The 461,373-nt window shown below is 71.3% G+C and carries 421 protein-coding genes, 6 tRNA genes, 3 rRNA genes, 1 other RNA gene and 4 pseudogenes (3 of these 435 running past the window's edge); 139 read left to right on the plus strand and 296 right to left on the minus strand.

Annotated elements, in window-relative coordinates; all coding sequences use genetic code 11:
- Positions 1-2 carry a 2-nt sliver of a sensor histidine kinase gene (locus tag DEI97_RS08630; protein WP_111073417.1) on the minus strand. 1,294 nt of this gene lie to the left of the window's left edge, so only 2 of the gene's 1,296 nt are visible here; only part of the start codon is in view: it crosses the left edge, with 2 bases visible at positions 1-2; the stop codon falls past the left edge of the window.
- On the minus strand, positions 1-778 hold the 5' portion of the coding sequence (locus tag DEI97_RS08635; RefSeq protein WP_111073418.1) for a DedA family protein. The gene continues 2 nt to the left of window position 1, outside the view; 778 of the gene's 780 nt are visible here — the first part of the coding sequence; the start codon lies at positions 776-778; the stop codon is cut by the window's left edge — 1 of its three bases falls inside, at position 1. The genes DEI97_RS08630 and DEI97_RS08635 overlap by 4 nt, the downstream gene beginning before the upstream one ends.
- 125 nt (positions 779-903) lie before the next feature.
- Complete coding sequence (locus DEI97_RS08640) at positions 904-1,821, minus strand: glycosyltransferase family 2 protein (protein ID WP_111073419.1); 918 nt, start codon at positions 1,819-1,821, stop codon at positions 904-906.
- Positions 1,818-3,422 (minus strand): D-glycero-beta-D-manno-heptose 1-phosphate adenylyltransferase, encoded by a 1,605-nt coding sequence (gene rfaE2 / locus DEI97_RS08645; RefSeq protein ID WP_111073420.1) that lies wholly within the window; start codon positions 3,420-3,422, stop codon positions 1,818-1,820. The genes DEI97_RS08640 and rfaE2 overlap by 4 nt, the downstream gene beginning before the upstream one ends.
- Positions 3,419-4,927: an aldehyde dehydrogenase family protein gene (locus tag DEI97_RS08650; RefSeq protein ID WP_111073421.1), complete on the minus strand. Its 1,509-nt coding sequence runs from the start codon at positions 4,925-4,927 to the stop codon at positions 3,419-3,421. The genes rfaE2 and DEI97_RS08650 overlap by 4 nt, the downstream gene beginning before the upstream one ends.
- 209 nt (positions 4,928-5,136) lie before the next feature.
- Here DEI97_RS08650 and DEI97_RS08655 point away from each other — a divergent pair, with 209 nt between their 5' ends.
- Positions 5,137-6,237 (plus strand): glycosyltransferase family 9 protein, encoded by a 1,101-nt coding sequence (locus tag DEI97_RS08655; protein WP_111073422.1) that lies wholly within the window; start codon positions 5,137-5,139, stop codon positions 6,235-6,237.
- Positions 6,238-6,462: 225 nt separating this feature from the next.
- Here DEI97_RS08655 and DEI97_RS08660 read toward each other — a convergent pair whose 3' ends face one another.
- From DEI97_RS08660 to DEI97_RS08690, 7 genes are all read right to left on the minus strand, one after another.
- A complete protein-coding gene (locus tag DEI97_RS08660) occupies positions 6,463-7,167 on the minus strand; it encodes an SDR family oxidoreductase (RefSeq protein ID WP_111073423.1) in 705 nt (234 codons plus the stop codon).
- 52 nt (positions 7,168-7,219) lie between these two features.
- Positions 7,220-8,611, minus strand: coding sequence for a PfkB family carbohydrate kinase (locus tag DEI97_RS08665; protein WP_111073424.1), 1,392 nt, complete (start codon positions 8,609-8,611; stop codon positions 7,220-7,222).
- Entirely contained in the window at positions 8,608-9,228 is a 621-nt protein-coding gene (locus DEI97_RS08670) for a D-sedoheptulose-7-phosphate isomerase (protein ID WP_111073425.1), read from the minus strand. Before DEI97_RS08670 ends, DEI97_RS08665 begins: the two co-directional genes overlap by 4 nt.
- On the minus strand, positions 9,225-10,583 hold the full coding sequence (locus tag DEI97_RS08675; protein ID WP_111073426.1) for a glycosyltransferase: 1,359 nt from the start codon (positions 10,581-10,583) through the stop codon (positions 9,225-9,227). Before DEI97_RS08675 ends, DEI97_RS08670 begins: the two co-directional genes overlap by 4 nt.
- Positions 10,583-11,599, minus strand: coding sequence for a glycosyltransferase (locus DEI97_RS08680; protein WP_258376611.1), 1,017 nt, complete (start codon positions 11,597-11,599; stop codon positions 10,583-10,585). The genes DEI97_RS08675 and DEI97_RS08680 overlap by 1 nt, the downstream gene beginning before the upstream one ends.
- Positions 11,600-11,663: 64 nt before the next feature.
- Positions 11,664-12,773 (minus strand): glycosyltransferase family 9 protein, encoded by a 1,110-nt coding sequence (locus tag DEI97_RS08685; RefSeq protein ID WP_111073427.1) that lies wholly within the window; start codon positions 12,771-12,773, stop codon positions 11,664-11,666.
- Positions 12,770-13,318 (minus strand): HAD-IIIA family hydrolase, encoded by a 549-nt coding sequence (locus DEI97_RS08690; protein WP_111073428.1) that lies wholly within the window; start codon positions 13,316-13,318, stop codon positions 12,770-12,772. The genes DEI97_RS08685 and DEI97_RS08690 overlap by 4 nt, the downstream gene beginning before the upstream one ends.
- 120 nt (positions 13,319-13,438) lie before the next feature.
- Here DEI97_RS08690 and DEI97_RS08695 point away from each other — a divergent pair, with 120 nt between their 5' ends.
- The 3 genes from DEI97_RS08695 to DEI97_RS08705 all read left to right on the plus strand — a co-directional run bounded on the left by DEI97_RS08695 (position 13,439) and on the right by DEI97_RS08705 (position 16,037).
- Entirely contained in the window at positions 13,439-14,422 is a 984-nt protein-coding gene (locus tag DEI97_RS08695; RefSeq protein ID WP_111073429.1) for a glycosyltransferase family 9 protein, read from the plus strand.
- A gap of 71 nt (positions 14,423-14,493) precedes the next feature.
- Positions 14,494-14,847, plus strand: coding sequence for a PRC-barrel domain-containing protein (locus tag DEI97_RS08700; RefSeq protein ID WP_111073430.1), 354 nt, complete (start codon positions 14,494-14,496; stop codon positions 14,845-14,847).
- A 161-nt stretch (positions 14,848-15,008) separates the two neighbouring features.
- Complete coding sequence (locus DEI97_RS08705) at positions 15,009-16,037, plus strand: SGNH/GDSL hydrolase family protein (protein WP_111073431.1); 1,029 nt, start codon at positions 15,009-15,011, stop codon at positions 16,035-16,037.
- A 35-nt stretch (positions 16,038-16,072) separates the two neighbouring features.
- Here DEI97_RS08705 and DEI97_RS08710 read toward each other — a convergent pair whose 3' ends face one another.
- Positions 16,073-16,900, minus strand: a complete 828-nt coding sequence (locus DEI97_RS08710; RefSeq protein ID WP_111073432.1) for an alpha/beta hydrolase — start codon at positions 16,898-16,900, stop codon at positions 16,073-16,075.
- 23 nt (positions 16,901-16,923) lie between these two features.
- Here DEI97_RS08710 and DEI97_RS08715 point away from each other — a divergent pair, with 23 nt between their 5' ends.
- Positions 16,924-17,382 carry an NUDIX hydrolase gene (locus tag DEI97_RS08715; RefSeq protein ID WP_111073433.1) on the plus strand — a complete coding sequence of 153 codons (459 nt, stop codon included), beginning with the start codon at positions 16,924-16,926 and terminating at the stop codon, positions 17,380-17,382.
- Between the two features lie 35 nt (positions 17,383-17,417).
- Here the strand turns inward: DEI97_RS08715 and DEI97_RS08720 are convergent, their stop codons facing one another.
- Positions 17,418-18,809 carry an MFS transporter gene (locus tag DEI97_RS08720; RefSeq protein ID WP_111073434.1) on the minus strand — a complete coding sequence of 464 codons (1,392 nt, stop codon included), beginning with the start codon at positions 18,807-18,809 and terminating at the stop codon, positions 17,418-17,420.
- Positions 18,810-19,048: 239 nt separating this feature from the next.
- Entirely contained in the window at positions 19,049-19,687 is a 639-nt protein-coding gene (locus tag DEI97_RS08725; protein ID WP_146248045.1) for a hypothetical protein, read from the minus strand.
- A gap of 552 nt (positions 19,688-20,239) precedes the next feature.
- On the opposite strand from DEI97_RS08725, the gene DEI97_RS08730 reads away from it, so the two are divergent.
- A complete protein-coding gene (locus DEI97_RS08730) occupies positions 20,240-20,509 on the plus strand; it encodes a hypothetical protein (RefSeq protein WP_111073436.1) in 270 nt (89 codons plus the stop codon).
- Positions 20,510-20,552: 43 nt separating this feature from the next.
- Here the strand turns inward: DEI97_RS08730 and yidC are convergent, their stop codons facing one another.
- Together yidC and DEI97_RS08740 are read right to left on the minus strand one after the other, a co-directional pair.
- A complete protein-coding gene (gene yidC / locus DEI97_RS08735) occupies positions 20,553-21,299 on the minus strand; it encodes a membrane protein insertase YidC (RefSeq protein ID WP_111073437.1) in 747 nt (248 codons plus the stop codon).
- A gap of 57 nt (positions 21,300-21,356) precedes the next feature.
- Positions 21,357-21,674, minus strand: a complete 318-nt coding sequence (locus DEI97_RS08740; protein ID WP_111073438.1) for a DUF6412 domain-containing protein — start codon at positions 21,672-21,674, stop codon at positions 21,357-21,359.
- A gap of 67 nt (positions 21,675-21,741) precedes the next feature.
- Here DEI97_RS08740 and ybaK point away from each other — a divergent pair, with 67 nt between their 5' ends.
- From ybaK to DEI97_RS08825, 17 genes are all read left to right on the plus strand, one after another.
- A complete protein-coding gene (gene ybaK, locus DEI97_RS08745; RefSeq protein WP_111073439.1) occupies positions 21,742-22,227 on the plus strand; it encodes a Cys-tRNA(Pro) deacylase in 486 nt (161 codons plus the stop codon).
- Positions 22,228-22,323: 96 nt separating this feature from the next.
- A complete protein-coding gene (locus tag DEI97_RS08750; protein ID WP_111073440.1) occupies positions 22,324-24,912 on the plus strand; it encodes an ATP-dependent Clp protease ATP-binding subunit in 2,589 nt (862 codons plus the stop codon).
- Positions 24,913-25,613: 701 nt separating this feature from the next.
- Complete coding sequence (locus DEI97_RS08755) at positions 25,614-25,859, plus strand: hypothetical protein (RefSeq protein WP_181439113.1); 246 nt, start codon at positions 25,614-25,616, stop codon at positions 25,857-25,859.
- 135 nt (positions 25,860-25,994) lie between these two features.
- Complete coding sequence (locus tag DEI97_RS08760; protein WP_111073442.1) at positions 25,995-26,537, plus strand: adenine phosphoribosyltransferase; 543 nt, start codon at positions 25,995-25,997, stop codon at positions 26,535-26,537.
- Positions 26,538-26,632: 95 nt separating this feature from the next.
- Positions 26,633-28,621: a threonine--tRNA ligase gene (thrS, locus tag DEI97_RS08765; RefSeq protein ID WP_111073692.1), complete on the plus strand. Its 1,989-nt coding sequence runs from the start codon at positions 26,633-26,635 to the stop codon at positions 28,619-28,621.
- Entirely contained in the window at positions 28,621-29,199 is a 579-nt protein-coding gene (locus DEI97_RS08770) for an HIT family protein (RefSeq protein WP_111073443.1), read from the plus strand. The genes thrS and DEI97_RS08770 overlap by 1 nt, the downstream gene beginning before the upstream one ends.
- Before the next feature lie 12 nt (positions 29,200-29,211).
- A complete protein-coding gene (gene pdxS / locus DEI97_RS08775; RefSeq protein ID WP_111073444.1) occupies positions 29,212-30,129 on the plus strand; it encodes a pyridoxal 5'-phosphate synthase lyase subunit PdxS in 918 nt (305 codons plus the stop codon).
- Entirely contained in the window at positions 30,119-30,718 is a 600-nt protein-coding gene (gene pdxT, locus DEI97_RS08780; RefSeq protein WP_111073445.1) for a pyridoxal 5'-phosphate synthase glutaminase subunit PdxT, read from the plus strand. The genes pdxS and pdxT overlap by 11 nt, the downstream gene beginning before the upstream one ends.
- Positions 30,719-30,822: 104 nt before the next feature.
- Complete coding sequence (locus tag DEI97_RS08785; RefSeq protein WP_111073446.1) at positions 30,823-31,587, plus strand: YebC/PmpR family DNA-binding transcriptional regulator; 765 nt, start codon at positions 30,823-30,825, stop codon at positions 31,585-31,587.
- 26 nt (positions 31,588-31,613) lie between these two features.
- Positions 31,614-32,237 carry a crossover junction endodeoxyribonuclease RuvC gene (gene ruvC / locus DEI97_RS08790; RefSeq protein WP_181439114.1) on the plus strand — a complete coding sequence of 208 codons (624 nt, stop codon included), beginning with the start codon at positions 31,614-31,616 and terminating at the stop codon, positions 32,235-32,237.
- Positions 32,234-32,851: a Holliday junction branch migration protein RuvA gene (ruvA, locus tag DEI97_RS08795; protein WP_111073448.1), complete on the plus strand. Its 618-nt coding sequence runs from the start codon at positions 32,234-32,236 to the stop codon at positions 32,849-32,851. Before ruvC ends, ruvA begins: the two co-directional genes overlap by 4 nt.
- Positions 32,848-33,885, plus strand: a complete 1,038-nt coding sequence (gene ruvB / locus DEI97_RS08800; protein WP_111073449.1) for a Holliday junction branch migration DNA helicase RuvB — start codon at positions 32,848-32,850, stop codon at positions 33,883-33,885. Before ruvA ends, ruvB begins: the two co-directional genes overlap by 4 nt.
- Positions 33,886-33,951: 66 nt before the next feature.
- Positions 33,952-34,341 carry a preprotein translocase subunit YajC gene (locus tag DEI97_RS08805; RefSeq protein WP_111073450.1) on the plus strand — a complete coding sequence of 130 codons (390 nt, stop codon included), beginning with the start codon at positions 33,952-33,954 and terminating at the stop codon, positions 34,339-34,341.
- Between the two features lie 91 nt (positions 34,342-34,432).
- A complete protein-coding gene (gene secD, locus DEI97_RS08810; protein ID WP_111073451.1) occupies positions 34,433-36,190 on the plus strand; it encodes a protein translocase subunit SecD in 1,758 nt (585 codons plus the stop codon).
- On the plus strand, positions 36,190-37,188 hold the full coding sequence (secF, locus tag DEI97_RS08815; protein ID WP_111073452.1) for a protein translocase subunit SecF: 999 nt from the start codon (positions 36,190-36,192) through the stop codon (positions 37,186-37,188). Before secD ends, secF begins: the two co-directional genes overlap by 1 nt.
- Positions 37,188-37,547 (plus strand): rhodanese-like domain-containing protein, encoded by a 360-nt coding sequence (locus tag DEI97_RS08820; RefSeq protein WP_111073453.1) that lies wholly within the window; start codon positions 37,188-37,190, stop codon positions 37,545-37,547. The genes secF and DEI97_RS08820 overlap by 1 nt, the downstream gene beginning before the upstream one ends.
- A gap of 45 nt (positions 37,548-37,592) precedes the next feature.
- On the plus strand, positions 37,593-39,965 hold the full coding sequence (locus DEI97_RS08825) for a RelA/SpoT family protein (protein WP_258376612.1): 2,373 nt from the start codon (positions 37,593-37,595) through the stop codon (positions 39,963-39,965).
- Between the two features lie 40 nt (positions 39,966-40,005).
- On the opposite strand, the gene DEI97_RS08830 is transcribed toward DEI97_RS08825, so the two are convergent.
- The 3 genes from DEI97_RS08830 to deoC form a co-directional block, all read right to left on the minus strand.
- Positions 40,006-40,590 carry a type IV toxin-antitoxin system AbiEi family antitoxin gene (locus tag DEI97_RS08830; RefSeq protein ID WP_181439115.1) on the minus strand — a complete coding sequence of 195 codons (585 nt, stop codon included), beginning with the start codon at positions 40,588-40,590 and terminating at the stop codon, positions 40,006-40,008.
- A 91-nt stretch (positions 40,591-40,681) separates the two neighbouring features.
- The gene (locus DEI97_RS08835; protein WP_111073455.1) at positions 40,682-41,635 is read right to left on the minus strand and encodes an ROK family protein; all 954 of its coding nucleotides are present in this window, start codon (positions 41,633-41,635) and stop codon (positions 40,682-40,684) included.
- Positions 41,636-41,751: 116 nt separating this feature from the next.
- Positions 41,752-42,498: a deoxyribose-phosphate aldolase gene (gene deoC, locus DEI97_RS08840; RefSeq protein WP_111073456.1), complete on the minus strand. Its 747-nt coding sequence runs from the start codon at positions 42,496-42,498 to the stop codon at positions 41,752-41,754.
- 42 nt (positions 42,499-42,540) lie between these two features.
- Here deoC and DEI97_RS08845 point away from each other — a divergent pair, with 42 nt between their 5' ends.
- The 4 genes from DEI97_RS08845 (at position 42,541) to DEI97_RS08860 (ending at position 46,743) form a co-directional block, all read left to right on the plus strand.
- Entirely contained in the window at positions 42,541-44,073 is a 1,533-nt protein-coding gene (locus DEI97_RS08845) for an SDR family oxidoreductase (RefSeq protein WP_111073457.1), read from the plus strand.
- A complete protein-coding gene (locus DEI97_RS08850; protein WP_111073458.1) occupies positions 44,070-44,669 on the plus strand; it encodes a GDSL-type esterase/lipase family protein in 600 nt (199 codons plus the stop codon). Before DEI97_RS08845 ends, DEI97_RS08850 begins: the two co-directional genes overlap by 4 nt.
- Positions 44,666-45,121, plus strand: coding sequence for a DUF6804 family protein (locus tag DEI97_RS08855; RefSeq protein WP_181439116.1), 456 nt, complete (start codon positions 44,666-44,668; stop codon positions 45,119-45,121). The genes DEI97_RS08850 and DEI97_RS08855 overlap by 4 nt, the downstream gene beginning before the upstream one ends.
- 68 nt (positions 45,122-45,189) lie before the next feature.
- Positions 45,190-46,743 (plus strand): stealth family protein, encoded by a 1,554-nt coding sequence (locus DEI97_RS08860; RefSeq protein WP_111073695.1) that lies wholly within the window; start codon positions 45,190-45,192, stop codon positions 46,741-46,743.
- 57 nt (positions 46,744-46,800) lie between these two features.
- Here the strand turns inward: DEI97_RS08860 and DEI97_RS08865 are convergent, their stop codons facing one another.
- The 5 genes from DEI97_RS08865 to ctaE all read right to left on the minus strand — a co-directional run bounded on the left by DEI97_RS08865 (position 46,801) and on the right by ctaE (position 52,207).
- Positions 46,801-47,760: a phosphodiesterase gene (locus DEI97_RS08865; protein WP_111073459.1), complete on the minus strand. Its 960-nt coding sequence runs from the start codon at positions 47,758-47,760 to the stop codon at positions 46,801-46,803.
- 186 nt (positions 47,761-47,946) lie between these two features.
- The gene (qcrB, locus tag DEI97_RS08870) at positions 47,947-49,635 is read right to left on the minus strand and encodes a cytochrome bc1 complex cytochrome b subunit (protein WP_111073460.1); all 1,689 of its coding nucleotides are present in this window, start codon (positions 49,633-49,635) and stop codon (positions 47,947-47,949) included.
- Positions 49,632-50,699 carry a cytochrome bc1 complex Rieske iron-sulfur subunit gene (gene qcrA, locus DEI97_RS08875; protein WP_111073461.1) on the minus strand — a complete coding sequence of 356 codons (1,068 nt, stop codon included), beginning with the start codon at positions 50,697-50,699 and terminating at the stop codon, positions 49,632-49,634. The genes qcrB and qcrA overlap by 4 nt, the downstream gene beginning before the upstream one ends.
- A gap of 33 nt (positions 50,700-50,732) precedes the next feature.
- A complete protein-coding gene (qcrC, locus tag DEI97_RS08880; RefSeq protein WP_111073462.1) occupies positions 50,733-51,548 on the minus strand; it encodes a cytochrome bc1 complex diheme cytochrome c subunit in 816 nt (271 codons plus the stop codon).
- 20 nt (positions 51,549-51,568) lie between these two features.
- The gene (gene ctaE / locus DEI97_RS08885; RefSeq protein WP_110902297.1) at positions 51,569-52,207 is read right to left on the minus strand and encodes an aa3-type cytochrome oxidase subunit III; all 639 of its coding nucleotides are present in this window, start codon (positions 52,205-52,207) and stop codon (positions 51,569-51,571) included.
- A gap of 70 nt (positions 52,208-52,277) precedes the next feature.
- Between ctaE and trpD the strand changes: the two genes are divergently transcribed.
- Positions 52,278-53,342, plus strand: a complete 1,065-nt coding sequence (trpD, locus tag DEI97_RS08890; RefSeq protein WP_111073463.1) for an anthranilate phosphoribosyltransferase — start codon at positions 52,278-52,280, stop codon at positions 53,340-53,342.
- A 125-nt stretch (positions 53,343-53,467) separates the two neighbouring features.
- Here the strand turns inward: trpD and glpK are convergent, their stop codons facing one another.
- Together glpK and DEI97_RS08900 are read right to left on the minus strand one after the other, a co-directional pair.
- Positions 53,468-54,979: a glycerol kinase GlpK gene (gene glpK, locus DEI97_RS08895; protein ID WP_111073464.1), complete on the minus strand. Its 1,512-nt coding sequence runs from the start codon at positions 54,977-54,979 to the stop codon at positions 53,468-53,470.
- A 197-nt stretch (positions 54,980-55,176) separates the two neighbouring features.
- Positions 55,177-55,851: an MIP/aquaporin family protein gene (locus DEI97_RS08900; RefSeq protein ID WP_253467887.1), complete on the minus strand. Its 675-nt coding sequence runs from the start codon at positions 55,849-55,851 to the stop codon at positions 55,177-55,179.
- 417 nt (positions 55,852-56,268) lie between these two features.
- Between DEI97_RS08900 and dhaK the strand changes: the two genes are divergently transcribed.
- The 3 genes from dhaK (at position 56,269) to dhaM (ending at position 58,699) form a co-directional block, all read left to right on the plus strand.
- Positions 56,269-57,270 (plus strand): dihydroxyacetone kinase subunit DhaK, encoded by a 1,002-nt coding sequence (gene dhaK, locus DEI97_RS08905; RefSeq protein ID WP_111073466.1) that lies wholly within the window; start codon positions 56,269-56,271, stop codon positions 57,268-57,270.
- 62 nt (positions 57,271-57,332) lie between these two features.
- A complete protein-coding gene (gene dhaL / locus DEI97_RS08910) occupies positions 57,333-57,959 on the plus strand; it encodes a dihydroxyacetone kinase subunit DhaL (RefSeq protein WP_111073467.1) in 627 nt (208 codons plus the stop codon).
- Positions 57,956-58,699 (plus strand): dihydroxyacetone kinase phosphoryl donor subunit DhaM, encoded by a 744-nt coding sequence (dhaM, locus tag DEI97_RS08915; protein ID WP_111073468.1) that lies wholly within the window; start codon positions 57,956-57,958, stop codon positions 58,697-58,699. Before dhaL ends, dhaM begins: the two co-directional genes overlap by 4 nt.
- An 83-nt stretch (positions 58,700-58,782) precedes the next feature.
- Here the strand turns inward: dhaM and DEI97_RS08920 are convergent, their stop codons facing one another.
- Positions 58,783-59,607, minus strand: coding sequence for a helix-turn-helix domain-containing protein (locus DEI97_RS08920; RefSeq protein ID WP_111073469.1), 825 nt, complete (start codon positions 59,605-59,607; stop codon positions 58,783-58,785).
- A 118-nt stretch (positions 59,608-59,725) separates the two neighbouring features.
- Here DEI97_RS08920 and DEI97_RS08925 point away from each other — a divergent pair, with 118 nt between their 5' ends.
- Entirely contained in the window at positions 59,726-60,406 is a 681-nt protein-coding gene (locus tag DEI97_RS08925; RefSeq protein ID WP_111073470.1) for an SDR family NAD(P)-dependent oxidoreductase, read from the plus strand.
- A gap of 110 nt (positions 60,407-60,516) precedes the next feature.
- Here the strand turns inward: DEI97_RS08925 and DEI97_RS08930 are convergent, their stop codons facing one another.
- From DEI97_RS08930 to DEI97_RS08950, 6 genes are all read right to left on the minus strand, one after another.
- Positions 60,517-61,128: a pentapeptide repeat-containing protein gene (locus DEI97_RS08930; protein ID WP_349814956.1), complete on the minus strand. Its 612-nt coding sequence runs from the start codon at positions 61,126-61,128 to the stop codon at positions 60,517-60,519.
- Between the two features lie 27 nt (positions 61,129-61,155).
- The gene (locus DEI97_RS17725) at positions 61,156-61,434 is read right to left on the minus strand and encodes a hypothetical protein (RefSeq protein ID WP_349814957.1); all 279 of its coding nucleotides are present in this window, start codon (positions 61,432-61,434) and stop codon (positions 61,156-61,158) included.
- 33 nt (positions 61,435-61,467) lie between these two features.
- Complete coding sequence (locus DEI97_RS08935; RefSeq protein WP_111073471.1) at positions 61,468-61,884, minus strand: DoxX family protein; 417 nt, start codon at positions 61,882-61,884, stop codon at positions 61,468-61,470.
- A gap of 55 nt (positions 61,885-61,939) precedes the next feature.
- Positions 61,940-62,374 (minus strand): hypothetical protein, encoded by a 435-nt coding sequence (locus tag DEI97_RS08940; RefSeq protein ID WP_146248046.1) that lies wholly within the window; start codon positions 62,372-62,374, stop codon positions 61,940-61,942.
- A gap of 79 nt (positions 62,375-62,453) precedes the next feature.
- Positions 62,454-62,600, minus strand: a complete 147-nt coding sequence (locus DEI97_RS08945) for a hypothetical protein (protein ID WP_181439117.1) — start codon at positions 62,598-62,600, stop codon at positions 62,454-62,456.
- Positions 62,601-62,660: 60 nt separating this feature from the next.
- On the minus strand, positions 62,661-63,413 hold the full coding sequence (locus DEI97_RS08950) for a hypothetical protein (protein ID WP_111073473.1): 753 nt from the start codon (positions 63,411-63,413) through the stop codon (positions 62,661-62,663).
- A gap of 476 nt (positions 63,414-63,889) precedes the next feature.
- Between DEI97_RS08950 and DEI97_RS08955 the strand changes: the two genes are divergently transcribed.
- Positions 63,890-64,309 carry an arsenate reductase ArsC gene (locus DEI97_RS08955; RefSeq protein WP_111073474.1) on the plus strand — a complete coding sequence of 140 codons (420 nt, stop codon included), beginning with the start codon at positions 63,890-63,892 and terminating at the stop codon, positions 64,307-64,309.
- Between the two features lie 36 nt (positions 64,310-64,345).
- On the opposite strand, the gene DEI97_RS08960 is transcribed toward DEI97_RS08955, so the two are convergent.
- The 3 genes from DEI97_RS08960 to DEI97_RS08970 all read right to left on the minus strand — a co-directional run bounded on the left by DEI97_RS08960 (position 64,346) and on the right by DEI97_RS08970 (position 65,841).
- The gene (locus DEI97_RS08960; protein WP_181439118.1) at positions 64,346-64,507 is read right to left on the minus strand and encodes a hypothetical protein; all 162 of its coding nucleotides are present in this window, start codon (positions 64,505-64,507) and stop codon (positions 64,346-64,348) included.
- Positions 64,508-64,621: 114 nt separating this feature from the next.
- The gene (locus DEI97_RS08965; protein WP_111073475.1) at positions 64,622-65,074 is read right to left on the minus strand and encodes an NUDIX hydrolase; all 453 of its coding nucleotides are present in this window, start codon (positions 65,072-65,074) and stop codon (positions 64,622-64,624) included.
- 5 nt (positions 65,075-65,079) lie between these two features.
- On the minus strand, positions 65,080-65,841 hold the full coding sequence (locus DEI97_RS08970) for an SDR family oxidoreductase (protein ID WP_111073476.1): 762 nt from the start codon (positions 65,839-65,841) through the stop codon (positions 65,080-65,082).
- A 195-nt stretch (positions 65,842-66,036) separates the two neighbouring features.
- Here DEI97_RS08970 and DEI97_RS08975 point away from each other — a divergent pair, with 195 nt between their 5' ends.
- Both DEI97_RS08975 and DEI97_RS08980 read left to right on the plus strand, forming a co-directional pair.
- Positions 66,037-66,510: an NfeD family protein gene (locus tag DEI97_RS08975; RefSeq protein ID WP_111073477.1), complete on the plus strand. Its 474-nt coding sequence runs from the start codon at positions 66,037-66,039 to the stop codon at positions 66,508-66,510.
- Positions 66,507-67,670 carry an SPFH domain-containing protein gene (locus DEI97_RS08980; RefSeq protein ID WP_111073478.1) on the plus strand — a complete coding sequence of 388 codons (1,164 nt, stop codon included), beginning with the start codon at positions 66,507-66,509 and terminating at the stop codon, positions 67,668-67,670. The genes DEI97_RS08975 and DEI97_RS08980 overlap by 4 nt, the downstream gene beginning before the upstream one ends.
- Before the next feature lie 70 nt (positions 67,671-67,740).
- On the opposite strand, the gene DEI97_RS08985 is transcribed toward DEI97_RS08980, so the two are convergent.
- From DEI97_RS08985 to DEI97_RS09025, 9 genes are all read right to left on the minus strand, one after another.
- Entirely contained in the window at positions 67,741-68,091 is a 351-nt protein-coding gene (locus tag DEI97_RS08985; RefSeq protein WP_111073696.1) for an RNA polymerase-binding protein RbpA, read from the minus strand.
- A 121-nt stretch (positions 68,092-68,212) separates the two neighbouring features.
- Complete coding sequence (gene lnt, locus DEI97_RS08990) at positions 68,213-69,787, minus strand: apolipoprotein N-acyltransferase (RefSeq protein ID WP_258376614.1); 1,575 nt, start codon at positions 69,785-69,787, stop codon at positions 68,213-68,215.
- A gap of 32 nt (positions 69,788-69,819) precedes the next feature.
- On the minus strand, positions 69,820-72,255 hold the full coding sequence (locus tag DEI97_RS08995) for a DEAD/DEAH box helicase (protein ID WP_111073479.1): 2,436 nt from the start codon (positions 72,253-72,255) through the stop codon (positions 69,820-69,822).
- Entirely contained in the window at positions 72,252-73,004 is a 753-nt protein-coding gene (gene tatC / locus DEI97_RS09000) for a twin-arginine translocase subunit TatC (RefSeq protein WP_111073480.1), read from the minus strand. The genes DEI97_RS08995 and tatC overlap by 4 nt, the downstream gene beginning before the upstream one ends.
- Before the next feature lie 94 nt (positions 73,005-73,098).
- Complete coding sequence (locus DEI97_RS09005; RefSeq protein ID WP_111073481.1) at positions 73,099-74,070, minus strand: helix-turn-helix transcriptional regulator; 972 nt, start codon at positions 74,068-74,070, stop codon at positions 73,099-73,101.
- A complete protein-coding gene (locus DEI97_RS09010) occupies positions 74,063-75,145 on the minus strand; it encodes a helix-turn-helix transcriptional regulator (RefSeq protein ID WP_111073482.1) in 1,083 nt (360 codons plus the stop codon). Before DEI97_RS09010 ends, DEI97_RS09005 begins: the two co-directional genes overlap by 8 nt.
- 30 nt (positions 75,146-75,175) lie before the next feature.
- The gene (locus DEI97_RS09015) at positions 75,176-76,123 is read right to left on the minus strand and encodes an FKBP-type peptidyl-prolyl cis-trans isomerase (RefSeq protein ID WP_111073483.1); all 948 of its coding nucleotides are present in this window, start codon (positions 76,121-76,123) and stop codon (positions 75,176-75,178) included.
- A gap of 42 nt (positions 76,124-76,165) precedes the next feature.
- Positions 76,166-77,338 carry a tRNA (adenine-N1)-methyltransferase gene (locus DEI97_RS09020; RefSeq protein ID WP_258376615.1) on the minus strand — a complete coding sequence of 391 codons (1,173 nt, stop codon included), beginning with the start codon at positions 77,336-77,338 and terminating at the stop codon, positions 76,166-76,168.
- Entirely contained in the window at positions 77,335-78,108 is a 774-nt protein-coding gene (locus DEI97_RS09025) for an HAD family hydrolase (protein ID WP_258376616.1), read from the minus strand. Before DEI97_RS09025 ends, DEI97_RS09020 begins: the two co-directional genes overlap by 4 nt.
- A gap of 414 nt (positions 78,109-78,522) precedes the next feature.
- On the opposite strand from DEI97_RS09025, the gene DEI97_RS09030 reads away from it, so the two are divergent.
- Positions 78,523-79,455 carry a proteasome assembly chaperone family protein gene (locus tag DEI97_RS09030; RefSeq protein ID WP_111073484.1) on the plus strand — a complete coding sequence of 311 codons (933 nt, stop codon included), beginning with the start codon at positions 78,523-78,525 and terminating at the stop codon, positions 79,453-79,455.
- 119 nt (positions 79,456-79,574) lie between these two features.
- On the opposite strand, the gene mshC is transcribed toward DEI97_RS09030, so the two are convergent.
- The 3 genes from mshC to DEI97_RS09045 all read right to left on the minus strand — a co-directional run bounded on the left by mshC (position 79,575) and on the right by DEI97_RS09045 (position 83,000).
- The gene (gene mshC, locus DEI97_RS09035; RefSeq protein ID WP_111073485.1) at positions 79,575-80,813 is read right to left on the minus strand and encodes a cysteine--1-D-myo-inosityl 2-amino-2-deoxy-alpha-D-glucopyranoside ligase; all 1,239 of its coding nucleotides are present in this window, start codon (positions 80,811-80,813) and stop codon (positions 79,575-79,577) included.
- Positions 80,810-81,637, minus strand: coding sequence for an undecaprenyl-diphosphate phosphatase (locus DEI97_RS09040; protein ID WP_111073486.1), 828 nt, complete (start codon positions 81,635-81,637; stop codon positions 80,810-80,812). The genes mshC and DEI97_RS09040 overlap by 4 nt, the downstream gene beginning before the upstream one ends.
- A 64-nt stretch (positions 81,638-81,701) precedes the next feature.
- A complete protein-coding gene (locus DEI97_RS09045) occupies positions 81,702-83,000 on the minus strand; it encodes a M20/M25/M40 family metallo-hydrolase (protein WP_111073487.1) in 1,299 nt (432 codons plus the stop codon).
- A 166-nt stretch (positions 83,001-83,166) separates the two neighbouring features.
- Between DEI97_RS09045 and DEI97_RS09050 the strand changes: the two genes are divergently transcribed.
- A tRNA-Leu gene (locus DEI97_RS09050) sits at positions 83,167-83,252 on the plus strand.
- Positions 83,253-83,578: 326 nt separating this feature from the next.
- On the opposite strand, the gene DEI97_RS09055 is transcribed toward DEI97_RS09050, so the two are convergent.
- The 7 genes from DEI97_RS09055 to DEI97_RS09085 form a co-directional block, all read right to left on the minus strand.
- A complete protein-coding gene (locus DEI97_RS09055; RefSeq protein WP_258376617.1) occupies positions 83,579-84,178 on the minus strand; it encodes a hypothetical protein in 600 nt (199 codons plus the stop codon).
- Entirely contained in the window at positions 84,175-85,314 is a 1,140-nt protein-coding gene (locus tag DEI97_RS09060) for a zinc-dependent alcohol dehydrogenase (protein WP_111073488.1), read from the minus strand. Before DEI97_RS09060 ends, DEI97_RS09055 begins: the two co-directional genes overlap by 4 nt.
- A 183-nt stretch (positions 85,315-85,497) precedes the next feature.
- Complete coding sequence (locus DEI97_RS09065; protein WP_111073489.1) at positions 85,498-86,826, minus strand: NAD(P)/FAD-dependent oxidoreductase; 1,329 nt, start codon at positions 86,824-86,826, stop codon at positions 85,498-85,500.
- A 153-nt stretch (positions 86,827-86,979) separates the two neighbouring features.
- The gene (locus tag DEI97_RS09070) at positions 86,980-87,183 is read right to left on the minus strand and encodes a hypothetical protein (RefSeq protein WP_111073490.1); all 204 of its coding nucleotides are present in this window, start codon (positions 87,181-87,183) and stop codon (positions 86,980-86,982) included.
- A 22-nt stretch (positions 87,184-87,205) separates the two neighbouring features.
- Positions 87,206-88,999, minus strand: a complete 1,794-nt coding sequence (locus tag DEI97_RS09075; protein WP_111073701.1) for a DEAD/DEAH box helicase — start codon at positions 88,997-88,999, stop codon at positions 87,206-87,208.
- A gap of 140 nt (positions 89,000-89,139) precedes the next feature.
- Entirely contained in the window at positions 89,140-90,384 is a 1,245-nt protein-coding gene (dinB, locus tag DEI97_RS09080; protein ID WP_111073702.1) for a DNA polymerase IV, read from the minus strand.
- A 58-nt stretch (positions 90,385-90,442) separates the two neighbouring features.
- A complete protein-coding gene (locus DEI97_RS09085; RefSeq protein WP_111073491.1) occupies positions 90,443-91,609 on the minus strand; it encodes an acyl-CoA dehydrogenase family protein in 1,167 nt (388 codons plus the stop codon).
- A gap of 24 nt (positions 91,610-91,633) precedes the next feature.
- On the opposite strand from DEI97_RS09085, the gene DEI97_RS09090 reads away from it, so the two are divergent.
- Positions 91,634-92,419: an SGNH/GDSL hydrolase family protein gene (locus tag DEI97_RS09090; protein WP_111073492.1), complete on the plus strand. Its 786-nt coding sequence runs from the start codon at positions 91,634-91,636 to the stop codon at positions 92,417-92,419.
- A 16-nt stretch (positions 92,420-92,435) separates the two neighbouring features.
- On the opposite strand, the gene DEI97_RS09095 is transcribed toward DEI97_RS09090, so the two are convergent.
- Complete coding sequence (locus DEI97_RS09095) at positions 92,436-93,692, minus strand: D-alanyl-D-alanine carboxypeptidase family protein (RefSeq protein ID WP_181439119.1); 1,257 nt, start codon at positions 93,690-93,692, stop codon at positions 92,436-92,438.
- Between the two features lie 115 nt (positions 93,693-93,807).
- Positions 93,808-94,362, minus strand: a complete 555-nt coding sequence (locus DEI97_RS09100; RefSeq protein WP_220039164.1) for a phosphoribosyltransferase family protein — start codon at positions 94,360-94,362, stop codon at positions 93,808-93,810.
- A 68-nt stretch (positions 94,363-94,430) separates the two neighbouring features.
- Between DEI97_RS09100 and DEI97_RS09105 the strand changes: the two genes are divergently transcribed.
- A complete protein-coding gene (locus DEI97_RS09105) occupies positions 94,431-94,850 on the plus strand; it encodes a bleomycin resistance protein (protein ID WP_111073494.1) in 420 nt (139 codons plus the stop codon).
- On the opposite strand, the gene DEI97_RS09110 is transcribed toward DEI97_RS09105, so the two are convergent.
- The 4 genes from DEI97_RS09110 to DEI97_RS09125 all read right to left on the minus strand — a co-directional run bounded on the left by DEI97_RS09110 (position 94,811) and on the right by DEI97_RS09125 (position 97,916).
- Positions 94,811-95,392, minus strand: a complete 582-nt coding sequence (locus DEI97_RS09110; RefSeq protein WP_111073495.1) for a GNAT family N-acetyltransferase — start codon at positions 95,390-95,392, stop codon at positions 94,811-94,813. The genes DEI97_RS09105 and DEI97_RS09110 overlap by 40 nt on opposite strands.
- 60 nt (positions 95,393-95,452) lie before the next feature.
- Positions 95,453-95,950, minus strand: coding sequence for a GNAT family N-acetyltransferase (locus DEI97_RS09115; protein WP_111073496.1), 498 nt, complete (start codon positions 95,948-95,950; stop codon positions 95,453-95,455).
- Between the two features lie 70 nt (positions 95,951-96,020).
- Positions 96,021-97,250 carry an MFS transporter gene (locus tag DEI97_RS09120; RefSeq protein WP_220039165.1) on the minus strand — a complete coding sequence of 410 codons (1,230 nt, stop codon included), beginning with the start codon at positions 97,248-97,250 and terminating at the stop codon, positions 96,021-96,023.
- Positions 97,251-97,328: 78 nt separating this feature from the next.
- Positions 97,329-97,916: a DUF1349 domain-containing protein gene (locus DEI97_RS09125; protein WP_111073497.1), complete on the minus strand. Its 588-nt coding sequence runs from the start codon at positions 97,914-97,916 to the stop codon at positions 97,329-97,331.
- A 59-nt stretch (positions 97,917-97,975) separates the two neighbouring features.
- Here DEI97_RS09125 and DEI97_RS09130 point away from each other — a divergent pair, with 59 nt between their 5' ends.
- Positions 97,976-98,476, plus strand: a complete 501-nt coding sequence (locus DEI97_RS09130; RefSeq protein ID WP_258376618.1) for a GNAT family N-acetyltransferase — start codon at positions 97,976-97,978, stop codon at positions 98,474-98,476.
- An 86-nt stretch (positions 98,477-98,562) separates the two neighbouring features.
- Here the strand turns inward: DEI97_RS09130 and DEI97_RS09135 are convergent, their stop codons facing one another.
- The gene (locus tag DEI97_RS09135; RefSeq protein ID WP_111073499.1) at positions 98,563-98,925 is read right to left on the minus strand and encodes a hypothetical protein; all 363 of its coding nucleotides are present in this window, start codon (positions 98,923-98,925) and stop codon (positions 98,563-98,565) included.
- Between the two features lie 40 nt (positions 98,926-98,965).
- Complete coding sequence (locus tag DEI97_RS09140) at positions 98,966-99,781, minus strand: TrmH family RNA methyltransferase (RefSeq protein WP_111073500.1); 816 nt, start codon at positions 99,779-99,781, stop codon at positions 98,966-98,968.
- Between the two features lie 96 nt (positions 99,782-99,877).
- On the opposite strand from DEI97_RS09140, the gene DEI97_RS09145 reads away from it, so the two are divergent.
- Both DEI97_RS09145 and DEI97_RS09150 read left to right on the plus strand, forming a co-directional pair.
- Entirely contained in the window at positions 99,878-100,783 is a 906-nt protein-coding gene (locus tag DEI97_RS09145; protein WP_111073705.1) for an NAD-dependent protein deacetylase, read from the plus strand.
- Positions 100,780-101,418: a histidine phosphatase family protein gene (locus DEI97_RS09150; RefSeq protein WP_111073501.1), complete on the plus strand. Its 639-nt coding sequence runs from the start codon at positions 100,780-100,782 to the stop codon at positions 101,416-101,418. Before DEI97_RS09145 ends, DEI97_RS09150 begins: the two co-directional genes overlap by 4 nt.
- A 6-nt stretch (positions 101,419-101,424) precedes the next feature.
- Here DEI97_RS09150 and DEI97_RS09155 read toward each other — a convergent pair whose 3' ends face one another.
- The gene (locus DEI97_RS09155; RefSeq protein ID WP_111073502.1) at positions 101,425-101,640 is read right to left on the minus strand and encodes a hypothetical protein; all 216 of its coding nucleotides are present in this window, start codon (positions 101,638-101,640) and stop codon (positions 101,425-101,427) included.
- 139 nt (positions 101,641-101,779) lie between these two features.
- On the opposite strand from DEI97_RS09155, the gene DEI97_RS09160 reads away from it, so the two are divergent.
- A complete protein-coding gene (locus DEI97_RS09160) occupies positions 101,780-102,526 on the plus strand; it encodes a hypothetical protein (RefSeq protein WP_146248047.1) in 747 nt (248 codons plus the stop codon).
- Between the two features lie 67 nt (positions 102,527-102,593).
- Here DEI97_RS09160 and DEI97_RS09165 read toward each other — a convergent pair whose 3' ends face one another.
- Positions 102,594-103,682 (minus strand): glycosyltransferase family 4 protein, encoded by a 1,089-nt coding sequence (locus tag DEI97_RS09165; protein ID WP_111073504.1) that lies wholly within the window; start codon positions 103,680-103,682, stop codon positions 102,594-102,596.
- Positions 103,679-104,617 (minus strand): alpha/beta fold hydrolase, encoded by a 939-nt coding sequence (locus tag DEI97_RS09170; RefSeq protein ID WP_111073505.1) that lies wholly within the window; start codon positions 104,615-104,617, stop codon positions 103,679-103,681. Before DEI97_RS09170 ends, DEI97_RS09165 begins: the two co-directional genes overlap by 4 nt.
- Before the next feature lie 119 nt (positions 104,618-104,736).
- On the opposite strand from DEI97_RS09170, the gene treS reads away from it, so the two are divergent.
- The 13 genes from treS to DEI97_RS09235 all read left to right on the plus strand — a co-directional run bounded on the left by treS (position 104,737) and on the right by DEI97_RS09235 (position 118,520).
- Positions 104,737-106,491: a maltose alpha-D-glucosyltransferase gene (gene treS / locus DEI97_RS09175; RefSeq protein ID WP_111073506.1), complete on the plus strand. Its 1,755-nt coding sequence runs from the start codon at positions 104,737-104,739 to the stop codon at positions 106,489-106,491.
- Positions 106,492-106,500: 9 nt separating this feature from the next.
- Positions 106,501-107,259, plus strand: coding sequence for a 3'-5' exonuclease (locus DEI97_RS09180; RefSeq protein WP_111073507.1), 759 nt, complete (start codon positions 106,501-106,503; stop codon positions 107,257-107,259).
- A gap of 95 nt (positions 107,260-107,354) precedes the next feature.
- A complete protein-coding gene (locus tag DEI97_RS09185; protein ID WP_111073508.1) occupies positions 107,355-108,485 on the plus strand; it encodes a DUF475 domain-containing protein in 1,131 nt (376 codons plus the stop codon).
- Between the two features lie 43 nt (positions 108,486-108,528).
- Positions 108,529-109,116, plus strand: coding sequence for a TerD family protein (locus tag DEI97_RS09190; protein ID WP_111073509.1), 588 nt, complete (start codon positions 108,529-108,531; stop codon positions 109,114-109,116).
- 28 nt (positions 109,117-109,144) lie between these two features.
- Positions 109,145-109,726, plus strand: coding sequence for a TerD family protein (locus DEI97_RS09195; protein ID WP_111073510.1), 582 nt, complete (start codon positions 109,145-109,147; stop codon positions 109,724-109,726).
- Positions 109,727-109,805: 79 nt separating this feature from the next.
- Complete coding sequence (locus DEI97_RS09200) at positions 109,806-110,384, plus strand: TerD family protein (RefSeq protein ID WP_111073511.1); 579 nt, start codon at positions 109,806-109,808, stop codon at positions 110,382-110,384.
- Between the two features lie 100 nt (positions 110,385-110,484).
- A complete protein-coding gene (locus tag DEI97_RS09205) occupies positions 110,485-111,705 on the plus strand; it encodes a toxic anion resistance protein (RefSeq protein WP_111073512.1) in 1,221 nt (406 codons plus the stop codon).
- Between the two features lie 18 nt (positions 111,706-111,723).
- Positions 111,724-112,296 carry a hypothetical protein gene (locus DEI97_RS09210; protein WP_111073513.1) on the plus strand — a complete coding sequence of 191 codons (573 nt, stop codon included), beginning with the start codon at positions 111,724-111,726 and terminating at the stop codon, positions 112,294-112,296.
- Positions 112,293-112,853, plus strand: coding sequence for a TerD family protein (locus DEI97_RS09215; RefSeq protein WP_111073514.1), 561 nt, complete (start codon positions 112,293-112,295; stop codon positions 112,851-112,853). The genes DEI97_RS09210 and DEI97_RS09215 overlap by 4 nt, the downstream gene beginning before the upstream one ends.
- The gene (locus tag DEI97_RS09220) at positions 112,850-113,779 is read left to right on the plus strand and encodes a hypothetical protein (protein ID WP_111073515.1); all 930 of its coding nucleotides are present in this window, start codon (positions 112,850-112,852) and stop codon (positions 113,777-113,779) included. The genes DEI97_RS09215 and DEI97_RS09220 overlap by 4 nt, the downstream gene beginning before the upstream one ends.
- Before the next feature lie 3 nt (positions 113,780-113,782).
- Positions 113,783-114,949: an HpcH/HpaI aldolase/citrate lyase family protein gene (locus DEI97_RS09225; RefSeq protein ID WP_111073516.1), complete on the plus strand. Its 1,167-nt coding sequence runs from the start codon at positions 113,783-113,785 to the stop codon at positions 114,947-114,949.
- Positions 114,946-117,702, plus strand: coding sequence for a phosphoribosyltransferase domain-containing protein (locus DEI97_RS09230; protein WP_181439120.1), 2,757 nt, complete (start codon positions 114,946-114,948; stop codon positions 117,700-117,702). Before DEI97_RS09225 ends, DEI97_RS09230 begins: the two co-directional genes overlap by 4 nt.
- The gene (locus DEI97_RS09235) at positions 117,699-118,520 is read left to right on the plus strand and encodes an HAD family hydrolase (RefSeq protein WP_111073518.1); all 822 of its coding nucleotides are present in this window, start codon (positions 117,699-117,701) and stop codon (positions 118,518-118,520) included. The genes DEI97_RS09230 and DEI97_RS09235 overlap by 4 nt, the downstream gene beginning before the upstream one ends.
- A 96-nt stretch (positions 118,521-118,616) precedes the next feature.
- On the opposite strand, the gene DEI97_RS09240 is transcribed toward DEI97_RS09235, so the two are convergent.
- From DEI97_RS09240 to glgA, 3 genes are all read right to left on the minus strand, one after another.
- Positions 118,617-118,865 carry a type B 50S ribosomal protein L31 gene (locus tag DEI97_RS09240; RefSeq protein WP_071275272.1) on the minus strand — a complete coding sequence of 83 codons (249 nt, stop codon included), beginning with the start codon at positions 118,863-118,865 and terminating at the stop codon, positions 118,617-118,619.
- A gap of 118 nt (positions 118,866-118,983) precedes the next feature.
- Positions 118,984-119,766, minus strand: a complete 783-nt coding sequence (locus tag DEI97_RS09245; protein ID WP_111073519.1) for an ABC transporter ATP-binding protein — start codon at positions 119,764-119,766, stop codon at positions 118,984-118,986.
- A gap of 138 nt (positions 119,767-119,904) precedes the next feature.
- Complete coding sequence (gene glgA / locus DEI97_RS09250; protein ID WP_111073520.1) at positions 119,905-121,101, minus strand: glycogen synthase; 1,197 nt, start codon at positions 121,099-121,101, stop codon at positions 119,905-119,907.
- A gap of 47 nt (positions 121,102-121,148) precedes the next feature.
- Here glgA and glgC point away from each other — a divergent pair, with 47 nt between their 5' ends.
- Both glgC and serB read left to right on the plus strand, forming a co-directional pair.
- The gene (gene glgC / locus DEI97_RS09255) at positions 121,149-122,390 is read left to right on the plus strand and encodes a glucose-1-phosphate adenylyltransferase (RefSeq protein WP_111073521.1); all 1,242 of its coding nucleotides are present in this window, start codon (positions 121,149-121,151) and stop codon (positions 122,388-122,390) included.
- 66 nt (positions 122,391-122,456) lie between these two features.
- Positions 122,457-123,095 (plus strand): phosphoserine phosphatase SerB, encoded by a 639-nt coding sequence (serB, locus tag DEI97_RS09260; protein WP_111073522.1) that lies wholly within the window; start codon positions 122,457-122,459, stop codon positions 123,093-123,095.
- Positions 123,096-123,225: 130 nt separating this feature from the next.
- Here serB and fabG read toward each other — a convergent pair whose 3' ends face one another.
- Positions 123,226-123,939, minus strand: a complete 714-nt coding sequence (gene fabG, locus DEI97_RS09265; RefSeq protein WP_111073523.1) for a 3-oxoacyl-ACP reductase FabG — start codon at positions 123,937-123,939, stop codon at positions 123,226-123,228.
- Positions 123,940-124,104: 165 nt separating this feature from the next.
- On the opposite strand from fabG, the gene DEI97_RS09270 reads away from it, so the two are divergent.
- Genes DEI97_RS09270 through DEI97_RS09280 form a run of 3 tightly spaced genes read left to right on the plus strand, consistent with a single transcriptional unit; the run spans position 124,105 to position 125,878 of the window.
- Positions 124,105-124,620, plus strand: coding sequence for a DUF3099 domain-containing protein (locus tag DEI97_RS09270; protein WP_220039166.1), 516 nt, complete (start codon positions 124,105-124,107; stop codon positions 124,618-124,620).
- Complete coding sequence (locus DEI97_RS09275) at positions 124,620-124,895, plus strand: hypothetical protein (RefSeq protein WP_111073524.1); 276 nt, start codon at positions 124,620-124,622, stop codon at positions 124,893-124,895. Before DEI97_RS09270 ends, DEI97_RS09275 begins: the two co-directional genes overlap by 1 nt.
- Positions 124,892-125,878 (plus strand): SURF1 family cytochrome oxidase biogenesis protein, encoded by a 987-nt coding sequence (locus tag DEI97_RS09280; protein WP_111073525.1) that lies wholly within the window; start codon positions 124,892-124,894, stop codon positions 125,876-125,878. The genes DEI97_RS09275 and DEI97_RS09280 overlap by 4 nt, the downstream gene beginning before the upstream one ends.
- An 88-nt stretch (positions 125,879-125,966) precedes the next feature.
- Here the strand turns inward: DEI97_RS09280 and DEI97_RS09285 are convergent, their stop codons facing one another.
- Positions 125,967-127,565 (minus strand): ABC-F family ATP-binding cassette domain-containing protein, encoded by a 1,599-nt coding sequence (locus tag DEI97_RS09285; RefSeq protein ID WP_111073526.1) that lies wholly within the window; start codon positions 127,563-127,565, stop codon positions 125,967-125,969.
- A gap of 116 nt (positions 127,566-127,681) precedes the next feature.
- On the opposite strand from DEI97_RS09285, the gene DEI97_RS09290 reads away from it, so the two are divergent.
- Positions 127,682-128,281 (plus strand): biotin transporter BioY, encoded by a 600-nt coding sequence (locus tag DEI97_RS09290; protein WP_111073527.1) that lies wholly within the window; start codon positions 127,682-127,684, stop codon positions 128,279-128,281.
- A 455-nt stretch (positions 128,282-128,736) separates the two neighbouring features.
- Here DEI97_RS09290 and DEI97_RS09295 read toward each other — a convergent pair whose 3' ends face one another.
- The 5 genes from DEI97_RS09295 to sufB form a co-directional block, all read right to left on the minus strand.
- Positions 128,737-129,066, minus strand: a complete 330-nt coding sequence (locus tag DEI97_RS09295) for a metal-sulfur cluster assembly factor (protein ID WP_111073528.1) — start codon at positions 129,064-129,066, stop codon at positions 128,737-128,739.
- 2 nt (positions 129,067-129,068) lie between these two features.
- Positions 129,069-129,842, minus strand: a complete 774-nt coding sequence (sufC, locus tag DEI97_RS09300; RefSeq protein ID WP_111073529.1) for a Fe-S cluster assembly ATPase SufC — start codon at positions 129,840-129,842, stop codon at positions 129,069-129,071.
- 61 nt (positions 129,843-129,903) lie between these two features.
- Positions 129,904-130,230 carry a non-heme iron oxygenase ferredoxin subunit gene (locus DEI97_RS09305; protein ID WP_374609630.1) on the minus strand — a complete coding sequence of 109 codons (327 nt, stop codon included), beginning with the start codon at positions 130,228-130,230 and terminating at the stop codon, positions 129,904-129,906.
- Positions 130,230-131,528: a Fe-S cluster assembly protein SufD gene (sufD, locus tag DEI97_RS09310; protein WP_111073531.1), complete on the minus strand. Its 1,299-nt coding sequence runs from the start codon at positions 131,526-131,528 to the stop codon at positions 130,230-130,232. Before sufD ends, DEI97_RS09305 begins: the two co-directional genes overlap by 1 nt.
- A complete protein-coding gene (gene sufB / locus DEI97_RS09315) occupies positions 131,529-132,947 on the minus strand; it encodes a Fe-S cluster assembly protein SufB (RefSeq protein ID WP_110902235.1) in 1,419 nt (472 codons plus the stop codon).
- Between the two features lie 250 nt (positions 132,948-133,197).
- Between sufB and DEI97_RS09320 the strand changes: the two genes are divergently transcribed.
- Complete coding sequence (locus DEI97_RS09320; protein ID WP_111073532.1) at positions 133,198-134,163, plus strand: COX15/CtaA family protein; 966 nt, start codon at positions 133,198-133,200, stop codon at positions 134,161-134,163.
- Positions 134,164-134,559: 396 nt separating this feature from the next.
- Here the strand turns inward: DEI97_RS09320 and DEI97_RS09325 are convergent, their stop codons facing one another.
- A complete protein-coding gene (locus tag DEI97_RS09325) occupies positions 134,560-135,489 on the minus strand; it encodes a heme o synthase (protein WP_258376619.1) in 930 nt (309 codons plus the stop codon).
- Between the two features lie 414 nt (positions 135,490-135,903).
- Between DEI97_RS09325 and tkt the strand changes: the two genes are divergently transcribed.
- The 6 genes from tkt (at position 135,904) to pgl (ending at position 144,260) form a co-directional block, all read left to right on the plus strand.
- Positions 135,904-138,003 (plus strand): transketolase, encoded by a 2,100-nt coding sequence (gene tkt, locus DEI97_RS09330; protein WP_111073534.1) that lies wholly within the window; start codon positions 135,904-135,906, stop codon positions 138,001-138,003.
- A 156-nt stretch (positions 138,004-138,159) separates the two neighbouring features.
- Positions 138,160-139,272 (plus strand): transaldolase, encoded by a 1,113-nt coding sequence (tal, locus tag DEI97_RS09335; protein ID WP_111073535.1) that lies wholly within the window; start codon positions 138,160-138,162, stop codon positions 139,270-139,272.
- 2 nt (positions 139,273-139,274) lie between these two features.
- Positions 139,275-140,879 carry a phosphoglucose isomerase-related protein gene (locus tag DEI97_RS09340; RefSeq protein ID WP_111073536.1) on the plus strand — a complete coding sequence of 535 codons (1,605 nt, stop codon included), beginning with the start codon at positions 139,275-139,277 and terminating at the stop codon, positions 140,877-140,879.
- Positions 140,880-140,898: 19 nt separating this feature from the next.
- The gene (gene zwf / locus DEI97_RS09345; RefSeq protein WP_111073537.1) at positions 140,899-142,437 is read left to right on the plus strand and encodes a glucose-6-phosphate dehydrogenase; all 1,539 of its coding nucleotides are present in this window, start codon (positions 140,899-140,901) and stop codon (positions 142,435-142,437) included.
- Positions 142,434-143,378 (plus strand): glucose-6-phosphate dehydrogenase assembly protein OpcA, encoded by a 945-nt coding sequence (locus DEI97_RS09350; RefSeq protein ID WP_111073538.1) that lies wholly within the window; start codon positions 142,434-142,436, stop codon positions 143,376-143,378. Before zwf ends, DEI97_RS09350 begins: the two co-directional genes overlap by 4 nt.
- A 111-nt stretch (positions 143,379-143,489) precedes the next feature.
- The gene (gene pgl, locus DEI97_RS09355) at positions 143,490-144,260 is read left to right on the plus strand and encodes a 6-phosphogluconolactonase (protein ID WP_111073539.1); all 771 of its coding nucleotides are present in this window, start codon (positions 143,490-143,492) and stop codon (positions 144,258-144,260) included.
- Between the two features lie 209 nt (positions 144,261-144,469).
- Here pgl and DEI97_RS09360 read toward each other — a convergent pair whose 3' ends face one another.
- From DEI97_RS09360 to uvrB, 11 genes are all read right to left on the minus strand, one after another.
- On the minus strand, positions 144,470-144,832 hold the full coding sequence (locus tag DEI97_RS09360; RefSeq protein ID WP_111073540.1) for an RNA polymerase-binding protein RbpA: 363 nt from the start codon (positions 144,830-144,832) through the stop codon (positions 144,470-144,472).
- 1 nt (position 144,833) lies between these two features.
- Positions 144,834-145,085 (minus strand): preprotein translocase subunit SecG, encoded by a 252-nt coding sequence (gene secG, locus DEI97_RS09365; protein ID WP_110825023.1) that lies wholly within the window; start codon positions 145,083-145,085, stop codon positions 144,834-144,836.
- Between the two features lie 141 nt (positions 145,086-145,226).
- Positions 145,227-146,006 (minus strand): triose-phosphate isomerase, encoded by a 780-nt coding sequence (tpiA, locus tag DEI97_RS09370; RefSeq protein WP_111073541.1) that lies wholly within the window; start codon positions 146,004-146,006, stop codon positions 145,227-145,229.
- 43 nt (positions 146,007-146,049) lie between these two features.
- Positions 146,050-147,267: a phosphoglycerate kinase gene (locus DEI97_RS09375; protein ID WP_111073542.1), complete on the minus strand. Its 1,218-nt coding sequence runs from the start codon at positions 147,265-147,267 to the stop codon at positions 146,050-146,052.
- A 4-nt stretch (positions 147,268-147,271) separates the two neighbouring features.
- Complete coding sequence (gap, locus tag DEI97_RS09380) at positions 147,272-148,276, minus strand: type I glyceraldehyde-3-phosphate dehydrogenase (protein WP_111073543.1); 1,005 nt, start codon at positions 148,274-148,276, stop codon at positions 147,272-147,274.
- Positions 148,277-148,544: 268 nt separating this feature from the next.
- Positions 148,545-149,525, minus strand: a complete 981-nt coding sequence (gene whiA / locus DEI97_RS09385; protein WP_110902223.1) for a DNA-binding protein WhiA — start codon at positions 149,523-149,525, stop codon at positions 148,545-148,547.
- Between the two features lie 78 nt (positions 149,526-149,603).
- Positions 149,604-150,491 (minus strand): RNase adapter RapZ, encoded by an 888-nt coding sequence (gene rapZ, locus DEI97_RS09390; protein ID WP_111073544.1) that lies wholly within the window; start codon positions 150,489-150,491, stop codon positions 149,604-149,606.
- A gap of 151 nt (positions 150,492-150,642) precedes the next feature.
- Complete coding sequence (uvrC, locus tag DEI97_RS09395) at positions 150,643-152,772, minus strand: excinuclease ABC subunit UvrC (RefSeq protein WP_111073545.1); 2,130 nt, start codon at positions 152,770-152,772, stop codon at positions 150,643-150,645.
- On the minus strand, positions 152,773-155,781 hold the full coding sequence (uvrA, locus tag DEI97_RS09400; RefSeq protein WP_253463200.1) for an excinuclease ABC subunit UvrA: 3,009 nt from the start codon (positions 155,779-155,781) through the stop codon (positions 152,773-152,775).
- A gap of 48 nt (positions 155,782-155,829) precedes the next feature.
- On the minus strand, positions 155,830-156,801 hold the full coding sequence (locus tag DEI97_RS09405) for an SDR family NAD(P)-dependent oxidoreductase (RefSeq protein ID WP_111073546.1): 972 nt from the start codon (positions 156,799-156,801) through the stop codon (positions 155,830-155,832).
- The gene (gene uvrB / locus DEI97_RS09410) at positions 156,791-158,881 is read right to left on the minus strand and encodes an excinuclease ABC subunit UvrB (protein ID WP_111073547.1); all 2,091 of its coding nucleotides are present in this window, start codon (positions 158,879-158,881) and stop codon (positions 156,791-156,793) included. The genes DEI97_RS09405 and uvrB overlap by 11 nt, the downstream gene beginning before the upstream one ends.
- A 143-nt stretch (positions 158,882-159,024) precedes the next feature.
- Here uvrB and DEI97_RS09415 point away from each other — a divergent pair, with 143 nt between their 5' ends.
- Positions 159,025-160,356: an MFS transporter gene (locus DEI97_RS09415; protein WP_111073548.1), complete on the plus strand. Its 1,332-nt coding sequence runs from the start codon at positions 159,025-159,027 to the stop codon at positions 160,354-160,356.
- 84 nt (positions 160,357-160,440) lie between these two features.
- Here DEI97_RS09415 and DEI97_RS09420 read toward each other — a convergent pair whose 3' ends face one another.
- From DEI97_RS09420 to polA, 7 genes are all read right to left on the minus strand, one after another.
- Positions 160,441-161,595 carry an acyltransferase gene (locus DEI97_RS09420; protein ID WP_111073549.1) on the minus strand — a complete coding sequence of 385 codons (1,155 nt, stop codon included), beginning with the start codon at positions 161,593-161,595 and terminating at the stop codon, positions 160,441-160,443.
- Positions 161,592-163,181: a class I adenylate-forming enzyme family protein gene (locus DEI97_RS09425; RefSeq protein WP_111073550.1), complete on the minus strand. Its 1,590-nt coding sequence runs from the start codon at positions 163,179-163,181 to the stop codon at positions 161,592-161,594. The genes DEI97_RS09420 and DEI97_RS09425 overlap by 4 nt, the downstream gene beginning before the upstream one ends.
- A 22-nt stretch (positions 163,182-163,203) precedes the next feature.
- Positions 163,204-164,316, minus strand: a complete 1,113-nt coding sequence (locus DEI97_RS09430; protein ID WP_111073551.1) for a BPSS1187 family protein — start codon at positions 164,314-164,316, stop codon at positions 163,204-163,206.
- Entirely contained in the window at positions 164,313-164,915 is a 603-nt protein-coding gene (coaE, locus tag DEI97_RS09435) for a dephospho-CoA kinase (protein ID WP_111073552.1), read from the minus strand. The genes DEI97_RS09430 and coaE overlap by 4 nt, the downstream gene beginning before the upstream one ends.
- A gap of 184 nt (positions 164,916-165,099) precedes the next feature.
- Positions 165,100-166,551, minus strand: a complete 1,452-nt coding sequence (gene rpsA, locus DEI97_RS09440) for a 30S ribosomal protein S1 (RefSeq protein WP_111073553.1) — start codon at positions 166,549-166,551, stop codon at positions 165,100-165,102.
- A 175-nt stretch (positions 166,552-166,726) separates the two neighbouring features.
- The gene (locus DEI97_RS09445) at positions 166,727-168,406 is read right to left on the minus strand and encodes a DUF885 domain-containing protein (RefSeq protein ID WP_111073554.1); all 1,680 of its coding nucleotides are present in this window, start codon (positions 168,404-168,406) and stop codon (positions 166,727-166,729) included.
- A gap of 113 nt (positions 168,407-168,519) precedes the next feature.
- Entirely contained in the window at positions 168,520-171,192 is a 2,673-nt protein-coding gene (gene polA / locus DEI97_RS09450; protein ID WP_111073555.1) for a DNA polymerase I, read from the minus strand.
- Between the two features lie 159 nt (positions 171,193-171,351).
- Here polA and DEI97_RS09455 point away from each other — a divergent pair, with 159 nt between their 5' ends.
- Positions 171,352-171,720, plus strand: a complete 369-nt coding sequence (locus tag DEI97_RS09455) for a PaaI family thioesterase (RefSeq protein WP_111073708.1) — start codon at positions 171,352-171,354, stop codon at positions 171,718-171,720.
- A gap of 41 nt (positions 171,721-171,761) precedes the next feature.
- Here DEI97_RS09455 and DEI97_RS09460 read toward each other — a convergent pair whose 3' ends face one another.
- From DEI97_RS09460 to DEI97_RS09470, 3 genes are all read right to left on the minus strand, one after another.
- Positions 171,762-172,232: a GNAT family N-acetyltransferase gene (locus DEI97_RS09460; protein WP_111073556.1), complete on the minus strand. Its 471-nt coding sequence runs from the start codon at positions 172,230-172,232 to the stop codon at positions 171,762-171,764.
- 57 nt (positions 172,233-172,289) lie between these two features.
- Positions 172,290-172,895, minus strand: coding sequence for an ANTAR domain-containing response regulator (locus DEI97_RS09465; protein ID WP_110825040.1), 606 nt, complete (start codon positions 172,893-172,895; stop codon positions 172,290-172,292).
- A gap of 75 nt (positions 172,896-172,970) precedes the next feature.
- Positions 172,971-173,050, minus strand: a tRNA-Leu gene (locus tag DEI97_RS09470).
- A gap of 137 nt (positions 173,051-173,187) precedes the next feature.
- Between DEI97_RS09470 and DEI97_RS09475 the strand changes: the two genes are divergently transcribed.
- Positions 173,188-173,727 carry an HdeD family acid-resistance protein gene (locus DEI97_RS09475; RefSeq protein WP_181439121.1) on the plus strand — a complete coding sequence of 180 codons (540 nt, stop codon included), beginning with the start codon at positions 173,188-173,190 and terminating at the stop codon, positions 173,725-173,727.
- Between the two features lie 25 nt (positions 173,728-173,752).
- Here DEI97_RS09475 and DEI97_RS09480 read toward each other — a convergent pair whose 3' ends face one another.
- The 18 genes from DEI97_RS09480 to DEI97_RS09565 form a co-directional block, all read right to left on the minus strand.
- A complete protein-coding gene (locus DEI97_RS09480) occupies positions 173,753-174,889 on the minus strand; it encodes a VIT1/CCC1 transporter family protein (protein WP_111073558.1) in 1,137 nt (378 codons plus the stop codon).
- Between the two features lie 210 nt (positions 174,890-175,099).
- Positions 175,100-176,545 (minus strand): pyruvate kinase, encoded by a 1,446-nt coding sequence (pyk, locus tag DEI97_RS09485; protein ID WP_111073559.1) that lies wholly within the window; start codon positions 176,543-176,545, stop codon positions 175,100-175,102.
- A gap of 97 nt (positions 176,546-176,642) precedes the next feature.
- The gene (locus tag DEI97_RS09490) at positions 176,643-178,100 is read right to left on the minus strand and encodes a glutamate synthase subunit beta (RefSeq protein ID WP_111073560.1); all 1,458 of its coding nucleotides are present in this window, start codon (positions 178,098-178,100) and stop codon (positions 176,643-176,645) included.
- 59 nt (positions 178,101-178,159) lie between these two features.
- A complete protein-coding gene (gltB, locus tag DEI97_RS09495) occupies positions 178,160-182,677 on the minus strand; it encodes a glutamate synthase large subunit (RefSeq protein ID WP_111073709.1) in 4,518 nt (1,505 codons plus the stop codon).
- A 296-nt stretch (positions 182,678-182,973) separates the two neighbouring features.
- Positions 182,974-183,963, minus strand: coding sequence for a prolipoprotein diacylglyceryl transferase (lgt, locus tag DEI97_RS09500; protein ID WP_111073561.1), 990 nt, complete (start codon positions 183,961-183,963; stop codon positions 182,974-182,976).
- A 106-nt stretch (positions 183,964-184,069) separates the two neighbouring features.
- Complete coding sequence (trpA, locus tag DEI97_RS09505; RefSeq protein ID WP_111073562.1) at positions 184,070-184,864, minus strand: tryptophan synthase subunit alpha; 795 nt, start codon at positions 184,862-184,864, stop codon at positions 184,070-184,072.
- A complete protein-coding gene (trpB, locus tag DEI97_RS09510) occupies positions 184,861-186,075 on the minus strand; it encodes a tryptophan synthase subunit beta (RefSeq protein ID WP_111073563.1) in 1,215 nt (404 codons plus the stop codon). The genes trpA and trpB overlap by 4 nt, the downstream gene beginning before the upstream one ends.
- A gap of 40 nt (positions 186,076-186,115) precedes the next feature.
- Positions 186,116-186,889 (minus strand): indole-3-glycerol phosphate synthase TrpC, encoded by a 774-nt coding sequence (trpC, locus tag DEI97_RS09515; RefSeq protein ID WP_111073710.1) that lies wholly within the window; start codon positions 186,887-186,889, stop codon positions 186,116-186,118.
- A gap of 64 nt (positions 186,890-186,953) precedes the next feature.
- Positions 186,954-187,193, minus strand: coding sequence for a DUF6704 family protein (locus DEI97_RS09520; protein ID WP_111073564.1), 240 nt, complete (start codon positions 187,191-187,193; stop codon positions 186,954-186,956).
- Positions 187,180-187,923, minus strand: coding sequence for a Trp biosynthesis-associated membrane protein (locus DEI97_RS09525; protein WP_111073565.1), 744 nt, complete (start codon positions 187,921-187,923; stop codon positions 187,180-187,182). Before DEI97_RS09525 ends, DEI97_RS09520 begins: the two co-directional genes overlap by 14 nt.
- Complete coding sequence (locus tag DEI97_RS09530) at positions 187,920-189,452, minus strand: anthranilate synthase component I (RefSeq protein WP_111073566.1); 1,533 nt, start codon at positions 189,450-189,452, stop codon at positions 187,920-187,922. Before DEI97_RS09530 ends, DEI97_RS09525 begins: the two co-directional genes overlap by 4 nt.
- Entirely contained in the window at positions 189,449-189,871 is a 423-nt protein-coding gene (hisI, locus tag DEI97_RS09535) for a phosphoribosyl-AMP cyclohydrolase (RefSeq protein ID WP_111073567.1), read from the minus strand. Before hisI ends, DEI97_RS09530 begins: the two co-directional genes overlap by 4 nt.
- An 88-nt stretch (positions 189,872-189,959) precedes the next feature.
- A complete protein-coding gene (hisF, locus tag DEI97_RS09540) occupies positions 189,960-190,754 on the minus strand; it encodes an imidazole glycerol phosphate synthase subunit HisF (protein ID WP_258376620.1) in 795 nt (264 codons plus the stop codon).
- On the minus strand, positions 190,751-191,590 hold the full coding sequence (gene hisG / locus DEI97_RS09545; RefSeq protein ID WP_111073568.1) for an ATP phosphoribosyltransferase: 840 nt from the start codon (positions 191,588-191,590) through the stop codon (positions 190,751-190,753). The genes hisF and hisG overlap by 4 nt, the downstream gene beginning before the upstream one ends.
- A 62-nt stretch (positions 191,591-191,652) precedes the next feature.
- Positions 191,653-191,916 (minus strand): phosphoribosyl-ATP diphosphatase, encoded by a 264-nt coding sequence (locus DEI97_RS09550; RefSeq protein WP_111073569.1) that lies wholly within the window; start codon positions 191,914-191,916, stop codon positions 191,653-191,655.
- A 9-nt stretch (positions 191,917-191,925) separates the two neighbouring features.
- Positions 191,926-192,591: a ribulose-phosphate 3-epimerase gene (rpe, locus tag DEI97_RS09555; RefSeq protein WP_111073570.1), complete on the minus strand. Its 666-nt coding sequence runs from the start codon at positions 192,589-192,591 to the stop codon at positions 191,926-191,928.
- Between the two features lie 58 nt (positions 192,592-192,649).
- Positions 192,650-194,302: an RsmB/NOP family class I SAM-dependent RNA methyltransferase gene (locus DEI97_RS09560; protein ID WP_181439122.1), complete on the minus strand. Its 1,653-nt coding sequence runs from the start codon at positions 194,300-194,302 to the stop codon at positions 192,650-192,652.
- Entirely contained in the window at positions 194,299-195,252 is a 954-nt protein-coding gene (locus DEI97_RS09565) for a methionyl-tRNA formyltransferase (RefSeq protein ID WP_111073572.1), read from the minus strand. The genes DEI97_RS09560 and DEI97_RS09565 overlap by 4 nt, the downstream gene beginning before the upstream one ends.
- A gap of 145 nt (positions 195,253-195,397) precedes the next feature.
- Here DEI97_RS09565 and DEI97_RS09570 point away from each other — a divergent pair, with 145 nt between their 5' ends.
- A complete protein-coding gene (locus tag DEI97_RS09570) occupies positions 195,398-195,874 on the plus strand; it encodes a DUF4383 domain-containing protein (RefSeq protein ID WP_181439123.1) in 477 nt (158 codons plus the stop codon).
- A gap of 77 nt (positions 195,875-195,951) precedes the next feature.
- Here the strand turns inward: DEI97_RS09570 and DEI97_RS09575 are convergent, their stop codons facing one another.
- From DEI97_RS09575 to DEI97_RS09680, 22 genes are all read right to left on the minus strand, one after another.
- Positions 195,952-197,994 (minus strand): primosomal protein N' family DNA-binding protein, encoded by a 2,043-nt coding sequence (locus tag DEI97_RS09575; RefSeq protein ID WP_111073573.1) that lies wholly within the window; start codon positions 197,992-197,994, stop codon positions 195,952-195,954.
- Positions 197,995-198,001: 7 nt separating this feature from the next.
- Positions 198,002-199,210, minus strand: coding sequence for a methionine adenosyltransferase (metK, locus tag DEI97_RS09580; protein ID WP_111073574.1), 1,209 nt, complete (start codon positions 199,208-199,210; stop codon positions 198,002-198,004).
- 5 nt (positions 199,211-199,215) lie between these two features.
- Positions 199,216-199,479, minus strand: coding sequence for a DNA-directed RNA polymerase subunit omega (gene rpoZ / locus DEI97_RS09585; protein WP_110902190.1), 264 nt, complete (start codon positions 199,477-199,479; stop codon positions 199,216-199,218).
- Between the two features lie 29 nt (positions 199,480-199,508).
- Positions 199,509-200,417 carry a guanylate kinase gene (gene gmk / locus DEI97_RS09590; protein WP_111073713.1) on the minus strand — a complete coding sequence of 303 codons (909 nt, stop codon included), beginning with the start codon at positions 200,415-200,417 and terminating at the stop codon, positions 199,509-199,511.
- 44 nt (positions 200,418-200,461) lie between these two features.
- Positions 200,462-201,346 (minus strand): orotidine-5'-phosphate decarboxylase, encoded by an 885-nt coding sequence (gene pyrF / locus DEI97_RS09595; RefSeq protein WP_111073575.1) that lies wholly within the window; start codon positions 201,344-201,346, stop codon positions 200,462-200,464.
- Complete coding sequence (gene carB, locus DEI97_RS09600) at positions 201,343-204,621, minus strand: carbamoyl-phosphate synthase large subunit (RefSeq protein ID WP_111073576.1); 3,279 nt, start codon at positions 204,619-204,621, stop codon at positions 201,343-201,345. Before carB ends, pyrF begins: the two co-directional genes overlap by 4 nt.
- Entirely contained in the window at positions 204,621-205,838 is a 1,218-nt protein-coding gene (gene carA / locus DEI97_RS09605) for a glutamine-hydrolyzing carbamoyl-phosphate synthase small subunit (protein ID WP_111073577.1), read from the minus strand. The genes carB and carA overlap by 1 nt, the downstream gene beginning before the upstream one ends.
- Positions 205,835-206,380 (minus strand): PH-like domain-containing protein, encoded by a 546-nt coding sequence (locus DEI97_RS09610; RefSeq protein WP_111073578.1) that lies wholly within the window; start codon positions 206,378-206,380, stop codon positions 205,835-205,837. Before DEI97_RS09610 ends, carA begins: the two co-directional genes overlap by 4 nt.
- Positions 206,377-207,732, minus strand: coding sequence for a dihydroorotase (locus DEI97_RS09615; RefSeq protein WP_111073579.1), 1,356 nt, complete (start codon positions 207,730-207,732; stop codon positions 206,377-206,379). The genes DEI97_RS09610 and DEI97_RS09615 overlap by 4 nt, the downstream gene beginning before the upstream one ends.
- A complete protein-coding gene (locus DEI97_RS09620) occupies positions 207,729-208,688 on the minus strand; it encodes an aspartate carbamoyltransferase catalytic subunit (protein WP_111073580.1) in 960 nt (319 codons plus the stop codon). The genes DEI97_RS09615 and DEI97_RS09620 overlap by 4 nt, the downstream gene beginning before the upstream one ends.
- Positions 208,685-209,269: a bifunctional pyr operon transcriptional regulator/uracil phosphoribosyltransferase PyrR gene (pyrR, locus tag DEI97_RS09625; protein WP_111073581.1), complete on the minus strand. Its 585-nt coding sequence runs from the start codon at positions 209,267-209,269 to the stop codon at positions 208,685-208,687. Before pyrR ends, DEI97_RS09620 begins: the two co-directional genes overlap by 4 nt.
- Before the next feature lie 75 nt (positions 209,270-209,344).
- Positions 209,345-209,797, minus strand: a complete 453-nt coding sequence (nusB, locus tag DEI97_RS09630) for a transcription antitermination factor NusB (protein WP_111073582.1) — start codon at positions 209,795-209,797, stop codon at positions 209,345-209,347.
- A gap of 11 nt (positions 209,798-209,808) precedes the next feature.
- Complete coding sequence (gene efp / locus DEI97_RS09635) at positions 209,809-210,369, minus strand: elongation factor P (RefSeq protein ID WP_111073583.1); 561 nt, start codon at positions 210,367-210,369, stop codon at positions 209,809-209,811.
- A gap of 71 nt (positions 210,370-210,440) precedes the next feature.
- The gene (locus tag DEI97_RS09640; protein WP_111073584.1) at positions 210,441-212,132 is read right to left on the minus strand and encodes an ABC1 kinase family protein; all 1,692 of its coding nucleotides are present in this window, start codon (positions 212,130-212,132) and stop codon (positions 210,441-210,443) included.
- A 74-nt stretch (positions 212,133-212,206) separates the two neighbouring features.
- Positions 212,207-213,304 carry a 3-dehydroquinate synthase gene (gene aroB / locus DEI97_RS09645; protein ID WP_374107145.1) on the minus strand — a complete coding sequence of 366 codons (1,098 nt, stop codon included), beginning with the start codon at positions 213,302-213,304 and terminating at the stop codon, positions 212,207-212,209.
- Positions 213,301-213,945 (minus strand): shikimate kinase, encoded by a 645-nt coding sequence (locus DEI97_RS09650; protein ID WP_111073715.1) that lies wholly within the window; start codon positions 213,943-213,945, stop codon positions 213,301-213,303. The genes aroB and DEI97_RS09650 overlap by 4 nt, the downstream gene beginning before the upstream one ends.
- A gap of 118 nt (positions 213,946-214,063) precedes the next feature.
- Positions 214,064-215,767, minus strand: a complete 1,704-nt coding sequence (mltG, locus tag DEI97_RS09655; protein ID WP_111073585.1) for an endolytic transglycosylase MltG — start codon at positions 215,765-215,767, stop codon at positions 214,064-214,066.
- Between the two features lie 72 nt (positions 215,768-215,839).
- Entirely contained in the window at positions 215,840-216,283 is a 444-nt protein-coding gene (gene ruvX, locus DEI97_RS09660; RefSeq protein ID WP_181439134.1) for a Holliday junction resolvase RuvX, read from the minus strand.
- An 8-nt stretch (positions 216,284-216,291) separates the two neighbouring features.
- Positions 216,292-218,949, minus strand: a complete 2,658-nt coding sequence (alaS, locus tag DEI97_RS09665; RefSeq protein ID WP_111073587.1) for an alanine--tRNA ligase — start codon at positions 218,947-218,949, stop codon at positions 216,292-216,294.
- Positions 218,950-218,996: 47 nt separating this feature from the next.
- On the minus strand, positions 218,997-219,191 hold the full coding sequence (locus tag DEI97_RS09670) for a hypothetical protein (protein WP_111073588.1): 195 nt from the start codon (positions 219,189-219,191) through the stop codon (positions 218,997-218,999).
- A gap of 114 nt (positions 219,192-219,305) precedes the next feature.
- Positions 219,306-219,935: a 30S ribosomal protein S4 gene (rpsD, locus tag DEI97_RS09675; RefSeq protein WP_110902175.1), complete on the minus strand. Its 630-nt coding sequence runs from the start codon at positions 219,933-219,935 to the stop codon at positions 219,306-219,308.
- A 274-nt stretch (positions 219,936-220,209) separates the two neighbouring features.
- On the minus strand, positions 220,210-221,592 hold the full coding sequence (locus DEI97_RS09680) for a replication-associated recombination protein A (protein WP_441005166.1): 1,383 nt from the start codon (positions 221,590-221,592) through the stop codon (positions 220,210-220,212).
- A 117-nt stretch (positions 221,593-221,709) separates the two neighbouring features.
- Here DEI97_RS09680 and DEI97_RS09685 point away from each other — a divergent pair, with 117 nt between their 5' ends.
- Positions 221,710-222,513, plus strand: a complete 804-nt coding sequence (locus tag DEI97_RS09685; protein WP_111073590.1) for a peptidylprolyl isomerase — start codon at positions 221,710-221,712, stop codon at positions 222,511-222,513.
- 113 nt (positions 222,514-222,626) lie between these two features.
- Positions 222,627-223,859 carry a DUF349 domain-containing protein gene (locus tag DEI97_RS09690; RefSeq protein WP_111073591.1) on the plus strand — a complete coding sequence of 411 codons (1,233 nt, stop codon included), beginning with the start codon at positions 222,627-222,629 and terminating at the stop codon, positions 223,857-223,859.
- An 81-nt stretch (positions 223,860-223,940) separates the two neighbouring features.
- On the opposite strand, the gene DEI97_RS09695 is transcribed toward DEI97_RS09690, so the two are convergent.
- The 5 genes from DEI97_RS09695 to DEI97_RS09715 all read right to left on the minus strand — a co-directional run bounded on the left by DEI97_RS09695 (position 223,941) and on the right by DEI97_RS09715 (position 227,301).
- Positions 223,941-224,903 (minus strand): bifunctional riboflavin kinase/FAD synthetase, encoded by a 963-nt coding sequence (locus tag DEI97_RS09695; RefSeq protein ID WP_111073716.1) that lies wholly within the window; start codon positions 224,901-224,903, stop codon positions 223,941-223,943.
- 17 nt (positions 224,904-224,920) lie between these two features.
- Positions 224,921-225,385: a hypothetical protein gene (locus DEI97_RS09700; protein WP_111073592.1), complete on the minus strand. Its 465-nt coding sequence runs from the start codon at positions 225,383-225,385 to the stop codon at positions 224,921-224,923.
- A 127-nt stretch (positions 225,386-225,512) separates the two neighbouring features.
- Positions 225,513-225,878: a hypothetical protein gene (locus DEI97_RS09705; RefSeq protein WP_111073593.1), complete on the minus strand. Its 366-nt coding sequence runs from the start codon at positions 225,876-225,878 to the stop codon at positions 225,513-225,515.
- Entirely contained in the window at positions 225,875-226,816 is a 942-nt protein-coding gene (gene truB, locus DEI97_RS09710) for a tRNA pseudouridine(55) synthase TruB (protein WP_111073594.1), read from the minus strand. Before truB ends, DEI97_RS09705 begins: the two co-directional genes overlap by 4 nt.
- Before the next feature lie 38 nt (positions 226,817-226,854).
- Positions 226,855-227,301 (minus strand): hypothetical protein, encoded by a 447-nt coding sequence (locus DEI97_RS09715; protein ID WP_146248049.1) that lies wholly within the window; start codon positions 227,299-227,301, stop codon positions 226,855-226,857.
- Positions 227,302-227,354: 53 nt separating this feature from the next.
- Between DEI97_RS09715 and DEI97_RS09720 the strand changes: the two genes are divergently transcribed.
- A complete protein-coding gene (locus tag DEI97_RS09720; RefSeq protein WP_284158265.1) occupies positions 227,355-228,254 on the plus strand; it encodes an iron-sulfur binding domain-containing protein in 900 nt (299 codons plus the stop codon).
- Between the two features lie 125 nt (positions 228,255-228,379).
- On the opposite strand, the gene rbfA is transcribed toward DEI97_RS09720, so the two are convergent.
- From rbfA to DEI97_RS09780, 12 genes are all read right to left on the minus strand, one after another.
- Positions 228,380-228,862, minus strand: coding sequence for a 30S ribosome-binding factor RbfA (rbfA, locus tag DEI97_RS09725; protein WP_111073596.1), 483 nt, complete (start codon positions 228,860-228,862; stop codon positions 228,380-228,382).
- A 77-nt stretch (positions 228,863-228,939) separates the two neighbouring features.
- Entirely contained in the window at positions 228,940-231,807 is a 2,868-nt protein-coding gene (infB, locus tag DEI97_RS09730; RefSeq protein ID WP_111073597.1) for a translation initiation factor IF-2, read from the minus strand.
- Positions 231,808-231,881: 74 nt separating this feature from the next.
- On the minus strand, positions 231,882-232,262 hold the full coding sequence (locus tag DEI97_RS09735) for a YlxR family protein (RefSeq protein WP_308202954.1): 381 nt from the start codon (positions 232,260-232,262) through the stop codon (positions 231,882-231,884).
- Between the two features lie 33 nt (positions 232,263-232,295).
- Positions 232,296-233,291: a transcription termination factor NusA gene (gene nusA / locus DEI97_RS09740; protein ID WP_111073599.1), complete on the minus strand. Its 996-nt coding sequence runs from the start codon at positions 233,289-233,291 to the stop codon at positions 232,296-232,298.
- 145 nt (positions 233,292-233,436) lie between these two features.
- Positions 233,437-235,188, minus strand: a complete 1,752-nt coding sequence (locus DEI97_RS09745) for a proline--tRNA ligase (protein WP_111073600.1) — start codon at positions 235,186-235,188, stop codon at positions 233,437-233,439.
- 157 nt (positions 235,189-235,345) lie between these two features.
- Complete coding sequence (gene ispG / locus DEI97_RS09750) at positions 235,346-236,476, minus strand: flavodoxin-dependent (E)-4-hydroxy-3-methylbut-2-enyl-diphosphate synthase (protein ID WP_111073601.1); 1,131 nt, start codon at positions 236,474-236,476, stop codon at positions 235,346-235,348.
- Positions 236,477-236,589: 113 nt separating this feature from the next.
- Entirely contained in the window at positions 236,590-237,201 is a 612-nt protein-coding gene (locus tag DEI97_RS09755; RefSeq protein WP_258376621.1) for a cysteine hydrolase family protein, read from the minus strand.
- A complete protein-coding gene (locus tag DEI97_RS09760; protein ID WP_111073602.1) occupies positions 237,198-238,778 on the minus strand; it encodes a purine-cytosine permease family protein in 1,581 nt (526 codons plus the stop codon). Before DEI97_RS09760 ends, DEI97_RS09755 begins: the two co-directional genes overlap by 4 nt.
- Positions 238,779-238,857: 79 nt before the next feature.
- On the minus strand, positions 238,858-240,186 hold the full coding sequence (locus DEI97_RS09765) for a M50 family metallopeptidase (protein ID WP_181439124.1): 1,329 nt from the start codon (positions 240,184-240,186) through the stop codon (positions 238,858-238,860).
- Positions 240,187-240,316: 130 nt separating this feature from the next.
- Positions 240,317-241,417 carry a 1-deoxy-D-xylulose-5-phosphate reductoisomerase gene (gene dxr, locus DEI97_RS09770; RefSeq protein WP_111073604.1) on the minus strand — a complete coding sequence of 367 codons (1,101 nt, stop codon included), beginning with the start codon at positions 241,415-241,417 and terminating at the stop codon, positions 240,317-240,319.
- Positions 241,418-241,517: 100 nt separating this feature from the next.
- Complete coding sequence (locus DEI97_RS09775) at positions 241,518-242,486, minus strand: FKBP-type peptidyl-prolyl cis-trans isomerase (protein WP_181439125.1); 969 nt, start codon at positions 242,484-242,486, stop codon at positions 241,518-241,520.
- 5 nt (positions 242,487-242,491) lie between these two features.
- Positions 242,492-242,989 (minus strand): OsmC family protein, encoded by a 498-nt coding sequence (locus DEI97_RS09780; RefSeq protein ID WP_111073606.1) that lies wholly within the window; start codon positions 242,987-242,989, stop codon positions 242,492-242,494.
- A gap of 51 nt (positions 242,990-243,040) precedes the next feature.
- Between DEI97_RS09780 and DEI97_RS09785 the strand changes: the two genes are divergently transcribed.
- The gene (locus tag DEI97_RS09785) at positions 243,041-244,027 is read left to right on the plus strand and encodes an asparaginase (protein ID WP_111073607.1); all 987 of its coding nucleotides are present in this window, start codon (positions 243,041-243,043) and stop codon (positions 244,025-244,027) included.
- Positions 244,028-245,090: 1,063 nt separating this feature from the next.
- On the opposite strand, the gene DEI97_RS09790 is transcribed toward DEI97_RS09785, so the two are convergent.
- The 21 genes and pseudogenes from DEI97_RS09790 to DEI97_RS09885 form a co-directional block, all read right to left on the minus strand.
- Entirely contained in the window at positions 245,091-246,812 is a 1,722-nt protein-coding gene (locus DEI97_RS09790) for an FHA domain-containing protein (protein ID WP_220039167.1), read from the minus strand.
- Positions 246,813-246,857: 45 nt separating this feature from the next.
- Positions 246,858-246,926 (minus strand): annotated as a pseudogene (locus DEI97_RS17730) (zinc-ribbon domain-containing protein); the annotation flags it as partial.
- A 129-nt stretch (positions 246,927-247,055) separates the two neighbouring features.
- Positions 247,056-249,428 carry a transglutaminase TgpA family protein gene (locus DEI97_RS09795; protein ID WP_111073609.1) on the minus strand — a complete coding sequence of 791 codons (2,373 nt, stop codon included), beginning with the start codon at positions 249,426-249,428 and terminating at the stop codon, positions 247,056-247,058.
- Entirely contained in the window at positions 249,425-250,765 is a 1,341-nt protein-coding gene (locus DEI97_RS09800) for a DUF58 domain-containing protein (protein WP_258376622.1), read from the minus strand. Before DEI97_RS09800 ends, DEI97_RS09795 begins: the two co-directional genes overlap by 4 nt.
- A 65-nt stretch (positions 250,766-250,830) precedes the next feature.
- A complete protein-coding gene (locus DEI97_RS09805) occupies positions 250,831-251,802 on the minus strand; it encodes an AAA family ATPase (protein WP_111073611.1) in 972 nt (323 codons plus the stop codon).
- 85 nt (positions 251,803-251,887) lie between these two features.
- The gene (locus tag DEI97_RS09810) at positions 251,888-257,773 is read right to left on the minus strand and encodes an Ig-like domain-containing protein (protein ID WP_284158266.1); all 5,886 of its coding nucleotides are present in this window, start codon (positions 257,771-257,773) and stop codon (positions 251,888-251,890) included.
- 44 nt (positions 257,774-257,817) lie between these two features.
- Positions 257,818-259,245, minus strand: coding sequence for a serine/threonine-protein kinase (locus DEI97_RS09815; protein WP_111073613.1), 1,428 nt, complete (start codon positions 259,243-259,245; stop codon positions 257,818-257,820).
- A 97-nt stretch (positions 259,246-259,342) separates the two neighbouring features.
- Positions 259,343-260,170 (minus strand): PP2C family protein-serine/threonine phosphatase, encoded by an 828-nt coding sequence (locus DEI97_RS09820; RefSeq protein WP_253463280.1) that lies wholly within the window; start codon positions 260,168-260,170, stop codon positions 259,343-259,345.
- 773 nt (positions 260,171-260,943) lie between these two features.
- On the minus strand, positions 260,944-261,540 hold the full coding sequence (locus DEI97_RS09825) for a hypothetical protein (RefSeq protein ID WP_146248051.1): 597 nt from the start codon (positions 261,538-261,540) through the stop codon (positions 260,944-260,946).
- A 95-nt stretch (positions 261,541-261,635) separates the two neighbouring features.
- The gene (locus DEI97_RS09830; RefSeq protein WP_349814971.1) at positions 261,636-262,406 is read right to left on the minus strand and encodes a YaaA family protein; all 771 of its coding nucleotides are present in this window, start codon (positions 262,404-262,406) and stop codon (positions 261,636-261,638) included.
- Positions 262,403-262,666, minus strand: a complete 264-nt coding sequence (locus DEI97_RS09835; RefSeq protein WP_110902146.1) for a F0F1 ATP synthase subunit epsilon — start codon at positions 262,664-262,666, stop codon at positions 262,403-262,405. The genes DEI97_RS09830 and DEI97_RS09835 overlap by 4 nt, the downstream gene beginning before the upstream one ends.
- 1 nt (position 262,667) lies before the next feature.
- Positions 262,668-264,122 carry a F0F1 ATP synthase subunit beta gene (atpD, locus tag DEI97_RS09840; protein ID WP_111073617.1) on the minus strand — a complete coding sequence of 485 codons (1,455 nt, stop codon included), beginning with the start codon at positions 264,120-264,122 and terminating at the stop codon, positions 262,668-262,670.
- Between the two features lie 46 nt (positions 264,123-264,168).
- On the minus strand, positions 264,169-265,071 hold the full coding sequence (locus DEI97_RS09845; protein WP_111043790.1) for a F0F1 ATP synthase subunit gamma: 903 nt from the start codon (positions 265,069-265,071) through the stop codon (positions 264,169-264,171).
- Entirely contained in the window at positions 265,072-266,700 is a 1,629-nt protein-coding gene (gene atpA, locus DEI97_RS09850) for a F0F1 ATP synthase subunit alpha (protein ID WP_111073618.1), read from the minus strand.
- 106 nt (positions 266,701-266,806) lie between these two features.
- The gene (locus DEI97_RS09855) at positions 266,807-267,601 is read right to left on the minus strand and encodes a F0F1 ATP synthase subunit delta (protein ID WP_111073619.1); all 795 of its coding nucleotides are present in this window, start codon (positions 267,599-267,601) and stop codon (positions 266,807-266,809) included.
- Between the two features lie 2 nt (positions 267,602-267,603).
- Complete coding sequence (locus DEI97_RS09860) at positions 267,604-268,167, minus strand: F0F1 ATP synthase subunit B (RefSeq protein WP_111043792.1); 564 nt, start codon at positions 268,165-268,167, stop codon at positions 267,604-267,606.
- A gap of 8 nt (positions 268,168-268,175) precedes the next feature.
- A complete protein-coding gene (atpE, locus tag DEI97_RS09865) occupies positions 268,176-268,418 on the minus strand; it encodes an ATP synthase F0 subunit C (protein ID WP_017885749.1) in 243 nt (80 codons plus the stop codon).
- Positions 268,419-268,479: 61 nt separating this feature from the next.
- A complete protein-coding gene (gene atpB, locus DEI97_RS09870; RefSeq protein WP_181439126.1) occupies positions 268,480-269,340 on the minus strand; it encodes a F0F1 ATP synthase subunit A in 861 nt (286 codons plus the stop codon).
- Positions 269,341-269,444: 104 nt separating this feature from the next.
- Entirely contained in the window at positions 269,445-269,924 is a 480-nt protein-coding gene (locus DEI97_RS09875; RefSeq protein ID WP_111073620.1) for a Cg1360 family ATP-synthase-associated protein, read from the minus strand.
- Positions 269,921-271,174 (minus strand): MraY family glycosyltransferase, encoded by a 1,254-nt coding sequence (locus DEI97_RS09880; RefSeq protein WP_111073621.1) that lies wholly within the window; start codon positions 271,172-271,174, stop codon positions 269,921-269,923. The genes DEI97_RS09875 and DEI97_RS09880 overlap by 4 nt, the downstream gene beginning before the upstream one ends.
- Entirely contained in the window at positions 271,171-271,845 is a 675-nt protein-coding gene (locus DEI97_RS09885; RefSeq protein ID WP_111073721.1) for an L-threonylcarbamoyladenylate synthase, read from the minus strand. The genes DEI97_RS09880 and DEI97_RS09885 overlap by 4 nt, the downstream gene beginning before the upstream one ends.
- Positions 271,846-271,871: 26 nt before the next feature.
- On the opposite strand from DEI97_RS09885, the gene DEI97_RS09890 reads away from it, so the two are divergent.
- Positions 271,872-272,540: an HAD family hydrolase gene (locus DEI97_RS09890; RefSeq protein WP_111073622.1), complete on the plus strand. Its 669-nt coding sequence runs from the start codon at positions 271,872-271,874 to the stop codon at positions 272,538-272,540.
- 31 nt (positions 272,541-272,571) lie between these two features.
- Here DEI97_RS09890 and prmC read toward each other — a convergent pair whose 3' ends face one another.
- The 9 genes from prmC to argS form a co-directional block, all read right to left on the minus strand.
- Entirely contained in the window at positions 272,572-273,453 is an 882-nt protein-coding gene (gene prmC / locus DEI97_RS09895) for a peptide chain release factor N(5)-glutamine methyltransferase (protein WP_502866667.1), read from the minus strand.
- A complete protein-coding gene (gene prfA, locus DEI97_RS09900) occupies positions 273,450-274,532 on the minus strand; it encodes a peptide chain release factor 1 (protein ID WP_111073624.1) in 1,083 nt (360 codons plus the stop codon). The genes prmC and prfA overlap by 4 nt, the downstream gene beginning before the upstream one ends.
- A 3-nt stretch (positions 274,533-274,535) precedes the next feature.
- Positions 274,536-276,773 (minus strand): transcription termination factor Rho, encoded by a 2,238-nt coding sequence (gene rho, locus DEI97_RS09905; protein ID WP_111073625.1) that lies wholly within the window; start codon positions 276,771-276,773, stop codon positions 274,536-274,538.
- A 165-nt stretch (positions 276,774-276,938) separates the two neighbouring features.
- Complete coding sequence (thrB, locus tag DEI97_RS09910) at positions 276,939-277,928, minus strand: homoserine kinase (protein WP_111073722.1); 990 nt, start codon at positions 277,926-277,928, stop codon at positions 276,939-276,941.
- A 32-nt stretch (positions 277,929-277,960) separates the two neighbouring features.
- The gene (thrC, locus tag DEI97_RS09915; RefSeq protein ID WP_111073626.1) at positions 277,961-279,040 is read right to left on the minus strand and encodes a threonine synthase; all 1,080 of its coding nucleotides are present in this window, start codon (positions 279,038-279,040) and stop codon (positions 277,961-277,963) included.
- 112 nt (positions 279,041-279,152) lie between these two features.
- Positions 279,153-280,460, minus strand: coding sequence for a homoserine dehydrogenase (locus DEI97_RS09920; protein WP_111073627.1), 1,308 nt, complete (start codon positions 280,458-280,460; stop codon positions 279,153-279,155).
- Positions 280,461-280,488: 28 nt separating this feature from the next.
- Positions 280,489-281,910, minus strand: a complete 1,422-nt coding sequence (gene lysA / locus DEI97_RS09925) for a diaminopimelate decarboxylase (protein WP_111073628.1) — start codon at positions 281,908-281,910, stop codon at positions 280,489-280,491.
- Positions 281,911-281,999: 89 nt separating this feature from the next.
- Positions 282,000-282,770 (minus strand): LmeA family phospholipid-binding protein, encoded by a 771-nt coding sequence (locus DEI97_RS09930; RefSeq protein ID WP_111073629.1) that lies wholly within the window; start codon positions 282,768-282,770, stop codon positions 282,000-282,002.
- Positions 282,771-282,772: 2 nt separating this feature from the next.
- On the minus strand, positions 282,773-284,443 hold the full coding sequence (gene argS / locus DEI97_RS09935; protein WP_111073630.1) for an arginine--tRNA ligase: 1,671 nt from the start codon (positions 284,441-284,443) through the stop codon (positions 282,773-282,775).
- A 73-nt stretch (positions 284,444-284,516) separates the two neighbouring features.
- Here argS and DEI97_RS09940 point away from each other — a divergent pair, with 73 nt between their 5' ends.
- The 4 genes from DEI97_RS09940 to DEI97_RS09955 all read left to right on the plus strand — a co-directional run bounded on the left by DEI97_RS09940 (position 284,517) and on the right by DEI97_RS09955 (position 291,032).
- Complete coding sequence (locus DEI97_RS09940; protein WP_111073631.1) at positions 284,517-285,107, plus strand: hypothetical protein; 591 nt, start codon at positions 284,517-284,519, stop codon at positions 285,105-285,107.
- A gap of 232 nt (positions 285,108-285,339) precedes the next feature.
- Positions 285,340-285,411: transfer RNA gene (locus tag DEI97_RS09945), tRNA-Arg, on the plus strand.
- A 306-nt stretch (positions 285,412-285,717) separates the two neighbouring features.
- Positions 285,718-289,707 (plus strand): Pls/PosA family non-ribosomal peptide synthetase, encoded by a 3,990-nt coding sequence (locus DEI97_RS09950; RefSeq protein ID WP_181439127.1) that lies wholly within the window; start codon positions 285,718-285,720, stop codon positions 289,705-289,707.
- 8 nt (positions 289,708-289,715) lie between these two features.
- Positions 289,716-291,032 (plus strand): M1 family metallopeptidase, encoded by a 1,317-nt coding sequence (locus tag DEI97_RS09955; RefSeq protein WP_181439128.1) that lies wholly within the window; start codon positions 289,716-289,718, stop codon positions 291,030-291,032.
- Here the strand turns inward: DEI97_RS09955 and DEI97_RS09960 are convergent.
- Together DEI97_RS09960 and DEI97_RS09965 are read right to left on the minus strand one after the other, a co-directional pair.
- Complete coding sequence (locus tag DEI97_RS09960) at positions 290,986-291,702, minus strand: 4'-phosphopantetheinyl transferase family protein (RefSeq protein ID WP_111073633.1); 717 nt, start codon at positions 291,700-291,702, stop codon at positions 290,986-290,988. The two genes, DEI97_RS09955 and DEI97_RS09960, sit on opposite strands and share 47 nt — an antisense overlap.
- A gap of 8 nt (positions 291,703-291,710) precedes the next feature.
- Complete coding sequence (locus DEI97_RS09965) at positions 291,711-291,914, minus strand: hypothetical protein (RefSeq protein ID WP_111043803.1); 204 nt, start codon at positions 291,912-291,914, stop codon at positions 291,711-291,713.
- 276 nt (positions 291,915-292,190) lie between these two features.
- On the opposite strand from DEI97_RS09965, the gene DEI97_RS09970 reads away from it, so the two are divergent.
- The 5 genes from DEI97_RS09970 (at position 292,191) to DEI97_RS09990 (ending at position 297,591) form a co-directional block, all read left to right on the plus strand.
- Positions 292,191-294,110: a TPM domain-containing protein gene (locus DEI97_RS09970; protein ID WP_284158267.1), complete on the plus strand. Its 1,920-nt coding sequence runs from the start codon at positions 292,191-292,193 to the stop codon at positions 294,108-294,110.
- Between the two features lie 49 nt (positions 294,111-294,159).
- Positions 294,160-294,882, plus strand: a complete 723-nt coding sequence (locus DEI97_RS09975) for a PspA/IM30 family protein (RefSeq protein ID WP_111073635.1) — start codon at positions 294,160-294,162, stop codon at positions 294,880-294,882.
- Between the two features lie 47 nt (positions 294,883-294,929).
- Positions 294,930-295,751 (plus strand): arginase family protein, encoded by an 822-nt coding sequence (locus tag DEI97_RS09980; protein ID WP_111073636.1) that lies wholly within the window; start codon positions 294,930-294,932, stop codon positions 295,749-295,751.
- A 79-nt stretch (positions 295,752-295,830) separates the two neighbouring features.
- Complete coding sequence (locus DEI97_RS09985; protein WP_111073637.1) at positions 295,831-297,231, plus strand: dihydrolipoyl dehydrogenase family protein; 1,401 nt, start codon at positions 295,831-295,833, stop codon at positions 297,229-297,231.
- A 3-nt stretch (positions 297,232-297,234) separates the two neighbouring features.
- Positions 297,235-297,591: a Fe-S oxidoreductase gene (locus DEI97_RS09990; RefSeq protein WP_111073638.1), complete on the plus strand. Its 357-nt coding sequence runs from the start codon at positions 297,235-297,237 to the stop codon at positions 297,589-297,591.
- Positions 297,592-297,772: 181 nt separating this feature from the next.
- On the opposite strand, the gene DEI97_RS09995 is transcribed toward DEI97_RS09990, so the two are convergent.
- Together DEI97_RS09995 and DEI97_RS10000 are read right to left on the minus strand one after the other, a co-directional pair.
- The gene (locus tag DEI97_RS09995; protein WP_111073639.1) at positions 297,773-298,588 is read right to left on the minus strand and encodes an ABC transporter ATP-binding protein; all 816 of its coding nucleotides are present in this window, start codon (positions 298,586-298,588) and stop codon (positions 297,773-297,775) included.
- Positions 298,585-299,496 (minus strand): siderophore-interacting protein, encoded by a 912-nt coding sequence (locus DEI97_RS10000; protein ID WP_111073640.1) that lies wholly within the window; start codon positions 299,494-299,496, stop codon positions 298,585-298,587. Before DEI97_RS10000 ends, DEI97_RS09995 begins: the two co-directional genes overlap by 4 nt.
- A gap of 63 nt (positions 299,497-299,559) precedes the next feature.
- On the opposite strand from DEI97_RS10000, the gene DEI97_RS10005 reads away from it, so the two are divergent.
- The 6 genes from DEI97_RS10005 (at position 299,560) to DEI97_RS10030 (ending at position 305,635) form a co-directional block, all read left to right on the plus strand.
- Positions 299,560-300,510 (plus strand): alpha/beta fold hydrolase, encoded by a 951-nt coding sequence (locus DEI97_RS10005; RefSeq protein ID WP_111073641.1) that lies wholly within the window; start codon positions 299,560-299,562, stop codon positions 300,508-300,510.
- Positions 300,511-300,642: 132 nt separating this feature from the next.
- Positions 300,643-302,142 carry an ABC transporter substrate-binding protein gene (locus tag DEI97_RS10010; protein WP_111073642.1) on the plus strand — a complete coding sequence of 500 codons (1,500 nt, stop codon included), beginning with the start codon at positions 300,643-300,645 and terminating at the stop codon, positions 302,140-302,142.
- A 10-nt stretch (positions 302,143-302,152) separates the two neighbouring features.
- On the plus strand, positions 302,153-303,106 hold the full coding sequence (locus DEI97_RS10015) for an ABC transporter permease (protein ID WP_111073643.1): 954 nt from the start codon (positions 302,153-302,155) through the stop codon (positions 303,104-303,106).
- Positions 303,103-304,041: an ABC transporter permease gene (locus tag DEI97_RS10020; protein ID WP_111073644.1), complete on the plus strand. Its 939-nt coding sequence runs from the start codon at positions 303,103-303,105 to the stop codon at positions 304,039-304,041. The genes DEI97_RS10015 and DEI97_RS10020 overlap by 4 nt, the downstream gene beginning before the upstream one ends.
- Positions 304,038-304,838, plus strand: a complete 801-nt coding sequence (locus DEI97_RS10025) for an ABC transporter ATP-binding protein (RefSeq protein ID WP_111073645.1) — start codon at positions 304,038-304,040, stop codon at positions 304,836-304,838. The genes DEI97_RS10020 and DEI97_RS10025 overlap by 4 nt, the downstream gene beginning before the upstream one ends.
- Positions 304,835-305,635 carry an ABC transporter ATP-binding protein gene (locus DEI97_RS10030; protein ID WP_258376623.1) on the plus strand — a complete coding sequence of 267 codons (801 nt, stop codon included), beginning with the start codon at positions 304,835-304,837 and terminating at the stop codon, positions 305,633-305,635. Before DEI97_RS10025 ends, DEI97_RS10030 begins: the two co-directional genes overlap by 4 nt.
- Positions 305,636-305,791: 156 nt before the next feature.
- Here the strand turns inward: DEI97_RS10030 and DEI97_RS10035 are convergent, their stop codons facing one another.
- The 3 genes from DEI97_RS10035 to DEI97_RS10045 are packed head-to-tail and all read right to left on the minus strand — an operon-like array spanning position 305,792 to position 308,121.
- Complete coding sequence (locus DEI97_RS10035) at positions 305,792-307,231, minus strand: amidase (protein WP_111073646.1); 1,440 nt, start codon at positions 307,229-307,231, stop codon at positions 305,792-305,794.
- 9 nt (positions 307,232-307,240) lie between these two features.
- Positions 307,241-307,456 carry a helix-turn-helix domain-containing protein gene (locus tag DEI97_RS10040; protein WP_111073647.1) on the minus strand — a complete coding sequence of 72 codons (216 nt, stop codon included), beginning with the start codon at positions 307,454-307,456 and terminating at the stop codon, positions 307,241-307,243.
- A complete protein-coding gene (locus tag DEI97_RS10045) occupies positions 307,456-308,121 on the minus strand; it encodes a hypothetical protein (RefSeq protein WP_111073648.1) in 666 nt (221 codons plus the stop codon). Before DEI97_RS10045 ends, DEI97_RS10040 begins: the two co-directional genes overlap by 1 nt.
- Before the next feature lie 89 nt (positions 308,122-308,210).
- On the opposite strand from DEI97_RS10045, the gene DEI97_RS10050 reads away from it, so the two are divergent.
- A complete protein-coding gene (locus DEI97_RS10050) occupies positions 308,211-308,966 on the plus strand; it encodes a hypothetical protein (RefSeq protein WP_146248052.1) in 756 nt (251 codons plus the stop codon).
- Here the strand turns inward: DEI97_RS10050 and DEI97_RS10055 are convergent.
- On the minus strand, positions 308,963-309,940 hold the full coding sequence (locus DEI97_RS10055) for an NAD-dependent epimerase/dehydratase family protein (RefSeq protein ID WP_111073650.1): 978 nt from the start codon (positions 309,938-309,940) through the stop codon (positions 308,963-308,965). The genes DEI97_RS10050 and DEI97_RS10055 overlap by 4 nt on opposite strands.
- 102 nt (positions 309,941-310,042) lie before the next feature.
- On the opposite strand from DEI97_RS10055, the gene DEI97_RS10060 reads away from it, so the two are divergent.
- Together DEI97_RS10060 and DEI97_RS10065 are read left to right on the plus strand one after the other, a co-directional pair.
- Complete coding sequence (locus DEI97_RS10060) at positions 310,043-311,707, plus strand: ABC-F family ATP-binding cassette domain-containing protein (RefSeq protein ID WP_111073651.1); 1,665 nt, start codon at positions 310,043-310,045, stop codon at positions 311,705-311,707.
- Positions 311,708-311,791: 84 nt separating this feature from the next.
- Complete coding sequence (locus DEI97_RS10065; protein WP_111073652.1) at positions 311,792-312,271, plus strand: tetratricopeptide repeat protein; 480 nt, start codon at positions 311,792-311,794, stop codon at positions 312,269-312,271.
- An 18-nt stretch (positions 312,272-312,289) separates the two neighbouring features.
- Here the strand turns inward: DEI97_RS10065 and DEI97_RS10070 are convergent, their stop codons facing one another.
- Positions 312,290-312,892, minus strand: coding sequence for a TetR/AcrR family transcriptional regulator (locus DEI97_RS10070; RefSeq protein ID WP_111073653.1), 603 nt, complete (start codon positions 312,890-312,892; stop codon positions 312,290-312,292).
- A gap of 105 nt (positions 312,893-312,997) precedes the next feature.
- Here DEI97_RS10070 and DEI97_RS10075 point away from each other — a divergent pair, with 105 nt between their 5' ends.
- The 3 genes from DEI97_RS10075 to DEI97_RS10085 are packed head-to-tail and all read left to right on the plus strand — an operon-like array spanning position 312,998 to position 315,359.
- Entirely contained in the window at positions 312,998-313,948 is a 951-nt protein-coding gene (locus DEI97_RS10075; protein WP_258376624.1) for an alpha/beta hydrolase family protein, read from the plus strand.
- 35 nt (positions 313,949-313,983) lie between these two features.
- Positions 313,984-314,736: a DUF998 domain-containing protein gene (locus tag DEI97_RS10080; protein ID WP_111073655.1), complete on the plus strand. Its 753-nt coding sequence runs from the start codon at positions 313,984-313,986 to the stop codon at positions 314,734-314,736.
- Positions 314,733-315,359: a TetR/AcrR family transcriptional regulator gene (locus DEI97_RS10085; protein WP_111073656.1), complete on the plus strand. Its 627-nt coding sequence runs from the start codon at positions 314,733-314,735 to the stop codon at positions 315,357-315,359. The genes DEI97_RS10080 and DEI97_RS10085 overlap by 4 nt, the downstream gene beginning before the upstream one ends.
- Positions 315,360-315,380: 21 nt before the next feature.
- Here the strand turns inward: DEI97_RS10085 and DEI97_RS10090 are convergent, their stop codons facing one another.
- Positions 315,381-315,917 carry a gluconokinase gene (locus DEI97_RS10090; protein WP_111073657.1) on the minus strand — a complete coding sequence of 179 codons (537 nt, stop codon included), beginning with the start codon at positions 315,915-315,917 and terminating at the stop codon, positions 315,381-315,383.
- On the minus strand, positions 315,914-317,422 hold the full coding sequence (locus tag DEI97_RS10095; RefSeq protein ID WP_111073658.1) for a GntP family permease: 1,509 nt from the start codon (positions 317,420-317,422) through the stop codon (positions 315,914-315,916). Before DEI97_RS10095 ends, DEI97_RS10090 begins: the two co-directional genes overlap by 4 nt.
- A gap of 218 nt (positions 317,423-317,640) precedes the next feature.
- Here DEI97_RS10095 and DEI97_RS10100 point away from each other — a divergent pair, with 218 nt between their 5' ends.
- The gene (locus DEI97_RS10100; protein ID WP_111073659.1) at positions 317,641-318,339 is read left to right on the plus strand and encodes a FadR/GntR family transcriptional regulator; all 699 of its coding nucleotides are present in this window, start codon (positions 317,641-317,643) and stop codon (positions 318,337-318,339) included.
- A 20-nt stretch (positions 318,340-318,359) separates the two neighbouring features.
- Here the strand turns inward: DEI97_RS10100 and DEI97_RS10105 are convergent, their stop codons facing one another.
- From DEI97_RS10105 to DEI97_RS10125, 5 genes are all read right to left on the minus strand, one after another.
- Positions 318,360-318,968 (minus strand): GNAT family N-acetyltransferase, encoded by a 609-nt coding sequence (locus tag DEI97_RS10105; RefSeq protein WP_111073660.1) that lies wholly within the window; start codon positions 318,966-318,968, stop codon positions 318,360-318,362.
- Positions 318,969-318,991: 23 nt separating this feature from the next.
- Positions 318,992-319,678 (minus strand): uracil-DNA glycosylase, encoded by a 687-nt coding sequence (locus tag DEI97_RS10110; RefSeq protein WP_111073661.1) that lies wholly within the window; start codon positions 319,676-319,678, stop codon positions 318,992-318,994.
- Between the two features lie 2 nt (positions 319,679-319,680).
- Entirely contained in the window at positions 319,681-320,400 is a 720-nt protein-coding gene (locus tag DEI97_RS10115; RefSeq protein ID WP_181439130.1) for a Type 1 glutamine amidotransferase-like domain-containing protein, read from the minus strand.
- On the minus strand, positions 320,397-320,927 hold the full coding sequence (locus DEI97_RS10120; protein WP_181432864.1) for a phosphoribosyltransferase: 531 nt from the start codon (positions 320,925-320,927) through the stop codon (positions 320,397-320,399). Before DEI97_RS10120 ends, DEI97_RS10115 begins: the two co-directional genes overlap by 4 nt.
- Positions 320,928-321,040: 113 nt before the next feature.
- Positions 321,041-321,817, minus strand: a complete 777-nt coding sequence (locus DEI97_RS10125) for an SDR family oxidoreductase (protein WP_111073663.1) — start codon at positions 321,815-321,817, stop codon at positions 321,041-321,043.
- 86 nt (positions 321,818-321,903) lie between these two features.
- Here DEI97_RS10125 and DEI97_RS10130 point away from each other — a divergent pair, with 86 nt between their 5' ends.
- Positions 321,904-322,995 (plus strand): acyltransferase family protein, encoded by a 1,092-nt coding sequence (locus DEI97_RS10130; RefSeq protein ID WP_111073664.1) that lies wholly within the window; start codon positions 321,904-321,906, stop codon positions 322,993-322,995.
- Between the two features lie 33 nt (positions 322,996-323,028).
- On the opposite strand, the pseudogene DEI97_RS10135 reads toward DEI97_RS10130, so the two are convergent.
- A pseudogene (locus DEI97_RS10135) lies at positions 323,029-323,170 on the minus strand (DivIVA domain-containing protein); the annotation flags it as partial.
- 63 nt (positions 323,171-323,233) lie between these two features.
- A pseudogene (locus DEI97_RS10140) lies at positions 323,234-323,317 on the minus strand (DivIVA domain-containing protein); the annotation flags it as partial.
- Between the two features lie 207 nt (positions 323,318-323,524).
- Here DEI97_RS10140 and DEI97_RS10145 point away from each other — a divergent pair.
- From DEI97_RS10145 to DEI97_RS10165, 5 genes are all read left to right on the plus strand, one after another.
- Positions 323,525-324,853, plus strand: a complete 1,329-nt coding sequence (locus tag DEI97_RS10145; RefSeq protein WP_111073666.1) for a bifunctional o-acetylhomoserine/o-acetylserine sulfhydrylase — start codon at positions 323,525-323,527, stop codon at positions 324,851-324,853.
- Positions 324,854-325,025: 172 nt separating this feature from the next.
- Positions 325,026-326,225 (plus strand): homoserine O-acetyltransferase MetX, encoded by a 1,200-nt coding sequence (gene metX, locus DEI97_RS10150; protein WP_111073667.1) that lies wholly within the window; start codon positions 325,026-325,028, stop codon positions 326,223-326,225.
- A 182-nt stretch (positions 326,226-326,407) separates the two neighbouring features.
- The gene (locus DEI97_RS10155) at positions 326,408-327,565 is read left to right on the plus strand and encodes an ATP-binding protein (RefSeq protein WP_111073668.1); all 1,158 of its coding nucleotides are present in this window, start codon (positions 326,408-326,410) and stop codon (positions 327,563-327,565) included.
- A complete protein-coding gene (locus DEI97_RS10160; RefSeq protein WP_111073669.1) occupies positions 327,562-328,878 on the plus strand; it encodes a hypothetical protein in 1,317 nt (438 codons plus the stop codon). The genes DEI97_RS10155 and DEI97_RS10160 overlap by 4 nt, the downstream gene beginning before the upstream one ends.
- Before the next feature lie 143 nt (positions 328,879-329,021).
- Positions 329,022-329,693 (plus strand): response regulator transcription factor, encoded by a 672-nt coding sequence (locus DEI97_RS10165; protein ID WP_110902095.1) that lies wholly within the window; start codon positions 329,022-329,024, stop codon positions 329,691-329,693.
- Between the two features lie 218 nt (positions 329,694-329,911).
- On the opposite strand, the gene DEI97_RS10170 is transcribed toward DEI97_RS10165, so the two are convergent.
- Together DEI97_RS10170 and DEI97_RS10175 are read right to left on the minus strand one after the other, a co-directional pair.
- The gene (locus DEI97_RS10170) at positions 329,912-331,180 is read right to left on the minus strand and encodes an MFS transporter (protein WP_111075537.1); all 1,269 of its coding nucleotides are present in this window, start codon (positions 331,178-331,180) and stop codon (positions 329,912-329,914) included.
- Between the two features lie 251 nt (positions 331,181-331,431).
- Complete coding sequence (locus tag DEI97_RS10175) at positions 331,432-331,632, minus strand: hypothetical protein (RefSeq protein ID WP_111075538.1); 201 nt, start codon at positions 331,630-331,632, stop codon at positions 331,432-331,434.
- A 415-nt stretch (positions 331,633-332,047) separates the two neighbouring features.
- Here DEI97_RS10175 and DEI97_RS10180 point away from each other — a divergent pair, with 415 nt between their 5' ends.
- From DEI97_RS10180 to DEI97_RS10190, 3 genes are all read left to right on the plus strand, one after another.
- Entirely contained in the window at positions 332,048-332,362 is a 315-nt protein-coding gene (locus tag DEI97_RS10180; RefSeq protein ID WP_181439306.1) for a hypothetical protein, read from the plus strand.
- 28 nt (positions 332,363-332,390) lie between these two features.
- Positions 332,391-332,897, plus strand: a complete 507-nt coding sequence (locus DEI97_RS10185) for a hypothetical protein (RefSeq protein ID WP_111075540.1) — start codon at positions 332,391-332,393, stop codon at positions 332,895-332,897.
- A 243-nt stretch (positions 332,898-333,140) separates the two neighbouring features.
- On the plus strand, positions 333,141-333,542 hold the full coding sequence (locus DEI97_RS10190; protein WP_111075541.1) for a hypothetical protein: 402 nt from the start codon (positions 333,141-333,143) through the stop codon (positions 333,540-333,542).
- Between the two features lie 9 nt (positions 333,543-333,551).
- On the opposite strand, the gene DEI97_RS10195 is transcribed toward DEI97_RS10190, so the two are convergent.
- The gene (locus DEI97_RS10195) at positions 333,552-333,860 is read right to left on the minus strand and encodes a thiamine-binding protein (protein ID WP_111075542.1); all 309 of its coding nucleotides are present in this window, start codon (positions 333,858-333,860) and stop codon (positions 333,552-333,554) included.
- Between the two features lie 70 nt (positions 333,861-333,930).
- Positions 333,931-335,196 (minus strand): glycosyltransferase family protein, encoded by a 1,266-nt coding sequence (locus DEI97_RS10200; RefSeq protein ID WP_220039230.1) that lies wholly within the window; start codon positions 335,194-335,196, stop codon positions 333,931-333,933.
- Between the two features lie 67 nt (positions 335,197-335,263).
- On the opposite strand from DEI97_RS10200, the gene DEI97_RS10205 reads away from it, so the two are divergent.
- Positions 335,264-336,004, plus strand: coding sequence for a YceI family protein (locus DEI97_RS10205; RefSeq protein ID WP_258376748.1), 741 nt, complete (start codon positions 335,264-335,266; stop codon positions 336,002-336,004).
- Positions 336,005-336,118: 114 nt separating this feature from the next.
- Here the strand turns inward: DEI97_RS10205 and DEI97_RS10210 are convergent, their stop codons facing one another.
- Positions 336,119-336,967 (minus strand): ADP-dependent NAD(P)H-hydrate dehydratase, encoded by an 849-nt coding sequence (locus tag DEI97_RS10210; RefSeq protein WP_111075545.1) that lies wholly within the window; start codon positions 336,965-336,967, stop codon positions 336,119-336,121.
- A gap of 24 nt (positions 336,968-336,991) precedes the next feature.
- On the opposite strand from DEI97_RS10210, the gene DEI97_RS10215 reads away from it, so the two are divergent.
- The 3 genes from DEI97_RS10215 to DEI97_RS10225 all read left to right on the plus strand — a co-directional run bounded on the left by DEI97_RS10215 (position 336,992) and on the right by DEI97_RS10225 (position 340,205).
- Positions 336,992-337,612, plus strand: a complete 621-nt coding sequence (locus DEI97_RS10215) for an HAD family hydrolase (protein WP_111075546.1) — start codon at positions 336,992-336,994, stop codon at positions 337,610-337,612.
- Between the two features lie 191 nt (positions 337,613-337,803).
- Complete coding sequence (locus DEI97_RS10220) at positions 337,804-339,168, plus strand: hemolysin family protein (RefSeq protein ID WP_111075621.1); 1,365 nt, start codon at positions 337,804-337,806, stop codon at positions 339,166-339,168.
- Positions 339,165-340,205 (plus strand): hemolysin family protein, encoded by a 1,041-nt coding sequence (locus DEI97_RS10225; RefSeq protein ID WP_111075547.1) that lies wholly within the window; start codon positions 339,165-339,167, stop codon positions 340,203-340,205. The genes DEI97_RS10220 and DEI97_RS10225 overlap by 4 nt, the downstream gene beginning before the upstream one ends.
- Before the next feature lie 64 nt (positions 340,206-340,269).
- On the opposite strand, the gene guaB1 is transcribed toward DEI97_RS10225, so the two are convergent.
- Positions 340,270-341,709: a GMP reductase gene (gene guaB1 / locus DEI97_RS10230; RefSeq protein ID WP_111075622.1), complete on the minus strand. Its 1,440-nt coding sequence runs from the start codon at positions 341,707-341,709 to the stop codon at positions 340,270-340,272.
- 189 nt (positions 341,710-341,898) lie between these two features.
- On the opposite strand from guaB1, the gene DEI97_RS10235 reads away from it, so the two are divergent.
- Entirely contained in the window at positions 341,899-345,693 is a 3,795-nt protein-coding gene (locus DEI97_RS10235) for a multifunctional oxoglutarate decarboxylase/oxoglutarate dehydrogenase thiamine pyrophosphate-binding subunit/dihydrolipoyllysine-residue succinyltransferase subunit (protein WP_181439308.1), read from the plus strand.
- Positions 345,694-345,806: 113 nt separating this feature from the next.
- On the opposite strand, the gene DEI97_RS10240 is transcribed toward DEI97_RS10235, so the two are convergent.
- The 3 genes from DEI97_RS10240 to DEI97_RS10250 form a co-directional block, all read right to left on the minus strand.
- Positions 345,807-346,244 (minus strand): GNAT family N-acetyltransferase, encoded by a 438-nt coding sequence (locus tag DEI97_RS10240; RefSeq protein ID WP_111075548.1) that lies wholly within the window; start codon positions 346,242-346,244, stop codon positions 345,807-345,809.
- 62 nt (positions 346,245-346,306) lie between these two features.
- Positions 346,307-346,549 carry a zf-HC2 domain-containing protein gene (locus DEI97_RS10245; RefSeq protein ID WP_111075549.1) on the minus strand — a complete coding sequence of 81 codons (243 nt, stop codon included), beginning with the start codon at positions 346,547-346,549 and terminating at the stop codon, positions 346,307-346,309.
- Positions 346,546-347,346 carry a sigma-70 family RNA polymerase sigma factor gene (locus DEI97_RS10250; protein ID WP_111075624.1) on the minus strand — a complete coding sequence of 267 codons (801 nt, stop codon included), beginning with the start codon at positions 347,344-347,346 and terminating at the stop codon, positions 346,546-346,548. The genes DEI97_RS10245 and DEI97_RS10250 overlap by 4 nt, the downstream gene beginning before the upstream one ends.
- Positions 347,347-347,498: 152 nt before the next feature.
- On the opposite strand from DEI97_RS10250, the gene aroA reads away from it, so the two are divergent.
- From aroA to DEI97_RS10270, 4 genes are all read left to right on the plus strand, one after another.
- Positions 347,499-348,869: a 3-phosphoshikimate 1-carboxyvinyltransferase gene (gene aroA, locus DEI97_RS10255; protein WP_111075550.1), complete on the plus strand. Its 1,371-nt coding sequence runs from the start codon at positions 347,499-347,501 to the stop codon at positions 348,867-348,869.
- Positions 348,866-349,918 carry a ribosome small subunit-dependent GTPase A gene (gene rsgA / locus DEI97_RS10260; RefSeq protein WP_111075551.1) on the plus strand — a complete coding sequence of 351 codons (1,053 nt, stop codon included), beginning with the start codon at positions 348,866-348,868 and terminating at the stop codon, positions 349,916-349,918. Before aroA ends, rsgA begins: the two co-directional genes overlap by 4 nt.
- Before the next feature lie 179 nt (positions 349,919-350,097).
- On the plus strand, positions 350,098-351,129 hold the full coding sequence (locus DEI97_RS10265; protein ID WP_284158268.1) for an ABC-2 transporter permease: 1,032 nt from the start codon (positions 350,098-350,100) through the stop codon (positions 351,127-351,129).
- A gap of 62 nt (positions 351,130-351,191) precedes the next feature.
- Entirely contained in the window at positions 351,192-351,977 is a 786-nt protein-coding gene (locus tag DEI97_RS10270; RefSeq protein WP_111075553.1) for an inositol monophosphatase family protein, read from the plus strand.
- A gap of 43 nt (positions 351,978-352,020) precedes the next feature.
- Here the strand turns inward: DEI97_RS10270 and DEI97_RS10275 are convergent, their stop codons facing one another.
- A complete protein-coding gene (locus DEI97_RS10275; RefSeq protein WP_111075554.1) occupies positions 352,021-353,568 on the minus strand; it encodes an MFS transporter in 1,548 nt (515 codons plus the stop codon).
- 490 nt (positions 353,569-354,058) lie between these two features.
- Between DEI97_RS10275 and DEI97_RS10280 the strand changes: the two genes are divergently transcribed.
- Entirely contained in the window at positions 354,059-356,758 is a 2,700-nt protein-coding gene (locus tag DEI97_RS10280) for a helix-turn-helix transcriptional regulator (RefSeq protein WP_111075555.1), read from the plus strand.
- Between the two features lie 80 nt (positions 356,759-356,838).
- Here the strand turns inward: DEI97_RS10280 and DEI97_RS10285 are convergent, their stop codons facing one another.
- Positions 356,839-358,143, minus strand: a complete 1,305-nt coding sequence (locus tag DEI97_RS10285) for a glycosyltransferase family 2 protein (protein WP_111075556.1) — start codon at positions 358,141-358,143, stop codon at positions 356,839-356,841.
- A 385-nt stretch (positions 358,144-358,528) separates the two neighbouring features.
- On the opposite strand from DEI97_RS10285, the gene DEI97_RS10290 reads away from it, so the two are divergent.
- From DEI97_RS10290 to DEI97_RS10325, 8 genes are all read left to right on the plus strand, one after another.
- On the plus strand, positions 358,529-359,941 hold the full coding sequence (locus DEI97_RS10290; protein WP_111075557.1) for a nucleotide sugar dehydrogenase: 1,413 nt from the start codon (positions 358,529-358,531) through the stop codon (positions 359,939-359,941).
- A gap of 11 nt (positions 359,942-359,952) precedes the next feature.
- A complete protein-coding gene (locus DEI97_RS10295) occupies positions 359,953-360,957 on the plus strand; it encodes an NAD-dependent epimerase/dehydratase family protein (protein ID WP_111075558.1) in 1,005 nt (334 codons plus the stop codon).
- 2 nt (positions 360,958-360,959) lie between these two features.
- Positions 360,960-362,789, plus strand: coding sequence for a glutamine--fructose-6-phosphate transaminase (isomerizing) (gene glmS, locus DEI97_RS10300; RefSeq protein WP_111075559.1), 1,830 nt, complete (start codon positions 360,960-360,962; stop codon positions 362,787-362,789).
- Positions 362,786-364,411, plus strand: coding sequence for a polysaccharide deacetylase family protein (locus tag DEI97_RS10305; RefSeq protein ID WP_111075560.1), 1,626 nt, complete (start codon positions 362,786-362,788; stop codon positions 364,409-364,411). The genes glmS and DEI97_RS10305 overlap by 4 nt, the downstream gene beginning before the upstream one ends.
- Before the next feature lies 1 nt (position 364,412).
- Positions 364,413-365,225, plus strand: a complete 813-nt coding sequence (locus DEI97_RS10310) for a hypothetical protein (RefSeq protein WP_258376749.1) — start codon at positions 364,413-364,415, stop codon at positions 365,223-365,225.
- 31 nt (positions 365,226-365,256) lie between these two features.
- Entirely contained in the window at positions 365,257-365,976 is a 720-nt protein-coding gene (locus DEI97_RS10315) for a M50 family metallopeptidase (RefSeq protein WP_111075561.1), read from the plus strand.
- A 130-nt stretch (positions 365,977-366,106) separates the two neighbouring features.
- Positions 366,107-367,531 carry an O-acetylhomoserine aminocarboxypropyltransferase/cysteine synthase family protein gene (locus DEI97_RS10320; protein WP_111075562.1) on the plus strand — a complete coding sequence of 475 codons (1,425 nt, stop codon included), beginning with the start codon at positions 366,107-366,109 and terminating at the stop codon, positions 367,529-367,531.
- Positions 367,528-368,832 carry an LLM class flavin-dependent oxidoreductase gene (locus tag DEI97_RS10325; protein WP_111075563.1) on the plus strand — a complete coding sequence of 435 codons (1,305 nt, stop codon included), beginning with the start codon at positions 367,528-367,530 and terminating at the stop codon, positions 368,830-368,832. Before DEI97_RS10320 ends, DEI97_RS10325 begins: the two co-directional genes overlap by 4 nt.
- Before the next feature lie 79 nt (positions 368,833-368,911).
- Here the strand turns inward: DEI97_RS10325 and DEI97_RS10330 are convergent, their stop codons facing one another.
- From DEI97_RS10330 to DEI97_RS10360, 7 genes are all read right to left on the minus strand, one after another.
- Positions 368,912-369,733 (minus strand): hypothetical protein, encoded by an 822-nt coding sequence (locus DEI97_RS10330; protein ID WP_181439309.1) that lies wholly within the window; start codon positions 369,731-369,733, stop codon positions 368,912-368,914.
- 148 nt (positions 369,734-369,881) lie between these two features.
- Positions 369,882-370,258, minus strand: a transfer-messenger RNA (tmRNA) gene (gene ssrA, locus DEI97_RS10335).
- Positions 370,259-370,384: 126 nt separating this feature from the next.
- Complete coding sequence (smpB, locus tag DEI97_RS10340) at positions 370,385-370,861, minus strand: SsrA-binding protein SmpB (protein ID WP_111075564.1); 477 nt, start codon at positions 370,859-370,861, stop codon at positions 370,385-370,387.
- A gap of 142 nt (positions 370,862-371,003) precedes the next feature.
- Positions 371,004-371,918: a permease-like cell division protein FtsX gene (gene ftsX, locus DEI97_RS10345; RefSeq protein ID WP_111075565.1), complete on the minus strand. Its 915-nt coding sequence runs from the start codon at positions 371,916-371,918 to the stop codon at positions 371,004-371,006.
- Positions 371,915-372,670, minus strand: a complete 756-nt coding sequence (gene ftsE, locus DEI97_RS10350) for a cell division ATP-binding protein FtsE (RefSeq protein WP_111075566.1) — start codon at positions 372,668-372,670, stop codon at positions 371,915-371,917. The genes ftsX and ftsE overlap by 4 nt, the downstream gene beginning before the upstream one ends.
- A 94-nt stretch (positions 372,671-372,764) precedes the next feature.
- On the minus strand, positions 372,765-373,874 hold the full coding sequence (gene prfB / locus DEI97_RS10355) for a peptide chain release factor 2 (protein WP_111075567.1): 1,110 nt from the start codon (positions 373,872-373,874) through the stop codon (positions 372,765-372,767).
- Positions 373,875-373,905: 31 nt separating this feature from the next.
- Positions 373,906-375,069 carry a cysteine desulfurase family protein gene (locus DEI97_RS10360; protein WP_111075568.1) on the minus strand — a complete coding sequence of 388 codons (1,164 nt, stop codon included), beginning with the start codon at positions 375,067-375,069 and terminating at the stop codon, positions 373,906-373,908.
- Positions 375,070-375,127: 58 nt separating this feature from the next.
- Here DEI97_RS10360 and DEI97_RS10365 point away from each other — a divergent pair, with 58 nt between their 5' ends.
- From DEI97_RS10365 to glgB, 3 genes are all read left to right on the plus strand, one after another.
- Positions 375,128-377,152: a glycogen debranching protein gene (locus tag DEI97_RS10365; RefSeq protein WP_111075569.1), complete on the plus strand. Its 2,025-nt coding sequence runs from the start codon at positions 375,128-375,130 to the stop codon at positions 377,150-377,152.
- 105 nt (positions 377,153-377,257) lie between these two features.
- Entirely contained in the window at positions 377,258-379,315 is a 2,058-nt protein-coding gene (locus DEI97_RS10370) for a maltotransferase domain-containing protein (protein WP_111075570.1), read from the plus strand.
- Complete coding sequence (glgB, locus tag DEI97_RS10375) at positions 379,312-381,855, plus strand: 1,4-alpha-glucan branching protein GlgB (protein ID WP_258376750.1); 2,544 nt, start codon at positions 379,312-379,314, stop codon at positions 381,853-381,855. The genes DEI97_RS10370 and glgB overlap by 4 nt, the downstream gene beginning before the upstream one ends.
- Positions 381,856-381,942: 87 nt before the next feature.
- Here the strand turns inward: glgB and DEI97_RS10380 are convergent, their stop codons facing one another.
- Both DEI97_RS10380 and DEI97_RS10385 read right to left on the minus strand, forming a co-directional pair.
- A complete protein-coding gene (locus DEI97_RS10380) occupies positions 381,943-382,965 on the minus strand; it encodes a tetratricopeptide repeat protein (RefSeq protein ID WP_111075571.1) in 1,023 nt (340 codons plus the stop codon).
- Positions 382,962-384,704 (minus strand): DUF8094 domain-containing protein, encoded by a 1,743-nt coding sequence (locus DEI97_RS10385; protein ID WP_111075572.1) that lies wholly within the window; start codon positions 384,702-384,704, stop codon positions 382,962-382,964. The genes DEI97_RS10380 and DEI97_RS10385 overlap by 4 nt, the downstream gene beginning before the upstream one ends.
- Positions 384,705-384,887: 183 nt before the next feature.
- On the opposite strand from DEI97_RS10385, the gene DEI97_RS10390 reads away from it, so the two are divergent.
- Complete coding sequence (locus DEI97_RS10390; protein WP_181439310.1) at positions 384,888-386,729, plus strand: coiled-coil domain-containing protein; 1,842 nt, start codon at positions 384,888-384,890, stop codon at positions 386,727-386,729.
- Positions 386,730-386,791: 62 nt separating this feature from the next.
- Here the strand turns inward: DEI97_RS10390 and DEI97_RS10395 are convergent, their stop codons facing one another.
- The 10 genes from DEI97_RS10395 to DEI97_RS10440 all read right to left on the minus strand — a co-directional run bounded on the left by DEI97_RS10395 (position 386,792) and on the right by DEI97_RS10440 (position 395,592).
- Positions 386,792-387,562, minus strand: coding sequence for an alpha/beta hydrolase (locus DEI97_RS10395; protein WP_111075573.1), 771 nt, complete (start codon positions 387,560-387,562; stop codon positions 386,792-386,794).
- Positions 387,559-387,864, minus strand: a complete 306-nt coding sequence (locus tag DEI97_RS10400) for an Rv1322 family protein (protein WP_374107141.1) — start codon at positions 387,862-387,864, stop codon at positions 387,559-387,561. Before DEI97_RS10400 ends, DEI97_RS10395 begins: the two co-directional genes overlap by 4 nt.
- 12 nt (positions 387,865-387,876) lie before the next feature.
- Entirely contained in the window at positions 387,877-388,722 is an 846-nt protein-coding gene (locus DEI97_RS10405; protein ID WP_258376751.1) for an aggregation-promoting factor C-terminal-like domain-containing protein, read from the minus strand.
- Between the two features lie 233 nt (positions 388,723-388,955).
- Complete coding sequence (locus DEI97_RS10410; protein WP_111075575.1) at positions 388,956-389,504, minus strand: DivIVA domain-containing protein; 549 nt, start codon at positions 389,502-389,504, stop codon at positions 388,956-388,958.
- A gap of 103 nt (positions 389,505-389,607) precedes the next feature.
- Complete coding sequence (locus DEI97_RS10415; RefSeq protein ID WP_111075576.1) at positions 389,608-390,549, minus strand: phosphatidate cytidylyltransferase; 942 nt, start codon at positions 390,547-390,549, stop codon at positions 389,608-389,610.
- Positions 390,550-390,599: 50 nt separating this feature from the next.
- Positions 390,600-391,154 carry a ribosome recycling factor gene (gene frr, locus DEI97_RS10420; RefSeq protein ID WP_111043857.1) on the minus strand — a complete coding sequence of 185 codons (555 nt, stop codon included), beginning with the start codon at positions 391,152-391,154 and terminating at the stop codon, positions 390,600-390,602.
- Positions 391,155-391,208: 54 nt separating this feature from the next.
- A complete protein-coding gene (gene pyrH, locus DEI97_RS10425) occupies positions 391,209-391,928 on the minus strand; it encodes a UMP kinase (protein ID WP_111075577.1) in 720 nt (239 codons plus the stop codon).
- Between the two features lie 105 nt (positions 391,929-392,033).
- On the minus strand, positions 392,034-392,861 hold the full coding sequence (tsf, locus tag DEI97_RS10430) for a translation elongation factor Ts (RefSeq protein ID WP_111075578.1): 828 nt from the start codon (positions 392,859-392,861) through the stop codon (positions 392,034-392,036).
- 90 nt (positions 392,862-392,951) lie between these two features.
- On the minus strand, positions 392,952-393,878 hold the full coding sequence (rpsB, locus tag DEI97_RS10435) for a 30S ribosomal protein S2 (protein WP_111075579.1): 927 nt from the start codon (positions 393,876-393,878) through the stop codon (positions 392,952-392,954).
- Positions 393,879-394,149: 271 nt separating this feature from the next.
- A complete protein-coding gene (locus DEI97_RS10440; RefSeq protein WP_308202956.1) occupies positions 394,150-395,592 on the minus strand; it encodes a sugar porter family MFS transporter in 1,443 nt (480 codons plus the stop codon).
- A gap of 371 nt (positions 395,593-395,963) precedes the next feature.
- Between DEI97_RS10440 and DEI97_RS10445 the strand changes: the two genes are divergently transcribed.
- A complete protein-coding gene (locus tag DEI97_RS10445) occupies positions 395,964-396,599 on the plus strand; it encodes a M23 family metallopeptidase (RefSeq protein WP_258376752.1) in 636 nt (211 codons plus the stop codon).
- Here DEI97_RS10445 and DEI97_RS10450 read toward each other — a convergent pair.
- The 9 genes from DEI97_RS10450 to rplS all read right to left on the minus strand — a co-directional run bounded on the left by DEI97_RS10450 (position 396,584) and on the right by rplS (position 403,857).
- On the minus strand, positions 396,584-397,573 hold the full coding sequence (locus DEI97_RS10450; RefSeq protein WP_111075581.1) for a tyrosine recombinase XerC: 990 nt from the start codon (positions 397,571-397,573) through the stop codon (positions 396,584-396,586). The genes DEI97_RS10445 and DEI97_RS10450 overlap by 16 nt on opposite strands.
- Before the next feature lie 16 nt (positions 397,574-397,589).
- Positions 397,590-398,927, minus strand: coding sequence for a DNA-processing protein DprA (gene dprA, locus DEI97_RS10455; protein ID WP_258376753.1), 1,338 nt, complete (start codon positions 398,925-398,927; stop codon positions 397,590-397,592).
- Positions 398,924-400,447 (minus strand): YifB family Mg chelatase-like AAA ATPase, encoded by a 1,524-nt coding sequence (locus DEI97_RS10460; RefSeq protein ID WP_111075582.1) that lies wholly within the window; start codon positions 400,445-400,447, stop codon positions 398,924-398,926. Before DEI97_RS10460 ends, dprA begins: the two co-directional genes overlap by 4 nt.
- Complete coding sequence (locus DEI97_RS10465; protein ID WP_308202957.1) at positions 400,444-400,977, minus strand: YraN family protein; 534 nt, start codon at positions 400,975-400,977, stop codon at positions 400,444-400,446. The genes DEI97_RS10460 and DEI97_RS10465 overlap by 4 nt, the downstream gene beginning before the upstream one ends.
- 56 nt (positions 400,978-401,033) lie before the next feature.
- Positions 401,034-401,384 (minus strand): histone-like nucleoid-structuring protein Lsr2, encoded by a 351-nt coding sequence (locus tag DEI97_RS10470; RefSeq protein ID WP_110902043.1) that lies wholly within the window; start codon positions 401,382-401,384, stop codon positions 401,034-401,036.
- 78 nt (positions 401,385-401,462) lie between these two features.
- Positions 401,463-401,786 (minus strand): DUF2469 family protein, encoded by a 324-nt coding sequence (locus DEI97_RS10475; RefSeq protein ID WP_110826150.1) that lies wholly within the window; start codon positions 401,784-401,786, stop codon positions 401,463-401,465.
- Between the two features lie 116 nt (positions 401,787-401,902).
- Positions 401,903-402,598 carry a ribonuclease HII gene (gene rnhB, locus DEI97_RS10480; protein ID WP_111075584.1) on the minus strand — a complete coding sequence of 232 codons (696 nt, stop codon included), beginning with the start codon at positions 402,596-402,598 and terminating at the stop codon, positions 401,903-401,905.
- Entirely contained in the window at positions 402,595-403,344 is a 750-nt protein-coding gene (gene lepB / locus DEI97_RS10485) for a signal peptidase I (protein WP_111075585.1), read from the minus strand. The genes rnhB and lepB overlap by 4 nt, the downstream gene beginning before the upstream one ends.
- Positions 403,345-403,503: 159 nt before the next feature.
- Entirely contained in the window at positions 403,504-403,857 is a 354-nt protein-coding gene (rplS, locus tag DEI97_RS10490) for a 50S ribosomal protein L19 (RefSeq protein WP_110826147.1), read from the minus strand.
- Positions 403,858-404,021: 164 nt separating this feature from the next.
- Here rplS and map point away from each other — a divergent pair, with 164 nt between their 5' ends.
- Entirely contained in the window at positions 404,022-404,804 is a 783-nt protein-coding gene (gene map / locus DEI97_RS10495) for a type I methionyl aminopeptidase (protein WP_111075586.1), read from the plus strand.
- A 91-nt stretch (positions 404,805-404,895) separates the two neighbouring features.
- Here map and trmD read toward each other — a convergent pair whose 3' ends face one another.
- The 5 genes from trmD to DEI97_RS10520 all read right to left on the minus strand — a co-directional run bounded on the left by trmD (position 404,896) and on the right by DEI97_RS10520 (position 409,193).
- Positions 404,896-405,582: a tRNA (guanosine(37)-N1)-methyltransferase TrmD gene (gene trmD, locus DEI97_RS10500; RefSeq protein ID WP_111075587.1), complete on the minus strand. Its 687-nt coding sequence runs from the start codon at positions 405,580-405,582 to the stop codon at positions 404,896-404,898.
- Positions 405,583-405,585: 3 nt separating this feature from the next.
- Complete coding sequence (gene rimM / locus DEI97_RS10505) at positions 405,586-406,224, minus strand: ribosome maturation factor RimM (RefSeq protein WP_111075588.1); 639 nt, start codon at positions 406,222-406,224, stop codon at positions 405,586-405,588.
- Positions 406,225-406,243: 19 nt separating this feature from the next.
- Entirely contained in the window at positions 406,244-406,480 is a 237-nt protein-coding gene (locus tag DEI97_RS10510; protein ID WP_111075589.1) for an RNA-binding protein, read from the minus strand.
- A 3-nt stretch (positions 406,481-406,483) separates the two neighbouring features.
- Positions 406,484-406,894, minus strand: a complete 411-nt coding sequence (gene rpsP, locus DEI97_RS10515) for a 30S ribosomal protein S16 (RefSeq protein ID WP_111075590.1) — start codon at positions 406,892-406,894, stop codon at positions 406,484-406,486.
- Positions 406,895-407,078: 184 nt separating this feature from the next.
- Positions 407,079-409,193, minus strand: a complete 2,115-nt coding sequence (locus tag DEI97_RS10520) for an oxidoreductase (protein ID WP_253463426.1) — start codon at positions 409,191-409,193, stop codon at positions 407,079-407,081.
- Positions 409,194-409,287: 94 nt separating this feature from the next.
- On the opposite strand from DEI97_RS10520, the gene DEI97_RS10525 reads away from it, so the two are divergent.
- Entirely contained in the window at positions 409,288-410,418 is a 1,131-nt protein-coding gene (locus DEI97_RS10525; RefSeq protein ID WP_111075592.1) for a glutamate--cysteine ligase, read from the plus strand.
- A 132-nt stretch (positions 410,419-410,550) separates the two neighbouring features.
- Here DEI97_RS10525 and ffh read toward each other — a convergent pair whose 3' ends face one another.
- From ffh to ftsY, 5 genes are all read right to left on the minus strand, one after another.
- A complete protein-coding gene (gene ffh, locus DEI97_RS10530) occupies positions 410,551-412,104 on the minus strand; it encodes a signal recognition particle protein (protein WP_111075593.1) in 1,554 nt (517 codons plus the stop codon).
- 71 nt (positions 412,105-412,175) lie between these two features.
- Positions 412,176-413,138, minus strand: coding sequence for a hypothetical protein (locus DEI97_RS10535; protein ID WP_111075594.1), 963 nt, complete (start codon positions 413,136-413,138; stop codon positions 412,176-412,178).
- Positions 413,135-413,506, minus strand: coding sequence for a PadR family transcriptional regulator (locus DEI97_RS10540; protein ID WP_220039228.1), 372 nt, complete (start codon positions 413,504-413,506; stop codon positions 413,135-413,137). Before DEI97_RS10540 ends, DEI97_RS10535 begins: the two co-directional genes overlap by 4 nt.
- 112 nt (positions 413,507-413,618) lie before the next feature.
- Entirely contained in the window at positions 413,619-413,786 is a 168-nt protein-coding gene (locus DEI97_RS10545) for a hypothetical protein (RefSeq protein WP_181439311.1), read from the minus strand.
- A 59-nt stretch (positions 413,787-413,845) separates the two neighbouring features.
- Positions 413,846-414,715, minus strand: a complete 870-nt coding sequence (gene ftsY / locus DEI97_RS10550; protein WP_111075595.1) for a signal recognition particle-docking protein FtsY — start codon at positions 414,713-414,715, stop codon at positions 413,846-413,848.
- Between the two features lie 275 nt (positions 414,716-414,990).
- Here ftsY and DEI97_RS10555 point away from each other — a divergent pair, with 275 nt between their 5' ends.
- Positions 414,991-416,019 (plus strand): TerC family protein, encoded by a 1,029-nt coding sequence (locus DEI97_RS10555; protein ID WP_111075596.1) that lies wholly within the window; start codon positions 414,991-414,993, stop codon positions 416,017-416,019.
- 93 nt (positions 416,020-416,112) lie between these two features.
- Here the strand turns inward: DEI97_RS10555 and DEI97_RS10560 are convergent, their stop codons facing one another.
- The 7 genes from DEI97_RS10560 to DEI97_RS10590 all read right to left on the minus strand — a co-directional run bounded on the left by DEI97_RS10560 (position 416,113) and on the right by DEI97_RS10590 (position 425,337).
- Positions 416,113-419,850, minus strand: a complete 3,738-nt coding sequence (locus DEI97_RS10560) for a chromosome segregation SMC family protein (protein WP_111075597.1) — start codon at positions 419,848-419,850, stop codon at positions 416,113-416,115.
- Positions 419,851-419,883: 33 nt separating this feature from the next.
- Positions 419,884-420,900 (minus strand): bifunctional DNA-formamidopyrimidine glycosylase/DNA-(apurinic or apyrimidinic site) lyase, encoded by a 1,017-nt coding sequence (gene mutM / locus DEI97_RS10565; RefSeq protein ID WP_111075598.1) that lies wholly within the window; start codon positions 420,898-420,900, stop codon positions 419,884-419,886.
- Positions 420,901-420,904: 4 nt separating this feature from the next.
- Positions 420,905-421,636 (minus strand): ribonuclease III, encoded by a 732-nt coding sequence (gene rnc, locus DEI97_RS10570; RefSeq protein WP_111075599.1) that lies wholly within the window; start codon positions 421,634-421,636, stop codon positions 420,905-420,907.
- A gap of 13 nt (positions 421,637-421,649) precedes the next feature.
- Positions 421,650-421,853: a 50S ribosomal protein L32 gene (gene rpmF / locus DEI97_RS10575; RefSeq protein WP_110902027.1), complete on the minus strand. Its 204-nt coding sequence runs from the start codon at positions 421,851-421,853 to the stop codon at positions 421,650-421,652.
- 47 nt (positions 421,854-421,900) lie between these two features.
- Positions 421,901-422,506, minus strand: a complete 606-nt coding sequence (locus DEI97_RS10580; RefSeq protein ID WP_349814958.1) for a YceD family protein — start codon at positions 422,504-422,506, stop codon at positions 421,901-421,903.
- 68 nt (positions 422,507-422,574) lie between these two features.
- Positions 422,575-423,063 carry a pantetheine-phosphate adenylyltransferase gene (coaD, locus tag DEI97_RS10585; protein ID WP_111075631.1) on the minus strand — a complete coding sequence of 163 codons (489 nt, stop codon included), beginning with the start codon at positions 423,061-423,063 and terminating at the stop codon, positions 422,575-422,577.
- Between the two features lie 72 nt (positions 423,064-423,135).
- Positions 423,136-425,337: an ATP-dependent DNA helicase RecG gene (locus DEI97_RS10590; protein ID WP_111075632.1), complete on the minus strand. Its 2,202-nt coding sequence runs from the start codon at positions 425,335-425,337 to the stop codon at positions 423,136-423,138.
- Positions 425,338-425,514: 177 nt separating this feature from the next.
- Between DEI97_RS10590 and DEI97_RS10595 the strand changes: the two genes are divergently transcribed.
- Positions 425,515-426,081 (plus strand): RsmD family RNA methyltransferase, encoded by a 567-nt coding sequence (locus DEI97_RS10595; RefSeq protein ID WP_111075601.1) that lies wholly within the window; start codon positions 425,515-425,517, stop codon positions 426,079-426,081.
- Between the two features lie 64 nt (positions 426,082-426,145).
- Here the strand turns inward: DEI97_RS10595 and thiL are convergent, their stop codons facing one another.
- A complete protein-coding gene (gene thiL, locus DEI97_RS10600) occupies positions 426,146-427,174 on the minus strand; it encodes a thiamine-phosphate kinase (protein WP_181439312.1) in 1,029 nt (342 codons plus the stop codon).
- 24 nt (positions 427,175-427,198) lie between these two features.
- Here thiL and DEI97_RS10605 point away from each other — a divergent pair, with 24 nt between their 5' ends.
- Positions 427,199-427,723, plus strand: a complete 525-nt coding sequence (locus tag DEI97_RS10605) for a DUF3515 domain-containing protein (protein ID WP_111075602.1) — start codon at positions 427,199-427,201, stop codon at positions 427,721-427,723.
- Between the two features lie 82 nt (positions 427,724-427,805).
- Here DEI97_RS10605 and DEI97_RS10610 read toward each other — a convergent pair whose 3' ends face one another.
- The 6 genes from DEI97_RS10610 to leuC all read right to left on the minus strand — a co-directional run bounded on the left by DEI97_RS10610 (position 427,806) and on the right by leuC (position 434,323).
- Positions 427,806-428,948: a D-alanine--D-alanine ligase family protein gene (locus tag DEI97_RS10610; protein WP_111075603.1), complete on the minus strand. Its 1,143-nt coding sequence runs from the start codon at positions 428,946-428,948 to the stop codon at positions 427,806-427,808.
- Positions 428,949-428,979: 31 nt separating this feature from the next.
- A complete protein-coding gene (locus tag DEI97_RS10615) occupies positions 428,980-429,993 on the minus strand; it encodes an NAD(P)H-dependent glycerol-3-phosphate dehydrogenase (protein ID WP_111075634.1) in 1,014 nt (337 codons plus the stop codon).
- A 106-nt stretch (positions 429,994-430,099) separates the two neighbouring features.
- Positions 430,100-430,912, minus strand: coding sequence for a lysophospholipid acyltransferase family protein (locus DEI97_RS10620; RefSeq protein ID WP_111075604.1), 813 nt, complete (start codon positions 430,910-430,912; stop codon positions 430,100-430,102).
- Positions 430,909-432,276: a UDP-N-acetylglucosamine 1-carboxyvinyltransferase gene (gene murA / locus DEI97_RS10625; RefSeq protein WP_111075605.1), complete on the minus strand. Its 1,368-nt coding sequence runs from the start codon at positions 432,274-432,276 to the stop codon at positions 430,909-430,911. The genes DEI97_RS10620 and murA overlap by 4 nt, the downstream gene beginning before the upstream one ends.
- Positions 432,276-432,872, minus strand: coding sequence for a 3-isopropylmalate dehydratase small subunit (gene leuD / locus DEI97_RS10630; RefSeq protein WP_111075606.1), 597 nt, complete (start codon positions 432,870-432,872; stop codon positions 432,276-432,278). The genes murA and leuD overlap by 1 nt, the downstream gene beginning before the upstream one ends.
- Positions 432,872-434,323 carry a 3-isopropylmalate dehydratase large subunit gene (gene leuC / locus DEI97_RS10635; RefSeq protein ID WP_111075607.1) on the minus strand — a complete coding sequence of 484 codons (1,452 nt, stop codon included), beginning with the start codon at positions 434,321-434,323 and terminating at the stop codon, positions 432,872-432,874. The genes leuD and leuC overlap by 1 nt, the downstream gene beginning before the upstream one ends.
- 147 nt (positions 434,324-434,470) lie before the next feature.
- Between leuC and DEI97_RS10640 the strand changes: the two genes are divergently transcribed.
- Complete coding sequence (locus DEI97_RS10640; RefSeq protein WP_111075608.1) at positions 434,471-435,538, plus strand: FUSC family protein; 1,068 nt, start codon at positions 434,471-434,473, stop codon at positions 435,536-435,538.
- Positions 435,539-435,578: 40 nt separating this feature from the next.
- On the plus strand, positions 435,579-436,001 hold the full coding sequence (locus DEI97_RS10645; RefSeq protein ID WP_111075609.1) for a GNAT family N-acetyltransferase: 423 nt from the start codon (positions 435,579-435,581) through the stop codon (positions 435,999-436,001).
- Between the two features lie 68 nt (positions 436,002-436,069).
- Here DEI97_RS10645 and DEI97_RS10650 read toward each other — a convergent pair whose 3' ends face one another.
- From DEI97_RS10650 to DEI97_RS10785, 29 genes and pseudogenes are all read right to left on the minus strand, one after another.
- Positions 436,070-436,672, minus strand: a complete 603-nt coding sequence (locus tag DEI97_RS10650) for a histidine phosphatase family protein (RefSeq protein ID WP_111075610.1) — start codon at positions 436,670-436,672, stop codon at positions 436,070-436,072.
- Complete coding sequence (gene crcB / locus DEI97_RS10655; RefSeq protein ID WP_111075611.1) at positions 436,669-437,043, minus strand: fluoride efflux transporter CrcB; 375 nt, start codon at positions 437,041-437,043, stop codon at positions 436,669-436,671. Before crcB ends, DEI97_RS10650 begins: the two co-directional genes overlap by 4 nt.
- Complete coding sequence (locus DEI97_RS10660; RefSeq protein ID WP_111075612.1) at positions 437,040-437,483, minus strand: fluoride efflux transporter FluC; 444 nt, start codon at positions 437,481-437,483, stop codon at positions 437,040-437,042. Before DEI97_RS10660 ends, crcB begins: the two co-directional genes overlap by 4 nt.
- Positions 437,484-437,560: 77 nt before the next feature.
- A tRNA-Glu gene (locus DEI97_RS10665) sits at positions 437,561-437,636 on the minus strand.
- Between the two features lie 33 nt (positions 437,637-437,669).
- Positions 437,670-437,745, minus strand: a tRNA-Glu gene (locus DEI97_RS10670).
- A 104-nt stretch (positions 437,746-437,849) separates the two neighbouring features.
- The gene (locus tag DEI97_RS10675) at positions 437,850-438,482 is read right to left on the minus strand and encodes an MBL fold metallo-hydrolase (RefSeq protein ID WP_111075613.1); all 633 of its coding nucleotides are present in this window, start codon (positions 438,480-438,482) and stop codon (positions 437,850-437,852) included.
- Between the two features lie 35 nt (positions 438,483-438,517).
- Positions 438,518-439,423: a LacI family DNA-binding transcriptional regulator gene (locus tag DEI97_RS10680; protein WP_502866668.1), complete on the minus strand. Its 906-nt coding sequence runs from the start codon at positions 439,421-439,423 to the stop codon at positions 438,518-438,520.
- Positions 439,397-439,528, minus strand: a pseudogene (locus DEI97_RS17795) (helix-turn-helix domain-containing protein); the annotation flags it as partial. The gene DEI97_RS10680 and the pseudogene DEI97_RS17795, both read right to left, overlap by 27 nt.
- 18 nt (positions 439,529-439,546) lie before the next feature.
- Positions 439,547-439,810, minus strand: a complete 264-nt coding sequence (locus tag DEI97_RS10685) for a hypothetical protein (RefSeq protein WP_111075615.1) — start codon at positions 439,808-439,810, stop codon at positions 439,547-439,549.
- A gap of 2 nt (positions 439,811-439,812) precedes the next feature.
- Entirely contained in the window at positions 439,813-440,649 is an 837-nt protein-coding gene (locus DEI97_RS10690; RefSeq protein WP_253467925.1) for a carbohydrate ABC transporter permease, read from the minus strand.
- A gap of 62 nt (positions 440,650-440,711) precedes the next feature.
- Positions 440,712-441,686: a carbohydrate ABC transporter permease gene (locus DEI97_RS10695; RefSeq protein WP_111075617.1), complete on the minus strand. Its 975-nt coding sequence runs from the start codon at positions 441,684-441,686 to the stop codon at positions 440,712-440,714.
- 155 nt (positions 441,687-441,841) lie between these two features.
- Positions 441,842-443,128 (minus strand): ABC transporter substrate-binding protein, encoded by a 1,287-nt coding sequence (locus tag DEI97_RS10700; protein WP_111075618.1) that lies wholly within the window; start codon positions 443,126-443,128, stop codon positions 441,842-441,844.
- 196 nt (positions 443,129-443,324) lie between these two features.
- Entirely contained in the window at positions 443,325-443,615 is a 291-nt protein-coding gene (locus DEI97_RS10705) for a zinc ribbon domain-containing protein (RefSeq protein ID WP_111075619.1), read from the minus strand.
- A 167-nt stretch (positions 443,616-443,782) separates the two neighbouring features.
- Positions 443,783-443,854 (minus strand) — tRNA-Gln (locus DEI97_RS10710).
- Between the two features lie 43 nt (positions 443,855-443,897).
- The gene (locus DEI97_RS10715; RefSeq protein ID WP_258376754.1) at positions 443,898-444,821 is read right to left on the minus strand and encodes an NAD(P)/FAD-dependent oxidoreductase; all 924 of its coding nucleotides are present in this window, start codon (positions 444,819-444,821) and stop codon (positions 443,898-443,900) included.
- A gap of 5 nt (positions 444,822-444,826) precedes the next feature.
- Positions 444,827-446,314, minus strand: a complete 1,488-nt coding sequence (gene gltX / locus DEI97_RS10720) for a glutamate--tRNA ligase (RefSeq protein WP_111075620.1) — start codon at positions 446,312-446,314, stop codon at positions 444,827-444,829.
- 174 nt (positions 446,315-446,488) lie between these two features.
- Positions 446,489-446,605: ribosomal RNA gene (rrf, locus tag DEI97_RS10725) — 5S ribosomal RNA — on the minus strand.
- Positions 446,606-446,803: 198 nt separating this feature from the next.
- A 23S ribosomal RNA gene (locus DEI97_RS10730) occupies positions 446,804-449,932 on the minus strand.
- 478 nt (positions 449,933-450,410) lie between these two features.
- Positions 450,411-451,940, minus strand: a 16S ribosomal RNA gene (locus DEI97_RS10735).
- The 16S, 23S and 5S rRNA genes sit together here, the layout of an rRNA operon.
- 545 nt (positions 451,941-452,485) lie before the next feature.
- Positions 452,486-453,256 (minus strand): fumarylacetoacetate hydrolase family protein, encoded by a 771-nt coding sequence (locus DEI97_RS10740; RefSeq protein WP_111076311.1) that lies wholly within the window; start codon positions 453,254-453,256, stop codon positions 452,486-452,488.
- A 9-nt stretch (positions 453,257-453,265) separates the two neighbouring features.
- Positions 453,266-454,402: a branched-chain amino acid aminotransferase gene (locus DEI97_RS10745; protein ID WP_111076312.1), complete on the minus strand. Its 1,137-nt coding sequence runs from the start codon at positions 454,400-454,402 to the stop codon at positions 453,266-453,268.
- Positions 454,403-454,416: 14 nt separating this feature from the next.
- A complete protein-coding gene (locus DEI97_RS10750; RefSeq protein ID WP_111076313.1) occupies positions 454,417-455,487 on the minus strand; it encodes a 3-isopropylmalate dehydrogenase in 1,071 nt (356 codons plus the stop codon).
- 9 nt (positions 455,488-455,496) lie between these two features.
- Positions 455,497-457,086 (minus strand): phosphoglycerate dehydrogenase, encoded by a 1,590-nt coding sequence (gene serA / locus DEI97_RS10755; RefSeq protein ID WP_111076314.1) that lies wholly within the window; start codon positions 457,084-457,086, stop codon positions 455,497-455,499.
- 81 nt (positions 457,087-457,167) lie between these two features.
- Positions 457,168-457,551 (minus strand): hypothetical protein, encoded by a 384-nt coding sequence (locus tag DEI97_RS10760; RefSeq protein WP_111076315.1) that lies wholly within the window; start codon positions 457,549-457,551, stop codon positions 457,168-457,170.
- Positions 457,548-457,970, minus strand: coding sequence for a hypothetical protein (locus DEI97_RS10765; RefSeq protein ID WP_111076316.1), 423 nt, complete (start codon positions 457,968-457,970; stop codon positions 457,548-457,550). Before DEI97_RS10765 ends, DEI97_RS10760 begins: the two co-directional genes overlap by 4 nt.
- A 26-nt stretch (positions 457,971-457,996) precedes the next feature.
- A complete protein-coding gene (locus tag DEI97_RS10770) occupies positions 457,997-459,187 on the minus strand; it encodes a mannitol-1-phosphate 5-dehydrogenase (protein WP_111076317.1) in 1,191 nt (396 codons plus the stop codon).
- A gap of 207 nt (positions 459,188-459,394) precedes the next feature.
- Positions 459,395-460,420, minus strand: a complete 1,026-nt coding sequence (gene ilvC / locus DEI97_RS10775) for a ketol-acid reductoisomerase (protein ID WP_111076318.1) — start codon at positions 460,418-460,420, stop codon at positions 459,395-459,397.
- 45 nt (positions 460,421-460,465) lie between these two features.
- Positions 460,466-460,966, minus strand: coding sequence for an acetolactate synthase small subunit (ilvN, locus tag DEI97_RS10780; protein ID WP_110904691.1), 501 nt, complete (start codon positions 460,964-460,966; stop codon positions 460,466-460,468).
- Positions 460,963-461,373: the 3' end of an acetolactate synthase large subunit gene (locus DEI97_RS10785; RefSeq protein ID WP_111076319.1), read on the minus strand. The gene runs 1,410 nt beyond the window's last position; the window shows 411 of its 1,821 coding nt (coding positions 1,411-1,821); its start codon lies beyond the right edge, outside the window — the gene reads right to left on this strand; its stop codon occupies positions 460,963-460,965. The genes ilvN and DEI97_RS10785 overlap by 4 nt, the downstream gene beginning before the upstream one ends.

The following is a 461,373-nucleotide window of genomic DNA, read 5'->3' on the forward strand; positions in this document are numbered from 1 at the left end:
ACGGTCGGGCGGTCTCTCCGGTGGTGAGGGGGCAGGTGGCGGTGCGCGGGGTCGTCGTGGCCCGAGCGGTGCGGACCGGACGGTCCGTCGCGGGGGTGAGGCGTGCCTCCCGGTCGGTGTCCGTGACGGCGGCCGTGCTCGTGACGGCGCCGGTCACGGCGGCGGCGGCGGCGGCACGTGCGTCCCGTCTGCGCTGGATCCTACCGAGCACCCGGTCCACCACCAGGCCGAGGCCGCCGGCGACGACCATCGAGACCGCGGCCGCGACGAGCGGCTCGTGCAGGAACGACGACGTGGCGAGCGCGATGCCGATGGACGTGGCACTCCAGGCGACGCCCGCGACCGCACTGATGCCGAGGAACCGTCGGTAGGGCAGCCCGGTGGCGCCGGCGGTCATGTTCACGGCGACGCGTCCGACCGGGATGTACCGCCCGATCAGGATGAGGCTGGCGGACCGGCGCTGCATCTGCCGCTCGGCGAACGCGAACGCCGCCGCGATCCGGGGCCGTCGGGCGTTCCGGAGCCGCTTGAGCCCGACGCGTCGGCCGATCGCGTAGGCGATCGAGTCCCCGGCGATCGCACCGAGGGCAGCGGCGCCGAGCACCACGGCCAGGACCGGCTGTCCGGAGGTCGCGGCCACCGCGGCGACGGCGACGAGGGCCGTCTCGCTCGGCACCGGCGGGAAGAACCCGTCGACCAGGCAGAGGACGAACAGGACGAGGTAGACGAGCGGCGATGACGCCAGGTCGACGACGAAGGGGGTGATCTGGTCGAACACGGGTGTCGCTCCTCCCGCCGGCGGACCTCGCCGACGGGTACGACGCTACGGAGCGACGGGCGTCCTGCCATCCCGCTGCGGTCGCGTCCGACCCCCTACCGCGGTATGACCCGGCGCGGTCGGTACTACCGGTGCTCGTGCTCGTGCTGGTGCGCGTCGTGCGTCTCGTGCGCGAAGACGACGTCCGGGGCGTCAACCGAGCGGTCGGTCACGGTCGTCGGAGCCTCGAGATGCACGGCGCCCGACGGGACGATGCCGACGCCGCCGAAGCGCTCCATCACGAGCCACTGCGCGACGACGTCCTCACCCGCGTGGCCGGTCGGCAGCGACTCCCAGAAGCGGAAGCCACCGACGGCTTCGAGTGCGGCGCGGTCGTACATCGCGCAGGCCCCGACCCAGGCGACCCGGTAGGGCAACCAGCCGCCCGGTTCGACGTCGAGTTCGGCGGCGACGTGCACCAGGTTCGCGGCGTTGTGCAGCGACCAGCGGTCGAAGCCCGGCGTGCCCCGACGGACCACCTCGGGGACGACCGGGCCGTCCCAGAGCGTGAACGGCTCGGTCTCGTGCGGGCGGCGGTCCTGCAGGTAGGACAGCCCTTGGACGGCGCTACCGACGAAGCCGGTGTCGAGCGACCGCAGGGCGTCGAGCATCCGCTGCACGGACCCGGGCTCCAGCCACACGTCGTCGTCGAGGAACAGCACGGCGTCGGCGTGGGCGTGGTCGAGCAGGAACTGCCGGTGCTCGGCGAGGCCGCGCCGTTCCGGGTGGGTGAGCAGCGTGACGGGGCGGCCCTGGGCCTCCAGGACGCGGACCATCGCGGCGACCGCCGGACGCTCGGCGACGTCACCGGTCTCGGATTGGTCGCTGAGGACCAGGCGGAAGGGCACCTCGGTCTGGGCGGCGAGCCCGGCGAGGGTCGCGGCGAGCTCGGCGGTCCGACCCACTGTCGGAACGAGGACGTCGACGTCGACGGAGGCGCTCTCGGTCGGTGTCAACTCGGCCGGACGACCCCACTCGCCGGACCACCGCGCGCCCCGTGTCATGCGTCCCCTGGCCCGGCCGGAGCGGGGTCGGCAGCCGGGGCAACCGGAGCGGTCCCGTTGCCGGCCGCCGTCTCGCGGATCCGACGGACCACCGCGCTCGTGGAGTGCTCGGCCACGTAGTCGACCATCACGACCTCGCCGCCGTGCGCGCGGACCACCTCGGTCTCGCTGAGCATCTCGGGGGAGTAGTCCCCGCCCTTGACGTAGACGTCGGGGCGGATGCGCTCGATGAGCGGGATGGGGGTGTCGGTCGCGAACACCGTCACCAGGTCGACGCAGGCCAGGGCGGCGAGCACGCCGGCGCGGTCCTCGGCGGTGTTGATCGGCCGCTCGGGTCCCTTGAGACGGCGGACCGAGTCGTCGTCGTTCAGCGCGACGACGAGCAGGTCGCCGAGCTCGCTGGCCTGCCGCAGGTAGGTCGTGTGTCCGCGGTGGACGACGTCGAAGCAGCCGTTCGTGAAGACGATGCGACGACCGGCACGACGGGCCTCGTCGACCGCGTCGGCGAGCTGGTCGTGGTCGACGACGGTCTCGGCGGGGGCGGACACCGACGCCACGAGGGCGTCGGTGGTGCACACGGAGGTCCCGGCCTCACGCACGACGACGTCGGCGGCGGCCTGCGCGAACGAGACGGCGTCGCGCACCGGGGTCGCCACGGCGAGGGCGACCGAGGCGGCGGCACAGAACGTGTCGCCGGCGCCGGAGGCCTGCTGCTCGGACGCCGGGGTGGCACGGGTGCGGTGCACGTCGGTGGTCGGGACCGCGCCGTCCTCGAGCAGGACGGTGCCGTTCCGGTCGAGCGTGACGACGGCGTTCCGGGCGCCGGTGACCGCGAGGACCTCGTCGCGGGCGGCCACCACGGTGCCGGCACGCTCGGCGCCCTGCCCGAGGTCGCGGCCGAGCAACGCGGCGGCCTCGCCCGCGTTCGGGGTGACGAGGTCGGGGTGCAGGGCGCTCCAGCGGGTGAGGTCGTGCGCATCGACGACGACGGTGGCGGGGCGGTCCTGTTCGAGCACCGGCACGATCGCGGTCGCGTCGACCCCGAGGTCGTAGTCGCAGACCACGACGGCGTCGGCCCGCACGCCCGTCGGGGCCGAGGACCCGGCCGTGCTCGGCGCGTGGCCCTGCGAGGGCGCGTGGCCCTGCACGGCAGCGGCGGTCGCCTCGGCGAGCAGCGCGGTGTCCGCGGCACTCGGCGGGCCGGCCAGGTCGTCGACCCGGACCACCACGCGGTCCCCGCCCACGATCCGGTCCTTGCTCGTCGTCGTCGCTCCCGGCACGGCCACGAGCCAGCGGGTGTCGACCCCGGCGGCCTCCAGGCGGTCGCGGAGCACGCGGCCGGTCTCGTCGTCGCCGATCAGCGCGACCATCCGGACGTGGGCACCCAGGGCCCGGGCGTTCACGGCGGTGTTGGCCGCGCCTCCCGGGACGGCGATCGTCTCGGTGACCCGGACGACGGGCGCGGGGGCTTCACGGGAGACCCGTTCGGCCGCGCCGACCGTCCATCGGTCGAGGATCACGTCGCCGACCACGACGACGACCGGCTCGGCCGCGGCGACGGAATCCACGACCCGGCGGACCATCCGGACGTCGGCGGTCATCGGACGTCCTCGGCGGTCGCGGTGTCGGTGTCGTGGCTGCCGGCGGTGGCCGGGTCGACGGCGCTGCTGCCCGCGGCGGTGGCCGTGGCGCGGCGCGGGGCGGCCTCGAGGTGCACGACGGTGGTCGTCGTCATCTCGTCGAGCAGGTGCGGGCCGTAGCCGAAGCCGGAGCCCGACGCACCGCGCGGCTCCGCGCTGCCGCCGGGCGCGCCACCGAACACGGCGTTGATCTTCACGGTGCCGACCGGCAGCTCGGCGGCGGCCTGCAGTGCGGACGCGGTGTCGCCGGTCAGGACGGTCGCGGCCAGGCCGTACCGGTCCTCCGCGGCGAGACGCAGGCCCTCGGCCATGTCCTCGACGATGCGGATCGGGGCGACCGGACCGAAGGTCTCCTCGGTGAGGACGAGCATGTCGTCGGTGCAGCCGGTGAGGACGGTGGCGGGGTAGAAGGTGCCGGCGCCTGCGGGCACGGCGCCGCCGGTCAGCACCTGGGCGCCCGCGGCGACGGCCTGGTCGACGTGCTGCTGCACCGTGGCACGGAGCCGCTCGTCCACCAGGGGACCGAAGTCGGCCGCGGCAGAGGCCGTCTTGCGCTCGGCGGCCCGCACCAGGGCGGCGGTGAACTCCTCGGCGACGTCGCGGTGCACGTAGACGCGCTCGACGCTCGTGCAGATCTGCCCGGTGTTCGCGAACGCCCCGAGGGCGACCTGGTCGGCGGCCCAGACGGGGTCGACGTCGGCGTCCACGACGGCTGCGTCGTTGCCGCCGTTCTCGCGGATGACGTGGGCGCGGGTGCGGAGTGCTGCCTCGGCGAGACGGTCACCCGTCGCGGTCGAGCCGACGTGCGCGTAGACCGCGATGACGTCCTCGGCCAGGAGCTGTTCGCCCGTCGTGGCGTCGCCGTCGACCCCGACGAGCACGCCCTCGGGCAGTTCGGCGGCGAGCAGGCGGTTCAGCAGGGCGATCGTGCCCGGGCTCCGCTCGCTGCCCTTGTGGACGACGGTGTTGCCGGCCGCGATCGCCGCGCCGAGGATCCCGCACGCCACGGCCACCGGGTCGTTCCACGGGGTCAGCGCGAGGACGACGCCCCGGGGGTGCGGGACCGCGAAGTCGGCGGCGCCGTGGTTGCCGCGCAACGCCTCACCGCGGTGCAGCGGGCCGAGCTCGGCGTACTGGATGAGCGTGTTGATGCCCGCCTCGACCCCGCCGAGGGCGTCGCCCGGCACCTTGCCGGTCTCGCGGGTGTTCATCGCCGCAAGCTCGTCGGCGTGGTCGCGCAATCGCTCGGCCGCGGCGCGGAGGAGCGCCCCACGCTCGCCGGGAGCCGTGCGTGCCCAGCCGGTCGCCGCTGCCCGGGCCCGCGCGACGGCGTCACGCACCTCGTCCGCCGTGCTGCGCCGGGTCTCCGAGGCCACCTCACCGGTCACGGGGTCGAGCACCGTGATCGTGTCCGCGGACGAGTCGTCCGACGACGGAGCGGTGGTGGTGGGGGCATCGAGCGTCATGTGCGTCCTTCTCGTCGTGGTCCGGTCGCGTGCACCGGGGCTCCCCACGCTGCACTGCTGCTGCTGTGCGCGCCCACGGGGTCCGTCGTGGTGTCCACGGGGCGCAGCAGCACCGGCCGATCGGCACCCGCACGGCTGCCCGTCGGTAGGAACGAAGGGACGTGCGACGGACTCCCGGGGCGCGTCGGACACCGAGGAGGACGACAGGCGTGGTGCAGATCGGACGTGGCGGCGAACGGTTCGAGGGGGTCCGTGAGATCGCGGTCCTCCGGGGTGGGGGACTCGGTGACCTGATGTTCGCGATGCCGGCGATCGAGGCCCTGGCGGCCGCGTACCCGGAGGCCCGGATCATCCTGCTCGGGACGCCGACGGCCCGCGTGCTGCTGGCCGGCCGCACCGACGCCGTGCACGCCGTCGAGGAGCTCCCCGTGTCGCCCGGGGTCCGCGACGGTGGCGAGGGCGCCCCCGACCTGGAGGACTTCTTCGCCCGCCTGCGCGGACGGTTCGACCTGGCGGTGCAGCTGCACGGCGGCGGTCGGAACTCGAACCCGTTCCTGCTCCGGCTCGGCGCGGCGCACTCGGTCGGTACCGCCACCGAGGACGCCGTCCCCACCGAGCGCTGGGTCCGCTACGTCTACTACCAGCACGAGGTGCTCCGGGCGCTCGAGGTCGTCGGGCTCGCCGGCGCGGAACCGGTCACGCTCGGCCCCCGCCTCACGGTCACCGACGACGAGCGGGCTGCGGTCCGACAGCGGCTCGGCGTCACCGGGCGTCTCGTCGCGATGCACCCCGGCGCCACCGACCCCCGCCGCCGCTGGAGCCCGGACCGGTTCGCCGCCGTCGCCGTCGCCCGGCTCGAGGCGGGCGACGACGTCGTGTTGGTCGGCGACGACTCGGACCGGCCGGCCGCGACCGCGATCCGGGCGTCCGTCACCGAGGCCGTCGGCCCCGACGCCGCCCGGCGGCTGCACGACCTCACCGGCACCCTGCCGCTGGTGGAGTTGCCCGCCGTGCTCGGTGCCGCCGACGTGATGGTCGGCGACGACTCCGGCCCGCGGCACCTCGCCGTCGCCGTCGGCACCCCCACCGTCGGCGTGTTCTGGTTCGGCAACGTCATCAACGCCGGCCCCCTGGACCGCGGACGGCACCGCGTCCTCATGAGCTTCGTCACGCGCTGCCCGGTGTGCGGGATCGACGTCACCCAGGTGGGCTGGACCGCGGAACGCTGCGAGCACGACCCGTCCTTCGTCGACGAGATCACCCCGGACCGCGTCCTGGCGGACGTCGAGGACCTGCTCGCCACCAACTGACGGCGGTGCGCCGGTCCGTCGGGGCGGGCGCGGGCCTCCCGGGGTCGCGCGACGTGCCGTGCGCGCATCGCCGAGGTCGCTGGAACGGTTGCCGGGCGGCCCGCCGGGCGGCAGTCCGTGCGACCTCGGCGGCGGCCCGGGCCGACCGCTGACGGACGGGAGGCCCGGTACCAGCTGGTACCGGGCCTCCCGTCCGTCAGGTGCGCGCGCCGGGCGCGGGCGCGGTCAGGGCCAGCTGGGCTCCGTCGCCGGCATGATCGACAGCTCGCGGATCTCGCACCCGGCCGGCTGCGAGAGGGCGAAGATGATCGAGTTCGCGACGTACTCCGGCTCGATGAGCTGCGCGTCCGGCCCCGGCTTGTACTGCTCGGTACGGTCGGCGAAGAAGTTCGTCCGCATGCCCGCGGGGATCACGTTGGTGACACCGACACGGCCGGCGGTCTCGGCGGCGAGGGCCTGCGAGAACCCGCGGACGCCGAACTTCGACGCCGAGTAGGCGGTGCCGTGGCCGACGCCGCGCAGGGCGAGCGACGACGAGATCGTGACGACGCGGCCGTGTGTGGCCTCGAGCGCGGGGAGCGCGGCGCGGACGGTCGAGGCGGTGCCGATGAGGTTGACGCCGACGATCTTCTCCCAGTTGCCGGACGAGATGGCGTCGATCGGGGCGGGGGTGTCGATGCCCGCAGCGGTGACGACGGCGTCCAGGCCACCGTGGCGCTCGACCGCTTCGGCGACGGCACGTTCGACGGCGTCGGTGTCCGAGACGTCCACGGCGACGGCGTCGACGCCCTCGGGGACCTGGTCGATGCGCAGGTCGAGGACGATCGGGGTGCCACCGGCCTCGGTGACGGCGGCCACGACGGCTGCGCCGAGTCCGGAGGCGCCGCCGGTGACGAGGACGCGGCCGATGGGGGTGGTGGGGACGGGCATGGATGTCCTTTGCGTTCTGGTGCTGTGGTGAGGAGGGAAGACGGGGTGTGGGTCAGCCGACGCGTTCGATGGCGGCGGCGAGCCGGGTGGTGGAGCGGCCCGGGTGGAACGGCACGGTGACGACCCGGCCGCCCCACTCGGCGAGGGTCACGGACTCGGGCAGCTCGTCGGCGGTGTAGTCGCCGCCCTTCGCCCAGACGTCCGGACGGAAGCGGCGGAGCGCCTCGTCGGGGGTGGACTCGTCGAACACCACCACGGCGTCGACGCAGTCCAGGGCGAGCAGGAGCTCGACGCGGTCGTCCTGGCCCATGATCGGCCGGTCCGGACCCTTCAGCCCGCGGACGGACTCGTCCGAGTTCAGGCAGACGACCAGGCAGTCGCCGAGGGCCCGCGCTGCCGACAGTGTGCGGGCGTGGCCGGCGTGCAGCAGGTCGAAGCAGCCGCCGGTGGCGACGACCACGCCGCCGGCGGCCCGGACCTCGTGCACGACGCGCAGGGCGTCGCGGTCGGCGCCGGGCACGGCGATCGGGGCGGGCGGCGCACCCTCGACGAGTGAGGCGACGCCCCCGACGGCGAGGTACGCGGACGCGGCCTCGACCCCGGCGGTCACAGCGTCGGCGATCTCCGCACCGGATGCCAGCGCGACGGCGACACCCGCGGCGAGCCGGTCGCCGGCGCCGCAGGGGTCACCGGCGGTGACGGACGGGGCCGGGACGAAGCGGGAGTCGGCTCCACGAGGGGTGCGGCTGCCGACCAGGGCGCCGCGATCGCCCATCGTGACGGCGACGGCCTGGACGTCCCAGCGGGCGACGAGGTCCGCGGCGGCGTCGGTGGCGAAGGCGACCCCGCTGCCGGCGATGCCGGTGAAGCGGTGCGCCTCGCTGGCGTTCGGCGTGGCGACGGTGGTGCCGGCGACCGGCGTGGCGCCCTTCGGGTGCGGGTCCCAGACGACCGGGGTGTGCGCGACGACGGCGTGCAGCGCGGCGCGCATCTCGGCGGCCTCGGTGAGCCCGCGGCCGTAGTCGGCGACGATCACCGCGTCGGCACCGTCGAGGGCGTCGCGCATCGCGGACGTCACGGCTGGGACCGGCGGGGTGTCGCAGCCCTCGTCGATCCGGACCAGGGCGTGCTCGCCGACGCGGACCCGGGTCTTCACCGGGGTCGGTGCTCCGGAGTGCCCGTCGACGATCCGGACGCCGGGGAGCAGCGAGCGGAGCTGGTCGGCCGGGCCGTCGTCACCGAGCACGGTGACGAGCGTCACGTCGTGGCCGTCCTTCACCAGCATCGTCGCGACGAGCCCGGCGCCACCGGCACGGCGCTGGTCCGAGCGGACGTCGACGACGGGCACCGGGGCGTCCGGGCTGAGCCGGTCGCTGGTGCCGCTGACGTCGACGTCGAGCAGGGTGTCGCCGACGACGACGATGCGGAGCTGGCGGTCGGTCATCGGGTGCCTCCACGGCGGAGCGCGGGCTCCATGGCCCGGCAGAGGGCGTGCACGAGGACGAGCTGGGCCTCCTGCACGTTGGCGGACGGACCGTCGATGGCGATGACGTCGTCCACGACGCTCGCGAGCGGGTTCGGCAGCGCACCGGTCATCGCGATCGACCGGGCTCCGGCGTCGCGGGCGGCGGCTGCGGCGGCGAGCAGGTTCGCGCTCCTGCCGCTGGTGCTGAGCAGGACGACGACGTCCCCGGCGCGGGCGTGGGCGCGGACCTGGCGGGCGAAGACCTCCTCGAAGCCGTAGTCGTTGCCGATCGCGGTGACGGCGGAGGACTCGGCGTGCAGCGAGATCGCCGAGTACGCCGGCCGGTCCCCGTCGAAGCGGCCGGTCAGCTCCGAGGTCAGGTGCTGCGCCTCGGCCGCGGAACCGCCGTTGCCCGCGGCCAGCAGGCGACGTCCGGCGACCAGGCGCCCCGCGATGTCGTCGGCCCAGGCGGCGATGTGGTCGCCGTGGTCGACGAGGGACGCGATCACCGGCACGGACGCGGCGATGTGGTCGAGCACCGTGCGGGTGCTGGTCGGGGTCTCGGTCGTGCCGATCCCGGTCTGCTCGATGGTCATCGGGCGTTCCTCTCGGTGATGGGGAGCGCGGCGTCGGCCAGCTGCTCCTCGGCGGGGCGGACGGAGTCCGGGATGCGGGTGGTCGTGGGGGCGGCACCGATGCCGCCGACCGGGCGGACGGGACGGACCCGGCCGCCGGCGACCAGCCGCTCGTAGACGCGTTCGGTGTCGGTGGCGACCTTCTGCCACGTGTAGCGGGACTCGGCACGGCGGCGACCGGCGCGAGCGTAGGCGGCACGGCGCTCGGGGTCGTCGAGCAGCCCGCCGAGCGCGGTGGCCAGGCCGTCCTCGTCGCGCGGTTCGACGTGCAGCCCGGTGGCGTCCTCGACGACCGTGTCGATGAGTCCGCCGACGCGGGAGGCGACCAAGGGGACACCGCAGGCCATCGCCTCGAGCGGGACGATGCCGAACGGCTCGTACCAGGGCGCGCACACGACGACGTCCGCGCTCCGGTACACCGCGCCCATGGCCTCCTGGGCGAGCTGCCCGCGGAACGAGACGTGGTCACGGATGCCGAGGTCGCGGGCCAGCGCGTCCAGGCGCTGGTACTCCGGGTCGTCCGGCAGGTCGGCGCCCGCGGTGCCGGCGCCGCCGACGATGACGAGTTCGACGTCGCGACCGGCAGCGACGAGCTGGGCGACGGCGGCGATGGTCGTGCCGACGCCCTTCCGCTGCACCAGGCGCGAGGCGGTGAGCACCCGGAAGGTCCGCCCGCGTTCCTCGACGGGGCCGTCCGGTCGGAACAGCTCGACGTCGACGCCGCAGGGGACGACGGAGATGGAGCGGAGCGGGACGCCGAGGCTCTTCAGCTCGAACGCCTCGTCGGAGCACGTCGCCACGACCTGGTCGGCACTCCGCCCGACGGCGGGCTCCAGCCACTCGCGCTCGGCGGGGCTCGTGTCGGCCGTGCCCTGGTGGCGACGCTTCACGACACCGAGTGCGTGGAAGGTCTGCACGACGGGGATGCGGGTGCCACCGGTGCGGGCCTGCACCTGGTTCACCGCGTCGACGGTCGCGTGGCCGGACATCCAGAAGTGCCCGTGCACGACGTCGGGTCGGTCGACGAACCACTCCGACGCCAGCACCTGCGCGAACGTGCTCATGTAGGGGAGCAGGTCGTCCTTCGGGACGTGCCGCGCGGGACCGGCGTCGACGTGCACGACGTCGACACCCGGCCGGAGCGGCACCCGGACCGGCAGCGAGGCGTCGTCACGACGCGTGTAGACGGTGACGGTGTGGCCGCGGTCGGCCAGGGCGGCGGACAGCGCGGCCACGTGGACGTTCTGACCACCGGCGTCGACGCCGCCGAGGGTCGCGAGCGGGCTCGCGTGTTCCGAGACCATGGCGATCTCCATCAGTTGCTCCTTCCCTGCGGTGCCGCAGCACCCGCACCGGCGGTCGCCGTGCCGGTCCGCGACCGGTGGCGCGACCGCACGTCGTCCAGCAGCTCGTCCCAGTCGGCGAGGAACCGGGGCAGCGCGTGCCGCGCGAGCACGGCCTCCCGGGCGACGAGGCCGCGTCGGCGTGCTTCGTCCGGGTCGTCGAGCAGCGTCCGGGAGGCCCGCACCAGCTCCTCGACGTCGGTCCCGATCGCGCCGGCCTCCGCGGGCACGGTCCGGGCGGCGTCGGTCGTGGTGAGGACGAGCACCGGCATCGCCATGTGCATCGACTCGATGAGCGAGAGTCCGAGGGAGGTCCACCGGTTGGCGTGCACGTAGGCCCGGCGCTGCGCGAGGGCCGCGTGCATCGGGTCCGGCTTGACGTCGCCCATGCCGACCAGCAGGTCGCCGTGGCCGAGCCCGGCGAGCTTCTCGGTGCCCATCCCGAAGACGTCGACCGGGGCGACGGCGCCGAAGCGGGGGAGCAGGTCTGTCCCGACGACGCGGTTCCGTCGGACGGGTTCGTTGATGACGGCGCCGAACCGCTCGAGCTCGCCGGTGTAGAGCGGGCCGGGGTCGACGACACCGTGCTCGACGACGGTCGTCCGGGTGGAGCCGCAGTCCCACATCAGGGCGTTCCAGTGCGTGACGTGCGCGATGGTCACGTCGTCGCGGTCCCGGAAGGGGTGCAGGCTGTCCGGCACGTCGATGCGCGGGGCGTTGTGCTCGACGAAGACGACGGGCACGTCACGACCGCCGAGCAGTTCGCGGGCGACCTCGAGTTCCTCGGGCCGCTGCAGGACGACCAGGTCCACCTCGGCGTCGGCGACGTCCTCGGGTGCGATCTCGACGGCGTTCGTACCCCAGTTCCGGCCACCACGACCGAGGCCCCAGCCGTCACGGGCGGGGGTCGTGGGGATGAGGTACTCGTGCGGGCCGCGGACGAATGCGTCCATCCAGCCGCCGTGCACGTGCCACACGAGGATCCGCATGCACTGCCTTTCGGTCGCTGTCGATCAGGAGGAGGAGAAGGAGAAGGAGAAGCAGTGCCGCACGCTACGCACGGGCTTCTGGCGCTCCTCGCAGGGAGTCGTCGTTCGTCCGCAGAGCGCATCCGACGAGCCGTTCGTGTGCCGCGAGGACCTCGTCGACGCTCACGCCGGACAGGCACGGGTGGCCCGGGACGGGGCACTCGCGGGCGCGGGAGAGACGGCAGGGGGCGTCCTGGTCGCCGAGCAGTTCGACGTGCTCGGCGTACGGCGCCCACTTCACGGCGGGCACCACAGGGGAGAACAGCGAGACGATCCGGGCACCGACGGCCGCGGCCAGGTGGGCGGGACCGGTGTTGCCGACGACGACGACCTCCGCGCCGGCCAGGACCTCCGCCAGCACGGCGGGGCTGGTCCGACCACCCAGGTCGATGCCGGTGGGGCCGGCGACCTCGGCGGTGAGGCCCCGCTCGCCCGGCGACCCGGTGACGACCACGGGGATGCCGACCCGGCCGTACGCGGCCACGAGGGACCGGTGGGCAGCGGGCGGCCAGGAGCGCGCCTCCACGCTGGCGCCGGGGTGCACGACCACGTACCGGTCGAGCGCGGCGACCTCGACGGGGAGCACCGCCGAGTCGTCCGGCCGGACACGGAGCCGCCCGTCGTCACCGTCCGGCAGTGCGAAGCCCGCGGCGGCGGCGATGCGGAGTGCCCGTTCGGGTTCGGGGACGTCTTCGGGCAGGTCCTCGCCGGGCCGCAGTCGCACGTCGAGCAGGGACCCGGGGTGGTCGACCGAGGCGCCGGAGACCCGGGGGACCCCGGCGAGCCGCAGCAGCATCGCGAGCGGCAGTGGCGACTGGTGGAACGACGTCAGCACGACGGCTTCGTCGGGACGCTCCTCGGCGACCAGTGCGCGGAACTCGGCGAGCACGGCGTCGTCGAGCGGGCGGACGGTCTCCGTCACCCAGGGCGCCGCCCAGACGCGGAGCGAGTCGACCCCGGGCAGGAGCGCCCCGGCCGGCGCACCCTGTGGGCCGCAGAGCAGCGTGACGTGGTCGGCGCCGGCGGCCACGGCGCGGACGGCGGGACCGGCGACCAGGACGTCCCCGAACGAGTCGAGTCGGGCGACCAGCACCCGGCGCCCGGCAGGTCCGCCCGCGGCCACCTGGTCGCTCATGCCGACGCCCCGGCAGCGCGGGCGACGACGAGCGCCACGGCTTCCCTGATCGAACCGGCGACGGTGGCGGCGGCCTCGACCTCGGCCGGCATCGTCCGCGCGGTCGGCACGAGGATCCCCTGCGCTCCCGCGGCGACCGCGGCACCGACGTCGGCGCCGATGTCGCCGATGACGACCAGGTCCGCGGCGTCCAGCCCGAGTCGGTCGGCGGCGCGCAGCACCATGCCGGGACGGGGCTTCCGGCAGGCGCAGTCGTCGCCGCGGTCGTGCGGGCAGACCTCCCACACGTCGAACGGGCCGACGAGCCCGTCGACGCGGGCGTTCGTCGCGTCGACCTGGTCGCGGGTCGCCAGGCCCTTGGCGATCGCGGACTGGTTCGTGACGACGCCGACGGCGAGACCCGCCGCGCGGGCCGCGGCGACCGCGTCGGCGGCACCGGGTACCGGCACCACCCGGTCGGGGTCGGCGTTGTAGGGGACGTCGACCACCAGGGTGTCGTCACGGTCGAAGAGGACGCCGCGGAGCGGACGGTCGGAGAGGGCCACACCTCTCTCTACCGGCCGGGCAGCGTCCCCGACCAGTCCGCACCCGCCCCGTGGCGCGCCGTGGACAAGCCGGTGCCGCCCGGCGGACGTCGCGGTGCCGGGCCGGTAGCGTCGGGCCACGTGACCGCCGTACCCACCCTGCCCCCTTCCGACGGCCGACCCGAGCTCGTGGTGCTCCGAGCGATCAAGCTCGGCGACCTGCTCGTCGCCGTCCCCGCGCTGCACGCCCTCCGCCGGGCGTTCCCCGGGCACCGCATCACGCTGGCGACGACCGCCTGGCTCGCCCCGGTCGTCGAGCTCGTCACCGACGTCGACGTGCACCTGGCCCAGCACGGCCTGGACCACCCGATCCAGGTGCCGACCGGCGTCGTCGACGTCGCCGTCAACCTGCACGGCGCCGGCCCCGAGTCGGGCGACCTCATCGACGCGCTGCAGGCCCGCCGGGTGATCGGTCACGGCGCACCCGACGGCCCGGAGTGGCAGCACGACGTGCACGAGCGGGTCCGCTGGGCCGGCCTGATGACCGCGCACGGCATGCCCGCCGATCCGGACGACGTGTCGATCGCGGTCCCCGCCCTGCCCGCCGTCGTCGAGGGCGCGGCGGTCGTGCACGTCGGTGCCTTCCACGGTGCCCGGCACTGGCCGGTCGACCGTTTCGCCGACGTGGTGCGCGGTCTCGTCGCACGCGGTCACCGCGTGGTCCTGACGGGAGGCGCGGACGACGTCGAGCGCGCGCTGGCCGTCGCCGAGCTGGCCGGCCTGGACGACTCGGCGGTCCTCGCCGGACGCCTCGGCCTGCAGCCGTTCGCCGCCGTCGTGGCGGCTGCGAGCCTCCTGGTGACCGTCGACACGGGAGCCGCGCACCTGGCCTCCGCCTACGGCATCCCCTCGGTCGTCCTCTTCGGCCCGGCACCGCCCGAGGCCTGGGGTCCGCCCGCGTCCGGCCCGCACGTGGTGCTGACCGACGCCTCGGTCCGCCGCGGCGACGTGTTCGCCGAGGACCCGGACCCGGCGATCCTCGCGGTGAGCGCCGACGACGTCCTCGCCGCGGTGGACGGACTCGGCGCCACGCCGGCCGTCCCCGCGCACGACGGCGACCGGTAGCGCGGCGCACAGCGCGAGTCGGTAGCGTCGATCCGACGGCACGGACAGTCCGGTCGTCGGAGGGAGTCGCCGTGTTCGAAGCAGCCAACATCCGGGACTGGATCGGCCTGCCGGTCGTCGACGGCAACGAGGACAAGATCGGCAACCTCGAGAGCATCTACTACGACACCGCGACGCAGCAGCCGGCGTTCGGCTCCGTGACCACCGGTGTCGTCGGCAAGAAGCTCGTGTTCGTGCCGCTCGTCGGCGCGACCGTCGCCCCGAAGCACCTGCTCGTGGCGTTCGACAAGAAGACCGTGAAGGACGCGCCGTCCATCGCGACCGACGGCGAGCTCGACGCCGCCACCGAGCCGGAGCTGTTCCAGCACTACGGCCTCGACTACCAGGCCGGTTCGGGCGGCGAGCGCCGTCTCGGTCGTCGCTGACACCTGACGACCACGCCGGCGTCGTCGCAGGACGGGTCGAGCGGGACCGGCTAGCCTGGTCCGCCCGACCCGACCCGAGCCTCCCGGAGCCCACCCTGCGCCGTCCGCCCTCCGCCCGCCAGCGAGCCACCCGCCTGCTGGGCGCGTTCGTCGCGTCCGCCGTGCTCGTCGGCACCGCCCTGGTCGGTGGGCCGTCCGGCGGGCCGCTCGCCCCGCCGTCGGCGGTCGCCGCCCCGCAGTGGCCGGTGCCCCAGCCGTTCCCGGTGACGGACGACCCGCCCGAGACGCTGACGGACCTGCCGCCCGGCAGCGAGTACGTCGCGATGGGCGACTCGTACTCCGCCGGGTACGGCCTGGCGAACCCGACGGGTCTGCCGGTCGCCGCGTGTGCACAGTCGGGGCGGGACTACCCGCACCGGATCGCCGCGCGCTTCGGGTTGGCGCTGACGGACGTCACGTGCGCCGGCGCGACCAGCGAGGACGTCCGCGACCGCACGCAGTGGCGCGGGGCTCCGCCGCAGGTCGAGGCGCTCTCCGAGTCCACCCGGCTCGTCACCCTGACGATCGGGGGCAACGACGCCGACCTGTTCGGCACCGCGGCGTCGTGCATGGCGCTGTCGGCGTCCGGCCCGGTGTTCTCGGGCAAGAACGCGCCGTCGTGCCGGAGCACGCTCGACGTCGACGGGGTCGACACGCTGGGCGCGAAGATCGAGAGCCGCGTCGCCCTGGGCATCGCGGCGACGCTGGCCGACATCCGGCGTGCCGCCCCGAACGCGACCGTGCTGCTGCTCGGCTACCCGGCGATCTTCCCGGACGCGGAGCACACGCCGAAGCGGGGCTGTTTCCGGCCGGCCGTCGACCTCGGCACCCTCGCCGGGCGGTTCCCGACGGACACGTACCCGTTCACCGACACCGACGTCCGGTGGCTGCACGGCATCCAGGAGCAGCTCGACGAGGTCGGGCAGGACGCCGCCCGGGCCGCCGGCGTCCGCTTCGTCGACGTCTTCGCGGCGACGCAGGCGCACTCGGCGTGTGCCCGGTCCGGCGCCTACGTCTCCGGGGTGTCCCTCGACTCGTTCGGCGGGTTCAGCAGCATCGACCTCGAGCCCGGCGCGCTGCACCCGAACCCGGCCGGTGTGCGGTACCTGACGCGGCAGCTCGACGCGGAGCTCCGCGACCTGCTCGGCTGACCGTCCGCGGTCCGGCGGGCCCTCGCGTCGGCGGCTCAGCCGCGCAGGGTCGCGGCCAACCGGTCCATCAGCGACGGCACGGTCGACAGGACCGCGATGTGCCCGTCGTGCGGTCGCTCCTCGTACGTCGCGTGCGGCACCGCCTCGGCCAAGGCCCGACCGTGCGCCACCGGCACGACCCGGTCGCGCGTGCCGTGCACCACGACGGTCGGGACCGTCACGGCTGACAGCGGGAAGCCCCAGTCCGTCACGAACGCCACGTCGTCGTCCGCACCGCCCTGGAGGCCCGACCCACCCGCCGCCGTCGCGTCCCGTCCCAGGGCGGCCCAGTCGCCGTCGAGGGCGGCCCAGTCGGTGTCGACGAACTGGGACGGGTCGAAGTCGGCGGTCGCTGCCCAGGTGAGGCGTGCCTCCCGTCCGGCGATCGCGGCGCGGAGCCCGCCATCGTCGGCCATCCCGTCCCACCAGGCCGGCGTGTCGACGAAGGGGGCGGGGGAGGCGACGGTCGTTACCGCGGCGACCCGGTCGGGCAGCAGCGCCGCGGCGGCGAGGGCGTGCGGGCCGCCGCCGGAGCCGCCGAACACGGCGACGCGGGCGATGCCGAGGGCATCGAGTACCTGGGCGAGGTCCCGTGCACCGTCGGCGACCGAGCGCCCGGGCAGCGGGTCGGCGGCGCCGTAGCCGGGGCGGGTGAATGCGAGCAGGCGCAGGCCGCGGTCGGCGGCCAGACTGCGGAGTGGCTCGAAGAGGACGCCGGTGTGCGGCGACTCGTGGTGCCAGACGAGGGTCGGCCGGTCGGCGTCGGCGGCGGCGGTGTCGTCGACCAGGACGGTGCGGCCGTCACGGAGCTCGATGGTCTGCATGCGCCGGAGGGTAGTCTCCGGCCGTGCCCCCACGCTCCGCCGGACTCCTGCTGCACCGTGGCACCGGACCGTCGCTCGAGGTCTTCATCGCCCACATGGGTGGTCCGTTCTGGCGTCGGCGACCGCGTGCGTGGTCGATCCCGAAGGGCGAGCTCGAGGCGGGCGAGGACACCCTGGCGACGGCGCTCCGCGAGTTCGGCGAGGAGATCGGCACCCCGGCGCCCGCGGGCACGCCCGGACTACTGGGGGACTTCCGGCAGGCGTCCGGCAAGGTCGTGACCGTCTGGACGCTCGCCGCACCGGACTTCACCATCGAGGCCGTGCGGAGCAACACCGTGTCGCTGGAACTCCCGCGTGGATCCGGACGCTTCGTCGACGTGCCCGAGGTGGACGATGCCCGCTGGGTGGGGCTCGTCGAGGCCCGGGAGCTCGTCGTCGCGGGTCAGGTCGCCGCGCTGGACGCGTTGGCGGCCCGGGTCTGAGCGGTTCCGCTGCCCGGAGCTGCCGTCGGCGGCGGCTACCGTTCGCGGACGGTCCGCACGGAGCCCGTCGCGGTCCGGATCGACCCGGTGGCTGCCCGGTGCACCGTGGCGACGGACCCGGTGATGGTCTGGATCGCCCGGCTGACGGTCGGGATCGAGCTCGTGACGACGGCGAGCGAGGAGGTGAACACCTCGATCGACGACGTGCTGAGGTGCGGCTGCGCCGTCGCGTGCACCGGGAACCCACGCTTCGCGAAGGCGACGACGGACAGCCCCGCGACCAGGACCAGTGCGCCGGCGAACGGCAGCGTCTGTAGTCCCGACAGCCCGAGCACCTGGCCGCCGATCGCCGCACCGCCCGCGATGCCGATGTTCGACGCCCCGTTCACCAGGGCGCCCGCGATCTCCGGGCTGACGCCACCGGTGCGGATCGCCGCGGCCATGAACAGCGTGCCGGTCGTGCCGTTCGCCGCCATCCAGATGCCCGCGACGACCATCGTGCCGACGAGGGACCCGTGCGCGAACGGCATCAGGGCGAACGCGACGGCCATGGCGGCGATGGCGGCAAGGAGCGTCTGACCGGGTGCCCGGTCGACGAACATCCCGGCCAGCCAGAGGCCGATCACGCCGGTCCCGCCCAGGACGAGCAGCGCGCCGGACACCATGCCGGCGTCGAGCCCGGCGTCGATGACGTAGGGGCCGATGTACGTGTACACGATGTAGTGCCCGGCGAAGAGCAGCAGGTCGGCGACGACGACCGACAGCAGCCCGGTCCGGGCCCAGGCCTTCGGCGAGCCGATGTGCGGCGAGGCGGCTCCGCGCACGGCGGGCAGGCAGAGCGCGGCAACGACGGCGAGCAGTGCGGCGCAGGCCGCGACGCCGCCGACCGCCGGGCGCCACCCGACGGACTGCCCGACACCGGTGGCGAGGGGGACGCCGATCACGAACCCGAGCGAGCTGCCGGAGTACACGAACGCGATGGCGCGGCCGGCGAGCCGGGGCGGCACGATCCGGGTGGCGTAGGCCGAGGCGACCGAGAAGAACAGGGCGTGCGCGATGCCGCCGACCACCCGACCGGCGCAGACCACCGCGAACGACGGGGCCAGTGCGACGAGTGCGTTCGACACCGTGTAGCCGACGAGGGTGGCGACGAGGACGGTCTTCCGCGGCAGCTTCGCGGTGAGCGAGGTCAGCGGCAGTGCGAGCAGCGCGACGGCGGCGGCGTACACGGTGATGACGATGCCCATGGTCGACTCGGTGACGCCGAGGTCCTGGCTCATCGTGCCGAGCAGGCCGACCGGCATGAGCTCGGTCGTGATGGCGAAGAACGTCGCGAGGCCGAGGACAGCGATCCCGATCACCGACGACGTCGTGACGGTGATCGGCGTCGTGTGCGGGTGGACGGTTCGGTTGCTGGTGGTGGACACGGCGGCTGACCTCCTCGAGGACGTGCGAGGAGCGCGCGGGAACGAGGGACTGTTCGACCGGTCGGAGCGCGCTCGGTGGTGGACTGGGGATGTGGAGATGTGGTTCTGGCCACTCCACGGCGAGTGCGCTCCATCCAGTGTTGCACGGTGCACGGCGATCGCGCGAGGGCTCCCCGCTCGTTCTCAGGAGCGCTCCAACGCACTACCCACCTGGAGCAGCGGGTGCCAGCCGCTCCGGGTCAGTACAGCGGCGGCGGCGAGCTGGTCACGGTGCCCCGGACCGCACCGCCGACGACCCGCACCCAGAGCGTGCCGCTCAGCGAGGTCGCGGACAACGACACGACACCGTGCAGAGCGTCGTCGCGGGGGTAGCAGGCGCTCGTGCCCTGCAGTCGGTCGGCCGTCGCGACCAGGCAGAGTGTCGAACTGTCCCGCCCGACCCCGGCCCAGACGTTCCAGGGCGTCGCGGCGTCGTCGCCCGCCAGGGACCGGTTCGTGAAGACGAGCCGGGTCGTGTCCAGGGACACCGGCGCGTCGATCCCGCCGGGCAGCTGGTCGGCGTAGGTCTGCGGCAGGTCGAGCATCTGTTCGAGGGTCACGGTGCCAGCCGCCGGGGTCGTCACCGCGGACGCAGGCTTGGCCGCGGTCCGGGTCCCGATCGACAGTCCGACGCCGGTGCCGGCGACGAGACCGATCACGACCGCGGCACCGCCGAGCGCCCACAGGACGGTCCGGTCGGTGCGTCGGACCCGGCGCAGCAGCACCCGGGCCCGGTCGAGGACCCGCCGCCCGCCGGCCTGGAGGCCCGCCCCGCGTCCGCCGTCGCCAGGCGCCTCGGGCGTCTGGTCGCCGTCTCCGTGGAAAGCTGCACGGTCCACGTCGTGGTCCGGCACCGGAGCCGGTGCACCGTCACGAGCATCGTCGGCAGCATCGTCGGCAGCATCTGCCGCCGCAGCAGCAGGGAACTCCGCCCTCGGAACGGCGGACACCGAGTCCGGAACGGACGGCGTCACACTCGGAACGGCCGGCGCAGCTGCAGGAACAGCCGACGCAGCGACCGGGACGGACGTCCCAGCCTCCGGAACGGACCGCCCAGCCTCCGGAACGGACCGCCCAGCCTCCGGAACGGACCGCCCAGCCTCCGGCGACCCTGCGCCGGCCCGGCGCCCGCGACGCGACCCCGTGGCGGGGCCGGCGGCCGTGGCGGGGCGCTTGCGGGCCTCCCGGTCGAGGTCTGCCAGCGCGATGCGGGCGCGTGCCGCGTCCGCCGGGGACGACCCGGCGCCCCACGCGATGCGTTCGAGACGCGCTCGTGCTGCCGCGTCGTCGTCGGTCCGGCTCATCCGCGCTCCTCGTCGTCACGCCTATCCTCATGCTGCCACCGCTGCGGCGACGGCGCGCACCCAGACCGGGGGGAGTACGCCCGAGGGATGACCGATGCGCAGAACGACCAGGCCGCCGACCCGAACGACCCCGCCGTCCCCGCGGACGCCACCGGATCGACGCCGCAGGACGTCGACGACGAGACCCTCGAACCGCTCAGCCACGACACCCAGTCCGGCGAGGCCGACTACGTCGCGACCAGCCCGGGCGGCAGCGGCACCGAACGGCACGTCCCGCTCCCGGAAGAGGAGCAGGGCCGCGACACCGAGTACGACCCGGTGGACCAGGGGCCGCAGCAGGAGGGCCAGGGCGGCTAGCCACACCCGCCCGTCATCGGACCGAACCGGACCGGCCCGCCCGTCACCGGAGCACCCGCCGCAGCACCGCCCGTTCCCCGAGGGTCCAGAGCGCACTCGTCACGACGTAGAGCGCTGCCGCCAGGGGCGCGATCGCCGCGAACCCGACCGAGACGAACGGCATCCACCGGGCGATCCCGGTCATCGCCGCCGCGCCGGGAACGGCCGGATCGGACGGCTCCGGGACGGGTAGCGGGTTCCAGTGCAACTGTGCGCGTCGGGTCAGCTCGACGACGACGGCCAGCGTGGCGAGCAGCAGGAGCAGCACCCAGCCGTGCACCCACAGCGGCGACGTGACGACGGCCACCGCGGACTGCGCGAGCGGGATGCCGGCCAGGGTCGCCCGCAGCAGCGTGTTGACCGTCCCGTCGATGCTCGCGTGCGTGAACAGCGTGTACAGCAGCGACACGACCGGTGCCTGCGCGAGCACGGGCAGGCATCCCGCGAGGGGCGAGACCCGCTCGCTCGTGTACAGCTCCTGCAGTGACCGCTGGAACCGTGCGGTGTCCTTCCCGGCCCGGCGGCGGAGTTCGGCGATCCGCGGAGCGAGTCGGCGCCGGTCCCGCTCGGCGCGGACCTGCAGGACGGCGAGCGGGACGAGCACGAGTCGGACCGCCAGGGTCAGCAGGACCACGGCGAGCGCCGCAGCGGCCGTGCCGGCGACGGGTGTGAGCAGGTCGGTGAGGGTGGTGACGAGCGTGGCGCCGGCGTGCAGCAGGGTGCTGAGTCCGGGCAGGGTGGTGATGTCCATGACGGTGGTCCTTCGATCGTGGGGTCGGGAGCGTCTGCGGCCCGACACCGATCGGGGTCAGACCGCCGGGACGGCTCCCGGTGCCCGCGGTCGCGGGTGTCCGTCGGCGTCCGGGTCGCTCCAGGCGATCCGGGTCACGAGGTCCGGTGTCGTCCGGGAGGCCCGTGGTGCGCCCGCCCCGTCGGCCCGGGCCAGCAGGGCGACCAGTCGCACCACGAGCAGTGCGGCGGCCAGGGCGGCCACCGCGGTGACGGTGATGCCGAGCGCGCCGAGCCCGAGGGCGGCGGCGGCGAGGGCCGGGAGCGAGCCGAGCGCGGACGGGTCGAGGCCGTGCAGGGCGGACACCCCGCGGAGCAACACCTCGATGACGGTCATGGTGTGGCTCAGCGTAGCGACCGCGAGCCTCCGAGGCCGTGACGGTCCTCCGGGGCAGGATCAGGGCATGAGCGCAGCTTCCCCGAGCACCCCGGCGACCCTCGCGCTGGAGCGGGCCGGCGTGCCGTTCACCCCGCACGTGTACGAGCACCACGAGAGCGCGACGAACTTCGGCGAAGAGGCGGCGGCGGCGCTCGGGCTCCGCGAGGAGCAGGTGTTCAAGACGCTGGTCGTCTCGGTCGACGGTGACCTGGCGGTGGCGATCGTGCCGGTGGCCGACCGTCTCGACCTCAAGGCGATCGCGGCGGCCGTCGGCGGGAAGAAGGCCTCGTTGGCCGACCCCACCCTGGCAGAGCGGCGGACCGGGTACGTCGTCGGGGGGATCAGTCCTGTCGGGCAGAAGACCCGGATCCGCACGGTGCTCGACGCGTCGGCGTCCGACCACCCGACGATCTTCGTGTCCGGCGGGCGTCGTGGGTTCGACATCGAGCTGTCCCCGGTGGACCTGGCGCGGGTCACCGAGGCCAGTACGGCCCCCATCGCCCGGAGTTGAGTCGAGCCGCCGCAAGTTCTTCCACCGAGCGGGAATGAGCACGGCATCCCTGCGTTGCATTGAGTCGAAGGCACTCAAGTTCCTCAGGAGGTCCCTTTGCCACAGACGTTCGGCCCGACCGGCGGCAACGACTCGTTCGACGAGTTCCTCGCACGACTGCTCGCGGCTTCCCAGAACCCCGGCCAGTCCCAGCGGTCCATGCCGTTCGGGCGACCGGTCGACATCACCCGCCTGCTCAGCCGGCGGACCCACGAGCTGCTCCAGCAGACGGCGGCGTACGCCGTCGAGCAGGGCCAGCACGAGATCGACGCCCTGCACGTCCTGCACGCGCTCGTCGGTACCGAGCCCTTCGCGGCCGTCCTCCGTTCTGCGGGCGCCGACCCGGAGCGCTTCGCCGCCGAGGTCGAGCAGCGCCTGCCGATGCCGTCCGGCGACACCGTCGAGGGTCGTCCGGCGCTGACCCCGTCCGCGCAGCGGATCCTGCTCGAGGCGACCCAGGCCGCCCGCGGGTTCGGCAGCACCTACACCGACCCCGAGCACGTCTTCTTCGCGCTCGTCACGGACCAGGACACGGTCGCGGGCCAACTGCTCGCGAGCGCCGGCGTCACCCCGCAGGTGATGCAGTCCTACGCACAAGAGGCGGCCGAGGCCGCACGAGAGGGGCGTCCCATGCCCGGCACCACCGCCCAGCAGGACCAGCAGTCGGAGACCCCGACGCTGGACCAGTACGGCACCGACCTCACCGCCCGCGCCCGCGAGGGTGGCATCGACCCGGTGATCGGTCGCGCGGACGAGATCGAACAGGCCGTCGAGATCCTGCTCCGTCGCACCAAGAACAACCCCGTCCTCATCGGTGAGCCCGGCGTCGGCAAGACCGCCATCGTCGAGGGACTCGCCCAGCGCATCGTCGACGGCGACGTCCCCGCCCTGCTGCAGGGCAAGCGCGTCGTCGCCCTCGACCTGCCCGGCATGCTCGCGGGCACCCGCTACCGCGGTGACTTCGAGGAGCGCCTGACGAACGCGATGGACGAGATCGCCGCGCACACGGACGAACTCATCGTCTTCGTCGACGAACTCCACACCGCCGTCGGTGCCGGTGGTGGCGGCGAGGGCGGCTCGATGGACGCGGGCAACATCCTCAAGCCGCGCCTGGCCCGGGGTGACCTGCACCTGGTCGGTGCGACGACGCTCACCGAGTACCGCCGCATCGAGAAGGACGCGGCCCTCGAGCGTCGCTTTCAACCCGTCACGGTGGGGGAGCCGAACGTCGAGGACGCGATCGCGATCCTCACCGGCCTCAGCCCCCGCTACGCCGAGCACCACGGGGTGACCTACGCCGACGACGCGATCCGCGCCGCCGTCGAGCTGTCGCACCGCTACGTCACCGACCGGCACCTGCCGGACAAGGCCATCGACCTCATCGACCAGGCCGGCGCCCGTCGTCGTCTCGCCCGCTCGGGTGACGTCGACGTCGAGGCCCTCCGCACGCAGGTGGCGGACCTGACGGCCCGGAAGGACCACGCGGTCGCCGAGGAGCAGTACGAAGAGGCATCGCACCTGCGCGACGAGGTCGCCGGACTGGAGGCGCGGATCACCGCCGCCACCACCGGTGACGTGGAACGCGCCTCCCGTCCGGCGGCCGCTGACGACGTCATCACGGAAGCCGACATCGCCGCCGTGGTGTCGCGCGCGACCGGGATCCCGGTGACCCGCCTCGGGTCCGCCGACAAGACCCGCCTCGCCGCCCTGGAGTCCGAGCTGCACGACCGTGTGGTCGGCCAGGACGACGCCGTGCGGGCGATCGCGAAGGCGGTCCGGCGCAGCCGGACCGGCATGGGCGACCCGCGTCGTCCGGTGGGCAGCTTCCTGTTCCTCGGTCCGACCGGTGTCGGCAAGACCGAACTCGCCAAGGCCCTGGCCGCGTCGCTGTTCGGTGACGAGTCGGCGATGCTGCGCTTCGACATGAGCGAGTTCGGCGAGCGGCACACGGTCTCGCGGCTGGTCGGAGCCCCTCCCGGGTACGTCGGCCACGACGAGGCCGGGCAGCTCACCGAGCGCGTCCGTCGGAACCCGTACTCGGTGATCCTGCTCGACGAGGTCGAGAAGGCGCACCCCGACGTGTTCAACCTGCTGCTGCAGGTGCTCGACGACGGCCGGCTCACCGACGGGCAGGGTCGGACTGTCGACTTCCGGAACACCGTCGTCATCATGACGTCGAACATCGGGTCGGAGTTCCTGGCGTCCCGCTCGGGGGCGCTCGGGTTCTCGGTCGCCGCGGACGGTGGCTACGCGGAGGACGACCTGCGCAACCGGGTGATGGGCAAGCTCCGCGAGTCGATGCGGCCCGAGTTCATCAACCGCATCGACGAGATCGTGCTCTTCCGCAAGCTCGAGCGCGGGCAGCTGCGGTCCATCGTGTCGCTGCTGCTGCAGGACACGGCCTTCCGGCTGGCCGCGCAGGGCATGGTCCTGTCGGTGTCCGAGGCCGCGACGGACTGGCTCGCCGAGCACGGGTACGAGCCGGAGTACGGCGCCCGGCCGCTCCGTCGACTGATCCAGCGCGAGGTCGACGACCGGATCGCGGAGCTCGTGGTCGACGGGTCGGCGCACGAGGGTGACACGGTCCGGATCGACGTCGCCGAGGACGTGCTCGTCGCGGTGGTCGACGCTCCCGTGACGGTCTAGTCAGCTGTTCATCGAGAAGCCCCCGGTACTGCGGTACCGGGGGCTTCTCGGGTGTTCCCGAGTGCAATCTCGGAGAAATGCGAGAAAAGGGTTGCGCGTGCGTTCTCGAGGTGGATAGTGTTCTCTCGACGCGAACGGATCACCGACCCGCCGTCGAGAACCAGCAGACACCGTGCCGAAAGGGGGCCGACAATGATCACCACGCAGACGCCGTTCCGAGCAGTCCGTGGAACCACCGGCTCCTTCGCCTGGTCGTGCTGATGAACACGCCGTCCTGAACCACGGCCAGGGCTGACCTGGGTCGGCCCCTCGCCGGGCACGTCCATCCGCCGGACTCGTCCCGTTGCTGGACTCGTCCAGTCGCCGGTTCCGTGGCCCTTCCGGCCCCGGTCCCTGGCTCGTGTCGTCGCCGGCCGCATGCCGTCCGGCTGCTGGGCTGCGGCTCGTCATCCACGACAGGGCTCGTCCACGACGGCTGCTCGTCCACGCTGACTCGACCGTTCATCACGCGAGTGGACCGCACAGCAGGTCATCGTCGCTGAATGCACACGCATTTCCCCGTGCATTCACGCGAACGCATTTCCTCGGGCGATCCGTCGCGCGTCCGCTCATCGCACCTCGACGTCGACCGAGGTGCGACCCCGGTCGATTCGTCGACCCCGATTCCGCTTTCCTCCGCCATTCTCCGAACAGGGAACACCATGTCATCGAAGACCCTCCTCCGCCCGGTACGACCACCGACCGGACGACCCCACCGGGTGTCGCTGCCGGACCGGATCGCCCTCCGGATCGGACTCGCCCTCATCGTGTGGAGCCGCCGCACCCGGCGTCAGCCGCACGAGATCGACCCCGCCGCCGAACTCCGGCGGCACCGCGAAGAACAGGCCCGCCTCGCTCGTGAAGCCGAGTGGGTGGTCCTCGGCGCCGCCATGCACATGTGGCGGTGACCGACGTGGACGCCCAGCGCGACCAGCGTCGGACGGGAGGCACGGCACCAGCCCGCGCCGCGCCTCCCGTCCGACGCCAGCCGCGTACCCGACCGCGGAACGGCGGGACCCTGCCAGCCCCGTACGGTTGAGGACATGACCGACTCCGCCGCTGCCCTCGTCGAGCGCCTCACCACGATCGTCCCCGACTTCCCGAAGCCGGGCGTGCTCTTCCGCGACGTGACGCCGGTGTTCGCCGACCCGATCGCCTTCGGCCGCGTGTGCGAGGCCCTCGCCGCGCCCTTCGCCGTCGGTGGTGGCTTCGCCGCCGTCGCCGGCATCGAGGCGCGCGGGTTCGCGCTGGCCGGCGGGATCGCCGCGCAGCACCAGGTCGGCGTGCTCACGGTCCGCAAGGCCGGCAAGCTGCCGGGCGAGGTCCTCAGCGAGCAGTACGCGCTCGAGTACGGCGAGGCCGAACTCGAGCTCCGCCCGGGCCAGCTCGAACCGGGCACCCGGGTGCTCGTCGTCGACGACGTCCTGGCCACCGGGGGCACCGCCGCCGCGACCGTGACCCTGCTCGAACGTGCCGGGTACCAGGCGATCGGCTTCGCCGCACTCCTCGAACTCGACGGCCTGTCCGGTCGCGAACGCATCGAGCCGCGCCTGCCCGTCACCACGCTCGGCCGCGTGCCCGCCTGACCCGGCCCGCCACTACCATCGACGTACCACCATACCGAGGGAGCCCCACCATCGTGACCGAGTCAGTCGCCGCACCGTCCGCCGAGCCCGACGCCGTGCCCCAGGCACCCGAGCCCCGCACCGCGACGACCACCACGACGGGCACCGAGCTCTTCGACGGCGTCCGCGGCGTCGTCGCCATCCGGGTCGACCGCGTCCTCAAGGACCTCGCCGCGGACGTGCAGGCGGGCGAGACCGCCGAGCCGGTGACGCTCGACGAGCAGGACGGCCTCGACATCCTCCGGCACAGCGCCGCCCACGTGCTGGCGCAGGCCGTGCAGCAGATCAACCCCGACGCCAAGCTCGGCATCGGGCCGCCCGTCACCGACGGCTTCTACTACGACTTCGACGTCGCCGAGCCCTTCACGCCGGAGGACCTCAAGGCGATCGAGAAGGGCATGGACCGGATCGTCAAGCAGGCCCAGCGCTTCCGCCGCCGGGTCGTCAGCGACGACGAAGCCCGCCAGCTGATGGCGGGGGAGCCCTACAAGCAGGAGCTCATCGGGCTCAAGGGCGCCGCGTCCGAGGGCGACTCGGGCGAGAGCGTCGAGGTCGGTGCCGGCGAACTCACCGTCTACGAGAACGTCGACCCGAAGTCCGGCGACGTCGTCTGGCAGGACCTCTGCCGTGGCCCGCACGTGCCGCACACCCGCTGGATCGGCAACGCCGCGAAGCTCATGCGTGTGGCGGCTGCGTACTGGCGCGGCTCCGAGAAGAACCCGCAGCTGCAGCGCGTCTACGGCACCGCCTGGCCCGACAAGGACCAGCTCAAGGCGTATCTCGTCCGCCTCGAGGAAGCCGCGAAGCGTGACCACCGCAAGCTCGGTGCCGAACTCGACCTGTTCTCGTTCCCGGACGAGATCGGCTCGGGCCTGGCGATCTTCCACCCCAAGGGCGGCATCATCCGCCGTGAGATGGAGGACTACTCGCGTCGTCGGCACGAGCAGGAGGGCTACTCCTTCGTCTACACGCCGCACATCACCAAGGGCGACCTGTTCGAGCAGTCCGGTCACCTGGGTTGGTACAAGGACGGCATGTTCCCGCCCATGCACATGGACGAGGCCCGCGACGAGGACGGCAACGTCACCCGGCAGGGTGCGGACTACTACCTCAAGCCGATGAACTGCCCGATGCACATCCTGGCGTACCGGTCGCAGGCTCGCTCCTACCGCGACCTGCCCCTGCGGATGTTCGAGTTCGGCACGGTCTACCGCAACGAGAAGTCCGGCGTCATCCACGGCCTCACCCGGGTCCGCGGCCTGACCCAGGACGACGCCCACATCTTCACCACGAAGGAGAAGATGAAGGAGGAGCTCACCACGACCCTGCAGTTCGTGCTGTCGCTGCTCCGTGACTACGGCCTCGACGACTTCTACCTCGAGCTCTCCACGAAGGACCCGGAGAAGTACGTCGGCGACGACGACGTCTGGGAAGAGGCCACGAACACCCTGCGCGAGGTCGCCGAGGAGACCGGACTCGAACTCGTGCCGGACCCCGCCGGAGCGGCGTTCTACGGCCCGAAGATCTCGGTGCAGGCCCGTGACGCCATCGGCCGCACCTGGCAGATGTCGACCGTGCAGCTGGACTTCAACCTGCCGGAGCGCTTCGGCATCGAGTACGCCGCAGCCGACGGCACCCGCCAGCGTCCGGTGATGATCCACCGCGCCCTGTTCGGCTCGATCGAGCGGTTCTTCGGCGTCCTCACCGAGCACTACGCCGGTGCGTTCCCCGCGTGGCTGTCGCCGGTGCAGGTCGTCGCCATCCCGGTGGCCGAGGAGTACGGCGACTACCTCGACGAGGTCGTCGCGAAGCTCCGCGCCCAGGGCGTCCGCGCCGAGGTCGACCACTCGGACGACCGCATGCAGAAGAAGATCCGCACGCACACCAAGGCCAAGGTGCCGTTCCAGCTCATCGCGGGCGGGGACGACCGTGACGCCGGAGCCGTGAGCTTCCGCTTCCGCGACGGCCGCCAGGACAACGGTGTGCCCGTGGACGAAGCGGTCGAGCGCATCACGACCGCGATCCGCGACCGCGTGCAGGTCTGATGACCGGCCCGCTCGACGACGAGGGCAACCCGCTGGAGATCCGGGACGCCGCCACCCAGGCGGCGGTCCCGGACTCCTTCCAGCGCCTGTGGAACCCGCACCGGATGGCGTACATCGACGCCGGCCGTGCGGGGGAGGGCCGCGGCCACCGCGACGACTGCCCGTTCTGCGAGGCACCGCGGAAGTCCGACGAGGACGCCCTCATCGTCGCGCGGGGCGAGCACGCCTACGTGCTGCTCAACCTGTACCCCTACAACAACGGCCACCTGCTGGTCTGCCCCTACCGGCACGTCCCGCTCTACGACGAGGCGACGCCCCAGGAGCTGCAGGAGATCGGCGAACTCACCCAGACGGCGATGCGGGTCCTGCGCGAGGTCTCGCACTGCGACGGCTTCAACATCGGCATGAACCAGGGCGAGGTCGCCGGAGCGGGCGTCGCCGCCCACCTGCACCAGCACATCGTGCCGCGGTGGCAGTCGGACGCGAACTTCTTCCCGATCATCGCCCGGACGAAGTCGCTCTCGCAGATGCTCGGCGACACTCGTCGACTCGTCGCCGAGGGGTGGCCGTCGGACTAGACTGAGGGGATCATGAGCGACAGCACCCCCAGCACCGTCAACGCCACTTCGACCACCGGGTCCTCGCGCGTCAAGCGCGGTCTCGCGGAGATGCTCAAGGGCGGCGTCATCATGGACGTGATCGACGCCGACCAGGCACGCATCGCCGAGGAAGCCGGCGCCACCGCCGTCATGGCCCTCGAGCGCGTCCCCGCCGACATCCGCGCCCAGGGTGGTGTCGCCCGCATGTCCGACCCGTCGATGATCGAGGAGATCATCGCCGCCGTGTCGATCCCCGTCATGGCGAAGGCCCGCATCGGCCACTTCGTCGAGGCCCAGGTGCTGCAGGAGCTCGGCGTCGACTACATCGACGAGTCCGAGGTCCTCTCGCCGGCCGACTACGTGAACCACATCGACAAGTGGAAGTTCACGACCCCCTTCGTCTGCGGTGCCACCAACCTCGGCGAAGCGCTCCGTCGCATCACCGAGGGCGCGGCGATGATCCGCTCCAAGGGCGAAGCCGGCACCGGTGACGTGTCCGAGGCCACGCGCCACATCCGCACCATCTCGAAGGAGATCGCTGCGCTGCGGAACCTCAAGGAAGACGAGCTCTACGTCGCCGCCAAGGAACTGCAGGCGCCGTACGACGTGGTGAAGGAAGTCGCCCAGACCGGCAAGCTGCCCGTCGTGCTCTTCACCGCCGGTGGTGTCGCCACCCCGGCCGACGCCGCGATGATGATGCAGCTCGGCGCGGACGGCGTGTTCGTCGGCTCCGGCATCTTCAAGTCGGGCGACCCGGCCAAGCGTGCCGCCGCCATCGTGAAGGCCGTCACCTTCCACGACGACCCGAAGGTCATCGCCGAGGTCTCCCGCGGTCTGGGTGAGGCGATGGTCGGCATCAACGTCGCCGACGTCCCCGCACCGCACCGCCTCGCCGAGCGTGGCTGGTAAGCCGTCGCCCCGGATCGGCGTCCTCGCCCTGCAGGGCGACTTCCGCGAGCACATCGCGTCGCTCACCGAGCTCGGCGCTGACGTCGTGCCGCTCCGCCGTCCGGAGGAGATCGACACCCTCGACGGTGTCGTGATCCCCGGCGGCGAGTCGAGCGTGATGGACAAGCTGTCCCGCGCGTTCGGCGTCGCCGGACCGCTGGGCGACGCCATCCGCGGGGGGCTGCCGACCTACGGCACCTGTGCGGGCATGATCATGCTCAGCTCGCGGATCACCGACGGCATCGCGGGGCAGCACACGCTCGACGTGCTCGACACCACGGTGCGGCGGAACGCGTTCGGCAACCAGAACGACTCGTTCGAGATCGACATCCCGATGCCCGACCTCGGCGAGGCCCCGGTGCACGCGGTGTTCATCCGGGCGCCGGTCGTCGAGCAGCACGGCGCCGGCGTCGACGTCATCGGTGCCCTGCCCGACGGTCAGGTCGTGGCCGTGCAGCAGGGCAACGTGCTCGCGAGTGCGTTCCACCCCGAGGTCGCTGGCGAGGACCGGTTCCACCGCCGCTTCCTCGACATCGTCCGTCGCGCCTGATGCCCACCCGGCCGCCTGGCCAGCCGGGCCTGCGCGGCGGACGCACACCGCGCCTCCCGGGCCGGTAAACTGTCGGAGACTTTCCGCACGACGCAAGGAGAACCGTGTCCGGGCATTCCAAGTGGGCGACGACGAAGCACAAGAAGGCCGTCATCGACGGTCGCCGTGCGAAGTCGTTCGCCAAGCTCATCAAGAACATCGAAGTCGCCGCGAAGATGGGCGGGGCCGACATGTCGGGCAACCCGACCCTCGTCGACGCGGTCCAGAAGGCCAAGAAGACCTCGGTGCCGAACGACAACATCGACCGCGCCATCAAGCGCGGTGCCGGCCTGACCGGCGAGTCGATCGAGTACACGACCATCATGTACGAGGGGTACGGGCCGAACGGCGTCGCGCTCCTGGTCGAGTGCCTCACCGACAACAAGAACCGTGCCGCGGCCGAGGTCCGGACGGCGATGAACCGCAACGGCGGCACCATGGCCGACCCGGGCAGTGTCGCGTACAACTTCAACCGCAAGGGCGTCATCTCGGTCACCAAGACCGACGCCCTGACCGAGGACGACGTCATGACGGCCGTGCTCGACGCGGGTGTCGAGGACGTCATCGACCAGGGCGGTGGCTTCGAGGTCATCACCGAGGCGAGCGACCTGGTCGAGGCCCGCACCGCCCTGCAGGCAGCCGGCATCGACTACGACGCCGCGGACGCCGAGTTCGTGCCGAACCTCAAGGTCGAGGTCGACGCGGACACCGCCCGCAAGGTGTTCAAGCTCATCGACGCGCTCGAGGACAGCGACGACGTGCAGAACGTCTACGCCAACTTCGACGTGCCGGCGGACGTGCAGGCTGAGCTCGACGAAGACGAGGACTGATCACGGCCAGGGCCGGCGCGCTGCGGGTGCTCGGGGTCGACCCCGGGCTCACCCGCTGCGGCGTCGGCGTGGTCGAGGTCACGCCGGACCGCCGCGCCCGCCTGGTGCACGTCACGGTCGTCCGTACCCCGGCGGACATGGCGCTGGAGCTCCGGCTGCTCGCGATCGCCGAGGGCATCGCCGAGCAGATCGACGCGCACCGGCCCGACGCGGTGGCCGTGGAGCGGGTGTTCGCGCAGGCGAACGTCCGGACGGTGATGGGCACGGCGCAGGCGTCCGGCCTCGCCCTGCACGCCGCCGCCGCGCGCGGGCTGCCGGTCGGGCTGCACACCCCGTCCGAGGTCAAGGCCGCGATCACCGGCTACGGCAACGCCGACAAGCGGCAGGTCCAGGCGATGGTCGCCCGGGTCCTCGGCCTCGCCGAGGCACCCAAGCCCGCCGATGCCGCGGACGCGCTCGCCCTGGCGGTCTGTCATGCCTGGAGGCTCGGCTCACCCGACGCCGTCAGCTCCGGACCGGGGACCCTCACCCCCGCACAGCGTGCCTGGCGGGACGCGCAGGCCGGGGCGGCCGGCCGCAGTGCCGCGTCACCCCTCGTGCGGAGCGGCGGCGCGAGGACGTCCCCGGCCCGCCCTAGGCTCGGAGCATGATCGCGAGTCTCCGGGGCACCTGCATCGACGTCGCCGGATCGACCGCCGTGGTGGAGGTCAGCGGAGTCGGGTACGCCGTCACGGTGACGCCCGCGCACGCCCTGACGATGCGCCACGGGGCGGAGGTCTTCGTCCGCACGGCCCTGATCGTCCGGGACGACGCGTTCGAGCTCTTCGGCTTCGAGTCGACCGATGCCCTGCGCGTCTTCGACCTGCTCCGGAGCGTCTCCGGCGTCGGCCCGAAGTCCGCACTCGGCGTCCTCGGACAGATGACCGCGGCCCAGGTCGCGAACGCCGTCGCGCACGACGACGACGGGGCGTTCCGCAAGGTCTCTGGCATCGGACCGAAGACCGCCAAGCTCATCATCGTCGCCCTCTCCGGCAAGCTCGCCGCGTTCGAGGCACCCACGACCACCGGCGCCGCTGCCGCGGTCGCCCACCCCGCGACCGAGGACGTCGTCATCGCCCTGGTCGGCCTCGGCTGGCGCGAGGACGCGGCGCGCAGCGCCGTCGACGACGCCGTCGCGAACGAGCCCGGCGTCGAGCAGATGGGGACGCAGGCACTGCTCCGGGCCGCGCTCGGGACCCTCCGACCCACGGGTGCCGGCCGATGAGCGGCGGGATCACCGCCGCCGACGCGCAGTCACCGGAAGAGCTGGCGTTCGAGGGCGCGCTCCGGCCGAAGTCGCTCGACGAGTTCGTCGGCCAGCGGAAGGTCCGCGGGCAGCTCGACCTGCTGCTCAAGGCCGCCGCCATGCAGGACCGGACGCCGGACCACATCCTGATGGCCGGGCCTCCCGGACTCGGCAAGACCACGCTGGCGATGATCGTCGCGCACGAGTCGTCGCGCCCCCTGCGGATGTCGAGCGGACCGGCGATCCAGCACGCGGGCGACCTCGCCGCGGTGCTGTCGTCGCTGATGCCCGGTGACGTGCTGTTCATCGACGAGATCCACCGCATGGCGCGTTCGGCGGAGGAGATGCTCTACCTGGCGATGGAGGACTTCCGCATCGACGTGATGGTGGGCAAGGGCGCCGGGGCGACGAGCATCCCGCTCGACCTCGCGCCGTTCACCCTCGTCGGCGCGACCACCCGAGCCGGGCTCCTGCCGAACCCGCTCCGCGACCGCTTCGGCTTCACGGCGCACCTCGAGTTCTACGAGCGCGACGAACTCGAACAGGTCCTGATCCGCGCCGCGCACCTGCTCGAACTCGACTTCGACCGGTACGCCCTGCGGGAGATCGCCGGGCGCTCCCGCGGCACCCCGCGCATCGCGAACCGACTGCTCCGACGGGTCCGGGACTTCGCGCTCGTGCACGGCACGAGCGACGGCATGTCCGCGGTCCAGGGCGCGCTCGAGCTGTACGACGTCGACGAGTACGGCCTCGACCGGCTGGACCGTGCCGTGCTCGAGACCATGCTGACCCGCTTCGACGGCGGCCCGGTCGGCCTGAACACCCTCGCGGTGTCCGTCGGTGAAGAGTCCGAGACGATCGAGTCCGTCGTCGAACCGTTCCTCGTGCGGATCGGTCTCGTGACGCGGACGCCCCGCGGGCGGATCGCGACCCCGCAGGCGTGGCGCCACTTCGGTCTGACGCCCGGGCAGGCCGCGGCACAACCCGGACTCTTCGCCGCAGACGATGCGTGAAGTACTGCACATGTGCGTGCTCTAGACTGCTCGCGCCCGAAACCGCTCGACCGACCGAAGGCTCCCATGGACCAGTACTTCCTCATCATCATCGTCGTGGCGTTCGCGGCCTTCATGTTCTACAGCAGCCGCAAGCGCAAGAAGCAGCAGACCGAGACCGCCAGCCAGATGGTCCCGGGCGCGCGCGTCATGCTCTCGTTCGGCCTGTACGGCACGCTCGTGTCGGTCGATGACGAGAAGGTCACCGCGGACGTCGAGATCGCGCCGGGCACCGTCATCACGGTGCACCGCCAGACGCTGTCCCGCGTCGTCCCGGAGGAGACCCCGGAGGCCGTCGACACGACCGTCACGACCGAGACCGAAGCAGACTCGCACGTCACCGAACTCAACGGCGAGCCGATCTACGGCGAGCGTGTCGAGGACGTCGACAGCACGAAGCGCAAGACCGAAGACTGACCTCCGACGCCGCCGGCTGACCGGCGGTGCGACACCATGAGCCCCGTGCGTTGCGACGCGCGGGGCTCACGACAGAAAGACGAGACGACCGGTGGCACGATCGACACCCGTCAAGAAGGCGCTCCGCTCGCTCACCTGGTTGGTGATCCTGATCGCGGTCCTCGCGGGGCTGAACACCGCCGCGTCGGTCCTCGCGGGCAGCACCAAGGACGCCTCCGACAAGTGGTACGCCGGCGCGAGCTGGGTCCCCGAGCTGGCACTCGACCTGCAGGGCGGCACCCAGATCACCCTGGCGGCGCAGAGCACCGAGGGCTCGGCAGTCACCTCGCAGCAGCTGCAGCAGGCGGTGAACATCATCCGCCAGCGCATCGACGCCACCGGTGTCTCGGAGTCCGAGATCAACACCCAGGGCGCGAACAACATCGTCGTGTCGATCCCGGGCAAGCCGGACCAGCAGACGATCCAGCGCATCGAGGCCGCGGCGAAGCTGACCTTCCGTCCGGTGCTCTTCACCGAGGCCGCGTCCGACAGCGCCGTGGGGGACTCCGGCAAGGGCTCCACCGCCTCGCCGACGCCGTACTCGCCGCCCGCCTCACTGCAGGCGACGCCGAGCTCGAAGCCGACGAACGGCAGCGACCTCGCCTGGGTGACGCCGAAGCTGCAGGACCTCTACACGAACTACAAGTGCTCGGCTCCGGACGACGTCACGTCGGCCCCGGACGACGAGCCCCTGGTCACGTGTGACAACGACGGTGCCGCCAAGTACATCCTCGGTCCGGTCGAGGTGTCGGGTGCCGACATCAGCAACGCCACCTCCGGCCTCGCGTCGAACTCGCAGGGCACGACCACCGGCGAGTGGGCGGTCAACCTGTCCTTCAACGGCGCGGGCACGAAGGACTTCGGCTCGGTCACGAACCGCCTGGTCAAGCTGACGCAGCCGCAGAACCAGTTCGCGATCGTCCTCGACGGCACCGTCATCACGGCGCCGACGACGAACTCCGCGATCACCAACGGCAAGGCGCAGATCACCGGCAACTTCACCGCCGACTCGTCGAAGACCCTGGCCGACCAGCTGAAGTACGGCGCCCTGCCGATCAACTTCCAGGTGCAGTCGAACGAGGTCATCTCCTCGACCCTCGGCACCGCGCAGCTCGTCGGCGGTCTCGTCGCCGGTCTGATCGGTCTGATCCTGGTCGTCATCTACTCGGTCATCCAGTACCGGTCCCTGGCGTTCGTCACGGTCCTGTCGCTCGGTGTCGCCGCCGCGCTGACGTACCTGGTGATCGCGATCATGTCCTGGCGCGTCGACTACCGACTCTCGCTCGCGGGGGTCGCGGGTCTGATCGTGGCGATCGGCATCACGGCGGACTCGTTCATCGTGTACTTCGAGCGCATCCGTGACGAACTCCGTGACGGCCGTGCGCTCGAGAGCGCCGTCGAGTCCGGCTGGAAGCGTGCCCTCCGCACGATCCTGGCGTCCGACTCGGTCAACTTCCTCGCCGCCGTGACGCTCTACGTGCTCGCGGTCAGTGACGTGAAGGGCTTCGCGTTCACGCTGCTCCTCACCACCCTGATCGACGTCGTCGTGGTCGCGCTCTTCACCCACCCGATGATGCAGCTCATCGCCCGCACGCGCTTCTTCGGCGAGGGGCACCGCTTCAGCGGCCTCGACCCGGCAGCCCTCGGCGCGGTGTACCGCGGACGTGCCCAGTTCCGGGCGCCGATCGTGGACGGCAAGAGGCAGCGCAGTGCGCGTGAAGCCGCTCGTCGCCAGACCATCGCCGAGCGCAAGGCCGCCGGCTCCGACAACGGCACGGGCAACGGCACCGGCAACGGGAAGGACAGCTGATGGCGAGCTTCAGCCAGTTCGGCAGCGACCTCTACACGGGCAAGCGGTCCTACGACATCGTCGGGCGCCGCAAGACCTGGTACATCATCGCGATCGTGTGCATCGTGCTGTCGCTGGCCATCCCGTGGCTCCGCGGCGGCTACCAGCTCGGCATCGAGTTCACCGGTGGGTCCGAGTTCACGATCTCCGACGCGAAGTCGACCGACCAGGGCATCGCGACCGAGACCGTCGAACGCGTCGTCCCGGACGTCATCCCGCGCGTCTCGCAGCTCGGCCAGCACGGCATCCGCGTGCAGACCGGTCAGCTGACCACGGCCCAGACCGACGAGATCGCGTCCGAGCTCGCGACGGCGTACAAGGTGCCGTCCGAGAAGGTCGCTGCGACCTTCATCGGTGCGACGTGGGGCGCCGACGTCCTGGCGCAGGCGATCCGTGGTCTCGTGATCTTCCTGGCCCTCGCGGCCGTGTTCATGGCGCTGTACTTCCGCACCTGGAAGATGTCGCTCGCGGCCATGGTCGCCCTGATCCACGACCTGCTCATCACGGCGGGTGTCTACGGCATCGTCGGGCTCGAGGTCACTCCGGCCGCCGTCATCGGCTTCCTGACCATCCTCGGCTACTCGCTCTACGACACCGTGGTGGTGTTCGACAAGGTTCGTGAGAACACGAGCATCGAGTCGATCCGCACGTTCAAGCAGTCGGTGAACCTCGCGGTGAACCAGACGCTGGTCCGGTCGATCAACACCTCCATCGTGGCGCTCCTGCCCGTCGCGGCGATCCTCTTCATCGGGTCGTACGTGCTCGGTGCCGGCACGCTCCGTGACATCTCGCTCGCGCTGTTCATCGGCATCATCGTCGGGACGTACTCGACGATCTTCCTGGCGTCGCCGATGTACGCGCACCTCCGCGAGAAGGAGCCGAAGATCGTCGCTGCCGACGCCAAGAAGCAGCAGGCCGCTGCGAAGAAGCGTCCGGTCGAGGCCGGGGCGGACGTCTGATGGCCGCCGCCGAGGTCGACCTCACCGACGCCCTCGCCCGCCTCGACGCGGGTGCCCCGCTGATCGACGTGCGCGAGCAGTCCGAGTGGGACGAGGTGCACGCTCCGCAGGCCACGCTGCTGCCGATGTCCGAGCTGCAGGCCCGCTGGGCCGAGGTGCCGGTCGACGACGAGCACCCCGCGGTGGTCGTGTGCCACAGCGGGTACCGGTCGGCCCAGGTCGTCGCTGCGCTCGAGCGTGCCGGTGTCCCGGCCGTCAGCCTGGCCGGTGGCATGGTCGCCTGGGAGCAGTCCGGCGCCCCCGTCGTCCGCGCCAGCTCGGACGCCGCCGCTGACGGCGAACGTGGTCACGAGCACTGACACGACGCGCGTAGTGTTGTCGGATCGAGTCCCGGGAGGCGCAGCATGACCGACACGCGTGAGTCCTCGCAGCCGGATGCCGGCGCCGCTCCCCAGCCCGGTGGCGCGTCCCGCCCCGGGGACGGAAGCCGTCCCGGCTCGTCGCCCCGGCCCTCCAGTCCGCCGCTGGGCGCGAACACCACCGGCAACCTCGGGTCGCTCCGGTCGCTGCTGCCGCGGCTGTTCTCGCGTGCACAGCCCGCTGGGGCCGTCGACACCCTGATCCGCACGGTGCGGTCGCACCACCCCAAGGCGGACACCACGCTCATCGAGCGGGCGTACTCCGTCGCAGAGCGGGCGCACGACGGGCAGAAGCGGAAGTCGGGGGAGCCGTACATCACGCACCCCGTCGCGGTGGCGCAGATCCTGGCCGACCTGGGCATCGGGACCATCACGATCGCCGCGGCACTGCTGCACGACACGGTGGAGGACACCGACTACCAGCTCGACCAGCTGCGCGAGGACTTCGGCGACGAGATCGCGATGCTCGTCGACGGCGTCACCAAGCTCGACAAGGTCAAGTACGGCGACAGCGCCCAGGCCGAGACCGTCCGCAAGATGGTCATCGCGATGTCGAAGGACATCCGCGTGCTCGTCATCAAGCTCGCCGACCGCCTGCACAACGCCCGGACCTGGGGCTTCGTCGAGTCCGCCTCCGCCTCGCGCAAGGCGAAGGAGACGCTCGAGATCTACGCGCCGCTCGCGCACCGCCTCGGCATCCAGATGATCAAGCTCGAGCTCGAGGACCTGTCCTTCGCGGTGCTCCACCCGAAGCTGTACGTCGAGATCGACAGCCTGGTCAAGGAGCGGCAGCCCAAGCGCGAGCAGTTCGTGCAGAACGTCACCGGGACCCTGAAGAAGGACCTGAAGGCCGCCAAGATCCGCGGCGACGTGATGGGTCGCCCGAAGCAGTACTACTCGATCTACCAGAAGATGATCGTGCGCGGGCGTGAGTTCGACGAGATCTACGACCTGGTCGGCATCCGCGTCCTCGTCCCCACGGTGCGGGACTGCTACGCGATGCTCGGAGCCGTGCACGCCCGGTGGACACCGCTGCCCGGGCGCTTCAAGGACTACATCGCGACGCCGAAGTTCAACCTGTACCAGTCGCTGCACACCTCGGTGCTCGGACCGCAGGGCCGAGCGGTCGAGATCCAGATCCGCACGCACGAGATGCACCAGCGGGCCGAGTTCGGTGTCGCCGCGCACTGGAAGTACAAGCAGCGCATCACCGGTCGCGAAGCCGAGAGCACCACGCAGTCCGACCAGGACATGGCGTGGCTCGCACACATCACCGACTGGCAGGCGGAGACCAGCGACCCGGCCGAGTTCCTCGACTCGCTGCGCTACGAGATCGGCGCGAAGGAGACCTACGTCTTCACGCCGCAGGGCAAGGTCATCGGCCTGCCCGCCGGCGCGACCCCGGTCGACTTCGCGTACGCCGTGCACACCGAGATCGGGCACCGCACGATGGGCGCCAAGGTGAACGGCCGACTGGTGCCCCTCGAGAGCGCCCTGTCGAGCGGTGACGTCGTCGAGATCTTCACGTCGAAGAACCCCGACTCGGGGCCGAGCCAGGACTGGCTGACGTTCGTCCGCAGCCCGCGGGCCCGGAACAAGATCAAGCAGTGGTTCACGAAGGAACGTCGCGAAGAGGCGATCGAGCAGGGCCGTGACGCCATCGCCCGGGCGATGCGCAAGCAGAACCTGCCGCTCCAGCGCATCATGAGCCAGGACACCATCTCCGAGGTGGCGTCGGCGATGCGGTACGACGACGTCGCCGCCCTGTACGCGGCGGTCGGCGAAGGCCACGTGTCCAGCCAGTCCGTCATCGAGAAGGCCCTCGGCAGCATCCAGACGGAGACCGAGACCGACGAGCCCGAGCTGTCGTTCCCGCGCCACGTCACGAGCCGCCAGCTCCGCAACAGCGACAGCGGTGTGCTGGTCCGCGGTGCGCCGGACATCCTCGTCAAGCTCGCGAAGTGCTGCACCCCGGTGCCGGGCGACCAGATCGTGGGCTTCATCACCCGCGGCCAGGGTGTGTCGGTCCACCAGGCGTCGTGCACCAACGTGAAGTCGCTGATGAACGAGCCCGACCGGATGATCGAGGTCGAGTGGGCGCCGTCGTCGAAGTCGGTGTTCCTCGTCCAGATCCAGATCGAGGCCCTCGACCGTTCCGGGCTGCTCAGCGACGTCACGCGGGTCCTCACCGACCACCACGTGAACATCCTGTCCGCCACCGTGTCGACGTCGTCGGACCGACTGGCGCTGTCCCGCTTCGTGTTCGAGATGGGTGACACCACCCACCTCGATCGCGTGCTGAACGCCGTCCGTCGCATCGACGCCGTCTACGACGTGTACCGGGTCAGCGCGGGCTGACCCGACTCGGGCCGGACCGGACCGGACCGGGCCGGACCCGTCAGGCAGATCCAGACCGATCCGGCCGGCCCGACTGATCAGGCCAGACCGCGGCGTCGCGAAACCGTCGCTGCGCCTGCCGGCCCATCGGCGCCCGCTCGTTCTCTGCCAGGCCGCGGGCGAGGGCGGCGGGATCGACCCCGGCGGCCAGGACCAGGCCGCGCAGGGCCTCGGCGTCGCGCGCGCCGAACGGTCGGCGCAACCGCAGCAGGTCGAGGGCGGTCGCCGCGGGCGTCAGGACCCGCACGTCGGCGCAGGTGGTGACGTCGGCGGCCTCCAGGGCGATCTCCCGCACCGCGGTCCACGCTCCCTTCCGCCGGAAGCGTTCGTCCGCGGGGACACAGCCGTCGTGGGGGACCGGTGGTCGTGAGCACGCGCCCCAGATCCATGCTGCGCTGAGGCCGCCCGCGACGACCCGGACGTCGCCGACGCTCCAGGCGAACGAGGCGGCGCGGAGGGCGGCGTCCTGCGGTTCGGCGATCGACGCCCAGCAGGCCCCCACCGCGACGAGGTCACCGGCGAGCACGGCGGCGTGCAGCTCTGCCGCCGGCCAGTCGTCCGTCGTGACGAGGCGGGAGGAGGGCACGAGCACATGATCCCGCACCCGGTGCCTCCGGCGACGCCGCTGTGGAGAAGCCGAGCCGAGCCGTCAGCCCAGCGACATCAGTGCTGCGCCGTCAGCGCAGGACGTCGGCGCGGTGCACGAGCGCGGCCGCCCCGATGAGCGGCCCGTCCTGCGACAGCCCCGTCGGCACGATCCGTACCTTCGTCACGAACGGGAACTCGACCCGCTCCGCGACGGCCTGTCGGGCGTACTCGAACAGGTCGGGGGAGACGTGGGAGAAGCCGCCGCCGATCGCCACGACCTCGAGGTCGACCAGGCTGGTCGCCGCGGCGATGGCCTGCCCGAGCGCCCGCCCGCTCCGCTTGACGGCGGCCACCGCGATGTCGTCACCCGCCGCGTAGGCGGCCGCGAGCTCCTCGCCGGTGCTGCCGGCGAACCCCTGGCGCCGTGCCCAGGCGACGGTCTTCGGCCCGCTGGCCACGGCCTCCAGGCAGCCGGTGCCACCGCAGGCGCACGGGTCGTCGTACCCACCGCACTCGACGTGGCCGATGTGGCCGGCGTTGCCGGTCGGCCCGCTGACGGTCCGGCCGTGCAGGATCAGTCCGCCGCCGACGCCGGTGGAGACGATCATGCCCATCACGTGGTCGGAGCCCTGCGCGGCGCCGACCCAGTGCTCGGCGAGCGTGATCGCCAGGCCGTCCATCCGCAGGGTGACGGGGACGCCGTCGGGAACGTGCGCGGCGACGCGGTCGCGGAGCGGGTAGCCGCGCCAGACCGGCATGTTCAGCGGGGAGACCAGGCCGTGCTCCTCGTCGACGGGGCCGGCCGAGCCGATGCCGACGCCGACCAGGGTCGCGTCGGACGGCAGCGTGGCGAGGGTCGCGACGACGACCTCGTCGACCGCGGCCTGCAGCTCCTCGGACGTGCGTCCGGCACCGGTCGGGCTGCGGTGCCGGGTGGCCGGCAGGACGACGCCCTGGTCGGTGACGAGTGCGGCTTCGACCTTGGTGCCGCCGAGGTCGACGGCGAGGGCGAGGTTCGCGGACGGGGTCGTGGTGCTGGACATGCGCACTCCGGTGTGGCGGTCGGGAGGCCCGGCAGCAGTCCCCGACGTGTGGTCACGTCCGGACGCGGCCGGCCTGGTTCAGGTCGGTCTGGTTCAGATGGGTCTGGGCGAGGGGTTCAGTACGACGAGGTGTCGTCGCCGCGGTCCGAGGACGCGCCGGTCGTGACACGGTGCGCGACCTCGTCGAGGATCCGGGCGGAGGCGCTGGTGCCGATGCGCGTCGCACCGGCCTGCACCATCTCGAGCAGCGTGTCGAGCCCACGGACGCCACCGGAGGCCTTCACGCCCGTGTCCGGGCCGACGGTCTCGCGCATGAGCCGGATGTGCTCGGCGGTCGCGCCACCACCGGCGAACCCGGTCGAGGTCTTCACGAACGCGGCACCCCCGGCGACCGCGGCGCGGCTGGCGGCGACGACCTCGTCGTCGGTCAGGTACGCGGTCTCGAGGATGACCTTGACGATCGTGTCACCGGCGGCGTCGACGACGGCACGGACGTCACGCTCGACGCGCTGCCAGTCGCCGGACTTCGCGGCGCCGATGTCCTGCACCATGTCGAGCTCGAAGGCGCCGTCGGCGAGGGCCTGCAGCGACTCGGCGACCTTGGCCGCGGTGGAGGTGGTGCCGTGCGGGAAGCCGATCACGGTGCCGACGCCGACGCCGGTGCCCTGGAGGCGCTCGACGGCGTGCTGGACGTCGCCCGGTCGGACGCAGACGCTGAACACCCGGTGCGCGGCGGCCTCGTCGAGCTGCGCGTCGACCTGGGTCCGGCTCAGCTCGGGCTTGAGGATCGCGTGGTCGATGAGCCGACGCACCGAGTCGGCATCGAGAGCGGCTGCGGTGACGGGGTTCGATGCGTTGTCCACCCGGCAAGCCTACAAGCAGGCGCGAGGCGTACGGTTCGGAGCATGCGCGTCCTCGTCACCGGGGCCACCGGGTACATCGGTGGTCGACTGGTCCCCAGACTCCTCGATGCCGGGCACGACGTCCGGGTCCTCGTCCGCAACCCGCGCAAGCTGCAGGACGTTCCCTGGAACGACCGTGTCACGGTCGCCGAGGGTGACCTGCAGGACGCTGACGCGGTGTCCGCGGCGGTCGACGGCATCGAGGCGGTCTACTACCTCGCCCACGCCATGGGGGCGGACGGCGACTTCGAGCAGGCCGAACGCGACGCCGCGCAGACCATGGCCCGCGTCGCCCACGACGCCGGCGTTCAGCGCTTCGTCTACCTCGGCGGCCTGCACCCGGACGGCGACCTCAGCAAGCACCTGCGCAGCCGGAGAGAGGTCGGGGAGATCCTCCTCGGCTCCGGCGTGCCGACGATCGCGCTCCAGGCCGGTGTCGTCATCGGGTCGGGCAGCACCTCGTTCGAGATGATCCGCCACCTGACCGACGTGCTGCCCTGGATGCCGGCGCCCCGATGGGTCCGGAACCGCATCCAGCCGATCGCCGTCCGCGACGTCCTGTACTACCTCGTCGAGGCGCTCACGATCCCATCCGACGTCAACCGCACGTTCGACATCGGCGGCCCAGACGTCCTCCGGTACGGGCAGATGCTCAACGGGTACGCGGTCGAGGCGAAGCTGCCCCAGCGACCGATCACGGTCCTCCCGGTCCTGACCCCGCGGCTCGCCGCGCACTGGTTCAACGTCGTGACGCCGATCCCGCGCAAGCTCGCGACGCCGATCATCGAGTCGCTGCAGTTCGAGTGCGTGCAGCGCGAGCACGACATCGACGACGTGATCCCGCAGCCCGAGGGTGGGCTCACCTCCTACCGCCGGGCCGTCCGGCTGGCGCTGGCGAAGATGCGCAGCGGCGAGGTCCTCACCAGCTGGCGCAACGCGACGCTCTCCAGCGGCTCGGCCGACCCGCTGCCGAGCGACCCGGAATGGGCCGGCCACACCGTCTACGTCGACGACCGCAAGCGGCACTCGTCGGCTCCGCCGGAAGCCGTGTGGAGCGTCGTCGAGTCGATCGGTGGCGAGAACGGCTGGTACTCGTTCCCGCTCGCCTGGGTCGCTCGCGGCTGGCTCGACAAGATCGCCGGCGGCGTCGGCCTGAGCCGCGGCCGTCGCGACCCGAAGCGGCTCGAGCAGGGCGACGCACTCGACTGGTGGCGCGTCGAGCGGCTGGTCCGCGGCCGGTACCTGCGCCTGCGCGCCGAGTTCAAGTCGCCCGGTCGTGCCTGGCTCGAGATGACCGTCACCCCCGCCGACGACGGCGGCAGCGACTACCACCAGCGGGCGATCTACTTCCCGCAGGGGCTCGCCGGACGGCTCTACTGGTACGGCATCCTGCCCTTCCACGGGGTGATCTTCCCCGGCATGGTCGAGCGGATCACCGCCCGTGCCGAACGGGAGGCGCACCACACCGACTCGACGCAGCGCAACTCCACGTACCAGAATGACGACGCGCAGCCAGCGCACGAGGAGGCGGCATGAGCGACGACGGCACGACGAGTGGCGGCGGTGTCCTGTTCCTCGGTGACAGCATCACCGCGGGCGGCGACTGGGGCCAGTGGCTCCCCGACGAGCGGACCATCAACCTCGGCGTCGACGGCGACACCACGGACGGTGTCCTCGCGAGGCTCGACGAGGTCGTGCAGGCCGCACCCGAGGTCATCGTGCTGCTGATCGGCACGAACGACTTCGGTCACCACCGGGCCAGCGCGGAGCACGTCGTCCGGAACGTCGAATCGGCTCTGGTACAGCTGCGTCGGGCACTGCCCGGCGTCCGGCTGCTGCTCGTGTCGATCCTGCCGCGGCAGGCCGAGTACGCGCAGAAGACCGAGCAGGCGAACCGGCACCTGCGGCAGTTCGTGGCCACGTGCCACGCGCAGTACCTCGACGTCTGGCCGGCCCTGGCCGACGGCGACCACCTCGACGAGCGCTTCACCGCCGACGGGCTGCACCTCACCGAGGACGGGTACCGCGCGTACGTCGCCGAGCTCGTCCCGGCACTCGAGCGTGTCCGGGAGCTGCCGCCGATGTCCCGCCCGATCTCGCTCGCCGACCTCGGCGACGCACAGGACCGATGACGGCTCGGAAGGGACGGCCCGCGATCGGGTCGTCGCAGCAGGCGTCGCCGTCCTCTTCGACGGCGTCGACGACCCCCGCCGGGTCGGGTCGCGCTCGTGGGGCGGGTGGGGCGGCTCGGGACCGACAGGCGCTCCCGGACTTCACCCGGCCGGCCCTCGCACCGTCGCTGCTGGCGGCCGTGGTGCTCCTGGCCTGCGTGGCGTTCCTCGACTCGTCGGCCTTCGTGTTCGCGCGCTGGGGCGTCACCGTGCTCGCGCTCATCGTGCTGGTCTTCGCCATCCGCGGCCGGGTCTGGTGGGCAGCGGTGCTCACCGCGGCCGTCGCCGTCTGCTGGAACCCGGTCGTGGTCCTCCCGATCCCCGGGCAGCTCTGGGCGGCGCTGCAGCTGGTCGCGGCGGCGCTCTTCATCGTCGTCGGCATCACGGTCAAGGTGCCGCGCGCGGCGGACTGACGCCGCGCCTCCCGGTAAGATCGCACGTGCTGTGCATCGCGCGCGGCGGTGCGACCTGGAAGGCATGGATGAGCAACGAGACCGAGCCGGTGACCGAGAGTCCTCTGCTGACCCCTCGACCGTCCTCCGGCGGTCTCGACCGTCCTGACGTCGTCCTCCGCAAGGGACGGCTCACCCTCATCAACGGGCACCTCACGCCCCAGCAGTCGATGATCGAGGACCTGCTGTTCCTCGACGACGCCCTCACCGCGGCCGACGTCGACCACCTGCTGATCCGCGGCAACGACCAGCGGCCCGTCATCGCCATCGACGAGCGCGACCGTCAGCGTGCCGAGAGCGCCGTGATGGACGCCGCCGCGGGGGAGCCCTTCTACGCGAAGCCGCCGGGCAAGGCCGCCCTGCTCGTCGTGGACGACGGCTTCGGCTCGGCCGACGAGCCCGTGCTCCGCCTGTTCCGTCCCCGGCTCGAGCCGATGGGACGCCTGCGCTACGGCGCCGAGACGAGTGTGCAGCTCGAGTTCTGGCGCGTCACCGAGACCGAGGTCCTGGCTCCCGTCGAGAACGCCCTGATGCGCCGCAGTCTGCCGATCGAGGAGTTCGTCCTCGTCGACATCGAGCGCTACGGCCGCGGCTGGTCCACGGTCGAGCACATGTTCGACGACCACGTGTCCGACATCCGCTTCCCGATCGACATCGTGTTCTCGTGGGTCGACGGCAACGCGATCGAGTACCAGCGCGCCCGTCAGGCCGCGCAGGCGAGCGCCGTGCTGGGGGAGGGCGACGACGCCCCGGCCCGCTTCCGGCAGATCAACGAGCTGAAGTACGCCCTGCGGTCGGTGCACATCTTCGCGCCGTGGATCCGGCGCATCTACATCGCGACGGACTCACCGGCGCCGGAGTGGCTCGCCGACCACCCGAAGGTCCGGATCGTCCGCAGCGAGGAGTTCTTCGCCGACCCGTCCGTCCTGCCGACGCACAACTCGCAGGCCGTCGAGGCGCAGCTGCACCACATCCCGGGGCTGAGCGAGCACTTCATCTACTCGAACGACGACATGTTCTTCGGGCGCCAGGTCGACCCGTCGATGTTCTTCAGCCCGGGCTCGGTGACGAAGTTCATCCTGGCGATCACGCGGATCGGTCTCGGGACGAACAACCCGGCGCGCAGCGGGTTCGAGAACTCGGCGCGGGTGAACCGGAAGCTCCTGCAGCAGCGGTTCGGTGCGGTCACGACCCGGCACCTCGAGCACGCGGCGACGCCGTTGCGGAAGAGCATCATGACCGAGATGGAGCACGAGTTCGCGGCGGAGTTCGCGGCGACCGCCGGCTCCCGGTTCCGCGCGGCCGACAACATCTCCGTGACGAACTCCCTGTACCACTACTACGCGCTGCTGACGGGTCGGGCGATCATCCAGGAGAACGCCACCGTCGGGTACATCGACACGACGATGGAGGCCGGTCTCCGCGAGCTCGACGAGCTGTTGAAGAAGCGGAACGTCGACATGTTCTGCCTGAACGACGGCAGCTTCCCGGAGGTCAGCGACGAAGAGCGCACCGAGCGCGTCACCGACTTCCTCGAGCGTTACTTCCCGTTCCCGGCACCCTGGGAACGCCCCAGCGCCTGAGGCTGCTCCGGCACCTGAGGCTGCTCCGGGAGGGCCGTGGCTGGCCCTCCTGGGCGCTCAGCGGTGGATCGGGGACACCGGCACCGAGTCGAGCGTGAACACCGGCATGGACGCCGTGACGGGCGCTGGCTCGACGGCCGACGGGATCACGACGCCGGCCGCAGCGAGACGGGCTTCGGTCTCGATCGACGAAACGGGTTCCCCGACGGTCGAGTAGGTGCCGATCGGCACGACCGAGTGCACGACCTGGTGGCCGTAGACGTGCATCAGGTTGAACGACTGGGCACCGTCGCGGCCACGGGTGCCGCCCTGGAACTCGTTGAGGTCCTGCGTGTAGCAGGTGGCGCTGGCGACGGAGACGGGGATGCCGGCGAACACGGCACTGGTCGAGTAGTGCAGGTGGCCGGCGATGATGGTGAGGATGTCGCTGCCCTCGACCACCTCGGCGAGGGCGGGCTGGTCGCGCAGTTCGACGAGGACGGTGAGGTCCTGGACGCTGGGCACCGGCGGGTGGTGCATCGCCAGGATGGTGCCGTGCGGAGCCGCTTCGGACAGGACCTCGGCGAGCCAGTCGAGCTGCTCGGGGGAGACCTCGCCGTGGTGGTGCCCGGGGACGCTCGTGTCGAGCGTGATGACGCGGAGACCGTTGACGTCGTAGACGAAGTCCACCGGACGGTCGGTGGGCTGCAGGCCGAAGAGCTCCTGCCGGAAGGCCCCGCGTTCATCGTGGTTGCCCATCGCCCAGATGACCTGCGCGCCGAGGCGTTCGGCGGCGGGTTCGATGATGTCGCGCACCTTGACGTAGGCGCCGGGTTCACCCTTGTCGGCGACGTCGCCGGTGATGACGATCGCTTCCGGGCGGGAGCCGGAGGCCTCGATCTCCGCGATGATCTGGCCGAGTCGTGCGGCGGAGTCGACGGCTCCGTAGAGCGCGCCGTCGCCGGCGATGAGGTGGGTGTCGCTGAGGTGGAGCAGGAAGTGGTTCGGCCTGGGGTGTTCAGCCGTCCGGGCGTCCATCGGTCTCTTCTTCCGTTGGCAGCGGGTGCGTGGTGCAACACAGTGCCACACCGTCCTCGACGATTCCAGCACTGCCGTCTGAACGCCCCGTGAACTGGGGCGGCGTGTCCGGTGTCTTGAGGCAGAACGCAAGCACCCCCCGACCACGAAGTGGACGAGGGGTGCTTGCGTTCTTGCCGAGAAGTGTTATCTACCGGCACCGACCTGCGGGGCCTGGTGGGTCCCTTCGAGGTCCGGACCGTGGTGGGCGGCGTGTGCGGCTTCGAGCTCGTTCTTCGACACCGGCTCGATGCGGTCTTCGAAGAAGAAGCGGGAGGCACGTGCACGGGCCTTCTGCAGCGAGGTGATGCGGCCGCGGGAGTCCGGGCGGATCATCAGCGGCTTGTAGTCGTTGAACTCGAGCAGACGCCAGCGCTCGTACTCGTCGAGCTGCTCGTGGACCTCGATGTACTCACCGTGCGGCAGTCGGACGATACGGCCCGACTCGTACCCGTGGAGGACGATCTCGCGGTCCTTCTTCTGCAGTGCGAGGCAGACACGCTTCGTGATCCAGAAGGCGACGAACGGGCCGAGGACCGTCGTTGCCTGGAGCACGTGGATCACGTGGTTGATCGACACCATGAAGTGGGTCGCGATGAGGTCCGACGACGCCGCGGTGAACAGGGCACCGTAGAGCGTGATGCCGGCGACACCGATCGCGGTGCGGGTCGGGGCGTTGCGCGGGCGGTCGGCGATGTGGTGCTCACGCTTGTCGCCGGTGACCCAGGCCTCGATGAACGGGTACACGAAGATCGTCACGATGAGACCCATGAGGATCGCGATCGGCACGAGGATGTTGAACGAGACCGTGTAGCCGAACCAGTTGACCTCCCAGTGCGGCGGCACCAGACGGAGCGCACCGTCCGCGAAGCCGATGTACCAGTCAGGCTGGGTACCGGCGGACACGGGGGACGGGTCGTACGGGCCGTAGTTCCAGATCGGGTTGATCGTGAAGAACGACGCGATGGCGGCGAGGATGCCCGCGACGATGAAGAAGAAGCCACCGGCCTTCGCGGCGAACGCCGGGAGGATCGGGACGCCCACGACGTTGTCGTTGGTCTTGCCGGGGCCGGCGTACTGGGTGTGCTTGTTGATGACGACGAGCACGAGGTGGACACCGAGCACCGCGACGAGGATCGCCGGCAGCAGCAGGATGTGCAGCGTGTACAGGCGGCCGACGATGTCGGTACCGGGGAACTCGCCACCGAAGAGCAGGTAGGCGATCCAGACACCGATGACCGGGACACCCTCGATCATGCCGACGATGATGCGCAGGCCGTTGCCGGAGAGCAGGTCGTCGGGGAGCGAGTAGCCGGTGAAGCCCTCGGCCATGGCGAGGACCCAGAGCACGAAGCCGAAGACCCAGTTGAGCTCTCGCGGCTTGCGGAACGCACCGGTGAAGAACACGCGGGCCATGTGCAGCATGACCGAGGCCACGAACAGCAGTGCTGCCCAGTGGTGGATCTGCCGGACGAACAGGCCGCCGCGGATCTCGAACGAGATGTTCAGCGTCGACTGCAGCGCCACCGACATGTCCACGCCCTTGAGCGGGACGTAGGTGCCGTTGTAGACGACCTCGGCCATGGACGCCTGGTAGAAGAACGTCAGGAAGGTCCCCGAGAGCAGGACGACGACGAAGCTGTAGAGCGCGACTTCACCGAGCATGAAGCTCCAGTGGTCGGGGAAGATCTTGCGTCCGACCTCCTTCACCAGGCCGGAGATGCTGGTGCGCTCGTCGATGTAGTTCGCGGTGTAGTTGATCAGTCGCGAACCACGGTCAGGAGCCGGCTTGTTCGTCGACTCGGTGGTGGGGGATGTGGTCGTTGTGCTGCTCATGAGCGGGCACGCTCCCAGAAGGACGGGCCGACCGGCTCGTGGAAGTCGCTCTGTGCGACCAGGTAGCCGTCGTCATCGACCGAGATCGGAAGTTGGGGAAGGGGGCGGGCCGCCGGTCCGAAGATGACCTCGCAGTTGTTCGAGACATCGAAGGTGGACTGGTGGCACGGGCACAGCAGGTGGTGCGTCTGCTGCTCGTAGAGCGCGACCGGGCATCCGACGTGGGTGCAGATCTTGGAGTACGCGACGATGCCGTCGTAGCCCCAGTTCTCGTGGCCCTTGGCGGGGTTCAGGTCCTTCGGGTCCAGGCGCATCAAGAGGACGGCGGCCTTCGCCTTCTCCTCGAGCATGTGCTCGGAGTCGAGCATGCCCTCGGGGATGACGTGGAACACCGATCCGATGGTGACGTCGGAGGCCTTGATCGGCAGACCCGTCGGGTCCTTGGTCAGGCGCAGGCCCGACTTCCAGAAGGTGTGACGGAGCAGCTCGTTCGGGTCTTCCTTCGGCGCGAGGTCGCGCACCAGGACGATGCCGGGGAGGGGGAAGGCCACCAGGGCGCCGATGAGGGAGTTGCGGATCAGCTTGCGACGGCTGAACCCGGACTCCTTGTCGGCGAGCTGGAAGGCTTCGACCGCCTTGGCGCGGGTGGCGTCCGTGCCACGCGTAGTGTGGCGCATCTCGGTGATCTCGCGGTCGGAGACGAGCGTCTTCGACCAGTAGACGGCACCGATGCCCAGAGCCAGCAGCGCGAGCGTGATGGAGAGGCCGAGGAAGAGGTTCGCGGTGCGGACCGTGCCGAAGTCGTTCGGGTCGATCGGGAAGGCGATGTACGCGGCGATCGACAGGACGCTGGCGACGATCGACACGTAGAAGAACGTCGCGACCTGGCGCTCGGCCAAGCGCTGCTTCTTCGGGTCGACGTCCGTGCGGCGGGCGCGGTGCGGCGGCTCGCCCGGGTTCTCGAACGGCTCGTGCGGCAGGACAGCGGTCCCGACCGGCTCCGTGGCGCCGTGCTTCTCGACAGCCGAGGACGAGTTCAGTGCCTCGTCGTCGTGCTCTGCCATGGTGTTCCCTTCAGTGTCGTGCGACACGGACGATCAGTTGGTCTTCGCGGTCAGCCAGACGGTCATCGCGACGACCGCTCCGAGACCGAAGATCCAGATGAACAGGCCCTCGGCCACCGGGCCGAGGTCACCCAGACCGAAGCCACCGGGCGACTTGTTGTCCTGCACGTACTTGAGGTACGTGATGACGTCGGCCTTCTGGTCCGGGGTCAGGTTCAGGTCGTTGAAGACCGGCATGTTCTGCGGGCCGGTGAGCATGGCCTCGTAGATGTGCTTGCCGGAGACGTCGCGCAGGTTCGGCGCGTACTTGCCCTCGGTCAGGGCGCCACCGGCACCGGCGACGTTGTGGCACATCGCGCAGTTGATGCGGAAGAGCTCGGCACCTTCGGCGGCATCGCCCTCGGCGCCGTCGGTGAGCTTCGTCGAGGGGATCGACGGGCCGGGGCCGAGGGAGGCGACGTAGGCAGCCATGGCGTCGACCTGCTGGTCCGTGAACTGCTCGGGCTTCTCTTCACCCTGGGGACCCTGGGCGGCGAGCGGCATGCGCCCGGTGCCGACCTGGAAGTCGACCGAGGCGGCGCCGACACCGATGAGGGACGGGCCCTCGCTGGTGCCCTGGGCGGAGAGGCCGTGGCAGGTGGCGCAGTTCGACGCGAAGAGCTTCTGGCCCTCGTTGACCTGCGACTGGCTGGATGCGGCCAGTGTCGTGTTGGTGCTGTCGTCGGCGTTGGCCGACGTGCTGAACAGTGCGTACGCACCACCCGTCGTCATGAGTGCGACGGCGAGGAGGGACACGGTCGCCAGGGGGGAGCGACGACCCTTCTTGTTCTTCTTCGATGTGTTGAACATGCTGTGGGGCTGCCTGATTCTCACTTGAGGAGGTAGATGACGGCGAAGAGACCGATCCACACGACGTCGACGAAGTGCCAGTAGTACGACACGACGATCGCGGTGGTGGCTTCCTTGTGCCCGAAGTTCTTCGCGGCGAACCCACGCCCGAGCGTGAGGAGGAAGGCGATGAGACCGCCGGTCACGTGCAGACCGTGGAAGCCGGTGGTCATGTAGAACGCGGAGCCGTAGGCGCTCGAGGAGAGCGTCATGCCCTCGTGCCAGAGGTTGGCGTACTCGAAGATCTGCCCACAGACGAAGATCGCGCCCATGCAGTAGGTGACGAAGAACCACTCCGTCATGCCCCAGTCCTTGGGGTTCCAGCTGGTGCGGTGCACCTGGAACCGCTCGGCAGCGAAGACCGCGAACTGGCAGGCGAAGCTCGACAGCACCAGGACGATGGTGTTCACCGACGCGAACGGCACCTCGAGCTTGGCGCTCTCGGTTGCCCAGAGCTCGGGGGAGGTGCTTCGCAGCGTGAAGTAGATCGCGAACAGGCCGGCGAAGAACATGACCTCGCTGCCCAGCCACACGATCGTCCCCACGGCAACGGGGTTCGGCCTGTTCAAGACCGGACCGCTGACGGATCTGGAGAGAGGGGTGCTTGTCACGTCTTCCATTATGGCGGAAACCCCCGACAGTGTTTTCGCAGGCAACTGGCGGGTCCTCCAGAATCAGTACGATCGAGCCATGTCTGACGCACTCACCTGGCCGGCCGTGATCAGCGCGCTCATGGCGCGCGAGGACCTCTCGATCAGGCAGTCCACATGGGCCATGGAGCAGATCGTGCAGGGGAAGGCCACGTCCGCACAGATCGCGGCCTTCGCCGTGGCCCTCCGCGCCAAGGGCGAGACCGTCGACGAGGTGGTCGGTTTCCGCGACGCGATCCTCGACGCCGCCGTCCCGCTCGACGTCGACCCGATGGCGCTCGACATCGTCGGGACCGGCGGGGACGTGGTCGGCACGGTCAACGTCTCGACCATGGCCGCGATCGTCATCGCCGCCGCGGGCGTGCCCGTCGTCAAGCACGGCAACCGCGCGAGCTCGTCCAAGTCCGGCTCGAGCGACGTGCTCGCCGCGCTCGGCCTCGACCTCACGATGGACGCCGCGCGTGTCGCCGAGACGTTCCGGCGTGTCGGTCTGACCTTCGCCTTCGCCAGCGCGTTCCACCCCGGATTCGCCCACGCAGCCCCGGTCCGGCGGGAGATCGGGGTCCCGACGGTGTTCAACTTCCTCGGCCCGCTGGTGAACCCGGCGCGGTGCGAGGCGAACGCGGTGGGCGTGGCGCAGCTCGAACTCGTGCCGATCATCACGGGCGTGTTCCAGACCCGGGGAGCGACCGCACTCGTGTTCCGCGGCGACGACGGCCTCGACGAACTCACCACCACCGGCCACAGCCACATCTGGGAGGTGTCCGGTGGCCGCATCACCGAGCACGACCTCGACCCGCGTGACCTCGGCATCCCTCGCGCCCGGACCGAGGACCTGCTCGGCGGCGAGCCGGCGGAGAACGCGGCCATCGTCCGCACGGTGCTCGCGGGGGAGACCGGGCCGGTCCGCGACATCGTCCTGTTGAACGCCGCCGCCGGGCTCGTGTCCTTCCGCCTCGCGCAGGACCCGACCGAGGCGGACCGCCCGATCCTGCAGCGCTTCCGCGAGCAGCTGGTCATCGCGTCGGACTCGATCGATTCCGGCGCCGCCATGCGCAAACTGGACGAGTGGGTGGGTGTGGCGCCGGCCCCGACGTCGGCCTGAGTCGCCGACACCCGACCGGCGGACGCGTCGGGTCGCGCGCACCACGCAACGACGGGAGGCCCGTACCGGTTCTGCGGAACCGGTACGGGCCTCCCGTCGTTGCGTGGTCGGTCAGACGACCGACGTCAGCGGACGTCCTCGTCGACCCAGTCGAAGGTCTTCGTGACGGCCTTCTTCCAGAGTCGCAGCGTGCGCTCGCGCTCCTCGGCGTCCATGGACGGCGTCCACCGCTTGTCCTCCTGCCAGTTGGCACGGAGCTCGTCGAGGTTCGCCCAGAACCCGACGGCCAGACCGGCGGCGTAGGCGGCACCGAGGGCCGTCGTCTCGGCGACCACCGGGCGGACCACGGGGACGTCGAGGATGTCGGCCTGGAACTGCATCAGCGCGTCGTTGGCGGTCATGCCACCGTCGACCTTGAGCTCGGTGAGTTCGACGCCCGAGTCGGCGTTGACGGCGTCCAGGACCTCGCGGGTCTGCAGTGCCGTGGCCTCGAGGGCGGCACGCGCGATGTGGCCCTTGTTGACGTAGCGGGTGAGGCCGACGAGCGCGCCACGGGCGTCCGGACGCCAGTACGGGGCGAAGAGGCCGGAGAAGGCGGGGACGAAGTAGACGCCACCGTTGTCCTCGACCGACTTGGCGAGGGTCTCGACCTCGGGCGCGCTGCCGATGATGCCGAGGTTGTCGCGGAGCCACTGGATGAGCGACCCGGTGACGGCGATCGACCCCTCGAGTGCGTAGTGCGTCTCCTGGTCGCCGAGCTTGTAGCCGACGGTCGTGAGCAGCCCGTTCTCCGAGCGGACGATGTCCGTGCCCGTGTTGAAGATGAGGAAGTTACCGGTGCCGTAGGTGTTCTTCGACTCGCCCTGGTCGAACGCGGCCTGGCCGAAGGTCGCTGCCTGCTGGTCGCCCAGGATGCCGGCGATCGGGACCTCGCGGAGGAGGCTCGAGGACTCGACGTGGCCGTAGACCTCGGAGGAGCTGACGATCTCGGGGAGCATCGACTTCGGCACACCGAAGTCGGCCAGGATGTCGTCGCGCCACTGCAGCGTCTCGAGGTCCATGAACAGGGTGCGCGAGGCGTTGGTGACGTCGGTCTTGTGGACGCCGCCGTCGGTGCCGCCGGTCAGGTTCCAGAGGACCCAGGTGTCGGTGGTGCCGAAGAGCAGGTCGCCGGCCTCCGCCTTCTCACGGGCGCCCTCGACGTTCTCGAGGATCCACATGATCTTGGTACCGGCGAAGTACGTCGCCAGGGGCAGGCCCACGATGGCCTTGTAGCGGTCGGTGTCACCGTCGGCGAGCTTGTCGACGAGCGCCTGGGTGCGGGTGTCCTGCCAGACGATGGCGTTGTAGACGGCCTTGCCGGTGGTGCGGTCCCAGACGACGGCGGTCTCACGCTGGTTGGTGATGCCCACGGCGGCGACGTCGTGGCGGGTGATGTCGGCGCGGGAGAGTGCCTGGCCGATGACCTCGCGGGTGTTGTCCCAGATCTCCGCCGGGTCGTGCTCGACCCAACCGGCGCGCGGGAAGATCTGCTCGTGTTCCTTCTGACCGACGGAGACGATCGACCCGGAGTGGTCGAAGACGATCGCTCGCGTGCTGGTCGTGCCCTGGTCGATGGCGACGATGTAGTCGGCCATTGGTGCTCCTTACGACGGTGTTCGGTGCTGCGGACGGGACGGGTCGACCCGGTCGCTCAGGTGGTGCGGGTTGTGCGGGTGGTGCGGCGCGCCTGGACGCGCTGGGTGGGACGCGGCCGCCACGTCGGAGGTGCAGTGCGGCGGCCGCGCGGGTGGTGCTGGTCGTGCGTCGTGCGTCGTGCTGGTGCGGGGACGAGCTACGCCATCGGGAGCAGCGGTCCGGCGAGCAGCGCGGCGATCGTGCCACCGACGAGCGGGCCGACGACCGGGACCCAGGCGTAGGACCAGTCGCTGGTGCCCTTGCCCTTGATGGGCAGGAAGGCGTGCGCGATGCGCGGGCCGAGGTCACGGGCCGGGTTGATCGCGTAGCCGGTCGGGCCACCGAGCGAGACACCGATCGCGATCACCAGGAAGGCGACCGGGATGGCGCCGAGTTCGGTCGGCGTCTTGCCGTTCGTGAAGGCGAGGACGACGAACACGAGGACGAACGTGCCGATGATCTCGGTCACCAGGTTCCACGCGTAGTTGCGGATCGCGGGGCCGGTCGAGAAGACGCCGAGCTTCGCCGCGGGGTCGGGCTCCTCGTCGAAGTGCTGCTTGTAGGCGAGCCAGACGATGACGGCACCGATGATCGCACCGATGAGCTGTGCGAGCCAGAAGAGGAACATCTCGCCGACGGTGATGTTGCCGATGATGGCCTGCGCGATGGTCACGGCGGGGTTCAGCTGGCCGCCGGACTTGTACGAGACGGTGACGCCGGCGAAGACCGCGAAGCCCCAACCGATCGTGACCATGAGGAAGCCTGCGCCGAAGCCCTTGGACTTCGTGAGGGAGACCGCGGCGACCACGCCGCCACCCAGGATGATGAGCATCGCCGTGCCGACGAGCTCAGACAGGAATTTGACGCCGATGTCGTCCACCGGTACCTCCGATTTGCTGTGGTCGGGGGCCCGGCTGAGCACCGGCACTCCCCGTCGAGTTATTGAGCCCGAGCATAGTGCTGGGGATTTCCGGAGGGTGATGGACACGAACCGCATTCCGGCGAAAGTGAACGGACGTGCACCGGTCGTGGATGCGCGAGGACTCGGGAAGGGGCTCGGGACGAGCGACCGCTGCACGAACGTGCAGCTCGGCGGCACAGGCACCCGGAACGACCGCTGGCGCGGACACGTCCCGGCGGTACAGTGAGCCGACTCCGGACGACGTCGGCGGTGTGCAGACGGTGGACCGGTGCCGGACATCCGTGTCGTACCCGTGTCACACCCTCGTCGCACTCCCGGAGGCGCAGCATGAAGAAGCTCATCAACGACCCGCACGACGTCGTCATCGAGACCGTCCGGGGGTTCGCCCTCGCCCATGCCGAACACGTGGTGCTGGTCGAGGACCCGGTCCACCTGCACCGCCGCGACGCCCCGGTCAGCGGCAAGGTCGGCATCGTCAGCGGCGGCGGCAGCGGCCACGAGCCCCTGCACGCCGGCTTCGTCGGACACGGCATGCTCGACGCCGCCGTGCCGGGCCCGGTGTTCACCAGCCCGACCCCCGACCCGATCGTCGCCGCCACGAAGGCCGTCGACGGGGGAGCGGGCGTGCTCCACATCGTGAAGAACTACACCGGGGACGTCCTGAACTTCGAGACCGCCGCCGAGCTCGCCGCGATGGACGACGTCCGGGTCGAGAGCGTCGTGGTCGACGACGACGTCGCCGTGCAGGACTCGCTCTTCACCGCCGGTCGCCGTGGCGTGGCCGGCACGGTCGTCGTCGAGAAGTGTGCCGGCGCCGCCGCCGAGCGCGGTGACGACCTGGACGCCGTCGCGGCGGTGGCCCGGCACGTCAACGAGGTGACCCGGTCCATGGGGCTCGCGCTGGCCTCCGGCACCGTCCCGCACGCCGGCGAGCCCTCGTTCACGCTGGCCGACGACGAGGTCGAACTCGGCATCGGCATCCACGGCGAGCCCGGTCGCGAGCGCATCCCGATGGCCCCGGCCAACGAACTGGTCGACCGGGTGCTCGAGCCGATCCTGACCGACCTGCAGGCACCCGCCGGCTCGCAGCTGCTCCTGCTCGTCAACGGCATGGGCGGCACGCCGCAGTCGGAGCTCTACATCGCCTACCGACGCGCCGCCGAGGTCCTGTCGGATCGTGGCTACACGGTCGCGCGTAGCCTGGTCGGCAACTACGTCACCTCCCTCGAGATGCAGGGGTTCTCGCTCACCGTCACGGTGCTCGACGAGGACCTCACGGCACTCTGGGACGCGCCGGTGGAGACGCCGTCGCTCCGCTGGGGGCGCTGACACCGCACGACGACTCCGCTCACGACGCCGACCCACGGGCCGGCCGCACGAAGGGACACACCTTGTCGCTCGACACCGCCTGGGCCATCGACTGGTTCCGCCGCACCGCCGCCACGATCGACGAGCACCGGGCAGAGCTGATCACGCTCGACCGCGAGATCGGTGACGGCGACCACGGTGAGAACCTCGACCGCGGGTTCCGGGCGGTGCTCGTCGCGCTCGACGACGCGGACCTCGAGACCCCAGGCGCCGTGTTCAAGCTCGTGGCGACCAAGCTCATCTCCACGGTCGGTGGTGCGGCCGGTCCGCTGTTCGGCACCGCGTACCTCAAGGCGGCACAGGCCGCCGGCGACGCCGCGGAGCTCGACGCCGACACGCTCGTCGCGGTCCTCACCGCGGCGCGTGACGGCGTCGTCTCCCGCGGCAAGGCCGAGGTCGGCGACAAGACGATGATCGACGCGTGGACGCCGGCCGTCGACGCGGCAGCTGCGGCAGCTGCCGCGGGGGAGACCCCGGAGCGCGTGCTCGCCGCGGCCGCCGACGCCGCCGCCACCGGCGCGGAGTCGACCGACGCACTCGTCGCCCGGAAGGGCCGTGCGAGCTACCTCGGCGACCGTGCCGTCGGGCACCGCGACCCGGGCGCCCAGTCGAGCGCCTACGTCCTGCGCGCGGCCGTGGACGCGGCATGAGCGTCGGCATCCTCGTCGTCTCGCACAGCGCCGCCGTCGCTCAGGGCACGGTCGACATCGCCCGGCAGATGGCCGGCGACGTGCAGCTCGTCGCAGCGGGCGGCACCGACGAGGGCGGCATCGGCACCTCGTTCGAGGCGATCACCGCCGGCATCGACCAGCTCGCCGGAGCGGAGGGCATCGTCGTGCTCTGCGACCTCGGATCGGCCTACCTCACGACGGACACCGCGCTCGACTTCCTCGACGACGACCTGCGTGCACGGGTCCACGTCTCGGACGCCCCGATCGTCGAGGGGACCGTCGCCGCGGCGGTCGCCGCCCAGACCGGCGGTGACGTCGACGCGGTCCTGGCGGCTGCTGCCAGCGCTGCCGGTGCCGAGACCGACGCCGGTCCCGACGACGCGGCCACGGGCCTCCCGGGAGGCGCGCCCCACGTGACCGACGCCGGTGCGGCCGACGGGACCCACGCTGCTGCGGCCGACGGGACCCACGCGTCCGCCACCGTGGAGCTGGTCAACGCGTCCGGCCTGCACGCACGTCCCGCCGCGGAGTTCGTGAAGACCGCCGCGAAGCACGACGCGTCCGTCCGGGTGAACGGCGTCGACGCGAAGAGCCTGCTGGCGATCATGGCGCTCGCGCTGCCGAAGGGGGCGGCGGTGACGATCGAGGCCTCCGGCCCCGACGCACGCGCCGCGGTCGACGCCCTGGCCGACCTGGTTCGGTCCGGCTTCGGCGAGTAGTCCTCTCGCAAGACGCAACGTGGGCGGTTCCTCGCAGCGGTACTCCGTTGCGCGGTGCCGCCCACGTTGCGTCCCGCGGAGGGTCAGACGCGCTGGAGGCCCGTGACCCGCAGCAGGTCGAGTCGCGACGCGTCCTCGCTGCCGGGGACCACCGTGTAGACGACGATCCGCAGGTCGCTGCCCGGCACCGAGAGGGTGTCGCAGTCGACCTCGATCGGGCCGACCGGCGTCCGCAGGGTCTTGCGGCTGGTCCGGTGCTCGGCGATCCGGGCCTCACCCCAGCGCCGCTCGAACTCGGGGCTCGTCGCCCGCAGGTCCCGCACGAGCTCAGCGAGGTGGCGGTCGTCCGGGTAGCGACCGAGCGCGGTGCGGAGGTCGGCGGCCAGGTCCGACGCGAAGGCCTCGGCGTGCTCGTCGTCGAAGTCGACCCCGGCGTGGCCGTCGGTGAAGAACTGCCAGACCAGGTTCGCCGAGCGCCCCTGCCACCGGTCGCCGTCGCCCGTCGCCGCGGCCCAGAGCTCGTTGCGGTGCAGCAGGTCGTGGCTGGCGGTGAACACGGCGAGCGGCACGTCCGTCAGCCGGTCAACGATCCGCTGCACGCCGGGCGTGATGTGCCGGGGGACGAGCCCGCGGGACGGGGGAGCGGCGCCGGCGACCCGGAACAGGTGGTCCCGCTCCGGCTCGGTCAGACGGAGCGCGGTGGCCAGGGCGGCGAGCAGCTGCGGTGACGGGTTGGTCGCACGGCCCTGCTCGAGACGCACGACGTAGTCGACGCTGACGCCGGCGAGGGCCGCGAGCTCCTCACGCCGGAGCCCCGCGGTCCGCCGGCCGGCGCCGGCGGGCAGACCGACCTCGGCGGGGCTGACCCGGTCGCGCCAGGACCGCAGGACGTCGGCGAACTCGCTCATGCACCCATCCTCGCGCGGATCGGCAGCGGGACCGTGGTACTCCTAGTCCCAGGGTCCACCGGACAGCACGTCGACCGGGGCCTGGGGGAGTCGGGGCAGAGCGAGCACGATGGTCCCCATGACCACCACACTCATCACCGGGGCGAACCGCAGCCTCGGACTCGAGACCGCCCGCCGACTCCTCGAGGACGGCCACACCGTGTACGCCGGCGTCCGCAACCCGGACGACGCCGTCGAGGTGCGTGCCCTCGGCGCCACCGTCGTCCGACTCGACGTCACCGACCAGTCGAGCATCGACGAGGCCGTCGCGTCGATCCCGGCGCTCGACGTCCTCGTCAACAACGCCGGGGTGCTCGGAACCGCGCACGGGGTCGACGACCTCACCGCCGACGCGATGGCGTCCGTCCTCGACGCCAACGTCACCGGCATCGTCCGGGTCACCCAGGCTGCGCTGCCGCTGCTCCGTGCCTCCGAGAACCCCGTCATCGTGAACGTCGCGTCCGGCGTCGGCTGGCCGCGGTTCCTCAGCACGCCGGGACACGACGAGTTCCCCGTGCCGAGCATCCCGTACGCCGCGTCGAAGGCCGCCGTCATCACCCTCACCGTGCAGTACGCCAAGAACCTGCCGGGCTTCCGCGTCAACGTCAGCGACCCGGGCTACACCGCGACGGACTTCAACGGGCACTCCGGCCACCAGACGGTGACCGAGGGCACGGATGCCACCGTCATGCTCGCGCTCCTCGGGCCGGACGGGCCGACCGGCGAGTTCCACAACCGGCACGGGCGCGTCGACTACTGACGACGAGCGGTCGTGAGCCGACGACGGACGGGAGGCCCGTGGCGGATCCGCCACGGGCCTCCCGTCCGTCGGTCTGGTCGCGGTGCGTCGTCGGTCTGCGGTGGTGCGGGTCAGGTCGCCCAGTGGGACGGTCGCTGGAACCCGTCGTCGAGGCGGGTCCGTGCGTCGCCGCGTGCCGCGTTCACCTGCATCTGGGTCAGGTAGACCGCGCCCCGGAGGTCGGCACCGGACAGGTCCGCGTCGCGGAGGTCCGCGCCGATGCACTCGCACCGGCGGAGGTCGGCACCCGTCAGGTCGGCGCCGATGAGGAGCGCTCCGCGGAGGCTCGCACGCCGAAGGTCCGCCCGCTGCAGGTCGGCGCCGAGCAGGTCCGCGCCCGGGCCGACACGCAGACGGCCGATGCGGCGGTCGTCGCTCGTCGTGGCACGGACGCGGCCGGTGTGCTGGGCACCGGCGTTCCGGGTGTGGGCGTCACGGGTGTGGGCGTCCCGGGCGCGCGCCTCCCGACTCGCATCGAGGAGGAGCGGCCGGGCGGCGTCGTACTCCGCGTCCACGTCCACCGCCAGCAGCGTGTCCGGGTCCGCGTCGCTGAGGGCGCGGACCCGGTCGAACCGGTTCGTCAGCGCCGCCGCTGCCCGGGCGTCGTCGGAGATGGTGATCGCCTCGTCCAGGTACCGGAGCAGCTCGTGCAGCCGCCGGACGACGGGGAAGACCGCGAACATGGCGTCTCGAGTGGCAGTGTCGTTCCGTCAGGACCGCCCGGCGAACGTGTGCCGCGACACCTTCTGCCCGGCACCCGAGCAGTCGAACACCGTGCAGCCCCGGAAGCCCTCGGCCCGCAGGCGCGGGTGGATCGTGCACCCGTCGGTGGGGTCGAGGTTGTCGCAGGGGTCGCCGGCGTCCTTGTCCACCGGGAAGTCCACCGACCGGGTGAAGGCCAACGCGACGCAGCAGAGGCCGAAGCAGTTGGCGCAGTCGGCGCCGAGGTCCTCGCGGCGACCGAGGGTGACCCGGGTGCGTGTCGTCATCGCGGACGAGGCTAGCTCACCGCGAGGGGCGGCTCAGCGGCGCTTGCGGAGCGCGTTCGTGGCCCAGAGTGCGACGGCGATGAGCACCGGCTGGAACAGCAGGCGGACGAAGCGCTTGGTGTCGGTGTCCAGCCCGAAGCCGTCGCGGTGGTGCATCCACTGCGCGATGTTGCCGGGGAAGATCGCCGTGAAGAACACTGCAGCGACCCAGCCGACCGTCGCCTGACGACGGACGAGCAGCATGAGGGCGGCGCCGAGCGAGATCTCGGCGATGCCGGAGGCCAGGACCGTGACGTCGGGGTCGAGCGGCACGAACTTCGGCACCTGGGCGCGGAACTCCTCGCGGGCGACGGTGAGGTGGCTGATGCCGGCCCAGGTCATCGTCGCACCGAGCAGGATGCGGACGACGGTGCGGGGGACGGAGGAGCGGGAGGAACGGCGACGGGACATCGGTTCAGGTGCCTTTCGGTGGTGGGGGAGCGGGACGGGAAGGAGGTGGACCGGGTCAGTGCGCCCGGAGCACGCGGTGGCGGCGGACGAGCTCGAACACGACGACGGTGCCGATCACGGCGAGGAGGCCCGCGCGCGAGCGGCCACGGGTCCCGCGCACGGCGGCGGCGAGCCCGGCGAGGGTCAGGCCGACCGCGGCAGCGGTGCCGGTGGTGACCGTGCCGTCCTCGACGTCCGCTCCGACGCGGACCGCACCGAGAGCGGTGGCAGCCGCGGCTGCAGCGGCGCCGACCACTCCGGTGCGGGGGAGCAGCGTGCCGGAGGCGACCTCGAGCAGCGGGACGAGGACCGCGTGCGGGAGGCCGGGTGCGAAGCCGCGCTCCGCCATCCGGCTGGCGCGCTGACCGAGCGGCTCGGTGACGAGGGCCGCCGTGCCGTGCGCGGTGAGAGCGGCGCCGACTGCGCTGGTGATCCTGCTGCGTGCAATCATGTTGCGCACAACCTAACACGTGGTCCCGTCGAACGGCCGGGAGGCCCGTGACGGAGTTGCCACGGGCCTCCCGGCCGTCTCACTGGTCGCGCTCCTGCGTGACCTCAGGGGAGAGGCCGAGGATCGCGGCGGCCCCGTCGTAGGTCCGGTCCTGCAGGAGGCAGAGCTCGCGGAATTCCCGGTCGGGGGAGTCGAGCGCAGCGATCTCCGCCTGCACCCATCGCAACTGCTGTGCGGCCTCGTCGGTCCCGATGCGGGAGGTGGGAGACGGAGCGCTCTGGCCCGGTCAGCGGGAGATCGACCGAGCAGCGAAGGCGACGAGCGGTTCGAACGGACGGACGACCACGCCCTGCGCGAAGGTCTTCCAGGGCGAGTACGTCGACCCGTTCGTACCGGACTGGCCTGCGTACAGTGGTCGCCGAGGGAAGCTGCTGACATCGACTGCGCCGAGCGTGCGGGCGAGACGGACACGCGCAGCGACCGTGTGCTCGATCTCGATGCGCCGGGCGTAGTCGACGTCGTCCGCGGCGGGGAGCAGGACGGAACGCCACGTTCCGACCGTGCCGCCCACGACGCGCGTGTCCGAGTGGGAGCCGTCGACGCGGGTCCGCAACCGCACCGTGCGTGACGGGAGCACTCCGAAGACCTGCTCCGGATTCGTGACCACCAGACGGCCCGTCACCTTGTACACCGTGTCGTCCTCGCGCAGCCTGAGCTGGTCGAGAGCGTGCCGGATCGCCGACCACTCGATGTAGCCGATACCACGGGCGATCACCTCGGTCGAGGGCGAGTAGTTGACGAATCGCGCGAGCGCACGGTCTGCATCGTCCAACTCGCCGATGAAGGTGGCACGATCAGCGCCGCTGGTCTCGACGACGATGATCTCGGCTCGGAGGGCCTTCGCCGTCTCGACCCACTTCGCCAGGGCAGACCGGTACTGCGAGAGTCGGACCGCGGGGCTCACGACAGCGAGCTTCGTCGTGGTGTTCGGCCGCACCGTTGCGGTGAGGAGGAGGAACTGTCGCGGGCGCTCGGACACGGGATCTCCTGACAGACGTGAGCGGAAAGGCACGGAACAGGATGACAGTAGATATCTAGCATGTCAAATACGCGCACTGATCGAGGGGCGGGGCGCCGGTGTGATCACGGCTCCGCGCAAACTCGGACTGACATAATATGCATTATCGGCGCACAGCTCGGGGCTGCCGGACCCCGCCCAGCACGGCCTGACGCTCCGGCGCGGCGGTTCACGACGGCTGCGCCCAACAGAAGCCTGCTGGAACCACGGGAAGCCGCGGTTCGGACGAGCATCTGTTGTGCGGCGCACGCTACGGCTGCCGGACCCTGCCCAGCCCGGCCTGACGCTCCGGCGTCCCGGTTCAGCACGGCTGCGCCCAACAGAAGCCTGCCGGAACCACGGGATGCCACGGTTCGGACGAGCTTCTGTTGTGCGGCACCCGCCAGGAACGCGGCACGCGCCGACCGAGACCACCGCCGGTCCGGCAGGATGGGCGCATGAGCGACGCACCAGTACAGCCCGCCCGCCGTCCGGCCGTCCTGTTCGTCTGCGTGCACAACGCCGGCCGCTCGCAGATGGCAGCCGGGTTCCTCCGCGCGATCGCCGGCGACCGCGTCGACGTGTTCTCCGCCGGGTCCGAACCCGCCGACCAGGTGAACCAGGTCGCGGTGGCCGCCATGCAGGAGGTCGGCATCGACATCGTCGGCCAGACCCCCGCGATCCTCACCACGGACGCCGTCCGGCACGCCGACGTCGTCGTGACGATGGGCTGCGGCGACGCCTGCCCGGTGTTCCCCGGCAAGCGCTACGAGGACTGGGAACTCACCGACCCGGCCGGCCTGCCCCTCGAGGACGTCCGCCCGATCCGCGACGACGTCCGCGGACGCGTCGAACGCCTGGTGTCGACACTCGTCTGAGTGCCGTCACCAGGCGTCCGGCGTGGTGTGCGAGCGTCAGTTCGAGGCGTCGTCCGACGTCGTCGGGACGTCCGAGCTGTCGATCTCGAGGGCTGCGTGCTCCCCGCCCTGCTCGCCGACGGTGGACTGCTCCGTGTCGGGCTGCTCGGGCTCTGCCTGCGTGGTCTCTTCTGCCGGATCCGGCTGGCTGTACGTCATGGACGCGACGCTACGCCGACGACGGCGTGTCGCTCGCAGGGACGGACCGGGCACCGGACGGACCGTCGGACTGGAGGCCCGTGGCGGCCTGGCACCGCGCCTCCCGGCTCGTGGTCAGTCGCGGTGGCGACGCACCAGGTCCGGCAGTTCCGCCGGTTCGAAGGGCTCGTCGGTGGCGTCGAGCTCGTCGGCCGTCCACCAGCGCGACGCGAGGATGTCGACCCGCTCGTCGTCGGTCCACTCGGCGTCGGACAGGGCGAAGCCGGGCGTCCGGACCACGTAGAACTCGGCGTGCCCACGGTCGTGGTCGGCCTGGTCCCACTCGACGGCGAAGTCCCACGACCAGACCGGCTCGCCGGGTTCCTCGATGACGATGCCGGTCTCCTCGCGGAGTTCGCGGATCGCGGCCTCACGGTGCGACTCCCCCGGGTCCACGCCGCCGCCCGGCGTGATCCAGCGGTGCGCGCCGTCGGACGACGGCGCGTTCGTGTCCATGAGGAACACGCGCCCCTCGGGGTCGAGCAGCAGGATGCGGGAGGTCCGGCGCAGGCCGGGTGCGGCGGTCACTTCGATCAGGCCGTGAAGGAGTTGACGTCGCCGACGAGCTTGGTGTGGTCGGCGGGGATCGGCTCGACCGCGGCGAGGGCGATCTCGGCCGCGAACTCGGAGACGCTGTAGAGCTTGCCGACGGCGTCCCGACGGCCCTCGATCGCGCCGGGGTTCAGGCGGTTCAGCAGGGTCGCGGTGATGGTGCCCTCGATCATGTCGCCGGAGACCGTGACGAACTCGATGCCCGCCGCCTCGAGCTGGGGCAGGAGCTCGCGGAGGGCGAGTTCGCCGGCGCGCTTGCTCTTCGCGACCGGGACGTACTCGGGCATGGTCTCGGCGGTCTCGACGAAGTGGGCCTGGTGGCTCGTGACGAAGACGACGCGCGAGCCGGAGGGCATGTGCGGCACCGCGGTCTGGAGCATGTCGACCTGGGCGTCACGGTTCAGGCGGAGCGCGTAGTCCTCGCCCATCCCGGACTCCATGCCGCCGGAGGCGTTGAGCACGAGCAGGTCGATGCCGCCCCACTCGGCGACGACCGCGTCGACCATGGCCTGCACGGAGTCGTGGTCGGTGAGGTCGGCCTGCAGGGCCAGGGCCGCTCCCCCGGCCGCGACGACCTTCTCGACGATCTGCTCCGCACGACGGGCCTTGTTGCGGTAGTTGACGACGACCTTCGCGCCGGCCTCGGCCAGGTACCCGACGGTGTCCGCGCCGATGCCGCGGGAGGAGCCGGTGACGAGGGCGCGCGTGCCCTCGAGGGATCCGGGGGCGAGGGGGCTGCTCACAGTGCTGTCTCCTGTCGTGGGGCGGCGCCGGTCCTGGTCGTCCCGGGCGGCATCGAGCCTAGCAAGCGTGCGCCCGCCACCACCCGAGCCGGTCGGTGCCACCTGCCGATCAGTGGTCGCTGATACGTTGGACGCAACAGGACCGGACATCGCGATGCTGCGAAGGCCGTGCGCGATGCAAGGGAGGGAGATCGCGTGAACGTCTCGGATTGGACCCAGGTGATCGTGTGGATCGCGCTGGTGCTCGTGTTGGGGGTGGTCGAGGTCTTCACCCTCGACTTCATCTTCCTCATGCTCGCGGCCGGCGCCGCCGGCGGGTTGATCGCCGCGTTGCTCGGCGCCCCGTGGTGGCTCAGCGCGATCATCGCCGCGGTGCTCGCACTGCTGCTGCTCGCCGTCGTCCGTCCTCGTGTGCTGCAGGCGCTGAACCGCGGTGCCGACCCGCACCGCACCGGCGTCGAGGGGCTGGTCGGCATGGCCGGCACGGTCGCCCTCGCGTTCACACCCTCCGCCCCCGGTCAGGTCCGCCTGGCCAACGGTGAGACCTGGAGCGCCCGGTTCACCGCCGGCGCCGTCGACCGCACGCCGCCCCTCGGCACGCGCGTGGTCGTCGAGTCCATCGAAGGCTCCACCGCCGTCGTCCGCATCGAACAGAAGGCAGCCCAATGACGCTCTCCACCGGGACGGTCGTGCTCATCGTCCTGATCGTGGTCATCGTGATCTTCGTGATCACGGTCCTCGCGAAGGCCATCCGCATCGTCCCCCAGGCCACCGCCGGCGTGGTCGAACGACTCGGCAAGTACCACAAGACCCTCACTCCGGGGTTAAACCTGCTGGTGCCGTTCATCGACCGGCTCCGGCCGCTCATCGACATGCGTGAACAGGTCGTCTCGTTCCCGCCGCAGCCCGTCATCACCGAGGACAACCTGGTCGTCTCGATCGACACGGTCGTCTACTTCCAGGTCACCGACGCCCGCGCCGCCACCTACGAGATCGCGAACTACCTCGGCGCCGTCGAGCAGCTCACGACCACCACGCTCCGCAACGTCGTCGGTGGCCTGAACCTCGAAGAGGCACTGACCAGCCGCGACAACATCAACGGCCAGCTCCGCGTCGTCCTCGACGAGGCGACCGGCAAGTGGGGCATCCGCGTCGGCCGAGTCGAGCTCAAGGCCATCGAGCCGCCCGTGTCGATCGTCGACGCGATGGAGCAGCAGCTGCGCGCCGAGCGGAACCGTCGTGCGGCGATCCTGCAGGCCGAGGGCACGAAGCAGTCCCAGATCCTCGAGGCCGAGGGCCAGCGACAGGCGGCGATCCTCGGTGCTGAGGGTGACGCGAAGGCCCAGGTCCTCCGGGCCGAGGGTGAAGCGCAGGCCATCGCGACCGTGTTCGACGCCATCCACCAGGGCGACCCGGACGAGAAGCTGCTGTCCTACCAGTACCTGCAGATGCTCCCAAAGATCGCCGAGGGCAACTCGAACAAGCTCTGGATGATCCCGAGCGAGTTCACCGAGGCGCTGTCCGGCATCGCGAAGGGCTTCAGTGCCCAGCGGACCGGTTCCGGTGGGTCGGCGGCCGGTGGCGCTGCCGGATCGGACTTCCTGTCGCGGATCTCGAAGCTCGCCGACGAGAGCCTCGCCAACACCCAGGCACGGGACGGCGCCGGAAGCTCCGGCTCCCCCGCGGCCGACGCCTCCGTCGCGGACATCGTGCCGCCGTCGGAGCTCGACGACCGCCTGGCCCAGTCGGACCGCAGCATGGGTGAACGACTCTCGGCCGCCGAGAGCGAAGCCGACGCCGCATTCGGCACAGACCCCGCTCGCGACTGAACCGACTGACGTCGGACACGACGACGGCCCGCTCCCCTGCTGGGGAGCGGGCCGTTCTCGTCTGTTGCGGCTAGGCGCCGCGACGGGCCCGGAGGACCTGGAGACGTTCCTCCAGCAGTTCCTCGAGCTCTTCCCGGGAGCGCCGCTCGAGCAGCATGTCCCAGTGGGTACGTGGTGCCTTGACATCCTCGGCAGCGATCTCAACGGGCTTGCCGTCCTCGCCGAGGAGACGCCCCTCCCAACCGCTCCGTGGGTCCGACCACACCTGCGGGACCTCGGCGTCGGCGGAGAACACCACGTCGAAGGTCTCCCCCGATGCCGCCTGGTAGACGGCGCGCTTCCGCTCGGAGAGCTCGACACCGTCCTCGCTCTGGAGGCTCTGGCTCCCGAGCCGCATGCCTCGGAGACTCCGATCAGCCATGTCCGACTCCTCTCGCTCGTTCCCCCGGTCCAACCCACACCACCCGGGTTTCGTTCCGGTGGGGCTGCATTCACAGTCCCTTCCCAGTGCGCGGGGTCCGATCGGCACCCGCAGGACGGCGTCAGCGGTGCCGTCGACGCCAGGGAGCGCAGGCCAGCAGCACGAGCAGCCCGCCGAGCGACAGCACCAGGGTGACGTCCCCGGACGCCACGGTGGCGGGCGTCGTCGAGGTGCCGAGCGGAACGTCGGTCACCATCGAGGTCGCCGTGTACGCGGGCACCCGGTCGATGGTGCGACCGTCCGGCTCGATCACCTGGGACGCCCCGACGGTGGAGATGTTGACGAGCGAGCGTCCGGTCTCGACCGCCCGCATCCGCGCGATCTCGAGCTGCTGCAGGTTCTCGTCGGTGCCGTCGAAGTCCGCGTTGTTCGTCTGCGCCAGGATCACCTGCGCTCCCCCACGGGCCAGGTCGGCGGTCAGCCCGTCGTCGACGACGTCGAAGCAGATCATCACGCCCGCCCGGATGCCCGCGACCGGCAGCACGTTCGGCTTCGTCCCCGGCGTGTAGTCGCGCTGCAGCAGACCGATCAGCGACGGCGCGAGCTTCGAGTAGAACCAGCGGTCCGGCACGTACTCACCGAACGGCACCGGGCGCTTCTTGTCGTAGGAGGCCTGCCAGCCGTCCGCACCCCAGACGAACGAGGTGTTGTGCAGCACGCCCGACGAGGTCTGCGTCACGGCTCCGGCGACGATCGGCGCGCCGACGCTCTGCACGACCGCGTCGAGCGCTCCGGCGATGACCGGCTCACGGCGTGGGTCGTACTCGGCGCCCGCCTCGGGCCAGACCACCAGGTCCACCCCGCGGGCTTCGACGTCGGTCGCGGCGACCTGGGAGCGCAGGACGTCACCCGGCTGCGCGCGGTCGAAGTAGCCCGCCGGACCGTTGCCCTGCACGGACTCGATCCGGACGGTGCCGTGGACCGCGGTCGGCCACGCGGGTACGGCGAGCACCGCGGACACGAGCAGTCCGGCGGTCGCGATGCGGATCGGCAGCCGGACACCGCTGACCAGCCCGAGCGACACCACCACGGCGACGCAGTACACGACGACGAAGCTCAGCCCGAGCACGCCGACGTACGCGGCGAGGTGCGTGAAGGGACCCTGCGACTGCGACAGGCCCACCCGACCCCAGGCGAACCCGCCGTAGGGCCAGCTGCCGGAGAACCACTCGCGTCCGGTCCACAGTGCGGCCACCACGGCCGGGAGGCCCCACACCCGCCCGGCGGTCGAGGTCACCACCCGCGGGACCCACCGGTACGCCAGTGCGATCGCGACCGTGCCGAGGGCGAAGAGGGCCGCCTCGAGCAACGCCAGCGCGAACCACGGCACCGGGCCGAGGTACCGCCCGGCCCAGGAGATCGCCGGCACCCAGAACACGGCACCGGCGAGCAGGCCGAGCCAGGACGCCCGACGGGCACGCTGCCCCATCGCCGCGAGCAGCAGGCAAGCAACGGCGGGGTAGGCCAGGAACCACCAGCCGGGCGACGGGAACGACAGGGCGAAGAGCAGGCCACCGATCACCGAGAGGGGCACCGACTGTCCGAGCGGCAGCGCGGCGAAGACGGGTGCCGTACCCGGCACGTCCGGCGTCGACGGCCCGTGCGCATGCCGGACGCCCGCCCGCGTCGGGCGCACGGCTGTCCCGAGGACCGTCACCGGGCCTCCCGTCAGACCGTCGCGTACGCGACGATGCCGCGGCGGACCGCGTCGGTGGCACGACGTGCGACCTGCGCCAGGTCGGGGTCGCCGGCGTTGCGGATCTGGTCGAGGAGGTCGATGACCTGCTTCGACCAGCGGACGAAGTCACCGGCGGCCAGGTCGAGCGAGCGCAGGACGTCGTCGAGCGCTGAACCGGACGCCCAGCGGAACATGCCGAGTGCGATGGCCGGGGTCGGCGGCTCGGAGCCCGCCAGTCGGGCGTCGCGCTCGACGTCGTCCAGGCGCGACCAGATCGTCAGCGTCTCGTCGAGCGCCGGACGGAACGCGCCACGCGGGACGGCGTGCTCGGTGCCGGGCGCGTCCTCACGACGCGGCTGGTAGACGATCGTCGCTGCCATGCCGGCCAGCTGCGCGGGCGTGAGGTCCTTCCAGACCCCGGCCTCCAGGCACTCGGCGACCAGCAGGTCGCGGTCGCCGTAGATGCGCTGCAGGCGCCGACCACCGGCGGCCACCGTGACGTCACCCTGCGCGTCCTGCACCAGGTACCCGAGCGCCAGCAGCACGTCGGTGACCCGGTCGAACGTCGTCGCGACCGCTCCCGTGCGCGAGCGGATCTGCTGCACGAGCTTGTCGTTGGTGCGCTTGAGCTTGTACCAGCGCTCGGCCCACCGGGCATGGGCCTCGCGGTCCGGGCAGGCGTGGCAGGGGTGGCGCTGGAGCTGGCGTCGGACCTCGCTGATCGCGGCCTGGCGCTCCTGACGGGCGCCGTGCGACGCCTCCCGACCGCCGGGGACGTTCGTGCGCTCGAGGTCCGAGAGACGTCGGCGGAGCGCCGCGTACTCGGTGAAGTCGCCGAGGTGGCACTGCATGGCGTCCTGGTACCCGTCGAGCGACTCTTGCTGCGAGCGGACCTTGCGGGCCAGGTCGACGACCGAGCGGTCCGCCTGGAACTGCGCGAACGAGGTCTCGAGGACCTCGCGCGTCCGGTCGCGGCCGAACTGCTCGATGAGGTTGACCGCCATGTTGTACGTCGGCTTGAACGACGAGTTGAGCGGGTACGTCCGACGACTCGCGAGCGAGGCCACCGCCTGCGGCTCGAGCCCGTCCGTCCACTGCACGACCGAGTGGCCCTCGACGTCGATGCCACGGCGACCCGCACGGCCGGTGAGCTGGGTGTACTCCCCCGGCGTGATCGGCACCCGTGCCTCGCCGTTGAACTTCTCGAGCTTCTCGAGCACGACGGTGCGCGCCGGCATGTTCACGCCGAGCGCCAGGGTCTCGGTGGCGAACACGACCTTCACGAGCTTGCGCTGGAACAGGTCCTCGACCACCTCCTTGAAGGCGGGCAGCAGGCCGGCGTGGTGCGCGGCGACGCCGCGTTCGAGGCCCTCGAGCCACTCCCAGTAGCCGAGCACGGCCAGGTCCTCGTCGAGCAGCGTGCGGCAGTGGTACTCGGCCGTCTCGCGGATCTCCCGACGCTCGTCGGCCGTCGTCAGGGACAGCCCGGAGCGCACGACGTGCCGGACGCCCTGGTCGCAACCGTTGCGGCTGAACACGAAGAAGATCGCCGGCAGCAGCATGCGCTCGTCGAGCATCTTCGCGATCTGCTCGCGGTGCACCTTCTCGGTGCGCGGGCCGCGACGCTCGGGGAACCCGCCGCGACCGCGTCGGCCGCGGGGACCGCCGGACCCCCGGGAGGCACTGCCCACCAGACGGAGCAGCTCCGGGTTGACCCGGTTGGTCGCCGCCGCACCCGACGAGTCGAACAGGTCGACCATCTTGTTGCCGACGAGGACGTGCTGGTCGAGTGGCACCGGACGGTCCTCGGACACGATGACGTCGGTGTCGCCGCGGACGGTCTGCAGCCAGTCGCCGAACTCCTCGGCGTTGCTGACCGTGGCCGACAGGGAGACCAGCCGGACCTCGGTCGGCAGGTGCAGGATGACCTCTTCCCAGACCGCCCCGCGGAACCGGTCGGCAAGGTAGTGCACCTCGTCGAGGACGACCCAGGCCAGGTCGTCGAGCAGGTCCGAGTCGGCGTAGATCATGTTCCGCAGGACCTCGGTCGTCATCACGACGACGCGGGCCCGCGGGTTGACGTTCGTGTCGCCGGTGAGCAGCCCGACCTCGGTCTCGCCGTAGGCCTGCACGAGCTCGGCGTACTTCTGGTTGCTCAGCGCCTTCATCGGCGTCGTGTAGAACACCTTCGCGGTCGGCTGCCGCATCGCCAACCAGATCGCGAACTCGGCGATGATCGTCTTGCCGGCGCCGGTCGGCGCGGCCACCAGGACGCTCCGGCCCTGGTCGACGGAGTCGCAGGCCGCGAACTGGAACGGGTCGAGGTCGAAGCGCAGGTCGGTCCGGAACAGCTCGAGGTTCCGCGAGCGTGAGCGGACCTTCGCGGCGGCGAACCGCTCGGCGGGGCTGAGGCTCGTCTCGGTCACAGGCCGTACTCCTCGTCGAGCTTCGCCTGGCGCTTCGCCACACGGCGGTCGTGGATCCACGTGACCAGGCAGGCCGCGAAGTACAGCACGACCATCGGGATCGCCAGGATGAACATCGACAGGATGTCCGCCGACGGGGTCACCAGGGCGGTGAAGATCAGGATGAGCACGATCGCGACGCGCCACGAGCGGATGATCGCCGCCGCCGACAGCACGCCGACGAAGTTCAGCAGCACCAGGAACACCGGCAGCACGAAGGCGATGCCGACCGCGACGATGAGCTTGATGACGAAGTCGTAGTAGGCCTTCGCGTCGACGATCGAGGTGTCCTGGGCGGAGACGAAGCTGCCGAGGATCCCGACCACGTGCGGCAGGACGTACCAGCCGAACGCGCACCCGGCGAAGAACAGCGGGATCGCGGTGCCGAGGAAGCCCCAGACGTACTGCTTCTCACGCCGGACCAGGGCCGGGACGATGAACGCCCAGATCTGGTAGAGCCACACCGGACTGGCGATGACGACACCGATCGTGATCGCGATCTGCAACCGCAGGTCGAACGCACCGGTGATCATCGGGAAGTTGAGTTCGGCCGTGTGACCGCCGACCCGGGCGAGCTGCGTCACCGGGGACCGGAGCGAGTCGAGCACGAACGGCGTGAGGAACCAGCCGCCGATCGCGCCGACGAGGACCGCGATGACCGCCTTGAACAGACGGTTGCGCAGCTCGATCAGGTGCTGACCGAGGGACATGCGGCCTTCGGGCTCCTTGGGACGGCGCCCTTGCCGCTTCCCTCGCCCGCTCGCGGTCGTCGAAGCCATGCCCCGATCCTACGGCAGCGCTCCGTCAGTGGATGTCGAGCGCGGCCGCGGCGAAGTCGTGCACGGCCTGGCGGGCCGCCGGCGGGTCGAGCACCACGGCCCGGCCCGGCAGCCCGGCCACCAGGCGCACGACCCCGTCGAAGCCGGCGGACGCGGCGAGCCGGATGCGCACCCGTCCGCCGCCGTCGGGGGCGTCCGCGGTGTCGGCCAGGAAGTCGGCGACCAGCGGCAGCGACGAGCCGTCGAGCTCCACGGTCACGATGACGTCCTGGGCACTCTGCTGGAACAGCGTGTCCGGCAGCACGACGTCGTCGAGCGTGCGTTCCGCGGACCGGTCGTCGACGCGCACGCCGGACATCCGGTCGAGTCGGAACGTCCGGACGGCGGCGCGGTCGAGGTCCCAGGCGCGGAGGTACCAGTCCGCGTCGATCGACTCCACCCGCAGCGGGTCGACCCGGCGGGTGCTGCCCTGCGTCCGCGGGCCGGCGTAGTCGAACCGCAGGCCGCGGCGACCGGACATGGCCTCGCGGATGACGGTCAGGGCGGCGTCGTGCAGGTCCTGGCCGACGGCGACGTTGCCCGAGGCGCCACCGGCACCGCGGGACAGCTTCGCCATCAGGGCGCGGATCGCGTCCTTGTCGGCGGCCTCGGGCAGCGCCGAGAGGTACTGCAGGCCGGCGATGAGCGCCGAGGCCTCGCGGGCGGACAGCCGCGGGGCGTCGTCGATCGCCACGAGGTTCGTCAGCACGATCATGTCGTTCTGGTCGAAGTCGTCCCAGGCGATGTCGAACAGGTCGCCGTGCTGGTACTGCATGGTCTCGCCGGGGACGCCGGAGACCGCGATCAACTCGACGGCCCGACGGATCCGGGACTCCGGGACACCGAAGTGCCGGGCGGCCTCGGACACCGAGACGCGCTCCCGGTCGATCAGGTACGGCACCAGGGCCAGCAGGAAGGCGAGCTTGTCCTGTGCCTGCAGCGGTTGCGCGTCAGCCATGCGTCGCTCCGTCGTTCCCCGTGGTCTCGTCCGCGGCACCGAGGTCGGGCGCGCCGGTGTGGTCCTCGACGAGCACCCGGAGCCGGTCCACCACACGCTGCCGCAGGTCCTCGGGTTCGACGACGCGGACCTCGGGCCCGAAGGCGGCCAGTTCCTCGGCCAGGATCTGCGGGTCGACGTGGTGGATCACGAGTTCGCCCTCGGTCGTCGAGGTCGTGTCCCGGCGTCGGGTGAGTCGGCGCTCGGCGTCGGAGCCCGGGCCGACGTGCACCGTTGCGGTGCGCTCCGCCCAGACGCGGTCGAGCCCGGCCAGTGCCCGCTCCCCCGCGTCGGCGGGCGCCGGGTGCTGCCCGACCTCGTACTGGGTCACCGGACCGACGATCCGGGCGAGCAGGTAGTTCTTCTCGGAGTCGGTCGCGAACTCGTGCGCCGCGAGCATCCACCGGCCACCGTGCTGCACGAGCGCCAGCGGGGCGAGTTCGCGGACCCGGGCCTCGTGGTGCCCGGGCGTGATGTACGAGAACCGCACGGCGGCCGCACGGTCGAGGGCCGAGCGCAGCGGCTCGAAGGCGGCGTCACGGGTGCGCAGACGCGGCGCGTAGGCACCGATGGCGGCGGCACCGTCGCCCGCGTCGTGGTCCGACCCGTCGTCGTCCGACCCGGCCGAGCGGACCTTGAGCAGCCCGCGGCGGGAGTCGGCGGAGAGCGCACCCTCACGCCACGCCATCGCAGCGAGGGAGAGCAGTGCGGACTCGTCCGGGGTGAACCGGACGTCGAGCGGCAGGTCGTACTCGCCCTTCGGGATCCGGTACCGCAGCGTTTGGTTGTTGCCCGCGGCGCCCGGCGTCTCGATGGTCTCGAGCGGGATGCCGAGTTCGCGGACGTCGTCCTTGTCCCGCTCGAACTGACGCTCGAGCGAGGCGTTGTCCCCGCCGGTGCTGTAGCGCTGTCGGTAGCCCTGGACGTTCGCCAGGATCTCGGACTTCGTCAGCCCGGACTCCGTCGACAGGAGCGCCAGGACCAGGCTGAACAGCCGTTCCTCAGCGGGCACACGGGGAGCACGAGTGGTGGGCACGTGCCGATCCTACGCAGCCTGCGGTGCGCGTCAGCGCGGCATCACGCCGAGCACGTCGATGACGTACGCCGACGCGGACGCGGACCCGGACGCGGCACCCTGCTCGTGGTCGATCGCCAGGACCTGGTCGCCGACGTGACGACCGAGGAGCGCCTTGCGGATGCCCTCGGCGATCTGGCCCTTCGCCAGCGGCAACGGCTGCGCGCCGGAGCCGTCGGTCCAGCTGGAGCCCACGACGGCAGAGTCGGCCGTGCTGCTGCCCCACGAGACGGCGGTGTACTTGACGACGACCGTGTCCTTCGCGGTGAGCGTCGCACCGTCGCCCTTGCGGAGCAGGTGCTGCACGTTCTCCTTCGGCGCCGACCACGAGGGGATCGTGATGCCGGGCGCGCCGTTCGGAGCGAGCACGACGGCGGGCATGCCGTCGCCCGCCAGCTGGGGCGTCCCGGAGGCACGTGCGTCGAAGGCGCGCTTGACGTCGATGACGAAGACGGCGGAGTCCTCGGCCTTCGACGACGTGGAGCCCGAGTCGGCGGTGGCGGCGGTGCCGGAGAGTGCCGACTTCGGCATCACCACGGCGAGGCGGTCGCCGACGCGCGAGCACTCGAGCGCCTTGCCGAGCGCGCCGCCGTTGGTCGAACCGGCCGTCAGCGGTGCGGTGCTGCCGGTGTAGCCGGTGGTCTGCGCGACCGCTCCGGTGGCACCGTCGACGAGCGTGTACTCGAGCAGCACGGGGGTGCCGTCACCGATCGTGCGGCCGTCGCCCTGGCGGAGGACCGAGACCTGGGTGCCGCGGACGGTGAGACCGGCGGGCACGTTGACCTTCGGCTCCGAACCGAAGGCGCCCTTCGCCGTCACGGACTCGGACGCGGCGCCGGAGGGGGCGCACGTGCCGGCCGTTCCGGCCCCGGGCGTGGCGCACGCGGTCAGCGACGCGAGGAGTCCGATGGTGACGACGAGTGCGGGGATGGCGCGCACGGATCCTCTTTCCGGTCGATGCAGGACGGGCACGGGGGAAGCCTACCGGTCGCCGTCGGAGGGGTCGGACGCCGCCGAGGCCGCTTCGGCAGCGGCGACCTTGCGGGCCTGGGCAGCCGCCTGGCGGGCGACCTTCCGGAGCTTCTTGTCGCTGGCCCCGCGCTCGCCGACCGCGCCGGGCGTCCAGGCCTCGACGTCCTCGTCGGAGAACTCGGCCTTGCCGGCACGACGCTTGAGGTTCGGCAGGACGACCCCGTCCGCCAGACGACGGGCGGTGATCAGGAAGCCGGTGTGCGCGACCATCCGGTGGTCCGGACGGACTGCCAGGCCCTCGACGTGCCAGGTGCGCACCAGGGTCTCGCTGGACTGCGGGTCGGTGAAGCGTCCGGTGTCGCGGAGCGCCTCGGCGGTGCGGGACAGCTGCGTCACGGTCGCGACGTAGCAGACGATGAGGCCGCCCGGAGCGAGCGCGTCCGCCGCCTCGTCGACGCACTCCCACGGCGCGAGCATGTCGAGCACGACGCGGTCGATGCTCTGCGGCTCGACGGCCTCGGGCAGTTCCTCGACCAGGTCGCCCACGGTGACGGACCAGTTGTCGGGGACGGCGCCGAGGAAGGTGCCGACGTTGCCCCGGGCGATCGCGGCGAACTCCTCGCGACGCTCGAAGGACTGCAGGCTGCCGGTCGGGCCGATGGCGCGGAGCAACCAGAGCGACAGGGCACCCGAGCCGACGCCGGCCTCGACCACTCGAGCGCCCGGGAAGACGTCCGCGAAGGCCACGATCTGGGCCGCGTCCTTCGGGTAGACGATCGCGGCACCGCGGGGCATCGACATCACGTAGTCGTTCAGCAGCGGGCGGAGCGCCAGGTACTCATCGCCGGTGCTGGCACGGATGACCGAACCGTCCGGCTGCCCGATGACGTCGTCGTGGGCGAGCATGCCGCGGTGCGTGTGGTAGACCACGCCGGGCTCGAGCGACAGTGTCGTGAGCTTGCCCTTGGGGCCGGTGAGCTGCACCCGGTCGCCGGCACGGAACGGCCCGCGGGGCGGGGTGTGCGGGGCGCCGCCGGCGGTGTGCGGCAGCTCCGCCTCCACGGCGGAGACGGTGTGGTCGGCCGCACCAGCGCCGTGCGCTCCGGCGTCCGGCGCTCCGGCGTCGTGCGCACCGGTGTCGTGCGCACCGGCATCCGGCGTCGTGGTCGTGTCGTTGCTCATCGCGCATCCCCTTCGGTGACGGGGGCCGGCGTCGGGTCGGAGGCCGGGCCTCCCTGGCGTTCGGCGGCACGCGCGGTGAGCGCCGGACCGGTGAGTTCGAGCAGGCGGTCGACGTCGACGCCGCTGAGGGTGGTGAGGTGCACGTCGCCGGCGCCCTCGGCGATCGGCACGATGTGCTCGACCGCGACGGTGACGGCACCCGAGGCGCGGGCCGAGGCGACGCCGGTGGCGGAGTCCTCGATCGCGATGCAGGCGGTGGGCTCGACGCCGAGCTGCGCAGCGGCAGCAAGGTAGGCGTCCGGGTGCGGCTTCGGACGGTCCACGTCGTCGCCGGCCACGACGACCCGGAAGCCACGGGCGCCGAACGCCTCGGCCGTCACGAGCGCCATCGTCCGCCGGGACATCGTCACGAGGGCGGTCGGGACGCCGCGGTCGTGCAGTTCCTCGACGAGTTCACGGGCGCCGGGACGCCAGGGCAGGTCGTCGCCGTGCAGGCGTTCGACCACGTAGTCGGTCATCCACTGGACGATCTCCTCGACCTCCATGTCGACGCCCTTGTCGCGGAGGATCTCCCCCGAGCGCTCCAGGCCGCTGCCGACCAGGGACAGACCGTCCTGGTGGGTCCACTCGGCGCCGTACCGGGCGGTGAGCACGACCTGCGACTCCTGCCAGATCGGCTCGGTGTCGATGATCGTGCCGTCCATGTCCCACAGCACGGCATCGGGCAGCACGCTCGTGGGCTGGGCGGGGGCAGGGGGTTGCGCGGTCACGGGCGACGAGTCTACCGGCGACGCCGTCCGGGGCGGTCCGGTGGTGCCTGCGGCGCCGTCGAGCGGTCAGGACACCCCGCATCACCTCCGCCGAGTGGTCACGGACCGTCGCTCTGGAGGCCCGTACCCGACAGGTCGTGACCGGTCGCCGCCGCCGGGCGGGCGCGTCGGACACCCCCGTACCCGACAGGACGTGACCGGTCGCCGCCGCCGGGCGGGCGCGTCGGACACCCCCGTACCCGACCGGACGTGACCGGTCGCCGCCGCCGGGCGGGCGCGTCCGACACCCCGGCGACGGCAGCGCAGCACGTGGAGGGCGGCAGGCCGACGGCGGGACTATCGTGGATGCCTGATCGTGTCCGGTCGGCGCGCGCGCGAGCGCGGCGGACCACTCCACCACCAGGAGGCCCTGCCGTGCCACAGCACTCCCCCTTCAGCGACGGACGGCTCCTCGTCGTCGCGTTCGAGGGCTGGAACGACGCGGGAGAGGCCGCGAGCGGTCTCGCCCGCCGCATCGTCGACGCGCTCGAACTCTCCGAGCTGCGGGAGATCGACGGCGAACGCTACGTCGACTACCAGTTCAACCGGCCCGAGGTCGGCTTCGACGACGAGGGCGAACGTGGCGTCCAGTGGCCCCGGATCGTCCTGCACGGGCCGAGTGCCGAGGGTCGCCCGGTGATCGGTGCGACCGGCGCCCCGACCGAGCGCGACGTCTTCGTCCTGGTCGGCCCCGAGCCTTCCCGCACGTGGCGCGGCTTCTGTGCCGAGGTCATCGACCTGGCCGACGTCTACTCGATCGACGCCGTGGTGTTCGTGGGCGCGATGCTCGCCGACGTGCCGCACACCCGCCCGATCTCGGTGTTCGTGTCGAGCGAGAACGCGACCGTCCGTGCCGCGTTCGACGTGGACAAGTCGACGTACGAGGGCCCGACCGGCATCCTCGGGGTCCTCGCCGACTCGATGGACAAGGCCGGACTCACGACCCTGTCGCTCTGGGCGTCGGTGCCGCACTACGTGCACAACGCCCCGTCGCCGAAGGCCACCCTGTCGCTCCTCGACAAGATGGAGGAGCTGACCGACGTCACCGTCCCGCGCGGCACCCTGCTCGACGACGCCGCGCAGTGGGAGGAGGGCATCGACGCCCTCGCCTCGGACGACGAGGACATGGCCTCGTACATCGGGCAGCTCGAACAGGCGCGGGACACCGTCGACTCCCCCGAGGCGTCCGGCGACGCGATCGCGCAGGAGTTCGAGCAGTACCTCCGGCGTCGCGAGCACAAGGACGGCAAGGACGGCAACGGCGCGGCCGGCGAAGGACCCTGGCGTCCGCCGCAGCCGCCGCAGTAGGCGTGAGCCGCGTCGGGGACGCGAGCCGCACCACCACGAGCACCTGACGGACGGGAGGCCCGGGACCAGCTGGTCCCGGGCCTCCCGTCCGTCAGCGGTGCGCCGGTGACGGCTCTGCGTCAGCCGATGCGGATGCCGAGGAGTGCGTCGACCAGGTCGACGAGCTCCGGCGTCGCCGATGTGCCGGCGGCGATCGCGGTGTCGACGACCGCAACGGCACCGGGCGTGTCGAGGTCGTCCGCGACGCGGGCCCGGAGGCGTCCGACCACGTCGGCGGCGGACTGCTCGCCGTCAGTCCGGGCGGCCCAGGCATCCCACGACGCGAGACGGCGCTCGGCGTCCTCGAGGTCCCCGTCGAACCACTCCCAGTCGTCCGAGTACCGGTGCGACAGCAGCGCCAGGCGGATCGCCCGCGGGTCGGCGCCGTCGTCGAGGAGACCCCGGACGGTGACGAGGTTGCCGAGCGACTTCGAGATCTTCGTGCCCTGGTAGGCGACCATGCCGGTGTGCACGTAGGCGTTCGCGAGCGGCTGCTGGGCGAGGGCCGCGGCGTGACCGGCGCTCATCTCGTGGTGCGGGAAGACCAGGTCGCTGCCACCGCCCTGCACGCTGATCGGCAGACCGAGACGGTCACCGGCGATCACGCTGCACTCGATGTGCCAGCCGGGGCGTCCGGGGCCGATCTCGGTGTCCCAGCTCGGCTCGCCCTGGCGCTCGGCACGCCACAGCAGCGGGTCGAGCGGGTCGCGCTTGCCGGGGCGGTCGGGGTCGCCCCCGCGTTCGGCGGAGAGGGCGAGCATGGTGTTGCGGTCCAGGCGGCTCTCGTCACCGAGCGTCCAGACGTCGTTCGCCCGCTGCACGTCGAAGTACAGGTCCTCGCCGTCGGAGTCGGGCGTCGGCACGGTGTAGGCGTAGCCGGTCTCCTCGAGGTACGCGACGGCCTCGGCGACGCGGTCGACCTCGTCGGTGACGGCCACGTAGTCGTCCGGCGGCAGGACGCGCAGTGCCTCCATGTCGCGGCGGAACAGGTCGATCTGCGAGGCGGCGAGCTCCTGCCAGTCGACGCCGTCGCGGGTGGCGCGCTCGAGCAGCGGGTCGTCGACGTCGGTCGTGTTCTGGGCGTACTGCACCCGCAGGCCGGCGTCGCGCCAGACCCGGCCGAGCGTGTCGAACGCCAGGTAGGTGGCAGCGTGGCCCAGGTGTGTGGCGTCGTAGGGCGTGATGCCGCAGACGTACAGGGCTGCACGGTCGGCACCGCGGGTGGGGTCGACGGGCTTGCCGGTGGCGGTGTCGTGCACGACCGGGCGGGGCCCGTTGCCCGGGACCTCCGGGACGGACGGAGTGGACCAGGCCCTCATGCCTGCACCACCCCGGACGACAGGAGCACGATGAGGACGATCCCGAGCAGGATCCGGTAGACGACGAACGGCATGAAGCTCCGCTTGCTGATGTAGTTCATGAACGCGGCGATGACGACGAAGCCGACGACGAACGCCACCACGGTCGCGATGAGGGTGTCGGCGAGGCCGAACGGTGCGCCGGTGTCCCCGAGGCTCGTGGCGGCCTCGTACAGGCCGGACAGGAACACCGCGGGGATGGCCAGGAGGAACGCGAACCGTGCCGCGGCCGGCCGCGTGTAGCCGAGGGCGAGCCCCATCGACACGGTGGCGCCGGAGCGGGAGACGCCCGGCACGAGGGCCAGGACCTGGGCGAGGCCGATGAGGATGCCGCCGCCGAAGGTCATCTGCTCGATCGGACGGACCTTGCGGCCGACGCGGTCCAGCACGCCCAGGACGACGCCGAAGACGATGAGCACGATCGCGACGATCCACAGCGACCGGAAGGTGGTCTCGATGGTGTCCTGCAGGAGCAGCCCGACGACGCCGATCGGGATCGTGCCGATGATCACGAGCCAGCCGACGCGGACGTCCGGGTCGTTCCGCGGGACCTTGCCGGCCAGCGCACCGAACCACTTCCGGACGATCCGGACGATGTCCTTCCAGAAGTAGATGAGCACGGCCGTCTCGGTGCCGAGCTGCGTCACCGCGGTGAAGGCCGCGCCGGGGTCCTGCGCGTCGGGCAGGAACAGCCCGACGATGCGCAGGTGGGCGCTGGAGGAGACCGGCAGGAACTCCGTCAGCCCCTGGACGAAGCCGAGGAAGATCGCCTCGAAGATGTGCACGTGTGCGGCCTTTCGCCGGTGCTGGACTCGGTTGTGCCGTCACCGACGACGACCATGCACGGTATCAGTAGGTCGCGAACAGGTCTCCGAGGACGCGGCGACCGAACGCCAACGACGCGAGCGGGACACGCTCGTCGACCCCGTGGAACATCGCCGGGAAGTCGACGCCGGCCGGCAGCTGCAGCGGCACGAAGCCGTACCCGGCGATGCCGAGCCGCGAGAGCGCCTTGTTGTCGGTCCCCCCGGACAGCAGGTACGGCAGCACCGGGGCGCCCGGGTCGTGTCGCTCGAGGACGTCCCGCACGGCGTCGACGAGCGGGCCGCCGAAGTCCTGCTCGAGCCCGACGTCCTGGTGGGTCATCGTCACCGCGACGTCGTCGCCGGCCAGTTCGCGCACCCGGGCCAGGACGGCGTCCTCGTCGCCGGGCAGGCAGCGGATGTCGACGAGCGCCGTCGCCTGGTCCGGGATCACGTTGTGCTTGTACCCGGCGCTGAGGACGGTCGGGTTCGTGGTCGTGTGCAGGGCCGCGTGGATGAACCGGGCGGCGGAACCGGTGGCGAGGGCGACCTCGTCAGGGCCAGTGGCGACCGGGTCGACGCCCAGGAACCGCGCGACCTCGGCGACCATGGCGGTCGTCGTGTCGGACAGCCGGACCGGCCACTCCTCGCTGCCGATCCGAGCCACGGCGGCGGCGATCTTCGTGACCGCGTTGTCCTTGATGACGTGCGAGCCGTGCGCCGCCGTGCCGCGCGCGGTGAGCTTCACCCACATCAGGGCCTTCTCGCCGGTCTGGAGCAGGTAGGCGCGCCGGTCCCCGAGGGTGATCGAGTAGCCGCCGACCTCGCTGATCGCCGCCGTTGCACCGTCGAAGACCTCGGGGTGGGTGTCGACGACGTGGTGTGCGCCGAGGACCCCACCGGCTTCCTCGTCGGCGAAGTACGCGATCACCAGGTCCCGCTCGGGAGCACCCTGCTGCTCGATGACGTCCGACAGCGCGGTCAGCATCATCGCGTCCATGTTCTTCATGTCGACGGCGCCGCGGCCCCAGAGGGAACCGTCGCGCACCTCGCCGCCGAACGGGTCGACGGACCAGTTCTCCGGGTCGGCGGGGACGACGTCGAGGTGCCCGTGGACGACGAGCCCGGGCTTGCTGCGGTCACGACCCGGCACCCGGGCGACGACGCTGACACGGTCGGGTTCGGACTCGAACAGCTGGGTCGTCAGCCCGAGGCCCTGCAGCGCCGACTCGACGTAGTGCGCCGCCTCGGTCTCGCCGCGGGACTTCCCCTCACCCCAGTTCGTGGTGTCGATCCGGATGAGGTCCCGCGCGATCGCCGCGGTGCGTTCCAGCTCGGACGTCATGGTGCAACGCTACCGGCGACGGGCACGCTCCCCTCGCCGCGCCCGGGATGCGCAGCCGTGTTCAACGGGCGTTCACACCCGTGCTAGTGTCTTCTCTCGGCAGGAACGCCGGGGAAACCCGGCTGAACGGCCCGATGCCAGCACCAGTTGCTCGGTGTCACACCCAGTCCGGGTGGCGGAATTGGTAGACGCGCTAGCTTGAGGTGCTAGTGCCCGTATTAGGGCGTAGGGGTTCAAGTCCCCTCTCGGACACGCAGCACCGGCTCCTCGGAGCAGATGCTCGAACACTTGTGTTGAGACAAGCGGCGAACGGCCCTCCTTCGGGAGGGCCGTTCGTTTTTGTGCGCCCGGCGGCCGCGCGCGTCCCGTCGTTCACGCACAGCGACACGGCACGCGGCGCAGCACGCGAGCGATGTCGCCAGGCGCGAAACGCGCCGCGGCCCGCGGCGGACGGGAGGCACGGCCCGCGCCCGCCAGGCGCCTCCCGTCGTTCGCGCCCAGCGACACGGCACGCGCCACGCGACCCGAACCGTGTCGCCAGGCGCGAAACGCGCCGCCGCGGCCGCGGCCACCCGACGTCAGCGTCGCGCGCGACGCACCACCCACACCGCGACGCCACCGATCAGCAGGTACGGCCACATCGTCACGACGGGGTCGAGCACCCCGTGCCGCCAGTCCCGTCGCGACGAGCCGACACGTGCGCCCACCGGGCTGTCCGCCCGCTCGGCCGCGATGCCGGTCTCCGCGACGATCCGGTCCGGCCGTCCGCGCAGCGCGTCCGTCACCCGGTTGGTGGCCACGTCGAGCCGGTCGCCGACGACGAGCAACATCCAGTGCGGCAGGCGCCCCTCGCTGAACCGCCGGTAGGCGTACCACTTGACGACCCCGGCGAGGCCGGACAGCGGCTGCGCGGTGCCGAACACCGGCGTGACGTGGGCGTGCTCGATCGAGCGTTCGCGGCCCTCCGCACCCGGCTGTGTCTCCGGGCGGACCCATTGCGCCCCGGTGGCCGAGCCGGCCTCGCGCGACAGCTTGGGCACGCTCGGCCGGTCGGCGAGGTCCAGGTCACTCCCCCACCCGGGGATCCGCGCCCGCAGCTCGTCGGCGCTCGGCACGTCCTTCGCCCGGTCGGCGACGTACGGCATGTGGTCGGTCAGCTCCTGGTCCTTCCTGCTCACGGCACGATCACCGGCTTGATGCACCCGTCGAGCTTCGACGAGAACAGGTGGTAGGCCTCACCGATGTGCTCGAGCGGGATCCGGTGCGTGATGACGTCACTCGGCTTCAGGTGCCCGGCCTGGATGTGCTCCAGCAGCCGCGGCCACTGGCGCTTGACCGGCGCCTGGTTCATGTGGATGGTGACGCCCTTGTTCATCGCGTCGCCGAACTTCACCAGGCTCGGGATCGGCCCGTACGCACCCATCGCCGAGACGGTGCCGCCCTTCCGGACGCCGTCGATCGCCCAGTTGAGCGCGACCGGGGACCCGCCCTGCATCTTCAGCTTCGCGCTCGAGACGTGCATGAGGAAGTTGCCGTCCGCCTCGGCACCGACCGCGTCGATCACGCTGTCCGCGCCGAGGAAGTCGGTCTGCTTCTTCATCTCGAGCACGACGTCGTCGACCTCGGCGTAGTTGATGGTCTCGGCGTGCGCGAACTCGCGGGCCTTCTGCAGGCGGTACTCGAGCTGGTCGACGACGATCACCCGTCCGGCTCCCATGAACCAGGCCGACTTCGCCGCGAACAACCCGACCGGCCCGGCGCCGAGCACGACGACGGTGTCCCCTTCGCGGATCGAGGCGAGCTGCGCGCCGAAGTACCCGGTGCCCAGGGCGTCCGTCATCAGCAGGGCGTCCTCCGGGTCCAGCCAGTCCGGGATCACCTGCGGCCCGACGTCGGCGAACGGCACGCGGACGCGCTCCGCCTGGCCGCCGTCGTAGCCGCCGGTGGTGTGCGAGTAGCCGAAGATGCCGCCCACCGCGGTGGCGTTCGGGTTCACGTTGTGGCAGTTCGTGAACAGGCCTCGGGCGCAGAACCAGCAGGTCCCGCAGGAGATGTGGAACGGGACCATCACGCGGTCCCCCACGCTCAGTGTCTCGACAGACGACCCGATCTGTTCGACGACGCCGATGAACTCGTGGCCGAAGGTGTGGCCGACGCGGGTGTCCGGCATCATGCCGTGGTACAGGTGCAGGTCCGACCCGCAGATCGCCGCCCGTTCGACGCGGATGACGGCGTCGTTCGGGTGCTCGATTCGGGGGTCGGGCTTGTCCTCGACGCGGACCCGGTACGGCCCGCGGTAGGTCATGGCACGCATGGCGCTCCTCTCACTCGTGGCGTCCACGGTGACGCCGGGCAGGTGGGAGGCGGTCCAGGGCCGCGTTCGGTGTCCAGTCGCGCCGGCAGGCCGGTGCCGGACCGGCACCACGACGGACGGGAGGCCCGGTACCAGCTGGTACCGGGCCTCCCGTCTGCAGGCAGTCGCGTCGGGACGCGCGCGCTAGCTCTTCGCCGCGTCGACGAAGGTGCGACGCGGGTCGGTCTCCTTGATGAGGGAGGTCGCGTCGCGGCCGGACACGGCACCGGTGACCCAGCCGATGACGATGCGCGCCTTGCGGTTCAGCGTCGGCATCGCGTACACGTGGTACGCGCGGTGTGCGAGCCAGGCGAGCAGGTTCGTCATCTTGATGCCCTTGATGTTCGCCGCGCCCTTGGCGACACCGTACGAGGCGACCGTGCCGATGGACGGGTGGCGGTACTCCGTGAGCGGCTTGCCGGTGATCGTCGCCACGATGTTGTCGGCGACGACGACGGCCTGACGGACGGCGTTCTGGGCGTTCGGCGGGTAGTACGCCGGCTGCTTCTCGGCGGTCAGGTCGGGGACCTGCGCGACGTCACCGAGGCCCCAGACACCCTCGACGACCTCGTGGGTGTCCTCGGCCTCGACCTGCAGCTTCGCGTTCGCGGCGAGGTGGCCCTTCGGTCCGCGCGGCAGGTCGGTGGCGTCGAGGAGCGGGTTCGGCTTGACACCGGCGGTCCAGACGAGCAGACCGGTGGCGAACTCGTCGCCGTCGGACAGCTTGACGACGCCGCCCTCGCAGCTCGGCATGGTGGTCTTCAGGCGGACGTCGATGCCGCGGGCGCGGAGGGACTCGAGGGTCCACTTCGACAGCTCCGGGCCGACCTCGGGCGCGACGCGGTCGAGCGCGTCGATGAGCACCCAGCGGGGCTGCTCGCCGGCGAGCGACGGGTACGTGGCGATCGCGGCCTGGGAGACGTCGAACAGCTCACCGATCGCTTCGACGCCGGTGTAGCCGCCGCCGATGAAGATGCTGGTGAGGAGACGACGACGCTCGTCCTCGTCACGGGTGGCGGCGGCCTTCGCGATGTTGTCGAGGAGCTTCGCGCGGACGTATGCGGCTTCCTCGACCGTCTTGAAGCCGACGCCGACCTCGTCGAGGCCCGGGGTCGGGAACGTGCGGGTGACCGAGCCGAGGGCCACGATCAGGTGGTCGTAGCCGAGGGTGCGGTCGTCGCCGCCGGCCGTGGCGACCGCGACGGTCTTGTCGGCCGAGGAGATCCCGGTCACCTTGCCCTGGATGACCCGGGTCTTGCGGAGCGCGCGTCGGAGTTCGACGGTGACGTCCTTGGGGGCGATGTGACCGCCGGCGACCTCGGGCAGGAACGGCAGGTACGTGTAGTACGTGTTCTGGTCCACGAGGGTGATGCGCATGGGCACCGTGGCGGCGTGCTTCTGCAGCTGCTTGACGGCGGTGTAGCCGGCCGAGCCGCCGCCGAGGACGAGGACGTGAGGGATGGAGTCTGCCATTCCTCCGGTCTACCCGATCCTGCCCGTCCCCGTCATCAGCGCCGCACCTGTCCGGGCGATCCGGAGCGGAACCTGGTCACTTCCCGCCGTCGACCGTCACTTGCCGCCGTCGACCGTCACTTGCCGCCGTCGACCGTCACCTGCCGCCGGTCGTCACTTGCCGTCGCGGAGGCGCCACCACGCGGTCTCGGCGATCTCGCGTCCGGTGTACACGCCGTACTGCGTCCGACGGGACTCGTGCAGCGAGAACCGACGCAGCCGGTAGCCGCCGCCGAACCGGTCGATGATCGCCTCGGGCGAGGAGTCCGCGTCGCGCTTGACGTACCAGGTGCGGTCGTCGTCGACGGGCTCGATCACGGTCGGACCCAGCTCACCGGGCTCACCGGCGATTGCCGATCCGGCCGCGCAGGATGTCGATGCGCTTCTGGATCTGCTCGATGCTCGCCTGCGCCACGGCCGGGCCGCCGCTCATCCGACGGAGTTCGGCGTGGATCGACCCGTGCGGTTCGTTGGCGTGCCGGGACCAGATCGACACCAGGCGCTGCAGCTCGGACCGCTGCTCCTTGATCGTCAGGTACATCGGACGGCTCTCGGGCTCGGGGGCCTTGGGCATGCCGTCCTTGAGCACCCGGCCCTTGGACCGCTTCGCCTGGGTCGCCTGGCGGGCGCGGAGCAGGTCGCGCACCTGGTCGGGTTCGAGCAGGCCCGGGATGCCGATGAAGTCGAGCTCCTCGAGGGAACCGACCTCGCCACCGGTGCCGAACTCGCCGCCGTCGTAGAGCACCCGGTCGAAGGAGGCCTGCGAGTCGAGCGCCTCGAACGGCTGCATGTCGAGCAGGCTCTCGGACGCGCGGTCCTCCTTGTTGGCCTCGGCGACCATGGCGTCTTCTGGGTTGTACATGCCGTCCTCGGCGTCCTTCGGACGGTCGAGGGCGTGGTCTCGCTCCAGCTCGAGGGTGGCGGCGAGGGCCATCAGGCCGGGGACGCTCGGCAGGAACACCGACGCGGTCTCCCCACGGCGGCGGGCCCGGACGAAGCGGCCGATCACCTGGGCGAAGAACAGCGGGGTGCTGGCGCTCGTCGCGTACACCCCGACGCAGAGCCGGGGCACGTCGACGCCTTCGGACACCATCCGGACGGCGACCATCCAGCGCGAGGTGTCCTCGGCGAAGGACTGGATGCGGCTGGAGCCGGCGGCCTCGTCGGAGAGCACGACGGTCGGCCGCTCCCCCGTGATCCGCTGCAGGATCCGTGCGTACGCCCGGGCGGTGGTGGTGTCGGTCGCGATCACCAGGCCGCCGGCGTCGGGCACACCACGGCGGACCTCGGTGAGGCGCTTGTCGGCCGCCGACAGCACGGCGGGCATCCACTCGCCCTCGGGCGACAGCGCGGTACGCCAGGCCTGCGCGGTGATGTCCTTCGTGACTGGGTCGCCGAGCGAGGCCGACATCTCGTCGCCCATCCGGGTCTTCCAGCGCATCTGTCCGGCGTAGGCCATGAACAGCACGGGCCGGACGACGCCGTCCTTCAGCGCGCGGCCGTAGCCGTAGTTGTAGTCGGAGATCGAGGTGCGGATGCCCTGCTCGTCCGGGGCGTACTGCACGAACGGGATCGGTGCGGTGTCGGAGCGGAACGGGGTGCCGGAGAGCGAGAGCCGCCGGGTGGCCTTCGAGAACGCCAGTCGGATGCCCTCACCCCACGTCAGGGCGTCGCCGCCGTGGTGGACCTCGTCGAGCACGACCAGGGTCTTGCCGCCGGCGGTGATGCGCTCGTGCACCTCCGGGTTCATGCCGACCTGGGCGTACGTGATCGCGACGCCCTGGTAGTGCCGGCCGAACATGCCGTCACCGTTCTTGAACATCGGGTCGAGCCGGATGTTCACGCGGTCGGCGGCGTCGGCCCATTGCCGCTTGAGGTGCTCGGTCGGGGCGACGACGACCAGCCGGTCGACGGTGCCGCGGGCGAGCAGCTCGGTCGCCAGGCGCAGCGCGAACGTGGTCTTGCCGGCGCCCGGGGTGGCCGCTGCGAGGAAGTCGCGCGGTTCCTTCTCGAAGTACTTCGTCAGCGCTTCGACCTGCCAGGCGCGGAGCTTCGAGGCGGTGCCCCAGGCGGCTCGTTCCGGGAACGCCGGGGACAGGTGCTCGGCCGCCGCGTTGCCCGCGACCTCGGCGATGGCCGCCGGTTCGGTCGGTGCCGATCCGTCACGGGCCGCTCCGCCCGGTGCGTCGGACAGCCCGTCGATCGGGAGTTCGGCGGGTTCCTGGTGCTCGATGTTCTCCGCTGCGCTCACTCCACCCGAGTGTACCGGCACGCTCAGTCCTGCCGGGCGTGCGGGGCACGCTGCTCGGGCGTCGCGCGGACGAGCGATGCCGGGCGTAGCACGCCGGCGCCGAAGCGCGCGGTGACCGCGTCGACGGTGGTCTCGGTCTCCCGCCACGGCGCGTCGTCGTCCCAGAGGGCGTTGCTCGCGGCCGCGGGCACGAGGTTCTCCCCGCGGACACCGATCAGTCGGATGCGGTTGCCCGGTCGGTGCAGGACGTCGTAGAGCTCGACGGCTTCGCGGTGGAGGCGCTTGGCGACGTCGCTGGGTTCGGCGAGGGTGCGGGACCGGGTCAGCGTGCTGAAGTCGGTGTAGCGGACCTTGAGCGCCACGGTGCGGGCCTGCACCTCGGCTCGGCGCAGTCGGACGGCCACTTTCTCGGCCAGGCGCAACAGTTCGCGGGCGACGTCGTCGCGTTCGGTGAGGTCGCGGCCGAAGGTCACCTCGTGCCCGATCGACTTCTCGCCCACCCCGGCCTCGACCGTGCGCGGGTCTCGGCCCCAGGCCAGGTCGTGGAGCCGCTGGCCGCCGGCCGGGCCGAGCAGGGCGACGAGCGAGGGCAGCGGTGTGGTGGCGAGGTCGCGGACGGTGTGGATGCCCCGGCGTTCGAGGGTCTCCTGCGTCTTGCCGCCGACGCCCCAGAGCGCGGAGACGGGCTGCGGGTGCAGGAACTCGATCGTGTAGGCGTGCGGGACGACGAGCAGGCCGTCGGGCTTGGCGCGGCTGGAGGCCAGCTTCGCGACGAACTTCGTCGACGCGGCACCGACGGAGCAGTGCAGGCCGGTCTCCGCGAACACGGTCCGGCGGATCTCGGTGCCGATCTGCCACGGTGTGCCGTACAACCGCAGGGCACCGGCGACGTCGAGGAACGCCTCGTCGATGCCGAGCCGTTCGACCCGCGGGGTGAACCGGTCGAAGATCCGCATGACCTGGGCCGAACGGGCGCTGTACTTCTCGAAGTGCGGCTCGACGATCACGGCGGCGGGGCAGCGGCGTTTCGCGACGGCCATCGGCATCGCGGAGTTGATGCCGTACTTGCGGGCCTCGTACGTGGCGGCGGTGACGACCGAGCGGTCGGAGTCGTGCCCGACGATCACCGGCAGGCCGACGAGGTCGGGGCGGTCGAGCAGTTCCACGGAGGCGAAGAAGGCGTCCATGTCGACGTGCAGGACCGTCGCCGTGGCGTCGTCGACGGGCGCGTCGGTGACGAGTCGGTTCCGTCCGTCCTGCTTGCTCACCGGGTCATGCTCGCACGGACCGGCGACACCGAGCCCGGCCAGCGACACCGAGCCCGGGTCAGCGCGGCAGTGGTCCGAACTCCGCCGCCGCGATGGTCCGCATCGCCGAGTCCCGCGTCGACGGGTGGTACTGCCCGGCGCGGACGTCCCGCGCCAGACGCGCCAGTTCGTCCGACGCGCGGAAGGCCGAGCCGCCGACGACCCGCAGCGCCTCGTCCACGACGTGCTGCGCCGTGTCCACCGCCCGGGTCTTCGTGCCGACGAGCAGCGGGAACCACCGGTCGTGGTCGACGAGTTCGTCGACGTCCCGTGCCAGCGCGTCGACCTGCAGCGCGATCGCGTCGGTCGCGCTCCGCATCGCGGCGACCGCCCGCCGCACGTCCGGGTCGGCCGAGCGGGGCGTCCCGTCCATCCCGACGCGGCCGGAGACGCGCTCGACGGCCAGGGTCACCGCCCGCGACGCGATCCCCACGTACACCGACGCCACGAGCAGCTCGAAGGCCGCGAAGATCCCGAACACGAGCGGGTCCGCCACCGGGCCGACCGGCAGCACGCGGACGATCCGCTCCGCCGGCACGTGCAACCCGTCCAGGATCGTCGTCCGGCTCTGCGTCGCCCGCATGCCGAGGGTGTCCCAGTCGTCCAGGTGGCGCACCCCGCCGTCGCTCCGGACCGCGAACCCGTGCACGAGTCGCGGCTCCGGGCCGGAGGTGTCCTTCCCGAAGACGCTCAGCAGGTCCCACGCCGGTGCGAGCGAGGTCGACACCTTCGTGCCGGTGAACCGGTACCCGCCGACGCCGTCCGGCTCGGCGGTGGTGAGCGAGTCGAAGAGCACCGCGTCGTTCCCCGGCTCGCTGACCCCGAAGGCGAGCAGCCGGTCCGCCGCCGCCGCGTCGGTCACGGTCTGGAGGAACGTCCCACCCCGGGCGGACACGCTGCGGGCCGCCTGCACCCACACCTGGTGCATGCCCAGTCCGAGCGCCGTCGCCGGCGCCGCGGTGGCGAGGGTCCGCTGGACCGCAGCGGTCTCGCGGAGACCCAGCCCCGAGCCTCCGTCCCGGATCGGCACCCCGATGCGGAGGTACCCGGCCTGCCGGAGCTCGTCGAGGTCCTCGGCGAGGAAGGCGTTGTCGGCGTCGTAGCCGGGAGCGCGCGCGGCGATGCGTGCCAGGAGGTCGTCCGGCACGGTCCAGGGACGTCGCTTGCCGGGAGTGGACTCGGTCATGGGACGAGAGTACGGTCGCGTGTCGTGTCAGACGAGCATCCCTGGACCCGGTACGTCGCGATCGGTGACTCGTTCACCGAGGGGATCGGTGATCCGGACCCGCAGTCGGTCGGGGGCCACCGCGGCTGGGCCGACCGTGTCGCCGAGACCCTGGCGGACCGCACCGACGAGGACTTCGGCTACGCCAACCTCGCCGTCCGCGGCCGGCTGCTCGGGCAGATCATCGACGAGCAGGCCGAAGCCGCCGTCGCCCTGGGCCCGGACCTGATCACGGTGTCGGCGGGCGGCAACGACATCATCCGGCCGGGCTCCGACCCGGACGCGCTGGCCGAACGGTACGACCGGATGATCGAGACCCTCCGGCGGGACGGCGCGACCGTGGTGCTGTTCACCGGACCGGACGTCGGCATGACGCCGGTGCTCGGCATGGTGCGCGGCAAGACGGCGATCTACAACGAGCACCTGCAGGCCATCGCGCTGAAGCACGGGGCGCTCGTCACGAACCTCTGGGCGCTCCGGGTGCTCCGGGATCCGCGGATGTGGGCAGCCGACCGGCTGCACCACTCCCCGCTCGGGCACGCGACGGTCGCGGCCGCCGTGCTCGACACCCTCGGCGTCGACCACGAACTCGGCGCGGCGGTCCCGGAGCCGCTCGCAGCACGTCCCTGGCGGGAGGCCCGGGTCGAGGACCTCGGCTGGGCCAAGGAGTACCTCGTGCCGTGGGTCGTCCGGCGTGTCCGGGGGACGTCGTCGGGAGACGGCATCACGGCGAAGCGGACGTCGCTGCAGCCGGTCGCGCCGCGGGACTGAGCGCAGCCCAGCCCGGTCAGCCGACCAGTGCCCGGTCGAGCTCCACACCGCGGAACGGGTTCGACCACCGCCACCACACGCCCGGGTCCTCGATGGACCGGTCGAGGCGCAGCGGCACCGTCACCGGGTCGTGGTGCGACACCGTGAACCGCACCGATCCGACGCGCTCCCCCGCCGAACCGAACGTCAGCGGCTCGAGCGACGTCTTCGCCGTGACGTCCGTGGGTCCCCAGACCAGTAGCGACGCCGCTCGGCTGGCGGTCGCGTCGACCTCCTCCTGCCAGGGCGCCTGGTACGTGCCGAAGGTCTGCCCGGCGTTCGTCAGCGTGATGGTGTGGAGGTCGTCCGCCACCGAGTGCAGCAGTTTCCGGACATCAGCGTCCAGCGAGTCGTGGTCGACCCCTCCGAGCATCGCCCCGATCACGGTCACCGTCCGGCCACCGCGCTGGTAGGTCGCCGCGAAGAGCAGGCAGGCGCCGGCCTCGTCGAGGGTGCCGGTCTTGATGCCCTCGACACCGTCCATGCCGAGCAGCTTGTTCGAGTTCTCGATGTCGCCGACGCCCGGCACCGTCGCCTTCGCCGTCCCGACGACCTGCTTCACCAGCGGGTCCGCCAGGGCGAGCTTGCCGAGGTCGACCAGGTCCGTCGCCGTGCTCGTGTTCCGGGGGTCGAGACCCGTCGGCTCCATGATCGTGGTGTCGTCGAGGCCGTGGGCGTCGAGCCACGTCGCCGCGGCCTTGCGGTAGCCGTCCATCGACCCGAAGGCCCAGAGCGCCAGGGAGCCGGCGTAGTTGTTCGCCGACTTCATCAGCATCACCTGGAACGCCCGGTACTCGGACAGGCGCAGGTTGCTCGGCAGTGGTGCGACCTCGCCGTTCTGCGCCGCGTACTGGCTGTACAGCGCCTCCATCTGGGGCGTGAACCGGACGTCCGGCCCCTGCTCCCCCGGCTGCAGCGGCTTCTCCTCGAGCACGACCAGGGCCGTCACGACCTTCGAGATGCTCGCGATCGAACGGGCCTTCCGGTCGCCGCTCGTCGTCAGGCTCTCCGGGAAGCCGTCCGCCTCGACCGCGGTCGCGCCGTAGTCGGGGAACCGGACGTCTGCGGCGCTCGCGGTCGGCGGACGGTACGTCGCCGTGCTGGCCGTCGCCGGAGCGAACGGCACGACCGCGGCGGCCACCAGGAACGCGACGACGAGCAGGAGCACCGCGATGACGGCGACCGTCACGGGCCTCCGGATCGCGGAGCGGGGGCGGCGGACGACGTTCGGCACGAGACCGGATCGTACTGGAGGCGCGGGCTGGGCCCCTGGGACCGGTGCGGCTCGTCGCGGGGCCGGGGTGGGCCTCCCGGCACTGCCGTCCGGCGCCGGAGGAGCGCCGACGGGGTCAGCTGCGGCGACCCGCGTCGAGCTCGGACGACCGGACGAGGCTCCGCAGCATCGGGAGTGCTGCGCGCGCTCCGGGGCCCGCTTCGTCGACGACCACCGCGACGCCGACGAGGTCCGCTCCTGCATCGGCGACCAGGTCCGCGACCGCGAGCGCCTGGCTGCCGGTCTCGATCCAGTCGTCGACCAGGACGACCCGTTGCCCGGCAGCGAACAGGTCTCGGCGCGCCGACAGGGTCCGTCGGTTCCCGCGGTAGTCGCGGTCCGTCGTCCGCTCGACCAGCGGTCCGGGGAACAGCGCGCCGTCCTTCCGGACCGGGGCGAAGCCCACTCCGAGCGTCAGGGCGACGGCCGGCGCGAGCACGAAACCGCGGGACTCGATGCCGACCACGACGTCCGGGCGAGCGTCCTCGACCAGTGCGGCGAGCCCCGCGACGATCCCGGCCAGCGCGTCGGCCGACCGGAGCATGGTCCAGGTGTCGGCTGCACCGTCGATCCAGCGGAAGTGCTCGAGGACCAGGTCGTGGCCGCGGTCGACGGCGTCGTGGGTGTGCACACCCCGACGCTAGGGCCCCGACGCTCGGGACACACGGGTGCTGCCTCGCTCGATGCCACGATGGTGCCGTGACCGACGCCCTCGAACCCGCACTCGTCCCGGAGCTCCTCGTCGCCGATCTGGACCACAGCCTGGCGTTCTGGTGCGGCCTCTGCGGCTTCACCGTCAGCTACGCCAGGCCCGACGAGCGCTTCGCCTACGTCGTCCTCGGCTCGGCACACCTGATGCTCGAGCAGGCCGGGGTCGGTCGCAACTGGCTGACGGGTCCGCTCGACGCTCCCCTGGGACGTGGCGTGAACTTCCAGGTCAGCGTGTCCGACAGCGGGGCGCTCGCCGCAGTGCTGCGCGACGCCGACTGGCCGCTCTTCATGGAGCCGGAGACGAAGTGGTACCCGGTCGGCGGCGAGGAGGCCGGGGTCGAGCAGTTCCTCGTGCAGGACCCGGACGGCTACCTGGTGCGGTTCCAGTCCTCCGTGGGGCGGCGCTGACCGTCGACCGAGACCTCGAAGACGATCTCCCGGCCGTCTTCCTCGTCCCACTGCTCGCCGTTCTCGACGAACCCGTACGCGGCGATCAGGGCGAGTGAGGCGGCGTTGTCCGGGCTGACGGTGGCCCGCACCGTCCGCACTCCGGGGTGCTCCTGCGCGACCGCCAGGAGCGTCTCGAGTGCCCGTCTCGCGTACCCCCTGCGGCGATGGGCCGGATCCACGCGGTACCCCACCTCGACCATGCCGTGCGCGTCCGGCGGGCCGTGGAAGCCGGCGACGCCGACCGGCAGGGCGACGGCCGGGTCGACGATCAACCGGGTGACCCAGGGTGCGTCGCCCGGGCGCTCGCGGATCTGCTCGCTCCTCCTGCGCCACAGCGACGCGCACTCCGGCCCGGTGAGCCAGGGCGACATGGGCCGGCGAGTCGTGGCGTCGGTCCCACCGGCCGCGAGGGCGTGCAGCACTGCCTCCGGCACGACGTCGAGGTGCACGTCGGACTGGTCCGGCTGCGGGTGGTGCCAGGGTGCGTTCGTGATGGTCATCGGTCAGCAGACTGGCACAGCCGGTGCGCACCCGCGGCCCTGATCTCCCGGACCGTCAGCTCACCGGACGAGTCGCACGGTGGCGCCGAGTGGCTCGAAGCTCGAGGTGGCGCCGTCGGCGGTGAACCTGTTCCGGCGGTAGAACGCATGGGCTCGAGGATTGTCCGCCGCCACCCACAGCGACGCAGGACGTCCGCCGAGCACCCCGTCGAGGAGCGCTTGACCGGCTCCCGTTCCCTGCGCCCGTTCGAGCACGTAGAGCATGGCGAGTTCCTCTGGGCGGACCGCGTCGGGCTCGACTGCGCGTTGGGCGGCCGCGAACCCGATCACGCCGGTCGGATCCTCGGCCACGGTGGTGGAGAAGACCCCGTCTTCCAGGTACGTCCGCCACATGCCGACTCGTCGGTCGACGTCGAACCAGGGGTTCGTGTCCGGATCCTCGACCAGCCGACCGTACGTCTCGCGCCATGAGGTCGCGTGCACACGGGCGATGCTCTCGGCGTCCTCGACCGTGGCGGGCCGTGTCACGGTCCCTGCGTCGCCGTCGAGTCGTGCCATCTCGAGACCGTAGCAACTGCGGCCCCTCGTTGCCCTTGACCGGGCAGCCCGTCGCGATCGCGGTCGTCGGTCAGGAACGCGCGAAGACCCGACCGGATCGCCGCGCAGCCGCCGCGAGGACGGGTTGCGCTGCGGCGAGCGGGACGCAGAGCAGGCCGAGGACCCACCAGGTGCCATTGACGTGCAGGTGTGCGATCAGCTGGGTGCCGACGAGTGGCCCGACCGCGGCGGCGATGCCCCAGCTGATGCCGAAGACCGACATGTACCGAGCGCGCGACGTCGCGGGAGCGATCGCCGCGACGAGTGCGGTGGCGTGCCCGAGGAGCACCAGGTCACCGAGGCTCCACACGACCGTCGCAGCGATCAGGCCGGGCAGGTCGACAGCGACTCCGTTGAGGACGAAACCGACGCCGAGCACCAGGAAACCGATCGCCAGCGCCGCGAAGTGGCTCCACCGGGTGAGCGGCCCCCGCACCACCAGCGGCTGCCCGAGGACGATGACGAGGGCCGAGACGGCGAAGAGCACGCCGACCAGCGACGGCCGGATCCCGTCGGCACGCAGTGTGAGGGGAAGTGCGACGTCGAGCTGCAGGTACAGCACGGCGAAGCCCGTGCCGGTGACGAGCATCCCGACGAGCATCGGGTCCCGCCACGGACTCCGCACCACCGCAGCCGGGGTCGACGCACGATCCTCCGGCTCCTGTCCCCCGCGACGCGGCTGCAACCCGATGAGGACGAGGGTCGCGCACGCCAGGCAGGTCACCGCGTCGACCACGAACAGCAGTCGGAGGTCGACACCACCGACGGTCGCTGCGAGGACGCCGGCGAGCACCCCGGCGACGGCGAGTGCAGCTGAGTACAACCCGTAGGCGGCGACCCGGTCGCGGTCGCCCTCGACGACGTCGGCGACGAGTGCCTGGGACGGCGGTTCGTAGATCTCGAACGACAGGCCGATGAGCACCGCTGCGGCCGCAGCGGTCACGACGCCGGGTGCCGCCGCGAGCAGGAGTTGGAACACCGCGGTGAGGGTGAGGCCCCACGCGATGGTGGAGCGGTGGCCGATCCGGTCGCTGAGGAAGCCACCGATCAGTCGCGAGGGGATCGTCGCCACCCCGAAGAGGGCGACGATCGCTCCGGCAGTCTGCACCTGGACGGAGAAGTCGTCGACCAACACGACGGCGAGGAAGGGCAGCGTGAAGGCCCCGAGGCGGTTCACGGTCCGGGCAGCGACGAGCAGCCAGACCGCAGGCGGCAGCGCGCGCCATCGCGACGGCACCGCCCGATCCCAGCTCAGATGCACGCGGTCACGGTACCGAACACCGGAGACAGGCCGGACCGCTCCCTCGACCGGTTCGGCCGTCAGCGCAGCGGCAGGAGGTCAGTCCTCCGGGTGCAGGCTGGCGTCGGCTGGCCCGGTCCGCCAGGCGGTGAAGTGCACGGTGAGGTCGTCGCGTGAGGGCGCGCAGCACATCGGCCCGGCACCGACCTCAGCGTCGGGGTCCAGGGGTGCCACGCGGACCAGACGCCACGGCTCGTCGTCGACCCGGGCTCGGATGGTCAGGGCGTCGCCGGAGCGGCTGGCGCGGATCGTGACCAGGCGCCCGTGCCAGTCCGGTACGGGCGCGAGCGACCAGTCCGAGACGCCGCGGGTGACGACGGCGCCGAGGCTGTCCTGGTCGTCGCTGCGTTCGACGCCGGCCTTGGTCCAGGTGCTGTCGTCGACCTTGACGAAGATGCCGGCCTGGTCGAACTGGGCGGAGAAGTCCAGGTGGAACGACACCTCCATCGCGGTGTCCTGGGCGAACGGCGCGAGGAGGGCGTGCTCGGTGTCGTGGACGAAGCCGTACGAGGTGATCCGCCAGGCGTCGCTCTCCTCGACCGCCGTGACACGCATCCCGTCGTCGGACACCTGCACGTGTGCCGGGGCGGTCGTCCAGGTGCCCGCGTTCCAGTCGATGTCGCTCATGCCACTGAATGTACGGCCTCGGCGAGGACGACCGGGCTCCGGCTCCGTACGATCGACGTGTGCCGTCGATCCGCTCCGCCCGTCCGCCCGACGCCGCCACGATCGAGGCCATCGAGAACGACGCCGACCAACTGCTCGTGGAACGGCTCCACCCCGGGTCTTGGCCGACCGCGGCCCCCGGCTCCGACCGTCTGGCGCAGCCTGGCTTCGTGCTCGTCGTCACGCTCGACGACGGGGACGTCGTCGGGTTCGCGCACGTGGTCGAGGTGGACGGCCTGTGCCACCTCGAACAGCTCTCGGTACGCCCGGAACACGCCCGCCGGGGGCTGGGGCGGAGGCTCGTCACGGCCTCGGCGGACCGCGCCCGGCTGCTCGGGTACGAACGCATCACCCTGCGGACGTACGCGGACGTCCCGTGGAACGCCCCCTTCTACCGGTCTGTCGGCTTCGTCGAGGAGGAGCCCGTCACGGCGTTCCACCGCTCGCTCGTCGAGACCGAGCACCGGCTCGGCCTCGACCGGTACGGACGGCGCGTGCAGATGGCCGCCGACCTGACCTGACGCGTCGCGGGCGCACCCGGCCACCGCCGTACCCGGCCGCCGGCCCGTCAGGGCTCGGCGCCGTTGCCGAACGATCAGCCCGCGCGCTAGGCCTTCTCGTCCACGAGCGCCACGAACCGGCTGCCGACGCCCTCGACCTCGTGCCGCACGAAGCCCGCCGTCGGCTCGGGTGCCTGGTACGGCGCGTGGTAATCGCACATCAGGTGGTCCCAGTCCGGCCACCACTTCTTCGGCCGCGCCTCTTCCGAGTACCCGCACACCACGCAGTCCAGGCGTACCCACACCTTCTTCGCACCCGTCCGGTTCGCGCGGGACTGCACCAGCCACGCCGGCGGGTCCTGCTCGATCGCCGTGAGCTCGGCCTCGCTGAGACGCGTGGGGATCCCGTGGTGGGTCGCCATCTCGAGCGTGATGTCGAGTCGGACGGCGGCGTCGCGTCGGGAGAGCATCCGACCAGCCTATTTCAGGAGCGGTCGACCGGACAGCAGCTCAGCGTGCCCGCTGCGCGTGCGCGACCGCCCAGAGCCCGACGGCGCTCGCCGCGGCCACGTTGAGCGAGTCGACGCCGTGGTGCATCGGGATCCGCACCGTGGTGTCGGCCGCAGCGACCGCGGCCGGGGTCAGGCCCTGCCCCTCGGTGCCCATCACCAGGGCGACCCGTTCTGGCACGTCGGCGACGAACTCCTCCAGGTCGACGGAGCGGTCGGTGAGCGCCATCGCGGCGACGTGGAAGCCCTGCGCACGGAGGTCCTCCCCCGCGGCCGGCCACTCCCCGATGCGCGTCCACGGCACCTGCAGCACGGTTCCCATGCTGACGCGGACACTGCGGCGGTAGAGCGGGTCGGCGCAGCGCGGGCTCACCAGGACGGCGTCCGCACCGAGACCGGCGACGCTGCGGAAGACCGCACCGACGTTCGTGTGGTCGACGATGTCCTCGAGGACGACGACGAGCCGGGCGTCGCGCACGACGTCTGCGACGGTGGGCAGCTCGGGTCGGTGCATGGCCGCGATCGCGCCGCGGTGCATCCGGAACCCGGTGAGCTGCTCGAGCAGCGCGTCCGACCCGACGAAGACCGGGCCGTCGTGCTCGTCGACCAGCGGGAGCACGCTGTCCAGCCACTTCTCCTGCACCAGCACGCTGCGCGGCACGTGGCCGGCACGGACGGCGCGCTCGATGACGGTGTTCGACTCGGCGATGTACAGGCCGCCCTCGGGCTCCGTCACGCGGCGGAGCGCCACGTCGGTGAGCCGGGCGAAGTCGTCCAGGCGCGGGTCGTCGAGGGAGTCGATGCGGACAGGGTGCACGGTGCTCGTTCCGGTCGGGAGGATCGTGGTCGGGTCGCGGACGTCGACCCGGGGAAGGACCGGGGACGCTCGGCGGTTGAGGGTACCGTGGACACGATGGCGACGAGCGACGGCACAACGACCAACGGTGCGCCCGACGCGGGGACCGACGGGCTGGCGACCGACGAGACCGTCACCGACGTCGACCGGGCGGTCGCGGTCCTCCGCGGCAAGCGGGTCGCCGTCCTGACCGGCGCCGGCGTCAGCACCGACTCCGGCATCCCCGACTACCGCGGCGAGGGTCGGGTCGTCCGGAAGCCGATGACGTTCCAGGAGTTCCTGGCCGACCCCGCCAAGCGCCAGCGCTACTGGGCAGGCTCGCACCTCGGCTGGCGGACCTTCGCCGCCGCGCGGCCGAACGACGGGCACCGGGCGCTCGCCGCGCTCGAGTCCGCGGGGGTCGTCAGCGGGATCGTCACCCAGAACGTCGACGGCCTGCACCTGCGTGCCGGCTCCCGTCGGGTGGTCGAGATCCACGGTTCGATGGACCGCGCCGTGTGCCTGACCTGCGGGCAGGTGTTCTCCCGCGCCGACCTGGCCGCCGTCCTGGACCGCGAGAACCCGTGGATCGACGAGCCCGGGTCCGTGCAGCTGCAGCCCGACGGCGACGTCGAGATCACCGACGTCGAGCGCTTCCGGGTGCCGGACTGCACGGTGTGCGGCGGCGTGCTGAAGCCGGACGTGGTGTTCTTCGGCGAGTTCGTCCCCGCCGAGAAGTTCCGCGAGGCCGTGTCGATCGTGGCCGAGGCCGACGCCCTGCTCGTGGTCGGCTCGTCGCTGACGGTGAACTCCGGCGTCCGCCTGCTCGACCACGCCACCCGGCGGAAGCACCCGGTCGTCATCGTGAACCGTGGTGCGACCCGCAGCGACCGCCGGGCCGCGGTGAAGATCGACGCGGGCACGACGGAGACCCTGGTCGAACTCGCGGCGCGGCTCACCGCGTCTGCGATGATCGACGGGTGACGACGCTCCTCTACCTGGTCCGCCACGGCGAGACCGACTGGAACCGGCAACGACGCATCCAGGGGTCGACGGACGTGCCGCTCAACGACACCGGTCGACGACAGGCCGCCGAGACCGCCGTGCTGCTCGCCCGCCGTCGCTTCGACGCCGTCGTCTCGTCGCCCCTGTCCCGCGCGTCCGAGACCGGCACGATCATCGCCACGCACCTCGGGCTCGCCGAGCCGTCGACGTACGACGGGCTCCGGGAACGCTCCTACGGCGACGCCGAGGGGCTCACGCACCCCGAGATCGAGGCCCGTTGGCCGCACGACGCGGTGCCGGGCCGCGAGTCACGGGCAGCCCTGCTCGACCGGGTGACCGAGACGCTCGCCGAGATCGCCGTCCGCTTCGACGCCGGTGCGGTGGTCGTCGCGACCCACGGCGCGGTCATCCGGACCGTGGTCGACGCCGCGGCGCCGGGCACGATCGAACGCTCAACCGTCCCCATCAGGAACGGTTCAGTGCACTCGTTCCGGTGGGACCCGGAACGCTTCCGTGCCGAGCTGGTCCGTTCCGACGACCCGATCGAGGACGTCTCGGACGCGCCGGGCCGGTACGCGTTCGAGTACCAGAACCCGCTCGAACGCCGCGGCTGACCCGGCTCAGATCCCGGAGCCGCCGGTGTATCCGGTCCCGCCCGCGGTCCGCGCGGCCTGCGCCTCGGCGACCCGCAGGTCGTGGTCCGACGCCCCGGTGCCGTGCTGCACCCCGGCGTCCGGCAGGTCGCGCAGCAGACGTGCTCGGCGGCGGTCGGCTACCGCCATGCCGACGGCGACCGCCACGATGACGACACCGACGGCGATGAGTGTGATGAGCATGGCTCCCCCGTCCGACGGGAGGCCCGTGCCCCCGTCCGTCTCCACCGTAGCGTGACCGAGAGCGCCCGACCAGGGCGCGGACTACGCTCCGGTGGACGGTGCGGTCCGAGCAACGGTCCGGCCGCTGCGAGGTGACGCTGTGAGCGCTGGTGGACGACACACCGACGGTCCCCGCGGCCGTGATCCGTGGGATGACGACGACGACCTCGACGCCGCGTTCGGTCCGGACACCGCCTCGATGCGTGCCCTGTCCCGGCCCGAACGGGTCCGCGCCGGCACGGCGGTCGTCCTCGGCGTCGTCGTGGTCGCCGTGGTGCTCGTCGTCGTCCTCGGCGTCATCCTGTCCGGCGTCCAGCGCGGTGTCGGCGGGGTGTTCCCGCAGCCGGAGGGCGACCGTGCCCGGTTCGTGGCGGCGGCGTCGGCCCTGCCGGGCGTCAGCGCGGTCGAACGGGCCCGGACCGAGAAGACCTCGTTCGCAGGCTACGACGTGACCGCCCTCGTCCGCGCCGACCCGGAACTCGGTGCGGAGGACCGTCGGGCCCTCGTCTCCGCCGTCAGCAGCGCAGCCGCCGACAGCTCGGGCTCGGGCGTCCGGATCTGGGCCGAGGTGGACTTCGGGACCCGGCAGGTCGGGGTCTCCGACTCCGAGGAGTCCAGTCAGCGGCGACTGCGGTTGGCCGAGCGGCTCAGCGCGATCGGGGGTGTGCTCGGGGTCGCCTGCACGTTCGAGGCCCGGTCGGACGGACGGTCCGACGAGCCCGCCGCCCAGCGGGTGACGGTGCGGTCAGCGGGTCTCGGCGTCGGGTTCGCCGCGGTCGCCGCCGCTGCCGAGCAGGTGGGTGACGAGGTCTTCCCGGGCGTCCAGGTGCAGACGGTCCACCCCTGACGTCGCGGGAGCTGACGTCGCGGGAGCTGACGTCGCGGGAGCTGACGTCGGACGCTCGCGGCCACGCTCAGCGGTGACGAGCCTCCCGGTCGGCGACCGCACGTTCGACCGCACGCACGACCTGCTCGGCGGAGTCCTGCCACCGGAACCGGGCCGCCTGCGCGACCGACGCCTGCGAGGCGGCTTCCCACCAGGCCTCCAGTCGGCGGACCGCAGCCGCGACGGCGGACGGTGACGACGGGTCGAAGTACTCGGCGACCTCGCCTCCGATCTCTCGGAAGATCGGGATGTCGCTGACGACGACCGGTGTGCCGACGCCCATCGACTCCACCAGCGGGATGCCGAAGCCCTCGTCGTACGAGGCGGTCGCCAGGGCCGTCGCCGACCGGAGCACCGCGCGGTACTCCTCGTCGCTCGCGCCGTCGTGGAAGACGACCGCGCCGGCCGGGGCCAGCCCGCTGAGACGTGCCCGATCGGCGTCGGACACGCGCGACATGCAGTGCAGCGTCCAGTCCGGGCCGAGCAGGGGCAGCGCGGCCGCCAGCGTCTCGACGTTCTTGTACGGCATGAACGAGCCCATGTAGACGAGCGACTTCTGCCGAGGTGCATCGGTGTCGCGGGGCTCGGCCGGGTCGGCGGCGTTGTACGCCACCGTGACGGGACGGTCCGTCAGACGGTGCTCGGCGATCAGCCCGGCGGTCGTCTCGGAGACCGTGACCACGCCGTCCGCACCGTTGAGCAGGAACCGCTGCGGCCACCAGGCCAGGTGGAACGCCCGCCACCCGAGACGCAGCGGCCACGAGAACTCACGCGGGGGCGTGCGGTTCCGGTAGTAGATGAGGTCGTGCAGCGTCAGCACGAGGGCGTACCGCCGCCCCCGGGAACCCATCGTCTGCATCGGCGAGAACACGGCGTCCAGGCCCAGGCGGTTGACGTGGCGGGCCACGAGGGGCTCCCCCGCGTCGGTCGGCGCCGGGACGAGCTCCCACGGCATCCCGGCGGGCAGGGACTCGAGCTGTCGTTCGTCGGAGACGAGCAGCACGTGGTCGTGCCGGTCGGGCAGGTGGGCGGCGACGCCCGCCGTGAACCGGCTGATGCCGTCGTGCCGGCCGATGCGGACGTAGCGGCAGTCGATGCCGATCCGGAGGCGGGTCACGACGTCTGCATCCGTCGGAGGACCGCGCTCGCGGCCGCGGCCGGCGTCTCGTAGTGCACCAGGTGACCGACGCCCGGGACGACGACGAGTTCCGCGTCGGCCAGCCGTCCCGCCAGGGCACGCTGCTCCGGGACGGCCGTGATGTCGTCGTGCTCGGCCGCGACCAGGAGGGTCGGCACGGCGATCCGGTCGGCGAACTGGGCGACGTCGTGCGTGACGGAGGTCCGGAACGCCTCCAGGACGCTGGTGCGGTTCGCGAAGGCCGAGAAGTACCGGTCGTGCTGGTCGTGCACCCACCGTCGGAGCGACGGCCGACGCGACTTGAGCATCGCGATGCTCATCGCGCGGACGATCACCCGGTTCCGCAGCAGACCGAGTCCGAGCTGCCTGGGCAACCAGGCGCCGAGGCGGTAGTAGGCGATGGCGACGCCGGTGCCGATCGCTCGCGGACCCTGCAGTGCGGGCGCGGCGATCGGGTTCACCAGGACGAGCAGGCGGGTGTCGAGGCCGGCGGCGACCGCGGCCGACACGACGATGGACCCGAAGGAGTGACCGAGGACCACGGTGTCCTGGTCGAGGCCGAGCGCGTCGCGGAAGCCCTCGAGCCAGTGCACGTAGCCGTCCAGGTCGGACGTCGGCAGGGGGTCGGACACGCCGAACCCGGGCAGGTCGGGCACGATCACCCGCACGCCGGTCGGGTGGCCGGCGACCAGGTGCGCGGCGATCGACTCGAGCCCGTGGTGGTCGCCGCGGAACCCGTGCACCGCCAGCACGGTCGCCGGGGCGGTTCCGGCTTCGGCTTCGGCTTCGGCTTCGGCTTCGGTCGGGCCGTACTCCCAGAAGTGCGTGGTGCGGTCCTGGACCTGGACCGTGCGGTGCACGACGGGGGTGGCCGCCATCAGCGACTGGTACGGGGACAGCACGGGCGGTTGCATCCGCGCCAGTCTAGGGAACCTCTCCGGCTCCACGGTGTGCGCGTCGGAGGTCCCGCGGCTAGCGTGTCCGGGGCGACCCTCCTGCTCTGGAGGACCGTCGACGACCTTCGAGGAGCACGGTGTCCTTCACAGCCCCGATCCAGCAGCCCGGACTGACCCTCGACCCGCTCTGGTACAAGCGTTCGGTGTTCTACGAGTGCATGATCCGCTCGTTCGTGGACTCGAACGGGGACGGCACGGGCGACCTGCAGGGCCTGATCAGCCGCCTGGACTACCTGCAGTGGCTCGGCGTCGACGCGCTCTGGCTGCCGCCGTTCTTCCGCTCCCCGCTGCGCGACGGCGGCTACGACATCTCCGACTACAAGGCGATCCTGCCCGAGTTCGGCACCCTCGACGAGTTCCGCGAACTCGTCACGAAGGCGCACGAGCGGAACATGCGCATCGTGATCGACATGGTGATCAACCACACGAGCGACCAGCACGAGTGGTTCCAGCAGTCGCGCGAGGACCCGGACGGCCCCTACGGCGACTTCTACGTCTGGCGGGACACCGACGAGGAGTACTCCAACATCCGCGTCATCTTCGTCGACACAGAGGAGTCGAACTGGACCTTCGACCCGGTGCGTCGGCAGTTCTTCTTCCACCGGTTCTTCTCGCACCAGCCGGACCTCAACTACGAGAACCCCGCCGTCGTCGAGGCGGTGTACGACGTCGTCCGGCACTGGCTGGACCTCGGTGTCGACGGGCTGCGGCTCGACGCGATCCCGTACCTGTTCCAGTCGGAGGAGGGCAACGGCGAGGGCGAGCCGGAGACCCACGAGTGGATCAAGAAGCTCCGCGCGATGGTGGACGACGAGTACCCGGGGCGGGTGCTCATCGCCGAGGCGAACCAGTGGCCCCGCGAGACCGCTGCGTTCCTCGGCACCGACGAGGAACCCGAGTGCCACATGGCCTTCGACTTCCCGGTGATGCCGCGCATCTTCTACTCGCTCCGTGCCCAGCACGCCAAGGAGCTGCAGGCGATCCTGTCCGAGACGCTCGACGTCCCCGAGACGGCCGCGTGGGGTGTGTTCCTCCGGAACCACGACGAGCTCACGCTCGAGATGGTCAGCGAGGAGTACCGGCAGGCGATGTACGGCTGGTACGGCTACGACCCGCGGATGCGCTCGAACATCGGCATCCGTCGCCGTCTCGCGCCGCTGCTCGACAACTCCCGCGCCGAGCTCGAACTCGTGCACGCGCTGCTCTTCTCGCTGCCCGGTTCGCCATTCCTCTACTACGGCGACGAGATCGGGATGGGCGACAACATCTGGTTGCCGGACCGCGACTCCTCGCGCACGCCGATGCAGTGGACCCCGGACCGGAACGCCGGGTTCTCCTCCGCCGACCCGGGCAAGCTGTTCCTGCCGGTCGTGCAGTCCCTGGTGTTCAACTACGCCCAGGTGAACGTCGAGGCCCAGCTGGCGCAGTCGCGCTCCCTGTTGCACTGGATCCGCAACGTGATCCACGTGCGGAAGGCCCACCCGGTCTTCGGGATGGGGTCGATCGCGGTGCAGCAGACCTCGAACGACAGCGTGCTGGCGTTCGTCCGGTCCTGGGCGGGTTCCGGCTCGGACCAGCAGTTCGGCCCGAGCGCTGAGGACGTGCTCTGCGTGTTCTCGTTCGCCCACAACCCGACGTCCGTGACGATCACCGCGCCCGAGTACGCCGGCCGCCCCCTCGTCGACCTGTTCGGCGGCGGCTCCTTCCCGTCCTTCGACGCGGACGGCACCGTCACGCTGACGCTCGGCACGCAGGCGTTCTACTGGCTGCACGTCGGTCAGGGTGCCGAGAACGCGAGCGCGCCTCGCGGGGCTGTCGGTGCCGTTGGTTAGCCTGACCGCGTGACCTCCCCCGCTGCCGAGCTCGACACGGCGACCCGGCCCCCGCAGGACCTGACCACCCGACCGTGGTGGCACGCACTCGGGGTGTTCGACCTCGAGACGACCGGCATCGACGTCGAGACCGCGCGCATCGTCAGTGCGCACGTGGGGCTCATCGACATGACCGGCCGCTCGATCGTCGAGGGTGCCTGGCTCGCCGACCCGGGCATCGAGATCCCGGAGCAGGCCGCGGCGGTGCACGGCATCACGACCGAACGCGCCCGGGCGGAAGGACGACCCGCCGGTGAGGTCGTGGCCGAGATCGTCGCCGCGGTGGAGGCCGTGTTCGCCCGCGGGATCCCGCTGGTGATCTACAACGCCCCCTACGACCTGACGCTCCTCGACCGGGAGGCCAAGCGGCACGGCATCGCCTCCCCCGTGATCGGCAACGTGGTCGACCCGCTCGTGATGGACAAGGCACTCGACACGTACCGGAAGGGCAAGCGGACGCTCGAGGTCGCCTCGCAGCTGTACGGCGTGCAGCTCGACGACGCGCACGACGCCGGTGCCGACGCCATCGCTGCCGGTCGGGTCGCCCAGGCCATCGCCGCGAAGTACCCGGACGAGCTCGGCATCAGCGCCGAGGAGCTGCACCGCAAGCAGGTCGTGTGGTGCTCCGAACAGGCCGCGTCCTTCCAGGAGTACATGCGGAGCAAGCGCGATCCGTCCTTCACCGCCGACGGCACCTGGCCCCGTCGGCACTCGGCCCCGAGCATGTAGCATTCCGAGAGGGGGAGGGCCGGACAGCGCCGTCCCCTCGACGACCGCACTGCAGACACCGTCTGCACCGCACGCTCAAGGGGAGATCCGCGCACGTGTTCCTGAAGACCTTCGGGTGGTCCCTGGCCATCACCGTGCTCGCACTGGCCATCGCGCTGGTCTACGGCGGATGGAGCGCGGTCATCATCACCGCGATCCTCGGCGTGCTCGAGATCAGCCTCAGTTTCGACAACGCGGTCGTCAACGCCCGCATCCTCGAGCGGATGAACCCGTTCTGGCAGAAGATGTTCCTCACCGTGGGCATCGTCATCGCGGTCTTCGGCATGCGCGTGCTCTTCCCGCTGCTCATCGTCGGCGTCACGGCGTCGCTGAACCCGGTGGAAGCCGTGCAGCTCGCCCTCGAGAAGGGCCCGATCGACGAGCCCGGTACCTACGCGTACCTGCTCCACGAGGCGCACCCGCAGATCGCTGCCTTCGGTGGCATGTTCCTGCTGATGATCTTCCTGGACTTCATGTTCGAGGAGCGCGACATCCTCTGGCTGCGCTGGCTCGAACGCCCGCTGCTCTTCATCGGCAAGCTCCCGATGGTCAACGTCATCGTCGCCCTCGTACTGCTGGCCATCGCGGGGACCACCGCCGGCGACCACCAGTCGACGGTCCTCATCGCGGGCATCGCCGGACTCGTCACGTACTTCCTGGTGACGGGCCTCGGCGGGCTGTTCGACGTCGACGACCCCGAGGACGACGGCAACTCGTTCGAGAGCACGGGCGAGATGGTCGCCGAGGCGAACCGCATCAGCAACAAGCGCCGCGTCGGCAACGTCGCCGGCAAGGCCGCGTTCCTGCTGTTCCTCTACCTCGAGGTCATCGACGCGTCGTTCTCGTTCGACGGTGTCATCGGCGCCTTCGCGATCACGGCCGACCCGATCATCATCGCCCTCGGTCTGGGCCTCATCGGCGCCCTCTTCGTGCGTTCTCTCACCGTCTTCCTGGTCCGACAGGGCACGCTGGACGAGTTCGAGTACCTCGACCACGGTGCGCACTGGGCGATCGGTGCACTCGCGGCGATCCTGCTCGTCACGATCACCACCGAGGTGAACGAGGTCGTCACCGGCCTCATCGGCGTCGTGTTCATCCTCGCCGCCTTCATCTCCTCGGTGGTCCGCAACAAGCGCAAGGCCGGCGAGCACGAGCCGGCGGACGACCACGCAGCCGTCGCCTCCTGACGGTCGCGACCAGGACTGCACCACCGACGAAGGGTTCACCACAATGGGTCTCAGCCTCCAGAAGGGCCAGGCGCTCTCGCTCACCAAGACCGACGGCAGCGCACTGTCGCGCGTCCGTCTCGGTCTCGGGTGGGACGCCGTGGCGACGAAGCGCGGCCTGTTCGGCGGCAAGAAGTCCGCGGACGTCGACCTCGACGCCTCCGCGATCTTCTTCGGCGCCGACGGCCAGCCCGTCGACTACGTCTGGTTCAACCAGCTCCGCAGCAAGGACGGCTCCGCGCAGCACACCGGCGACAACCTCACCGGTGAGGGCGACGGCGACGACGAGGTCATCCGCATCGACCTCAGCGCGGTGCACGGCGCCGTGCAGCAGATCGTCTTCGTGATCAGCAGCTACAGCCGCCAGACGTTCGACAACGTGCAGAACGCGTTCTGCCGCGTGGTCGACGACTCCACCGCGGGTGCGCCCGAGGTCGCCCGCTACCAGCTGACCGACTCCGGCCAGCACACCGCGATGGTCATGGCGAAGGTGTCCCGCACCGGAGCAGGATGGACCTTCACGGCGATCGGCGAACGTGCCGACGGCCGGACGGTCCAGGACCTCGTCGGCCCCGCAGCCGCCGCGCTCTGAGCCGACCCCACAGACGGAAGGACGATCGATGGCGACCCTCTCGCTCTCGAAGGGCAACAACCTCTCCCTGACCAAGACCGATCCGGGGCTCCGTCGGGCCATGATCGGCCTCGGCTGGGACCCGCGCACGACGGCGGGCGAGCAGTTCGACCTCGACGCCTCGGCGCTGCTGGTCGGCGCGAACGGCAAGGTCCGTTCCAACGACGACTTCATCTTCTACAACCAGCTGCAGTCGGTGGACGGCTCGGTCGTCCATCAGGGCGACAACCGCACCGGCGAGGGTGACGGCGACGACGAGCAGATCCTCATCGACCTCGACATCGTCTCCGCCGACGTCTCGCGTGTCGTCATCGTCGTCACGATCGACCAGGCCGATGCCCGTCACCAGAACTTCGGGCAGGTCCGTGGCGCGTTCTGCCGGGTCGTCAACGACGAGACCGGCAACGAGGTCGTCCGCTTCGACCTCACCGAGGACGCGGCATCGGAGACCGGCATGATCTTCGCCGAGATCTACCGGTACGACGGCGAGTGGAAGTTCCGCGCCGTCGGTCAGGGCTACGCGACCGGCCTCCGCGGCGTCGCGACCGACTACGGCGTCGTCCTCGACTGACGATCGCCCGACACACCCGAGGCACGCGACGCGCACAGCGTCACCGACGACGCTCCCCCACAACCGAAAGGACCCGATCATGGCCGGACTCTCCCTCAGCAAGGGCGGCAACCTCTCCCTCACGAAGACGAGCCCCGGGCTCACCGTGGCCACCGTCGGCCTCGGCTGGGACCCGCGCACCACGGCCGGCGAGGCCTTCGACCTCGACGCCTCGGCGCTGCTCGTCGGCCCCGACGGCAAGGTCCGCTCGGACGCCGACTTCATCTTCTACAACCAGCCCAAGAGCATCGACGGCTCCGTCGAGCACAAGGGCGACAACCGCACCGGCCAGGGCGACGGTGACGACGAGCAGATCGCCATCGACCTGCAGAGCCTGCCGGCCGACGTCGACCGCGTCGTCGTGGTCGTCTCGATCGACCAGGGCGAGGCACGCCGCCAGAACTTCGGCCAGGTCCGCAGCGCGTACTCGCGTGTGCTCGACCAGGACGGCGCCGAGATCGTCCGGTTCGACCTCTCCGAGGACGCCGCCCCGGAGACCGCGATGATCTTCTCGGAGATCTACCGGAGCGGTGCCGAGTGGAAGTTCCGCGCGGTCGGCCAGGGCTACCAGTCCGGTCTCGCGGGTGTCGCCACGGACTTCGGCGTCAACCTCAGCTGACCGGAGGCGCCACCGCCACCGCATCACCAGCAGCACCCACCAGCACCAGCACCAGCACCAGCAGCACTCAGCAGTTCCACCTCGTCACAGGAGACCACCGATGCCCGGACCGCTCGCTCCGCCGGAGCCCACCGACCCGTCGCAGGACGCCCTCGTCCTGCGTGCCGCTGACGCCGCCGAGGTCGTCACCCCGGACGACGCTCCGGGCATGGTGCCGGTGGACGCCGACCGTCAGTCGCAGATCGCGGCCCAGGCTCGGGAGTTCGTCGAAGAGGTCGCGAACCTCGACCCGCGCTCGCCCGCGTTCACCGAGAAGGTGGACGGCATCAACGCCATCGCCGGGTCGGAGATCGCGCGGTCGGGCGGGTTCTCGTCGCGGATGCTCGAGCGGTCGCAGTCGTCCGTCGCCGGCGCCAAGCGCTCCGGTGACGACGCGCAGGTGAAGGTCGCGACGACGCTCGGCGACCTGCGCTCCACGGTCGAGGACCTCACGCCGAACCAGGCCGACCTCAGCACCGGTCGGAAGATCCTCGGCATGATCCCCGGCGGCAACAAGCTGGCGAAGTACTTCCAGCGCTACGAGTCCGCGCAGACCCAGCTCGACAAGATCATCAAGTCGCTGATGGCCGGGCAGGACGAGCTCCGCAAGGACAACGCCACGCTGGCGGACGAGAAGGTCCAGCTGTGGGAGACCATGCAGCAGCTCAGCGAGTACGCGGTCTTCGCCAAGGCGCTCGACGCGGCGACGGTCACGAAGATCGAGAGCCTGCGGAACGGCGGCCGGGTGGACGAGGCGCAGAAGCTCGAGTCCGACGTGCTCTTCCCGGTGCGCCAGCGGCACCAGGACATCCTGACCCAGCTCGCCGTGTCGGTGCAGGGCTACCTGGCGATGGACCTGGTCCGGAAGAACAACACCGAGCTCATCAAGGGCGTCGAGCGTGCCCGGACGACGACGATCGCGGCCCTCCGCACGGCCGTCGTCGTGGCGCAGGCCCTGGCGAACCAGAAGATGGTGCTCGACCAGATCGACGCCGTGAACAGCACCACGAACGCGATGATCCTGCAGACCAGCGAGATGCTGCGCGACCAGACCACGCGGATCCACGAGCAGGCGACGAACTCCGGCGTCAGCGTCGAGACCCTGCAGAAGGCCTTCGACAACGTGTTCCAGACGATGGACGCCATCGACTCCTTCCGCTCGCAGGCGGCGCAGAACATGTCCTCGACCGTCTCGGCGCTCGAGTCCGGCATCCAGCGGGCGAAGCCGTACCTCGAGCGTGCTCGTCAGACCGACGACGACCCCCGATCGGTCACGCGATGACGTCTGCGGTCGACTGCCGTGCGTGATCGCCTGCGCGCGCTGTTCGGCCGCGACGACGAGGGTCAGGAACGCCGGGTCCCCGACCCGGACGCCGAGACCCCGGCGTCGGCCGCAGCCGCTGCCGCGGCGCGCATCGACGTCCGCGGCTCCGGTGGCGCGGCCGACGACGCCGCGGCCGCGGCCGGGCTCGACGACCTGCGGACCATCGTCCGGGCGGCCGGAGCCGACCTGCCGACCGTGGTGTCGTCGCGGGTCCGCCACGTCGAGGACCTCCTCCGCGAAGCGGCGGGCACCGTGGTCGCACGCGGCGCCTCCACCGAGCAGCGGTACCTCTTCCAGGCCATCGTGAACGACTACCTGCCCACGCCCGTCCGGACCTACCGGTCGCTGCCCGCAGCGGACCGGACCCCGGAGAGCGCCGCCACGGCGACCCTCGCCGGCCAACTCGACGTCGTCGCGGAGACGGTGGAGGACATGCACGAACAGATCAGGAGCGGCGCCATCGCCGAACTCTCCTCGCACGGCCGCTTCCTCCGGGACCGCCTGGGCGACGGCGACGAGGGCCTGCGCCTGCGCGGAGCCGACTCGTGACCGGGCAGCTCGTCCCCGGGGCGAACGCCGCGCTGACCGCCGAGAACCCCGGTCTCACCGCGGTGGTCGTCGGCATCCACTGGGACCAGATCGCCAGCCGCGGGCCCTCGGCCGAACTCGTCCCGATGGCGATCGTCTGCGGTCCGGACGGCCACGTGCTCTCCGACGAGGACCTCGTCTTCTTCAACCAGCTCGAGAGCGCCGACGCGTCGGTCCGGTACCTGGACGAGTCCGACCAGGAGGAGATCGACGTCGACTTCGCATCCATCCCGGACGCCGTCGACAAGATCGTCTTCGCGGTCTACCTGGACCCCGACCCGCGGTCCCCGAAGGACCTCGGCTCGGTCCGCTCGATGTCGGTCCGCGTCTGTGCGCCGGACGGCCGCGAGCTCGTCGCGTTCCCGCTGCCGTCGGAGCGGAACCACCTGATCGATGCGGTGATCCTCGGTGAGCTGTACCGCCACCGCTCGGAGTGGAAGTTCCGTGCCGTGGGTCAGGGCTACACCACGGGTCTGACCGGCCTCCGCGCCGACCACGGCATCGGCCGCGCACGATGACGACGGGGCACCCGTTCCTCCGCCGTCGCGTCCGTCCGGCCCCGCCCGGCCAGGAGGCTCGCCCGACCGCCGCCTCGTCCGGCACCACCGCCTCGTCCGGCACCACCGCCTCGTCCGGTCTCTCGATCGACCGCTCCACGGCCCCCGTTGCGCCGCCCGCGGCATCGGCGCCCGCAGCGTCGGCCCCGGCCTCGTCGGCACCGTCGAGTTCCGGTGGTGGACTGAGCCTGTCCTTCGGCCGCGCGCCGGCACAGCCGGCACAGCCGGCACCGCAAGCGCAGCCGACCCAGCAGACGTCACCGCCCCGATCCGCCGCGACGCCCCCGAGCGGGGCAGCCCGCCCAGCCGGTCCCGGGTCCACCGCGTCCACCCAGCCACGTCCCGACCGCATCGCACGTCGGCTGGCGGAACGGGCCTCCCGGATCCGCCCCTTCCCGGCACCCGATCCGCGCGACGTCCGCGTCCTCGGCCCCGAGGACCCGGTGGTCCGCATCGACCGCCGCCGCTCCGCCGTCGGCGCCCTGCGGGTCACCGGCTCGACCAGTGCCGCGTGGGAGTCCGTCGACCACGTGGTCGGCGCGGCGACCGCTGACGGTGCGACCGCCGGGCGCTCCGCGACGACCCGCGGCAACCGGCCCCTGGTCGGCTACGACGGTCCCGACGTCCTGGTGGCCCTGCGGCACGTCCGGCAGCTCCGTCGGGCGCTCGTGATGGGCCGCGGGTCGGACCGGCTCGTCATCGGGCTGCACGACGGCACCACCCTGGCGGTCGACGCCGGCGACGCCGACACCACCACGATCCTGGCGCTCTCCGTCATCGACGGCGAACTCGAGCTCCGCGCCGAGCCGTTCCCCAGGGCGACCCACGACGGCGACGTGTTCGCTGCGTTCGGGTTCGTCCTGTCCGCCCCGACCGTCGGAGTCTGATCCGTGCGCCACTTCGCCAACATCGCCGATCAGGAACCGCTGTTCCTCCGACCGCCAGAGGACGTGACGCGGGACAGCCCGCAGGACCTCCGCGCGGTGGCCCTCGGTGCCACCCTGTACACACCGGGCATCCGGCCGGACCTGGTGCGGGACGTCCGCCGCCAAACCGAACTCGGCGCCGGCTCGATCGTGCTGTGCCTGGAGGACTCCGTCGCCGACGACGACCTCCCCACGGCCGAGGCGAACGTCGAGACCGCGCTCCGCACCCTGACCGAGGAACTCGACCCGGCGACGCTGCCGCAGCTGTTCCTCCGTGTCCGGACGCCCGAGCACTTCTCCCGGCTGCTCGACCGCTTCGGCAGCCGCGCCCTCGACGTCCTGGCCGGCATCGTCCTGCCGAAGTTCGAGAACCCGGACGGTGCCGGGGCACAGTGGTTCGAGGTGCTCGACGCCGCGAACGCAGGCCGTGCCGCCGGCGCCCGGCTGCTCGTGATGCCCATCCTCGAGTCCCCCGCGATCATGCACCGCGAGTCGCGCACCGAGGCCCTCGCCGACGTCCACGACCTGCTGCTGGAACGGCGGGACGACGTCCTGGCGGTCCGGATCGGGGCGACCGACCTGTCGAGCGTCTACGGCCTCCGGCGTCCCTCGCACCTCACCGTGTACGACGTGCAGGTGCTGGCGTCCGTGATCGGCGACGTCGTGAACGTCCTCGGCCGCGCCCGGGACGGCTTCGTCGTCGCCGGGCCGGTGTGGGAGCACTACCCGGACTCCGACCGGGTGTTCCGCACGCAGCTGCGCACCACGCCGTTCCAGGAGGCCGGGGACCTCCAGCTCCGCCGGCAGCTGCTCCTGGAGGGCTTCGACGGGCTGCTCCGCGAGGTCACCCTCGACCGCGCGAACGGCCTCACCGGCAAGACGGTCATCCACCCGCGCCACGTGCCGCTCGTGCACGCGATGTCGGTCGTCAGCGACGAGGAGTTCTCGGACGCCTCCGACGTGCTCGCCAACGCGACGGGTGGGGTCGCCGCCTCCCGGTACGGCAACAAGATGAACGAGATGAAACCGCACCACGCCTGGGCGGAGCGCACGATGCTCCGTGCCCGGGCGTTCGGTGTGGCCACCCCGGACGTGACCTACGTCGACCTGCTCGAGCGGAGCCAGCCGTGACCACGACCACCCCCACCGCAGGCCCGTCGGGGTCCGTCCTGCCGACGCCCGACGAGCTCGGCGTGGTGCTGACGGACGAGCCCACCGCCGGCGACGGGTCCACCTCCCCCGGTGTCCCGCTGGCGTCGCTCGTCCGGCTCGCCCTCCGCCGGAACCCCCGCCGCGCACACCTGCTCGTGTCGACCGTGCTCGCGAAGCACGTGCCGACCGTGCCCGCGGTCGCGCTCCTCGCCGGCGAAGCGCTGGGCGCCCGGGTCGCGGACGTCCTCGACGGCGGAGCGCGCCTCGAGGCCGGGGCGGTCGCGCGCCTCCGTGCGGTCCTCGACCTGCAGGCCGTCATCGACGTGCAGCAGGCGACGGACGCGCCGACGGATGCAGCGACCGACACGGGCAACGCGTCCGACGCCCTGCACCGGGCCGCCACGACGCTCCGCACCGACCTGGCCGCGGTCCGGCCGACCCTGCCGGACGTGCTCGTCCTCGGGTTCGCCGAGACCGCGACCGCCCTCGGTGCGACCGTCGCCGAGGCCCTCGGCGCCGGGTACCTGCACTCGACCCGCCACGACCCGCCCGGGGCGACGCCGGCCGCCGGCTTCGACGAGGCGCACTCGCACGCGACCGCGCACCGCCTGCTCCCCGCCGAGGACGACTGGCTGCCGGCCGACGGCACCGTCGTCCTGGTCGACGACGAACTGAGCACCGGGGCCACGGCCCGTGCCACGATCCGCGCCCTGCACGCCGTCGCACCGCAGCGGCAGTGGGTCGTCGCCGCCCTCGTCGACCTCCGCTCCGACGAGGACGTCGCCGCGACCGAGGCCCTGGCCACCGAACTCGGCGCGCCCGTCGCGGTCGTCGCCCTCGGACGCGGTCGCGTCGCGCTGCCCGACGGTCTCACCGACACCGCAGCCGAACTCGTCGCCGCGGTCGCCGCGCCGCTCACCACGGCGCCCGCGGACGCGGCGGCTCCCGTGGACGCGATGGCACCGGACCGTGAGCCGACGTCGGACGGGAGGCCCGTGCCGGCCCCGCCCCGTGCCTCCCGTCCCGGGGCGGTCACCGTGGTCGCCGCACCGCCCACCGCCGTCGACCGCACCGGCACCCCGGCTGCGCGTGTCCGCACCCCGCGGACCGACGTCGAAGGCATCGCCGCCGACCTCGCCCGGGTGCTCACCGACGCATCGGGCCGGGTACCGGACCGTGTCCTGGTGCTCGGCACCGAGGAGCACATGGCGACACCGCTCGCGATCGCGGACGCACTCCGCCGCCGGAGCACCGCGGACGTCCGCTCGTCGACGAGCACCCGCTCCCCCGTCGCCGTCTTCGACGACCCGGCGTGGCCGATCCGCTCCGGCATCCGGCACCGCTCCCACGACGTCACGGTGGACGGCCCGGGCGAGCGGTACGCGTACAACGTGCACGGCTTCGACGCGATCGTCGTCGTCCCCGAGCCGGGCACCGAGCGGGCCACCCTCGAGGGGCACGACGGTCTGCTCGACGTGCTCGCCGCCGTCACGCCGCGCGTGGTCCTCGTGGACAGCGCGCTCGAACCCGCCGGAGCTCCGGAGTCCGCCCCGCGCCCGCTGACGGGTCCGTCCTTCGGGTCGTACGAGCCGGACGAGGTGACCTGGCTGCTGCAGGACCTGGCCGATGCCGCCCTGGAGGCCGACACCGCCGACCGGGAGCGTGCCATCCAGCTCGAGGGCGCGAACTACGCCGAGTCGCTGCCCGTCGAGTACGTGCCGTCGGAGTCCTACGAGGAGCTGTACCGCGACGCTCTCGGACGCTCGGCGGACCGGATCGCCGAGGCGGTCGGGATCGTCACGGACCTGGTCCTCCGCGACCGGCCGAACGCGGTGCTCGTCTCCCTCGCCCGGGCCGGCACGCCGGTCGGGATCCTGATGCGCCGGTGGGCCGAGCAGCAGCGCGTGGTCCGCCTGCAGCACTACACCGCGAGCATCGTCCGCGGGGTCGGCATCGACGAGACGGCGCTCCGCTGGCTCGCGGCGCACCACGACGCGTCCCAGGTCGTCTTCGTCGACGGGTGGACCGGCAAGGGCGCCATCACCCGCGAGCTGACGGACGCACTCGACCGGTTCGCGGCCTCGGACGGGGTGCGCTTCGGCGACGAAGTCGCGGTCCTCGCCGACCCGGCCGGCTGCACCCCGCTGCACGGCACCCGGGACGACTACCTGGTGCCGTCGGCCTGCCTCAACTCCACCGTGTCCGGGCTCGTGTCCCGCACGGTGTTCAACCGGGCGTGGACCCCGGAGGGCACGCTGCACGGCGCGAAGCAGTACCGCGAGCTCGGTCCCCGTGACCACTCGCGCTCGTTCGTCGCCACCATCGCCGAGCGGTTCGCCGCCGTCCGCCCCCGGGTCGACGCGGCCCTGGCGGCCGACGCGGGTCCGGAATCACGCGCGGTCGACTGGCGCGGCATGCGGACGGTCGAGGCGATCGGCGCCGCGTACGGCATCACCGACCTGCACCTGGTGAAGCCGGGCGTCGGCGAGACCACCCGTGTGCTGCTGCGCCGTGTCCCGTGGCAGGTGCTGGTCCGGGACGCGGAGGACGTCGACATCGCGCACGTGGTCGCCCTGGCGCGCGAGCGTGGTGTGCCCGTCGTGACCCGACCCGACCTGTCCTACAGCTGCGTCGGGCTCATCCACCCGCTCGGTAGCCGGGTGTCGGACACGGGCACCGACCCGGCCGCGGACACCGGCGACACCGCTGCGACGACCGGCGCGGACGCATGAGCGCCCTCGTCGGGTTCGACCTCGACCGCACCGTCGTCTACTCCGCCGCCGCACTCATGCTCGAGGGCCCGGACGAAGCCGCACCCTCGCTCGTCGTCACCGAGGTGTACCAGGGCCTGCCGCTGTCGTTCATGACCCGTCGTGCGGAGCGTGCCCTGGAGGCCCTGGCCGAGACGTCCGTCGTGGTCCCGGTGACCACCCGGACGGTCGCCCAGTTCCAGCGCATCCGGCTGCCGCTGCCGACGACCGGATGGGCCGTGACGACGAACGGCGCGGTCGTGCTGCACGACGGCGAGCCGGACGAGGCCTGGACCGCCACCCTCCGCGACGAGATGGCGGCGACGTCCGCTCCCCTGCCCGAGGTCGAGCACCGCCTGGCCACCGCGCTGCCCGAGGGCTCGGTCCTCCGCACCCGCCGTGCCGAGGACCTCTTCGTCTACGCCATCGTCGAGCGGTCCGAGCTGCCGGACAGCGCCGTCGAGGCCTTCGCCGCCGAACTCGCCGAGCTCGGCTGGCGGGTGTCCGTGCAGGGACGCAAGCTCTACGCCGTGCCCGTGCCGATCCGGAAGGAACGAGCCCTTGCGGCCGTCGCCGAGCGGGTCGGTGCCACCCGGACGATCGCCGCCGGGGACTCGCTGCTCGACCGGGAGATGCTGGCCTGGGCGGACGTGGCGATCCGCCCGGCGCACGGCGAGCTGCACGCCGTCGGGTGGACGGCGGCGAACCTCGTCGTCACGCAGGCGCAGGGTGTCCTGGCGGGCGAGGAGCTCGTGCAGCTCGCCGCCGCCGCTGCCGCCGGGGTGCCGTCCCGGGCCTGACCGGAACGGCAGCAACACAGAACCAGCACAGACGAAGAACGGGCGGCCCTCCCGCAGGAGGACCGCCCGTTCGTACTCCCGGAGGAGCAGAGCTGCTTACTTGCTGAAGCCCTTGAAGCGCTGGTTGAACTTCTCGACGCGGCCGGCCGAGTCGAGGATGCGCTGCTTGCCCGTGTAGAACGGGTGCGAAGCGGACGAGATCTCGACGTCGATGACCGGGTAGGTCGCACCGTCGAGCTCGATGGTCTTGTCGCTGTTCGCGGTCGAACGCGTCAGGAACGTCTCACCGGAAGCCAGGTCACGGAAGACGATGGCGCGGTACTCGGGGTGGGTTTCGGTCTTCATGGGGATTCCTCGGTGGATCGCGATGACGGAAGATGGGAAGTCGTGTGGCCTACGCCAGCGGACCACGTTACCAGACGACGGCCCCGATCGGGAGCGCCCGGAGCTGTGTCGCGCCCGTTCAGACGGCGCGGGCGGTCCAGCGTCCGGCGTCCTGGGACACCGTGAGCTCGACGCCGAACGCGGTGGAGAGCGTCTCGGCGGTCAGGACGTCCGCGATCGGGCCGGCGGACTGCACGTGGCCGTCGGCGAGGACGAGCGCGTGCGTGAAGCCCGCGGGGATCTCCTCGACGTGGTGGGTGACGATGACGATCGCCGGCGAGTCCGAGCTCTGCGCGTAGCCGCCGAGGGTGCGCACCAGGCTCTCGCGGGCACCGAGGTCGAGCGACGCGGCCGGCTCGTCGAGGAACAGCACCTCGGGGTCGGTCATCACCGCGCGGGCGATCTGGACCCGCTTCTGCTCGCCGTCGCTGAGCTCGCCGAAGCTGCGCTCGGTGAAGGCCCCGAGGCCCCACTCCTCGAGCACCCGCTGGGCACGGCGGACGTCGAGTTCCTCGTACTCCTCGTTCCAGCGGCCGGTGACCGAGTACGCGGCGGTGAGGACGACGTCGATGACCTTCTCGGTCATCGGGATCCGACGCGCGAGGGCGGTCGACGCGAAGCCGATCCGGGGGCGGAGCTCGAACAGGTCGGCGCCGCCGAGTTCGGTCCCGAGGACCTCGACCTCACCGGAGGTCGGGAACGTCTGCGCCCCGGCGACCTGCAGCAGCGTGGTCTTGCCGGCACCGTTCGCGCCGAGCACCACCCAGCGCTCGTCGTCCTGCACCTCCCACGAGATCCCGTCGAGGATGGTGGACCCGTCACGGACCACGGAGACGTCTGACAAGCGCACGACCGAGGGCATGTCGCCAGCCTACGCGAGCGCGGTCCGCTCCCCCGTCAGCGCCGCGCGTGCGGTGGACGACGGGTGACGGACAGGAGGCCCGGTGCCGGTCTCGGGGACCGGCACCGGGCCTCCAGGCCGTCGGCACGTGCGACGCGGTCAGCGACCGGCGAGCACCTCGTCGTAGACCGCGCGGGTCTTCGTGGCGATGGCACCCCAGGTGAACTCGCTCTCGACGCGCAGACGACCGGCGCGCCCCATGAGCTTGGCGAGCCCGAGGTCGGCGAGCACCTCGTTGAGGGTCGCGGCGAGGTCGGCGACGTAGCGGTCGGGATCGGTCGGCGTACCGGTGCCGTCGGTCGCCTGGTCGATCGGCACGATGCGGCCGGTCAGGCCGTCGGCGACGACCTCGGGGATGCCGCCGGTCTTCGTACCGACGACGGGGATGCCGCAGGCCATGGCCTCGAGGTTCACGATGCCGAGCGGCTCGTAGATCGACGGGCAGACGAACACGGTCGCACTCGAGAGGACGTTGACGATCTCGCGGTGTTCGAGCATCCGGTCGATCCAGACGACGCCGTTGCGGCGGGTCCGCAGGTCCTCGACCAGTCCGGTGACCTCGGCGAGGATCTCGGGTGTGTCGGGGGCGCCGGCGCAGAGCACGACCTGGACGTCCTCGGGCAGGGACGCCACCGCGCGGAGCAGGTAGGGCAGCCCCTTCTGGCGCGTGATGCGGCCGACGAAGACCACGCTGGGGCGGTCCGGGTCGATGCCGAGGGCGCGGACGGCGTCGTCGTCGCGCTCGGGCTTCCAGTCGTCGATGTCGATGCCGTTGTAGACGACCTTCACCCGGGACGGGTCGATCGACGGGTAGGAGCGCAGGATGTCCGCGCGCATCGCCTTCGACACCGCGACGACGCCGTCCGCGTTGGTGAACGCCTCGCGCTCCATCCAGCTGGACAGGCGGTACCCGCCGCCGAGCTGCTCGGCCTTCCAGGGGCGGAGCGGCTCGAGGCTGTGGGCCGTGACGACGTGCGGGATGCCGTGGGTGAGCTGCGCCAGACGCCCCGCTGAATTGGCGTACCAGGTGTGCGAGTGCACGAGGTCGGCACCCTCGACGTCGGCCGCGATCTGCACGTCGGTGCCGAGAGCCTGCAGCGCACCGTTCGCCTGCTCGAGGCCCGCGGGCGTGCGGTATGCCCAGACACCCTGTTCGTCGCGGAAGCCCCCGAAGGCCCGGACACGGACGTCGGTGTCCGTCCCGGACCGCAGCGCCGCGGTCAGCTGGGCAACGTGGACACCGGCTCCGCCGTAGACCTCCGGCGGATACTCCCTGGTCAGTAGATCGACTCGCACGCGTTCAAACTAACGGGTTCCCAGTGCTGACGCCTACTGTGAGCGACATGGCAACGAAGAAGGTTTTCGGCATCGTGCTCGCTGGCGGCGAGGGCAAACGGCTCATGCCCCTCACGGCGGACCGTGCGAAGCCCGCCGTGCCGTTCGGTGGGAACTTCCGCCTCGTGGACTTCGCGCTGTCGAACCTGGTCAACTCCGGGCTGCAGCGCATCGTCGTCCTGACGCAGTACAAGTCGCACTCACTGGACCGGCACGTCTCCCTGACCTGGCGCATGGAGGGGCTGCTCGGCTCCTACGTGGCCTCCGTCCCCGCTCAGCAGCGGCTCGGCAAGCGCTGGTTCGCCGGCTCCGCCGACGCGATCCTGCAGTCCCTGAACCTGATGCGTGATGAGCGGCCCGACATCGTCGTCGTGGTCGGCGCGGACCACGTGTACCGGATGGACTTCTCCCAGATGGTGGAGGCGCACATCGCCTCGGGCCGCAGCGCCACCGTGGCGGCCATCCGCCAGCCGATCGAGCTCGCGGACCAGTTCGGCGTCATCAAGGTCGACGACGCGGACCCCACCCGGATCGAGGCGTTCCTCGAGAAGCCGAAGGACGCCACCGGCCTGCCGGACTCCCCGCACGAGGTCCTGGCGTCGATGGGCAACTACGTGTTCGACGCCGACGCCCTGGTGGACGCGGTCCTCCGCGACGGCCAGATCGAGTCGTCCGACCACGACATGGGCGGCGACATCATCCCGGACTTCGTCGCACGCGGCGACGCCGGCGTCTACGACCTGCAGCGCAACGAGGTCCCCGGCTCGAACGACCGCGACAAGTACTACTGGCGCGACGTGGGCACGATCGACTCGTTCTTCGACGCCCACATGGACCTCATCGCGCCGGTCCCGGTCTTCAACCTGTACAACCAGGACTGGCCGATCTTCAACCAGCAGACCAACCTGCCGCCGGCGAAGTTCGTGCGCGACGCCAACGGCAACACCGGCGCCACCGTGGACTCCATCGTGTCGCTCGGCTGCCTGCTCTCCGGAGCCCAGGTCGAGCGCAGCGTCATCGGTCCGTGGGCGACGATCGACTCGCAGGCGAAGGTGCTCGACTCGATCGTCTTCGAGCGCGCGACCATCGGTGCCGGCGCGATCGTGAACCGAGCGATCCTGGACAAGGACGTCGTCCTCGCACCGGGCGCCCACGTCGGTGTCGACCGCGAGGCCGACGAGGCCCGTGGGTTCACCGTCACCGACTCCGGTATCACGGTGGTCGGCAAGGGCGTCCGCGTCGACGCCTGACCCGTTCCGCTCCCCCGTCGTGACCTGACGACGTCACGGGGCACCCGACCCCGCTACCGTGGTCGGGTGCCCCGTTTCCTCGTCGTCCTCGATGCCGATTCGACCCTGCTCGAGGACGAGGTCATCGAGCTCCTCGCCGACGCGGCGGGGACCCGGCCACAGGTCCAGGCGGTGACGGAGCGCGCCATGCGCGGCGAGATCGACTTCGCCGAGAGCCTCCGGGAGCGGGTCGCGACGTTGGCGGGCCTCCCGGTCGACACGTTCGCCCGCGCGCAGCAGGCCGTCCGCGTCACCCGTGGTGCCGACGAGCTGGTGCGCGGGGTGCACGCCGCCGGCGGGACGGTCGCCGTCGTGTCGGGTGGCTTCCACGAGGTGCTCGACCCCTTCGCCGCCGGGCTCGGACTCGACCACTGCCGGGCGAACCGGCTGGAGACGCAGGACGGCGTGCTCACCGGGCGTGTCGCGGGTGTGGTCGTCGACGCGCAGGCGAAGGCGGACGCGCTCCGGTCCTGGGCGGCTGCGGACGGCGTGCCGCTCGCCCGCACGGTGGCCGTGGGTGACGGTGCCAACGACCTGGCGATGATGGCGGTCGCGGGGCTCGCCGTCGCGTTCGACGCGAAGCCGCGGGTGCGGGCGGAGGCGGACGTCGCCGTCGTCGACCGTGACCTGTCCGTCGTCCTCGCCACCCTCGGCCTGCGCGGCTGACGCGCCGCCGGCCGGCTGCGCCGCGCGCGGCGGGCCGCGGCGTGGCCGAGCCTCGGCCCCGCGGACAGTTCGCGCCTCTGAACCGACGCAAAGTGTCCGCCCAGCCGAGGCTCGGCCCGCGCTCAGTCGGTCAGTGGCCCATGCCCAGGCCGCCGTCGACCGGGATGACCGCGCCGGAGATGTAGCCCGCGCCGTCGCCCGCCAGGAAGAGCGTGGCGTCCGCGACGTCGTCCACGCTGCCGTAGCGCGCCGCCGGGATCGCCTTCTTGAACTCGGCCTGCAGCTCGTCAGACAGGGCGGCGGTCATGTCGGTCTGGATGAACCCCGGCGCGACGACGTTGGCCGTGATGCCGCGGGAGCCGAGCTCGCGCGTGATGGACCGGGCCATGCCGACCAGCGCGGCCTTGGACGAGGCGTAGTTGACCTGCCCGATCTGCCCGTACGCCCCGACGACGCTCGACATCAGGACGATGCGGCCGAACTTCGCCTTCATCATCCCCTTCGTCGCGCGCTTGACCACGCGGAAGGTGCCGGTCAGGTTCGTGTCGACGACGCTGGTGAAGTTTTCTTCCGACATCCGGAGCAGCAGCTGGTCGTTCGTGATGCCGGCGTTCGCGACCAGGACCTCGATCGGCCCGAGCGCTGCCTCGACCTCGGTGAAGGCGCGGTCGACCGACGCGGTGTCGGTGATGTCGGCCTGCACGGTGAGCGCACCCTCGGGGCCGCCCTGCCCGCTCCGCGAGGTGACGGCGACCCGGTGCCCGGCGGCGACGAAGCGGGCTGCCAGCGCGTGGCCGATGCCGCGGTTGCCGCCGGTGATGAGGACGGTACGGGGGGTGGTCATGGTCGCTCCGTTCGCTGGTGGTCGCTGGCCTGCCGGGGCCTCGCGGCTCCGGACACAGCGCCAGCGAGCCTACCGGTGCACTCCGCGACGGCCGGTCTCCGCACGACCGTCCGGATGTCGTCCCCCGGGCGTAAACTGGAGGTCGGCAGACGGAGACCCCACCGCATGAACCGCAAGAACCCGCAGGACCCGAGCGGCCCGCGCATCCAGCTCCAGCGATCGGTGCCGGAACACGTGACCGCAGAGCCGATGTCGTCGCAGAACATCACGACGCTCCCGGACAACCCGGAGATCGACCGCGCCCACCGGCTGTCCCGCTACGTGTGGCAGATGGCCTTCCGTGTCGTCTGTTTCGTCGGGGCCGTGCTGATCTGGAGCGCCTGGCACTCCTGGATCGCCGTGCTGCCGATCGTCGCCGCCGCCGTCGTCCCCTGGGTCGCGGTCGTGCTGGCGAACGCCGGCAACCGCACCGGCGGCGACGTCGTCCGACCGGGTGGTGCGGTCGAGCTGTACGACGCGGTCGACCCGCGCCTCCGCGACGAGCAGGAAGACGCACGCGCCCAGGCCTACCGGGCTGAGCAGGAGCGCCTGCGCGACCAGGCCCGGCGTGCGCAGGAGGACTGGCAGCGCAACGGTGACCGGTCGCGCGTCTGGACCGCACGGAACGGCGGCCGCCGCTGATGGGAGCGACCTTCGACCTGTTCACCGAACCCGGCGCGACGCCGGTGTGTTCGCGGGCCGGTTGTTCGTCGACGGCCGCGTGGCGGGTGAACTGGCGGAACCCCCGGATCCACGCCGAGGACCGCGTGAAGATCTGGGCGGCCTGCGACGACCACTGCGACTTCCTCGCCGACTACCTGCGGTCGCGCTCGTTCCCGGTCCGCGTGACCGGCATCGACGACGACGTGGAGCACCTCGACGACACCACCGCGCGCGTCGCGGGTGACGGGCGATGACCGAGGGCTTCGACCCCGGTTCCCGGTACGGGCGGCGCCACGCGGCACGGATCCGCCAGGCGCAGGACGGTTCCGTGACGTCGGCGGACAGCGACACCACGTCTGCCCGAGACGGCGGCCCTGCCGAGCCCTTCGTCGGCTGGCACTTCGTCCGCAGTCGCCGTTGGCTCGGCTACTTCGCCATCGCCGTCGCGTTCGCGATCATCTGCACGCTGTTCGGCATGTGGCAGTGGGACCGCCGGAACGAAGCCGTCCGCCAGAACGACCAGATCGCGGCGAACTACGACCACGCCCCGGTCCCGGTCGACCAGGTGCTCCCCCGCGCCGGCACCTGGAGCAACGACTTGACCTGGCTGCGTGCGAGCGTCACCGGCCGGTACGACACCGACCACCAGCTACTCGTCCGCAACCGCGTCCACAACGGGCAGCCCGGCTTCGAGGTCCTCGTCCCGCTGGTCACCGACGACGGGCGCGCCTTCGTCGTCGACCGCGGGTGGGTCCCCACGGGCAACAAGCAGGACGCCCCGGACAGCATCCCGGCGCCGCCGACCGGCACCGTCACCGTCGTCGTGCGTCTGCAGCAGTCCGAGCCCCGCATCCCCGGCCGCACCGACCCGGCGAACACCGACCAGGTGCAGTCCGTCACGCTGCCGGACGTCGCGGACAAGGCCGGCCACCCGATCTGGACCGGTGCGTACGGCCAACTCGACAGCGAGACACCGGCCCCGTCGGAGCGTGCGCCCCTCGGCTGGGACCGCCCCAGTGCGGACACCGGCCTGCACCTCAGCTACTTCATCCAGTGGTTCCTGTTCGCCGTCGGGGGCTTCGGGTTCCTGGCCTACGTGATGGTGCAGGAGTACCGGAACCTCAACCAGGACGACCCGGAGGAGCGCGAGCGCGCCCTCGACCGGCAGCGCCGCAAGGACGCGAAGCCGAAGTCGGACGCCGAGATCGAGGACGAGCTGCTCACGTCCCGTCGCTGACGGACCGACAGCACGCACAGACGGAACGGGAGGCCCGTGGCGGTGTCGCCACGGGCCTCCCGTTCCGTCTGTCGTGCCGGTGCGCGCGTCAGGCGAGCTCGATGAGCTCCGCGTAGTCCTTGTTCCAGTGGTCCTCGGTGCCGTCCGGGAGCAGCAGCACACGCTCGGGGTTGAGCGCCTCGACCGCACCCGCGTCGTGGGACACGAGGACGACGGCGCCCTCGAAGCCGGCGAGGGCATTGAGGATCTCCTCACGCGACGCGGGGTCCAGGTTGTTCGTGGGCTCGTCGAGCAGCAGCACGTTCGCTCCCGAGACGACGATCATCGCGAGCGACAGACGCGTCTTCTCACCGCCGGAGAGCACGCCGGCCTTCTTGTAGCCGTCGTCACCGGTGAACAGGAACGACCCGAGCACCCGGCGGGCCTCGGTCTCGTTGAGGTCGGTCGACGCCGAGACCATGTTCTCGATCACCGTGCGGTTGACGTCGATGTTCTCGTGCTCCTGCGCGTAGTACCCGATGCGCAGGCCGTGGCCGGGCTGGACCTCACCAGTGTCCGGCGCGTCGGCACCTGCCAGGATGCGGAGCAACGTCGTCTTGCCGGCACCGTTGAACCCGAGGATGACCACACGTGAACCGCGGTCGATCGCCAGGTCGACGCCCGCGAAGATCTCGAGCGAGCCGTAGGACTTCGACAGCCCCTCGGCCATCAGCGGCGTCCGACCACACGGAGCCGGCGTGGGGAACCGGATCTTCGCGACACGGTCGGCCACGCGCTCGTCCTCGAGGCCCGCGAGCAGCTTGTCGGCACGGGCGACCATCTGGTGCGCCGCAGCGGCCTTCGACGCCTTCGCACCGAAGCGAGCAGCCTGGTCCTTCAGCGTCGCGGCCTTCTTCTCGGCACCGGCGCGCTCCTTGCGACGACGCTCCTCGTCGGCGACGCGCTGCCGCTGGTAGAGCTTCCAGCCCATGTTGTAGATGTCGATGGTCTGCCGGTTCGCGTCGAGGTAGAAGACGCGGTTCACGACCTCGTCCACCAGCTCCACGTCGTGGGAGATGACGATCACACCGCCCGCGTAGGTCTTGAGGTGCTCGCGGAGCCACACGACCGAGTCGGCGTCGAGGTGGTTCGTCGGCTCGTCGAGGATCATCGTGTCCGCGTCGGAGAACAGGATGCGCGCGAGCTCGATACGACGACGCTGACCACCGGAGAGCGTCTTGAGCTGCTGGTCGAGGATGCGGTCCGGCAGCTTGAGGTTCGACGCGATCGACGCCGCCTCGGCCTCGGCCGCGTAGCCACCCAGCGCATTGAACTCGTCGTCCAGACGGGAGTACCGCTTCATCGCCTTCTCGGCGACCGCCGGGTCCGTGCTGGCCATGTCGAGCGTGGCCTTGCGGATGCCGTCGACGAGCTCACCGAGGCCGCGGGCGTCGAGGATCCGCTTGCGGGCGGTGTCCTCGGGGTTCCCGGAGCGCGGGTCCTGCGGCAGGTAGCCGATCTCACCAGACCGCTGGATCGTGCCGTCGGTCGGCGCGGCCTCACCCGCCAGGGCCTTGGTCATGGTGGTCTTCCCCGCGCCGTTCCGGCCGACGAGGCCGATCTTGTCACCCCGCTCGACGCGGAAGGACACGTTCTCCATCAGGAGGCGAGCCCCGACGCGGATCTCGAGTTCGTGCACGGCAAGCACAGTGGACGTCCAATCAGTTGGTGGGTTTGCACAACGGTGTGTGCGGGAGGTGCACCGCTACGCTGACGGGAACCGATGGTCCAGAACAGGACCAGCAGTCCATTCTAGGAGAATCCATGACGAACGCCACCGGGTTCGCTCCCCGCGCAGTCCTCGCCGACCGTCTGCGCACGCACGGCCTGGCCACCGACGCCGCCCTGATCGCCGGTGGTGCGCTGTTCACCGCCGCGCTGGCGCAGGTCGAGGTGCCGATGTGGCCGGTCCCCGTGACCGGTCAGACGCTGGCCGTCGTCCTCGTCGGCGCGACGCTCGGTGCACGCCGCGGTGTCCTCTCGATGCTCGTCTACGCGATCGTCGGGCTCGCCGGCGCGCCGTTCTTCGCCGACGCCCAGGGCGGCCTGCACGCGCTGACCCTGCCGAGCTTCGGGTACGTCATCGGCTTCATCCCGGCCGCCGGCCTCATCGGCTGGCTCGCCCGCCGCAACTGGGACCGCAAGGTCGGGCGGGCCGCGGTCGCGATGCTGCTCGCGAGTGCGATCCCCTTCGTCACCGGCCTGCCGTACCTCGCGATCGCCCTCGGTGCGCTCGGCGCCCCGAACGACCTGCAGTCCGTCCTGGCGGCGGGTCTCTACCCGTTCGTCATCGGCGGCATCGCCAAGGCCCTCATCGCCGCGGGTGTGCTGCCCCTGGCCTGGAAGGCGCTCGGCCGCCGCTGAGCGCCCCGCACCCGATGGCGGACAGGAGGCCCGGTACCAGCCTGGTACCGGGCCTCCTGTCCGTTCTGGGGACGCGACGCGGGGTCGGGAGCCGTCCCGACGCCCGCGAGCGGCCACGACACCCCGCCTGCCGTCCGCCGAGCGGTCTCGACACCCCGCCTGTCGTCCGGCGAGCGGCCACGATTCGTCGGTTCGGAGGGCCGAGAACGACGTTTCCTGACCGCTCGGCGGAGTTGACCGGCGCGTCAGAGGACGGGTCCCTCGGGTGTCAGACACCCCGTTCAGGGACGCCGAGCGGTCACAGGTCGTCGGTCCGCGGGCACGAGAACGACGTTCTGTGACCGTTCGGCGAGAGCGCGCCGGGCGCGCCGGGCGCGCCGGGCGGGACACGACGACGGACGGGAGGCCCGGTACCAGCTGGTACCGGGCCTCCCGTCCGTTCTGTGGTCGCGTGGCTAGATCGAGAAGCCGAGCGCGCGCATCATCTCGCGGCCGTCGTCGGTGATCCGCTCCGGACCCCACGGCGGCATCCAGACCCAGTTGATGCGGAACGCGTCGACGATGCCGTCCAGCGCGTTCGCGGTGTCGTTCTCGATGACGTCCGTCAGCGGGCACCCGGCACTCGTCAGCGTCATGCTGATGATGAGCGCCGTGGCCTCGTCGTCCCAGGCAAGGTCGTAGATCAGCCCGAGGTCGACGATGTTGACGCCGAGCTCCGGGTCCTGTACCTCTTTCAGCCCCTCGACGACCTCGTCGAACTTCTCGGGTGCGAGTGTGGTGATCATCGTCACTCCGCCGGTGCGACGGCTGCGGCCTGCACGTAGCGGTCGTAGCCCTCGTTCTCGAGACGCTCGGCCAGCTCCGGTCCACCCTGCTCGGCGATCTTGCCTGCGACGAACACGTGGACGAAGTCCGGCGTGATGTAGCGGAGGATGCGCGTGTAGTGGGTGATGAGCAGCACACCGAGGCCTGTCGCCGCCTTGGCACGGTTGACACCCTCGGACACGATCTTCAGCGCGTCGACGTCGAGGCCGGAGTCGGTCTCGTCGAGGACGGCGAACTTCGGCTTGAGGAGCTCGAGCTGCATGATCTCGTGGCGCTTCTTCTCGCCGCCGGAGAAGCCCTCGTTGACGTTGCGCTCGGCGAATGCCGGGTCCATCTTGAGGTCGGCCATCGAGGTACGGAGGTCCTTGATCCAGCCGCGGAGGGCCGGTGCCTCTCCGTCGATCGCCGTCTTGGCGGTGCGGAGGAAGTTCGACACCGTCACGCCGGGGATCTCGACCGGGTACTGCATGGCGAGGAACATGCCGGCACGGGCGCGCTCGTCGACGCTCATCGCCAGGACGTCCTGGCCGTCGAGGGTGATCGATCCACCGGTGACGTGGTAGCGCGGGTGACCGGCGATCGTGTACGCCAGGGTCGACTTGCCGGAGCCGTTCGGGCCCATGATCGCGTGGATCTCGCCCTCGTTGATCGTCAGGTCGACGCCCTTGAGGATCTCCTTGACACCCTGGTCGGTGTCGATGGCGACCTGCAGGTCACGGATTTCGAGAGTGGACATTGCGTTCCTTCGGTTGCAGCTGTGGTGCGGCGTCAGCCGCGGGAAGAGTGTGGGTTCGCGCTCAGGCGACCGGGACCGGGTCGTGCACGTCGACGTAGACGTCGCCGTCACGGACCTCGACCCGGAAGACCGGCACCGGCTCGTACGCCGGGAAGTTCTTCGGCTTGCCGGTCGTCAGCGAGAACTGCGAGCCGTGCGCCCAGCACTCCAGCGAGTCACCCTCGACGAAGCCCTCGGACAGCGAGATGTCGCCGTGCGTGCAGGTGTCACCGATGGCGTGCACGGTGCCGGCCGAGTCCTTGACGATCGCGATGGCGGTGCCGTCGACGACCGCGCGCATCGGGCTGTCCACCGCGATGTCGCTCTCGGCGCAGACCTTCTCGGCCATCAGGCGTCGACCCCGGCGGGAGCGGACCCGGCGGCAGCGGCCTCGGCGACCGGCGCAGCGAGGACCGTCCGGCCCTCCATGAGTTCCTGCTCGACGGCGGCGATGAGCCGCTCCTCGAGCTCGGGCGCACCGATCTTCTGGATGACCTCGACCAGGAAGCCCAGGACGACGAGACGCCGGGCTTCTTCCTCCGGGATGCCACGGGCCTGCAGGTAGAACAGCTGCTCGTCGTCGAAGCGACCGGTCGCACTGGCGTGGCCGGCACCGGTGATGTCGCCGGTCTCGATCTCGAGGTTCGGGATGCTGTCAGCGCGCGTGCCCTCGGTCAGGACCAGGTTGCGGTTCTGCTCGTACGAGTCGGTGCCCGGAGCGGAGCGTCCGATGAGGACGTCGCCGATCCAGACCGTGTGCGCACCCTGGCCCTGCAGCGCGCCCTTGTAGTTGACACGGCTGCGGGTGTTCGGGGCGTCGTGGTCGACGTACACCTGCTGCTCGATGTACTGGCCGGCGTCGGCGAAGTAGACACCGTACATCTCGACGTCGCCGCCCTGCGCACCGAGGTGCGTGGACGGGTTGACGCGGATGACGTCACCGCCGAGCGAGACCACGACGTGCTTGAGGAAGGCGTCGCGGCCGACCTCGGCGAAGTGCGTCGAGACGTGCACCGCGTCGTCGTCCCAGTCCTGGACCGTGACGACGGTGAGGCGCGCACCGTCGCGGACGACGACCTCGACGTTCTCGCTGAGGAGCGCCGACCCGCGGTTGTCGATCACGACGATGCCCTGCGCGTGCGGCTCGGCGGTGATGACCGTGTGCGCCGCCCGCGGCTGCGTGCCGAAGTCGGAGCGGGTCACCGTGATGAACTCGTGCTCGTCCGTGCCCTTCACGGTGATCGCCAGGACGGCGTCACGCGCGCTCCAGGCAGCGGCAGCCGCCCGGTCCTCCGGCAGTCCGGCGCCGCCGACGCGGGGGTCGTCGCTGCGACCCCACTCGACGTCGGCGCCCGAGGACTGGGTCGCGAGGAAGGGGTACGCCGAGCCGTCCAACGTGCTGTCGAGCAGCGGCTGGATCTTGGCGAGCGGCGCGAACTTCCAGTTGACCTCTCGGCCGGTGACGGCGGGGAAGGCGCTGACGTCACCCGAGCGGAACCGCTGGGAACGCGTCTGCACCGGCACCTTGATGTCCCAGCCGCCGTCGGAGTGCGCCCGGGCGCCGTGCTGGTCCGTACCGCCCGACGAGAGCGTGCTCGCGGGCTCCGTCGGCTGGTCGATGTGGGGAGGAGGGGTGGTGCTGGACATCTAGCCGACGGATCCTTCCATGCTCATCTCGATGAGCTTGTTGAGTTCGAGTGCGTACTCCATCGGGAGTTCGCGGGCGATGGGCTCGATGAATCCGCGCACGATCATCGCCATGGCCTCGTCCTCGGCCATGCCGCGGGACATGAGGTAGAACAGCTGCTCCTCGCTGACGCGGGAGACGGTTGCCTCGTGGCCGAGCTGCACGTCGTCGACACGGATGTCGATCGCCGGGTACGTGTCGCTCCGCGAGACGGTGTCGACGAGCAGCGCGTCACAGCGGACCGTGTTGGCCGAGTGGTGCGCGCCCGGGTCGACCCGGACCTCACCGCGGTACCCGGCACGACCGCCGCCACGGGCGATCGACTTGGAGACGATCGACGACGTCGTGTACGGCGCCATGTGGATCATCTTCGCGCCGGCGTCCTGGTGCTGGCCGGGGCCGGCGAAGGCGACGGACAGGGTCTCGCCCTTGGCGTGCTCACCGGCGAGGTAGATGGACGGGTACTTCATCGTGACCTTGGACCCGATGTTGCCGTCGATCCACTCCATGGTCGCGCCCTCGTGGGCGATCGCACGCTTGGTGACGAGGTTGTAGACGTTGTTCGACCAGTTCTGGATCGTCGTGTACCGAACGCGGGCGTTCTTCTTCACGATGATCTCGACGACGGCCGAGTGCAGGGAGTCCGACTTGTAGATCGGGGCGGTGCAACCCTCGATGTAGTGGATGTAGGAGTCCTCGTCCGCGATGATCAGCGTCCGCTCGAACTGGCCCATGTTCTCCGTGTTGATGCGGAAGTAGGCCTGCAGCGGGATCTCGACGTGGACGCCCTTGGGGACGTAGACGAACGAGCCGCCGGACCACACGGCCGTGTTCAGCGCGGCGAACTTGTTGTCGCCGGCGGGGATCACGGTGCCGAAGTACTCCTCGAACAGCTCGGGGTGCTCGCGCAGCGCCGTGTCGGTGTCCATGAAGATGACGCCTTGCTGCTCCAGGTCCTCGCGGATCTGGTGGTACACGACCTCGGACTCGTACTGCGCGGCGACGCCGGCGACGAGGCGCTGGCGCTCGGCCTCCGGGATGCCCAGGCGTTCGTACGTGGTGCGGATGTCCTCGGGGAGGTCCTCCCACGACTCGGCCTGCTTCTCCGTCGACTTCACGAAGTACTTGATGTTGTCGAAGTCGATGTCCGACAGGTCGGCACCCCACGAGGGCATCGGCTTGCGGTCGAAGAGCTTCAGCGCCTTCAGCCGGTTCGCACGCATCCACTCGGGTTCGCCCTTGCGGCCGGAGATGTCGGTGACGACCTCTTCCGACAGGCCACGGCGCGCAGAGGCGCCGGCCGCGTCGGAGTCGGCCCAGCCGAATTCGTACTGGCCGAGCCCTTCGAGTTCTGGACGGTCGATGAGCACGTCGGACATGGTCTCCTCGTTTCCTTCTCGCAACAGCGTCTCCGGTACAACCCGGTGGTGTCGGACACCATTCCACCGCAGGCCGCCGACACGGCGTCCCATGGTGTTGCTGCCTCGCAACGTCGATGTTCCCACGCAGTCGCGGGACCGATCGGCGATCACGGCCCATTCGGAGCCGGCGCCTGCCTAGACTTGACTGCTGCTGAACCCTCGAATCCTACAGGTCCAGGGCCCGGAACAACAGGAAGGCACCACCCTCGTGACTCGCGTCGGACCAACCGTCGAGCAGGACGTCCGGACCCCGACCCCCTGGTGGTCGCTCCCCCGCACAGTCGACCCGCGCGTCGTGGTCCTCGCCTGGGCGTCGTTCGTGGTCGAGGTCGTGCTCATCGGCACCGGCGGCTTGGTGCGCCTGACCGCCTCCGGACTCGGCTGCCCCACCTGGCCGAAGTGCACCACCGACTCGCTCGTGTCGACGCCCGAGATGGGCATCCACGGGATCATCGAGTTCGGCAACCGTCTGCTGACCTTCGTCCTGGTCGTCGTCGCGATCGCGATGTTCCTGGCGGTCGTCCGGATGCGCAAGACGCGTCCCGAGCTGTTCTGGCTGGCGTTCGCCCAGGGCGCGGCGATCCCCGTCCAGGCGGTCATCGGCGGCGTGTCGGTCATCTCCGGCCTCAACCCGTTCGTCGTCGGGCTGCACTTCGTCGTGTCCGCCGTGCTCACGAGCATCACCGCCGCCCTGGTCTACCGCTCGGTGAACGGCCCCCGCGTCCGCGACCGGATCGTGCCGCGCTGGTACTTCGACGTCGTCCGCGGCACCGTGGTCGCCGTCGCCCTCACCGTCCTCATCGGCATCCTCACCACCGGCAGCGGCCCCCACGCCGGTGCCAGTGAGCGTGTCGACGGCGGCGCGGTCCACCGGACGGGCTTCGACACACAGCTCATGGAGCACCTGCACGCGATCCCCGCCTACGCGACCTTCGCGCTGACCCTGGTGCTCGTGATCGGTGCGGTCCGCCTCGGCATCTCGAGCCGGAGCGTCCTGCTGCTGCTCGTCGTCGAGTTCGTCCAGATCGCGGTCGGGCTCACCCAGGCGCGCACCGGTCTGCCGGTCGGCCTGGTCGGCACCCACATGGTGCTCGCCGGGCTGCTCGTCGCAGCGATGACCGCGGTCGTGCTCTCCACCCGGTCCAGTGCCGGTCGGGACGCCGTCCGGGCCTGATCCGGCTCGACCGTCCGCGGCCGTGGGGCCGACCACGTCGGCACCGCGGCGGTCTGCACGGGGTGGTCCGCGCCTCCCGGACAGCGACCCGTTCGGCCCGCGTGACCCGACGGGCCTCCCACCGAAGCCGTCGACCCCCGCGGCTGAGCCGGCGCCGCCACCGGCCTGGAGGCACGCCGCACCCCGCCACGCGACTCGCCCATCAGACATGGCCGGCTCCGCGACCTGCGCCGCACGAGTCGCCGGCTCCCCCGCCGTCTCAGCGGACGACGACGGGCCCAGCCCACGACGACGGGGACTGTGGACGTCGGCGGGGGCATCGGACGATGACGGGCTCTGCGAACGACGACGGGCCCGGCCTCCGCAGAGGCCGGGCCCGTCGTCACACCGGGTGGGTCAGATCGTGAACGTGAAGACCTGCGGCAGCAGCGGGTCGATGCCCACCGCGATGAACAGCAGCGTCAGGTAGGTGATCGAGCTGCGGAACACGCGCATCGGGTGCACCTGCTCCATGTGCTGGATCGCTCGGTTGTAGAGCAGGTGCGACTCGACGACGAACCAGATGCCCGCGGCCAGGGCCACCACCGTGTAGAGCGGCCCCATGTTCGCCACCGGGATGAGCAGCAGCGAGCAGACCAGCGTCGCCCAGGCGTAGAGCACGACCTGCAGTCCGACGACGGTCCGGCCACGCACGACCGCGAGCATCGGCACGTCGGCGGCGTCGTAGTCGTCGCGGTACTTCATCGACAGCGGCCAGTAGTGCGGCGGCGTCCAGAGGAAGATCACCATGAACAGGATGACGGGGGCCCAGGTCAGCGAGCCGGTGACGGCCGCCCAGCCGATCAGGACCGGCATGCAGCCGGCCGAGCCGCCCCAGACGATGTTCTGCGGGGTCCGGCGCTTGAGCCAGAGCGTGTAGAGGAAGACGTAGATCAGGATCGCGGCGACGCTCAGGGCGGCGGCGAGCCAGTTCACGAAGACGACGAGCACGACGGTCGACACGATGCCCAGCAGCCACGAGAACACGAGTGCTTCGCGGTCGGACAGTTCGCCGGTGACGAGCGGACGGGTGCTCGTGCGCTTCATCAGGCGGTCGATGTCGCGGTCGATGTAACAGTTGAACGCGGACGCGGAGCCCGCCGACATCGCGCCGCCGAGCATCGTCCAGAACACGAGCCACAGGTCGGGCACACCCCGCTGGGCCAGGAACATCGTCGGCGCGGTGGTGACGAGCAGGAGCTCCATCACGCGCGGCTTGGTGAGCGAGACGTACGCCCGGACCTTGCGGGACAGCATCGACCGACGAACGGTGTCTGGCCTGGTCACGGTGGCAGTCGGCAAGGGAACCTCAGTCTGTTTCGCTGCAGCTCGCACGCTCGGGTGGACGTCACCGTCGGCGTCTGGGCGTGCGTGTCCGCGGAATGGTCGCGGATCACGATCAGTTTACGCGATGGACGGCGCCACGACGATGTCCCGCCGCTCCCCAGCGGCTCCGGGACACGCCCGGACGATGACCGGTCTCCGACCGGTCATCGAGGCCAGCCGGTCGCCTGGGCACCTTCTGAGTGCCGGTTCACTATGCTGGAGAGGCCCTCCCGCAGCGTGCCCCGAAGACGTCGGCCGCGAACGAGCCGGTCGGCCGCCGGCAACGGCGCCGCGACGGAGCCCCGGGTGGGCACCATGTCCGTGCGATGGCACGAGCCCTCGCACATGTCGCATCAATGAAGGGTCAACATCCAAGTGGCTGAATTCACCTGGGACGCCATCGACCGGAAGGCCGTCGACACGGCCCGCGTCCTCGCCGCCGACTCTGTCGAGGCGGCCGGCAACGGTCACCCCGGCACCGCGATGAGCCTCGCGCCGCTGGCTCACCTCCTCTTCCAGAAGGTGATGCGTCGCGACCCGAGCGACTCCACGTGGATCGGTCGCGACCGCTTCATCCTGTCGGCGGGTCACGCATCGATCCTGCAGTACGTGCAGTTCTACCTGCACGGCTACGGCCTCGAGCTCGACGACCTCCAGCACCTCCGCAAGTGGGGCTCCAAGACGCCGGGTCACCCGGAGTACGGCCACACCGACGGTGTCGAGATCACCACCGGCCCGCTCGGCCAGGGCCTCGCCTCCGCCGTCGGCTTCGCCTACGCGCAGCGCTTCGAGCGCGGCCTGTTCGACCCGGAGACCCCGGCCGGCCAGTCGCCGTTCGACCACTACACCTACGTGATCGCCGGCGACGGTGACATGCAGGAAGGCGTCACGAACGAGGCTGGTTCGCTCGCGGGTCGCCAGCAGCTCGGCAACCTCATCGCGTTCTACGACTCGAACCAGATCTCGATCGAGGACGACACCGACATCGCGTTCTCCGAGGACGTCCACGCCCGCTACGAGGCGCTCGGCTGGCACGTCCAGGTCGTCGACTGGAAGAAGACCGGCGAGTACCACGAGGACGCCGAAGCACTCTTCGCCGCCGTCGAGGCCGCCAAGCAGGTCCACGACAAGCCGTCGCTCATCGTCATCAAGACGATCATCGGCTGGCCGTCGCCGACCAAGCAGAACTCCGGCAAGATCCACGGCTCCGCGCTCGGCGCCGACGAGCTCAAGGGCCTGAAGGAGGTCCTCGGCTTCGACACCGAGAAGACCTTCGACGTCTCCCCCGAGGTCCTCGACTACACCCGTGGCGCGATCGCCAAGGGTCAGGCCGAGCACGCCGAGTGGCAGAAGAGCTTCGACGCGTGGGCCGCGGCCAACGCCGACAAGAAGGCACTGTTCGACCGCGTCCAGGCCAAGCAGCTGCCCGAGGGCCTCGAAGCTGCCCTCCCGGTGTTCAGCACCGAGAAGGCCGTCTCGACCCGTGCCGCCTCCGGCAAGGTCATCAACGCCATCGCGCCGCTGATGCCCGAGTTCTGGGGTGGCTCCGCCGACCTGGCCGAGTCGAACCTCACCACGATCGAGGACGGCAAGTCCTTCGGTCCGGCCGAGGCCTCGACGAAGACCTGGACGACCGACCCGTTCGGCCGCGTGCTGCACTTCGGCATCCGCGAGCACGCGATGGGCTCGATCCTCAACGGCATCGTCCTGCACGGCAACACGCGCCCCTTCGGTGGCACGTTCCTGATCTTCAGCGACTACATGCGTCCGGCAGTCCGTCTCGCCGCGCTCATGAAGGCGCCGGCGATCTACGTCTGGACCCACGACTCCATCGCCCTCGGCGAGGACGGCCCGACGCACCAGCCGATCGAGCAGATCACCGCGCTCCGAGCGATCCCGGGTCTCGACGTCGTCCGCCCCGCGGACGCCAACGAGGTCGCGTACGCCTGGCTCGAGATGCTCAAGCACCAGGACCGCCCGGCCGGCATCGCGCTGAGCCGCCAGAACCTGCCCGTCTTCGAGCGTGGCGACGGCGACGCGTCCGGCGAGGTCTTCGCCTCGGCGAAGAACGTCGGCAAGGGCGCGTACGTCCTGGCCGAGGCGCCGAACGGCACCCCGGACGTCATCCTCATCGGCACCGGTTCCGAGGTCCAGATCGCGGTCGACGCCCGTGAGCAGCTCAAGGCCGAGGGCATCAACGCCCGGGTCGTGTCCGCTCCGTCGCTCGAGTGGTTCCACGAGCAGGACGAGGCGTACCGCGAGTCGGTCCTGCCGAAGTCCGTCAAGGCCCGCGTCTCGGTCGAGGCCGGGATCGCGCTGAGCTGGCGCGACATGGTCGGAGACGCCGGCCGCAGCGTTTCGATCGAGCACTTCGGTGCCTCGGCCGACTACCAGAAGCTGTTCGAGGAGTTCGGGTTCACCACCGAGCACGTCATCTCGGCGGCCAAGGAATCGATCGCAGCAGCAGCATCCTGACCCGAACGGGCCGGGTCCGGAACTTCGGACCCGGCCCGTCGGCACGGGAGGCCCGTGGCGGCCCCGCCACGCGCCTCCCGTCCCGGGGGCTCGACCCCCGCACACAGACCACGGCTCCCCGGAGTCGACGAACGAAACGAAGCAGAGAAGAAGCGAATGACTGACACCACCCCCACCGAAGCCCTCTCCGCCGTCGGCGTGAGCATCTGGCTCGACGACCTGTCCCGCGAGCTCCTCGAGACCGGCCGTCTCGAGAACCTCATCGCCGACCGCAACGTCGTCGGGGTCACCACCAACCCGACGATCTTCGCGTCGGCCCTCGCCAAGGGCGAGCGCTACGACGACCAGGTCAAGGAGCTCGCCGCCGCGGGCACCGACGTCACCAACGCGATCTTCGAGATCACGACCCGCGACGTCTCCGACGCGTGCGACATCTTCACGCCGCTCTACAGCTCCACCAAGGGCTTCGACGGCCGCGTCTCCATCGAGGTCGAGCCGGGTCTCGCCCACGAGACCGCCAAGACCATCGAGCAGGCGAAGTTCCTGTTCGACAAGGTCGGCAAGGAGAACGTCCTCATCAAGATCCCGGCGACGCTCGAGGGCCTCGAGGCGATCACCGAGGTCATCGGTGCCGGCATCTCCGTGAACGTCACCCTGATCTTCTCGCTCGAGCGCTACCGCGCCGTCATCGACGCCTACCTCGGCGGTCTCGAGAAGGCCAAGGCCGCGGGCCACGACCTCTCCAAGATCCACTCGGTCGCGTCGTTCTTCGTCTCGCGCGTCGACTCCGAGATCGACAAGCGCCTCGACGCCGTCGGTTCGGACGAGGCCACCGCCCTCAAGTCGAAGGCCGGCATCGCCAACGCGCAGCTCGCCTACCAGGTCTGGACCGAGGCGTTCGCCACCGAGCGTGCCCTCGGCCTGCTCGAGTCCGGTGCGAACACGCAGCGTCCGCTCTGGGCGTCGACCGGTGTCAAGGACCCGTCGCTGCCCGACACGCTCTACGTGACCGAGCTCGCCGCCCCGAACACCGTCAACACGATGCCGGGCAAGACCCTCGAGGCCACGTTCGACCACGGTGAGGTCCACGGCGACGCCATCGCCGGCACGTTCGACGACGCGAACCAGGTCATGGACCAGCTCGCGGCCGTCGGCGTCGACTACGACGACGTCGTCGCGCTCCTCGAGAAGGAGGGCGTGGACAAGTTCAACGTCTCCTGGGGTGAGCTCGTCGACACCGTCAAGACGGCCCTCGAGAACGCCAAGTAAGAGTGACCGTCTCCATCGCCGCCAGCGGTGACGCGGCGCGGGCCATCGACACGGTGGTCCCGCGCCTCGTCACCGACCTGGTGGCGTCCGGGATCACGGCCCAGGACGCCGCTCTCTGGGGTCCGGCGGCCGAGGCCGAGGCGTCGAACCGGCTCGGCTGGGTCGAGGCGGTCTCGGTCTCGCGTCCGCTCGTCGCCGAGGTCGTGGCGCTCCGCGACCAGCTGCACGAGCAGGGCGTCGACCGGGTCGTCCTCGCGGGAATGGGCGGCTCGTCGCTCGCGCCCGAGGTCATCACCCGGACCTCCGGCGTCCCGCTGGTCGTCCTCGACTCGACCGATCCCGCGCAGGTCCGCTCGGCACTGACCGACCTCGAGCGCACCGTGCTCGTCGTGTCGTCGAAGTCGGGTTCCACCGTCGAGACCGACTCGCAGCGTCGGGTGTTCGAGCAGGCGTTCCAGGACGCCGGCATCGACCCCGCCGGGCGCATCGTCGTCGTGACGGACCCGGGCTCCGCGCTCGAGACCACCGCGCAGCAGGCCGGGTACCGCGTCTTCACGGCCGACCCGACCGTGGGCGGCCGCTACTCCGCCCTGACCGCCTTCGGGCTGGTCCCGGCCGGGCTCGCGGGTGCGGACATCGCCGAGCTCCTCGACGAGGCCGACGCGATCAGCGTGCTGCTGGCCGTCGACACCGACGAGAACCCGGGCCTCGTCCTCGGCGCCGTGCTCGGTGGCACCGCTCCCCTGCGGGACAAGATCGGCATCGTCGCGGACGGCACGCACATCCTCGGCTTCGGTGACTGGGTCGAACAGCTCATCGCCGAGTCGACGGGCAAGGACGGCCGCGGTCTCCTGCCGGTCGTGCTCGACGTCGACGCCCCCGAACTGCAGGCCGGTCTGACCGACCTGCAGGTCGTCCGACTGGTCGGGTCCCGCGAGGACGAGCGGCACGTCGCCGACGGCGAACTCGAGATCACCGGCACGCTCGGCGGTCAGTTCCTGGTCTGGGAGTACGCGGTCGCGGTCGCCGGGCGTCTGCTCGGCATCAACCCGTTCGACCAGCCCGACGTGGAGGCCGCCAAGGTCGCCGCCCGTGCGCTGCTCGACGCTCCCGCGTCCGACGAGGTCGCCTCCGCGCCCGCCTTCGAGGAGCAGGGCATCGCCGTGTCCGCGACGGGTGGACTCGACGCCGGGACGACACTCGCGCAGGCCGTGTCGGGCCTCCTGGCCGGTCTCGGTCCGGACGGCTACGTCGCACTCCAGGTCTACGCGGACCGCACCGCCGGTGCCGACCTCGGGTCGCTCCGCGACCTGCTGGCAGCACGCACCGGCCGACCCGTCACCTCCGGGTACGGGCCCCGGTTCCTGCACTCCACCGGCCAGTACCACAAGGGCGGCCCCGCGAACGGCGTGTTCCTGCAGATCGTCTCCGACGAGCAGGACGACCTCGCCATCCCCGGCCGCCCGTTCACGTTCGGCCGGCTCATCCGAGCCCAGGCCGCCGGCGACGCGAGTGTCCTCGCGGAGCACGGCCGCCCGGTGCTGACCCTGTCGACGCGGGACGTCCCCGCGGCGGTGGCGGTCATCGCGGCTGCACTCACCACCTGATTCAAAGGAGTTCACCGACATGTCACCGGTGGCGATCACCCCGGAGCACAACCCGCTCCGGCTGCCCACGGACCGTCGACTGAACCGGATCGCGGGTCCCAGCACCCTCATCATCTTCGGGGTGACGGGAGACCTCTCCCGCAAGAAGCTGATGCCCGCGGTCTACGACCTCGCGAACCGAGGGCTCCTGCCCCCGGGGTTCGCGTTGGTCGGGTTCGCTCGACGTGACTGGGAGGACCAGGACTTCTCCCAGCTCGTCCACGATGCCGTCAAGGAGCACTCGCGGACCCCGTTCGACGAGGACGTCTGGCGTCAGCTCGAACAGGGCATCCGTTTCGTCCAGGGCTCGTTCGACGACCCTGAGGCGTTCCGGCTGCTCAAGGAGACGGTCGACACGCTGGACGCCGAGCGTGGGACGCTCGGCAACCACGCCTTCTACCTCTCCATCCCGCCGAAGATGTTCCCCGTGGTCACGGAGCAGCTCAAGGTCTCCGGCCTCACCGAGAAGCGTGACGGCTCGTGGAGCCGCGTGGTGGTCGAGAAGCCGTTCGGCTCCGACCTCCGTACCGCGCGCGAGCTGAACGCCATCGTCGAGAGCGTCTTCGCTCCCGACGACGTGTTCCGCATCGACCACTACCTCGGCAAGGAGACCGTCCAGAACCTCCTGACGCTCCGGTTCGCGAACCAGATGTACGAACCCATCTGGAACTCGAACTACGTCGACCACGTGCAGATCACGATGGCCGAGGACATCGGCGTCGCCGGACGTGCCGCGTACTACGACGGCATCGGTGCGGCGCGCGACGTCATCCAGAACCACCTGCTGCAGCTCCTCGCGCTCACCGCGATGGAGGAGCCCGTCTCGTTCAAGGCCGGACACCTCCGCGCCGAGAAGGAGAAGGTGCTCTCCGCCGTCCGGCTGCCCGAGGACCTGTCCATGGCGACCAGCCGCGGGCAGTACGCCGGTGGTTGGCAGGGCGGCGAGAAGGTGCTCGGGTTCCTCGAGGAAGCGGGCATGAACCCCGAGTCCACGACCGAGACCTTCGCGGCGATCCGGCTCGACATCGCGACCCGACGGTGGCAGGGCGTGCCCTTCTACCTGCGGGCCGGCAAGCGGCTCGGACGTCGGGTGACCGAGATCGCGATCGTCTTCAAGCGCGTACCGGAGGACGTGTTCGGCATCGAGCAGTCCCCGCTCGGGCAGAACGCCCTGGTGATCCGCGTGCAGCCGGACGAGGGCGTCACGCTCCGCTTCGGCTCGAAGGTCCCCGGCGTCGGGACACAGGTCCGCGACGTCACGATGGACTTCGGCTACGGCCACGCGTTCACCGAGGCCTCCCCCGAGGCCTACGAACGGCTCATCCTCGACGTGCTCCTCGGTGACCCGCCGCTGTTCCCGCGGCACCAGGAGGTCGAGCTGTCCTGGAAGATCCTCGACCCGATCGAGGACTTCTGGCGGACACAGGGCCAGCCCGAACAGTACCGTCCCGGCACCTGGGGCCCGGCTTCGGCCGACGAGCTCCTGGCCCGCGACGGACGGACCTGGAGGCGTCCATGAAGATCGACCTGCCGAACACCACGGTCTCGAAGATCCAGAAGACCCTGGTGCACATCCGCGAGGAGGGCGGCGCGGTCGCCCTCGGCCGCGTCCTGACGCTCATCGTCTCGACCGCCCTCGGTCGTGAGGAAGAAGCGATCGAGGCCGCGAACCAGGCGTCCCGCGAACACCCGATGCGCGTCGTCATCGTGTCGAAGAACGAAGGGGACGTCGCGTCCCCGGGCCGACTCGATGCACAGATCCGCGTCGGCAGCGACGCGGGTGCCAGCGAGGTCATCGTCCTCCGTGCGTACGGCGAGACCGCGGCGGACGAGGAGAGCCTGGTCACCGGGCTGCTCCTGCCCGACGCGCCCGTCGTCGCGTGGTGGCCGGAAGCCGCGCCGGAGAAGCCCTCGGCGTCCCCGCTCGGCCGGATCGCGCAGCGCCGGATCACCGACGCTGCCGCCCAGAAGGACCCGAACGCGGCCATCATGGCGCTGGCGGACTCCTACGCCCCGGGCGACACTGACTTCGCCTGGACCCGCCTGACCCTCTGGCGGAACCAGCTCGCCGCGGCGCTCGACCAACCGCCGTTCGAGCCGATCACCGCGGTGGAGGTCTCCGGCGCGTTCGACAGCCCGTCGACCGTGCTGCTCGCCGCCTGGCTCGGTCTGCAGCTCAAGGTCCCCGTCGAGGTCACCACCTCACCCCGTGCCACCGGCTCGTCCGGCATCCACGGCGTGCAGCTGGTCCGCGAGTCCGGGACGATCGAACTCGAGCGCTCCCTGGTCGACGTGGCGACGCTGTCGATGCCCGGCCAGCCGACGCACGACCTGTCGCTGCCGCGCCGGAACCTGCGCGACTGCCTGGCCGAGGAACTCCGTAGACTCGACCCCGACGTCCTCTTCGGAGACGTCGTCAAGCACGGGGTGGCCAAGCTCCGCGAACGCATCGCGGGCTGAACCCCACGGTTCGGCCGTCCGTCCTGCCCCGCTGCCGTCCGCGGCGGGAAGGTCGGACGGCCGGCCGGACCGACCCGGTCGCACCGGCCGCACCACGAACACAGGAGTCACGTGACCAACGAACGGCGGGTGCTCGTGCACCCCGACAAGCAGGCCCTCGGCGCCTCCGTCGCCGCACGCTTCCTCACGAAGCTCATCGACGTCCTCGACGAGCAGGGACGGGCCGACATCGCGATCAGCGGTGGCTCCGTCTCCACCCTCGTCCTGGCCGCGATCGGGCAGTCGCAGGCGAAGCAGAGCGTCGACTGGTCGAAGGTCCACGTCTGGTGGGTCGACGAGCGCTGGGTGCCGGAAGGCGATGCCGACCGCAACATCACCGGGACGCAGACCGATTTCCTGGACCACGTGAGCATCCCCACGGAGAACATCCACCCGATGGCGCCGTCGGACGCGGGCATCAGCATCGACGAAGCCGCCACGCAGTACGAGCGCGAACTGCTCGCCGCAGCACCGGACTCCGCCGAGACGCCCCGGTTCGACATCACGCTGCTCGGCGTCGGACCGGACGGCCACACCGCGTCGCTGTTCCCCGAGTTCCCGCAGCTGCGCATCACCGACCGCAAGGTCGTCCCCGTCGACGACTCCCCCAAGCCGCCGGCGCAGCGCCTGACGCTCACCTACCCGGTGATCAATGCCTCGCAGCGTGTCTGGGTGATCCTGTCCGGTGCCGAGAAGGCGTCGGTCCTCGGCCTCGCCCTGGCCGGCGCGGCCGTGGACGAGGTCCCCGTGGGCGGCGTGCAGGGTCGGAAGCGCACGGTCTTCTTCGTCGACCAGGACGCCGCACGCGACGTCCCGGAGAACCTCATCGCGTCGACGTACTGACGCACGGTGCGCGTGACGCGCCTGCAGACGGACGGGAGGCCCGGTACCAGCTGGTACCGGGCCTCCCGTCCGTCGTCTGGTCGCCCGCCACGGCCGCCCGCCGGTGCCGCCCGCCGGTGCCCGCTCGACGCCGAACGGCCGGGAACGGCCGAGGCCCCCACACCATCCGGTGTGGGGGCCTCCGCCGTGTTCTCAGTCTGGTGCTGGGGCTACTTGGCCGCGGTGCCGCGTCGCTGACGCAGCTGCTGGAGCGCGTCCTCGAGCAGCTGTGCTGCTTCTTCCTCGGTCCGCCGTTCCTTCACGTAGGCGAGGTGCGTCTTGTAGGGCTCGGTCTTCGCGACCTGCGGCGGGTTCTCCTTGTCGCGACCGGCCGGCAGACCCGTGGACGGCGAATCGACCGTCTCGGGGATCTCTTCGTCGGGCAGGCTCGCGGCGAAGTACCGCACGACCTCGTTGCCCATCGCGTCCCAGTAGGAGATCGCGACGCGCTCGGCCTGGACCCCGCGGTCCTGTTCGCCCATGGGGCCCGCGCCGACGCGCGAACCGCGGATAGCGCTTCCTCCGGATGCCATGTCAGCTCCCTGCCGTGAACTTGTTGATGAGACCGAGCACGATGATGCTGGAGATCCAGAGGAGCCCGAGGATCACCGTGATGCGGTTCAGGTTGCGCTCGGCGACGCCGGATGCCCCGAGGTTGCTCGTCACACCACCGCCGAACATGTCGGAGAGGCCGCCACCGCGGCCCTTGTGCAGGAGGATGAGGAGCGTGAGCAGGAGGCTCGTGATCGCGAGCAGGACCTGCAGCACGACGGAGAGTATCGCCACGACGTACCTTTCGTGTCAGTCAGCCATCCGAGTATACCGGTCGCGCGGAGCGCGCTCGGGACCCGGGCTGGTTGGGCGGTGCGGGAGGGACACAGCACGAGGCGCGACGGGCGGTGCCCGTCGCGCCTCGGCGGTGGTGGTCTAGAGACCGACGTGCTGCTGGAACCGCGCGATGGCGGCGAACTCCTGCACGTCGAGGGACGCGCCGCCGACGAGCGCGCCGTCGACGTCGGGCTCGCGGAGGAAGCCGGCGATGTTGCCCGACTTCACCGAACCGCCGTACAGGATGCGCGTGTCGGCGGCCGCCTGGTCACCCCAGGCAGCGGCGATCCCGCGACGCAACGCGGCACACTCGTCCTGCGCCTGCTCGGCCGTGGCGGCCTGGCCGGAGCCGATCGCCCAGACCGGTTCGTACGCGACGACGATCTCGGACGGCTGCACCGCCCCGAGGACGACCTGCAGCTGCTCGACCGGCACGACGCCGGCTCCGCGCTGCTCACGCTGTTCGCCGGTCTCGCCGACGCACACGACCGGGACCAGGCCGTGCTTCACGGCAGCAGCGGTCTTCGCGGCGACGACCTCGTCGGTCTCACCGTGCATGGTGCGACGCTCGGAGTGTCCGACGATGACGTACTTCGCGTCGAGTGCGGCGAGGAAGGCCCCCGAGATGTCCCCGGTGTAGGCACCGGAGTCGTACTGCGACAGGTCCTGGGCGCCGAACGCCAGCGACAGCTTGTCCGCCGAGATCAGCGTCTGCACGCTGCGCAGGTCGGTGAAGGGCGGGAAGACGGCGACCTCGACGTCGGCGTGGTCGTGACGGGCGTCCTTGAGGGTCCACGCGAGCTTCTGGACCGTGGCGATGGCCTGGAGGTGGTCCAGGTTCATCTTCCAGTTGCCAGCGATCAAGGGGGTGCGGTTCATGCTGTGCCCTCCCGAGCATCACCAGCGACGAGCGGCGTGCGGGTCATGCGGACCATCCCAGGGCTTCGAGGCCGGGGAGCGACTTGCCCTCGAGGAACTCGAGGCTCGCCCCGCCACCGGTGGAGATGTGGCCGAACTGGTCGTCGGTGAAGCCGAGCGACCGGACAGCGGCGGCGGAGTCGCCACCACCGACCACGCCGAGGCCGTCGACCTCGGTCAGTGCCTGGGCGACGGTCTTCGTGCCGGCGGCGAAGGCCGGGAACTCGAACACGCCCATCGGGCCGTTCCAGAACACCGTCTTCGAGGCGGCGACCGCACGGGCGAACCGCTCGGCCGTCTCGGGCCCGATGTCCAGGCCGATGCCGTCCGTGCCGAACGCGGACGACTCGATGGCGTCCGCGGCGACCGTCTCGTGCTCGGCGTCCGCGGCGAACCCGGAGGCCACCACGACGTCGGTCGGTAGGTCGATCGTCACGCCGAGCTCGATCGCCCGCGACAGGTACTCGCGCACGGTGTCGAGCTGGTCCTGCTCGAGCAGCGACTTCGCCACCCCGTGGCCCTGGGCCGCGAGGAAGGTGAAGAGCATGCCGCCGCCGATGCAGATCGTGTCGACCCGCGGCAGGAGGTGGTCGATGACGCCGAGCTTGTCGCTGACCTTCGAACCACCGAGGACGACCGTGTACGGCCGCTCCGGGTCCTTGGTCAGGCGCTCGAGCACGGTCAGTTCCTGCTCGATGAGCTGACCGGCAGCGCTCGGGAGCGCCGATGCCAGCTCGTACACGGAGGCCTGCTTGCGGTGTACGACGCCGAAGCCGTCGGAGACGAAGGCGTCCCCGAGCGCGGCGATGCGCTCCGCGAAGGCCGTGCGCTCGGCGGCGTCCTTCGAGGTCTCCTCCGGGTTGAAGCGGAGGTTCTCGAGCAGCAGGACGTCACCGTCCTCGAGGGCCTCGGCAGCCGCGGTCGCTTCGTCGCCGACGGTCTCGTCGACGAAGGTGACCGGCTTGCCGAGCAGCTCGGACAGCCGCTGGGCGACGGGCGCGAGCGAGTACTCGGGCTTCCGTTCGCCGTCGGGCCGGCCGAGGTGGGACACCACGACCACGCGCGCGCCAGCGGTGATCAGGGTGTTCAGGGTGGTGAGCGACGCCCGCACGCGGCCGTCGTCCGTGATCGTGCCGTCCTTGAGCGGGACGTTCAGGTCACAGCGGACGACGACACGCTTGCCGGCGAGGTCGCCGAGGTCCTCGAGGGTGCGGAGAGCCATCAGGTCAGAGCTTCTCGCCCACGAACTCGGTCAGGTCGACCAGGCGGTTCGAGTAGCCCCACTCGTTGTCGTACCACGAGGTGATCTTGACGAGGTTGCCCATGACCTTGGTCAGGCCGGAGTCGTAGATCGAGGAGTGCGGGTCCGTCGTGATGTCGGTCGACACCAGCGGGTCCTCGCTGTAGAGCAGGATGCCCTTCATCGGGCCCTCGGCGGCGGCCTTGTAGGCGGCGTTGATCTCGTCGACGGTGACGTCCGACTTCGTCTCGAGGGTGAGGTCGGTGATCGAACCGGTCGGGACCGGGACGCGCAGCGCGAAGCCGTCGAGCTTACCGGCGAGCTCCGGCATGACCAGGCCGATGGCCTTGGCGGCACCGGTCGAGGTCGGGACGATGTTCAGCGCGGCCGCACGGGCACGACGCGGGTCCTTGTGCGGGCCGTCCTGGAGGTTCTGGTCGGCGGTGTAGGCGTGGACCGTGGTCATGAGACCGCGCTCGATGCCGAACGCGTCGTGGAACACCTTGGCGAGCGGCGCGAGGCTGTTCGTGGTGCACGAGGCGTTCGAGATGATGTGGTGGTTCGCGGCGTCGTAGGTGTCCTCGTTCACGCCGAGCACGATGGTGACGTCGTCACCGGTGGCCGGGGCGGAGATGATGACCTTCTTGGCGCCGGCGTCGATGTGCTTCTGCGCATCGGCGGCCTTGGTGAAGAAGCCGGTGGACTCGATGACGATGTCGACACCCAGCTCGCCCCAGGGCAGGTTGGCGGGGTCGCGCTCCGCGAGGACCTTGATGGGCTTGCCGTCGACGACGATGTTGTCGCCGTCGAGCTCGACCGAGACGCCGAGGCGACCCGTGATCGAGTCGAACTTGAGCAGGTTCGCGAGTGCGGCGTTGTCGGTGAGGTCGTTCACCGCCACGATCTCGAGGTCGCTGCCCTTGGCCAGAGCGGCGCGGAAGAAGTTACGGCCGATCCGGCCGAAGCCGTTGATGCCGATCTTGACGGTCAATGGATCTCCTGTTGGGTGTGGAGCGCCTCGGGAGACGCTGCTTTTTCGGAGTGTGGAGGCGTCGTCATGGACGACGGCCGACCCACGCACGTGGACGATACGCCCCGTGACGTCGCCGTACCGACCCTAGCAGCCGGACCCCCGCGGACCGCCTGCATGACGCCGTTGCGGGGACGGGTCGGGTGCGGCGACCACGGGGGTCCGGCGGCCGGTCAGCGAGCTGCCCGGCGGAGGGTGAGACCGGCGCAGGGTGCGGCCGCCGCTGTACTCAGGCGCCCTCGAGCTCTTCCGGCACGCTGGCCTCGGTCCCGGGGATGCCGAGGTCGCTGGCGCGCTTGTCGGCCATCGCGAGCAGGCGGCGGATGCGTCCGGCGATCGCGTCCTTCGTCATGGGCGGGTCCGCGTGCTGGCCGAGCTCGTCGAGCGAGGCGTCGCGGTGCTCCAGGCGCAGGGCCCCGGCGTACTGCAGGTGGTCGGGGACCTCGTCGCCGAGGATCTCCAGGGCACGTTCGACCCGGGCACACGCGGCGACGGCGGCCTGCGCGGAACGACGGAGGTTCGCGTCGTCGAAGTTCACCAGGCGGTTGGCGGTGGCACGGACCTCGCGGCGCTGGCGCATCTCCTCCCAGTCGGCGGTCGTGCGGGCGGCGCCCATCGCGGTGAGCATCTGACCGATCGCCTCACCGTCGCGGATCACGACGCGGTGCACGCCGCGGACCTCGCGGCCCTTCGCGGCGATGCCGAGGCGCGACGCTGCTCCGACGAGGGCCATCGCGGCCTCGTTGCCGGGGCACGTGACCTCGAGTGCCGCGGCACGGCCCGGGTCGGTCAGGGTGCCGGACGCCAGGAACGCACCGCGCCAGATGGCTGCGAGGTCCTCGCGGTTGCCGGTGGTCAGCCGGTTGGGGAGGCCCCGCACCGGTCGGCGTCGGGCGTCCATCAGGCCGGTCTGGCGGGCGAGCGTCTCGCCGGCCTCGAGCACACGCACGAGGTAGCGGGTCCCGCGACGCGAGGACGCGGTGGACCCGACGGAGGCCTCGCTGCGGACGCCGTAGAGCTCGGCGAGGTCCTTGCGGACGCGGTGCACGATGATCCGGGTGTCGAGCTCGACCTCGACCGCGATGCGGCCGGAGATGACGTGCAGGCCCCCGGCGAAGCGCAGGACGGTCGCGAGTTCGGCGGCGCGGACCGTGTTCCGGTTGACGACGACCCTGGCCAGCTCGTCCTTCACCTCGGCAGTCAACGGCACGGCATCATTCCTTACGTTCTTCGGGGTGGGGCTCTGCGGTCCCGGGGCGCACGCGTGTGGAGGCGGCCGGTGGGACGGTCACTCCCGGCCGAGATCTCGGTTCTTCACACGCACGGCGACGTTGGGCATCCCGCGGAGCAGGTTCGCCAACTCGGCGACGATGGCGACCGAACGGTGCTTGCCGCCGGTACAGCCGATGGCGATCGTAGCGTGTCTTTTGTTCTCGCGCTGGTACCCCTCGAAGACCGGCTCCAGGACGGAGGCGTAGCGGTCGACGAACGGACGGGCCCCGGACTGCTCCATGACGTAGTCCGAGACGGGCTTGTCGAGGCCCGTGTGCGCCCGGAGTTCCGGCACCCAGTAGGGGTTCGGGATGAACCGCACGTCGGCCACCATGTCGGCGTCGGTGGGCAGTCCGTACTTGAACCCGAAGCTCATCAGCGTCACCTGGACCCCGACGAACCGGTCCTCGGCGAACCGCTCGGTGACGGCGTTCGCCAGCTGGTGGATGTTCAGGTCGGAGGTGTCGATGATCAGGTCGGACGCCTCGCGCAGCCCGAGCAACCGGGTGCGTTCCCGGGCGATGCCGTCGAGCAGCGTGTCCTCGCCCTGCAGCGGGTGTGGGCGACGGACCTGCTCGAACCGCCGCACCAGGACCTGGTCGGTGGCCTCGAGGAACAGCACCCGGACCCGGGCGCTCGTGCTCTCGCGCAGGGACTGCACGGCGCGCTCCGGGTCGGTGAAGAACCGCCCACCGCGGACGTCGACGACCGTCGCGATCTTCGGGATCGACTCCCCCGCGCGGTCCGCCAGGTCGGTGAGCGGCCCGAGCATCTGCGTCGGCAGGTTGTCGACGACGTACCAGCCGAGGTCCTCGAGCGCCTTGCCGACCGTCGACCGCCCCGCACCGGACATGCCCGTCACGATCAGGACGTCGTGCTGTTGCTGCGAGGTGGTGTCGGTCATCTGCGAAGGGGCTCCATCGTGGTGTGGCCGGGCGGGTCGCCCGTCGGAGCCGGGCGCGGAGCGCTCGGCATGGGTGGGCCCGCGGACCCTCGGGCTGTCCGCCCTGGGTCCGCGTCCAGGCTACCGTCCGACCGGGAGGCCCGTGCCGGGGTCACGCAGGCCGGTGCGGACCGTCCGGGGTCGTCTCGGGGACGCGCACCGGGCCTCCCGGCTGTGGCGCGCTGGACGGTGCCGACGCGCTGGCCAGTTCCGGAACACTGGCCGGTTCGGGAGCACTGGCCGGTTCGGGTGCGCTGGCCGACTCGGGGGCACTGACGGGCACGGTCGTGAGCTTCCGGACCACCGCGGCCGCGGTCGCCGGTCCGACGCCGGGGACCTCGGCGACCTCCTCTGCCGTCGCCTGCCGGAGCCGGGCGACGGAACCGAAGTGCTTGAGCAGCGCCGAGACCCGGTTCGGCCCGAGTCCGGGGATCTCGGACAGCTGCGAGCGGACGTCGCGCTTCCGCCGGGTGCGCTGGTGCGTGATCGCGAACCGGTGTGCCTCGTCGCGGAGGCGTTGGATGAGGAACAGCGCCTCGGAGTTGCGCGGCAGGATCACCGGGAAGTCGTCGTCCGGCAGCCACAGCTCTTCCAGCCGCTTCGCGATGCCGACCAGGGCGATGTCGCGGACCCCGGCTTCGTCGAGGGCCCGCTTCGCCGCCGCGACCTGCGGTTGCCCACCGTCGACGACGAGCAGCTGCGGGCGGTACGCGAACCGCTTCGAGGGCTTCGTGCCCTCGACCACGCCGTCGGCCGTGACGTCCGGGACGTCCGGCACGGCCGCGTCTTCGTCGAGCCGGGCCAGGCGGCGCGTGAGCACCTGGTACATGCTGTCGGTGTCGTCGGTGGTCTCGGCGATCGTGTAGCGGCGGTACTGGTCCTTGCGCGGCAGGCCGTCCTCGAACACGACCATCGACGCGACGACGTTCGTGCCCTGCAGGTGCGAGATGTCGTAGCACTCCATCCGCAGCGGAGCCTCGGACATGCCCAGTGCCTCCTGGATGTCCGCCAGGGCCGCCGCCCGGGTCGTGTAGTCGGCCGAGCGCTTGGTCTTGTAGAGCATCAGCGCCTGCTGGGCGTTCTGCGACGCGGTCCGGGCCAAGCCCGCTCGGTCCCCACGCTGCGCGGTGCTGAGCTTCGTGCCACGGCCCCCACGGCGGTCGCTGAGCCACTGCTGGAGGGCGTCGGCGTCGTCCGGCAGCACCGGCACCACGACCTCTCGCGGCGGTCCGTCGTTCGCCACACCCGGCGTCGGGTCGGCGCTCGCCTGCATGAGCAGTGCGCCGTCGGCACCGGTCGACAGCCCGTCGTCGGCGTAGACGCCCTGCACGATCTGCTCGACGAGGTCGCCCGTGCTGATGTCGAGCTCCTTGTCGACGACCCAGCCGCGGACACCACGGATGCGCCCGCCCCGGACCGAGAACAGCTGCACGGCCGCGGCGAGCTCGTCCTCGGCGATGCCGAACAGGTCGAGGTCGACCGAGTCCTTGAGCACCACGGCGGACTTCTCGAGGACCGCTTCGAGCGCCTCGACCTGGTCACGGAAGCGCGCGGCCTGCTCGTACTGCATGGCGTCCGCCGACGCTGCCATCCGCTGCCGGAGCTGGGTGATGACGCGGCGGTCGTAGCTGCCCATGAAGCGGACGAACTCCTCGACGAGCGCGCGGTGCTCCTCGATGGTCACGCGCTGCGAGCAGGGACCGCCGCACTTGCCGATCTGCCCGGGGAAGCAGGGCTTGCCGGTCTGCATGGCCCGCTTGTACGAGGACTCCGAGCAGGTGCGGATCGGGAAGACCTTGATCATCAGGTCGATCGTGTCGTGCACCGCCCAGATCTTCGGGTACGGGCCGAAGTACTTGGCGCCCTTGATCTTCCGGTTCCGGGTCACCATCACCCGGGGTGCCTCGTCCGCCATCGTGATCGCCATGTACGGGTAGGACTTGTCGTCCCGGAACTTGACGTTGAACGGCGGATCGAACTCCTTGATCCACGTGTACTCGAGCTGCAGCGCTTCGATCTCGGACCCGACGGTGGTCCACTCGACGCTCTTCGCCGTCAGGACCATCCGCCGGGTGCGTTCGTGCAGGGTCGGCAGCGGTGCGAAGTAGTTGCTCAGGCGGGCCCGGAGGTTCTTCGCCTTGCCGACGTAGAGCACCCGACCGTTGCCGTCACGCCATCGGTAGACGCCCGGGTCGGTCGGGATCTCCCCCGCCTTCGGCCGCCAGGAGACGGTGTCGGCCACCTAGCGAGCCCCTGCCTTCTCTGCACCTGCTCGCCGTGCACCGACCGACCGCTGCTTGCCCACGCGGGCGTCCTGCGCCTCGAGGATCTCGCGGAGGAAGACACCGGTGTGGCTCTCCGGGACGTCGGCGACGTGCTCCGGCGTGCCGGTCGCGAGCACCGTGCCACCACCGGAACCACCCTCGGGACCCATGTCGATGACCCAGTCGGCGGACTTGATGACGTCGAGGTTGTGCTCGATCGTGATGACGGTGTTGCCCTTGTCGACCAGCGACTGCAGCACGAGGAGGAGCTTCCGGACGTCCTCGAAGTGCAGACCCGTGGTCGGCTCGTCGAGCACGTACACGGTGCGGCCGTTCGAGCGACGCTGCAGCTCGGTCGCGAGCTTGACGCGCTGCGCCTCGCCACCCGACAGGGTCGTCGCGCTCTGCCCGAGTCGGACGTAGCCCAGGCCGACGTCGACCAGGGTCGCCATGTAGCGGTGGATCGCGGAGATCGGCTCGAAGAACTCGGCCGCCTCGCTGATCGGCATGTCCAGGACCTCGGAGATGCTCTTGCCCTTGTAGTGCACCTGCAGCGTCTCGCGGTTGTACCGGGCACCACCGCAGACCTCGCACGCGACGTAGACGTCGGGCAGGAAGTTCATCTCGATCTTGATCGTGCCGTCACCGGAGCAGTTCTCGCAGCGACCGCCCTTGACGTTGAAGCTGAAGCGACCGGGCTGGTAGCCGCGGGTCTTCGCCTCTTGCGTCTCGGCGAAGAGCTGCCGGATGCGGTCGAAGACGCCGGTGTAGGTCGCCGGGTTCGAGCGCGGGGTGCGGCCGATCGGTGCCTGGTCGACGTGCACGACCTTGTCGAGCTGGTCCAGGCCCTTCACCCGCGTGTGCTTGCCGGCGATGTGCCGGGCACCGTTGAGCTGGTTGGCGAGCACCTTGTAGAGGATGTCGTTGACCAGGGTGGACTTGCCGGAGCCGCTGACGCCGGTGACCGCCGTGAACACGCCGAGCGGGAAGTCGACGTCCACGTCCTTGAGGTTGTTCGCCCGGGCACCCTGCACGGTGATGACCCGCTTGCGGTTCACCTTGCGGCGCTCGGACGGCATCTCGATCGAGCGGCGACCAGCCAGGTAGTCGCCCGTGATCGACTCGCGGTTCTCGATCATGTCGGCGTACGAACCGGAGTGCACGACCTTGCCGCCGTTGACGCCGGCACCGGGTCCGATGTCGACGACCCAGTCGGCGGTGCGGATGGTGTCCTCGTCGTGCTCGACGACGATGAGCGTGTTGCCGAGTTCCTTGAGCTTGACCAGGGTGTCGATCAGGCGGCGGTTGTCGCGCTGGTGCAGACCGATGCTCGGTTCGTCGAGGACGTAGAGCACCCCGGTCAGGCCGGAGCCGATCTGCGTCGCCAGACGGATGCGCTGCGCTTCACCGCCGGAGAGCCCACCGGCGCCACGCGCCAGGGTCAGGTAGTTGAGGCCGACCTCGAGCAGGAACTCGAGACGGGCCCGGATCTCGCGCAGGACGGCCGCGGCGATGTGCGCCTCGCGCTTGGTCAGGGCGATGTCCGCCATGAACGCGTAGGCCTCGTCCAGGGCCATGCTCGTGACGTCGGCGATGCTGCGACCGTCCACGGTCACACCGAGCACCTCGGGCTTCAGGCGCGTGCCGTCGCAGACCGGGCAGGGGACCTCACGCAGGTAGCCCTGGAAGCGCTGTCGCTGCGAGTCGGTCTCGGCCTCGGCGAACTTGCGCTCGATGTAGGGCATGACACCCTCGAACCCGCTCGTGTACCGCATCTCGCGGCCGAAGCGGTTCCGCCAGGACACCGAGACCTCGAAGTCCTTGCCGGTCAGGATCGCGGCCTGCACCGACGCGGGCAGCTGGCTCCACGGGGTGTCCATCCGGAAGCCGAGCTCCTTGCCGAGACCGGCGAGCAGCTTCTCGAAGTACGAGTACAGGCCGCTGGTACCGGTCCAGGGCAGCAGCACGCCGTCCTTCAGCGAGGCCTCGGGGTCACCGAGCACCAGGTCCGGGTCGACCGACATCCGGGTACCGAGACCGGAGCACTCCGGGCAGGCGCCGAACGGGGCGTTGAACGAGAACGTCCGCGGCTCGATCTCGGTCAGGGCCAGCGGGTGGTTGTTCGGGCAGGACAGGTTCTCGGAGTACGTCCGGACCGCGCCGGGCCCCTCGTGGTCCACGAGGTCGATCGCCACGGTGCCGTCCGTCAGGCGCAGGGCCGTCTCGAGCGAGTCGGTCAGTCGTCCCAGGATGTCGTCGCTGGCGACCAGGCGGTCGACGATGACGGAGATGTCGTGCTTGACCTGCTTCTTCAGCGTCGGCGGGCTGCTCAGCTGGATCCGCTCACCGTCGACGATGGCGCGCGAGTAGCCGGAGGCCGCGAGCTCCTGGAAGAGGTCGACGAACTCGCCCTTCTTCTTCGACACGATCGGCGCGAGCACCTGGAAGCGGGTGCCGCTCTCCTGCGTCATCAGCTGGTCGGCGATCTGCTGCACGCTCTGCTTGCTGATCACTTCACCGCAGACGGGGCAGTGCGGGATGCCGATGCGCGCCCAGAGCAGACGCATGTAGTCGTAGACCTCGGTGATGGTGCCCACCGTGGACCGCGGGTTGCGGTTCGTCGACTTCTGGTCGATCGACACCGCCGGCGACAGGCCCTCGATGAAGTCGACGTCGGGGCGGTCGACCTGGCCGAGGAACTGCCGGGCGTACGCCGACAGGGACTCGACGTAGCGCCGCTGGCCCTCGGCGAAGATCGTGTCGAACGCCAGCGAGGACTTGCCCGAGCCGGACAGCCCGGTGAACACGACGAGCGAGTCACGTGGGATCTCGAGGTCGACGTCCCGGAGGTTGTGGACGCGCGCGCCACGGACGCTGAGCGTCGACGTGTCGTGCGGGGCCGTCCCGCCGGGCAGGTGCAGGTCCGACGGCTCGTCGAAGTCGTCCGGGCCGGACGTGGCGGTTCCGCGGTCAGAGGTGATGGTCATCGCAGACGATTCTACGAAGCCGGTCCGACAAACGCCCGCCGAGTCGGCTCAGTCGAGTGCGTCCAGAGCGAACGTGACGCCGGAGGCACGCTCGCTGGCGGTCCAGAGCCGCGCCGCCTCGAGCCGGTCGTGCGCCCGCGGTTCCGCCGGCACCACCGTTGCGCGTCCGCGGAGCTGGAACCAGCCGTCCGGCCCCCAGTACTCGCCGGAGCGGACGTCGTCGGCGACCGAGGCGTGCACGAGCGGGACCGCGCCGGCGTCCTTCCCCTGTGCGATCAACCGCTGACCGGGCCCGATCCACGACGGGTCGGACCGCGACGGTTCGGATTGCGACCGCTCGGAGCGCGATGGCTGGGGACGCGACTGCGCTCCCGCCGCCTGGGTCAGCGAGTCGAGCGCGAGCCCCGGGTGCGCGACGACGCTCGACACCGCGGACCCGGCGTCCGCCAGACGCTGGGCGAGCTCGAACCCGAACAGCATCACCGCGAGCTTGCTCCGCGCGTACTGCCGGTAGCCGTTGTAGTACCCCGCGCCGAGCGGGTCGTGGCGATCGAGGGTCGCCCAGCGGTGGGAGATCGAGCCGAGGTGGACGATCCGCCCACCGGTGGCCTGCAGCATCGGCAGCACCAGGCCGGTCCAGGCGAAGTGGCCGAGGTGGTTCGTGCCGATCTGCAGCTCGTGGCCCTGCGCGGTGGACTGCCGCTCGCGCGACCCGACCACCCCGGCGTTGTTGAGGACGGCGTGCACGGGCCCCATCGTGGCCAGGGTGTCGGCCGCCGCACGGACCGAGTCGAGGTCGGCCAGGTCGAGGTGGACGTGCTCGAGCACCGCGTCGGGGACCGCGGAGCGGATGCGGCGCTCGGCTGCCACGGCCTTCTCGGGGTTGCGGGTCGCCAGGACCACCCGGTGCCCGGCTGCGGCGAGCTGCTGGGCGGCCTGGTACCCGAGACCGGCGCTGGCGCCCGTGACGACGACGGTCCGCCGACCGGCACCGGTGCCGGTGCCGGGGTCAGACCACATGGCCGGCCGACTCCATCTGCCGCAGGGCCTTCTTCAGGTCCTGCACCTCGTCACGCAGTCGGGCCGCGAGCTCGAACTTCAGTTCGGCCGCCGCCTGCAGCATCTGGTCGTTGAGGTCGGCGATCGTGGCCTCGAGCTGCGTCGCGCCCTCGCCGGCGATGCCCTCGCGGCGGAGCGACGGCGTCGGTGCGCGGCGGCCGTCACGGACACCGCCCCCGCGGCGCTCGAGGAGCTCGCGGGTGTCGTCGCTCTCGCGGTTGAGGACCTCGGTGATGTCGGCGATCTTCTTGCGCAGCGGCTGCGGGTCGATGCCGTGCTCGAGGTTGTACGCCACCTGCTTCTCGCGGCGGCGATCGGTCTCCTCGATGGCCTGCTTCATGGAGTCGGTCATCTTGTCGGCGTACATCAAGACCTGACCCGACACGTTGCGCGCGGCACGACCGATCGTCTGGATGAGCGAGGTCGACGACCGGAGGAAGCCTTCCTTGTCGGCGTCGAGGATCGCGACGAGCGAGACCTCCGGCAGGTCGAGGCCCTCACGCAGCAGGTTGATGCCGATGAGCACGTCGTAGACGCCCTGGCGCAGCTCGGTGAGCAGCTCCACGCGCTTCAGGGTGTCGACGTCCGAGTGCAGGTAGCGCACCCGGACCCCGGCGTTGCCGAGGAAGTCGGTGAGCTCTTCGGCCATGCGCTTGGTCAGTGTGGTGACGAGCACGCGCTCGTTCTTCTCGGAGCGCTGCTTGATCTCCTCGAGCAGGTCGTCGATCTGGCCGTCGCTCGGCTTGATGATGATCTCGGGGTCGATGAGGCCCGTCGGGCGGATGATCTGCTCGACGACGCTGTCCGTGATGCCGAGCTCGTACTTGCCGGGCGTCGCCGACAGGAAGACCTTCTGCCCGACGCGGTCGAGGAACTCCTCCCACTTCAGCGGGCGGTTGTCCATCGCGCTCGGCAGCCGGAAGCCGTGCTCCACCAGGGTGCGCTTCCGGGAGGCGTCGCCCTCGTACATCGCACCGATCTGCGGCACCGTGACGTGCGACTCGTCGATGACCAGGAGGAAGTCCTCCGGGAAGTAGTCGATGAGGCAGTGCGGGGCTTCGCCGGGGCCGCGGCCCTCCATGTGGCGGGAGTAGTTCTCGATGCCCGAGCAGAACCCGATCTGCTCCATCATCTCGATGTCGAAGGTGGTGCGCATCCGGAGCCGCTGGGCCTCGAGCAGCTTGCCCTGGCCCTCGAGCTCGGCGAGCCGCTCGGCCAGCTCGTGCTTGATCGAGGTGATCGCCCGGTGCATGACGTCGGTGTCCGCGACGTAGTGGGACGCCGGGAAGATCGAGACGGCGGGCAGGTCGTCGATGACGTTGCCGGTCAGCGGGTGCAGCGAGGACAGCGCTTCGATCTCGTCACCGAACATCTCGATGCGGATCGCGTGCTCTTCGTACATCGGGATGATCTCGAGCGTGTCGCCGCGGACCCGGAAGGTGCCGCGGGCGAAGTCGACGTCGTTGCGCTGGTACTGCATGCTGACGAACTTCCGCACGAGCTGGTCGCGGGAGATGTTCTGCCCGATGTGCAGCGCGACCGAGGCGTTCATGTACTGCTCGGGCGTGCCGAGGCCGTAGATGCAGGACACGGTCGACACCACGACGGTGTCACGGCGGCTGAGCAGGGAGTTCGTCGTCGAGTGCCGCAGACGCTCGACCTCGGCGTTGACGGACGAGTCCTTCTCGATGAAGGTGTCCGTCTGCGGGACGTAGGCCTCGGGCTGGTAGTAGTCGTAGTACGAGACGAAGTACTCGATGGCGTTGTTCGGCATCAGGCCGCGGAACTCGTTGGCGAGCTGCGCCGCCAGCGTCTTGTTGTGCGCGAGCACCAGCGTCGGCCGCTGCACCTGTTCGATCAGCCACGCGGTGGTCGCCGACTTGCCGGTACCGGTCGCACCGAGCAGCACGACGTCGGTCTCACCCGCGTTGATGCGCCCGGCGAGTTCGGCGATGGCCGCGGGCTGGTCCCCACTCGGCATGTACTCGCTGATGACCTCGAACGGTCGGATGGCACGCGTGGGCTCTACGGCAACTCCCATGGAGCCAACAGTAGGCGCGGCCGCTGACATCGGAGTGCTCTGCTCGCCCTCGGCGTACTGTCACCCGATAGCGGACGCAGAGACACCTGATCGGCACCGGTCGTAGCCTCCGAGCCGTTCAGCAACCCGACCGAAGAGGCCCCATGACCACGGCCCCCGCTGCAGCACGAGCGACGGGCACCCCGTTCCGCGGACGCATCCGCGGGCGGGTGCTCCTGGTCCTCTGCTGCATGTACGCCATCTCGTACATCGACCGTACGAACATCTCGACCGCCCTCCCCTACATCACCGACGAGTTCGGCCTCAGCGACACCGACGCCGGGTTCATCGTCTCGGCGTTCGCACTGCCGTACGCCCTGCTGCAGGTGTTCGGCGGCACCATCAGCGAACGCTTCGGCCCGCGCCGCGCACTGTTCGTCATCACCGTCGTCTGGGGTGTCGCGACGCTCTGGACCGGACTGGCCACGGGCTTCTGGACGCTCTTCGCGGCGCGGCTGCTGCTCGGCCTCAGCGAGGCCGCGGCGTTCCCGTCCGCCACCCAGGCGATGAGCCGCTGGATCCCCCGCGACCGCAACGGCTTCGCACAGGGTGTGGTCCACTCCGCCGCGCGGCTCGGCAACGCCCTCGCACCGCTCGTCGTCGCCTACTTCATCGCGATCAGCGGCTGGCGCCTGGCGTTCTTCGCCACCGCCGTGCTCTCCGTGGCCTGGGGCATCACCTGGTTCGTCCTGTTCCGCGACCGCCCCGAGGACGCCCGCGGGATCACGAAGGCCGAACTCGCCGAACTGCCACCAGTCGAGACCCGCGCCACCCGCCCGCCGGTGCCGTGGCGCGCCCTGGCGAGGCAGGTCCTGCCGGTGTCCTTCGTCGACTTCGGGTACGGGTGGACCCTCTGGGTGTTCCTCACGTGGATCCCGACGTTCCTCAGCGACCAGTACGACCTCGAGATCAGCGCCTTCGCCTGGTTCACGACCGCCGTCCTCCTGGCCGGGGTCGTCGGCGACACGGTCGGCGGGCTGCTCAGCGACCGGATCATCCACCGCGGTGGCGACCCGCGGCACGCACGACGCCTGGTCCTGGTGATCGGGCTCGGTGGGTCGCTGGTCTGCCTGCTCCCGCTCGTCGTCGTCGGGCAGAGCCTGACCGTCGCGACCGTGTCACTCGCCCTGTCGTTCTTCTTCCTCGAGCTCTGCAACGCGAACCTGTGGGCGATCCCGATGGACGTCGCCCCGCAGTGGTCCGGCACGGCGTCCGGGTTCATGAACACCGGGTTCGGCGTCGCCGGTGTCGTCTCCCCCATCGTGTTCGGCGTCCTCATCGACGCCTCCGGGTGGCAGCTGCCGTTCGGGATCTCGTGCGCGCTGCTCGCGGGTGCCGCGGTGGTCGCGTGGGTGATGAAGCCGCAGCGCCTCACCGTGACCGACGGCGTGCTCGAGGTGGGCGTCCCCGCGGTCGAGCGCGACGCCACGCAGTAGCGTCCGGCGGTCACCGATCCGTCCGACGCGGGGCGGGCCTCCAGTCCGGGAGGCGCGCCCCACGTCGGTCCGCACCGACCGTCGTCAGGCGCGCACCCGCCGCGCCCGCGACGGCCGACCGGTCAGCGGCACGCTGAGCGGCGTCCAGCGGAACGCCTCCGTCACCGCGACCGACAGCACGAGCACGAGCACGTACGTGACGAGCGTCAGCCACGGCTTCGGCACCGCCGACTCGAGCCAGCTGTCGCCGTACAGCAGGACCCAGATCATGAACGGGTGGCTGAGGAAGATGCCGAACGACCGGTCCGAGCCGTAGTCGACGACCCGCGCCAGGGCGGAGCCGGCCCGGCGGCGGTCCGCCCAGGCCGCACCGATCGCCAGGAACCCGACGAAGACGGCGGTGCTCCAGAGCACCTGCACGGGCTGCAGCGGGGTGCCGGCGGCGTACAGCGACTGGCCGAGGCCGACCTGCAGCCACCACACGCCGAGCGTGAGCGCCCCGGTGCCCGCGAAGGCCCAGAGGACGGCGCGGCGGTGCTCGCGGATGAAGCGGAGGAACGGGTCCGCGTGGTCTGCGGCCACCGCCCCGGAGACGATGAAGAACACGTACGAGAAGAAGAACTGCTTCTGGTACCCGTGCAGCCAGTCGATCGAGTGCGGCCAGTACTTGTAGGCGGCGAACACGGCGAGCTGCAGCAGGAACGCGACGACCAGCACCGTGACGTGGTGCCGCCGGGTGACCCGGACCAGCCAGATGATCACCGGCAGCAGCAGGTACACCTGCATCGTCACGAGCAGGAAGTAGAGGTGGTACCAGGACGTCCCGGTGACGATCCCCTCGGCGGCGGTCGTGACCAGCGCCGGCACGTCTCCCCGGGTCGACGAGCTGGCCAGCCAGGACGCGGCGACGTACACGAACGACCACGCCAGGTAGGGCACGCCGACGAGCAGGAACCGGCGCGGCCAGAACTGCGTGAGCGGGCGCGGTCGGAGTGACCAGCTGTAGACGAGCACGAACGCCGTGAGCGAGAAGAACACCAGCCGGGTGAAGTGCAGCAGCCCGAGCAGGGCGTTCAGCGGGACGTCGTCGGCGGCGATGGTGTGGCTCGTGGTGTGCACGCCGATGACGCACGCGAACGTGAGGATGCGGAGGACGTCGACCTCGTACAGGTGCCGGGGCTTGCCGGACGCCGTGCGGGTCGGGGTCTGCACGCCGGGCGTGTCGGTGGCGGCGCTCACCGGGACTCGGTCATCGCTCGGACGCGGGCACGCTGCACCTTGCCGGTCGGTGCCCGCGGCAGGTCGGGGACGACGGAGATCTCGGCCGGACGACGGAACCGGGTCAGGGCGGACTCGGCCAGGGCGGTCAGGTCGGCGACGAGCCCGTCGATGTCGGCGTCCGCCTGCGGGATGACGTACGCCACCGGAACGGCACCGAGCACCTCGTCCGGCCGACCCACCACGACCGCTTCGAGCACGCGGGGATCGCGGAGCAGGACGTCCTCGACCTCGGACGGGTAGACCTTCTCACCGCCGCGGTTGATGACGTCGTCGGACCGCCCGGCGAGCGACACCCAGCCGTCGTCGGCGACGGACCCGAGGTCGCCGGTGGACAGCCAGCCGTCGGCGTCGAACCGGTCCGCCGCCCGGCCGCCCAGGTACGAGCGGACGATGCCCGGACCACGCACCCAGAGGGCACCGATCTCGCCGGCCGGCAGGAGGGCGCCGTCCTCGCCACGCACCTGGACCTCGGAGCCGACGGGCAGTCCGACGCTGCCCGGTCGGGCCGGTGCGTCGAGGGGCGTCGCGGTGATCTGGCTGGCACCCTCGGTCATGCCCCAGCTCACCACGAGCGGCAGGTCCCCGAGGGCGGCGCGCACCGGGTCCGGCAGCGGGGCGGAGGCGCTCCGGACGAACCGCAGCGACGCCGGCGGCTGCAGCGGTCCGGTCTTCGCCAGGACCGCCAGGACCGCCGGCACGGCGTTCAGCCAGGTCACCCGGCGGGCCGTGAGCAGTTCCCAGAACCCGGTCCGGCGGAACCGGCGGTCGAGCACCAGCGTCGCCCCGGCCACGAGCGTGGCGACGAGGCCCACCACCTCGGCGTTGACGTGGAACAGCGGCAGCGAGTTGAAGCCCCGGTCCTCGGCGGTCAGCCCGTTGTGCCGGGCGATCGCCTGCGCCACGAACCGGAGCTGCGACTCCGGCAGCTCGACGCCCTTCGGCGTCCCGGTGGACCCGGAGGTGAAGAGCACGACAGAGCCCTCGCCGGGGCCGTCGGTGGGCGCGTCCGGGACGTCGCCGTCGCGGACCCCGACCGGGAGGCCCGTGGCTGGGTCGACGCCGGCCGCGGGCGGTCCGGGGACGGTCGCGCCGGCACGGTCGACGCCAGGGGCCCCGGCGGTCCCGGCCGTTCCGGCTGTTCCGGCTGTTCCGGCTGGCGCACGGTCCGACACGACCATCGATGCGCCGCCGAGGAGCGCCGCGAGCCGTGCGGGTTCCGAGGGCGGCTGCCCGGTGTCGACCGGCACGGAGCGCCGCCCGGAGGCGATCGCGGTGAGGTGCACGACGGCGAAAGCGATCGGGTCCCCCACGTCGACCAGGACACCGCCGGAGGCCGGGACACCGATCGCGTCGAAGGTCCGGGACCACGCGGTGACGGCAGCGTCGAGACCGCCGTACGTCAGCGTCCGGTCGGAGCGGGCGTCCTCGAGGTAGACGTGGTCCGGGGTCTGCTCGGCACGCTGCCGGATGAGCGCCGCGAGGGTCGTCTCGTGGCCGGCGACCGGCGTGGGGTCGGGTGTGGGGTGTTCACCGTCGTGCTGCACCGACTCATCGTATTTCCGCTGGCTATGACCGTCCGGAGGGAACGGCCGGAGTCGGGAACCGGTGCAGCATCCACTGCCAGATCCGGAGCATCCGCGGGTCGCCGTGCTCGTCGAGCGGCGTCGAGTCCTTGATGATCCGCGAGTGCGCCCAGTGCGGGTTGCCCACCGGCAGGTCGGTGAGGATCGCGTGCGGGTCCGCGCCCGGTGGTGGGGGCTCGGTGTCGGTCCGCCACGGTCCGCCGGTTCCCGCCGAGCCGAGGGAGTTGCCCGAACCGAGGGTGCCGCTCGGGCCCTCGTCCCGTCGGTCGCCGTCGAGCCCCATCGCCGACCAGGAGCCGGTGATCCGCGGGCCGAACTCGTCGCGGACGTCGTCCAGTGCGTACATCCGGCTCACCGGGGTCTGGCCGGGGTGGTCCATCCACGCGGCGTGCACCGGACCGACCGACTCGACGGGCGACGAGAACATCAGCGCCCCGAGCACCGGCCGGATGTGGGCGATGTACGCGGCCTCCCCGCCGCCCTGCGAGTGCCCGGCGACGACGATGTCCTGCCACTGGATGTCCTCGTCGGAGTGCACGAACCGGCCCCAGCCGCCGGCGGGGTCGACGTCGTCCAGGTGCGCCACGGCGTCGCGGAAGCGTGACACGATCGAGCCCGCCGGGCTCACGTCGCTGAGTGCCGAACCCCGCGTGCCGTCGAACCGGTTCCGCTGGACCTGGCCGTAGCAGCGGGCGTCGGCCTCGCAGGTGCCAGACAGGGTCTTGCCGAGGTTCCAGTAGTCGAGCCCGAGCACGTGGTACCCGTCGTCGAGCGCCGTGGTGAGGAACCGCTGGTAGTCGGCCGGCTTCGCCCGGGTGGCCGGCAGGAACAGCAGCAGCGGACCGCTCGGCGAGGTCCGGGCGGCGAAGTCGTCACGGTTCGGGGCCAGGCGCTCCCCGTCGATCGCACCGAGCCGGAAGCGGTGGAACTCGCTGTGCGGCGCCTCACCGGGCTCCAGCGTGCGGTGGGGTTGCGCCGGCCGACCACCCTCTGCGACACGCTGCCCGCCGAGCACGTTCGCCCCGACGAGTGCGGCGAGGCCCATGGCGACCAGGACGATGACCGCGACGACGAGCAGCCGGTGGCGCGTCCTCATCGGACGAGTCGCGCCCAGACCTCGTCGGCCGAGCGGATCGTCTGCTCGAGGGTGCCGGTCGCGTCGACGACGTGGTCGGCGAGGGCGAGGCGGTCGGCGTCGGAGGCCTGCGCCGCCACCCGTCGCTCAGCGTCCTCCCGGCGCATCCCCCGGTGTTCGACGAGCCGCTCGATCCGCACCGCGGCGGGGGCGTCGACGACCACGACGGCGTCGAACCGGAGCGGCCGTGACCCCTCGGCCTCGGCGAGCAACGGCACGTCGTAGACGACGACGGCGTCCGGGTCGGCTGCCTCGGCGGCGTCGAAGCGCTGCTGTGCGAGGCGCCAGACCTCCGGGTGGGTGATGCCTTCGAGGGCCCTGCGTGCCTCCGGGTCGACGAAGACGACCGCACCGAGAGCGGGCCGGTCGAGACTGCCGTCCGGGGCGATCACCGCGTCACCGAAGCGCTCCCGGACCGCCTGCAGACCCGGGCTGCCCGGCGCCACGGCGTCGCGTGCGAGCCGGTCGGCGTCGACGACCACCGCGCCGTGTTCCGCGAACCGCGACGAGACGGTCGACTTGCCCGCGGCGATGCCGCCCGTGAGTCCGATGATGCGCACCCCGACAGCGTCGCACGGACTGCTCCACGAATGCTCCCAGCCGAGATCGCCGTCGCGGCGAGCCCTATGACGCCGAAGAGCCCGGCCCCGGTCGTCCCCTGGGGGACGATCAGGACCGGGCTCTCGGTCGATGCGACGGGTGATCAGCTCACCCGGTCACATCCGTTCAGCTGGTGCTGGTCGTTCAGCTGTTGCTGAGCTTCTCGCGCAGCGCTGCGAGGGACGCGTCGTCGGCGAGGGTGCCGGCTCCGGTTGCCTCGCTCGTGAACGTCGAAGCGGCGGCCGGGAGGTCGAAGCCACCCTGCGCCTCTTCGGTGAGGGACTTGGCGACCTGGGCCTTGTGGGCCTCCCAACGCGCCTGGGCGGCCGCGTACTGGCCCTCCCACTCGGTGCGCTGGGTGTCGTAGCCCTCGAGCCACTCGTTGGTCTCCGGGTCGAAGCCCTCGGGGTACTTGTAGTCACCCTTGTCGTCGTACTCGGTCGGCATGCCGTAGAGCGCCGGGTCGAACTCGGTGCTCTCCGGGTCGACGCCCTCGTTGGCCTGCTTGAGGCTGAGCGAGATGCGGCGACGGTCGAGGTCGATGTCGATGATCTTGACGAAGACCTCGTCGCCCACGGACACGACCTGCTCGGCGAGCTCGACGTGCTTGTTCGAGAGCTCCGAGATGTGCACCAGGCCCTCGATGCCGTCCGCGACGCGGACGAAGGCACCGAACGGCACGAGCTTCGTGACCTTGCCCGGCGCGATCTGACCGATCGCGTGGGTGCGGGCGAAGACCTGCCACGGGTCTTCCTGGGTGGCCTTGAGCGAGAGCGACACGCGCTCGCGGTCCAGGTCCACCTCGAGGATCTCGACGGTGACTTCCTGACCGACCTCGACGACCTCGCTGGCGTGCTCGATGTGCTTCCAGCTGAGCTCGGAGACGTGGACGAGACCGTCGACGCCGCCGAGGTCGACGAACGCACCGAAGTTGACGATCGACGAGACGACGCCCTTGCGGACCTGGCCCTTGTGGAGGTTGTTCAGGAAGGTGGTGCGCGACTCGGACTGCGTCTGCTCGAGCAGGGCGCGGCGCGAGAGGACCACGTTGTTGCGGTTCTTGTCGAGTTCGAGGATCTTCGCCTCGAGCTCCTGACCGAGGTACGGCGTCAGGTCGCGGACACGGCGCAGCTCGATGAGCGATGCCGGGAGGAAGCCGCGGAGACCGATGTCGACGATCAAACCGCCCTTGACGACCTCGATGACCGTGCCGGTCACGACGCCGTCGGACTCCTTGATCTTCTCGACGTCGCCCCATGCACGCTCGTACTGTGCACGCTTCTTCGACAGGATCAGGCGGCCTTCCTTGTCCTCCTTCTGGAGGACCAGGGCCTCGACCTCGTCACCGACGTTGACGACCTCGTTGGGGTCGACGTCGTGCTTGATCGAGAGCTCGCGCGAGGGGATGACACCCTCGGTCTTGTACCCGACGTCGAGGAGGACCTCGTCGCGGTCGATCTTCACGACGGTGCCGGAGATGAGGTCTCCGTCGTTGAAGAACTTCAGGGTCTTCTCGACCTCGGCCAGGAAGTCATCAGCCGAGCCGATGTCGTTGATGGCGACCTGCTTGGGAGCCTTGGTCGTGGTGGTTGTCATGTAGAGATTGCTCCGAACGGACATGAGTCGGGCCGTGGCGGCGAGGGAGCGACCCCCGGTCCGCGAGCCGGTCGGACGACCGGTGCGAGCCACCATGGCGATGAGTGTTGTTGGCGCGGATTGCGCCGCACAAGTCTATCCAGCGGGAGGGACGCCCACAACCGGGCGTGTCGGCTCAGCCGACGAGCGCACTCCGCAGGGTGTCCAGGCCGACGCCACCGAGCGCGAGGGCCCGGTGGTGGAAGGCCTTGAGGTCGAACGCCGCCCCTTCACGAGCCGCCACGTCGTCCCGGATCGACTCCCAGACGCGCTGCCCGACCTTGTACGACGGCGCCTGTCCCGGCCACCCGAAGTACCGCGCGACCTCGAACTGCACGAACGCGGGGTCCATGTTCACGTTCTGCCCCATGAAGTCGAGGGCGTACTCCCACGTCCAGCCGCCGCCGTCCGGGTTGGTCTTCTGCAGGTGCACACCGATGTCGAGCACCACGCGGGCGGCACGCATCCGCTGGCCGTCGAGCATGCCCAGACGGTCGCCGTCGTCGTCCAGGAACCCGAGCTGCTCCATCAGGCGCTCGGCGTACAGCGCCCAGCCCTCGACGTGCCCGGACGGTCCGGCCAGCTGTCGGCGCCAGGTGTTCAGCTCGCCGCGGTTGTAGACCGCCTGGCTGATCTGCAGGTGGTGGCCCGGGACGCCCTCGTGGTAGACCGTCGTCTTCTCCCGCCAGGTGCCGAACTCGGTGACGCCCTGCGGGACGGACCACCACATGCGGCCGGCGCGCGAGAAGTCGTCGGACGGACCGGTGTAGTAGATCCCACCCTCCTGGGTCGGGGCGATCCGGCACTCCAGGCGCTTGATCGGGTCCGCGATGTCGAAGTAGCGACCGTCCATCGCGCGGATCGACTCGTCGCTGGTCTCCTGCATCCAGGCGCGGAGCGCGTCGGTGCCGCGCAGCACGCGCGCCGGGTCGGCGTCCAGCACCTCGATCGCCCGGGCGACGCTCGCCCCGGACTCGATGCGGTCGGCGATGCGCTCCTGCTCGTCGCGCATCCGCGCGAGCTCCTCGATGCCCCACTCGTACGTCTCGTCCAGGTCGATGACGGCGCCGAGGAACCGGCGGGAGTGCAGCGCGTAGTCGTCACGGCCGACGGCGTCCACCGGGGTCGAGAGCGGCAGCACGTCGTGCTCCAGGAACGCGCCGAACGACCGGTAGGCGGCCGCGGCGACCTCGGCCCCGCGGGTCAGCTCGGCTCGCAGCTGCTCGGGGACCGGCGCCCCGCCCTCGAGTGCGGCGCCATCGGCGAGCTGACGGAAGAACCCGTCGGGTGCGCCGTTCCGGGCGGCCTGCTCAGCGATCAGTTCGACCTGGCGCTTCGCCGCGGTCACGCCCTCGCGGGTGCCTTCGAGCAGGGTCTCGCGGTACCCCTCCAGGGCGTCCGGCAGCGCCTGCAGACGGCCCGCCACGTCCTGCCAGTCCTCCGCCGTCGCGGTCGGCATCAGGTCGAGGACGTCACGGAGGGACTGCGCCGGGCTCTGGATCACGTTGAGGTCGCGGAGGTGCAGCTTCCGCTCGTACGACTCCACGGTCAGGTCGAGCTCCGCACCGAGGTCGGTCTTCGTCACCCGGTCGACGTCGTCCCGCACGTCGGCGGCGTCGAGCGCCCGGCGGGCGGCACGAGCGGCGTCGGCCAGGGCCGCGGCGCCGGCCGGTGACGTGTCGCCGTACCCGTCCGTCCGGCCCGGCACGCCGATGTACGTGGCGACGGTCGGGTCGAGGTCCACGAGCGTGGTGACCCACTGCTCGGCGACCTGGTCGACGGCGGACGGCTGACGGACGGGACGGTCATCGCTCATGTCACCGACCCTACCCACCGGCCAGACCCCAGCCACCAGTACGACGGGAGCGGCGGGGCGGACGGGAGGCGCGCCTCCCGTCCGCCCCGCCGCTCCCGCGGGTGCAGCCGCGCTCAGTGCGCCGCCGCCTCCCAGTTCGTGCCGAGCCCGACCGAGACGTCGAGCGGGACGGTCAGCTCGGCCGCGCCGCCCATGCGGGTGCGGAGGATCTCCTCGACCCGGTCCTGCTCCCCCGGTGCGATCTCGAGGATCAGTTCGTCGTGCACCTGCAGGAGCAGCCGCGAGCCGAGGCCGCCGTCACGGAGGTCCGCGTCGACGCCGAGCATCGCGATCTTCATGATGTCGGCGGCCGAGCCCTGGATCGGGGCGTTCAGCGCGGCACGCTCGGCGTTCTCGCGCAGCACCCGGTTCGGGCTCTTCAGGTCCGGGAACGGGCGACGACGACCGAAGATCGTCTCGGTGTAGCCGTCTTCGCGGGCCTGCTCGACGACGTTCCGGAGGTAGTCGCGGACCGCGCCGAAGCGGGCGAAGTACTCGGTCATCAGGGTGCGGGCTTCGCTCTGCTCGATGCGGAGCTGCTTCGACAGCCCGAACGCGCTGAGGCCGTAGGCCAGGCCGTATGACATCGCCTTGACCTTGGTGCGCATCTCGGGGCTGACGTCCGACGGCTCGACGCCGAAGACCCGGGCGCCGACGAAGCGGTGCAGGTCCTCGCCCTCGTTGAAGGCCTGGATCAGCCCGGCGTCACCCGACAGGTGCGCCATGATCCGCATCTCGATCTGCGAGTAGTCGGCAGTGAGGAGCGTCGTGTACGGCTCGGCGACCGCGAAGGCCGACCGGATGCGGCGACCGACGGCGGTCTTCACCGGGATGTTCTGCAGGTTCGGGTCGGTCGAGGACACCCGGCCGGTGCTCGTGCCGGTCTGCTCGTACCGGGTGTGGATCCGGCCGTCGACCACGGCGGCGTCGAGGGTGTCGACGATCTGGCGGAGCTTCGTGGCGTCGCGGTGCTGCAGCAGCAGGCCGAGGAACGGGTGCGGGTGCTGCTCCTGCAGGTCGGTGAGGCTGGCGGCATCGGTCGAGAAGCCGGTCTTCGTCTTGCGGGTCTTCGGCATCGCGAGCTCGGTGAAGAGCACTTCCTGCAGCTGCTTCGGCGACCCGAGGTTGACCTCGTGCCCGATCTCGGCGAAGGCCTGCTGGGCGAGGTCCGCGGCGCGCTCCCCCAGCTCGTGCGAGAGCCCGGTCAGCACCGGCCGGTCGATCCCGACGCCGGTCGTCTCCATCCGGGCGAGCACCGACGTCAGCGGCAGTTCGATGTCGTCGAGCACCGTGAGCGAGCTCGGGTCGACGCGGGCCCGGAGCGCCGTGACCACGCGGAGGACGTACCAGGCGTGCACGCCGACGTTCACCGGGTCGGTCTCCGGCACGAGCTGGTTCGGGTCCGCCGTCGGCAGTTCCTCGCCGAGCTCCTGGTAGACGAGGTCGGCGAGGGGCTGGCCCTGCTTGCCGGGGTTCGCGAGCCAGCCGGTGATGCGGGCGTCACCGGCGATCCCGGCGACGGTGAAGCCCGCCGTGCCGAGCGCCTTGATCGCGGCCTTGGCGTCGTGGAAGTGCTTCGGGGCGTCCGAGGCGAACCAGGCCGAGAGCTGCTCGTAGTCCTGCGCTCCACTGCCGCCGGGCACCAGCACGGCGTCGTCGTGCGTGGCGATGCCGATGGCGCTGAGGCGGCCGTCGATGACCTCCACCGCGACGCCGAAGCCGTTCTCGGCGTCGGCGGCGGACTTCCGCTCCAGCCAGTGGCCGAGTTCTTCGTCGATCAGGGTCTTCACCGGCGGCGGGGTGGGGCCGGCGTCCTCGACGCTGCCGTCCGTCGTCGACGGGTCGGTCGGTTCGCCGCTGCCGACGACCTTGAACACCCGGTCGAGCAGGGTGCGGAACTGCAGCGTGGCGAAGAGTTCACGCACCGCGGCCTCGTCGACCGGCCGGAGGGCGACGTCGGCGGGGCCGACCGGCAGCTCGACGTCGGTCACCAGGCGGTTCAGGCGGCGGTTCCGGATCGCGCGGTCGCGCTGCTCGCGGAGGTTGTTGCCGACGACGCCCTTGATCTCGTCGGCGTGCTCGAGCACCCCGTCGAGCGAGCCGTACTGGGTGACCCACTTCACCGCGGTCTTCTCGCCGACCTTGTCGATGCCGATCAGGTTGTCGCTGGTCTCCCCCACCAGGGCCGCGATGTCCGGGTACTGGTGCGGTTCGATGCCGTAGCGCTCGTACACCTTGTCGCGGTCGTAGCGGGTCAGTTCGGACACGCCCCGGACCGACGGGTAGAGCAGCGTGACGTCGTCGTTGACGAGCTGGATGGAGTCGCGGTCACCGGACACCACGTAGACCTGGAAGCCCTGGTCGGCCCCCTGCTTCGACAGCGTCGCGAGGATGTCGTCCGCCTCGAAGTCCTCCTTCGTGACGGTGGTGATGCCCATCGCCTCGAGCGCCTGCTGCAGCAACGGGATCTGGCCCTTGAACTCGGCCGGAGTCTCGGAGCGGGTGCCCTTGTACTCGGCGTACTCCCGCGTGCGGAACGAGAACCGCGAGATGTCGAACGCGACGGCCAGGTGCGTCGGCTTCTCGCGCTGCAGCAGCATGAGCAGCATCGAGATGAACCCGTGGATGGCGTTCGTGTGCTGCCCCTCGCGGTTCACGAAGCTGTCGACCGGCAGCGCGTAGAAGGCCCGGAAGGCGAGCGAATGGCCGTCGATGACCATGAGGGTAGGCTTTGCGGAGTCCGACACCCGGACAGCCTACCGACGGCCCCCGACAGGGTGCGGCCCCGGTCCTGGCAGAGCGACCACGCGGAAGGCCGACGCGACGTGACCGACGAACAGACCGTCCAGGACAGCCAGAGCGTCCAGGGTCCCCCGGCGGCAGTCGCCGAGTACCTCGCCCGCGGGATGGGCCAGCTCGCCGACAAGATGGGCATGGTCGTCACCGAACTCGGCGCCGACCGGGCCGTCGCGTCCATCCCCGTCGAGGGCAACCGACAGCCCGCCGGCCTGCTGCACGGTGGCGCCTACGTCGTCCTGGCCGAGAGCCTCGGGTCGATGGCGGCGAACATCCACGCCGGCCCCGGGCGCTACGCCGTCGGCATCGAACTGAGCGCGTCGCACACCCGGAGCGCCACGAGCGGCCGCGTCACCGGCACCTGCACCGCCATCCACCTCGGTGGCACGCTCACCACGCACGAGATCGTCCTGACCGACGACGAGGGTCGGCGCTGCTCGAGCGTGCGCATCACGAACATCATCCGCGACGCCCGCTGACCCGGAGCATCAGCGACATCGGGCGTCAGTGCCACCGCGCATCAGGCCTCCGGCGGTCGTTGCAGCAGCAGCGGGGTGTCCCCGAACCCGAGCCGTCGGTAGAGCGTCTCGCCGTCGACACTCGAGTGCACCGAGGTCCGCTCCACCCCGGCGTCGTCCGCGAGCTCGAGTAGCGCCATGACGATCCGTCCCGCGACACCGCGTCCGCGGAGGTCCGGGTGCACGTAGACCGTCTGCACGTCACCGGTCACGCGGCGGCCGGGTCGGTCGGGGGTCGGCGGTCGGTCCGTCAGCGCGAACCACCCCATGCCGAGCACGACGCCGTCCCGCTCCGCGACCACGCAGCGGTGACTCTCCGGGTGGGCGACGGCGAACGCGACCATCGCGTCCCGGAAGTCCGCGGCGGACACTGCTGGCACGGCCCCGCCTTCCTCGACACTCCAGCGCCAGCGGAGGTCGGCCACCGTCGGCAGATCGGCCGGTCGGGAGGCCCGGATCACCACGTCGTCCATGCCCTCACCCTGCCACGTGGCCGGGTCACGCTGGACGACGGGTCGCGGTACGGCGGCTTACTTCTTGGCGCTGAGCTGCTCGATGATCGCCTTGGCGACGTCGTGCATGGTCAGACGGCGGTCCATCGACGCCTTCTGGATCCAGCGGAACGCCTCGGGCTCGGTGAGGCCCATCTTCTCGTTGAGAAGGCCCTTGGCCCGGTCGACGAGCTTGCGCGTCTCGAAGCGCTCGACCAGGTCGGCGACCTCGGCCTCGAGCGTGATGATCTGCTGGTACCGCGAGAGGGCGATCTCGATCGCGGGGAGCAGGTCGTTCGGGGTGAAGGGCTTCACGACGTAGGCCAGCGCGCCGGCCTCGGTCGCGCGCTCGACGAGCTCCTTCTGGCTGAACGCCGTGAGGAGGACGACCGGCGCGATGTGGTTCTTCGACAGCTTCTCGGCTGCGGAGATGCCGTCGAGCTGCGGCATCTTGACGTCCATGATGACGAGGTCGGGACGCAGGTCGGTCGCGAGCTGCACCGCGGTCTCACCGTCGCCGGCTTCACCGACCACGTCGAACCCGTTGTCGCGGAGGATCTCGACGATGTCGAGGCGGATGAGCGACTCGTCCTCGGCGACGACGACGCGACGGGGTGCTGCTGCGGTTGCTTCTGTGTCACTCACGACGGAGAGCCTACTAGACGCTCGATCCGACCGCGGCAACCCAGACCGGTCGATCACCGGACCGACGGCCACCAGTACGAGTGGCGGGACTCGAACCCGCACGCCAGAGGCAGAGCATTTTGAGTGCCCCGTGTCTACCATTCCACCACACTCGCGAGCGGTGCCAGCGTAGCAGCAGCGCCCCGGACCGCAGGTTCCGGCCAGGTCGCCGTCCCGCGCCGCCCCATCGCGGCGCGCGACGCCCGGTCACGGTACGGTCGGAGGTCCGGCTGACCTGTCAGGGAGGAGCCCCGTGGACTCTCGTGCCGTCCGCACGTTCCGCGCGTTCGTCGTCGTCACCGCCGTGGTCGCGGTGACCGCCGGCGTCGTCGCCGTCGTCTGGCCACGACCGACCCTCGTCCTCGTCGCGCTGCTCTTCGGCGTCTACCTGGTGGTCGCGGGCGCGATGCGGGTGTTCGCGGCGGCGCGTGGACACGGCACGCCAGCCACCTGGCGCTGGACCTCGGGCGTGGTCGGCACCCTCGTCGGCCTCGCCGGACTCGTGACGTTGCTCGACCCCGCGGTGCCGCTCGTGGTCTACGCGGTCCTCGGCGGCCTCGCCTTCCTGGTCGAGGGGGTCGCGGCCCTCGTCGGTGCCCTGGTCGGGCATCCCGGGTCCTCACGCGGGCCGACCGTCGTCAGCGGCGTGCTCTCGCTGCTCTGCGGCACGGCCGTGCTCCTCGCCCCGACGACGGCGCTCGAGGTGTTCACGGTCCTGGCGGGCATCGCGCTCGTCGGGGTCGGGAGCGCGGCCCTGCTGCTCCTGCCGGCCCGCGCCGCCGCCCGCCGCTGAGCGCGACGGGGCCCGCGGGTCCGCGTCAGCCCGTGCTCGTCCCGAAGAGCAGCCCGAGCAGGTAGGTCACGGCCGCGGCCCCGAACCCGATGCCGAGTTGCCGCAGAGCGCGCCGCAGCGGCGAGGCACCGCTCAGGACACCGACGACGGCACCGGTCCCGAGCAGGGCGAGACCGACCAGGGCGGCCGCCAGACCGATCGCCGGCCGCCCCTCGAGCCCGAACAGGTAGGGCAGCACCGGGATCACCGCGCCGGAGGCGAAGAAGCAGAAGCTCGAGAGTGCCGCGCTGGTGCCGGTACCGATCGCCTCGTGGTCGTCCGCGTCGTCCGTGACGCCCGGGCGTGGCAGCGCCGACCGCGACCGGACGACGGGGAGGCCCCCGGTGGTCGGCGCGGCGAGCAGCGCGGCGATGACCTCGTCCGCGTGCGCGGCGGCCTCGTCCTCGGTCATCCCCCGCGCCCGGTAGACCAGGGCGAGTTCGTTGGCGTCGACGTCGAGGTCGGCGACCGCGTGCTGCGCCTCGGGGTGCGGCGTCGAGGCCTCGAGCAGCTCCCGCTGGGACCGCACCGACACGTACTCCCCCGCGCCCATCGACAGCGCGCCGGCGAGGAGGCCCGCGACACCGCTGAGCAGGACGAAGTGCCGGTCCGCTCCGGAGGCGCTGATGCCGATGATGAGCGCCAGGTTCGACACCAGGCCGTCGTTCGCCCCGAACACCGCGGCCCGGAAGGTCCCGGACAGACGCATCCGGCCACGGTTCGCGAGCCCACGCACCACCTCGCCGTGGATCCGCTCGTCGGCCGCCATCGTCGGGGTCGCGTCGGCGTCGTCCGCGTACGGCGAGCGGTCCTCGGCCCGCTGCATGAGCGCGAGCACGAACACCGACCCGAACCGCTTCGCCAGCGCGGCGAGCACACGGGTCCGCAGGCTGCCCGCGAGCGGTCGACCGACGTCGTCGCCGAGCAGGTCCCGCCAGTGCTGTTCGTGGCGGCCCTCCGCCTCGGCCAGGGCCGCGAGGATCTCGCGTTCCTCACCGCTCCGTCGCGTCGAGAGGTTCCGGTAGACCGCCGCCTCGGCACGCTCGTCCGCCAGGTAGCGGCGCCACCGGTGGACGTCGGCCCGCGTCCGCGTGCTGTCGGACTGGAGGCTCGGGTCACCCATGCGACGCTCCTCGCGTGATCGGTCGGTCGGGACGGGACGGGACGGGACGGGACGGGACGGGACGGGACGGGACCACGCTACCGACGCAGGCCGCGTCCGGGACGCACCCCGGGCCTCCCGGCTGTCCGGACCGGACGTCTGCACGACACGAGGCCGCCACCCGGAGTGGGTGACGGCCTCGGATCGTGACGCTCCGATCGTGACGCTGGGTCAGTCGCGGACGTACGCCGGAGCTGCCTGGGCGTGCGCGTCGCCGACGCGGTGCACCCGGAGGTCGTTCGTCGAGCCCTCGAGTCCGGGAGGGGAACCCGCCGTGACGATCACGCGGTCGCCGGGGATGGCGAGCCCGTTGCCGATGAGGACGTCGTCGACCTGCGAGAACAACTCGTCGGTGTGCGTCTTCCGGTCGACCAGGAAGGAACGCACACCCCACGTCAGCGCCAGACGGCGGCGAGTGGCCTCGTTCGGCGTGAACGCGATGATCGGCAGGCCGTGGCGGAGGCGCGACATCCGGCGAGCGGAGTCGCCGGACTCGGTGAACACGCAGAGGTAGGACGCCTCGGTGAACTCGGCGATCTCGACGGCGGCGAGGGTGATCGCACCGCCGAGGGTGCGCGGCTTCGTGCCGAGCGGGGCGATGCGCTCGAGGCCGTGGTCCTCGGTCGACTCGACGATGCGGGCCATGGTGCGGACCGTCTCGATCGGGTAGTCACCGACGCTCGTCTCGCCGGACAGCATGACCGCGTCGGCACCGTCGAGGACGGCGTTCGCGACGTCGGAGGTCTCGGCGCGCGTCGGGATCGGCGAGGAGATCATCGACTCGAGCATCTGCGTCGCGACGATGACCGGCTTGGCCATCCGGCGGGACAGCTCGACCGCGCGCTTCTGCACGATCGGGACCGCCTCGAGCGGCAGCTCGACGCCGAGGTCACCACGGGCGACCATGATGCTGTCGAAGGCATCGATGATCTCCTCGAGCGCGTCGACGGCCTGGGGCTTCTCGACCTTGGCGATCACGGGGAGGCGCTTGCCCTCTTCGTCCATGATCTCGTGGGCCCGGACGACGTCCGAGGCGTTGCGGACGAACGACAGCGCGATGAGGTCCGCACCGATGCGGATGCCCCAGCGGAGGTCGGCCTCGTCCTTCTCGCTGAGGGCCGGGACGTTCACCGCCACGCCGGGGAGGTTGATGCCCTTGTTGTTCGAGACGGTGCCGCCGACGACGACCTCGGTGCGCACGCGCACACCGTCGGTGTCGAGGACGCGCAGCCGGACCCGGCCGTCGTCGATGAGCAGCGGGTCACCGGGCTTGACGTCCTGCGGCAGGCCCTTGAACGTCGTGCCGCAGACGTCCTTCGTGCCGGGGATGTCCTCGGTCGTGATGGTGAACTCATCACCGACGGCCAGCTCGTGGGGGCCGTCCGCGAACTTCGCGAGACGGATCTTCGGACCCTGCAGGTCGACGAGGATCGCGACGGGCTTGCCGAGCTCCTCGGCGGCACGACGGACGTTGACGTAGTTGGCCTCGTGCACGCTGTAGTCACCGTGGCTGAGGTTCAGGCGGGCCACGTCGACCCCGGCCTGGATGATCTGCTTGACGACCTCGTAGTCGGCGGTGGCAGGTCCGAGCGTCGAAACGATCTTTGCGCGTCTCAATGGATTCCTTCGTGTGGTGGTGTGGCTTCGGGAACGACGAGAGGCCACCAGCACCCTATCGAGTGCGGGTGGCCTCTCGTCTACGGGGAGGGGACCATCAGACCGAGATCGCCCGGTCCGTCGCCTTGACCGGGGCCGGCAGGATCGTCGAGCCCTCGAGGTACTCGTCCACCTTCGAGGCGGCGGCACGGCCCTCGGCGATCGCCCAGACGATCAGGGACTGACCGCGACCGGCGTCACCGGCGACGAAGACGCCCGGCTCGTTGGTCGTGTAGTCGGCCTGGCGGCTGACCACACCCGAGACGCTCGTCGGCAGACCGAGCTGCGGCTCGAGTGTGTCGGTCTCGGGACCGGTGAAGCCCAGCGCGATGAGCACCAGGTCCGCCGGGATCTCCCGCTCGGTGCCCGCCTTCGGGACACGACGGCCGTCGAGGTACTCGGTCTCGGCCACACGCAGGGCGCGGACCTCGCCGGCCTCGTTCGACAGGAACTCCACCGTGGACGCGAGGAACATGCGCTCCCCGCCCTCCTCGTGGGCGCTCGTGACCTCGTAGACGGTCGGGAACATCGGCCAGGGCTGCTCCGACGGACGCTCGAGCGGCGGCTGGTTGCCGATCGCCAGGTTCGTCACGCTGAGCGCGCCCTGCCGGTGGGCGGTGCCGATGCAGTCCGCACCGGTGTCACCGCCGCCGATCACGACGACGTGCTTGCCCTCGGCGCTGATCTGGTTGTCGACGACCGTGCCGGCGTTCGCGCGGTTCTGCTGGACGAGGTAGTCCATCGCGAAGTGCACGCCGGAGAGGTCGCGGCCCGGGATCGGCAGGTCGCGCGGCACCGTGGCGCCGGTGGCGACGACGACCGCGTCGTAGCGGGACTTCAGGTCGTCCCAGGTGATGTCCCGGCCGATCTCGACGCCGGCGCGGAAGCGGGTGCCCTCGGCCTGCATCTGGGCGAGCCGGGCGTCGATCTGCCGCTTCTCCATCTTGAAGTCCGGGATCCCGTAGCGGAGCAGACCACCGATGCGGTCGTCACGCTCGTAGACGGCGACGGTGTGGCCGGCACGGGTGAGCTGCTGCGCGGCGGCCAGGCCGGCAGGACCGGACCCGACGACGGCGACGGTCTTGCCCGTCAGGCGCTCCGGCGGGTGCGGGGTGACCCACCCGTTCTGGAACGCGTCGTCGATGATCGACACCTCGACCTGCTTGATGGTCACCGGCGGCTGGTTGATCCCCAGCACGCAGGAGGCCTCACACGGGGCCGGGCAGAGGCGACCGGTGAACTCCGGGAAGTTGTTCGTCGCGTGCAGCCGCTCGATGGCCTGACGACCCTCGCCGCGCCAGGTGAGGTCGTTCCACTCCGGGATCAGGTTGCCGAGCGGGCACCCCTGGTGGCAGAACGGCACGCCACAGTCCATGCAGCGACCGGCCTGACGCTTCAGCGCACCGGACTCCTGCTGCTCGTAGACCTCTTTCCAGTCCATGAGGCGGACCGGCACGGGGCGGCGGGGCGGCAGTTCACGTTCCTGGACCTTCAGGAACCCCTTGGGGTCAGCCACGGGTCACCTCCTGGGTGCGGGTCGAGCGGGTCGAGCGGGAGTGGGGAGAGCGAGTGCGATCAGCCACCGGTGACCTCCAGGATGCGGTTCCAGACGACGGTGCCGTCCGGGTCGAGGCCCTCGTCGACGGCCTGGCGACGCGTCTCGAGCACGGCCGCGTAGTCGCGCGGCAGCACCTTGACGAACTCGGACAGGTCGCCCGAGTCGAGCAGACCGGCGGCGATCGTCGAACCGGTCTCGTCGGCGTGCCGGCGGAGCAGGTCGGTGACGATCTCCACGTCGGCACTGTCCAGCGGCTCCAGGCGGAGCTCGCCGGAGGCCAGCGCGTCGGTGTTGACGAGTTCGTGCCGGAGCCCGCGGACGTACGCCGTGCCTCCCGACATGCCGGCACCGAGGTTCCGGCCGGTCTCGCCGAGGATGAGCGCGAGCCCACCGGTCATGTACTCGAGCGCGTGGTCGCCCACGCCCTCGACGACCGCGGTCGCGCCGGAGTTCCGGACCAGGAAGCGCTCCCCCACGATGCCGCGGATGAACATGCTGCCCTGGGTCGCGCCGTAGCCGATGACGTTGCCGGCGATGACGTTCTCGGCCGGGTCGAACCCGACGTCCTCGGCGGGGCGGACGACGATCTCGCCGCCGGACAGGCCCTTGCCGACGTAGTCGTTGCTGTCGCCGACCAGCCGGAGCGTGACGCCCGCCGGGAGGAACGCGCCGAGCGACTGGCCGGCCGACCCACGCAGCGTGATGTCGATCGAGCCGGTCGGCAGGCCGTTCTCGCCGTGCCGGAGGGTGACCTCGTGCCCGAGCATCGTGCCGACCGCGCGCTCCGTGTTGCGGATCGGCAGGTCGAGCGTCAGCGTGCCGCCGTGCTCGAGCACGTCGGACGCCTCGGCGATGAGTCGGACGTCGAAGTGCTGCTCGAGCTCGTGGTCCTGGGCCCGGCGGCGGCTGCGCGGCTCGTCGGGGGCGAACTCCGGTCCCTTGAGCACCGGCGCGAGGTCGAGCCCCGAGGCCTTCCAGTGCTCCACCGCGCGGTCGACGTCGAGGGCGTCGGCGTGACCGATCGCCTCGTCGAGGCTGCGGAAGCCGAGCTCGGCGAGGAGCTCGCGGACCTCCTGCGCGATGAACTCGAAGAAGTTCACGACGAACTCCGGCTTGCCGGAGAAGCGCTTGCGGAGCTCCGGGTTCTGCGTCGCGACGCCCACCGGGCAGGTGTCGAGGTGGCAGACGCGCATCAGGATGCAGCCCTCGACCACCAGCGGGGCGGTGGCGAAGCCGTACTCCTCGGCGCCGAGCAGGGCGGCCACGACGACGTCGCGACCGGTCTTCATCTGCCCGTCGACCTGCACCGTGACGCGGTCGCGCATGCCGTTGAGCATGAGCGTCTGCTGCGTCTCGGCGAGACCGATCTCCCATGGTGTGCCGGCGTGCTTCAAGGAGTTCAGCGGGCTGGCGCCGGTGCCACCGTCGTGGCCGGAGACGAGCACCACGTCGGCCAGGGCCTTCGTCACGCCGGCTGCGACCGCGCCGATGCCGGACTGGCTGACGAGCTTGACGTGCACGCGGGCCGAGGGGTTGGCGCGCTTGACGTCGAAGATCAGCTGCTTGAGGTCCTCGATGGAGTAGATGTCGTGGTGCGGCGGCGGCGAGATGAGGCCGACGCCCGCGGTGGCGTGGCGGGTGCGGGCGACCCACGGGTACACCTTCTGCGGGGGCAGCTGGCCACCCTCGCCGGGCTTCGCGCCCTGTGCCATCTTCAGCTGGATGTCGGTGGCGTGCGTGAGGTACATGCTCGTCACGCCGAACCGCCCGGAGGCGACCTGCTTGATCGCGCTGCGCCGCTCGGGGTCGAGCAGTCGCTCGACGTCCTCGCCGCCCTCGCCGGTGTTCGACCGGGCACCGAGACGGTTCATCGCGATCGCGAGGGTCTCGTGCGCCTCCTGTGAGATGGACCCGTAGGACATCGCACCGGTGTTGAAGCGCTTCACGATCTCGGCGATCGGCTCGACCTCGTCCAGCGGCACCGGGGTGCGGTCGCCCGCGGTGAAGCCGAACAGGCCGCGCAGCGTCATCAGCTGCTCGGACTGGTCGTCGACCGCTTTCGAGTACTCGCGGAACACGTCGTACCGGCGGGCACGGGTGGCGTGCTGCAGGCGGAAGACGGTGTCCGGGTTGAACAGGTGCGGCGGTCCTTCGCGGCGCCACTGGTACTCGCCGCCGGTCTGCAGACGCTCGTGGGAGAGCACCGCGCCGTCCTGCGGGTACGCCTGGGCGTGACGTTCGGCGTTCTCGGCCGCGATCACGTCGACGCCGACCCCGCCGAGGATCGACGACGTGCCGGTGAAGTACCGGTCGACGAACTCCTGGCTGAGCCCGACCGCCTCGAACGCTTGCGCGCCGGCGTAGCTGGACACCGTGGAGATGCCCATCTTCGACATGATCTTCAGGACGCCCTTGCCGAGCGCCTTGATGACGTTCTTGACGGCCTGCTCCGGGGTGAGCCCGGTGATCATGCCGGAGCGCACGAGGTTCTCGCACGTCTCCATCGCCAGGTACGGGTTGATCGCCGAAGCGCCGTACCCGATCAGGGTCGCCACGTGGTGCACCTCGCGCACGTCGCCGGCCTCGACGATCAGGCCGACCTTCATGCGCTGCTCGGTGCGGATCAGGTGGTGGTGCACGGCGGCGAGCAGCAGCAGGCTCGGGATCGGCGCGCTCTCGGCGTTGCCGTCGCGGTCCGACAGGACGATGAACTGCTTGCCCGACTCGATCGCCGCGTCGACCTCGTCACAGACGGCCTGGAGGCGCTGCTCCATCGCCGTCTCGCCGGCGTCGACCCGGTAGAGCCCACGGATCGTCACGCTCAGGTGCCGGCCCGAGGCCGTCTCGAAGTGCTGGACCTTCGCCAGCTCGTCGTTGTCGATCACCGGGAAGTCGAGGACGATCTGCTTCGCGTGCTCGGGTCCGGCGCTCAGGAGGTTGCGCTCCGGCCCGAGACCGAGACCCATCGACGTGATGACCTGCTCGCGGATCGAGTCGAGCGGCGGGTTCGTGACCTGTGCGAACTGCTGCGTGAAGTAGTCGAACAGCAGGCGCGGGCGCTGCGACAGCACCGCGATCGGGGTGTCGGAGCCCATCGCACCGAGCGGCTCGGCCCCGGTCTGCGCCATCGGACGCAGCAGGACACGGACCTCTTCCTCGGTGTACCCGAACGCCCGCTGACGACGGGTGACCGAGGCCGGGGTGTGCACGATGTGCTCGCGCTCCGGCAGGTCGTTGAGGTTGATGCGACCGGACTCGAGCCACTCGGTCCACGGGCCCGAGGTGGCCAGGTCGCGCTTGACCTCGTCGTCCTCGATGATCCGGCCGTTCTCGGTGTCCACCAGGAACATCCGGCCCGGACGGAGACGCCCCTTGCGGACGACCTTCGCGGCGGGCACGTCGATGACACCGGTCTCGCTGCCCATCACGATGAGGCCGTCGTCGGTGACCAGGAAGCGTCCGGGACGCAGCCCGTTGCGGTCGAGCGTCGCGCCGACGAGCGTGCCGTCGGTGAAGGTGATCGCGGCCGGGCCGTCCCACGGCTCCATGAGCATCGAGTGGTACTCGTAGAACGCCCGGAGCTCGGGGTCCATGTCGGTCTGGTTCTCCCAGGCCTCCGGCACCATCATCGACATCGCGTGCGGTAAGGACCGGCCGGTCAGCGTGAGGAGTTCCAGGACCTCGTCGAACGAGGCCGAGTCGCTCGCACCGGGGCTGACGATCGGCAGCAGCGGCGCCATGTCACCGAGCAGTTCGCTCTCGAGCTGCGACTGCCGCGCTCGCATCCAGTTGCGGTTGCCGCGGACGGTGTTGATCTCGCCGTTGTGCGCGAGCGAGCGGAACGGCTGCGCGAGCGGCCACGACGGGAACGTGTTCGTGGAGTACCGCGAGTGCACGATGGCCAGGCGGGACGCGAAGCGCTCGTCGCTGAGGTCCGGGTAGAACGGCTCGAGCTGCAACGTCGTGACCATGCCCTTGTAGACCATGGTGCGGCTGGACAGCGACATGAAGTAGAGCTCGGTGCCCTGTTCCGCACGCTTCCGCAGTCGGAAGGCCTGGCGGTCGAGGTCGATGCCCGAGCGGAGCGCACCGTGCTCGTCGTGGTGGGTCGACGCGACGAAGACCTGCTCGAAGGCGGGCATCGCGGCGCGGGCGAGCGTGCCGAGGACCTCGGGCCGGACCGGCACCTCGCGCCAGCCCAGGACACGGAGTCCCTCGGCGACGGCGAGCTGCTCGACCGCGGCCTTGGCGTCCGCGCGCGCGTCGGCGTCGAGCGGCAGGTAGGCGGTGCCCACGGCGTACTGCCCGGCGTCCGGCAGGTCGAAGTCGACCACGTCGCGGAAGAACGCGTCCGGCACCTGGCAGAGGATGCCGGCGCCGTCACCGGTCCCGGCGTCGGACCCGACCGCACCGCGGTGCTCGAGGTTGCGGAGCGCGCCGAGGGCGGCGTCGACGATGTCGTGCCCGGGCGTCCCGCGAAGCGTCGCCACCATGGCGAGACCGCAGGCGTCCTTCTCGTTCGCCGGGTCGTACATGCCGGCGGCGTCGGGGATCGCGGAGAACCGTCGGTGCGGCGAGCGGAGCCCGGACGGGGCTGACGCGCCGTTCGGGACTGCAGAGGGCTGGGGTGGCAGGAGCGCCATGGGGAACCGTCCTCACGAGGAAGTGGAACAGGGACAGCGATGGCCCGGTGGTGCGTTCCGCCCGAGCGGGCGGGACTGGTGCCCGTGCTCGCCGTCAGGCTGTGCCCTGACGGCGTGCGAGGAGTGGGGTCCGCTTGTGGCGGACCGCAAGCGCGGTGTGGTGCTGCGTTCGGGAGAGGCTGGGGACCTCAGTGTCGGTCGGCGACGGCGGCGACCGGCTCCGGATCGGCGACACCGGTGGTGGTGTCGTGCTCCGAGTAGGTGTCGTCCGAGTCTACATCGGACTTCGAGCGAGGCTCGCGACCCGGCAGGTACGGGCTCGGTTCCTTCCCGACGTGTCGTCGGGTCTGGATGGCGAAGATGATGATGCCGAGCAGGATCGCGGCGAAGGACATCCAGACGTTGGTGCGGATGCCGGCGAAGGTCTCGCTCGTGTCGACGCGGATGGACTCGAGCACCGAGCGGCCCAGGCCGTACCAGACCAGGTAGAGCGCCATGACGCGGCCCCACTGCAGGCGGAAGCGGCGGTCGAGCAGCAGGATCAGCACGGCGCCGACGACGTTCCAGATGATCTCGTACAGGAACGTCGGGTGGAACAGCACGCCCTCCGGCAGGCCCTTCGGGTAGGCCGGGTTGGTGGCTTCGATCTGCAGACCCCACGGCAGGCTCGTCGGCATGCCGAAGAGCTCGTGGTTGAAGTAGTTGCCGAGACGACCGGCCGCCTGGGCGAGGAGCACACCGGGAGCGGCGGCGTCGATGAAGGCTGAGAAGCGGAGACCCGCCATGCGGCAGCCGATCCAGGCGCCGAGCGACCCGAGGATCAACGCCCCGAAGATGGCGAGCCCGCCCTCCCAGATGTAGAAGATCGAGAACGGGTCGATGCCCGGGCCGAAGTAGTCGCTGACGTGCGAGAAGACGTGGAACAGGCGACCGCCGATGATGCCCGCCGGCACCGCCCAGATCGCGATGTCGATGATGATCCAGCGCTCGGCGCCGCGGGCGTTCAGCCGGTTGTTCGTGAGCAGCACGCAGATGACGATCCCGATCAGGATGCAGATCGCGTACGCGTGGATCCGGAAGTCGAGCGGCAGCGTCACGTTGAACGTGTCGTGCAGCCACGCGGTCAGGTCGAAGTACTGCCAGGCCGTGCTCGGGCTCGGGATGCTCAGGAGGGGCATGTGCGACTGTCGCCTTTCACGTGTGGAGCTGGTCAGCCGGTGGGGCTGGCGGCCCCGTGCGTTGCGGGCCTCCGGGCCCGGTCGGCCCGGATCACTGTAGCGCGGGTCAGCGCCGTGCTGCGCCGGACGACAGGTCGGCGGCGCGGTCGGCCACCCCGGTCACGCCGAGGTCAGCGAGGGCACGGACGAACGCCGAGCCGATGATCGCCCCGTCGGCGTACTCGAGCACCTCGGCGACCTGGTCGGCAGTCGAGATGCCGAGGCCGACACAGGTGCGCTGGACGCCGGCGTCGCGCAGGCGCGAGACCACCGTGCGGGCTGCCGTGTCGACGCCCACCCGGGCACCGGTGACGCCCATCGTCGAGACCGCGTACACGAAGCCTCGGCTGCGGTCGACGGCCTGACGCATCCGGGTGTCGGTCGAGGACGGCGCGGCGAGGAACACCCGGTCGAGCCCGGTGCGCTCGGAGGCGTCGATCCACTGCTGGCCCTCGTCGGGGATGAGGTCCGGCGTGATGAGACCGGCGGCACCGGCGGCGACCAGGTCGTCGGCGAACCGTTCGACGCCGTAGCGCAGCACCGGGTTCCAGTAGGTCATCACGAGGACCGGCACGTCGACGCGCTCGGTGATCGCGTTGACGGCGTCGAACACCTGGGCGACCTTGAAGCCGTTGGACAGGCTCTCCTCCGCCGCCCGCTGGATGACGGGGCCGTCCATGACGGGGTCGGAGTACGGCAGGCCGAGCTCGATGACGTCGACGCCGTTCTCGGCGAGGGCGACGGCGGCGTCCACGCTGGTCTGCAGGTCCGGGTAGCCGGCAGGCAGGTAGCCGACGACGGCCCCGGCGCGCTCGGCGTTGGCGTGGTCGATCGTCTCGGCGACGGTCCTGTTCGTGCTCACGACTGGACCGCCGTCTCGTCGAGGATGCCGAAGTACCGGCTGGCCGAGGCCACGTCCTTGTCGCCACGACCGGACAGGTTCACGAGGATGACGCCCTCGGGCCCGAGTTCCTTGCCGAGCTTGATCGCGCCGGCGAGGGCGTGCGAGGACTCGATCGCCGGGATGATGCCCTCGGTCCGGCTCATCAGCCGGAAGGCCTCCATCGCCTCGGTGTCCGTGATCGGCTCGTACTTCGCCCGCCCGATCGACGCCAGGTACGCGTGCTCCGGACCGACGCTCGGGTAGTCGAGCCCGGCGGAGATGCTGTGGCTCTCGATGGTCTGGCCGTCCTCGTCCTGCATCAGGTAGGACTTGGCACCCTGCAGCACGCCTTCACGGCCGAGCGTGATGCTGGCCGCGTGCCGACCGGTCTCGACGCCGTCACCGCCCGCTTCGAAGCCGTGCAGACGGACCGACTCGTCGTCGAGGAACGCCTCGAAGATGCCCATCGCGTTCGACCCGCCACCGACGCACGCGGCGACGGCGTCCGGCAGGCGTCCGACGCGGTCGAGCACCTGCTGCCGGGCTTCTTCGCCGATCACCTTGTGGAACTGGCGGACCATCTCCGGGAAGGGGTGCGGACCGGCGACGGTGCCCAGCAGGTAGTGGGTGGACTCGACGTTCGCCACCCAGTCGCGGAGGGCGTCGTTGATGGCGTCCTTCAGGGTGCGGGAACCGGTCTCGACCGGGATGACCTCGGCGCCGAGCAGACGCATCCGGGCGACGTTGAGTGCCTGGCGCTCGGTGTCGACGGCACCCATGTACACGACGCAGTCCATGCCGAACAGGGCAGCCGCGGTCGCGGTGGCGACACCGTGCTGGCCGGCTCCGGTCTCCGCGATCAACCGGGTCTTGCCGAGGCGGCGGGCGACGAGCGCCTGCCCGAGCACGTTGTTGATCTTGTGCGAACCGGTGTGGTTCAGGTCCTCGCGCTTGAGGATGATCCGGGCACCACCGGCGTGCTTCGCGAACCGCGGCACCTCGGTGATGATCGAGGGGCGGCCGGTGTAGTCGCGCTGGAGGGTGTCCAGTTCCTCGCGGAAGGACGGGTCCGCCCACGCGGTCCGGAACGCGGTCTCGAGCTCGTCGAGCGCCAGGACGAGCGACTCGGGGACGAACCGCCCGCCGAAGTCACCGAAGTAGGGGCCTTGCAGGTCACGGAGAGAGGTCACGGTGGTGCTCCAAGGGGTCCGGTCTGCACCGGACGGGTTGTCAGCCGTCGATGAACGACGCGAGCGTGGCGGCGGGGTCGGCGCCGGTGACCAGCGCTTCCCCGACGAGGACGACGTCGGCACCGGCGGACCGGTAGTGGGCGACGTCGGCAGGGGTCTTCACGGCGGACTCGGCCACGCGGACGACCCCGTCGGGGATGCGGTCGGCCAGGGACCCGAAGAGGTCACGGTCGAGCGAGAAGTCGGTGAGGTCGCGGGCGTTCACGCCGAGGATGCGCGCACCGGCGTCGAGGCCACGGGAGACCTCGTCAGCGGAGTGCGCCTCGACCAGGACGCGCATGCCGAGCTCTTCGGCCAGGCCGTGGAGCTGCACGAGGGTCGGCTGGTCGAGTGCCGCGACGATCAGCAGCACGATGTCCGCCCCGGCCGCACGCGCTTCGACGACCTGGTAGGGGTCGGCGATGAAGTCCTTGCGGAGCACCGGCACCCCGACGCGCGCCTTGACGGCTTCGAGGTCGGCCAGGCTGCCGAGGAACTTGCGGCCCTCGGTCAGGACGCTGATCGCCGAGGCGCCGCCGCGCTCGTAGTCCGCGGCGAGGGCTGCCGGGTCGGCGATGGTGGCCATCGCGCCACGGGACGGGCTCGCCCGCTTGACCTCTGCGAGGATCTTCACCCGGTCGCCGGGTGCCAGGAACTCGAGCGCGTCGAGCGGCGAGGCCACCCGGTCGAGGTCGCGTTCGACGTCCGCGTACGGACGGTCGAGCCGACGAGCGGCCGCGTCTTCGAGCGCCCCGGCGACCAGGCTCTGCAGCAGGTTCGTACCGGGTACGGACGGGGTCGGCGCGGGCGTTCCGTTCGGGGTTGCAGCCGACATGCGCTCAGCCGCCGTGGTGCTTGGTGACGTACTTCGGTCCGTTGACGCCGTAGCCGGCCTTGCCCATCGCGAAGCCCACGATCAGGCCGATCACGACGACGGCGGCAGACGCCCACACACCCCAGGCGAGGTCGAACCAGAAGCACAGCGTTCCGGCGGCGAAGCCGATCAGCATGATGACGACGGCCGTCCAGGCCGCCGGCGAGTGGCCTTCGCCGAGTTCTGCGGGCTCAGTGTTGCTCACGGTGCTCCTCGTTGTCGCTGGCGCCACCGGTCGGGCGGCGCTCCGTCGATCCTACCGTGTCCAGGGTGTCGGGCTGCCCGGCGGCGGCGTCCCCCGCGGTCGGGTCGACACCGGCGCTGAGGTCGTCCCAGTCGACCACCGCATCGCGGACGACGGGTCGTCGGACGGCGTCCGCGCCGGACGCCGGACCCCCGGCGACACCGGCGGCGGTGGCGGCCCCGGGCGTGGCGGCGTCGCCGTACTTCCGGCTCGGACCGGGCCAGGACCGCTGCAGGAACAGCACCGCGACACCGAGGAGCGCGGCGAGGACCCCGCCGATGATCCCGACGACCGGCCAGAGGCTGACGTCGACGCCGGTGACGACCCGTCGGACCGCGCCGAGGTCACTGACGCCGGCCACCGAGCCGATGGCGCTCCGTGCGGCGGCGACCGGGTCGGACAGGGCGGTCACACCCGAGACGACGACGGCCACCCCGAGCAGGACCTGCACGACCGCGAGCACGACCCGGACCACGCGCCCGGCGATGGTCATGGCGAGGAACAGCGCGAGGCTGGCGATCGCGACGGCCGTGTACTGCGGCACGACGGTGGCGCCGTCCGCGTCGACGGTCTTGACGACGGCCGCGGTGTGGTCGAGGTGCACGGTGAACCAGGTCTGTGTCCACGAGAGCATCACGAGTCCGGCGACCAGCAGCCCGATGACGACGACGAGTGGGCGGGAACGCTTCACGGGGTGACCACGGTCATCCGGTTGGCGGTCGCCACGGCACGCAACGGAGCGGCGGCCTTGTTGACGGACTCGACGTGTTCGCTCGTCGGGTCCGAGTCCGCGACCAGTCCGGCGCCGGCCTGCACGCGGGCGACCCCGTCCTGGATGAGGGCGGTGCGGATCGCGATCGCGACGTCGGCGTCCCCGGCGAAGTCGAAGTAGCCGACCACGCCCGCGTACGCCCCGCGCTTGGCGGGCTCGAGTTCGTCGATGATCTGCAGCGCACGCGGCTTCGGCGCTCCGGAGAGTGTGCCGGCCGGGAAGGTCGCGCGGAACACGTCGATGGCCGACATCCCCGGGCGGATCGCTCCCTCGACGCTGGACACCAGGTGCATGATGTGGCTGAACCGCTCGACCGTCATGAACTCGGTCACGGCGACGGTGCCCGGCTCGCACACCTTCTGCAGGTCGTTGCGGGCCAGGTCGACGAGCATCAGGTGCTCGGCGCGTTCCTTCGGGTCCGCCAGCAGCTCGTCACCGAGTCGGACGTCCTCTTCCGTGGTGGCGCCGCGCGGCCGGGAGCCGGCGATCGGGTGCGTCATCGCCCGACCGTCCTGCACCTTCACCAGGGCCTCCGGCGAGGCGCCGACGATCCAGAACGGCTGGCCGTCGCGTCCCTCGAGGGACAGGAAGTACATGTAGGGGCTCGGGTTCAGCGTGCGGAGGACCCGGTAGACGTCCAGCGGGTCGGCCGTCACGTCGTGGTCGAACCGCTGCGAGATGACGACCTGGAACACGTCGCCGTCGCGGATGAACTGCTTCGACCGCTCGATCGACGCCGCGTACTCCTCCGGGGTGGACCGGGAGCGGGCGGTCGGCTCGACGATGTCGAACGCCTCGGCGACGGTCGCGATGCTCGGCTGCACCAGGTCGGCCTGCATGCGGTCGAGTCGGGCCTGCGCGTCCGACCACAGGGTGTCGGCGTCGTCGGTGCCGTCGTTCAGGGCCGTCGCGACCAGGAGCACGAGGCCGGTGCGGTGGTCGAGGGCGGCGAGCTCGGACACGAAGGAGAGCGCCTGCCCGGGCACGTCGAAGTCGGCCGGAGGTGCGTCCGGCAGGTGTTCGAGCTGCCGCACGGCCTCCCACCCGATGAAGCCGACGGTGCCGCCGACGAGTGGCGGCAGACCGGGCACGCGGGGCGTCGCCCAGCGCTCGTGGAGTCGTGCCAGGACCTCGAGCGGTTGCCCGTCGAGGGACCCGACGGCGCGCTCCGCGGACATCCCGGTGTCGATCCAGGCGGCACGGTCGCCGTCCTGGGTGAGGACACCGAAGCTGCGGACGCCGACGAAGGACCAGCGCGACCAGAGGCCACCCTGCCCGGCGGACTCGAGGAGGAACGAGCCGGCGCGACCGTCGGCGAGCTTCCGGTAGACGCCGACCGGGGTCTCGCTGTCGGCGAAGAGCGCGCGGACGACGGGGACCACGCGGTGGCCCTCGCGGACGAGCCCGTCGAAGTCGTCGCGGAGCGTGGTGCGGGGCGAGTCGCTCATCCTGCGACACCGCCCGTTGCCGCGCCGGGAGCGGAGGTCCCCACCGTGTCGGGCGCCGACGCCGTCACCGGGTCGAGCGGGTCCACGTCGAAGCACCGGTGGGCCCCGGTGTGACACGCCGCACCGACCTGGTGCACCGTGACGAGCAGCGTGTCGTCGTCGCAGTCCAGCGCGGCGGCGCGGACGTACTGGGCGTGGCCGGACGTGTCGCCCTTGCGCCAGTACTCGCTCCGGGACCGCGACCAGAAGGTCACCCGGCCCTCGGTCAGGGTGCGGCGGAGGGCTTCCCGGTCCATGTACCCGAGCATGAGGACGTCCTTCGACGATTCCTCCTGCACGATGGCGGGGAGCAGTCCGTCCGCACCGAAGCGCGCGCGGTCGAGGACCGCTTCGGTGCTGGTGCTGGTGCTGTCGGTCATGAGGGCACCAGCCTACGGCCCCGCCCGGCGCGCTTGCTGCGGACGGGCACGCCGGACGGGAGGCCCGACCCGGCTGGTCGGGACGGCGTCAGCGGACGACGTGGCCGGTGGCGCGCAGCGCGTCCTTGACGTCGCCCACGGTCATCTCGCCGCGGTGGAAGACGCTCGCGGCGAGGACCGCGTCCGCACCGGCGTCGACGGCGGGGGCGAAGTGGTCGACGTGACCCGCGCCTCCCGAGGCGATGACCGGCACCGAGGACACCGCACGGACCGCGGCGACGAGCTCGAGGTCGAAGCCGTTCTTCGTGCCGTCGGCGTCGATCGAGTTGACGAGGAGCTCCCCCGCACCGCGCTCGACGGCGTCGTGCGCCCAGGCGATGGCGTCGATGTCGGTCTCGGTGCGGCCGCCGTGCGTCGTGACCACGAAGCCGGACGGCATCCGGTCGGAGCGCTTGACGTCGAGCGACAGGACGACGGCCTGTGCGCCGAACCGGTCGGCGATCTCGGAGACCAGCTCGGGGCGGGCGATCGCGGCGCTGTTGACGCCGATCTTGTCCGCGCCGCACTGCTGCAGCCGGGCGACGTCGTCGACGCTGCGGACCCCGCCGCCGACCGTGAGCGGGATGAAGACCTGCTCGGCGGTGCGGGTGACGGTGTCCCACATCGTGGCGCGGTTCTCGACCGTGGCGCCGACGTCGAGGAACGTCAGCTCGTCGGCGCCCTGCTCGTAGTAGCGCGCGGCGAGCTCGACCGGGTCTCCGGCGTCCTGCAGGTCGAGGAAGTTGACGCCCTTGACGACACGACCGCCCGAGACGTCGAGGCACGGGATGACGCGGACCGAGACGCCGCCCAGGGCGGTGGCGCCAGCGGGTGCGGCGGTCACAGGCGTGCGGCGTGGATCGGGCTGACCAGGATCGCCCGGGCGCCGAGGTCGTAGAGCGCGTCCATGATGAGGTTGGCGTCGTCGCGCGGGATCATCACGCGGACGGCCGACCAGTCGCGGTCGTGCAGCGGCGAGACCGTCGGGGACTCGATGCCCGAGGCGATCGCGGTCGCCTGCTCGAGCAGGGCGGACGGGATGTCGTAGTCGAGCATGACGTAGCCGCGGGCGACCAGGACGCCCTGCAGCCGGCGGCGGAGCACGTCGATGCCGGCGATCGTCTCGTCGGTGGTGATGAGCACCGCGGTGGATTCGAGGATGACCGGGCCGAAGATCTCGAGCCCGGCGGCGCGGAGCGTGCTGCCGGTGGAGACGACGTCGGCGACGGCGTCGGCGACCCCGAGCCGGACGGCGCTCTCGACCGCGCCGTCGAGCTTGACCAGGGTGGCGGTGACGCCGTGCTGGGCGAGGAACTCCCCGACCAGGCCGGGGTAGCTCGTCGCGACGCGGACGCCCTCGAGGTCCTGCAGCGTGCTGTACCGACCCGGCGCGCCGGCGAACCGGAAGGTGGAGTCCGCGAAGCCGAGCGCGTCGACCTCGTGCGCGGTGGAGCCGGAGTCGAGCAGCAGGTCTCGGCCGGTGATGCCGACGTCGAGTGCGCCGGAGCCGACGTAGGTGGCGATGTCGCGCGGGCGGAGGAAGAAGAACTCCACCCCGTTGCGCTCGTCGATGAGGTGCAGCGCCTTCGGGTCACGGCGACCGGCGTACCCGGCCTCCCGCAGCATCTCGGAGGCGGTCTCGGACAGTGAGCCCTTGTTGGGCACGGCGATGCGGAGCATCAGGTCTGCTTCCTGGAGGTGATGTCGGTGACGGGTCTGCGGTGCGCGGGGTGACGCGCTCCCTACAGATGTCGCCAGACGTCCGCCGGGGTCAGGCCCTTCGCGATCATGAGGACCTGCAGGTGGTACACGAGCTGCGAGATCTCCTCCGAGGTGCGCTCGTCGCCCTCGTACTCGGCCGCCATCCAGACCTCGGCGGCTTCCTCCACGATCTTCTTGCCGATCTGGTGCACGCCGGCATCCAGTTCGGCGACGGTGCCGGAGCCCTCCGGGCGCGTGCGCGCCTTCTCGGTCAGCTCCGCGAACAGGTCGTCGAACGTCTTCACGTCCTCAGGCTACCGGTCCGCGAGGGCGCGCTGCGCCGCCGCTCGGAGATCGGTGATGCGTGCAGCCGGTTCGCCGCCGTAGACCGCGGAGCCGGCGACCAGGGTGTCGGCGCCGCTCCGGACCGCCTCGGGCACGGTGTCGACCGCGATGCCGCCGTCGACCTCGAGCCAGACGTCCAGGCCCGACGCGTCGACCGCGGCCCGGGCGTCGGCGAGCTTCGGCATCACCGAGGTCATGAACGCCTGACCGCCGAACCCGGGCTCGACGGTCATGAGCAGGATCATGTCGTAGGCGTCGAGGTGGTGCAGCACCTGGGTGACCGGGGTGCCGGGCTTCACGGCGACGGCGGCCCGGGCCCCGTTCGACCGGATCGCCGCGGCGGTCGCCACCGGGTCGGTCGCCGCCTCGAAGTGGAAGGTGACGCTCGACGCCCCGGTCTCGGCGTACTTCGGTGCCTCGGTGTCCGCGTCGGTGATCATCAGGTGCACGTCGAGCGGCACCGGCGACACCTGCTGCAGGCGCTGGACGATCGGCAGGCCGAGCGTCAGGTTCGGCACGAAGTGGTTGTCCATCACGTCGACGTGCACCATGTCGGCGGTCTCGATGCGCTGCAGTTCGCGCTCGAGGTTCGCGAAGTCGGCGGACAGGATGCTCGGCGAGATGCGGATCGTCACCCGACGAGCCTACCGGCCGGTCGTCCGGTGCTCCGGCGGTGGTCGGACGACCCGGCGGTCAGGCCGTCCGACGGAACAGCGCGATGAACATCGCATCGGTGCCGATCCGGTGCGGCCAGAGCTGCACCGTCCGGCCGTCCGCCACCTGCGGGTCGCGGGCCGCCACCGAGCGGACCACCGAGGCGGTGTCGAGCTGCTCGAGCAGGTCGCCGTGGCGGCGCATCAGGGCGTCGACCTGACCGCGCGTCTCGGCCAGGTGCGGCGAGCACGTCACGTACGCCAGCGTGCCGCCCGGGGCGAGCACCCGGACCGCCGCCTCGAGCAGTTCCTCCTGCAGGAGCGCGAGTTCGGCGACGTCCTCCGGTTGCTTGCGCCAGCGGGCCTCCGGACGCCGACGCAGCGCGCCGAGTCCGGTGCAGGGCGCGTCGAGCAGGATGCGGTCGTAGGTGACGCCCGCGCCGTCGTGGCCGTAGCGGCGGCCGTCGCCTTCGACCACGGTGACGGTGTCGCGGAAGTCGCGGAGGGCCTCCCGGACCAGTCCCACCCGGGCCGGGACGAGCTCGTTGGCGGTGAGGGTGGCACCGGCCTGCGCGGCCTCGGCGGCGAGGAGCGCGGCCTTGCCGCCGGGCCCGGCGCAGAGGTCGAGCCACCGCTCGCCGGCGCGGACCTCGGAGGAGCGGGACAGCGCGAGGGCGGCGAGCTGCGAGCCCTCGTCCTGCACGCGCAGGCGGCCGGCGGCGACGCCGGGCACACGCGCCGGGTCGCCGGTGACGCCGCGGACGCCGACGGGCGAGACCGGCAGGTCGGGCGCGGGTGAAGCGGGCTCCGCAGCGTTGACGTGGCCGTGGTCGTGGTCGGGCTGGTCGGCCGCGTCGGCGTCGTCGCCGGCCGGACCGACGGGAGGCTCGTCCCCCGCCACGTCGTCGTCCACCGTCGTGCGCGTGGTCGCCCGCTCGACGTCCTCCGCCGTGGCGACACCGGGCAGCGCGGCGAGCTGGACGCGCGGTGCCTCGTTGTCGGCGGCGAGGAGCGCGACGAGTTCGTCACGGGACCGTTCCGCGGCCAGGGCGTCCCGGAGCGCGGAGACGACCCAGACCGGGTGCGACCAGCGCGTCGCGAGGAGGGCCTCCCCGCCGAGGCCGGCCGTCACGAGGGGGTCCCACTCCTCCGGGGTCTTGCCGGCGACCTTCCGCATCACGGCGTTCACGAAACCGGTGGCGCGGGCGACGCCGACCTCGCGGGCGAGCTCGACCGTGGCGGAGACCGCGGCGTGCGTCGGCGTCCGCATGCCGAGGAGCTGGTGCACGCCGAGGCGCATCACGTCGAGCACGTCGGCCTCGATGAGGTCCGCCCGGCGCCCGGACGCGACGGCGACGACCACGTCGTAGCGGCCGATCATCCGGATCGTGCCGTAGGTCAGCTCGGTTGCGAAGCCGGCGTCGCGGGCGCTGAGCCCGGCACGCCGGATGCGCGTCGGCAGGAGCAGGTTCGCGTAGGCGTCGTCGACCTGGACGGCGCGCAGGACGTCGAACGCCACGCGCCGGGCACTGACCTGACGGGGCTCTCGCGGCCGGCCCCCGGGTCGTCCGCCGGTCCGCCCGACGCCGGCGCCGCGCTGGCCGGCACCGCCACCGCGCTGGCCGCCGCCGTTCCCGCCGCGCTGGCCACCGCCGCTCCCGCCGCGCTGGCCGCGATCGTGTTCCGCGCTCATGCGAGCACCTTCCCGTCGAGCGGTCCGAGCCCTCGGGCCCAGGCCGCGGCGTCCATCGCCTTCTTGCCGGCCGGCTGCACCTCGGTCAGCACGAGCGGTTCGTCCGCCGTCCCGACCAGCAGGGCACCTTCCACGAGCCGGAGCGCACCGGGGGCGAGGTGCGGGGCGGTGTCCCCCGAGCCTCCCGGGCCGCCGTCGTGCGTCGCGAGCCGGTGCGCCCGCAGCAGCTTCACCCGGGTCTCGCCGAGGTGCGCGAACGCGCCCGGTTCCGGGGTGACGCCGCGGAGCCGGGCGTGCACCACGGATGCCGGGGCGGCGAAGTCGGTGCGGCCGTCCGCGAGCGTCAGTTTCGGGGCCGTCGTCGGCGATCCGACCTGCTCGGTCGCCGTCGCCGTGCCCGCGGCGAGGGCGTCGACGACCCGGACCACCACGTCGGCGCCGGTCTCCGCCATCGCGGCGAGGACCTGGCCGGAGGTGGCCTCCGGGTCGATCGTGAAGGGCTCGGACGCGTAGACCGGGCCGGCGTCCACGGCCTCGACCAGCTGGAAGACCGTGGCCGCGGTGGTGGTGTCGCCGGCCATCACCGAACGCTGCACGGGGGCGGCCCCGCGGTAGGCCGGGAGGTCGGAGAAGTGCAGGTTGACCCAGCCGAGGCGGGGCGCGTCGAGGGCCGGGCGGCGGAGCAGTGCGCCGTAGGCGACGATCACGCCGAGGTCGACGTCGAGCGCAGCGATCCGGGTGGTGACCTCGTCGTCCACGCGGGAGGCCTCGATCACCGGCAGGCCCAGCTCCGCCGCGACCTGCGCGACCGGCGTCGGCGTGAGCACGCGCTTCCGGCCCTGCGGCGTCGGCGGGCGGGTGAGCACCGCCGCGATCTCGTGGTCGGACGCCGCCAGAGCACGGAGGGTGGGGACCGCGGCAGCGGGGCTGCCGGCGACGACGAGACGCATCGGACCAGTCTCCCACGCGGCGCACAGCCGCAGAAGCAGTGTGCCCGGCACGGAACTGTCCTCGGTGCGAGGATCCACCGCGCCGCCGAACGTCACCGTCGGCGCACGGGTACGTTCACAGGAGATTCCCCGGAAAGGAACGAACATGACAGACCGACTCTCCACCCCAGCACCCACCAGCTTCGCCGAGACCCCCGTGCAGAAGGGCGCCCTCGTCGTCGGCATCGTCTTCCTGCTCGTCGGCATCGCCGGCTTCATCCCGGGCCTCACCTCCGGTGACCTCGGCGGCGCCGGCAACGGTTCGATGGGCATGCTGCTCGGCATCTTCCAGGTGTCCGTCCTGCACAACATCGTCCACCTGCTCTTCGGCATCGTCGGCGTGCTGGCTGCTCGTCGCGCCAGTGGTGCGCGGCTCTACCTGGTCATCGGTGGCGTCGTCTACTTCGTGCTCTGGATCTACGGCCTGTTCACCGCGAACAGCGACAGCGCCGCGAACTTCGTGCCGCTGAACTCGGCCGACAACTGGCTGCACCTCGTCCTCGCGATCGGCATGGTCGCCCTCGGCGTCGTGCTCTCGCGCGGGCGTCGCGCGCCGGTCGGCGCGGAGCGCACCGCCCGCTGACGCGACGCGGCACATGACGGGAGGCCCGTGGCGGGATCGCCACGGGCCTCCCGTCATTTCCGGGGCCGCGGGTGGGCTCAGACCTCGGAGAACGGTTCGGCGTCGTCCATCCGGACCCGGAGCGCCGGGGCCGCTCGTCGCTTCGTCCCGCCCTTGACGACCCGCCGGGTGGACGACCGGCGGATCACCTCGGCCTTGAGGGTCGCCGCCACCTCGGTGCCGTGCCCGTACGGGAACCGCACGATCGCCCGCACCGTCCCCGGCGTCGGGTCGTCGACGGGCACCGGGCCGAGGACCGGACCGACCGGCGCGTCACCGAGGGCCTCGATGGCGCCGGTCACCGCCTCGTCCGTGCCGGTCAGGGTCGCGACCCGCACCGCCGGCGGGAAGAACAGCTCTCGGCGGTCGGTGAGTTCCTCGTGCGCGGGGACGTCGAGCCGCCAGAGGGCCATCGCGTTCGCGAGCTTCCCACCGATGCCGACGAGGTACACCGGCGCTCCCGGAGCGCCCTTCGCCGCGGCGTTCGCCCAGATCCGGAGGACGTCCTCCTGCACGCGGAGCCCCTCACGCGCCAGCATCCGCTCGCCGTCCAGGAGCAGCACGCAGGCGTACCCGCCGGCCACGTCCGGCTCGGCGCCGCGCGTGGCGACGACGACCGCGGGGCGAGCGGGGACCGCGTCGATCGGACGTGACCCGTCCGCCACCACGATCCGGGTGTTCGGGAACGCCCGGCCGAGTTCGTCGGCGGTGCGCTGGGCACCCTGACCCACGGGCTTGAGCTTGCCGTTGCCGCACGTCGGGCAGCGGTACCCGGCAGCCAGCGCCCCGCAGAACCGGCACTGCGGGGTCGACCCGGCGTGCGGGCTGCCGAGCGGACCACCGCACACCCGGCAGTGCGCTCGTTCGCCGCACTGGGTGCAGACCAGGCCCGTGCCGAAGCCCGGGTTGGACACCTGCACGAGCACGGGGCCGTCGTGGCTGGCCTCGCGCGCCGCGCGCCAGGCACTGCTCGGGATACGGGCCTGCGCGGCGTAGCCGTCGGCGTTCGTCTGGTGTGCGGTCGGGACCACCTTCGGCACCCGGGCCCGGTGCGGACCGACCTCGTGCAGCCAGCCGAGTTCGACGAGGCGCTGGACGTCGGTGCTGCGGGCGTGCGACACCATCAGCAGCGCCGCCCCCGACTGGGCGGTCCGCACCAGGGCGACGTCGCGGGTGTGCACGTACGGTGCGCGCTGCTCAGCGAACGACGGGTCGCCGTCGTCCCAGAGCGCGATGAGGCCGAGGTCCGACGCCGGCGCGTACACGGCTGCCCGGCTGCCGATCGCGACGACCGGGTGCGTGCGTGCCGTGAGGAGTGCCCGGGCCCGCTGCCCGTTCGTCTGCTTGGCGTCGAAGCGCACCACGCGCTCGGCGGGCACCAGGACGAGCAGGGCGCGCTCGAGGTCGGCGACGTCACGGAAGTCGGGGACGGCGATGACGGCGGAGCGCTCCCCCGCCAGGGTGTGTGCGGCGGCCTGTGCGAGGGTCGCTGCCCAGCCCGGGACCCAGGTGGGGTCGGGCGTGGCGGTGGCCTCGGCAGCTTCGGAGCCTTCGGCGGCCGGCGTCGGGGCACTGAGCAGGACCGGGTGCGGGATCGCGCTGACGGCGGCACGGCCTCCGGCGTCGATCACGGACTCGATGACCGCGTCGCCGTAGCCCTCGACCGCCCCGGCCGTCACGCTGGGCGGCACGGATGCGGTGTCGCGCGCGAGCCAGGCCTTCTCCGGCCGGACCTGGCGGGTCGGTACGGCGAGCCGCAGCACGTCACTGGCGACGCCCGCGGCGCGGTCCGCCACGGCTCGGGCGAGCTGCCAGACCTCCGGCGCGAGCACCGGCACCGGGCTGACGAGATCCTCGATCGCGCTGAGCTCCCCCGGGAAGTCGTGCTCCGGGGAGAGTGCGTCGTCGGACACGACCTCGACCACGTAGGCATCGGTCATCCGAGCGCCGGAGCGCAGCGGTACCCGGACCCGGACCCCCGGCACGCAGTCGTCCTCGATCTCGGCCGGCACCCGGTAGTCGAACAGACGGTCGAGCTGCGGGAGCGGCGAGTCGAGGACGACGCGCGCGACGGTGGCCACGAGGGCCTCAGACGGTGGCGGAGACGAGTCCTGCCGCGGTGCGGAGCTCCTCGACGCGGTCGAGCTGCTCCCAGGTGAAGCCCGGCAGTTCCCGACCGAAGTGCCCGTAGGTCGCGGTCTGCGCGTACTTCGGGGTCAGCAGGTCGAGGTCGCGGATGATCGCGGCCGGACGCAGGTCGAACACCTGCGTGATGGCGGCCTCGATCGTGGCGTCGTCCACGTGCCCGGTACCGAAGGACTCGACGTACAGACCGACCGGCTTGGCGCGGCCGATGGCGTAGGCGACCTGGACCTCGAGGCGGTCGGCGAGACCGGCCGCGACGGCGTTCTTCGCGACCCAGCGGAGCGCGTACGCCGCCGAACGGTCGACCTTCGACGGGTCCTTGCCGCTGAACGCGCCGCCACCGTGACGGGATGCCCCGCCGTAGGTGTCGACGATGACCTTGCGGCCGGTGAGCCCGGCATCGCCCTGGGGCCCGCCGATCTCGAAGCGGCCGGTCGGGTTCACGATCACGTCGACGTGCGCGGAGTCGAGGTCCACCAGGTCGAGGACCGGACGGATGACGTGCTCGGTGATGTCGGCGGTCAGCTGCTCGAGCGAGACGCTCGGCGCGTGCTGGGTCGACAGGACCACGGTCTCGACGGTCTTCGGCGTGACGCCGTCGTACCCGACCGTGACCTGGGTCTTGCCGTCCGGACGCAGGTAGGTCAGTTCGCCGGACTTGCGCACCGCGGCGAGCTTCTCGGCCAGACGGTGGGCGAGCCAGATGGCGACCGGCATGTACTCCGGCGTCTCGTTCGTCGCGAAGCCGAACATGATGCCCTGGTCGCCGGCACCCTGGCGGTCGAGCGGGTCCATGCCGGCACCCGACCGGGTGTCGAGGGACTCGTCGACACCCTGGGCGATGTCCGGGGACTGCGCGCCGATCGAGATCTCGACGCCGCAGGTACGACCGTCGAAGCTCACGTCGGAGGAGTTGTACCCGATGCCGGTGATGACGTCGCGGACCAGCTGCGGGATCTCGACGTAGCCGGAGGTCGTGACCTCTCCCGCGACGTGCACGAGCCCGGTCGTCACCATCGTCTCGACGGCGACCCGCGCGTGCGGGTCGACCGTGAGCAGGGCGTCCAGGATCGCGTCCGAGATCTGGTCGCAGATCTTGTCGGGGTGGCCTTCGGTCACCGATTCCGACGTGAACAGACGGAGCGCACTCACCGGGATCAGGCGGAGGGCTGCTGCTGCTTGGTGACGGTCAGCTTGTCCTCGTTGATCTCGTGGAGCGCGACCGAGAGCGGCTTGTCGTCGATCGTCGAGTCGACGAGCGGGCCGACGTTGTCGAAGAGCGAGCCTTCGTGCAGGTCGGCGTAGTAGTCGTTGATCTGGCGAGCACGCTTCGAGGCGAAGATCACGAGCGCGTACTTCGACTCGACCTTGCTGAGCAGGTCGTCGATGGGCGGGTCGATGATGCCCTGGGGGTTGGCCATGGGATTGCTCCTCGTCGTCGGTGCACCCGTCAGGGCGCAGAGAACAAGTCTACGACCTCGCGTGCCGCCGTGCTGACATCGGAGTTCACGATCCGCACGTCGAACTCGTCCTGGGCCGCGAGCTCCACCTTGGCGGTCTCGAGCCGGCGCGCCTGTTCCTCCGGCGATTCGGTGCCGCGGCCGATGAGCCGACGGACGAGTTCGTCCCACGTCGGCGGCAGCAGGAACACCAGGACCGCCTCGGGCATGGCGTCCCGCACCTGGCGGGCTCCCTGCAGGTCGATCTCGAGCATGACCTTCTCGCCGGCGTCGAGCGCGCGGTCGATCGGCGGCCGCGGGGTGCCGTACCGGTACGAGTTGTGCACGGTCGCGTACTCGAGCAGTTCGCGGTCGCGGATCATCCGGTCGAACTCGGCGTCGTCGACGAAGTAGTAGTGCACGCCGTCGACCTCGCCCGGACGGGGCTTCCGGGTCGTCGCGGACACGCTGAGGTTCACCTCGGGGTACTGCTCCCGGATGTGCGCACTGACCGTCCCCTTGCCGACCGCGGTGGGCCCGGCCAGGACGACCAGCTTCGACGAGGCACGCTTCCGGCCGCGCTGGGCGAGCCAGTCGGCGAGCTCGGTCCGCTGGCGGCTGCCGAGTCCCCCGAGGCGCTTCGACGGCGCGATGCGGAGGGCCCCCATGACGGCTTCGGCCCGGGCGGGTCCGACTCCGGGCAGGCTCGTCAGCAGGTCGCGGACCCGCAGCGAGCGTTCCGCCGAGGTGGTCGCGACGACGGACTCGTCCTCGGACCACGCGGAGCGGGCGACCTCGAGCGGCGACCGGTCCCCGGCGGCGACCGCGGACTTCACCGCGGCGCGGGCACGCCGTGCGGCGACGGCGGCCTTCGCGGCGGCGACGCGGTCGACCTCCGGCGGGTTGCGGTGCGCCGGCAACGCCGACCGGTCGGCGGCGGGACCGCTGCCCGCCTGCTCGTCGCTCACGCTGCCGACTCCAGGGCCGCGCGGATGCGGGCGGCACGGTCGGCCACGAGGGCGGCGACACCGTCCGGGCCGTCGCCGAGCAGACCGCGGGACTCGTTCACGAGCACCTGCTCGGCACGGCTGCCGTACAGCGCACGGAGGTCCTCGATGCGGGCACCCTGGGCGCCGAAGCCCGGCGCGAGCACGGGGGCGGTACCGATCTCGTCGGCCGTGATGCCGAAGTCGTCGAGGTCGAGGGTCGCGCCGAGCACGAGCCCGACGTCCCCCAGGGCCTGGTCGGCCGTCGTCCGGTTGTCGTCTGCCACGTCGACGACGATACCGGCAGCCACGGTCCGCCCGGCACGCGGGCCCTCCGCCAGCACTGCGGTCTGCAGGACCCGGGCCTCCGGGTTGCTCGTCGCCGCGAGCACGAACACACCGGCGCCGTTCTGTCGGGCGACGGCGATCGTCCCGGTCAACGAGCCGTAGCCCAGGTAGGGCGACACGGTCATCGCGTCGGCCGCGAACGGTCCGTCGCGGTCGAGCCAGGCCAGGGCGTAGTCGTCCCCGGTGGACCCGATGTCGCCGCGCTTGACGTCCGCCACGACCAGGAGGCCCGCATCACGTGCACGACGGATCGTCGCGTCGAGTGCGCGGTAGCCGGGCACCCCGACCGCCTCGAAGAACGCGATCTGCGGCTTCACCATGGCCGCGCGACCGGCGGCCGCGTCGACGAGGGTCGCGCCGAAGGCGGTCAGTCCGGCCTCGTCGCGGCCGAGCCCCCACGCCGCCAGGGTGGCGGCGTGGGGGTCGATACCGACGCACAGTGCGGACCGCGACCCGATGGCGGCGGCGAGCCGGACGCCGAACGGGGTCGGGCCTCCAGGCCGGGCTGGGGTCACCAGCCCGCCCGCTCGAGCGCGTAGTCCTGCAGGCTCCGGACGCTGTGCGGCGTGCCGATCGTCTCGATCGCCGCGACCGCCGCGCCGAGCTGCGAGATCGTCGTGAACAGCGGCTTGTCTGCCGCCACGGTCGCCGCGCGGATCTCGTACCCGTCCGCGCGACCGGCGGCACCGCTCGGCGTGTTGATGACGATGTCGACCTCGTTGCGGGCGAGCAGGTCGACGACGCTCTCCTGCCCCTGGCTGAACTTGCCGACGACGCCCACCAGGATCCCGTTGCGGCGGAGCACCTCGGCGGTGCCCTCGGTCGCGATGATCGTGAAGCCGAGCTGCTGCAGACGGTGCACCGGCAGGACGATGGCGCGCTTGTCGGTGTCGGCGACGCTCACGAACACGGTGCCGCTGGTCGGCAGCCCGCCGTACGCGGCCTCCTGGCTCTTGAGGAACGCCCGCGGGAAGTCGCGGTCGATGCCCATGACCTCACCGGTGGAGCGCATCTCGGGGCTGAGCACCGAGTCGACCACCTGGCCCTCGCGGGTGCGGAAGCGTCGGAAGGGCAGCACGGCCTCCTTGACGGCGATCGGGGACTCCATCGGGACGAAGGCACCGTCGCGGCTCGGCAGCAGTCCCTCGGCGACCAGGTCGTCGATGCTCGTGCCGGTCATGACGCGGGCAGCGGCCTTGGCCAGGGCGATGCCGAGCGCCTTCGAGACGAACGGCACCGTGCGGCTGGCGCGGGGGTTCGCCTCGAGCACGTAGAGCACGCCGGCCGCGATGGCGAACTGCACGTTGAGGAGTCCGCGGACGCCGACCCCGCGGGCGATCTTCTCGGTCGCGTCGACGACGGCCTGGATCTCCGCACGGCCGAGGCCGACCGGGGGCAGGGTGCAGGAGGAGTCACCGGAGTGGATGCCGGCCTCTTCGATGTGCTCCATGACGCCGCCGACGTAGAGCCGGTCGCCGTCGTAGAGCGCGTCGATGTCGATCTCGACCGCGTCGTCCAGGAACCGGTCCACGAGCAGCGGCAGGTCCGGGCCGATGATCGCCTGGTCGGCCATCCGGTCGAAGTAGTCGGCGAGGGTGTCGGAGTCGTAGACGATCTCCATGCCGCGACCGCCGAGCACGAAGGACGGGCGGACGAGCACCGGGTAGCCGATGCCCTCGGCGACCGCGGTGGCGCTGGCCAGGTCGTGCGCGGTGCCGTTCTTCGGCGCGAGCAGGCCGGCGTCGTCGAGGATGCGCGAGAACGCTCCGCGCTCCTCGGCCAGGTCGATCGCGTCGGGGCTGGTGCCGAGGATCGGGATGCCGGCGGCCTCGAGCGGCCTCGCCAGGCCCAGGGCGGTCTGGCCGCCGAGCTGCACGACGACGCCGACGACCTCGCCGGAGGCCTGCTCGGCCGCGATGACCTCGAGGACGTCCTCCACCGTGAGCGGCTCGAAGTAGAGCCGGTCCGAGGTGTCGTAGTCGGTCGAGACCGTCTCCGGGTTGCAGTTCACCATGATCGTCTCGAAGCCGGCGTCGCTCAGTGCGAAGGACGCGTGCACGCACGAGTAGTCGAACTCGACGCCCTGGCCGATGCGGTTCGGGCCGGAGCCCAGGATGACGACCTTCTTGCGGTCGCTCGGGGCGACCTCGGTCTCGGTGTCGTAGGACGAGTAGTGGTACGGCGTCAGGGCCGGGAACTCGCCGGCGCAGGTGTCGACGGTCTTGAACACCGGGCGGATGCCGAACGCGTGACGCTGGTCACGGGCCTCCTGCTCGGTGATGCCGCGCAGCGAGGCGATCTGCGCGTCGCTGAAGCCGTGCTCCTTGGCCCAGCGGACGGTGTCGGCGTCGAGCGTCTCGGCGGCACGGACCTCGTCGGCGACCTCGTTGATGAGGACGATCTGGTCGATGAACCACGGGTCGATCTTCGTGGCCTCGAAGACCTCGGCCGCGGTGGCACCGGCGACGAGCGCCTGCTGCACCGTGACGATGCGGCCGTCGGTCGGGATGGACGACTTCTCGAGCAGCGCGGCCTTGTCGAGCTGGTCGGCCGGGACGTCCCAGTGGAAGCTCGACCCGCGCTTCTCGAGCGAGCGCAGCGACTTCTGCAGCGCGGTGGCGTAGTTGCGGCCGATCGCCATCGCCTCGCCGACGCTCTTCATCGTGGTGGTGAGGGTCGCGTCGGCGGCCGGGAACTTCTCGAACGCGAAGCGCGGGGTCTTCACCACGACGTAGTCGAGCGTCGGCTCGAAGCTCGCCGGGGTGACGCGGGTGATGTCGTTCTGGATCTCGTCCAGGCGGTACCCGATGGCGAGCTTCGCGGCGATCTTGGCGATCGGGAAGCCCGTGGCCTTGGACGCCAGCGCGCTCGACCGCGAGACGCGGGGGTTCATCTCGATGACGATGAGGCGCCCGTTCGACGGGTCGACCGCGAACTGGATGTTGCAGCCGCCGGTGTCGACGCCGACGCGACGGATGATGTCGATGCCGATGTTCCGCATGTTCTGGTACTCGCGGTCGGTCAGCGTCAGCGCCGGGGCGACCGTGATCGAGTCGCCGGTGTGCACGCCGACCGGGTCGACGTTCTCGATCGAGCAGACGACGACCGTGTTGTCGGCGTTGTCCCGCATGAGCTCGAGCTCGTACTCCTTCCAGCCGAGGATCGACTCCTCGAGCAGGACCTCGGTCGTCGGGCTGGACTGCAGCCCGTCGCCGACGAAGCGGACGAGCTCGTCCTCGGTGTACGCGAAGCCGGAACCGAGACCACCCATGGTGAAGGACGGCCGGACGACCAGCGGGTAGCCGAGGTCCTTCGCGAACTCCTTCGCCTCCTCCAGCGTGTGGGCGATGTGGCTGCGTGCCACGTCCGCGCCGGACTCGAGGACGAGCTCCTTGAAGAGCTGGCGGTCCTCACCGCGCTGGATGGCGTCCACCTTGGCGCCGATGAGCTCGACGCCGTACTTCTCGAGGATGCCGGCCTCGTCGAGGGAGATCGCCGCGTTCAGTGCGGTCTGCCCACCGAGGGTCGGCAGGACGGCGTCCGGCTGCTCGATGCGGATGATCTCCTCGAGCGAGGCGTTGGTGATCGGCTCGATGTACGTCGCGTCGGCGAAGTCCGGGTCGGTCATGATCGTCGCCGGGTTCGGGTTCACCAGGATGACGCGGACGCCCTCGGCGCGGAGGACCCGGCACGCCTGGGTGCCGGAGTAGTCGAACTCGGCGGCCTGCCCGATGACGATCGGGCCCGAGCCGATGACCAGGACGGAGCTGATGTCGGAGCGCTTGGGCATCAGTTGCCCTCCTTCGTGGTGTCGGAGCCGTGCGTCGGGTCGGCGGCGGGGGTGGTCGCGTCGGCGGTGGCCGCGTCGAGCGGCTCCCCCTGCCGGCGGGCGAGCACCATGTCCCGGAAGCGGTCGAAGAGGTACATGCTGTCGTGCGGTCCGGCAGCGGCCTCGGGGTGGTACTGCACGCTGAACGCGGGGATGTCGAGCGCCCGGAGGCCCTCCACCACGTTGTCGTTCAGCGAGTAGTGCGAGACCTCGACGCGGCCGAAGCCGACCGGGGACTCGATGACCTGTCCGACGGGCGCGTCGACCGCGAAGCCGTGGTTCTGGCTCGTGATCTCGACCTTGCCGGTGGTGGTGTCGAGCACCGGCTGGTTGATGCCGCGGTGTCCGAAGGGCAGCTTGTAGGTGCCGAAGCCGAGCGCGCGGCCGAGCAGCTGGTTGCCGAAGCAGATCCCGAAGAACGGACGGCCGTCGCGGAGGCTCTCCTGCAGCAGGGTCACCTGCGCGTCGGAGGCCGACGGGTCGCCGGGGCCGTTCGAGTAGAAGAGCGCGTCGGGGTCGAGCTCGCGGAGCCGCTCGACCGTGACGTCCTGCGGCAGCACGTGCACCTCGAAGCCGCGCTCGGACAGGTAGCGGGTGGTCGACGACTTCACGCCGAGGTCGAGGACGGCCAGCGTGCCGATCCGTTCCCCGACCGGCTCGACGACGTACTCCTCGGCCGTGGAGACCTCGGCGGACAGGTTCTTGCCCGCCATGCCGGCCTGCTCGGTGACGACCCGGAGCTGCTCGTCGGCGTCGAGCGTGGCGTCGGCACCGCTGAACACGCCGCCCTTCATGGCGCCGGCGTCGCGGATGCGGCGGGTCAGGGACCGGGTGTCGATGCCGGAGATCCCGACGATGCCGTCGCGCACCAGGTGCTCGTCGAGCGAGGCATCCGCGCGGTGGTTCGAGACCACGCGGCTGGGGTCGCGGACGACGTAGCCGGCGACCCAGATGCGACGGGACTCGGGGTCCTCGTCGTTGACACCGGTGTTGCCGATGTGCGGCGCGGTCTGCACCACGATCTGCCCGGCGTAGGAGGGGTCGGTGAGGGTCTCCTGGTACCCGGTCATGCCGGTCGCGAAGACCACCTCGCCGAGCGTGCGCCCGCGGGCGCCGTAGGCCCAGCCGTCGTACCGGGTGCCGTCTTCGAGGACCAGTACGGCCCGTTCGCGTGTCATGAGTTCGTCCCTTCGCCCGCGGTCTGCGGGGAGTCGTTCGTCGTCGCCAGTCCCTGCAGGGCGGTGAGCGCTTCCGCGTCGCCCTCCGGGAACCGGAAGTAGGTGTCGAGGTCCGTCGCTGCTGCGGCGCCGGTCGCCGTCCATCGCAGTCGGACCAGTCCCCCGGGCTCGACCACACGGTCGATGGCCCACGTGGCCCGGTCGGCGCCGCGGACGGCACTCCGGGCGATCCACCGGTCGTCCACACCGGCGTGGTGCAGCACGACACCGGTCGCGTGCACGGTCACCCCGCCGCGGCCACGGAAGCCGAGTCCGCCGGCGGTGATCCGTTCGAGCGGCTGGTCGGCGCGGGTCGTCGCGACGGTGAAGCCGTCCCACGACCCGGTCGCCGGACCGCGGTCGGCCGGCACCGGGACGGGAGGCACGGCCTCCGCCTGCCGTCGGCTGCGCGTCCGCCAGGTGCGGGCCATCGCGACGAACAGCGCGGCCACCGCGAGCAAGATGACCCCGCCGAGCAGCCAGCGTGCCGCGTCACCGCTCATGCCGTCGCCACCCGTGCCGCCGCTGCCCGAGCGGCGACGGTCTCGCTGTCGACGAGCTGTCCGTCGAGGAGCGTGGGCATGCCGTGGTGGAAGGTCGCGACGACCCGGCCGGGCAGCGGCATGCCGAGGTAGGGCGAGTTCTGCGACTGCCCGTGCAGGTCGGCTGCCGAGAAGTCCCGGCTCGCGGCGGGGTCGTAGAGCGTGATCTCGGCCGGGGCGCCCTCGGCGATCGCGTGGCCGTGGCCCTCGACCTGGCCGATCCGGGCCGGGGCGCTCGAGAGCACCCGGGCGACGTCGGCCCAGTCGAGTCGACCGTCCTCGACCACGGCGGCGTGCACGACGCGCAGCGCGGACTCGAGGCCGACCATGCCGTTCGCGGCGGCCGGCCACTCGCAGTGCTTCGCCTCGGCCGGGTGCGGGGCGTGGTCCGTCGCGACGATGTCGATCGTGCCGTCGGCGAGGGCCGCGCGGAGCGCCTCGACGTCCTCGCGGCGGCGGAGCGGCGGGTTCACCTTGTAGCGGGCGTCGTAGCCCGGGGCGCCGTCGTGTCCGGCGATGAGGTCCTCGGTGAGCAGGAGGTGGTGCGGGGTGACCTCAGCGGTGACGTCGATGCCGCGGGCCTTCGCCCAGCGGATCACCTCGACGCTGCCCGCCGTGGAGACGTGGCAGACGTGCAGTCGTGCGCCGACGTGCTCGGCGAGCAGGACGTCGCGGGCGATGATCGACTCCTCGGCCACGGCCGGCCACCCCGCCAGGCCGAGCTCCGAGGACAGGCGGCCCTCGTTCATCTGCGCGCCGATGGTCAGGCGGGGCTCCTGCGCGTGCTGGGCGAGCACCCCGCCGAAGCCCTTGATGTACTCGAGCGCCCGACGCATGAGCAGCGGGTCGGCGACGCACGAGCCGTCGTCGGAGAACACCCGGACCTTCGCGCGGGAGGTCGCCATCGCGCCGATCTCGGCCAGGTGCGTGCCCTGCAGTCCCTGCGAGACGGCACCGATCGGCCGGACGGTGACGTAACCGGCGTCGTCCCCGAGCGCCTGCACCTGCTCGACGACCCCGGCGGTGTCGGCGACCGGCGACGAGTTCGCCATCGCGTTCACTGCCGTGAAGCCGCCGGCGGCCGCGGCCCGCGAGCCGGACAGGACCGTCTCGGACTCCTCGTGGCCGGGCTCCCGGAGGTGCGTGTGCAGGTCGACCAGACCCGGCAGGGCGAGCAGCCCGTCGGCATCGACGACCGTGGCGCCGGCCGCGTCGAGACCGGACCCGACCGCGGTGACGAGCCGTCCCTCCAGGCGGATGTCGGCACGCGAGCCGTCGACCAGCTGCGCGCCACGGATCAGGTGTGCGGTCATGCGACGGACTCCTTCTGCTGGTCACCGGTGAGGGCGAGGTAGAGCACGGCCATCCGGACCGAGACGCCGTTCGCGACCTGTTCGACGACCGTCGAACGGGCGTCGTCCGCGGCCACGCCGGCGATCTCGAGCCCGCGGTTCATCGGCCCCGGGTGCATCACGAGGGTGCGCTCCGGCAGCCGCGCGAAGCGGGCGGCGGTCAGGCCGAAGTGCCGCGTGTACTCGCGGGGGTTCGGGAAGAAGGCGTCGTTCATCCGCTCCTGCTGGATGCGGAGCGTCATCACGACGTCCGGGTCCTCGGCGAGGGCCGCGTCCAGGTCGTGGTGGACGGCGGCGCCGAACGGCCGGTCGACCGCGGGCAGCAGGGTCGGCGGGGCGGCGAAGGTGACGTGTGCGCCGAGCGTGCGGAGCAGCCAGGCGTTGCTCCGGGCGACGCGACTGTGCAGCACGTCGCCGACGATGAGCACCCGGACGCCGTCGAGTCCCTGGCCGCGGCTGTCCGCGCCGTGCAGGCGGCGGCGCATCGTGAACGCGTCGAGGAGCGCCTGCGTGGGGTGCTCGTGCGTGCCGTCGCCGGCGTTGACCACGGGCACGTCGATCCAGTCGGCCTCGGCGAGCACCCGGGGGGCGCCGGACGCGCCGTGCCGGATCACGATGCCGTCGATGCCCATAGCGTCGAGGGTCTGGACGGTGTCCTTGAGGGACTCGCCCTTCGAGACGCTGGAGCCCTTCGCGGCGAAGTTGATGACGTCCGCGGACAGTCGCTTGGCGGCGGCCTCGAACGAGATGCGGGTGCGGGTCGAGTCCTCGAAGAAGAGGTTCACGATCGTCCGACCGCGGAGCGCCGGGAGCTTCCGGACCTCGCGCGTGTTGACCTCGGCCATCTCCTCGGCGACGTCGAGGATCCGCACGGCGTCGTCCCGCGACAGGTCGGCGGTGGAGAGCAGGTGCCTCATGCCGCACCGCCCGGTTCCGTGCTGCCCTGTTCGATGACGACGTCGTCGACGCCGTCGGTCTCGGTCAGGTGCAGGGTGACCCGCTCGTCCCCGGCTGTCGGGAGGTTCTTGCCGACGTGGTCGGCGCGGATCGGCAGCTCGCGGTGGCCGCGGTCGACGAGGACCGCCAGCCGGACCGCACGGGGGCGTCCGATGCCCTGCAGTGCGTCGAGTGCCGCGCGGACGGTACGGCCCGAGTAGAGGACGTCGTCGACCAGGACGACGACCTTGCCGTCGACACCGCCGGCCGGGATCACCGTCGGGTGCGGTGCGCGACCGATGCCGCGGCGCAGGTCGTCGCGGTACATCGTGACGTCGAGGGCGCCGACCCGCTCACTGCCGATGCCCCCGGTGGCGGACTCCCACCCGGGCTCGATGTCGGCGAGGATGCGTCCGAGCCGCTCGGCCAGGACGGCGCCGCGGGTCGGGATGCCGAGCAACACCAGGTCCGAGCCACCGTGGTTGGCCTCGAGGATCTCGTGTGCGATGCGCGTCAGAGCGCGCGTGATGTCGGGTTGCTGCAGGACCGTTCTGGTACCCACGCAGACCTCCTTCCCCGTCTCTCTGGACGGCTCCCGTCTCTCAGGACGGCTTCAAGGATGCTGACGGGTTCGAGCCTAGTGGGACTCCTGGTCCTCCGCGACAGTCCGACCGGACGGTCCACGACCACCGGCGACGGCGCCGAGGACGCCGTTCACGAAACCGGCCGAGTCGTCGGTGGACAGCGACTGCGCGAGCTCGACGGCTTCGGCGATCGCGACCGCGTCGGGGACCTCCGGGTTGAACCGGAGCTCCCAGACGCCCATGCGCAGGATGCAGCGGTCGAGCACCGGCATGCGGGCGATCGCCCAACCCTGCGCGTGGTCGGTGATGACGTCGTCGATCTCGTAGCGGGCCTCGTCGATGCCCGTGACGATCTGCCGCGCGTAGTCCCAGCTGGAGGTACGCTCCGGCTGGTCGAGGTGGCGGACCGTCTCGGTCGCGAGGACGTCCGCGATCGGCAGCTCGCGCACCTCGGCCACGTAGAGCATGTCGAGGGCGCGCTTGCGCGCCTTGGAACGAGCACTCATCCGGTCAGCGCCTAGTCGTTGACGCGGCCGAGGTAGTTGCCGTCACGCGTGTCGACCTTGACCTTGGTGCCGCTCTCGAGGAAGAGCGGGACCTGGATCTGGTAGCCCGTGACGATCGTCGCCGGCTTGGTGCCACCGGAGGAACGGTCGCCCTGCAGGCCCGGCTCGGTCTCGATCGTGGTGACGATCGAGGTCGGGAGCTCGACGTAGAGCGGGTTGCCCTCGTTCATCGCGATGGTGACCTGCGCGGACTCGAGCAGGAAGTTCTTCGCGTCGCCGACGACCGTCGACGGGACGTTGATCTGGTCGTAGGTGTCCTGGTCCATGAACACGTACGAGTCGCCGTCCTCGTAGAGGTACTGGTAGTCGCGGCGGTCCACCACGGCGGTCACGATCTTCGCGCCGGCGTTGAACGTGCGGTCGACGACCTTGCCCGACACGACGTTCTTGAGCTTGGTGCGCACGAAGGCGCCGCCCTTGCCCGGCTTCACGTGCTGGAACTCGACGACCGACCAGAGCTGCCCGTCGATGATGAGAACGGCGCCGTTCTTGATGTCAGTGGTACTCGCCATTGGTCTTCCGTTCGATGGTGTTGTGAAGGTCTCACGGGCTCGTGGAGCCCCGGACGAGTGTAGCGGACGGGCTACTGCCGTCGGCGCGCGACCCAGGCGTCGATCGCCGCCCACACCAGCAGCACGACGCTGGTGCCACCGAGCAGGGCCCCGGCGACGAGCGTCGAGATGACCGCGGTCGGGCGGACCGGCTCGGCGAGGTACACCACGGACAGGAGGCCCGCCCCGGCTCCCAGGAGCACGAGCAGCACCCGACGGATCATGCCCGACACAGTCTGACGGTCCCGGCGGTCGCTGAGCAGGCGGATGTTCACCGACAGCTTGCCGGCCTCCACCGCCTCGGTGATCTTGTCGATCCGCCGGGGCAGGCGGCGCGCCGAGGTGACGAGGCCGAACAGCTCGCGGACCAGGACGCTCCGGATCGCCGCTGGTCGCAGCTGGTCACGGATCTGCTCGGCGGCGAGTCCGCGCGACTCCTCGAGCAGGTCGAAGGACGGGGTCAGCGTGCGGAGCGTGCCCTCGAAGATCGCGAGCGCGCGGGCCGCCGCCACGAAGTCCGCCGGGGCGCGGAGCCGGTAGCGGCCGAAGACCTCGACGGCGTCGTCGACCGTCTCGACGCCGATCCGGGCGCCCGGACCGAGCTCCTCGGCGACGAACCGGGCCATGTCCCGACGGAAGTCCGCCTCGTCCTCCACGTTCTGGACCGGCGCCATCCGGAGCACCGTGTCGGCGATCCGCGCGGTGTCGTCCTGCAGGTACGCGGCCAACAGTTCCTGGACCGTGTCCCGGAGACCCGGGTCGAGCCTCCCGACCGATCCGAAGTCGATGAGCGCGGGCCGCCCGTCGGGCAGCACCAGCACGTTCCCCGGGTGCAGGTCCGCGTGGTATACGCCGTCGAAGACGACCTGGCGGAGGAACGAGCGGAGGATCGAGCGCATCGGCTCGTCGAGGTCGCGGTCCGAGCGCTCGGCGCGGATCGCGCTGAGCGTGTCGCCCTCCAGGAACTCCATCACGAGCACGCGGCGGCTCGACAGGTCTCGGTACGGCTCCGGGAACCGGACCTCGTCGGGCCGGGCGCTGCGGGCCTGGGCGGCGCGGAGCGACTCGAGGTTCCGGAGCTCGGCCGAGAAGTCCACCTGCCGGATCAGGTCGGCGCCGTACTGTTCGGCAACCTGGACGATCCCGAGCTGGCGGGCCTGGGCCGAGGTCCGGGTCAGGAACCGCACGGCCCGGAGCGCGATGTCGACGTCTCGGCGGACGGCCACGTCGATGCCCGGGCGCTGGACCTTCACGGCCACCGCGGTTCCGTCGGTGAGCCGCGCACGGTGCACCTGCGCGATCGACGCCGCGGCGAGCGGCTCGGGGTCGAAGGACGCGAACACCCGGTCCACCGGCGCACCGAGTTCGGCCTCGAGCAAGGCCGTGACCTCCTCGGGCGCGGCGGGACGGACGTTCCGCTGCAGGTGCGCGAGTTCCTCGGTCCACTCCTCCGGCAGCAGGTCGTCGCGGGTCGAGAGCAGCTGGCCCATCTTCACGAACCCGCCGCCGGCCTCCTCGAGCGCACGGCGGAGGTGGTCGGCCTGGCTGCGGCGGAGCTCGGACGTCGCCGGGTCGTGCGAGAAGTCGAGTCGCCGGAAGGGCAGCAGCGCGTGCCGTCGGGCGATGCCGAGGACCTCTGCGAAGCGTCGGCCCCGACTCCGGAACCCCGCGGGTTCCTGACGTTGCTGGGGGGAGAAGTCGCTGAGGCGGGGCGGGTTGGGCACGATGCCAGTCTGCTCCGCGGGCCTGGGGTCCAGCGGGGCACGCTGCGGTCCCGGCACCGGCCCGGGTCACACGCTCAGGCGCCGACCTCCTGGTAGGCGGTGAAGAGCAGGTGGTCCTCGGGACCCTCGAGCGTCACGGGCTTGCCGACCGCGTCGAGGATGATGAAGCGGAGCATGCCGGCCCGTGCCTTCTTGTCGCGGCGCATGGTCGCGAGCAGGCTCTGCCAGCGGCCGAGCGGGTACGTCGTCGGCAGGGACAGCGAGTCCAGGATCGAGCGGTGCCGGTCGACCGTGGCGTCGTCCAGGTGCCCGGTGAGCCGTGCGAGCTCGGCGGCGAACACCATGCCGACCGCGACCGCCGCACCGTGCCGCCACTGGTACCGCTCGGCGTGCTCGATCGCGTGGCCGAGGGTGTGGCCGTAGTTGAGGACCTCGCGGCGACCCTGCTCGGTGAAGTCCTCCGACACGACCTGTGCCTTCAGCTCGATCGCGAGCTCGACCACGCGCCGGAACTCCGGGGTCGTCGGGTCGGTCACGCGGTCGACGTCCGCCTCGATCACGTCGAGGATCTCGGGCACCGCGATGAAGCCGGCCTTCACGATCTCGGCGAAGCCCGCCAGGATCTCGTTGCGCGGCAGGCTGCGGAGCAGGTCGAGGTCGCCGACCACGGCGCGCGGGGCCGCGAAGGCGCCGACCAGGTTCTTGCCCTCGTTCGTGTTGATGCCGGTCTTGCCGCCGACGCTGGCGTCGACGAGGCCGAGGACGGTGGTCGGCATCGACAGGTACGGCACGCCGCGCAGCCAGGTGGCGGCGACGAACCCGGCGAGGTCGGTGACCGCGCCGCCACCGAGGCCGATCACGGCATCGGTGCGGGTGAAGTCCGACTGGCCCATGACCTGCCAGCAGAACGAGGCGACCTCGATGCGCTTGGCGGCCTCGGCGTCGGGCACCTCGGCGATGAGGGCTTCGAGCCCGGCGCCGACGAGCAGCTGGCGGAGGTCCTCGGCACGGGCACCCAGGGTCGGGGCATGCACGATGAGCACCTTCGCCACACGCGGGCCGAGCAGGGCGGGGACCGAGGCGAGCAGCCCGTTGCCGATCGCGACGACGTAGCCGCCCTCACCGCCGACGCGGATCTCGGTGGTGCCTTCGGGCAGGGTCGACTCGGTCACGGTGCTCCTTCGTCGGAGGTGGGTGCTGCGGGGCTGGGTGCTGCGGGACCGGCTGTTGCGCTACCGGGTGCTGCGGGACCGGGTGCTGCGGTACCGGGTGCTGCGGGCGTCGGTTCCGCGTCGCTGCCCGGGGTGCTGCGGACCCAGGCGACGATGTCCTCGGCGACCCGGGACATCGGCCGGCGTGAGGTGTCGAACACGGCGTGGGCCAGCTCCGCGTAGGTGTCGGCCCGCTCGTCGAGGATGCGCTGCCACGCCGTGATGCCACCCGCGGCGATCAGCGGGCGGTCACTCCCGACGATCCGTGCGGCGACCGCCTCGGCCGTCACGGTGAGCAGGACGACGTGCGCCCCGGCCATCGCGGCGCGGGTGTCCGGGTGCATGACCGCTCCCCCGCCGACCGACACGACGCCGCCGGTCTGCACGGCCTGACGGACCGCTGCGGCCTCGAGTTCGCGGAACGCCGGCTCACCGTGCTCGGCGAAGAACTGCGGGAGCGGACCGTGCTCGCGGACGATCACCCGGTCGGTGTCGGTGAACGGGACGCCGAGGGCCTTCGCGACCCGGCGACCGACGCTCGACTTGCCGGCACCCATCGGACCGATCACGACGATCGGCGCTGCGGTCGACCCCTGGAGCATGACGACCATCCTCCCACAGCGACGACGGGCGGCGTCCGGTGCCCCGTGCGGGACACCGACCGCCGCCCGTCGCGTGGTCGTGCTGGTGGTCGCGTGGTCGTACTGGTGGTCCGAGTGCCTACTGGTAGTTCGGGTGTGCCCGCAGCCAGGCCTGGAACTGCTTGACGGCCTGTTCGTGCTGCGCGAGCGTGTCCGAGAACACCGTCTCCCCGGTCTCCAGGTTCACCGTCACGAAGTAGCGCCAGTTGCCGGTCGCCATCTTGGTCACCGCGTTGATGGCGAGGTCACCGGGGTTGGAGATCGGCGCCGGCGGCAGCCCCTCGTGCTGGTACGTGTTGTACCGGTTCGACGCGTCCGCGCGCTCGGCATCCGTCGTCGTCACACGGTGGGTGTTGCCCGTGCCGTAGGCGACGGTCGCGTCGGACTGCAGGAGCATCCCGTCGTCGAGCCGGTTCTGGAACACCCGGGCGACCTTCGGGTAGTCGGCGGCGAGACCGGCCTCCTTCTGCACGAGCGACGCGAACACGACCACCCGCTCCTGGTCGGCCTCGGCGACACCGGCGGACTTCAGATGTTGCTTCATGGTGTCGACCATGGTCTTGAAGTACTGCTCCGCCGTCCACTTCGGGTTGATCGGGTACGTGGCGGGGAACAGCCAGCCCTCGAGCGTGGTGACGCCGGACGGCAGCCCGTAGGCGGAGAGGTCCTTCGCAGCGGCCTCGACGTCAGCCTTGCTCAGCCCGGCCTTCGAGACCATGCCGGCCTCGATGTCCGCAAGCGCCGTGCCCTCGGGGATGACGATGGACGGGTCCTGGACCCGGTTGGCCTTGTCCTGCAGTGCCGTCAGCGCAGCCTTCGAGCTCATCTTCTTCTTGAGCGCGTACGAACCTGGCTGGAACTGCACGTTCGGCGACGCGAGCAGCAGCTGGTAGAACACCTTCGAGGTCTTCACGACACCGCTCCGCTGCAGCGTCGCGGCGACGTCCTCGCCGATGTCGCCGTCCTTGATCGTGATCGTCACCTTCGAGGTGCCGTCACCGGTGTAGTCGTCGCTCTCCTGCGAGCCCGAGATCGCGCTGGCGATGGCCTGGATCTTCGGGGCGGCGAAGTTGTAGGCGACGGCACCGCCGGCGACCACGATCGCCACGATGACGATCCCGGCGATCAGCGGGCCCTTGCGTCGCGGTGGACGTTCGTCGCGCGGCAGCCGGGAGGCTCCACCACGTCCGCCACGTCGGCCTCCGTCGTTGCCGCCTCGGCCACCGGCACCGCGGCCGCCGCCGGTGAGGTCGTCGCCGGCGAGGCCGTCGTCGCTGGGGCCGTCGTCGAGAGGGCCGTCCGCCGGCCGGGCGTCGGTCGCGTCGGCGCTGGCTGCGGCATCCGCAGCCGCCCCGGCACTCGCGTCCTCGCCGCGCGCTCCCGGGACCGGACCGCTGTGGAGGGAGCCGCCGAGGAGGGCGTGCACGTCGGGGTGGACGTCACCGTCCGTGGGGGCTGCGCCGACGACGGGTCGGGGGGCGGGCCTCCCGGCATCGTCACGCCGGACGTCGTCGCGGGGAGCAACGTCGCTCGCCGTGTCGTCGCTCGCTGCGCCGTCGCTCACCGTGCGGTCACGGGGGGCGTCGCCGTCGGTCGGAGTCTCGTCGGGACGGGCGGCCGCTTCGGCTCGTGCCCGTGCTGCCCGGGCTTCCCGACGCGAGAGCGGCGGTCCGTCCGTGGGTGTGTCGGTGGGGTCCTCGCCTCGGCGGGTCCCCGTGCGGTCACGGCGCTCGGCGTCGCTGCCGGGCGCGATGATCGCGTTCCAGTCCAGATCGTCTGCCAACGGTCCTCGGTCTCTCGGTCGGGAACCCCGTGCGGCTCCGGAGGCGCTGGGGCGGGTCCGGGAGGGCAGCTGTCAGGGGAGTTCGGCCCCGGGTGGGGCGCCGGCTGCGCGCTCGTGGTCGAGCGCATGTTGCAGAATGATAACAGCGGCGGCTTGGTCGATCACGGCCCGGGACTTCTTGGTGTTCTTCCCCGCCTGGTGCAGCCCGCGCTGCGCGGTGACCGTCGACAGCCGTTCGTCGACGAGCCGGACCGGACGGTGCGCCGCGATCCGGGCGGCGAAGTCCCGCGCGTCCGTGGTCGACGCGGTGTCGCCGCCCGACATCGACAGCGGCAGTCCGACGACGACCTCGAGGACGTCGTACTCGTCCGCGATCGCCAGGATCCGGCGGACGTCGGCGGAGTCGTCGCGACGGACGGTCTCGACCGGGGTCGCGAGGAGTCCGTCTCGGTCACACACGGCGACCCCGATCCGGGCGCGACCGACGTCGATGCCGAGCCGGCGCCCGGAGCGGATCGTCACCGTCAGGCCGCGATGCGGTCGGACACGGCGCGGAGGGCCGCCGGCAGCGCCGACGCGTCGGTGCCACCGCCCTGCGCGAGGTCCGGCTTGCCACCGCCACCGCCGCCGAGGACACCGGCTGCCTCCTTGGCGAGCGGACCCGCCTGGACGCCTGCGGCGCGGGCGGCGTCGTTCGTCGCGACGATCACGACCGGCTTGCCGCCGACGACGGCACCGAGCACGACCACGGCCGCGTCCGAGCCGAGCTGGCCACGGACGCCGGTGGCCAGGGCGCGGAGGTCGTCGCCCGACGAGAGCCCGTCGACGACCTGGGCGACCAGCGCGACGGCACCGACACGCTCGGCGGCCCGGGCGATCGCCGGCACGCGCTGCTGCAGGTTCGCCGACTCGAACTCGGCGATCCGCTTCTGGGCCGTCTTCAGGTCCTCGAGCAGCGACTGCACGCGGCCCGGCAGGTCGTCACGCGGTGCCTTGAGCGCGCTGGAGAGCTGCGACACGATGGTCCGCTCGACCGCGAGCTCGCGGAAGCCCTCGAGCCCGACGAGGGCCTCGACGCGGCGGTTGGTCGACCCGACGCTGGACTCGCCCACCAGGTTGACGAGGCCGACCTGGGCGCTGGAGGCCACGTGGATGCCACCGCAGAGTTCACGGGACCACGGGCCGCCGATGTCGACCATGCGGACCTCGGAGCCGTACTTCTCGCCGAACAGCGCCTGGGCACCGAGCGCCTTGGCGTCGTCGATCGGCAGGATGCGCGTGGAGACCTCGAGGTCGGAGCGGATCGCGGTGTTCACGACCTCCTCGATCTCGGTGCGGGTCTCGAGTGACACCGGCTGGCTCCAGGAGAAGTCCAGGCGCATGTAGCCGGCCTTGTTGTACGAACCCGCCTGCAGTGCCTCCGGGCCGAGGACGTCACGGAGCGCCGCGTTCACCAGGTGCGTGGCCGAGTGGGCCTGGGTCGCACCGCGGCGGTACTCGGCGTCCACCAGGGTGGTCGCCGGGTCATCGACGCCGACCTCGCCCGAACGGACCTGGACGGTGTGGCTCCAGAGGCCGGAGACCGGGCGCTGCACGTCGAGTACCTCGAGGTCGAAGCCGTTGCCGACGATCGAGCCCTGGTCGGCGTCCTGGCCACCGGACTCGGCGTACAGCGACGTCTCGCTGAGGATGACCTCGGCGATGTCGCCCGCGACCGCGCGGTCCACGCTCCGGCCGTCGACGATGAGACCGAGGATCCGGCTCTCGGCCTGCAGCCCGTCGTAGCCGAGGAAGACGGTCTCCCCCGCGGCACGGAACGCGCTGTAGACGCTGAGGTCGGCGAGGGCGGTCTTCTTGCTCTTCGCGTCGGCCTTGGCGCGCGAGCGCTGCTCCGACATGAGGGTCTCGAACGCGGAACGGTCGACGTGGACGCCGGCCTCTTCCGCCATCTCCATCGTCAGGTCGATCGGGAACCCGAAGGTGTCGTGCAGCAGGAACGCGGTGTCCCCGCCGATCGACGGTCGGCCGTCCTGCTTGGCGCGGTCGACGGCGACGTCCAGGATCGTCGTGCCCTGCGCGAGGGTGCGGAGGAACGTCTCCTCTTCGGCGTAGGCGATGCGGGCGATGCGGTCGTACTGCTCGCCGACCTCGGGGTAGGCGGCCTGCATGGCGTCGCGCGACGCCGGGAACAGCCGGGGGAAGGTCGCACCCTCGACCCCGAGCAGCCGCATCGCGCGCACCGTGCGGCGGAGCAGTCGGCGGAGGATGTAGCCGCGGCCCTCGTTCGACGGCGAGACGCCGTCGGTGATGAGCATGAGCGCCGAGCGGACGTGGTCGGCGATGACCCGCATCCGGACGTCGTCCTCGTGGTCGGCGCCGTAGCGTCGGCCGGACACCGCGGCGGCCTCGTCGAGGACCGGGCGCACCTGGTCGATCTCGTACATGTTGTCGACGCCCTGCTTGATGAAGGCGACGCGCTCGAGCCCCATGCCGGTGTCGATGTTCTTGTTCGGCAGCTCGCCGGTGATCTCGAAGTCGTACTTCGACCGCACGTCGGCGATCTGGTACTGCATGAAGACCAGGTTCCAGATCTCGACGTAGCGGTCGTCGTCGGTGGCCGGGCCACCGTCGATGCCGTACTCCGGGCCGCGGTCGAAGAAGATCTCCGAGCAGGGGCCGGCCGGACCGGGCTGCCCGGTGGACCAGTAGTTCGTGTCCTTGCCGAGGCGCTGGATCCGGTCGTCGGGCAGCGTCGAGTGCCGCATCCAGAACTCGATCGCCTCGTCGTCCTCTTCGTAGACGGTGACCCACAGGTCGTCGGCCGAGAACCCGAGCCCACCGTCGGACTCCGGGTTCGTCAGGAACTCCCAGGCGTACTGGATCGCCTGCTCCTTGAAGTAGTCCCCGAACGAGAAGTTGCCGTTCATCTGGAAGAACGTGCCGTGCCGCGGGGTCTTGCCGACCTCTTCGATGTCGTTGGTGCGGATGCACTTCTGGACGCTCGTCGCGCGGGGGTACGGCGCCGGGATGAGCCCGGTGAGGTACGGGATGAACGGCACCATGCCGGCCACCGTGAACAGCAGCGACGGGTCGTCCGAGACGAGCGACGCGGACGGGACGACGGTGTGGCCGCGGTCACCGAAGAACTGGAGCCAACGACGGCGGATCTCTGCGGTCTGCATGGTGCTTCCTGTAGGGCGTGTGGCGGGGACGGGAGGCTCGGGGTGGGTCAGGTGGGCGAGTGGCCGTTCGGGCGCAGCTCGGCTTCGCGCGAGCGGTACCCCTCGGCCACGGCGCCCGTGAAGGCCTTCGCCCGGGCGTCGACCTGGGCGAGGAGGTGTGCGGCGGACGGCGTCCGGCTGACGCGCTGTGCCGCGACGAACCCGATGACCACGCCGACGGCGACGAAGAACAGCTGCTTCACGATGCCTCCCTCTCGCGTGCGCCGGAGCGCACGTCGGACAAGCGTATCGCGGGGACGCAGAACGGCGGGCCGCCCTCCGAGGAGGACGACCCGCCGTTCACACAGGTGCTGGGATCAGCGGGCTGCGTAGTACTCGACGACGAGCTGCACTTCACAGGTCACGGGGACCTCGGCGCGCTTCGGACGACGCACCAGGCGGGCCTGGAGCTTGTCGATCTCGACCTCGAGGTAGCCCGGGACCTTCGGGAGGACTTCCTGGTGGCCACCGGCAGCGGCGACCTGGAAGGGCTCGAGCGACTCGGAGCGCTGCTTGACGTGGATCAGCTGGCCCTCCTTGACGCGGAAGGAGGGGCGGTCGACGAGCTTGCCGTCGACCAGGATGTGACGGTGCACGATCAGCTGGCGGGCCTGCGAGGTGGTGCGGGCGAAGCCGGCACGGAGCACGAGGGCGTCCAGACGCGTCTCGAGGGTCTCGACGAGGTTCTCACCGGTCAGACCGGCGGCCTTGCGGGACTCTTCGAAGACGATGCGGAGCTGCTTCTCGCGGATGCCGTACTGGGCGCGCAGACGCTGCTTCTCACGGAGACGGACGGCGTAGTCGCTGTCCTGACGACGGCGCGTACGGCCGTGCTCACCGGGCCCGTAGGGGCGCTTCTCGAGGTAACGGGCCGCCTTCGGCGTCAGCGGGATGCCGAGCGCGCGAGACAGGCGGGTCTTGCTGCGGGTGCGTGACTTGGTAGACACAGGGTCCTTTTCTCTGTACTGAACTGAAGTTGTCACGGGTCTCGGAGCGCGCACGCTCCGACGGACCCCGTGACGGGATCCAGAGGGATGAGCCTGTGGGATCGGGCGGCTACAGCCCGAACCTCTGCCCCCGTGCCGGTCAGGTCCGTTCAGGACGTGACTGACACTGTGTCCTCGACGCAGCCGCACGCGAGGACCAGGACGTAGGCCCGTCAACGATAGCAGCATCCGGTCCCGCCGTGGGGACCAGACCGACCGCGCGTCGCGTGCCCGGTCAGTCGCCGCGGATGATCCCGCGCAGTCGGTCGAGCCGCGGCCCGATCTCGCGCTCGAACCCGTTGGCGGTCGGCGTGTAGTACTCGGTGCCGTCCAGGGCGTCGGGCAGGTACTGCTGGGACGCGACCCCGTGCTCGGCGTCGTGCGAGTAGATGTACCCCTTGCCGTGCCCGAGCCGTTTCGCCCCGGCGTAGTGCGCGTCCCGGAGGTGGTTCGGCACGACGCCCATCCGCCCGGCCTTGACGTCGGCCACGGCCTGGTTCACGCCGTTGTACGCCGCGTTCGACTTCGGCGCGGTCGCCAGGTAGACCACGGCCTCGGCGAGCGGGATCCGACCCTCGGGCATGCCGATGAGCTGGACGGCCTGCGCGGCGGCGACGGCGATCGGCAGCGCCTGCGGGTCCGCCATGCCGATGTCCTCGGACGCCGAGATGATGATCCGCCGGGCGATGAACCTCGGGTCCTCGCCGGCCTCGATCATCCGCGCCAGGTAGTGCAGTGCGGCGTCGACGTCGCTCCCCCGGACCGACTTGATGAACGCGCTGATGACGTCGTAGTGCTCGTCGCCCTGCCGGTCGTAGCGGAGCAGCGCCCGGTCCACCGCGGCGGCGACGGTGTCGGCGTCGACGACCGGGACCGTACCGGACTCGCGCTCGTCGTCGTCCTGCGCCGCCACGGCGGACGCGGCCGCGGCCTCCAGCGCCGTCAACGCACGTCGGGCGTCCCCGGACGCCAGGCGGATGATCGCGGCCCGTGCTTCGTCGCCGAGCACGACCGACCCCCGGAGGCCCCGGGCGTCCTCGACCGCGCGGTCGACGAGCATGCCGAGGTCGGCGTCCGTCAGGGGCTTGAGCGTGAGCAGCAGGGAGCGCGAGAGCAACGGCGAGATGACCGAGAAGGACGGGTTCTCGGTGGTCGCCGCGATGAGGATCACCCAGCCGTTCTCGACCCCGGGCAACAGGGCGTCCTGCTGCGCCTTGCTGAAGCGGTGGATCTCGTCGAGGAACAGGACCGTCGTCGCGCCGTAGAGGTCCCGGTGTGTCAGGGCCTTCTCCATGACCTCGCGCACGTCCTTGACGCCGGCGGTGACCGCGGACAGCTCGACGAACTCACGGCCGGACTGCCGGGCGATCGCCTGCGCCAGGGTGGTCTTGCCGGTGCCGGGCGGCCCCCAGAGGATCACCGAGACGCCGCCGGGGCTCTCGCGCGAACCGGTCGCCAGCTGGACCAGCGGCGATCCCCGGCCGAGCAGGTGCTGCTGACCGGCGACCTCTTCGAGGCTGGTGGGACGCATCCGCACGGCGAGGGGCACGGACCCCTGCGACAGGCCGGTGCGGCCGCCCGTCGTGGGCGCGTTCATCCCCGACCGGTCAGTTGCCATGCCTCGATCGTACGGGCCGACACCGACTTCTCCGGCGTCCGGGCCGGCACCGCCGGGCCCGCGACGGGTGAACCGGTACGCTCGTCGGACACCGCGACGAGAGGTCAGAAGAGCACCGTGGCACCGAAGAACCAGAGCCGTGAAGCCCGCGAGCGACTCCGTCTCTACCAGGCCAGGCAGGGCCTCCACGAGCGTCAGCGTCGACGTCGGGTCCGGGACAACGTCATCGGTGCCGGGGCGCTGGTGCTCGTCGCCGCACTCGCCACCGGCTCGCAGCTGGTGCACGCCTCGACGCAGGGTGCCGACAGTGCGTCGGCCAGCGCGACCTCGACCGCCGCCCCCACACCGTCGGCCAGCGCGACCGCCGGCAACACCGGGGACGTGCCGAGCAAGGGCATCGCGAAGGGCGCGACCTGGACCGGCACACTGACGTTGAACAAGGACATCCGGCTGGGCATCGAGCTCGACGGCGCGAAGGCCCCGCAGGCCACCAGCGTCGAGGTCGACCTGATCCGCAAGCAGTTCTACGAGGGCACGAAGTGCCACCGCCTGGCCGACAGCACCGGCTTCCACTTCCTGCAGTGCGGCTCGGCGAACGGCGACGGCACGGGTGACGCCGGCTTCCAGTACGGCCCGCTCGAGAACGTGCCGAGCGACGGCACCTACGCGAAGGGCACGATCGCCATCGCCCGCGGCGCGACCCCGTCGTCACAGACGACGCAGTTCTTCATCGTCACCGACGACACCACGCTCGACCCGTCCACCGGCGGCTACACCGTCGTCGGCAAGGTGACCAGCGGGCTGTCGCAACTGGTGTCGAAGGTGACGTCGAAGGGCATCGCCGACGCCGGCTCCGACGGCTCCGGCGAGCCGAAGGTGGCCACCGAGATCACCGGCGCGACCATCGCGCAGCAGAAGTAGTCCACAGCGAAAACGCACACGCCCGTCGCACGGCGCGGCGGTGCAATAGGCTGACGACCTGACCGTGCCGACGGTGACGTCGGTGATGCACGACCACGATCGAGGCGAGACCTGTGGCATCTGACGAAGCAACGACCTGGGGCCGGGTAGACGAGAACGGGACGGTCTACGTCCGGTACGAGGACTCGGAGCGGGTCGTGGGCGAGTACCCCGACGCCTCCGCCGAAGAGGCGCTGGCCTACTTCGCCCGCAAGTACGCCGACCTCGAAGGCCAGGTGAAGATCGCGGAGCAGCGCGTCAAGGGCGGCGCGTCCGCGAACGACGTCGCCCGGACCGTCGAGCACCTGCGCAGCCTGGTCGCCGAAGCCCGTGTCGTCGGCGACGTCAAGTCGCTCGAGGACCGCATCGGCGCCCTCACCGACCAGGTGGGCTCGCTCACGAAGGAGCAGGCCGCGCAGGCGCAGGCTGCCCTGACCGAGGCGCTCGCCTACCGCACCGCCCTGGTGGAAGAGGCCGAGGCACTCGCCGCGGTCGACCCCGCCCGCGCGCAGTGGAAGCAGGTGACCGCGCAGCTCGACGACGTGTTCGCCCGCTGGCAGCAGCACCAGCACGACGGCCCGCGCATCCCGAAGAACGACGCGAACGACCTCTGGAAGCGGTTCCGCACCGCCCGCTCGACGGTCGACCAGCACCGCCGCGCGTTCTACTCCGAGCTCGACTCGCAGCACCGTGACGCCCGTGCCCGCAAGCAGGAACTCGTGCAGCAGGCCGAGGCGCTCGCTCCCCGCGGGTCCGACGCCATCCCGGCCTACCGAGAGCTGCTGGACGACTGGAAGAACGCCGGTCGGGCAGGCAAGCGCCACGACGACGCGCTCTGGGCACGCTTCAAGGCCGCCGGTGACGTCCTCTTCGAGCAGCGCCACGCCGAGAACACGGCCGAGAACGAGGAGTACTCGGGCAACCTCGAGGCGAAGCTCGCGCTGCTGACCGAGGCCGAGCCGATCCTGCAGATCCAGGACCGGGTCGCCGCGCGCAAGGCCCTCACCGACGTCCAGCGCCGCTGGGACGAGATCGGCCGGGTCCCCCGCGCCGACGTCCGTCGCGTCGAGGACCGCATCCGTGCCGTCGAGGACCACGTGCGCAGCCTCGAGGACACCCACTGGAAGCAGTCCGACCCGGAGCGCAAGGCCCGTCAGACGGGTCTGGCCAGCCAGCTCGAGGACGCGATCGCCAAGCTGCAGTCCGAGCTCGCCGACGCGCAGGCGACCGGTGACGCCCGCAAGATCAAGGACGCGCAGGAAGCGCTCGACGCCCGCAAGATCTGGCTCGACGCCCTCGGCGGCTGATCCAGGGCACCACACACGAACGCCCCGCGACCGATCAGGTCGCGGGGCGTTCGTGCGTGTGTGCGTTCCGGTCGCCGGACGTCAGGTCGTGACGGGCATGCCGAGGAGCAGTCGGATGTCCAGGTCGTCCTGCCGCATCTGCGCCGCGAGTTCGTCCATCCCGCCGAAGGCCACCATGCCCCGGACGTAGGCCACGAACAGCACCGAGATCGTCTCGTCGTACAGGTCGATGTCGACGTCGAGCAGGTGCGCCTCGATCTGCTTCGCGGGGACGCCCTCGAAGGTCGGGTTGTTGCCGACCGAGACCGCGGCCGGGTAGGTCACGCCGTCGTGCAGCACCCGGGCCGCGTAGACGCCGTCGGCCGGTACGAAGCCCTCGCACGCCGGCGCGAGGTTCGCCGTCGGGTACCCCATCGCCCGGCCGCGCTGGTTGCCGTGCACCACGACGCTCCGCACGGCGTGCTCACGGCCCAGCAGACGAGCGGCTTCGGCCACCCGTCCGACGGACAGGAGCTCTCGGATCCACGTGGAGGACACGCGTCGCTCCCCCGCGGGTCGGACGTCGTCGACCAGTTCCACGTCGTCGATGAGCTCGACCTGGAAACCGTGCCGTTCCCCGAGCTGCCGGAGCAGGGTGACGTCACCGGAACCGCGGGCCCCGAACCGGAAGTCGCTGCCGACGAAGACGAGCTCGGCGTGCAGGGCGTCGACGAGGATCTCGGACACGAACGACTCGGCCGGCTTCGCCTGCAGCGCGGAGTCGAACCGGAGCAGCAGGGTGGTGTCCACACCGACCGCGTCGAGGAGCTCCCGGCGCTGTGCCGTGCTCGTCAGCGCCGGCGGCACGCGTCCGGGGTCGATGACGTTCAGCGGGTGCTGGTCGAACGTGACGACCGTCGAGACGAGCCCCCGCGCCCGTGCGGCGTCCTCGAGGTGGGCGATGACGGCGCGGTGCCCGACGTGGACACCGTCGAACTTGCCGATCGTGACCGCGCTCGGCCCGAAGTCGTCGGGGACGTCGGCGACGTCGTCGTAGAAGTGCATGTGCGAGCCCTCCGTCGTCACGCTGCCGGGGCTCCGGACGCTGCGGTGCGGTGGTGCTTGCGGAGCCACCACAGTCCGGCGATCGGGAGCACGAGCGGGGCGAAGGCGTAGCCCAGGCCGTAGTAGGACCAGATGGTGTCGTCGGGGAACAGCTGCCGGTCGATCAGCGAGAGCGTCCCGATCACGAGCACGCCCGTCATCTCGAAGACGATCGTCACGCAGGCGACCCGGTACCAGAACCGACCGGGAGCGATGAGGGCGACCATGGCGACGATGTACACGACGGCGGCGATCGCGCTCAGGGTGTACGCGAACGGTGCGAACGAGAACTTCTCGGCGATCTGGACGATGCTGCGCCCCGTGGCGGCCAGGGCGAGGATGCCGTAGACCGCGATCAGGACCCGTCCGACACCGCTGGCCAGGGACGACGTCCGACGACTCCGAGCCGGCCGGTCGGTACCTGCGGAGGACTTGATCACCATTGCACCGATCCTACCGATCGTCGCAGGGTCCCGGGCACGGGGCGCGGGCGGCGGACGACCGCGCCGGACGCCCGCAGCGGACGTGCCAGGGCCGCGACTGGACCGGGACCGGGACCGGACGGGACCGTCAGTTGAGCGCGAACCAGATCTGGTACATCCGGTAGACCATGACCGCGGCGGCGAACGCCCCGGCACCGAGCACGACCGTGCTCCAGCGTGTGCGGTCGACCAGTGCCCAGATGATGGTCGCCGGCGGGACCAGCACCACCGACACCGCGTAGACCCAGAACTCGAGCACGTTGCCCTGCGGTGGGTTGCCGACCGCCGGGGCGACGAGCGAGACCACCAGTTGCGCCAGGAGCAGCAGCTCGACGAGCGCGAGCGCCCCGACGGTGTAGTCGTCGGGCTTCCGACCGATGAGGCCGAGGACGACGGCGGCCAGCCCGATCACGCAGGCGATGCCGAACTGGACCCACATGAACCACTCGATCACGGCGTCGCTCCTGTCGCGGTCGGGAAGTTCGTGATGACCCGGAGCTGTCCGCGGCGGACGGCGACCAGGCCGACGAGTCGGTCGGCGCCGGTGGCGATCGCAGCGACCGGGCCGTCGGTGTCGGGGTGGTCGGCGGTGATGCGTTTGCCGTCCCCGAGGTCCTTGGCCTGCGGTCCGTCGAGCTGCACGACCGGGAAGAGCCGACGTGCCACGTCGGTGGGACGCGCGAGCGCTGCCCGGACGTCGACGGCGTCGTCCTCGAGGTCGACGGCGTCCTCCACCGAGAACGGGCCGACGACGGTGCGTCGGAGTGCAGTGAGGTGGGCGCCGGTACCGAGGGCCGCGCCGACGTCGCGTGCCAGCGCCCGGACGTAGGTGCCGGACGAGCAGGAGACGACGACGTCGAGGTCGATCACGGGCACGTCGGCGCCGTGCACCGAGACGACCCGGTCGACGCGGCCCTGCACCTCGAACCGGTCGACGGTGATGCGACGGGCCTTGAGGGTGACCTCTTCACCCTTCCGGGCGAGGTCGTAGGCGCGACGGCCGTCGACCTTGATGGCACTGACCGTGGAGGGCACCTGGTCGATCGGACCGCGGAGCGTCGCGACGGCCGCCTCGATCGCCGCGTCGCTGACCGCGTCCGCCGGGGCTCCGAGCGCCGCGACGGGGTCACCGTCCGCGTCGTCCGAGTCTGTGCCGACACCGAGGCGGATGGTGGCCGTGTAGGTCTTGCCGAGGCCGACGAGGTGCGTCAGGAGCCGGGTCGAGGGGCCGACACCGAGGATGAGCAGGCCGGTCGCCATCGGGTCGAGCGTGCCGGCGTGGCCGATCTTCTTGAGGTCCAGACGGCGCCGGGCGATCGAGACCACGCGGTGGCTCGAGATGCCCTGCGGCTTGTCGACGAGGAGGATGCCGTCGGGCGGGGTCACGAGCACCGGACGAGACTAGCAGCGGGACGGACGTCGAGCGCCAGTCAGCAGGCGTCGTTCCACTCGCGCCGGGGGTGTTCCGGGTCGGTGACGTCGAGCACGGCGGACGCGGCGATCTTCACGTCGGCCCGTCGTCCGAGCCGGCCGGACTCCTGCTCCACCCACAGCGACCAGCGCCAGAGCGTGCGGGTGCTCGGGGCGAGGAGCCCCTGCCCGTGCACGACGAGTACGCCCTCGCCCGCGCCGGTGGTCCGGAACGGGGTCACCAGCTCGCTGCGCAGCGAGTCGACGTCCGCGGATGGTGCGGCCGCGGCCATCGCCTGGACCCCGTGCTGCTCGAACCCGGCGACGAGCGCCGCCGCGACGTGCTCGAGGTCGGTGCCGTCCTGGCCGTCGACGGCGACCACGGTGCGGTTCGTGCCGACCTGTGCCACCACCTCGCTCGCGATCGCGGCCATGGTGTCGATCTCCTGCGGTGCCCAGCGTGCCATGTCCACCACCGTAGGCTGTCGTGGTGAACGTGGGCAGAGCCTCCAGTCCGTCTGTGGACGACGCGACCATCCACAGGGCGGCGGCGATCTCGTCCCCCTTGCTGGCCTGGTACCGCCAGGAGGCCCGCGACCTGCCCTGGCGACGGCCCGGCTTCCCCGCCTGGGGCACGCTGGTCAGCGAGATCATGCTCCAGCAGACGCAGGTGGCGCGGGTCGTCCCCCGACTGGAGGCGTGGCTCACCCGGTGGCCGACGCCCGCGGACCTCGCGGCGTCACCCCCGGCGGACGCGGTGCGTGCCTGGGACCGGCTCGGCTACCCGAGACGCGCCCTGGCCCTGCACGCGGCCGCGACCGTCATCGCCGAACAGCACGACAACGTCGTGCCCCGGGACGTCGATGCGCTCCTGGCACTCCCCGGCATCGGCGACTACACGGCACGGGCCGTCGCGGTCTTCGCGTACGGCGACCGGCACCCCGTCGTCGACGTCAACGTCCGCCGGGTCCTGGCGCGGGCGGTGCTCGGGCAGGGCGAACCCGGGCCCGCGAAGCCGAAGCAGGACCTGCCGCTGATGGACGCGACGCTGCCGGACGACCGTGACGACGCTGCCGCCACCAACGCAGCCGTGATGGAGCTCGGCGCCCTGGTGTGCGTCGCCCGCTCCCCCGCCTGCGACGCCTGCCCGATCGCGGACCGCTGCGCCTGGCGTGCCGCGGGGTACCCGGAGCACGACGGCCCACGCGCACCGAAGCAGTCGCGGTTCGCCGGCAGTGACCGGCAGGTGCGCGGGATGATCATGGCGGAACTGCGGGCGAGCGACGTCCCCGTGACCCGGGACGAGATCACGATGGTGTGGCCGGACGCAGCGCAGCGGGACCGGGCACTCGCGTCGCTGCTGCGGGACGGGCTCGCCGAGGGGGACGACGTCGAGGGGTACCGGCTGCCGCGCGGCTGACCTGCGCGGCTGAGCCCGGCCGGGTGCCCCAGCCCGGGTGCCATCTCGCCCGCGCAGGTGCCGCCGCGGACGCGAGAGCGCCCGCCACCGGGTGGTGACGGGCGCTCTCGTGTGTCCGACGGGTGTCAGGCGCGGGAGGCGTCGGAGGACGACGCGGGGCCGTCCTCGTCTGCTTCCCCGTCCTCGTCGTCCTCGTCGTGCTTGTACGGGTCGGCGTCACCGGCGTAGGTGGCGCCGACCGCGACCTGCTTGACCTGCAGGTCGCGCATCTGGGCCTGCGCGAGCAGGTCCTCGAGGTGCGCCGACGTGTCCGGCAGGGCGTCGGCGATGAACTCGAGCGACGGGGTGAGCCGTGCCGTGATGTTCTTGCCGACCTCGGTGCGGAGCATGCCGGTCGCGGCCTTGAGCGCCGCCGCGGAGTCGGCGCGCTCCTCGTCCGAGCCGTACACGGTGTAGAAGATCGACGCGTGCTGCAGGTCCCCGGTCACCCGGACGTCGGTGATCGTCACGAAGCCGAGGCGCGGGTCGCGCAGGCCCTTGTCGAGCCGACGGGCGACGACTTCCTTGATGCGGTCGGCCATCTTGCGTGCGCGCTGCGGGTCAGCCATGGGTTCCTCCTTGCGGAACGGGGTGAGGCCCCGCCTCCTCCGGACGGAGGAGGCGGGGCCCAGGGTACTCAGTGCGATCAGTCGCGCGGCTTCTCGACGAGCTCGGTCGTCTCGATCTCGTCGCCGGGCTGGATGTCGTTGAACTTGCCGAGACCGATACCGGCCTCGTAGTCCGTGCGGACCTCGGTGACGTCGTCCTTGAAGCGACGGAGCGACTCGATCGCCAGCCCGTCGGAAACGACCACGCCGTCACGGATGACGCGCGCCTTGGCGTTGCGCGTGATCGTGCCGGACCGGACGATGACACCGGCGATGTTGCCGAACTTGGAGGAACGGAACACCTCGCGGATCTCCGCGACACCCGACTGGACCTCTTCGTACTCGGGCTTGAGCATGCCCTTGAGCGAGTTCTCGATGTCCTCGAGTGCGTTGTAGATGACCGAGTAGAAGCGGACGTCGATGCCTTCACGGGCAGCGCGCTCGCGGGCCTTGACGTCCGGACGGACGTTGAAGCCGACGACGATCGCGTTGTCGATCGTGGCGAGGTCGATGTCCGACTCCGTGATCGCACCCACACCGCGGTGCAGGATGCGCAGCTGGACGCTGTCGTCCACCTCGATGTCCAGGAGCGACTGCTCGAGTGCCTCGACGGCACCGGAGACGTCACCCTTGATGATGAGGTTGAGCGAGTCGACCTTGCCCTCTTCGAGCGCACGGGTGAAGTCCTCGAGCGAGATGCGCTTGCGGGCCTTGGCCAGCTGGGCATTGCGCTGTGCGGCTTCACGCTTCTCGGCGATCTGACGGGCGGTGCGGTCGTCCTCGGTGACGAGGAACGTGTCACCGGCGCGGGGCACCGACGACAGACCCTGCACCTGGACCGGACGGGCCGGCGTCGCGGCGTCGACCGCGGTGCCGTTCTCGTCCGCCATCGCACGGACACGGCCGTACGCCGTGCCGGCGACGATCGCGTCACCGACGTGCAGCGTGCCGGACTGGATGAGGACGGTGGCGACTGCACCACGGCCCTTGTCGAGCCGTGCTTCGATCGCGACGCCTCGGGCGTCCTTGTCGGGGTTCGCACGCAGGTCGAGACCGGCGTCCGCGGTCAGGATCACGGCGTCCAGGAGGTCCTGGATGCCGATGTTCTGACGAGCGGAGACGTCGACGAACATGACGTCGCCGCCGTACTCCTCGGCCACCAGGTTGTACTCGGTGAGCTGCTGACGGACCTTGGCCGGGTTCGCCCCGTCCTTGTCGATCTTGTTCACCGCGACCACGATCGGCACACCGGCCGACTGGGCGTGGTTCAGCGCCTCGATCGTCTGCGGCATGATGCCGTCGTCCGCCGCGACCACGAGGATCGCGATGTCCGTCACCTGGGCACCACGAGCACGCATGGCCGTGAAGGCCTCGTGACCCGGGGTGTCGATGAAGGTGATCGGGCGCTCGATGCCCTCGTGCTCGGTGACGATCTGGTACGCACCGATGTGCTGCGTGATGCCGCCGGCTTCGCCCTCGACGACCTTGGAGTTGCGGATCGCGTCGAGCAGTCGGGTCTTACCGTGGTCGACGTGACCCATGACGGTGACGACCGGCGGACGCTGCTGCAGGACGGAGTCGTCCTCGTCGGCGTACTCGGCGTCGATGTCGATGTCGAAGCCCTCGAGGAGCTCCTTGTCCTCGTCCTCGGGCGAGACGACCTGGATCTTGTAGCCCAGTTCCTCGCCGAGGACCTCGAAGGTCGCCTCGTCCAGGGACTCGGTCGCGGTCGCCATCTCACCGAGGTGGAACAGCACCGTCACCAGGTTGCCGGGGCTCGCGTCGATCTTGTCCGCGAAGTCCGAGATGCTCGCACCGCGACGGAGACGGATGACCGTGTTGCCGTCGCCACGAGGGACCTGCACACCGCCGAGCGACGGCGCCTGCCGCATCTCGTACTCGGCGCGCTTCGTCCGCTTCGACTTGCGGGCACGGCTCTTGCCGCCACCGCGACCGAACGCACCAGCGGTGCCACCACCGGGGCCACGGCCACGGCCGCCACCACCTGCGGGGCGCGGACCGGTGAACGCGGGACGGGCGAAGCCGCCACCTGCGCCGGCACCGGCACCACCGGGACGGTTGAAGCCGCCACCGGGGCCACCACGACCGCCACCACCCTGGCCCGGGCGCTGCCCGAAGCCGTTGGGGCGGTTGTTCTGACCGGGGCCACCGGGACGCGGAGCACCCGGGCGGGGCGCACCGGGACGCGGCGGCTGGGGACGCGGGATGCCGTTGCCGGCACCGGCGGCCGGGCGCTGGCCCATGCCCTGGTTGGAGGCGAACGGGTTGTTGCCCGGGCGCGGCGGACGTGCGCCCATGCCCTGGCTCGACGCGTACGGGTTGTTGCCGGGACGGGCACCGGGCTTCGGGCCACCGGGCTTCGGGGCCGAGCCGGAACCGGACGGCTTGCTGCCACCGGGCTTGACGGCGTCGCTCGGACCGGAGTCCGTCTGGTCGCCGTCGGGCTGCTGTGCAGCTGCCTGCTCAGCGGCCTTCTGCTCGGCCGCGGCCTTGCGGGCGGCCTCTGCCTCGGCCTGACGCTGCGCGACGGACTTCGGGGCGGCCGGGGTCGGGGCACCGTCGACGGCCGGAGCCGCTGCGGGTGCTTCCTCGACGACGGGCTCGGGCTCCGGAGCGGGACGCTTCGGGCCGGGCTTGGGGCCACCGGGCTTCGGGGCGCCGGAACGCGGGGCCGCAGGGGCCTTCGCGGCGGCGGGGGCTGCCGGGGCTGCGGACGCAGAGGCGCCCTCGGCCTGCAGTGCCGCACGGAGCTTCCGTGCGACGGGGGGTTCGATGCTCGAGCTCGGGCCCTTGACGAATTCGCCGAGTTCCTTGAGCTTCTCCATTGCGGTCTTGCTGTCGACGCCGAGCTCGCTTGCGATCTCGTGTACGCGTGGTTTCGCCACTGTTCTCCTTCACGGGTCCCACCCCGTCAAGGGGCAGGACTCAATGGTTGACGGGTCTCATTTCGAGCCGCTCATCAGTTGTCCATAAGCCGTTCAGCCTGTTCTGTCATGTCCTGGCGCTCGAGCGCTGTGCTGTTCGGGCCATCGGGCCCCAGCCCAGCGAGGTACTCGCGCACCGCGGACGTGTCGGGATCACGCTCCAGCCGGAGCGCACGGCGGAATGCCCTGCGCTTGACGGCCAGTTCGTACGCTTCGACGGTCGGTGTGAGCCATGCCCCCCGGCCCGGCATGACTGCCTTCGGATCCGCTACCACGGAGCCGTCACTGTGAGCGACGACACGGAGGAGGGAGGATCGGGTTGCGCGACGACGACTGCCGATGCACGTTCTGACGGCGTCCACTCTACTCCTTGACTCCGACGACCGCGATCCGGCACGCCCGAGGCCTGTCGCCACGAGCGAACCGGATCGCGTCGATGTGGGTGGTGCTCAGTCGTCGCCGTCGAGGATCGAGTCCGGCTGGATGTCGATCCGGGCGCCGGTCAGCTTCGCGGCGAGGCGGGCGTTCTGCCCTTCCTTGCCGATCGCGAGCGACAGCTGGTAGTCCGGCACGAGGGCGCGGACGGCCTTCGTCGAGGCGTCGAGCACGAACGCGCTCGTCACCTTGGCGGGCGACAGTGCGCTGGCGACGAACGTGGCGAGGTCGGAGGACCAGTCCACGATGTCGATCTTCTCGGCGCCGAGCTCGTTCGTCACCGAACGCACGCGGGCACCGAGCTCGCCGATGCACGCGCCCTTGGCGTTGACGCCGGGCTCGTTCGCCTTGACTGCCATCTTCGTGCGGTGCCCGGCTTCCCGCGCCAGCGAGGTGATCTCGACGACGCCGGAGGCGATCTCCGGGACCTCGAGGGCGAAGAGCTTCCGGACCAGGCCCGGGTGGGTCCGCGACACGGTGATCTGCGGGCCCTTGTGGCCGCGACCGACGCTCGTCACGTAGACGCGCAGACGGGTGCCGTGCGCGTAGGTCTCCCCCGGCACCTGCTCTTCCGGCGGCAGGATCGCCTCCACCGTGCCGAGGTCGACCATCACCATCTTCGGGTTCGGCCCCTGCTGCACGATGCCGGCGACGATGTCGCCTTCCTTGCCGCGGAACTCGCCGAGGATCTTGTCGTCGCCGATGTCACGGAGACGCTGGTTGATGACCTGCTTGGCGGCGAACGCCGCGATCCGGCCGAAGTCGCTCGGCTGGTCGACGGACTCGCCGATGACGTTGTCGTCCTCGTCGCGCTCGGGCACGAAGACCGACACTTCGCCGGACTTGCGGTCCAGCTCGACGCGGGCCTGAGCGTCGACGGGTTCGTCGTTCTCGGCGCGGTGCTTCTGGTAGGCGGTCAGGATGGCAGATTCGATGATCTGGACGAGCTCGTCGAACGGGATCTCCCGTTCACGCTCCATGAGTCGCAGGACTGCGAGGTCGATCTTCACCGAGGTGCCTCCGTATTCAGATGAGTCACTTCCGCGGATGGGACCGCGCGGAAGCCGTCGTCGATCGTACCGCAGGAATGACGGGAGGCCCGTGGCGGATCCGCCACGGGCCTCCCGTCGGACGTCGGTCGCCGACGCCAGCGCGTCAGATCGCGCGCACCGCCGAGAGCAGTTCCGCGACCGGGACGTCGGACCGCTCGCCGGTGGCCCGGTTCCACAGTTCGACGACACCGTCGGCGGCACCACGGCCGGCGACGACCACGATCGGCATGCCCAGCAGCTCGGCGTCACGGAGCTTGACTCCCGGCGACACCTTCGGCCGGTCGTCGTACACCACGTCGAAACTCTCGGACTCGAGCTGCGCGACGATCGACTCGGCCAGCTCGTACGCCGTGGTGTCCTTGCCGGTCGCGACCACGTGCACGTCGAACGGTGCGACGTGCTTGGGCCAGGCCAGACCCTTCTCGTCGTTGTGGGCCTCGGCCAGGATCGCCAGGATGCGGGTCACGCCGATGCCGTACGAGCCCATCGTGACGGTCGCGAGCTTGCCGTTCTCGTCCTGCACCTTGAGGCCCAGGGCCTCGGCGTACTTGCGGCCGAGCTGGAAGACGTGCCCGATCTCCATGCCGCGGGCGACCTCGAGCGGGCCGGAGCCGTCGGGTGCGGGGTCGCCGGCGCGGACGTCGGAGACCTCCACCACGCCGTCGGCCACGAAGTCCCGACCGGCGACGAGGCCGGCGACGTGGATGCCGCGCTCGTTCGCACCGGTGAGCCAGGCGGTGCCGTCGACCACGCGCGGGTCGACGACGTACCGGATGCCGGACGGGCTGTCGGCGCCGAGCACCTGCGGGCCGATGTAGCCCTTCACGAGGCCGCGGTGCTTCCGGAAGTCGTCGTCACCGGCGGCTTCGACCTCGGCCGGGGCGAAGGCCACCTCGGCGCGCTTGAGGTCGACGTCGCGGTCGCCGGGCAGCCCGACGACGACGAGTTCGCGCGTGCCGTCGAGGTGCGTGAGCGCGAGCACGACGTTCTTCAGGGTGTCGGCGGCGGTCCACGGCGTGCCGTCGCGCGGGGCGACCTGGTTCGCGTGGTCGACGAGCGTCTGGATCGTCGGGGTGTCCGCAGCCGGCAGCAGCACGGGGTCGGGTTGACCCGCGATCGGCAGGGCGTCGGGAACCGCGGTGACGTAGGCCTCGACGTTCGCCGCGTAGCCGCCGGCGCTCCGGACGTAGGTGTCCTCGCCGACGGCGATCGGGTGCAGGAACTCCTCGGACTTCGAGCCGCCCATCGCCCCGGCGTCGGCCTGGACGATCGCGTACTCCAGACCGAGACGGGCGAAGATGCGCTCGTAGGCGTCACGCATCGTCTGGTAGCTGCGGTCGAGGCCCTCGTCGGTGACGTCGAACGAGTAGGCGTCCTTCATCGTGAACTCGCGGCCACGCAGGAGCCCCGCGCGGGGCCGGGCTTCGTCGCGGTACTTGTCCTGGATCTGGAAGAGCGTGACGGGGAGGTCCTTGTACGACGAGTACAGGTCCTTCACGAGCAGGGCGAACAGTTCTTCGTGCGTGGGCGCGAGGAGGTAGTCGGCGTCCTTGCGGTCCTTGAGCCGGAAGATGCCGTCGCCGTACTCGGTCCAGCGGTTCGTGGCCTCGTACGGCTCGCGCGGGGCGAGCGCGGGCAGCAGGACCTCCTGCGCACCGGCCGCTTCCATCTCCTGGCGGATGATGCCCTCGATGCGCGACCGGACCCGGAGGCCGAGCGGCAGCCAGGCGAAGATGCCCGGGGCCTGGCGACGGATGTACCCGGCGCGGACGAGCAGCTTCGCGCTCGTGACCTCCGCGTCGGAGGGATCGTCGCGGAGCGTGCGGAGGAAGAGGTGAGAGAGCCGTGTGACCACGCCGTCAGCCTAGCGGCGCACGCTCGCGGCGCGACCCGCCTGTGGACGGCGCGGCCGTCCCTGCCGGCCTGTGCAGAACAGAACGGGAAGCCCGTGGCGGTGTCGCCACGGGCCTCCCGTCCGTCGTCGGGTCGCGCGCGACCGCGACCGTGTCCTGCTACGAGGTGACGACCAGCGGCTTGCCGGTGCCCGCCGCCGGGCCCATCTCGTCGGCGATGCGGTTGGCCTCGTCGATGAGCGTCTGGACGATCTCGGACTCGGGGACGGTCTTGACGACCTGCCCCTTCACGAAGATCTGGCCCTTGCCGTTGCCGGAGGCGACGCCGAGGTCGGCCTCACGCGCTTCGCCCGGACCGTTCACGACACAGCCCATCACGGCGACGCGGAGGGGCACGGTCATGCCCTCGAGACCCGAGGTGACGTCGTTGGCCAGCTGGTAGACGTCGACCTGCGCACGGCCGCAGCTCGGGCAGGAGACGATCTCGAGCTTGCGCTCGCGGAGGTTCAGCGACTGCAGGATCTGCAGGCCGACCTTGACCTCTTGCGCGGGCGGGGCGGACAGGGACACGCGGATGGTGTCGCCGATGCCCTCGCCGAGCAGGATGCCGAACGCCGTCGCGCTCTTGATGGTGCCCTGGAACTCCGGGCCGGCCTCGGTCACGCCGAGGTGCAGCGGCCAGTCGCCGCGCTCGGCGAGCTGACGGTAGGCCTTGACCATGATGACCGGGTCGTTGTGCTTGACCGAGATCTTGAAGTCGTGGAAGTCGTGCTCCTCGAACAGGGAGGCTTCCCACACGGCCGACTCGACGAGCGCCTCGGGCGTGGCCTTGCCGTACTTCTGCATCAGGCTCGGCTCGAGCGACCCGGCGTTCACGCCGATGCGCAGGCTGACCCCGGCGTCCTTCGCCGCCTTGGCGATGGCACCGACCTGGTCGTCGAACTTCCGGATGTTGCCCGGGTTCACACGGACCGCGGCGCACCCGGCGTCGATGGCCTGGAAGACGTACTTCGGCTGGAAGTGGATGTCCGCGATCACGGGGATCTGGGACTTCTTCGCGATGATCGGCAGCGCGTCGGCGTCGTCCTGGCTCGGCACGGCGACACGGACGATGTCACAGCCGGAGGCGGTCAGTTCGGCGATCTGCTGCAGGGTCGCGTTGATGTTCGTGGTCGGCGTCGTGGTCATCGACTGCACGGACACGGGGGCGTCGCCACCGACCAGGACCTTGCCGACCCGGATCTGCCGGGACTTGCGACGAGGGGCCAGGGTTTCGGGGGCCTTCGGCATTCCGAGGTTCACTGCGGGCACGTCCCGAACTCTACGCGCTCGTCCGCGCAGCGCGGTCCGCGGGGACTCAGGCTCGGCCGGTGCCCAGGATCGCGGCGACGGTCAGACCCGTGTCAGAGCGTGTCGACGACCGTGATGAGCGGGGCGTACAGGCGCATCGCGTCGAGTGCCCGGGCGTGGTCGACGTCGCTCGCGCCGGCACACGCGTCGGCGACGACGGTGACCCGGACGCCGGTATCCGCGGCCGCCAGCGCGGTCGACAGGACGCAGCAGTCGGTCGAGACACCCGTCAGCACGAGGTGTGTGTCCGCTCCGGTGCCGGTCACGGCCTGGAGGCTCGTCCCCCACTTCCCGAAGGTCGGCTCGGTCACGACGGGGACGGCTCGCGCCGCCGGCAGGTCGCCGGCCGCGAGTGCGGCGAACGTCTCGGTGAGTGCGTACAGGTCGTCCTCGTCGGGGACGAGCGCGAACGGCCAGTCGCGGTAGTACGGCACCCACGCTCCGGTCGGCTGGGCGGGGGCGACGAACCGGGTGAGGACGGTGCGGCCACGGAACCGTGGCAGGAGCCGTTCGATCGCCGCCGAAGCTCCGGCGAACCGTGGCGCGGCCCAGGGGCTGTCGCCGGTGAACACCCGCTGCATGTCGATGACGACCAGCCAGGCACCCGCCGTGTCGACACCGTCGCCCGTACTGGCGTCGTCGACCGTGTCGACCGGCGCGGTCACGGGCGGAGCTCCGCGTCCGGCACCCGGGACACCGGTTCGGTGACCGGCAGTGCCTCCTGGCGACGGACCGCCCGACCGCCGAGCAGCAGCGTTCCGAGGAACCCGACGACCAGCGCCACCAGGACCCCGAGGTTCGCGTACGCCCACGGACCGGACACCCCGCCGAGACCGAACGGGCCGAGCAGGAACCCCTGCCAGTGCACGAGCTCGGCGCCGGGCGTGGAGTTCGTCACGAGCCCCCACCCGAGCACCGAACCGACGACGACGAGCGCGATCGCGGCCCACCGCACGCTGCCGTAGCGACCGCGCGGGCTGTCGAGCTCGTCCTCGGCGTAGGCACGACGGCGGAGCAGGACGTCGGCGACGAACACCCCGCACCACGCCGCGATCGGCACGCCCAGGGTGATGAGGAACGCCTGGAACGGTCCGATGAAGTCGGTCGCGAAGAACACCACGAACACGGCTCCGGCGACCATGAGCACCCCGTCGACCCCGGCCGCGACCGGTCGTGGGATCCGGACGCCGGCGCTGAGGAGCGCCAGGCCCGAGGAGTAGATGTCGAGGACGGCCCCACCGACGAGGCCCAGGATCGCGACGACCGCGAAGGGCACGAGGAACCAGGTCGGCATCACGGTCACCAGGGCACCGATCGGGTCGGCGGAGATCGCGCCGTGCAGCTCCTTCGACGACCCAGCCAGCATCACCCCGATGACCACCAGGACCGCGGGGGCCAGGGCCCCGCCGAACGTCGTCCACCCGACCACGCCGCCGGTCGACGACGAGCGGGGCAGGTAGCGCGAGTAGTCCGCCGCCGCGTTCACCCAGCCGAGACCGAAGCCCGTCATCACGAGCACCAGGGCACCGATCACGTTCTGCGCGCTGCCGGACGGCAGCGCGGCGAGCGTGCCGAAGTCGATCGAGGGGAACGCCAGCACCACGTAGACGACGGTCAGGACAGCCGTGACGACGGTGATCCAGGCCTGCATCCGCATGATCACGTCGAAGCCGGCGATGCCCGCGCCGACCACGAGTGCCGCGACGACCACCAGGGCGACGAGCTTCGTCAGCACGCCGTCGTCCCACCCGAGCGCCTGGAACACCGTCGAGGTCGCGAGCACGGCGAGGGCGGCCAGCGCGGTCTCCCACCCGACCGTGAGCACCCAGCTGAGGAACGACGGCAGCCGGTTGCCGTGCACCCCGAACGCCGCACGACTGAGGACCATCGTCGGAGCAGACCCCCGCTTGCCGGCGATCGCGACGATCCCGCACAGCAGGAACGAGAAGACGACGCCGACCACCGAGACAACCGTGGCCTGTGCCAGCGAGATCCCGAAGTCGAGGACGAACGAACCGTACGCCAGACCGAGCACCGAGATGTTCGCGGCGAACCACGGCCAGAACAGCCCGCGCGGTCGGCCCTTGCGTTCCGACTCGGCGATGACGTCGATGCCCTGTCGCTCGACGGCACGGGTCTGGCCTGCTCCGGTCTGGCCGATTCCGGTCTGGCCGATTCCGGTCTGGCCCGCTCCGGCCCGGTCGGCGACGGGCTTCTGCGGGGCCGTCGGGTCTGCGCTCATGGGGTGAGCGTAGTGCGCGAGGACGCCGGTGCGGGCTCCCTGCAGATCCGGTGTCTGCTCCCCGAAGAGCCCGTGCCTGCTACCCGAACAGGTTGACCGGCCGGACGATGTCCGCGTAGATGAGGAGCGCGCTCATGCCGGCGAGCAGCACGACGACGACCATCGTCAGCGGCATCGTCTTCGCCAGGTCGATCGGACCCGGGTCGGACTTGCCGAACAGGCGGAAGGTCCGGCGCTTCACGGCCTCCCACAGGGCGCCCGCGATGTGCCCGCCGTCGAGCGGCAGGAGCGGCACCATGTTGAGCACGAACAGACCGATGTTCAGCGACGCCAGCAGTCCGAGGATCGTGTACACCTTGTCCACCACGGGCACGCCGCTCATCGACGAGACGGTCCCGATCGCCCGGCCGACCCCGACGACCGACACCGGGCTGTCCTGCGAGCGGGCCTGCGAACCGAAGGCTGCGTTCCAGACCGCGACCAGGCGCTGCGGCAGGTCGATGATGAGGTGCGCCGACGCGCCGATCTGGGCGCCCGTCGCGGGCAGCACCGCCGCCGGGGACTGCCGGACCAGCGTCTGCCCGATGCTGACGCCGACCACACCCACCCGCTGGGTCTTCGTCGTGCCGTCGCTGTTCTTCGCGACCGTCCCGTCGGCCGTGTAGACGTCGCGGGTGGCCAGTGCCGGCGTGACGCGGAGGGTGCGCTCGGTGCCATCCCGCTCGACGACGACCGGGACGGCCTTGCCGGCGGACCGCTGGAACGTGTCCGAGACCTGCGTGATGGTCGGGTTCCGCACGCCACCGACGGACAGGACGACGTCGCCGGACCGGAGTCCGGCCTCCTTCGCGGGCGAGACGGCGTCACCGTCGGCGCACGTCGTCCGCGCACTGGTCGGCAGGACGCAGTCGACGCTCGAGGTGAAGGTCGTGGTCGGCGCCCCGAACCCGACGAGCAGGATCCCGAACAGGACGATGCCGATCACCAGGTTCATCGCCGGACCGGCGACCATCACGATGATCCGCTTCCACGGCGTCAACCGGTAGAACGCCCGCGAGTCGTCGCCACCGGACTCCGCGATCTGCTCCGCACTGGCCGCCCGGGCATCCTGCACGAAGGCCGAGTACATGCCGGTGTTCGTGATCTCACGGCCAGAGGCTCGGGGCTTCAGCATGCCCACCATCGAGATGTAGCCGCCGAGCAGGATCGGACGGATGCCGTACTCGGTCTCGCCACGTCGGAAGGACCAGACCGCCTTGCCGAAGCCGAGGGAGTACTGGGTCACCTTGACGTTGAACAGCTTCGCGAAGGCCAGGTGGCCGAGCTCGTGGAGGCCGATCGACACCAGCAGACCGATGATGAAGACGACGACGCCGAGGATGAAGAGCAGGACGGTTCCGACGGTCACCGGCAAAGAGTACGGGACGCTGGCCATGACGGAGCCGTACGCGGGCTGGGTGGTGATGTGAGCCTCCAGAGCGGTGTGGCCCTGGAGCGCGGTGCTGCCCGCGTGAGCGTTCCCACCCGGGAGGCGCGGATCACGCCGTGCGCGACAGGATGCGGTCCGCGGTCTGCCGCGCCCACCGCTCCGCGGCGAGGACACCGTCGAGCGACGGCTCCCCCGCGGTGTGCTCGTCGACCACCCGCGCGACCGTGTCCACGATGTCGAGGAAGCCGATCGCGCCCGCGTGGAACGCGGCGACGGCCTGCTCGTTCGCCGCGTTGAAGACCGCCGGGAACGTCCCGCCGAGGACACCGACACGCTTGGCGAGGTCCACGGCACCGAAGGCCTGCGTGTCCAGCGGCTCGAACGTCCAGGTGCTCGCCGTCGTCCAGTCGAGCGGGACGCCGACGTGCGGCACACGGTCCGGCCACGCCATCCCGAGCGCGATCGGCAGGCGCATGTCCGGCGGCGAGGCCTGCGCGATCGTGGAGCCGTCGACGAACTCGACCATCGAGTGCACGATCGACTGCGCGTGCACGGTGACGTCGATGCGGTCGTAGGGGACGCCGAACAGCAGGTGCGCCTCGATGACCTCGAGTCCCTTGTTGACGAGCGTGGCCGAGTTCGTCGTGACCACGAGGCCCATGTCCCACGTCGGGTGGGCCAGCGCCTGCGCCGGCGTGACGTCGGCCAACTCATCGCGGGAGCGGCCGCGGAACGGACCACCGCTGGCGGTCAGGACCAGGCGTCCGACCTCGGCGTCGCTGCCGGAGCGCAGCGCCTGCGCGATCGCGGAGTGTTCGCTGTCGACCGGGACGATCTGCCCGGGAGCGGCCGCCGCCTGGACGAGCGGACCGCCGACGATCAGGCTCTCCTTGTTCGCCAGCGCCAGGGTCGCGCCGGTCTCGAGGACCGCGAGGGTGGGGCCCAGGCCGACCGAGCCGGTGATGCCGTTCAGCACGACGTCCGCCTCGACGCTCCGCACCAACCGTTCGGCGTCGGCGGACCCGAGGGCGGTCTCGCGGACCCCGAACCGGGCGGCCTGCTCGGCGAGGGCGGTCGCGTTGCTGCCGGCCGTGAGACCGACGACCTCGAAGCGGTCGGGGTTCCGCTCGATGACGTCGAGGGCCTGCGTGCCGATCGACCCGGTGCTGCCGAGGAGGACGACACGGCGGCGGGTGGTGCTGGGGCTCATGGGGGAAACCTACCGGGAGCGCGTTGCTGCCGCCGCGCCCCGCACGACGAAGGGCGGGTGGTGCGTCGAGACGCACCACCCGCCCTTGCCGTCCGGCAGGTCAGCCCTTGGAGAGCAGATCGACCACGAACACCAGGGTCGCGTTGGCCGGGACGCCCGAGCCCTCTGGCGGAGTGGCACCGTAGCCGTCTTCCGGGGTGACGACGATCATGACCTGGGAGCCGACCTTCTGGCCGACCAGACCCTTCACGAAGCCGGGGATCAGACCGCTGTTCGAGATGGTGAAGGTCGTCGGGGAGCCCTTCGACCACGAGGAGTCGAACTCCTTGCCGCCCTTGTAGAGCACGCCCTTGTACTGGACGAGCGCGGTGTCGCCGTCCTTGATCGTGTCGCCGTCGCCCTGCTTGATGACCTCGGCCGTGGTCTTCGTCGGAGCGGCCGTGTCGGGGATCGTGATCGTCGGCTCGCCGTCAGCGGCGTCCTTGACGGTCGGCAGCTTCGGGTCCTGGTCCTTCGGCGTGCCGGTCGACTTGGTCGGCGTCTGCTCGACGACGTCCGCGACGACGACGATGGAGCCGGTCGTGTTGAAGCCGAGTGCCGCTGCCTGACCGACCACGGCCACCCGGTCGCCGACCTTTGCGCACGACAGGATGGCGCCGAAGCCGGTGCCACCGACCGAGAGGACCTGCGGGTTGCCCTGGTCGAAGCCGACCGTGACGAGGTTCTTGGCGTCCTTCGCGCTGTACGCCGTGTAGGCGACCTGCACGAAGTCACCCTTCGACAGGGACGCACCGGAGCCCTTCACGACGCGGGTGGCCTGCGGCGGGTCGGCCGTCAGGCCCTTGTCGAACGTGACCTTCGGCGCTGCCGAGCCGCCGACCGATCCGGTGGCCTTCACGGAGTCCGAGGCCGTGCCGGGCTTCGGGCACGAGGTGATCGGCGTCGGGGTCGAGCTCGGGGCGGAGGTGGCCGATGCCGAGGGGTCCGACGAGCCGGAACCGGAGCAGGCCGCGAGGCCGAGGATCACGGCGGGCACGAGGGCGAGGGGGAGCAGACGGAGACGCTTCACACGGGTCATCCTGCCGCACTCACTGATGCGTCGGCTCCGAGGACGGTGATCTCGGCCTCGTGGTGGACCGGGAACGCGACCGAGCGGGCGATGAAGCACAGCCGGTTCGCCTCGGCGTGTGCGGTGCGGGCGTCGTCGACACAGTCGGGCTCCGTGATGGTCACGACGGGCCGGAGGAGGACCCCGGTCAGTTCCCCCGAGCCGTCGCGGTGCACATCGAGACTCGCCGTCGCGCGGTCCTGGTAGTCGACCACCGTGATGCCGAGCGTCGACGCGACGTACAGGTAGCTCATCATGTGGCACTGGCTGAGGGCGGCCAGGATCATCTCCTCCGGGTTCCAGCGATCGCGGTCGCCGCGGAAGGTCGGGTCGGCGCTGCCGAGGACGTCGGGCTTGCCCGCCGCGCTGATGACGTGGTCGCGACCGTAGTCGCGGTACCCGCTCGTCCCGGTCCCCCGGTTGCCGGTCCACCGCACGGACACCTCGTAGGAGTGGTCGGTCATGGGCGGTCCCTTCGTCACGGTGAACGGTCCGGTGGTCGGTAGGCTCGCCGCATGAGCGTGGCTCCCAGCACCGACCGTCATCCTCTCACCGCCGACGGGTCCGTCGAGCTGGCGGTCCTCGACCGTTCCGGCTTCGACGAGAGCCGCCACATCGGCGCGGGGGTGGTCGTCACCGCAGACGGCACCGTCGTCGACGCGGTCGGGGACGTCACGGCGAGCATCTACCCCCGCTCGACCATGAAGCCCTTCCAGGCACTCGCGATCCGCCGTGAAGGGGCGCTCTTCGCTGGCGACGAACTCGTGATGACGACGGCGAGTCACGCGGGGACCCCGTCCCACCAGTCGCTGGCACTGCGGATGCTCGAACGCTTCGACCACGTCGAGGACGACCTGGGCTGCCCGCCGGACCTGCCCTTCGACCGCGAGACCGCGCGCGGTATGGACGGCCCACGGCGCCTGGCGATGAACTGCTCCGGCAAGCACGCCGGGATGCTCGCCGCCTGCCGCGTCCACGGCTGGGACGCGGCGACGTACCTGGAGATCGACCACCCGCTCCAGCGTGCGGTCCGCAGCACCGTCGAGGACTTCACCGGCGAGGTCGTCGACGTCGTCGGCACCGACGGGTGTGGCGCACCGGTGTTCCCGCTGACGCTCACCGGGCTGGCACGGGGCATCGCCGGTGTCGTCGCCCGGGCGGACGACGACACCGCTGCGCTGACCGACGCCGTCCTGGCGAACGCGTGGGCGATCGACGGCGTGGGCCGGGCGAACACCGTGACGATCGAACGGCTCGGCGTCCTGGCCAAGCTCGGGGCCGAGGGCGTGATGGTGATGGGAGTGCCGCAGGGGCCCGCCGTCGCCGTCAAGGTGCTGGACGGGTCGCTCCGTGCCGGCACCCTGGCAGCGCTGACGCTCCTGGTGCGCAACGGGCTGGTCGCTGCCGAGGCCGCGGACGAGGTCCTCGCAGCCACCGGGGAACGCGTGCTCGGCGGTGGCGTGCCCGTCGGTGCCGTCCGCGCCGGAGCTGGCCTGCGCTGAACCAGGACCGGCGCCCGACGCTGCCCGGGAACCGGCTCGGCACCGTCGGTGCGGCGCGGTCGGTCGGCCCGTCGCGGTCGGTCGGCCCGTCGCGGTCGGTCGGCCCGTCGCGGTCGGTCGGCTCGGCGATGATGCTCGTCCGTCGGGCCGTCCGGGTGGTGCTGGTCTGGTCGAGGAGCAGCACGGTCCGGCACGACGAGCAACGGCAACGTCGGTCGTACCGTGACCCCGGCGTCCATGGACCCGTCGGTCAGGCGTCGTCGGAGACGACACCCGTAGCGCGTCACGTCGACGACGGCGGTGCAGTAGCGGGGTGCGGTCGTCGTGCTCGGCACGAGCACCACCGAGGCGGCCCGGTGCCCCTCGGGATCGAGCAGGACGGCGGCGCAGGTCCCGTCCGGCATCCCGCTGCGGACGATCCGCTGCCCGAGCAGAGCGGTGTCCGCCGCGACTCGGAGCGACGTCGCCGAGGCCTGCGGGTCGACCGTGCTCCGCTCAGCGGGCCTGGCGCGCAACTCGTCGAGCTGGTCCACCAGGCCGGTGAAGACCGCGCGCGCGAGCGCACCGGTGCCACAGACGACGACGCCGCCGGACGGGTCGGCCCGGACGAGGGCGCCGCCCGAGGTCCGGCCGATCAGTATCGCGCCGTCGGCTGCGGCCTCGGGGATCCGGTCGTGCTCGGCCGTCCCGTCGAGTTCGGGGTCGAGTTTGGGGTCGAGTCCGATGCCGTGTCCGTGTCCGTGTCCTCGTCCACGTCCGTGTCCGTCGTCGGTCGCCGGAGGGATGACGACCGCCGCCGGACTGCCGCCCGTTCGTGGCGCACGTACCACCACCGCGACGAGGAGACAGACCGCGGCAGCCACGCAGAGTCCCGGCACGCTGCCGACCGGCACGACCAGCATCCCGAAGGTGATGACGGCCGCCACCACGACGGCCGCGCGACGTGCTCCACGAGGTTCCATGCCCCCATCACATCGGGAAGCAGACCCTCACCGCCTGGTCGCCGTGCGGACTGTGGAGAACCAGGCGTTGGCGCGTCACGGTGCAGGAAGGCGCCCCGGTGTCACTGCAGCAGGAAGAACTGCTCCCCCACGTCGACGCGGGCTCCGCGCTCGACCCGGTAGCGCCGACCCGGCTCGCACCGGCGGATCGACCCGTCGATGTGGCGGATGACCGTGCCGTTGCCCGAGTAGCGGTCCGACACCCAGAGGTCGTCGCCGTCACGCCCGAGTTCCAGGTGCGTCTTCGACACCGACTTGCCGGGGTCGCGGATCGTCAGCAGCTCGTCGAAGTGCTCCTCCGGCTCCGGACGTGGCAGCCGCCCGAGCAGCGCGGAACCATGCACGCCGAGGCGTTCGCCCGTGCTGAAGTGCAGCAGGAACGGGGCGTGTTCGGGCTTGCGCGACACGATGCGTGTCGCCTCGACGTCCTCGTCGTCGTCTTCCTGGAGTGCGGCGTCCGACGGCGCTTCGTCGGCCGGAGCGACCTCGGGAGCCTCTCCGGCGTGCGGGACAGGCGGGAGTGGGGCCGCAGCCGGTGCCTCATCGACTGTCGACGTCGTGGGCGGTGCCGTCACGGGCTGGGGCGACACGGGCGGGAGCGGTGCGGCCCAGGTGAGGTGGGCCTCCTGGTCGGCATCGGTGCCGCCTCCGGCGTCCTCCTGCCGGTCGGAGTTCGTCTCGGGCTCGTCGGCGACGGGAGCGTCAGCGGTGAGCTCGTCCGCGGCGGAGCCGTTCGACTCCGGCTGGCCAGCGGGCTCGTCGTCAACGTGCTCGTCGTCCACTTGCTCGTCGGCCTCAGGCTCGTCGGAGGCCGCGTCGTCGACGACCGCGCCGTCGACAACGGGCCCGTCAGCGGCGCCGTCGCCGTCGCCGTCGGTCAGCTCGTGCGTGTCGGAGACGGCACTGCGGAGCGCGTCCTCGTCGGCCGCCCAGTCGGGCCGGGTGAGCGGCAGCGGCATCACCGGACCGGTGAAGGCCGCGGTGACCGCGGGACGGACGGAGCCACACTCCTCGCAGAAGATGTCGTCGGGTTCCAGGGTGTGCCCGCAGACGTGGCAGGTCGCACTCTGGCTGCCCGGAGCCACCAGCGGAGCGGGGCGGGGCGCGCGGCGTTCGACGACGGGCTGGAACGCCGCGGTGTCGCCGGGTCGGGGTGCGTCGTCGAACGCACCGGCCTCGGGCGCACCCGGGGTGCCGGCGTCGGCGTCGGCCGAGGACGTGTCGGTGACCGCGGCCGACGGGGCACGACCGATCCACCAGGACGGTCCGGCCGGCGGCGCTGCCGGGGTGGCCTGCGGTTCCCAGACCGGGAGGGCGGCGGATCCGGAGCCGTGCGTGTCGGCGGACTGCTGCCCGGCGGACTGCTGCCCGGCGGACTGCTGCGCTGCGGACTGCTGCGCTGCAGGCTGCTGCTCGGGTGGTGCCCAGCCGGCCGTGCGCTGGACCTCCGGGTCGTCCTGGGGAGCGACGTCCTCGGCGGGGAAGGCATCCGGGTCGAGCGTCGGTTCGGCAGGCACCTGCGCTGCCGACGTCGGTGCTGCGCCGGGGCGGCCGGTCCAGTCGCCGAGACCCGTGCCGGCACCGTGGACGTGGGTCGGCGCACTGCGCGGCGTGAGGTCCGCCGCGTCCGGCTCGGGAGCGGGTCGGTTGCGGTCGGCGCCGGTCAACCAGGCCCGGGTCGCTGGGTCGAGCGTGGATTCGGGGAGCCACGCGTCGTCGGCGGTCTCCGGTGCGCGACCGTGCGCGTCGGGCTGCTGCAGCGGCGGCGGTGTCGACCGGTCCACGGCTTCGACGGGTGCAGTGCGGCGAGCTGCCGAGGTCGTGACGGCTCGTCCGCACTCACCGCAGAAGATCGCTCCGTCCGGGAGCGCCGATCCGCAGTGTTCGCATCTGATCACAGGGTGCCTCTGTCCTCGTCCGGCCGTCCGCGAGGTGCTTCCGGCCTCGGGACATCGTAGTCACCGCCGATCAGAGCAGTCTCCGCGCGCCGACGGAGGCAGCCACAGCCGCAGCACCCACACCGGTCGTCACCGACGGAACGAACGGACCGACCGGACCGACCGGAACGACCGGAGCGAGGTCGCCGCGCGGAACCGGGCACGCCGGTCGCGGCCGGCGCGCAGTGCGGTGATCGCCGCGTCCACCGCCGCCCACGTCCGGTCGGCACCGGCACGGTCGACGTCGGCCGGACCGAAGACCGCGGCGTCGGCATCGGCCGCGATCGCAGCACCGGCATCGCCCGGCGCGGCCTGACCGACCTCTCGGCGGGTGGCGGACGGGTCGACGTCGTGACCACCGTCGAGCAGGGCGTCCCGGTACTCGTCCCACGCACCGACGACCTGGGCCCGCGCCTCCGGTGCTCGACGCCGCCGTCGACGTCGGAGCCGCTTGGCCGAGACGACGGTGACGATCGGCAGCAGCACGAGCGCCAGGAGTCCGAGGACCCCGAGCGCCCACGGCAACACCGCGAGCAGGATCTGCAACCACAGTGGCTGCGTCGGCGGGGTGTCCCGGTCGGCCTGCGGCGGCGTCTGCTGGTCCTGGTCGAGCTGCTGGGCCGGGGGCGGTGGCACGACGGTCTCGGGCCGCGTCACCGGTTGCGGCGTCTGGTCGGACTCGTCCGGGATCTCCCGAACGACCGGGTTGGGGTCGAGCATGACCCAGCCCCACTGCGCCGTGTCCACCTCGATGCGGGCCGTGACGTCGGAGCCGCGGAACGTGGTCCGCCCGCCCGTCGCTGCAGCTTCCTGATCCCCCGAGTCGCCACCGGGCGTGAACCCGAGGACGACGCGCGCGGGGAACCCGATCTCCCGTGCCATCAGGGCGGCGGCGACGGCGTACTGCTCCTGGTCCCCGACCATCGGCACGGCGGTGAGGAGCTGCGTGATCCGGTCGGCACCGTGACCGCTCCGGCTGGGACGGTCGTCGCCGACGCCGTGGCTGACGTACCCGGTGCGCCGCAGTGTCTGCAGCGCGGCGAGCAGCTGCGCTCCGTCACTCGTGTCCGCGTCGGTGTCGGCACGGACGGCGTCCTGCACCGCGGCCGGCACCGCGCGCGGTGCCGGGACGGCGGCGTCGCCCGGCCGGGCGTCGGTCAGTTCGTCCTGGGTCGGTTGGTCGGGGACCACGGCGGACAGCGTGTACCGCGTCCGGTCGGTCACCCCGTCGACGAGGGCTGCAGTGCCGGTGGAGCGGTTGTAGAAGAAGGCGGTCCGCTCACGGTCCGCCTCCGGGCCGCGGAACGCGACCGACGTCAGGTCACCGACCGTGGGCAACCAGACGCCCCGGTACCCCTGCACCGTCACGGCGACGTCGACAGGGGTCCCCCGCACGTCGCGGGTGTCGACCGCGGTCGGGACCCGCTCGAAGGAGCCGGACGCCGAGGCGCCGTCCGGACCTCCGACGCGGTAGACGACGCCGTCGTAGGTGTCCAGGGTCGCGATCCGGACGAAACCGCCGGCGGGCAACCCGGTGACGGTGAGTTGCGGCTCGTCGGCTCGGTCGGACTCCTCGTAGGCGCGGAACCCGCTCAACGGGCTGACCTGGTCGCGCGGGTCGAAGGGTTTCACGACGTCCGTGCGGGCGACGGTACGGGCTCCCGACGGCGGCGCGACGAGACCGATCCCGGTGGCGACGACGGCGGCCGCGGCGATCGTCGCCGTGCCGACCAGCGCCGGCCGGACCACCGCCCGGCCGATCGGGACGCGGGTTCCGGTGGTCGCTGCGACGGTCGTCGCGCGACGGAGGTGCCGGACGGTCAGCGCCCAGACGAGCGCGACCCCGGCGAGCAGGACACCGAGCCAGACGGACGTCTCGAGCCGCGTCGGTCCGAAGACGGTCCCGGTCACGAAGAGCGCGAGCGCCGGCAGGCTGGCGAGTTCCGGACGGGAGGTGCGGGTCGCGATGCTCACGCCGACGACCGTCACGAGGAGGACCGACACGAAGTACGGCACGAGGAGCGCCTCGTACGACCCGACCGGCAGGGTGATCGTCAGGAGGCGCCGCCACCCGAGGGCGACTCCGCTGAAGAGCTCGACCAGTCCGGGCAACGTCGGCAACGGGCCGTCCGCCGCGCCGGGCACGGCAGCGGGGACGCCGGTGGCCGCGAAGCCGACGACGGTCGCGATCGACACGACCGATGCCGGGAGGCGCATCCCGGCTCCCAGCAGCGCCACCACCGAACCGACGACCACGGCCGTGACCCCTGCGGTCACCATCGCGGTGTCACGGTGGATCGGCCACCACGCCGTGCTCGCGAGTGCCACGAGGAGCCAGACGGCCAGCGTGCCCGCGACCAGACGCAGCGGCGACACCCGACGTCGGCGGGCACCACGTGCGCCCGACCGGGGCGCGGAGGACGGTGCCGCGTTCGGTGCAGTTCGGCGCTCGTCGATGCTCATGCGCTGACTGACCGCTGCAGGGCGTGGCGGAGGTCCTCGAGGTACCCGACCGTCATGACCGTCAACGCGCCGACCCGGACGGACCGGGGCACGGCCTCCGGTTCGCAGACGACGGCGACGACCTCGACCCCGACGGGGAACCGCGAGGCGGCGAGGCGGAGGGCCGGCACCGCGACGGTCGAACCGACGACCAGGAACGCAACGGAGATGCCGGGGGTGTCCCGACCGGCGATGCGCGCGACCTCGGCGATCGGCAGACAGGCGTCGGCCAGCCCCACCCGGGCGAACGCATCGAGCAGGCGGGTCGGGGTGACGGTCGGCAGCGGACGCACGGCGCGGACGGCACGCTTGGCGAACTCCGGGGTGCGTTCCGAGACGACGACGGTGACCTCCCGGCCGTCCCGGACGGCACGGGCGCCGAGCGACGCGGCGACGCTGACCGCGAGCTCGAACTCGTCTTCGTCCGCGAACTCGGCGCGGGCGATGCCGAGTGCGACGACGAGGTGTGAGCGCCGGGTGTCCTCGAACTGCCGCACCATGAAGGCCCCGGTCTTGGCGGTCGACTTCCAGTGGATCGTCCGGGGGTCGTCACCCGGCATGTACTCGCGGATCGCGTGGAAGGCGATGTCGGCCGGCGAGAGGTCGGTCGTCGCCTGCCCCTCGAGGTCGCGGACCAGCCCGGTGCTCGTCGACGGGATCGCGATCGTCCGCGGGTGCACGATCACCTGCTCGCGAGCGGTCCAGACGACCTCGCGGCGCACCAGGCCGACGGGGTCGGCACGGACGCCGGTCACCGGTCCGACATCGAGCACGCCACGGCGGACGGTCGGGACCGCGACGTGCTGCTCGAAGGTGCCGCGGGGCGCCACCGTGGGGATCGTCACGTCGACGAGCCCGGTGCCGACCGGCACCTCCACCGTCGTCGGGACGGTCGGGAGGCGCGTGGGGTTCTCCGCGGTGATGGTCACGCCGGCCTCGTCCCCCACCACCACCCGGTGCTGCGGCGGGGTCATCCGGATGAGCAGGCGGGACCGGCCGAGGAGGGCGATCGCCGCCACCACGACGAGGACTGCTCCCGCCCACCCGACGACGACGACCTCCCGGAGCCCGGCGCGGTACCCGGCGACGAACGCGACGACCGTGAGGACGGCCACGATCCACCCGAGCGGTGTCACGACGGACGCGACCTCGCCCCCGGCACGGCGGACGAGCCTCCCGAGCGAGCGCCAGGCGCGGACCACGCCGACCACCGCGTCGGCGGCGACGTCCTCACGCTCACCGACGAGGCGGGTCCGGACGTTGGTGAGGCCGGCGACCGTCCCGGTGCGCTCCTGCACGCCCGCGCGACGCGACCGCGTCGCGAGGGGACGACGAGACCGTGTGTCGGCGGGACGGCGATCCGTCACCGTGGGACCCGGTCGGCCGGCGGTGGCGTCTCGACGAGCAGCTGCGCGACCACGCTCGAGGCGCTGACGCCGTCGAACTCGGCCTCCGGGTCGAGCACCATGCGGTGGGCGAGGACCGGCTCGGCGAGGGCCTTCACGTCGTCGGGTGTGACGTAGTGCCGTCCGGTGACGGCGGCGAGGACGCGGCTGGCGCGCATCAGGCCCATCGCACCGCGGACGCTGACACCGAGTCGGACCTCGTCGGCGGCGCGGGTGCCGTCCACGAGTCGCGCGACGTAGTCGGCGATGACGGGGTCGACGTGCACGGTGCGGGCGAGCGCGGCCATCTCGGTGACGGTCGCGGCGGGGACGACGCTCGCGACCGGCACCGCGGCGGACGGTGCCGCGGACGTCTCGAGGATCCGGACCGTCGCCGCGTGGTCCGGGTAGCCGATGGACGTCTTCATGAGGAAGCGGTCGAGCTGTGCCTCGGGCAGGCGGTAGGTCCCGGCCTGTTCGATCGGGTTCTGCGTCGCGACGACCATGAACGGCTGCGCCAGTCGGTGGGTGACACCGTCGACGGTGACGGCGGACTCCTCCATCGCCTCGAGCAGGGCGGACTGGGTCTTCGGACTGGCGCGGTTGATCTCGTCGGCCAGCACGATGTTCGCGAACACCGGACCGCGGTGGAACTCGAACTCCTGCGCCCGCTGGTCGTAGACGCTGATCCCGCTGATGTCGCCGGGCAGCAGGTCGGGGGTGAACTGGATCCGGTTCGTCGACCCCTGGACGCTCTGGGCGAGGGCGCGCGCCAGGCTGGTCTTGCCGGTGCCGGGGACGTCTTCGAGCAGCAGGTGTCCCTCGCTGAGCATCGCGGTGACGGCGAGCCGGATCACGAACGTCTTGCCGAGGAGCACCTGCTCGACGTTCGACACGATGCGGCCGGCGACGTCGGCGAACCGGGTGGCCTGCTCCGGGGTCATGCTCATGCGGGTGTCGTTCCTTCTGTAGTGGGGACGGCGTGGTCGGTGCTCGGGGTGCTCGGGGAGCTCGTCGTGCTCGCGCTGCACGGTGTCACGGTGTCGGCTGGCTCGGGTCGCCGGAGCCGGGCGCCGGTGCCGGGTCCGCCGGTGCCGGATCCGCGGGGGCGGGGTCCGGCGGTGGGTCCGCTGCCGCGACCGCCGACGTCGCCGGTGACTTCTCGTTCGTCGCCGAGGACCGCGGGTCGGCGTCCAACTGGGCGGTGACGAGGACCCGGACGAACCGAGCGCCGGTCGGTGCGGTGGGGTCGGTGCCGCCCGACTGCCAAGTGTCGGACGCCTGCGCGGCGATCGGGAAGATCCCGGCGGCGTCGCTGTACCACCGTGCCGTGTACGTGACGCTGACCCCGGCGCCGACGGCGGGGCCGGTGAGGGCGATCCGCGTGCCCTCCTGCGCGCCGGTCACCGTGCTCGCGGTGTCGAACGCGGCGACGGTCCCCGACCAGGAAGCGTCCTTGCCGGTGCAGAACGCGTCGCCGGGTGCGCCGCACGCCTGCAGGGTGACGGTGGCTGCGGCGTTGCGCGCGCCGGCACCCGGCACGCCGGTCCACGCCTGACCCGGCTGCAGGGTGACGACCGACGCACCGGTCTGCAGGCGGTAGTGGTCGACGTCCGAACCCGGAGCGGTGACCCGGACGTCGGCCTGGTTCACCGTCGCCCCGGGGACGACCGCGACGGTCGGCGAAGCGGTACCACCGGGCGTCTCGTAGGCGACCGCGCTGGCGGAGGCGACGTTGCAGAACAGGCCGTTGTCGGACACGACCGCGTAGCGGACACCACCGCCGCCGACGCCCGAGTCGGTCGTGCCGGACTGCGCGCCGAGCGACGTCTGGTCCGCCAGCGCGGCGCAGCTCGGGCTCGTGCCGGAGGCGATCCGGTAGACCCGGTAGGTCGGTCCCGCTCCCCCGGCGCCGTCGGCAGGCGACCAGGTGATCGTCACGGTCGACTTGCCCTGGTCGTCCGGCTGGTCGCCGGTGACGGCCCGGACGTCCTGCGGCGGTCCAGGGGTCCCGACGGCGGTGCCGGACGCGGTCGAACTGTTCCACTGCACCGCCGTGCCGTCCCGGGCCGCGTCGTTGCGCGGCGAGACCGTCACGACGTAGACCGCACCACTCGTCGCACCGCTGAAGGACGTGGTCGTCGCGGTGCCGGTCCGCTTCGTGTCGGTGAGACCCGGGCCGGCGATCGTCACCACGTGGTCGTCGACGGCGCTGCCCGTGGCCGGGCGCGGGACCGCGTCCCACGAGACGTCGAGCTGGCCGGGGTTCGTCCGGTCGGGCACGACGGACAGCCCGGTCGGTGCCGCCGGGACGAAGTCGGCGCTCATGGTGGCGGACTGCGGCGAGGGCTGCGAGCTCCCGATGGCGTTCTCGGCCAGGACGCTGAACCGGTAGGACCGGGTCGGGTCCAGTCCGGTGAGGGTGCAGACGGTCGCGGTGCCGCAGTCCTTCGCGACGCCGCCGGTCCCGGTCACTCGGTAGCCGGTGATCGGCGAGTTGTTCGCCCGCGGGGTGGACCAACTCAGCGTGATCTGCCCGCCGGTCTCGGCGCCGGTCCGGGTCGGCGTGCCGGGGGCGTCGGGGACGTCCTGCACGGAGACCGTCACGTCGCCCCACACCGATCGGTCGGCGTCGCCCGTCGCGTCCGCGACCCGGTACTGCAGGTGCGTGTCCACCGGTTGCGCGTCCGCCGCGACACCCACCCGGAGGCGCGACCGGTCGGCGCTCGGGGTGACGGTCACACCGGCGGGGATGCCACCCGCGAGACCCCGGATGTCGATGACCCGCAACGGCTGGCCCGGGAAGGGGTTCGTCTGTCCGTCGTTGGCGAGGACGTCGATCGTGGTCGAGGTCCCCCGGCGCACGACGGCGCTGTCCGGTCCGGGCTGGACCAGCGGCCGGGTGGACGCGACGACCTCGACGGTGATCCGTCCGGCCCGGCCCTGGTTCGTGGAGTCGGCGACGCCGACCCCGATGGTGGACCGGGCACCGGGTGCGGTCGAGTCGTCGACGGCGACGGTCAGTCGCTGCCCGGCGATCGTCGCGGTCGTGCCGCCGTCCGGCCGGTCGAGCACGGACCACCGGAGCTCGGGCAGGTCCGCCGGGTACGGGTAGTCGGTCAGCTTGGTGAGGTCGAGCACGCGTCGGTCGCCCGGCTGCATCTCGATGGTCGTGCCGGTCAGCGACGGTGGCTGGTTGGAGCGGGGCGTCACGGTGATCGGCAGCACGAGGGTCGCGACGCGTCCGGCACCGCCGTTCGCCGCGGAGCCGTCCGTCACCTCGAACGAGATCGACGCCTTGCCGAAGTAGAGCTTCGACGACGTGAACTGCAGCGTCGAGTCGTCGAGCACGAGCGAGCCCCCGTCGGCGTGCGTCGCCTTGACAGCCCCTCGGTCCGTGACGGTCGCGGTCTTCCCGCTCGCGGTCACGACGTAGCGCGAGAGCGGGATGCGCACCGTCGACTCGCTCCGGACCGAGATCGCGGGCGCGGTCCGGTCGAGTTGCGGCAGGGCGTCGTCGGATCCGGGGAGGTGGACGAAGCCGTAGGACACCACGTCCGGGTGGTCACGTCGGGTCACCGAGAACGGGATCACCTGCGAGGCGTCGGAGACCCGGATGCTGAGGCGGTCGTCGCTCGTGACGGACGCGGCGTCCCCGTAGCCGCCGACCACGCCGACACGGAGGTCCGCGTCGGTGCCCTCGGCGAAGAAGACGTTGCGGAGGACGTCCACCGTCACGCTCTGCCGTCCGACGACGTCCTGCAGGTCGAGGACGGTGTCGTCGACCTCGGGACGCAGCGGGAGGGCGTCGCGGTCGACGGTCACGGTGACGAAGGCCGTGCTCGTCGCCCCCTGTTCGTCAGCCACGGTGTAGGCGACCGCGAAGTCACCACGCCGGGCGGACGCCGGCGGGGTGACCTGCACGGTCTGGCCGCCGACGATCCGCGCGCGGACGTCGGACGCGCCGGGTTCGACCGCGGTGACGGTGAGGCGGCCGCCCTCCGGGTCGGAGTCGTTCTGCAGCACCCGGACGGAGACCGAGCCACCGGGGCGGATCGTGACGCGGTCGGGTTCGGCGACGGGCCGACCGGCCTGGTCGGCCCGCGGAGCGATCCCGACCCGGACGGTCCCGGTGGCGCGGGCACCGAGAGCGTCGACCACGGTGTACGTGAACTCGTCGGTCCCGGCGGAGTAGTCGCCGGCCTCGTAGGTCAGCGAGTCGGACGTGACGTCGGCCACCGAGCCCTTCTCCGGGTTCGATGCGACGCCGACCAGCTGCACGGAGTCACCGTCGGGGTCGATCCCGGTGAGCGGCACCGACACACGGACGGACTGCCCGGCGACGACGCGTGCGGTCACGGTCTGCGGCACGGGGGCGCCGTTCGTCGCGCGGTCGCGGTCGCGGACCGACACCGAGACGGTCGCGTCCGCGGTCTGGCCGTCCGGACCGGCGACGCGGTAGGCGGCTGTGTACGTGCCCGGGGTGTTCGGTGCGAGGTAGCGGAGGTGGTCGCCGGAGACGAACAGCAGGCCGCCACCGCGCGGGACGTCCTGCACCAGGTCGGGCCGGAGCGAGATCGCACCGCCCTCCGGCTGCGTGTCGTTCGCCAGGACGTCGATGTCGGTGACGGCGCCGACCCGGACGGTCGCGGTGTCGGGTTGGGCGACCGGCGGCTGGATGCGGTCCGGCTCGGGGATCTCGACGACCGTGATCGTGCCGGTGGCCGTCGCCAACCCGTTCGAGACCGTGTACCCGAAGGACACCGGGCCCGCGAGCGGAGCGGTGAGGCTGACCCGGACGATGTGCTGGTCGACCACGTCCGCCTGCACCCCGGAGCCGCTCGGCGGCCCGTCGAGCCCGGTGACGAGGAGGACCCCGCCGGCCGGGTCGAAGTCGGTCGCCGTGACGTCGGTGTCCTTCGTCGAGAGCGTGGTGACGAAGACGGTCTTCGGGGTCGTGACCGGCGCGGCCGAGGCGTCCGGCGGTGCGAGCACGGTGATCCGGACCACGCCGCTGGCGGTCTTCGTGCCGTCCGAGACCGTGTACTCGAGCTGCCAGTCGCCCGGCGTCCGTGCCTCGACCTCCACCGTCCCGCTGTCGTAGCTCGGCGTCACCGTCAGGCCGCGCGCCGAGGACACGCTCGTCAGCGTGACGGCACCGTTGCCACCGCGGACGTGGTCGAGGGGGTCGACCGTGAACGGCTTGTCGGCGTACCCGCTGACCGGGAACCCCTCGGCCCGGAGCGGCACGTCACCCTGCGCCGCCACCGCCACGGTGACGGATCCGCCGCCGGCGTCGCGGCCGTCGCTGACCGTGACCTGCTGGACCCGGTCACCGGTGCGGCCGCTGTCGTTGCGGTAGTCGAGCAGGCCGTCCGGGGTCGTCGAGGTGTGGTCGCCCTCGGACGGGCTGGCGGACTCGAGGTAGACCGGGTCGCCGTCCGGGTCGATCCAGTCGCCGAGGACGTTCGTCGAGACGTGTCCGCCCCGGACGACGTCGGCCCGGGTGTCGCGGACCTGCCGGGGCGGGGCGTTCTCCGACTCCGGCCGGACGGTCACCCGGACGGTCGCCGTGTCCGACCCGCCGTTGCCGTCGGTGATCGTGTACGGGAACGTCACGACGCCCGTCGCCGCCGCGGGCAGCGAGATCTGCAGCTGCTGGCCGTCCGTCACGATCGCGACGCGCGCGACCCGTTCGTCGACGTCGCCCACCTCGCTGACGACCAGCGGGTCGCCGTTCGGGTCGTGGTCGTTGAGCAGGACCGGGAGGGTCGTGGTGCGCCCCGGACGAGCGCCCAGGTCGTCGTCGACCGCGACCGGCGGCGCCTGTTCCTTCTCGACCTCAGGGTCGTCGTCGGACGCACGCTCCTGCTGCTGGTCGTCCTGCTGGTCGACGAGCTGCGCCCAGTTGTCGATGAGCTGGCCGCTCCGTCCGACGGCCCAGGTGCGTCCGCTCTCCGGGTCGTTCGCCACCACGGTGCGACCGTTGTGGACGACCTGGAGGGCGGCGCCTCCAGGCACCCGGTCCAGGTCCTGCACCGCACGGCCGTCGCACGTGTCGACCGCCTGCCCGCCGCTCCAGGCACCGAACGTGCAGCCGTCGTCGGTCCACGGTCGGGCCGCGCGGCCGGACACGGCGAGGGCGGACTGCTGCACGGCCCCCGACGCCGAGACCCGGACCAGGCCGGTCGTCCCCGCCACCGTGACGTCGTCGCCGGCGTCGGCGGACTGCTGCAGGGCGGGAGCGGAGCCCACGCGGTCCCCGAGGTCGACGGTGCGGCCGTCGACCGAGAGCACGCCGTCGGTGCGGTCGAGGACGGCGAGGTGGTCGCCGACGGTCGCGACCTGGAAGTCGTGAGTGCGGTCCATCCGGACGGTCGCACGGCGTTCGACGGTCGGCGTCGTCCCGAGGGCGACGAGCGAGGCGGTACCGGTCCGGGGCGAGTAGACCGCGACGTGCTCCGTCGAGGCGTCGAAGACGGCGTCGGCGCCGAGGGTGAGCTGCGGGTCGGTCGACGCGTCGAACTCGTCGAGGGAACGGGCCGGGGTGGTCCAGAGCCCGCCGGTGTCCGTGTTGCCGACGACCGCGGTGTCGCCGGCGAACAGGACGGTCGGCGAGCCGGTGGGGAGGGTCACCGCGTCGCCGAGGGTGGCGTCGGCGACGTCGACCCGGGCGACGGTGCCCTTCGTCTGGTCCACGGCATACACCATCGACCCGTGCTGCAGCACGGACGTGGCGTCCGAGGAGGTCTCCACCGCGGTGTTCAGTTCGAGCACCTGGGGGTTGGCGCGGCCGACGGCACCGTACTGCGCCGAGGGCACCCACACCGTGCCGTCACCGAGGTCCACCCGTTGGGCGTGGTACCCGTTCGAGACGAGGGCAGTGCCGGCGACGACGGCCCCGACCACGACGGCCACCACGGTCGTCACGGTCGCGGAACGCCGGGCGGCGAGCAGCCGCCGGATCACCGGGCTCCGCCGATCGTGCCGCACCGCTCGGCGCTGTCCGCGCCCGTGCGGCCGTCCCGGTTCACCGCGACACGGATGCATTGTTCGACGCCGGCACGTCCGGTCGCGACGAACGTCGTCCCCGTCTGCTGGCTCGTCGTTCCGTCCGCCGTCACGACGAAGGTGTCCCCCTGTCGGAGGCCCGGATCGGTCCACCGGAACGTGACGGTGGACGCACCGGCGGTGGCGCTGAGGTCCGACACCACCGGGACGGCGTCGTCACCGCCGCGGGTCAGCACGGCGACGGTCGTCACGGCCAGCGCGAGCACGACGACCGTGGACAGGGCGGTCGCCCACACCAGCGCAGCGCGGGACCCGCGGCGTCCCCGCGCCGTCGAGGCCGACCGGTGCACGGTGCCGACACTCTGCGATGCGCTCGCCACCGAACCGCCCCGCAGGTCGGAGCGGTTCCGACGACGTCGACCAGATCGGGCGACGCTGCCCGCCGCGGCGGCACCGACGGCCGCGATGACGGTCTGCTCGTCGGGACGCGAGGGGGTGGTGACCGCCCAGGCCTCCACCGCGACCTCGGCCGGGGTCTGCGGGAGGCCCAGCTCGGCCTCGACCTGCTGGAACCCGCGCACGAGTTCCATCACCGTGGACGGGCGGTCGCGCGGCCGACGGGACAGTGCTGCCGCGAGGACCCGTTCGAGCGTGGGCGGGACGTCCGGGCGTCCGGTCGGGCGCGGGCCGCCCTTGTCGATCCGTGCCATCAGCTCCGCGGCGCCGTTCTTCCCGCCCGGGACCTCGAAGGGGCTGCGGCCGGCGAGCAGCGAGTAGACGGTCGCAGCGAGCGAGTAGACCTCGGACTGGATCGTGCCGCGCGACTCGTCGGCGAGGACCTCCGGCGCCGACCAGGGGATGGACATGCCGACGGGTTCGTCCGGGTCGGCTTCACCGAGCGTCGCTGCGATCCCGAAGTCCGACAGGACGGGGTTGCCGTACGCCGTCAGCAGGATGTTCGACGGCTTCACGTCACGGTGCAGGACGCCTTCGCGGTGCGCCGTCTCGAGCGCCGATCCGATCCGCACGCCGACGGAGAGGACCTGGGACACCGGGACGGGTTCTCGGCGGTACCGCTCGCTGATCGACGCCGAGCACAGTTCCATCACGAGGTAGGGACGTCCGTCGGCGGCGACACTCGCCTGGAAGACGGTGAGGATCGAGGGGTGCGTGCTGAGGCGTGCCATCAGGTTCGCCTCACCCTGGAACATCTGACGCACGCGGTCGTCGACGACCTCGTCGAGGAGGACCTTCACCGCCACCTTCCGGCGGGGCATGTCCTGCTCGTAGAGGAACACGTCGGCGAAGCCACCGGAGCCGAGGACGTGCACCGGGGTGAAGCCCGGGATCACGGGAGGTGTCGACGGCAGTCTGCGGGCCATGACGCTCCTTCCCGGCTCGATGAGATGGTGCGGACACCACGGTGAAATTCTACCGGACCTGATGCCCCAGCCCGGTTCGCAGCACCTGCCGCCAGGGTCAGCGACGCGGGAGCGTGTCCTCGATGTCGTCCGACACTGCCGGGGCCGCGTCGACCTGCAGCACGACGACCGTGACGTTGTCGCGACCGCCGGCGATCACGGCGTCGCCGACCAGGCGTTCCGCGAGCTCCTGCGGGTCGTCGACCTTCGCCGCGATGCGGGAGATGCCGACGTCGCCGATCTCCTTCGTCAGCCCGTCGGAGCAGACGACGTAACGGTCACCGGTGCGGAGGGGGATGGTCCACCAGTCCGGCTCCGGCGGCTCACCGAACCCCACGGCGCGGGTGATGACGTTGCTGTCGGGGTGGGACTCGGCGTCCTCGGCCCGCAGGACGCCGGCGTCCACCATCTCCTGGACGACGGAGTGGTCGATCGTCAGACGCTTCAACGGGGCACCCGCGTCGCTGCGGTAGGTGCGCGAGTCACCGACGTTGAACACGAGCGCCGAGGGCTGCCCCTGCGACGCGACGAGCGCGACGCCGGTGACCGTCGTGCCGGCGCCGATCGCGTTGCCGCCCGCCGCCTTCTCGATGTCGGCGGTCGCGAGCAGCAGCGCGCGCTGGATGGTCTGACGCGAGGCGAACGGCTCCGTCGTGGAGTCGCCGAGCCGACGGACGACGGCGTCCGACGCCCGGTCCCCCGCCAGGTGCCCGCCCATGCCGTCCGCCACCACGAAGTACGGGGCATCGACGATGTAGCTGTCCTCGTTGTGGTCCCGGCGACGACCGACGTCGGTCGCGGCCCCCCAGGACAGGGTCAGCGTCGCACCGTTGCCGTCAGGCAGGTCGATGGCGTGGGAGGAGGCAGCACGGCCGAGTTCGGTCACGGTTCAGGGTCGCTCTCTGGGGGTTCGGGACGGACCGGGTGTGGGAGGTGGGACAGGCAGCGGTCCGGACGACTCGCGGCCGCCGGGAGGGACGGACCGCAGGTACGGCGACAGCACCTCGATGGTGGCGCCGTCCCCGATGTCGACAACCGTACCGGTCAGCACGACCATCGAGGCACCCGCGGGCATCCGGTGCGGCGGGGCACCCGGAGCACGGACGACCGTGCCGTTCGTGGCGCGGAGGTCGTCGACGACCGCAGTCGAACCGGCAGCGTGGAACAGGACGTGGGACGACGAGACCACTCCCCCTGGCGAGGGCACGGTCACGAGCTGCGGGGCGGCGCCCTGGACGACACGCGGGGGTCCGGGCCGGCGGCCGACGACCACCGGACGGTCGAGGCGGTACAACCGTCCGTTGACGCGTACCGACGGCACCGGCACGGGGATGTCGATCCCGAGATCGGGGCTGGCGATGGGGCTGAGGTCGGGACCAGTGCCCGCACCTGGACCGAGCCGGGGCGCGGCCGGCAGAGCAGGAGCCGGGACCGCCGCCGAGGGGGATGGCGCAGAAGGGGATGGCGAAGCGGGTGACGACGCAGGGCTCCGATGGCGCCCGGGGCGCACGACCGTGTCGTCGAGGGGATCCGCGTCGGCGTCGCCCGGGTGTCGGAGCGATGCGCGCAGCACGGTGTCGTCGAGCTGGTCCTCGTCGTCCTGCACGTGCGGCTCCTTCCGTCGGCACCACAACCGTAGACGATGCGGTGTACCCGGTCTCATCCACGCCACACCGCTCGGACACCGAGGGTGCAGCTCCGCAGCACCAGGCGAGCGAGCGGATCCTGGCTCCGCAGGTCGAGCGCGTAGCGCGCACGCGTCGCCGCGCGTGCCTCTGCATGGACCGCCCACGCGCACCAGGCCCCGAGCCCGAGCGCGCCGGCGACGCCGACCACCGACTGACCGGAATCCCGGTCCTGCGTCCAGAGGCGCCAGGCGTGCACGCACCGGTCCCCCGCTCGGCGCACGCGCTCGCGGTCCGGTTCCGGTCCGGAGCCGACGAGGGCCGGCGGCGTGGGTTCGGTGAAGGGATCGTGCCCGGTGATGCCGATCGGCTCGTCCGCCTGGGGATCGGCGAGGAAGGCGAGCAACGCCAGTCGGGTCGACAGCGCCGCGCAGGCCGTCGTCAGCGCGATGCCGGCGGCGGCGGTCAGCGGTCCCGGCGCCACGAGCGCCCGGGCGCCACTCGGCAGGGTGACCGCCGCAGCGATCTCGTGGCTGTACCGGAGGGATGTTCCGCCGGTGGTCGTGCCGCTCGTCGTGCCGTACATCCGGGGCGCAGGGGTCGCTGTGGTCGTCGTGTCCGTGGTTCGCATGCCGACGATCCTGACGCGAGGCGAGCCTCCAGGACGGCCGCGACGACGACCCGTGGACGAACGCACATCGCGACCGCCCTGTGGAGGAAGAGCCGTCAGACCATGACGGGCTCGAGACTCTCGGCGACGAGGTCCCAGCCGCCGTCCACCCGCTCGACGACCACCCCGTGGACCGCAGCCCACTCACTGAGCTCGACCATCGTCGAGACCGCAGCGCCGGTCCGGCCGAGCAGCGACACCAGCCGCCCCTTGGCGGTCTTGTTCCAGTGGTTGAGTGCCTTCCGACGACCGTCGCCGGCGACGCTCACCACCCGCAGGGGAATGGCGCCCGGCACCGGGCCGAGCGCGCGGTACCCCTCGGAGCGGAGGTCGAGCACCAACCCCGGCGGACGGGTCGACAACGCCTTCGCGGCCGGAGTCGGCCAGAGCGACGCGAGTCGCAGCCCGGGCAGTCGCGAGTCGTGCGACAGCCGGTAGGCGGGGACCAGGTCGCCCGCGCCGACCGGACCGAACATCGCGGACTGCACCACGACGTGGTCGTCCCACCAGGAACGGGTCGCAGGGTCTGCGGACAGCGCGTCCAACGGGTCGTAGAGCACGCCGGTGTACCGCTCGATCGCCGGCATGGTCGGACTGGTCTCGAGGACCAGGTTGCGGAGTCGTTCGGCGATCGACTTCGGTCCCAGCTTCAACGCCGTCCGGGCAGAGGACTCCTCGGAACTGACGGAGCGGGCCGCGGTGATCACCGCGGCCCGCTCTGTGTCCAGTTCCGGGAACGAGAGTGCACCCAGGTCGAGGGTGCGCTCCGTGTCCCCACCCTCCCGCTTCGTCTCGGACGGCGGGAGGAGGACGGTCAGTCCGGTCAGGACGCCAGCGCGGCCTGCCGCGCCACGATCGTGACCGTGTCGTGCTCGACGGAGAGGAAGCCGTCCTCAGCGTCGACCGCGACGGTGGAGCCGTCGGCCCGCGTGATGCGGACCTGACCCTGCGCGAGGATCGCGAGCATCGGCTCGTGCCCCGCGAGGATGCCGATCTGGCCCTCCGTCGTGCGTGCGACGACCATGGTGGTGTCGCCCGACCAGACCTCGCGGTCAGCCGAGACGACGCTCACGGTGAGACCCGCCATGTCAGCGGTTCTCCTTCTGGATCTGAGCCCACTTCTCTTCCACGTCGTTGATGCCACCGACGTTGAAGAACGCCTGGGTCGCGACGTGGTCGAACTCGCCGTCGGCGATGGCGCGGAAGGACTCGATGGTGTCCTTGAGGGGCACCGTGGAGCCCTCGACACCGGTGAACTTCTTCGCCATGTAGGTGTTCTGGGACAGGAACTGCTGGATGCGACGAGCGCGCTCCACCGTGATCTTGTCCTCTTCGGAGAGCTCGTCGACACCGAGGATGGCGATGATCTCCTGCAGTTCCTTGTTCTTCTGGAGGATCTGCTTGACGCGCGTGGCCGTCTCGTAGTGGTCGGCGCCCAGGTACCGGGGGTCCATGATCCGCGACGTGGAGGTCAGCGGGTCGATGGCCGGGTACAGACCCTGGGACGCAATCTCGCGGGAGAGCTCGGTCGTGGCGTCGAGGTGGGCGAACGTGGTCGCCGGAGCCGGGTCGGTGTAGTCGTCGGCCGGCACGTAGATCGCCTGCAGCGAGGTGATGGAGTGACCACGCGTCGAGGTGATGCGCTCCTGGAGCACACCCATCTCGTCGGCGAGGTTCGGCTGGTACCCCACTGCGGACGGCATACGACCGAGCAGCGTGGAGACCTCGGAACCGGCCTGCGTGAAGCGGAAGATGTTGTCGATGAAGAGCAGGACGTCCTGCTTCTGCACGTCACGGAAGTACTCCGCCATCGTCAGCGCCGACAGGGCCACGCGGAGGCGCGTCCCCGGCGGCTCGTCCATCTGGCCGAACACGAGGGCCGTCTTGTCGAAGACCCCCGCCTCTTCCATCTCACCGATGAGGTCGTTGCCCTCACGGGTGCGCTCACCGACACCGGCGAACACCGACACACCGCCGTGGTCCTGCGCGACGCGCTGGATCATCTCCTGGATGAGGACGGTCTTGCCGACGCCCGCACCACCGAAGAGGCCGATCTTGCCACCCTGCACGTACGGGGTGAGGAGGTCGATCGACTTGATGCCGGTCTCGAACATCGAGGTCTTGGACTCGAGCTGGTCGAAGGCCGGGGCCTTGCGGTGGATCGGCCAGCGCTCGGTGATCTCGATCTTCTCGTCGGAGTTGAGCACGTTGCCGAGGACGTCGAAGACCTTGCCCTTGGTGACGTCGCCGACGGGGACCGAGATCGGGGCGCCCGAGTCACGGACTTCCTGACCACGGACGAGGCCGTCGGTCGGCTTCAGGGAGATGGCACGGACGAGGTCGTCGCCGAGGTGCTGGGCGACCTCGAGGCCGATCTCCTGCGACGAGTCACCGATGGTGATCGTCGTGAACAGGAGGTTGTACATCTCCGGGATCGCGTCATGCGGGAACTCGATGTCGACGACGGGACCCGTGACACGGGCGATCCGGCCGACACCGGGCGCCGACGACGTCTCGACCGCGGTGGTTGCGGTGTCGGTCATGGCTGGTGCCTTCCTGGGGTGGGTGTCTGTCCGCGCACGCGGCGGACTACTTCTTCTTCGACGAGAGGGCGTCGGCGCCGCCGACGATCTCGGAGATCTGCTGCGTGATCTCAGCCTGTCGCGCGTTGTTCGCGAGGCGGGTGAAGTCACGGATCAGGGAGTCGGCGTTGTCGCTCGCCGCCTTCATGGCCTTCTGACGGGCGGCGTGCTCGGAAGCAGCCGACTGCAGCATGGCGTTGAAGATGCGGCTCTCGATGTAGACCGGCAGCAGCGAGTCGAGCACTGCATCGGCGTCCGGCTCGAACTCGTACAGCGGCAGCGGCTCGTCGCCCTGGGGCTCGTCCACTCCGTCCACGACCTCGAGCGGCAGCAGGCGGACGACCTGCGGCTCCTGCGTGGCGAGGCTGAGGAACCGGTTGAAGACGATGTGGATCTCGTCCACGCCGCCCTCTGCCGTGTCCTGCAGGAACTTCGCCACGACGGCGTCGCCGATCTCCTTGGCGGTCGAGAACTCCGGCTGGTCGGTGTTGCCGACCCACTGCTGCTCCGACGCACGCTCACGGAACGTGAAGTACCCGACGGACTTGCGCCCGACCAGGTAGTACACGATGTCCTTGCCCTCGCTGCGGAGCAGGGAGGCGAGCTCCTCGCCCTGCTTGAGGACGTTGGTGCTGAACGCGCCGTTGAGACCGCGGTCCGAGGTGAACAGCACCACGGCCGCGCGGGTCGACGTCGCCGGCTCGGTGGTCAGCACGTGGTCGACGTTCGAGAACGTCGCCACGGCCGACACGGCCCGGGTCACCGCACGGGAGTACGGACCGGACGCGGCCATGCGGGCTTGCGCCTTCTGGATCCGCGACGCCGAGATCAGCTCCATGGCGCGCGTGACCTTCTTCGTGGTCTTCGCGGACTTGATCCGCTGACGGTAGACCCGGACCTGCGCTGCCATCTAGCGACGACCCTTGACGATCTGCTCCTGGTCGACGTCCTCGGAGTCCGCGGCGTCGAACTGCTCCGAGCCGAGCGTCTTGCCGTCGCTCGTCTGGAAGCTCTTCGTGAACTCGTCGATCTCCTTGGACATCGCCGCGACGGTGTCGTCGCTGAGCTGGTTCGTCTCGCGGAGGGTCGTGAGCACGTCGGAGTTGCGACGCAGGTGGTCGAGCAGCTCGGACTCGAAGCGCAGCACGTCCGGCACGGGGACCGTGTCGAGCTTGCCGTTGGTACCGGCCCAGATCGAGACGACCTGCTCCTCCACCGGGTACGGCGAGTACTGCGGCTGCTTGAGCAGCTCGGTCAGACGCGCACCACGGTCGAGCTGACGACGCGACGCCTGGTCGAGGTCGGACGCGAACATCGCGAACGCCTCGAGCGAGCGGTACTGCGCCAGTTCGAGCTTCAGCGTGCCGGACACCTTCTTGATCGACTTCACCTGGGCGTCACCACCGACGCGGGACACCGAGATACCCACGTCGACGGCCGGACGCTGGTTCGCGTTGAAGAGGTCCGACTGCAGGAAGATCTGGCCGTCGGTGATCGAGATCACGTTGGTCGGGATGTACGCCGAGACGTCGTTCGCCTTGGTCTCGATGATCGGGAGGCCCGTCATCGATCCGGCGCCGAGCTCGTCGGACAGCTTCGCGCAACGCTCCAGCAGACGGGAGTGCAGGTAGAAGACGTCACCCGGGTAGGCCTCGCGTCCCGGCGGACGACGCAGGAGGAGCGACACCGCACGGTAGGCCTCGGCCTGCTTCGACAGGTCGTCGAAGATGATCAGGACGTGCTTGCCCTGGTACATCCAGTGCTGGCCGATGGCCGAACCGGTGTAGGGGGCGAGGTACTTGAAGCCGGCCGGGTCGGAGGCGGGGGCCGCGACGATGGTCGTGTACTCCATCGCACCGGCGTCCTCGAGCGCGCCCTTGACGGAGGCGATCGTGGAGCCCTTCTGTCCGATGGCGACGTAGATGCAGCGGACCTGCTTGTTCTCGTCGCCCGACTCCCAGTTGGCCTTCTGGTTGATGATCGTGTCGATCGCGATGGCCGTCTTGCCGGTCTGGCGGTCGCCGATGATCAGCTGACGCTGGCCGCGGCCGACGGGGATCATCGCGTCGATCGCCTTGATGCCGGTCTGCATCGGCTCGTGGACCGACTTGCGGGACATGACGCCCGGTGCCTGCAGCTCGAGGGCGCGACGTCCCTCGGCTGCGATCTCACCGAGACCGTCGATCGGGGCGCCGAGCGGGTCGACGACCCGGCCGAGGAAGGCGTCGCCGACCGGGGCCGAGAGGACCTCGCCCGTACGGGTCACTTCCTGGCCCTCTTCGACGCCGGAGAACTCGCCGAGCACGATGGCACCGATCGAGTCCTCGTCGAGGTTCTGGGCGAGGCCGAGCGTGCCGTCCGCGAAGCGGATCAGCTCGTTGGCCATGACGCCGGGGAGGCCTTCGACGTGGGCGATGCCGTCACCGGCGTCGGTGACGTGCCCGACCTCGGCCGTGGAGGCCTTCGTCGGCTCGTAGTTCGAGACGAAGTCCTTCAGGGCATCACGGATCTCATCGGGGCTGATGGTGATGTCTGCCATGGGATTTTCCTTGTTGGTTTCCGGGGCCCTTCGGCTCCGAGAGGGTGATGCTGCCGGGCGGGGCAGTTCCCGTTGTGGACTTGGAGGGACGAGTCCGACCGTACGCTCAGCCGGCGAGCTGCAGACGGAGGTCTGCGAGCCGCGTCGCGACGGTGCCGTCGATGACGTCGCCGCCGACCTGCACGCGGACCCCGCCGATGACCGAGGGGTCGACGACGCGGTTCACGGTGATGTCCCGTCCGTAGCGCTGCGCGATCCCGTGGGCGACACGAGCCGCCTGGTCGTCGGACAGCGGCGTCGCCGTGATGACCGTGGCGACGAGCTTGTCCGCCTGGTCTGCGACGATCCGGGAGGCGTCACGCACGATCTCGCCGATGCGGCGGCCACGGGGCTGCTGCACGAGGTTCGACACGATGGTGATCGTCTGCTGCGACACCTTGCCGGCCAGCAGGCGCTCCGCGAGGGAGCCCTTCTGGTCGGCGCTGCCGAGCTTGGTCCCGAGCGCGAGCTCGAGTCCGGCGTCCGAACGCACTGCGGTCTCGAAGGCGAACAGTTCGGCCTCGATCGAGGTCGACTGGTCGGCCGTCGCGGCCACGGCACGCACTGCTGCGTCCTCGATGCCGGCGAGCAGGTCACCCTGCGACGACCAGCGCGAGCCGGCGACGGCGGTCAGGACGGCGCGCGTGGCGTCGCTCTGTCCGGCGAAGACGCGGTCGATGAGGACCTTCTTGCCAGCGGTGTCGGCGGTCGGGTCAGCGAGCAGGTTGAGCAGCTGCGACGCCCGGGCGATCGCTCGCCCGGAGGCGAAGATCTCTGCGCCGACGCCCAGGTCGACGGCACCGCCGAGTTCGGCGAGCACCGCCCTGGTGGACGTCATCGCTTCGCGGGTGGCGCTGCGCATGCTCAGTGCTCCGTTCCGGCCGCCGTCTGGGCACCCTGCGACGACTCGAGGTCGGCGAGGAAGCGGTCGACGACGGCGGTCGCCTTGGCGTCGTCCTGGAGGGACTCGCCGATGACACCCGACGCGAGGCCGAGTGCGAGCGTGCCGACCTCGGAGCGGAGCGACTGGAGCGCACTCTGGCGCTCTGCCTCGATCTGCGCCTGGGCGTTCGCGGTGATGCGTGCGGCGTCGGCGCTGGCCTGCTCGCGGACCTCGTTGCCGATCGCGGTGGCGTCGGCACGGGCCTGCTCACGGATGCGCGATGCCTCGGCACGCGCGTCAGCCAGCTGCTTGTTGTACTCGTCGAGCGCAGCAGCGGCCTGCTCCTGGGCGGCTTCGGCCTTCTTGATGCCGCCTTCGATGGCCTCGGTGCGCTCATCGAGCATCTTCGTGATCCGCGGCGTGACGACACGCCACATCACGATGAAGATGATGACGAAGGCCACCGCGGACCACACGATGTCGTACACCGGTGGGATCAGCGGATTGTGCGTTTCCTCCGCCGCGATGATGAGTGCAGTCTGCATCGAGGGCCTTAGTTGGTGCCGGTGAAGATGAAGTACGTCGCGATGCCGATGAAGGCAAGGGCCTCGGTGAAGGCGATACCGATGTACATGAGGGTGGTGAGGCGACCCTGCAGTTCGGGCTGGCGGGCCACGGACTCGATGGTCTTGCCGACGACGATGCCGACGCCGATGGCCGGGCCGATCGCAGCGAGGCCGTAGCCAACCGTCGCGATGTTGCCGTTGATCTCCGCGAGAACGGTCGTTGCGTCCACGTGTTTTCCTTTCGAGGTGCGGGTCCGACGAGTGTCGGTCCCGTAGGGGGTCAGAAGGGTGTCAGTGCTCGTCAGCCAGCGCGAGCTGGATGTAGACGGCCGTCAGCAACATGAAGACGTACGCCTGGAGCAACCCGACGAGGACTTCGAAGAAGCTGAAGGCGATGCCGAACGCGAGCGTCCCGACACCGAACAACTTGAAGAGGCTCTCCGCGTCGAAGAAGAAGAACCACGTCGCCGAGAAGAACAGGACGAGGAGCAGGTGCCCCACGACCATGTTCATCAGCAGTCGCAGCGTCAGCGTGATCGGACGGAGCACGAAGGTGGAGACGAGCTCGATCGGCGTCACGATGATGTACAGCGGCCACGGCACCCCGGGCGGGAAGAGCGAGTTCCGGAGGAACGTGCCCGGGTGCTTGCGGAGGCCGGCGTAGATGAACGCGACGTAGGCGACGATCGCGAGGATCAGCGGCATCGCGATGCGGCTGGTGCCGGCGATGTTCATGAACGGGACCAGGCCCGTGAGGTTCATGAACAGGACGCCGAAGAAGATCGTCGCGAGGAGCGGCAGGAACCGCTTGCCGTCCTTCTCACCCAGGTTGTCGAAGGTGTTCCGACGGACGACGTCGAAGGCGTACTCGATGAATGCCTGTCCACGGTTGGGGACCAGCTTGAGCGCGCGGGTTCCGGCGAATGCGAAGACGAGGAGCACGGCCACCGCGAAGAAGCGGATGAGGACGATGCGGTCCATCTCGAACGCAGTACCGGCGAAGAAGATCGGGTCCGGGAAGAACTCGTTGATCGACGGACCATGGAACTCGGCGGCCTTGCTGCTCCCCGCCGCGACGGGGTTACCCGCAGCGATGAGGGACAGGGGAAGAGCGTGGGATAGCAGCGCTGTCTCCTGTGTCGGGGCGCGCACGCATGGCACGCGGAGGTGGACTGATGTGGAGGCTTGCCCGTCCGAGCTCATGCTCCGGCAGCGGGCTCCAGAAGCCTATCAGGTGTGTGCGGCTTCTCGGGCTCTCAGGCAGCGGGGTCGCGATCCTCAGCGTCCGTCCGGTCTCCGGGCAGGCTGACGCCGATCGGGACCCGGGCGCGGGCGATCACGGTGACGTCGATCACGAGCGAACCGATGACCCCGATGATGATCGCGATCGCCAGGACCGGCGTGTTCACCCAGTCGCGGTCCTTCAACGCCACGAGCACGACGATGAACACCACGAACTTCACCAGGAAGGTCCCCATGATCGTGCCGAAGAAGGCCCCGGAGATCATCTGGCCGCCGGAGAACCGGATCGCCAGGAGGACGCTGACCGCGGTGAGCCCGCAGAACACGACGCTCATCACGGCGCCGATCAGCCCGCCGGTCAGTCCGGGGCCACCGGCGACGAACCACCCGACGACACCCCCGACGACGGCGAGGGCTCCGGCGAGGACGGCACCCTGCAGCAGGATGCGCCGGAAGACCGGCCGGACGTGGTCGAGGCCGTTCGGGGTGGTCACGAGGGGTCTCCAGGGATCGGGCGGGACGGGTGGTTGGCGTGCGGGTCGCGGACGGCCGCGGCACGGTCGAGCGGGTCGAGGCTGGCATCCACCGCTCCCCCACGACGGGCGGTCGTCTGCGCGGCGATCTCGACGCGCTTCCGGCCGAGCGGCGCGAACGTCGCGATGGCGCACACGGTGAACCCCACCGCCACGAAGGCAGTGACCCACCACCAGTTGACGAAGAGGAACAGCAGGCACCCGAAGGCGACCGTGGCCGTCCACGCGTAGAAGATGAGCACCGCGTGGAAGTGCGAGTGGCCCATGTCGAGCAGCCGGTGGTGCAGGTGCTTCCGGTCGGCCGAGAACGGCGACTTGCCGGCACTGACGCGGCGGACCACGGCGAGGGCGAAGTCCAGGATCGGCACGACCAGGATCGCGAACGGCAGCAGGATCGGGATGAACGCGGGCAGCAGGTCGGTCCGGGTGCGGACCGCAGCGGGGTCGATGTTGCCCGTGATCGACACCGCGCTGGTGGCCATGAGGAAACCGACGAGCAGCGCCCCGGCGTCCCCCATGAACAGCTTGGCCGGGTGCCAGTTGAGCACCAGGAACCCCGCACAGGCGCCGACCAGCACCGCGGTCAGCAGCGACGGCAGGTTGAAGAAGAACTCCGTCTCGACGACCACGCGGTTGATGAAGAACGTGTAGAGGAAGAACACCCCGCCGGCGATGATCGCGACGCCGGCGACCAGACCGTCGAGACCGTCGATGAAGTTCACCGCGTTCATCACCAGGACGACGGCGAGCACCGTGAAGATCAGGCTCATGTAGGACGAGCCGACGCCGAGCGTGTTGCCGATCGGCAGCGACACGATGGCGACGCCCTGCCACGCGAGGATGCCGGCCGCGATGATCTGGCCCGCGAGCTTCGTCATCCAGTCGAGGTCCCAGATGTCGTCCGCGACGCCGAGCACCACGATGATCGTGGCACCGGCGAGCACCGCCAACACCCGCCCTGGTTCCGCGAACACCAACCGGAAGTAGTCCTGTCCGGCGATGGCGGGGAAGAGGAACCAGGCGCAGAGCAGGGAGACGATCACGCCGAGGAACATCGCGATGCCACCGAGCCGCGGCGTCGGGGTGCGGTGCACGTCCCGTTCGCGGACCTTCGGGTACCACTTGTACTTGACGCCGAGCTTCCAGACGACGCAGCTGACCAGGAAGCTCACGACCGCCGAGATGACGCCCGCGAGCAGGTAGAACTTCACCGCACGAGGTCGTCCCCGACGACCCGCCTGATCTCGTCGTCGGAGATCACGCCGTGGCGCACGATCCGGAGGCCCTCCCCCGCGGCGAGGCCGGTGGCGTCGACGATCGTGGAGCCGGTCGAGGAGGCGGTGCCCTCGTGCGCGGGGATCGCTCCCCCGTCGAGGTACACCGCGATGCTGTCGCCGAGCATCCGTTCGGCGTCGTCGATGTCCATCGCGGCGGGGTCGCCGGTAGAGTTCGCGGACGACACCGCGAGCGGTCCGACTTCCTGCAGGAGTTCGAGGGCGATGCGCGAGTCCGGCATCCGGAGCGCCACCGTGCCGCGGGTCTCGCCGAGGTCCCAGTCGAGGGACGGCTGCGCGCGGAGGATCACCGTGAGCCCACCGGGCCAGAACTCGTCGACGAGGCGCCGGACCTGCTCGGGCACCTCGCTGGCGAGGGCATCCATGGTCGCCACGCCCGGGATGAGCACGGGCGGCGGCGACTGCCGGGTCCGGCCCTTCGCATCGAGCAGGCGCTGCACGGCCTGCGCGCTGAACGCGTCCGCCGCGACGCCGTACACGGTGTCGGTGGGCACGACGACGAGTTCACCGCGACCGAGGGCGGCTCGGGCGAGCCGCATCCCGGTGAGGAGCCCGTCGGGGTCGGAGCAGTCGTATCGGGAAGCCATGACCTGCACGATGATAGTGCGCGAGGATGGTGCACATCGTGAACGAGACCGCTGCGCCCCCACTCCTGTTCCTCTTCGACATGGACGACGTGCTCGTCCGCTACGACTGGAAGACCCGCATGGCCGGGCTCTCCGAGCTGACGGGCCACGAGTTCGCCGAGCTCCGTCGCCGCTGGTGGGACACCGGCAGCGAGCAGCTCGCCGAAGCGGGACACTTCGCCGACGGCGACGCGTACCTGGCCGCCTTCCAGGAGGCGATGGGCTGCACGGTCGACGAGGCCGAGTGGGCCCGCGTCCGTGGCGCCGCGATGACCGAGCTGCCCGACCGGGTCGAGGCGGTCCGGATCGCCAAGGAGCACGGCCGCGTGGCGCTCCTCACGAACAACGGTCCGCTGGCCGGTCGGTGGCTGCACGAGTGGGTGCCGTCACTGCCCCCGCTGTTCGGCGAGCACCTGGACACGTCCAGCAACTTCGGCGCCCGCAAGCCGGAGCCGGACGTCTTCCGTCGGGTGCTCGAACACCACGGCGTCCCCGCCGAGCGCACGTTCTTCGCCGACGACATGCCGGAGAACGTCGCTGGTGCCCGGAGTGTCGGCATCACGGCGGTCCTGGTCGAGCGCGACACGGACCTCCGTGACGCCGTCAGGACGTTCATCGCCGCCCACGACACCGCGTCGGTCCCGACCGACGCCTGACCGACTGCCGGGAGGCCCGCCCTCCGTCCGCCTAGCGCGTGGCGGTGGTCGTCCGGTCGCGTCCGGTGAGGTCGACGTGCGTCTCCGGCGACCGGAAGCCCCGTGCCGCGAGGACCGCACGCACCCCGGCCCCCTGCTGCTCGGCGTGCTCGACGACGAGGAGTCCGCCGGGCACGAGCAGTCGCCACGCGGTCTCGGTGAGGGCCCGCACGGCGTCGAGGCCGTCGGGTCCGCCGTAGAGCGCGAGCGCCGGGTCGTGGTCGCGGACCTCGGGGTCGATCGGCAGTGCGTCGTCGGGGACGTACGGCGGGTTCGAGACGACGACCGACACCTGTCCGTCGAGCTCCGGGAACGCGTCGGCGAGGTCACCCTCGACGAGTCGCACCGTGCCGCCGTGGGCGTCGACGTTGCGCCGGGTCCACGGCAGGGCCTCGGCGGAGCGTTCGACGGCGTACACGACGGCGTTCGGCACCTCGGTGTCCATCGCGATGGCGATCGCACCACTGCCGGTACCGAGGTCGACGGCGATCGGTTCCGGCACCGCGGTCGCCCGGAGCGCGTCGATGCCGAACTGCACGACGGACTCGGTCTCGGGACGCGGCACGAAGACGCCGGGTCCCACGGACAGGGTCAGGGCGCGGAAGTGAGCTTCACCGGTGACGTGCTGCAACGGCTCGCGGGTGACGCGCCGGGCCACCGCGTGCCGGAAGCGCTCGACGTGCTCGGCGCCGATCGCGCCTCCCGTCATCGCACGGGCCTGGACGGCACCGCGGGAGGTGTCGGTCGCCCACGCGAGCAGCAGTTCCGCATCGACCTGCGGGGTCGGTACGCCGGCCGCGGACAACGCCGCGGCCGCCTCCCGGAGGAGACGGTCCGCGGCGTAAGTCGGCTGCGGCAGGTCCACGCCGGTCAGGCGTCCTGGTCGCCGATGGCGGCCAGGCGTGCCTCTTCGTCCGCGGAGATCGCCGACTGGATGACCGGCTCGAGCGCGCCGTTCATGACGCGGTCGAGGTCGTAGGCCTTGTACCCGGTGCGGTGGTCCGCGATCCGGTTCTCCGGGAAGTTGTAGGTGCGGATGCGCTCCGACCGGTCCATCCCGCGGATCTGGGACTTGCGCGCGTCCGAGGCCAGGGCGTCGAGTTCCTCCTGCTGGCGCGCGAGGATGCGGGCACGCAGGACGCGCATCCCCGCTTCGCGGTTCTGCAGCTGCGACTTCTCGTTCTGCATCGCGACCGTGATGCCGGTCGGGAGGTGCGTGATGCGCACCGCGGAGTCCGTCGTGTTGACGGACTGCCCGCCCGGACCGGAGGACCGGTACACGTCGATCTTCAGGTCGTTCTGGTTGATCTCGACCTCTTCGGGCTCGTCGACCTCGGGGAAGACGAGCACGCCGGTCGTCGAGGTGTGGATACGCCCCTGCGACTCGGTCTGCGGCACCCGCTGCACACGGTGCACACCGCCCTCGTACTTGAGGTGCGCCCACACGCCCTGGGACGGGTCGGTCGCGTTCGACTTGATCGCGACCTGGACGTCCTTGTAGCCCCCGAGGTCGGACTCGGTGCGCTCGAGGAGCTCGACCTTCCAGCCCTTGCCCTCCGCGTAGTGCGAGTACATCCGGAGCAGGTCGGCCGCGAACAGCGCCGATTCCTCGCCGCCCTCGCCGCCCTTGATCTCCATGATCACGTCACGGCCGTCATCGGGGTCACGCGGGATGAGGAGCCGGCGGAGGCGCTCCTGGCGCTCCGCCAGCTGCTCCTCGAGCCCGGGGACCTCGTCCGCGAACGCCTCGTCCTCACGCGCGAGTTCCCGGGCGGCGGCGAGGTCGTCCCCCGCCGCCTGCCAGGCCTCGTACGCCGCCTTGATCTGGCTGAGTTCGGCGTACCGCCGGTTGACCTTCTTCGCACGGGCCGCGTCGGCGTGGAGCGCGGGGTCCGACAGCTGCTGCGTCAGTTCCTCGTGTTCCGCCAGCAGCCCTGCCACCGACTCGAACACGCGTTACTCCTGGTGGCCGTTGCCGTGACCGCTGGTCGCCGGCACGGACTTCTGGATCTGGACCAGGAACTCCACGTTCGACTGCGTCTCCTTGAGGTTCCGCAGCACCACGTCGAGTGCCTGCTGGGTGTCGAGCCCGGCGAGGGCCCGACGCAGGCGCCACGTGATCGCGACCTCGTCGGCGGAGAGCAGCTGCTCCTCGCGACGGGTCCCGGAGGCGTTGATGTCGACGGCGGGGAAGATCCGCTTGTCGGCCAGGTGACGGTTGAGGCGGAGCTCCATGTTGCCGGTGCCCTTGAACTCCTCGAAGATCACCTCGTCCATCTTCGACCCGGTCTCGACGAGCGCCGTGGCGAGGATGGTCAGCGAGCCGCCGTTCTCGATGTTGCGGGCGGCGCCGAAGAAGCGCTTGACCGGGTAGAGCGCGGCCGAGTCCACGCCACCGGAGAGCACGCGGCCCGACGGCGGGGTGGCCAGGTTGTACGCGCGCCCCAGGCGGGTGATCGAGTCGAGCAGCACGACGACGTCGTGGCCCAGCTCGACCAGGCGCTTGGCACGCTCGATGGCGAGCTCGGCGACCGTGGTGTGGTCCTCGGCGGGACGGTCGAAGGTCGAGGCGATGACCTCGCCCTGCACCGTGCGCTGCATGTCGGTGACCTCTTCGGGACGCTCGTCCACCAGGACGACCATGAGGTGCGCCTCGGGGTTGTTCTTCGAGACGGCGTTCGCGATGGCCTGCAGGACGACGGTCTTGCCGGCCTTCGGCGGGGAGACGATGAGACCGCGCTGGCCCTTGCCGATCGGCGACACCAGGTCGATGATCCGCGTCGACAGCTTCGCCGGCTCGGTCTCGAGGCGCAGGCGCTCGTTCGGGTACAGCGGGGTGAGGTCCTGGAAGTCGACGCGGGCGGCGGCCTCGTCGGCGGTCTGGCCGTTGACCGTGTCGATCTTCACCAGCGCGTTGTACTTCTGACGGCTCTGCTGCTCGTTGTCACGCGGCTGCTTGATCGCACCGACGACGGCGTCGCCCTTGCGCAGGTGGTACTTCTTCACCTGGCCGAGCGAGACGTAGACGTCCTCCGGTCCCGGCAGGTAGCCGGTGGTGCGCACGAAGGCGTAGTTGTCGAGCACGTCGAGGATGCCGGCGATCGGGATGAGGACGTCGTCCTCGGTCACCTCGGGCTCGAACTCGTCGTTCTGGCCACCGCGACCGCGCTTGCGGTCACGCTGCCGGCGGGTGCGACCGTTCTCGGCCTCCTGCTCGGCGGCGCGCTGCTGCTCGCCACGCTGCTGGTCGCCGCGCTGCTGGTCACGCTGGGCGTCCTGCTGCTTCTGGTCGCGCTGCGCGTCCTGCTGCTTCTGGTCGCGCTGCGTGTCGCGCTGGTCCTGCTGCTTCTGCTGACCGTTCTGCTGCTTGCCGTTCTGCTGCTGCGCCGGCTTCTGCTCGGGCTCGGCCTGCTGCTGGGCGGGCTTCTGCTCGCCCTGGTCGGCCTGGTCGGCGTTCTGCCCGCGGCCACGACCACGGCCGCGGCTGCGACGGCCACGACGGGCGCCGCCCTCGGACTGGTCGCCCTGGTCGGACTGGTCGTTCTGCTGGCCCTCGGTCGACTGGGTGTCGTCCTGCACGGCGTCCTGGTCGCCCTGCTCGACGGCGTCCGCGACCGGGACCTGGGTCTCGGCGGTGGCGCCGCGCGACTCCTGCGCGTCGGCCTGCTGCGCCTGACGGTCACGACCGCGTCCGCGACGCTGGCCGCTCTGGGCGGCTTCCTGAGCGTCCTTCTCGGCGCGGACCTGGTCGAGGCCGGCGAGGAGGTCCTCGGTGCCGGTGTGCCCGGCGTTGGTGTGCGCGACCGCAGCGGTCGGCTCGGCGGTGACCGTGCCTCCCGAGGTGACGCGACGGCTGCGACGACCGCGCGGGGCGGACTCGGCGGGGGCGTCGGCCTGCGTGGCCGGTGACTGGGTGGCCGGCGCCTGCGCGGCGGCCTGGGTGACGGGTGCCTCCGCTGCCGGAGCGGCCTCGGGAGCCGGCGTGCCGGTCCCGGCGCCGTCGAGGGTCGGCGTCACGGAGGCGGGTGCCTCGGCCGGACGCTTGTCCTCGATCGACGCGATCAGGTCGCCCTTGCGGAGCTTCGAGAGCCCCGTGATGCCGAGGGACGAGGCGATGCGCTGGAGCTCCGGGAGACGGAGTGCGCGGAGGTCAGTGGGGATCTCCACCGAGGTGGAGGTGGTGACGTCGGTCACGATGCTGTTGTTCCTTCCGACCGCAGAACGCGGAGAGTTTCCACCGATCTCGTGGCAGCGTGCAACGGCCGTCGTTCAGACGACGGACCGGGAACGGTGATCTGGCCAGGCATGATGAATCTGGCCCGAGAACGGTGATCTGGAGAAAGTGCCCCACGCACCGGATCAGGCTGGCGGTCGACCGTGGATGGTCGAGGCCTGCGCGAGATCGGCTTCGAGCGTCGGGAGCGCTTTCACTGTAGCACCACCCAGATCGACGGCCAGCATGAGCGGACGCCAGGTGGATTCGGCGTGTCGCTCGACCAGTCCGGCAGCGTCGAGACGCTGCGCCGGGTCGCTGCCCATGACCAGGAGGCTCGGCCCGGCTCCCGAGACGACCGCGGCCAGGCCGTGCTGGCGGAGCAGACCGATCAGGGCGTCGGTCTCGGGCATGGCGCTCGCCCGGTAGGCCTGGTGGAGCCGGTCCTCCGTCGCGGCGAGCAGCAGTTCCGGACTCTGGATGAGCGCCGCGACGAGCAGTGCGGAGCGGGACACGTTGAACGCGGCGTCCTCGTGCGGGACGGTCATCGGCTGCAGGGACCGGGCGAGCTTCGTCGAGAGCGTCGACGTCGGCACGAACACGACCGGCGAGACACCGCGGTGCACGAGCAGTCGCTTGTGCGCCGGCCCGTCCGGGGTCATCCACGCGATCGTCAGCCCGCCGAAGAGGGCCGGGGCGACGTTGTCCGGGTGCCCCTCCATCTCGGTGGCGAGGGTGAGCAGGGTCGCCGCGTCGAGGTCGACCACGCCCTCGAGCAGGCCACGTGCCGCCATCAGCCCGGCGACGATGGCCGCCGCCGAGGAGCCCAGGCCGCGACCGTGCGGGATGGCGTTCGTGGCGTGCAGCTCGAGCCCCGGCTGCGGGACCCCGGCGTGTTCGAGGCCACGGCGCACGGCCCGGACCACCAGGTTCGTGTCGTCGGTCGGGACCTCGCCGGCACCGACACCGTCGATCGTGACGGTCGCGCCGGGCTCCGGGCGGACGCGCACGACGACCTCGTCGTAGAGCGAGAGCGCGAGTCCCAGGGAGTCGAACCCCGGCCCGAGGTTCGCCGACGTCGCCGGGACGCGCACACGCACCGCCCGTCCGGCCGGTACAGCGATGTGGGCGGTCATGCCCTCCCCCGGTCCGGACGAGCGGTCGGCGCTCACCGCGCGCTGACCAGTCCGAGCACGTCCGCGATCGCCGCGGTGTCGACCGGGACGCTCGTCGGCGTGACCTCGCCACCGTCCTGGGTGCGGAGCGCCCACTGCGGGTCCTTGAGGCCGTGGCCGGTCACCGTGATGACGACCGTCGCGCCCTTCGGGATGACGCCCTCGTCGGAGCGCTCGAGCAGCCCGGCGACACCGATGGCCGATGCCGGCTCGACGAAGACGCCGACCTCGGCCGAGAGCAGGTGGTGCGCCGCCAGGATCGCCTCGTCCGAGATGGCACCGAAGTAGCCGTCGGTCTCGTCACGGGCCTCCAGCGCGTACTTCCACGACGCCGGGTTGCCGATGCGGATGGCAGAGGCGATGGTCTCCGGGTGTCGGACGACCTCACCGTGCACGATCGGGGCCGAGCCCGCGGCCTGGAACCCGAACATGCGCGGCATCTTGGTGGAGCGCCCCGAGGCGACGTCCTCGCGGTAGCCGCGGGAGTACGCGGTGTAGTTGCCCGCGTTGCCGACCGGCAGGAAGTGGAAGTCCGGTGCGTCACCGAGGACGTCGACGACCTCGAACGCGGCGGTCTTCTGCCCCTCGATGCGGTCGTTGTTCACCGAGTTGACCAGGTGCACCGGGTAGTTGGCGGACAGGTCGCGCGCGATGTCCAGGCAGTCGTCGAAGTTGCCCTGCACCTGCAGCAGCTGGGCGTCGTGGGCGACGGCCTGGCTGAGCTTGCCCATCGCGATCTTGCCCTCGGGCACGAGCACCGCGGCGGTGATGCCGGCGTGCGTGGCGTACGCGGCGGCCGAGGCGCTGGTGTTGCCGGTCGAGGCGCAGATGACGGCCTTCGCGCCGTGCTCGACGGCCTTCGAGATCGCCATCGTCATGCCGCGGTCCTTGAAGGAACCGGTCGGGTTCATGCCCTCGTACTTCACGTACACGGTCGCGCCGGTGCGCTCGGAGAGCCGACGGGCCGGGATGAGCGGGGTCCCGCCCTCACCGAGCGTCACGATCGGGGTCGCGTCGGTCACGTCGAGTCGGTCGGCGTACTCGCGCAGGACTCCCTGCCACTGGTGGGCCATCAGGCTTCTCTCTCTGTCCGGTGGGTCGGTCTGGGTCGGATCGGGCTGTGTGGAACGGGCGGTGTGGAACGGTGCGGGTGGTCGGTCCGGTGCCGGGAGGCGCGTGGTCGCGCTAGACGCCGACGAACCGCAGGACGCTGGTCACGTCCAGGACCACGTCCTCACCGCGGAGCGCGGCGACGGTGTCGGCCAGGTCGGCCTCTCTCGCCAGGTGCGTCCCGATGACGAGCGTCGCCGTCCCCTCGGTGGCACCCGTGGTGGTCTGCTCGACGGTCTCGACGCTGACGCCGTGGGCCGCGAGCACCCCGGCGACGGCCGAGAGCACACCCGGTGCGTCCGACACGTGCAGGGAGATCTGGTAGCGAGTGCGGACGGTCCCGATCGGGAACACCGGCAGCGCCGACCGGGTCGACTCGGCGACACCCGGGCCACCGATGACGTGGCGGCGGGCGGCGGACACCAGGTCGCCGAGGACCGCGGAGGCCGTCTCCACCCCACCGGCTCCGGCGCCGTAGAACATCAGGTCGCCGGCGGCCTCGGCCTCGACGAACACCGCGTTCTTCGCACCGTGCACGCTGGCGAGCGGGTGCGACTCCGGCACCAGGGCCGGGTAGACCCGGGCGCTGACACCTTCGCGGCCGTCGGCGTCGGTGAGTCGCTCGCACGTCGCGAGGATCTTCACGACGTAGCCGGCCTTGCGCGCGGCTCGGACCTGCTCGATCGTCACGGAGGTGATGCCCTCGCGGTGCACGGCGGCGAGCGGGACCGAGGTGTGGAACGCGATCGACGCCAGGATCGCCGCCTTCTGCGCCGCGTCGTAGCCCTCGATGTCGGCGGTCGGGTCGGCCTCGGCGTACCCGAGCTCCGTCGCGGTGGCCAGGGCGTCCGTGAACGTCGCGCCCTCGCGGTCCATCAGATCGAGGATGAAGTTGGTGGTGCCGTTGACGATGCCCATGATCCGCTCGATGCGGTCACCCGCCAGCGAGTCGTGCAGCGGCCGGATGATCGGGATCGCCCCGGCGACGGCCGCCTCGTAGTAGAGCTGTGCGCCGACCTGCTCGGCCGCGGCGAAGAGCTCCGGGCCGTGCGTCGCGAGCAGTGCCTTGTTGCCGGTGACGACGTCGGCGCCGGACTGCAGCGCCTGCAGCACGAGCGTGCGGGCGGGCTCGATGCCGCCGATGAGCTCGACGACGATGTCGGCTCCGACGATGAGCGAACCGGCGTCCGTCGTGAACAACTCGCGCGGCAGGTCGACGTCCCGCTGGGCGTCGACGTCGCGCACGGCGATCCCGACGAGTTCGAGACCGGCGCCGGCTCGCGTGGCGAGCTCCGGTCCGTGCTCGAGCAGGAGTCGTGCGACCTGGGAGCCGACCGAGCCGGCTCCGAGCAGTGCGACGCGGACGTTGCGGTATTCGATCATCTGGTGGGGGTCTCTCCGGGTCGGGTTCTCAGGCGTCCGGACCGGTGTCGGGTACCGGCACGACGCCCGTGTCTCGGGCGAGGAGGTCGTCGACGCTCTCGCCTCGCACGAGGATACGGGCTGCCCCGTCGGCGACCGCGACGACCGGCGGGCGACCGACGTGGTTGTAGTTGCTCGCCAGGCTCCAGCAGTAGGCACCGGTCGCGGCCACGGCGAGCAGGTCGTCGCGGTGCACGTCGCCGGGCAGGTACTCGTCGTGGACGACCACGTCGCCGCTCTCGCAGTGCTTGCCGACCACGCGGGTCAGCACCGGGTCGGCGTCCGAGGTGCGGGCGAGCCGTGCCGTGTAGTCGGCGCCGTAGAGCGCCGGCCGGACGTTGTCGCTCATCCCGCCGTCGACCGACACGTAGGTGCGGGTCGCCGCGGTGCCGTCCTCGGCATCCACCGAGACGGGCTTGATCGTGCCGACGCGGTACAGCGTGACGCCGGGCGGGCCGACGATGTACCGGCCGGGCTCCACCGCGATCTCGGGCACCGGGATGCCCCGGGCGGAGCACTCGTCGGCGATGATCGCGGCGAGGGCGTCCGCGACGTCCTCCGGCTCGAGGGCGGAGTCGGCCTCGGTGTAGTCGATGCCCCAGCCGCCGCCGAGGTTGAGCTCCGGCACCGGACCGGACTGCACCAACGTGGCGTGCACGTCCATGAGTCGACGGGCGGCTTCGCGGAACCCGCTGTCGTCGAAGATCTGCGAGCCGATGTGCGAGTGCAGCCCGACGAAGGCGAGCGACGGTTCGGCACGGACGGCGGTCGCGGCCTGCACCGCCTCGGACAGCGGGATGCCGAACTTCTGGTCCTCGCGCGCGGTCGCCAGGAACTCGTGTGTCGAGGCGTGCACCCCGCTGTTGATCCGGATGCGGACCCGCTGGGTGACCCCGGCGGCGGCGGCGATCCGGGCGACGCGGCCGATCTCCTCGTGGCTGTCGAGGACGATCGTGCCGAGCCCGACCGCGACGGCGCGCTCGATCTCGGCGTCGGACTTGTCGTTGCCGTGGAAGCCCATCCGTGCCGGGTCGACGCCGGCAGCCAGCCCGACGGCGAGCTCGCCCATCGTGCAGACGTCGAGACGGAGGTCGGCGTCGGCCATCCACCGGGCGACGTGCGTCGTCCAGAAGGCCTTCGCGGCGTAGTAGACGTGTGCCCGCGTGCCGATCCGGGTGAACGCGTCGGTGAAGGCGTCCCGCACGCGGACGGCACGGGACTGCACGTCCCGCTCGTCGACGACGTAGAGGGGGGAACCGAACCGGGCGACGAGCTCGTCGGCAGCGACCCCGCCGACGGCGAGCATGCCCTCGTCGGTCCGCGTCGCGGACGCGGGCCAGATGCGGCTCACCAGCTCGGAGGCGTCCGCCGGGAACCGCAGTCGCGGCGGCGCAAGGGGGTTCTCGCTCACGGGACCCGATCCTATCCGGCCCGAGCGGGCCTCCCGGCCATGTGACGCAGGCCTGTGGACGGCCGTCGGAGACGGCACCACGCGCCCGGTCAGCAGCGACCGGTGGTGCGCAGACCCGCCTCGTTGAGGGGCAGTTCGTCGGCCGTGATCCGCACCGTCGCCGCCGCCGAGGTCACCCGGAGGGACCGGACACGGAGCTGTTCCGGCAGGAACTGCGCCGTGCAGACCGGCACCGGGACGTCCGAGACGCCGGGGATGTCATCGACCTTCAACCCGAGCGAGGAGTTCGTGATCCGCACGGTCTTCGGCGTGATCGTCACCCCGCGCCCGTCGGACTGCGCGGTCACCGAACCGTCCGCCGCGTACCCGATGCGGAAGCCGAGCACCGTGGCGCTGCCACGCAGTTCGACCCCGCCGTCGATGAGCCGGACACGCTCGAACAGCGGCGAGTACTTCGACAGGTCCTTGACCGCACCGGAGGCCAGTCGGACCGTGCCGTCGACGTCGTGCACCGCACCCTTGCCGTCCACGGGCAGGTCGTGCGCCGTGACGTCGGCGGCGAGCGGGATGCCCTCCACCGTCAGCCGGTCGGAGGTGATCCGGACGTCGTCGAGGGTCCCGCGGAGCAGCTGCGGGATGACGACCCCCGACACGTGCGCGTCGACGGTGCCCGTCGAGCCGTCCGGCAGCGACTGCTCGACCTGCGAGGCGACCGTCCGGTCGACCACGCCGCGGAGCACGAACTCCGCCACGACGACCAGCACGGCCAGCACCACGAGGACGACGACCAGGACGATCGCGACCGTCCGGCCGCGGCACTTCGGGCGTCGACCCGCTGCCGGAGCCGCTGCGGACGACACCGCTACATCCGTTCGGGCGCGCTGACGCCGAGCAGCCCGAGACCGTTGCGGACGACCTGGCCGGTGGCGTCGTTCAGCCACAGGCGGGTGCGGTGCAGGTCGGTCACCGACTCGTCGCCGAGCGGGGTGACACGGCAGGAGTCGTACCAGCGGTGGTACAGCCCGGCGAGCTGCTCGATGAAGCGCGCGATGCGGTGCGGCTCACGGAGCTCGGCGGCCTGACGGAGCACCCGCGGGTACTCGGCGAGGGCACCGAGGAGCGAGCTCTCCGACTCGTGCGTCAGCAGCGACGCGTCGAACACCGAACGGTCGACACCCGACGCGGCGGCGTTCCGCGCGACGGACTGCGTGCGGGCGTGGGCGTACTGCACGTAGAAGACGGGGTTGTCGTTCGTCCGCTTGGTGAGCAGGTCGAGGTCGATGTCGATCGCAGTGTCGCTCGCGAAGCGGACCAGGGCGTACCGACCGGCGTCGACACCGACCGCGTCGACCAGGTCCTCCATGGTCACGACCGTGCCGTTGCGCTTCGACATCCGGAGCGGCTGGCCGTCCTTGAGCAGGTTCACCAGCTGCCCGATGAGGATCTCGAGGTTCTTGCCCGGCTCGTCACCGAACGCGGCACACATCGCCATCATGCGGCCGACGTAGCCGTGGTGGTCCGCGCCGAGCATGATCAGGTTCCGCTCGAAGCCGCGCTCGCGCTTGTCGAGGTAGTACGCCAGGTCGCCGGCGATGTACGCGGGCTCGCCGTCCGACTTGATGACCACCCGGTCACGGTCGTCACCGAAGTCCGTCGTCCGGAGCCACAGTGCGCCGTCCGCCTCGTACATCCGGCCCTGCTCCTGCAGCCGGGCGATGGCGCGGTCGACGGCCTTCGACTCGTGCAGCGAGTTCTCGTGGAAGAAGACGTCGAAGTCCACGCCGAAGTCGTGCAGCGAGCGCTTGATGTCCGTGAACATGAACTCGACGCCCTCGCGGCGGAACAGCTCCTGCGCCTCGTCGCGCGGCATGTCCGTCACGTCGAGACCCGGCTCGAGCGTCGCGAGCACCCGGGCCGCGATCTCGCCGATGTAGGCACCGCCGTAGCCGTCCTCCGGCGTCGGCTCGCCCAGCGCGGACGCCAGCAGCGACCGGGCGAACCGGTCGATCTGGTTGCCGTGGTCGTTGAAGTAGTACTCGCGGGTGACCAGGCCGCCCTGCGCCTGGAACACACGGGCCAGGCTGTCGCCGACCGCGGCCCAGCGGACACCGCCCATGTGGATCGGACCGGTCGGGTTCGCCGAGACGAACTCCAGGTCGATGCGGACGCCGTCGTACAGGTCGCTGTGGCCGAACGACTCGCCCTGGTCGACGATGGTGCGCGCGACCTCGCCGGCCGCAGCGGCCTCGAGGGTGATGTTGATGAAGCCCGGACCCGCGACGTCCACCGACGCCACACCGTCGAGTTCGGTCAGCTCGCCGGCGATCTCCGTCGCGAGCTCGCGCGGGTTCGTGCCCAGGCGCTTCGCGAGCTGCATCGCCGCGTTCGACGCCCAGTCGCCGTGGGCACGGTTCTTCGGCCGCTCCAACGCCACGTGCGACTGCTCGATCGTCACCGTGTCGGCAGCACCGCGTCGCTCGACGATGCCCGTGAGGATCGACAGGTACGCTTCGGAGAGTTCGGCAGGAGTCACGGCGCACGAGTCTACCGGGACACCCAGCAAGCGCCCGGACCACGCCGGGGCCGATGCACCAGGATGGTCGGTCATGACCTCCCGCAGCCTCCGGGCGATCAGCATCGCCGCCCTCGTCGTCCCCGCCGCCCTCGTCCTCGCCGGCTGCTCCGGCGGCGGCAGCGACCGCGCGACCGCGTCCGCCACGGCCACCGCCGGCGTCGTCGGACGGCCGGTCAGCCAGACCTGCGCCGAACTCGTCCCCACCGACACGTTCAGCGTCTACGGGCAGCAGTTCGAACGGGTCCGCGCCCCGAAGCCGACCAAGGGCTCCCCCGTCGCCCAGATCGCCGCCCAGGACGGCCGCGTCTGCACCTGGCGCTCCACCGCCGACGACGACGTCACCGTGACCGTCGCCGTCGCACACCTGCCGGGGAAGCAGCTCACCCAGCTCAAGGACGCCCTCTTCGAACAGGGCGGCTCCGTCCCCACCTACACGGTCGAGGGGTACTTCACCCTGAGCGGGAAGACCGGCCGCGCCGACGCGTTCGCCGACCCCTACTGGATCCACACCTCGTCCACCCTCTTCACCGAACCCGGAGCCGCGCAGCCCGTCGTCGACGCGGTCCGCGCCGCGGTCGCGCCCGACGCCCGCGCCCCCGAGAGCAGCGCACCGACGCCCTGACGCCGCCGCCGGGGAAGGGTCGCCAGCGTGGCGGCCGGAGCGTCGCCGGGAGCGTCGCTGGGCCGTCAGCGGACCGTCGACGGACCATCAGCGGACCGTGAGCGGACCGTCAGCGGACGGGAGGCGCGGGGCGGGGCCGACACGCGCCTCCCGTCCGGCGACGGCACGCCCGGGAGGCCCGACACGCGTACAGGAGGCCGGTCCGGACCTGCTACGGTTGGTGACACCCCGGGCCCCCATAGCTCAGGGGATAGAGCACTGCCCTCCGGAGGCAGGGGCGGAGGTTCGAATCCTCCTGGGGGCACAAGGACATTCCCGCGCAAGCTGTGGTCCTCGCTGCGCTCGGTCGGCAGCGCGCGATGTCGGCTTCGCCGACTGATCCCCCGTGGGGACTCCGACAGGTCGGCGCGACTCGTCGTGAGACTCCGACAGGTCGGCGCACCTCGTCGTGAGACTCCGACAGGTCGGCGCACCTCGTCGTGAGACTCCGGTACGTCGGCGACTGAAGCCGTGAGGCTCCGGTACGTCGGCGACTCGTCGTGGTGACTCCGGCGGGTCAGTGGTGGCGGGTTTCCGGGGTGGACACCTGGGGGCTCTAGGATCACGCGGCGTGACGCACTCCACGCAGCAGGAACTCGACCGGGGCAGCCGCGCGACGCCCGCCAGGACCCTGCTCGACGTCCTCGCCGCCACCGCCGAGACGCACCCCGACGCCCTCGCCCTCGAGACCCCCGACGGGCCGCTCGACTACCGGGCCCTCCTCGCCCTCGTGCACGAGCGCGCCGACGACCTCGCACGCCACGGCGTCCACCGCGGCGACCGGGTCGGGATCCGCATCCCCTCCGGCGGCCGCGACCTGTCCGTCTCGATCCTCGCCGTCCTCGCCGCCGGCGCCGCCTACGTCCCCGTCGACGCCGACGACCCCGAGGAACGCGCCACCCTCGTCTTCGGCGAAGCGGACGTCGTCGGCGTCATCGGCGCCGGCGGGGTCCTCCGGAGCCGCGACGGCACCGCCCTGCCGGTCACCGACCCCGCGGCGAGCGCCGAGCCCCCGACGGTCGACGACGACGCCTGGATCATCTTCACCTCCGGGTCCACCGGGGTGCCGAAGGGCGTCGCCGTCACCCACCGCTCCGCGGCCGCGTTCGTCGACGCCGAGGCGCGGATGTTCCTGCAGTCGGCACCGCTCGGGCCGACGGACCGGGTGCTCGCCGGGCTCAGTGTCGCGTTCGACGCCTCGTGCGAGGAGATGTGGCTCGCCTGGGGGCACGGCGCCTGTCTGGTCCCCGCACCCCGGTCGCTGGTGAAGAGCGGTGTGGACCTCGGGCCGTGGCTCATCGCGCACGGGATCACCGTCGTGTCGACGGTGCCGACGCTCGCGGCGCTGTGGCCGGACGACGCGCTGGAGTCGGTGCGTCTGGTGATCTTCGGCGGTGAGGCCTGCCCGCCCGAGCTCGCCGCGCGCATCGCGTCGCGCGACCGGGAGGTCTGGAACACCTACGGGCCGACCGAGACCACGGTCGTGGCGTGCGGGGCCCTGCTCGACGGCAGCACGCCGATCCGGATCGGGCTGCCGCTCGACGGGTGGGACCTGGCCGTCGTCGACGCCGAGGGGCAGCGGGTCGCCCCGGGCCAGGTCGGTGAGCTGGTGATCGGTGGTGTCGGGCTGGGCCGCTACCTGGACCCGGCGAAGGACGCCGAGAAGTACGCGCCGTTCCCGGCCCTCGGGTGGGAGCGGGCGTACCGGAGCGGTGACCTGGTGCGGTACGACCCGGAGGGCCTCGTCTTCCAGGGGCGTGCGGACGACCAGGTGAAGCTCGGCGGGCGCCGTATCGAGCTGGGTGAGATCGACGCGGCCCTGCAGGCGCTGGACGACGTCGCCGGTGGTGCCGCGGTCGTGCAGCGGACCCCGGCCGGCAACCAGGTCCTCGTGGGCTACGTGGCCCCGGTGGCGGGTGCGACCATCGACACGTCGGCCGCGAACGAGCGTCTCCGGCAGGAGCTGCCCGCCGCCCTGGTGCCGCTCCTCGCCGTCGTCGACGTGTTGCCGACCCGCACCTCCGGCAAGGTCGACCGTGCGGCGCTCCCCTGGCCGCTCGCCGGAGCGACGGGCACGGACCTGCCCCCGACGGTCGCGTGGATCGCGGAGCGGTGGTCTGCGATCCTCGGGGTACCGGTGGCGGACGTCGACGACGACTTCTTCGCGCACGGCGGTGGTTCGTTGACCGCCGCGCAGCTGGTCTCGGCGATCCGCGAGCGGTACCCGACGACGACGGTGGCCGACGTGTACGACCACCCGCGCATCGGTGCCCTCGCCGACGCGTTGGACGAGTCCGGTCCGGTGGCTGCGGCATCCCGGCACGTGGTGCCCGTGCCGCCGGCGACCGGGGCGCTGCTGACGCTCCTCGGGCTGCCGCTCCAGGTGCTCCGCGGGCTCCGGCTGCTCAGCTGGACGGCGTTGGTCGCGCAGGTCCTGCACACCACGACGATGCCGTTCCTGCCGGTGCTGCCCTGGCCGGCGCTCGTGGTCGGCCTGCTGCTGTTCGTCACCCCCGCGGGGAAGATGACGCTCACCGTCGTCGCCGCCCGGCTGCTGCTGGCCGGTGTCCGTGCCGGTGACCACCCCCGTGGCGGGTCGGTGCACGTGCGGGTCTGGCTGGCCGAGCGCATCGCCGAAGCGGTCGACGGCCCCTCCACCGCGGGGGCGCCGTGGATCAGCTACTACGCGCGGGCCCTCGGGGCGACGATCGGCCGTGACGTCGACCTGCACACCCTGCCGCCGGTCACCGGCATGCTGACGATCGGCAAGCGCGCCTCGATCGAGCCCGAGGTCGACCTGGCCGGGCACTGGGTGGACGGCGACGTCTTCCGGCTCGGTCCGGTGCACGTCGGTGCGGACGCGGTCGTCCACAGCCGCTCGACACTGATGCCCGGCGCGCACGTCGGGGACGGCGCCGAGGTCGAGGCCGGCTCCGCCGTCGCCGGACGCGTCCCCGACGGGCAGCGGTGGGCCGGGTCGCCCGCCGAACGCGTCGGCTCGGCACGCCACGGCCGGGAGGCTCGCCCCGCCTCCCCGAAGCGCTGGCTGCTCGCGTACGGGGTCGGCTCGGTCGTCGTCGCCGGGCTCCCCGTCGTCGGGGTCGCGGCCGGGCTCGCGGTCGCCGCCGCGGTGGTCGGACGCCCGGGGTCGCTCGGTGCCGCGGTGGGACCGGCGCTGCTCGCGGTGCCGCTGGCCACCGTCGTCGCCGGTGTCGTGTACGCGGGGCTCGTCGTCGCCGCGGTCCGGCTGCTCGGGCTCGGCCTGGTCGAGGGCCGGCACCCGGTGCGTTCCCGGACCGGGTGGCAGGTGTGGAGCACGGAGCGGATCCTCGACGCCGCGCGGACGCTGCTGTTCCCGCTGTACGCCAGCCTGGTGACCCCGCTGTGGCTCCGGCTGCTCGGTGCGAAGGTCGGCCGGGACACCGAGATCTCGACCGTGCTGCTCATCCCGGCGCTGACGCAGATCGCCTCGGGGGCGTTCCTGGCCGACGACACGATGGTCGCCACGTACGAGCTCGGCGCCGGCCGCGTGAAGATCGGTCGCTCGAAGGTCGGACGTCGGGCGTTCCTCGGCAACTCCGGCATGACCGGCGCCGGTCGCTCGGTCCCCCGCGAGGCACTCGTCGCCGTGCTGTCCGCCGTGCCGAAGAAGGCCAAACGCGGCTCGTCCTGGCTCGGCAGCCCGCCGGTCCGCCTGCGCCGCGCCGCCGCGCAGTTCGACGAGGAACGCACCTTCCGGCCACCGACCCGGCTCAAGGTCGCCCGCGGCGCGTGGGAGTTGCTGCGCCTGGTCGCCCCGATGGTCTCCGCCGGCATCGGCCTCGGCGTCGCGACGACCCTCCTGGCGCTCTGGAGCACGGTCGGCATCGGGTGGACCGTGCTGCTCGCCGGCCCGGTGCTCATCGTCGCCGGAGCGGTCGCCGCCGCGGTGTCGACCCTGGCGAAGTGGGCCTTCGTCGGACGCATCACCGCGACCGAGCACCCGCTGTGGTCCTCGTTCGTGTGGCGGAACGAGGTGCAGGACACCTTCGTCGAGACCGTCGCCCGCCCCTGGTTCGCCGAGCAGGCCATCGGCACGCCCGCTCTGTCCGCGTGGCTGCGGAGCCTCGGCGCGACGATCGGCCGCGGCGTCTGGTGCGAGACGTACTGGCTGCCCGAGGCGGACCTGGTCACGATCGGCGACGGTGCGACGATCGCCCGCGGCACGGTCGTCCAGACGCACCTGTTCCACGACCGCGTCATGCAGCTCGACACGGTCACCCTCGACGCGGGGGCGACGCTCGGTCCGCACGGCGTCGTCCTGCCGGCCGCCGGCGTCGGCCCCGGTGCGACCGTCGGGCCGGCCTCCCTCGTGATGCGCGGCGAACAGGTCCCCGCGGGCACGCTCTGGGCCGGCAACCCGATCTCGCCGTGGGAGCACCCGCCGTGGCGGGACGTGGTCGAGGCGGAGGCGGGTGACGTGTCGGAGCCGGGTGGTGCCTCCCGGCCGGACGGCACCACCGGGACGGTGGACGGGAAGCGCGCCGACGCCCGGGCCCCCGTCGGGGCCGTGACAGACTGACCGGCACCGTGAAGCAGACCGATCCCGCCACCGACCCGTACACCCCGCACAGCGGCGACCGGCGCTGGTCGAGCCGCCACCACGACCTGCACCTGGACTACCGGGTCGCCACGAACCGTCTCGACGCGACCGCCACCCTCACCGCGGTGGCGAACGAACCGCTCGACAAGGTCGTCCTCGACCTGCACGGGCTGTCGGTCGACCGGGTCGACGTCGACGGCGTGCGCGCGAAGAAGGTCTCGGTCAGCACGCACAAGACCACCGTCACGCCCGCGACCCCGATCGCCGCCGGCGCCGAGTTCGCCGTGCACGTCCGCTACCGCGGCGCACCCCGGCCGCTCCGGAGCCCGTGGGGCACGCTCGGGTGGGAGGAACTGACCGACGGCGTCATCGTCGCCAGCCAGCCGATCGGCGCCCCGTCCTGGTTCCCGTGCAACGACCGCCCGGACGACAAGGCCACCTACCGCATCGAGCTCACCTGCGAGGCCGGCTACGACGTCGTCGCGAACGGGGAACTGCTCGGCCGCGACCGCACCGCCCGCGGTACCCGGTGGACCTACGCCGTCACCGAGCCGATGGCGACCTACCTGGCGACCGTGCAGATCGGCCGCTACCGCACCACGACGATCCGCGGCGGGGCCGTCCCGGTCACCCTGCACCACCCGGCCGACCTGACCGCGGCGGCGAAGACCGACTTCGGACGGGTGCCGGAGATGATCGACCTGTTCACCGACCGCTTCGGCCCGTACCCGTTCGCCGAGTACGGCGTCGTGGTCACCGACGACGAGCTGGAGATCCCGCTCGAGGCGCACGGCCTGGCGGTCTTCGGCCGGAACCACGTCGACGGCGAACACGGCACCGACCGGCTCATCGCCCACGAACTCGCCCACCAGTGGTTCGGCAACTCGGTGACCCTCGGGCAGTGGCGCGACATCTGGCTGCACGAGGGGTTCGCCTGCCACGCCGAGTGGCTGTGGTCCGAGCACCGCGGCGGCGACTCGGCGGACGACCTGGCCGCGCAGTACCGCGCCGGGCTGCTCGACCAGCCGCAGGACCTGGTCGTCGCCGACCCCGGCGCCCGGGACATGTTCGACGACCGCGTCTACAAGCGCGGAGCCCTCGCCCTGCACGCCCTCCGTCGCACGATCGGCGAGGACGCCTTCACCGCCGGGCTCCGGACCGTCACCGAGCGGCACCGGCACGGCACGGTCACGACGCCCGACGTCGTCGCCGCGTTCGCCGCCGCCGCGGGGAGCACCCCGGGCGACGTGCTGCTCGTCACCGGACCGTGGATCGACGAGCCCGGGGTGCCGGCGCTGCCGTAGGGCCTGTCGGTCGGGCTCCGTCGGTCCGGTGGCGTCGGTCCTGGACGGTGACCGGGGCGCCGTCGGCCGCGACGGCGAGCACGAGGTCCTCGTCGAGCCGGAGGACCGTCACCGGGTGCACGAGCCCGTCGAGGCGAGCGGTGTGCCGGGCAGGTTCGGACGCGCCGTGGTGGAGGTCCAGGTGGTCGAGCAACGTGTGGTCGAGTTTCCCGTGGTCGAGCACGGCGTCAACCGCGGTCGGGTCGACGCGGAGACCCCGACCGTCGCGTTTCAGGACGGCTTCCTTCATCGCCCAGCACGCCGTGCGGTGGACGTCTGCGGACCCGGAGCGTGCGGCTCGCTCACGCTCCCCCGGGGTGAACGCGCCGAGCTCGGCGGCGGCGACGCGGGAGGGACGTTCGACGTCGACGCCGATCATGCCCGGGCCAGGGACGACGGCGAGTGCCAGGACCCCCGTCGTCCGCGACAGGCTGACACCGAGGTCGTGACCGTCCGCGACGGCTGTCGGCCGGCCGTGGTCGGCCGCTCCGCAGTGCGGGCAGCGACGGACGACGCGCACCAGCGCGGGGGCGGTGTCGGTGACGTCCGCGACGACGGCGACCAGCGCCTCCCGGTCGGCGGCGCGTGACCCGCGTCCGGACAGGACACGGACGACGACACCGTCCGACACGGCGGCGTTCAGGCGTGCGTCAGGGCGATGAGCGCGACGTTCATGGTCGCGTACTTGCCCTCGGACCGGGTCGCCTGGCGGACGCGGCCACGGAGGACCTCGTACCGGCCGTCACTCTCACGGACGAACCCGATCACACCGCTCAGCGGTGTCGACACGCGGTGGTACCCGTCCTCCAGTGGGACGACTTCTGCAGTGGTCGCTCGCTCCATTGCTGGACCCCTTCCTCGTTGACGTGGACTCACCATACCCCGCTTCGGGGGACACCCCTCTCGGCTTGTCCGCTTCCTGCGTGGGTCGACCACAGCCGGACGGGGTACATCCCGTCCACAGCCGAGCGGGTCGTCCACAGCCCCGGCCCGTCCAGCGGACCCCTGGATAGACTCCGGGCGACGGCCACGGACCCGGTCGACAGGACCACGGAAAGAGGACGGATGCGCGCGGTCGACGGCAGGACTGACCCCGGAACGACGAGGCTGGCACGCCTGGTGTCGGGGATCGTCGCAGCGGTGGCGGCAGTGGCGCTCGTCGTGCTCCCCGCAGCCGGAGCGCAGGCCACCGCCCCGGTCGACATCGGCAGCGCGTACGTCGTCGACGACGCCGGTGCCCTCACCAGAGCCCAGCAGGCCGACGTCGAACAGGCCGTCCAGCAGCTGTACACGGACACGAAGACCCAGCTCTACGTGGTGTTCGTCCCGTCGTTCACGGACCCGAGCGACCACACGGCCTGGGGTGCGGCGACGATGCAGCGCAACCAGATCGAGACCGACGGCATCCTGCTCTCCGTCGCGGTGGACGAGCGGAACTACGACGTCCAGCAGACGAACGAGACCGCGATCAGCTCCAGCGACGTCGAGAACGCCGTGGACACCGCACTGCTCCCCCGTCTCAAGCAGGGCGACTGGTCCGGGGCGGCGACGGCGTTCGCGGGCGGCCTGCAGCAGAGCCAGCAGCCCGCCGACCTGACCTGGCTGTGGATCCTGCTCGGCCTGGCCGTGCTGGCCGCCGTCGTCGCGGTCCTGGTGATCCGTACCCGCAACAAGCGCCGGGCCGCCGCAGCCCGCGTGCAGCAGGAACAGACCCTCGCCGAACTGGAACGTCGAGCCGGCGGCGCCCTCGTCACGATCGACGACGAGATCCGCACCGCCGAGCAGGAGGTCGGGTTCGCCTCGGCGCAGTTCGGCGAGGACGCCGCGAAGCCGTTCGCCGACACCGTGGCGATCGCCAAGCGGGAGGTCCGGAAGGCCTTCGCGCTGCAGCAACAGCTCGACGACGAGGTCCCGGACACCCCGCAGCAGCGCGTCGACTGGTCGAACCAGATCATCACGACGTGCGAGCAGGCCCACGCGGCGCTCGAGGCGCAGACCGAGGCGTTCGACCAGCTCCGCGCCCTCGAGGACACGGTGGACACCGCCTCCGCCGACCTGACGACCTCGCTCGCTGCGGCCCCGGCCGCCGTCGATGCCGCGCGCGCCGCCCTCGAGCGTGTCCGGAGTGCCTACACCGGGCGGACGCTGGCGACCGTGGCGGACAACGTCGACCAGGCGGCCGAGGTCCTGCAGTACGCCGACGAGCGTGCCGCCGCAGCCCGGACGGCCCTCGCCGCCGGTGACCGCGGCGAAGCGGTCGTCGCCGTGCGGGACGGTCAACACGCACTCGCCCAGGTCCAGCAGCTCACCGGTGCCGTCACGGCAGCCGAGACCACCTTCGCCGACGCCGCCACCCGCGCCGAGGCGATGCGCGCCGACATCGAGGGCGACCTCGCCGCCGCAGGCACGCTGCGCACCGGCGGGCCAGACCTCGCCGCCGCCGTCGCCCGGGCACAGCGGGTCCTCCGCGCCGACGTCGACCCCCGCGACCCGGTCGGGGCCGTCGACGCGCTGACGAAGGCGAACACCGACATCGACGCCGCCCTCGCCAGTGCCCGCACCGCCGAGGAGCAGCACCGCCGCGCGACCCAGGCCCTCGACGCCGCCCTGCGGGACGCCCGCGGCCGGATCACGCAGGCACGGCAGTACGTCACCGCGCACCGCGGCGGCGTCGGTTCGACCGCCCGGACCCGACTGTCCGAGGCCGAACGGGCTCTCGACGACGCCCTCGACCTCGCCACGACCGACCCACAGCGTGCCCTGCAGGCAGCCCGCGCGGCCGAGCAGTACGCCGCCGCAGCCATCGACGAAGCGAACGACGACATGGGCGGTTGGCCGGGGGCCGGCGGCGGCATGGGCGGCGGGCGCGGCGGTGCCCAGCTCGGCGGGCTCGTCACCGGCATCGTCCTCGGCGGTGCGGGCACTGGCGAGGGCGGCGTCGATGTCGGTGTTGGCGGCGGCTTCGGCGGGGGTGGCGGGTTCTCCGGCGGGGGCGGCGGAGGGGGCGGCGGGGGCTTCTCCGGCGGCGGACGCTTCTGACCAGACCACTCGAACGCACCAGTGATCCATCCACGAAAGGGAACCAGCAATGGCAAAGCAGTCCATCTTCGGCCGTATCTCCACGCTCGTCCGGGCGAACATCAACCAGCTCATCGACAACGCCGAGGACCCGCAGCTGATGCTCGACCAGCTCGTCCGCGACTACTCGAACAACATCGCGGACGCCAAGAGCGCCATCGCGCAGACCATCGGCAACCTCCGCCTGCTCGAACAGGACAACGACGAAGACGTCCGCGCCGCCCAGGAGTGGGGCCAGAAGGCCGCGAACGCCTCCACCGCGGCGGACCGGTACCGCGCCGAGGGCAAGGCCGCCGACGCCGACAAGTTCGACAACCTCGCCAAGATCGCGATCGGCAAGCAGATCGCCGCCGAGCAGGAGGTCAAGGACAACGCCGCACCGCTCGCCACCCAGAACGAGCAGGTCGAGAAGCTCAAGCAGGGTCTGGCCGGCATGGAGCAGAAGCTCGAAGAGCTCCGTTCGAAGCGGAACACCCTGGTCGCCCGTGCCAAGACGGCGGAAGCCCAGTCGAAGGTCAACGACGCCCTCGGCAACATCGACATCACCGACCCGACGAGCGACCTGGCCCGCTTCGAGGAGAAGGTCCGTCGTGAAGAGGCCAAGGTCATCGGGCAGCAGGAACTGCAGGCGTCGAGCCTCGACGCGCAGTTCGAGAGCCTCGAGGACGTCGGTCGTGACGCCGAGGTCGAGGCCCGTCTCGCCGCGCTGAAGTCCGGCGGCCCGACGGTCTGACCGCGACTGCACCGGACGACGTCGGACCCGCCTGACAGACTGACACGATGCGCTTCATCGTGGTCGGTCAGTGGCAGGGTTCGGCGTCGTCCCGTGCGATGCGGCTCGCGGACGGAGCAGCCGCCGTCGCAGCGGACCTGCCCCGGACGGCGACCACCACGATCGACGTCCCGACCGGTGCCGGCGACCGACTGGACACGGCGGTCGCCCGGTACACCTCGGTGCTCACCGTCTCGGGGTCCGTCGCCGAGGAAGCCGCGGTCGCGACCGAACCGGTCCTGGTGATCGGCGGCGACGGGTCCAGCGTGCTCGGTGCCTCCGTCCTCGTCGGACCGGACACGGCCGTCGTGCGGCTCTCCGGGTCCAGCGGGTTCCGGGCGTTGAACCGTGCTCAGCCGGTGGCTGCGGAGACGGCCGCCCTGCGCCTCCTGGTCGACCGCCCCGCCGACCTGTTCCCGGACCTGCCCGTCGTCCGGGCCGCCTCGGTGGTGGTCGCGGGCACCCGCGGCACCGAGTCCGCCGAAGCCGCGGCCCTGGACCGCGCCGGGATCACCCACCTCGACGTCGACGCTGCGACCCCGGACGCCCTGCGCGGAGCGGTCGAGCGGACCGGCGCCGACAGCGTGTTCGTGCACGTCGACCTCGACGTGCTCGACCCGTCGGAGGTCGACGGGCTGCTCGAGCCGGTCCCCTTCGGCATCGACGGCGCCGCCCTCGTCGCCCTCGTGCAGGCGGCCACGGCTGGACGGCGCCTCGTCGGCGCTGCCCTGACCGGGTTCGCCCCGGTCGACCCGAGCCGCGCAGTCGAGGACATGGGCGTCATCCTGCGGGTCGTCGGCGCCCTGTCCACCGCGGCACGCACGGCCTGACCGGTCCGACGCGGCGGGTCCTCCACACAGCGCACCGCTCCCGGCTGATGCCCGCCCGTCGGCGGCTACGCTCGGCCACATGACGGACTACGACCTCATCGTGATCGGAGCCGGCGCTGTCGGCGAGAACGTGGCGGACTACGCCCACAAGCGCGGCCTGTCGGTCGCCGTGGTGGAAGCCGAACTCGTGGGCGGAGAGTGCTCCTACTGGGCCTGCATGCCATCGAAGGCCCTGCTGCGCAGCAGTCACGCGGTCGCGGCCGCCAAGCGCCTGGGTGGCGCGAAGGAGGCCGTGACCGGTGACGTCGACGCCGCCGCCGTGCTCGCCCGACGCAACTCGTTCACGAGCAACTGGGACGACGCGTCGCAGGTGCAGTGGCTCGAGTCCGCCGACATCGCCCTGATCCGTGGCCGTGCCACGATCACCGGTGAGAAGACCATCGAGGTCGACGGCACCACCTACACGGCGCACGCGATCGCCCTGGTCACCGGCTCGGTGCACACCCTGCCGCCGGTCCCGGGCCTCGCCGAGGCGAAGCCGTGGGGCACCCGAGAGGGCACCAGCGCGCAGGAGGTCCCGGAGAGCCTGCTCGTCATCGGTGGCGGCGTCGCCGGCTCCGAGCTCGCGACCGCCTGGGCCGCCCTCGGCGCGAAGGTCACCCTGGCCGCCCGCCACGGTCTGCTCGGCGGGATGGAGCCCTTCGCGGGCGAACTCGTCGCCGACGGCATGCGCGAACTCGGCATCGACGTCCGCACCGGCGTGAACCCCACCCGCGTCGACCGCGACGAGCACGGCCTCGTCACCACGACCTTCGACGACGGCACGACCCTCGTCACCAGCGAGGTCCTCGCCGCCACCGGCCGTGCACCCGGCACCGAGCACCTCGGTCTGTCCTCGGTCGGACTGACCGACGGCGAGTGGCTCGACGTCGACGACACCATGCTCGTCACCGGCACCGACTGGCTCTACGCCGTCGGCGACGTGAACCACCGCGCACTGCTCACCCACCAGGGCAAGTACCAGGCGCGCGCCGCCGGCGAGGTCATCGCGGCACGCGTCCAGGGCCGTCCGGTGCACGCCGAGCCGTGGGGCGCCCACGTCGCCACCGCCGACCACGCCGCGGTCCCCCAGGTCACCTTCACCGACCCCGAGGTGGCGAGCGTCGGCCTCACCGAGGAGCAGGCCCGTCAGCAGGGCATCGACGTCCGCGCGGTCGAGTACGACCTGGGCAGCATCGCCGGCTCGGCACTGCAGGCGGACGGCTACACCGGCCGCGCGAAGATGGTCGTCGACGAGTCCCGCGGGGTCGTCGTCGGGGTCACCTTCGTCGGGCAGGACGTCGCCGAGATGCTGCACGCGGCCACCGTCGCCGTCGTGGGCGAGGTCCCGCTCGAGCGCCTCTGGCACGCCGTCCCCGCCTACCCGACCATGAACGAGATCTGGCTCCGCCTGCTCGAGACCTACGGCCGTCCCGAGTAGCCCGTGCGGAACCCGCTCGTCGCCTCGCCGGTGTCCCGCGCCGGGTGGCTCTTCGCGACCGCCGTCGGCCTGGCGATCGGCCTGCCGCTGTCGACCGGCCCGGTCCGGGTCGTCGACGGATTGATCGTCTGCTGGGGGCTGCCGCGCTGGGTGTTCCGGCGCGGCGGCACCTGCGTCGGCTCGGTCTACCTGACACGGGACAACGACGGCGACCGGGTCCTCCGGCACGAGCGCGTGCACGTCGAGCAGTGGCGCCGGTACGGCATGCTCATGCCGCTGCTGTACGGCGTCGCCGGGCGGGACCCGCTGCGCAACCGCTTCGAGGTCGAGGCGGGGCTGGAGGACGGCGGCTACCGCTGACCCGCGCTGCCGGCGTGGCCCGGTGCCGCGTGGCCACGCACAACCGGAACCGGCTCGAACCACGGCATCCCGCGGTTCGGGCCGGTTTCCGTTGTGCGACGCCCATCCGCGCCGCCGACCTGCGGGGCCGATGCGCGCCACCGAACCGCGCCGCTGAGCCGAGCGGCCGGCGTCGCCCGGCTCAGCGCGCGCGGCGCGGGACGACCAGCGGCGTGCCGGTCTCCGGGTCGGGGACGACCACGCACGGCAGCCCGAAGACGTCGGCGACGAGCTCCTCGGTGACCACCGACTCCGGCGTCCCCTGCGCCACGATGACGCCGTCCCGCATCGCGATCATGTGCGTCGCGTACCGGGCCGCCTGGTTCAGGTCGTGCAGCACCGCGACGACCGTCCGCCCGGCGGCGTGCAGCGTGGATGCCAACTCGAGCACGTCGTACTGGTGCGCGATGTCGAGGAACGTCGTCGGCTCGTCGAGCAGCACGATGTCGGTCTGCTGCGCGAGCACCATCGCGATCCAGACCCGCTGCCGCTGCCCGCCCGAGAGCTCGTCGACGCCACGGTCGGCGAGCCCCACGATGTCGGTCTGCGCCAGAGCGGCCTGCACGACCTGGCGATCGGTCCCGCTCGAGGGGTGCAGCAGGTCCTGGTGCGGGAACCGTCCGCGCGACACCAGGTCCCGCACGGTGATGCCGTCCGGGGCGATCGGCGTCTGCGGCAGCATCGCGACCCGCCGGGCGACGGCCTTCGGGCGGTACGACGTGATCGGTCGGCCGTCCAGGTACACGGTGCCGGCCGACGGCTTGAGCGTCCGCGCCAGGGCCTTGAGCAGTGTCGACTTGCCGCACGCGTTCGGCCCGACGATGACGGTCAGTTCGCCGTCCGGGACGTCCACGTCGAGGTCGTGCACGACCACGCGGTCGTCGTAGCCGAGCCGGAGTCCGCGGGCACCGAGCGCCGTGACGGGGGCCTCCGGCGTGAGGACCGAGGCAGGGCTCAACACTCCGCCTTGCCGTGCCGCCAGTACCCCATGAACGCGACCTGCTTGCGGTCGAGCCCGACGCTCCGCACGAGGTGGCGACGGAGTTCCTTGACGCAGCCGGCCTCCCCCGCGATCCAGGCGTACACCGGCAGGTCGTCGTCCTCGCGCGGGACGTCCCAGAGCACCTGCTGGTCGACGTCCACGTCCGCCAGTTCGGCCCCGGCGGCAGCACGCCCGGCGACGACGAGCGGGTCCGGGGCGACGGTCGAGGCCCAAGCGTGCACGTGGTCCGTCATCCGGGCTCCGTGCGACGCACCGTTCCGGGCGATCCAGCGGACCTCGACCCCGGCGGGCGCGGAGACCGGCAGCCGGTCGGCGTCCGTCGGGACCTCGATGAACACGTGGCCGACGGCGCTGACGTCGAGCGCTTCGAGGATGGCGCAGATGGCCGGAGCGGCGGTCTCGTCCCCCGCGAGGAGGATCCGGTTCGCGGACCCGGGCGAGAACTCGGCGGCACCGGAGGGCAGGTCGGCCGGCGACTCCGGCATGCTCGGGCCGACGATCCGCAGCTCGTCGCCGACGCGGCAGGCCGACACCCAGCGGGACGCCGGGCCGGCGTCGCCGTGGGCCACGAAGTCGATGTCGAGCTCGTGGGCGTCCGGCCGGAACGAGCGGACCGTGTAGGTGCGGATCGGGTTGCGCGTTGCGTCCGGCAGGGCACGCCACGCCGCGAACCAGTCCTCGCCCTCGGGCAGGTCGGAGAACCCGTGCCCGTCGAGCGGCAGAAGAACCTTGATGCGCTGGTCGAGACCGACGGCCGAGAAGTCCGCGAGCTCGTCGCCGGTCAGCGTCACCCGGACGAAGTGCGGGGTGAGCGACGAGACGGCTGCCACACGGACGGAGAAGACGCGGTACCGGGCTGCCACCCCTCGAGTATGGCATGCCTTACCTAAGGAGAACAGGGCGCGTCGCACTGCGACACTGGTCGGGTGTCCGAGCACGATGACGAATTCGCCGACGTCCCCGCCCTGGCGGCCGCGAGCGGCGTGACCGAGCCGCTCCGCGCCTCCCGGCAGGAGGTCCCGACCGACGGTGGGACGGTCTCCGCGATCCGCTGGTCGCGAACCCCTCCGCCGGCTCCCGGACGGGAGGCCCGGATCACCTACCTGCACGGGCTCGGCATCGACGCGCACAGCTTCGACCAGACCGCGATCGCGGTCGACCAGCCGGCCGTCGCGCTGGACCTGCCGGGGCACGGCCGGTCGGCGTGGCGGGCGGACGCGGACTACGCGGCGACCGCGACGGCACCGACCGTCCTTGCCGCCCTGGACGCGCTGGACGTGCCGCCGGGGCTCATCGTGGGGCACTCACTCGGCGCGATCCTGTCGGCACGACTGGCTGCCCTCGCGCCGGAGCGGGTCACCGGCCTCGTGCTCGTCGACATGTCGCCGGACTTCGCGCAGCGGGCGGTCGACCGGATCGCCCGGGCACTGGAGTCCGAGGAGCCCTTCGCCAGCCTCGACGAGGTCGTCGAACGGGCGATCGCGGCCCGGGTGGGCGGGGACGACGCGACGCTCCGCCGCGAAGCACGGCACTCCACGCGGGTCGGCGCGGACGGTCGACTCGTCCGGCGACACCACTTCCCGCACCTCGGCGGCCGGATGTCGTCCGTCGGCCGGTTCGCAGACGCGTGGCCGGACCTCGAGCAGCTCGACGTGCCGCTGCTGCTCGTCCGGGGTGACCGCGGGTACGTCTCCCCCAAGCTGCACCAGGCGTTCGCCGAGCGGTTGCCGGACGCGACGATCGTCACCGTGGAGTCGCGGCACGCCGTGCAGACGCAGGCTCCGTTGCCGCTCGCCCGGGCGATCCGGGAATGGGCGAGCACGCACGCGTTGTTGGATGGCGTCGAAGAACCCCCTGCGACTTCGTCCGAGACCTGACACCGCCGACGCCCGAGCGCCCGGTAGCCTCGTCCGAGCGCCGCCGACGACCGTCGTCCCGGCGCCTCCGATCCGGCCCTGCACCGGATCGATCCGGCCCCCGACGGGGTCGGCTCCGGGAAGGAACCCAGCATGCGTCCGCTCCACCGCACCGCCCTCGCCGCGGCAGCCCTCGCCGTCGCGACCTCGGTCGCCCTGGCCGGCTGCTCCGGCGGCTCCGACGACACCCGCGGCGGCGCCGACGCGACGGTCCGGGTCGGCCTGGTGCTCGAACCGACGAGCCTCGACATCCGCACCCAGTCCGGCAACGCGCTCGACCAGGTGCTCATCGACAACGTCTACCAGGGGCTCGTCGGGCGGACCGCGGACGGGAAGGTCCGCGACGTGCTGGCGTCGTCACACCAGGTCTCCGGCGACGGCCTGACCTACACGTTCACGCTCCGCGACGGGGCGACGTTCCAGGACGGCGAGCCGGTCACCGCGAAGGACGTCGTCTGGTCGCTCGAGGACGTCAAGGCGCACGAGTCCTACGTCGACGCGGACGACCTCGCGTCGGTGAAGACCATCGCAGCGACCGGGGACGACACCGTCACCCTGACGCTGTCGAAGCCGGACTCGGACCTGCTCTGGAACCTCACCGGCCGGGCCGGGCTGGTCCTCGAGCAGGCAGCGGACAACGACCGGACGAAGACCGCGAACGGCACCGGGCCCTTCGAGGTCGCCAGCTGGAAGCAGGGCGACTCGCTCACCTTCCGCCGGAACCCGGACTACTGGGGCACGAAGGCGAAGGTGGCGAAGGTCGTCTTCCGGTACATCACCGACCCGTCGACGGCCGTGAACGCGATGGCCGGCGGCGACCTCGACGTCGAGACCGCGGTCGACGGCACGCTGAAGAGCCAGCTGCAGGGCACCTCCGGCGTGACGCTGCACACCGGCAAGACGACCGACAAGTACACGCTGGCCTTCAACGACCAGAAGGCGCCCTTCACCGACGTCCGCGTCCGCCGGGCGATCCGGCAGGCCATCGACCCGAAGGCCGTCATCAAGGCCATCGGTGGCGGCGGGGTGGAGCAGGGCGGTCCGATCCCCGCCCTCGACCCCGGCTACCAGGACCTGACCGACGTCGACGCGTACGACCCCGCAGCGGCGAAGAAGCTCCTGCAGCAGGCCGGCGTGACGAAGCCGACGCTGACCCTGACCTACGCCAACGTGTACCCGACGGCGATCGGTGACGTCCTGACCTCCGAACTCGCCGATGTCGGCATCACGCTGAAGGTGCAGCGCGTCGACTTCGCGACCTGGCTCGACTCCGTCTTCACGAAGAAGGACTTCGACCTCAGCATGGTGAACCACACCGAGGCGCGGGACTTCGGCAACTGGGCGGACCCGGACTACTACTTCGGGTACGACAACGCCGAGGTCCAGCGGCTCTACGCGGCCTCGGTCGCCACCACCGACCAGACCGAGAAGGTGCGGGCCCTGCAGCAGGCGGCGAAGATCGTCAGCGAGGACGCCGCGGCCGAGTGGCTCTACACGGCGACCACCACGACCGCGATCCGCGACGGCGTCACCGGGTTCCCGTTCGACAGCACCACGACCCGCCTGGACCTGGCGGACCTCGCCGTCTCGTAGCATCGGACTCGTGACCCGATTCCTCGTCGGGCGGGCGCTCCTGCTCGCCGTCGGACTGCTCGTGGCGAGCCTGATCGTCTTCGCGACGCTCCGTGTGCTGCCCGGCGACGTCGCGCAGGTCGTCGCCGGCGCCGAGGCGACGCCCGCCCAGGTCGCCGCGCTCCGTGAGCAGCTCGGGCTCGACCGGCCCGTCGTGCTGCAGTACCTCGACTGGATCGGCGGCCTGTTCCGTGGCGACCTCGGCACCTCACTGGTCACCCGGGGCCCGGTCGCCCCGGAGATCGCGCAGAAGCTCGCGGTGACGCTGCCCCTCGCCGGCATGTCGCTGGCCGCCGCACTGGTCATCGGCGTCCCGCTCGGGGTCCTGGCCGCGGTGCTCCGCCGCCGACCGGGTGGTGCCGTGATCTCCGCCGCCGCGCAGGCCGTCGCTGCGATCCCGGTCGTCTGGGCCGGCATGCTGCTCGTCGCCCTGTTCGCGGTGACCCTGCATTGGCTGCCCGTGCAGGGCTTCCCGCTCGACGGCTGGGACACTCCGGACCGGGCGTTCGCCGCCCTCGTGCTCCCCGCGTTGACCATCGGTGCGGTCGAGGGGGCCGTCATCCTCCGCTTCACCCGGTCCGCGACGCTGTCCGTCCTGGACGCCGACCACGTCCGGACCGCGGCGGCGATCGGCCTGACGAAGAACCGCGCCCTCCTCCGCCACGGGCTGCCGAGCGTCGCACTGACGGTGCTCGCGGTCCTCGGGGTCCAGATCGCCGGCCTGCTCGTGGGCGCGGTCGTCGTCGAGCAGCTGTTCTCGCTGCCCGGGGTCGGCCGCATGCTCGTCACCGACGTCGGCCGCCGTGACATCACGAAGGTGCAGTCCGAACTGCTCGTGCTCACCGGACTCGTGCTGCTCGTCGGGTTCGCCGTCGACGTGCTGCACCGTGTGCTCGACCCGCGGCAGCGCGAGGCCGCGTCGTGACCGCGCTCCGCCGACTGCTCCGGACCCCGACCGGACTGTTCGCCGTCGTCGTCCTGGGGCTGCTCGTCGTGCTGGCCGCGGTGTCGCTCGTCTGGACGCCCGAGAACCCGTTCCGCACCGACCCGTTCCACCAGTGGGAGCGTCCGAGCGCCGCGCACTGGTTCGGCACCGACGGGGTCGGCCGCGACATCGCCAGCTACCTGCTCGCCGGCACCCGGACCACGCTCGTCGTCGCGGTCGGCGCCGGCGTCATCGCGAGCGTCGTCGGCATCGTCCTCACCGCGATCGGTTCGCTCACCGCCCGCTGGGTCCGTGAGGCCACCGCGGTGCTCCTCGACGTCCTGGTCGCGTTCCCCACCCTGCTCACCGCGATGCTCCTCACCGCGGTGTACGGCGGGTCGCTCGGCGTCGTCGTGGTGTCCGTCGGTCTGGCGTTCGGCGTCACCATCGCCCGGGTCGCCCGCGGCGAGATCCGCCGCATCGCCCGCAGTGACTACGTCGTCGCGGCCCGGGCGTCCGGCGTCGGCCCGCTCGGCGTGCTGTTCCGCCACCTGGTGCCGAACGCGGCGCCGCTGTTCACCGTGCAACTCTCGCTCGCGATGGCGACCGCGGTCCTCGCCGAGGCCGGACTGTCCTACCTGGGCTACGGCGCTGATGCGGGGACGGCCTCGTGGGGCCGGCTGCTGTCCGACCTGCAGACCTACATCGGCGTGCACCCGTGGAGTGCGACCTGGCCGGGAGCGGCGATCGCGATCGTCGTGATGGCGCTGTCGCTGCTCGGGGACGCCGTCCGGGACGCCACCGACCCGCGGCTGACGACGAGTCGGCGGGGGCCGGACGCGGCCAGCGCAACCGGCAGCAGGACCGGCACCGGCAGCGACACCGGCACCGGCACCGGCACCGGCACCGTCACCGGGACGGAGGGCATCGCATGAGCGACGAGACGGCAGCGCCCGGCCTCGACGTCCGCGGGTTGACGGTCCGGATCGCGGGGCGGACGGTGCTCGACGACGTGACGTTCGCCGTGCCTCCCGGCCGACGTGTCGGCGTGATCGGCGCATCCGGGTCGGGGAAGTCGATGACCTCGCTCGCCCTGATGGGCCTGGAGCCCGCCGGGGCGACGGTCACCGGCAGCATCCGCCTGGACGGCCGGGAAGTCGTCGGGCTGCCCGACCGCGAACGTGCCCGGACCCGCGGTGCGGCGATCGCGATGGTGTTCCAGGAGCCGGGCACCGCGCTCGACCCGCTCCGCCGGGTCGGCAAGCAGATCGTCGAGCCGCTCCGGCTGCACCGCGGCCTGGACCGGCGCGCCGCCGCCGAGGCGGCCGTCGGACTCGCCCGGGACGTCGGCCTGCCGGACCCGGAACTGCTGCTCCGGCAGTACCCGCACCAGCTGTCGGGTGGGCAGCGGCAGCGGATCTGCATCGCGATTGCGATGGCCGGCGAGCCCGCGTTCCTGGTCGCGGACGAGCCGACCACGGCGCTCGACGTGACCACGCAGGCCCGGATCCTCGACCTGTTCGAGTCGCTCACCGCCTCCCGGGGCACCGGCATGCTGTTCGTGACGCACGACCTGGCGGTGCTGTCGCGGATCGCGGACACGGCGGTCGTCCTCGAGGCCGGGCGCGTCGTCGAGCAGGGTCGCGTCGCCGACCTGCTCGCCACGCCCGGGCACCCCGCCACCGTGGCGCTCGTCGAGGCGGCGCGCGCCACCGCCAGGAGGACCTCGTGACCGACCCCGACCCCACCGCGCCGGCACTGGTCGGCACGGACCTCCGCCGCACGTACCGACTCCCCCGCCGCAGCCCGTTCGAGCCGGGCGCGGTCCGCACCGCCGTCGACGGCGTCGACCTGACCGTCGCGGCCGGATCACGGCTCGGGATCGTCGGCGAGTCCGGGTCCGGCAAGTCGACGCTCGTCCGCCTCCTCGCCGGACTGGAGGCTCCCACCACCGGCACCGTGCACGCGTCGGGCCGCCTCGTGGACGCGCGGGCATCGGCCGCGTCCTCGCGCTGGTTCCGTCGGGAGACCGGCATCGTGTTCCAGGACCCGGTCGCCTCACTCGACCCGCGGATGCGCGTCGGCGCGATCGTCGCCGAACCGCTCCGGGCGCTCCGGGTCGCGGGCGACCACCGGGCCATGGTGGCCGCCGTCCTGGAACGGGTGGACCTGCCCGCTGACGCCGCCGACCGGTACCCGCACGAGTTCTCCGGCGGGCAGCGGCAGCGCATCGCGATCGCCCGGGCGGTGGTGCACCGGCCGCGGATCCTGTTCGGGGACGAGCCGATGAGCGCCCTCGACGTCGTGGTCCGCGCTCGGGTGATCGACCTGTTCCGCTCGTTCGTCGACGACCTCGGGGCGACGCTCGTGCTCGTTTCGCACGACATCGGCGTGGTGCAGCGGCTGTGCGACACCGTCGCGGTGATGTCGGCGGGGCGGATCGTCGAGCACGGCCCGGTGTCCCTGCTCGACGCGCCGACGCACGAGGTCACGCGGGCCCTGGTCGCGGCGGCGCCGACGCTGCCGTAGGGCCGGGGGCGCGGGGTTCGCCGACCGGTCACGACACCCCGCTCACCTCCGCCGACCGGTCACGAACCGTCGGCAACGCCGCCCCAGAACGACGACTCTTGACCACTCGGCGGCAGGACCCGGGCGCGCCGGACAGACGGAGTCCGGCCGCCCGCGCTACCAGCCGTCCGGGTGGCGCCGCTGCCAGCGCAGTCGGCGCTCGAGCTGCGCCCCGATCGCCAGGAGCACCCGCTCCCCACCCGGGCGTCCGATGAGCTGCACGCCCATCGGCAGTCCCGCGCCGTCCGGGTGCCCCTCGCCGGTGACCCCGACGGGCAGGGTGATCGCGGGCAACCCCGACACGTTCGCCATCGACGTCCAGGGCGAGTAGGCGCACTGACGGCGGAAGTCCTCCTCCGGGTCGTCGCCGTACCACCCGAGGGGCCGCGGAGTCATCGCGAGCGTCGGGGTGAGGACGGCGTCGAACCGGTCGAACGCCCGGATCAGCGCGACCGAGAACGCGTCGAGTCCGGCCATCGCGTCGAGCACCTGCGTGCTCGTGAGCGACCGCCCGCGCTCGACCAGCCAGGCGACGAGCGGTGTCAGGGCCGACAGGTCGATCCCCGGGATCCGGGCGATGCCGGCGCCGGAGGACTCCCACGCCACCTGGAACGGCTCGGCGTACGGCAGGCGCGGCATCGTCACGTCCTCGACCCCGTGTCCGACCTCGCCGAGCACGCGGACGGCGGTGTCCACGGCCTCCCGCGCGGCCGGGTCGACGACCACGTCCACGAAGTCGTCCCACGGCGAGCCCTCGAGCAGACCGACGACGAAGCGCCCCTCGCCTCGGACGGCCGCCGCGGTGAAGGGCCCGTCGCCGACGTCGGGCGTCACGAGCGCGTACGGCTGCCGCTCCGGCACCCCGGTCGGTGCGACGAGTGCATCGAGCAGCATCCCCGCGTCGGCGACGGTCCGGGTGAGCGGCCCGGCGACGGCGAGTCCGCCCAGTCCGGCACGCCCGGGCATCGACGGCACGCGACCGCGGCTCGGCTTGAGGCCGACCAGGCCGGTGGCGGCCGCCGGGATCCGCACCGAGCCGCCGCCGTCCGACCCGACGGCCGCCGGCAGCAGCCCGGCCGCGACGGCGACGGCGGCGCCGCTCGACGACCCGCCCGGGGCACGCGTGGTGTCGTACGGGTTGCGGGTGGTGCCGAACCGCGTCTCGGAGGACGACGACATGCCGAACTCCGGGGTCGCCGTCTTGCCCAGGCTGATCGCCCCGGCGTCGTCGAGCGCCACGACGAGCGGATGGTCGGCCGTCGCCGGGTCCCCCGGCAGGGCGAGCGTGCCGGACCGGGTGGGCACCCCGCGCCGGTCCGTCAGGTCCTTGTCCGCGGACGGGAGGCCCCACAACGGCCGCGACGTCGGCACCAGGTCGCCGAGGTGGTCGGCCCGGGCACGCGCGGCCTCGGCGGTGACGGTCACGAACGCGCCGAGCTCGGGGTCGAGCCGCTCGATGCGGGCGAGGTAGTGGTCGGTGACCTCGCGGGCGGTGGTGTCGCCACGGCGGATCCAGTCCCAGAGTTCCTGCGCCGACAGGTGGTGGAGTTCGAACACGGACCGAGCCTAGGCCGACGCGTCCGGCACCTGCGCGAGGAGCTCCCCGACCTGGCAGCCGAGTGCGACGCAGATCGCTTCGAGCGTGCTGAAGCGGACCGCCTTCGCGTGCCCGTTCTTGAGGATCGAGAGGTTCACGGTGCTCACCCCGACCTGTTCGGAGAGGTCGACGAGCGTCATCCCGCGCGCCAGCAGCAGTTCGTCGAGTCGGCAGACGATCGCCATCAGACCAGTCCGGACGAGTCGTCCCGGTACCCGGCGGCCGTCCGGAAGACCGCTGCGAGGGCGGACAGTCCGGCTGCGGCGACGAGCGGCCAGAACGGGGCGCCCAGTTCTCCGCCGTGGCCGGTGTAGGTGCCGAGGAACTCGGGCAGCGCCCCGGCGATCGACGGCTGCGCCAGCTCGCTCGCGGTCTGCAGGACCGAGGCAGCCTCGAACCCCGCGAACACGATGACCGCGAGCGTCGTGAGCGCGCGTGAGCAGGTCCGGGCGAACGGACGCCCGTCGCCGATGCTGCGGGTCACGAGCAGCAGGCAGACTGCGATCCCGCCCGCGGTGAGGACGGTGACGAGGTCGCTCAGGTCGTGCAGCACGATCGTCGAGGCCGGGAGGTCCTGCACCCGTCCGATCATCTCGGTCACCGCCGGCGTCGTCCCGGCCACGACCCTCGCACCGTCGACAGGCGCCCCCGACGGGCGGGCGACCGGCATCTCGAGCGTCCAGGTCCAGTCGATGCCGGTCGTCCGGTGCGCGAGCTGGTCGATCATCCCGGCGACGATGAACCACGCGCGGACGGCAGCGACCAGGATCATGCCGAGGGAGACGACGAACACGAAGCTGACGGAGCTCTTCTGACGGAGCGCAGCGGCTCGCTCATCGGGGATCGACATGCGGCGAGCATAACGACTTTCGTTGCGGTGTGGCGACCCTGACGAAGTTCCTGGTTGACCGGCTGCCCGGACCCGACCAGGCTCGGCGCATGGACCACGGTGGAGTGCTCAGCGCGGACGCGCCCGACCCGGTGCTCGAGGTGCGGGCGACGATACGGGCACTGGGGTTCGGCGTCGCCGGACTCGTCGTGCAGCCGCACCTCGAGGACCTCGGCGCCGGCGGCCTGATGACCGGCGAGTCCGGCGGCCGGGTCGAGCGTGCGACCGCGTCGCGCCACTCCACGCTCTGGCGGAACCCCGACGACCGCAGCGACCCGGTGAACCTGGCGGTGCTGGATGACGAGCGGCGGCGGTCGCTCGAGGAGGTCCCGCCGTGGCCGCGCCCGGCCTGGCTCATCGCCGGGGTCGAGCGGATGCGGTACCCGATGCTGTGGGAAGCCGTGCGGACACATTGGACGGCCCCGGGCAGGGACCTCCCGGCACCGGCCGAGGCGCTCGTCGACCACGTGCAGTCCGTCCTGATGAACCAGTACCGCGACGAACACGGCCTCCCGGACCCGACCGAGCACCCGTGGCCCGTCCTGGTCGACGAACGCAGCGTCCAGCCCGGGCATCCGGTCCTGGTCGACGACGTCGAGCGCCCGGGCCTGCTCCTCGACACGGACCCCTTCGTGCTCGGCCTGGCGACCGAACTCGACGACGGGCGGCTCCTGACCGCAGTGCTCCCCCGCGATGAACTGCCCCTGCTCACCGTCGCCTTCGACTCGGCAGCGCCCCTCGAACCGGCAGCAGGACCGGCGCCAGCGCCGACCCCGAACACCGGGCCCACCTCCGAGGCGCGCTAGCCCGGACGGACCACGTCGAGGACCCGCCGCTCCTCCGCGTCGGTCACCCCCGACCGCCGCACCCGCCCGACCCCTCGGGCCCGCTCGTCCTCGACGACACGCCGCACCGTCTCGGCGAGCGGCCGGGTCGTCCCGCCGGCCGCCAGGAACGCCAGACCAGCCCGCCGGGCGAACCCCACCTCGCCGGCCGGGATCCACAGCGGCAGCGAGGCCGGTCCCGCCCAGTACGCGACCCCCTGCGCGAGGAGGGTGTCGTCGTCGACGGCCACGAGCCTCCCGTCGAACCCGGTCGCGGCCCGGACCTCGTCGAGGAACGCCCCCATCGACGTGCTCGGTCTGACGGCGTCGACGGTGCCGACCGTGCCCGCCCGCCCGGCGCGGACGATCCACTCCGCCAGGTCCGTGACGTCGACGACCTGCACGGCGCGGCCCTCGAGGACCGGCGTCACGACGTCGCCGCCGCGGTCGAGCCGGGCGGCCCAGTAGCCGAACCGGTCGCTCGGGTCGCCGGGCCCGACGATGAGCCCGGGCCGGACCACGAGGGCGTCCGTCCCTCGCGCCCGCCTGGTCGCCCGCTCTCCCGTGACCTTCGCGTCGGCGTACGGCGTCGGGTCGACCGGCTCGACGGGCTCGACGACCGGCGCGTCCTCGTCGTCGCCGGCCCGGTCGGTGCGGGCGTACACGGAGATCGTCGAGACGAACGTCCAGTGCGCGGCGCGGGCCGAGAGGGCCTCGAGCGCGCCCGCCACGTGCGCCGGATCGGTCGCCAACTCGACGACGTCGTCCCAGACCTCGCCCACGCCGGAGTAGGCGTCGTCTGCCGAGCGGTCGGCCCGGACGAACCGTGCACATGCCGGCGGTTCCCCCGACTCGCCCCGTGCCAGGCACGTCACCTCCGCACCGTCCCGCAGCGCCGCCTCGGCGACCGCCCGCCCCAACCACCCGGTCCCGCCCAGAACCAGCACGCGTCGCATGCCGTCAGTCTGGCAGCGCACCGGACGGGAGGCACGGGACCGGACCGCACCGTGCCTCCCGTCCGGTGCATGCCCGGCCCGGCGAGGTGGGACGATGTGGGGATGACCGCCACGCTCGTCGCCAAGGGGCTCGCCGGCGGCTACGCCGCCCGCACGCTGTTCGACTCCCTCGACCTCACGGTCGCTCCCGGTGACGTGATCGGCGTCGTCGGTGTGAACGGCGCAGGCAAGTCGACCCTGCTGCGCCTGCTGGCCGGGGTCGACGAGCCGCTCGCCGGCACCGTGTCGCTGTCCCCGACGGACGCGTTCGTCGGCTGGCTGCCGCAGGAGCACGAGCGGGTGGCGGGCGAGACGGTCGCCGGGTACGTCGCCCGTCGGACCGGGTGTGCCGAGGCGGCGGCGGAGATGGACGCGACGGCGCTGGCCCTCGGCGAGCCGGACGCCGGCGACGCCGCCGCGGACCGCTACTCGACGGCGCTCGAGCGGTGGCTGGCCTCGGGAGCCGCCGACCTCGACGAGCGGATGCCGGTGGTGCTCGCCGACCTCGGCCTGACCCTCGACGCCCCCGACGGCTCCGTGACGGCGGACTCGCTCATGACCTCGCTCTCCGGCGGCCAGGCAGCCCGGGTGGGGCTCGCGGCGCTGCTGCTGTCGCGGTTCGACATCGTGCTGCTCGACGAGCCGACGAACGACCTGGACCTGGACGGGCTGGACCGGCTCGAGGAGTTCGTGCGCGGCCTCCGCGGTGGGGTCGTCCTGGTCAGCCACGACCGCGAGTTCCTGGCGCGCTCGGTGACGGCGGTCCTCGAACTCGACCTGGCGCAGTCGTCGAACCGGCTGTTCGGCGGTGGCTACGACGCCTACCTCGAGGAACGCGAGATCGCCCGGCAGCACAAGCGCGACGCGTACGACGAGTTCGCCTCGACGAAGGCCGACCTGGTCTCCCGTGCCCGGACCCAGCGCGAGTGGTCCAGCCAGGGTGTGCGGAACGCGATGAAGAAGGCCCCGGACAACGACAAGATCCGCCGCAAGGCCGCCAGCGAGTCGAGCGAGAAGCAGGCACAGAAGGTGCGGCAGATGGAGTCGCGGATCGCCCGCCTGGACGAGGTCGAGGAGCCCCGCAAGGAGTGGCAGCTCGAGTTCACGATCGGCCAGGCACCGCGGTCCTCCGCCGTCGTCGCGACCCTGTCCGACGCCCGGTACGAGCAGGGCGACTTCACGCTCGGCCCGGTCTCGCTGCAGGTGAACGGCGGCGACCGGATCGGCATCACCGGCCCGAACGGTGCCGGCAAGTCGACGCTGCTGCGGGCGCTGCTCGGGCGACAGGAACCGACGAGCGGCACCGCGTCGATCGGGTCGAGCGTGGCCGTGGGCGAGGTCGACCAGGCCCGCTCGCTCTTCACGGGCACGGAGCCGCTCGCCGCGGTCTTCGAGGGGCTGGTCCCCGAGATGACGACGGCGGACGTCCGCACCCTGCTGGCGAAGTTCGGGCTGAAGGCGGACCACGTCGGGCGTGCCGCCGGTGAGCTCTCACCCGGCGAGCGGACCCGGGCCGGGCTGGCGCTCCTGCAGGCCCGCGGGGTGAACGTGCTCGTGCTCGACGAGCCGACGAACCACCTGGACCTCGTCGCGATCGAGCAGCTGGAGCAGGCCCTCGAGACGTACGAGGGCACGCTGCTCCTGGTGACCCACGACCGGCGGATGCTCGACACCGTGCAGCTCGACCGGCAGTGGCGGGTCGAGGCCGGGCGGGTCACCGAGGCCTGACGGGCCAGCGAGACCTGACGGGCCATCGAGGGCGCACGGGACAGCGGTCCGGGATCGGAGCGCCCCTAGGCTGGCGCGGTGGACATGACGGAGTGGCAGCAGCACGTCGACGCTCTCTGGGCCGACCCCGACGCCGACGGCGAACAGCGGATCGTCCGGATGCGGGAGCTGGCCGACGCCGCACCGCACCCGGCGCTCGGGGCCTTCGAGCTCGGCGGCGCGTACGACTCCGGCGGGCACGAGGTCGAGGCCGACGTCGAGTACAGCCGAGCCACCACGGAGGGCCTGGGGACGGTCGACCCGGTCCGTGCCGCTCAGATGGTGATCCAGCACGCGTCGACGCTCCGGAACCTTGGCCGGGTCGAGGACGCGATCACGATGCTCCGCGCAGCCCCCGCCCACCCGTCGATCGGCGACGCTCCGGCGGTGTTCCTCGCGCTCGCCCTGCACAGTGCCGGGCGGAGCGACGAGGCGCTGCGGCTGGCCGTCGAGACGATCGAACCGGCCCTGCCGCGGTACAACCGGTCGGTGCGCGCCTACGCGGCAGCACTCACCGAGGACTGAGCGCCGGGAGCGCGGTGCTCACTCGCCCGGGACACCGACGAGCGCACCGGACACGTACACCTGGACCGCCCGCTCGACGTCGAAGTCCGGGTCGTCCGCCGTCCCGATGCACAGGTTCCCGACCCCGCGGAGCAGTTCGTAGCCGGTGACCCCCGCGCTCGTCGCCCGTCCCGGCACGGTGGCACGCGCGGCGGTCAGCAGGTCGGCGCACACCGGCACGAGCCGGTCGACGAAGTACCGGTGCAGAACGTCGGTCGCAGCGCCGTCGCCGTGCATGGCGTCGGGCAGCCCGTGCTTGGTGACCAGGAAGTCGACGAACAGGCCGATCCACCGACGCAGCGCCACGTCCGGGTCGGACGACTCGGTCAGGAGGCGGGGGCCCGCTTCCGCACACGCCTCCACCTGGTGGCGGTACACGGCCAGCACGAGGTCGGCTCGTGTCGGGAAGTGCCGGTAGACGGTGCCCACGCCGACCCCGGCCTCCGTCGCCACCGCCCGCACCGGAGCGTCGACGCCGGAGCGGACGAAGACCCGGGCGGCGGCCTCGAGCAGGGTCTCCTGGTTCCGGCGCGCGTCGCTGCGCTGTACGGGGTCGGACGCGGCGGAACCGGGCTCGGACATGGCCACTCCTCGATGGTCGTTGCAAGCGGAACAGCGTTCCGGTACTGTCCGGAACACCGCTCCGTTTCATCGTACGGCAGCGGACGCCCCTGCGGAAGGAACACCGTGCCCACCTCGACCACCCCCGCCCTGGACCACCTGCTCGGCGACGGCGCGCCCGTCGTCTCCGTCGCGCCCGTCACCCTCGACGCACCGGGCCGCCCGCTCCCCCTGCAGGTCCGCGTGTCCGCCCCGGCGACCGGCACGGACCTGCCCGTCCTGCTCTTCTCGCACGGCAACGGCATGCACCTGGACGCGTACGCACCCCTCGTCTCGTTCTGGGCCTCGCACGGGTTCGTCGTGGTCCAGCCGACGCACCTCGACTCCCGTCGCAACGGCATCGGGTTCGACCACCCCGTCTTCCCGTCGATCTGGTCCGAGCGCACCACCGACCTGGTCCGCGTGCTCGACCAGCTCGACACCGTCGAGGCCGCCCTGCCCGGGCTGTCCGGCCGCGTCGACCGCAGCCGGATCGCCGCCGCCGGGCACTCCTGGGGCGGCCAGAGCGTACAGAGCCTGCTCGGGGCGCGGATCCTCGACGACGCCGGACAGCCCGGCGAGGACCGACGGGAGGCCCGGATCACCGCCGGCGTCCTGCTCGCGGCCACCGGCGTGGCCGGCGACGACCTCGTCCCGTTCGCAGCCGAGCACCTCCCCTTCATGCGGCCGTCCTTCGCCGAACTGACGACCCCGACGCTCGTCGTGGCCGGCGACCACGACCAGTCGCGGATGTCGACCCGCGGCCCGGACTGGTTCACGGACGCCTACACGCAGAGCCCCGGCGCCACCGACCTGCTCGTCCTCCACGGTGGGGAGCACGGCCTCGGCGGAATCTCGGGCTACGAGGCTGCCGAGACCACCGACGAGGACCCGGAGCGCGTCGCCCTGGTGCAGCGCCTGACCACGGCGTACCTCCGCTCTGCACTCGATGCCGGTGACGACGTGTGGGAGCAGGCCCGGGCCTCCCTGCCGACGGGTCCGGACGCGTCGGCGATGATCGAGCACCGGGGTCGGTGACCACCGCGTGTCATTGACCGACTAGATTGGTCGGTATGCGACCACATCAGTCTGCCATTGCTGCTTCCTGCTGGATCGCGGCGGCGGCGCTCTACCTGTTCGCCGAGGCCGTCAGCGCAAGCGCGTTCCCGGGGTACTCGTACGCGACGAACTACATCAGCGACCTCGGCGTGCCGGACACGGAGATGTTCCAGGGGCGCGCGATCGACTCGCCACTCCACCTGCTCATGAACACCGCCTTCGTGCTGCACGGCGTGCTGTTCGTCGTGGCCGCACTGGCCGCCCGGACCCTGGCGCCGGGGAGCTCGACGACGGGGCGACCAGCCGCGCGGCGGTGGTTCACCGTCCTGGCGGTGGCGCACGGCGTCGGCATCGTCCTGGTCGGGCTCTTCCACGGCAGCCAGGCCTCGGTCGAGAACGGTCTCGTGGTCCTGCACGTGCTGGGGGCCGCGGTGGCGATCACCGCGGGCAACACCGCGGCCGTCGTCGCCGGTGTCGCGCTGCTCCGGCACGCACCGGAGCAGCGCAGCCGTGGCGCCAGGTGGGTGGGCGTCCTGAGCGTCGCGCTCGGTGCGATCGGCCTGGTCGGTCTGGTGATGCTCGTGGTCGATCCGGCCTGGACCGCCGTCGACCTGCTGCCCGATGGGGTCTGGGAACGGGCCGCGGTGTACGCGATCCTCGCGTGGGAGCTCCTCGCCGGGGTCGCCGTGCTCAGCACCGCCGGCTCGCGCACAGACCGCGTGCACACCGGTACGAACGGTCGACTCGCTGAACGGTCGGCAGCGTGACCGGCGGCGACCGGACCCCCACGCCCGGACCGGCCCCGACGTCGGCCCGGATCCGCCCGACCGCCGCCGAGATCGACGAAGCGGTCCTGGACGTCACCGCCGGGCTGCTCGCCCGCCGCGGGGTCCGTGACACGTCGGTGCAGGCCGTCGCGGACGCCACCGGGTACTCGAAGACCGGTCTGCTCGGACGGTTCCCGACGAAGGAGCGACTCGTCGCCGCCGCACTCGACCAGTGCGTCCGGCTCACCCGCGACGTGCACGAGCGGGTCGACGACGTCACCGCGCCCCGCGACCGAGACGCCGCAGCGGTGGCCGGCCTGGTCGACCTCGCACTGCGTCGCCGCGGATGGGCCGAACTCGTGCTGGCCTCGGTGCCGCCGGTCGCCGACGCGACCCTCGAACCGGCACTCGGGGACGTCTTCACCCTGGTGTCGGACCTGTTCCGGATCGACGCCGACACCGACCTGCCGCGTCGAGCCCGCGTCACCGGGATGCTCGGGGCACTCGTGGTCCTCGCGCTGACCCACGAGCGGGAGACGACCGCCGAGGTCGCCCGCCCGCTCGTCGTCACGGTGTGCTGGTCGACGCTCGGGCACGAGGGGGCCGTTCCCTCGGTTCCGTGACCCACCGACCGCGTCGGCCGTTCAGTCCCGAGGCAGCCCCAGCAGTGCCAGGACCTCGGCGGCCTCCTCGGCCGGGGTCCGGTCAGCGGCGACGGTGACGTGCACCTCGTCCGGCTGCGGTGGCTCGAGCGTCGCCAGCTGCGACTGCAGCAGCGAGGTCGGCATGAAGTGCCCGGATCGCGCGGACATCCGTTCCTCGAGGAGCGCGCGGTCGCCGGCGACGTGCACGAACACCACCCCGGAGGCCCGCAGCACGTCCCGGTAGGACCGCTTCAGTGCCGAGCAGGTCACGACCCCGTTCGTCCCGGCCTGCAGGTGTCCACGGATCCACCCCGCGACGACGTCGAGCCACGGCCAGCGGTCCTCGTCGGTCAGGGGTGTGCCGGCGTGCATCTTGGCGACGTTCGCCTCGGGGTGCATGGCGTCCCCCTCGGCGAACGCCCACCCGAGCTGCTCGGCGACCATCGCGGCGACGGTGGACTTGCCGGACCCGGAGACGCCCATCACCACGAGGACACGGGCGTCGACCGGTTCGCCGCCGGCGTGCGCGGTGCTCATCGGATGAAGATCCCGGCGACCAGGACGCCGACCAGCCCGGTGACCGAGATCAGGCACTCGAGCACCGTCCATGACTTGAACGTCTGCCCCACCGTCGTGCCCAGGTACCCCTTCACCAACCAGAACCCGGCGTCGTTGACGTGCGACAGGAACACCGACCCGGCACCGATCGCGAGCACGAGCAGCGAGGTCATCGGCGACGACAGGTCGTGCGCGATCGGGGCCATGATCCCGGCCGCCGTGACGGTCGCGACGGTGGCCGAGCCGGTGGCGACGCGGACGAGCGCGGCGACCACCCAGGCGACGAGGAGCACCGAGATGCCGGAGTCCTTCACCGCGTCCGCGATCACACCACCGATGCCCGTGTCGATGAGCACCTGCTTGAACCCACCACCGGCACCGACGATGAGCAGCACCCCGGCGACCGGCGGCAGCGCGCTCTCGAGCGACTTCGCGACCGCGGACCGGTCCATGCCGCCGCCGATCGCGAAGAACACCATCGCGTAGACGGTGGCGATGCCGATCGCGATCATCGGCGTCCCGAGGAAGTCGAGCACGCCGACCCAGGCACCGCCTGCGTCGGGGGCAGTGGCCTCGCGCACCGCCTGCGCGAGCATGAGCACGACGGGCAGCAGGATGCCGACCAGCGCGACGGCGAACGACGGGCTCCGCGGCTCGCTGATCACCCGGGTGAAGTCGCTCTTGCCGTTGGGCAGGGAGGCGGTGTCCTGCGTGGCGGGGCCGCGGCGGGCCTCCCGGCCGGGGTGCGCGGGGTCCTCGCCACGGGAGCCGAAGATGTCCGGCACCGGGATGTCGACCCATCGCGCCGCGAAGCGGGCGAAGACCGGGCCGGCCAGGACGATGACGGGGATCGCGAGCACGATGCCGAACGCGAGCGTGGTGCCGAGGTCCGCACCGACCGTGGAGACCGCGACCAGCGGGCCGGGGTGCGGCGGGACGAATGCGTGCATGGTCGACAGGCCGGCGAGGGCAGGGATCGCGATCTTCATGATCGGGACGTCACTGCGCTTGGCGACCAGGACGATGATCGGGATGAGCAGGACCAGGCCCACCTCGAAGAACATCGGCAGGCCGATCAGCGCGCCGATCAGGGCCATCGTCCAGGGCAGCGCTGCGGCCGAGGACCGGCGCACCAGCGTGTCGACGACCCGGTCGGCGGCACCGGAGTCGACCAGCAGCTTGCCGAACATCGAGCCGAGGCCGACCAGGATGCCGACGCTCGTCATGGTGACGCCGAAGCCGTCACCGAAGCTCGTGACCGCCTTCTCCGGGGCGAGACCGGCGCCGAGGCCGACCCCGAGGGCACCGATCGTCAGCGCGACGAAGGGGTGCACCTTGAGCCAGGTGATGAGGGCGATGATCACCACGATGCCGACGAGGGCGGCGATGACGAGCTGGGGGATCGTCCCGGACGGGTCGACCGTCTCGGTCCCTGCGGCGAGCACGCGACTCGTGCTCGCGGCGGTGGTCGGGAGGTGAGGCATCTGCGCCCCTTCCTGGCACAGCTCCTGCGCTGCTGCCGTCCTGCTGCTGGTGTCGGTCCGACCGGGGTGCTGATCCCACCCGCGATCACTCCTGCAATAGTCTGATTAATCAGACTACATCGTCGTCGTCCGCGCGCCACCCGGACCTGGGCGCAGTCTGCCGCTGCAATGGACACCGCGTCACACATCCGCGTGACCAGGACCGTCGAGGAGGAACGATGCCGACACCCGGCGGCCTGCACGCCCACGTGCTCGACACACTCGGTCAGCGCATCGTCGACGGCACCCTCGCCCCCGGCACGGTGCTGCGGCCCGACGACGTCGTCGACGAGTTCGGCGTCTCGCGGTCGGTCGTCCGCGAGGCACTGCGCGTCCTGCAGTCGCTCGGCCTGGTCGAACCGCGGCAGCGCGTCGGCACGCAGGTGCAGCCGTCGACGCGGTGGGAGCTCCTGGCGCCGTCGGTGATCCGGTGGCGCGGGGCGTCCGGCGCCTACTTCACCCAGCAGCGCGAGCTGCTCGAGCTCCGCCTGGGCATCGAGCCGGTCGCCGCCTGGCTGACCGCCGACCACGGTGGCGCGGCGGCCGACGCCGTGCTGGCCGCGGCCGAGGACATGGTCGCCGCCGCGGCCGCCGGCGACGGACGCGCCTACCTCGACGCCGACGTCCGCTTCCACCGCGCCCTGCTCACCGGGTCCGGCAACACCGTCTTCGCCCACTTCGCGGGCACCGTCGAGGCACTGCTCCGCACCCGCACGAGCGAGTCACGCGACACGATCACCGGGTGGACGGCCGAGGCAGCGGCCCGGCACGAGGCCGTCGGTCGGGCGGTCGTCGGCCGGGAGGCACGGGTCGCCTCCGACGCAGCCGCCGACCTGGTGCGCACCACGCGCGACGAGTTCGTCGCCGAGGCCGGCTGACCGCTGGCCAGCCGGTCTCGTCAGCGGCCGCCGAACAGCGGCTTACGGGTGGTCCGCAGCCGCAGCCGCATGGTGACCGTGCCGAGCCACCGGTCGTACTTGTAGCCGACGCGCCCCATCCGCCCGACCTCCTCGAAGCCGAGTCGCTCGTGCAACCGGATCGAGGCGTCAGCGGACCGGTCGGCGATCACCGCGATCACCTCGCGCACCCCGACCGTCCGGCAGGCGTCGAGCAGCGCCTCCATCAGCGCCCGTCCGAGCCCCTTGCCGCCGGCCGCGGCACCGAGGTAGATCGAGTCCTCGACCACCCGGTTCGACCGGTCTCGGATGTTCCACGGCTCGACGAGGGCGTACCCGAGCACCTGGCCGGACGGGTTCTCCGCGACCAGGAACGGCAGCTTGCGGCGCTGGACCTCGTCGAACCGCTTCTTCCAGGCGGCGAAGGTGAACGCCGCCGCGTCGAAGGTCACCGACGAGTTCCGCACGTAGTGGGTGTGGATCTCGCGGACCTCGGGCAGGTCGGCAGCGGTGGCGGGACGGATCGCGTAGGCGAACCCCGACTCGACCGGCGCCGGGGCACGCAGGTGCCGCGGCAGGACCCGCCGCTGCTGGTATTCCTCCTCGAGCACGACCCGAGCCTACGGGAGGCACGTCACACGTCGGTCGGCAGTGTCCAGTCGACGGGGTCCGCGCCCTGGGCGACGAGCAGGTCGTTGACGGCCGAGAACGGTCGGCTGCCGAAGAACCCGCGCGAGGCGCTGAGCGGGCTCGGGTGCGCCGACGCCACGACCGGGGTGTCGCCGAGGAGTGGGCGGACCGATGCGGCCTGCGCGCCCCAGAGCACCGCGACGAGCGGACGGTCGCGGGCGACGAGCGCCTCGACGGCGCGCTCGGTGACGGCTTCCCAGCCCTTGCCGCGGTGGCTTGCGGGTTCGCCGACGCCGACGGTGAGGACCCGGTTGAGCAGCAGCACGCCCTGCTCGGACCAGGCACGCAGGTCGCCGTGCGGGGGCGGCGTGACGCCGAGGTCGTCGTGGAGTTCGCGGTAGACGTTCTGCAGGCTGCGCGGCACCGGGCGGACGTGCGGGTCGACGGCGAAGGACAGCCCGATCGGGTGCCCGGGCGTCGGGTAGGGGTCCTGTCCGACGACGAGCACCTTCACCCGGTCGAACGGGTCCTCGAAGGCGCGGAGCACGGCGGGACCGGCGGGCAGGTACGGTCGCCCGGCGTCGGTCTCGGCTCGGAGCCAGGCCCCGATCCGGTGGACGTCGTCCTCGACGGGCGCGAAGGCAGCCGCCCACCCCGGGTCGACCAGGTCGGCGAGGGGCTTCGGCTGCACGCTCAGGCGCCCATGGTGGCGACCGAGACGGACTCGTCGCCCGCCACCACCCGCCAGACGCTGCCGGTCCCCCGGACCTCGAGCGCGCCTTCGCCGACGACGAGGGTGGTGTCCTCGTCGATGGCCAGGCCTGCGGTGACGAACTCGGCCTCGGCCGCGGCGACGAGTCGGGCGAGGGTGCCGGCCTGGACCGCGTGGACGTCGATCGTCAGGTCGACGAGTCCCAGCCCCTCGCGGAGCTCGACCTCGTCGAGGCCCTCGGAGGCGGACTCGGGGCAGACCTCGACGCCACCGATGCGGAAGCCTCCGACCAGGGCGCGGTCCGCGGCGATCATCGCGCCGGCGGAGTAGCCGAGGTAGGGCAGCCCGTCGGAGACGAGCAGGCGGATCTGGTCGACCAGCGGGGCGACGGCGTCCAGGTAGTCGGGGGTCCGGCCACCGTTCACGACCAGGGCGTCGACGTCGCTGAGGACCGTGGTGTCGAAGACCCCGCCCGCGGCGACCTCGGTGACCAGGACCTCGGCGGCACGGGACCCGCCGAGCACCTCGGCGATGTCGGCGGTCGAGGACGGCGAGGACCCGTCGGCGCCGGCGACGGAGAGCAGTGCGATGCGCGGCACGGTCCGCCCGACGGCGGCGGAGCGTGCGGTGGCCTCGGCGGTGAAGGCCGCGGCGGCGTCCGCGGCGACGAAGGGACCGCCGCCGACCAGGTGGATGCTCACGATTCGGCCGTCACCGGGGCGAGGGCGCTCCACGGGAACGTGATCCAGCCGTCGACGCGACGCCAGACGTGGTCCGGCTCGAGGACGGTGCCGGGCTTGGAGTACAGGCACGCGCTGCGGACGTCGGCTCCGGCGGTGCGGATGATGTCGACGACCAGGGCCAGGGTGCGACCGGAGTCGGACACGTCGTCGACGACCAGGACCCGCTTGCCGGCGAGGCTCGGGGCGTCGAGGGCCGGTGCGAGGACGACGGGCTCCTCCAGGCGCTGCTCGACGTCGGTGTAGAACTCGACGTTGATCGAGCCGCACTCCTTGGTGCCGAGGGCGTAGGCCACGGCTCCGGCGATGATGAGCCCGCCGCGTGCGACGGCCACGACGACCTCGGGCTCGAAGCCGGCGGACAGGACGTCCTTCGCGAGCAACCGGGCGGCGTCGCCGAACTCGAGCCAGCCGAGCACCTCCGGTCCGCTCGTCACGGTCACGGTCGACGAGGCGGGAGACTCCGCGGGTTCGCTGCTGATCGGCATCCGCCCACGGTACCGGCAGGGATGCTCCGCCCGCGACCCGCGATGCCCACCCGGGCGCTGCGCCACCCGCGTGCCGCGCCCCGGGCACCGCCGGCCCGGCGCGCTGTCGGTCGCTACGCCTTCGGGGTCAGCGGCCCGCGCGCGAGCTTGTGCTGCGCCGACTGCGCCACCGGTCGGACGGTCACCAGGTCCAGGTTGACGTGCGCCGGCAGTTCCACCGCGTGCACGATCGCCTCGGCCACGTCGTCGGCGACCAGCGGCGCCTCCACCCCGTCGTAGACCGCGGCTGCCGCGTCGCTGTCCCCGCCGAACCGCACGAGTGCGAACTCGTCGGTCTTCACCATGCCGGGGGCGATCTCGACGACACGGATCGGTTCGCCGTTGAGCTCGAGTCGGAGCACCCCGACCAGGGCGTGCTCGGCGTGCTTCGCGGCGACGTAGCCGCCGCCGTTCTCGTAGGCGACGAAGCCCGCGGTGCTCGTGACGGTGACCACGTCGGCACCACCGACCTCGGCCGCGCGTCGGCGGAGCGCCGGCAGGAGGGCCGCCGTGACGCGCTTCGTGCCGAGCACGTTGACCTCGAACATCGCCCGCCAGTCGTCGACGTCGCCGTGCTCGACCGAGGCCGACCCGAACGCTCCCCCGGCGTTGTTGACGAGCACGTCGACACCGCCGAGTTCGTCGATCCGTGCGGCGAGCGCCGTCACGTCGGCGTCGTCCGTGACGTCGACGACCAGGGTGTCCGCACCGGTCTCCGCGGCGAGCGCCTCGAGCCGGTCGGCGCGGCGGGCCACGGCGAGGACGTCCCAGCCGTGCTGGCGGAACAGGCGGACGGTGGCGGCGCCGATGCCCGAGCTGGCTCCGGTGACGACGGCTCGACGTGTGCTCATGGTGCTCCTCGTGGGTGGGCGTCGGTGGCGGCGCGGAGGCAACGCTACCGACACGGGGGTGGCTGCCGGACGGTAACGTGCGGAGGATGACGACGGACGCCGCGCCTCCCGCGCCCTCTGCCCCGGCCGGGGCGCTCGATCCGGGTCGGCTGAAGCGGCGCATCCCGATGTGGGACACGGCCAGGTTCCTGGCGGTGACGCTGGTGGTGATCGGGCACGCGATCCAGCGGCAGACGACGGGCAGCGAGCACGCCCTGGCGCTGTACACGTTCATCTACGCGTTCCACATGCCGGCGTTCGGGGTGATCAGCGGGTACTTCTCGTCGGCGGACACCCCGACGGCGAAGCGGATGCGGCGGACGTTCACGGACATCGTGGTGCCGTACATCATCATGCAGACGATCTGGACCGTGGTGCAGGCGGTGGTGGAGGGCGGCAAGGAGTTCAACCCGACGAAGCCGACGTGGACGCTGTGGTTCCTGTTGGCGCTGGGGATCTTCCGGCTGATCCTGCCCTACCTGGTGCAGCTGCGGTGGCCGCTGGTCTGGGCGGTGGTCCTGAGCATCGGTGTGGGCTACTTCGACAACGTGGACTCGACGCTGTCCCTGGGTCGGGCGATCAGCCTGTTGCCGTTCTTCCTGCTCGGCTGGCAGGTGAAGCAGTGGGGGCTGTTCGACCGCTGGTACGAGGCGTCTCGTCGCACGGTGGTGCGGGTGCGGGTCGCTGCCGGTGCGGTCTTCGCGGGGTGGGCGGTGTCGTGTGCGCTGTGGATCCCGCAGTTCAAGGAGTTCGACCTGCACCACTGGTTCTTCTACGACGACTCGTACTCGGGCCTCGGTGAGGACGCCTGGTGGGCCGGAGCGGTCCGGTTCGGCCTGATGCTGCTGGCGACGCTGCTGACGGCGTCGTTCCTGGTGCTGGTCCCCCGACGGAACGTCTGGCTGACGCAGTTCGGCGCGGCGACGATGTACGTGTACCTGCTGCACACGTTCCTGCTCTACCCGATCCGCGAGTCCGGCGTGCTGGCGGGTGAGCACTCGGCGTGGCCGTTCGTGCTGCTGATGGTGCTGGTGGCGTGCGCGGTGAGCCTGTTCCTGGCGCAGCCGTTCGTGCGGCGCGGGATGCGGTGGTTGCTCGAGCCGAAGGTCGACTGGCTGTTCCGCCGCGATCCGGCCTAGTCGCGCCGGGTACTGGTCGCGCCGGGTCCTAGTCGCGGCCGAGTCGGCGGAGTTCGTTGACGACTTCGTCGAGGAAGTCGTCGACCTGGTCCTGGTCGTAGCCTTCGCGCCACTTGGTCGCCCGGAAGCGGGCACTCTTCACGTCTGCTGCGCGGAGGGGCTTGGCGGTCGCCAGGGGGCCGGTCGTCGGGACCGGGCTGCCCTCGACCACGGTCAGGGTCACCTGGATCCGTGCGAGCAGGTCGTCGACCTCCTGCTGGTCGTACCCGTTCCGGAACTTCGTCGGCATGAACCGCTTGTCCGCCACGTCCTGTGCGCGCATGTCGTCCCCCTCGGTCGGCGTCGGTGCCCCTCGATCCTGGCACGGGTCGGTCGTCGTCGCGTTACGTCTGACGACGCTCGCGCTGGTGCCCGCCCGGCCGTCTGCGTACCGTGACGGTCGACGCACAGGTGCGGCGGTCCTCCCGGCCGGCGCGCTTGTCGATGCACGTGTCGACCCGACGAGCACGGTGACGGACAGGAGATCCTGATGACCAACGACGCAGCCGCCTGGCGGTTCGAGACCACGCAGGTGCACGCGGGTGCCGCACCGGACCCGACGACGGGTGCCCGGGCGACGCCGATCTACAAGACGACGTCCTACGTGTTCGAGAACTCGGACCACGCCCGTGACCTGTTCGCGCTGGCACAGCCGGGCAACATCTACTCGCGGATCATGAACCCGACGAACGACGTCGTCGAGCAGCGCATCGCGGCGCTCGAGGGCGGCACCGGGGCGTTGCTCGTGTCGAGCGGCCAGGCGGCAGAGACCTACGCGGTGCTCAACATCGCCGGGGCCGGCGACCACATCGTCTCGTCGTCGTCGATCTACGGCGGCACGTACAACCTGTTCAAGTACACGCTGGCGAAGCTCGGCATCGAGACGACGTTCGTCGAGGACCAGGACGACCCGGCGGAGTGGCGTCGCGCGGTCCGTCCGAACACGAAGCTGTTCTTCGCCGAGACCATCGGCAACCCGCGCATCAACGTGCTGGACATCGAGACCGTCGCCGGCATCGCGCACGAGTCCGGGGTCCCCCTGGTCGTCGACAACACGATCGCGACGCCGTACCTGATCCGGCCGTTCGAGCACGGTGCGGACATCGTGGTGCACTCGGCGACGAAGTTCCTCGGCGGGCACGGCACGGTCATCGGCGGGCTCATCGTCGACGGCGGCACCTTCGCCTGGTCCGAGCACGCCGAGCGGTTCCCGGAGTTCAGCACCCCGGACCCCTCGTACCACGGGGCGGTGTTCTCGCAGGCCGTCGGTGACGGACTGGCGTACATCACGAAGGCCCGGGTGCAGCTGCTCCGTGACCTGGGTGCGTCGAACTCACCGGACACGGCGTTCGCGCTCCTGCAGGGCATCGAGACGCTGAGCCTGCGGATCGAACGGCACGTGTCGAACGCGCAGGAGATCGCGGAGTGGCTCGACCGGCACCCGGACGTGGCGACGGTGGCGTACGCGGGACTGCCGACGAGCCCGTGGTACCCGGCGGCGACGAAGTACGCGCCGCGTGGTGTCGGGGCAGTGCTGTCCTTCGAGCTCAAGGGCGGCGTCGACGCGGGCCGTGCCCTGGTCGACGAGCTGCAGCTGTTCTCGCACCTGGCGAACATCGGCGACGTCCGTTCGCTCGTGATCCACCCGGCGTCCACGACCCACTCGCAGCTGACGCCGGAGCAGCAGCTCACCACGGGCGTCACGCCGGGCCTGGTGCGCCTCTCGGTCGGCATCGAGAACGTCGAGGACCTCAAGGCCGACCTCGAGGCCGGGCTCACCGCGGCCCGCGCCGTCGCCCAGGCGGGCCAGCGCGCCTGACCCGGCCCGCGCCTCCCGGCTGACGCCCTCGCGGAACGCAACCCGGGCGGCTCCTCGCAGCGGTACTCCGTTGCGGCGAGTCGCCCGGGTTGCGTGTTGCGGGGTGGCCACGCGCCGGAGGTGACGTAACACGGCGGCGGGCGGGCGTGCCTCCGGCGAGAATGGACGCACGATGGACTGGCAGACGACCCCTGAGGACTCCGTGCCGTCCACGATGGTGCCCGGCGCCGAACTCGGCACCCTCGGCAAGCCGCCCGTCACCGGCGCCTGGCGGCCGGGCGACCCGCCCGGTGCCCGGCGGTTCGCGTCCCTCGGCGAGCAGTTCGTCCGTGGCGGCCGGATCCCGTCGGTCCGGGTCGCCTACGAGACCTGGGGCACGCTCTCCCCCGCCGCGGACAACGCGGTGCTGGTGTTCCACGCCCTGACCGGTGACTCGCACGTCGCCGGCCCGCCAGGGCCCGGACACCGGACCGCCGGTTGGTGGGGCGACGTCGTCGGCCCCGGCCGCGCGATCGACACCGACCGCTGGTTCGTCGTCGCCCCGAACATGCTCGGCGGTTGCCAGGGCACGACCGGTCCGTCCTCGCTGTCGCCCGACGGGGTCGAGTGGGGCTCGCGGTTCCCGTTCGTGACGATCCGCGACCAGGTCGCCACGCAGCTGCGCCTGGCCGACCGGCTCGGCATCGACCGGTTCGCCGCCGTCGTCGGCGGGTCGATGGGCGGCATGCACGCCCTGGAGGCCGCGATCACCGCCCCGGATCGCGTCGCCCGACTCGCGGTGCTGGCGAGCACCGCGCAGACCACCGCCGACCAGATCGCCGCGAACTCCCTGCAGCGGGCCGCGATCCAGATGGACCCGGGCTACGCCGGCGGTGACCACCACGACGCCGAGCCCGGCGAGGGCCCGCACCGTGGCCTGGCACTCGCGCGACGGATGGCGATGATGACGTACCGCGCGTCGGACGAGCTCAACGGCCGGTTCGCCCGCTCGTGGCAGAGCGACGTGTCCCCGCTCGGTGACGACGGACGGTTCTCGGTCGAGAGCTACCTCGACTTCCACGGCAACAAGTTCACCCGGCGATTCGACGCGGCCTCGTACGTGGCGCTCACCCAGGCGATGGACTCGCACGACGTCGGTGCCGGGCGCGGCGGGGTCGCTGCCGCGCTGGCCCGGGTCGCCGCGCGGACCCTCGTCGTCGGGGTGTCCAGCGACCGGTTGTTCCCCGTCGAGGACCAGCACCGGATCGCCGCCGGGGTCCCCGACACGCTGGACGGCGACCAGGCCGCGGTGATCACGAGCGAGTTCGGCCACGACGGCTTCCTCATCGAACACGAGGCCGTCGGGGCGCACCTGCGGCGTCTGCTCGACTGAGCGGGGGGCAAGCCGGTCCCCGGAAGACGGGACAAGCGCAGACCGATCCGTCGACCCCCGCGCGCCGAAGACCCCACGACGGGTGTCGCCCGTGGAATGATGCAGAGTGCACGGTCTCGACCAGTGCTCGGTTCCCCGAGAACCAACCAGCTCTCCCGAACCAGGAACAGCCAGGACCAACGATGGAACTCCTCGCACAGGAACGCGACCGCCTCCTCCGGTCGACGACCCGTGTCGTGGGCATCGTCTGCGCGCTCGTCAGCGTCGTGGGCGTGGCCACGTCCCTCGCCGTGCCTGTGCTGCCGCTCGTCGCCGGGTTCGCCTGCATCGCCGCCATGGTCGGCGCCCTCGTCGCGTTCGGCACCAACGGGTCCACCTGGTGGACGGCCGTCACCGTCGCCGGCGGACTCGGCGCCGTCACCGTCCTCACCGCAGCCGTCGCCCCCGACGACCGCGGTGTCATCGCCAGCGCCCTCGTCCCGCTCGCCGGCGGCGGGCTCGCCTCGCTCCTGATGGCGCAGCGCGGCCACCGCGTCGGACTCGGCCTGGCCGCCGGCGCCGGGGTCGTCTCGCTCGTGCTGATGAGCTGGGCCAGCGGCACCGTGCTCTCGGCCCCGGTCAGCGGCGTCCTGCTCGGCTGGGTCCTCATCGCGGTCATCGCCGTCTGGATCAGCCGGAGCATCCCCCGCGTCGCCCGCCGCATCTACAGCATCGGCACCGCCCACCGCGCCGAACGCCAGGCCAGCGAGACCGAGGCGCAGCGCCGCCAGGGTGCCCGGCTGCTGCACGACACGGTGCTCGCCACCCTCACCCTGCTGGCCCACTCCGGCGTCGGCGTCTCCGAGCACGCGATGCGCGAGCAGGCCGCCGAGGACGCCCGGCTGCTCCGCCACCTGCGCCTCGGTGCCACTCCGCAGCCGCAGCAGTCCGGCGACTACTCGCTCACCCGGACCGAGGAGTCGCCGCTCGGCCAGACGCTCGAGTCCGTCAAGCAGCGCTTCGGCCGGATGGGCCTCGAGGTCGCCTGGCACGGCACCGGGCAGGTGCTGCTGCCGAAGAACGTGCTCGACGCGTTCCTGCTGGCGCTCGGCGAGTGCCTGGAGAACGTCCGCCGCCACGCCGGCGTCCCGGAAGCGCACGTCACGATCGTCCACGACGAGGCGATGGTCCGCGCGATGGTCACCGACTCCGGCGTCGGCTTCGAGCTCGACACCGTCAGCGCCGAACGGCTCGGCTTCAAGGAGAGCGTCGTGAACCGCCTCCGCGAGGTCGGCGGCGACGCCCGCCTGTTCTCCGCCCCCGGTGCCGGCACCACCGTCGTCCTGGAGGCACCCCGATGAGCGGCGTCCCGGAGGACACCATGAGCCGCGGCCTCCCCGGCGAGCAGACCGCACCGCGCACCCGCCGGGAGGCCCGCGAACGCTACCGGGGCACCGAACGTCGACAGGCGCGCGGTCTCCCCTCCACCTCGACCGGCGCCCGCTCGCTCCGGCAGGCGGCCCAGCCCGGCGCCTCACTCGGAGCCGGCCACCTGGGACTCGGCGCCGCCGTGCTCACCGGACTGGAGGCGCTCGGCGGGATCGTCTTCTTCCTCGTGCACTGGGACGACTACACGAACCCCTGGATGACGGCCACCGCCTGGGCGCTGTTCGTGGTCGCCGCGAGCTGTGTCCTGGCCACCGTCCTCACCTACGGCGAACGCCTGACCGGTGTGGCGTTCGGGTTGATCTGCGTCGTCCTCGCCTGCATCGTCACGCTCGACTTCATCGGCATCTGGCCCGAGCACGACGTCGGCCACTTCGCCACCGCGTCGATGGCCGCCGGGTTCGCGCTCCTGCCGATCACGACCCTCCGGCCCGCCCGCGAGGTCATCGCCGCCATCGTCGCCCTGGGCCTGGCGTTCGTCGTCTACGCCGCGGTCTCCACCCCGCTGACGACCGAGACCCTGCCCGGCATCGTCACGATGCTCGCGGTCACCGTCGTCCCGCCGTCCGTGGCCCTGTTCGTCGTGCACCGCTTCCGGCAGCTCGTGCAGCGCGAACTCGACCGGGTGCTCGTACAGAGCAACGTCGGCGCCCCGCAGTTCGCCGTCGGGATGCTCGCCTCGGACGAACTCGCCCGCCTGGACCTGGCCGCCGAGAAGCTCCTCGACGCCGTCGCGAACGGCTCCGACCCGCTGCCGTTGTCCGACGCGTCCGCCTCGGTCGCCGCGTCCCTCGCCACCGAACTGCGCCTGCACCTCATCGAGGGCCGCCGCGAGACCTGGCTGTACCACGCGATCACGGAGTCCGACAACCTCGGCCGCTCCGTCGCCGTCACCGACCCGAGCGCCCTCGCCGGACACCTGACCCCCGCCCAGCGCGACGGTCTGCTCCAGGCGCTGTGGCAGATGGTCGGCGACGGCCGCACCCAGCAGCCCGGCGTGCCCGTCGTCTCGGTCACCCTCGGCCCCGTCGGCAGCGACGGCCACCCCGTCACCGACGACACCATGGACGTGCCCGTCGTCATCGAGTCGCGCGGGGTCCCCCGCCGTCGCCTCGGCCCGGCCGCGTGGACCGCCCTGCAGCGCATCGGCCCGTACACCGACAGCGTCCGCGAGGGCGTGCTGCACGTCACGGCGCACTGCGTCGTCAACCGGCACCCGCAGATGTGACGCACCACGAGCCTCCCGGCAGCGACGCCCCGACGGACGCGAGTGCCGCTACCGGACAACATGGCCAGCCTCCCCGAACCGGACCGACGATCCTCCTAGGATCAGCAGGCCCGGGACGGGCCCACCAGAAAGGACCCTCGCGCATGGCGACTCCAGCAGAACCGATCAGACTCGCACTCGTCGACGACCACCGGATGCTGCTCAGCGCCCTGACCGAGTGGATCCGCAACGCCGCGGACGACATCGCGATGGTCACCGCGGTCACCACCTGGCCGGAGCTGCTCACCAGCCCGGCCTTCCCCGTCGACGTCGTGCTGCTCGACCTGGACCTCAAGGACTCGATCCCGGTGTCGCTGAAGATCTCGACGCTGAAGACCGCCGGCGTGAAGACCGTCGTGATGAGCACCTACTCCGAGCCGAACGTGGTGCGCGAGGCCCTGGGCGCCGGCGCGCTCGGCTACCTCGTCAAGAGCGAGGACGCGGCCATGATCGTCGAGGCGATCCGCGCGGCGCAGCGCGGCGAGCAGTACGTGTCCGCCGAACTCGACCTGGCCATCAACAGCGGGGACGTCGGCGGGGTGCCGAAGCTCAGCGCGCAGGAGCGTCGCGTGATGGCGCTGTACGGCGGTGGCGAGCCGGTGAAGAGCGTCGCCTACCAGCTCGGCATCTCCGAGGAGACCGCGAAGAGCTACCTCAAGCGCATCCGCGAGAAGTACCGGGTCGCCGGGTTCGACGTCGGCACGAAGGTGGCGCTGCGGAAGCGTGCGATCACCGACGGGATCATCGTCCAGGACGGTTCCCCGCACGGGTTGTAGGGGGTCGGGCTGGCTGGCTGGCTGGCTGCCCGCCCGCCCGCCCGTCTCGAGGTCGCACAACACGCCGCTCAGGTCTGACCTGGGCGGCGTGTTCTGCGACCTGGGCGTGACGCCGACGGCACGTCGTGCGACCTCGGGGACGGTCCGTCGGTGCGGTCAGCCTGCGCCGAGCACGCCGGCCGGCCGGGAGGCCCGGGGCCGCGTCCGGCAGGCGGGCGTCAGTGCGAGGACACCGACTCGCGGATCGGGCCGGTGCTGGCCCCCGCGGTCCGGACCGCCGCTGCGCGTCGGTTCGTGCGGTTCTCCACCGCGTAGCTGATCACCGCGACGACGACACCGAGCATCGCCAGGCCGATGCCGAGCCAGCCCGGGGCGACGAACCCGAACCCGGCCGCGATGAGCGCGCCACCGAGGGCCGCGCCCAACGAGTTGCCGAGGTTGAACGCCGAGTGGTTCAGCGCCGCCGCGATCGTCCGGGCGTCACCGGCGACGTCCATCAGGCGGGACTGCACGGCCGGCGGGATCGCAGACGACGTCGCTCCGAGCAGGAACGCGCCGATGAACAGCCCGGCGACCCACTGCGCCGTGAGGACGGTCACGAGCAGTGCCCCGACCAGCGCGAAGAGCCCGACGAAGATGGTGGCCTTGACGCTGCGGTCGGCCAGGAACCCGCCGAGCAGTCCACCGACGACCATGCCGAGCCCGACCACGACGAGCACCAGCGGCACGGCCGACTCCGCCAGCCCGGTGACGTTCTGCACCAGCGGCGAGATGTACGAGTAGACGGCGAAGAACCCGCCGAAGCCGACTGCGCCGAGGCTCATCACGATCCAGACCTGCGGCACCCGGAAGGCGCGGAGCTCTCGGCCGATGGTCGCGTGCACGTCGCGTCCGCTACGGGGCACGAAGAACGAGACGGCGAAGAAGGTCAGGACGAACAGCGCGGCGACGACCCCGTAGGCGGTCCGCCAGCTGGCGACCTGCCCGATCCAGGTGACGGCCGGCACACCGACGACGTTCGCGACGGACAGACCGAGGAGCACGAGGGCGATGCCCTTGCCGCGCTTGCCCGGCCCCATGATGTCGCCGGCGACGATGGAGGCGATGCCGAAGTAGGCACCGTGCGGCAGGCCGGCGACGAAGCGGGCGACGAGCACCAGGCCGAACGAGGGCAGCACCGCGCTGGCAACCGTGGCGACCGCGAACCCGACGAGCAGCACCATGAGCAGGCCCTTGCGCGGGAACTTCGCCGACATCGCAGCGATCGTCGGTGCACCCACGACGACACCGAGGGCGTAGGCGCTGACGAGCCAGCCGGCGTGGGCGACCCCGCCCTCGGGGTCAGCGGCGTACTGGCCGGGCAGCAGGGCCTCGGCGATGTTCGGCAGCAGTCCCATCGCGACGAACTCGGTGGTGCCGATGGCGAAGCCACCCAGCGCGAGGGCGAGGATGGCGAGCGTGCGGCGGGCCGGCGTGAGCTGGGACATGGGACCTGTTCTCGTGCCGGAGCACGGTGGGACGGGCGGGGTGGATGCGGGCACGGTGTCGGCGAGCACGGGCAGGACCGGTGCCGGATCAGTGTAGACCGCTCCAACACGGAGGCGGAAGGGCCGGGCCGAATCGATTCGACCTGGCGCCGAGCGCATCGCTGACACAACGACGAACGCGGCCGTACCGACCGGGATTCCCGATCGGTACGGCCGCGTCCACGGGATGCGGGCCACCGGCCGCACACCACTCAGGCTGCGCGCTGCTCCGACGTCCGCTGCGGGCGCCGAATGGACGTGCCGGACGTGGTCCGCGCCTCCGGCAGTTCGTCCCGGTGCACCCATCCGGTGCCGCACTCCGCGCAGCTGGCCCAGGCGTGCTGGCCGTCGTCGGAGACGTCGATCACGGCCGAGGGGAGGTCACAGTCCGGGCACCATCCGTCGTGCATCATGAGCGGGCTCCTTCCGTCGTGGCTGCCGGTGCTCGTGCACCGGCTGATGGACCCATCACACCCCCGACCGCCGACATCGCCGCAACGTCGGCGGCGTGTCGGGCGGGTGCACACCAGGCCCACACCGGGCTGGTCATCCCCTGTGCGGATCGGTCCTCGCGAGACGGTGTCGACACGGCTGCGTTAGGTTCAGGGGACACGCCGCTTTCCATGGGGGGAACACAACGGTGACTGCACCAACTGAGCTGTTGGCATCCGCATTGCCCGACCTCACGGACGACTTCGCCGCTGGAGTGCAATGGTGAACCGGCGTCGAGCGGCGTGGGTGGCGCTGTTCCCGTCACTCATCGGGTCCTTGACCGGCTGCACCGCACGATCGCAGCCCGCCCCGGAGGACTCCGTGGGCTCCTGGCAGATGCAGGCCGAGAACGGGTCATCGTCAGCGCGCTTCACCATCGCAGCGGACCACACGTACACCGCAGAAGACCTGCCGCGAGCACTCGCCTGTCGGCTCGAGATCGCCGCCGGAAGCCCTCCCGGCTGCCGAGACGGCAGCCCTTCGGTGAGTTTCTCCGGAACGTGGCGGCTGGCGGACGGGAACCCACGCGAACTCTGGCTGGAGTACGACGACTTCCTCGTGCGCAGGGCGATCCGCGACGGCGACGAACTCGGTTTCTTCGTGCGATCAGTCGAGGCGCCACGACCCGACTACATGTTCCACAGGACGTGAGGCTGGCCAGGACAGCTCAGGGGCGCGTGTGATCGAGGAGTTCACGTGGACGGAAGGAGACAGCGGAATGGGAATCCGGATGCGACCGATGGCGATCGTCGCCATCGCTGCGAGTTCGATGCTGCTCGCTGCCTGCACTTCGGGAACCGCTGATCAGAGGGACGGAGGAAGCGACCTTCGCGATCAGTACATCGGGACCTGGACGAGGAGCGCCGATGGCGGCTCGTCGTCGTTGGTCTTGTCTCCCAACGGGACGTTCGAGGCACATGACTTCCCGGCCGTGCTCGTGTGCGGCCGGTCGACTGGAGGACGAGAGATCGACGCGTGCCGCTCGGACCCCGACACGGTCTCTGCCGCCGGGACGTGGTCGATACCGGACGAAGAGCAGGGCACCGTGTGGCTCGACAGCGACGGCCTCAGTTTCAGCACGGCATACCGCAATTTCGACAGCTTCTTCGGCAAGTCCTTCTCCCTCGGCTTCTACACGGGGTCCATCGACAAGCCGAAGCCCGACTACCTCTTCGCCAAGAGATAGACGCTCGATGCGCCCCGCCCGGACGACGTCTTCACACGCGATCCGTCGGGAAGTCGCTGACCGGTCGTCGTTCAGCCCCCGAGCGCCGCTTCGAGCCGCTCGAGCTTGCCGTTACGAGGCTCTCAACCGGGCAGCCGGCGACCACGGCCCCTTCTCGCGGGTCACCGAACGGTTCACATGGAAAGAGGAAGTAGTGCAGTGGTGACAAGACGTCGTGCGGGGATCACCGGAATCCTGGCGGCGATGACCGTGGCGTTGACCGGCTGCACCCTGCCAGCGCAGCCCGGGCCGCAGGACTACGTCGGGACGTGGCGGCTGCAGACGGCGAGCGGGGACGCCGCCGCTCGGTTCGAGGTCGCAGACGACAACACCTACACGGCACACGACATCCCGGCGTCGATCGCGTGCGGGACGGAGGTCTACTCGGGCAGTCCGCCCGGGTGCGCAGATCACCGAGACGCCGTGGACTTCGCGGGGAAGTGGCGGTTGTCCGAAGCCGACTCCAAGGAGCTCCGGTTCTACTTCGCCGACCTCCTCGTGCGGAAGGGGTACCGCGACGGCGACGAGCTCGGCTTCTACACCCGTACTCTCGATGCGCCCCGCCCGGACTACGTCTTCACACGCGATCCGTCGGGGAGCCGCTGATCGGTCGCCTCAGTCCCCGAGCGCCGCTTCGAGCCGCTCGAGCTTGCCGTCGAGCTCCCCCGTGTGCCCGGGCCGGATGTCTGCCTTCAGCACGAGCGAGACCCGGGTACCGAACGGTGCGACGGCCTCGGTCGCGGCCTTGACCACGGCGAAGACCTCGTCCCACTCCCCCTCGAGCTCGGTGAACATCGACGAGGTGCGGTTCGGCAGGCCGGACTCGCGGACGACCCGCACGGCTGCGGCGACGGCGTCGTGGACGGAGCCGTCCTCGGTTGCGGCGGGGCCGCCGGACGGGGCGATGGAGAAGGCGACGATCATGCCTCCATCCTGCCCCGCTGCGCGCCTGCGCGGCGGCGTCATCCCGCGACGGCCTCAGCGCGCAACGACCTCATCGTGCGATGGGGTCCGCGTGCGTCGGGTCGTCGGCCGGACGGGAGGCCCGTGGTGCGATCCCCTGTCGCCACATCCGGACGAGCACCACGACCGCCCACACCAGCACCGCGACCTCGAGGGCGTTCCGCACCGACAGGACGACGAGGATCCACGGCTGCACGGCGAGCACCTGGTCGTAGTAGCCCGGGTACACGAGCTGCGTGAGGAACGCCATCGGCAGCATCGCGGCCCCGACGGGCAGGAACCGCCAGGCGCTCCCCCGCCCGGCGACGAGCCCCCAGACGACCGGCACGGCGAACCACCCGATGTACTGCGGCGACCCGACCTTGTTCGTGGCGATCAGGGCGGCGACGAACAGCAGCGCCAGCACCGGGGCGACCTGGGTGCGGCGGGCCCCGGTCCGGACGGCGAGCAGGGCGAGGACGACGCCGACGACCACGACGGCCGCCATCAGCGGGGTGGACAGTGCGGCGGCGACGGTGGTGCCGGCGCCGGAGACCTCGAAGGTCAGGATCTCGTGGTCGTAGAAGACCGCCGCGCCCGGGACGTGAGCGGCGGCGGCCCAGAGGAACGGCGTGGCGAGGGGTGACTCGATCTGCAGCCCGCGGCCGGTCTGTTCGCCGATGAACGAGAGCAGGTGGGCGGCGCCGCCGAAGAGCACGTCGACCAGGACGACGAGCGCGGTGACGGTGAGGGCCCCGGCGACGACCTCGCCGCGTCGCCCGCGACGGAGGACGAACAGCACGCCGACCAGGGCGGCCGGCCAGACCTTGACCCAGGCGGCGACGGTGAACACGGCCGCGGCGATGCCCGGTCGTGCGGCGACGAAGGCCACCCCGACCAGGGCCACGGCGGTGGCGACGGTGTCGATCCGGCCGAGGCCGATCGGACCGAGGGCCAGCAGGAACACCAGCCACCACCAGACGACCCGGACGCCGAACGCACGGAACCGCCAGAGCACGGCGGCCGCGACGGCGTTCAGCAGCACCATGAGCAGCAGCCACCCGGTACCGATCGACGCGGTGCCGCCGAGGGCCGCGGCCGCCATCGGGACGATCGCCAGGATCGGGTAGACCCAGGGCGAGTCGATGCCGACCCAGAAGTGCGACGACTGCCCGGATTCGATCCACCGTCGGTAGGTGATGGTGACGTCACCGATCGGCTGGTTCGGCACGACGAGCGTCAGGTACCAGAGCACCAGGTGCACCGCGACGAACACCACCCCGAAGACGACGATCTCGGGCCACGGGTTCCTGCGCACCGGACGAGCGTACCGACCGGTCGCCGATCCTCAGCCGTTCCCGAGAGTGACGTGTCACCGTCTCCGGGTGACCTCCGCACCGAACCCGCCGGCCTCGCCGGACGCTCCGGCTCCCCGCCCTCGGCGTCGTCTCGTCATCGTGCTCGTCGTCCTCGTCGTGGTGGCGGTGGTCGCCGTCGTCGCCGTCGCGATCGGCACCCGCGCCTACACGTCGAGCGAGAACGCCAAGGCCTCGGCCACGCCGACGGTCGCCGCCAGCCGCGCCCCGTCGACGCTCGACGCGGCGGACCTGTCCGGCGCGTGGACGGTCGGCAGGGGTTCCGAGGCCGGCTACCGCGTGCACGAGGTCCTCAACGGCTCGGACGTCACCGTCACCGGCCGCACGTCGGAGGTCACCGGGACGGCGACCGTCGACGGCACGACGATCAGCGCAGCGACCATCACGGTGCAGGTCGGGGACATCGCGACGGACTCCGCGCAGCGCGATTCGTACTTCCGTGACTCGGCGCTCGACACGCAGGCGTTCCCCACGGCGACGTTCACGCTCACCCAGCCGGTCTCGGACGCCGTCCCGACGGGCAACGGCACGACGACCGTGAAGGCGACCGGGACCCTCGAACTGCACGGCGTCACGAAGCCGGTCACCGCGACGCTGCAGGTCGGGCTGAACGGCGACGGCGTCGACGTCTCCGGCACGGTCCCGATCACGTTCTCGGACTACTCGGTGCAGGCGCCGAACCTGGGCTTCGTCAAGGTCGACGACGCCGGGTCGGTCGAGTTCCTCGTGCACGCCACGCCGTCGTCCTGACCGGCGCCCGGGCGGGTCACGGCGCGACCGGCTGACGGACGGGAGGCTCCCCACCGGCCCGCCACGCGCCTCCCGTCAGCAGGCCGACAGGCCAGCAGGCAGACGCCCGCTCGGTCAGTCCGCGTCCGCGTCCCCGCGGACCGCGAGGTCCCGCACCACGCCGGGCAGCTGCTCGATGAGAGCCGTCATCGGGAACGGCCCGCCCCGCGAGGCCCGACGGGCCGCGACCCCGTGCACGACCGCCGCGGCCGCTGCCAGGTGGGCCAGTTCCTCCGGTCCGACCTCGGACGTGCCGGCGCGCGCGGCGACGAGTGCGCCGAGGACCCCACCGAGGACGTCCCCCGCACCCGCTGCCGCGAGCCACGGCGTCGCCGAGGACGCGACCAACCGCACCCCGCCGTCGGGCGTGACGACGTGCGTGTCGGCGCCCTTGAGGAGCACGACGCTCCCGGTCCGTTCGGCGGCGCGGAGTGCCGAGCCGCGCGGGTCGCCCTCGACCTCGTCGCGGGACACGCCGAGCAGCGACGCCAGCTCGCCGGCGTGTGGCGTGAGCACCGCGAGCGGCCTGAGGTCGACGAGCGGGATCGCCCCCGCGTCGACGACGACCGGCACCCCGTCGTCGGACGCGTGCGTGAAGCCCGCGCGCGTCGTCTCGTCGAGCGCGTCGAGGGAGTCCGCTGAGATCCCCGAGCCGACCAGCCACGCCTGGACACGGCCGACGCCGGCGACGATCTCCGGCCGTCGGGCAAGCACGAAGTCCGTGGCACGGTCGGGCCCGACGTAGCGGACCATGCCGAGCCCGGTGTGGACGGCGGCGTCGACGCCCATCACCGCAGCCCCCGGGTACTGCGCGGACCCGGTCGCGACGCCGAGGACCCCGCGTCGGTACTTCGAGGTGTCCCCGGTCGGGACGGTGATCCAGCGGGCGGCGTCGGCGGGTCGGACGGAGACGAAGTCGTTCATCGTGCCCACGGTACGGTGACGGGCATGAGCCTGTCCCTGCCTGGTCGTGTCGTCGTCTTCGACTACGGCGAGGTGATCAGCCGGACCCCGCACGCCGCCCGTGCCGCACTGCTCGAGGCGACCGGGCTCGACGCCGACACGCTGTTCCCGGTGTACCAGGAGCTCCGGCACGACCTGGACCGTGGCGACCTGACGGTGCTCGCGTACTGGCGAGCGATCGCCGAGCGCACCGGGCAGTCTTGGTCGGTGACGGACATCCACCGACTGTGGGCGCTCGACTTCACCGGCTGGTTCGAGGTCGACCCCGAGGTCCTGGCCCTGGTCGAGGAGCTCCACGACGACGGCACCCGGGTGGCGTTGCTCTCGAACGCGGGCTTCGACTTCGGCGACCCGTACCGTCGCTCCCCGATGGGCTCGCTGTTCGAGACGGTCGTGGTGAGCGCGGAGGAGCACGTCCTCAAGCCCGATGCGGCGATCTACCACGAGACCTGCGCGCGCCTCGGCATCGAGCCGGGCGCGATGGTGTTCGTCGACAACCGGGCAGAGAACGCGGCCGGTGCCGATGCGGTCGGTGCCGTCGGCGTGCACTTCACGTCGGCCGCGGCGCTGCGTCGGTCGCTCGAGGAGCTCGCAGCGACCGTCTGACGGCTGTCGGACCGCCGCCTGACGGGAGGCACGGGTCGGCTCCTGACGTCCTCTCGCTTCCTCCGAGGGAGCGCCCGGTACGATCGAGGCATTGTGGACGACCCTCCTAGTGCTGACCATCACATGCCCGCCGCTCACACAGTGAGCTGCCCGACTCCGAGGTGCGCCTCGTGAGCCCCGTCGACATCGTCATGCTGATCGGCGGCATCCTGCTGACGCTCGGCACCGGCGTCTTCGTGGCGTCCGAGTTCGCGCTCGTCAACCTCGACCGCGCCGACGTCGAAGCCCGCCGTGACCGCGGCGAGACCGGCCTCGGCCCGGTCATCGGGGCGCTCAAGGTCACCTCGACGCACCTCTCCAGCGCCCAGCTCGGCATCACGCTGACGACGCTGCTCACCGGCTACCTGCTCGAACCGTCGATCGCCAAGCTGCTCGAAGCGCCGTTCCTCGCGATGAACCTGGCCGAGGGCGTCGTCGAGACCGTCGGCTCGATCGTGGCGCTCGTCATCGCCACGCTGCTGTCGATGATCCTCGGTGAACTCGTGCCGAAGAACTTCGCGCTGGCGCTGCCGCTGCAGACCGCCCGTCTGGTCGTGCCGCTGCAGGTCGGCTTCACGACGGTGTTCAAGCCCGCCGTCGCCCTGCTCAACGGCACTGCGAACGCCATCCTCCGCGGGATCGGCATCGAGCCACAGGAGGAGCTCTCCGGTGCCCGCAGTGCCGAGGAGCTCACCTCGTTGCTCCGCCGGTCCGCCTCCGAGGGCTCGCTCGAACAGGACACCGCGACGCTGCTCCAGCGCACGCTGTCCTTCTCCGAGCTCAACGCCAGCGACGTGATGACCCCCCGCCCGCGTCTGTCGACCATCCGCGTGTCCGACAGCGCCGAGGCGGTCATCGCCCTGGCCCGCAAGACCGGTTTCAGCCGCTTCCCCGTCATCGAGGAGGACGCGGACGACGTCGTCGGCCTCGTGCACGTCAAGCAGGCCGTCTCGGTGCCGCGCGAGAAGCGTCCCGAGGTGCCGGTCGGGGCCCTGATGACCGACGCCGAGCGCGTGCCGGAGACCATGCCCGGCGACACCCTGCTCACCGAGGTCCGCGGCCGTGGCTACCAGATGGTGATCGTCGTCGACGAGTACGGCGGCACCGCCGGCGTCGTGACGCTCGAGGACCTGGTCGAGGAGATCGTCGGCGAGGTGTCCGACGAGCACGACCGGGCACGCATCGACGTCGTCCGGAGCCGTGGGTGGCTGACCTTCCCGGGGCTGCTGCGCCCCGACGAGCTCGAGGACCGCGCGAGCGTCACCGTGCCCGAGGACGGCCCCTACGAGACCGTCGGCGGGTTCCTCATGCAGGAACTCGGCCGCCTGCCCCAGGTCGGTGACGAGGTCGCGATCGACTCCGGCGTCTTCCGCATCGAACGGCTGGACGGCCGTCGCATCGACCGGATCCGGTACACGCCGAACCCGGTCGGCGAGGACACCCTCGGCAGCAGTGCCGGCGCCGACCGGCGCACCGCCGCGCGCACCACCACGACGGACCAGGAGGCCACCCGATGAGTTCCGACTGGTGGGGCATCTTCTGGCTCTTCGTGCTGCTCGGCGGCAACGCCTTCTTCGTCGCGGCGGAGTTCGCGGTCATCTCGGCCCGCCGCTCGCAGATCGAACCGCGTGCCGAGCAGGGCTCCCGGGCCGCGCAGATGACCCTGTGGGCGATGGAGCACGCCACCCGGATGCTCGCGACCACGCAGCTCGGCATCACCGTCTGCTCGCTGCTCATCCTCAACGTCTCCGAGCCGGCGATCCACCACCTGCTCGAGGTCCCGCTGCACCTGACCGGCTGGAGCGCCGAGGTGATCGGCATCGTGGCGTTCGTCTTCACGCTGCTGCTCGTGTCGTTCCTGCACGTCGTGTTCGGCGAGATGGTGCCGAAGAACATCTCGTTCTCGATGCCGGACCGGGCGGCGCTGCTGCTCGTGCCGACGCTCTGGTACATCGGTCACGGCCTGCACTGGGTCGTCGTCGGGCTCAACGAGGTCGCGAACGGCGTGCTGCGCCTGTTCAAGGTCGAGCCGAAGGACGAGGCCGTCAGCGCCTACACCGTCGAAGAGGTGCAGACGATCGTCGAGCAGTCCCGACGCGAGGGCACCCTGGCCGACGACTCCGGCACGCTCCGGATGGCGTTCGAGTTCACCGAGAAGAAGGTCAAGGACGTCGCCGTGCCGATGTCCGGGCTCGTCACCCTGCACGAGGACGCGACGCCCGCCGACGTCGAGCGGGCCGTCGCCCAGCGCGGCTTCTCGCGCTACGTCCTGGTCGACGACGCGGGTGACCCGACCGGGTACGTGCACGTCAAGGACGTCATCGACCTGCGTCCGGACGAGTTCGACGACCCGGTACCGCCGAAGCGCATCCGCCAGCTCATCTCGCTCTACACGGAGATGGACCTGGAGGACGCCCTCGCCACCATGCGCGGGGCGGGGCGCCACGTGGCGCGGGCCTTCGACGCAGACGGTCGGACGACGGGCGTGCTGTTCCTCGAGGACATCCTCGAGGAGCTCATCGGCACCGTCGAGGACTCGACCCGACGCCGGTAGACGCACACACAGACGGACGGGAGGCGCGGTGCCAGCTGGCACCGCGCCTCCCGTCCGTCCGGTGCTACCAGCTGACGGGGAGGGGCTTGCCCTCCTCGTAGCCGGCGGCGGACTGGATGCCGACCAGGGCACGGTCCGCGAACTCGGTCAGCGACTGCGCGCCCGCGTACGTGGCGGAGCTGCGGAGACCCGTGGTGATCATGTCGAGCAGGTCCTCGACGCTCGGGCGCTCCGGGTCCAGGTAGATCGTCGACGACGAGATCCCCTCGGCGAAGAGCGCCTTGCGGGCCCGCTCGTAGGGGTCGAGCCGCTCGAAGCGCTCCCGCACCGCCTTGGCGGAGGCCATCCCCCAGCTCTCCTTGTACGCCCGACCGGCGTCGTCGCGGCGGAGCACGCCCGGCGCCTCGAGCGTGCCGGCGAACCACGAGCCGATCATCACGGCCGACGCGCCCGCGGCCAGCGCCAGGGCGACGTCACGCGGGTAACGGACCCCGCCGTCAGCCCAGACGTGTGCGCCGAGCGAGCGCGCCGCTGCGGCGGTCTCGAGCACGGCGGAGAACTGCGGACGCCCGACGGCGGTCATCATGCGGGTGGTGCACATCGCGCCCGGCCCGACACCGACCTTGATGATCGACGCGCCCGCGGCGACCAGGTGGGCGACGGCGTCGGCGGTGACGACGTTGCCGGCGACGAGCGGGATGCCGAGGTCGAGGGCGGACACCGCACGGAGCGCGCGGATCATGCCCTCCTGGTGGCCGTGCGCGGTGTCGAGGACCAGGACGTCGACGCCCGCGTCGGCGAGGGCCGCGGCCTTCGCGGCGACGTCGCCGTTGATGCCGACGGCCGCGGCGACCCGCAGGCGGCCGGAGGCGTCGACGGCCGGACGGTAGATGTCGGACCGGATGGCGCTCGTCGGGCTGACGGTGCCGACGACCTTGCCGTGCCGCATCACCGGTGCGAAGTCGACCCCGGCCGCGGTGAGCACGTCGTACACGTGGCGGGAGGACCCGGCGTCCTCGGCGTCGATCGCGGTCGTCGCGCCGTGCAGCAGGTCGCCGAGGACCGCGTCGGCCCCGGCGGTGGCGAGCCGGTTCGCGGGCACGCAGCCGAGGTACTCCCCCGTCTCGTCGCGCACCACCACACCGCGACCCTCGACGGGCAGCAGCTGCTCGAGCGCCTCGGCGACGGTGGCGTCGGCACCCAGGTCGATCGCGGAGTCGAAGTCGACCGGCTGCGCCTTCACCCAGCGGATCGCCGCGTCGAGGTCCTGCAGGTGCATGTCCTGCGGCAGCACCCCGAGCCCGCCACGACGGGCGAGGGTCGCCGCGAGCCGCGGACCCGTCACCGAGTTCATGTTGGCGCTGACGATCGGGATCGTCGCACCGGTGCCGTCGTTCGTGGACAGGTCCACGTCGAAACGGCTCGTCACGCTCGACCGGCTGGGGACGAGGAAGACGTCGGAGTAGGTCAGGTCGTGGGTCGGCCGCGTCTCGTAGAACCTCATGACCGCCACTGTACGGCGGCGCGCGGAGGGCCGCCGGGAGCGGCACGCAGACCCGCCCGGGAGGCTCGACTCACCCGCCGTCTCCCACCTCACGGCCACGGAGGAGCGGCTAGGGTTGACGGCGTGCGGGACAGGGTTGCCCCGCACGACACACACGAGCATCAATCGACGGAGAGTGGGCGATCGGCTGTGTCGAGCCATCTGACCGGAACTGACGAGACCGCGGGCGAATTCGGCGCGAACGAGTGGCTGGTGGACGAGCTCTACGAGCAGTTCCTCGCCGACAAGAGCAGCGTCGACGAGTCCTGGTGGCCGGTCCTCGAGAGCTACCACCGGGCCCAACCCACCAGCACGGACGCTGCCCCGCCCGCCGCTGCCGACTCCGCCACCGCCGCTCCCGCCCAGGCCGCCGCTGCCCAGGCCGCCCCCGCCGAGCAGCCCGCCGCCGTCGCCGGTCCGTCCTCCACGCAGCAGCCCGCGACCGGAGAGACGAAGACGCCGCTCCAGGCCCGCACCACCTCGCGCCAGCCGTCGCCGCAGCCGATCCCGGCCGAGGCGAACGACTCCGCCGACGAGCACGAAGAGACCCACGAGGACGTCGCCACCCCGCTCCGTGGCATGGCGAAGACCCTGGCGTCGAACATGGACGCGTCGCTCACCGTCCCGACCGCCACCAGCGTCCGGACGATCCCGGCGAAGCTGATGATCGACAACCGGATCGTCATCAACAACCACCTGCGCCGGGCCCGCGGCGGCAAGATCTCCTTCACGCACCTGATCGGCTGGGCGATGGTCCAGACGCTCAAGGACTTCCCCAGCCAGAACGTCTCCTACGAGGAGCGCGACGGCAAGCCGTTCCTGATCACCCCCGCGCACGTCAACCTCGGCATCGCGATCGACGTCCCGAAGAAGGACGGCACGCGTTCCCTGCTGGTCCCCAGCATCAAGCGCGCCGAGACCCTGACGTTCGGGCAGTTCCTCTCCGTGTACGAGGACGTCGTCAAGCGCGCGCGGGACAACAAGCTGACCCCGTCGGACTTCCAGGGCACGACGATCTCCCTGACGAACCCTGGCGGCATCGGCACCGTGCACTCGGTCCCGCGCCTGACCCGGGGCCAGGGCTGCATCATCGGCGCCGGTGCGCTCGAGTACCCGGCGCAGTTCCAGGGCTCAGCGCCGAAGACCCTCGTCGAGCTCGGCGTCGGCAAGACCATCACGCTGACGAGCACCTACGACCACCGCGTCATCCAGGGCGCCGGATCGGGCGAGTTCCTCAAGCAGGTGCACGAGCGGCTCATCGGGCAGCACGGCTTCTACGACGACATCTTCGCGGCACTCCGGATCCCGTACAAGCCGATCCAGTGGGCGAACGACATCAACGTCGACCTGGCCCACCGGGTGAACAAGACCGCACGTGTGCAGGAGCTCATCAACAGCTACCGCGTCCGCGGGCACCTGATGGCCGACATCGACCCGCTCGAGTACCGGCAGCGCACGCACCCCGACCTCGAGATCGAGCGTCACGGGCTGACGTTCTGGGACCTCGACCGGGAGTTCGTGACCGGTGGCCTCGCCGGCACCACGACCGCACCGCTCCGTGACGTGCTCGGCATCCTCCGGGACGCCTACTGTCGGACGGTCGGCATCGAGTACATGCACATCCAGGACCCGGAGCAGCGTCGTTGGGTGCAGGAGCACATCGAGGTCCCCTACTCGAAGCCGTCGAAGGACGAGCAGCTGCGGGTCCTCGGCAAGCTCAACGAGGCCGAGGCGTTCGAGACCTTCCTGCAGACCAAGTACGTCGGACAGAAGCGCTTCTCGCTCGAGGGCGGCGAGTCGACCATCGCGTTCCTCGACACCCTGATCCAGCACGCCTCGGTCGCCGGCCTCGACGAGGTCGCGATCGGCATGGCCCACCGCGGCCGCCTCAACGTCCTGACGAACATCGCCGGCAAGACCTACGGGCAGATCTTCCGGGAGTTCGAGGGCACCCAGCTCCCCGGCACGGTGTCCGGGCAGGGCTCCGGCGACGTCAAGTACCACGTCGGCACCGAGGGCGTCTTCCGCGCCTCGGACGGCTCCCGCATCCCGGTGACGATCGCGGCGAACCCGTCGCACCTCGAAGCCGTCGACGGCGTGCTCGAGGGCATCGTCCGTGCCAAGCAGGACCGGAAGCCCGCCGGCACGTTCGGCACGCTGCCGGTGCTCGTGCACGGTGACGCCGCGATGGCCGGCCAGGGCGTGGTCGTCGAGACCCTGCAGATGTCGCAGCTGCGTGGCTACCGCACCGGTGGCACCGTGCACCTGGTCATCAACAACCAGGTCGGCTTCACCACCCCGCCGGAGTCGGCGCGCACGTCGGTCTACTCGACCGATGTGGCCAAGACGATCCAGGCGCCGGTCTTCCACGTGAACGGCGACGACCCGGAAGCGGTGGCGCGCGTCGCCGACCTGGCGTTCGCGTACCGCGAGGAGTTCCACCGCGACGTCGTCATCGACCTGGTCTGCTACCGCCGACGCGGCCACAACGAGGGCGACGACCCCTCGATGACCCAGCCGCTGATGTACAACCTCATCGAGGCGAAGCGCTCCGTCCGCACCCTGTACACCGAGGCCCTCGTCGGCCGTGGTGACATCACGCAGCAGGAGTACGACGACGCACACCGCGACTTCCAGGACCGCCTGGAGCGCGCGTTCGCCGAGACGCACGAGGCGCAGACCGGCACCATGCCGACCGTCGTCGGGGACGACTCCGGCGCGGTGAACGGGCTCGAGCGCCCGACCGCCCAGCGCGACGACTCCGAGATCGAGGTGCACGACACCGCGATCTCGCAGGAGCTCGTCGAACTCATCGGCGACGCGCACAGCAACCCGCCGTCGGGCTTCTCGATCCACCCGAAGCTGCAGCAGCTCCTCACCAAGCGCCGCGAGATGACCCGCGCCGGTGGGGTCGACTGGGCGATGGCCGAGCTGATGGCGATCGGCTCCGTCCTGGTCGAGGGCAAGCCCGTCCGGCTCGCCGGACAGGACGCCCGACGCGGCACGTTCGTGCAGCGCCAGGCGGTGTTCCACGACCGGACGAACGGCCAGGAGTGGCTGCCGCTCGCGAACCTCACCGAGGACCAGGCCCGCTTCTTCATCTACGACTCGCTGCTCAGCGAGTACGCGGCGATGGCGTTCGAGTACGGCTACTCGGTCGAACGTCCCGAGGCGCTCGTGCTCTGGGAAGCGCAGTTCGGTGACTTCGCCAACGGCGCCCAGACCGTGATCGACGAGTTCATCTCGTCCGCCGAGCAGAAGTGGGGCCAGCGCTCCGGCCTGGTGCTCCTGCTCCCCCACGGGTACGAGGGCCAGGGACCGGACCACTCCTCCGGCCGCATCGAGCGGTACCTGCAGCTCTGCGCGCAGGACAACATGGTGGTGGCACGGCCGTCGACCCCGGCGTCCTACTTCCACCTGCTCCGTCGGCAGGCGTGGGCGAAGCCGCAGAAGCCGCTCGTCGTGTTCTCCCCGAAGGCGATGCTCCGCCTGCGGCAGGCGACGAGTGCGGTCGACGACTTCACGACCGGCACCTTCGAAGAGGTCCTGGACGACGACCGTCTGGCAGCCAAGGGCGTCGACCGGGGTTCGGTGCGGCGCGTCGTCCTGCACTCGGGCAAGATCCACCACGACCTGCGGACCGAGGCGGAGAAGCGCGGCGTCGACGACGTCGCACTCGTCCGGCTCGAGCAGCTCGCGCCGCTGCCGCTCGACCGGATCCTCGAGGTCCTGGCGAGCTACCCGGAGGCCGAGGTCGTCTTCGCGCAGGAGGAGCCCGAGAACCAGGGCGCCTGGCCGTTCGTCTGCATGAACCTCTCGCCGCACCTGGACGGCCGCCCGCTGTCCGTCGCGTCCCGCTCAGCGAGCGCGGCCCCGGCGACCGGTTCCTCGAAGCGCAGCGCGCAGGAGGCCGCCGACGTCATCGACCGGGCATTGAGCGCTTGAGCGCGTCGGTGTAGCCGACCAGGAAGCGCCTCGTGCAGCAGTCCGCTGGACTCCCGCACGAGGCGCTCCGACGTTCGCGAGGAATGCAACAGCGTTCGCGAGGAACGTACAGATCAGACCAACCTCGTGTACCGGACGCCCGCCTCGTGGTACCCGCGACGCTGGTAGAAGCGGTGCGCGTTGTCCGTCGCCGCAGCGCTGACGGCGGACAGTCGGCGCGCGCCCTGCTCCGCCGCCCACGTCTCGAAGGTGCCGAGCAGCGCGGAACCGGTGCCGCTCCTCCTGGCCGTCGGGTCGACGACGAGCAGCAGCAGCTGCGCGGTCGGCTCGTCGCTGGCGTAGGTCCACGTGACCTGCGCGCCGGCGACGGCGATCGGTCGGCCGTCGTCACCGCGGACCACCCAGGTACGGTGTCCGGCCTCGGCGGTGAGGCGATCGAGTCGGGCCTGCATCGCGGCGGGTTCGACCTGGTGGCCGAGGAGGCGCACCAGGTCGGTCACCGTGGCGACGTCGGGTTCGGTCCAGGTGCTGATCGGCTCGGCGTCGGTCATGTCCGCACCCTACCCGTTCGCGGGGCCGTGACCGCCGGTGTGACGGGCCGGCCGGGCCGCAGTCAGTGGGTCGACTGCACCGCGCGGAGTCGGGCGAGGACCTCGTCGCGGAGCTGCTCCGGCGCGGTCTCGCGGCAGGCACGCTTGACGGTCTCCATCAGGACGACACCGACGCGGTGTTCGGTGAGGCAGTCCTCGCAGCCGTCCATGTGCTCGCGGATGTCCGCGGCGTCCTCGTGTCGGAGCTCGTCGTGCAGGAACTCCTCGAGTTCTGCCTTCGCCTTCGAGCAGTCGCACCCGCTCATCGTGCGTCCTTCCGCGTCGTGCGGGTGCCGGCCGTCGTGGCCGCCCGCGTGCCTGCACCTCGGCCTCGTCCGCGCATCGTCGCCGTCGACGCTGCGTCCGGGACGATGCCGGTCTCTCGTGCGTGTTCCGCCAGGAGCCCCCGCAAGAGCCGGCGTCCACGGTGGAGGCGGCTCATGACCGTCCCCACGGGGGTCTTCATGATGTCGGCGATCTCCTGGTACGAGAACCCTTCGACATCGGCGAAGTAGACGGCCATCCGGAAGTCCTCCGGGATGGCCTGGAGCGCGTCCTTCACGGCGGAGGACGGCAGGTGGTCGATGGCGTCGGCCTCGGCGGAGCGCGCCGAGATCGACTGCGTGACGCTCTCCGCGCCGCCCAGCTGCCAGTCCTCGAGCTCGTCGATGGTGCCCTGGTACGGGTTCCGCTGGTTCTTGCGGTACGTGTTGATGAACGTGTTCGTGAGGATCCGGTAGAGCCACGCCTTGAGGTTCGTGCCCTGGCGGAACTGCCGGAAAGCGGCGAACGCCTTCACGAAGGTCTCCTGCACCAGGTCGGAGGCGTCGGCCGGGTTCCGGGTCATCCGCATCGCGGCGCCGTACAGCTGGTCCATGAACGGCAGTGCCTGGTCCTCGAACAGCCGTCGCAGCTCGTGCTCGGACACGGTCTTCGCGTCGACGGGCTCCGGTCCGGCGTCGGCGTCGAGTCCGGCGAGGTCCTCGTCCTCGACGGCGTCGAGCTGGTCCTCGGTCTCGTCGACCAGGTCGTCCGGTGCGTGCTGCGGTTCGTCGGTCGTCATCGCCCGCCAGTCTAGGCGGACGGTGGTGTCCGGGCCCTGTGGCTCGGCGAGCGTCGTGACGGCCCGAGGCAGCAGTGCTGTGTCGGCCGTTCGTGACGGTGCGAGTGCGATCACCGTGCTCCTCCCGATGGGTTCAGTAGTGTTGTGAACCGATGGCAGCCACGACGCATTCCCACCCCTGGTCCGCCCCGGTCGCGCGCGGCCCGCTGGCCGGCGACGTCGCCCTGCCGGGCTCGAAGTCGCTGACCAACCGGGAGCTGGTGCTCGCCGCCCTGGCCGACGGCCCGTCGACGATCCACCTGCCGCTGCACTCCCGCGACTCCGCGCTGATGACGGCCGCGCTCCGGCAGCTCGGCGTCGGCATCGACGAGGTCGAGCCGGCCGCCGGGGACCCGGCGAACCCGTACGGCCCCGACCTGCGGGTGACGCCCGGTCCGATGCACGGCGACGTCCGCGTGGACTGCGGGCTCGCAGGCACCGTGATGCGCTTCCTGCCGCCGCTCGCCGCCCTGGCCGAGGGACCGGTCACGATCGACGGCGACCCCTACGCGCGGAAGCGCCCGATGGCCGCGATCGTCCAGGCACTCGTCGACCTGGGCGTGCAGGTCACCGACGACGGCGGCGGCGCGATGCCCTTCAGCTTCGTCGGGACCGGCTCGGTCCGCGGCGGCACGCTCGACATCGACGCCTCGGCATCCTCCCAGTTCGTCTCCGGCCTGCTGCTCTCCGCACCGCGCTTCACCGAGGGGCTGCACCTCCGGCACACCGGTGAGCGACTGCCGAGCCTGCCGCACATCGCGATGACGGTGGAGGTCCTGCGTGCCCGGGGCGTGCAGGTCGACGAACCCGCGGTCGGCGAGTGGGTCGTGCACCCCGGACCGATCCGGCCGCGTGACGTCACGATCGAACCGGACCTCTCGAACGCGGCCCCGTTCGCCGTCGCCGCCCTCGTCGCCGGCGGGACGGTGCGGATCCGGACCTGGCCGACCGAGACGACGCAGGTCGGTGCCGACCTCGAGTCGCTCCTGCCGCTGTGGGGCGCGACCGTGACACGCGACGGTGACGACCTGGTGTTCGACGGCGGCGTCGGGATCCGGGGTGGGGCCTCCGTCCCGGGGGTGGACCTGGACCTGACACGCGGCGGCGAACTCGCCCCCGCGCTCGTCGCGCTCGCGGCGCTGGCCGACGGCCCGAGCGAGGTCTCCGGCATCGGGCACCTGCGCGGCCATGAGACAGACCGGCTGGCCGCGCTGGCGGCGGACGTCAACGGCCTGGGAGGCGCGGTGACGGAACGTCCCGAGGGCCTGCGGATCGACCCGGCGCGGCTCCACGGCGGCGACTGGGCCGCCTACGAGGACCACCGGATGGCCACCGCCGGGGCCGTCATCGGCCTGGTGACCGAGGGCGTGGCCGTCGACGACATCGGCTCGACCGCGAAGACGCTGCCGCAGTTCCCCGAGCTGTGGGCCGACCTGCTCGCGACGAGCACGGACGCCGACACCACCGAGGGGGACCCGGCATGAGCTGGTGGGACGACAACGACGGCGGCGACGAGGACGAGCCGTACGGCCAGTACGACGAGTCCAGCGTCCGCGTGCGCCCGAACCCGAAGGGCAACCGGCCGCGCACCAAGACCCGCCCCACGTACGACGACGCCCCGACCGGCTGGGTGACGAACGTCGACCGCGGTCGGTTCGGCGTCCTCGTGACGAACGAGGACGGCGAGCACGTCGTCACCGCCACGAAGGCACGGGAACTCGGCCGGAAGTCCGTCGTGACCGGGGACCACGTGTCGCTCGCCGGGGACGTCTCGGGCGACGAGGGCTCGCTGGCCCGCATCGTCCGGGTGGCCGAGCGCACCTCGTTGCTCCGACGCAGTGCCGACGACTCGGACGAGGTCGAGCGCGTCATCGTCGCCAACGCCGACCAGATGCTCATCGTGGTGGCCGCGGCCGACCCGGAGCCCCGGACGCGTCTGATCGACCGGTACCTGGTGGCGGCGTTCGACGCGGGGCTCGACCCGATCCTCTGCATCACGAAGACCGACCTCGCCGACCCGACACCGTTCCTGGCGCACTTCGCCTGCCTGGACCTGCGCATCGTGACGAGCCGCTCGGACGACGTCCCGTTCGCGGCCCTGCACGACCTGCTCGACGACAAGGTCACCGTGACGGTCGGGCACTCCGGTGTCGGCAAGTCGACGCTCGTGAACGCCCTGACCGGGTCGACGCGGGCGATCGGCGTCGTGAACTCGGTGACCGGGCGCGGGCGGCACACGTCGTCGTCCTCGATCGCGCTGCGGGTGCGGGACGGCGGCTGGATCATCGACACCCCGGGCGTCCGGTCGTTCGGGCTGGGGCACGTGCAGCCGGAGAACGTGTTCCGGGCGTTCGCCTCGCACGCGGTGACCGTGCAGGACTCCCCCGACGGCATCCCGCTCGACCAGGCGCACGACTGGGAGATCGTCGACCGGGTGCAGAACGGCGAGCTCGGGGCGACGGGTGTGGAGCGGCTGGACTCGTTCCGGGCGCTGCTCACGGGCATGGGCGCCGAGGACCCCGGGACGGCGTAGGCCCGCCGCGTCGCTCGAGCTGCGTCGCTCGACTTCGGGCACGGGCGGGCGTACGCTGTCCCCTCGTGTCCGAAGTTGCAAAGTACAACTATGCGCCGAGCGCGTCGTCCCCCTCCACCCCTGGCCCGACCGCCACCCACGGCCACGCTGCCCAGCGCCCGCCGCACCGCGCCCCCGGCGTGCTGCGCCCGCAGGGACTCGCCGGGGTGCTCCGCTCCTTCGGCTCGCACATCCTGGTGCCGCTCTTCCTGGCGGTCGGCATGACGCTGGCCTACCTCGGCGCCTTCCACGCCCCCACCCCGCACGACCTGCCCGTCGGCATCGTCGGCACGACCCCGGCCACCCAGGTGTTCGCGCAGACCGTGACCGACCAGTCCGACGGCGCCCTCGTCGCCCATGTCGTCGGCAACACGAAGACCGCCGAGCAGCAGGTCCGCGACCGCGACCTGGCTGCCGTGTACGCCCCGAGCGACTCGGCCGCGACGCTCTACGTCTCGACCGCTGCCAGCGAGACCACCGCCTCGGCCGCACAGAAGGTCTTCGTGCCGATCGCCTTCGAGCAGCACCTGCCGTTCCACGTCGTCGACGTCGTCCCGACCGGTGACCAGGACACCACCGGCCAGGGGCTGTTCTTCCTGCTGGTCGGCCTGAGCGTCGGCGGGTACTCGTCCGCGATCGCCGTCGCCGCGTTCGCCACGCGCCTCCGTCCGGTGTGGACCGCCGTCGTCGGGCTCGTCACCGCGGGCGTCGTCGCGGGCATCGGCATCGTCGTCGCCGGACCGGTGTACGGCGTGCTGACGACCCACCAGTGGCAGGTCTTCCTGTTCGCGTGGCTCTACGACGCGGTCATCATCGCACTCGGTGTCGGCCTGCACCCGCTCATCGGCCGGTGGACCACACCGGTGCTCACGATGCTGTTCGTGATGCTCAACTTCACGTCCTCGGGCGGGATCTTCCAGCCGGCGTTCCAGCCCGGGTTCTTCGCCGGCCTCAACACGTTCTGGAGCGGCGCCGCCTGGCTGCAGGCCGCGCAGGACCTGCAGTACTTCCCGGGCGCCTCGCTGGGCCGGAGCGGTCTGGTGCTGGCGCTCTGGCTGGTCGCCGCACTGCTGCTCTGCGTCGTCGTGCACGGACTCGTCGCCCGCCGGACCCGCATCGCCCGCGAGCGCGCCGTCACGCTGCTCGAGGAGGAAGAGGTCGTGGCGGCCTGAGGTCCGCAGCCGGACAGCCACCACCCCGCACCCGCGCGCACTCCCCCGCTACGCTGGCCCCCGTGGACCTCAGCGCCGACCTGGACTTCGCCCGTTCCCTCGCCGACACCGCCGACGCGATCAGCCTCGACCGGTTCCGCGCCGCCGACCTGCACGTGTCACGGAAGGCCGACCACACCGCGGTCACCGACGCCGACCAGGCCGTCGAGCGGGCGCTGCGGGAGCGGCTCACGGCGGAACGCCCGGACGACGCGTTCCTCGGCGAGGAGACCACCGCTGACTCCGGCGCCGACGCGCTGAGCGAGGGGCACCGTCAGTGGGTCGTCGACCCGATCGACGGCACCGCGAACTACCTGCGAGGCGTCCCGGTGTGGGCGACCCTCATCGCGCTGGCGGTCGACGGCCGTCCGGTCCTCGGCGTGGTGAGCGCCCCGGCGCTCGGCAAGCGCTGGTGGGCAGCCACCGGCCTCGGCGCGCACTCGCTCGAGGGGCCGCTGCACGTGTCGGGTGTCAGCACGCTCGAGGACGCCAGCCTCAGCTACAACTCACTGCAGCAGTGGGACGACGACGACCGGCTCGACGCCCTGGTCGCGCTGTCCCGGACGGTCTGGCGCACCCGCGCCTACGGCGACATGTGGTCCTACATGATGGTCGCCGAGGGGGTCCTCGACGTCGCGGGCGAGCCGGACCTCAAGCCGTGGGACATCGCCGCCCTGGTGCCGATCGTCGAGGAAGCGGGCGGACGCTTCACCTCGCTCGACGGCGACCCGGGTCCCTGGCACGGCAGCGCGCTGGCGTCGAACGGACTGGTCCACGACGCGGTCGTCGAGGTCGTCCGCCGCAGCTGACGGGAGCCCCCGCCGCCGACGACCGGACGGGAGGCACGCCCCCTCAGTCCTGCCGCCCCGCCTCCGCCCCGTGCTGGCCGTCGGGCACGCCGCCCCGGCCCTCCTCGCGAGCGGCAGCGCGCCGCCGGACCACGAGGTCGGCGACCGCGAGCACGAGCGCCACCGCGATGAGCGAGACCGTGAACGTCGTCCCGCTCCGGAAGGCGTCGTGGTACGCGTCCAACCGGCCGCCGGCACCCGCCCCGCCACCCGACCCTGCGGACTCGCTCCGGACGATCCCGTAGAAGATGCTCGTCGCCACCGCGGTGCCGATCGCCGTGCCGACGCGCTGCCCGAGCTGCTGCATGGACCCGGCGACCCCGGACTGTTCGACCGGCACCTCGGCGAGCGTCAGGGTCTGGTTCGGCGAGACCACGAACCCGCCGCCGAGTCCACCGACCAGGAAGGCCCCGGCCATCGCCCACGGGGTGACCTCGGGCGGGGTGAGGACCGCGGCCAGCATGAGCAGCACGAAGCCGACGACGACCGCACCGAGCCCGGCGACGACGAGCGCCCGACCGATCCGGTTCACCAGGCGTCCGCCGACGTAGGAGCCGACCGCGCTCGTGATCGCGAACGGGATGCTCACCATGCCGGCGAACACCGGAGCGAGCCCGAGTCCCTCCTGCAGGTAGAGCGTGACCATGAGGAACGACGCCGGCAGCGCCGCGAAGTAGACGGCGACGATCGCCAGGCCGTTCCGGTAGGACGACCGGCGGAACAGCTCGAAGTGGACGACCGGGGACTTCCCCCGGCGTTTGTACCCCTGTTCCCACAGTACGAAGCCGACGAGGAAGACCGCCGAGACCGCCAGCCAGAGCCACCGGGCGGCCGATCCGCCACCGCCCGAGGTGGTCACGAACGGCAGCATCAGGGCGACGATCGCGACCCCGAGCAGCAGGATCCCGACGACGTCGAGCTCGCGGTCCGTGGCCCGGCCCTGGTCACCGCGGGGCAGCAACCGCCAGGCGGCGACGAGCGCCGCGACGCCGAGCGGCACGTTCATCCAGAACAGCAGACGCCATCCGTCCTGCTCGCCGCCGAGCGCGATGAGGCCGCCGCCGATCGTGGGGCCGAGTGCCGTGGACACCCCGATCACCGCGCCGAACAGCCCGAACGCCCGACCGCGTTCCTCGCCGCGGAACAGCTGCTGCACCAGGCCGATCACCTGCGGCATCTGGGTCCCCGCGGCGAAGCCCTGCAGGATCCGGGTGACGGTGAGCACCTCGATCGTCGGTGCCAGGGCGCAGAGCAGGCTCGACACGGTGAAGGCGACGAGCCCGATGACGAACAGGCGCCGCCGGTTCGTCAGGTCGCCCAGCCGACCGGCCGGCACCAGCGCCAGGCCGAACGCCAGGGCGTACCCGGCGACGATGAGCTGCAACGAGGAGCTCGTGGCGTGCAGCGACTGCTCGATCGACGGCAGGCCGACGTTGACCTTCGACAGGTCCAGGATCGTCAGTGCCGCGACCGCGACGCAGACCCCGAACGCCCGCCACCGCTGTCGGTCCGCTGTCCGTTCGTCCGCCTGCTCGCCCGTCCGCTCACTCACCGCCCCGTTCGTACCCGGGCCGTGCTCCGGGCAGACCCACGGTTCTGTACCCCGTCTCCTACCACGGCGTCCGGACGGGGGTCCGCCTGTCCCCCCGGACTGGGGGCACGCGTATCGAGACCTTTGCCTGACGGACGGCTCAGCATCGCCGAAGAGGGGTTAGCGTTCTCCTGACGGAAGGTCATGTGACCGCACCGGGATCCCTAGTCCCAGCGAGCACGGACCCGCCGTCATTCGTCCGAAGACCCTAACCCGAGGGGTGATCAAGACGATGACATCATCGTTCCCGAGCGGAACCGAGCCCACCCAGGCTCGTCATCCGCGATCTGTCCACACGTCGACCCTGCCAGCGAACCGGGCCACCCACCCGTCGTCCGCCGGCACCACCCACCGCGGAGCCACCCACTCCGCTGCGGGCTCCCACGTCGCCGGCTTCCCCGCCGGTGCGTCACGCTTCCCCGTCCCTGGCGCCGGAGGCCGGTGAGTCCTGATGGAACTCACCGGTCGACGCACTGAGGTCGACCGGATCACGACCCTCGCCGTACTCCCCCGGGAGTCCGCGCTGGTCGTCGTCGGCGATCCCGGCTCCGGACGCACGAGCGTCCTCGACGCGGCCAGCAGCCGCGTCTCCCTCCCCGTCGTCCGCATCGGCGTGAACGGCAGCGAATCCCGCTGGCCGCTCGGTGGTGTGACGACGCTCTTCAGCGCACTCGACGACCCCCGGGCCGCCGCACACGTCTCCCGGATCCTCGGGACCGTGCGTGACGCGGACCCCGCGCAGGTCATCGTCGTGGCGCACGAACTCCTCGACACCCTGCGCACCCTCCAGATGGCGCCGACGCTGGTGCTCATCGACGACCTCGACCGGATGGACGCGGCGAGCCAGACGCTCATCGCGTTCCTCGCCGGCCGACTCGTCGGGACATCCCTCCGCGTCGTCGCCACGGTGGCGACCGTGCCGTCGGACAGCCCGCTCGCGGCCCTGCCGTCGCTGCGCCTGGCGCCCCTGCACCCGGACGAGGCACTGCTGCTCGCCCGGGAGCTGGCCGCCGACGACGCGAACGACGGTGTCCTGGCGGTCATCGCCGAGCAGACCGCCGGCAACCCCGGTGTGCTCCGTGAACAGCTCGGCATGCTCCGCCGTGAGCAGCTGCTCGGCACGGAACCCCTCGTGCTGCCGCTGCGTCCCACCCCGACGACGGACCGCATCGTGGCACCCGTGGTCGCGGCGGTCCCCGGACGCGATCTGGACGTCCTGGCCCGCCTCGCCCTGGTCCCCGTCACGAAGGCGGGCGGTCCGGAGTGGGACCGCGACGTCGTCGAGGACCTCGCGTCCGTCGGGCTCGTCACGGTCCGCGGCCAGTCGATCTCGGTCCGGTCCCCGCTCGTGCGCTCCTTCCTGCACTGGCGGATGACGGCCCGCGACCGCCGCGCGGCACACGCCGAGCTCGCCGTGTCCGCAGCCGCTCACGACCCGCGTGCGGCGTCGTGGCACCGGAGCTTCACGGACGACCTGCCGGACGCCGTGGCCCTGCTGCACGCCGCCCTGGCGTACGCGGCGGACGGCGACTCGGCGGCGGCGGTGACGCTCACCGAGCGTGCGCTGCACGTCGGCACCCGGTCGGAGCGCGAGCACCTGGCGCTCCTCGCGGTCGCCGAGGTCCTGCTCGCCCACCGCCTGCTCGGCTACGCAGCGCGCTACCTCGCCGCGATCGCGCCGTTCCGGTCCCGCCTCGACGACGTGCGCCGCCTGCGGCTGCACTACTCGGTGCAGTACCTCAGCGGCGAGGCCGTCGAGGCGGACGAGCTGCTCGTCCCCGCCGACGCGACCGACGCCGCCGAGGCGGAGGCCGTCACGGGCCTCCTGGCCATGGTCGCCAGCTTCCGGGCCGAGGCCTGGGAGCTGGAGCACGCCCGCGACCTGCTGCAGCGTGCCGAACCGTTCGAACCGGCACTGCCGCCGCACACGGCGCAGATCCTGCAGGCCGCACGGCAGATGGTCGCCGCGGTCGACGGACACCTGCCGCCGGACCGGGACCTGCACGACGGTCTCGCGACGACCAGCCTGCTGGCCCTCTCCGACCCGACGCTGCTGCTGCTCGCCCACGCGCTCAGCCTGTCCGAGCGGTACCGCAGTGCCCGCCGGGTGTTCGCGCTGGTCCTGGCACGCTCGTCGCACACCGCTCCGGTGTGGGTCGAGGCCGCCCGGTACCTGACCGCGGAGAACGAGGTGCGCTCGGGCAACTTCCGGCTCGCCCTCCGCGCGATCGACGCCTGGGAGACCGGGTCGAGCGTCGTCGAGCGACTGCGGGAGCCCTCGCGGGCCATCGCGATCGCTTGGCGGCACTTCCTCGAGGGTCGCCCGGTGGCCACCCTCGAGGTGCTCGACCGGTGCCTCGCGCTCCGCTCCACGAGCGGCCTCTGGGGTGCGACGGCGAAGCTGCACGCGTTCCGTGGCCGGGTCCTGCTGTTCGAGGGTCGTGCCGAGGAAGCCGCGGCGGCACTCGAGACCGCCGACGCGATCGGCCGGACGGTCCGGAACCCGACGGTGCTCCGGCACCTCGGCGACCTGATCGAGGCGTACGTGCGGCTCGGCCGGACCGACGACGCGCGGACCACGACGGCCCGTCTCGCCGCCGACCACCGGGCACACCCGTCGCGCTGGGGCGCCCTCGTCCTGGCACGGAGTCTGGCACTCGTCAGCGACGACACCACCCGCGAGGCCGCACGACACCGTGCGCTCGAGCTGTTCGAGCCCACGGACTCGCAGTTCGAGCGCGCCCGGACCCTCGCCGCGCTCGCGTCGACGGGCACCGGTCCGGACCGCGCACGGCTCGGGGCAGCGTCCGCCGCGGCCTACGAGGCAGCGGGGCTCCGTCGTCCGCTCGCCGCCCCGCAGGGCGTCGCCGCGATGCCGCCGGCCGTCGGGTCGTCGGCGCTCCGGCAGTCGCAGTTCGACTCGACGCCGTCGCCGACGACGCCGCGGAGCGCACCGGACGGCACGCCGGTCCTCACCCTGCTCACCGCCGAGGAGCAGGCAGTGGTCCAGAAGGTCACGGAGGGCTACCGGAACCGCGAGATCGCCTCGTCGCTGTACATGTCGCAGCGGACGGTGGAGCTCCGACTCACGCAGATCTACCGGAAGGTCGGGGCGCGCTCGCGCTCGCACCTGGTGGCGCTGCTGGGGTAGACGCGACCGCAGACGAAACGGGAGGCCCGGTACCAGCTGGTACCGGGCCTCCCGTTCGTCGTGGGGTCGCGCCAGCCGTGTCAGACGGTGGCCGCCCGCCGCGTGGGGCTGTGCCAGACCCCGCTGGAACCACCGCGGAAGGCGAGGAACAGGGCGCGGAGGCACAGGTACGAGTCGAGGACCCGGAGGAGCGGGAAGGTCAGGCCGTACAGGACGTAGACGCCGCGGCGGGAGACCACCGCGACGACGATGGTGAGCAGGTAGTCGGGCAGCAGCACACCGACCACGATCCCGGTGACCGGGTCGACGGCGAGCACGGCGTCCGGGAACCCGGCGCCCATGCCGAGCGCCACGAGGACCGCAGCGGTCCCGGCGAGCGCCACCGCGGGCAGCAGCAGGAGCATCATCACGCTCGACGTCAGGAGCTCGAGCACGAACAGTCCGGTGGCGAGTCCGAAACGGCGGAGGCCGAAGCGGTGGCGCCGGAGGGTCTGCCAGAAGCCGAGGTTCCAGCGTCGGACCTGTTTCGCGTAGTCGCGGAGGGTGTCGGGGTCCTGCGTGTAGGCGATGGCGGCGCCGGGGCGGAACGCGACGCGGCCGAGCTCCTTGGCGTGCACCTCGAACGTCATGTTGAAGTCCTCGATGGCCAGCCCCTCGGCGGTGATGTCGATGTCGCGGAGGATCCGGGTGCGGTACATCGAGGCGAAGCCGGGGACGATGGCGACGACGTTGGCGGCGGGGGCGGCCTGGCCGAACTTCTGCAGGTACTGGACGGCGACGTAGACGCGTTCGCGGTACGCGACGAGCAGGCGGCCGGAGAAGGTGGGTGCGCGGGGCTCCAGGATCGTGGTGGCGCGACCGGCGACGGCGACGACGTCGGGGGCGGAGAACTCCGGCAGCCCGGTGGTGAAGTAGTCGGTGGACAGGTGGGTGTCGGCGTCCAGGAGCATCATCACCTCGAAGCGCTCCGGGATCGAGAAGTGCTCGATGGCGGCCGCGATGGCACCGGCCTTGCCGCGGTTCGGCTGCAGGTCGTACACCTGGGCACCGGCGGCGCGGGCGATCTCGACGGTGCGGTCCGAGGACCCGTCGGAGACGACGAGGATCTGCTCGGGTGGCAGGTGCTCGGCCGCGGAGCGGATGGTGCGTTCGATGACGAGCTCCTCGTCGTGCGCGGCGACGAGGACGGCGACGTCGGCGGTCGTCGGCGGTCGGTAGCCCCGCGGGACGGGTGCTGGCATGCCGCGGCGGTGGGCCCGACGACCGCGGCCGTCGGCGCCGACGCGGTGCAGACGGGCGGTGACGACCCGGGTCGCGCCGACCGTGGTCCAGAGGATCGTGTTGACGCCGAGGACGAGCACGAGGGCGACGACGAACGTGAGCATGGGGCGACGCTAAGCGGCGCGGCGGAGGCCCCGCACCGCATTCCCGCACCCGGGGCCGCATGCGCTTGCGGGAGTCCGCATGCGGTCCCGCAGTCGCCGCCACGGTGCTGCGGGGCACCGCAAGACCGGCTCCGTGGCGTTGCCGGCGGGTGGCCCGACCCGTGATGGTGGCAACGCACCGACCGCCGGCCCCGTCATCGGGGCAGGACCGCGTACCCGAGATCGGTACCCGACCGGCCGCACCCGGACCGCCACCGTCCGCCCCCGCCTGATCCGGGGACGGACGGTGGCCCGGACACGGCCCACCCGATCCCGCGGTCCCACCCGACGGCGGTCGGTGCCTGCCGGGACTTCCCGGTTGTGTCCCGACCCGAGGGGAACCCGCATGTCCATCGCACCTCCGTCGTCCGACGCCCTGTCGGTCCGCACGTCGCCGGTCGCTCCGACGACGACGACCGTCCCGACGTCCCCGGACGTCTCGGCCCCCCTGAGCAGCAGCGTGCCGCTCACCCGGGGCACCACCGCACACGGCGGGACCCGCGGCTTCGAGTTCGACGTGGCGATCGTGGGTCTCGGCTACGTCGGGCTGCCGACGGCCCTGGCGTACCACCACTCGGGCACCTCGGTGATCGGCCTCGACGTGTCGCAGCGCCGTCTCGAGACCATCCGCTCCCGCGGCGCCGACCTGCTCGACGACGACCGGGTGCGGCTCGAGTCCGCGTTCCTGGCGGACGACTTCGTCCTCACCGACGACCCGTCGATGCTCGCCCGTGCGGCGGCCGTGATCGTCTGCGTGCCGACGCCGGTCGACGAGTACCTGGTGCCGGACCTGGCGATCCTCCGCGGTGCCGCCGCGACGGTCGTCGAGCACGCCGTGCCCGGGCAGCTCCTGATGCTGACGAGCACCACCTACGTCGGGTGCACCGACGACCTGCTCGTGCAGCCCCTCACCGAGCGTGGGCTGCTGCCGGGTCGGGACGTGTTCGTCGCGTTCAGCCCGGAGCGCATCGACCCGGGCAACGCCTCGGTCGCGCACGAGGACGTGCCGCGTGTGCTCGGTGCGGCGACGCCCGAGTGCGCCGAGATCGCGGACGAGATGCTCGGCCGCTACGCCCGGGTGCACCGCGTGCCCTCGCTCGCCGCGGCCGAGATGACGAAGCTGCTCGAGAACACCTTCCGCGCGGTGAACATCGCGCTGGCGAACGAGTTCTCGGACATCTGCCGGACGATGGGCATCGACGTGGCGGACGTCGTGGACGCCGCGGCGACGAAGCCGTACGGGTTCATGGCGTTCATGCCGGGCCCGGGCGTCGGCGGTCACTGCATCCCCTGCGACCCGCACTACCTGCTCTGGCAGCTCAAGGCCGACCGCCAGGCCGCGCCGATGATCACCCAGGCGATGACCGAGATCGCAGCCCGTCCTGGTCGGGTCGTCGACCGCACCCGCGAGGTCCTCTCGGACGCGGGCCGTGGCCTCCGCGGTGCCCGGGTGCTCGTCGTCGGCATCGCCTACAAGCGTGACGTCGCTGACCTCCGCGAGTCCCCCGCACTCGAGATCCTCGAGGGTCTGATCGCCGCCGGTGCCGAGGTCGGGTTCGCCGACCACCGCTTCGACTCGGTCCGCCTGCACGACGGCACGGTCCTCGACGACGTCGTCGACGAGACCGCGTTCGCTGCGGACGTCGTGCTGCTGCACACCCGGCACACCGACGCCGACCTGTCCTGGATCACCGGCGAGCAGCTCGTGATCGACACCACCTACCGGGCTGCGGACCTCACCGGCCGCATCCTCCTCTGAAAGGGAACGCCATGAAGTCCATCGTCACCGGAGGTGCCGGGTTCATCGGCAGCCACCTCGTCGAACGCCTGCTCGCCGACGGCGACGACGTCGTCGTCCTCGACGACTTCTCGACCGGTCGTGCCGACAACCTGGCCGCCGTCGCCGGACACGAGCGACTGCGCGTCGTCGAGGGCAGCATCCTCGACCGCGAGCTCGTCGCCGAACTGGTCGCCGGTTCGGACCGGGTCTTCCACCTGGCCGCCGCGGTCGGCGTGAAGCTCATCGTGGACCACCCGCTGCAGGGGCTCCGCACGAACATCCACGGCAGCGAGAACGTCCTGGACGCCTGTGTCGCCGCCGGCGCGAAGCTGCTCCTCGTCTCCACCAGCGAGATCTACGGCAAGAACACCGCCGACGCGCTGCACGAGACCGCCGACCGCGTGCTCGGTTCGCCGCTCGTGGCCCGCTGGACCTACGCCGCGGCGAAGGGCATCGACGAGGCCTTCGCGCACGCCTACTTCAAGGAGTACGGCCTGCGGGTCGCCATCGCCCGTCCGTTCAACACGGTCGGTCCGCGCCAGACCGGTCGCTACGGCATGGTCGTCCCGAACCTCGTCGGTCAGGCCGTCCGCGGCGAGCCGCTGACCGTGTACGGCGACGGCGTCCAGTCGCGCTGCTTCTCGTTCGTCGGCGACGTCGTCCCCGCGATGGTCGCGCTCATCGAGCACGACGCGGCCTACGGCGAGGCGTTCAACCTCGGCGGCGAGCGCGAGATCAGCATCGCCGAGCTGGCGGAGCTCGTCATCGACATCGTCGGTTCGGACAGCCAGATCACCTACGTCCCCTACGACGAGGCGTACGGCGAGGGCTACGAGGACATGCGCCGTCGTGTCCCGGACAACACGCGTGCCAAGGCCGCCGTCGGGTTCGCCCCGGTGACCCCCCTGGAGGCCGTGGTCCGGTTGGTCGCGGAGGACGTGCGTTCCCGCGCGGTCGCCGACTCGACTCCGGCGAGCGCGACGGCGGCGGTCTAGCCGTGTGCGGCATCATCGCGGCGCGGGTGGCGGACGACGCCACCCCGTACCTCCTGGACGGGCTGGAGCGTCTGGAGTACCGCGGCTACGACTCGGCCGGAATCGCCGTCCGCACCAGCACCGGCCGCACCGAGACGATCCGTTCGGTGTCCCGCGTCGGCGACCTGCGCACGCTGGTCGCCGCCCGCTCCGGTGACCCGTTCACGGGCATCGGCATCGGCCACACCCGCTGGGCGACGCACGGCGCCGTCCGTGAGACGAACGCGCACCCGCACGCCGACTGCTCCGGTCGGATCAGCGTCGTGCACAACGGCATCATCGAGAACGCGGACCTGCTCCGCGAGCAGCTGAGCGCCCAGGGACACGTGTTCGTGTCCGAGGTCGACTCGGAGGTCATCACGCACCTCGTCGAGCGTGCCCTGGCGGTCGACCCGGACCTGATGCTCGCGGTGCAGATCGCGACCGCGCAGCTCGAGGGCTCCTGGGCCATCGTGGTCCTCGACGCCCGGGACGGCCGGATGGTCGTCGCCGCCGACCGGTCCCCGCTCGTGGTGGCCCGTGCCGCCCGCGGTGACTTCGTCGCGAGCGACATCGGTGCGATCGCCACGTGGGCGGAGACCTTCGTGGCGCTCCGGGACGGGGACGTCGTCGAGCTCGGCGAGAGCTGGACGTGGTCCTCCCGCGGCGAGGTCGTGGCGGTGCCGTTCGCGACACCGTCGCCGTTCGCCGCCGAGGCGCTCGAGCTCGGTGACCACACCGACCACATGGCGAAGGAGATCGAGGAGCAGCCCGCCGTCGTCGCGGAGATCCTCGACCGGATCGCCGGCCGCGCGGTCGACGGCTCGATGTGGCGCGGCCTCGGGCTCGCGCCGTTCGAGCGCGTCGCCGTCGTGGCGTGCGGGACCTCGTTGAACGCCGGGCAGGTCATCGCGACCGCGCTCCGCGGACTCGGCGGTGTCCCCACCGACACCGTCGTCGCCAGCGAGGCCGACCAGGCCGTCCTGACGCCCGGCACCCTGGTCGTCGCGATCAGCCAGTCGGGCGAGACCGCGGACGTTCTCCGCGCGCTCGACCGGTTCGCGGACCAGTACCAGGTGCTCGCGTTGACGAACAACCTGCACTCGTCGCTCGCCCGTCGGGCCGACGCGGTGCTCGACTGCCACGCCGGTCCGGAGATCGGTGTCGCCGCGACGAAGACGTTCACGGCGCAGGTCGTCGTCGGCGTCTCGGCGATGATCTCCGCACTGGTGGCGTCCGGCCGGATCGACCGCTCGCGTGCACTGGCGCTCGTGGGCGACATGCAGCGGCTGCCGGGCCTCCTGGCCGGCGCGGCCGAAGCGTCCCTCGACCGGATCCCGCTGCTCGTCTCGAGCGTGCGCGACGCCTCCGGGTTCCTGTTCCTGGGACGTGGGGCGGGCCTCCCGTTCGCCGCCGAGGGTGCGCTGAAGCTCAAGGAGCTGTCCTACCGGTGGGCCGAGGCCTACCCGGCCGGCGAGCTCAAGCACGGCCCGCTCGCACTCGTCACCGACGGCACCCCGGTGGTCGTCGTCGACAACGGCGAGCACAAGATCCAGGCGAGCGTCGCCGAGGTCCGCGCCCGCGGTGGCTTCGTCATCACCATCGGTGGTGTCGGCGCCGACGTGCCCGCGCTCGGTCGCGACGCCGGCCGGCTGCTCTCCCGACGGACCGACGTGACCGACCAGGGCATGTCGCTCTGGGGGCCGCTCGAGTCCGTCGTCCCCCTCCAGATGCTCGCCCGCGAGCTCGCGCTGCAGCTCGGCTGCGACGTGGACAAGCCCCGCAACCTCGCGAAGTCGGTGACGGTCGAATGACCAAGGACCAGTCCTTCAACCGCCTGACGGTGATCCTCGCCGTCCTGGCGGCCGTGGCGATCGTCGTCACGGGTCTCCTCGGAGCCGCCCCGGCACGCGCCGCGACGGTCACGAAGCCCGTCACGGTCAGCCTGACCTTCGACGACGGCGACGCCGATCAGATCCCGGCCGCGCAGGTGCTGCAGCAGAACGGCCTGACCGGCACGTTCTACATCATCACCGGGTACCTCAACGCCCCCGGCTACATGCAGCAGTCGGACCTGGCGACCCTCGCGGCCGCCGGCAACGAGATCGGTGGCCACAGCGTCACCCACCCCGACATGTCGGCGCTGTCCCAGGCCGAGGCGCAGCGGCAGGCCTGCCAGTCGCGTGCCACGCTGTCGTCGTGGGGCTACACCGTCCGGAGCTTCGCCTACCCCTTCGCGGAGTCGACCAAGAAGACGCGTGACGCCGTCCGCGCCTGCGGGTACACCAGCGCCCGCGGCCTCGGCGACGTGCAGACCCCGTACGACTGCACCGGCTGCGTCACGGCGGAGACCCTGCCGCCCCGCAACGCCATGCTGACCCGGGCACCGAGCCAGGTCGAGGCGGACTGGACCCTGGCCGACCTGCAGAAGCAGGTCACCCAGGCGAAGACCGACAGGGGCGGCTGGGTGCAGCTCACCTTCCACCACATCAGCGACGACACCTCGCTCGACCCGACGACCTCACCGGCCCTGTTCGCGCAGTTCGCCCAGTGGCTCGCCGCGTACTCGGCAGACCCGGCGAACGCCACCACCGTCAAGACGGTCGGCGACGCGGTCGGCACCCCGGTGCAGCCGGTCGTGCAGTCACCGGTCCCCGGACCGGCAGCACCCGGCGTCAACGCCGTGCAGAACCCGTCGTTCCAGACGACCTCCTCCACCAGCCCGAGCGGCCAGAAGTGCTGGCAGTACGGCGGGTACGGGTCGAACACGGCGGCGTTCAGCACCGTCAGCCCGGGTCGCACCGGCACCACCACCAAGGCGACGTCGCTCACCGTCAGCGACTACACGGACGGCGACGCCAAGTGGCTGCCGACGTTCGACCTCGGCGACTGCGCCCCCACCGTCGTCGCCGGGCACACGTACTCGCTCCGCGAGTACTACAAGGCGAACACGGTGACGCAGTTCACGGTCTACCTGCGCGACTCGACCACCGGGTCGTGGCACTACTGGACCTCGAGCCCCTGGTACGCCTCGGCCACCACGTGGACCCAGGCGGTGTGGACGACGGACCAGATCCCGGCCGGGTTCAACGGCATCAGCTTCGGCCTGAACCTGTTCACCAACGGCACGCTGACCACCGACGACGTCGCCGCCTACGACACGGTCGGTGCGCCGCCTCTCTCGACCACCACGACGACGACGAACAGCGCGACCACGTCGGCGAAGACGAGCAGCAGCGTCAGCCGGATCGCCCCGGCCGTCGACGCCCTGGCCGTCCGGTCCCGCGCGGTCCTCGGGCAGCTCGACACGTCGGGCATGGCGACCCCGCTCGACACCCCGGCGCAGCCCGCCGGACCCTCGGTGCCCACCCCGGCGGCGCCCGCCGCTCCGGCAGCGCCCGCAGCGCCCGCAGCGCCCGGCACGATCGGCCGGTGACGTGCGGAAGACACCCCAGCCCCGACCCCGGGAGACCCGCCTCCGCGGCTCCCGGGGCCGGGGCGTCCGGCTGCGCAGGGCGGCGGCCCTCGTCGGCACGCTCGCGCTCACCGCGGTCCTCGCCGGCTGCGGCAGCCCGTCCGGCGGTGGAGCGGTCGCCCGCACCTACCCGTGGCACACCAGGATCGTCTCCACCACGTTCTGGGTCGGCGAGGTGTTCGACCCGGACGCCGACGACGGCAGCCAGGTCTACTCCACCTACGACGACGACTGGCAGGGCAGCTACGGCGGCTGCGACGGTGTGATCGTCAAGCGCATCTGCCAGACCGAACGCCGCACGGCCGGCAACGGGTACTTCCCGGTGCACATGAAGCCGAAGGAGAACCCGTTCTACCTCGACGTGCCGTACGACGACGTCAACGACCGCATCGGCTTCCGTGACCGGGACCGGGTGGTGCCCTGGGCCGGCGACACCGCCTACCGGAAGCACCGCGGCGACGACGGCTTCAGCTACCTCAAGAACCGGTGGGTCCAGCTCACCAAGGACGGACGCACCTGCTACGGCCAGGTCCAGGACGCCGGCCCCGGCACGTACCACGACAGCGCCTACGTCTTCGGCTCCACGAACGCGCGGCCAGCCAACAAGCGGTACAACGGCGCCGGGGTGGACGTCTCCCCCGCGCTGAACGGCTGTCTGCACTACGCCGAACTCGACGGCGAGGACGACCGGATCGCCTGGCGGTTCATCGAGGCCGACAAGGTCCCGAACGGCCCCTGGCGCCGGGTGATCACGACCAGCCAGGTCTCCCAGTGAACCGCCGAGGACGGTCTGCCACGATGTCGGCTTGACCTCCCTGCCCGCCTCCGCCGTGTTCGCCGCCCTGCTCATCGGCGCCGTGCTCCCCCTCGTGCCGTTCCTCGGCCGGATCGCCCGCCTGGCCGCGACGATCGTGCACGAGGTCGGGCACTGCGTCGTCGTGGTCCCCTTCGGTGGCCGTATCCGCCGCATCGACCTGCACCCGGACGGCTCCGGCGAGGCCTGGGTGCAGCTCGGCCGCGTCCCGGGAGCGGTCCGCTGGCTGGTGCGGCTGCTCAACCTGTTCGCCGGCTACAGCGCACCGATCTGGGCCGGTGTCCTGCTCGTCACCGGGGCGGTGGTCGGCTCGCCCTGGCTGCCCGTCGCCGTGCTCGGCGTCGTGGGCCTGGTCGCGCTCCTGTTCGTCCGGAACTGGTTCGGGCTGCTCGTGGTGATCGGGTTCGACGCGCTCGCCGTGTGGGTCGCCGTCCGCCCGTCGGACCTGACCCTGCTGGTCGTCGCGGCCCTCGGCGCAGCGCTCCTCGTCGACGGACTGCGCTCCCTCGTGCAGGTCGTCCGGTGGCTGTTCACCGGAGCACGGGTGCAGACCGACTTCCACATCGCGGCCGCCGAGATGCGTCTGCCCGCGGTCGTCTGGTTCGTGCTGTTCCTGGCGGGCAACGGCGTCGCGGTGTGGGCGGCCCGTGGCCCACTGCTGGCGGTCGGCGAGACCGTCCTGACCGGCATCCGGGCGCTCGTCGGCTCCTAGCCCGCCGACCGCGCACAGCGTCGCCGTAACCCGACGCCGCATTCGACGCGGGACCGCTCCGAGCCTGGGAGAGTACGGCGCAACGACCGGACGCCCGAGCGGCCGGACGACCCGGCACGGAGGTTGACGCATGACGGACGAACGACCCGGTTTCGCGACCGAACAGGTGCACGGCGGCTTCCTGCCCGACACCGCCCACGGCGCCCGGGTGCCCGCGATCCACATGTCCTCCGGCTTCCTGTTCGAGGACGCCGCGCAGGCCCGCGACCGGTTCGCCGGCACCGACGACGGCTACACGTACACCCGGCTCGGCAACCCGACGAACGCCGACGTCGAGCGGCGCATCGCCCTGCTCGAGCGTGGAGCCGACGCGCTCCTGGTGAGCAGCGGTCAGGCGGCCGCGACGGTCGCCTTCCTCGGACTCCTCGCCGCGGGCGACCACGTGGTCAGCGCCGCCAGCATCTACGAGGGCACCCGCGGGCTGCTGCTGCAGAACCTCGGCCGGCTCGGCATCCACGTCGACTTCGTCACCGACGCCCGGGACCTCGACGCCTGGGCCGCCGCCGTCCGACCCGAGACGAAGCTGTTCTTCGCCGAGACGATCCCGAACCCGAAGAACGACGTCCTCGACATCGCCTGCGTCGCCGAGGTCGCCCACCGCGCCGGCGTCCCGCTCGTCGTCGACAACACGCTCGCGACCCCGTACCTCGTGCAACCCGTCGAGCACGGCGCCGACGTGGTGGTCCACTCCGCGTCGAAGTTCCTGTCCGGACACGGTTCGGGGCTCGGCGGCGTCGTCGTCGACGGCGGACGGTTCGACTGGACCGCCACCCCGGAACGCTGGCCGCACCTCACCCAGCCCGACCGGGCCCTCGGCGGTGCCAGCTACGTGGACCGCGCCGGCACCGGTGCGTTCCTCGCCTACGCGCGGGACGTCGTCGCCTCCCGGATCGGCCCGACGCCCTCCCCCTTCAACGCGTTCCTCCTCCGGCAGGGCATCGAGACGCTGTCGCTCCGCGTCGAGCGGCACGTGGCGAACGCGCTGACGGTCGCCACGTGGCTGGAGTCGCAGCCCGAGGTGACGAGCGTCGACCACGCGGGTCTGGCCTCCAGTCCGTACCACGACCTCGCCCGGCGCTACCTGCCCCGCGGAGCCGGGTCCGTCTTCGCGTTCACGTTCGCCGGCGGCGAGGCGGCCGCCCACGCGTTCATCGACGCGGTCGAGCTGTTCAGCCGGATGACCCACCTGGGCGACGTGCGGTCGCTGGTGCTGCACCCCGCGACGACCACCCATGCCGGACGGACGCCCGCCGAGCGGGCTGCGCTCGGCATCGGTGACGGGCTCGTCCGCCTGTCGATCGGCATCGAGGACGTCGCCGACCTGCTCCGCGACCTGGAACGCGGGTTCGCCGCGGTCCGCGCGGGCGCGTCGGTCGCGCCAGTGCCCTCGGTCGCGTCCGTGCCCTCGGTCGAGTCCGTCGTCTCGGTCGTCGGCCGGGAGGCACGCCCCGCCCCCGTCACGTCCGTCACGGTGCTCGACGGGGCCGGCCGATGACCCGGATGCAACACGTCGGGTACTTCTTCTCGCGCGGGTTCGGTCCGCAGGCGTGGGGTCGCGCGGACTGGCACTGGGGACACGACTGGACGAAGCCGGAGCTGTACCAGCAGTCGGTGCGGGCCCTCGAGGACGCCGGACTCGACCTGGTCATCGCCGAGGACGCGATCTCCCTCGGCAACCCGTCGACCCTCGACCTGCGCATCCGGCAGGCGTACGGCGGGCCCAAGCACGACCCGCTGCTGCTCGCCCCGTGGCTGTTCGCCGCGACCCGGCACATCGGCATCGCACCGACCGTGAACGCCGGCGTCACCCCGCCGTACCTGGCCGCCCGACAGCTGGCGACGCTCGCGCACCTGTCGTCGGACCGGCTCGGCGTCAACGTCGTCACCGACGTGGGCAGCGCCCGGCACGCCGGCCTCGACCCGCTGCCGCACGACGCCGCCTACGACCGCGCCGAGGAGTGGATGGGACTGCTCCGCCGACTCTGGCACTCGTGGGGCTCCGGGCACCTGCAGTCCGAGTCCGACTGGCACTTCGCCGACGGCGCCGAACTCGACGCGTTCCAGCACGAGGGCGAGTACTTCCGGACAGCGGGACCCCTCAACGCGCTGCCGCTCGAGTCCGACCCCGTCGTGGTCTCCCCCGGCGGCTCCGGACGCGGACTGGGCTTCGCCGGGACGCACTCCGACGTGCAGCTCGCCCTCGCTCCCCTGTCGGCCACCGCGGTCGCCGCCTACCGGGCGAAGGTGCACGCCGCCGCAGCCGAGGTCGGACGGCGACCGGAGGACCTGCGGGTCCTGTTCGTCCTCAAGCCCGTCGTGGCGTCCTCGCCTGACGAGGCCGACCGCATCGTCGAGGCGTCCCGGCACCCGTCCGACGAGGCCCTGCGCACCGTCGCGCTGGCGTGGTCGAGCGACTCGGAGACCGACCTGCTCGCACTCGACCTCGACGCACCGATCCCCGAGGGCACCTTCGCCGACCACGTCTCGGCCGGTACCGTCCGCGGGCTCCTCGGGGACACGCCGGACGCCCCGTTGCGCGAACTGCTCACCCGGAAGGCACGGCTCGGCCGGGTCGCCGACCGCTCGGGCTTCGTCGGGACGGCCGACGAGTTCGCGGACTTCATCGAGGAGCTCGGGTCCGATGCCGACAACGACGGAGTGATCCTGTCCGGCGACCTGCACCCGGCGCAGGTGTACCGGATGCTCGGTGACCTGGTGCCGGTGCTCCGGCAGCGCGGGATCCTCCGTCGGGAGTACGGCGCAGGCGGGCTGCGCTCGAACCTGTTCGACTTCTGACCCCTCGCGGAACGCAACCCCGGCGTCAGGACGTCACGCGACAGCGGTGCGTCTCGACGCCGGGGTTGCGTTCTGCGGCCTACTTCTTCTTGCCGTCCTTCTTCTTGTCGTCCTTCTTCTTCGACGACTTCTTGCTGTCCTTCTTCTTGCTGTCCTTCTTGTCGTCGTCCTTCTTCTTCGACTTCTTCTTCTTCGACGACTTCTCGTCGACGTCCTTCTGCTTCGGCTGCTCCGGCTCGGGTGCGACGGGCTCGACCGGCTCGACGCCGTCGACGGGCTCGACCACGACAGCGGAACCGGTGTCCGCCAGGACGTCGACGGCCTGCTCGGTGACGACCGGGGCGAGGGCGTCCTCGACCCGCTCGACCAGCACCTCGGCACCGGACTCCGCGAGCCGCAGGAGCGACTGCGCAGCACGGAGTCGCGTCGTCGACTTCCGGGCCAGCGCATCCGCACGGGCACCCTCGAGGAACGTCCGCAGCGCCCGCTCGGGCACCGACCGGCCACGCGGCGCGGAACGGTCGAGCCGGTCGAGCTCGCCCGCGATGCCGGCGACGTCGTCCTCGACGCGCTCGTGCCGGACCGACTCCAGCAGCGCCGCCACCGCAGCTGCCGCCCGCTCGACGCCCGGGGTGCGCTGGTCCATCACGACGAGCATCTCGAACACCGTGCCGTAGGACATCGTCTCGAGCCGGACCGGTTCGGCACCACGCCCGCGCAGCACCAACCGGGCATCGGGCGTCGGCAGCCAGGCGACCACGGCGGCGACCGAGGCGACGGAGCCCACGATGCGCTCGTACTCGGCCAGGCCCAGACGGTCCTGCTCCCGCAGACGGACTCGGATCGCGATCTCCTGCACGGTGTACCTCTCGTTCGGGACGATGCCGACGGGCTGCGGCACCGTGCCTCGGAGCGTAGTCCCCTCCGCCGGGCATGCCGAAGGCCCGAGCATGCAGATGGCCCGGGCATGCCGAAGGCCCCGCGACGTCCGGGGACGATGCGGGGCCTTCGATGGCGACTCACGTGACAGCGGTCCGACGATCGGCAGGTGGTGGAGATGGGGGGAATCGAACCCCCGTCCATCGCTGCAATTCGACGTCTTCTACGGGCGTATCCGGATGTTCGTTCTGCTCGGCCCCGTCCGTTGCTACCGGCTTCTCGGACGACGGGCCCAGTCTCAGTGCAAGTCCCGCACGGCCCTGAGGCGCAACCGTGCAGCAAGTCCTCTGGATGACGCCGGAACTCAGGTTAGAAGACGATCACCTGGCCGACGGACTTCATGTGCTGGGCTGCTTACGCAGCGAGAGCGAAGTCAGTGCGCTTGGAATTGGCACTTGTTGGTTTCCACGGATCGTTGACGAGATGACCGTGGGTCCTCGGCCCGCTTCCCGTCGGCACACAGGCAATGTCGAAACCGATCATCCCCATGCAGGCCGATGTGCGAGCCGCTGTCACGCTGTTGAGTTGCCATGCCTGCGTCCGGAGTTCGTCCGGGTCAGGCAGCTATTCAGCCTACCGACTGAACGAGTCTGACGCTAGTCGACTCGGCTGATCAGTCGCCGAGACGGTTGCGGGAGCGCATGGCCCGCTCGGCCTCACGCTTGTCGGTCTTCTCGCGCAGGGCCTGGCGCTTGTCGAACTCGCGCTTGCCCTTCGCGACCGCGATCTCGACCTTGGCCCGACCGTCGTGGAAGTAGATCTTCATCGGCACGAGCGTGTAGCCGCCCTGCGACGTCTTGTGCGAGATCTTCACGATCTCCTGCTTGTGCAGGAGCAGCTTCCGCTTCCGCCGCGGTGCGTGGTTGTTCCACGTGCCCTCGGTGTACTCGGGGATGTGCACGGCGTCGAGCCACGCTTCACCGGCGTCGACGAAGGCGTACCCGTCGACGAGCGACGCCCGGCCTTCGCGCAGCGACTTCACCTCGGTCCCGCTGAGGACCATGCCGGCCTCGTAGGTGTCCTCGATGAGGTAGTCGTGGCGCGCACGACGGTTCGTCGCGACGACCTTCTCCCCGCGTTCCTTCGCCATGACCGGCTCCTCTTCGTTGGGTGCGCACCCGCTTGCGTGCGAGCCGCCCAGCATACCGAACGCCGGGAGGCCCGCACACCTTCCCGGGATCCCTCCCGTTCTCGGTGTGCGGGCCTCCAGACGGGACGACCTGCGGTCGCGATCAGACCTTGAGGTACCGCCGGATCGCGATGGAGGCGGAGACCGCCGCCAGGACCACACCGATGACGATGACCGCCGGCACGACGATCGCCGCGTCGTCCATGCCGATGAACGCGGTGCCGGAGAACCGTTTCGTCAGGTAGTTGCGGACGAAGAACCAGACCACGGCCGTGATCGCACCACCCGCGAGGACGGCTCCGACCGCAGCGGCGATCACCCCCTCGAGTACGAACGGCGTCTGGATGAACCGGTTCGAGGCGCCCACCAACCGCATGATGCCGAGCTCCCGTCGTCTCGAGAACGCCGACAACCGGATCGTGGTGGCGATGAGGAGCACCGCGGCGACGAGCATCAGCCCCGCGATGCCGATCGCCGTGTAGGACGACGCGTTGAGCAGGTTGAAGATCGGTTGCAGGTACCCGCGCTGGTCGACGACGCTCTGCACGCCGGCGACCTTCGACAGGCTCTCGACCAGGACGTCGGCCTGCGACGGGTTCTTCAGGTTCACCCAGAAGGTCTCGTTGAGGTACTCGGGCTTGACGAACTCGGTCGCGGGCGAGTCCTTGAACTGCTGCTTGAACCGGGTGTACGCGTCCTGCTGGTCCTCGAAGTACGACTTCTCGATGTACGGCTTCAGCGTGGACGACGCCAGCTGCTGCTTGATCTGCGCGCGCTGGTCGTCGGTCGCCTTCGCCCCGGTGCAGTTGCCGGTGGTGTCGGTCTCGGTGCAGAGGTAGACGGCGACCTGGGCTCGGTCGTACCAGTACCCCTTCATCTGGTTGATCTGCATCTGCAGCAGGATCGCGGTGCCGACGAAGGTCAGCGAGATGAAGGTCACCAGGACGACGGAGACCACCATCGAGGCGTTGCGACGGAGGCCGGAACCGACCTCGGCCATGACGAGTCCGAGCCTCATCGGATGAGCCCCGGGATGGTCTGGATGCCGGTCGTGTTCGAGACGCCACCACGCTGGATGGGCAGGGCCTGGGTCTGGTAGCCGCCGGCCTGCTCGTCGCGGAGGACACTGCCGCCGGAGAGCTCGATGACCCGGCGCTGCATCTGGTTCACGATGCTCGCGTCGTGCGTCGCCATCAGGATCGTCGTGCCTCCTTGGTTGATGCGTTCGAGGAGCGCCATGATGCCCGCCGAGGTCGTCGGGTCGAGGTTGCCGGTCGGTTCGTCGGCCAGCAGGACCGCGGGCTTGTTCACGACGGCGCGGGCGATCGCGACGCGCTGCTGCTCACCACCGGAGAGCTCGTGCGGCATGCGGGTCGCCTTGCCGGAGAGCCCGACGAGCTTGAGCACGTCGGTGACGGACTCACTGATGAAGCCCTTGCTCTTGCCGATCACCTGCAGCGAGAACGCGACGTTGTCGAAGACGTTCTTGTTCGGCAGCAGCCGGAAGTCCTGGAACACCACGCCGAGGTTGCGGCGGAAGTACGGGACCTTGCGGGAGGAGAGCGCGCCGAGACGCTGCCCGAGCACGTGGATCTGCCCGCGGGAGGGCTTCTCCTCCTTCAGCACGAGCCGGAGGAAGCTCGACTTCCCGGAGCCGGACGCACCGACGAGGAAGACGAACTCGCCCTTGAGGATCTCGAGGGTGACGTTGTCGAGAGCGGGACTCGGGTTGCCCGAGTACACCTTGGTGACCTGGTCGAATTTGATCATGACCGGATCAGGGTAGGTCGCGAACCGGTGATCCTGCTCCAGGCGCGCGGCTCAGGAACCGGTGGGGTCGCTCAGATCCGACCCCGTTCGACGCTCAGTCCTCGTCGGGACGCTTGCGCCAGCGGATGCCGGCGTTGATGAAGCCGTCCAGGTCGCCGTCGAAGACCGCCGACGGGTTGTTGACCTCGTACTCGGTCCGCAGGTCCTTGACCATCTGGTACGGCGCCAGCACGTAGTTGCGGATCTGGTCCCCCCAGCTGGCGGTGATCGTGCCGGCGAGTTCCTTCTTCTTCGCGTTCTCCTCTTCCTTCTTCAGGAGCAGGAGGCGCGACTGCAGCACGCGCATGGCCGCGGCACGGTTCTGGATCTGCGACTTCTCGTTCTGCATCGACACGACCGTGCCGGTCGGCAGGTGGGTCAGGCGCACGGCGGAGTCGGTCGTGTTGACGGACTGTCCACCGGGGCCGGATGAGCGGAACACGTCGACGCGGATGTCGTTCTCCGGGATGTCGATGACCGCGGTCTCCGGCATCAGCGGGATGACCTCGACCGCGGCGAAGGACGTCTGGCGCTTGCCCGCGGCGCCGAACGGCGACATGCGGACCAGGCGGTGCGTGCCGGCCTCGACCGACAGGGTGCCGAACGCGTGCGGGCCGTCCACCTCGAACGTGGCGGACTTGATGCCCGCCTCTTCGGCGTAGGAGGTGTCCATCACGGTCACCTTCTGGTCGTGCTGCTCGGCGTAGCGCAGGTACATGCGCATGAGCATCTCGGCGAAGTCGGCGGCGTCGACACCACCGGCACCGGCACGGATCGTGATGACGGCGGGACGGTCGTCGTACTCGCCGTCGAGGAGCGTCTGGACCTCGAGGTCGCCCATCGTCTTCGTTATGGCCTTGAGCTCCTCGGCCGCTTCGTCGGCGGACTCCTGGTCCTCGGCCTCGTTCGCCAACTCGACCAGGACCTCGAGGTCGTCGAGGCGCTGCTCGGTCGCCGTGAGCTTCTTCAGCTGGGACTGCCGGTGGGCGAGCGCGCTGGTGACCTGCTGCGCGTGGTCGGTGTCCTCCCACAGGTCGGGGGCACCGGCCTGCTCGCTGAGTTCGGCGATCTCACGCTCGAGGCGGTCGACGTCGACCACGGAGCGGATGTTCCCGAAGGTCACTCGGAGGGCGTTGACCTGCTCGCTGATGTCCAGTTCGACCATGGTCCCCGATCCTACCGGCCGGGCGTCCGGGTCAGCGCCCGAGCGAGGGCTCCCGCCGCGCCATGCCCGCCGCACCGGCACGCTCGACGGCCACCGGCAGCGCGGCGAGGAAGGCATCGACGTCCTGCTCGGTCGAGGTGTGGCCGAGGGTGATCCGGAGCGCACCGCGGGCGGCGTCCTCGCTGAGGCCCATCGCGAGCAGCACGTGCGAGGCCTCGGGCACCCCGGCCTGGCACGCCGACCCGGTGGACACGGCGACCCCGGCGGCGTCGAGCAGGAACAGCAGCGAGTCCCCCTCGCAGCCCGGGAACGTGAAGTGCGCGTTGTTCGGCAGCCGGTCGACCGGGTCCCCCATCAGCACCGCGGACGGCACGGCGGCCCGGACCCCGTCGACGAGGCGGTCCCGCAGGTGCCGGACGTCGGCGTGCGGCGCGGCTGCGGCGACCCCGAAGGCCGCGGCGGCCGGGGCGTCCTGCGTGCCACTCCGGACCTGGCGCTGCTGACCCCCGCCGTGGATGAGCGGCTCGACGACCGCGCGTCGGCCGAGCACCAGCGCCCCGACCCCGACCGGGCCGCCGATCTTGTGCGCCGAGACGCTCAACGCGTCGAGGCCGGACGCGGCGAAGTCCACCGGCACCTGGCCGTACGCGGCCACGGCGTCGCTGTGCACCGGGACACCGGCGGCGTGGGCGAGCGCGACGATCCGCTCGACGGGCTGCATGGTGCCGACCTCGTTGTTCGCCCACAGGAACGTGACCAGGGCGACGTCGTCGGCGGAGGCGAGTCGTGCCTCCAGTCCGGCGAGGTCGACGCGACCCTCGGCGTCGAGCGGGACGACGTCGACGACGGCGCCCTCGTGGCGCTCCAGCCAGTCGACCGTGTCGACCGTCGCGTGGTGCTCCCCCGCCGGGACGACGATGCGGGGACGGCGTCGGTCGCGCTGCCGGGCCCAGAACAGGCCCTTGACGGCGAGGTTGATGCTCTCGGTGCCGCCGGAGGTGAAGACGACCTCCACCGGGTCGGCACCGAGCGACGCGGCGACCCGGGCACGGCCGTCCTCGAGCAGCATCTTGGCGCGCTGGCCGGCGCTGTGGATCGACGACGGGTTGCCGACGGTGGTCAGCGCGTCGGTGAACGCGGCGAGCGCTTCCGGCAGGATCGGCGTGGTGGCGGCGTGGTCGAGGTAGACGGGCACGGGGTACCCCTTTCTGGAGCGTTTTCAGGATACCCGGCTGGCCTCGTACCCTGGTGGCGTGTACGAGACCGCGACCGAGACCACGCCCGGCTTCCGGGTCGACGACGGGGACCCCCGGATGACGGTGCGGTCCGCCTCGGCGACCGCGGTGACGGTGGTCGTCGACGGCCGAGGTGCCTTCCCCTTGGCGCGCATCGACGAGACCGACGAGTGGAGCGCCGCCACGCCCGGCGTGCAGGTCGGGGACACCTACCACCTGCTCGTCGACGGGCCGACCGGGCCGCGGCACGAGTTCGACCCGACCCGCCCGCTCCTCGACCCGTACGCACGCGGCATCGTCGCGACCGGCGACGCCCCGCGGTGGACCAGTGTCGTCATCGACGGCACCTTCGACTGGGGCGGCGTCACCAAGCCGGTCGTCCCCCTGGACCGCGCCGTGGTGTACGAGGCGAACGTCCGGACCCTCACCAGCGCGAACCCGGCGATCCCCGAGGAACTCCGCGGCACGTACGCCGGCGTCGCCCACGAGAGCACCATCGCGCACCTGCAGCGCATCGGCGTGACCACGCTCGAGCTCCTGCCCGTGCAGGCGTTCGACACCGAGCGGTGGCTGCGCGAGGCCGGGCGCGAGAACGCCTGGGGCTACAACACGCTCGGGTTCTTCGCCCCGCACGCCGGACACGCCTCCGCCGGCGCCCGGGCCGCGGGTGCCGATGCGGTGCTCCGCGAGTTCAAGGGCATGATCCGGCTGCTGCACGAGGCCGGGATCCAGGTCGTCCTCGACGTCGTCTACAACCACACCGCGGAAGAGGGCCTCGGCGGTCCCACCACCTCCCTGCGCGGGATCGACGGCGCCGGCCGGTACCGCTGGTCCGACACGGACACCTACTACGACACGACCGGGTGCGGCAACACGCTCGACACCTCGGTGACCGCGACCGCCGACCTCATCCTCGACAGCCTCCGCTACTGGGCGCGCGAGGTGCAGGTCGACGGGTTCCGCTTCGACCTCATGGCGTCCCTGGCCCGCGACGGCGACCACGTCTTCGACCCGGAGCACCCGCTGCTCGAACGGATCCGGAACCACCCCGACCTGCAGGACACCCTGGTCATCGCCGAACCGTGGGACGTCGGCCCGGACGGCTGGCGCACCGGCTCGTTCGGCGCCCGCACGCTCGAGTGGAACGACGGGTTCCGCGACACGGTCCGGAAGTTCTGGCTCGAGGACCTCGCCGACGAACGACGCCGCGGAGCCCCGGAGTCCGGCATCGGGGCGCTCGCCGGAGCCCTCACCGGCTCGCGTCATCTGTTCGGCCCGGAGCGCGGTCCGCTGTCCGGCGTCAACTTCGTCACCGCCCACGACGGCTTCACCCTGCACGACCTGGTGTCCTTCGACGCGAAGCACAACGAGGCGAACGGCGAGGAGAACCGCGACGGGTCGAACGACAACCGCTCGTTCAACCACGGCATCGAGGGCGACACGGCCGACCGCGGTGTCCGTGCGGCGCGCGGGCGGTCGATGCGGAACCTGATGGCGACCGTGCTGCTCTCCGCCGGGGTGCCCATGATCACCGCGGGTGACGAGCGCAGCCGCACCCAGCACGGCAACAACAACGCGTACGTCGTCTCGGACGACCTGACGCCGGTGGACTGGTCGGACGACGAGGACGCCGAGTCGATGACCGAGGCGATGGCGGCCCTGACCCGGCTCCGCGCCGCGCACCCGGCCCTCCGGCCGTCGCGCTTCGGCGTCCCCGGCCAGACCACGCCGTCGGCGTCGCGGATGACCTGGTACGGCCCGGACGGCCAGGCGATGACCGCCGAGGGCTGGGACCAGCCCATCCACCGCGCGCTGCAGTACTTCGTCGAGTCGACGCCCGAGCACGAGCCGTACGACCGCGTGCTGGTCGTGGTGCACGGCAGCGGGCGGACCCGCGACCTCACCCTGCCGACGCGCGAGGACGTCTTCGCGTACCGGCTGGCATGGTCGAGCGAGAAGCACCGCGACCACGACCGGCACCGCCCCGCCGGTACCGTGTTCAGCGCCTACGGCCCCGGCATCCACGTCTTCGACGTCATCTGAGCCGACGTCGGTGCGGCCTGACGGCCTCCCGCCCGCCACCCCGGCCGGGAGGCGCGACACGCTTCCCGGGGAACACGGACGGCCCAGCCGGGTAGCGTCTGGTCCGTGGCCTCCGTAGACCGACCCCGGCGTCCGAAGATCGGGCGCATCCCGATCACCGAACTCGCCCCGACGACGCCGAACGGCTTCCCGGGCAAGGGCTTCGACGGGGAGGTGATCACGTTCGGTGCGACCGTCTTCCGCGAGGGGCACGGCATCATCGGCGCGGACCTCGTCCTCGTCCGCCCCGCGGGCCAGCAGCCCGAGACGACCCAGGCCGTCGCCCAGCAGACCCCCGCCCCGCCGGCGCTGCAGGTCGACGAGCGCACCCTCCGCGTCCCGCTGACCCTCGTCGCCGCCGGCACCGACCGGTACGAGGCGACCGTGCAGGTCGAGGGCACCGGCGTCTGGGAGTGGCACGTCGAGGCGTACTCCGACGACTGGGCGACCTGGGTGCACGGCGCCCGACTGAAGATCGCCGCCGGTGTCGACACCGAGGCGACCCTGCTCGACGGCGCCGCGCTGCTCGAGCGTCAGGGCTCCGCCGTGGCCGCCCGCGCCGCCGTCCGCCTGCGCGACACCGACCTCGACCCGGCTGAGCGGCTGGCAGCGGTGGACGACCCCCGCGTCGTCGCCGAGATCGACGAGACCCCGATCGACTCCCTGCGGACGAGCTCCGCCCTGCAGCTGCTCGACGTCGAGCGCACCCGCGCCGGTGTCGGCGCCTGGTACGAGTTCTTCCCCCGCAGCGAGGGTGCCAAGCGCAACCCGGACGGCTCGTGGAAGAGCGGCGACTTCCGCACCGCGGCCCGCCGTCTGCCCGCCGTCGCCCGGATGGGCTTCGAGATCGTCTACCTGCCGCCGATCCACCCGATCGGCCGCACCGCACGCAAGGGCCCGAACAACACGCTCGAGGCCGGGCCGAACGACCCGGGCAGCCCCTGGGCGATCGGTGGTCCCGAGGGTGGCCACGACGCCATCCACCCGGACCTCGGCACCGAGGACGACTTCCGCGCCTTCGTCGAGACGGCGAAGAACACCGGCATGGAGGTCGCCCTCGACTTCGCGCTGCAGTGCTCCCCGGACCACCCCTGGGTCACCGAGCACCCGGAGTGGTTCACGGTGCGCGCCGACGGCTCCATCGCCACCGCCGAGAACCCGCCGAAGCGCTACCAGGACATCTACCCGATCCAGTTCGACACCGACCCCGAGGGCCTGGTCGCCGAGGTGCTCCGGGTGCTCCGTCACTGGATCACGTTCGGCGTCAAGGTGTTCCGCGTCGACAACCCGCACACCAAGCCGCTGTGGTTCTGGGAGCGCGTGATCCGCGAGGTCCGCGACGAGCACCCGGACGTCGTGTTCCTGGCCGAGGCGTTCACCCGCCCGGCGATGATGCGCGCCCTGGCCGAGACCGGGTTCCAGCAGTCGTACTCGTACTTCACCTGGCGCAACACGAAGGAGGAGATCGAGACGTACTTCGACGAGCTCTCCCACGAGACGAGCGCCTACCTGCGCCCGAACCTCTTCGTGAACACGCCCGACATCCTCACCGAGTTCCTGCAGTACGGCGGCCGCGCCGGCTACAAGGTGCGCGCTGCCCTCGCCGCGACCGGCGCCCCGACGTGGGGCATGTACTCCGGCTACGAGCTCTTCGAGGACGTCGCCCGCCCGGGCTCCGAAGAGAACATCGACAACGAGAAGTACGAGTACAAGCCGCGGGACTTCGCGCTCGCCGAGGCGGAGGGCGCGAGCCTCGCCCCGTACGTGACGATGCTCAACCGCCTCCGCTCGGCGCACCCCGCGCTCCGGCAGCTGCGGAACACCACCGTGCACAGCGCCGAGGACGACGCCATCGTCGTGTACTCGAAGCACCTGCCCGGGCGGTTCACCCGGTCCGGTCGGGACGACACGGTGATCGTCGTCGCGAACGTCGACCCGCACTCCGCCCGTGAGACCACCGTGCACCTCGACCTCGCCGCCCTCGGTCTCGAGCCCGGCACCGAGTTCGACGTCCGCGACGTCGTGACCGGCGCCCGCTGGACCTGGGGCTCCTCGAACTACGTGCGCCTGGATGCCTTCCAGGAGCCCGTGCACCTGCTCGTCGTGGAAGGACCGCACCGATGACCGATCCCACCAACCCCGGGCAGCCCAGCGCACCCCAGACCAGCGCACCCCAGCAGGGCGCGCCGCAGCCGCCCCGCGGTCCCGGCCTGCCGCCGGTCCCGCCGCCGCCTCCCGCGATCCCACGCCAGGCGGTCCGCACCGAGCCGAACACCTCGGCTCCCGGTGAGGACCTCCCGGGCGCACCGGTCGCCCCGCCCGAGTCCCCCTCCCGCGACGTGCCGGAGTCGGCCACGCTCGCCGGCGGGCTGACGTCGGCGACGCCGGACGCGACGGACGAGGCGGAGGCAGCCAGCGCCTCCCGGACGGAGGACGCGCCCGCCACGCCCACGTCCGCAGCGACCACGTCCACCACGCTGACGTCCGACAGCACGGCCGTCGCGACGACCGAGCCCGTCCCCGGCCCCGTCGACGAGTGGGTCCGCCAGCAGGTCGCGGAGGGACGTTGGTCCCAGCCGCACGACGTGCTCGGCCCGCACCCCGTCGCCGGTGGCACGAGCGTCCGTGTGGTCCGCCACCTGGCGACCGCGGTCCGCATCGTCCGACCCGACGGTGACGACGTCGAACTCCGTCACGAGGGCGAGGGTGTCTGGGCCGGCGCGACCGTCGGCGAGCTCGGCCGGTACCGCGTCGAGGCCGACTACGAGGACGACGAGACCTGGACCACCGACGACGCGTACCGGTTCCCGCCGACGCTCGGCGAGCTCGACCTGCACCTGTTCGGTGAGGGTCGCGACGAGCAGCTCTGGCACCACCTCGGCGCGCACGTGCAGACGGTCGACGGTGTCGACGGTGTGGCGTTCGCCGTGTGGGCGCCGCGTGCCACCGCCGTCCGCGTGATCGGCGACTTCGAGGGCTGGGAGGGCCGCACCACCGCGATGCGCCGCCTGAACGACCTCGGCGTGTGGGAGCTGTTCTGGCCCGGCGCCCTCGAGGGGCAGCGGTACAAGTTCCAGATCCTCACCGACAGCGGCTGGGTGGAGCGGGCCGACCCGTTCGCCCGCCGCACCGAGGTCCCGCCGCTCACCGCGTCCGTGATCACGAGCGCCCACCACACCTGGTCCGAGGGCGACGCCCGCTGGATGGCCGAGCGCGCCAACGCGACAACCCACGACGCGCCGATGAGCGTCTACGAGGTACACCTCGGCTCGTGGCGTCCGGGGCTGAGCTACCGCGAGGTGGCCGACGACCTCATCGGGCACCTGCAGTACACCGGCTTCACCCACGTCCAGTTCCTGCCCCTCGCCGAGCACCCGTTCGGCGGCTCGTGGGGCTACCAGGTCACCGGGTACTACTCGCCGACCGCCCGCTTCGGCTCCCCCGACGACCTGCGGTACCTCATCGACCGGCTGCACTCGGCCGGCATCGGCGTCATCATGGACTGGGTCCCCGGGCACTTCCCGAAGGACGAGTGGGCGCTGGCGAAGTTCGACGGCTACGCCCTGTTCGAGCACCCGGACCCCCGCCGCGGCGAACAGCTCGACTGGGGCACCTACGTGTTCGACTTCGGGCAGCCGCAGGTGCGCAACTTCCTCGTCGCCAACGCGCTCTACTGGCTCGAGGAGTTCCACATCGACGGCCTCCGGGTCGACGCCGTGGCCTCGATGCTGTACCTGGACTACTCCCGCACCGAGTGGCTGCCGAACATCCACGGCGGTCGCGAGAACCTCGAGGCGATCTCGCTCCTGCAGGAGACGAACGCCACCGCGTACAAGCGCTACCCCGGCATCGTGATGATCGCCGAGGAGTCGACCTCGTGGCCCGGCGTCACGCAGCCGACCAGCGCCGGCGGCCTCGGGTTCGGCCAGAAGTGGAACATGGGCTGGATGCACGACACGCTGCAGTACGTCGAGCGTGACCCGGCGTACCGCTCGTACCACCACGACGAGATCACGTTCTCGTTCGTCTACGCGTTCAGCGAGCAGTTCACGCTGCCGATCAGTCACGACGAGGTCGTGCACGGCAAGGGCTCGCTCTACGGCAAGATGCCCGGCGACGAGTGGCAGAAGCTCGCCAACGTGCGTGCCTACCTGGCCTTCATGTGGGCACACCCCGGCAAGCAGCTGCTCTTCATGGGCCAGGAGTTCGCCCAGCCCACCGAGTGGAGCGAGGCCAACGGTCTCGACTGGTGGCTGCTCGACGACCCGGGCCACCGCGGCGTGCAGGACCTGGTCGCCGAGCTGAACCGCGTGTACAAGGAGAACCCGGCGCTCTGGACGTTCGACTCCAGCGCCGAGGGCTTCGAGTGGCTCGAGAGCGGCGACGCACCGCACTCCACGCTCGGGTTCCTCCGCAAGGCGGGCGACGAGAAGCTGGCGGTCTTCGTCAACTTCTCCGGCGTCCCGGTCGAGCACCGCTTCGGCCTGCCCACGGCGGGCACCTGGAACGAGGTGCTCAACACCGACGCGTCGGCGTACGGCGGGTCCGGTGTCGGCAACCTCGGTTCGGTCCAGGCCGAGGACGTCCCCTGGGCCGGTCGCCCGGCCTCGGCGAACCTCGTGGTGCCCCCGCTGGGCGCCGTCTGGCTGCGCCTGGCCGACTAGCACCCACGGGCACGACGGACGGGAGGCCCGGTACCAGCTGGTACCGGGCCTCCCGTCGTGCTCCGTGTCGCGTCGCGCGACCCGCGCTCAGTAGAGCGCGTTGGCGAGTCGCCGCCGGGCGGCGACGACGCGCGGGTCCTCGGCGCCGATCAGCTCGAAGTACTCGACGAGGCGCACGCGGAGCGCTTCGCGGTCGTCGCCGAACACCGTCGGTACGAGGTCGAGGAGGCGTCCGAAGGCGTCCTCGACGTGTCCACCGCTGATGTCGAGGTCGGCGACGGCGAGCTGGGCCGCGACGTCCGCCGGGCCGGCACCGGCCGCCGCGCGGATCTCGTCCGCGGTCCTGCCGGAGAGCCGGTCGAGCAGCGACACCTGGGCCAGACCGGCCACGGCCATCTGGTCGTGCGGGTCCTGCAGGATCGCGGTGCGGTACTCGCTGATCGCGGTGGCGTAGTCCCCGGCCTCGATCGCGTCGTACGCGGCCTGGTGGTGCGGCGGCAGGGGCTCCGGTTCCGGCTCGCCCTGCTCCGCGTCGTCGGCCTCGACGGCTCCGTCGACCTGGACCCGGCCGGCGACGCCGTTCTGCTCCGCCGCCTGCAGGACCTGCTCGAAGACGTCGCGGACCTCGGCCTCGGGCAGGGCACCGACGAACAGTCCGAGCGGACGGCCACCGATGACGGCCGCGACGGTCGGGATCGACTGTGCCTGGAACGCCTGGACGAGCTGCGGGTTCGTGTCGGCGTCGACCTTGGCCAGGACGATGCGTCCCGCGTACTCCTCGGTCAGCCGCTCGAGGACCGGCGACAGCTGCTTGCACGGACCGCACCACTCGGCCCAGATGTCCACGATGACCGGGACGACGGTGGAGAGCTGGACGATGTCCTGGAAGCTCTGGTCGGTGACGTCCATCACGAGGGACGGGACGCTCAGGACACTGTCCGTGGGCCCGGCACCGGCTGCCGGACCGGCCGTCGCGCCAGCGTTGCCCGGCGTGGCGGGGCTCCCGGCGGGTCCGGCGGCACCCTGCGGCGGACGCTGGGCCCGGTCGACGAGGGACGAGAGGTCGACTGCTCCGCGCAGGCTGGACGGGGTCGGGGGGACGTTGGTCATTGCACCTCACTCGCTGCGATCAGGCCCTGAGTGAACCCGAGGAGTTCTATCTTGTCGTCCGAACCCACCGGGGGCACGGAGAAGAGCAACTGGACGCCGTACGTGGCGGTCACGCCCTTGGTGCTCGAGTCGACGCCGGACAGTGCCTTGACGGCACCCTCGGGGTTGACCTCGGCACCGGCGGCCGTCGGGGTGACCTTCTCGATCTCGTTGAGGTCGACGGAGACGAGCGCACCAGCGGTGTTCGTGGCGAGGGCCAGGGCCGAGTCCTCGGGGACCTCGGACGAGTACTCGATCTTCGCGGTGTCCGGCAGCCCCTTCGCCTTCTCGTCCTTGTACGACTTGCCGATCCGCGAGCGCAGGTCGTCGCCGTCGCTGTCGAACAGGTCGGCGGACTCGCTCGCGGTGTCCTTCGACAGGATGTCGCCGTAGGCCGCGGCGACGGCGTTCGGGGCCAGCGCCAGGAGCTTCGTGTCCGGTGCGAGCTGGGCGGCACCGACGGAGGTCGGCGCGAGCGACGGCAGCTGGGCATCGGCCTCGAGCGAGACAGCGTACTCGACCTTGTAGTCCGAGCGGGCGTCCTGCTGCACGAGGGTCAACGCCTGCGGGGCCGTCTTCTTGTCGGTGCAGTCCGCAGCGACGACGGCGAAGACGGTGCGCGGCCAGGTGTCAGTCTGCTGCGGCAGCGCCACGCAGACGTCGTCGGCGGCCACGGCGGGCAGGGCCTGCGCCTTGGCGTCACTGTCGCGGATCGTGTAGTTCGCCTTGCGGATCTCGAGCGCCGGTCCGGCGAAGCGGGTCGCGGCGAGACTGGCGTCCTTGTCGGCGTCGGCCTTCTCGGCGACCTCGGCCACGCGGGACACGATGCGGGCGATCTGTTGCTTCGTGGCGGCGGTCGAGGCGTCGGGGACCGCGGCGCCGGTGGCCGTGGCGGTCGGTGTCGGGGTCGCGTCCGCTCCGCTGCCGGTCGGCCAGTACTCCGACGAGCACCCGCTCAGCACGAGGGCGCCGGCGACGAGCACCGGGACGGCGATGATGGCGCGACGACCGCGACGGCTCCGTGCCGGCACCTGGGCACCGGCGGCGGCGGCGCGACGGGAGGCACGCACGCGCGGCGGGCGGCCACCACCGCTCCGACGGCGCGGACCACGGGAGCGGCGCTGGTGCAGGAAGGCCCAGACGAGCATGACCAGGCCACCGAGCACGAAGACCCCACCGGCCGTCAGCAGCGGCCCGACGGAGGGCGTCGCGGTGTCACGCGGCCACGTCACGGAGATGTCGGAGGGTGCGGCGTCCGAGCCGTCGCCCATCACCACGAGCGACACGTCGGCGGGCAGTCGGACGGTGAACTGACGGGCATCGTCGTACTCCTGGTACCAGAGGTCGCTGCCCTTCGGGTCGGGCAGGTCGGAGCCGGATCCGGTGGTGCGGGACTTCAGGGAAGCCTCCTCGGCGTCGTAGCGGAGGGTCGTGTGCTCGGTGTCGCCGATCCAGGCGTCGACGTCGGACGTCTTGCCGTAGGCGGCGAACACCTTGCCCGTGCCCGACACGTTGACGCGCTGGTAGCCCGGGTTCGCGTTGAGCACGCTGCCGGGCAGCACGGTGACGGGAGCGGCGTTCGACCCGCTCGTCGCCGCGACGATCGAGGTGGGTGGCGCGAACACGGTCCGCTGCCCGACTCCCAGGCCGACGAGGAGCACCCCGATGACGAAGCTGACGATCGCCAGGACGAATCGCACGGATCTCTCTCCCTCCGCGCCGGGATGGGTGGATCGGCGCAGGACAACGGCCCAGGGTACCCAGGACAGCTGGGAGGCGCATCCCCGGGGTCACCGTCGGCCTCAGGAGCCGTCGCGGACGCACCACTACAATCGGGGTCCGGACTGCACGGGGTGGTCCGGGACGACCACAGGGAGCGACACGTGGCGAACGACGAGGCAGAGTTCGGGACCGAGCTGCGGGGCTACCGCAAGGACGAGGTCGAACGGGCTCTGAACGACCTCCGCCGCGAGCTGATCAAGTCGAACACCGACCGGGCCGAGGCCGCGAAGGAGATCCGTCTCCTGCAGTCCCGCGTCTCGGACCTGCAGGGCGAGCTGGACGAGGCCGGCACCCCCACCTACAGCGGTCTGGGCACGCGGCTCGAGTCCACCCTCCGCGTCGCCGAGGAACAGTCCACGCGGCTGATCAGCCAGGCCGACATCGACGCCCAGCGCCTCCGGGCCACCAGTCGCACCGAGGCCGAGCGCACCCTCCGCGAAGCCCGCGACGAAGCCCAGGTCACCCTGGAGGACGCCCGCACCCGTGCGACCAACGAGCTCTCCCGTGCCCGGGCCGAGTCCGCCGACACCGTCGAGCGCGCCCGCTCCGAAGCCGGCATCCTCGTGCAGGACGCCCGCAACGAAGCCGCCGCCGTGCGCGGAGCCGCGGTCACCGAGGCCGCCGAGGTCCGCTCGGTCGCCATCCGCGAGACCAACGCCCTCCGCGCCGAGGTCCAGCACGAGGTCGCCGAGCTGCGCGAGGTCGCCCAGCGGGAGTCCGCCGACGCCCGTCGCGCGGCCGCCGACCTCGACCGCGAGACCGAGCACCGTCGCAGCGTGTTCGAGGCCGACCAGGCACGCCGCCTGGAGGACCTCGACCGCGAGGAGACCACCCGTCGCGAACAGCTCGACCGCACGCTGGCCGAGTCCCGCACGGCGTGGGAGCGCGAGCACGGTGAAGCCCGCCGCGCTCTCGAACTCGAACTCGAGACCGGCCGTGCCGAACTCGCGGCCGAGGTCGAGCAGCGTCGTGCCGAACTGGCCGCCGAGATCGACGACCGCCGCAGTGCCCTCGACGAGGAACTCGCCGCCGCCCGCGCCGAGTGGGACCGTGAGCTCGCCGTCGCCCGCACCGACCTCGAGCAGGAGATCGCCGCAGCCCGTGCCCAGCTCCGCGTCGACACGGAGCAGACCGCGGCCGAGAACGCCCGGCGCGTGCAGGAGACCACCGACCGCATCGAGCGCGAGACCGCCGAGCACGCCGCCCGCATCGAGCGCGAGCGGGAGACCGCCGCTGCCGAGGCCGAGCGCGCCGCCCGCGAACACGAGAACGAACTCGCCGCACGCCGGGAGCGCGAGCACGCCGAGGTCGACACCGAGATCGCCGACCGTCGCACCGCCGAACTCGACGACCTGTTCGCCGAGCGCACGGCTCTCCGCCAGGAGATCGACACCGCGCGCGCCGGTCTCACCCAGGAGCGTGACGAGGTCCGCGCCGAGATCGCCCGCGAACGGGACGACGCACGTGCCGCTCTCGAGACCGAACTCGCCGCGCGTCGCGACGACGCCGAGCAGGAGTACCTCGACCGGCACCGGGCCACGGTCACCGAGACCCAGAAGTACCTGGACGAGGCGAACCTGCAGCTCGCCGAGGCCACGCGCCGCGCCACCACCGCCCGCGAGACCGCAGACCGCCTCGAGCGGGAAGCCGCCGACCTGGCACGCGAACAGGAGACGGCCGCCCAGGAGCACGCCGCCGACCTGGTGCGTGACGCACAGGAACGTGCGCACCGGCTCGTCGCGGACGCCGAGGACCGCACCGCGGAACTGCTCGCCGACGCCGAGGACCGACTCGGGGCCATCCGGACCGAGCGGGAGGCCGTCGCGGGGTACCTGGAGAACCTCCGGGGTGTCCTCAGCCACGCGGCGGGCGTCATCGACCAGCAGGCACCGGCGCCGGGCGACCCCGTGGACGCCGACGAACCGGACGCGACCGTCCGCTGAGGGGACGCCAGGCCGCTGAGGGCACCCACCCCGTCTCCGGACCGGGTGGCTGCCGGCTGCCGCTACGGTCGCTGGTCCGCCGCGGGCCAGTGCGTCGGCAGCGGCGCACTGCCCGGCACGACGAGGTCGACGATCGTGTCGAGCACGATGCGCACGTACTTCTCCCCCACCCAGAGGTGCTTCGCCCCGGCGACGGGGACGACCCGGACCGTCGGCGCGATGGCGAACCGTCGCGCTGCCTGGTCGGGCTGCAGGAAGTCGTCGTGCTCGGGGACGAGGGCGACGACCGGCACGTCGACCGCGGCCCAGCGTGCGAGCTCCGCGTCCGACGTGCGGTGCAGTGGCGGCGAAAGGAGCACCACGCCGGCCACGTGTCCGGCCTCGACGTGCTCGAGGGCGTGTTTCAGGACGACCTCCGTCCCGAAGGACCAGCCGACCAGCCACGGCGTGGGGAGTCCCCGGTCGACGACGTCCTGCACGGCGGCTCGGAGGTCGAACCCCTCGGACACCCCGTCGCCGAAGACACCCTCCGAAGTCCCCCGGGGTGAGGTCACCGATCGGAAGTTGAAGCGCAGCACCGCGATGTCGGCCAGGGCGGGCAGACGAGCCGCGGCCTTCTTGAGGACGTGCGAGTCCATGAAGCCCTGCGCAGTCGGCAGTGGGTGCAACGCCACAACGGTCCCCCGCGCGACCCGGTCGAGCGGTTCGGCGAGCTCCCCGACCAGTGTCAGGTGGTCGTCGGTGACCAGCTCGATGTCGGTCCGACGACCGGGCAGGACGCTGCCGGACCGGATCTCGGCGCTGTCTCCGACGGAGGTCGGCTCGGAGGTCATGCGATGCTCCAGCAGTGGTGGTGCCAGTGACGGCGTGCCGCCAGGTCGGCTGCGTCACCGAGGACGCCGTCGGCACGCCAGACCACGACGTGGGCGACGCCGGGTTCGATCGTCAGTCCGCAGCCGGGGCAGACGTACTCCTTCTGCGCCGAGGCTGCGGAGATGGGCTGCACCGACCACTCACGGCCGCGCCGGTGTTCGGTGCGCCGCCAGCCGTTGAGCATGCGGTCGAAACCGGAGTCCTCCGGCTCGACGTCATGGCCTCGGCCGCGTGGGTTCCGCGGCCGGTTGCTCCGCGGCACCCCGGACGCCGATCAGTACCAGTTGTACGAGACGCTGTGGGCCCAGGCGCCACACGGGGTGCCGTAGACACCCGTGATGTAGTTGAGGCCCCAGGTGATCTGCGTGGCGGGGTTGGTCTGCCAGTCGGCACCGGCGGACGCCATCTTGCTGCCCGGCAGCGACTGCGGGATGCCGTAGGCACCGCTCGGGTTGTAGGCGTTGACCCGCCAGCCGGACTCCTTGTTCCACAGGGAGACGAGGCAGCTGTACTGGTCGTTGCCCCAGCCGCGGGCGGCGACCATCTGCTGGCCGATGGCCTGGGCGCTGCCCGGGTCCGGCGTGGCGACGGGCGCGACCGGCGTGCTCGCGACGGGCTGCTGCGCGGCGGTGGACGTCGCGGCTGCATCCGTGTCGGTCGCGTCGGCGTCCGGCGTTGCTGTGGGGGTCGGCGTCGGCGTGGGCTTCGGCGCCGGCTTCGTGACGTCGAAGCCGTCGCGGGCTGCGTCGAAGTCGCCGTAGGTGCCGTGGGCCGAGAACTGCTGCGGCACCGAGATCGGCGCCGGGGCCAGGACGGGCGCTGCCGAAGCGGCGTCCGTCTGCATCGGGTTGAAGAGCGACCCGCCGACGAACGCCGAAACGGCGAAGAACGAGAGGACGGGGATGGTCGAGCGCTGCCGCACGAAGCCCCCGAACGACCGCGGGGTCGTCGGCTTGACCGGGGCGAGCGCACGGGTGCGGGCGACGCGGACGACGCGCGGCGACTCCGACGTCGGCGCGACCGCAGCGCGGGCCACCGCGGCGTCCGAGACCCGGTTCGCGGCGACGGACACCGGCGCGATGACGGGAGCCGCGTGCTGCTCCGCCTGCGGTGCAGTCACCGGACGGACGACCGTGGTCTCCGCCGTGTCGGTTCGGTTCTTCGCCGCGCGGCGCTCACTGACGATCTGGTGATCGTCCAGTGCGCGGGTTGCGCGGTCGGATCGCTGGTCTGCCGTGTGCCTGCCCATGAGTCTGACCAGGATAACGGAACGATCACGGAAAGCGAAGCACCTGGGGCAGGTGAGTCCGGTCCGTCCGGACGGGAGGCTCGGGTCGGCCCCGGTACGGGTCCTCAGCGGACGGCGAGCATGACCTCGATGACGGCGTCGAGCAGGGCGTCCACCTGCGCTTCGCGGTAGCCGCCGTGCTTCGGGCGGAACACCACCGAGCGCACCTCGGTGAGGCTGAGCGGCTTGCCGTCCTTGAAGTACCCGTGCAGCCGACGGGAGAACGCGTCGACGTCCTTCGGGTGGTACCCGGTCGTCAGGAAGCTGACGCGCTGGAACCGTTGCGCGTCGGGACGCCCGAGACGCGCGACGACGTCCGAGGCCTTGCCACGGGCCTCCGCGTACCAGGCCTTCTGGCCGACGTCGGCGATCTCGCGCTCGCGCTCCCGGGCGGCGAAGGCGTCCTCGAGACGCTCGAGCGCGGCGTCCACGTGCACCGTGGAGTAGCCGCCCTTCTTCATCGAGAACGCGGTCGCGCGGATCTTGGCGGCCTCGATCCCCGGGGCGCTGTCGTTCGCGGTGTAGGCGCGACGAGCGTCCTCGAGGAATCGATCGACCTCGTCGGAGTCGTAGCCGAGGACCGAGCGGGGGGCAGTCGGGAACGTCGATGGCACGGCGCCATTGTGCCAGGCTCCGACCAGTGCGCCACCTGGACGCGCGGACTCGGGACCTGAGTGCCCGGCGCCTGGTCACACGCGCCCGAGCGGCCGAACGAGCTCAGTGGTTGACGACGAGGTACATCAGGTACGCGATCGCGGCCGACGGCAGGATGCTGTCGATGCGGTCGAGCAGTCCGCCGTGCCCGGGCAGGAACGACGAGATGTCCTTGATGCCGAGGTCGCGTTTGATCATCGACTCGGTGAGGTCCCCGAGCGTCGCCGACCCGGAGATGAGCACGCCGAGGATGATCCCGGTCCACCAGGGCAGACCGAGCATCAACCAGGTGACGAGGATGCCGACGATGATGCTCGCGCCGACCGAGCCCCCGAAGCCCTCCCAGGTCTTCTTCGGGCTGATCTTCGGCGCCATCGGGTGCTTCCCGAGGTTGATCCCGGTGGCGTAGGCCCCGGTGTCGACCGCGACGACCACCAGGATGAACCCGACGACCCACAGCTGACCCTGCGGCTGTGCCGACAGGAGCACCACACAGGCGCCGAGCAGGGTCACGTAGGCCTGGACGAACAGCCCGTTCGTCAGGTCACGCGCCACGCTCGAGGCCGGTGGCTTCGTGCGCGACACGGCGACCTCGACCAGGCGCCAGAGCGAGATGAACACGACGCCGCCGAGCAACGTGAACAGCGCCCAGATCTGTCCACCGAGGAACGCGGCCGGCACCGTGGCGATCGCGACCGCGACGCTCGGGATCCGGGGGACGTCACGGCCGGCGAAGCGCATCGCACTCGCGAGCTCGTACACGCCGAGCCCGAGCAGGAACGCCGCCACGATCATGAACGACGGCGTGTACAGCAGCAGCGAGCCGAGCATGACCACCGCGAACGCCAGGGCGATCGCTATGGCCGCCGGCAGGTTGCGACCCGTCCGTGCGGTCAGTGCCTCGTTCCGGGCACCGAACTCTGCTCGGCGCTGCCGGATCTGCGCCTCGAAGTCGTTCCGGGCCGCCCTCGCCCGCGCATCGAAGTCCTGTCGGAACCCCGACATGCGGCGGTCATCAGATGTGGGGCGGTCGTCGCCCTGGTCGGGACGGCGCATCAGACCTCGAGGAGTTCGGCTTCCTTCTTCTTCAGCGCCTCGTCGATCTGGTCGACGTGCTTCTTGGTGAGCGCGTCGAGCTCCTTGTCGCTGCGGGCGATGTCGTCGTCGGACACCTCGCCCTTCAGCGCGTCGAGGTCGTCCTTCGCCTTGCGGCGGATGTTGCGCAGGACCACCTTGTGGTCTTCGCCCTTGCTCTTGACGATCTTCACGAACTCCTTGCGGCGCTCGGCCGACAGTTCGGGGATCGTCACGCGGACGATCTCGCCGTCGTTGGTCGGGCTGGCCCCGAGGTTCGGGAAGGTCGCGATGGCCCGCTCGATCTCCTTGAGCGCCGTCTTGTCGTACGGCGTCACGATCAGCGTGCGGGCTTCCGGCGTCTGCAGGGACGCGAGCTGCGCGAGGGGGGTCGGCGAACCGTAGTACTCGACCGGGATCTTCTGGAAGAGGGCGGCGTTGATGCGGCCGGTGCGCACGGTGCCGAAGTCGTCCTTCGCCACGTCGACGGCCTTGGCCATCTTCTCGGTCGCATCGGTCATGACGTCACTGATCACGGTGGTTCTCCTTCGGTACGGGTCGAGTCTAGTCAGTCGGCGACGAGGCGCCGGTCAGTTGCTGACCACGGTGCCGATGCGCTCACCCTGGATGGCGGCGCGGACGTTGCCCTCGCCCTCCATGCCGAAGACGTGCATCGGCATGCCGTTGTCCATGCAGAGCGAGAACGCGGTGGCGTCGACGACCTTGAGGCCCTTGAGCAGTGCGTCCTGGTAGGTCACGTGGTGCAGCTTCTCGGCGGTCGGGTCCTTCTTCGGGTCCGCGGAGTAGACGCCGTCGACGCCGTTCTTGGCGACGAGGACCTCGTCGGCACCGATCTCGAGCGCCCGCTGCGCCGCGACGGTGTCCGTCGAGAAGTACGGCAGGCCGGCACCCGCGCCGAAGATGACGACGCGGCCCTTCTCGAGGTGGCGCTCGGCACGCCGCGGGATGTACGGCTCGGCGACCTGGGTCATGCTGATCGCCGACTGCACACGGGTGGCGGCACCGGCCTGCTCCAGGAAGTCCTGCAGCGCGAGCGCGTTCATGACCGTCCCGAGCATGCCCATGTAGTCGGCGCGTCCGCGGTCCATGCCGCGCTGCGAGAGCTCGGCGCCGCGGAAGAAGTTGCCACCGCCGACGACGATCGCGACCTCGACCTCGTGGGCGGCTGCGGCGATCTGCTTGGCGATGGTGCCGATGACGTCCGGGTTGACGCCCAGGGAACCGGCGCCGAACGCCTCTCCCGAGAGCTTCAGCAGGACTCGTCGGCGTCCGGTCTTCTCGTCGGTCATGTCGGGGCACCCTTCGTCGTGGTCTCGTGGAAATGTACTCGGTGCGCGGGGGCGCACGACAACGGGGCCAGGAACCGGTTGGTTCCTGGCCCCGTCATGGGTTCGTTACGCGCCGACCTTGACGCGGGCGAAGCCCTGGATCGTGATGCCGGCGTTCTCGGCGGCCTTCGCGACGGAGATCTTGTTGTCCTTCGCGTAGTCCTGGTCGAGGAGCGAGATGCCCTTGATGAAGGCGTTCACGCGGCCCTCGACGATCTTCGGGAGCGCAGCCTCCGGCTTGCCCTCTTCGCGCGTGATCGCCTCGACGGTCGCACGCTCCTTCTCGATGGCCTCGGTCGGGACCTCGTCGCGCGTCAGGTACGACGGGTTCGCGAACGCGACGTGCTGCGCGATCGAACGTGCCTCGGCGGCGTTGTCACCCTGGTAGGCGACGACGACGGCGATCTGCGGCGGCAGGTCCTGGCTGGTCTTGTGCAGGTAGATCTCGAAGGCCGAGCCCTCGACACGGCGGACCGTGCGGACCTCGAGCTTCTCGCCGAGTGCGGCGGCGTTCTCGTTGATGACCTCGAGCACCGTCTTGCCGTCGAGCGGCGCGGCGTTCGCGGAGGCGACGTCGGTGGCACCGGCTGCGGCGACCGCACCGAGCACCTTGTCGGCCAGGGTCGTGAACTTCTCGTTCTTGGCGACGAAGTCGGTCTCGCTGGCGAGCTCGACGACGGTCGCGGCGCCGTTGTCGGCGGTGGCGACGACGACACCCTCGGAGGTCGCGCGGTCGTCGCGCTTGGCGACGGCCTTCGCGCCCTTGATGCGGAGCAGCTCGACGGCCTTGTCGTAGTCGCCGTCAGCCTCGACGAGCGCGTTCTTCGCGTCCATCATGCCGGCCCCGAGGTCCTCGCGGAGCTTCTTCACGTCCTGTGCGGTGAAGTTTGCCATTGACAGGCGTCCTTTCTGGACTGTGCGTGTGTGGAGAGTGGGGAGCGAGGCAGGGGCGCCGGACCGATGCCGGTCCGGCGCCCCTGGTGATCACTCGGCGGGAGTGGTCTCCGCGGCCTTCTCGGCCTCGGCGGTCGGCTCGGCGTTCTTGTCGGCGTCGGCGATCGGCTCGCCGATCTCCTTCGCGGCGACCTGCGCGTCGGCGTCGTTCTCCTGGACGGTCGCGCCCTCCGGAGCGGCGTCGGCGGCCGGGGTCGCGCTGACGCCACCGAGGAGCTCCTGCTCCCACTCGGCGAGCGGCTCGGTGGCCTCGTCGTCGTTGCCGCCGTTGTGGCGGGTCTTCAGGCCCTCGGCCGCGGCGTCGGCGACGATGCGGGTCAGGAGGCCGACGGAGCGGATCGCGTCGTCGTTGCCCGGGATCGGGTACGTGATCTCGTCCGGGTCGCAGTTGGTGTCGAGGATGCCGATGATCGGGATCCCGAGCTTCTGCGCCTCGTCGACGGCGAGGTGCTCCTTCTTCGTGTCGACGATCCAGAGCGCGCTCGGGGTCCGCGTGAGGTTGCGGATACCACCGAGGGTCTTGTGGAGCTTGTCCAGCTCGCGCTTCTTGATGAGGAGCTCCTTCTTGGTGAAGCCCTTCGTCGTGTCGTCGAAGTCGATCTCCTCGAGCTCCTTCATGCGCGCGAGGCGCTTGGAGACCGTCTGGAAGTTCGTGAGCAGACCGCCGAGCCAACGCTGGTTGACGTACGGCTGGCCGACGCGGGTCGCCTGCTCGGCGATGGAGCCCTGCGCCTGCTTCTTGGTGCCCACGAAGAGGATCGTGCCACCGTGCGCGACCGTCTCCTTGACGAAGTCGTACGCGCGGTCGATGAAGGCCAGCGACTGCTGCAGGTCGATGATGTGGATGCCCGAGCGCTCGGCGAGGATGAAGCGCTTCACCTTCGGGTTCCACCGACGGGTCTGGTGTCCGAAGTGGACGCCGCTGTCGAGCAGCTGGCGGATGGTGACGACGGCCATGTGCCGTCCTCCTTCTGTGTTCTCGGCGCACGGCATGGCCGTGCACCTGGTGCGGTTGTGTCGACCACGACCGGAGGTCGTGGTCCCTGGTGCCCTGACACACAGCCGCCCGCTCGCGAGAGCGGGACCGATGACCATGTGTTCTGCGTGGACACGCGAAGTCAGCGCGCTCGGCGCGCTGCTGGAGAAATGCTAACAGAAGAGCGGCCCGGATCACGTGCGCCGATCGGCGATGGTGATCCGGGCCTCCCGTCCGGTACTGCGGAGGTGACTAGGCCTTGGCGGCGCTGGTCTCCCCCTCGGCGCTGATGCCCATCTCCTCGAGGGAGCGGCCCTTGGTCTCGGGGATCTTCGCGATGACGAAGAAGAACGAGATCAACGCGAACAGGGCGTAGATGCCGTACGTGACCGTGAGGTTGAAGCCGGACAGCACCGGGAACGAGATCGTGACGATGAAGTTGGCGATCCAGTTGGCTGCCGACCCGATGCCGAGCGCGGTGGCGCGGATGCGGTTCGGGAACATCTCGCCGAGGAGCACCCACATGAGCGGACCCCACGTGGCGCCGAACGACACGACGAAGAGGTTCGCGAAGATCAGCGCGATGATGCCCCAGGCACCCGGCAGGCTCGGCTCACCGTCGACCATCACGGACTGCGAGAACGCGATCGCGACCATCGCCAACGAGACGAACATGCCCGCGGAACCGGCGACCAGGAGCGGCTTGCGGCCGACCTTGTCCACCAGGAAGATCGCGATGAACGTGACCGCGACGTTGACCACCGAGGTGATCGTCGAGATGAGGAACGAGTCGTTCTCCTTGAACCCGACGGCCTGCCAGAGGGTGGTCGAGTAGTAGAAGATCACGTTGATGCCGACGAACTGCTGCAGCACGGCCAGGATGATGCCGACCCAGACGATGGGCTGCAGACCGAAGCGGTCGCCGCGGATCGAGCCCTTCTTCTCGTTGGCTTCCTTGGTGATGCCGTCCTGGATCTCCTCCAGGCTCGTGTTCACGGTGTCACGCGGCACGATCTTCGTCATGACGTCGCGGGCGTCGTCCTTCCGGCCCTTGGTGAGCAGGTAGCGGGGCGACTCCGGCAGGGTGATCGCGAGGATGCCGTAGACGATCGACGGGATCACACCGACCAGGAACATCCAGCGCCAGGCCGGCAGCCCGGCGACCTCGGCCGAGGCGCTGCCCGCGGTGACGGCGAAGAACTGGTCGGAGAGCAGCGCGGCGAAGATACCGAGCGTGATCGCGAGCTGCTGGAACGAGGCCAGCCGCCCACGGATCGCCTTCGGGGAGACCTCGGAGATGTACGCGGGGGCGATGACCGACGCGGTGCCGATGCCGAGACCACCGATGAGACGCCAGAGGACGAAGTCCCACGTGGCGAACGCGAAGCCGGAACCGATCGACGAGACGAAGAACAGCACGGCGGCCCAGAACATCACCCGGGTGCGACCCCAACGGTCCGCGAGACGACCGGCGAAGTAGGCGCCGAACGCACAGCCGATGAGGGCCGAGGCGACCGCGAAGCCGCTGGCGCCCTCGGACAGGTCGAACTCGCCCTTGATGGCCTCGACGGCGCCGTTGATGACGGACGAGTCGAAACCGAAGAGGAAGCCACCGACTGCCGCCGCGATGGCGAACAGTGTGACCTTCCCCTTGAACGCACGGTCTTCGCCGTGTCCGGTGGTCGTGTTCGACACGATGCTCCTGGATTCCCGCCGCCGTGCCGGGTGGTGCACGGTGCCCCGGCGGTCGGCTGGATCGCCGTCCGAGCGGCGTTGCGGTGTCCGGAGCGGCCCCGACAGTACCCCTTCTGCGGCTGGTCAGCACATCAGGTGTGGTCCAGCTGGTCCTCTCCTGCACCGGACGGGAGGCCCGGGGAACCGCCCACAGGTCGGCTCCGGCCCGCCTCGCGGCCGCGTCGGACACGGGAACGTGGGCCTGGGAGGACGGGATGTCGAACGGGTGGACGTGGCGCGGGTGGACCGGGCGCGGGTGGATGCGGAGCCGGTGGATGCGGGGCGGAGGGACGTGGGGCGGATCGACGTGGCGCGGTTCGCGACGGGCTCGCGTGCTGGCGTGGCGTGTGTCGGCCCGGGCGAGGCTGGTGCTCGCGATGGTCGTGATGCTGCCGGTCGTGGCGCTACCGGTTCGCGCGCTGCCAGGGCACGCGCTGCCGGTTCGCGCGCTGCCGACGACCGCGCTGTCGGCTTCCGTGCTGGCGGTGTCCGGCGCGCTGCCGGGCGCAACTTCCGCTCACGCCTGGCTCGCGGACACCGAGGCACCGGCGCGGTGGTCGTGGCCGACGTCGTCCCGCGTCGTGCTCCGGCCGTGGGAGGCGCCGGCGACCGACTACGGTCCGGGACACCGCGGGCTCGACGTGCCCGCCGGCCCCGGGACGCCGGTGACGGCTCCGTCGGACGGCACCGTCGCGTTCGCCGGGCAGGTCGGGGGCCGTCCGGTCGTGACGATCGACCACGGCGGCGGGTTGGTGAGCACCCTCGATCCGGTCCTGCCGTCGGTGTCGGCGGGCACGCTCGTCCGACGAGGCGACCCGGTCGGGACGGTCGGCAGCGGTCACTGTCCGGTGGCGGAGCCGTGCGTGCACCTCGGCGCCCGGGTCGACGGCCGGTACGTGGATCCGTTGCCGCTCCTGTCGAGACCCGCCTGGCCGGTGCTGCTGCCGGAGTCTCAGGCGCGAGGGTGAGCGGTGCGGTAGACCTCGCGGAGGCGTGCTGAGGAGACGTGCGTGTAGATCTGCGTCGTGCCGAGACTCGCGTGCCCGAGCAGCTCCTGCACCGCCCGGAGGTCCGCTCCCCCGTCGAGCAGGTGCGTCGCCGCGGTGTGCCGGAAGGTGTGCGGACCGCTCGGGCCCTCGCCGGGCAGGGCCTCGAGCAGCCGGGCGACGATGCGGTAGGCGCTCCGGGTGCCGAGTCGGGCACCGCGGTCGCCGAGGAACAGGGCCGCGCCGGCGGGACGCGCGGCAGTGACAGCGGCCTTGTCTGCCGGTCCCCCAGCTGCAACCGCTGCGGCGAGCGCCGGCCGACCACGGTCGAGCCACGCCTCGAGGGCGTCGTGCGCCGGGACGCCGAACGGCACCACCCGCTCCTTGCCGCCCTTGCCGAGGACGCGGACGGTCAGGCGGCTCCGGTCGACGTCGCCGAGGTCGAGTCCGACGAGTTCGCTCACCCGGATGCCGGCTGCGTACAGCAGCTCGACCACCGCCCGGTCGCGGAGCGCCGCCGGGTCGTCCCCGGCGGCGCGGACGGCGAGCCCGTCGAGCATCGACCGCACCTGGTCCTGCGCCACGACACGGGGCAGGTGAGCCGCGCCCTTCGGAGCGCGGAGACGCACCCCCGGGTCGACGGCCAGCACACCGGTCTCGCTCGCCCACCGGGTGAAGGCCCGGACCGACGCACTCCGGCGCGCGATGGTCGACCGGGCGAGGCCGCGTTCGGTCGCCGCCCAGAGCCAGTCGCGGAGCACCTCGAGCGTGAGACCCGCGGCCGTGACGACCTGCCGCTCGGCGGCGAACGCCACGAGGTCGTCGAGGTCGGCACGGTAGGCCCGGACGGTCTGTTCGCTGAGGCCGCGGCCGTGCCGACAGTGGTCGAGGAACACCCGGACGACGGCCGCGAGCGTCCCACCCGCGTGCTGCTGGTCGTCCTCGGTGTCGTGCATGACGCCAGAGTACGGCTCACGTGGTCGTCCATCCCCCGGGGCCCTGCTGGACCAACCCCTGCAGTTCCGCCAGCGCCAGGGCATCGGTGGTGTCGGCGAGTGAGAGCCCCGACCGCCGGGCGACCTCGTCGAGCGGGGTCCGGCGCCGCGCGGCCAGGGCGTCGACGACACGGAGCACCTCGGGGTCGGTCCGCGCTCCGGCGATCGGGACCTCGGCCCCGGCGACGATCCGCTCCCCCGCCCACAGTCGTACTGCCGTCTCGGCCGGGTCGCGCGGTTGCACCACGATCTCCGCCCGCCGGTCCGCGATCAGCCGGTGACAGCCGACCGACGCCGACGACGAGTAGGGCCCCGGGACGGCGAACACCGTCCGTCCCAGCTGACCGGCGTGGTTCGCGGTGTTGAGTGCCCCGGAGCGTGCTCCGGCCTCGACGATGACGGTCGTGGTCGCGAGGGCGGCGATCAACCGGTTGCGGGCGAGGAACCGCCAGCGGGACGGTCGCGTCCCCGGTGGACACTCGGCGAGCAGGGCGCCGTGCTCGGCCACGGCGTGCAGCATCGCGGTGTTCGCGGCCGGGTAGAGCTGGTCGATCCCGCCGGCGAGCACGGCGACCGTCGGAGCGCCGGCGGCCATCGCGACCCGGTGCGCGACGGCGTCGATGCCGTGCGCGCCCCCGGAGACGACGACACAGCCGGCATCGGCGGCGGCGGAGGTGATCTCGGCGGCGGCCTCGGCACCGAGGACCGTGTTCGCCCGCGAACCGACGACCGCGACGGCCGGACGTCCGGCGGTGCACGGTGCTCCGCGCCGCCAGAGGACCAGCGGCGCGTGTGGACCGAGGTCGTCGATCCCCGCGGGCCAGTCCCGGTCGCCGGGCACGACGAGGGCGCACCCGACCGCTGACGCTGCCGCCAGCACGGCGTCGACGTCGAGCCGGAGCAGCCGGGGCCGCCACCGCGCGAGTGCCGGGACGAGTGCCGTGGCGGCGGACTCCACCAGACGCTCCCGGATCTCGTCTTCGTCACAGGAACGGACAGCAGACCCCGTCGAACCCCGTACTCCCGCACCCGCACCCGCACCCGCACCCGCACCCGCACCGACCAGCATCTCCGCCACCTCGAGCGGTCCGGCGTCGAGCGCCTCGAGCACGGCCCGGATCGACCGGCCCGCTCCGAGGCGCGCGACCAGGTGTCCCGCGTCCGAGTCCCCCGGCTCGACGACGGTCGACCACGCCACCCGGGCCAGGACCTCGTCGTGCTCGTCACCGCCGGTCGAACGGCCCGCCGAGGCGCGCAGCCGGCCGAGGGCAGCGTCGCGGTCCGACGGCGACCACCCGGCTCCGGTGCCGCTCACAGCGCTGTCCGCAACGCCAGCGCCCGTTCGACGTGCCGTCGCTCCGGTCGGTCGTCACCGTCGAGGTCGGCCATCGTCCACGCCAGTCGCATCACCCGGTCCCACCCCCGCATGGTCAGCGTTCCGAGGTCGAGGCCCCGGTCGAGCAGGTCCGTCGCGCCGTCAGCCGCACGTCCTTCCTCGCGCAACCACGAACCGGTCACCTCGGCGTTCCGGCTCCACCCGGTCCCCTGGAGGCGTGTACTCATCCGCTGTCGAGCCTCGAGCACCGTCCGACGGGCCGCGGCGGTGGTGGGCGTCGCACCGCTGTCGGCCCGGAGCATGCCGGTCGTCACCCGCGGGACGGCGACCCGGATGTCGATGCGGTCGAGCAGCGGTCCGGACAGCCGACCGAGGTACCGCCGGACCGCACTCGGGACGCACGAGCACCCCGCGCCTCCGGTGGACCCGGCGTTGCCGCACGGGCACGGGTTCGCCGCCAGCACGAGCTGACAGCGTGCCGGGAACTCCGCTGATCCCCCGGCCCGGTGGACCGTGATGCGCCCGGCTTCGAGGGGCTGCCGGAGTGCGTCGAGCACCGCCCGCGGGAACTCGGTCGCCTCGTCGAGGAACAGCACCCCGCGCGTCGCCCGTGACACCGCTCCCGGTCGGAGTTGCCCGGTCCCGCCGCCGATCAGTGCCGCGGCGGAGGCGGAGTGGTGCGGTGCCTCCCACGGCGGTCGGAGCGTCCACGAGCGCTCCCCGTGGCCGGCGACGGAGCGGACGGCCGCCACCTCGAGCGCAGCGTCCGGGTCGAGGTCCGGCAGCAGGGCCGGCAGGCGTTCGGCGAGCATCGTCTTGCCGGCGCCCGGTGGTCCGAGCAGCAGCACGTGGTGCCCGCCGGCCGCCGCGGCGATGACCGCACGCACCCCGATCGCGTTGCCGACGACGTCCGCCAGCTCCAGCGACGGAAGAGTGTCGTCGGGCACGGGCGGCGGCAGGACCGGGTCGGCGAAGCCGGCGGGCAGGTCGGCCCCCGCGTCGATCGCCGCGGAGCGGAGCGAGTCCACGGCGGTGAGCGCGATGTCCGGGACCGCCCGCGCTTCGGTGAGGTTGCCCACCGGCAGCACGACCCGTTCGATCCCGGCGGCCCGCGCGGCCAGGACCACGGGGATGATCCCCGGCACCGGTCGGACCCGCCCGTCGAGCCCGAGCTCCCCGACGTAGACGACCCCGCGATCGGCCCCGGGTGCGGTGCCGGCAGCGGCGAGCACGGCCATCGCGATCGCCAGGTCGAAGCCGGATCCGCGCTTCGGCACACTCGCCGGGGTGAGGTTCACCGTGATGCGTCGCGCCGGCAGCGGACAGTCCGCCATCGCCGCCGCGGACCGGACCCGTTCGCGGGCTTCGCCGAGCGAGGTGTCCGGCAGCCCGATGATGCTGAACGCGGGCAGCTGGCTGGTCAGGTGCGCCTCGACCTCGACGAGGCTGCCCTGCACGCCGACCAGCGCGACCGCCGAGGTCCGTCCGATGTCGCTCACCCGAGCGCCTCGACGTGCTCGATCGCCACGTGGTCAGCGATCATCGTCACCGCGATGCAGTCGATCCGGATCGCACGCGCCGTCTGGTCGCGGTGTGCGTGGAACCAGGCCGGCACGAGCTGCCGGATGCGTGCGAGCTTCCGGGGCGTCACCGCTTCGAGCGGATGTCCGGTCGTCTGCCCCGTGCGGGTCTTCACCTCGATGAAGACGATCGTGTCACCGTCCCGCGCGACGATGTCGACTTCGCCGCGGGCGCATCGCCAGTTCCGGTCGATGATCGAGAAGCCGTGCCGCTCGAGCCATTCCACCGCGTGGTCTTCTCCGACATTGCCCGTCGTCCGGCGCGGATCACGTCGGGGAAGAGCGCCGCCGACGTCCGGTCGGTCTGCACGATTCGTCATGGAGCAACGATGAATCACCGAGCGAAACGACCGGGCCGGTACCCGCAATCTGGGGACAACCAGGCAGAACGACCGTCCTGTGCAGGAAAGAGCCGGAAATGTTGCCGCACATGACAAAAGCCGGACCATTCCTCACGGAATTTCCGGCTCGTGCCGTGATCAGCGCTGATGCGCCGGTCGGATGCTCAGTGTGCGGCTGCGTACGCTTCCTGCACCTGCGTGGAGATACGGCCGCGGGAAGAGACCTCGTACCCGTTCTCCTTGGCCCACTCGCGGATCTTCCCGAGTTCCTCGGAGTTCCCCCGCTTCGGGGCGGACGGGCTCTTGCCCGTCGAACCGGTGCGGCGACCGGCGGTCTTGCGCGCTGCGGCGATGTAGTCCGAGATCGCGTCCCGGAACTTGTCGACGTTGTCGTTCGACAGGTCGATCTCGTACGACGAACCGTCGAACGCGAACTCGACCGTTCGGCCATCGCCAGCGGCGATCGGCGAATCGTCGAGATCGTCGACGAGCTGGACAGTGACCTTCTGCGCCATCGTGCACTCCTTCAGAGTCGTTATTGCAACTCAGAGTATCGCAGCACAATGCGGAACGGTCGAATTGCCCGGCGCGCCTCATTCGTCGAGCGCGAGTTCCTTCGGCAGTTCGAGTTCACGCGCGGTGAGTTCTTCCACGTTCACGTCCTTGAACGTCAGCACCCGGACCGACTTCACGAAGCGGTCGGAACGGTAGACGTCCCAGACCCACACGTCGTTCATCGTCAATTCGAAGTAGAAGTCGTGCTCGGTGTCCCGGCGCACGAGTTCGACCTCGTTCGCCAGGTAGAACCGCCGCTCGGTCTCGACCACGTACCGGAACTGCCCCACGACGTCGCGGTACTCGCGGTACAGGGCCAGTTCGACCTCGCGGTCGTAGTCGTCGAATTCTTCGTCATCCATGGCCCGCTCAGTCTAGAGCGACCGACACTCCAGAGCGACCACGGCCTCCTGACCGTCCGACCGCGGAGAACCGCCGAGAACCGCCGAGAACAGGGGCGAACCGCGCAGGACCGCACTCACCCGCCGACGGTGTCCAGCTCGTCGAACCCGTCCAGCGCGACACTCGACGCCGCGTGCAGCCAGGTCTTCCGGTGCAGCTCGTGCGGTCCGACCATGCGGATCGCGTCGTAGTGCGCCGTGGACCCGTAGCCCTTGTTCGACGCCCAGGCGTAGTGCGGCGCGTCGTCGTGGGCGGCGATCATCAGGTCGTCTCGAGCGACCTTGGCGACGACCGAGGCCGCTGCGACCGACGCGCAGTCCCGGTCGGCCTTCACCCGCACCTGGACGTCGAGCGGCCGGTGTTCGGCCGGCAGCGCGCGGGTGAGCCAGTCGAACGACCCGTCGAGAACCACCACGGCACCCTCGAGTGACACGCCGTCCTGCACGAGTGCCCCGATCGCCCGGGCCCCGGCCAGTCCGAGCGCGGCGACGATGCCCTGTTCGTCGACGACCTGCGCCGACGCCATCCCCACCGCGGTGCGCGCCCAGCGCGTCACGACGGGGACCAGGGCCTCCCGCCGCGCCTGGGTGAGGAGCTTCGAGTCGGCCAGGCCCGGCGGCACCCGACGGACGTCGAGGGTGACGGCGGCGACGCCGACCCCGACCGGGCCGGCGATCGCGCCACGGCCGACCTCGTCGACGCCGATCACGGTGACCCGCCCGGCGGCGAGCAGCGACTTCTCGAGCCGCAGTGAGGGCCGGACCGGGGTCACTTGTCCCGCTGCTCCACCCCGGCGAAGACCTCGGGGTGGTCGTCGAGCCAGGTCCAGCGGTTGGTCGGCCACGAGATCACGAAGGCCCGGCCGGTGACGTCGGACAGCGGCACGAAGCCCTTCGACGGGGTGTCACCGTTGTAGCGGGAGTCGCGCGATTTGTCGCGGTTGTCACCCATCACCCAGATGGTGCCCTTCGGCACGGTGACGGAGAACGGTGTCTGCGACGCACGGGTGTCGCCCGCGGGCAGCTTCAGGTACGGCTCGGTCAGCGGGACCCCGTTGACCGACATCTGTCCGAGGTCGTTGCAGCAGCTCACCTTGTCGCCCGGCAGGCCGATCACGCGCTTGATCAGGTGGTCGTCGCTGTCGCCGGTGCCGAGACCGACCTGGGTGAGCAGCCAGTCCGCGGCCTTGCCGATCGGCGTCGTCGGCTGGACGTTCGGCAGGGTCTCACCGGTGAGCCACCCGCCCGGGTCCTTGAAGACCACGACGTCGCCGCGCTTGAGCTTGACGGCGCCGGGGACGAGTTCGTTGACGATGACGCGGTCGTTCACCTGCAGGGTGTTCTGCATCGACTCGGACGGGATGTAGAACGAGCGGATCAGGAACGTCTTCACCAGGAACGACACCAGCAGCGCCGCGATGAAGATGATGACGAGGTCGCGCAGGAACGTCAGGACCCCGTTGCGCGGCTTCTTCGCCGTTCGTGGCCGACGGGCTTCACCCTCTGTCGTGTCCGTCATTTCCGCTCTCGTCGACCTGTTCCCGGAAGTGCTTCCGAGATGCTCCTGCCCCGGTGGCGACGGGCTCCAGGAACGGACGAGCCCCCCGCCGATGCACAACCGTACATGGACGAGGGGCTCGCAGAGGAACCGGCTTCCCGGCGCTCCCTGTGAAGACGATCAGTTGTCGCGCTTCTCCTTGATCTTGCGACGGGCTGCCTTGCCGCGGAGTTCGCGGAGGTAGTAGAGCTTCGCGCGACGGACGTCACCGCGGGTGACGATCTCGACGTGGTCGATGATCGGGGAGTGCACGGGGAACATGCGCTCGACACCGACCTGGAAGCTCACCTTGCGGACCGTGAAGGTCTCGCCGATGCCGTGGCCCTGGCGGCCGATGACGACACCCTGGAAGACCTGGATACGCGAGCGCGTGCCTTCGACGATGTTGACGTGGACCTTGACCGTGTCGCCGGGGCGGAAGTCAGGGTGGTCGGTGCGCAGGGCACCGGCGGTCACGTGGTCGAGGAGCTGCATGATGGTGTCACTTCCTGCGGACGCACACGGGTCGCCGCGGATCGAATTCGGAAAGAACGAGACGTGCCCAGTGTCGGCGACTCCCCCGTGGCAGAGTCCAGCCAGGGCACGATCGATCATCATGCCACAACAAGTGCACTGCGGCCAACCGGCAGGATGGTCCCATGATCGAACTCCGCACCCCCGCCGAACTCGACGGACTGCGTGTCGCCGGCCGTTTCGTCGCTGACGTCCTGGACGCCCTGCTCGAGACCGTCGACGTCGGCGTGAACCTGCTCGACCTCGACCGCGTCGCAGCACGCATGATCGCCGAGCGCGGGGCGGAGAGCTGCTACGTCGACTACCACCCGTCGTTCGGGAAGTCCCCCTTCGGCAAGAACCTCTGCACCTCGGTGAACGACGCCGCCCTGCACGGGCTGCCGTACGACCTCGTCCTGCAGGACGGCGACCTGGTCAGCCTGGACTTCGCCGCGAGCGTCGACGGCTGGGTGGCGGACTCCGCCGTCACGGTCCAGGTCGGCACCCCGCGCGACGAGGACCAGCGACTCATCGCGACCGTCGAGCAGTGCCTGGCCGCGGGCATCGCCCAGGCGGCCCCCGGCAACAAGCTCGGTGACGTCTCGGCCGCGATCGGCTCGGTCGCCCGTGGCGCCGGCTACGACGTGAACCTGCAGTTCGGCGGACACGGCGTCGGACACACGATGCACGGCGACCCGCACGTCCCGAACGACGGCCGCCCTGGCCGCGGCCTGAAGCTCCGCCCCGGACTGGTCGTCGCGATCGAGCCGTGGCTCATGCAGGGCACGGACGAGCTCTACCAGGACGAGGACGGGTGGACCCTCCGCAGCGTCGACGGCTCGCGCGCGGCGCACGTCGAGCACACGGTCGCGGTGACCGAGCAGGGCCCGGAGGTCCTCACCCTCCGCCGGGCACAGCGCGACGCCTGACACCGGCCCGGCCGGCCACACGACGGACGGGAGGCCCGTCACCAGCTGGTCACGGGCCTCCCGTGACGTCGACGGCGGGTCCGCGACCCGCTCAGTCCGGCAGCAGGTCCGGCCGGACGCGGCGTGTCCGCTCGACCTGCTGCTCGTGCCGCCAGCCGGCGATCCGCCCATGGTGCCCACTGAGCAGGACGTCCGGCACGTCGAGGCCACGCCAGGAGGCCGGCTTCGTGTACGAGGGGTACTCGAGCAGGCCGTCCTCGTGGGACTCCTCGACGAGGGACTCGGGGTTGCCGACCACACCGGGGACCAGACGGCCGACGGCTTCGATCATGGCCATCGCCGCGACCTCGCCGCCGTTCAGGACGTAGTCGCCGAGCGAGAGCTCGACGACGGTGCTCCGGGTGGCCGCCCACTCGAACACCCGGGCGTCGATGCCCTCGTACCGCCCGCAGGCGAAGACGAGGTGCTCGTGCTCGGCGAGCGAGCGGGCGATGGTCTGCCGGAAGGGGGTGCCCGCGGGCGTCGGGACGACGAGGGTCGAGGAGCCGTCGGACCGCAGGATCGAGGACAGCGCCTCGGCCCACGGTTCGGGCTTCATGACCATGCCGGCGCCGCCGCCGTACGGGGTGTCGTCGACGGTGCGGTGGCGGTCGGTCGTCCACGAGCGCAGGTCGTGCACGTGCAGGTCGAGCAGCCCGCCCTGCCGTGCCTTGCCGAGCAGGGAGACGTCGAGCACCCCGAAGAACTCCGGGAAGATCGTGACGATGTCGATCCGCACGGATCAGTCCTCGGAGTCGGGAGCCGACGTGTCGGATGCCGACGACTCGGCAGCCGGCGACTCGGCAGCCGACGACTCGTCAGCCGACGTGTCGGGAGCCGGCGTGAACGTCTCGGGACGGCTCATGTCCTCGGGGTCCTCGAACAGCCCCGTCGGCGGCGTCACCGTGACGGTGCCGGCCTCCAGGTCGACCGAGGGGACGATCGCCGCGACGAACGGCACGAGGACCTCGCCGCGGGACTCGGTGTCGACCGCGAGCAGGTCCTGGGCCGGCATGTGGTCGACCCGGGCGACGGTGCCGACCTGCACGCCGTCGCGGAGGACCGTCAGGCCGACCAGCTGGTGGTCGTACCAGGCGTCGTCCTCGCCGGTCTCTTCCTCGGTGTCCTGTTCGACCCAGAGGATGGCGCGTGCGAGGGTCTCGGCGGCGCTCCGGTCGGCGATGCCCTCGAAGAAGGCGACCGGGTGGGAGTTGTACCAGCGCAGCTCGTCGAGTGCGATGGTCTTCCCCGACCAGGGAGAGTCGTCGGGGACCTGGAGCGTGAAGACCGCTCCTGGCGTGAACCGACGATCCGGGTCGTCGGTGTAGAGCTCGAGCTTGATGCCGCCCTTGAGCCCGTGCGCCTTCGTGATGCGACCCACCCGGAGTTGGGTCGTCTCCCTAGGAATCGCTGTCCACCACGTCGACCCGCACGCGCTTGCCGTCGGCCAGGGCCGTGACGAGCGTGCGGAGCGCCTTCGCGGTGCGACCGGCGCGACCGATCACGCGGCCGAGGTCCTCGGGGTGCACACGCACCTCGAGGACCTCGCCCCGCGGGGAGGTGGAGCTGGCGACGCGCACGTCGTCAGGGTGATCGACGATCCCCTTGACGAGGTGCGTCAGCGCGGATTCGAGCAAGGACTACGCCTCGGTCGTCTCGTCGGCGGTCTCGGCTGCGGCCGGAGCGGCGGGGGCCGTCTTCTCCGACTTGGGCTTGAGGACGGCCTTCTTGGAGCTGTCGACCGTGAAGGCCGGCTTCGGCTCGCGGACCTGGACCTTGGACGCGGTGTCCTTCTCGCCCTTGAACTTGGCCCAGTCACCGGTCAGCTTGAGGAGTGCGGCGACCTGCTCGGTCGGCTGCGCACCGACGCTGAGCCAGTACTGCGCACGCTCAGACTGCACCTCGATGAACGAGGGCTCCTCGGTGGGGTGGTACTTGCCGATCTCCTCGATGACACGACCATCGCGCTTGGTGCGCGAGTCGGCGACGACGATGCGGTAGTAGGGCGCTCGGATCTTGCCGAGGCGCTTGAGACGGATCTTGACAGCCACAATGACTCCTGTTGCGTACGTGTTGTGGTTGAACCGGAACCGCGGGCGTGGGGGCACACACGGTGGAAGCTCGATGAGATCGCGATCCGCTGGATAGAGGGTCGAGCGGACACGATTCGACCGTTCATTCTTGCAGATTCCGGAGCGGGAAGCGAGCCACGTCCCGCGGCGCGTCGGCGGCGCCCTACGGTGCCAGGCGTCGGACGGCCTCCAGGGCCTCGCTCGTCGCCCGGACGGCGTCGACACTGCGGGCGTCCCGGGCGCCGCCGACGACCGCGTACGGCACGTCTGCGGACTGGAGGCCCGTGGTCAACTCGTCCCGCGCCTCCTGTCCGGCACAGACCACGACGACGTCGGCCGGCACGGCGACCTCGTCCCCGGACTCGTCGCGGATCCAGAGGCGACCCGGCTCGATCCGCAGGTACTCCTGCACATCGCCGACCATCCGGACCCCGGCGTCCCGGAGCCGGCCGAGCGCGACCCACCGCGAGGTGAGGCCGATCCCCTGCCCGAACTTGCCCGACCGGCGGAGGACCGTGACCTGGTGCCCGGGCCGGACCGTGCGCTGCGCGGTCGGCTGGCGCTGCGGCAGGTCCCCGACGAGCTCGTCGGACACCGGCACCTGCCACCGCGCGCCGAACTCGGCGGCACGTACGGCCTCGTCCGGCGACTCGGTGAGGAACGCGGCGGTGTCGACGCCGATCCCGCCGCCGCCGATGACCGCCACCGTGCCGTCGGGCACACCGTCGCGGAGGGCCTGCTCGTACGTGAGCACGTGCGGCAGGTCCACCCCGGGGACGTCGACCACGCGCGGGGTCACCCCGGACGCGAGCACCACGGCGTCGCTGTCACGGAGGTCGGCGAGGGTGGCGGCACGCCCCAGGTGGACGGTCGCACCGCGCTCCGCGAGTTCCGCGCGGGCTGCCTGCACGGGGCCGGCGTAGTCCTCCTTCCCGGGGATCTCGGCGGCGAGGCCGAACTGCCCGCCGAGCACGTCCGAGGCCTCCCAGAGCCGGACGTCGTGCCCACGTCGGGCGGCGTCGACCGCTGCGGCGAGACCGGCCGGTCCCCCGCCGACGACGTCCACGCGTTTCGGGGCCGCCGTCGGACGGAGCGGGAACCGCACCTCGCGGGCGGCGCGCGGGTTGACGAGGCACGACACCGGCGCACCGACCACGGACCGGTCGAGGCAGGCCTGGTTGCAGCCGATGCACGTGTTCACCAGGTCGAAGCGGCCGGCCAGGGAGCGCTCGATGAGCTCCGCGTCCGCCAGGAACGGTCGTGCCAGCGCAACCGCGTCGATCCGGCCGTCGGCGAGGACCGCTTCGCCGTCGCGCAGGTCCGTCATCCGGTTCGACGCGATCACGCGCACGTCCGGGTGGTCGGAGGCCCGGACCACGTCGGCGATCCGGCTCGCCTGCTCGATCCACGCGCCGTGTGGCACGGACGCCTGGATCGTCGGGGTCCGGGACTCGTGCCAGCCGATGCCGACCGAGATCGCGTCGAGGCCGAGCGGCAGCAGTTCGCGCACCAGGGCGTCGACGTCCGCGTCCGTGGAGGACCCGGGCATCAGGTCGGCGCCGGAGAGCCGGATCGTGACGGCCAGCTCGGGGACGGCGGCGCGGACGACGCGGACGACCTCGACCGCGAAGCGACGGCGGCGCTCGGGGCTCCCGCCCCACTCGTCGTCGCGCAGGTTCGTCAGCGGCGACTGGAACTGGTTCACGAGGTACCCCTCGGACGCCATGATCTCCACACCGTCGAAGCCGATCGCCGCGGCCGTGCGGGCAGCCGTGGCGAAGTCCTCGATCGTCCGGCGGACCTCGTCGGCGGTGAGTTCCTCGGGCAGCACCCCGCGCGTGGCCGCCCAGGGCAGCGCCGAGGGGGCCACTGCCCGCTGCGGTCGGCCGTCGCGGTCGGTCAGTCCCCCGACGAGTGCGTACCGGCCCGCGTGGAACAGCTGCGCCAGGACCGTACCGCCCTCGTCGTGCACCGCGGCGACCGCGCGGCGGAACCGTTCGTCGGCACCCCCGACACCGAACACCGCGAAGTCCGGGCCGCCGCGGGCCTCGTCGCTCACCGCGATGCCGCCGGTGATGATGCACGCGACACCGCCGGCAGCGCGCTCCCGGTAGAACTCGGCCATCGCGACACCGCTGTCGTCCAGGACCTCGAGCCCGGTGTGCATCGACCCCATCACCACCCGGTTCGACAGGCGCAGGGGGCCGAGCGTCCAGGGCGAGGCCACGGTACGGAGCTCGGCGGGCACGTCGGCAACGGGCGGAACGACAGCGGTCACGCAACGAACACTAGGCGAACGTGCCCGCTCGGCGGCAGAGCGGACACGCCGGACTCTCCGTCGTTCCGGTGGGACGGACGGGCAGGATGGCCCCATGGACATCCGGTTCTCCGAATCCGCTCCGTCGACGATCGGCGTCGAGTGGGAGCTGCCCCTCGTCGACCGCGCGACGGGTGACCTCACGCCCCGGGCCCCGGCGGTCCTCGCCGCCGTCCGCGAACGCCTGGACGATCCGGACCGGGTGACCGAGGAACTGCTCACCAACACGGTCGAGGTCGTCACCGGCGTCCACGACACCGTCGGCGGCGCCACCCGGGAGCTGTCCGGGATCATCGGCGAGGTCATCGACGCCGCCGAGCCCCTCGACGCGCAGGTGATGTGCTCCGGCACGCACCCGTTCGCGCAGTGGGACCAGCAGGAGATCACGCCCGACAGCGAGCACTACACGACCCTCATCGACCGCACCCGCTGGTGGGGCCGGCAGATGCTCATCTGGGGCGTGCACGTGCACGTCGGCATCGACGACCGCGACAAGGCCGTCCCGATCATGAACGCGATGCTCGGCTACGTCCCACATCTGCAGGCGTTCACGGCCTCGAGCCCGTTCTGGGCGGGCACCGACACGGGCTACGCCTCGAACCGGGCACTGATGTTCCAGCAGCTCCCGACCGGTGGACTCCCGCCGCAGCTCGGTGCGTGGGCGAACTTCGAGGAGGTCGTCGGCGACCTCGTGCACACCGGCGTCATCGACGGCGTGAAGGACCTGCGCTGGGACATCCGCCCCTCGCCGGGCTGGGGCACGATCGAGAACCGCGTGTCCGACGGCATCTCGACCCTGCACGAGGTGGGTGCGGTCACCGCGCTGGTGCAGTGCCTGGTCACCGAGAGCTCGGACCGGATCGACGCCGGCGAGACCCTGCAGGCGATGCAGCCGTGGTTCGTCCGCGAGAACAAGTGGCGAGCCGCCCGGTACGGCATGGACGCCGAGATCATCACGAACATCGCCGGGGACGAGCGACTGGTCACGGACGAGGTGCACGACCTGGTGTCGCGCCTCGACCCGGTCGCGGAACGACTCGGTTGCCAGGAGGAACTGCACCACCTCGACACGATGATCGAACGGGGCGCCTCGTACCAGCGGCAGCTCGCGGTCGCGCAGGAGAACGGCGGCGACCTCCGCGCGGTCGTGCAGCACCTGGTCGGCGAGCTCCGCGACTCGCTCTGAGCACGCGCCCCACAGGGGATGGTCGCGACGCGACCACGGACGGACGGGAGGCCCGGTACCAGCTGGTACCGGGCCTCCAGTCCGTCGGGCGCTGACGTACGCAGTCAGCGTCAGGCGGTCAGCGTCACATGGTCAGCGACCGAGGAACTTCTGCAACGACGCGAGTTCTTCCTCGGACGGCGCGCCGCCGTTCTTCCCGGACCCCATGCCGAGCCCGAGGCCCGCACCCTTCGGCGCCTGCTGCGGAGCCGGAGCGGCACCGGAGGCGAGCGCCGCGCGCTTCGCCGGGTTGCCGACCTTCTTCTTCTTGCCCTGCGGCTGCTGCTTCTTGCCGCCGTGCATGCCCGGGATCGGCCCCATGCCCGGCATCTGCGGGACACCGCCGCGGGCGACGGTCTTCATCATCTTCGCGGCCTGCTCGAACCGGTTGACCAGGGCGTTCACCTCGGTCACCGTCGAGCCGGCACCGCGGGCGATGCGCAGGCGGCGCGAGCCGTTGAGGAGCTTGGGCAGTTCGCGCTCCTGCGGCGTCATCGACTGGATGATCGCCTCGGTGCGGACGATCTCGCGCTCGTCGAAGTTGTCGAGCGCTTCCCGCATGCCCTTCGCGCCGGGGAGCATGCCGAGCATGCCCTTGATGGACCCGGCCTTCCGGAGCTGCTGCATCTGCTGCAGGAAGTCGTTCAGGGTGAAGTTGTCGGTCGCGATCTTCTCGGCGACCTTGCGGGCCTCGTCCTCGTCGAAGGCGCCCTGTGCCTGCTCGATGAGCGACAGGATGTCGCCGAGGTCGAGGATGCGGCTCGCCATGCGGTCCGGGTGGAACGGCTCGAAGTCGTCGAGCCCTTCACCGGTCGAGGCGAACATGATCGGGCGTCCGGTGATCGAGGCGACCGACAGGGCCGCGCCACCGCGGGCGTCACCGTCGAGCTTGGACAGGACGACGCCGGTGAAGTCGACGCCCTCCTGGAAGGCACGAGCGGTCGTGACGGCGTCCTGACCGATCATCGCGTCGATGACGAACAGGACCTCGTCCGGGTCGACTGCCTTGCGGATGTTCGCGGCCTGCTTCATCAGCTCGGCGTCCACACCCAGGCGGCCGGCGGTGTCCACGATCACGGTGTCGTACTGCTGGTCGACCGCGGCCTTGATGGCGTTCTTCGCGACCTTGACCGGGTCACCGACGCCGTTGCCGGGCTCCGGGGCGAAGACGTGCACGCCGGCCTGCTCGCCGACGACCTGCAGCTGCTGGACTGCGTTCGGACGCTGGAGGTCCGCCGCGACGAGCATCGGGGTGTGGCCGTCCTTCTTGAGCCACTTGCCGAGCTTGCCCGCCAGCGTCGTCTTGCCGGCGCCCTGCAGGCCCGCGAGCATGATGACCGTCGGCGGCCGCTTCGCGAACTCGAGGCGTCGCTGCTGCCCGCCGAGGATGCCGACGAGTTCTTCGTTGACGATCTGGACGACCTGCTGCGCCGGGTTCAGCGCCTTGTTGACCTCGTCCGAGAGTGCCCGTTCACGCACCGAGGCGGTGAAGGACTTCACGACCTCGAGTGCGACGTCCGCGTCGAGCAGTGCCCGCCGGATCTCGCGGACGGTGCCGTCCACGTCGGACGGGGTCAGCCGTCCCTTGCTCCGCAGGTTGCGGAAGGTCTCGGTGAGCCGATCGGAGAGTGAACCGAATTGCGCCATGATCCGACCATCCTACCGTCCGTGGCGTGCGGCCCGGGAGGCGCGGCACCGGCCCGCCCCGCCGGCACGGTTCACGCGCGCTCGCGTCGGGACCGCTGCGGCACCCGACGCGCGATCACCAGGGCGGTGAGCGCCATCAGGGTCGAGCCCACCGCCATGAGGACCGATGCCCCGTCCTCGGCGGCGAAGTACCGGAGCGTGATGGTGCCGGCGAGCGCCCACGGCATCCAGGCGACGGCGAGCGCCGCGGCAGGGACAGTGTGCCGACCGCGGACGAGTCCGCCGACGGCGACCAGGACGAGCACCCCGACCACGCCGAGGAGGGCCGGTGTGACCCCGGCTCCCCACCACGATCCGTCGGTGAGCAGGGTCGCCTCGAACGGGTGCCCGGTCGGCAGCTGCAGGCCGACGAAGAGCGCGAGTCCGGCCGTCACGACTCCGAACGCGCTGCCGAGGGCGCGGCGGTCCCGCGGCGCCCCGGTGTTCGCGACGACGACGAGCGCCGCCACCGTGACGAGCGTGGTCGTCCCCGGTCCGTTCCAGTTCTCGGTCGCCTGCACCGTGATGCGGGCGACGACGATGCCGAGCACCGCCAGGACACCGGCGAGGTGGGCGAGCATCCGCTGTCGGCCGAGTGCCGCGAGCGCGCCGAGCAGGATCGGGACCGCGAACAGCACGCCGGGGTTCCGGAACGGTCCGAACGCGGGCAGGTCGGGCCAGGCCGTGCCGGGCGGCGGCCCCCACGGCACCCACGAGACAGCGAGCAGGTAGACCAGGGCGAACCCGGCGGCGGCTCCGGTGCCGATCGACGCCGCGAGCACCCGGACGTCCCCGGGGACGAGGACGTTCACGCGTTCGCGGAGGCCCTGCCACCGCAGTTCGGCGAGCTCGCCGTGCGCCGGTCGGGTGCGGCCCTCACCGTCGGCGACGTCGAGCAGCGTGCCGAGCATCGCCGGGCCGTGCGTCCGTCGCCACCGCGTCGGGTACCACCCGAGCGCCCGGTCGTAGTCCTGTTCCAGTCTCGTGTTCGTCACGACGCTCCCCCCGGTCGGATGTGGATGCTGCGCACTGCTGGACTCGGCCGCCATGCCGTGAGCCGTGCCCGTGCAGCAGCGGCGTTGGCCTCGATGCGGCGGACCTCGGTGTCGAGGGCGTCGGCTCCGGCGTCGGTGAGTTCGAAGTAACGACGGAGTCGTCCGTCGACCACCTCTTCCCCCGCGCTGGCGACGAGCCCCTGGTCGAGGAGTCGGTCGAGGACGGCGTAGAGCGTGCCGACCTTGAGTCGGACCCGCCCGTCGGACAGTTCGGCGGCGTCGCCGATGAGGCCGTACCCGTGCTTGCGTCCCCCGGCCAGGGAGGTCAGCACGAGCAGGGTCGGTTCGCGCATCTCAGCGGTGCTCATGTGACGAAGATACTCTGACCGACAGAGCATGGCAAGCGCGGGTGCACCACAGACGGACGGGAGGCTCCCCACCAGCTGGTGGGGAGCCTCCCGTCGGTCGTCGTGCTGCGCGTCAGACGCGCGTCCCGCCACCGCGGACGCGGCGGAGGATCCAGCCGATCACGGCGAGGACGATGAGCACCAGGCCGATGAAGAGCAGGAACTTCAGCGCGGCGCTGACGATCCCGGTCACGAGCAGGACGATGCCGATGATGATGGCGATGAGGAGCAGTGCGGGCATGTGTGGACCCCTTCCGATGTACCTGGACGATCCGTGTACTGCCCAGACGGTACCCGGGCTCAGCCGACGAGGTTCTGCACGAAGACGTGCGGGGTGAAGCCGGTGAGGTCGTTGATGCCCTCGCCCTGCCCGATGAGCTTGATCGGGATGCCGGTCTTCTCCTGCACGCTGAGCACGAACCCGGCCTTGGCCGACCCGTCGAGCTTCGTGATGACCAGGCCCGTGACACCGGCGCCTTCGATGAACGCCTGCGCCTGTGCCAGGCCGTTCTGCCCGGTCGTCGCGTCGAGGACCAGCAGGACCTCGGCGATCTCGGTCTGCTTCTCGACGACGCGCTTGATCTTGCCGAGCTCGTCCATCAGTCCGGCCTTGGTGTGCAGCCGGCCGGCGGTGTCGATGACGACGATCTCGATCCCCGTCCGGATCGCCTGCTCGACGGTCTGGTAGGCGACCGAGGCCGGGTCCTGCCCGGGCTGCGACGGGCGGACGACGTCGACGCCGGCACGCTGGGCCCAGGTCGCGACCTGCTCGACGGCGGCGGCACGGAAGGTGTCGGCCGCGCCGACCAGGACCGTGCGGTCGTAGGTGCGGAGGAACTTGGCGAACTTGCCGATGGTGGTGGTCTTGCCGACGCCGTTCACGCCGACGACGAGCACGACGGCCGGCCGGGCGCTGAGCTTCAGCGTCGTGTCGAGCTTCGACAGCCGCTCTTCGAGTACCTCGCGGAGCATCCGGTTGAGGTCGGCCGGGTCGGTCGTGCCGTAGCGGTCGACCCGGGCGCGGAGGTCCTCGATGATCTCCTCCGAGATGTCGGGACCGAAATCGGCGCCGATGAGTGCGGTCTCGAGGTCCTCCCACGTCGTCTCGTCGATGGTCTTCCGCTGGAAGAGACCCCGGAGCCGGGAGGACAGTGACCAACTACTCGCCATGTTCCCAGCTTAGAGGGGCCCGGGTGAGCGCGACCTTCGGTAGTGTCGGAGACGCGAAGGGGAGTATTCCCTCTCGGCGACCCCGTCAGTACGGCCCGGAACGACCCGGACCCGGGGCGTCGGTCGCGGCCCAGTTCGGAACCGACCTCGTCGGACACCGATCAGGACCGCGGCGGAAGAGACCTTCAGGCTCTGGCGTACCCGTTTTCCGGACCACTTCCGTGGTCGGAGCTCGTCGACTGACGATGTTGTGCGCCCCTGACCTGGAGGTTCCAGTGGACGTTCCCCTGTACGTGTGGCTCATCACGATCGCAGGCATCCTCGCCTTGCTCGTGTTCGACTTCTTCTCGCACGTGCGCACCCCGCACGTGCCGCACATCCGCGAATCGGCCTTCTGGTCGGTCGTCTACATCGCCCTCGCGATCCTGTTCGGTGTCGGCGTCTGGGTGTTCGGCGGCGGACAGGCCGGCGGTGAGTACTTCGCCGGGTGGTTGACCGAGAAGGCGTTGTCCGTCGACAACCTCTTCGTCTTCCTCATCATCATGACGACCTTCGCGGTGCCGAAGGAGTTCCAGCAGAAGGTCCTGCTGGTCGGCGTCGCGATCGCCCTCGTCGCCCGCGGTGTCTTCATCGCCCTCGGTGTCACGATCATCGAGAACTTCTCGTGGGTGTTCTACCTGTTCGGCATCCTGCTGTTCTGGCTCGCCTGGTCGCAGGCCAAGGGCGGCGACGAGCACGGTGCCGAGGACGGCGACTCGAAGCTCATCCGTCTGCTCCGCCGCGTCATCCCGACCTCGGACCACTTCGACGGTGACCGCATGACCACCCGGGTCAACGGCAAGCGCCTCTTCACCCCGATGCTCCTCGTCATGGTCTCGATCGGTCTGACCGACGTCCTCTTCGCGCTCGACTCGATCCCCGCGATCTTCGGTCTCACCCAGGACGCGTTCATCGTGTTCACCGCGAACGCGTTCTCGCTGCTGGGTCTCCGTCAGCTGTACTTCCTGATCGCCGGGCTGCTCGAACGGCTCATCTACCTGGGCCAGGGTCTGGCCGTCATCCTCGCCTTCATCGGCGTGAAGCTCGTCTTCCACGCGCTGCACGTCAACGAGGTGCCGTTCATCAACGGCGGGCAGCACGTCGAGTGGGCCCCGGAGATCCCGATCTGGTTCTCGCTCGGGTTCATCCTGCTGACGATCACCGTCGCGACGGTGGCCAGCCTCGTGGTGTCGAAGCGTCGCCAGCAGCGCGGCCTCACCCCGGCGGGCGAGAAGCCGTCGGAGGTCCAGGCGGACGCGAAGTAGGCGTCCCCACATGACGGACGGGAGGCCCGGTACCAGCTGGTACCGGGCCTCCCGTCCGTCATGGGTGCGGCCGCGACAGCGGCTCCGCGGCGGCTACGCGACCGCCGGCTCGGCCGGGGGCTCGGGCCGCTGCACCCGCTGGCCGACGACGGCCGAGACGCCGTCCTGCCGCATCGACACCCCGTACAGCGCGTCCGCGATCTCCATCGTCCGTTTCTGGTGCGTGATGACGATGAGCTGCGACGCCTCGCGCAGGCGGCCGAACACGGTGAGCAGACGGCCGAGGTTGGCGTCGTCGAGGGCCGCTTCGACCTCGTCCATGATGTAGAACGGGCTCGGCCGCGCGGTGAAGATCGCGACCAGGAGCGCCACCGCCGCCAGGGACCGCTCGCCGCCGGACAGCAGCGTGAGCCGGTCGATCTTCTTGCCGGCGGGCTTCACCTGCACGTCGATGCCCGTGGTGAGCATGTCGTCGGGATTCGTCAGCGAGATCGAACCCGAACCGCCCGGGAACAGGATCGGGAACACGATGTCGAACGCCGCCCGCGTGTCCTCGAACGCCGACGCGAAGATCGTCTGCATCTTGCCGTCGAGTTCCTCGATGATCGTCAGCACATCGGTGCGGGTCTGCTGCAGGTCCTCGAGCTGTTCGGACAGGAACGCGTGCCGCTGCTCGAGCGCCTGGAACTCCTCGAGCGCCAGCGGGTTCACCTTGCCGAGGCGGCCGAGGTCCCGCTCGGCAGCGGCCAGTCGGCGCTCCTGCTCCTCGCGGACGTAGGGGGTGGTCGGGACGGTGGCGGGGTCGATGTCGGGCGCCTCGAACTCGGGCAGCGCCGGTCCGCCGGGCAGGGTCGACTCGGCGTCCACGAGCTCGGTGTCCGTGTCGGCATCGGCGTCGACGTCCGTCTCCGGGGTCGTGACCGCTGTCGTGTCCTCGGTCGTGTCGTCGCCGGTGACCGCTGCCGCCGCCCGTGCCGCTTCCCGGTGCCGTCGTGCCAGCACCCTCGGGTCGATCAGCACGTCGACCGGCACCGGGACGTCCGGCCCGTACTCGGCGACCAGGACGGACTCCCCCAGCCCGAGCTCGCTCTGCGCCCGGTCCAGGACCCCGGTGACGTGCAGCCGCTTCTCGTAGATCTCCATCTCGAGCGAGTGCACACCGTCGGTGAGGGTCTGCAACCGGTCGCGCAGCTCGCGCTCCTCGTTCCGGATCGTCTGCAGCTCGGTGTTGCGGCGGGACCGCTCGGACTCCTCCGACGCGAGCTGCACCCGTGCCTCGGCGAGGGACCGGTCGACCGCGGCCAGCACCACCGGCAGGTCCGCGAGCACCCCTTCGGCCGAGGCGATGTGGGCCCGGCGGATGACCGCGAGCCGGGCTGCTTCCTCGGCCGCGGCACGCTCGGCCTCGAGCTGCCGTTCCAGCTGGTCGGCGCGTCGGCGCTCGGCACGCGCGCGTTCCCGGGCGGTCTCGACCTGCAGCCGGTGCTCGATCTCGGCGGCCCGGACGGCGTCGACCGCGTCCTGCGCCGCCGGTCGGGCCGACGCGTCGACGACGGGCTTCGGCCGGTCGGTGAACTGCCGGAGCGCGGTCTCCGCCTCGGCCAGCGCCGCGTCGGTCGCGGCCGTCGTGCCGTCGGTCTCGGCCAGGGCAGCACGCAGACGGTCGACCTCGGCCGCGGTGTTCTCGGCGCGGGCCCGGGCGGACGCGCTGGCCCGGTCGTACTCGGCGCTCGCGCGGGCGTGCTCACGCGCGGCACGGTCGGCCTCGTCCACCGCCCGTCGTGCCGTCTCGACCGCGGTCCGTGCGGCCTGGAGGCCCGTGGCCGCCTCCTCCGCCTCGGTCACCACGGTCTGTCGTCGCGTCTCGGCGGCATCCCGGTCGGCGACGAGCTCGATGCGGGACGTGGTCCGTGCCCCGCCGCCGGTCACCCGGGCGGCGCGGACCAGGTCGCCGGACCGCGTGACCACCGTGGCGTCCGGGGCGGCGGCGAGCACGGCCTCCAGGTCGACGTCGTCGTCCGCGACCAGCGTGTCGGCCAGCAGGGCGGTGAGGGCGGGCGGGCCCTGCACCAGGTCGAGCGCCCGGTGGACCGACGCCGGCAGCACGGCCGGCAGTCGGGAACCGGAGCCGGCGACGTCGGCGACGACCACGTCGATGCGGCCGAGGTCGGCGGACCGGGCGTGCTCGACGGCGCCGAGTGCGACCGCGCGGTCGTCGGCGAGGACGGCGTCGGCCAGGCCGTCGAGCGCCGTGGCGACGGCCGCCTCGAACCCGGGCGTCACCGTGAGGCGGTCGGCCAGGCGGCCGACGATGCCCGCACGACCGGCGTCGATGACGGCCTGGGAGCCGTCGCGCACGTCGATCGACAGCGCCAGGGCGGCGATCCGGGCGTCCAGCGCGTCCCGCTCACGCTCGAGCGTGTGCAGCCGGTCGCGGTGGGCGTCCCGGTCGGTCTGGGCGTGGTCGAGCTGCTCCCGCGCGGTGGTGAGTGCCGCCGTGAGGGCGTCCTCGTCGGTGTCGAGAGCCGGGTCGCGGCCGACGTCCTCGAGCGCGGCGGCCGCCTGCTCGGCACGGGCGACGGCCTCGGTCAGCGACCGCTCCCGACGTTCCCGGTCGTTCGTGGCCGCGGAGCGCTTCGACCGGGCGACCTCGACCGCACTCGCCAGGCGCTGCCCGTCGAGGTCGTGCTGCGCGACCAGGGCGGCCTGCGCGGCGATCTGCTCGTCGAGGGCGTCGAGTGCGGCACGCGCGGCCCGGACCTGGTCGCCGACGGTCGTCGTGCCGGCCTGCATCTCGCGGGCGCGCTCGTCCAGCCGGTCGGCCTCGGCACGGACACCGGCGACCCGCTCCGGGGTGATCGTCGGACCCTGCTGCGGCGCCTCGGCCTGCTGCGCCAGGAACATCAGGCGCTGGTTGGCGAGCATCGACAGGCTGCGGAGGCGCTCCTGCACGCTCTCGAGGCGGTGCACCACGGTCCGGGCGCGGTCCACGTCGTCGCCGACCATGCTCGCCTCGACCTGCTGCTGGCGCTGCCGGATCTGGTCGAGCCGCTCCTGCAGCACACCACGCTCGGACTTCCGACCGGTCTCGACGGCCAGGTGGTCCCGGAGCTCACGGCGGAGGCGCACCACGTCGTCCGCCAGGAGCCGCGCCTTCGCGTCCCGGGCGACCGCGGCGACGGACTGCGCCTTCCGGGCCACCTCCGCCTGCCGACCGAGCGGCTTCAGCTGCCGCCGGATCTCCCCCGCCAGGTCGGACAGCCGGGTGAGGTTCGTCTGCATCGCCTCGAGCTTGCGGAGCGTCTTCTCCTTGCGGCGACGGTGCTTGAGGATGCCGGCGGCCTCCTCGATGAAGCCGCGGCGGTCCTCCGGGGTGGCGTGCAGCACCTTGTCGAGCTGGCCCTGCCCGACGATGACGTGCATCTCACGACCGAGGCCGGTGTCGCTCAGCAGCTCCTGCACGTCGAGCAGCCGGCAGTTCTCGCCGTTGATGGCGTACTCGCTGCCGCCGTTGCGGAACAGCGTGCGGGCGATCGTCACCTCGGCGTACTCGATCGGCAGAAGCCCGTCCGCGTTGTCGATCGTCAGCGTGACCTGTGCCCGACCGAGCGGCCCGCGGGTGGCGGTGCCGGCGAAGATGACGTCCTCCATCTTGCCGCCGCGCAGGGTCTTCGCGCCCTGCTCCCCCATCACCCAGGCGAGGGCGTCGACCACGTTCGACTTGCCGGAGCCGTTCGGTCCGACGATGCACGTGACGCCGGGTTCGAACGCGAACGTCGTCGGCTGCGCGAAGGACTTGAACCCCTTGATGGTCAGGCTCTTCAGGTACATGCGGTCTCCGGGGTCCTCGGCGTCCGCGTCAGGCTAACGCAGGCGGACGCGCGGCCTCGGTTGGCACACGGGGCAACGGTGGCTGGAGCGGTTCATCCACGGCTCGCGCACGATCGGCGTGCCGCACCGCGGGCACGGCTCACCCTGCTGCCCGTACACCGCCAGGCGCTGCGAGAAGTAGCCGGACTGCCCGTTCACGTTGACGTACTGGTCGTCGAAGCTCGTGCCGCCGTCCTCCAGCGCGCGCCGCAGCACCGCTCGGACCTCGTCGAGCAGCCCGCGGAGGGTCGCACGCGGCAGCCGGTCGGCCGGGCGGTCGTGGTGGAGCTTCGCTGCCCAGAGTGACTCGTCGGCGTAGATGTTCCCGATGCCGCTGATGACACCCTGGTCGAGCAGGACCCGCTTGATGCCGCTCGACCGCTTGCGTGCCGCGGCCAGGAAGCGGTCGTCGTCGAACGCGGGGTCCAGCGGGTCGCGGGCGATGTGCGACACCTGGAACGGGATCCGGCGACGCCAGGCCGCGTCGGGGTCGATCGTGTCCACGGCGCCGGCCAGACCGGCGGGAGCGCCGTCGATCGTCGGCAGCATCCGGTCGATCGCCATCGACCCGAAGGTCCGCTGGTCGACGAACTCGAGCTGGACGGGTGTCTCCGGAGCACCGTCGCGGTCCGTGCCGGGCGGCTGGACGTCGAGGACGATGCGGCGGTGGCGGGCGGCGGGGCGGTCGCGGCCGAGCAGGATCTGGCCGCTCATGCCGAGGTGGGCGACGAGTGCCTCGGGCTGCGTGTCGTCGCCCTGCGCTGCCTCGTCGCTCTGTGCTGCCTCGTCGCTCTGTGCTGCCTGGTCACTCAGCGGGAACCACATGAACTTGCCACGGCGGACGGCAGCGGCGATCGTCCGGCCGGTCAGGCGGTGCGCGAAGTCCTCGGCCGGACCGTCGTGCCGGGTGAGGGCACGCTCGTCGAGCACCTGCACGTGCAGGACCCGCGCACCGGTGACCGCGGGTTCGAGGCCCGCGCGGACGACCTCGACCTCGGGGAGTTCGGGCACCTGGTCAGGCCCCGGCGGTCCGCCCGGACAGGCGTGTCCAGGCGTCGAGCGCGGCCGACATCTCGGCGGTCTTCTTGCTCGTCCCGGTGCCGGTGGCGATGTCCTCGCCCTGCAGCACGACGGTGGCGTGGAAGGTCTTGTCGTGGTCCGGGCCGGCCTCGGTGATCCGGTAGGCCGGGTTGCCGAGCGTCAGCGCGGACGCGAGCTCCTGCAGGCTGGTCTTCGGGTCCATCGCGGCGCCGAAGCGTGCCGGATCGACGAGCAGCGGGGCGACGAGACCGAGCACCAGGTCGGTGGCGGAGTCAGCACCCGCGGACAGGTAGGTCGCACCGATCACGGCTTCGACGGTGTCGGCGAGGATCGAGGACTTGTCCCGACCACCGGTCTGCTCCTCGCCCTTGCCGAGCCGGAGGTACGCACCGAGGCCGATGTGCCGACCGATCTCCGCCAGGGCGACGGTCGACACCAGGCTCGCGCGCCGCTTGGCGAGCTCACCCTCGTCGAGCTCCGGGTAGTCCCGGAAGAGCTTGACGGTCACGGCCTGACCGAGGATGGAGTCGCCGAGGAACTCCAGCCGCTCGTTGTGCCGGATCCCGCCGTGCTCGTACGCGTACGAACGGTGGGTCAGCGCGAGCTGGAGGAGCTCGAGATCGACAGGGACCCCGAGGAGGTCACGGAGACGAACGACGTCCGGCCCCACGGGGCTGGACCCCGCGGCGCCGGACGTCGCAGTCATGAGTGCAGTCCGATCAGACGTCGGCGACCTTGCGGCCCTTGTACTCCATGTACAGGGGGGTGCCGGCCGAGTCCTCGACGACCTTCGCACGGTGCGGGAGGCTGTAGACGACCTTGCCGTTCTCGATCGTCTTCACGAGCTGGACCGGAGCGGCCTTCCACTGCGATCGACGGGCGTGCGTGTTCGCACGGGACTGCTTGCGCTTCGGAACGGCCATGGTGGTTCTCTTTCGTTTGGTCGGTGGTCAGTCGTGGATGGTGGCGGTCACTCGGCCTGGTCGGCCGGCGCCCGCTCCTCGTCCGCGGTGGTCTGGTCAGCGGCGTGGTGCCCGCTGGGGTCCTGGTGGTCGTTGCTGTCGAACTGGATCCCGCCGAGCGCCGCCCAACGGGGATCTTTGGCCGACGGGGCCGGTCGCTCACCGGCGTCCGCCAGGCGCTCACCCGTCACCGGGTCGAGTCCTGGACAGTCCGGTCGGCAGAGCGGGGTGAACGGCAGCGACAGCACCACTGCGTCTCGGACGACCGGTTCACAATCCACGTGCTCATCGTGAACCTGGTAGTCGAATTCCTCCGAGGCATCATACGCGAACAGTTCCGCGAATTCGACCTCGACGGGCTCGCTGATGTCGACGAGGCAGCGCGAGCACTCCCCCGTCGCCTCGGCCCGGGCGTGTCCGGAGACCAGGATGCCCTCGTGCAGGCCCTCGAGCTTGACGTCGAGGTGCATCTGGTCGCCCTCGCGCACGGCGATCAGCCCGGCGCCGAGCGTGCTCGGCACCGCGATGTCGAGCGAGACCTCGCGCATCTCGCCCGGCCGTTGCGCGAGTTCACGCACACGCAGGGCGTAGGGGCTGTTCACGGAGGAATACACGATCAACCAGCCTAGCGCGCCCGAGCCGAGGAGTCGAGCACCCGACGCGTGTCGGGGTGGTGCCGGTCTCAGTGCCGGGCGGCGAGTGCGCGCGCCACGACCTGCGGCACGTACGGCGTGACGTCGCCGCCCAGGCCCGAGACCTGTCGGATGAGCGAGCTCGACACGTGCGCCCGGGCAGCGTCCGGCAGCAGGAACACCGTCTCGACGCCGGCCAGGTGGCGGTTCATGATCGCCATCGGGGTCTCGTACGCCACGTCCTCGCCGGAACGGACGCCCTTGACCAGGATCCTCGAGCCGACCTGCCGGCAGTAGTCGACCAGGAGCCCGGCGGTCCACTCCCCGACCACGACGGTGCCGGGCACGCCGACCTCGGTCAGGGACTCCTCGATGAGGCGGACCCGGTCGCCGGCGTCGAACAGCGCGGCCTTCTTGTCGGGGTTGTGGACCACGAGCACGTGGACCTCGTCGAACAGCTCCGCGGCGCGGGCGATGACGTCGAGGTGCCCCAGCGTCACGGGGTCGAAGGAACCGGGCACGACGGCGATCTTCGTCATGCACGCGACCATACCGGCCCCGTCCTGACCCGCTGCGGCGCCCGTCCGACTCCGTGCTCGATAGCCGCGTGCTCAGTTCTTGCCGAGGAACGCCGCGTCGGACTCGTCCAGTCGCCGTGCCAGGGCGTCCAGCAGCGCCGGGCTGCCGCTGAGGTCCGGGTCGCGCTCGAGGACCCGCTCGGCCTCTTCGCGGGCGTCGATGATGACGTCGGCGTGCTGCACCACCCGCAGCAGGGTGAGCGAGGACCGTCCGCCGGACTGGCGTTCACCGAGGACGTCGCCCTCGCGCCGGAGCTCCAGGTCCACCCGTGCCAGTTCGAACCCGTCGTCGGACGCCGCGACGGCGTCGACCCGCTCGCGCGACACCGTCTCGGCCTCGGCGTGGGTGACGAGCAGGCAGACGCCCGCGTACTGTCCGCGGCCGATGCGTCCGCGCAGCTGGTGCAGCTGCGAGACGCCGAACCGGTCGGCGTCGAGCACCGCCATCATCGAGGCGTTCGGCACATCGACCCCGACCTCGATCACCGTCGTGGCGACGAGCACGTCGACGGCCCCGTCGGCGAAGGACGTCATCACCCGGTCCTTCTCCTCTGCCGTCATGCGACCGTGCAGGACCTCGATCCGCCGACCGTCGAGCACCGGCATCGTGCGCATCCGCTCGGCGGTCGCCAGGACGGTCACGGGCTTCCGCGTCGGCGTGCCCTCGGGGTCGCTGCCGTCGGCGGCGGGCTCGGGGGCGCCGTCGTCCTCGCCGTGGGCGTCGTCGATGGCGGGGCAGACGACGAACGCCTGCCGACCGTCGGCCAGTTCCTCGGCCATCCGGGTCCAGATCCGGGACTCCCACCCGGGATGCTCGGCGAGCCCGACCGTGAAGGTCTCCACCCCGGCGCGACCGGAGGGCATGCCCTGGATGGTCGACACGTCGAGGTCGCCGAACACGGTCATCGCGACCGTGCGCGGGATCGGCGTCGCGGTGAGCACCAGCACGTGCGGCGGGGTCGTGCCCTTCGTCCGCAGGGCTTCACGCTGCTCGACGCCGAACCGGTGCTGCTCGTCGACGACCACCAGACCGAGTTCGGCGAAGTCCACGCGGTCCCCGAGGAGCGCGTGCGTACCGACGACGAGCCGGGAACCGCCGGAGGCCGCGGCGAGCAGTGCGCGTCGGCGTTCGTCGGTGGACTGCGACCCGGTCAGGATCACCGGTCGGAGCTCCGCGGCGAGGTCCGGGCCGAGGAACTTCACGATCGACCGGAGGTGCTGCGCCGCCAGGACCTCGGTCGGGGCGATCAGGGCCGACTGCCCGCCGGACTCCGCCACGGTGAGCATCGCCCGGATCGCGACGAGGGTCTTGCCGGAACCGACCTCGCCCTGCACCAGGCGGTGCATCGGCCAGCTGCCGGCCATGTCCTGGGCGATCTCGGCACCGACCGATCGCTGGTCGTCGGTGAGCGTGAACGGCAGGGTCGCGTCGAACCGCTCGAGGATCCCGCCCGGCGCGGCGACGCGTGACACCGAGGCCGTCGCGCGGGCCGCGATCCGACGCTGCACCAGGGCGGTCTGCAGCACGAACGCCTCGCGGTAGCGCAGGGCGTCCTGCGCGCGCTTGAAGTCGGCGACCTTCTCGGGCCGGTGCAGCATCTCCAGCGCCTTCCGGAACGGCACCAGGTCGAGACGGGTCCGCACCGTGGCCGGGATCGGGTCGGTAACGTCCGGCAGGGTGTCCAGGACGATGCCCATCGCCTTCGCGATCTGCCAGGACGACAGCGAGGCCGTCGCCGGGTAGATCGGGATCGGCTGCCGCGACCACCGGATGGCCTCGTCCGACTCGGGGTCCGCCAGGGCACGCGGGTCGTCGCGGTCGAACAACTCGTAGTCGGGGTGCGCCAGCTGCCGGGCACCGCGGTAGTCGCCGACCTTGCCGGCGAAGACCCCGCGGGCACCCGGGACGAGGTCCTTCGTGCGCCAGCCCTGGTTGAAGAACGTCAGGGTCAGCAGGCCCTTGCCGTCCCCGATCTTCGCTTCGAGGATCGACCCGCGCCGTGCGCGCATCGTGCGCTCGCGGACCTCGATCACCTCGGCGACGATCGTCACCGCTTCGCCGATCGCCAGGGAGTCCAGCGCGGTCAGCGCACCGCGTTCGGCGTAGCGCCGGGGGGCGTGTTCGAGGAACTCGCCGACGGTCCGGTGACCGAAGGCCTTCTCGATCGCCTTCGCGGTCCGCCCGCCGAGGACGTTCGCCAGCTTCACGTCGAGCGGCGCCGGTCCCCACTGCACGTCGGGCGTGGCGGGTGCGAGGCCGTCGGGCGCGGAGCTGTCGGGCGTCGTCGGAGCGGAGTCGGCGCGGGAGGTGACCACAGGCCCACGGTACCCGGCACGACCGACCTGCCACGGGCCTCCCGGACGCCTGTGGAGAACGCCGGAGGGGCACCGGCTGCCCGCTACGGTGGCTGTATGACCCGCATCATCGCCGGTGCCGCCGGCTCCACGACGCTCCGGGTGCCGAAGTCCGGCACCCGGCCGACGAGCGACCGCGTGCGCGAAGCGCTCTTCTCGTCGCTCGAGTCGCGCGGGCTGATCGACGACACCTCGGTCGCCGACCTGTACGCGGGGACCGGTGCCCTGGGCCTCGAAGCGGCCTCGCGGGGCGCGGTCGAGGTCTCGCTCGTCGATCGGGCGGCACCCGCTGCGGCGGCCTGTCGTGAGAACGCGAAGGCGGTGCAGAAGCGTGTGCCGGGCGTCCGGGTCGCGGTGCACGCGCAGCCGGCCCTCGGCTACCTCCGCACCACGGCGAAGACGTTCGACCTGGTGTTCATCGACCCGCCGTACGAGGTCCCCGAGTCCGAGCTGACCGACGTCCTCGACGCCCTGGTGTCCCGGCTGACGCCCGAAGCGGTCGTCGTCGTCGAACGGGGCACCCGCTCGCCGGAGCCAACGTGGCCTGCCGGGCTGACGCCGTTCAGCAAGCGGTCCTGGGGCGACACCGTCGCTTGGGAAGCCCTGGCGGACGCCGCGGGCTGAGCCCGGCACCGAGCGGCCTGAGCCGGGCACACAGCGCGCTGCTGGTGCCAGACGTGCGGCGCGCTCAGCCTGCCGCGCCGTCCCAGTCGGCGTAGGGGTCCCAGCCCGTCGTCGGGACCGCGTCCCCGCCACGCACCAGGTCGACGCCGTGGTCCGCCGCGCGTGCGCGGACGACCCCGATCCGTCGGAACCCACCGGGCAGGCTCGCGCCGGGCGGGAACGTCGCCAGCAGCCCGTGGTCCTCGCCGCCGTGCAGCGCGACCGGGTCCAGTGCCGGTTCGACGTCGAGCTCGAGCGTCACCCCGCTCGCGCGCGCCAGCCGGCCGGCGTCGATCGCCAGACCGTCGGACAGGTCGAGCATCGCGGTCGCTCCGGCTGCGGCGGCGAGCGGCCCGTCGGCGATCGGCGGGACCGGGCGGCGCTGCCGGCTCACGTCGGGGTCGGTGTCCGCCCCGCTCGCGCGGACCCGGGCGGCGTCCGGCTCACCGGCGTCGTCGACCCCGTCGCGGAACAGGCGGGCGAGCCCCCGTGCGGCCGGCCCGAGCTCGCCCGAGACCGCCAGGACGTCACCCGGCTGCGCACCCGAGCGGACGACGGGAGCACGGCCACCGAGGTCGCCGAACGCCGTCACGGTCAGCGAGAACGTCGCCGAGGTCGACAGGTCGCCGCCGACGACCCCGATCCCGGGTGCCAGGGCCTCGATCGCGAGTCGGAAGCCGTCGGCGATGCCCTCGAGCACGGTCACCGGCGTCTCCTGCGGGGCGGCGATCGCGACGACGAGGCCCGAGGGCACCGCGCCCATCGCGGCGACGTCGGAGAGGTTCGTGACGGCGGCCTTCCAGCCGACGTCCTCCGGCGAGGACCAGGCCCACCTGAAGTCCGGGCCGTGCACCATCATGTCCGTCGTCACGACGAAGCGTCCGTCGGGAGCGGCGACGACGGCGCAGTCGTCACCGGGTCCGAGCAGCGGCGATCCGGACGGGAGGCGTCGGGTCACGCGGGCGAGCACGGCCAGTTCGCCGAGCGCCCCGACCGTCGCGTCTGCTGCTGTCCGGGGCCGGGTGCCGGGGTCCTGCTCGTCGGTCGCGTCCACACCAGAACGGTAGCCTGGACGCCGATGGACACCGCACCCCGCCGCCCCCGGATCGTCACCCGTCGCCCCCGGACGGTCACCCGTCGGCGCAGTGCCGTCGCGGGTCTCGTCCTCGCCGCGGCCGTCGTCGTGGGACTGACCGGGTGCACGAACGCCGTCGCGATGCAGGCCGCTCCCTCCGCGAACGCGGCCGCCTGCGCCGGAGCGCAGGTCCGACTCCCCGCGACGGTGAACAGCACGCTGCCGCTGCGCAACACCTCGGCGCAGGCGACTGCTGCGTGGGGGTCCCCCGCCGCCGTGCTCTACCACTGCGGTGTCGCCGTGCCGACGGTCTCCGACCTGCCGTGCTTCGCGCAGGGCTCGGTCGACTGGATCCGCGACGACCGCGGACAGAACGTCGTCTACACGACGTTCGGCCGCTCGCCCGCGGTGCAGGTCGTCATCGACACGAAGCGCGCGACGCCCGACGCCCTGCAGGACCTCGGCGACGCGGTGTCGACGCTGCCGAAGGACGGGCACCGCTGCCTCGATCCGCAGGACGTCGGCTGAGGCGCTGCTCCGGAGGACGTCGGCCAGAGCGCTGCTCCGCAGGACGTCGGCTGAGGCGCTGGGCGCTCGGCGCCCGCGGAGATCAGCGGACCGCGACCCGCCCCAGCTCGATGAGTTCGGCGACCAGGTCCGGGTACGCCATGCCCGAGGCCGCCCAGCAGCGCGGGTACATCGAGAACGGCGTGAAGCCGGGCATGGTGTTGACCTCGTTGACCACGAACCCGCCGTCGGTCAGGAAGCAGTCGACCCGCGCCAGTCCGGCGCCACCGATCGCCTCGAACGCCCGAGCACCGATCGACCGGATCTCGTCGGTCTCGGACTCGGTGAGCGGGGCCGGGCAGAGCAGCTGCTCGTCACCACCCAGGTACTTGGCGCTGAAGTCGTAGAAGCCGTCCTCGGCGACGACGATCTCGCCGGGCAGACTCGTGCGCGGGGTGCCGTCACGGCCCTCCAGGACGGCGACCTCGACCTCGCGCCCGATCACGCGGGGCTCGACGATGACCTTGTTGTCGTGCTCGAAGGCCAGGTCCATCGCGGCACCGAGCTGTGCGGGGTCGTCGACGCGCGAGACGCCCATGCTCGAGCCGGCGCGGGCGGGCTTGACGAAGAGCGGGAAGCCGTGTGCGGCGACCGACTCGGCGACGTCCACCGGGTCGGACTGCCACTGCCGACGGAGCACCGTCGTCCAGGGCGCGACGCGCAGGCCGGCGTGTTCGAGGACGGCCTTCGCGACGTGCTTGTCCATCGCCAGGGCACTGGCGAGCACGCCGTCGCCGACGTAGGGCAGGCCGGCGGTCTCCAGCAGGCCCTGGATCGTGCCGTCCTCGCCGAACGGACCGTGCAGGATCGGGAACACCACGTCGACCGAGCCCAGGGACTCCACCGAGCCGTCGGGCAGTTCGACGAACAGTTCGCGGGAGTCACCGGAGACCGGGAAGCGCACGCGGGTGCCGTTGTCCGGCACGGTGGGCAGCTCCTGGCCGCGGAGGGCCCAGTCCGACGGGTCGTCCGCCTGCAGGGTGAACGCGCCGTCCTTCGTGATGCCGATGGGCAGCAGGTCGTACCGGTCGCGGTCGACGACGTCCATGATCCCGCCGGCGGTCACGCAGCTGATCTCGTGCTCGCTCGACCGGCCGCCGAAGAGCACCGCGACGGTCGTCCGCTCGTCGGTCTCCGGGGTGAGCTCGGCGTCGGTCGGTTCGGGTGCGGGCGCGGTGCTGCTCATGGACGCTCCAAGCGGTGGGTACCGGGACCGGTCACTCGCCCTGGGGCTCGTCGGTCTCCGTGAGGTGCGGCGCGATGTTGCGCGGATCGAGCCTACCGGCGAGGACCTCGCCGACCTGCCCGACGATGGGCATGTCGACGCCGTTCGCCCGGGCCAGTTCGAGGATCGGCGCGACCGAGGCCAGACCCTCCGCGGTCTGGTTCATCTGTCGGACGACCTCGTCGAAGCGGTACCCCTGGCCGAGCAGTCGACCGGCGGTGTTGTTCCGCGACAGCGGGGACTGGCACGTGGCGATCAGGTCGCCGAGGCCGGCGAGCCCGGACAACGTCGACGGCTGCGCGCCGAGCGACACCGCGAACTCCGTCATCTCGGCCAGACCACGGGTGATGATCGACGCCTTGGTGTTCTCGCCGTACCCGACGCCGTCGACGATGCCGATCGCCACCGCGATGAGGTTCTTGAGCACCCCGCCGAACTCGGTGCCGATCACGTCGGTGTTGATGAACGAGCGGAAGTACGGGTTGGTCGCGACCGCGGCGACGGCGGTCGCGGTGTCGACGCTGGACGACGACACGACGGCGGCGGTGGGCTGCCGGCGGGCGATCTCGAGCGCCAGGTTCGGTCCGCTGGCCACGGCGATGCGGTCCTGGTCGATGCCGAGCCCCTCGAGCAGGACCTCGCTCATCCGCAGTCCGGTGGCCTTCTCGACGCCCTTCATGAGGCTGACCACCGGCACGTCCGCGGGCAGCAGCTCGCGGATCGCGGCGAGGTTCGAGCGGAGGGTCTGCGAGGGCACCGAGACGTACACCTGCTCGGCGCCGGCGAGCACCGCCGCGAGGGACGTCGACGCGGTCAGCGTGCGCGGCAGGTTGATGCCGGGCAGGTAGTCCGAGTTGCGCTTGGTCTCGGTGATCTCGCGGGCGACCTCGGGACGGCGAGCCCAGACGACGGTCTCGGCACCGCCCTCGGCCAGGACCTTCGCGAAGGTGGTCCCCCAGCTGCCGGCCCCGATGACGGCGACACGTGGCTTGTCGGTGGACTGCATCACGACACGGATCGCCGCGGTGTCGACCGCACCGCGTGCGGCGACGGAGGGGTCCGGGTGGTCGTCGTGCGGTCGGAGACCGGGTGCGGTCCCCCGGTCGGCTGCGTCACTCAAACTTGCCGGTCTCCTTCTGGCGGGCGGCGCTGGGGTCCCAGCGCTTCTCCGGGGCGCGTTCCCCACGGAGCTGTTCGACGAGCTTCGTGATCTCGGCCATCAGCGCGTCGGTGACCTCCTGCAGCAGCGCCTGGTCGATCGGCTTGCCCCGGTACGCCGACAGGTCCATCGGCTCGCCGAACAGGATGTCGACGTGGGCCTTGCGGAACAGGTTCAGGCGCTTCGAGTACCGCGGCAGGATCCGCTGCGTGCCCCAGTGGGCCATCGGGATGAGCGGCACGTCGTTCTCGAGGGCGATCCGGGCCGCGCCGGTCTTGCCGCGCATCGGCCACAGGTCCGGGTCGCGGGTGAGTGTGCCCTCCGGATAGACGATGACGGCGCCGCCGTTCCGCACGAGGCCGCCGCCGCCCTGCAGGGGGTTGCTGGACCGGGTGCGGCCCGACCGCTCGACCGGGATCTGTCCCATGCCGGTCATCAGCTTGCCGACGACGGGCACGTCGAAGATCGACGCCTTCGCCAGGAACAGCGGTGGTCGGCGGCTCACCCAGACGGCGGTGCCGACCACCAGCGGGTCGATGTTCGTGTAGTGGTTCGGCGCGAGCACGAACGCACCGTCCGCCGGCAGGCGGTTCGGGCCGTGCCAGCGGTACGCCGCCACCCGACGGAACAACGGGATCACGAAGACCGAGGTGATCCGGAACGCGACGTTCAGGTCACCACGCTTCCAGCGCCTCCCGGGGTTCGGGAGGCCCGTGGTGACCTGGTCCACCGCACCGGCTCGGGCGTCGGCCGGCTCGGTGCTCATCCCGCGAAGTCGAAGTCCGCGCCGAGCTTGCGGAGCTTCGGGATGAAGTGCTCGTAGCCGCGGCTGATGATGCCGACGTTCGTGATGTGCGACTCGCCCTCGGCGGTCAGTGCCGCGATGAGGTGGCTGAACCCGCCCCGGAGGTCGGGGACACGGACGTTCGCACCGTGCAGCTTCGTCGGGCCGGTGACGACCGCGGCCTGCTCGAAGGGACGACGGGCGACACGGCGGTCGTGACCCGGCAGGCCCTCCTTGTGCACGACGATGTCGGCACCCATCTCGTTCAGCGCGTCGGTGAAGCCGAAGCGGTTCTCGTAGACGGTCTCGTGCACGACGCTCTGGCCCTCGGCCTGCGTCAGGGCCACGACGAGCGGCTGCTGCCAGTCGGTCATGAAGCCGGGGTGCACGTCGGTCTCGATGACGACCGGCTTGAGGACGTCGAGCTCGCGGTAGAACCGGATGCCGTCCTCCTGGATGTCGAACCCGCCGCCGACCTTGCGGAAGACGTTGAGGAACGTCATGAGCTCCTGCTGCTTGGCGCCCTCGACGAAGATGTCGCCGTTGGTGGCCAGCGCGGCGGAGGCCCAGCTCGCGGCCTCGTTGCGGTCGTTGATCGCGCGGTGGGTGTACCCGCGGAGCGACTTGACGCCCTCGATGAAGATCGTGCGGCTGGGCTCGACCGTGACGATCGCGCCCATCTTCTGCAGGATCGCGATGAGGTCCATGATCTCGGGCTCGATCGCCGCGTTGCGGAGCTCGGTGGTGCCCTCGGCGAGCACGGACGAGAGCAGGACCTGCTCGGTCGCCCCGACGCTCGGGTAGGGCAGCTCGATGTTCGCGCCCTTGAGACCGTTCGGCGCCGTGATGTGGATGCCGGAGATCTGCTTGTCGACGACGGCACCCATGGCGCGCAGTGCGTCGAGGTGGAAGTCGATCGGACGGTCGCCGATGCGGCAACCGCCGAGGTCGGGGATGAACGCCTCGCCCAGCTTGTGCAGCAGCGGGCCGCAGAACAGGATCGGGATCCGGCTCGACCCGGCGTGCGCGTCGATCTCGGCGAAGTGCGCGGACTCGACGCGGGACGGGTCGAGGATGAGCTCGCCACGGGCCGGGTCGGTCACGCGCACGCCGTGCACCTCGAGCAGGCCGCGGACGACCTTGACGTCGGAGATGTCCGGGACGTCCTTGAGGATCGACGGGGTGTCTCCGAGGAGCGCGGCGACCATGGCCTTGGTCGCCAGGTTCTTCGCACCGCGGACCTCGATGCGTCCCACGAGGGGCTTGCCCCCGCGGATGACGATCTCGTCCGACTTCAACCCGACGCGCGCCCCTGCGGCTGCTGCGTCCTGTACGAGAGAGTTCACTACTTCACCGGCAATGTCTTCGGCCGCCAACTGGAGCGGCAGTGTTCGAACTCCGTGATCGAGGTCTCGTCACGGAGGGTGAGCCCGATGTCGTCGAGCCCTTCCATCAACCGCCAACGAGTGTAAGCGTCGATCTCGAAAGCCACGTCCACGTCGCCGATCGACACGCGCTGTGTCGCGAGGTCCACCGTCGCCTCGATGCCCGGCTGTGCGTCGATCGCGGCCCACATCCGCTCGATCTCGGGCTCCGGCACCATCGCGGTGACCAATCCCTGCTTGCCGGCGTTGCCCTTGAAGATGTCCGCGAAACGGGGGGACACGACCACGCGGAAGCCGAAGTCGCGCAGGGCCCACACCGCGTGCTCGCGGGACGAGCCGGTGCCGAAGTCCGGTCCGGCGATCAGCACGCGGGCGCCCTGGAAGTCGGGCTGGTTGAGCACGAACTCGGGGTCCTGCCGCCATCCGGAGAACAGCGCGTCCTCGAAGCCGGTCTTCGTGACCCGCTTCAGGTAGACCGCGGGGATGATCTGGTCGGTGTCGACGTTCGACCGCTTCAGCGGTGCGGCGATCCCGGTGACGGTGCCGATCTTCTCCATCAGTGGTTCCCTCCAGCGGTCACCGGGACGGCCCGGCGTGCGTCGTCGTCTTCCAGGTCCCACGGGCTCGAGAGCGTTCCGCGGACAGCGGTCGCTGCCGCGACGAGCGGCGAGACCAGGTGCGTGCGGCCGCCCTTGCCCTGCCGGCCCTCGAAGTTGCGGTTCGAGGTGGAGGCGCAGCGCTCCCCCGGCGCGAGCTGGTCGGGGTTCATGCCGAGGCACATCGAGCAGCCCGCGAAGCGCCACTCGGCACCGAAGGCGATGAAGACCTGGTCGAGCCCCTCGGCCTCGGCCTCGAGCCGGACTCGCGCGGACCCCGGCACGACCATCACGCGCACACCGGGCGCCTTCTCGCGGCCCTTGATGACGGAGGCGAAGGCGCGGAGGTCCTCGATGCGGGAGTTCGTGCAGGACCCCATGAAGACCGCGTCGACCGCGATGTCCTTCATCGGCGTCCCGGCCTGGATGTCCATGTACTCGAGCGCGCGGGAGGCCGCGGCGCGGTCGTTCGGGTCGGCGTAGCCGGCCGGGTCCGGCACGGAGTCGGAGAGCGAGACGCCCTGGCCGGGGTTCGTGCCCCAGGTGACGAACGGCTCGAGCGTGTCGGCGTCGATGAAGACCTCGGCGTCGAACACCGCGTCGTCGTCGGTGGCGAGCGTGTCCCAGTACGCGACGGCGTCGTCCCAGTCGGAGCCGGTCGGGGCGTGGTCGCGGCCCTGGACGTAGTCGTACGTCGTCTGGTCGGGGGCCACCATGCCGGCGCGGGCGCCCGCTTCGATCGACATGTTGCAGATGGTCATCCGGCCCTCCATCGAGAGCGCCCGGATCGCCGACCCGCGGTACTCCAGGACGTAGCCCTGCCCACCCCCGGTGCCGATCTGCGCGATCACGGCCAGGATGATGTCCTTCGCCGTCACGCCCGGCCGCAGCGTGCCCTCGACCGTGACCGCCATCGTCTTGAAGGGCTTCAGGGGCAGGGTCTGCGTCGCCAGGACGTGCTCGACCTCGCTGGTGCCGATGCCGAACGCCATCGCGCCGAAGGCCCCGTGGGTCGAGGTGTGCGAGTCGCCGCAGACGACGGTGATGCCGGGCATGGTCAGACCGAGCTGCGGACCGACGACGTGCACGATCCCCTGCTCCTTGTCGCCCAGGGAGTGCAGCCGGACGCCGAACTCCGCGCAGTTGCGGCGCAGGGTCTCGATCTGGGTGCGGCTCGTCGGGTCCGCGATCGGCCGGTCGATCGCGAGCGTCGGCGTGTTGTGGTCCTCGGTCGCGATCGTGAGGTCGAGGCGACGCACCGGGCGACCGGCCTGACGGAGGCCGTCGAAGGCCTGCGGGCTGGTCACCTCGTGCACGAGGTGGAGGTCGATGTACAGGAGGTCGGGGTTGCCGTCCTCCCCCTTGACGACGACGTGGTCGTCCCACACCTTCTCGGCGAGCGTCCTGCCCATGCCCGTGCCTCCTCGCTTCGCGTTGCGACACCGCTGACACGGCGTCGTCCGAGCACTCTAGCAGCTTGGTATACCAATCGCGTGACGACAGCCGGGAGGCCCGCCACGAGTCGACGACACCCGTCGCGGTGAGAGGATGGCCAGGACATGACGACCGCTCCGCACTCGACCCGCACGACCAACCTCGAGGGCGCAGCGCGCGCCGCGATCGCGGGCGGTGTCCCGCTCGCGCTGCTCGTCGGACTCGGGATGCCGCAGTACGCCGCCTTCGCGCTGTTCGCCGGCTTCACCGCGATCTTCGGCGCGACCGAGCCGTACCGGCAGCGTGCCGTGACCACCGGGGTCGCCGGGTCGCTGCAGGTCGCGTGCATGGCCGCGGGCATCGCGGTGTCGCTGCTCGGGTCGCCGCTGTGGCTGCAGGGCGCCGGCCTCGTCGTGGTGCTGGTCGTCGCGGTCGCCACGCTCAGCGCCCTCCGGACGATCCCCGCCCAACCGATCTTCCCGGTGTTCGCGTTCGTCGTCTCGGCCCTCGTGCCGGTGCACACCGGCGACCTGCCGCTCGTCGCCGCGATCATCCTCGGCTCCGTCGCCTGGGCGTGGCTCGTCGCGATGTCCGGCGCGGGCTTCCGCCGGGTCCTGCACCCGCACGCACCGCACCGGTTCCGTCCGCTCGCGGCCCGGAAGCACCGGTCGCTGGCGGTCCTCCGGACCTCGGCACTCTGGGAGACCATCGGCCACAACGTCGTCGGCGCGCTCGCGGCCGGGACGGTCGCCGAGTCCCTGCCGGGTCTCGGTCACCCGTACTGGGCCGTGATCGCCGTCGTGTCGACGCTGCCGGCGCTCCGGCAGCGACACACGGTCTCGCGCGCCGTCCAGCGTGTCGTCGGCACCGTCGGCGGGACGGTCGTCGCGGTCGGGATCCTGCTGCTCGAACCCTCGGCGTGGTGGATCGTCGTCATCGCCGTCGTCGGGCAGTTCATGGCCGAGGTCTTCGTCGCGCGGAACTACGCCGTCTGCCTGCTGTTCCTCACGCCGCTGGCCCTGGCGGTGTCGTGGCTGAGCCTGCCGGAGGCCCCGGGGCTCCTGGCGCTCGACCGGATCGTGCAGACGCTGCTCGGCGCCGTCGTCAGCGTGGCGCTCCTGGCGGTCGGACGCGTCGTCGAACGGCGCCGTGGTCGGGCACTGGGGGCGACCAGCAGCATCCGCACGGTCTGACCGCACCGCCCCCGACGCCGGCATCGGGCAGGCTGGGGACATGGACACCGCCGACTACACGCTGCTGCCGACCGCCCCGCCGCTCCAGGACTACCTGCGGCTCCGGCGTGACTCCGGGCTGACCCCGGTGACGGCCGAGCAGGGTGCGCCGGCGATCGCGGGTGCCTGGTCGGCCTGCCACGTCGTCGACGCCGACGGCACACCGGTCGCGATGGGACGCGTGATCGGCGACGGCGGCTGGTACTTCCACGTCGTCGACGTCGCAACCGACCCGGCACACCAGCGGCAGGGGCTCGGCCGAGCGGTCGTCGAGTGGCTGGTGGCGGACATCCGCGACCGGGCTCCCGAGGGGCCCTACGTGTCGCTCATCGGGGACCCGCCGGGGCAGCGCCTGTACCGCTCGCTCGGGTTCGAGGACGTCACCCCGAGCCTCGGCATGGGGATCGTGCTCAGCGCCGACTGACCGCGGACGCCGGGCCGGACGGCGGCGGGCGGCGGGGATCGTCACCGCCGCCCGTGCCGTTCGTCACCTCAGGACGGGGTGATGTTCCAGGCGTCGATGACCGGTCGGCCGTGCTCGTACCCGAGCGTGCTGACCGTCGCCGTGCCGAGCTTGAGCACCGCGCCGTCCTGCGGCGCGAGACGGATCCAGGCGGCGCCGAGGGCACGGAGCACGTGGCCGTGCGCGACGAAGATCGCGTCATGGCCCTCGGCGAGGACCGGGCGCGCGCGGTTGATGACCCGCTCGACCCGGACCCGGACCTCGGCGGCGTTCTCGCCGGGCGTGTCACCGGCGGGGACGCCGTCGGTCCAGAGGTCCCACGGGCCGTGCCGCTGGACCTTGATCTGCGGCGTCGTCAGGCCCTCGTACGCGCCGTAGTCCCACTCGTACAGGTCTTCGTCGAGCTCCGGGTCGACGCCGATGATGCGGGCGGTCTCGCGGGCCCGGGCGAGGGGGCTCGACAGGGCGAGCGCGAAGTCGCGGTCCGCCAGGTACCGGGCGGCCCGCTCGGCCTGCGCGACGCCGTTCTCCGTCAACGGGATGTCGGTGCGGCCGGTGTGCTGCCCGCTCTTCGACCACTCCGTCTCTCCGTGGCGGACGAGGACGAGTTCGCCGGGGCGTTCCGAGGTCATGTGTTCCTTCCGAGCTGGAGGCCGAGCGCAGCAGCGCCGACCGAGACGACGAGCATCCCGAGGCCGTTCAGGACGGCGAGCCGGGTCTTGCCGGATCGGAGGAGCTGCACGGTCTCGACGCTCGCCGTCGAGAACGTCGTGTACCCACCCATCATGCCCGTCCCGAGCACGGCGACCATCGGGGCGGCGAGTGTGCCGGCCTCCCCCAGGCCCGTGACGAAGCCGAGGACGAGTGATCCGGAGACGTTGATCAGCAGCGTGCCGAGGGGGAACCGGGTCACCCGTGCCTTGACGACGCCGTCCAGGACGAACCGGAGCGCGGCCCCGACCCCGCCACCGACGGCGACGACCACCAGCACGAGGGCGGTCACCGCGCTGCCCGCTCCGTCAGCGCACCGGCCACCGCGAGTCCGGCGACCACGGCGACGAGCCCGAGCACGACCGACAGCAGTGCGTACCCGCTACCGGCAGCCCACCGACCACCGTCGAGCAGCCGTGCGGTGTCGTCGGCCAGGGTGCTGTACGTCGTGAAGCCGCCGAGCACGCCGGTCCCGACGAACAGTCGGAGCGACCGACGTCGGCCGACGTCCGGGCCCCGACGCGCGAGGGTGTCGAGCAGCAGGCCGAGGCAGAACGCGCCGACGACGTTGATCGCGAGGATGCTCCAGCTGATCCCGTCGACGGCCGGGAACGCCTGGGCGAGGAGCGCCCGGACGGCGGTGCCGACCGCGCCGCCGAGCGCCACGAGGGCGATCAGCGACCAGCGGGTGTGTGGCGGTCCGTCCTGCGGTGGTGCTCCGGTCGAGTCCATACCGACATCCTCCTGCACCCGTTCGCCCGGGAACGACGAAGTCCCCCGCCCGGAACCCGGACGAGGGACTGCATGCGTGGTGACCCCAGCGGGATTCGAACCCGCGTTACCGCCGTGAGAGGGCAGCGTACTAGGCCGCTATACGATGGGGCCGCGGCGATGTGTCGGTTCGGAGTGTGTCACTCGTGGTGACCCCAGCGGGATTCGAACCCGCGTTACCGCCGTGAGAGGGCGGCGTACTAGGCCACTGTACGATGGGGCCGTTCCGACAACTCGACAAGTATTGCACAGGGTGTGATCGAGCGCCAAAACGGCCGTGCCCACGCCGGTGTGTCGCCGGTCTCAGCGGTGTCTCCCGGCCGGTCCTCAGACCGTGAGCGACTCCCCCGGCTCGAGCACGACGACCTGGCCGGCGGGCTCGACGACCTGCCGGATCCGGTCGGTGTGCCCGGCGAACCCGATGTCGGAGAGGGTGGCCTCGTGGATCGGGACCGCCCGGCGTGGGGCGACGACGGCCAGGTGGTCCATCAGCTCGCCGATCTTGAGCCACGGCGCCCCGACCGGCGTCGCGAACACCTCGACGGGCACCCCCGGGTCGATGTAGGCGTCGCCCGGGTGGAACAAGGAGCCGTTGACGAGCACCCCGGTGTTGTCGACGACCGGCACCGACGAGTGGATGAGCTGGTGCCGTGTGCCGTGGAAGGTCAGGGTGAAGGCACCCACGGTCCGGGTGTCCCCGTCCGTCACGACGTCGACTGCGACGGACCCGGCGAGCGCCGACGCGACCCCGGCCGGTCCGAACACGGGGATGCCGGGGTTCCGCTGCAGGATCCGCGTGAGCTGCCCCGCCGTGCCGTGGTCCGGGTGCTCGTGCGTGACGACGACGGCGACGACGCCACCCGTGTCGACCGGCCGAGTGTAGGCACCGGGGTCGATGACCAGGCGTTCGCCGTCCTGCTCGACGACGAGACAAGCGTGCTCGAGTTTCGTGACCAGCATGCGGGCGAGGCTACGCCCGACGCCGCCAGAGGCCCTCACCGGCACGGCGGCGCGGTCGACCCGCGCACCACCAGCCGCGCGGCGGACGGCGCGAGCGGCGCCGGGGAAGCACCCTGGGCCTCCAGGACGACGGCCCGTGCGGCCACGCGACCCTGCGCCTCCGGGTCCTGCGCGACGGTCGTCAGACCGAGGACCTCGCCGTACTCGTGCCCGTCGACGCCGGTGACGGAGAGGTCCCGTGGCACGTCGAGCCCGAGCCGGTGCGCGGCGACCACCACGCCGAGTGCCATCTCGTCGGAGGCGCAGACGACCGCGGTCGGTCGCTCGGCAGCCGGCACGTCGAGCAGGGCGGTACCGGCGACGACGCCGCCAGAGAACGAGAACCGGCCGTCGGCGTACCAGGCGGGGTGGACCGGCGCTCCGGCGCGCTCCATGGCCGCGGTGAACCCGTCGCGCCGGCGGTACGGCACGGCCACGCTGAACCCGGCTTCGTCCTGCCCACCGACGTAGGCGACCTCGCGGTGTCCGAGGCCGGTGAGGTGCGTGACCGCCAGGGCCGCGACCTCGTGGTCGTCGACGCCGACGTTCCGCAGGTCGTGCGCTGGACCGCCGATCACGACGGTCGGCAGCTCGCTCACCTGCAGCTCGCGTCGCTCGGTCGCGTCGAGGACCAGCGACAGCAGCACCAGCGCGTCGACCCGCTGGCGCAGCATCGTGCGGCGGAAGGCCCGGTGCCGGTCGCCGCCGGGGCCACCGAGGTTGTAGAGGACCAGGTCGTAGCCGGCGGCCCGGAGCTCCGCGTCGACCCCGCCCAGGGCCTTCGTGGTGAACCAGCGGTCGATCACCGGCACGACGACCCCGACCGCGTGCTGGCGGCCGGTGGCCAGACCGGCCGCCGCCGAACTCGGGACGTACCCGAGTTCGTCGGCGACCCGACGCACCTGGTCGATGGTCGTGCCCGCAACGGTCGGCAGGCCGCGGAGCGCCCGCGAGACGGTCGCCTTCGACAGCCCCGTCGCGTGCGCGATCTCCTGGATCCCCACGTGCTTCTGCCGGGAGGCCCGTCAGCGGCCGGACACGCGCGTCGCGGCCGGCCCGTGCTCGGCCTGGGCAGCGTCCGCGGTCCGCCGGAGCACCCGGCGTCGCCACCGGTCCAGGAGGACGATCGCCACGACGGCGCCGAGGAGGGTGAGGGCCCACCCGAGCGCCGGTCGCCCGGTCAGCTCGCAGAACACCGTGACGCCGAAGAACAGCAGACCGAAGCACCCGACGAAACCGATGGCCTCCTCGATCCGCGACGTCGGCCGGAGGGGCGCGCGCTGGGCCATCGTCAGCCCTTCACACCGCCGGCGGTGAGGCCGGCCACGATGCGTCGCTGGAACACGAGCACCAGGATGACGAGCGGGATCGTGACGATCGTGCCCGCCGCCATCACCGCGGTGTACGGCTCCTGGTGCGGCTGCGACCCGGCGAAGGACGCGATGGCGACCGTCACCGGCTGGGTGGCGTCACTCGAGAGCTGGGACGAGATGAGGTACTCGTTCCAGGACGAGATGAACGCCAGGATCGCGGTCGTGAACACGGCCGGGGCGGCGAGCGGCAGGATGATCCGACGGAACGCCTGCACCCGGGTGCACCCGTCGATGCGCGCCGCTTCCTCGAGGTCCCACGGCATCTCGCGGAAGAACGACGCGAGCGTGTAGACCGTCAGCGGCAGCACGAACGAGATGCTCGGCAGGATCAGCGCCTGGTAGGTGCCCATCCAGCCGATGTCCGTGAACAGCTGGAACAGCGGCGAGATGAGCGCGACGCCCGGGAACATCGACGCCGCGAGGATCGCACCGGCGATGAGGGACTTGCCGCGGAACTCCAGCCGGGCCAGCGCGTAGGCCGCGGTCGTGCCGACGAGCAGGGCGATGATCGTCACCACGGCCCCGATGAACACGCTGTTGAGCAGTGCCCGCCCGAGGTGGTTGCCGAGGGCCGTCGAGAACGCGGTCGCGTAGTTGTCGAGCGTGACGTGCGTGAAGAACGGCGTCGGGTCGAACGTGTACCCGACGTCACGGAACGACGTGACGATCATCCAGTAGAAGGGCAGGAGACACCACAGGGCGATGACCCCGGCCTGGATGCCGGTGCGGAGCTTCGGCCCGACGTGGCGCTTCACGCGGACGTCGCTGCGCGCGCCAGCACGTTCGGCGGGGATGTGGAGACGGTCTGCTGCGAGGGTCACTTGAGTTCGCCCTTCTGCTGTGCCGCCTGGGTCTGCACGACGTTCGCGCCGAGGAACCGGACGAAGACGAACGCGACGACGAAGACGACCACGAACGTGATGGTGGAGAGTGCCGAGGCGGAGTTGAAGCCCTGCCGGATCTGGTCGACGACCAGCACGGACAGCGAGACGGTCGCGTTGCCGGACCCACCACCGCCGCCGGTCATGATCGCGATGAGGTCGTAGATCCGGAGCGCGTCGAGCACGCGGAACAGGATGGCGACCATGAGCGCCGGCTTGACGAGCGGCAGCGTGATGTTGACGAAGCGCTGGATCGTCGACGCGCCGTCCATCTTGCCGGCTTCGTACACCTCGTCGGGGATCAGCTGCAGCCCGGCCAGGATGAGCAGCGCCATGAACGGCGTCGTCTTCCAGGTGTCGGCGATGATGATCGCGAACCGCGACGCCCACTCGTCCGAGAACCAGAGGACCTGGTGGCCGATGACGTGGTTGAGCACGCCGTTCGCGTCGAAGATGAAGTACCAGAGCTTCGCGGTGACGGCGGTCGGGATGGCCCACGGGATGAGGATCGCGGCGCGGACGAGGGCGCGGCCCTTGAAGTTGCGGTTCATGATGATGGCCATCCAGAGCCCGATGACGGTCTCGAGTGCCACGGTCACGACCGTGAAGAAGAACGTGTTGCCGAACGCCGTCCAGAACTGCGACCCGAGGTTGCCGGGCGGGCAGGCGGCGTTCCCGCACTGCTGGCCGAGCCAGTGCACGTAGTTCGTGACGCCGGCGAAGCCACCCGCGACGAACAGTCCGGTGGCCTTGTCGAGGCCCTGGTCGAGCTGGAACGACTGGATGACCGCGCTGACGACGGGGTAGCCGATGACGATCGCCAGGAGCACGATCGTCGGGCCGATCAGGTAGACGGCCCAGCGGCCGTGGTCCGCGTTGAGCCCGCCCTTGCGGCGCTTCGGCGGCTCCATCCCCTGGGGTTCGGGTATCGCTGCGGGGATCTCGGTTGCTGCTGACACGGACGGCCTCCTTGCCGGTGTCGGGAACGCACAGAGTGGAGTCGGGAGGGTCGTGGTCGCGTGACCACGACCCTCCCGTCAGTGGGCGGCGTGCGCCGCCCGCGGTGTCAGTTGCCGCTGCCGTCAGTCGCCGACTTGAGGGCGGCCTGCATGTCCTGCATCGCCGAGTCGACGGACTTCGACCCCTTGAGGGCGGCGTAGGTGTTGTCCTGGATCGCCTTCGTCACGGCCGGGTAGAACGGCGTCACCGGACGCGGTTCGGCCGACTTGATCGACTCGAGGAGCGTCGGGAGGTACGGCAGCTTCGCCGTCAGCTCCTGGTCCGTGTACAGGTCGCCGATGACCGGGGCGAGCGATCCCTGCGTCGCGAAGAACTTCTGCGTGTCGTTCGAGATGAGGAACTCGAGGAAGTCGTGCGCGGTGGCCTTGTGCTTCGAGTAGACGCTGATCGCGGCGTTGTGGCCGCCCAGGGTGGAGGCACCGACGCCGTCCGCACCCGGGATCGGGGCGATGCCGAAGGTGTCCTTCACCTTGCTGGAGCCGTCCGTCTTCGCGAGGCTGTACACGTACGGCCAGTTGCGGAGGAACAGCAGCTTGCCGTCCTCGAACGCCTGGCGACCCTGCTCCTCCTGGTAGGTGATCGCCTCCTTCGGGATGTTGCCGTCCTGGAAGGCGTCGACGAGCTTCTGCAGCCCGGCCTTCGCGTCGGAGGTGTCCACGTCCGGCTTGCCGCTGCCGTTGAGGACCGCGCCGCCAGCGCCGTTGATCGCCTCGGAGGCGTTGACCGTCAGCCCCTCGTACTTGGCGAACTGTCCGGCGTAGCAGCCGATGCCGGCGTCCTTCGCGATCGAGCAGTCCTTCATCATCTCGTCCCACGTCGTCGGCGGGGTCTTCACGAGGTCCTTGCGGTAGTAGAGCAGCGCGCCGTCGGAGGTCTGCGGGGCCGCGTAGAGCGTGTCGTTGTACGTCGCGGTCTTCACCGTCGACGGCAGCAGCTTCGACGTGTCGATCTTCATGTCACCGGTCAGCGGGGTGAGCCAGCTCTTCGCGGCGAACTCCGCAGTCCACACCACGTCGACGTCCACCACGTCGTAGTTGTCGTCCTTGGCCTGGAAGTGCTGCACGAGGTCGTCGTGCTGCTGGTCGGCCTGGTCGGACTGCTCCTTGAAGGTGACCTTCTCGTCCGGGTGGGCCTTGTTCCACTTGGCGATCAGCGGGCGGACGACGTTCGAGTTGTCCTTGCCCTGGACGTAGGTGATCGGTCCGCGGCTGTCCTGCCCGCTCTTCGCGTCGTTCGAGGCCGAGCTCCCGCTCGAGCAGCTCGCGAGCAACAGGCCGACGACCGCGATCCCTGCGATCGAGGCCACGCGGCCCTTCGCACGTGTGTTCTTCACAGCGTTGTCTCCTCATCGAGATCACCAGGAGCATCGCCGGACCTTGCCGGCGACGCTGCACTGGAGCAGGCGACGCTGCCTGCTGAGCGAGGACGCTACGCCCCGGACGGGGGTGGTGCAACCGGTTGCAGTCGCACCGTGACCGGAGCGTTACAGAGCTGTGCCGGGCGAGCTGCCGCGTCCGGTGTCCTGCGGCTCAGGCGCCGGTCGGCGGCAGGGTCTCCTGCGCCAGGTGCGCCTGCTGCGCCCGCTCGCTGTCGGCGATGAACCGCTCGGCGCCCTCGCGCGGCATGGCCGACTGGCCGCCGCAGTAGGCGCACTGCAGCACGTACCGACCGTGCCCGAACGGGAACACCGGCAGGAAGAACAGCGTGAACCACGTCCGCAGGCGGTGCAGGCGCTGCGCAGCGGTGGACCCGCAGAGGGTGCAGGCGAAGAAGAGCACCCCGACGAGGGCGTCACGGGTGCGGCTGCCGAAGATGATCATGGGTCCCCCTGGTCGTGTCGCCCGGACGGTGTCCGGGCGTGGCGGCGCGCTGTCCGCGCTCGTGCATCGACGATAGCCGGTCGGCAGACTCGCGCGCCGGAACGACGCCTTCGCCTGGGAACGACGAAAGCCCCCGGTTTCCCGGGGGCTTTCCGTGTGTCCACTTGCTGGGGTACCTGGACTCGAACCAAGAACGACGGTACCAGAAACCGCTGTGTTGCCAATTACACCATACCCCAAAGGCCCTGCGGCCCCGCGCCCCGTTGTCCGGGGCACGATCAACTACTGTACAGCATCCCGGAGGTCTTCGAGACCACCGACGAGGTCACGGTGCACAGCCGCGGCGGTCGAGGCGCCGTGACCGGCAGCGACGATGAGCTGCTCCGGTCCGGGCGGTGTGACGTCCCCGACCGCGTACAGCCCGGGCAGGTTCGAGCGACCGAGCCGGTCCACCCGCACGAAGCCCTGGGCGTCGCGGTCGAGGGCCGCGTCGACCCAGTCCAGGTCGGCGTGCCACTCGGGCCGCACGAAGGCACCGGAGCGCGACACCACGTCCCCGTCGGCCAACCGGACGCCGGTCATGCCGGTGCGGTCGCCCTCCAGGTCCGCCAGGGGACGCTCGTCGACACGGATGCCCGCTGCGTCGAGACGCGCACGCCCCGCGTCGGTCACCGGCGCGACGCCGTTCGTGAAGACGATGAGGTCGTCCGACCACGAGCCGACGAGCAACGCACGGTTGACGACGTCGTCGGTCTCGCCGATGAACGCCAGTGGCTGCCCCGCCTTCCCGTACCCGTCACACTCGACACAGCTGTGCACGTCCGTGCCGTAGAACGCCCGGAGCGACGGCAGCGCGGGGAACGACTCACGGAGGCCCGTGGCGATCACCACCGCCCTCGCGGTCGCCGACACCTCGGCGCCCCGCCACGTCCCGTGCACGTTCCACGCGCCGTCGGCCTGCCACACCCGGTCCACGACGGCCTGGGTCACCGTGGCCTCCGGGTAGCCGGCCACCTCGTCGCGCCCGAGCTTCCGCAGCTCCAGGGGTGAGATGCCGTCCCGTGTGATGAACCCGTGCGAGCGCAGGGTCGCGGCGTTCCGGGGTCGGTTCGCATCGAGCAGCAACACCGTGCGCTTCGCCCGCACCAGGTTGAGCGCAGCGCTGAGCCCGGCCGGACCGGCTCCGATGACGACGACGTCGACCACGGACGTCAGCGTGCCGCGAGGGAACGGAGCCGCGCGAGCGTGGACTGCTTGCCGAGGATCTCCATCGACTCGAACAGCGGCGGGCTGATCCGACGACCGGACACCGCGACACGCAGCGGACCGAACGCCACCCGGGGCTTCAGCTCGAGGCCGTCGATGAGCGCCGTCCGCAGGGCCTGCTCGATGGCGGCCGTGGACCAGTCGTCGAGCTGCTCGAGTGCCGTGATGCCCGCCTGGAGGACCGGGGCCGGGTCGCCCTTGAGGGAACCGAGGGCGTCGTCCTCGACCACCAGGTCGTCGTCCGCGGTGAACAGGAAGCCGAGCATGCCCGGCGCCTCGCTGAGCAGCTGCATGCGCTCCTGGACGAGCGGGGCGGCCAGCTCGAGCACGCGCTGCTGCTCCGCCGTCGCCGGGTCGTCGAGGAAGTCGGTCAGGTAGGGTGTGAGACGAGCACGGAAGTCGGCAGGGTCGAGCAGACGGATGTGGTCGCCGTTGATCGACTCGGCCTTCTTGTGGTCGAAGCGCGCCGGGTTCGGGTTGACGTCGGTGACCTCGAAGGCTGCGACCATCTCGTCGATCGAGAACACGTCGCGGTCGGCACCGATCGACCACCCGAGCAGGGCGAGGTAGTTGACCAGGCCCTCGGGGACCATGCCGTTCGCGCGGTGGTGGAAGAGGTTCGACTCCGGGTCGCGCTTCGAGAGCTTCTTGTTGCCCTCCCCCATCACGTACGGCAGGTGACCGAACTGCGGGATGAACTGCGCGAGGCCGATCTCGTACAGGGCCTCGTACAGCGCGATCTGACGCGGCGTCGACGAGAGCAGGTCCTCGCCACGGAGGACGTGCGTGATCCCCATCAGGGCGTCATCCAGGGGATTCGTGAACGTGTACAGCGGCTTGCCGTTCGGACGCACCACGACGAAGTCCGGGAACGAGCCCTGCGGGAAGGTGATCTCACCGCGGACGAGGTCCTGGAAGCTGAGGTCACGGTCCGGCACGCGGAGGCGGAGCGCCGGCGCCCGACCCTGGTCGCGGAACGCCTGACGCTCGGCGTCGGTGAGGCCACGCTCGTGGTTGTCGTAGCCCTGTTTCGGGTCGCGGCCGTTCGCGACGTTGCGGGCTTCCATCTCCTCCGGCGTGACGTACGACTCGTACACGTGGCCGGCCGCCGTGAGCTGCGCGATCGCGTCGGCGTAGACGTCGGCTCGCTCGGACTGTCGGTACGGGCCGTGCGGTCCCCCGACCTCGACGCCCTCGTCCCAGTCCAGCTTCAGCCAGCGCAGTGCCTCGATGATCTGGGCGTACGACTCTTCGCTGTCACGGGCGGCATCGGTGTCCTCGATGCGGAAGACGAGCTTGCCGCCGGTGTGCCGGGCGTAGGCCCAGTTGAACAGGGCGGTGCGGACGAGGCCGACGTGCGGCGTTCCGGTGGGCGACGGGCAGAACCGGACGCGGACGTCGGAACCGGTGGCAGGGGAGAATGGCGCTGTCATGACGCCCTGATCCTACCGTGGCCGCCCGTCCAGCCGGCGGCCCTGTACCGGCAGCTGTGCGGAGGCGGCCGTGCAGCGGCGACCCTCAATGAGGGCTGCGCCGGGGAATGCAGAAAAGCCCCTGACCGGTGGAGCGTGATGCTCCACCCGTCAGGGGCTTTCCATTGAAGAGAAGTCCGGCGGCGTCCTACTCTCCCACAAGGTCCCCCTTGCAGTACCATCGGCGCTGAGAGGCTTAGCTTCCGGGTTCGGAATGTGACCGGGCGTTTCCCTCTCGCTATGACCACCGGAACACCATCGACCCGAAACGGATCAAACAGGTTCCAGCCATCCCCCACCAACGGTTCGGTGTCATCACTCCCGCCGAAACAGGGTTGATGACACCCCACACCGGTGGGGTAGCTGAACTATTCAGTTTGATTCCCGATCGTCTGTCGGGAACCACAAAGTGGACGCGAGCCCTGACCCGTGAGGGTCAGGAAAAAAGTGTGTGTCAAGTCTTCGGCTTATTAGTACCGGTCAGCTCCACGGGTCGTTAGTCCCCGCTTCCACATCCGGCCTATCAACCCAGTAGTCTGCTGGGAGCCTCTCACACTCAAGGTGCATGGAAATCTCATCTCGAAGACGGCTTCCCGCTTAGATGCTTTCAGCGGTTATCCGGTCCGAACGTAGCTAATCAGCGGTGCCCTTGGCAGAACAACTGACACACCAGAGGTTCGTCCATCCCGGTCCTCTCGTACTAGGGATAGATCTTCTCAAATTTCCAACGCGCGCAGCGGATAGGGACCGAACTGTCTCACGACGTTCTAAACCCAGCTCGCGTACCGCTTTAATGGGCGAACAGCCCAACCCTTGGGACCTACTCCAGCCCCAGGATGCGACGAGCCGACATCGAGGTGCCAAACCATGCCGTCGATATGGACTCTTGGGCAAGATCAGCCTGTTATCCCCGAGGTACCTTTTATCCGTTGAGCGACAGCGCTTCCACAAGCCACTGCCGGATCACTAGTCCCGACTTTCGTCCCTGCTCGACCTGTCAGTCTCACAGTCAAGCTCCCTTGTGCACTTACACTCGCCACCTGATTGCCAACCAGGTTGAGGGAACCTTTGGGCGCCTCCGTTACTCTTTGGGAGGCAACCGCCCCAGTTAAACTACCCATCAGGCACTGTCCATGAACCCGATCAGGGTCCTACGTTAGACATCCAAAGTGACCAGAGTGGTATTTCAACAATGACTCCACGAACACTAGCGTGCCCGCTTCACAGTCTCCCACCTATCCTACACAAGCCACTCCGAACACCAATACCAAACTGTAGTAAAGGTCACGGGGTCTTTCCGTCCTGCTGCGCGTAACGAGCATCTTTACTCGTAGTGCAATTTCGCCGAGTTCGCGGTTGAGACAGCTGGGAAGTCGTTACGCCATTCGTGCAGGTCGGAACTTACCCGACAAGGAATTTCGCTACCTTAGGATGGTTATAGTTACCACCGCCGTTTACTGGGGCTTAAATTCAGAGCTTCGCCGTGAGGCTGACCCTTCCTCTTAACCTTCCAGCACCGGGCAGGCGTCAGTCCGTATACATCGTCTTGCGACTTCGCACGGACCTGTGTTTTTAGTAAACAGTCGCTTCCCACTGGTCTCTGCGGCCTTCAACGCTCACGGAGCAAGTCCGGTCACGTGTCCGGCCCCCCTTCTCCCGAAGTTACGGGGGCATTTTGCCGAGTTCCTTAACCACGATTATCTCGATCTCCTTGGTATTCTCTACCTGACCACCTGAGTCGGTTTCGGGTACGGGCGGCTGCAACCTCGCGTCGATGCTTTTCTCGGCAGCATAGGATCACTGAATTCCCCTTACGGGTACGCGTCGGGTCTCAGGCATACAGACGACGGATTTGCCTATCGTCAGCCCTACATCCTTACACCAGGTTCACCTTACGGATACCATCGCCTGGCTCAGCTACCTTCCTGCGTCACACCTGTTCATACGCTAACCGCACCAGCATGGGGTCGAGCGTTAGACCGGCCCGTCTCACCCCGAAGGGATCAACAAGTGCCGGGTTAGGACTCTTAGCACCACTGGATTAGCTTGGGCGGTTGTTCGCCGGTACGGGAATATCAACCCGTTGTCCATCGACTACGCCTGTCGGCCTCGCCTTAGGTCCCGACTTACCCAGGGCGGATTAACCTGGCCCTGGAACCCTTGGTCTTTCGGAGGACGGGTTTCTCACCCGTCTTTCGCTACTCATGCCTGCATTCTCACTCGTGTAGCGTCCACGGCTGGATCACTCCGCCGCTTCACTCGCCACACGACGCTCTCCTACCACTCCGCACGACTGAACCACGAAGGCTTGTCGAGTGTGCGAAATCTACAACTTCGGTGGTGTGCTTGAGCCCCGTTACATTGTCGGCGCGGAATCACTTGACCAGTGAGCTATTACGCACTCTTTCAAGGGTGGCTGCTTCTAAGCCAACCTCCTGGTTGTCTGTGCAACTCCACATCCTTTCCCACTTAGCACACGCTTAGGGACCTTAGTTGGTAGTCTGGGTTGTTTCCCTCTCGACGATGAAGCTTATCCCCCACCGTCTCACTGCTGCGCTCTCACTCACCGGCATTCGGAGTTTGGCTGACGTCAGTAACCTGTTGAGGCCCATCGGCCATCCAGTAGCTCTACCTCCGGCGAGAAACACGCAACGCTGCACCTAAATGCATTTCGGAGAGAACCAGCTATCACGAAGTTTGATTGGCCTTTCACCCCTATCCACAGCTCATCCCCTCCATTTTCAACTGAAGTGGGTTCGGTCCTCCACGACGTCTTACCGTCGCTTCAACCTGGCCATGGATAGATCACTTCGCTTCGGGTCTAGGACATGCGACTGAATCGCCCTATTCAGACTCGCTTTCGCTACGGCTACCCCACACGGGTTAACCTCGCCACATATCGCTAACTCGCAGGCTCATTCTTCAAAAGGCACGCCGTCACCCCTACAAAGGAGGCTCCGACGGTTTGTAAGCAAACGGTTTCAGGTACTATTTCACTCCCCTCCCGGGGTACTTTTCACCTTTCCCTCACGGTACTTGTCCGCTATCGGTCATCTGGGAGTATTTAGGCTTATCAGGTGGTCCTGACAGATTCACACGGGATTTCTCGGGCCCCGTGCTACTTGGGATACACATCCGGCCATAACACCATTTCGTCTACGGGGCTGGCACCCACTACGGCCCGGCTTTCAAACCGGTTCGACTATGATGCGCTGTAACCGTCCCAGTCCGGCAGAACTGAGTGACGTGTCCCACAACCCCGACCATGCAACGCCCGCCGGCTATCACACATGATCGGTTTAGCCTCATCCGTTTTCGCTCGCCACTACTCACGGAATCACATGTTGTTTTCTCTTCCTGTGGGTACTGAGATGTTTCACTTCCCCACGTTCCCTCTACCCGCCCTATATATTCAGGCGGGAGTCACCAGGTCACAAAAGCGCCTGGCGGGGTTTCCCCATTCGGAAATCCTCGGCTCACAGCTCGATTATCAGCTCCCCGAGGCTTATCGCAGATTTCTACGTCCTTCTTCGGCTCCAGATGCCAAGGCATCCACCGTTTGCTCTTAGAAACTTGACCACAAAGATTAAAATTGCGATCCAACGCCACGACACACGCCAACCCGAAAGCCGACGATCATCGATGACGCGAATCTAAAGATGCTCGCGTCCACTGTGTAGTTCTCAACATACGATCGGCACCACACTCCCCCACACCCAACGGTGTGACCTCATGTGGCCCAACGAAGGACCCTCAAGGCCCAACCCCCACCACGGATGAGCATCCATCACGGACACCACCCACAGCAGGAAGCCTGGTCCCTCAGGACCCAACAACGTGCACCAGCCAACCCGCTCACCCCCGACCCGTTCCAACCCCCCAACACCGGCACAAGACCGACGATGAGGAACGTACTGAGACCGGAAGACGCGCTCCCGACTGCACTGTCAATGTTCCACCCATGAGCTACCCGTCGGACACGTTCGGTCCGAATCGGGCGCCTGGACCAGCCACCACTCACCATGACGGTGAACAGCACTGACCAGATGCTCCTTAGAAAGGAGGTGATCCAGCCGCACCTTCCGGTACGGCTACCTTGTTACGACTTAGTCCTAATCACCGATCCCACCTTCGACGGCTCCTTCCACAAGGGTTAGGCCACCGGCTTCGGGTGTTACCGACTTTCATGACTTGACGGGCGGTGTGTACAAGGCCCGGGAACGTATTCACCGCAGCGTTGCTGATCTGCGATTACTAGCGACTCCGACTTCATGAGGTCGAGTTGCAGACCTCAATCCGAACTGAGACCGGCTTTTTGGGATTCGCTCCACCTTACGGTATCGCAGCCCTTTGTACCGGCCATTGTAGCATGCGTGAAGCCCAAGACATAAGGGGCATGATGATTTGACGTCATCCCCACCTTCCTCCGAGTTGACCCCGGCAGTCTCCTATGAGTCCCCGGCATAACCCGCTGGCAACATAGAACGAGGGTTGCGCTCGTTGCGGGACTTAACCCAACATCTCACGACACGAGCTGACGACAACCATGCACCACCTGTACACCGACCACAAGGGGGCGACCATCTCTGGCCGTTTCCGGTGTATGTCAAGCCTTGGTAAGGTTCTTCGCGTTGCATCGAATTAATCCGCATGCTCCGCCGCTTGTGCGGGCCCCCGTCAATTCCTTTGAGTTTTAGCCTTGCGGCCGTACTCCCCAGGCGGGGCGCTTAATGCGTTAGCTACGACACAGAAACCGTGGAAAGGTCCCTACATCTAGCGCCCAACGTTTACGGCATGGACTACCAGGGTATCTAATCCTGTTCGCTCCCCATGCTTTCGCTCCTCAGCGTCAGTTACGGCCCAGAGATCTGCCTTCGCCATCGGTGTTCCTCCTGATATCTGCGCATTCCACCGCTACACCAGGAATTCCAATCTCCCCTACCGCACTCTAGTCTGCCCGTACCCACTGCAAGCCCGAGGTTGAGCCTCGGGATTTCACAGCAGACGCGACAAACCGCCTACGAGCTCTTTACGCCCAATAATTCCGGACAACGCTTGCACCCTACGTATTACCGCGGCTGCTGGCACGTAGTTAGCCGGTGCTTTTTCTGCAGGTACCGTCAAGAACCGAAGCTCCCTTCTTCCCTACTAAAAGAGGTTTACAACCCGAAGGCCGTCATCCCTCACGCGGCGTTGCTGCATCAGGCTTTCGCCCATTGTGCAATATTCCCCACTGCTGCCTCCCGTAGGAGTCTGGGCCGTGTCTCAGTCCCAGTGTGGCCGGTCACCCTCTCAGGCCGGCTACCCGTCGTCGCCTTGGTGAGCCATTACCTCACCAACAAGCTGATAGGCCGCGAGTCCATCCCCAACCAAAAAATCTTTCCACCACCAGGCCATGCGACCAGTGATCATATCCAGTATTAGACGTCGTTTCCAACGCTTATCCCAGAGTCAGGGGCAGGTTACTCACGTGTTACTCACCCGTTCGCCACTAATCACAGGAGCAAGCTCCTGATCATCGTTCGACTTGCATGTGTTAAGCACGCCGCCAGCGTTCGTCCTGAGCCAGGATCAAACTCTCCGTAAAAAATTACAACCAACACTAAAAGTGTCAGCGAGTTGATCTTGACTGTTGACTGTCTACTGACAATCTTCAATCCAAAAGGAATTGCTTCATGACCCAGTCAACCGAAGCCGACCGGGCACGAGGTCAATAAAATTGGCATTGACAATGTGCACGCTGTTGAGTTCTCAAGGACCAGACGCACTCCCCACTCAACACCGAAACGGTGTCTCGCCAGAGAGGCTGTCGTTCTCGAACCCACCGGATGACCGACACGAAGTCGACATCTGATCGATGGGCTGGTTGCTGGAGGCGGACCCCGTCCGGACTGCATCCCCCGGGTTGTGCACCCGGTGACCGTCTCGGCCGTTCCGTTCCGCCTCAGCGGCAACGAGTGATTACTTTACACACGGTCCGAGGGCCTGCCAACCGGGTGTCTCACCCGGGCGTGTCGCCGCCCGGCCGCGGCTCCGCTCCCCCGTCGGGACCAGCCCCGGAACGGACGGAGGCCCGACACCCGAGGGGTGCCGGGCCTCCAGGTCGGGAGTCGACGGTGGGGAGCGCGCCGGTCAGTGGCGGGCGATCACCGGGTTGCGCAGTGAACCGATGCCGGAGATCGTGACCTCCACCACCTCGCCGTCACGGATCGCGCCGACGCCTGCGGGGGTGCCGGTGAGGATGACGTCACCGGGCAGCAACGTCCAGATCGACGAGATGAACTCGATGAGCGTCGGGATGTCGTGCACCATCTCGTTCGTCGAGGCCGCCTGACGGAGGTCGCCGTCGACACGGGTCTCGATGCGGATGTCCGACGGGTCGATCTCGGTCTCGATGACCGGACCGAGCGGGCAGAAGGTGTCGAACCCCTTCGCGCGCGCCCACTGGCCGTCGCGGGCCTGCAGGTCACGGGCGGTCACGTCGTTCGCGATCGTGTAGCCGAGGATCACGCTGGCGAAGTCCTCCTTCGCCACGTTCTTCGCGAGCGAGCCGATCACGATGGCGAGCTCACCCTCGTGGTCCACCCGACCGATGTCCGCCGGCAGCCGGATCGGGTCCTCCGGTCCGATGACCGAGGTGTTCGGCTTGAGGAACACCACCGGGTCGTCCGCGGTGTGCTCTTCCATCTCCGAGACGTGCTCGGCGTAGTTGAGGCCGACCCCGATGACCTTCGACCGCGGGATGACGGGGGCGAGCAGCTTCGCGTCCTTGAGGGACACCCGCTCCCCCGTCGTCTCGAAGCCCTGGTACATCGGGTCTCCGGCGAGCACCACCAGTGCGCGCTCGTCGAGGATGCCGTAACGGGGGTCCTCCCCCTCGGTGCTGAACCGTGCGATCTTCACGGGTCGACCCTACTCAGCACTCGGCGTCGGGTCCGTGAGCCGGACCATCCACCCGTGCGGGTCGGGCCGGCGGCCGTACTGGATGTCGGTGAGCTCTTCGCGCAGGGACATCGTCAGTTCGCCGGCACCGGTGGTCGGCGAACCGATCGTGAAGCCGTCGCCACGCAGTTCGGCGATCGGCGTCACCACGGCGGCGGTCCCACAGGCGAACGCCTCGGTGATCGAGCCGTCGGCGACACCGTCACGCCACTCGGCGAGGGACACCGCACGACGCTCCACCCGGAGGCCCCGGTCGAGCGCCAGCTGCAGGATCGAGTCGCGCGTGATGCCCTCGAGGATCGAGTCCGAGTCCGGGGTCACGAGCGTGCCGTCCGAGCGGACCAGGACGACGTTCATCCCGCCGAGTTCCTCGAGGTACTCGCCCTTCTCGGAGTCCAGGAACATCACCTGCTGGCAGCCGTGCTCGTACGCCTCCTGCTGCGGGAGCAGGGACGCCGCGTAGTTGCCGCCGGTCTTCGCAGCACCGGTGCCGCCGCGGGCAGCCCGGGCGTACTGCGTCGAGAGCCAGATCGACACCGGCTTCGGCCCCGAGGTGAAGTACGCCCCGGCCGGGCTCGCGATGCAGTGGTACTGCACGGCGTGGGCGGCGCGGACCCCGAGGAAGGCCTCGGTCGCGATCATGAAGGGACGGAGGTACAGGCTGGTCTCCGGAGCGGACGGCACCCAGTCCTGGTCCGCGGTGACGAGCTGCCGGATCGACTCGACGAACACCGACTCGGGCAGCTCCGGCAGCGCCAGACGGCGTGCCGACCGGGCGAACCGACGGGCGTTGGCGTCCGGGCGGAAGGACCAGATCGATCCGTCGGCGTGCCGGTAGGCCTTCATGCCCTCGAAGATCTCCTGCGCGTAGTGCAGGACACTGGCGCTCGGGTCGAGGGAGAGCGGCCCGTACGGGTGGACCGAGGCGTCGTGCCAGCCGTCGTCGATCGTCCACTCGACCGAGGCCATGTGGTCGGTGAAGTGCTTGCCGAAGCCCGGGTCGGCGAGGATCTCCTCGCGCTCGGCGGCTGCGCGGCGCTCCGGGGACGGCGTCGTCGAGAAGTCGAGGGCGAAGGTGTCGGTGGTCTCGGTGGTGCTGTCGCTCATGCGGGTGACTCCTGTCAGGCCGTGGTGTTGCGTGCGGCGACCGCGGCCCCGGCGATGGCGTCGCCGATCTCGGCGGTCGACCGTCGGGTGGTGCCCCGGTCGGCGAGGTCGGCCTCCACCGCCCGGGTCACCGCTGCCGCCAGGTCCGCGCGACCGACGTGGTCGAGCAGCAGGGCGACGGAGAGGACCGCGGCGGTCGGGTCGGCCAGCTGCTGGCCGGCGATGTCCGGCGCGGACCCGTGGACCGGCTCGAACATGCTGGGGAAGGTGGCGTCCGGGTTCAGGTTGCCCGAGGCCGCGAGACCGATGCCGCCGCTGATCGCGCCGGCCAGGTCGGTGATGATGTCGCCGAACAGGTTGTCGGTGACGATGACGTCGAAGCGGGACGGCTCGCGCACCATGTGGATCGTCACGGCGTCGACGTGCTGGTAGTCGACCGTCACGTCCGGGTACTCGACGGCGACCGCGGCGACCGTGCGCTGCCAGAGCGAACCGGCGTGGACCAGCACGTTGGTCTTGTGCACGAGGGTCAGGTGCTTCCGGGGGCGTCGCATCGCCAGGTCGAACGCGTACCGGACGACCCGCTCGACACCGTGGGCGGTGTTGATCGAGACCTCGGTGGCGATCTCGTGCGGGGTGTCGACCCGGATCGCGCCGCCGTTGCCGACGTACGGGCCCTCGGTGCCCTCACGGACGACGACGAAGTCGACCTCGCCCGGGTCGGACAGCGGTGACCCGACCGCCGCGTGCACCTTCGTCGGTCGCAGGTTCACGTAGTGGTCGAACGCGAACCGGAGCTTCAGCAGCAGGCCGCGCTCGATGACGCCACCGGCCAGCCGCGGGTCGCGGGGGTCACCACCGACGGCGCCGAGCAGGATCGCGTCGTGCTCGGCCAGGGCGGCCATGTCGTCCTCGGTGAGGACGTCGCCGGTCGCAAGGAAGCGCTCGGCCCCCAGCGAGAACGGGGTCTCCTGCACGTCGAGCTCGCCGTCGGCCACCGCGTGCAGGACCTTCAGCGCTTCGTCGACGACCTCGGGGCCGATGCCGTCGCCACGGATGACCGCCAACTTGAGCGTCTGCGACATGGGGGTCTCCTAGAGCGTGATGTCGATCTCACGCAGCGAGGCCGCGTCGATCGTGGAACGGACGTGCTCGAGGACGTCGTCCGGCACCGGCGAGTCGACGGTCAGCACGCTGAGCGCTTCGCCACCGGCCGACTGGCGGGCGATCTGCATGGCGGCGATGTTGATGCCCGCCTCGCCGAACTCCTTGCCGTACACCGCGACGATGCCCGGACGGTCCGTGTAGGCCATCACGACGTGGTGCTTGTCGAGCGCGACCTCGACGTCGTAGCCGTTGATCTCGACGAGCTTCTCCACCTGCTTCGGGCCGGTGAGGGTGCCGGAGACGCTGATCGCCGGGCCGTCCGACTGTGCCCCGCGGATGGTGAGGAGGTTGCGGTACTCCGGGCTGTCGGCGTCCGTGATGAGCCGGACGGTGACACCGCGCTGCTCCGCGATGAGCGGGGCGTTGACGTAGGAGACCTGGTCACTGACGACGTCGGTGAAGACGCCCTTCAGCGCGGCGAGCTTGAGCACGCTGACGTCGTACGCCGCGAGCTCGCCGTGTACCTCGACGTCGATGCTCGTGACGGGCGAGGTCGCCATCGCCGTGAAGACCTGGCCGAGCTTCTCGACGAGCGGGATGCCGGGGCGGACGTAGGGGTCGATGACGCCGCCGGCGACGTTGACCGCGTCCGGGACGAGTTCGCCGCCGAGGGCCAGCCGCACCGACTTCGCGACCGCGACGCCGGCCTTCTCCTGCGCTTCGTCGGTGGAGGCACCGAGGTGCGGGGTCACGACCACGTTCGGCAGCGACACGAGCGGCGAGTCCTTCGGCGGCTCCGACACGAAGACGTCGAGGCCGGCACCGGCGATGGTGTTCGAGGTGAGCGCACGGTGCAGCGCGTCCTCGTCGATCAGGCCACCGCGCGCGACGTTCACCACGAAGGCGGTCGGCTTCATCAGCGCGAACTGGTCGTCGGAGATCATGCCGACCGTCTCGGGCGTCTTCGGCATGTGGATCGTCGTGAAGTCCGCGCGGCGGAGCAGGTCCTCGAGCGAGACGAGCTCGACGCCGAGCTGCTGGGCACGCGCCGACGTGACGTAGGGGTCGTACGCGATGACCGAGACGCCGAACGCCTGCAGGCGCTGGGTGATCAGGGCGCCGATGCGGCCGAGGCCGATGATGCCGACCGTCTTCTCGTAGAGCTCGACGCCGGTGTAGGACGACCGCTTCCAGGCGCCGGCCGCGAGCGACGCGTGCGCCGCCGGGATGTGCCGCGCGAGCGACAGGATGTGGCCCACGGTCAGCTCGGCCGCCGAGATGATGTTCGACGTCGGCGCGTTGACGACCATCACGCCGGCGGTCGTCGCCGCCTTGATGTCGACGTTGTCGAGGCCGACGCCGGCGCGGGCGATGACCTTGAGCTCGGGAGCCGCGGCGATCGCCTCCGCGTCGACCTTGGTGGCGGAGCGCACCAGGATCGCGTGCGCGTCGGACAGCGCGGCGAGCAGGGCTGGACGGTCGGTGCCGTCCACGTTCCTGATCTCGAAGTCGGGCCCGAGGGCGTCGACGGTGGCGGGCGAGAGTTCTTCGGCGATCAAGACGACCGGCTTCGACACGACTGCTGTTCCTCACACGAGACGGGTGGTGTACCACCACCCTATCGACGGCCGGACCCGGTTACGACGCCGGGAGGCAGGTCAGAGGTCGACGAGGCTCGGCACGTAGAGCTGCAGCGTGAGCCAGAGTGCCCCCGCACCGGCGAAGGCCACGACGAGCACCGCGACGGTCACGACGGCCGTGGACCGGCGGGTCACCCACACGCCGACGGCGTACGCGAGCGGCGGGACCACCACGTCGAGGACCAGCCACACCCACGGCACCGGGCGCTTCAGCGACGCGCCACCGGCCGAGCCGACGAACTCGTTGAACTTCTGCAGCTTGTCCGTGATCACCACGAGGTTGCCGACGCTCTGCGCCGTCATGTAGGCGAACAGCACCGCGAAGACCACCCAGACGACGATGCGCCCGACCAGCGACCGCGCGGAAGTGGCGCCGGTGGCGGGACGCTCGACGGCGGTCACCCGAAGCTCCGCGTCAACAGGAACGGCCACGGGAAGAGCACCACCGCGCCGAGCAGCATCCAGAGCAGCCGGGTGCGGGTGGAGCGCGTCCGGGCGACCCAGATCACGACGGCGAACCAGAGCGCCGGCGCGACGATCGCCAGGAAGCGGAGCAGCGTGACGAACCCGGACAGGACCGCGTCGGTCGTCATCAGGTAGCTCGTCGAGGCGGTGAGCAGCCAGGCGACCGTGTAGAGCAGGTACAGCCCGCCGAAGACCCCGAACCCGATCAGGGCACCGGACGTCTCGGGCGCGTCGGGGTCGCGGGTGTCGCGTTCCTTGACGGCGATCGGGTTGTGGGCGGCGTCGACGTGGGTCGCGTCGTCCGCGTCGCCCCACGACAGGGCGGCGTCGTCGTCCGGTTCGCGGGTCTCGGTCATGCCGTCGATCCTACGAGGGTCGTGGCTCATGCCTGGGCGGGCTGGGTCTCGAGCACCCCGGCGACGACGTCACGGACGGCCGGGAACAGCGGGTGTCCCTCCATGAGCCCGGTCAGGATCTCGGTGAGGGCGTGCGCGGTGGCCCCGGAGCGCAGCAGAGCGTGCAGCTCGATCGACTCCGGGTCGTCCTGGTCGTCGAACTCGAGTGCGACCCGGACGGCGCCGATCAGGTGGTCGACGGGCAGACCGCGTTCGGCGAGCTGCGCGGCGGGGCCGATGAACCGTTCGCGACGGCCGAGCTTCCGGAGCGGGTTGCGACCGACCCGACGGGTCGTGTCGGGCAGCAGGGGGTTGGCGATGCGGGTGAGGTTCGCCGCGACGTACCGGGCGTGTTCCGCCGGGTCGAACCCGTGCTTCGCGACGAGCAGCGCGGTGGTCTCCGCGAGCACCCCGTCGACCTCCGCCCGCACGTCGGGGTCCTGGAGGGCCTCCCGGATGAGCCGGATCCCCCGGACCCACCCGTGGTAGGCGGCCGCCCCGTGGGCCGTGTTCACGGTGTAGAGCTTGCGCTCGACGAACGGCTGCAGGTCGTCGACCCAGGTCACGCCGTCGATGACGGGAGGCTCGGAGCCGGTCCCGGCGAACGGCGTGCGTTCGATGACCCACTCGTAGAAGGGCTCGAGGACGACGTCGAGACCGCCGGACTGCCCGAGCACCCCGGACTGGTCCGGGACGATGCGGTCGATCGCACAGTTCGCGAACACCGCGGCGATGTCGCGGTCCTCGAGGATCGGCGCCCGGCGGATGCTGGCGTGCAGGGAGTCCGTGGCGTTGAACGCGTTCTCGCAGGCGACGATCGTGACGTCGCCGCGGTCCAGCGGGCGTGCCGCGAGCCCCTCAGCGATGAGCGGGGCCACGAGGGGCAGGGTGCGCGCCCCGACCGCCGTGGTGACGACGTCGGCGTCGGCGATCGCCTGCACGACGCGTTCTCGGTCGGTCTTGCTGTTCAGCGCACGGAACCCGGAGACCAGGTGCTCGACCGGCATCTCGCCGACCTCGTGCACCACGAAGCGCCCGGCTTCGTTCAGGGCCGAGACCACGCGCTCGTCGACGTCGACGAAGGTGAGGTCGTAGCCGCTCGACACGAGGAACTGGCCCACGAACCCGCGCCCGATCTTGCCGGCGCCGATGTGGACCGCTCGTCTCGTCACCGCCATCAGACGATCATCCCACGACGATCGGTGCACCCACGCCACCCCGTGGACGGGCCGGTGGGGTCGACGACGACGCGCGTCGCCGCGCTGCGCGGACGCCGTCGGGAGACGTCCGTGTGGTGGAGGAGCTGCTGCATGGTGTCCGGGTCACGTCGAGAGGCGGCGGTGCAGTGCACCGCCGCCTCGCGGGTCGAGCTTGTCTCAGGCAGACTACCGCGCGGCCGAACCGTCGACGTAGTCCGAGTCGCCCTGCTTCCACGCGAAGAGCTTGCGGAGCTCACGGCCGGTCGCCTCGACCGGGTGACCCTCGCCCTTCTCGCGGAGGGCGGTGAACTCCGGCGCGCCGGCGTCCTGGTCCTCGATGAAGCGCTTCGCGAAGGCACCGTTCTGGATGTCCGCGAGGACGGCCTTCATGTTCTCCTTGACCTCGGGCGAGATCACGCGCGGGCCGGAGACGTAGTCGCCGAACTCGGCTGTGTCGGAGATCGACCAGCGCTGCTTGGTGAGGCCGCCCTCCCAGATCAGGTCGACGATGAGCTTGAGCTCGTGCAGGACCTCGAAGTAGGCGATCTGCGGCTGGTAGCCGGCCTCGACCAGGGTCTCGAAGCCGTACTGGATGAGCTGCGAGGTACCACCGCAGAGGACGGCCTGCTCACCGAACAGGTCGGTCTCGGTCTCCTCGGTGAAGGTCGTCTTGATGCCGCCGGAGCGGAGACCGCCGATGGCCTTCGAGTACGACCAGGCGAGGTCCCACGCGCTGCCGGAGGCGTCGACCTCGACCGCGACGATGACGGGGACGCCACGGCCGGCTTCGTACTCGCGACGGACCGTGTGGCCCGGGCCCTTCGGGGCGACGAGCGACACGTCGACACCCTCGGGGGCCTCGATGTAGCCGAAGCGGATGTTGAAGCCGTGGCCGAAGACGAGGGTCGCGCCCTGCTTGAGGTTCGGGGCGATGTCGTCCTTGTAGACGATGCGCTGGACCTGGTCCGGCGCGAGGATGACGACGACGTCGGCCCACTTGGTGGCCTCGGCGGGCGTGTGGACCTCGAAGCCGGCCTCTTCGGCCTTCTGGCGGCTCTTCGAGCCCTCCTTGAGGCCGATCTTGACCTCGACGCCGGAGTCGCGGAGGTTCAGGGCGTGGGCGTGGCCCTGCGAGCCGTAGCCGATGACGGCGACCTTCTTGCCCTGGATGAGGCTCAGGTCGGCGTCAGCGTCGTACACGATGTCAGTCACGGTGCGTGGTCTCCTTGGTTGTGGGGTGTCTGGGGCGACCGGTGCTCAGCGCACCCGGTCGGTGATGCTCTTCGGTCCACGGCCCATGCCCAGGAGCCCGGCGCGCGCCAGCTCCTTGATGCCGTAGGGCTCGAGCACACGCAGGATCGCCTGGATCTTGCCGGGATCACCGGTCACCTCGACGACGAGCGAGTCGGTGGCGACGTCGACGACCTGCGCCCGGAAGAGCGTCACGGCGTCGAGCACCGCGGACCGGGTCTGGTTGTCGACCCGCACCTTGACGAGCATGTGTTCGCGCTGCACCGACTGGGGGAAGTCGAGCTCCACGATCTTGATGACGTTGACGAGCTTGTTGAGCTGCTTCGTCACCTGCTCGAGCGGGAGGTCCTCGACGTCGACCACCACGGTGATGCGGCTCAGGCCGTCCACCTCGGTGTTGCCGACGGCCAGGGACTCGATGTTGAAGCCGCGACGGGCGAAGAGCCCGGCGACACGGGTCAGCAGACCCGGCTTGTCCTCGACCAGGAGGGACAGGACGTGGCTCATGCGGGCTCCCCCGTCATGTCGGCGTCCTCGTCGTCCCACGTCGGGGCGAGGTCGCGGGCGTACTGGATGGACGAGTTGCCGATCCCCTGCGGGACCATCGGCCAGACCATCGAGTCGCGGCTGACCACGAAGTCGATGACCACCGGGCGGTCGTTGGTGTCGAGCGCGAGCTGGATCGCCGCGTCGACCTCCTCCGGCTTCTCGACCCGGATCCCGAGCGCACCGTACGCGTCGGCGAGCTTCACGAAGTCCGGGACCCGCCGGGTGCCGTGGCCGGTCTGCAGGTCGGTGAACGAGTGGCGGCCGTCGTAGAACAGCGTCTGCCACTGCCGCACCATGCCGAGCGACGAGTTGTTGATGATCGCGACCTTGATCGGGATGTCGTTGATGACGCAGGTCGCGAGTTC

It is taken from the genome of Curtobacterium sp. MCLR17_032 (assembly GCF_003234795.2).
Taxonomy (GTDB): domain Bacteria; phylum Actinomycetota; class Actinomycetes; order Actinomycetales; family Microbacteriaceae; genus Curtobacterium.

Coding starts and splice junctions, on each gene's coding strand:
- DEI97_RS09825 (WP_146248051.1), bottom strand. CDS start 261,540: ATGCGAACCACGGACACGACGACCACAGCGACCCCTGCGCCCCGGATG.
- DEI97_RS09530 (WP_111073566.1), bottom strand. CDS start 189,452: ATGAGCGACTCGCCCCGCACCACGCTCCGCGACGACTTCGACGGGCTC.
- pyrH (WP_111075577.1), bottom strand. CDS start 391,928: ATGACCGACGAGAAGACCGGACGCCGACGAGTCCTGCTGAAGCTCTCG.
- dhaM (WP_111073468.1), top strand. CDS start 57,956: ATGAGCGTCGGCATCCTCGTCGTCTCGCACAGCGCCGCCGTCGCTCAG.
- leuD (WP_111075606.1), bottom strand. CDS start 432,872: ATGGAGAAGATCGGCACCGTCACCGGGATCGCCGCACCGCTGAAGCGG.
- pdxS (WP_111073444.1), top strand. CDS start 29,212: ATGAGCGACAGCACCCCCAGCACCGTCAACGCCACTTCGACCACCGGG.
- DEI97_RS09760 (WP_111073602.1), bottom strand. CDS start 238,778: ATGAGCGCAGACCCGACGGCCCCGCAGAAGCCCGTCGCCGACCGGGCC.
- rfaE2 (WP_111073420.1), bottom strand. CDS start 3,422: ATGACCGCCGACGTCCGGATGGTCCGCCGGGTCGTGGATTCCGTCGCC.
- DEI97_RS08860 (WP_111073695.1), top strand. CDS start 45,190: ATGAGCAACGAGACCGAGCCGGTGACCGAGAGTCCTCTGCTGACCCCT.
- DEI97_RS10560 (WP_111075597.1), bottom strand. CDS start 419,850: ATGTACCTGAAGAGCCTGACCATCAAGGGGTTCAAGTCCTTCGCGCAG.
- ruvA (WP_111073448.1), top strand. CDS start 32,234: ATGATCGCGAGTCTCCGGGGCACCTGCATCGACGTCGCCGGATCGACC.
- DEI97_RS08845 (WP_111073457.1), top strand. CDS start 42,541: ATGCGCGTCCTCGTCACCGGGGCCACCGGGTACATCGGTGGTCGACTG.
- DEI97_RS09170 (WP_111073505.1), bottom strand. CDS start 104,617: ATGCAACCGCCCGTGCTGTCCCCGTACCAGTCGCTGATGGCGGCCACC.
- smpB (WP_111075564.1), bottom strand. CDS start 370,861: ATGGCGAAGGAACGCGGGGAGAAGGTCGTCGCGACGAACCGTCGTGCG.
- DEI97_RS09980 (WP_111073636.1), top strand. CDS start 294,930: ATGCGCTTCATCGTGGTCGGTCAGTGGCAGGGTTCGGCGTCGTCCCGT.
- DEI97_RS10465 (WP_308202957.1), bottom strand. CDS start 400,977: ATGGTCCGGCTTTTGTCATGTGCGGCAACATTTCCGGCTCTTTCCTGC.
- thrB (WP_111073722.1), bottom strand. CDS start 277,928: ATGACCGCCCACATCGCTGTACCGGCCGGACGGGCGGTGCGTGTGCGC.
- DEI97_RS10225 (WP_111075547.1), top strand. CDS start 339,165: ATGAGTTCCGACTGGTGGGGCATCTTCTGGCTCTTCGTGCTGCTCGGC.
- DEI97_RS10060 (WP_111073651.1), top strand. CDS start 310,043: ATGACCGCCACGCTCGTCGCCAAGGGGCTCGCCGGCGGCTACGCCGCC.
- DEI97_RS08925 (WP_111073470.1), top strand. CDS start 59,726: ATGACCACCACACTCATCACCGGGGCGAACCGCAGCCTCGGACTCGAG.
- DEI97_RS09155 (WP_111073502.1), bottom strand. CDS start 101,640: ATGCTCATCACACTCATCGCCGTCGGTGTCGTCATCGTGGCGGTCGCC.
- carA (WP_111073577.1), bottom strand. CDS start 205,838: ATGACACGCGAACGGGCCGTACTGGTCCTCGAAGACGGCACCCGGTAC.
- DEI97_RS09200 (WP_111073511.1), top strand. CDS start 109,806: ATGGCCGGACTCTCCCTCAGCAAGGGCGGCAACCTCTCCCTCACGAAG.
- aroA (WP_111075550.1), top strand. CDS start 347,499: ATGGCAGCCACGACGCATTCCCACCCCTGGTCCGCCCCGGTCGCGCGC.
- DEI97_RS09695 (WP_111073716.1), bottom strand. CDS start 224,903: ATGCACTTCTACGACGACGTCGCCGACGTCCCCGACGACTTCGGGCCG.
- DEI97_RS10685 (WP_111075615.1), bottom strand. CDS start 439,810: ATGGCCCAGCGCGCGCCCCTCCGGCCGACGTCGCGGATCGAGGAGGCC.
- DEI97_RS09135 (WP_111073499.1), bottom strand. CDS start 98,925: ATGCTCTCCCGACGCGACGCCGCCGTCCGACTCGACATCACGCTCGAG.
- DEI97_RS09570 (WP_181439123.1), top strand. CDS start 195,398: ATGACAGACCGACTCTCCACCCCAGCACCCACCAGCTTCGCCGAGACC.
- tsf (WP_111075578.1), bottom strand. CDS start 392,861: ATGGCAAACTTCACCGCACAGGACGTGAAGAAGCTCCGCGAGGACCTC.
- DEI97_RS08930 (WP_349814956.1), bottom strand. CDS start 61,128: ATGTTCGCGGTCTTCCCCGTCGTCCGGCGGCTGCACGAGCTGCTCCGG.
- DEI97_RS09405 (WP_111073546.1), bottom strand. CDS start 156,801: ATGTGGTCTGACCCCGGCACCGGCACCGGTGCCGGTCGGCGGACCGTC.
- ftsY (WP_111075595.1), bottom strand. CDS start 414,715: ATGGCGAGTAGTTGGTCACTGTCCTCCCGGCTCCGGGGTCTCTTCCAG.
- DEI97_RS17725 (WP_349814957.1), bottom strand. CDS start 61,434: ATGACGACACGCACCCGGGTCACCCTCGGTCGCCGCGAGGACCTCGGC.
- DEI97_RS08805 (WP_111073450.1), top strand. CDS start 33,952: ATGGACCAGTACTTCCTCATCATCATCGTCGTGGCGTTCGCGGCCTTC.
- gltB (WP_111073709.1), bottom strand. CDS start 182,677: ATGTACGACCCGGCGAACGAGAAGGACGCCTGCGGTCTCGCCATGGTG.
- DEI97_RS09005 (WP_111073481.1), bottom strand. CDS start 74,070: ATGGCTGACGCGCAACCGCTGCAGGCACAGGACAAGCTCGCCTTCCTG.
- rpsA (WP_111073553.1), bottom strand. CDS start 166,551: ATGACAACCACCACGACCAAGGCTCCCAAGCAGGTCGCCATCAACGAC.
- DEI97_RS09110 (WP_111073495.1), bottom strand. CDS start 95,392: ATGACCATCACGAACGCACCCTGGCACCACCCGCAGCCGGACCAGTCC.
- DEI97_RS09965 (WP_111043803.1), bottom strand. CDS start 291,914: ATGGAGCGAGCGACCACTGCAGAAGTCGTCCCACTGGAGGACGGGTAC.
- trpD (WP_111073463.1), top strand. CDS start 52,278: ATGTCTGACGCACTCACCTGGCCGGCCGTGATCAGCGCGCTCATGGCG.
- DEI97_RS09065 (WP_111073489.1), bottom strand. CDS start 86,826: ATGGCAGACTCCATCCCTCACGTCCTCGTCCTCGGCGGCGGCTCGGCC.
- thrC (WP_111073626.1), bottom strand. CDS start 279,040: ATGGCCCACCAGTGGCAGGGAGTCCTGCGCGAGTACGCCGACCGACTC.
- DEI97_RS10100 (WP_111073659.1), top strand. CDS start 317,641: ATGCCGACACCCGGCGGCCTGCACGCCCACGTGCTCGACACACTCGGT.
- hisI (WP_111073567.1), bottom strand. CDS start 189,871: ATGACCGACAGCACCAGCACCAGCACCGAAGCGGTCCTCGACCGCGCG.
- DEI97_RS10095 (WP_111073658.1), bottom strand. CDS start 317,422: ATGCCTCACCTCCCGACCACCGCCGCGAGCACGAGTCGCGTGCTCGCC.
- sufB (WP_110902235.1), bottom strand. CDS start 132,947: ATGTCCGACGTGCTCATCGACCGTCCAGAACTCGAAGGGCTCGGCCAG.
- DEI97_RS10605 (WP_111075602.1), top strand. CDS start 427,199: ATGGACACCGCACCCCGCCGCCCCCGGATCGTCACCCGTCGCCCCCGG.
- DEI97_RS09145 (WP_111073705.1), top strand. CDS start 99,878: ATGGCGACGAGCGACGGCACAACGACCAACGGTGCGCCCGACGCGGGG.
- DEI97_RS10040 (WP_111073647.1), bottom strand. CDS start 307,456: ATGGCGATCGTCTGCCGACTCGACGAACTGCTGCTGGCGCGCGGGATG.
- DEI97_RS10175 (WP_111075538.1), bottom strand. CDS start 331,632: ATGATGCACGACGGATGGTGCCCGGACTGTGACCTCCCCTCGGCCGTG.
- DEI97_RS09890 (WP_111073622.1), top strand. CDS start 271,872: ATGGTGCACATCGTGAACGAGACCGCTGCGCCCCCACTCCTGTTCCTC.
- DEI97_RS09975 (WP_111073635.1), top strand. CDS start 294,160: ATGGCAAAGCAGTCCATCTTCGGCCGTATCTCCACGCTCGTCCGGGCG.
- DEI97_RS10190 (WP_111075541.1), top strand. CDS start 333,141: ATGACCGTGGCGTTGACCGGCTGCACCCTGCCAGCGCAGCCCGGGCCG.
- DEI97_RS09860 (WP_111043792.1), bottom strand. CDS start 268,167: ATGCAGACTGCACTCATCATCGCGGCGGAGGAAACGCACAATCCGCTG.
- DEI97_RS10525 (WP_111075592.1), top strand. CDS start 409,288: ATGGACATCCGGTTCTCCGAATCCGCTCCGTCGACGATCGGCGTCGAG.
- DEI97_RS10210 (WP_111075545.1), bottom strand. CDS start 336,967: ATGAACGACTTCGTCTCCGTCCGACCCGCCGACGCCGCCCGCTGGATC.
- DEI97_RS09940 (WP_111073631.1), top strand. CDS start 284,517: ATGACCTCCCGCAGCCTCCGGGCGATCAGCATCGCCGCCCTCGTCGTC.
- qcrB (WP_111073460.1), bottom strand. CDS start 49,635: ATGAGCAGCACAACGACCACATCCCCCACCACCGAGTCGACGAACAAG.
- DEI97_RS10120 (WP_181432864.1), bottom strand. CDS start 320,927: ATGCCGATCAGCAGCGAACCCGCGGAGTCTCCCGCCTCGTCGACCGTG.
- DEI97_RS09195 (WP_111073510.1), top strand. CDS start 109,145: ATGGCGACCCTCTCGCTCTCGAAGGGCAACAACCTCTCCCTGACCAAG.
- DEI97_RS09615 (WP_111073579.1), bottom strand. CDS start 207,732: ATGACCGCACACCTGATCCGTGGCGCGCAGCTGGTCGACGGCTCGCGT.
- ctaE (WP_110902297.1), bottom strand. CDS start 52,207: ATGGAAGACGTGACAAGCACCCCTCTCTCCAGATCCGTCAGCGGTCCG.
- DEI97_RS09350 (WP_111073538.1), top strand. CDS start 142,434: ATGAAGATCGACCTGCCGAACACCACGGTCTCGAAGATCCAGAAGACC.
- DEI97_RS10395 (WP_111075573.1), bottom strand. CDS start 387,562: ATGACCTCCGAGCCGACCTCCGTCGGAGACAGCGCCGAGATCCGGTCC.
- DEI97_RS09240 (WP_071275272.1), bottom strand. CDS start 118,865: ATGAAGACCGAAACCCACCCCGAGTACCGCGCCATCGTCTTCCGTGAC.
- DEI97_RS09270 (WP_220039166.1), top strand. CDS start 124,105: ATGAACCGCAAGAACCCGCAGGACCCGAGCGGCCCGCGCATCCAGCTC.
- DEI97_RS08850 (WP_111073458.1), top strand. CDS start 44,070: ATGAGCGACGACGGCACGACGAGTGGCGGCGGTGTCCTGTTCCTCGGT.
- ispG (WP_111073601.1), bottom strand. CDS start 236,476: ATGCCGAAGGCCCCCGAAACCCTGGCCCCTCGTCGCAAGTCCCGGCAG.
- DEI97_RS09985 (WP_111073637.1), top strand. CDS start 295,831: ATGACGGACTACGACCTCATCGTGATCGGAGCCGGCGCTGTCGGCGAG.
- DEI97_RS10610 (WP_111075603.1), bottom strand. CDS start 428,948: ATGAGCAGCACCGCGCCCGCACCCGAACCGACCGACGCCGAGCTCACC.
- DEI97_RS10380 (WP_111075571.1), bottom strand. CDS start 382,965: ATGACCAACGTCCCCCCGACCCCGTCCAGCCTGCGCGGAGCAGTCGAC.
- DEI97_RS10025 (WP_111073645.1), top strand. CDS start 304,038: ATGAGCGACGAGACGGCAGCGCCCGGCCTCGACGTCCGCGGGTTGACG.
- DEI97_RS09610 (WP_111073578.1), bottom strand. CDS start 206,380: ATGAGCGGTGACGCGGCACGCTGGCTGCTCGGCGGGGTCATCTTGCTC.
- ffh (WP_111075593.1), bottom strand. CDS start 412,104: ATGGCGCAATTCGGTTCACTCTCCGATCGGCTCACCGAGACCTTCCGC.
- DEI97_RS10475 (WP_110826150.1), bottom strand. CDS start 401,786: ATGGATGACGAAGAATTCGACGACTACGACCGCGAGGTCGAACTGGCC.
- guaB1 (WP_111075622.1), bottom strand. CDS start 341,709: ATGAGGTTCTACGAGACGCGGCCGACCCACGACCTGACCTACTCCGAC.
- tatC (WP_111073480.1), bottom strand. CDS start 73,004: ATGTCCCTCGGTCAGCACCTGATCGAGCTGCGCAACCGTCTGTTCAAG.
- DEI97_RS09360 (WP_111073540.1), bottom strand. CDS start 144,832: ATGGCATCCGGAGGAAGCGCTATCCGCGGTTCGCGCGTCGGCGCGGGC.
- DEI97_RS10165 (WP_110902095.1), top strand. CDS start 329,022: ATGGCGACTCCAGCAGAACCGATCAGACTCGCACTCGTCGACGACCAC.
- DEI97_RS08855 (WP_181439116.1), top strand. CDS start 44,666: ATGACGGCTCGGAAGGGACGGCCCGCGATCGGGTCGTCGCAGCAGGCG.
- DEI97_RS09715 (WP_146248049.1), bottom strand. CDS start 227,301: ATGGCACGCTGGGCACCGCAGGAGATCGACACCATGGCCGCGATCGCG.
- DEI97_RS09245 (WP_111073519.1), bottom strand. CDS start 119,766: ATGCCCTCGGTCGTGCGCTTGTCAGACGTCTCCGTGGTCCGTGACGGG.
- DEI97_RS10145 (WP_111073666.1), top strand. CDS start 323,525: ATGACCAACGACGCAGCCGCCTGGCGGTTCGAGACCACGCAGGTGCAC.
- DEI97_RS10540 (WP_220039228.1), bottom strand. CDS start 413,506: ATGAGCACCGCTGAGATGCGCGAACCGACCCTGCTCGTGCTGACCTCC.
- DEI97_RS10160 (WP_111073669.1), top strand. CDS start 327,562: ATGAGCGGCGTCCCGGAGGACACCATGAGCCGCGGCCTCCCCGGCGAG.
- uvrB (WP_111073547.1), bottom strand. CDS start 158,881: ATGGGAGTTGCCGTAGAGCCCACGCGTGCCATCCGACCGTTCGAGGTC.
- DEI97_RS08640 (WP_111073419.1), bottom strand. CDS start 1,821: ATGACACGGGGCGCGCGGTGGTCCGGCGAGTGGGGTCGTCCGGCCGAG.
- DEI97_RS09480 (WP_111073558.1), bottom strand. CDS start 174,889: ATGGGTGACCCGAGCCTCCAGTCCGACAGCACGCGGACGCGGGCCGAC.
- DEI97_RS10660 (WP_111075612.1), bottom strand. CDS start 437,483: ATGGACTCGACCGGAGCACCACCGCAGGACGGACCGCCACACACCCGC.
- DEI97_RS09680 (WP_441005166.1), bottom strand. CDS start 221,592: ATGGCAACTGACCGGTCGGGGATGAACGCGCCCACGACGGGCGGCCGC.
- DEI97_RS10415 (WP_111075576.1), bottom strand. CDS start 390,549: ATGTCGGGGTTCCGACAGGACTTCGATGCGCGGGCGAGGGCGGCCCGG.
- atpD (WP_111073617.1), bottom strand. CDS start 264,122: ATGACCGACACCGCAACCACCGCGGTCGAGACGTCGTCGGCGCCCGGT.
- DEI97_RS08940 (WP_146248046.1), bottom strand. CDS start 62,374: ATGATTGCACGCAGCAGGATCACCAGCGCAGTCGGCGCCGCTCTCACC.
- DEI97_RS10170 (WP_111075537.1), bottom strand. CDS start 331,180: ATGTCCCAGCTCACGCCGGCCCGCCGCACGCTCGCCATCCTCGCCCTC.
- carB (WP_111073576.1), bottom strand. CDS start 204,621: ATGCCCAAGCGCTCCGACATCAGCTCCGTCCTGGTCATCGGCTCGGGC.
- rpmF (WP_110902027.1), bottom strand. CDS start 421,853: ATGGCCGTTCCGAAGCGCAAGCAGTCCCGTGCGAACACGCACGCCCGT.
- DEI97_RS09085 (WP_111073491.1), bottom strand. CDS start 91,609: ATGACCGAGTCCACTCCCGGCAAGCGACGTCCCTGGACCGTGCCGGAC.
- DEI97_RS09845 (WP_111043790.1), bottom strand. CDS start 265,071: ATGGCAGCGCAGGTCCGGGTCTACCGTCAGCGGATCAAGTCCGCGAAG.
- DEI97_RS08685 (WP_111073427.1), bottom strand. CDS start 12,773: ATGAGCGACCAGGTGGCCGCGGGCGGACCTGCCGGGCGCCGGGTGCTG.
- DEI97_RS10290 (WP_111075557.1), top strand. CDS start 358,529: ATGTCCATCGCACCTCCGTCGTCCGACGCCCTGTCGGTCCGCACGTCG.
- DEI97_RS09460 (WP_111073556.1), bottom strand. CDS start 172,232: ATGGACGACGTGGTGATCCGGGCCTCCCGACCGGCCGATCTGCCGACG.
- rbfA (WP_111073596.1), bottom strand. CDS start 228,862: ATGGCTGACCCGCAGCGCGCACGCAAGATGGCCGACCGCATCAAGGAA.
- DEI97_RS09455 (WP_111073708.1), top strand. CDS start 171,352: ATGGGCCAGCTCGCCGACAAGATGGGCATGGTCGTCACCGAACTCGGC.
- DEI97_RS10155 (WP_111073668.1), top strand. CDS start 326,408: ATGGAACTCCTCGCACAGGAACGCGACCGCCTCCTCCGGTCGACGACC.
- DEI97_RS10280 (WP_111075555.1), top strand. CDS start 354,059: ATGGAACTCACCGGTCGACGCACTGAGGTCGACCGGATCACGACCCTC.
- secF (WP_111073452.1), top strand. CDS start 36,190: ATGGCGAGCTTCAGCCAGTTCGGCAGCGACCTCTACACGGGCAAGCGG.
- alaS (WP_111073587.1), bottom strand. CDS start 218,949: ATGCAGACCGCAGAGATCCGCCGTCGTTGGCTCCAGTTCTTCGGTGAC.
- DEI97_RS08730 (WP_111073436.1), top strand. CDS start 20,240: ATGACCGATGCGCAGAACGACCAGGCCGCCGACCCGAACGACCCCGCC.
- coaD (WP_111075631.1), bottom strand. CDS start 423,063: ATGACGAAGATCGCCGTCGTGCCCGGTTCCTTCGACCCCGTGACGCTG.
- leuC (WP_111075607.1), bottom strand. CDS start 434,323: ATGGGCAGGACGCTCGCCGAGAAGGTGTGGGACGACCACGTCGTCGTC.
- ilvN (WP_110904691.1), bottom strand. CDS start 460,966: ATGAGCCACGTCCTGTCCCTCCTGGTCGAGGACAAGCCGGGTCTGCTG.
- zwf (WP_111073537.1), top strand. CDS start 140,899: ATGTCACCGGTGGCGATCACCCCGGAGCACAACCCGCTCCGGCTGCCC.
- uvrA (WP_253463200.1), bottom strand. CDS start 155,781: ATGACCATCACCTCTGACCGCGGAACCGCCACGTCCGGCCCGGACGAC.
- DEI97_RS08865 (WP_111073459.1), bottom strand. CDS start 47,760: ATGGACGCCCGGACGGCTGAACACCCCAGGCCGAACCACTTCCTGCTC.
- DEI97_RS10695 (WP_111075617.1), bottom strand. CDS start 441,686: ATGGAGCCGCCGAAGCGCCGCAAGGGCGGGCTCAACGCGGACCACGGC.
- DEI97_RS08680 (WP_258376611.1), bottom strand. CDS start 11,599: ATGCGGATCCTCGTGTGGCACGTGCACGGCGGCTGGATGGACGCATTC.
- DEI97_RS10675 (WP_111075613.1), bottom strand. CDS start 438,482: ATGCTGGTCACGAAACTCGAGCACGCTTGTCTCGTCGTCGAGCAGGAC.
- rplS (WP_110826147.1), bottom strand. CDS start 403,857: ATGCAGCTCCTCGACCACGTGACCGCCGGTGCCCTGCGCACCGACCAC.
- DEI97_RS09125 (WP_111073497.1), bottom strand. CDS start 97,916: ATGAGCGACATCGACTGGAACGCGGGCACCTGGACGACCGCCCCGGCA.
- DEI97_RS09295 (WP_111073528.1), bottom strand. CDS start 129,066: ATGATCACCACACTCGCACCCGAGAAGTTCGACGAGGTCGTCGAGGGG.
- DEI97_RS08670 (WP_111073425.1), bottom strand. CDS start 9,228: ATGACCATCGAGCAGACCGGGATCGGCACGACCGAGACCCCGACCAGC.
- glgB (WP_258376750.1), top strand. CDS start 379,312: ATGACCGATCCCACCAACCCCGGGCAGCCCAGCGCACCCCAGACCAGC.
- DEI97_RS09275 (WP_111073524.1), top strand. CDS start 124,620: ATGGGAGCGACCTTCGACCTGTTCACCGAACCCGGCGCGACGCCGGTG.
- DEI97_RS09235 (WP_111073518.1), top strand. CDS start 117,699: ATGAGCGCCCTCGTCGGGTTCGACCTCGACCGCACCGTCGTCTACTCC.
- DEI97_RS10055 (WP_111073650.1), bottom strand. CDS start 309,940: ATGCGACGCGTGCTGGTTCTGGGCGGGACCGGGTGGTTGGGGCGGGCG.
- DEI97_RS10705 (WP_111075619.1), bottom strand. CDS start 443,615: ATGATCATCTTCGGCAGCCGCACCCGTGACGCCCTCGTCGGGGTGCTC.
- DEI97_RS09650 (WP_111073715.1), bottom strand. CDS start 213,945: ATGCTCCAGGGGTCGACCGCAGCGCCGATCGTCGTGATCGGTCCGATG.
- DEI97_RS09205 (WP_111073512.1), top strand. CDS start 110,485: ATGCCCGGACCGCTCGCTCCGCCGGAGCCCACCGACCCGTCGCAGGAC.
- DEI97_RS10650 (WP_111075610.1), bottom strand. CDS start 436,672: ATGACCTCGGAACGCCCCGGCGAACTCGTCCTCGTCCGCCACGGAGAG.
- DEI97_RS10545 (WP_181439311.1), bottom strand. CDS start 413,786: ATGCCCGCACTGCTCCTCATCGCCATCATCATCGGCATCGTCCTGCTC.
- DEI97_RS08960 (WP_181439118.1), bottom strand. CDS start 64,507: ATGACGTACAGCCAGCCGGATCCGGCAGAAGAGACCACGCAGGCAGAG.
- DEI97_RS09805 (WP_111073611.1), bottom strand. CDS start 251,802: ATGAGCATGACCCCGGAGCAGGCCACCCGGTTCGCCGACGTCGCCGGC.
- DEI97_RS10750 (WP_111076313.1), bottom strand. CDS start 455,487: ATGTCGCAGACGCTCAAGTTGGCGGTCATCCGTGGCGACGGCATCGGC.
- DEI97_RS09565 (WP_111073572.1), bottom strand. CDS start 195,252: ATGCGTCTCGTCGTCGCCGGCAGCCCCGCTGCCGCGGTCCCCACCCTC.
- DEI97_RS10640 (WP_111075608.1), top strand. CDS start 434,471: ATGACGACCGCTCCGCACTCGACCCGCACGACCAACCTCGAGGGCGCA.
- DEI97_RS09375 (WP_111073542.1), bottom strand. CDS start 147,267: ATGGCTCTCCGCACCCTCGAGGACCTCGGCGACCTCGCCGGCAAGCGT.
- ftsX (WP_111075565.1), bottom strand. CDS start 371,918: ATGAGGCTCGGACTCGTCATGGCCGAGGTCGGTTCCGGCCTCCGTCGC.
- DEI97_RS10320 (WP_111075562.1), top strand. CDS start 366,107: ATGACGGACGAACGACCCGGTTTCGCGACCGAACAGGTGCACGGCGGC.
- dxr (WP_111073604.1), bottom strand. CDS start 241,417: ATGAGCCCCAGCACCACCCGCCGCCGTGTCGTCCTCCTCGGCAGCACC.
- fabG (WP_111073523.1), bottom strand. CDS start 123,939: ATGACCACCCCCCGTACCGTCCTCATCACCGGCGGCAACCGCGGCATC.
- DEI97_RS09060 (WP_111073488.1), bottom strand. CDS start 85,314: ATGCGTGCCATGACCTACCGCGGGCCGTACCGGGTCCGCGTCGAGGAC.
- DEI97_RS09445 (WP_111073554.1), bottom strand. CDS start 168,406: ATGAGCGATGACCGTCCCGTCCGTCAGCCGTCCGCCGTCGACCAGGTC.
- DEI97_RS09305 (WP_374609630.1), bottom strand. CDS start 130,230: ATGGCCGAGAAGGTCTGCGCCGAGAGCGACATCGCGGTGGACAGCCCG.
- qcrA (WP_111073461.1), bottom strand. CDS start 50,699: ATGGCAGAGCACGACGACGAGGCACTGAACTCGTCCTCGGCTGTCGAG.
- DEI97_RS10220 (WP_111075621.1), top strand. CDS start 337,804: ATGCTGATCGGCGGCATCCTGCTGACGCTCGGCACCGGCGTCTTCGTG.
- DEI97_RS10090 (WP_111073657.1), bottom strand. CDS start 315,917: ATGAGCACCGCGCACGCCGGCGGCGAACCGGTCGACGCCCGTGTCCTC.
- DEI97_RS08935 (WP_111073471.1), bottom strand. CDS start 61,884: ATGTCCCGTCGCCGTTCCTCCCGCTCCTCCGTCCCCCGCACCGTCGTC.
- DEI97_RS10240 (WP_111075548.1), bottom strand. CDS start 346,244: ATGACCGACGCCGAGCCGATCAGCACCTGGACCGAACCCGACGTCGCC.
- DEI97_RS09560 (WP_181439122.1), bottom strand. CDS start 194,302: ATGAGCGCGGAACACGATCGCGGCCAGCGCGGCGGGAGCGGCGGTGGC.
- ftsE (WP_111075566.1), bottom strand. CDS start 372,670: ATGATCAAATTCGACCAGGTCACCAAGGTGTACTCGGGCAACCCGAGT.
- sufD (WP_111073531.1), bottom strand. CDS start 131,528: ATGTCCAGCACCACCCCTCCTCCCCACATCGACCAGCCGACGGAGCCC.
- dhaK (WP_111073466.1), top strand. CDS start 56,269: ATGAAGAAGCTCATCAACGACCCGCACGACGTCGTCATCGAGACCGTC.
- DEI97_RS10250 (WP_111075624.1), bottom strand. CDS start 347,346: ATGACGACCGACGAACCGCAGCACGCACCGGACGACCTGGTCGACGAG.
- tal (WP_111073535.1), top strand. CDS start 138,160: ATGACTGACACCACCCCCACCGAAGCCCTCTCCGCCGTCGGCGTGAGC.
- DEI97_RS08660 (WP_111073423.1), bottom strand. CDS start 7,167: ATGCCCGTCCCCACCACCCCCATCGGCCGCGTCCTCGTCACCGGCGGC.
- DEI97_RS08675 (WP_111073426.1), bottom strand. CDS start 10,583: ATGGAGATCGCCATGGTCTCGGAACACGCGAGCCCGCTCGCGACCCTC.
- glpK (WP_111073464.1), bottom strand. CDS start 54,979: ATGGCCGACTACATCGTCGCCATCGACCAGGGCACGACCAGCACGCGA.
- rsgA (WP_111075551.1), top strand. CDS start 348,866: ATGAGCTGGTGGGACGACAACGACGGCGGCGACGAGGACGAGCCGTAC.
- yidC (WP_111073437.1), bottom strand. CDS start 21,299: ATGGACATCACCACCCTGCCCGGACTCAGCACCCTGCTGCACGCCGGC.
- DEI97_RS09855 (WP_111073619.1), bottom strand. CDS start 267,601: ATGCGCAGCGCCACCCGCGAAGCGATGACGTCCACCAGGGCGGTGCTC.
- DEI97_RS09280 (WP_111073525.1), top strand. CDS start 124,892: ATGACCGAGGGCTTCGACCCCGGTTCCCGGTACGGGCGGCGCCACGCG.
- DEI97_RS09290 (WP_111073527.1), top strand. CDS start 127,682: ATGACGAACGCCACCGGGTTCGCTCCCCGCGCAGTCCTCGCCGACCGT.
- DEI97_RS09815 (WP_111073613.1), bottom strand. CDS start 259,245: ATGGCCCGCAGACTGCCGTCGACACCTCCCGTGATCCCGGGCTTCACC.
- DEI97_RS09415 (WP_111073548.1), top strand. CDS start 159,025: ATGACCACGGCCCCCGCTGCAGCACGAGCGACGGGCACCCCGTTCCGC.
- DEI97_RS09700 (WP_111073592.1), bottom strand. CDS start 225,385: ATGGTGATCAAGTCCTCCGCAGGTACCGACCGGCCGGCTCGGAGTCGT.
- glgC (WP_111073521.1), top strand. CDS start 121,149: ATGGCAACGAAGAAGGTTTTCGGCATCGTGCTCGCTGGCGGCGAGGGC.
- sufC (WP_111073529.1), bottom strand. CDS start 129,842: ATGTCCACTCTCGAAATCCGTGACCTGCAGGTCGCCATCGACACCGAC.
- mshC (WP_111073485.1), bottom strand. CDS start 80,813: ATGAGGGCCTGGTCCACTCCGTCCGTCCCGGAGGTCCCGGGCAACGGG.
- DEI97_RS10765 (WP_111076316.1), bottom strand. CDS start 457,970: ATGACCGAGACCCGCGAACCGGACGACGACGCCGCCCTGTCGTGGGGC.
- gltX (WP_111075620.1), bottom strand. CDS start 446,314: ATGACAGCGCCATTCTCCCCTGCCACCGGTTCCGACGTCCGCGTCCGG.
- DEI97_RS08740 (WP_111073438.1), bottom strand. CDS start 21,674: ATGACCGTCATCGAGGTGTTGCTCCGCGGGGTGTCCGCCCTGCACGGC.
- DEI97_RS10450 (WP_111075581.1), bottom strand. CDS start 397,573: ATGCACGACACCGAGGACGACCAGCAGCACGCGGGTGGGACGCTCGCG.
- DEI97_RS09220 (WP_111073515.1), top strand. CDS start 112,850: ATGACGACGGGGCACCCGTTCCTCCGCCGTCGCGTCCGTCCGGCCCCG.
- DEI97_RS09795 (WP_111073609.1), bottom strand. CDS start 249,428: ATGAGCATCGACGAGCGCCGAACTGCACCGAACGCGGCACCGTCCTCC.
- efp (WP_111073583.1), bottom strand. CDS start 210,369: ATGGCGAGTACCACTGACATCAAGAACGGCGCCGTTCTCATCATCGAC.
- DEI97_RS08920 (WP_111073469.1), bottom strand. CDS start 59,607: ATGAGCGAGTTCGCCGACGTCCTGCGGTCCTGGCGCGACCGGGTCAGC.
- DEI97_RS10745 (WP_111076312.1), bottom strand. CDS start 454,402: ATGAGCGACAGCACCACCGAGACCACCGACACCTTCGCCCTCGACTTC.
- DEI97_RS10295 (WP_111075558.1), top strand. CDS start 359,953: ATGAAGTCCATCGTCACCGGAGGTGCCGGGTTCATCGGCAGCCACCTC.
- DEI97_RS10050 (WP_146248052.1), top strand. CDS start 308,211: ATGGACCACGGTGGAGTGCTCAGCGCGGACGCGCCCGACCCGGTGCTC.
- DEI97_RS08665 (WP_111073424.1), bottom strand. CDS start 8,611: ATGACCGACCGCCAGCTCCGCATCGTCGTCGTCGGCGACACCCTGCTC.
- tpiA (WP_111073541.1), bottom strand. CDS start 146,006: ATGAACCGCACCCCCTTGATCGCTGGCAACTGGAAGATGAACCTGGAC.
- lgt (WP_111073561.1), bottom strand. CDS start 183,963: ATGCCCCTCCTGAGCATCCCGAGCCCGAGCACGGCCTGGCAGTACTTC.
- map (WP_111075586.1), top strand. CDS start 404,022: ATGATCGAACTCCGCACCCCCGCCGAACTCGACGGACTGCGTGTCGCC.
- DEI97_RS10645 (WP_111075609.1), top strand. CDS start 435,579: ATGGACACCGCCGACTACACGCTGCTGCCGACCGCCCCGCCGCTCCAG.
- DEI97_RS10010 (WP_111073642.1), top strand. CDS start 300,643: ATGCGTCCGCTCCACCGCACCGCCCTCGCCGCGGCAGCCCTCGCCGTC.
- DEI97_RS10070 (WP_111073653.1), bottom strand. CDS start 312,892: ATGTCCGAGCCCGGTTCCGCCGCGTCCGACCCCGTACAGCGCAGCGAC.
- DEI97_RS08710 (WP_111073432.1), bottom strand. CDS start 16,900: ATGCAGACCATCGAGCTCCGTGACGGCCGCACCGTCCTGGTCGACGAC.
- DEI97_RS08650 (WP_111073421.1), bottom strand. CDS start 4,927: ATGACGCTCGATGCCCCCACCACCACCGCTCCGTCGTCGGACGACTCG.
- DEI97_RS10285 (WP_111075556.1), bottom strand. CDS start 358,143: ATGCTCACGTTCGTCGTCGCCCTCGTGCTCGTCCTCGGCGTCAACACG.
- DEI97_RS10180 (WP_181439306.1), top strand. CDS start 332,048: ATGCAGGCCGAGAACGGGTCATCGTCAGCGCGCTTCACCATCGCAGCG.
- ruvB (WP_111073449.1), top strand. CDS start 32,848: ATGAGCGGCGGGATCACCGCCGCCGACGCGCAGTCACCGGAAGAGCTG.
- DEI97_RS10615 (WP_111075634.1), bottom strand. CDS start 429,993: ATGCAGTCCACCGACAAGCCACGTGTCGCCGTCATCGGGGCCGGCAGC.
- DEI97_RS10595 (WP_111075601.1), top strand. CDS start 425,515: ATGACCCGCATCATCGCCGGTGCCGCCGGCTCCACGACGCTCCGGGTG.
- DEI97_RS08760 (WP_111073442.1), top strand. CDS start 25,995: ATGACCGACTCCGCCGCTGCCCTCGTCGAGCGCCTCACCACGATCGTC.
- rpsB (WP_111075579.1), bottom strand. CDS start 393,878: ATGGCCGTCGTCACCATCCGCCAGCTGCTCGACAGCGGCGTCCACTTC.
- DEI97_RS08900 (WP_253467887.1), bottom strand. CDS start 55,851: ATGCTCATCATCCTGGGTGGCGGCGTGGTCGCCGCGGTCTCCCTCACG.
- DEI97_RS09430 (WP_111073551.1), bottom strand. CDS start 164,316: ATGAGGACGCGCCACCGGCTGCTCGTCGTCGCGGTCATCGTCCTGGTC.
- DEI97_RS09045 (WP_111073487.1), bottom strand. CDS start 83,000: ATGACGTCCGAGCTGGAACGCACCGCGGCGATCGCGCGGGACCTCATC.
- DEI97_RS09780 (WP_111073606.1), bottom strand. CDS start 242,989: ATGACCGACCACTCCTACGAGGTGTCCGTGCGGTGGACCGGCAACCGG.
- qcrC (WP_111073462.1), bottom strand. CDS start 51,548: ATGTTCAACACATCGAAGAAGAACAAGAAGGGTCGTCGCTCCCCCCTG.
- DEI97_RS08755 (WP_181439113.1), top strand. CDS start 25,614: ATGTCATCGAAGACCCTCCTCCGCCCGGTACGACCACCGACCGGACGA.
- DEI97_RS10305 (WP_111075560.1), top strand. CDS start 362,786: ATGACCAAGGACCAGTCCTTCAACCGCCTGACGGTGATCCTCGCCGTC.
- DEI97_RS10470 (WP_110902043.1), bottom strand. CDS start 401,384: ATGGCGCAGAAGGTCACTGTCCAGCTCGTCGACGATCTCGACGATTCG.
- lepB (WP_111075585.1), bottom strand. CDS start 403,344: ATGACGGACACGACAGAGGGTGAAGCCCGTCGGCCACGAACGGCGAAG.
- prfB (WP_111075567.1), bottom strand. CDS start 373,874: ATGGTCGAACTGGACATCAGCGAGCAGGTCAACGCCCTCCGAGTGACC.
- DEI97_RS10080 (WP_111073655.1), top strand. CDS start 313,984: ATGCGACCACATCAGTCTGCCATTGCTGCTTCCTGCTGGATCGCGGCG.
- rnc (WP_111075599.1), bottom strand. CDS start 421,636: ATGACTGCGACGTCCGGCGCCGCGGGGTCCAGCCCCGTGGGGCCGGAC.
- DEI97_RS09885 (WP_111073721.1), bottom strand. CDS start 271,845: ATGGCTTCCCGATACGACTGCTCCGACCCCGACGGGCTCCTCACCGGG.
- DEI97_RS10045 (WP_111073648.1), bottom strand. CDS start 308,121: ATGTCGATCCCCGATGAGCGAGCCGCTGCGCTCCGTCAGAAGAGCTCC.
- hisG (WP_111073568.1), bottom strand. CDS start 191,590: ATGCTCCGCATCGCCGTGCCCAACAAGGGCTCACTGTCCGAGACCGCC.
- DEI97_RS09190 (WP_111073509.1), top strand. CDS start 108,529: ATGGGTCTCAGCCTCCAGAAGGGCCAGGCGCTCTCGCTCACCAAGACC.
- DEI97_RS08980 (WP_111073478.1), top strand. CDS start 66,507: ATGACGCTCTCCACCGGGACGGTCGTGCTCATCGTCCTGATCGTGGTC.
- DEI97_RS09115 (WP_111073496.1), bottom strand. CDS start 95,950: ATGGCACGACTCGACGGCGACGCAGGGACCGTGACACGGCCCGCCACG.
- DEI97_RS08770 (WP_111073443.1), top strand. CDS start 28,621: ATGACCGGCCCGCTCGACGACGAGGGCAACCCGCTGGAGATCCGGGAC.
- DEI97_RS09785 (WP_111073607.1), top strand. CDS start 243,041: ATGAGCGTGGCTCCCAGCACCGACCGTCATCCTCTCACCGCCGACGGG.
- rpoZ (WP_110902190.1), bottom strand. CDS start 199,479: ATGGCCAACCCCCAGGGCATCATCGACCCGCCCATCGACGACCTGCTC.
- DEI97_RS09620 (WP_111073580.1), bottom strand. CDS start 208,688: ATGAGGCACCTGCTCTCCACCGCCGACCTGTCGCGGGACGACGCCGTG.
- DEI97_RS08955 (WP_111073474.1), top strand. CDS start 63,890: ATGAGCGACGCACCAGTACAGCCCGCCCGCCGTCCGGCCGTCCTGTTC.
- DEI97_RS10215 (WP_111075546.1), top strand. CDS start 336,992: ATGAGCCTGTCCCTGCCTGGTCGTGTCGTCGTCTTCGACTACGGCGAG.
- DEI97_RS10770 (WP_111076317.1), bottom strand. CDS start 459,187: ATGGCGGTGACGAGACGAGCGGTCCACATCGGCGCCGGCAAGATCGGG.
- DEI97_RS08835 (WP_111073455.1), bottom strand. CDS start 41,635: ATGTCCAGCACCACGACCCCGTCCGCGAACCTCGCCCTCGCCGTCGAC.
- DEI97_RS09020 (WP_258376615.1), bottom strand. CDS start 77,338: ATGAGCAACGACACGACCACGACGCCGGATGCCGGTGCGCACGACACC.
- DEI97_RS10245 (WP_111075549.1), bottom strand. CDS start 346,549: ATGAGCGGGTGCGACTGCTCGAAGGCGAAGGCAGAACTCGAGGAGTTC.
- DEI97_RS10065 (WP_111073652.1), top strand. CDS start 311,792: ATGACGGAGTGGCAGCAGCACGTCGACGCTCTCTGGGCCGACCCCGAC.
- DEI97_RS10130 (WP_111073664.1), top strand. CDS start 321,904: ATGACGACGGACGCCGCGCCTCCCGCGCCCTCTGCCCCGGCCGGGGCG.
- DEI97_RS10195 (WP_111075542.1), bottom strand. CDS start 333,860: ATGATCGTCGCCTTCTCCATCGCCCCGTCCGGCGGCCCCGCCGCAACC.
- DEI97_RS08825 (WP_258376612.1), top strand. CDS start 37,593: ATGACCGACACGCGTGAGTCCTCGCAGCCGGATGCCGGCGCCGCTCCC.
- ybaK (WP_111073439.1), top strand. CDS start 21,742: ATGAGCGCAGCTTCCCCGAGCACCCCGGCGACCCTCGCGCTGGAGCGG.
- metX (WP_111073667.1), top strand. CDS start 325,026: ATGGACTGGCAGACGACCCCTGAGGACTCCGTGCCGTCCACGATGGTG.
- rapZ (WP_111073544.1), bottom strand. CDS start 150,491: ATGACCGACACCACCTCGCAGCAACAGCACGACGTCCTGATCGTGACG.
- DEI97_RS10125 (WP_111073663.1), bottom strand. CDS start 321,817: ATGAGCACACGTCGAGCCGTCGTCACCGGAGCCAGCTCGGGCATCGGC.
- atpA (WP_111073618.1), bottom strand. CDS start 266,700: ATGGCAGACATCACCATCAGCCCCGATGAGATCCGTGATGCCCTGAAG.
- DEI97_RS09835 (WP_110902146.1), bottom strand. CDS start 262,666: ATGGCGGGTCTCACCGTGAGCGTCGTCTCGGCTGACCGCGAGGTCTGG.
- nusB (WP_111073582.1), bottom strand. CDS start 209,797: ATGAGTGCTCGTTCCAAGGCGCGCAAGCGCGCCCTCGACATGCTCTAC.
- DEI97_RS08820 (WP_111073453.1), top strand. CDS start 37,188: ATGGCCGCCGCCGAGGTCGACCTCACCGACGCCCTCGCCCGCCTCGAC.
- DEI97_RS10620 (WP_111075604.1), bottom strand. CDS start 430,912: ATGAGCACCGAGCCGGCCGACGCCCGAGCCGGTGCGGTGGACCAGGTC.
- DEI97_RS10325 (WP_111075563.1), top strand. CDS start 367,528: ATGACCCGGATGCAACACGTCGGGTACTTCTTCTCGCGCGGGTTCGGT.
- DEI97_RS08985 (WP_111073696.1), bottom strand. CDS start 68,091: ATGGCTGATCGGAGTCTCCGAGGCATGCGGCTCGGGAGCCAGAGCCTC.
- DEI97_RS09920 (WP_111073627.1), bottom strand. CDS start 280,460: ATGATCGAATACCGCAACGTCCGCGTCGCACTGCTCGGAGCCGGCTCG.